The sequence below is a fragment of the Rhodoferax sp. genome (genome assembly GCF_023700745.1).
Lineage (GTDB): Bacteria > Pseudomonadota > Gammaproteobacteria > Burkholderiales > Burkholderiaceae_C > Rhodoferax.
Genome location: NZ_JAMPYG010000002.1, coordinates 1 through 359,478, shown reverse-complemented (window position 1 = coordinate 359,478; position 359,478 = coordinate 1). Strand labels below are relative to the sequence as shown.

General features: G+C 60.0%; 345 protein-coding genes, 2 tRNA genes, 2 pseudogenes and 1 CRISPR repeat array. Of the genes and pseudogenes, 202 read left to right on the top strand and 147 right to left on the bottom strand.

Features of this window, described 5'->3' with window-relative positions; genetic code table 11:
- Both NDJ10_RS03810 and NDJ10_RS03805 read right to left on the bottom strand, forming a co-directional pair.
- The coding region (locus tag NDJ10_RS03810; protein WP_296159799.1) for a glutamate-5-semialdehyde dehydrogenase at positions 1-1,160 on the bottom strand (1,160 nt) is incomplete at its 3' end.
- Between the two features lie 6 nt (positions 1,161-1,166).
- Positions 1,167-1,724, bottom strand: a complete 558-nt coding sequence (locus NDJ10_RS03805; protein WP_296159798.1) for a CBS domain-containing protein — start codon at positions 1,722-1,724, stop codon at positions 1,167-1,169.
- A 237-nt stretch (positions 1,725-1,961) separates the two neighbouring features.
- Between NDJ10_RS03805 and NDJ10_RS03800 the strand changes: the two genes are divergently transcribed.
- From NDJ10_RS03800 to NDJ10_RS03790, 3 genes are all read left to right on the top strand, one after another.
- Positions 1,962-2,921, top strand: coding sequence for a TAXI family TRAP transporter solute-binding subunit (locus tag NDJ10_RS03800; RefSeq protein ID WP_296159797.1), 960 nt, complete (start codon positions 1,962-1,964; stop codon positions 2,919-2,921).
- Between the two features lie 67 nt (positions 2,922-2,988).
- Positions 2,989-5,004, top strand: coding sequence for a TRAP transporter permease (locus tag NDJ10_RS03795; RefSeq protein ID WP_296159796.1), 2,016 nt, complete (start codon positions 2,989-2,991; stop codon positions 5,002-5,004).
- A gap of 19 nt (positions 5,005-5,023) precedes the next feature.
- Positions 5,024-5,440 (top strand): DUF1850 domain-containing protein, encoded by a 417-nt coding sequence (locus tag NDJ10_RS03790; protein ID WP_296159794.1) that lies wholly within the window; start codon positions 5,024-5,026, stop codon positions 5,438-5,440.
- 12 nt (positions 5,441-5,452) lie between these two features.
- Here the strand turns inward: NDJ10_RS03790 and hemW are convergent, their stop codons facing one another.
- From hemW to NDJ10_RS03765, 5 genes are all read right to left on the bottom strand, one after another.
- Positions 5,453-6,694 (bottom strand): radical SAM family heme chaperone HemW, encoded by a 1,242-nt coding sequence (gene hemW / locus NDJ10_RS03785; RefSeq protein WP_296159793.1) that lies wholly within the window; start codon positions 6,692-6,694, stop codon positions 5,453-5,455.
- A 320-nt stretch (positions 6,695-7,014) separates the two neighbouring features.
- Positions 7,015-7,614 carry an RdgB/HAM1 family non-canonical purine NTP pyrophosphatase gene (gene rdgB, locus NDJ10_RS03780; RefSeq protein ID WP_296159792.1) on the bottom strand — a complete coding sequence of 200 codons (600 nt, stop codon included), beginning with the start codon at positions 7,612-7,614 and terminating at the stop codon, positions 7,015-7,017.
- Entirely contained in the window at positions 7,611-8,351 is a 741-nt protein-coding gene (rph, locus tag NDJ10_RS03775; protein ID WP_296159791.1) for a ribonuclease PH, read from the bottom strand. Before rph ends, rdgB begins: the two co-directional genes overlap by 4 nt.
- A 9-nt stretch (positions 8,352-8,360) precedes the next feature.
- Complete coding sequence (locus tag NDJ10_RS03770) at positions 8,361-9,119, bottom strand: PP2C family serine/threonine-protein phosphatase (RefSeq protein WP_296159790.1); 759 nt, start codon at positions 9,117-9,119, stop codon at positions 8,361-8,363.
- Entirely contained in the window at positions 9,119-10,123 is a 1,005-nt protein-coding gene (locus NDJ10_RS03765; protein WP_296159789.1) for a serine/threonine-protein kinase, read from the bottom strand. The genes NDJ10_RS03770 and NDJ10_RS03765 overlap by 1 nt, the downstream gene beginning before the upstream one ends.
- A 79-nt stretch (positions 10,124-10,202) precedes the next feature.
- Between NDJ10_RS03765 and NDJ10_RS03760 the strand changes: the two genes are divergently transcribed.
- From NDJ10_RS03760 to NDJ10_RS03735, 6 genes are all read left to right on the top strand, one after another.
- Complete coding sequence (locus NDJ10_RS03760; protein WP_296159788.1) at positions 10,203-11,117, top strand: YicC/YloC family endoribonuclease; 915 nt, start codon at positions 10,203-10,205, stop codon at positions 11,115-11,117.
- A gap of 35 nt (positions 11,118-11,152) precedes the next feature.
- Positions 11,153-11,773 (top strand): guanylate kinase, encoded by a 621-nt coding sequence (gene gmk / locus NDJ10_RS03755; protein ID WP_296159824.1) that lies wholly within the window; start codon positions 11,153-11,155, stop codon positions 11,771-11,773.
- Between the two features lie 28 nt (positions 11,774-11,801).
- Positions 11,802-12,005, top strand: a complete 204-nt coding sequence (gene rpoZ / locus NDJ10_RS03750) for a DNA-directed RNA polymerase subunit omega (RefSeq protein ID WP_296159786.1) — start codon at positions 11,802-11,804, stop codon at positions 12,003-12,005.
- Positions 12,006-12,099: 94 nt separating this feature from the next.
- The gene (locus NDJ10_RS03745; protein WP_296159785.1) at positions 12,100-14,370 is read left to right on the top strand and encodes a bifunctional (p)ppGpp synthetase/guanosine-3',5'-bis(diphosphate) 3'-pyrophosphohydrolase; all 2,271 of its coding nucleotides are present in this window, start codon (positions 12,100-12,102) and stop codon (positions 14,368-14,370) included.
- 111 nt (positions 14,371-14,481) lie between these two features.
- On the top strand, positions 14,482-15,207 hold the full coding sequence (locus tag NDJ10_RS03740; RefSeq protein ID WP_296159784.1) for a TerC family protein: 726 nt from the start codon (positions 14,482-14,484) through the stop codon (positions 15,205-15,207).
- A gap of 11 nt (positions 15,208-15,218) precedes the next feature.
- Positions 15,219-15,647 (top strand): universal stress protein, encoded by a 429-nt coding sequence (locus NDJ10_RS03735; RefSeq protein ID WP_296159783.1) that lies wholly within the window; start codon positions 15,219-15,221, stop codon positions 15,645-15,647.
- Positions 15,648-15,657: 10 nt separating this feature from the next.
- Here NDJ10_RS03735 and NDJ10_RS03730 read toward each other — a convergent pair whose 3' ends face one another.
- Together NDJ10_RS03730 and glmS are read right to left on the bottom strand one after the other, a co-directional pair.
- Positions 15,658-16,128, bottom strand: coding sequence for a hypothetical protein (locus NDJ10_RS03730; RefSeq protein WP_296159782.1), 471 nt, complete (start codon positions 16,126-16,128; stop codon positions 15,658-15,660).
- Between the two features lie 255 nt (positions 16,129-16,383).
- Positions 16,384-18,252 carry a glutamine--fructose-6-phosphate transaminase (isomerizing) gene (glmS, locus tag NDJ10_RS03725; protein WP_296159781.1) on the bottom strand — a complete coding sequence of 623 codons (1,869 nt, stop codon included), beginning with the start codon at positions 18,250-18,252 and terminating at the stop codon, positions 16,384-16,386.
- A 367-nt stretch (positions 18,253-18,619) separates the two neighbouring features.
- Here glmS and NDJ10_RS03720 point away from each other — a divergent pair, with 367 nt between their 5' ends.
- From NDJ10_RS03720 to NDJ10_RS03690, 7 genes are all read left to right on the top strand, one after another.
- On the top strand, positions 18,620-19,393 hold the full coding sequence (locus NDJ10_RS03720) for an ABC transporter ATP-binding protein (RefSeq protein ID WP_296159823.1): 774 nt from the start codon (positions 18,620-18,622) through the stop codon (positions 19,391-19,393).
- Entirely contained in the window at positions 19,393-20,097 is a 705-nt protein-coding gene (locus NDJ10_RS03715) for an ABC transporter ATP-binding protein (RefSeq protein ID WP_296159780.1), read from the top strand. Before NDJ10_RS03720 ends, NDJ10_RS03715 begins: the two co-directional genes overlap by 1 nt.
- A gap of 66 nt (positions 20,098-20,163) precedes the next feature.
- Complete coding sequence (locus tag NDJ10_RS03710) at positions 20,164-21,357, top strand: ABC transporter substrate-binding protein (protein WP_296159779.1); 1,194 nt, start codon at positions 20,164-20,166, stop codon at positions 21,355-21,357.
- A gap of 138 nt (positions 21,358-21,495) precedes the next feature.
- Complete coding sequence (locus NDJ10_RS03705; RefSeq protein ID WP_296159778.1) at positions 21,496-22,380, top strand: branched-chain amino acid ABC transporter permease; 885 nt, start codon at positions 21,496-21,498, stop codon at positions 22,378-22,380.
- Between the two features lie 42 nt (positions 22,381-22,422).
- Positions 22,423-23,382: a branched-chain amino acid ABC transporter permease gene (locus NDJ10_RS03700; protein WP_296159822.1), complete on the top strand. Its 960-nt coding sequence runs from the start codon at positions 22,423-22,425 to the stop codon at positions 23,380-23,382.
- 90 nt (positions 23,383-23,472) lie between these two features.
- Positions 23,473-24,363: an EamA family transporter gene (locus tag NDJ10_RS03695; protein WP_296159777.1), complete on the top strand. Its 891-nt coding sequence runs from the start codon at positions 23,473-23,475 to the stop codon at positions 24,361-24,363.
- A 15-nt stretch (positions 24,364-24,378) separates the two neighbouring features.
- Positions 24,379-24,876 (top strand): Lrp/AsnC family transcriptional regulator, encoded by a 498-nt coding sequence (locus NDJ10_RS03690; protein ID WP_296159776.1) that lies wholly within the window; start codon positions 24,379-24,381, stop codon positions 24,874-24,876.
- 3 nt (positions 24,877-24,879) lie between these two features.
- Here NDJ10_RS03690 and glmU read toward each other — a convergent pair whose 3' ends face one another.
- Complete coding sequence (gene glmU, locus NDJ10_RS03685; protein ID WP_296159775.1) at positions 24,880-26,301, bottom strand: bifunctional UDP-N-acetylglucosamine diphosphorylase/glucosamine-1-phosphate N-acetyltransferase GlmU; 1,422 nt, start codon at positions 26,299-26,301, stop codon at positions 24,880-24,882.
- Between the two features lie 97 nt (positions 26,302-26,398).
- Between glmU and NDJ10_RS03680 the strand changes: the two genes are divergently transcribed.
- Positions 26,399-26,827: a CoA-binding protein gene (locus tag NDJ10_RS03680; RefSeq protein WP_296159774.1), complete on the top strand. Its 429-nt coding sequence runs from the start codon at positions 26,399-26,401 to the stop codon at positions 26,825-26,827.
- A gap of 22 nt (positions 26,828-26,849) precedes the next feature.
- Here the strand turns inward: NDJ10_RS03680 and NDJ10_RS03675 are convergent, their stop codons facing one another.
- The 20 genes from NDJ10_RS03675 to NDJ10_RS03580 all read right to left on the bottom strand — a co-directional run bounded on the left by NDJ10_RS03675 (position 26,850) and on the right by NDJ10_RS03580 (position 48,221).
- The gene (locus NDJ10_RS03675; protein ID WP_296159773.1) at positions 26,850-29,798 is read right to left on the bottom strand and encodes an EAL domain-containing protein; all 2,949 of its coding nucleotides are present in this window, start codon (positions 29,796-29,798) and stop codon (positions 26,850-26,852) included.
- Positions 29,799-29,953: 155 nt separating this feature from the next.
- Complete coding sequence (locus tag NDJ10_RS03670) at positions 29,954-30,736, bottom strand: hypothetical protein (RefSeq protein ID WP_296159772.1); 783 nt, start codon at positions 30,734-30,736, stop codon at positions 29,954-29,956.
- A gap of 118 nt (positions 30,737-30,854) precedes the next feature.
- Positions 30,855-31,259 carry a putative toxin-antitoxin system toxin component, PIN family gene (locus NDJ10_RS03665; RefSeq protein ID WP_296159770.1) on the bottom strand — a complete coding sequence of 135 codons (405 nt, stop codon included), beginning with the start codon at positions 31,257-31,259 and terminating at the stop codon, positions 30,855-30,857.
- Positions 31,256-32,545, bottom strand: coding sequence for a THUMP domain-containing protein (locus NDJ10_RS03660; RefSeq protein WP_296159769.1), 1,290 nt, complete (start codon positions 32,543-32,545; stop codon positions 31,256-31,258). Before NDJ10_RS03660 ends, NDJ10_RS03665 begins: the two co-directional genes overlap by 4 nt.
- Positions 32,546-32,582: 37 nt before the next feature.
- A complete protein-coding gene (gene rpoN / locus NDJ10_RS03655; RefSeq protein WP_296159768.1) occupies positions 32,583-34,166 on the bottom strand; it encodes an RNA polymerase factor sigma-54 in 1,584 nt (527 codons plus the stop codon).
- Positions 34,166-34,939: an LPS export ABC transporter ATP-binding protein gene (lptB, locus tag NDJ10_RS03650; RefSeq protein ID WP_296159767.1), complete on the bottom strand. Its 774-nt coding sequence runs from the start codon at positions 34,937-34,939 to the stop codon at positions 34,166-34,168. Before lptB ends, rpoN begins: the two co-directional genes overlap by 1 nt.
- An 88-nt stretch (positions 34,940-35,027) precedes the next feature.
- Complete coding sequence (lptA, locus tag NDJ10_RS03645) at positions 35,028-35,660, bottom strand: lipopolysaccharide transport periplasmic protein LptA (RefSeq protein ID WP_296159766.1); 633 nt, start codon at positions 35,658-35,660, stop codon at positions 35,028-35,030.
- Positions 35,661-35,767: 107 nt separating this feature from the next.
- Entirely contained in the window at positions 35,768-36,421 is a 654-nt protein-coding gene (locus NDJ10_RS03640; RefSeq protein ID WP_296159765.1) for a thiol:disulfide interchange protein DsbA/DsbL, read from the bottom strand.
- 60 nt (positions 36,422-36,481) lie between these two features.
- Entirely contained in the window at positions 36,482-37,081 is a 600-nt protein-coding gene (locus tag NDJ10_RS03635; protein WP_296159764.1) for an SPOR domain-containing protein, read from the bottom strand.
- 38 nt (positions 37,082-37,119) lie between these two features.
- Positions 37,120-38,817, bottom strand: coding sequence for an arginine--tRNA ligase (argS, locus tag NDJ10_RS03630; RefSeq protein ID WP_296159763.1), 1,698 nt, complete (start codon positions 38,815-38,817; stop codon positions 37,120-37,122).
- Positions 38,818-38,826: 9 nt separating this feature from the next.
- Positions 38,827-39,723: a uracil-DNA glycosylase gene (locus NDJ10_RS03625; RefSeq protein ID WP_296159762.1), complete on the bottom strand. Its 897-nt coding sequence runs from the start codon at positions 39,721-39,723 to the stop codon at positions 38,827-38,829.
- Positions 39,720-40,217, bottom strand: coding sequence for a ribosomal protein S18-alanine N-acetyltransferase (gene rimI, locus NDJ10_RS03620; RefSeq protein ID WP_296159760.1), 498 nt, complete (start codon positions 40,215-40,217; stop codon positions 39,720-39,722). The genes NDJ10_RS03625 and rimI overlap by 4 nt, the downstream gene beginning before the upstream one ends.
- Positions 40,214-40,927 carry a tRNA (adenosine(37)-N6)-threonylcarbamoyltransferase complex dimerization subunit type 1 TsaB gene (tsaB, locus tag NDJ10_RS03615; protein WP_296159759.1) on the bottom strand — a complete coding sequence of 238 codons (714 nt, stop codon included), beginning with the start codon at positions 40,925-40,927 and terminating at the stop codon, positions 40,214-40,216. The genes rimI and tsaB overlap by 4 nt, the downstream gene beginning before the upstream one ends.
- 23 nt (positions 40,928-40,950) lie before the next feature.
- Positions 40,951-41,979, bottom strand: a complete 1,029-nt coding sequence (locus tag NDJ10_RS03610; protein ID WP_296159758.1) for a DMT family transporter — start codon at positions 41,977-41,979, stop codon at positions 40,951-40,953.
- 48 nt (positions 41,980-42,027) lie between these two features.
- Positions 42,028-43,641, bottom strand: coding sequence for an HD family phosphohydrolase (locus NDJ10_RS03605; protein WP_296159757.1), 1,614 nt, complete (start codon positions 43,639-43,641; stop codon positions 42,028-42,030).
- A gap of 122 nt (positions 43,642-43,763) precedes the next feature.
- Positions 43,764-44,609, bottom strand: a complete 846-nt coding sequence (gene queF, locus NDJ10_RS03600) for an NADPH-dependent 7-cyano-7-deazaguanine reductase QueF (RefSeq protein WP_296159756.1) — start codon at positions 44,607-44,609, stop codon at positions 43,764-43,766.
- A gap of 274 nt (positions 44,610-44,883) precedes the next feature.
- Positions 44,884-45,654: a peroxide stress protein YaaA gene (gene yaaA / locus NDJ10_RS03595; protein WP_296159755.1), complete on the bottom strand. Its 771-nt coding sequence runs from the start codon at positions 45,652-45,654 to the stop codon at positions 44,884-44,886.
- A gap of 67 nt (positions 45,655-45,721) precedes the next feature.
- On the bottom strand, positions 45,722-46,312 hold the full coding sequence (locus tag NDJ10_RS03590; protein WP_296159754.1) for a DUF3501 family protein: 591 nt from the start codon (positions 46,310-46,312) through the stop codon (positions 45,722-45,724).
- A 13-nt stretch (positions 46,313-46,325) separates the two neighbouring features.
- The gene (locus tag NDJ10_RS03585; RefSeq protein ID WP_296159753.1) at positions 46,326-47,675 is read right to left on the bottom strand and encodes a heterodisulfide reductase-related iron-sulfur binding cluster; all 1,350 of its coding nucleotides are present in this window, start codon (positions 47,673-47,675) and stop codon (positions 46,326-46,328) included.
- 123 nt (positions 47,676-47,798) lie between these two features.
- Complete coding sequence (locus NDJ10_RS03580; protein WP_296159752.1) at positions 47,799-48,221, bottom strand: rubrerythrin family protein; 423 nt, start codon at positions 48,219-48,221, stop codon at positions 47,799-47,801.
- Here NDJ10_RS03580 and NDJ10_RS03575 point away from each other — a divergent pair.
- The 4 genes from NDJ10_RS03575 to NDJ10_RS03560 all read left to right on the top strand — a co-directional run bounded on the left by NDJ10_RS03575 (position 48,220) and on the right by NDJ10_RS03560 (position 53,886).
- Positions 48,220-48,357, top strand: coding sequence for a hypothetical protein (locus tag NDJ10_RS03575; protein ID WP_296159751.1), 138 nt, complete (start codon positions 48,220-48,222; stop codon positions 48,355-48,357). The two genes, NDJ10_RS03580 and NDJ10_RS03575, sit on opposite strands and share 2 nt — an antisense overlap.
- A 155-nt stretch (positions 48,358-48,512) precedes the next feature.
- Positions 48,513-49,076, top strand: coding sequence for an alkyl hydroperoxide reductase subunit C (ahpC, locus tag NDJ10_RS03570; protein WP_296159750.1), 564 nt, complete (start codon positions 48,513-48,515; stop codon positions 49,074-49,076).
- Between the two features lie 169 nt (positions 49,077-49,245).
- Positions 49,246-50,850 (top strand): alkyl hydroperoxide reductase subunit F, encoded by a 1,605-nt coding sequence (ahpF, locus tag NDJ10_RS03565; RefSeq protein ID WP_296159749.1) that lies wholly within the window; start codon positions 49,246-49,248, stop codon positions 50,848-50,850.
- A gap of 102 nt (positions 50,851-50,952) precedes the next feature.
- Positions 50,953-53,886, top strand: a complete 2,934-nt coding sequence (locus NDJ10_RS03560; protein ID WP_296159748.1) for a valine--tRNA ligase — start codon at positions 50,953-50,955, stop codon at positions 53,884-53,886.
- 53 nt (positions 53,887-53,939) lie between these two features.
- Here the strand turns inward: NDJ10_RS03560 and serA are convergent, their stop codons facing one another.
- The 11 genes from serA to cysM form a co-directional block, all read right to left on the bottom strand.
- Positions 53,940-55,181 carry a phosphoglycerate dehydrogenase gene (gene serA, locus NDJ10_RS03555; protein ID WP_296159747.1) on the bottom strand — a complete coding sequence of 414 codons (1,242 nt, stop codon included), beginning with the start codon at positions 55,179-55,181 and terminating at the stop codon, positions 53,940-53,942.
- A 30-nt stretch (positions 55,182-55,211) separates the two neighbouring features.
- Entirely contained in the window at positions 55,212-55,691 is a 480-nt protein-coding gene (locus tag NDJ10_RS03550; RefSeq protein ID WP_296159746.1) for an Rrf2 family transcriptional regulator, read from the bottom strand.
- Positions 55,692-55,749: 58 nt separating this feature from the next.
- On the bottom strand, positions 55,750-56,310 hold the full coding sequence (locus tag NDJ10_RS03545) for a NifU family protein (RefSeq protein ID WP_296159745.1): 561 nt from the start codon (positions 56,308-56,310) through the stop codon (positions 55,750-55,752).
- A 51-nt stretch (positions 56,311-56,361) separates the two neighbouring features.
- The gene (sufU, locus tag NDJ10_RS03540) at positions 56,362-56,850 is read right to left on the bottom strand and encodes a Fe-S cluster assembly sulfur transfer protein SufU (protein ID WP_296159744.1); all 489 of its coding nucleotides are present in this window, start codon (positions 56,848-56,850) and stop codon (positions 56,362-56,364) included.
- Positions 56,847-58,106 carry a cysteine desulfurase gene (locus tag NDJ10_RS03535; protein WP_296159743.1) on the bottom strand — a complete coding sequence of 420 codons (1,260 nt, stop codon included), beginning with the start codon at positions 58,104-58,106 and terminating at the stop codon, positions 56,847-56,849. Before NDJ10_RS03535 ends, sufU begins: the two co-directional genes overlap by 4 nt.
- On the bottom strand, positions 58,103-59,431 hold the full coding sequence (gene sufD / locus NDJ10_RS03530) for a Fe-S cluster assembly protein SufD (protein ID WP_296159742.1): 1,329 nt from the start codon (positions 59,429-59,431) through the stop codon (positions 58,103-58,105). The genes NDJ10_RS03535 and sufD overlap by 4 nt, the downstream gene beginning before the upstream one ends.
- Positions 59,428-60,213: a Fe-S cluster assembly ATPase SufC gene (gene sufC / locus NDJ10_RS03525; RefSeq protein WP_363318684.1), complete on the bottom strand. Its 786-nt coding sequence runs from the start codon at positions 60,211-60,213 to the stop codon at positions 59,428-59,430. Before sufC ends, sufD begins: the two co-directional genes overlap by 4 nt.
- Positions 60,210-61,646: a Fe-S cluster assembly protein SufB gene (sufB, locus tag NDJ10_RS03520; protein WP_296159741.1), complete on the bottom strand. Its 1,437-nt coding sequence runs from the start codon at positions 61,644-61,646 to the stop codon at positions 60,210-60,212. The genes sufC and sufB overlap by 4 nt, the downstream gene beginning before the upstream one ends.
- The gene (locus NDJ10_RS03515; protein WP_296159740.1) at positions 61,643-61,999 is read right to left on the bottom strand and encodes an iron-sulfur cluster assembly accessory protein; all 357 of its coding nucleotides are present in this window, start codon (positions 61,997-61,999) and stop codon (positions 61,643-61,645) included. Before NDJ10_RS03515 ends, sufB begins: the two co-directional genes overlap by 4 nt.
- 121 nt (positions 62,000-62,120) lie before the next feature.
- Positions 62,121-62,348, bottom strand: coding sequence for a sulfurtransferase TusA family protein (locus NDJ10_RS03510; RefSeq protein WP_296159739.1), 228 nt, complete (start codon positions 62,346-62,348; stop codon positions 62,121-62,123).
- A gap of 33 nt (positions 62,349-62,381) precedes the next feature.
- On the bottom strand, positions 62,382-63,284 hold the full coding sequence (gene cysM, locus NDJ10_RS03505) for a cysteine synthase CysM (RefSeq protein ID WP_296159737.1): 903 nt from the start codon (positions 63,282-63,284) through the stop codon (positions 62,382-62,384).
- Positions 63,285-63,321: 37 nt separating this feature from the next.
- Here cysM and NDJ10_RS03500 point away from each other — a divergent pair.
- The 6 genes and pseudogenes from NDJ10_RS03500 (at position 63,322) to NDJ10_RS03475 (ending at position 66,574) form a co-directional block, all read left to right on the top strand.
- Positions 63,322-63,406: transfer RNA gene (locus NDJ10_RS03500), tRNA-Leu, on the top strand.
- 76 nt (positions 63,407-63,482) lie between these two features.
- Positions 63,483-63,575, top strand: a pseudogene (locus NDJ10_RS03495) (IS5/IS1182 family transposase); the annotation flags it as partial.
- Positions 63,576-63,851: 276 nt separating this feature from the next.
- Positions 63,852-64,187 carry a DUF4148 domain-containing protein gene (locus tag NDJ10_RS03490; protein WP_296159736.1) on the top strand — a complete coding sequence of 112 codons (336 nt, stop codon included), beginning with the start codon at positions 63,852-63,854 and terminating at the stop codon, positions 64,185-64,187.
- Positions 64,188-64,354: 167 nt separating this feature from the next.
- Positions 64,355-65,158 (top strand): gamma-glutamylcyclotransferase, encoded by an 804-nt coding sequence (locus NDJ10_RS03485; RefSeq protein WP_296159735.1) that lies wholly within the window; start codon positions 64,355-64,357, stop codon positions 65,156-65,158.
- 220 nt (positions 65,159-65,378) lie between these two features.
- Complete coding sequence (locus NDJ10_RS03480) at positions 65,379-65,804, top strand: OsmC family protein (protein ID WP_296159734.1); 426 nt, start codon at positions 65,379-65,381, stop codon at positions 65,802-65,804.
- Positions 65,801-66,574: an alpha/beta hydrolase gene (locus NDJ10_RS03475; protein WP_296159733.1), complete on the top strand. Its 774-nt coding sequence runs from the start codon at positions 65,801-65,803 to the stop codon at positions 66,572-66,574. Before NDJ10_RS03480 ends, NDJ10_RS03475 begins: the two co-directional genes overlap by 4 nt.
- Before the next feature lie 72 nt (positions 66,575-66,646).
- Here the strand turns inward: NDJ10_RS03475 and NDJ10_RS03470 are convergent, their stop codons facing one another.
- Positions 66,647-67,348 (bottom strand): TetR/AcrR family transcriptional regulator, encoded by a 702-nt coding sequence (locus NDJ10_RS03470; RefSeq protein ID WP_296159732.1) that lies wholly within the window; start codon positions 67,346-67,348, stop codon positions 66,647-66,649.
- Between the two features lie 226 nt (positions 67,349-67,574).
- Here NDJ10_RS03470 and NDJ10_RS03465 point away from each other — a divergent pair, with 226 nt between their 5' ends.
- The 5 genes from NDJ10_RS03465 (at position 67,575) to NDJ10_RS03445 (ending at position 73,286) form a co-directional block, all read left to right on the top strand.
- Positions 67,575-69,809: a cadherin-like beta sandwich domain-containing protein gene (locus NDJ10_RS03465; protein WP_296159731.1), complete on the top strand. Its 2,235-nt coding sequence runs from the start codon at positions 67,575-67,577 to the stop codon at positions 69,807-69,809.
- A gap of 7 nt (positions 69,810-69,816) precedes the next feature.
- Positions 69,817-70,281: a hypothetical protein gene (locus NDJ10_RS03460; RefSeq protein ID WP_296159730.1), complete on the top strand. Its 465-nt coding sequence runs from the start codon at positions 69,817-69,819 to the stop codon at positions 70,279-70,281.
- A gap of 121 nt (positions 70,282-70,402) precedes the next feature.
- The gene (gene dctP, locus NDJ10_RS03455; protein WP_296159729.1) at positions 70,403-71,392 is read left to right on the top strand and encodes a TRAP transporter substrate-binding protein DctP; all 990 of its coding nucleotides are present in this window, start codon (positions 70,403-70,405) and stop codon (positions 71,390-71,392) included.
- 86 nt (positions 71,393-71,478) lie between these two features.
- Positions 71,479-71,988 carry a TRAP transporter small permease subunit gene (locus NDJ10_RS03450; RefSeq protein ID WP_296159727.1) on the top strand — a complete coding sequence of 170 codons (510 nt, stop codon included), beginning with the start codon at positions 71,479-71,481 and terminating at the stop codon, positions 71,986-71,988.
- Complete coding sequence (locus NDJ10_RS03445) at positions 71,985-73,286, top strand: TRAP transporter large permease (RefSeq protein WP_296159726.1); 1,302 nt, start codon at positions 71,985-71,987, stop codon at positions 73,284-73,286. The genes NDJ10_RS03450 and NDJ10_RS03445 overlap by 4 nt, the downstream gene beginning before the upstream one ends.
- Positions 73,287-73,422: 136 nt before the next feature.
- On the opposite strand, the gene NDJ10_RS03440 is transcribed toward NDJ10_RS03445, so the two are convergent.
- Positions 73,423-73,545 (bottom strand): hypothetical protein, encoded by a 123-nt coding sequence (locus tag NDJ10_RS03440; protein WP_296159725.1) that lies wholly within the window; start codon positions 73,543-73,545, stop codon positions 73,423-73,425.
- 30 nt (positions 73,546-73,575) lie between these two features.
- Between NDJ10_RS03440 and NDJ10_RS03435 the strand changes: the two genes are divergently transcribed.
- The gene (locus tag NDJ10_RS03435; protein WP_296159724.1) at positions 73,576-73,896 is read left to right on the top strand and encodes an MFS transporter; all 321 of its coding nucleotides are present in this window, start codon (positions 73,576-73,578) and stop codon (positions 73,894-73,896) included.
- Between the two features lie 61 nt (positions 73,897-73,957).
- Complete coding sequence (locus NDJ10_RS03430) at positions 73,958-74,392, top strand: universal stress protein (protein WP_296159723.1); 435 nt, start codon at positions 73,958-73,960, stop codon at positions 74,390-74,392.
- 11 nt (positions 74,393-74,403) lie between these two features.
- Here the strand turns inward: NDJ10_RS03430 and NDJ10_RS03425 are convergent, their stop codons facing one another.
- Positions 74,404-74,718: a DUF2322 family protein gene (locus NDJ10_RS03425; protein WP_296159721.1), complete on the bottom strand. Its 315-nt coding sequence runs from the start codon at positions 74,716-74,718 to the stop codon at positions 74,404-74,406.
- A gap of 39 nt (positions 74,719-74,757) precedes the next feature.
- Between NDJ10_RS03425 and ppk2 the strand changes: the two genes are divergently transcribed.
- A complete protein-coding gene (ppk2, locus tag NDJ10_RS03420) occupies positions 74,758-75,582 on the top strand; it encodes a polyphosphate kinase 2 (RefSeq protein WP_296159719.1) in 825 nt (274 codons plus the stop codon).
- 30 nt (positions 75,583-75,612) lie between these two features.
- On the opposite strand, the gene NDJ10_RS03415 is transcribed toward ppk2, so the two are convergent.
- Together NDJ10_RS03415 and NDJ10_RS03410 are read right to left on the bottom strand one after the other, a co-directional pair.
- Positions 75,613-76,977 carry a bacteriohemerythrin gene (locus NDJ10_RS03415; RefSeq protein ID WP_296159718.1) on the bottom strand — a complete coding sequence of 455 codons (1,365 nt, stop codon included), beginning with the start codon at positions 76,975-76,977 and terminating at the stop codon, positions 75,613-75,615.
- A gap of 192 nt (positions 76,978-77,169) precedes the next feature.
- A complete protein-coding gene (locus NDJ10_RS03410; RefSeq protein WP_296159717.1) occupies positions 77,170-78,144 on the bottom strand; it encodes a cation diffusion facilitator family transporter in 975 nt (324 codons plus the stop codon).
- Between the two features lie 86 nt (positions 78,145-78,230).
- Here NDJ10_RS03410 and pyrF point away from each other — a divergent pair, with 86 nt between their 5' ends.
- Positions 78,231-79,055, top strand: a complete 825-nt coding sequence (pyrF, locus tag NDJ10_RS03405; protein ID WP_296159716.1) for an orotidine-5'-phosphate decarboxylase — start codon at positions 78,231-78,233, stop codon at positions 79,053-79,055.
- 5 nt (positions 79,056-79,060) lie between these two features.
- On the opposite strand, the gene uvrA is transcribed toward pyrF, so the two are convergent.
- Entirely contained in the window at positions 79,061-82,066 is a 3,006-nt protein-coding gene (gene uvrA / locus NDJ10_RS03400) for an excinuclease ABC subunit UvrA (protein ID WP_296159819.1), read from the bottom strand.
- 269 nt (positions 82,067-82,335) lie between these two features.
- On the opposite strand from uvrA, the gene NDJ10_RS03395 reads away from it, so the two are divergent.
- Together NDJ10_RS03395 and ssb are read left to right on the top strand one after the other, a co-directional pair.
- On the top strand, positions 82,336-83,511 hold the full coding sequence (locus NDJ10_RS03395; RefSeq protein ID WP_296159818.1) for an MFS transporter: 1,176 nt from the start codon (positions 82,336-82,338) through the stop codon (positions 83,509-83,511).
- A gap of 87 nt (positions 83,512-83,598) precedes the next feature.
- The gene (gene ssb, locus NDJ10_RS03390; protein WP_296159715.1) at positions 83,599-84,102 is read left to right on the top strand and encodes a single-stranded DNA-binding protein; all 504 of its coding nucleotides are present in this window, start codon (positions 83,599-83,601) and stop codon (positions 84,100-84,102) included.
- A 192-nt stretch (positions 84,103-84,294) separates the two neighbouring features.
- Here ssb and NDJ10_RS03385 read toward each other — a convergent pair whose 3' ends face one another.
- Positions 84,295-84,723 (bottom strand): hypothetical protein, encoded by a 429-nt coding sequence (locus tag NDJ10_RS03385; RefSeq protein ID WP_296159714.1) that lies wholly within the window; start codon positions 84,721-84,723, stop codon positions 84,295-84,297.
- 15 nt (positions 84,724-84,738) lie between these two features.
- Between NDJ10_RS03385 and NDJ10_RS03380 the strand changes: the two genes are divergently transcribed.
- Positions 84,739-85,935, top strand: coding sequence for an ATP-binding protein (locus NDJ10_RS03380; protein WP_296159713.1), 1,197 nt, complete (start codon positions 84,739-84,741; stop codon positions 85,933-85,935).
- Complete coding sequence (locus NDJ10_RS03375) at positions 85,932-87,356, top strand: sigma-54 dependent transcriptional regulator (RefSeq protein ID WP_296159711.1); 1,425 nt, start codon at positions 85,932-85,934, stop codon at positions 87,354-87,356. The genes NDJ10_RS03380 and NDJ10_RS03375 overlap by 4 nt, the downstream gene beginning before the upstream one ends.
- Positions 87,357-87,399: 43 nt before the next feature.
- Here NDJ10_RS03375 and NDJ10_RS03370 read toward each other — a convergent pair whose 3' ends face one another.
- The 3 genes from NDJ10_RS03370 to NDJ10_RS03360 form a co-directional block, all read right to left on the bottom strand.
- Positions 87,400-88,044, bottom strand: coding sequence for a cytochrome b/b6 domain-containing protein (locus tag NDJ10_RS03370; RefSeq protein ID WP_296159710.1), 645 nt, complete (start codon positions 88,042-88,044; stop codon positions 87,400-87,402).
- Positions 88,045-88,056: 12 nt separating this feature from the next.
- The gene (locus NDJ10_RS03365; protein ID WP_296159709.1) at positions 88,057-89,460 is read right to left on the bottom strand and encodes a cytochrome c3 family protein; all 1,404 of its coding nucleotides are present in this window, start codon (positions 89,458-89,460) and stop codon (positions 88,057-88,059) included.
- 127 nt (positions 89,461-89,587) lie between these two features.
- Complete coding sequence (locus NDJ10_RS03360) at positions 89,588-90,319, bottom strand: response regulator (protein ID WP_296159708.1); 732 nt, start codon at positions 90,317-90,319, stop codon at positions 89,588-89,590.
- A gap of 459 nt (positions 90,320-90,778) precedes the next feature.
- On the opposite strand from NDJ10_RS03360, the gene NDJ10_RS03355 reads away from it, so the two are divergent.
- Positions 90,779-91,132: a c-type cytochrome gene (locus NDJ10_RS03355; protein WP_296159706.1), complete on the top strand. Its 354-nt coding sequence runs from the start codon at positions 90,779-90,781 to the stop codon at positions 91,130-91,132.
- Between the two features lie 31 nt (positions 91,133-91,163).
- On the opposite strand, the gene NDJ10_RS03350 is transcribed toward NDJ10_RS03355, so the two are convergent.
- The gene (locus NDJ10_RS03350; RefSeq protein WP_296159705.1) at positions 91,164-91,583 is read right to left on the bottom strand and encodes a response regulator; all 420 of its coding nucleotides are present in this window, start codon (positions 91,581-91,583) and stop codon (positions 91,164-91,166) included.
- Positions 91,584-91,962: 379 nt separating this feature from the next.
- On the opposite strand from NDJ10_RS03350, the gene NDJ10_RS03345 reads away from it, so the two are divergent.
- From NDJ10_RS03345 to NDJ10_RS03330, 4 genes are read left to right on the top strand one after another with little or no spacing between them, the layout of a single operon-like run.
- Positions 91,963-92,991 (top strand): efflux RND transporter periplasmic adaptor subunit, encoded by a 1,029-nt coding sequence (locus NDJ10_RS03345; protein WP_296159817.1) that lies wholly within the window; start codon positions 91,963-91,965, stop codon positions 92,989-92,991.
- Between the two features lies 1 nt (position 92,992).
- Entirely contained in the window at positions 92,993-96,295 is a 3,303-nt protein-coding gene (locus NDJ10_RS03340) for an efflux RND transporter permease subunit (RefSeq protein WP_296159816.1), read from the top strand.
- Positions 96,296-96,324: 29 nt separating this feature from the next.
- Entirely contained in the window at positions 96,325-96,549 is a 225-nt protein-coding gene (locus NDJ10_RS03335) for a DUF2892 domain-containing protein (protein ID WP_296159704.1), read from the top strand.
- Positions 96,550-96,565: 16 nt separating this feature from the next.
- Positions 96,566-96,856, top strand: coding sequence for a metal-sensing transcriptional repressor (locus tag NDJ10_RS03330; protein WP_296159703.1), 291 nt, complete (start codon positions 96,566-96,568; stop codon positions 96,854-96,856).
- Here NDJ10_RS03330 and mnmA read toward each other — a convergent pair.
- Together mnmA and NDJ10_RS03320 are read right to left on the bottom strand one after the other, a co-directional pair.
- Positions 96,853-97,968, bottom strand: a complete 1,116-nt coding sequence (gene mnmA, locus NDJ10_RS03325; RefSeq protein ID WP_296159702.1) for a tRNA 2-thiouridine(34) synthase MnmA — start codon at positions 97,966-97,968, stop codon at positions 96,853-96,855. The genes NDJ10_RS03330 and mnmA overlap by 4 nt on opposite strands.
- Positions 97,965-98,483 carry an NUDIX hydrolase gene (locus tag NDJ10_RS03320; RefSeq protein ID WP_296159701.1) on the bottom strand — a complete coding sequence of 173 codons (519 nt, stop codon included), beginning with the start codon at positions 98,481-98,483 and terminating at the stop codon, positions 97,965-97,967. Before NDJ10_RS03320 ends, mnmA begins: the two co-directional genes overlap by 4 nt.
- Positions 98,484-98,646: 163 nt before the next feature.
- Here NDJ10_RS03320 and NDJ10_RS03315 point away from each other — a divergent pair, with 163 nt between their 5' ends.
- The 4 genes from NDJ10_RS03315 to NDJ10_RS03300 all read left to right on the top strand — a co-directional run bounded on the left by NDJ10_RS03315 (position 98,647) and on the right by NDJ10_RS03300 (position 104,342).
- The gene (locus NDJ10_RS03315) at positions 98,647-100,299 is read left to right on the top strand and encodes a Re/Si-specific NAD(P)(+) transhydrogenase subunit alpha (protein ID WP_296159700.1); all 1,653 of its coding nucleotides are present in this window, start codon (positions 98,647-98,649) and stop codon (positions 100,297-100,299) included.
- 13 nt (positions 100,300-100,312) lie between these two features.
- Positions 100,313-101,731: a Re/Si-specific NAD(P)(+) transhydrogenase subunit beta gene (gene pntB / locus NDJ10_RS03310; RefSeq protein ID WP_296159699.1), complete on the top strand. Its 1,419-nt coding sequence runs from the start codon at positions 100,313-100,315 to the stop codon at positions 101,729-101,731.
- A 169-nt stretch (positions 101,732-101,900) separates the two neighbouring features.
- Positions 101,901-103,574: a long-chain-fatty-acid--CoA ligase gene (locus NDJ10_RS03305; RefSeq protein ID WP_296159697.1), complete on the top strand. Its 1,674-nt coding sequence runs from the start codon at positions 101,901-101,903 to the stop codon at positions 103,572-103,574.
- Positions 103,575-103,592: 18 nt separating this feature from the next.
- The gene (locus NDJ10_RS03300) at positions 103,593-104,342 is read left to right on the top strand and encodes a 5'-methylthioadenosine/adenosylhomocysteine nucleosidase (protein ID WP_296159696.1); all 750 of its coding nucleotides are present in this window, start codon (positions 103,593-103,595) and stop codon (positions 104,340-104,342) included.
- On the opposite strand, the gene corA is transcribed toward NDJ10_RS03300, so the two are convergent.
- Positions 104,343-105,329, bottom strand: a complete 987-nt coding sequence (gene corA / locus NDJ10_RS03295) for a magnesium/cobalt transporter CorA (RefSeq protein ID WP_296159695.1) — start codon at positions 105,327-105,329, stop codon at positions 104,343-104,345. It lies immediately after the preceding gene.
- Positions 105,330-105,355: 26 nt separating this feature from the next.
- On the opposite strand from corA, the gene NDJ10_RS03290 reads away from it, so the two are divergent.
- The 19 genes from NDJ10_RS03290 (at position 105,356) to NDJ10_RS03200 (ending at position 121,453) form a co-directional block, all read left to right on the top strand.
- A complete protein-coding gene (locus NDJ10_RS03290) occupies positions 105,356-105,511 on the top strand; it encodes a hypothetical protein (protein WP_296159694.1) in 156 nt (51 codons plus the stop codon).
- 158 nt (positions 105,512-105,669) lie between these two features.
- On the top strand, positions 105,670-105,999 hold the full coding sequence (raiA, locus tag NDJ10_RS03285; RefSeq protein WP_296159689.1) for a ribosome-associated translation inhibitor RaiA: 330 nt from the start codon (positions 105,670-105,672) through the stop codon (positions 105,997-105,999).
- A gap of 80 nt (positions 106,000-106,079) precedes the next feature.
- Positions 106,080-106,538, top strand: coding sequence for a PTS IIA-like nitrogen regulatory protein PtsN (gene ptsN, locus NDJ10_RS03280; RefSeq protein ID WP_296159688.1), 459 nt, complete (start codon positions 106,080-106,082; stop codon positions 106,536-106,538).
- Positions 106,539-106,588: 50 nt separating this feature from the next.
- Positions 106,589-107,539 carry an HPr(Ser) kinase/phosphatase gene (gene hprK, locus NDJ10_RS03275; protein WP_296159686.1) on the top strand — a complete coding sequence of 317 codons (951 nt, stop codon included), beginning with the start codon at positions 106,589-106,591 and terminating at the stop codon, positions 107,537-107,539.
- 186 nt (positions 107,540-107,725) lie between these two features.
- Positions 107,726-108,166 carry an outer membrane protein assembly factor BamE gene (locus NDJ10_RS03270; protein WP_296159815.1) on the top strand — a complete coding sequence of 147 codons (441 nt, stop codon included), beginning with the start codon at positions 107,726-107,728 and terminating at the stop codon, positions 108,164-108,166.
- A 9-nt stretch (positions 108,167-108,175) separates the two neighbouring features.
- Positions 108,176-108,991, top strand: coding sequence for a 4-hydroxy-tetrahydrodipicolinate reductase (gene dapB, locus NDJ10_RS03265; protein WP_296159685.1), 816 nt, complete (start codon positions 108,176-108,178; stop codon positions 108,989-108,991).
- Positions 108,988-109,638: a MotA/TolQ/ExbB proton channel family protein gene (locus tag NDJ10_RS03260; RefSeq protein WP_296159684.1), complete on the top strand. Its 651-nt coding sequence runs from the start codon at positions 108,988-108,990 to the stop codon at positions 109,636-109,638. The genes dapB and NDJ10_RS03260 overlap by 4 nt, the downstream gene beginning before the upstream one ends.
- Positions 109,639-109,646: 8 nt before the next feature.
- Positions 109,647-110,078, top strand: coding sequence for a biopolymer transporter ExbD (locus NDJ10_RS03255; protein ID WP_296159683.1), 432 nt, complete (start codon positions 109,647-109,649; stop codon positions 110,076-110,078).
- Positions 110,079-110,133: 55 nt separating this feature from the next.
- A complete protein-coding gene (gene leuS, locus NDJ10_RS03250) occupies positions 110,134-112,833 on the top strand; it encodes a leucine--tRNA ligase (protein ID WP_296159682.1) in 2,700 nt (899 codons plus the stop codon).
- A gap of 21 nt (positions 112,834-112,854) precedes the next feature.
- The gene (gene lptE, locus NDJ10_RS03245) at positions 112,855-113,385 is read left to right on the top strand and encodes an LPS assembly lipoprotein LptE (RefSeq protein ID WP_296159681.1); all 531 of its coding nucleotides are present in this window, start codon (positions 112,855-112,857) and stop codon (positions 113,383-113,385) included.
- 9 nt (positions 113,386-113,394) lie between these two features.
- The gene (holA, locus tag NDJ10_RS03240) at positions 113,395-114,462 is read left to right on the top strand and encodes a DNA polymerase III subunit delta (RefSeq protein ID WP_296159680.1); all 1,068 of its coding nucleotides are present in this window, start codon (positions 113,395-113,397) and stop codon (positions 114,460-114,462) included.
- 99 nt (positions 114,463-114,561) lie between these two features.
- Positions 114,562-114,846: a PsiF family protein gene (locus NDJ10_RS03235; RefSeq protein WP_296159679.1), complete on the top strand. Its 285-nt coding sequence runs from the start codon at positions 114,562-114,564 to the stop codon at positions 114,844-114,846.
- A 160-nt stretch (positions 114,847-115,006) separates the two neighbouring features.
- Complete coding sequence (locus tag NDJ10_RS03230; RefSeq protein ID WP_296159677.1) at positions 115,007-115,708, top strand: thermostable hemolysin; 702 nt, start codon at positions 115,007-115,009, stop codon at positions 115,706-115,708.
- On the top strand, positions 115,698-117,170 hold the full coding sequence (locus NDJ10_RS03225) for an AMP-binding protein (RefSeq protein ID WP_296159676.1): 1,473 nt from the start codon (positions 115,698-115,700) through the stop codon (positions 117,168-117,170). The genes NDJ10_RS03230 and NDJ10_RS03225 overlap by 11 nt, the downstream gene beginning before the upstream one ends.
- Positions 117,167-117,820 carry an iron-containing redox enzyme family protein gene (locus NDJ10_RS03220; RefSeq protein ID WP_296159675.1) on the top strand — a complete coding sequence of 218 codons (654 nt, stop codon included), beginning with the start codon at positions 117,167-117,169 and terminating at the stop codon, positions 117,818-117,820. The genes NDJ10_RS03225 and NDJ10_RS03220 overlap by 4 nt, the downstream gene beginning before the upstream one ends.
- A gap of 10 nt (positions 117,821-117,830) precedes the next feature.
- Positions 117,831-118,622: an SDR family oxidoreductase gene (locus tag NDJ10_RS03215; protein ID WP_296159674.1), complete on the top strand. Its 792-nt coding sequence runs from the start codon at positions 117,831-117,833 to the stop codon at positions 118,620-118,622.
- 10 nt (positions 118,623-118,632) lie between these two features.
- Positions 118,633-119,280: a tetratricopeptide repeat protein gene (locus NDJ10_RS03210; RefSeq protein WP_296159673.1), complete on the top strand. Its 648-nt coding sequence runs from the start codon at positions 118,633-118,635 to the stop codon at positions 119,278-119,280.
- 23 nt (positions 119,281-119,303) lie between these two features.
- Positions 119,304-119,966, top strand: a complete 663-nt coding sequence (locus NDJ10_RS03205; protein ID WP_296159672.1) for a response regulator transcription factor — start codon at positions 119,304-119,306, stop codon at positions 119,964-119,966.
- A complete protein-coding gene (locus tag NDJ10_RS03200) occupies positions 119,963-121,453 on the top strand; it encodes an ATP-binding protein (protein WP_296159670.1) in 1,491 nt (496 codons plus the stop codon). The genes NDJ10_RS03205 and NDJ10_RS03200 overlap by 4 nt, the downstream gene beginning before the upstream one ends.
- A gap of 30 nt (positions 121,454-121,483) precedes the next feature.
- Here NDJ10_RS03200 and NDJ10_RS03195 read toward each other — a convergent pair whose 3' ends face one another.
- The 3 genes from NDJ10_RS03195 to zwf form a co-directional block, all read right to left on the bottom strand.
- The gene (locus NDJ10_RS03195; protein WP_296159669.1) at positions 121,484-122,407 is read right to left on the bottom strand and encodes a LysR family transcriptional regulator; all 924 of its coding nucleotides are present in this window, start codon (positions 122,405-122,407) and stop codon (positions 121,484-121,486) included.
- Positions 122,408-122,477: 70 nt separating this feature from the next.
- Entirely contained in the window at positions 122,478-123,326 is an 849-nt protein-coding gene (locus tag NDJ10_RS03190; RefSeq protein ID WP_296159668.1) for an SIS domain-containing protein, read from the bottom strand.
- A complete protein-coding gene (gene zwf / locus NDJ10_RS03185) occupies positions 123,320-124,774 on the bottom strand; it encodes a glucose-6-phosphate dehydrogenase (protein ID WP_296159667.1) in 1,455 nt (484 codons plus the stop codon). The genes NDJ10_RS03190 and zwf overlap by 7 nt, the downstream gene beginning before the upstream one ends.
- A gap of 129 nt (positions 124,775-124,903) precedes the next feature.
- Here zwf and tal point away from each other — a divergent pair, with 129 nt between their 5' ends.
- Both tal and pgi read left to right on the top strand, forming a co-directional pair.
- Positions 124,904-125,851 (top strand): transaldolase, encoded by a 948-nt coding sequence (tal, locus tag NDJ10_RS03180; RefSeq protein ID WP_296159666.1) that lies wholly within the window; start codon positions 124,904-124,906, stop codon positions 125,849-125,851.
- 24 nt (positions 125,852-125,875) lie between these two features.
- Positions 125,876-127,444, top strand: a complete 1,569-nt coding sequence (gene pgi / locus NDJ10_RS03175) for a glucose-6-phosphate isomerase (RefSeq protein WP_296159664.1) — start codon at positions 125,876-125,878, stop codon at positions 127,442-127,444.
- An 89-nt stretch (positions 127,445-127,533) separates the two neighbouring features.
- Here pgi and groL read toward each other — a convergent pair whose 3' ends face one another.
- The 3 genes from groL to NDJ10_RS03160 all read right to left on the bottom strand — a co-directional run bounded on the left by groL (position 127,534) and on the right by NDJ10_RS03160 (position 129,969).
- Positions 127,534-129,186: a chaperonin GroEL gene (gene groL / locus NDJ10_RS03170; protein WP_296159663.1), complete on the bottom strand. Its 1,653-nt coding sequence runs from the start codon at positions 129,184-129,186 to the stop codon at positions 127,534-127,536.
- A 26-nt stretch (positions 129,187-129,212) separates the two neighbouring features.
- Positions 129,213-129,503 carry a co-chaperone GroES gene (groES, locus tag NDJ10_RS03165; protein ID WP_296159662.1) on the bottom strand — a complete coding sequence of 97 codons (291 nt, stop codon included), beginning with the start codon at positions 129,501-129,503 and terminating at the stop codon, positions 129,213-129,215.
- 265 nt (positions 129,504-129,768) lie between these two features.
- Positions 129,769-129,969 carry a heavy-metal-associated domain-containing protein gene (locus tag NDJ10_RS03160; protein WP_296159661.1) on the bottom strand — a complete coding sequence of 67 codons (201 nt, stop codon included), beginning with the start codon at positions 129,967-129,969 and terminating at the stop codon, positions 129,769-129,771.
- A 180-nt stretch (positions 129,970-130,149) separates the two neighbouring features.
- On the opposite strand from NDJ10_RS03160, the gene NDJ10_RS03155 reads away from it, so the two are divergent.
- The 4 genes from NDJ10_RS03155 to NDJ10_RS03140 all read left to right on the top strand — a co-directional run bounded on the left by NDJ10_RS03155 (position 130,150) and on the right by NDJ10_RS03140 (position 134,760).
- Complete coding sequence (locus NDJ10_RS03155) at positions 130,150-132,423, top strand: heavy metal translocating P-type ATPase (RefSeq protein WP_296159660.1); 2,274 nt, start codon at positions 130,150-130,152, stop codon at positions 132,421-132,423.
- An 8-nt stretch (positions 132,424-132,431) separates the two neighbouring features.
- Positions 132,432-132,917, top strand: coding sequence for a Cu(I)-responsive transcriptional regulator (gene cueR, locus NDJ10_RS03150; RefSeq protein WP_296159814.1), 486 nt, complete (start codon positions 132,432-132,434; stop codon positions 132,915-132,917).
- Between the two features lie 114 nt (positions 132,918-133,031).
- A complete protein-coding gene (locus NDJ10_RS03145) occupies positions 133,032-133,508 on the top strand; it encodes a CopD family protein (protein WP_296159659.1) in 477 nt (158 codons plus the stop codon).
- Positions 133,509-133,515: 7 nt separating this feature from the next.
- On the top strand, positions 133,516-134,760 hold the full coding sequence (locus NDJ10_RS03140; protein WP_296159657.1) for a multidrug effflux MFS transporter: 1,245 nt from the start codon (positions 133,516-133,518) through the stop codon (positions 134,758-134,760).
- 517 nt (positions 134,761-135,277) lie between these two features.
- On the opposite strand, the gene NDJ10_RS03135 is transcribed toward NDJ10_RS03140, so the two are convergent.
- The 3 genes from NDJ10_RS03135 to NDJ10_RS03125 form a co-directional block, all read right to left on the bottom strand.
- Entirely contained in the window at positions 135,278-136,300 is a 1,023-nt protein-coding gene (locus NDJ10_RS03135; RefSeq protein ID WP_296159656.1) for a porin, read from the bottom strand.
- 293 nt (positions 136,301-136,593) lie between these two features.
- Positions 136,594-137,718, bottom strand: coding sequence for a porin (locus NDJ10_RS03130; protein ID WP_296159655.1), 1,125 nt, complete (start codon positions 137,716-137,718; stop codon positions 136,594-136,596).
- Entirely contained in the window at positions 137,715-137,858 is a 144-nt protein-coding gene (locus NDJ10_RS03125; protein ID WP_296159654.1) for a hypothetical protein, read from the bottom strand. The genes NDJ10_RS03130 and NDJ10_RS03125 overlap by 4 nt, the downstream gene beginning before the upstream one ends.
- 183 nt (positions 137,859-138,041) lie before the next feature.
- Here NDJ10_RS03125 and NDJ10_RS03120 point away from each other — a divergent pair, with 183 nt between their 5' ends.
- Positions 138,042-139,373: a porin gene (locus NDJ10_RS03120; RefSeq protein ID WP_296159653.1), complete on the top strand. Its 1,332-nt coding sequence runs from the start codon at positions 138,042-138,044 to the stop codon at positions 139,371-139,373.
- An 83-nt stretch (positions 139,374-139,456) separates the two neighbouring features.
- Here NDJ10_RS03120 and NDJ10_RS03115 read toward each other — a convergent pair whose 3' ends face one another.
- Together NDJ10_RS03115 and NDJ10_RS03110 are read right to left on the bottom strand one after the other, a co-directional pair.
- Entirely contained in the window at positions 139,457-139,777 is a 321-nt protein-coding gene (locus tag NDJ10_RS03115; protein ID WP_296159652.1) for a type II toxin-antitoxin system CcdA family antitoxin, read from the bottom strand.
- A 111-nt stretch (positions 139,778-139,888) separates the two neighbouring features.
- Positions 139,889-140,392, bottom strand: coding sequence for a hemerythrin domain-containing protein (locus NDJ10_RS03110; RefSeq protein WP_296159651.1), 504 nt, complete (start codon positions 140,390-140,392; stop codon positions 139,889-139,891).
- Between the two features lie 223 nt (positions 140,393-140,615).
- On the opposite strand from NDJ10_RS03110, the gene NDJ10_RS03105 reads away from it, so the two are divergent.
- The 4 genes from NDJ10_RS03105 to NDJ10_RS03090 are packed head-to-tail and all read left to right on the top strand — an operon-like array spanning position 140,616 to position 145,798.
- A complete protein-coding gene (locus tag NDJ10_RS03105; protein WP_296159650.1) occupies positions 140,616-142,460 on the top strand; it encodes an FAD-dependent oxidoreductase in 1,845 nt (614 codons plus the stop codon).
- Positions 142,457-144,271 (top strand): 2-oxoacid:acceptor oxidoreductase subunit alpha, encoded by a 1,815-nt coding sequence (locus tag NDJ10_RS03100; protein ID WP_296159649.1) that lies wholly within the window; start codon positions 142,457-142,459, stop codon positions 144,269-144,271. The genes NDJ10_RS03105 and NDJ10_RS03100 overlap by 4 nt, the downstream gene beginning before the upstream one ends.
- Entirely contained in the window at positions 144,268-145,323 is a 1,056-nt protein-coding gene (locus NDJ10_RS03095; protein WP_296159647.1) for a 2-oxoacid:ferredoxin oxidoreductase subunit beta, read from the top strand. The genes NDJ10_RS03100 and NDJ10_RS03095 overlap by 4 nt, the downstream gene beginning before the upstream one ends.
- A 34-nt stretch (positions 145,324-145,357) precedes the next feature.
- Positions 145,358-145,798, top strand: coding sequence for a CBS domain-containing protein (locus NDJ10_RS03090; RefSeq protein WP_296159646.1), 441 nt, complete (start codon positions 145,358-145,360; stop codon positions 145,796-145,798).
- 12 nt (positions 145,799-145,810) lie between these two features.
- Here the strand turns inward: NDJ10_RS03090 and NDJ10_RS03085 are convergent, their stop codons facing one another.
- The 5 genes from NDJ10_RS03085 to NDJ10_RS03065 all read right to left on the bottom strand — a co-directional run bounded on the left by NDJ10_RS03085 (position 145,811) and on the right by NDJ10_RS03065 (position 151,078).
- The gene (locus NDJ10_RS03085; RefSeq protein WP_296159645.1) at positions 145,811-146,269 is read right to left on the bottom strand and encodes a hydrogenase maturation protease; all 459 of its coding nucleotides are present in this window, start codon (positions 146,267-146,269) and stop codon (positions 145,811-145,813) included.
- Between the two features lie 173 nt (positions 146,270-146,442).
- Positions 146,443-147,906, bottom strand: coding sequence for a Ni/Fe hydrogenase subunit alpha (locus NDJ10_RS03080; RefSeq protein WP_296159644.1), 1,464 nt, complete (start codon positions 147,904-147,906; stop codon positions 146,443-146,445).
- Positions 147,907-147,990: 84 nt separating this feature from the next.
- Positions 147,991-148,569: an NADP oxidoreductase gene (locus tag NDJ10_RS03075; protein ID WP_296159643.1), complete on the bottom strand. Its 579-nt coding sequence runs from the start codon at positions 148,567-148,569 to the stop codon at positions 147,991-147,993.
- The gene (locus tag NDJ10_RS03070; RefSeq protein WP_296159642.1) at positions 148,566-149,288 is read right to left on the bottom strand and encodes a 2Fe-2S iron-sulfur cluster-binding protein; all 723 of its coding nucleotides are present in this window, start codon (positions 149,286-149,288) and stop codon (positions 148,566-148,568) included. The genes NDJ10_RS03075 and NDJ10_RS03070 overlap by 4 nt, the downstream gene beginning before the upstream one ends.
- The gene (locus tag NDJ10_RS03065; protein ID WP_296159639.1) at positions 149,285-151,078 is read right to left on the bottom strand and encodes an NAD(P)H-dependent oxidoreductase subunit E; all 1,794 of its coding nucleotides are present in this window, start codon (positions 151,076-151,078) and stop codon (positions 149,285-149,287) included. Before NDJ10_RS03065 ends, NDJ10_RS03070 begins: the two co-directional genes overlap by 4 nt.
- 106 nt (positions 151,079-151,184) lie before the next feature.
- On the opposite strand from NDJ10_RS03065, the gene coq7 reads away from it, so the two are divergent.
- Positions 151,185-151,805 carry a 2-polyprenyl-3-methyl-6-methoxy-1,4-benzoquinone monooxygenase gene (coq7, locus tag NDJ10_RS03060; RefSeq protein ID WP_296159638.1) on the top strand — a complete coding sequence of 207 codons (621 nt, stop codon included), beginning with the start codon at positions 151,185-151,187 and terminating at the stop codon, positions 151,803-151,805.
- A 160-nt stretch (positions 151,806-151,965) separates the two neighbouring features.
- On the opposite strand, the gene NDJ10_RS03055 is transcribed toward coq7, so the two are convergent.
- Positions 151,966-152,415: an OsmC family protein gene (locus tag NDJ10_RS03055; RefSeq protein WP_296159637.1), complete on the bottom strand. Its 450-nt coding sequence runs from the start codon at positions 152,413-152,415 to the stop codon at positions 151,966-151,968.
- A gap of 80 nt (positions 152,416-152,495) precedes the next feature.
- On the opposite strand from NDJ10_RS03055, the gene ilvA reads away from it, so the two are divergent.
- Together ilvA and NDJ10_RS03045 are read left to right on the top strand one after the other, a co-directional pair.
- Entirely contained in the window at positions 152,496-154,058 is a 1,563-nt protein-coding gene (gene ilvA / locus NDJ10_RS03050; RefSeq protein ID WP_296159636.1) for a threonine ammonia-lyase, biosynthetic, read from the top strand.
- A complete protein-coding gene (locus tag NDJ10_RS03045) occupies positions 154,055-154,969 on the top strand; it encodes a 5'-nucleotidase (RefSeq protein ID WP_296159635.1) in 915 nt (304 codons plus the stop codon). Before ilvA ends, NDJ10_RS03045 begins: the two co-directional genes overlap by 4 nt.
- A gap of 51 nt (positions 154,970-155,020) precedes the next feature.
- Here NDJ10_RS03045 and NDJ10_RS03040 read toward each other — a convergent pair whose 3' ends face one another.
- Entirely contained in the window at positions 155,021-155,935 is a 915-nt protein-coding gene (locus tag NDJ10_RS03040) for an MBL fold metallo-hydrolase (RefSeq protein WP_296159634.1), read from the bottom strand.
- A 48-nt stretch (positions 155,936-155,983) separates the two neighbouring features.
- Positions 155,984-156,733 (bottom strand): hypothetical protein, encoded by a 750-nt coding sequence (locus tag NDJ10_RS03035; protein WP_296159633.1) that lies wholly within the window; start codon positions 156,731-156,733, stop codon positions 155,984-155,986.
- A 105-nt stretch (positions 156,734-156,838) separates the two neighbouring features.
- On the opposite strand from NDJ10_RS03035, the gene NDJ10_RS03030 reads away from it, so the two are divergent.
- The 19 genes and pseudogenes from NDJ10_RS03030 (at position 156,839) to NDJ10_RS02940 (ending at position 176,833) form a co-directional block, all read left to right on the top strand.
- On the top strand, positions 156,839-157,537 hold the full coding sequence (locus NDJ10_RS03030) for a GNAT family N-acetyltransferase (protein ID WP_296159631.1): 699 nt from the start codon (positions 156,839-156,841) through the stop codon (positions 157,535-157,537).
- A gap of 92 nt (positions 157,538-157,629) precedes the next feature.
- Complete coding sequence (locus NDJ10_RS03025; RefSeq protein ID WP_296159630.1) at positions 157,630-158,496, top strand: transporter associated domain-containing protein; 867 nt, start codon at positions 157,630-157,632, stop codon at positions 158,494-158,496.
- Entirely contained in the window at positions 158,483-160,096 is a 1,614-nt protein-coding gene (lnt, locus tag NDJ10_RS03020; protein ID WP_296159629.1) for an apolipoprotein N-acyltransferase, read from the top strand. The genes NDJ10_RS03025 and lnt overlap by 14 nt, the downstream gene beginning before the upstream one ends.
- Before the next feature lie 76 nt (positions 160,097-160,172).
- Entirely contained in the window at positions 160,173-161,093 is a 921-nt protein-coding gene (gene glyQ / locus NDJ10_RS03015) for a glycine--tRNA ligase subunit alpha (protein ID WP_296159628.1), read from the top strand.
- A 1-nt stretch (position 161,094) separates the two neighbouring features.
- A complete protein-coding gene (gene glyS / locus NDJ10_RS03010) occupies positions 161,095-163,236 on the top strand; it encodes a glycine--tRNA ligase subunit beta (RefSeq protein WP_296159627.1) in 2,142 nt (713 codons plus the stop codon).
- A 31-nt stretch (positions 163,237-163,267) separates the two neighbouring features.
- Entirely contained in the window at positions 163,268-163,837 is a 570-nt protein-coding gene (gene gmhB / locus NDJ10_RS03005; protein WP_296159626.1) for a D-glycero-beta-D-manno-heptose 1,7-bisphosphate 7-phosphatase, read from the top strand.
- A gap of 5 nt (positions 163,838-163,842) precedes the next feature.
- Complete coding sequence (locus tag NDJ10_RS03000) at positions 163,843-164,580, top strand: lysophospholipid acyltransferase family protein (protein WP_296159812.1); 738 nt, start codon at positions 163,843-163,845, stop codon at positions 164,578-164,580.
- A gap of 14 nt (positions 164,581-164,594) precedes the next feature.
- The gene (locus NDJ10_RS02995) at positions 164,595-165,530 is read left to right on the top strand and encodes a SprT family zinc-dependent metalloprotease (protein ID WP_296159625.1); all 936 of its coding nucleotides are present in this window, start codon (positions 164,595-164,597) and stop codon (positions 165,528-165,530) included.
- Positions 165,531-165,628: 98 nt separating this feature from the next.
- Positions 165,629-166,033 carry a MerR family DNA-binding transcriptional regulator gene (locus tag NDJ10_RS02990; RefSeq protein WP_296159624.1) on the top strand — a complete coding sequence of 135 codons (405 nt, stop codon included), beginning with the start codon at positions 165,629-165,631 and terminating at the stop codon, positions 166,031-166,033.
- Positions 166,030-166,464, top strand: a complete 435-nt coding sequence (locus NDJ10_RS02985; RefSeq protein WP_296159622.1) for a PaaI family thioesterase — start codon at positions 166,030-166,032, stop codon at positions 166,462-166,464. Before NDJ10_RS02990 ends, NDJ10_RS02985 begins: the two co-directional genes overlap by 4 nt.
- A gap of 43 nt (positions 166,465-166,507) precedes the next feature.
- On the top strand, positions 166,508-167,689 hold the full coding sequence (locus NDJ10_RS02980) for an isovaleryl-CoA dehydrogenase (RefSeq protein ID WP_296159621.1): 1,182 nt from the start codon (positions 166,508-166,510) through the stop codon (positions 167,687-167,689).
- A gap of 30 nt (positions 167,690-167,719) precedes the next feature.
- A complete protein-coding gene (gene can, locus NDJ10_RS02975) occupies positions 167,720-168,382 on the top strand; it encodes a carbonate dehydratase (RefSeq protein ID WP_296159620.1) in 663 nt (220 codons plus the stop codon).
- Positions 168,383-168,416: 34 nt separating this feature from the next.
- Positions 168,417-170,267, top strand: a complete 1,851-nt coding sequence (gene aceK / locus NDJ10_RS02970) for a bifunctional isocitrate dehydrogenase kinase/phosphatase (RefSeq protein WP_296159619.1) — start codon at positions 168,417-168,419, stop codon at positions 170,265-170,267.
- A gap of 22 nt (positions 170,268-170,289) precedes the next feature.
- Positions 170,290-171,471 (top strand): acetyl-CoA C-acyltransferase, encoded by a 1,182-nt coding sequence (locus tag NDJ10_RS02965; RefSeq protein ID WP_296159618.1) that lies wholly within the window; start codon positions 170,290-170,292, stop codon positions 171,469-171,471.
- 15 nt (positions 171,472-171,486) lie between these two features.
- A complete protein-coding gene (locus NDJ10_RS02960) occupies positions 171,487-172,614 on the top strand; it encodes an acyl-CoA dehydrogenase family protein (protein ID WP_296159617.1) in 1,128 nt (375 codons plus the stop codon).
- Positions 172,615-172,839: 225 nt separating this feature from the next.
- Positions 172,840-174,231, top strand: a pseudogene (gene trkA / locus NDJ10_RS02955) (Trk system potassium transporter TrkA); the annotation flags it as partial.
- A 3-nt stretch (positions 174,232-174,234) separates the two neighbouring features.
- Positions 174,235-175,695: a potassium transporter TrkG gene (locus tag NDJ10_RS02950; protein WP_296159616.1), complete on the top strand. Its 1,461-nt coding sequence runs from the start codon at positions 174,235-174,237 to the stop codon at positions 175,693-175,695.
- 31 nt (positions 175,696-175,726) lie between these two features.
- Positions 175,727-176,152 (top strand): rhodanese-like domain-containing protein, encoded by a 426-nt coding sequence (locus tag NDJ10_RS02945; protein WP_296159614.1) that lies wholly within the window; start codon positions 175,727-175,729, stop codon positions 176,150-176,152.
- A 21-nt stretch (positions 176,153-176,173) separates the two neighbouring features.
- Positions 176,174-176,833, top strand: coding sequence for an HAD family phosphatase (locus tag NDJ10_RS02940; RefSeq protein WP_296159613.1), 660 nt, complete (start codon positions 176,174-176,176; stop codon positions 176,831-176,833).
- Here NDJ10_RS02940 and NDJ10_RS02935 read toward each other — a convergent pair.
- Complete coding sequence (locus NDJ10_RS02935) at positions 176,819-177,907, bottom strand: AraC family transcriptional regulator (protein ID WP_296159612.1); 1,089 nt, start codon at positions 177,905-177,907, stop codon at positions 176,819-176,821. The genes NDJ10_RS02940 and NDJ10_RS02935 overlap by 15 nt on opposite strands.
- 132 nt (positions 177,908-178,039) lie before the next feature.
- On the opposite strand from NDJ10_RS02935, the gene NDJ10_RS02930 reads away from it, so the two are divergent.
- Genes NDJ10_RS02930 through NDJ10_RS02915 form a run of 4 tightly spaced genes read left to right on the top strand, consistent with a single transcriptional unit; the run spans position 178,040 to position 183,425 of the window.
- On the top strand, positions 178,040-179,662 hold the full coding sequence (locus NDJ10_RS02930) for a carboxyl transferase domain-containing protein (RefSeq protein ID WP_296159611.1): 1,623 nt from the start codon (positions 178,040-178,042) through the stop codon (positions 179,660-179,662).
- 11 nt (positions 179,663-179,673) lie between these two features.
- Positions 179,674-180,453, top strand: coding sequence for an enoyl-CoA hydratase/isomerase family protein (locus tag NDJ10_RS02925; RefSeq protein ID WP_296159610.1), 780 nt, complete (start codon positions 179,674-179,676; stop codon positions 180,451-180,453).
- 53 nt (positions 180,454-180,506) lie between these two features.
- A complete protein-coding gene (locus NDJ10_RS02920) occupies positions 180,507-182,501 on the top strand; it encodes an acetyl/propionyl/methylcrotonyl-CoA carboxylase subunit alpha (RefSeq protein WP_296159609.1) in 1,995 nt (664 codons plus the stop codon).
- A 3-nt stretch (positions 182,502-182,504) separates the two neighbouring features.
- On the top strand, positions 182,505-183,425 hold the full coding sequence (locus NDJ10_RS02915; protein WP_296159607.1) for a glyoxylate/hydroxypyruvate reductase A: 921 nt from the start codon (positions 182,505-182,507) through the stop codon (positions 183,423-183,425).
- 48 nt (positions 183,426-183,473) lie between these two features.
- On the opposite strand, the gene metK is transcribed toward NDJ10_RS02915, so the two are convergent.
- Positions 183,474-184,655: a methionine adenosyltransferase gene (metK, locus tag NDJ10_RS02910; RefSeq protein WP_296159606.1), complete on the bottom strand. Its 1,182-nt coding sequence runs from the start codon at positions 184,653-184,655 to the stop codon at positions 183,474-183,476.
- Between the two features lie 190 nt (positions 184,656-184,845).
- On the opposite strand from metK, the gene NDJ10_RS02905 reads away from it, so the two are divergent.
- On the top strand, positions 184,846-185,673 hold the full coding sequence (locus NDJ10_RS02905) for a lysophospholipid acyltransferase family protein (protein ID WP_296159605.1): 828 nt from the start codon (positions 184,846-184,848) through the stop codon (positions 185,671-185,673).
- Between the two features lie 12 nt (positions 185,674-185,685).
- Entirely contained in the window at positions 185,686-186,558 is an 873-nt protein-coding gene (locus tag NDJ10_RS02900) for a lipid A biosynthesis acyltransferase (RefSeq protein WP_296159604.1), read from the top strand.
- A gap of 38 nt (positions 186,559-186,596) precedes the next feature.
- On the opposite strand, the gene yihA is transcribed toward NDJ10_RS02900, so the two are convergent.
- Entirely contained in the window at positions 186,597-187,265 is a 669-nt protein-coding gene (gene yihA, locus NDJ10_RS02895) for a ribosome biogenesis GTP-binding protein YihA/YsxC (protein WP_296159603.1), read from the bottom strand.
- A 140-nt stretch (positions 187,266-187,405) separates the two neighbouring features.
- On the opposite strand from yihA, the gene NDJ10_RS02890 reads away from it, so the two are divergent.
- From NDJ10_RS02890 to NDJ10_RS02880, 3 genes are all read left to right on the top strand, one after another.
- Complete coding sequence (locus NDJ10_RS02890; protein WP_296159601.1) at positions 187,406-188,032, top strand: c-type cytochrome; 627 nt, start codon at positions 187,406-187,408, stop codon at positions 188,030-188,032.
- A 183-nt stretch (positions 188,033-188,215) separates the two neighbouring features.
- Positions 188,216-189,214: a protein-methionine-sulfoxide reductase catalytic subunit MsrP gene (gene msrP / locus NDJ10_RS02885; RefSeq protein WP_296159600.1), complete on the top strand. Its 999-nt coding sequence runs from the start codon at positions 188,216-188,218 to the stop codon at positions 189,212-189,214.
- Positions 189,214-189,870 (top strand): protein-methionine-sulfoxide reductase heme-binding subunit MsrQ, encoded by a 657-nt coding sequence (locus NDJ10_RS02880; RefSeq protein WP_296159599.1) that lies wholly within the window; start codon positions 189,214-189,216, stop codon positions 189,868-189,870. The genes msrP and NDJ10_RS02880 overlap by 1 nt, the downstream gene beginning before the upstream one ends.
- Here the strand turns inward: NDJ10_RS02880 and lysA are convergent.
- A complete protein-coding gene (lysA, locus tag NDJ10_RS02875) occupies positions 189,831-191,117 on the bottom strand; it encodes a diaminopimelate decarboxylase (RefSeq protein WP_296159598.1) in 1,287 nt (428 codons plus the stop codon). The genes NDJ10_RS02880 and lysA overlap by 40 nt on opposite strands.
- A gap of 5 nt (positions 191,118-191,122) precedes the next feature.
- Entirely contained in the window at positions 191,123-191,353 is a 231-nt protein-coding gene (locus tag NDJ10_RS02870; RefSeq protein WP_296159597.1) for a lipoprotein, read from the bottom strand.
- Between the two features lie 12 nt (positions 191,354-191,365).
- Here NDJ10_RS02870 and cyaY point away from each other — a divergent pair, with 12 nt between their 5' ends.
- Positions 191,366-191,695: an iron donor protein CyaY gene (gene cyaY, locus NDJ10_RS02865; RefSeq protein WP_296159596.1), complete on the top strand. Its 330-nt coding sequence runs from the start codon at positions 191,366-191,368 to the stop codon at positions 191,693-191,695.
- Between the two features lie 37 nt (positions 191,696-191,732).
- On the opposite strand, the gene NDJ10_RS02860 is transcribed toward cyaY, so the two are convergent.
- Positions 191,733-194,036 (bottom strand): penicillin-binding protein 1A, encoded by a 2,304-nt coding sequence (locus NDJ10_RS02860; RefSeq protein ID WP_296159594.1) that lies wholly within the window; start codon positions 194,034-194,036, stop codon positions 191,733-191,735.
- Positions 194,037-194,397: 361 nt separating this feature from the next.
- On the opposite strand from NDJ10_RS02860, the gene NDJ10_RS02855 reads away from it, so the two are divergent.
- From NDJ10_RS02855 to NDJ10_RS02710, 30 genes are all read left to right on the top strand, one after another.
- A complete protein-coding gene (locus NDJ10_RS02855) occupies positions 194,398-195,474 on the top strand; it encodes a pilus assembly protein PilM (RefSeq protein WP_296159811.1) in 1,077 nt (358 codons plus the stop codon).
- On the top strand, positions 195,474-196,097 hold the full coding sequence (locus NDJ10_RS02850; protein ID WP_296159593.1) for a PilN domain-containing protein: 624 nt from the start codon (positions 195,474-195,476) through the stop codon (positions 196,095-196,097). The genes NDJ10_RS02855 and NDJ10_RS02850 overlap by 1 nt, the downstream gene beginning before the upstream one ends.
- Before the next feature lie 12 nt (positions 196,098-196,109).
- The gene (locus NDJ10_RS02845) at positions 196,110-196,784 is read left to right on the top strand and encodes a type 4a pilus biogenesis protein PilO (RefSeq protein ID WP_296159592.1); all 675 of its coding nucleotides are present in this window, start codon (positions 196,110-196,112) and stop codon (positions 196,782-196,784) included.
- On the top strand, positions 196,781-197,323 hold the full coding sequence (locus NDJ10_RS02840; protein ID WP_296159591.1) for a pilus assembly protein PilP: 543 nt from the start codon (positions 196,781-196,783) through the stop codon (positions 197,321-197,323). Before NDJ10_RS02845 ends, NDJ10_RS02840 begins: the two co-directional genes overlap by 4 nt.
- Entirely contained in the window at positions 197,320-199,455 is a 2,136-nt protein-coding gene (locus NDJ10_RS02835; protein WP_296159590.1) for a type IV pilus secretin PilQ, read from the top strand. The genes NDJ10_RS02840 and NDJ10_RS02835 overlap by 4 nt, the downstream gene beginning before the upstream one ends.
- 38 nt (positions 199,456-199,493) lie before the next feature.
- Entirely contained in the window at positions 199,494-201,389 is a 1,896-nt protein-coding gene (locus NDJ10_RS02830; RefSeq protein WP_296159589.1) for an Ig-like domain-containing protein, read from the top strand.
- Complete coding sequence (locus tag NDJ10_RS02825) at positions 201,386-201,910, top strand: shikimate kinase (protein WP_296159588.1); 525 nt, start codon at positions 201,386-201,388, stop codon at positions 201,908-201,910. The genes NDJ10_RS02830 and NDJ10_RS02825 overlap by 4 nt, the downstream gene beginning before the upstream one ends.
- 38 nt (positions 201,911-201,948) lie before the next feature.
- Positions 201,949-203,058: a 3-dehydroquinate synthase gene (gene aroB, locus NDJ10_RS02820; RefSeq protein ID WP_296159587.1), complete on the top strand. Its 1,110-nt coding sequence runs from the start codon at positions 201,949-201,951 to the stop codon at positions 203,056-203,058.
- Between the two features lie 10 nt (positions 203,059-203,068).
- Positions 203,069-204,247, top strand: coding sequence for a deoxyguanosinetriphosphate triphosphohydrolase (locus NDJ10_RS02815; protein WP_296159585.1), 1,179 nt, complete (start codon positions 203,069-203,071; stop codon positions 204,245-204,247).
- A complete protein-coding gene (locus NDJ10_RS02810) occupies positions 204,244-204,843 on the top strand; it encodes a DUF1415 domain-containing protein (RefSeq protein WP_296159584.1) in 600 nt (199 codons plus the stop codon). The genes NDJ10_RS02815 and NDJ10_RS02810 overlap by 4 nt, the downstream gene beginning before the upstream one ends.
- Entirely contained in the window at positions 204,824-205,750 is a 927-nt protein-coding gene (locus tag NDJ10_RS02805; RefSeq protein WP_296159583.1) for an SAM-dependent methyltransferase, read from the top strand. The genes NDJ10_RS02810 and NDJ10_RS02805 overlap by 20 nt, the downstream gene beginning before the upstream one ends.
- A gap of 35 nt (positions 205,751-205,785) precedes the next feature.
- Positions 205,786-206,253: a hypothetical protein gene (locus tag NDJ10_RS02800; RefSeq protein WP_296159582.1), complete on the top strand. Its 468-nt coding sequence runs from the start codon at positions 205,786-205,788 to the stop codon at positions 206,251-206,253.
- Positions 206,254-206,958 (top strand): transposase, encoded by a 705-nt coding sequence (locus NDJ10_RS02795; protein ID WP_296159581.1) that lies wholly within the window; start codon positions 206,254-206,256, stop codon positions 206,956-206,958.
- 173 nt (positions 206,959-207,131) lie between these two features.
- Positions 207,132-211,871, top strand: coding sequence for a glutamate synthase-related protein (locus tag NDJ10_RS02790; protein WP_296159580.1), 4,740 nt, complete (start codon positions 207,132-207,134; stop codon positions 211,869-211,871).
- A gap of 33 nt (positions 211,872-211,904) precedes the next feature.
- Positions 211,905-213,371 carry a glutamate synthase subunit beta gene (locus NDJ10_RS02785; RefSeq protein ID WP_296159579.1) on the top strand — a complete coding sequence of 489 codons (1,467 nt, stop codon included), beginning with the start codon at positions 211,905-211,907 and terminating at the stop codon, positions 213,369-213,371.
- Between the two features lie 90 nt (positions 213,372-213,461).
- A complete protein-coding gene (locus NDJ10_RS02780; RefSeq protein WP_296159578.1) occupies positions 213,462-214,280 on the top strand; it encodes an ABC transporter ATP-binding protein in 819 nt (272 codons plus the stop codon).
- On the top strand, positions 214,277-215,059 hold the full coding sequence (gene mlaE / locus NDJ10_RS02775; protein ID WP_296159577.1) for a lipid asymmetry maintenance ABC transporter permease subunit MlaE: 783 nt from the start codon (positions 214,277-214,279) through the stop codon (positions 215,057-215,059). The genes NDJ10_RS02780 and mlaE overlap by 4 nt, the downstream gene beginning before the upstream one ends.
- A gap of 72 nt (positions 215,060-215,131) precedes the next feature.
- Complete coding sequence (gene mlaD / locus NDJ10_RS02770; protein WP_296159575.1) at positions 215,132-215,617, top strand: outer membrane lipid asymmetry maintenance protein MlaD; 486 nt, start codon at positions 215,132-215,134, stop codon at positions 215,615-215,617.
- Positions 215,618-215,649: 32 nt separating this feature from the next.
- Entirely contained in the window at positions 215,650-216,381 is a 732-nt protein-coding gene (locus NDJ10_RS02765) for a VacJ family lipoprotein (protein WP_296159574.1), read from the top strand.
- A 19-nt stretch (positions 216,382-216,400) separates the two neighbouring features.
- The gene (locus NDJ10_RS02760) at positions 216,401-217,051 is read left to right on the top strand and encodes an ABC transporter substrate-binding protein (RefSeq protein ID WP_296159573.1); all 651 of its coding nucleotides are present in this window, start codon (positions 216,401-216,403) and stop codon (positions 217,049-217,051) included.
- Between the two features lies 1 nt (position 217,052).
- Complete coding sequence (locus NDJ10_RS02755; RefSeq protein WP_296159572.1) at positions 217,053-217,325, top strand: STAS domain-containing protein; 273 nt, start codon at positions 217,053-217,055, stop codon at positions 217,323-217,325.
- Positions 217,326-217,348: 23 nt separating this feature from the next.
- Positions 217,349-218,290 carry an ABC transporter ATP-binding protein gene (locus NDJ10_RS02750; RefSeq protein ID WP_296159571.1) on the top strand — a complete coding sequence of 314 codons (942 nt, stop codon included), beginning with the start codon at positions 217,349-217,351 and terminating at the stop codon, positions 218,288-218,290.
- Positions 218,287-219,042: an ABC transporter permease gene (locus NDJ10_RS02745; protein ID WP_296159570.1), complete on the top strand. Its 756-nt coding sequence runs from the start codon at positions 218,287-218,289 to the stop codon at positions 219,040-219,042. The genes NDJ10_RS02750 and NDJ10_RS02745 overlap by 4 nt, the downstream gene beginning before the upstream one ends.
- Positions 219,043-219,108: 66 nt before the next feature.
- Entirely contained in the window at positions 219,109-219,351 is a 243-nt protein-coding gene (locus NDJ10_RS02740) for a BolA family protein (protein WP_296159569.1), read from the top strand.
- Positions 219,352-219,354: 3 nt separating this feature from the next.
- Positions 219,355-220,632 (top strand): UDP-N-acetylglucosamine 1-carboxyvinyltransferase, encoded by a 1,278-nt coding sequence (murA, locus tag NDJ10_RS02735; protein ID WP_296159567.1) that lies wholly within the window; start codon positions 219,355-219,357, stop codon positions 220,630-220,632.
- The gene (gene hisG / locus NDJ10_RS02730) at positions 220,629-221,267 is read left to right on the top strand and encodes an ATP phosphoribosyltransferase (RefSeq protein ID WP_296159566.1); all 639 of its coding nucleotides are present in this window, start codon (positions 220,629-220,631) and stop codon (positions 221,265-221,267) included. The genes murA and hisG overlap by 4 nt, the downstream gene beginning before the upstream one ends.
- 15 nt (positions 221,268-221,282) lie before the next feature.
- Positions 221,283-222,632, top strand: a complete 1,350-nt coding sequence (gene hisD, locus NDJ10_RS02725; RefSeq protein WP_296159565.1) for a histidinol dehydrogenase — start codon at positions 221,283-221,285, stop codon at positions 222,630-222,632.
- Positions 222,633-223,056: 424 nt separating this feature from the next.
- Positions 223,057-223,458: a GreA/GreB family elongation factor gene (locus NDJ10_RS02720; RefSeq protein WP_296159564.1), complete on the top strand. Its 402-nt coding sequence runs from the start codon at positions 223,057-223,059 to the stop codon at positions 223,456-223,458.
- 74 nt (positions 223,459-223,532) lie between these two features.
- Positions 223,533-223,694, top strand: a complete 162-nt coding sequence (locus NDJ10_RS02715; protein WP_296159563.1) for a hypothetical protein — start codon at positions 223,533-223,535, stop codon at positions 223,692-223,694.
- Between the two features lie 7 nt (positions 223,695-223,701).
- Entirely contained in the window at positions 223,702-224,574 is an 873-nt protein-coding gene (locus tag NDJ10_RS02710; protein WP_296159562.1) for a FapA family protein, read from the top strand.
- A gap of 96 nt (positions 224,575-224,670) precedes the next feature.
- Here the strand turns inward: NDJ10_RS02710 and ureG are convergent, their stop codons facing one another.
- Genes ureG through ureA form a run of 7 tightly spaced genes read right to left on the bottom strand, consistent with a single transcriptional unit; the run spans position 224,671 to position 229,088 of the window.
- A complete protein-coding gene (ureG, locus tag NDJ10_RS02705) occupies positions 224,671-225,330 on the bottom strand; it encodes an urease accessory protein UreG (RefSeq protein WP_296159560.1) in 660 nt (219 codons plus the stop codon).
- A gap of 8 nt (positions 225,331-225,338) precedes the next feature.
- Positions 225,339-226,034 carry an urease accessory protein UreF gene (locus tag NDJ10_RS02700; protein ID WP_296159559.1) on the bottom strand — a complete coding sequence of 232 codons (696 nt, stop codon included), beginning with the start codon at positions 226,032-226,034 and terminating at the stop codon, positions 225,339-225,341.
- A complete protein-coding gene (ureE, locus tag NDJ10_RS02695; protein WP_296159810.1) occupies positions 226,009-226,506 on the bottom strand; it encodes an urease accessory protein UreE in 498 nt (165 codons plus the stop codon). The genes NDJ10_RS02700 and ureE overlap by 26 nt, the downstream gene beginning before the upstream one ends.
- Positions 226,506-228,278, bottom strand: a complete 1,773-nt coding sequence (gene ureC, locus NDJ10_RS02690) for an urease subunit alpha (protein ID WP_296159558.1) — start codon at positions 228,276-228,278, stop codon at positions 226,506-226,508. The genes ureE and ureC overlap by 1 nt, the downstream gene beginning before the upstream one ends.
- Before the next feature lie 11 nt (positions 228,279-228,289).
- The gene (locus tag NDJ10_RS02685) at positions 228,290-228,595 is read right to left on the bottom strand and encodes an urease subunit beta (RefSeq protein ID WP_296159557.1); all 306 of its coding nucleotides are present in this window, start codon (positions 228,593-228,595) and stop codon (positions 228,290-228,292) included.
- Positions 228,596-228,602: 7 nt separating this feature from the next.
- A complete protein-coding gene (locus tag NDJ10_RS02680) occupies positions 228,603-228,770 on the bottom strand; it encodes a hypothetical protein (RefSeq protein ID WP_296159556.1) in 168 nt (55 codons plus the stop codon).
- A 15-nt stretch (positions 228,771-228,785) separates the two neighbouring features.
- Positions 228,786-229,088, bottom strand: a complete 303-nt coding sequence (gene ureA, locus NDJ10_RS02675; protein WP_296159555.1) for an urease subunit gamma — start codon at positions 229,086-229,088, stop codon at positions 228,786-228,788.
- Between the two features lie 227 nt (positions 229,089-229,315).
- On the opposite strand from ureA, the gene NDJ10_RS02670 reads away from it, so the two are divergent.
- The gene (locus NDJ10_RS02670) at positions 229,316-232,858 is read left to right on the top strand and encodes an ATP-binding protein (RefSeq protein ID WP_296159554.1); all 3,543 of its coding nucleotides are present in this window, start codon (positions 229,316-229,318) and stop codon (positions 232,856-232,858) included.
- Positions 232,848-233,831, top strand: coding sequence for a response regulator (locus NDJ10_RS02665; RefSeq protein ID WP_296159552.1), 984 nt, complete (start codon positions 232,848-232,850; stop codon positions 233,829-233,831). Before NDJ10_RS02670 ends, NDJ10_RS02665 begins: the two co-directional genes overlap by 11 nt.
- Positions 233,832-233,933: 102 nt before the next feature.
- Here NDJ10_RS02665 and NDJ10_RS02660 read toward each other — a convergent pair whose 3' ends face one another.
- From NDJ10_RS02660 to NDJ10_RS02650, 3 genes are all read right to left on the bottom strand, one after another.
- Positions 233,934-234,440 carry a YcbK family protein gene (locus NDJ10_RS02660; protein WP_296159809.1) on the bottom strand — a complete coding sequence of 169 codons (507 nt, stop codon included), beginning with the start codon at positions 234,438-234,440 and terminating at the stop codon, positions 233,934-233,936.
- 83 nt (positions 234,441-234,523) lie between these two features.
- A complete protein-coding gene (locus tag NDJ10_RS02655) occupies positions 234,524-236,098 on the bottom strand; it encodes a L,D-transpeptidase family protein (RefSeq protein WP_296159551.1) in 1,575 nt (524 codons plus the stop codon).
- 16 nt (positions 236,099-236,114) lie between these two features.
- Positions 236,115-236,309, bottom strand: a complete 195-nt coding sequence (locus NDJ10_RS02650) for a DUF3330 domain-containing protein (protein ID WP_296159550.1) — start codon at positions 236,307-236,309, stop codon at positions 236,115-236,117.
- A gap of 323 nt (positions 236,310-236,632) precedes the next feature.
- Between NDJ10_RS02650 and pta the strand changes: the two genes are divergently transcribed.
- The 7 genes from pta (at position 236,633) to NDJ10_RS02615 (ending at position 245,256) form a co-directional block, all read left to right on the top strand.
- On the top strand, positions 236,633-238,684 hold the full coding sequence (gene pta / locus NDJ10_RS02645) for a phosphate acetyltransferase (protein ID WP_296159549.1): 2,052 nt from the start codon (positions 236,633-236,635) through the stop codon (positions 238,682-238,684).
- 130 nt (positions 238,685-238,814) lie between these two features.
- A complete protein-coding gene (gene urtA / locus NDJ10_RS02640) occupies positions 238,815-240,089 on the top strand; it encodes an urea ABC transporter substrate-binding protein (protein WP_296159548.1) in 1,275 nt (424 codons plus the stop codon).
- A 153-nt stretch (positions 240,090-240,242) separates the two neighbouring features.
- The gene (urtB, locus tag NDJ10_RS02635; protein ID WP_296159547.1) at positions 240,243-241,817 is read left to right on the top strand and encodes an urea ABC transporter permease subunit UrtB; all 1,575 of its coding nucleotides are present in this window, start codon (positions 240,243-240,245) and stop codon (positions 241,815-241,817) included.
- A gap of 4 nt (positions 241,818-241,821) precedes the next feature.
- Positions 241,822-242,931 carry an urea ABC transporter permease subunit UrtC gene (urtC, locus tag NDJ10_RS02630; RefSeq protein ID WP_296159546.1) on the top strand — a complete coding sequence of 370 codons (1,110 nt, stop codon included), beginning with the start codon at positions 241,822-241,824 and terminating at the stop codon, positions 242,929-242,931.
- A complete protein-coding gene (urtD, locus tag NDJ10_RS02625) occupies positions 242,928-243,809 on the top strand; it encodes an urea ABC transporter ATP-binding protein UrtD (RefSeq protein ID WP_296159544.1) in 882 nt (293 codons plus the stop codon). The genes urtC and urtD overlap by 4 nt, the downstream gene beginning before the upstream one ends.
- 12 nt (positions 243,810-243,821) lie before the next feature.
- Entirely contained in the window at positions 243,822-244,514 is a 693-nt protein-coding gene (gene urtE, locus NDJ10_RS02620) for an urea ABC transporter ATP-binding subunit UrtE (protein WP_296159541.1), read from the top strand.
- Positions 244,515-244,713: 199 nt separating this feature from the next.
- The gene (locus NDJ10_RS02615; RefSeq protein WP_296159540.1) at positions 244,714-245,256 is read left to right on the top strand and encodes a disulfide bond formation protein B; all 543 of its coding nucleotides are present in this window, start codon (positions 244,714-244,716) and stop codon (positions 245,254-245,256) included.
- Here the strand turns inward: NDJ10_RS02615 and NDJ10_RS02610 are convergent.
- From NDJ10_RS02610 to puuE, 5 genes are all read right to left on the bottom strand, one after another.
- On the bottom strand, positions 245,253-246,083 hold the full coding sequence (locus tag NDJ10_RS02610) for an urease accessory protein UreD (RefSeq protein ID WP_296159539.1): 831 nt from the start codon (positions 246,081-246,083) through the stop codon (positions 245,253-245,255). The genes NDJ10_RS02615 and NDJ10_RS02610 overlap by 4 nt on opposite strands.
- Positions 246,084-246,310: 227 nt before the next feature.
- Positions 246,311-248,614: an NADP-dependent malic enzyme gene (locus NDJ10_RS02605; RefSeq protein ID WP_296159538.1), complete on the bottom strand. Its 2,304-nt coding sequence runs from the start codon at positions 248,612-248,614 to the stop codon at positions 246,311-246,313.
- Between the two features lie 118 nt (positions 248,615-248,732).
- A complete protein-coding gene (locus tag NDJ10_RS02600; protein WP_296159537.1) occupies positions 248,733-249,965 on the bottom strand; it encodes a M20/M25/M40 family metallo-hydrolase in 1,233 nt (410 codons plus the stop codon).
- A gap of 4 nt (positions 249,966-249,969) precedes the next feature.
- The gene (uraD, locus tag NDJ10_RS02595) at positions 249,970-251,754 is read right to left on the bottom strand and encodes a 2-oxo-4-hydroxy-4-carboxy-5-ureidoimidazoline decarboxylase (protein WP_296159536.1); all 1,785 of its coding nucleotides are present in this window, start codon (positions 251,752-251,754) and stop codon (positions 249,970-249,972) included.
- Between the two features lie 4 nt (positions 251,755-251,758).
- Positions 251,759-252,715, bottom strand: a complete 957-nt coding sequence (gene puuE, locus NDJ10_RS02590) for an allantoinase PuuE (protein ID WP_296159535.1) — start codon at positions 252,713-252,715, stop codon at positions 251,759-251,761.
- Between the two features lie 71 nt (positions 252,716-252,786).
- Here puuE and uraH point away from each other — a divergent pair, with 71 nt between their 5' ends.
- Positions 252,787-253,140 (top strand): hydroxyisourate hydrolase, encoded by a 354-nt coding sequence (gene uraH / locus NDJ10_RS02585; RefSeq protein ID WP_296159534.1) that lies wholly within the window; start codon positions 252,787-252,789, stop codon positions 253,138-253,140.
- 28 nt (positions 253,141-253,168) lie between these two features.
- Here uraH and NDJ10_RS02580 read toward each other — a convergent pair whose 3' ends face one another.
- Entirely contained in the window at positions 253,169-253,687 is a 519-nt protein-coding gene (locus NDJ10_RS02580) for a hypothetical protein (protein WP_296159533.1), read from the bottom strand.
- 119 nt (positions 253,688-253,806) lie between these two features.
- Here NDJ10_RS02580 and xdhC point away from each other — a divergent pair, with 119 nt between their 5' ends.
- Together xdhC and NDJ10_RS02570 are read left to right on the top strand one after the other, a co-directional pair.
- Positions 253,807-254,649: a xanthine dehydrogenase accessory protein XdhC gene (gene xdhC, locus NDJ10_RS02575; protein WP_296159531.1), complete on the top strand. Its 843-nt coding sequence runs from the start codon at positions 253,807-253,809 to the stop codon at positions 254,647-254,649.
- A 95-nt stretch (positions 254,650-254,744) separates the two neighbouring features.
- A complete protein-coding gene (locus tag NDJ10_RS02570) occupies positions 254,745-255,971 on the top strand; it encodes a urate hydroxylase PuuD (RefSeq protein WP_296159530.1) in 1,227 nt (408 codons plus the stop codon).
- A gap of 118 nt (positions 255,972-256,089) precedes the next feature.
- On the opposite strand, the gene NDJ10_RS02565 is transcribed toward NDJ10_RS02570, so the two are convergent.
- Both NDJ10_RS02565 and NDJ10_RS02560 read right to left on the bottom strand, forming a co-directional pair.
- Positions 256,090-256,737, bottom strand: a complete 648-nt coding sequence (locus tag NDJ10_RS02565) for an OmpA family protein (protein ID WP_296159529.1) — start codon at positions 256,735-256,737, stop codon at positions 256,090-256,092.
- 141 nt (positions 256,738-256,878) lie between these two features.
- Positions 256,879-257,946, bottom strand: a complete 1,068-nt coding sequence (locus NDJ10_RS02560) for a CDP-6-deoxy-delta-3,4-glucoseen reductase (protein WP_296159528.1) — start codon at positions 257,944-257,946, stop codon at positions 256,879-256,881.
- Between NDJ10_RS02560 and NDJ10_RS02555 the strand changes: the two genes are divergently transcribed.
- Positions 257,919-258,938 carry an SDR family oxidoreductase gene (locus NDJ10_RS02555; RefSeq protein ID WP_296159527.1) on the top strand — a complete coding sequence of 340 codons (1,020 nt, stop codon included), beginning with the start codon at positions 257,919-257,921 and terminating at the stop codon, positions 258,936-258,938. The two genes, NDJ10_RS02560 and NDJ10_RS02555, sit on opposite strands and share 28 nt — an antisense overlap.
- Positions 258,939-258,946: 8 nt before the next feature.
- On the opposite strand, the gene NDJ10_RS02550 is transcribed toward NDJ10_RS02555, so the two are convergent.
- Entirely contained in the window at positions 258,947-259,738 is a 792-nt protein-coding gene (locus NDJ10_RS02550; protein WP_296159526.1) for a hypothetical protein, read from the bottom strand.
- A 338-nt stretch (positions 259,739-260,076) separates the two neighbouring features.
- Here NDJ10_RS02550 and NDJ10_RS02545 point away from each other — a divergent pair, with 338 nt between their 5' ends.
- Positions 260,077-260,886 (top strand): UPF0149 family protein, encoded by an 810-nt coding sequence (locus NDJ10_RS02545; RefSeq protein WP_296159525.1) that lies wholly within the window; start codon positions 260,077-260,079, stop codon positions 260,884-260,886.
- A 7-nt stretch (positions 260,887-260,893) separates the two neighbouring features.
- Here the strand turns inward: NDJ10_RS02545 and NDJ10_RS02540 are convergent, their stop codons facing one another.
- From NDJ10_RS02540 to moaC, 13 genes are all read right to left on the bottom strand, one after another.
- Positions 260,894-261,382, bottom strand: a complete 489-nt coding sequence (locus tag NDJ10_RS02540) for a nuclear transport factor 2 family protein (RefSeq protein ID WP_296159524.1) — start codon at positions 261,380-261,382, stop codon at positions 260,894-260,896.
- Between the two features lie 136 nt (positions 261,383-261,518).
- A CRISPR array of direct repeats spans positions 261,519-262,743; the repeat unit is 36 nt; unit sequence GTTGTAGCTCCCACTCTCACCCCGGATAGCTACACT.
- 61 nt (positions 262,744-262,804) lie between these two features.
- Complete coding sequence (gene cas2 / locus NDJ10_RS02535; protein WP_296159522.1) at positions 262,805-263,137, bottom strand: CRISPR-associated endonuclease Cas2; 333 nt, start codon at positions 263,135-263,137, stop codon at positions 262,805-262,807.
- 22 nt (positions 263,138-263,159) lie between these two features.
- Positions 263,160-264,068, bottom strand: a complete 909-nt coding sequence (gene cas1, locus NDJ10_RS02530) for a type II CRISPR-associated endonuclease Cas1 (RefSeq protein ID WP_296159521.1) — start codon at positions 264,066-264,068, stop codon at positions 263,160-263,162.
- Positions 264,055-267,444 carry a type II CRISPR RNA-guided endonuclease Cas9 gene (gene cas9, locus NDJ10_RS02525; protein ID WP_296159520.1) on the bottom strand — a complete coding sequence of 1,130 codons (3,390 nt, stop codon included), beginning with the start codon at positions 267,442-267,444 and terminating at the stop codon, positions 264,055-264,057. Before cas9 ends, cas1 begins: the two co-directional genes overlap by 14 nt.
- 162 nt (positions 267,445-267,606) lie before the next feature.
- A complete protein-coding gene (locus NDJ10_RS02520) occupies positions 267,607-268,203 on the bottom strand; it encodes a LysE/ArgO family amino acid transporter (protein WP_296159519.1) in 597 nt (198 codons plus the stop codon).
- Positions 268,204-268,278: 75 nt separating this feature from the next.
- Positions 268,279-268,764, bottom strand: coding sequence for a CinA family protein (locus NDJ10_RS02515; RefSeq protein ID WP_296159518.1), 486 nt, complete (start codon positions 268,762-268,764; stop codon positions 268,279-268,281).
- Positions 268,765-268,771: 7 nt separating this feature from the next.
- On the bottom strand, positions 268,772-269,479 hold the full coding sequence (locus tag NDJ10_RS02510) for a nucleotide-binding protein (RefSeq protein ID WP_296159517.1): 708 nt from the start codon (positions 269,477-269,479) through the stop codon (positions 268,772-268,774).
- Between the two features lie 120 nt (positions 269,480-269,599).
- A complete protein-coding gene (locus NDJ10_RS02505) occupies positions 269,600-270,094 on the bottom strand; it encodes a phosphatidylglycerophosphatase A (RefSeq protein ID WP_296159808.1) in 495 nt (164 codons plus the stop codon).
- A 130-nt stretch (positions 270,095-270,224) separates the two neighbouring features.
- On the bottom strand, positions 270,225-271,223 hold the full coding sequence (gene thiL / locus NDJ10_RS02500) for a thiamine-phosphate kinase (protein WP_296159516.1): 999 nt from the start codon (positions 271,221-271,223) through the stop codon (positions 270,225-270,227).
- On the bottom strand, positions 271,216-273,264 hold the full coding sequence (locus tag NDJ10_RS02495; RefSeq protein WP_296159807.1) for a site-specific recombinase: 2,049 nt from the start codon (positions 273,262-273,264) through the stop codon (positions 271,216-271,218). The genes thiL and NDJ10_RS02495 overlap by 8 nt, the downstream gene beginning before the upstream one ends.
- Positions 273,265-273,268: 4 nt before the next feature.
- On the bottom strand, positions 273,269-273,670 hold the full coding sequence (apaG, locus tag NDJ10_RS02490) for a Co2+/Mg2+ efflux protein ApaG (protein ID WP_296159515.1): 402 nt from the start codon (positions 273,668-273,670) through the stop codon (positions 273,269-273,271).
- 1 nt (position 273,671) lies between these two features.
- The gene (locus tag NDJ10_RS02485; protein ID WP_296159514.1) at positions 273,672-274,136 is read right to left on the bottom strand and encodes a general secretion pathway protein C; all 465 of its coding nucleotides are present in this window, start codon (positions 274,134-274,136) and stop codon (positions 273,672-273,674) included.
- On the bottom strand, positions 274,123-274,635 hold the full coding sequence (gene moaC / locus NDJ10_RS02480; protein ID WP_296159513.1) for a cyclic pyranopterin monophosphate synthase MoaC: 513 nt from the start codon (positions 274,633-274,635) through the stop codon (positions 274,123-274,125). Before moaC ends, NDJ10_RS02485 begins: the two co-directional genes overlap by 14 nt.
- A gap of 283 nt (positions 274,636-274,918) precedes the next feature.
- Between moaC and NDJ10_RS02475 the strand changes: the two genes are divergently transcribed.
- Positions 274,919-276,370 (top strand): M48 family metalloprotease, encoded by a 1,452-nt coding sequence (locus NDJ10_RS02475; protein WP_296159512.1) that lies wholly within the window; start codon positions 274,919-274,921, stop codon positions 276,368-276,370.
- A gap of 4 nt (positions 276,371-276,374) precedes the next feature.
- Here NDJ10_RS02475 and NDJ10_RS02470 read toward each other — a convergent pair whose 3' ends face one another.
- A complete protein-coding gene (locus NDJ10_RS02470; RefSeq protein ID WP_296159511.1) occupies positions 276,375-276,716 on the bottom strand; it encodes a phage holin family protein in 342 nt (113 codons plus the stop codon).
- A gap of 58 nt (positions 276,717-276,774) precedes the next feature.
- Between NDJ10_RS02470 and NDJ10_RS02465 the strand changes: the two genes are divergently transcribed.
- Positions 276,775-277,188: a DUF3717 domain-containing protein gene (locus NDJ10_RS02465; RefSeq protein WP_296159806.1), complete on the top strand. Its 414-nt coding sequence runs from the start codon at positions 276,775-276,777 to the stop codon at positions 277,186-277,188.
- On the opposite strand, the gene NDJ10_RS02460 is transcribed toward NDJ10_RS02465, so the two are convergent.
- Complete coding sequence (locus NDJ10_RS02460; protein WP_296159510.1) at positions 277,185-278,333, bottom strand: acyl-CoA dehydrogenase family protein; 1,149 nt, start codon at positions 278,331-278,333, stop codon at positions 277,185-277,187. The two genes, NDJ10_RS02465 and NDJ10_RS02460, sit on opposite strands and share 4 nt — an antisense overlap.
- A gap of 2 nt (positions 278,334-278,335) precedes the next feature.
- The gene (locus NDJ10_RS02455; RefSeq protein ID WP_296159509.1) at positions 278,336-279,586 is read right to left on the bottom strand and encodes a CoA transferase; all 1,251 of its coding nucleotides are present in this window, start codon (positions 279,584-279,586) and stop codon (positions 278,336-278,338) included.
- 96 nt (positions 279,587-279,682) lie between these two features.
- On the opposite strand from NDJ10_RS02455, the gene NDJ10_RS02450 reads away from it, so the two are divergent.
- Complete coding sequence (locus NDJ10_RS02450; RefSeq protein ID WP_296159508.1) at positions 279,683-280,606, top strand: LysR substrate-binding domain-containing protein; 924 nt, start codon at positions 279,683-279,685, stop codon at positions 280,604-280,606.
- An 85-nt stretch (positions 280,607-280,691) separates the two neighbouring features.
- On the opposite strand, the gene hutC is transcribed toward NDJ10_RS02450, so the two are convergent.
- Positions 280,692-281,414, bottom strand: coding sequence for a histidine utilization repressor (gene hutC / locus NDJ10_RS02445; protein WP_296159507.1), 723 nt, complete (start codon positions 281,412-281,414; stop codon positions 280,692-280,694).
- Between the two features lie 171 nt (positions 281,415-281,585).
- Between hutC and NDJ10_RS02440 the strand changes: the two genes are divergently transcribed.
- From NDJ10_RS02440 to fdhF, 13 genes are all read left to right on the top strand, one after another.
- On the top strand, positions 281,586-282,743 hold the full coding sequence (locus tag NDJ10_RS02440; protein WP_296159506.1) for an ABC transporter substrate-binding protein: 1,158 nt from the start codon (positions 281,586-281,588) through the stop codon (positions 282,741-282,743).
- A gap of 17 nt (positions 282,744-282,760) precedes the next feature.
- The gene (locus tag NDJ10_RS02435) at positions 282,761-283,624 is read left to right on the top strand and encodes a branched-chain amino acid ABC transporter permease (protein ID WP_296159505.1); all 864 of its coding nucleotides are present in this window, start codon (positions 282,761-282,763) and stop codon (positions 283,622-283,624) included.
- 16 nt (positions 283,625-283,640) lie between these two features.
- On the top strand, positions 283,641-284,501 hold the full coding sequence (locus NDJ10_RS02430; RefSeq protein ID WP_296159504.1) for a branched-chain amino acid ABC transporter permease: 861 nt from the start codon (positions 283,641-283,643) through the stop codon (positions 284,499-284,501).
- Positions 284,498-285,334 carry an ATP-binding cassette domain-containing protein gene (locus NDJ10_RS02425; RefSeq protein WP_296159502.1) on the top strand — a complete coding sequence of 279 codons (837 nt, stop codon included), beginning with the start codon at positions 284,498-284,500 and terminating at the stop codon, positions 285,332-285,334. The genes NDJ10_RS02430 and NDJ10_RS02425 overlap by 4 nt, the downstream gene beginning before the upstream one ends.
- Positions 285,327-286,031 carry an ABC transporter ATP-binding protein gene (locus NDJ10_RS02420; RefSeq protein WP_296159501.1) on the top strand — a complete coding sequence of 235 codons (705 nt, stop codon included), beginning with the start codon at positions 285,327-285,329 and terminating at the stop codon, positions 286,029-286,031. Before NDJ10_RS02425 ends, NDJ10_RS02420 begins: the two co-directional genes overlap by 8 nt.
- Positions 286,032-286,064: 33 nt before the next feature.
- Entirely contained in the window at positions 286,065-287,762 is a 1,698-nt protein-coding gene (gene hutU, locus NDJ10_RS02415) for a urocanate hydratase (RefSeq protein WP_296159500.1), read from the top strand.
- Between the two features lie 67 nt (positions 287,763-287,829).
- Positions 287,830-289,368, top strand: a complete 1,539-nt coding sequence (gene hutH, locus NDJ10_RS02410; RefSeq protein WP_296159499.1) for a histidine ammonia-lyase — start codon at positions 287,830-287,832, stop codon at positions 289,366-289,368.
- Positions 289,369-289,393: 25 nt separating this feature from the next.
- Positions 289,394-289,972, top strand: a complete 579-nt coding sequence (locus tag NDJ10_RS02405) for a HutD family protein (RefSeq protein ID WP_296159498.1) — start codon at positions 289,394-289,396, stop codon at positions 289,970-289,972.
- Complete coding sequence (gene hutI / locus NDJ10_RS02400; RefSeq protein WP_296159497.1) at positions 289,969-291,210, top strand: imidazolonepropionase; 1,242 nt, start codon at positions 289,969-289,971, stop codon at positions 291,208-291,210. Before NDJ10_RS02405 ends, hutI begins: the two co-directional genes overlap by 4 nt.
- 7 nt (positions 291,211-291,217) lie before the next feature.
- Entirely contained in the window at positions 291,218-292,606 is a 1,389-nt protein-coding gene (locus NDJ10_RS02395) for a formimidoylglutamate deiminase (RefSeq protein WP_296159496.1), read from the top strand.
- Positions 292,603-293,418, top strand: a complete 816-nt coding sequence (hutG, locus tag NDJ10_RS02390; protein WP_296159495.1) for an N-formylglutamate deformylase — start codon at positions 292,603-292,605, stop codon at positions 293,416-293,418. The genes NDJ10_RS02395 and hutG overlap by 4 nt, the downstream gene beginning before the upstream one ends.
- Before the next feature lie 108 nt (positions 293,419-293,526).
- Entirely contained in the window at positions 293,527-295,299 is a 1,773-nt protein-coding gene (locus tag NDJ10_RS02385) for an NADH-ubiquinone oxidoreductase-F iron-sulfur binding region domain-containing protein (RefSeq protein ID WP_296159494.1), read from the top strand.
- Positions 295,296-298,121, top strand: a complete 2,826-nt coding sequence (gene fdhF, locus NDJ10_RS02380) for a formate dehydrogenase subunit alpha (RefSeq protein WP_296159493.1) — start codon at positions 295,296-295,298, stop codon at positions 298,119-298,121. Before NDJ10_RS02385 ends, fdhF begins: the two co-directional genes overlap by 4 nt.
- 56 nt (positions 298,122-298,177) lie before the next feature.
- Here the strand turns inward: fdhF and fabG are convergent, their stop codons facing one another.
- The 3 genes from fabG to purB all read right to left on the bottom strand — a co-directional run bounded on the left by fabG (position 298,178) and on the right by purB (position 300,953).
- Positions 298,178-298,924 (bottom strand): 3-oxoacyl-ACP reductase FabG, encoded by a 747-nt coding sequence (gene fabG, locus NDJ10_RS02375; RefSeq protein ID WP_296159492.1) that lies wholly within the window; start codon positions 298,922-298,924, stop codon positions 298,178-298,180.
- Positions 298,925-298,999: 75 nt separating this feature from the next.
- Positions 299,000-299,560 (bottom strand): YaeQ family protein, encoded by a 561-nt coding sequence (locus tag NDJ10_RS02370; protein WP_296159491.1) that lies wholly within the window; start codon positions 299,558-299,560, stop codon positions 299,000-299,002.
- A 13-nt stretch (positions 299,561-299,573) separates the two neighbouring features.
- A complete protein-coding gene (purB, locus tag NDJ10_RS02365) occupies positions 299,574-300,953 on the bottom strand; it encodes an adenylosuccinate lyase (protein WP_296159490.1) in 1,380 nt (459 codons plus the stop codon).
- A 114-nt stretch (positions 300,954-301,067) separates the two neighbouring features.
- Between purB and NDJ10_RS02360 the strand changes: the two genes are divergently transcribed.
- Both NDJ10_RS02360 and NDJ10_RS02355 read left to right on the top strand, forming a co-directional pair.
- Entirely contained in the window at positions 301,068-301,682 is a 615-nt protein-coding gene (locus NDJ10_RS02360; RefSeq protein WP_296159805.1) for a glutathione S-transferase N-terminal domain-containing protein, read from the top strand.
- A 388-nt stretch (positions 301,683-302,070) separates the two neighbouring features.
- The gene (locus tag NDJ10_RS02355; RefSeq protein WP_296159489.1) at positions 302,071-302,565 is read left to right on the top strand and encodes an adenylyltransferase/cytidyltransferase family protein; all 495 of its coding nucleotides are present in this window, start codon (positions 302,071-302,073) and stop codon (positions 302,563-302,565) included.
- 34 nt (positions 302,566-302,599) lie between these two features.
- Here NDJ10_RS02355 and NDJ10_RS02350 read toward each other — a convergent pair whose 3' ends face one another.
- Positions 302,600-303,061, bottom strand: a complete 462-nt coding sequence (locus tag NDJ10_RS02350; protein ID WP_296159488.1) for a cytochrome c — start codon at positions 303,059-303,061, stop codon at positions 302,600-302,602.
- 15 nt (positions 303,062-303,076) lie between these two features.
- On the bottom strand, positions 303,077-305,785 hold the full coding sequence (glnE, locus tag NDJ10_RS02345; protein ID WP_296159487.1) for a bifunctional [glutamate--ammonia ligase]-adenylyl-L-tyrosine phosphorylase/[glutamate--ammonia-ligase] adenylyltransferase: 2,709 nt from the start codon (positions 305,783-305,785) through the stop codon (positions 303,077-303,079).
- A gap of 32 nt (positions 305,786-305,817) precedes the next feature.
- Between glnE and NDJ10_RS02340 the strand changes: the two genes are divergently transcribed.
- The 7 genes from NDJ10_RS02340 (at position 305,818) to NDJ10_RS02310 (ending at position 317,686) form a co-directional block, all read left to right on the top strand.
- The gene (locus NDJ10_RS02340; protein WP_296159485.1) at positions 305,818-309,879 is read left to right on the top strand and encodes a YhdP family protein; all 4,062 of its coding nucleotides are present in this window, start codon (positions 305,818-305,820) and stop codon (positions 309,877-309,879) included.
- Positions 309,876-310,715 (top strand): carbon-nitrogen hydrolase family protein, encoded by an 840-nt coding sequence (locus NDJ10_RS02335; protein ID WP_296159484.1) that lies wholly within the window; start codon positions 309,876-309,878, stop codon positions 310,713-310,715. Before NDJ10_RS02340 ends, NDJ10_RS02335 begins: the two co-directional genes overlap by 4 nt.
- Entirely contained in the window at positions 310,715-311,890 is a 1,176-nt protein-coding gene (locus NDJ10_RS02330) for an MltA domain-containing protein (RefSeq protein ID WP_296159483.1), read from the top strand. The genes NDJ10_RS02335 and NDJ10_RS02330 overlap by 1 nt, the downstream gene beginning before the upstream one ends.
- Positions 311,891-312,130: 240 nt before the next feature.
- Entirely contained in the window at positions 312,131-312,463 is a 333-nt protein-coding gene (gene yajC, locus NDJ10_RS02325; protein WP_296159482.1) for a preprotein translocase subunit YajC, read from the top strand.
- Positions 312,464-312,526: 63 nt separating this feature from the next.
- Positions 312,527-314,410 (top strand): protein translocase subunit SecD, encoded by a 1,884-nt coding sequence (gene secD, locus NDJ10_RS02320; protein ID WP_296159481.1) that lies wholly within the window; start codon positions 312,527-312,529, stop codon positions 314,408-314,410.
- 10 nt (positions 314,411-314,420) lie between these two features.
- Positions 314,421-315,377, top strand: coding sequence for a protein translocase subunit SecF (secF, locus tag NDJ10_RS02315; protein ID WP_296159480.1), 957 nt, complete (start codon positions 314,421-314,423; stop codon positions 315,375-315,377).
- Between the two features lie 11 nt (positions 315,378-315,388).
- Complete coding sequence (locus NDJ10_RS02310) at positions 315,389-317,686, top strand: DUF1631 family protein (RefSeq protein WP_296159479.1); 2,298 nt, start codon at positions 315,389-315,391, stop codon at positions 317,684-317,686.
- A gap of 6 nt (positions 317,687-317,692) precedes the next feature.
- Here the strand turns inward: NDJ10_RS02310 and dprA are convergent, their stop codons facing one another.
- Both dprA and NDJ10_RS02300 read right to left on the bottom strand, forming a co-directional pair.
- Entirely contained in the window at positions 317,693-318,886 is a 1,194-nt protein-coding gene (gene dprA, locus NDJ10_RS02305; protein ID WP_296159477.1) for a DNA-processing protein DprA, read from the bottom strand.
- Between the two features lie 20 nt (positions 318,887-318,906).
- Positions 318,907-320,121, bottom strand: coding sequence for a LysM peptidoglycan-binding domain-containing protein (locus NDJ10_RS02300; protein WP_296159476.1), 1,215 nt, complete (start codon positions 320,119-320,121; stop codon positions 318,907-318,909).
- Positions 320,122-320,250: 129 nt separating this feature from the next.
- On the opposite strand from NDJ10_RS02300, the gene def reads away from it, so the two are divergent.
- From def to NDJ10_RS02265, 7 genes are all read left to right on the top strand, one after another.
- Positions 320,251-320,760, top strand: coding sequence for a peptide deformylase (def, locus tag NDJ10_RS02295; RefSeq protein WP_296159475.1), 510 nt, complete (start codon positions 320,251-320,253; stop codon positions 320,758-320,760).
- Positions 320,757-321,716: a methionyl-tRNA formyltransferase gene (gene fmt, locus NDJ10_RS02290; protein ID WP_296159474.1), complete on the top strand. Its 960-nt coding sequence runs from the start codon at positions 320,757-320,759 to the stop codon at positions 321,714-321,716. Before def ends, fmt begins: the two co-directional genes overlap by 4 nt.
- Positions 321,716-322,471 (top strand): AzlC family ABC transporter permease, encoded by a 756-nt coding sequence (locus NDJ10_RS02285; RefSeq protein WP_296159473.1) that lies wholly within the window; start codon positions 321,716-321,718, stop codon positions 322,469-322,471. The genes fmt and NDJ10_RS02285 overlap by 1 nt, the downstream gene beginning before the upstream one ends.
- Positions 322,468-322,815 (top strand): AzlD domain-containing protein, encoded by a 348-nt coding sequence (locus tag NDJ10_RS02280; protein WP_296159472.1) that lies wholly within the window; start codon positions 322,468-322,470, stop codon positions 322,813-322,815. Before NDJ10_RS02285 ends, NDJ10_RS02280 begins: the two co-directional genes overlap by 4 nt.
- A 94-nt stretch (positions 322,816-322,909) precedes the next feature.
- On the top strand, positions 322,910-324,340 hold the full coding sequence (pyk, locus tag NDJ10_RS02275) for a pyruvate kinase (RefSeq protein ID WP_296159471.1): 1,431 nt from the start codon (positions 322,910-322,912) through the stop codon (positions 324,338-324,340).
- An 87-nt stretch (positions 324,341-324,427) separates the two neighbouring features.
- Positions 324,428-325,492, top strand: coding sequence for a class II fructose-bisphosphate aldolase (fba, locus tag NDJ10_RS02270; protein ID WP_296159470.1), 1,065 nt, complete (start codon positions 324,428-324,430; stop codon positions 325,490-325,492).
- A gap of 124 nt (positions 325,493-325,616) precedes the next feature.
- Positions 325,617-326,534 carry a phosphoribosylaminoimidazolesuccinocarboxamide synthase gene (locus NDJ10_RS02265; protein ID WP_296159469.1) on the top strand — a complete coding sequence of 306 codons (918 nt, stop codon included), beginning with the start codon at positions 325,617-325,619 and terminating at the stop codon, positions 326,532-326,534.
- Here the strand turns inward: NDJ10_RS02265 and NDJ10_RS02260 are convergent.
- Positions 326,531-327,487, bottom strand: a complete 957-nt coding sequence (locus NDJ10_RS02260) for a tetratricopeptide repeat protein (RefSeq protein WP_296159468.1) — start codon at positions 327,485-327,487, stop codon at positions 326,531-326,533. The two genes, NDJ10_RS02265 and NDJ10_RS02260, sit on opposite strands and share 4 nt — an antisense overlap.
- 37 nt (positions 327,488-327,524) lie before the next feature.
- Here NDJ10_RS02260 and purE point away from each other — a divergent pair, with 37 nt between their 5' ends.
- The 3 genes from purE to NDJ10_RS02245 are packed head-to-tail and all read left to right on the top strand — an operon-like array spanning position 327,525 to position 330,243.
- Positions 327,525-328,019, top strand: coding sequence for a 5-(carboxyamino)imidazole ribonucleotide mutase (gene purE, locus NDJ10_RS02255; protein ID WP_296159467.1), 495 nt, complete (start codon positions 327,525-327,527; stop codon positions 328,017-328,019).
- Entirely contained in the window at positions 328,016-329,221 is a 1,206-nt protein-coding gene (locus NDJ10_RS02250) for a 5-(carboxyamino)imidazole ribonucleotide synthase (RefSeq protein WP_296159466.1), read from the top strand. Before purE ends, NDJ10_RS02250 begins: the two co-directional genes overlap by 4 nt.
- A gap of 11 nt (positions 329,222-329,232) precedes the next feature.
- Entirely contained in the window at positions 329,233-330,243 is a 1,011-nt protein-coding gene (locus tag NDJ10_RS02245; RefSeq protein ID WP_296159803.1) for an L-threonylcarbamoyladenylate synthase, read from the top strand.
- A gap of 7 nt (positions 330,244-330,250) precedes the next feature.
- Here the strand turns inward: NDJ10_RS02245 and NDJ10_RS02240 are convergent, their stop codons facing one another.
- Together NDJ10_RS02240 and dacB are read right to left on the bottom strand one after the other, a co-directional pair.
- On the bottom strand, positions 330,251-330,505 hold the full coding sequence (locus tag NDJ10_RS02240) for a SemiSWEET transporter (protein ID WP_296159465.1): 255 nt from the start codon (positions 330,503-330,505) through the stop codon (positions 330,251-330,253).
- Between the two features lie 36 nt (positions 330,506-330,541).
- Complete coding sequence (gene dacB / locus NDJ10_RS02235) at positions 330,542-331,984, bottom strand: D-alanyl-D-alanine carboxypeptidase/D-alanyl-D-alanine-endopeptidase (RefSeq protein WP_296159464.1); 1,443 nt, start codon at positions 331,982-331,984, stop codon at positions 330,542-330,544.
- Positions 331,985-332,068: 84 nt separating this feature from the next.
- Between dacB and NDJ10_RS02230 the strand changes: the two genes are divergently transcribed.
- The gene (locus NDJ10_RS02230) at positions 332,069-332,815 is read left to right on the top strand and encodes an SDR family oxidoreductase (RefSeq protein WP_296159463.1); all 747 of its coding nucleotides are present in this window, start codon (positions 332,069-332,071) and stop codon (positions 332,813-332,815) included.
- Positions 332,816-332,871: 56 nt separating this feature from the next.
- On the opposite strand, the gene bamE is transcribed toward NDJ10_RS02230, so the two are convergent.
- From bamE to NDJ10_RS02215, 3 genes are all read right to left on the bottom strand, one after another.
- Positions 332,872-333,372 carry an outer membrane protein assembly factor BamE gene (gene bamE, locus NDJ10_RS02225; RefSeq protein ID WP_296159462.1) on the bottom strand — a complete coding sequence of 167 codons (501 nt, stop codon included), beginning with the start codon at positions 333,370-333,372 and terminating at the stop codon, positions 332,872-332,874.
- A 239-nt stretch (positions 333,373-333,611) separates the two neighbouring features.
- Positions 333,612-333,688: transfer RNA gene (locus tag NDJ10_RS02220), tRNA-Pro, on the bottom strand.
- A gap of 17 nt (positions 333,689-333,705) precedes the next feature.
- Positions 333,706-334,656: a polyprenyl synthetase family protein gene (locus NDJ10_RS02215; protein ID WP_296159802.1), complete on the bottom strand. Its 951-nt coding sequence runs from the start codon at positions 334,654-334,656 to the stop codon at positions 333,706-333,708.
- 192 nt (positions 334,657-334,848) lie between these two features.
- Here NDJ10_RS02215 and rplU point away from each other — a divergent pair, with 192 nt between their 5' ends.
- From rplU to proB, 4 genes are all read left to right on the top strand, one after another.
- Positions 334,849-335,160, top strand: a complete 312-nt coding sequence (gene rplU / locus NDJ10_RS02210) for a 50S ribosomal protein L21 (protein ID WP_296159461.1) — start codon at positions 334,849-334,851, stop codon at positions 335,158-335,160.
- A gap of 12 nt (positions 335,161-335,172) precedes the next feature.
- Entirely contained in the window at positions 335,173-335,433 is a 261-nt protein-coding gene (gene rpmA / locus NDJ10_RS02205) for a 50S ribosomal protein L27 (protein ID WP_296159460.1), read from the top strand.
- A gap of 127 nt (positions 335,434-335,560) precedes the next feature.
- Positions 335,561-336,643: an Obg family GTPase CgtA gene (gene cgtA, locus NDJ10_RS02200; RefSeq protein ID WP_296159459.1), complete on the top strand. Its 1,083-nt coding sequence runs from the start codon at positions 335,561-335,563 to the stop codon at positions 336,641-336,643.
- 36 nt (positions 336,644-336,679) lie between these two features.
- The gene (gene proB / locus NDJ10_RS02195; RefSeq protein ID WP_296159457.1) at positions 336,680-337,816 is read left to right on the top strand and encodes a glutamate 5-kinase; all 1,137 of its coding nucleotides are present in this window, start codon (positions 336,680-336,682) and stop codon (positions 337,814-337,816) included.
- Between the two features lie 30 nt (positions 337,817-337,846).
- On the opposite strand, the gene NDJ10_RS02190 is transcribed toward proB, so the two are convergent.
- Entirely contained in the window at positions 337,847-338,362 is a 516-nt protein-coding gene (locus tag NDJ10_RS02190; RefSeq protein WP_296159456.1) for a CNP1-like family protein, read from the bottom strand.
- Positions 338,355-338,972: an RNA pyrophosphohydrolase gene (locus tag NDJ10_RS02185; RefSeq protein ID WP_296159801.1), complete on the bottom strand. Its 618-nt coding sequence runs from the start codon at positions 338,970-338,972 to the stop codon at positions 338,355-338,357. The genes NDJ10_RS02190 and NDJ10_RS02185 overlap by 8 nt, the downstream gene beginning before the upstream one ends.
- Before the next feature lie 90 nt (positions 338,973-339,062).
- Between NDJ10_RS02185 and NDJ10_RS02180 the strand changes: the two genes are divergently transcribed.
- Both NDJ10_RS02180 and NDJ10_RS02175 read left to right on the top strand, forming a co-directional pair.
- Positions 339,063-340,817 (top strand): proline--tRNA ligase, encoded by a 1,755-nt coding sequence (locus NDJ10_RS02180; protein ID WP_296159455.1) that lies wholly within the window; start codon positions 339,063-339,065, stop codon positions 340,815-340,817.
- Between the two features lie 174 nt (positions 340,818-340,991).
- Positions 340,992-341,516 carry a lytic transglycosylase domain-containing protein gene (locus NDJ10_RS02175; protein WP_296159454.1) on the top strand — a complete coding sequence of 175 codons (525 nt, stop codon included), beginning with the start codon at positions 340,992-340,994 and terminating at the stop codon, positions 341,514-341,516.
- 43 nt (positions 341,517-341,559) lie between these two features.
- Here NDJ10_RS02175 and grxD read toward each other — a convergent pair whose 3' ends face one another.
- The 5 genes from grxD to hemA all read right to left on the bottom strand — a co-directional run bounded on the left by grxD (position 341,560) and on the right by hemA (position 345,572).
- Entirely contained in the window at positions 341,560-341,886 is a 327-nt protein-coding gene (grxD, locus tag NDJ10_RS02170) for a Grx4 family monothiol glutaredoxin (protein WP_296159453.1), read from the bottom strand.
- 95 nt (positions 341,887-341,981) lie between these two features.
- Positions 341,982-342,194 carry a SlyX family protein gene (locus NDJ10_RS02165; protein ID WP_296159452.1) on the bottom strand — a complete coding sequence of 71 codons (213 nt, stop codon included), beginning with the start codon at positions 342,192-342,194 and terminating at the stop codon, positions 341,982-341,984.
- 19 nt (positions 342,195-342,213) lie between these two features.
- Positions 342,214-343,062 (bottom strand): peptide chain release factor N(5)-glutamine methyltransferase, encoded by an 849-nt coding sequence (prmC, locus tag NDJ10_RS02160; RefSeq protein ID WP_296159451.1) that lies wholly within the window; start codon positions 343,060-343,062, stop codon positions 342,214-342,216.
- Between the two features lie 6 nt (positions 343,063-343,068).
- Positions 343,069-344,163, bottom strand: coding sequence for a peptide chain release factor 1 (gene prfA / locus NDJ10_RS02155; protein ID WP_296159450.1), 1,095 nt, complete (start codon positions 344,161-344,163; stop codon positions 343,069-343,071).
- 149 nt (positions 344,164-344,312) lie between these two features.
- On the bottom strand, positions 344,313-345,572 hold the full coding sequence (hemA, locus tag NDJ10_RS02150) for a glutamyl-tRNA reductase (RefSeq protein WP_296159448.1): 1,260 nt from the start codon (positions 345,570-345,572) through the stop codon (positions 344,313-344,315).
- An 89-nt stretch (positions 345,573-345,661) separates the two neighbouring features.
- Here hemA and NDJ10_RS02145 point away from each other — a divergent pair, with 89 nt between their 5' ends.
- On the top strand, positions 345,662-345,922 hold the full coding sequence (locus NDJ10_RS02145) for a hypothetical protein (RefSeq protein ID WP_296159447.1): 261 nt from the start codon (positions 345,662-345,664) through the stop codon (positions 345,920-345,922).
- Here the strand turns inward: NDJ10_RS02145 and ugpQ are convergent.
- A complete protein-coding gene (gene ugpQ / locus NDJ10_RS02140) occupies positions 345,897-346,673 on the bottom strand; it encodes a glycerophosphodiester phosphodiesterase (RefSeq protein WP_296159446.1) in 777 nt (258 codons plus the stop codon). The two genes, NDJ10_RS02145 and ugpQ, sit on opposite strands and share 26 nt — an antisense overlap.
- Before the next feature lie 3 nt (positions 346,674-346,676).
- Positions 346,677-348,251 (bottom strand): lysine--tRNA ligase, encoded by a 1,575-nt coding sequence (lysS, locus tag NDJ10_RS02135; RefSeq protein WP_296159445.1) that lies wholly within the window; start codon positions 348,249-348,251, stop codon positions 346,677-346,679.
- Between the two features lie 139 nt (positions 348,252-348,390).
- Between lysS and NDJ10_RS02130 the strand changes: the two genes are divergently transcribed.
- Positions 348,391-348,957 carry a YggT family protein gene (locus tag NDJ10_RS02130; RefSeq protein ID WP_296159444.1) on the top strand — a complete coding sequence of 189 codons (567 nt, stop codon included), beginning with the start codon at positions 348,391-348,393 and terminating at the stop codon, positions 348,955-348,957.
- Positions 348,958-349,056: 99 nt separating this feature from the next.
- Here NDJ10_RS02130 and NDJ10_RS02125 read toward each other — a convergent pair whose 3' ends face one another.
- The gene (locus NDJ10_RS02125; protein ID WP_296159443.1) at positions 349,057-350,928 is read right to left on the bottom strand and encodes a DEAD/DEAH box helicase; all 1,872 of its coding nucleotides are present in this window, start codon (positions 350,926-350,928) and stop codon (positions 349,057-349,059) included.
- A 264-nt stretch (positions 350,929-351,192) separates the two neighbouring features.
- Positions 351,193-351,780, bottom strand: a complete 588-nt coding sequence (gene orn / locus NDJ10_RS02120) for an oligoribonuclease (protein ID WP_296159442.1) — start codon at positions 351,778-351,780, stop codon at positions 351,193-351,195.
- Between orn and NDJ10_RS02115 the strand changes: the two genes are divergently transcribed.
- From NDJ10_RS02115 to rsgA, 3 genes are read left to right on the top strand one after another with little or no spacing between them, the layout of a single operon-like run.
- Entirely contained in the window at positions 351,779-353,107 is a 1,329-nt protein-coding gene (locus NDJ10_RS02115) for a M48 family metallopeptidase (RefSeq protein ID WP_296159441.1), read from the top strand. The two genes, orn and NDJ10_RS02115, sit on opposite strands and share 2 nt — an antisense overlap.
- Before the next feature lie 14 nt (positions 353,108-353,121).
- On the top strand, positions 353,122-353,454 hold the full coding sequence (locus tag NDJ10_RS02110) for a 4a-hydroxytetrahydrobiopterin dehydratase (RefSeq protein WP_296159439.1): 333 nt from the start codon (positions 353,122-353,124) through the stop codon (positions 353,452-353,454).
- Entirely contained in the window at positions 353,451-354,368 is a 918-nt protein-coding gene (gene rsgA / locus NDJ10_RS02105; protein ID WP_296159438.1) for a ribosome small subunit-dependent GTPase A, read from the top strand. Before NDJ10_RS02110 ends, rsgA begins: the two co-directional genes overlap by 4 nt.
- An 81-nt stretch (positions 354,369-354,449) precedes the next feature.
- On the opposite strand, the gene hisC is transcribed toward rsgA, so the two are convergent.
- From hisC to rpsP, 7 genes are all read right to left on the bottom strand, one after another.
- Positions 354,450-355,529: a histidinol-phosphate transaminase gene (gene hisC / locus NDJ10_RS02100; protein ID WP_296159437.1), complete on the bottom strand. Its 1,080-nt coding sequence runs from the start codon at positions 355,527-355,529 to the stop codon at positions 354,450-354,452.
- A 66-nt stretch (positions 355,530-355,595) separates the two neighbouring features.
- Positions 355,596-356,552, bottom strand: a complete 957-nt coding sequence (locus tag NDJ10_RS02095; protein ID WP_296159436.1) for a cobalamin biosynthesis protein — start codon at positions 356,550-356,552, stop codon at positions 355,596-355,598.
- A gap of 25 nt (positions 356,553-356,577) precedes the next feature.
- Positions 356,578-357,249 (bottom strand): CoA pyrophosphatase, encoded by a 672-nt coding sequence (locus NDJ10_RS02090; RefSeq protein WP_296159435.1) that lies wholly within the window; start codon positions 357,247-357,249, stop codon positions 356,578-356,580.
- 76 nt (positions 357,250-357,325) lie between these two features.
- Positions 357,326-357,706, bottom strand: a complete 381-nt coding sequence (rplS, locus tag NDJ10_RS02085) for a 50S ribosomal protein L19 (RefSeq protein WP_296159434.1) — start codon at positions 357,704-357,706, stop codon at positions 357,326-357,328.
- Between the two features lie 73 nt (positions 357,707-357,779).
- On the bottom strand, positions 357,780-358,547 hold the full coding sequence (gene trmD / locus NDJ10_RS02080) for a tRNA (guanosine(37)-N1)-methyltransferase TrmD (protein ID WP_296159433.1): 768 nt from the start codon (positions 358,545-358,547) through the stop codon (positions 357,780-357,782).
- 10 nt (positions 358,548-358,557) lie between these two features.
- The gene (gene rimM, locus NDJ10_RS02075) at positions 358,558-359,121 is read right to left on the bottom strand and encodes a ribosome maturation factor RimM (RefSeq protein WP_296159800.1); all 564 of its coding nucleotides are present in this window, start codon (positions 359,119-359,121) and stop codon (positions 358,558-358,560) included.
- A gap of 9 nt (positions 359,122-359,130) precedes the next feature.
- Positions 359,131-359,382, bottom strand: a complete 252-nt coding sequence (rpsP, locus tag NDJ10_RS02070; RefSeq protein WP_296159431.1) for a 30S ribosomal protein S16 — start codon at positions 359,380-359,382, stop codon at positions 359,131-359,133.
- Between the last annotated feature and the right edge of the window lie 96 nt (positions 359,383-359,478).

Below are 359,478 nucleotides of genomic sequence, written 5' to 3'. Positions count from 1 at the left end.
TCAAAACCATCGGCAAAGCGGGTGCTGGTGTTGACCATCACACTGGCCGAATCGACTTCGCGCAGGAACTGTTGCGCGTGCATGTGGTCACGCGTCAGGATGGCATCGGTGTGGTGGCTGGAGTACTGGTTGATGTGGGCAATGGCTTCATCGACGCCGGCCACGACCTTGATGCTGATGATGGGCGCCAGGTACTCCTCATACCAATCGGCCTCTGAAGCGGGCTGCAGGGCCATGGCTTGCGGGCCGGCCTGCAGCAGTGCCAGCGCCTCGGGGTCGCAGCGCATCTCGACGCCCTTGGCCGCATAAATGGCGCCGATCAACGGCAAAAATGCTGCGGCCACGCCGCGTGCCACCAGCAGACTCTCGGTGGCATTGCACGGGCTGTATTTGCTGGTCTTGGCGTTGTCGGCCACGGTGACGGCCATGGCCAGGTCGCAGGGGTCATCGACATAGGTGTGGCAATTACCGTCGAGGTGCTTGATGACCGGCACTTTGGCGTCGCGGCTGATGCGCTCAATCAACCCCTTGCCGCCGCGCGGAATGATCACATCCACATACTGTGGCATGGTGATGAGTTCCCCCACCACGGCGCGGTCGGTGGTTTGCACCAGTTGCACGGCGTTGGCAGGCAGGCCGTTCTCGGTCAAGGCTTGCTGCACCAGCCGGGCCAGTGCCCGGTTGGAGTCGATGGCCTCCGAGCCGCCGCGCAAGATGCAGGCGTTGCCGCTTTTGATGCTCAGGCTGGCAGCCTCGATGGTGACGTTGGGGCGGCTCTCGAAGATCATGCCAAAAACGCCGATGGGTACGCGCATTTGTCCCACGCGGATGCCGCTGGGCTGCTGGCGTAGTGCGGTGATTTCGCCAATGATGTCGGCCATGGCGGCCAGCTGCTCGCAGCCCTGGGCGCAGGTTTCGATCACCTGGGGGGTCAGTTTGAGCCGGTCCACCATGGGCGCTGCCAGGCCTGCGGACACAGCGCGTTCCAGGTCCCTGGCGTTGTCGGTTTGTAGCGTGTCCACATTGGCGCGCAGCAGTTTGGCGAGGCTGCGCAGCGCGGCATTTCTGGTCGCTGCGGGTGCTTTTGCCATGAGCGCAGAAGCCTGCTTGGCCTGCCAACCCAGGGTCTGGGTGTCGGTGATTTGATGTTGTGTTGTCATGGGGTGTTAGGGTTGTGGCATCGCCTCCGGCAGCGGCCGGCCCAACTGCCGCTCCAACTGGGTGAGGGAGATGACGCCGCGAATGCGGGCCGGGCCTTGCACAGTGGCTGCTTGCACCACCAGCAAATGGCTGTGTTTGAGTTTTTTGAAGGTGGCAATCACCTGGCCCACGGTGCTTGATTTCAATTCATCGTAGTCGAGCGCATCCAGCGCTGAAAGCGCCGTCATGACGTCGGCCACAGACAGGTCCTGACGCCTGAGATGGCGGTCGTTGATCTGCTGCATCGGCTTTTCGCCACCCAGGTCGGCGAACGTGATGAGACCATCCACACAGGGAAAATTGCTCACGACAAAGAGCGAGCGTACGCCTTGGTGGATCATGGCCTGCTCGGCCCTGTCCAGCGACGTGTGCGGATCAATCGTGGCCGCCTTCATGCTGGCCAGGTCGGTCATCACCTCAATGCCGGGCGATTGCTCAGTCACCGTGCCTTGCACCTTAGGCTGGGCTTGCGGAATGCAGGTGTTCTTCGGTAACCGGAAGGTTGACAGGGCAGTGGCGTGCATGGCAGGTCTCCTGAGGATGGTGGGCTGAGGGTGGCGGTAACTCCGCGAAGCGGCAATCAAGCTGTCGTCCAGGTCTGGAATCGTACTTGATTTGGCCAACGGGTGTGCCGTATCCCAGGCCAACAAAATAATCCAGCTTACCGGGGGAAAACACCAGCACACATGGTGAGCGAATTCGCCAATAATAAGCACACACTGAACATTCATCCACAGCTCAATTACCGGAGATTGAATCCCATGCGACTGATCAAAAAAATTGCCATCACCTTGAGTCTGGGCGCAGCCCTCGTCAGCAGCGCTGCGTTGGCACAGCAGCAACAGTTCATCAATGTGCTCACCGGCGGCCAAAGCGGCGTGTATTACCCGCTGGGCGTGGCGCTGTCGCAAATCTACGCCAAGGCCATCCCCAACGTCCGCTCGACGGCGCAGGTCACCAAAGCCTCAGCGGAAAACCTCAACCTGCTGCAAGCTGGCCGCGGTGAGTTGGCGCTGGCGCTGGCTGACTCGGTGTCGGACGCCTGGAAGGGTGATGAAGAAGCGGGCTTCAAGACCAAGCTGGACAAGCTGCGCGGCCTGTCGGCCACCTACAACAACTACATCCAGATCGTGGCCAATGCCGACTCCGGCATCAAGACCGTGGCCGACCTCAAGGGCAAGCGCATTTCCGTGGGCGCGGCCAAATCGGGCACCGAGCTCAATGCCCGCGCCATTCTGAAAGCCGCCGGCCTTTCCTATGCTGACCTCGGCAAGGTCGAGTACCTGCCTTTTGGCGAGTCGGTCGAACTCATGAAAAACCGTCAGCTCGACGCCACCCTGCAATCCGCGGGTCTGGGCGTGGCCTCGATCCGCGACCTCGCCACTGCGATCAAGATTGTGGTGGTGCCGGTGCCCGCTGACGTGGTGGCCAAGGTGGGTGACGCGGCCTACCAGCCAGCCATCATTCCGGCCAACACCTACGCCGGCCAGACTGCTGACGTCGCCACTGCCGCCATCCCCAACTTTCTGGTGACCCATTCGGGCGTGTCCGATGAGCTGGCCTACCAGATGGCCAAGGCCATGTACGACAACATCGACACCCTGTATGCGGCCCACAATGCGGCCAAGGCCATCAAGCGCGAGAATGCCATCAAGGGCATGCCAGTGCCGCTGCACCCTGGTGCGGCCAGGTACTACAAGGAAGTGGGCCTGATCAAGTAAGTGCCTGTCCTGACGGTTGCGGCCCCACTGCTGGGGCCGTTTTTGTTTCAATTTCCGCGAGATGCCCATGAGTCACGACCACGAACCTCAAATCAGGACCATGAGCCTGGCCATTTTCTGGGTGGCCTTGCTGTTTTCCAGTTTTCAGCTCATCACCGCCGCGTTCAGTCCGCTGTCGAGCCAGGTGGTGCGCGCGGTGCATGTGGGCTTTGTGGTGTTGCTGATCTATGCGCTTTTCCCGCCCTTTGAGTACAGTGAGCGCCATGCTGCCAAGGGGCGCATCCTGGGTTGGTTGCTGGGCCTTACCGGTTTTGTCTTCAGCTTGTACCACTGGCTGTTCGAGGCCGATCTGACCCAGCGTGCCGGTGAACTCATTCCCCTGGATTGGGTGATTGGGGTGGTCACGGTGGCCCTGGTGTTTGAAGCGGCCCGGCGCGTCATGGGTTGGGGGCTTCCCATCATTTGCGGCATTTTTCTTCTTTATGGCCTGTTTGGCCAGTACCTGCCCGGCAACCTGGCGCATCGCGGCTTTGGTGTCGACCAGATCATCAGCACGCTCGGTTTCGGTACCGAGGGCATTTACGGCACGCCCACCTATGTGTCGTCGAGCTACATTTTCCTGTTCATTCTGTTCGGCGCTTTTCTGGAGCAGGCCGGCATGATCAACCTGTTCAACGACTTCGCCATGGGCATGGTCGGTCACACCCGCGGCGGACCAGCCAAGGTGTCGGTGATCTCGTCGGGCCTGATGGGCACCATCAACGGCTCGGGTGTGGCCAATGTGGTTACCACCGGCCAGTTCACTATTCCGTTGATGAAGCGTTTTGGCTACAGCCCGGCCTTTGCCGGTGGCGTCGAGGCCACGTCGAGCATGGGCGGCCAGATCATGCCGCCGGTGATGGGGGCGGTGGCCTTCATCATGGCCGAAACCATCAACGTGCCTTACGTGGCGATCGTCAAGGCGGCGCTGATTCCGGCCATTTTGTACTTTGTCACGGCCTTCTGGATGGTGCACCTCGAAGCGGGTCGCAAGGGGCTCAACGGACTGCCCAAAGACCAGTGCCCCAACCCCTGGACGGCAGTGCGCCTGCGCTGGTACCTGCTGTTGCCGCTGGTGGGCCTGGTGGTGTTGCTGTTCTCGGGCTACACGCCGCTGTTTTCCGGCACCGTGGGTCTGGCGCTCACGGTGGTGCTCATTTTTGGCGCCGCCGTCATGACCGGTGTCTCGTCGCTGGCCTTGCGCGGTCTGTTCTGGGCGCTGCTGGGGCTGGCTTGTGCCGGTTTCTTCCAGTTTGGCGTGGGCACCTTTTTTGTCCTGGTGGCGCTGCTGGTGGCCTTGACACTGATCCGGCGCGTGGGCGACGACGCACGCAAGCTGGCCATCCAGGCCATGGTCGATGGTGCCCGCCATGCGCTGCCGGTAGCGATTGCCTGCGCGCTGGTGGGCGTCATCATCGGCATGATCAACCTGACCGGGGTGGCCGCCGAGCTCGGTGGGCGCATCATTGCCGTGGGCGAGGAAAGCCTGTTTCTGGCGCTGCTGCTGACCATGCTGATCTGCCTGGTGTTGGGCATGGGCATTCCCACCATTCCCAACTACATCATCACCAGCTCGCTGGCCGCGCCGGTGCTGCTCAAGCTGGGCGTGCCACTGCTGGTTTCGCACATGTTCGTTTTTTACTTCGGCATCATGGCCGACCTGACGCCTCCGGTGGCGCTGGCCGCGTTTGCGGCGGCACCGATTGCCGGCACCAGTGGGTTGAAGATCAGTATCCAGGCACTGCGGGTGGCTATTGCGGGCTTCATCGTGCCTTTCATGGCGGTCTACAGCCCGGCGCTGATGCTGCAGACTGGCGACTGGCTCGACACGACCTGGATCGTCTTCAAGGCACTGGTGGCAATTGCCATGTGGGGCGCTGGGGCCATCGGCTTTTTGATCACGCGGCTCAACCTGGTGGAGCGCGCGGTGGCCATAGCGTCGGCCAGCCTGCTGGTGGTGGCCTTTCCCTTGACTGATGAGCTGGGCCTGGGTCTGATCGCCATTTTTGTTGCCTGGCACGTCTGGCGCAGCCGTGCCCACTGAGCCCTTGGCTGTCTGATCCATGGTCTCACTGGGTATCTGCCTGAGCCTGGTGGCTGGGTTGCAGGGCGGCTCGATGGTGTTTGTGCCCGTGACCGAATTCACGCTGGCCTGGACCCATTCGATTGAAAAAGTGCGCTGGGAAGAAGACTATGTGGTGCAGCTTGATGCAGCGGGTGCGCAGGCGGTGCTGCACGCTGTGCAAGCCCGGGTTCGCGGCTCCGCCGCCGGCATGGAGCCACCGTCTGGTGCCGTGTTGCGCCAGGGCTGGTACCACTACGTGCCGGCAATCCAGACCCCGCCCGAGCTGCGTCTGACCCGTTCGGAGTTCACGCCCGATTACGTGGTGTGTGTGCAGGGCCGCTGCCAGTCCATGGCCGACTGGATGATTTCCGACGGTGGCATTACGCTGCTCAAGGCCTGCCGCAAGCCTGAATAAGCAGGCGCTGGCTTAGCGCGTAGCGGGCAAAAACAGCGCTTGCAGGTCGTTCAAAAAATCAAAGCCGCGCGTACTGGGCTGGACGTGGTTGCCGTCCACGGTGAGCAATCCTTGCGTTTGCGCCTGCTGCAAGCCGGTTTGCAACGCCGACAGCGGCATGCCGGTGCGCTCGGCAAACAGGGGCAACTCGAACCCACCCGCCAGCCGCAGCGCGTTGAGCATGAACTCGAACGGCAATTCGGACCGCTTGACGTCGCTGTCCTGCACCACGCACTGCCCAGCCAGTGCCTGGCTCATGTAAAGCGCGGGGTTGCGCGCGCGCACCTGGCGCACCACCCGGTGCGCAAAGCTGAGTTTGCTGTGGGCTCCGGCGCCGATGCCCAGGTAGTCGCCAAACTGCCAGTAGTTCAGGTTGTGCACGCTGGCGTGGCCGGGCAGGGCGTAGGCCGAAACCTCGTAGCGCTGCAGGCCAGCCGCCCCGGTCAGGTCGGTGATCAGGTCGAGCATGTCGGCGGCCAGATCGTCCTCCACGGCGGGCGGTGGGAACTTGGCAAAGTAGGTGTTGGGCTCGATGGTGAGGTGGTAGATCGACAGGTGCCGGGGTGCCAGCGCCAGCGCGGTGCTGACATCGGCGCGCAACTGCGCGAGCGTCTGGCCGGGCAGGGCGTACATCAGGTCGAGGTTGAAGGTGTCAAAGGTTTGCGCTGCTTCTTCGACCGCCGCGATGGCCTGGTCGCGGTCATGGACCCGGCCCAGTGCGCGCAAAAAATCGTCGTTGAAGCTCTGCACGCCCACCGACAGGCGGGTGACGCCGGCGGCCCGGTAAGCCTTGAAGCGGTCTTTCTCGAAGGTGCCGGGATTGGCTTCGAGCGTGATTTCGGCGTTGGCCGCCAACCGGACCCGGGCCCGGATGCCGGCCAGCAGCTGGTCGATGGCTTGCGGCGAAAACAGGCTCGGTGTGCCGCCGCCCATGAAGACGGTTTGCACGCTGCGGCCCCAAATGAGCGGCAGCGCGGCTTCGAGGTCGGCCATCAGCGCGTCGATGTAGGCTTGTTCGGGCAGATCGGTGGCGCGCATTTCATGCGAGTTGAAGTCGCAATAGGGGCATTTTTTGAGGCACCAGGGCAGGTGCACATACAGTGACAAGGGCGGCAAGCTGCCCAGTTGCAGCGTGCCGGGGCGCATGTAGTGCTGGATGTCGCGCGGTCTGGTTGCCAGTTCTTGTGATGAGTTTTCAGGCTGGATCGGGATCATGGGGTCGCTTCAAGATGGTAGGGTTCAGGGTGTTTGGCGTGCGTGCCGCGCAGCAGCCCGATGGGGCGACCGCCTCATACTGGGGTACCAGAAATCGGCGATCACCCCATCGGGCTGCTGCTCTGACAGGGCGGAGCGCTTGCAAAAGCCTTTTGGAGTCCAGCAGCCAAAATAACAAATGGCGACCGATGTTTCTGATCGAGCATCTAGCGAGGTAGGCCCTTTGGGGGGCTGACGATTTCTGGTACCCCAGTATGAGGAAGCCGCCCAAAGGGCCTGCCTCGCGGGTTTGGTTGCACAGGTTTCTGGCGTTTGGCCTTTCACAACCAGCGCTCACGCATCAAAGCCACCATCGCCGCCGCAGCGCGTCCTCTGTGGCTGTGGGCGTTTTTGATTTCGACCGGCAGTTGGGCAAAGGTTTTGCCAAACTCGGGGATAAACATCACCGGGTCAAAGCCAAAGCCATTGCTACCCATGGGCTCAGGGGCAATTTCGCCCACCACGCGGCCTACCGCCACCAGGGGTTCCGGGTCGTCGGCCGAGCGCAGCGCCACCAGCGTGCTGACCATCGCTGCGCGCCGGTTAGTGATGCCCTGCATTTGCTCCAGCAACGCGCGCACGTTGTTGTTGTCGCTCTTGGGGTAGCCGAATTGGGTTGCATAAAAAGCGGTTTGCACGCCCGGCAGGCCGCCAAAGGCGTCGACACACAGGCCGGCATCGTCGGCCACGGCGGGCAGGCCGCTGTGGCGGGCGGCATGGCGTGCCTTGGTCAGCGCGTTCTCAATGAAGGTGTGAAACGGCTCGGGCGCTTCCGGAATGCCCAGGCTGCCTTGTGATATCAGCTCAAAACCCAGCGGCGCAAACATGGCGTGCAATTCGGCCAGTTTGCCGGCGTTGTTGGAGGCCAGAACGATTTTCATACAGGTGATGGGCGGGCGAGAGCGGTGCGTTGAATTTGTACCAGTTCACGGATGCCCTGGTCGGCCAACGCCAGCAGCGCATCCATTTCCATGCGGCTGAAGGCGGCACCTTCGGCCGTGCCCTGGACCTCTACATAGTGGCCGGATCCGGTCATGACCACGTTCATGTCGGTGTCGCAGGCCGAGTCTTCGGTGTATTCCAGGTCGAGCAGCGGCGTGCCTTGCACGATGCCGACCGAGATGGCGGCCACATGGTCGCGAACGGGGGAGAGGCGCAGTTTGCCTTGCGACAACAGGCCGTTGACGGCGTCTTGCGCCGCCACAAAGGCGCCGGTGATGGCCGCGGTACGGGTGCCACCGTCGGCCTGGATGACGTCACAATCCAGGTGCAGGGTGCGCTCGCCCAGCAGTGCCAGGTCAAACACCGAGCGCAGGGAGCGGCCAATCAGGCGCTGGATTTCCTGGGTGCGCCCGCTCTGCTTGCCGCGTGCGGCCTCGCGGTCGCTGCGGCTGTGGGTGGCGCGCGGCAGCATGCCGTATTCGGCGGTGACCCAGCCCTGGCCGGAGCCTTTTTGGTGGGGCGGCACCTTGTCGAGCACCGAGGCATTGCACAGCACCTTGGTGTGGCCAAATTCCACCAGTACCGAGCCTTCGGCATGTCGGGTGTAGTGGCGGGTGAGGCTGATCGGTCGCAGGGCGTTGGCGGGGCGCGCCCCTGCTCTTGAAAATTCGGTCATGTCAGTGTTTCATTGGGTTGATGTTGACGTGTCGGGTGTCAGCCAGTTGAGGGCAAGACAGGTCACGTTGTCGCTGTGATCTCCAGCCTGTTGCAGCGCCTTCTCAACCAGCGCCGGAACCGAGATTTCCACCGGGTTTCGACCCAGTTCAGTCACGATGTCCTGCTCGGGCAGGCTTGCCCACAAGCCATCGGAGCAAAGCATGAGGGTGTCGTCCTGCCGCAAGTCCAGTGGTTGGGTCACGCTGAAGACCGGCCTGACGGGAGAACCCAGGCAGGTAAACAGCACGTTGCGGTTGGTATCCATGGGCGCTGCGCTTGTCGTGCCGTGCGGGCGACGGCTCCGTTCGGCAAAAGAATGGTCCTGGGTACGGGTCAGCAGTTGTTGTTGTCGCACCAGATAGAGCCGCGAGTCGCCACAATGGGCCCAGCGCACCTGGCCCGACTGGATCACCGCCATCACGAGGGTCGTGCGCGGCGCGTCCGGCATGGCATGTTCTGCGGCGTAGTTCAGGATTTGGTTATGCGCCGCCATCATGGCCAGCTCCAGGAAATGAGCCAGGTCGTCCAGGCTGGGTTGTGCCAATTTTTGAAACAGACGGGCCACTGTTTCCATGGCCAGGCGCGCAGCCACTTCTCCCGCGGGGTGCCCGCCCATGCCATCTGCCAGCATCAACACCACACAGTCGCTGGTGTAGCTGTAACCCATGCGGTCCTCGTTGTTCTTTCTCCCGCCCTGGCGACTGACCTGGAAAACTGAAAATCGCATCAGGTTTTTTTACCGACGTCTGTCGATTTAAGAACATTTTTTTTGGTGCTTTCGAGCATGCTGCCGAGTTGCTGCTTGACCTTGTCACCCACTGTGAGCTGGGTATAGCGGCGGGCACCTGCGCGGTTCAATTCCTTTTGCAGGGCAAACACAGACTGTGGCCGTTCCAGGGGGTCCAGTGCCATGCACCATTGCACGATCTCTACCAGATCGTCTGAATAAATACCACGGAAACGTTTCAGGGTCTGCGCGGCCTTGTCTTCGGTCACGCGTTGTGGCGCTTCGCTGGGAGGAAAGCCGTGCATGCAGGCAAACATGCAGGCGCCAATGGCGTAAATGTCGGTCCAGGGCCCCATGGTGGTGTCGCGCCGGTACATTTCGGGGGCCGCAAAGCCCGGGGTGTACATGGGGCGAATGAAGTTGCCTTCTTTGGACAGGACTTCGCGTGCCGCGCCAAAGTCGATCAACACGGACCGGTTGTCGTCGGTAATGAATATATTGGCGGGCTTGATGTCCAGATGCAGCATTTTGTGCTGGTGGACAATGCGCAGGCCGCGCAGGATTTCATCAAACAGCGAGCGAATCGTGGATTCGCGAAAGACCTTGTCGTTTTTGAGATCCCGTGCCACCACAATGAAGTCCTGCAGGCTGGCACCTTCGAGAAATTCTGTCACCAGGTAAACGGTTTCGTTTTCCCTGAAAAAATTCAGCACGCTGACCACTGAAGGGTGGGAAATCTGCGCCAGTGAGCGTCCCTCTTCAAAGAAACTTTTCAGGCCCAGCCGATACAGCGACAGCTTGTCTGGAGCTATTTGCGGTGCCAGCAAACCTGGTTCGCGGGTGACCAGCGAAGGCGGCAGGTATTCCTTGATGGCAACCATTTGTTGATCTGCGCCGGCCGCCAGGTAAACCACGCCAAATCCACCTGCGGCAAGCCGGCGCACCACCCGGTAGCCACCAATCAGGGTGCCAGGCGGTAGCGGGAATGGTTTGGATTTGGACATGTCGTCAATGAGGCAGGGTTCGGTTTTTGCTGGAACCGGATGTTATTCTTGAGACCACCTAACACCACAGATGATTGATATGCCAGTTTACAGCATGACAGCTTATGCCAGCGGCCAGCACAGCAGTGCCGCCACCCCGCCCACGGCCGAAAGTACAACGTCGTCAGCCACCCGTCTGGGTCTTGAAATCCGCTCGGTCAACAGCCGGTATCTGGATCTGACATTCAAGTTGTCGGAAGAGTTGCGCAGCTTTGAGCCCGCTTTGCGCGAGTTGCTGGTACGCCGCCTTAAGCGCGGCAAGGTCGAGGTGCGCGCCGCGCTGGAAAGCAGCGGTACCAACCTGGTTGCCGAGCCGTCGTTACGACTGCTACAGCGACTCAACACAGTCCAGGAAAGCGTCAAAACCTGGTTGCCACAAGCCAACCCCTTGAGCGTGGCTGATGTGCTTCGCCTGACGGCGGGCGCCACGGTGAGCGAACACGATTGGCAGGCCGACCTGCTGGCCCTGGCCGAGCAGGTGCTGCAGTCGCTGCTGGCAGCGCGAGAGCGCGAAGGCGCCCGGCTGGTGCTGATGCTGCAGGACCGCATGGCGCAATTGCGCAGTCTGGCGGCGCAGGCCGGACCGTTGGTGCCGCAATTGGTGGCGCAACAACGACAGCGTTTTCTGGACCGTTGGCGTGATGCCTTGGGCCTGGTCGAGGGCGCCTTGCCCGAAGCCGCGCAGGATCGGGCGCTCGCTGAAGCGACTGCATTCGCCATCCGCATCGATGTTGCTGAAGAGCTGACACGGCTGAACTCTCACCTCGATGAACTCGACCGGCTGCTGGCCAAAGGCGGCGAAGCTGGCAAACGGCTCGATTTTCTGATTCAGGAACTGCACCGCGAAGCCAACACGCTCGGCTCCAAATCGGCCGCACTGGAGCTCACGCATATTTCGGTAGATATGAAGGTGCTGATCGAGCAGATGCGCGAGCAGGTACAAAACATAGAATAAGCCCCATTGTCGTTTTTGATAAGAGCCCCGTTGTGATCGACTACCCCGGAAATTTGTTTGTTGTGGCCGCTCCGAGCGGCGCTGGCAAGTCCAGTCTGGTGAATGCATTGCTGGAACTGGATGCACTGGTGCGGCCTTCGGTGTCGCACACCACGCGCGCGCCGCGCGGCCAGGAAAAGCACGGCCGCGAATACTTTTTTGTTTCCGAGCCCGAGTTCGATGCGATGGTGCAGGGCAATGCATTTGTCGAGTGGGCGCATGTGCACAACCATCGCTACGGTACGTCGAAAAAAGCCATCGAGGAGCGCATTGCGCAAGGCTCGGATGTGATTCTGGAAATTGACTACCAGGGGGCCCTGCAGATCAAGAAGATTTTTGCCAACGCCGTCACGATTTTCATTTTGCCGCCCAGTTGGGACGAGCTGAGATCGCGCCTGGAGCGCCGTGGCGAAGACGCGCCTGAAGTGATTGACACCCGGCTCGAAAATGCCGCCGCCGAGATGGCGCAGGTGTCGCAATTCGACTTCGTTATAATCAACGAGTTATTTGATCGCGCCGTGTTTGATCTGAAATCCATTGTGCATGCACAGCGACTCAAGTATCTGGCGCAGCGCCGTGCCAGAGCAGACACCTTTAAAGCACTGCATATCGCCTAGTGCACACCCACCTGGTTTAGGAGAATTCATGGCCCGTATCACTGTCGAAGACTGCCTTTTGCAGATTCCCAACCGTTTTCAGCTGGTGTTGGCGGCATCTTACCGCGCTCGCATGCTCAGCCATGGCCACACCGCCAAGGTCGAGAGCAAGAACAAGCCTGGCGTGACGGCCCTGCGTGAAATCGCAGCCGGCAAGGTCGGCATCGAAATGCTGAAAAAAGTACCTTTGTAAAGCACGCTTTCCTCACTCCTATAAAAAGGCACCGCTTGCGGTGCTTTTTTGTTGGTGCTGTCCAAATCCGCATCCGGCGCGCTATATTCATGGCATGTGCGCCGCCATCAACAAGACTCCGTCAGATTCCACCCATGGTGCGCCCCTGCCCAAGGTGTTGAGCGCTGCCGAGTCGAATGCGGCGGCGGCCAGTTTTGCGCGCCTGACCAGCAAGCTCGATTACCTCAGTGCCAGCGACCTGGCCAGTGTCAGGTCGGCCTACCGGTTTTCAGACGAAGCTCACCTGGGGCAGTTGCGCAACAGCGGTGAGCCTTACATTACCCACCCGATTGCGGTGGCGGCGCAATGTGCCGAATGGAAACTGGACGCCCAGGCCCTGATGGCGGCCCTGTTGCACGATTCCCTGGAAGACTGCGACGTCACCAAGCCCGATCTGATCGAGCATTTTGGCTCGCCGGTGGCCGAGTTGGTGGACGGCCTCACCAAGCTCGAAAAACTGCAATTCAACACACGCGAAGAAAATCAGGCCGAGTCATTTCGCAAAATGCTGCTGGCCATGGCGCGTGATGTGCGTGTGATTTTGATCAAGCTGGCTGATCGCACCCACAACATGCGCACCCTGTCTGACGCCCCACGCGCCAAGTGGGGACGAATTGCCGCGGAAACACTCGAGGTGTATGCGCCGATCGCCCACCGGCTCGGGCTCAATCAAACCTATCGGGAATTGCAGGACCTGTCGTTTCGCTACCTGCGACCCTGGCGCTACGCTATTTTGAGCAAGGCGGTGGCCAAGGCCCGGGGGCGACGTCGGGATCTGATTCAGAAAGTACAGGCCGACCTGGAGGCCATGTTTGCCCGTCATGGCATGGCTGCCCGAATCGCGGGCCGGGAAAAGACCCTGTATTCCATCTATCACAAGATGACAGAAAAAAACCTGAGCTTTGCCCAAGTCACCGACATCTATGGTTTCCGGGTCATTGTGCCGGGACTGATTGATTGCTACACCGCACTTGGGTTGTTGCACCAACTCTACAAACCAGTGCCTGGCAAGTTCAAGGACCATATTGCGATCAGCAAGATCAACGGCTACCAGTCCCTGCACACCACCCTGGTGGGGCCGTCCGGCATCAATGTCGAGTTTCAGCTGCGCACCGAAGCCATGCATCTGGTGGCTGAAACCGGTGTTGCCGCGCACTGGCTGTACAAGGAAAGTCCCAACGAGGCCAATGCCAACCCTGACCGGCTGGGCTCGAAATGGCTTCAGTCACTGCTTGATATTGGCGATGAAACCCACGACGCTGCCGAGTTCTGGGAGCATGTCAAGGTGGACCTGTTTCCTGATGCGGTGTATGTCTTTACCCCGAAAAGCCGCATCATGGCGATGCCGCGTGGTGCCACCGTGGTTGATTTCGCCTATGCCATTCACAGCAACGTGGGCGATCATGCCGTCGCGGCCAAAGTCAACAATGAGCAGGTGCCGCTGCGCACGGAACTGCAAAACGGGGATGTGATCGAAATCATCACCGCAGAAGGCTCTTACCCCAATCCGGCCTGGCTGGGTTTTGTGCGCACAGCGCGGGCACGTTCCAAAATCCGCCAGCATCTGCGCACGCTGGCACAGGACGACTCCCAAAACCTGGGGGAAAAAATGCTGGCGCAAGCGTTGCGTGCCGAAGGCATTGAGCACCTGCCCGGCGAGCAGGGCCCGACGGCGGATGTCTGGGACAAGTTATTGCGCTTCAGCGGTAATCGCACCCGTTCTGACTTGTTGGTCGAAATTGGCCTGGGCCGGCGTATTGCCAGCATTGTGGCCAAGCGCCTTGCCAAGTTGTTGTCGGATGTCGGTCAAAAACCCGATCCCCTGTTGCTCACGCGTGAGCGTTATACCGCTGGCGACTCGCTGGCTCAGGGCAGTGTGGCCATTGACGGCAGCGAGAACACCTCGGTGCGCTTTGCCGCCTGCTGTCGTCCCATTCCAGGCGATGCCATTGTTGGTTACCTGGGCCGGGGTGAGGGTCTGACCATTCATGACCGGGATTGCCAGGTCGCCGTCAAGCTCAAAAACAAGGACAGTGAGCGCTTCATTGCGGTGGAGTGGTCTGATGAACCCGTGCGCGCCTTTGAGACCGGCATTGTGGTCACGGTCAATAATGGCAAAGGCGTGCTCGCCAAGGTGGCTGCTGCCCTGGCTGTCGCGGAGGTTGACATCACCCAGGTCAACATGGCCGACGAGTCTCCGCAAGGTGCCATCGATATGAAATTCATCATTACCGTGCGTGATATCCATCAGCTGGATAACGCACTGCGCAATTTGCGCCATACCCCGATGGTGCTCAAGGCGCAAAGAAGCAAGAATCACCCTTGACCGGGCGGTCCCCGCCCTGACGCCATGCTGGATGGCCACCATCACGCCAAAGTACGTCGAGGCAGCTGTGAAAGATTGAGTAACATCGGGTTTTGAAATACGATCTTCACCATGCCTGACATCAGCTCCTCCCTGTTCTGGATCGCCGTGCTCCAGATCATCGCCATCGACATCATGCTCGGTGGCGACAACGCCGTGGTCATTGCCCTGGCCTGCCGCAAACTGCCACCCGAGCAGCGCAAGAAGGGTATCTTCTGGGGCGTGGTGGGCGCCATCGGCCTGCGCGTGGTGATGATTTTCTTTGCCCTGCAACTGCTGGCGCTGCCCTACCTCAAGATCGTTGGTGCGCTGCTGCTGCTATGGATCGGCATCAAGCTGCTGCTGCCCGAGCATGACGACGAACATGGCAATATCGACGGTGGCACCACGCTGATGGCGGCCATCAAGACCATTGTCGTGGCCGACGCCGTGATGAGTCTGGACAACGTCATTGCCGTTGCCGGCGCCTCGCACGGCTCGATGGTGCTGGTCACCTTCGGTATCCTGGTGTCCATCCCGATCGTGGTCTGGGGCAGCAAGCTGGTACTGACCCTGATGGACCGCTTCCCCGTGGTGATCACGCTCGGTGCGGCGCTGCTGGGCTGGATTGCCGGCGGCATGCTGCGGACCGACCCGGCCATGCCGACCGCGCTGATGGCAGGCATCCCGTACCCCAATTATGTTTTCTCAAGCATAGGAGCGCTGCTGGTGGTGATCGTCGGCAAATGGCTGGGCAGTCGCAGCAAACCCGGCAAGGCACTGGAACTGTCTTCCGAGTCCTCCAACCCGAAAAACTGAGGAACACCGCAATGAACACAGCCTGGCTGATCGCCCTCGACGGCTCCGAACCCTCTCTCAAGACCATTGACTATGTGATCACCGAGGCCGTCAGCCGGGTGAACAGGCCCAAACTTTTTCTGGTCAATGTGCAGGCACCGCTCTCAAGCGACATCACCCGCTTCATTGACGAAAAAGTGGTTGCAGATTTCCATCGCGAAACGGGCGAAGCGGCGCTGGCGCAAGCCAGGCAAAAACTTGACGCAGCCGGCCTGGCCTATTCAGCCCACATCATGATCGGGGAGGCCGCCCCGACCCTCGTCGAGGTGGCCAAGGACAAAGGATGCAGCCTGATCGTCATGGGCGCCCATGGCTTTGGCAGTGTGGTGGGCCTGTTCATGGGCTCGGTCACCACCAAGGTGGTGCAGTTGTCCACGGTGCCGGTGCTGGTCGTCAAGTGATTCCGTCCCTTCAATTCACGACGACTTTTCGCACCGCAACCTCGATTCGGTCATAGTTGACACATCCTTCCCTATGCACGGGTGAAACCACCATTTCAAACATGGGGCGGCTGCCGGGATAGGCATTGCTGACGGGATGGGTCAGGTCACGGAACGACTGTTTGCCGCCACTGAAAAAATTGAAGTCGATAACCGTTTGCCGACTTAAAACCTGATTTGAATCATTGTTGAGCGTTCCTGTGATGAAGGCGTAGCAACTGATGCCATTGATCGACGAGATCTTGCGCTCTATCTGGTAATCGACGCTGACACCCGCGCCTAATTCGACATGGTGTTTTTCCAGTTTCAAGGTGGGTGTAGGAGTCGGCAAGACGGGCGAAGCAGGAGGCGCTGAAGGCTTGATGGCGCAACCGCCCAGCGTCATGATGAGCAGCACGAGGCTTGTCCATTCCTTGAGGAATGAGGAAAGGTAATATTTCATGGCAGGGTTGATGCCTCTGTAGGAATCTTGAAATGATGCCTGTTGTCAAATGAAGTGAGTCAATAAAGTCCGTCGAAGGCCCCGATTTTTAACATTAACGGAAAGCTCGAAAAATCAGGCTAATTGCCGCCCGTGCAGATCAAGTCGATGTCTCCAAGCTCTTCGCCGAAGTTTGATATACCAATCGCTTGTTCCTGCTGTGACTCAAATCTATATCATTTTGAAGTCATCCGTCAAAATTACTCACTAACTGAACTACTCCACTGTGACGGACTTCGCCAGATTACGTGGTTTATCCACATCGGTGCCGCGTGCGCAGGCGGTGTGGTAGGCCAGCAATTGCAGCGGCACCACGTGCAGCATGGGCGAGAGTTCGCCGTAGTGCTCGGGCATGCGGATCACATGCAGGCCTTCGCCGCTGGCAATGTGCGAATCGGCGTCGGCCAGCACATACAGCACGCCGCCACGGGCGCGCACCTCGTGCATGTTGCTTTTGAGTTTTTCCAGCAGCGCGTCGTTGGGTGCCACGGTGACCACCGGCATGGCGCTGGTGACCAGTGCCAGCGGGCCGTGCTTGAGCTCGCCGGCGGGGTAGGCCTCGGCGTGGATGTAGCTGATTTCCTTGAGTTTGAGAGCGCCTTCAAGGGCTATCGGGTAATGCAGGCCGCGACCCAGGAACAATGCGTTTTCCATCTTGGCAAAGTCCTGTGCCCAGGCGATGACTTGAGGTTCCAGTGCCAGCACGGCCTGCAGCGCGGCGGGCAGGTGGCGCATGGCCTTGAGGTGGCGCGCTTCCTCGGCTTCGCTGAGCAAACCGCGCGCTTGTGCCAGCGCCAGCGTCAGCAAAAACAGGCCGGCCAACTGGGCGGTAAAGGCCTTGGTGGAGGCCACGCCAATTTCCACGCCGGCGCGGGTGATATAGGCCAGTTCGCATTCGCGCACCATGGCGCTGGTGGCTACGTTGCAAATGGTCAGGGTGTGCGTCATGCCCTGGCTCTGCGCGTGGCGCAGCGCGGCCAGTGTGTCGGCGGTTTCGCCCGACTGGGTGATCGTGACAATGAGCGTGCGCGGATTGGGCACCGAGTCGCGGTAGCGGTATTCACTGGCCACTTCGACCTGGGTCGGGATCTTGGCGATGCTTTCCAGCCAGTACTTGGCGGTACAGCCGCTGTAATAGCTGGTGCCGCAGGCCAGGATCAGCACCGAGTCGATGTCCTTGAAGACCCGGGCCGCGCTGGTACTCGCGCCGTCAAACAGCTCCGGCATGATGCTGGTGATGCCCTCCAGGGTGTCGGCAATGGCGCGTGGCTGCTCGAAAATTTCCTTTTGCATGTAGTGGCGGTAGGGGCCCAGCTCGGCCGCGCCGCTGTGCGCATGCACCGTTTTGACCGGACGCTGGGCCTGGGTCAGGGGCTTGAAGGTTTTGTCCACCAGCCAGTACTTGCCCAGCTGGATGTCGGCCACGTCCCCTTCTTCGAGGTAAACGATCTGGCTGGTGACGCCGGCCAGGGCCATGGCATCGCTGGCCAGGTAATGTGCTTGTGCGTCGGCCCCGATGCCCAGGATCAGCGGTGAACCGGCGCGGGCGCCAATCAGGCGATGCGGCTCGTCCTTGCAGAACACGGCAATGGCATAGGCCCCCCGGAGCGATGCCAGTGCAGTTTTGACGGCTTCAAACAGATCGCCGTCGTACAGGCTGTCGATCAGGTGGGCGATGACCTCGGTGTCGGTCTGACTCTGGAACACGTAGCCCTTGGCCTGCAAGGCGGCACGCAGTTCGTCATGGTTCTCGATGATGCCGTTGTGCACCAGTGCAATGCGCCCTGGCCGGTTGACTGCGTCAATGCCTGGCCCGTGGCTGAAGTGGGGGTGCGCGTTGTGCACGGCGGGTGCGCCGTGGGTGGCCCAGCGCGTGTGGGCAATGCCGGTGGTGCCTTGCAGATGGGTGGTGTTGATTTGCGCCATCAGCTCCGAGACGCGCGCCGTGCTGCGTGCGCGCTGCAAGCCATTGGCGTACACCGCGACGCCACAGGAGTCATAACCCCGGTATTCCAGTCGGGCCAAGCCCTGCACCAGCACAGGGACGATGTTTTGATCGGATACGGCGCCAACAATGCCACACATAGACTGCTCCAGAAGTAAGTTTGCCAATGGTACAAGTGCTGTAGAGAAATATTTAATCAAAAATCATAGATAAATTGCTATTAATTTCTTAATTTATTTTTTATGAATTTTATTTTCATAAAAAATTTATTAACGAAATATATAAACAGTATGAATGGTGGTTATGGACAGCCACCCTTGGGCGCACATGACACACGTTGCTGATTGCTTTCGCGATGGTGGCTTATACGCTGGATGTACATTGAGCAGATGGTGAAACTACTTAAGTGATTACCCGCTATCGAGTCGAAGCGCAAGCCGTTAGCATGCCATTTCACGTTGCTGGCCTCGATGCCGGTCAACCCCAAACAGTCAGATGGAGCGCAATTTGTCCGTGGAGTTTATTCTTGAGACCCGTGGTTTGACCAAAGAATTCAAGGGCTTTGTGGCGGTCAACCAGGTGGACCTGAAGGTTCGCCGCGGCCACATTCATGCGCTGATAGGCCCGAACGGGGCAGGCAAAACCACTTTCTTCAACCTGTTGACCAAATTCTTGCAGCCAACCTCGGGCAGCATCCTGTTCAATGACACCGACATCACATTGGAAAAACCGGCACAAACCGCACGCCGCGGGATCGTGCGCTCGTTCCAGATTTCAGCGGTGTTCCCGCACATGACGGTACTGGAAAACGTGCGCGCCGCCTTGCAGCGCAACCTGGGCACTTCGTTCCATTTCTGGAAAGCAGAAAGCACCTTGCTGCCGCTGCACGAGCGAGCCCGCCAATTGCTGGCCGATGTTGACCTGCAGGACTTCGCCGATGAAATGACCGTCAATTTGCCCTATGGCCGCAAGCGTGCGCTGGAGCTGGCCACGACGCTGGCGCTGGAGCCGGAGTTGATGCTGCTGGATGAGCCCACGCAAGGCATGGGCCACGAAGACGTGGACCGGGTCACGCAACTGATCAAACAAGTGTCGGCCGGGCGCACCATCCTGATGGTGGAGCACAACATGAATGTGGTGTCGAAAATAGCCGACCGCATCACGGTGCTGCAACGCGGCGCCATCATTGCGGATGGCCCCTATGCCGAGGTGTCAAGAAACCCGCTGGTGATTGAAGCCTACATGGGAACGGTCGACAGAGAATTGCAGGGTGCTCACTGATGAAGAAGGAATTACTTCGTATTGAAAACCTGCACGCCTGGTACGGCGAGTCACACATCCTGCATGGCGTCAACCTGACCGTCAACGAAGGCGAAGTGGTGACGCTGCTGGGGCGCAATGGCGCCGGACGCACCACCACCCTGCGCGCCATCGTGGGTCTGACCGGCAGCCGCAAGGGTGCCATCAAGATCAACGGCGTTGAGACCATCCACATGGCGCCGCACAAGGTGGCGCATCAAGGGGTCGGTTACTGCCCGGAAGAGCGTGGCATTTTTGCCAGCTTGACGGCAGAAGAAAATTTGATGTTGCCGCCCACCCTGGCATCTGGCGGTATGAGCATCGCTGAAATCTATGCGATGTTCCCCAACCTGGAGGAGCGCGCAGCCAGCCCTGGCACCCGCTTGTCCGGCGGTGAGCAGCAGATGCTGGCCGTGGCGCGCATTCTGCGCACTGGCGCGCGCCTGCTGTTGCTGGATGAAATCTCGGAAGGGCTGGCCCCGGTGATCGTGCAAAAGCTGGCCGAAATGATTGTCACGCTGAAAAGCAAGGGCTACACCATCGTGCTGGTGGAGCAGAACTTCCGCTTTGCAGCGCCGTTGGCCGATCGTTTTTATGTCATGGAGCACGGCAGCATCGTCAAACAGTTTGCCCAAGCCGAGTTGAGCCAGAACATGGGTATGCTGCAGGAGTACCTGGGCGTTTGACGCCTGGCCTGCCGCCCCAAGAATTTTCCCCGCTTCGCAACAACAACTTAACCCTCAGGAGACCTTATGAAACTCAAGACGCTTGTTACCGCACTGGCCATCGGCTTTGCTGCGGCCGCATCGGCCCAGAACACCGACCCGGTGAAGATCGGTTTCATCACCGACATGTCCAGCGTGTACGCCGACCTTGACGGTCCTGCCGGCGGCGAAATGGTCAAGTGGGCGGCCCAGGATTTCGGCGGCAAGGTATTGAACCGTCCGATTGAAGTGCTGACGGCCGACCATCAGAACAAGGCTGATGTGGCGAGTTCCAAAGCCCGCGAGTGGATTGACAAGGAGGGCCTGTCGATGTTGATTGGCGGCACCAACTCGGGCACGTCGCTGGCCATGGCCAAGTTGGCAGAGGAAAAAAAGCGTCCCTTCTTTTCAATTGGCGCCGGCTCGGCGCGTCTGACCAACGAAGCCTGTTCCCCCTATACCGTGCATTACGCCTATGACACCGTGGCCCTGGCCAAGGTGGGCGCCTCCGCCCTGGTCAAGGCAGGCGGGAAAAGCTGGTTTTTCCTGACCGCCGACTATGCTTTTGGCCATTCGCTGGAAGCAGACGCGTCCACCATCGTGAAGGCCAACGGTGGCACGGTGGTGGGTGCCGTGCGGCATCCGCTCAATGCCTCTGACTTCTCATCCTTCCTGCTGCAGGCGCAGTCGTCCAAAGCCCAGGTTCTGGGCCTGGCCAATGCCGGCGGTGACTTCAGCAACGCGATGAAGTCGGCCAAGGAATTTGGCATTCTCAAGACCATGAAGCCCATCGGCCTGCTGGTGTTCATCAACGAAATTCACAGTCTCGGCCTGGTCAACACCGAAGGGCTGCAAGTGGCCGACAGCTGGTACTGGAACCAGGACGATGCTTCCCGCAAGTTTGCCAAGCGCTTCTTCGAGAAATACAAGCGCATGCCGTCCAGTGTTCAGGCTGCCGATTATTCAGCTGCGGCCAATTACCTGAAAGCCGTGCAGACTGCCGGTACGACAGATGCAGACAAGGTCATGTCGACCCTGAAGGGCATGAAGATCGACGATTTTTACAACAAAGGTCAGATCCGCGCTGACGGACGCATGATTCACGACATGTACCTGTACCAGGTCAAGTCTCCCAAAGAGTCGACCACCCCCTGGGACTACTACAAAACGATCGCCAAGATTCCTGGCGATCAGGCCTTCACCTCACCGGCTGAATCCAAGTGTGCGCTGCTTAAGAAGTAAGCTGATACAAGAATATCAGTGTTTCGGTGTCTTCATCGTGAGTCCCGCATGGCCATCCAGGCAGGATGGTCATGGCCTGCGGCCTCGCGATGATGTGTCAATGGTGGCATTCCCCAAAGCATGAATTAACGAGCTTCCATGGAAATTTTCGGTATTCCCCATCAGGCTTTTCTCGGCCAGTTGCTGCTGGGTTTGGTCAATGGCGCGTTTTATGCCCTGCTCAGCCTCGGGCTGGCAGTGATCTTTGGCCTGCTGGGCATTGTCAACTTTGCCCACGGCGCGCTCTACATGCTGGGCGCCTTTGCCGCTTGGATCATGCTTGACACGTTTGGCATCAATTACTGGTGGGCGTTGCTGCTGGCGCCGTTGACCGTCGGGGTGCTGGGGGTGGTCATCGAGCGGCTTTTTCTCAAGCACCTCTACAAGCTCGATCCACTCTATGGCTTGCTGCTCACCTTTGGCCTGGCCCTGATCGCCGAGGGTATTTTCCGTGAACTGTATGGTGTCTCCGGCCAACCTTATAACGTGCCGGAACTGTTGTCCGGCGCCACCAATCTCGGCTTCATGGTTCTGCCCAACTACCGTGCCTGGGTGGTGCTGGTGTCGCTCGGGGTGTGCCTGGGGACCTGGTACCTGATTGAGCGCACGCGCCTGGGCGCCTACCTGCGCGCCGGCACTGAAAACGCTGCGCTGGTGCAGGCCTTTGGCATCAATGTGCCCTTGATGGTGATGTTGACCTACGGCGCTGGTGCCGCCCTGGCCGCGCTGGCCGGTGTGCTGGCTGCGCCCATCATCCAGGTCAACCCACTGATGGGATCCAACCTGATCATCGTGGTGTTTGCCGTGGTGGTGATCGGTGGCATGGGCTCGATCCTGGGTTCGATCCTGACCGGGCTGGGACTGGGGGTGATCGAGGGCCTGACGCGGGTGTTCTATCCGGAAGCGTCCAGCATCGTGGTTTTTGTCATCATGGTGATCGTGCTCATGATTCGCCCCGCCGGCCTGTTTGGCAAGGAGGCATAAGCCATGAGCCGCGCCACGAACCCCATCAACGACAACAAGCAGATGACCAAAGCCGCCAAACTCCTTCGTTTCACTTACCTCGGCCTGTTGATCCTGGCGCTGCTGGCGCCCATGCTCGGGCTCTACCCGGTGTTTGTCATGAAGCTGCTGTGCTTCGCACTTTTTGCCTGTGCCTTCAATCTGCTGCTGGGCTTTACCGGTTTGCTGTCCTTTGGTCATGCCGCATTTTTTGGTTCTGCGGCTTACATCACCGGTTACCTGATCAAGTCGCAAAACTTCACGCCGGAGCTCGGCATGGCTGCCGGCATGATCGGCGCGGGTCTGATCGGTCTGGTGGTGGGGCTGGTGGCGATCCGGCGCCAGGGCATCTATTTCGCCATGATCACCATGGCCATTGCGCAGATGGTGTACTTTGTCTGCCTGCAGGCCCCGTTTACCGGGGGCGAGGACGGTCTGCAAGGGGTGCCACGGGGCGCCTTGTTCGGCCTGTTGCCGTTGCAGTCGGACACCGCCATGTACTACTTGGTCGTGGCTATTTTTGTGGCGTGTTTTCTGGCTATCTCGCGCATCGTGCACTCCCCGTTTGGCCAGGTGCTGAAGATGATCCGCGAAAACGAGCCGCGCGCGATTTCACTGGGCTACCAGGTGGATCGCTACAAGCTGCTGGCCTTCGTGTTGTCTGCGGCATTGTCCGGTTTGGCGGGCTCGCTCAAGACCCTGATCATGGGGTTTGCGACTTTGTCGGATGTGCACTGGACCATGTCGGGGGAAGTGATCCTGATGACCCTGCTCGGTGGCGTGGGCACTTTCTTTGGCCCGGTGATGGGGGCTGGCATTGTGATCGCCCTGCAGGACACACTGGCCGACAAGGTGGGCTCATGGGTCAACGTGATCATCGGCGTGATTTTTGTGCTCTGCGTGCTCGCTTTCCGCAAAGGGGTGATTGGCGAGCTGCAGGCTTACCTGGAGCGTCGCCGCGCTGCGGCAACCCCCAAGGCCTAAAGGCGGCAAGCGCCACACCTGTCAGGGCAAGCGCCTCAATCCCGTGTTGAGAAGACACGGGAGTCCGCTGGCGTGGTTGACAATCTGACCATGCATACCATTCTTTCATTGCGGCATTTTCTTTTGGCCCTGGCCGTGGTGGCGGTGTGGGGCACCAACTTTGTGGTCATCAAACTGGCCTTGGGGCAAATGCCGCCCCTGCTGTTTGCCACCCTGCGGTTTCTGGTGGTGGTGCTGCCGATGGTGTTCTTTTTGCCACGGCCGGCTGTGCCCTGGCGCAACCTGGCGGCCTATGGCTTGTTGATTGGCGTGGGCCAGTTCGGCTTGCTGTTTGTCGCCATGAACGGACACATTTCACCGGGCCTGGCCTCGCTGGTGGTTCAGACCCAGGTGTTCTTCACCATCGGGCTGGCGATGCTGATGGCGGGTGAATCACTCCAACGGGTGCAGTGGCTGGCGCTGATGCTCGGCGCGGCAGGCCTGGCTGTGATCGTGTCGCACACCGACGGCAGCACCACGCCACTGGGCCTGGGTCTGATTCTGCTGGCCGCGCTGTCATGGGCTGGTGGCAATCTGGTGTCGCGGGCGGCCGGGCGCATCAACATGGTGGCTTATGTGGTGTGGTCCAGCCTGTTTGCGGTGCCACCGCTCGCCGCTTTGTCATTCTGGGTGGAGGGCTGGGATGCACTGGCTGCTGGTTTGCAGCAGGCGGATGCCTTCACTTGGGCCGCAGTGGCCTGGCAGGCCTGGGGCAATTCGCTGTTTGGCTACGCCGCCTGGGGCTGGTTGTTGTCGCGCTACTCGGCTGCCACCATCACGCCCATGGCGCTGCTGGTGCCCTTGTTCGGCATGGGCGGCTCGGCACTGTGGCTGGGTGAGGGGTTGCCGGGCTGGAAACTGCTGGCCACCGCTCTGGTCATGTTGGGCTTGGCACTGAACCTGTTGTGGCCGTGGTGGGCTCGCCGCTGGCAGCGCCGTTGAATTCTGGAGACTGACATGAGCGTATCCCAAGCTAAGCTGGATGCCATCGACCTGCAACTGCTGGAACGCTTGCAAACGGACGCGTCGCTGAGCAACCAGGCCTTGGCCGAGCTGGTGCATGTGTCACCGCCCACCTGCCTGCGCCGCGTCAAGCGCCTGCTTGATGCGGGCTTGATCGAGCGTGAGATTGCCGTGCTCAGTGTCGACACCATGGCACGCGTCGTCGGGCATGGCCTGTGCGCCGTGGTCGAGATCACGCTGGACCGGCAGGATCAGGATGCGCTGGAAGCGTTTGAGTTGAAAGTGGCGCAGGAGGACGCGGTGCAACAGTGTTACCGCGTGTCACCCGGGCCGGACTTTTGCCTGGTGGTGCACGCGCACGACATGCCCGACTACCTGGCGTTAACGCAGCGCTTGTTTACCTTTGACGCCAATGTGCGCAACGTCAAGACATTTTTCAGCATCAAGCGCAGCAAGTTTGGCGCGCGGGTGCCGCTGCCGGCAGCGCCTTGAAGACTATTTCCTCGGCCGCTTCCAGTTCGGAATGCTGAGCTGGCGGCCGCGCGCCACCGTCAAAGCCAGCGGCGGGGTGTCTTTGGTCAGCGTCGAGCCGCCGCCGACTGTGCCACCCGCACCAATCGTCAGCGGCGCGATCAGCACGCAGTTGCTGCCAATGTGGACATCGGCTTCGATGACGGTGCGGTGCTTGAAGGCGCCGTCGTAGTTGGCGGTGATGCTGCCGGCGCCATAATTGACGCGCTCGCCGACTGTGGCATCGCCCAGGTAGGCCAGGTGGTTGGCCTTGGCGCCCTTGGCCAGGGTCGAGTTCTTGACTTCGACAAAGTTGCCGATGTGGACCTCGGCCCCCAGCCTGACACCGGGGCGCAAGCGCGCAAACGGGCCAATCAGGGCACCGGCGCCGACCTCGACCGCGTCCTTGCTGCCCGGTGGACCGCCCTCGATGTGGGTGAACGGGTGGATCACGGCGCCAGCGGCAATGCTGGCGTTGCGGATCACGCAGTTGGCACCCACGCGCACGCCTTCGCCCAATGAAACCTCGCCTTCAAAGATGCAGTTCACGTCGATCGACACGTCCTGCGCACAGTTCAGTTTGCCGCGCACATCCAGGCGCGCCGGGTCGGCCAGGCGCACCCCTTGTTCCATCAGATGCAGCGCCAGGCGCTGCTGGTAGGCGCGTTCCAATCCGGCCAGTTGCACCGGGCTGTTGACACCCGCCACCTGGACGGCATCGGTTATTTTGTGCGCCACCACCGGCACACCGTCGGCCACGGCAAATTTAACGATCTGGGTCAGGTAAAACTCGCCCTGGGCATTGTGGTTGTCGAGTCGGGCCAGCCAGCGCTTGAGCTGCAGTGCGGGCACGGCCATGATGCCGCTGTAGACCTCGGTGATGGCGAGTTGCCCTGGCGTGGCGTCTTTTTGCTCGGCGATGGCCTGCACCGCGTCGCCGCTGCGCACAATGCGGCCGTAACCCGTGGGGTCGGCAAAATCAATCGTCAGCAAGGCCAGTTGGCTGCCAGCACTGGCCGTAATCAGGTGTTGCAATGTGTCTGCCTGCGTCAGCGGCACGTCACCCGAGAGGACGACCACGATGCCGTCGTCACGCAGTACCGGCACGGTCTGCTGCACCGCATGTCCGGTGCCCAGTTGCGGTTCCTGGCGCACAAAGCCCAGTTCAAAGGTACTGCTGCTGGCGGCCAGCGCCTGCTCAACTTCCTCCGCTCCATGGCCTGTGATGACCGTGACCTGGCGTGCCGACAAGGCTGCTGCCGTGTCCACCACATGCTGCACCAGGGTCCGTCCGGCCAGCCGGTGCAAGACCTTGGGCAGTTTGCTTTTCATGCGTGTGCCCTTACCCGCTGCCATGATGACCACGTCCACCGGGGGTGTCGGGCCGTTGTTTGAATTCCCTGCCATGTGTGCTCCGCTGTGCAATGAGTTAACTTGACTGGATTATCGCTATGGCAATGCGGGCCCTGCAGGCTGTCAAAATAGAGGTATAGGAAACCACGAAATGAACATGGACACCACCACCTTGCACCGCCTGTTGCGCCAACCCTGCACCATCGCCGTGGTGGGCTTGTCGGCCGACTGGCGCCGACCCAGTTTCGAGGTGTCGCAGACCATGCAGGCCCAGGGTTACCGGATCGTGCCGGTCAATCCGCGCTATGCTGAAAAGAACGAAAAAATCCTGGGTGAGTCCTGCTATGCCAGCTTGACCGATATTCCGTTTCCGGTAGATATCGTGAACGTGTTTCGTCGCACCGAAGACGTGCTGCCCGTCGCCCGGCACGCGGTGCAGATCGGCGCGAAGTGTCTGTGGCAGCAACTCGGTGTGGAAAACCGGGAAGCGGATCAACTGGCGCGCGCCGCCGGGCTGGACTCGGTGATGAACCTGTGCATCAAAATCGAACATGCGCGCCTGGCGGGCGGGCGTCATTGAGACACGCCTTTGCCTGCGGATGTCAATGGACGTTACGGGTCAGGTCGGAAAACAGATCCAACTTGGGTTGCGACTGGTTGGCCTTACCGATCAGGGCAACATAGTCGGCCAGCGCCTCGTCCTGAATAAAGCTGGCTGACGACCTGGCTGTGAGCAGTTTGTCCGGGTGCTGTGATCGTGCGATGGCAAACCCTTGCACGTAATCGACTCCGATCTCGGTCAGCGTTTGCACGGTGGCATGGTCCTCGGCCCATTCTGCAATCACTTTCATGCCCAGGTTATTGGCCAGGCTGACAATGGCTTCGACGATGGCGATGTTGGCCGGATGCTGGTTCATGTCAACGATGAAGCTGCCATCGATCTTTAGCAGATCTGCCTTGAACTCCTTCAAATAGGAAAACGAGGTGTAACCCGCGCCGAAGTCGTCCAGCGCCACCTTGGCACCATAACCCCGCACCTTGTTGACAAAGCGGCGGGTATTGTCGAGGTCGTGCAAGGCCACACTCTCGGTGATTTCAAGACACAAATAACGCACCAGGTGCCTGTTTTGCTCCAGCATGGCGTAGATCTCACCAAGAAACTCTTCATCGTTGAGTGACGCACCGCTCAAATTCATGCACACAAACCGGGTGTGTTTCAGCTGTTCAAAATGGCTGTTGAGCCAGGCCAATGTGGATGTCAGGACCCAGCGGTCGATCATGCCCATACGGCCACTCGCTTCACCTGCCTTGATCAGATGCTCCGTGTTCACCTGGTTGCCTTGTGGGTCACGCATGCGCAGCAGAACTTCAAAATTGAGCGATTCATGCGGTGCCATCAGTGACATGATGGGTTGCATTTCGAGGTAAAGCCAATCGGTGGCAGAAGGGGTGGCGAGCAGGGCAATCAACTTCAGTTCGGCCTCGTGTAGTGCAAATGCCGCGGCATGCCTTTCGTACACGACCAGGCCACCGGTATTGCTGGTCTTGGCCTCGCGGCAGGCACGGTCGACTGTTGACATGACGTCATTGAACTGCATGCCGGGGCTGACTTCAATCAGCCCGATGGAGCAGCGCACACTGAAGGCATTGTTGCCAACACGGAAGGGCTGGTTGCCAATGCTGTCAATCAGTCCCCGGCACATTACCGTGGCCATGGTGATGGGGGTTGCCGGGAACACGATGACGAATTCATCGCCACCTACGCGGCCAAATTGAAAATCGTGCGACAGCATCTCTGACACACGGCCACACATTTGTTGCAGCACTTCATTGCCGGCACCATGGCCAAACAGGTCATTGATGAGCTTGAACCGGTCCAGGTCGAGATAGGCGACCGCCAGGGCCTTGTTTTCCGGCAACTTCGTGATGGCGTTGTTGAGCGCTTTCTCGATCCCACGCCGGTTCAGCACCTTGGTCAGTGAGTCATGGTTGGCCAGAAAATACAGATCGGCGGTGGCCTTGGCTTTTTCCGTGACGTCCTGCAACGAGCCTTCAATCCTGTCGCGTGCCAGGGCGGCCTTGACCAGAAAACGTTTGCAGTCGACCGAGCCGGGGAGCACTCGACCATTGATTTCCATTTCGTTCTGGGTTTTATTGAAAACCATTTGATGCAGCATGGTCCAGGCACCGTCGGCGAAATACTGTTGCCAGCCGTTCCCTTCATTTTTCAACACGTTGGGCCCCAGCATGTCGAGCAGGGCGGGGTTGGCGCTCAAGAACCGGCCGTGCAGATCCAGGGTGAACAGGCCGATGGGCATGGCCTCAAAAGTGTGCGCCAGTTCGGCCTGCACTTGCAGATGTTGTTCATGCTCTTGTCGCATATGTTCCGCAATGGCCAGCGCTGTCAGCAGGCTTGATGACAGCGCTGCGGTAACGCTGTTGACCGATCCAATCAGTCCCTTGATCCCTAACGCTGCAGCTAGCACTTCGTAGAGGCTGGCAACCAGCGTGATGCTGATGGCTGTGCCATACCAAATGGCAACGCGGGAATTTGTTTTTCTAAGAATGCGCGCCAGCAGAAAAATCAGCATGGCAATGCCGACGCCAGAGATATACCAGATCAGTGGCAAAAACAAAGCATAAGGTAGCGCAATGGATAACAGAAGCAGGGGGATGCAGGTCCATTGCGCCACTCTCACGATATATTTGTAGCCGACAAGTGATAAATCTTCCCTGAAAAGCGAGGTAAAAAGTGTCAAGGTCAGTATGTAATACAGGGTCAAGGTGACGGACCTCGCCTGTACCAGCCACTCTGTCGGTACCGTGTTGCCCAACCATTGCGTGTCCCAGCCGGCGGAAAGGGATGCCATCCTCAAATTCACCACCAGCCAAGCTGCGAACAAGACGTACAGGCCATTTCGGTTGATCACGGCCGTGACCAGGATAAAGCCCGCCAAAATCAGAATACCCCCATCCAAAAGGCCCGACTTGCGGTGGAACTCCAAGGCAGAAATTTTTAGATCGGAGGCCTGCCATGTCAGTGCCGACAGGCGCGCCGGACCAATGGCGCTGCTGCGACATACCAGTGACCGGTTTGCCAGTACCGGATCGAGTTCAAGTGCAAAACCCGCCTTCACTTTGGAGATGCTGCCTGTCGTGCTATGTCGGTTGCCGCTACCAAGCGGACTCAGCGTCCCGGCATCCCAGCACGTCACGTCCATCGCATGTCGGGATGGAAATTCGACCATCAGCGGTGTGGCTGCAGCATTGTTGGGGATCACGAAAGAAAACCAGACGGGCGACTCTGCAAGTCGGGTGTCATGGAACTGGCTTGAAGGGCGGTCCTGCAACTGCGCTATCGCTTGTGCAGGTTCAGTAATTTCGGCAGACCCTTGAATAACCTGGATTGGCAGTTGTTGTGGGGCGGCAACGGTATATTGTGATTTCCAGCTAAAGAGGGCCAGCAAAGACAGCAATCCGATCACAAGGGGCAGGGCATAAGTTGAAAAAGCATGCAGCAACAGATCCAGACCCTGGTTGAGTTGATCCATCCGCTTGTGGGGGTACCTGGATTTGGCCGTCATTTCGTTCATTTTTTGTATTTCAATTCCAACCTTGGCATGATAAGGCCGACCGCACGATCTCAATTTGCCAAGGGTCAGAATTGGGTGGGCAGGAGCAGTGAACGGCCCCCGGCCCGGTCTGCTTACATGGGCAGTCTTATGTCATGCGTTGGAAATGCGGACAGCGAGTTGGACGGCAGGTGATGTAACTGTTGGCTGCCCAGGTCGATGTCCGGGTGGGAGATGTTGCACATGAAGCCGAGCAAGGGGTGCTTGACCTGTGTCCAGCGATCTTCGGCTGTCTCGACGTTGAACGACATCACACGGTGCGGCAGGTTGCCAACGTGGTGAATCGGGATGTAGCCTGCGTCGGGAAAGACATCGGTGAATAGCAGGCGGTCGTACGTCCGGTCAACGGGCGCGCGCGCGGTGACAATCATCCATTCGACGCCAGTTTTCAGGCAATATTGGTAAAAGGCCTTGAACAGCACGGTGGTGACGAGGCGTCCTCCCTTTTCGTTGGTAACGCCCAGGCGCGTGGCCTCTGCCAGTGATCGTGACCTGAGCCATACAGGCAGCTCGATCGACTGCTCCAGACAAAGAGGTTTGTACTGGTTGGTCTGGATGCGCATGGTACCCAGCGGTGAACCATCAAGTTTTGACTCCGCGAGCAGCACGACCACGCCGTTTTCTGCATCATCGGTTTCGGCTGTCCTGAGTGTTTCAGCGAAGGTGGGCAGATGGCGTGCATAGGCCGCGTGGCGAATCTGGACGGCCTTGTTCAAGTCCTCTTCGTTGCGAACCAGCCTGACCGTGAACGGTAGCAGTTCTTCGGGCCAGCTTGCTGTCGTTGCTGCTCCGTAAGGTGAGGGCCGGGTGTTGAAGTTGTAAACCGTGGAGATATCGGGAGTAGCATGGTGAATCATGATGATTTCCTCGCAAAAGTTGAGTTGAACAAGCCTTATGGGCCAGAATGGCCCATTCGACGCGTCAAAGTTTACTTAGGCAGCAGAAATATTCATACCCACAATTCGATACTTCTGGTTACAAAGTTGATTGTGTTGTTACAAAAAAAGTCAACAACCTTTTGCGCATGCACAACACCGCCTGGTCCTTGCTCAGCAGCAGGGATTGGTGCAGTACGGCCAGATCAATGAATTTCTGATCGTCTGGGTCGCGGCAGGTGACATGGGCTTTGGGGGCCGTGTCGACCAGCGTGGCCTGGCCGTCGAACTGGGCCAGCACATGGGCGGCACTGACTTGGTAAAAGGCCATGCGCGGCACAATTTTGGGATAGCACAGCACCCGCGCCAACTCGTCGCGCATGGCTTTGGTGGCGATCCATTCCAGCTGATGCGCGGCCAGTGCCGATTTGAGCGAACGCGCCGCCGGGTCGTCAAAGACAAAGGCGTCGAGCACGATATTGGTGTCGAGCACCACCGGCGTCATGTTTTTTCAGCCATCTTGCCCGCCACCATGTCAAAGCGGAACAGGCGGCATTCGATCGGGCCGTTCCACATGGGCACGCGGCGGGTTTCCTTGAGGCGCATCTTGCCCGGCAGCTTGAGGTCGGGCGTCAGCACCCAGGCAGTCCAGCCGGCATAATTTTTCTTCCAGTGGCTGGCCAGCTGGTTGAAGAAGTCACCGGCACCCTCGGTCTGCGGCAATTCGCGGGCACCAAAGCGCGGCACATTGGGTTCATCTTCAAAGCCACCGGCACCGCGCGCCGCGCCTTTGGCAACACCGCCCACGTCGATGCGCTCGCCATAGGGCGGATTCAGCACCATGACGCCGCCGCCGGTGGTACGCACGTCAATGGGCGGCAGACGCTGCAGGGCGTCGCCGCCGCGAAACTCGACCACGTCGGCGACACCGGCGCGCGCCGCATTGCGCTGCGCAAAATCGACCATGCGGTGCGCCACGTCGCTGCCAAAGATGATGGGTTTCTGGTCGGGTGAGCGGACCACTTCGGCCTCCAGGGCCTCCCGTTTGAGGGTGTCCCACACCTGCTTTTGGAACGGCACGTATTTTTCGAAGGCAAAACGGCGACGGCTGCCGGCCGCAACATTGCAGGCCATTTGGGCCGCTTCAATGACGATGGTGCCGCTGCCGCAGCAGGGGTCGTACAGTGGCAGCAAATCGGCATCGCCGTCAAACCAGCCGCTGGCAGCCAGCATGGCGGCGGCCAGGGTTTCTTTCAGGGGTGCGTCACCCTTGTCTTCGCGCCAGCCGCGCTTGAACAGCGGTTCGCCCGAGGTGTCGATGTAGAGCGAGCAACTGTCAGTGGTCAGATGGGCGTAGATACGCACATCGGGCCACTGGGTGTTGACGTCGGGGCGCACGCCATGGGCCACGGCGCGAAAGCGGTCGCACACAGCGTCCTTCACCTTGAGCGCGGCAAAGTTCAGCGAGGTCAGCGGGCTGTGCTGCGCGGTGATTTCGACCTTGATGCTTTCGCGCGGGGTGAACCAGCGTTCCCAGGCCACTTCGGAAGCTGCGCGGTACAGGTCCTGTTCGCTGCGGTATTCGGTATAGCTCAGCAGCACCAGCACGCGTTGGGCCAGGCGGCTGTGCAGGTTCAGCAGCATGGCTTGTGCCAGCGAGGTGCGCACGGCCACCCCGCCGCGCTGCTTGGTGATGCAGCCCGGCGGCAGGCCGGTGATGCGCAGCACTTCGGGGGCCAGGTAGTCCTCGACACCGGCGGCGCAGGGGAGAAAGAGTTGGAGCTGTTGCATAAATTTCTTAATCAGTTGAGGACAGAGCTGGTGGGTTTCACAACTCTTTCCTTAAGCTCGCCGGCGCGATGCGCAGGCCTTCGCGGTATTTGGCCACCGTGCGGCGGGCGCATTCAATGCCCTGTTCCTTCAGCATGTCCGACAACTGGTTGTCGCTCAGCGGCTTTTTCGGGCTTTCGGCAGCGACAAACTGCTTGATCAGGGCGCGCACCGCGGTGCTCGACGCGTTGCCGCCCGAGTCGGTGCCGAGTCCGGAGCCAAAGAAATACTTGAGCTCGAAGGTGCCGAACGGCGTTGCCATGTATTTGGCGGTGGTGACGCGGCTGATGGTGGACTCGTGCAGGCCCAGTTGATCGGCAATTTCGCGCAGTACCAGCGGCCGCATGGCCAGTTCGCCGTGCACAAAGAAACTTTTCTGGCGCTCCACGATGGCGCTGCTGACGCGCAGGATGGTGTCAAAACGCTGCTGGATATTTTTGATGAACCAGCGCGCCTCCTGCAGGCGCTGTTGCAGCGCGGCCAGGTTGGCGGCATCGCTGCCCACGGCCTTGTGGCCCTTGAGCGCGTTGGCGTAAATGTCGTGCACGCGCAGGCGCGGCATCACCTCGGGGTTGAGTCGCACCTGAAACTTCACCATCGGGCCTTGACCCACGGCGGTCACCAGCACGTCCGGCACCACGATGTTGCGCTCCACGTCGACAAAGCGGCGGCCGGGGTTGGGCTCGAGGCGGCCAATCAGGGCAATGGCGGCGCGCACCTGCGCATCGGTGGCATTGCACAAGGGCACCAGGTGCTTGATGTCGCGCCGGGCCAGCAAGTCCATGGGCTGGGCACAAATGCGCAAGGCCACCTGCACCGTGCCGGTATCGACGCCCGGATCGGCGGCGAGTGTCTGCAGTTGCAGGCGCAGGCACTCAGCCAGATTTCGGGCGCCAACGCCAGTGGGCTCCAGGCTTTGCAGCAGGCTTAAGCCCACGGTGAAATGGTGTACCAGTTCCTCGATCTGCTCGACGTCAGCACCGGCCAGGCCACGTGCCAGATCCGTCAGGTCGTCTTCCAGGTAACCGTCGTCATTGAGCGACTCAATCAGGAAATGGAGTGCGGCCTGGTCTTCCGGGTTCAGGCGCAGGGTGAGTGCCTGGCGCTGCAAAAAGCTTTGCAATGACTCCTGGCTGCGCGCCAGTTCGGTGGCATCCGTCTCGTCGTCACCACTGAGGTTGTTACCGTGCGCGCGTGCCTCGCCACCCCATTCGCTGTCGTCCGGGCTCAGGCTGACGCTGCCGTCGCCATCCCAGCTCGGGGGTTCTTCCATTGAGGCGACAGGGTCTTCTGACGCGGCATCCGAACTGGCCCTGGCGGTGTAACCGTCATCGGTGCCGGTATAAGCGGCAGATTCCTGCTCGCGGTCATCGCGGTTGACCGCTGTATCGGCTCGATCCAGACCAAACGATTCACGTTCCGCCTGCTCTTCCGAGCGTTCCAGGAAAGGGTTTTCGTCCAGCATCTGATTCACTTCGCTGCTGAGCTCCAGCGTGGAGAGTTGCAGCAGGCGGATGGATTGTTGCAACTGCGGCGTGAGCGCCAGGTGCTGGGAGGTGCGTAACGAAAGACCTTGCTTCATTACATTCTGAAGTGTTCGCCCAGATACACCCGGCGCACGTCGACGTTGTTGATGATCTCCGCGGGTGTGCCCTGGGCCAGCACGCTGCCATCGCTGATGATGTAGGCGTGGTCGCAAATACCCAGGGTTTCACGCACGTTATGGTCGGTGATGAGCACGCCAATGCCCCGGTTTTTCAGGAAGGAAATGATGCGCTGGATCTCGATCACGGCAATCGGATCAATGCCGGCAAAAGGCTCGTCGAGCAGGATAAAGCGGGGCTGTGTGGCCAGGGCACGGGCAATTTCAACCCGCCTGCGCTCGCCACCGGACAGGGCCAGGGCGGGCGATTCGCGCAAATGATCGACCCGCAAGTCCTGCAGCAATCCGGTCAGGCGTTTTTCGATCTCGGCTCCGGTCAAGGTCTTGCCCTGTGCATCCCGCTGCAATTCGAGCACCGCACGCACATTGTCGGCCACGTTGAGCTTGCGGAAGATGGAGGCCTCTTGCGGTAAATAGCTCAAGCCCAGCCGCGCCCGCCGGTGAATCGGCATGTGCTCGACGGACTGACCGTCAATGGTGATGTCGCCTGAGCTGGCACGCACCAACCCGACAATCATGTAGAACGAGGTGGTTTTGCCGGCGCCATTGGGGCCCAGCAAACCGACCACTTCACCCTTGCGTACGGTCAGGGAGACGTCCTTGACAACCTCGCGCTTGCCATAGAATTTTTGCAGGTGACGCGCTTCGAGGCGGCTCTCAAGCGGGGTGTCGGGCGGCAAGGGTGTCGTCATGGTAGCGATACCTGTTCGGTGTGGAAGAACGTCGTCATGGCGAACGCAGTGAAGCAACCCATAACCTCAGACTGCATTGACATGGCCGTTAACGTTTGCCATCGTTCAATTCGGGGCTGATGCGAAGCGGCGTGGAACTTGCTGGTGCTGGTTTGCTTGCTGTATCAGGCTTGGGCGTCAGCATGGCACGCACCCGGCCTGCAGGCGCACCGGGCTGGCCTGTGCTGCCTTTGGCGCCCGCACTGGGTGCACCATCAATGGTGAACACATCCGTCAAATTGTTGTAAACGATGATGCCGCCACTGAACTCGTCGTTGAGTTTGGCTCCCTGGTAGCGACGCAATTGTGCCTGGCCGATAAATTTGACCGTATCGAGAAGGCTGTCGTAGTCAATGGTTTCGCCTTCGCCCTCAATGGTTTCGTCCAGACCTTCGCGTTTTTGCCGGAAAAATGCACGTTTCCCGGCTTCTGCCGTGACCACACCATGCTGATTACCCTGCGGGTCCTGGCGCACTTCCAGCCTGGCGCCGCGTATCAGGATGGTGCCCTTGGTCAACACCACCTGGCCTGTGAAAATGCTCAGCTGCTTGATGTCGTCATAGCGCAGCGCATCAGCCTCGATGTTCATGGGCTTGTCGCGATCGGCTTTCTCAGCATGGGCACCCCATGTCGATAACACCAATACACAGGGTAAAAACCAGGAATGGAGGGGGTTTTTCATAAAGGCATGAATCTTGCGTAGGGTTTTGCAAGATTGTAACGGCCAGTGCCTGCCCAAACGGCTCGGCGCACCAATTCTGCTGGCTGCGGCGTGCAGTATCGACGGGTTCAGGCCGCGCGGCGGATTTGGTTCGTCAAATGGTCAACCACCTGCAGCACCCGTCCCATGCTTTTGGCCAGGGATCCGTCGGTGTAGTAGCGCCCGGCGACGCCCAGTGCCGGCACCCCTTCCACTTCATAAGCCGTTTGTAACTGTCGCGCACGCGTGGCCTTGGTTGTGATTGCAAATGAATTGAATTGTTCGACGAACCGTTCTCTGTCGATGCCTTGTTTGGCCACCCAGTCGATGATGGCGTTACCTTGGCTCAGGTTTTGTTTTTCGACATGAATGGCGGCAAAGGCTCGGGCGTGCAGAGTGTCGATCAAATTCAGTGCCTCAAGGGCATAGAACAGGCGCTGCTGAGGCACAAAGTCATCACGGAAAGCAACGGGTACCCGTTTGAATACAACGTCTTTGGGCAGTTTCCTGACCCAGTCCGACAGCACTGGCTCAAACGCATTGCAGTGCGGGCAGCTGTACCAGAAAAATTCAATGAGCTCGATCTTGCCTGCCGGTGTTTCGACCGGGGCTGGGCGATTCAGTACCTTGAAGTCTGTGCCATCACGTGGCGTATTGGCTTGCGCCAGCGACAGGCTGGGCGTTAGCACGGCGCTGCTTAGTGCCAGTGATCCGGTGTGTGTGAAAAAGGTACGACGTTGCATGCTTTATTCTCCTGACGGGTGTGTTTGGGAGAACGTGAGAGCGTTCAATGCAGACAAAGTTCAGCGTTGCACACGGACCAGGGCAGTTTCAATGCCAGCACCATCCAGTCGTGTTTTTGCCGCCTCGGCTTCTTCGCGTTTGTCAAACGGACCCATCCGGACCCGGTAAACCGTGCGGCCCGATTGCTCGCGTTCAGAAACTTTGGTTTCAATCCCTGCCAGTGACAATTTGGCGCGCTGCGCTTCGGCGTCTTCGGGGAGGCGGAACGCGCCCACCTGGATAAAGTAGGTGAATGGATCGGGGCTGCTGGTCTGTGCCGATGCCGCGCTGGTTTTTGCGCGCGCCTTGACCAGATCACCCAGCGGGTCGGCGGTGACCGCCGGTTTGTTTTCTGCAGGGGGGGCAACGGGTGTTGTGACCACGGTTTCCGCAGGGCCCGCCGGTTTGGCTGGATTTTTGCCATACAGCGGCGCATTGGGATCCCAGTTTTTATTTTTCTCAAGCTCGTTGGCATCCTGGTTGGTGTTGCTATTGGCCGCCTTGTTGAAAAACAGGATCGGCACTTTGGTCACATACACCGCCACCGCCAGTGCCAGGCCCAGACCAATCAGAAGACCGAGGATAAAACCCAAAAAGGTGCTGCCGCGCTGTTGTTTCATGTTTGGTTTTCGTTTGTCGTTGGTATGGAAATCACAGCTTACATTTTTTTAGGGGCGCTGACGCCGAGCACGGCCAAGCCATTGCGCAGCACCTGGGCGGTGGCTGCCACCAGCGCCAGACGGGCCAGTTTGAGCGCTTCGTCGTCGACCAGAATTCGCTCGGCATCGTAATAGCTGTGATAGCAGGCCGCCAGCTCGCGCAGGTAAAAAGTCACGTCGTGGGGCGCAAAACCTTCGGCGGCGGCTGTCAGCATGTCGGGGTATTTGGCCAGCAGCAGCATTAGGGCTTGTGCCTGCTGACTTTGCAGTGGCGACAAATCCACCGTGCTCAAGCCCTGGCGGTCACCGCCCCAGCTGGCCAGCACCGAGCAGATGCGGGCATGGGCGTACTGCACGTAATAGACCGGGTTGTCGTTGTTCTTTTGCACCGCCAGGTCGACGTCGAAGGTGTATTCGGTGTCGGGCTTGCGGCTCAGCAGGAAGAAGCGCACCGCGTCCTTGCTGGTCCACTCGATCAAATCGCGCAGCGTCACGTAGCTGCCGGCACGCTTGCTGATCTTGACCTCCTGACCACCGCGTACCACGCGCACCATGGTGTGCAGTACGTAGTCCGGAAAGCCCTGTGGGATGCCCACGTTGGCGGCCTGCAAACCGGCGCGCACCCGGGCAATGGTGCCGTGGTGGTCGGTGCCTTGGATGTTGATGACCTTGGAAAAGCCGCGCTCCCACTTGTTGATGTGGTAGGCCACGTCGGGCACAAAGTAGGTGTAGCTGCCATCCTGCTTGCGCATGACGCGGTCCTTGTCGTCCCCGTAATCGGTGGACTTGAGCCACAGCGCACCGTCCTGCTCATAGGTCTTGCCGGCCTCGATCAGGCGTTTCACCGCGGCATCCACCTTGCCGCTGGTGTAGAGGCTGCTTTCGAGGTAATAGTTGTCAAACTTGACGGCAAAGGCCGACAAGTCGAGGTCCTGTTCATGGCGCAGGTAGGCCACCGCAAACTGGCGGATGCTGTCCAGGTCGGTCGCATCACCGGAGGCGGTGAACGCACGGTCGTCTGAGGTGACCGTCTTTTGGGCCAGGAAATCAGCCGCAATGTCGGCGATGTACTCCCCGTTGTAAAAGTTTTTGCTGACCGGGTTGTCGGGGTCGGTCGGCCAGCAGGCGTCACCCGGCTTGAAGCCTTGCGCACGCAGTTGTGTACTGGTGGCCAGCGTGCCAATCTGCACCCCGGCATCGTTGTAATAAAACTCGCGGTGCACCAGCCAGCCCTGGCTGTCGAACAGGTTGCAGATGGCGTCGCCCAGTGCCGCCTGGCGGCCGTGGCCCACGTGCAGTGGTCCGGTCGGGTTGGCCGAGACAAACTCCACCAGCATGCGCTGGCCGTTGTCGGCCTGGGTGCCGTAGCGGTCGGCTTGCAGCAGCACCGAACGCACCACCTGTTGTTTGGCTGCAGGTTTGAGCCTGATGTTGATGAAGCCGGGCCCGGCAATCTCCAGGGACTCCACCCAGGTCTGGTAAGGCTGCGCGGTGCGCAGCAATGCACAAAGGCTCTCTGCCAGTTGCCGGGGGTTTTGCTTGAGCGGCTTGGCCAGTTGCATGGCGGCCGTGGTGGCCAGGTCGCCATGGGCGGCCACTTTGGGCGACTCGAAGGCCGCTTTGGCGCCCGCGCCGGGCTGTAAATCTTCCAGCGTGGCACGCAGGGCTTCGAGCAGTTGGGTTTTGACGATCAGCATGGCCTGATTTTACGGGGTGGCCAGGCTGCCCGTGGCCACGGCGCGGGCCAGGCACAGGTCGGCCCAGGCCCTGGCTTTGTCCTGGCCGTTGCGCAACAGGTAAGCAGGAGGATAGGTGACCACCACAGGCACACCGGCAAAACGCCAGACCTGGCCGCGCAACTTGCCGAGCGGCAACCTGGCTTGCTCGGACGGGGTTTCACTGAGCAGCAGTTGCATGGCAAAACGCCCCATGGCGATGATCACCCTGGGTTGCGTCAGGATGATTTCACGGCGCAGGAAGTGGGCGCAGGTGCTGAGTTCGCTCGCACTCGGGGCACGCATCAGGGCCGGCCGGCACTTCAGCACATGGGTCAGATAGGCGCGTGACGCGGCCCCCTGGTCCGCGCCAGTCTCATGGTTCCAGCGCTGCACACCCACCGCGCGCAACATGTTGTCCAACAATTGACCGGCTTCCTCGACAAAGGGCTGTCCGGCACGCTCCTGCGCTTCATCGGGGGGGTCACCCACCAGCAGCCAGTCGCAGGCGCTGGTCTGTCGTGGTGCTGCCAGCACCGGTGTGCGCCGCCCCAGGCACATGGCGCAGGCCTGGCAGTGGCGCACGACTTCGGTCAATGCGGGCCAATCCATATGGGCAATGCCGCTGGCCAGTTCCGTCAGCCGGGTCGGGCCTGGCAGCGGGTCCGGTGCGCGCAGGGTTGGCTCCGGACTGACCGGCTGGCTGGCTTCCGCCATCGGCGCTATAGGGGCAACAGGCAAGGCCAAGGCTGCCACTTCAGCCCGCGGCGGGGGGCTGACGCTGTCGGTCAAAAGGGCTTGCGACTCGGGCACATTCAGGGGTTGCCAGACGTGCACCCCCATCTCCAGCAGCATGGCACGCTGGCGCGCATCCAGCACCAGGCTCATGACGAGGGCTCCTGGCTTGGCGTGGCATGGAGTGGCAGGCTCATGACCACCGCATCTTCACGCTGCCCCGAGGTGCCCGGGTAATACTGGCGGCGCACGCCGACGTGGCGAAAGCCGTGGGCTTGGTAAATATGGATGGCCCGGGTGTTGCTGTGGCGCGCTTCCAGCCAAAGCCATTGCGCACCCTGGCCGCTGGACCACAGGACGAGGGCATCGAGCATGATGCGGGCCCAACCTTGACGCTGGTACGGTGGCGCAACCGTGATGTTGAGCAAATGCACTTCATCAACCCCCTTCATCGCCACAAAATAACCCAGCAAGTTGTCACCCGCCATGAGCAGTTGTGCCTCGTAGGCGCTGGCCAGGCAGTCGACAAAATGGCGCTTCTGCCAAGGGTGCGGGTGGGCTTGCTGTTCCAGCGCCGTGACCGCATCAAGATGGCTTTCGGTCATGGTCTCAAAACGGACCTGCAGAGCCTGACCTGGTGTGCTCATGGCGCGACCCCGGCCAGTGCCTTGCTGGCGCTGCGTTCCAGTGTGGTTTGTGCCACCTTGTCGCGAATGTAGGTGGGCAGCGCGTTTTCGGCCGATACGGCGGCTCCGCAGGCCAGCAGGGCGGGGGCCAGGCGCAGCAGCGCCGTGGCGGTCGGCAGCGCCAGCGTTTGTGCTGCCTGCGGTGGCAAACGCGCGCCATAGCCTGCAAAGACATTGCCAGCCAGCACATCCGTGCCGTTCCAGTCCAGGCTTTCCGGCTTGATCAGGCGCTCGCTTTTGTCCTGCGTCCAGTGGCCGGTCGCAAAAACATAGCCCGCCGTGTAGAGCTCGTCCATGCGGGCGTCGAGCAGGGCGGTCACGGCAAAGCTTGGGCTGGCAGCGTTCTGCCAGCGGGCTTCTTCGGCCACGGCGAGCAGGGTGTTGACCGGCAGCACCGGCACCGCTGCACCGAAGGCCAGGCCCTGGGCCACCGAGCAGGCGGTGCGCAAGCCGGTAAACGAGCCGGGTCCGGCACCAAACACAATGGCGTCCAGATCCTCAAAGCGCAGTTGTGCCAGTGCCATGAGTCGCTGGATTTCAGGAATCAAATGGGTGGAGGTGTGTGCGCCGCCCGCGGCCGTGTGTTGGTACAGCAGACAGGCCTCACCCGCACCGCTTTGCACGGCAATGGACATGGTGTCGGTGCTGGTGTCAAAGGCCAGCAAATTCATGCGGTTACCTCGTGCTTCATCGATCAACTCCCCGCGCTGGGTTGCAAGTTGTGCGCCGCCTTGCCGGGGGCGCATGCCAGACTGGATGCGCGTACCCCGAACAAAATGCCTGTGGTCACCAGTACCAGCCCGGCCACCAGGTTCCAATGCAGGGGCTCACCCAGCCACAGCACGGCACCAATGGCCGACAAACCCGGTACCAGGGCCGTGATCATGGTCGAGCGCACCGGGCCAAAGTAACGGATCATTTGCGTGAATGTGATGCCCGAAATCACCACCGACCCCCAGCCCTGGAACAGCATTTGAAACAGCACCTCCTTGAAGGGTGCGCTAAAGACATGGGCTGGCACCACCCCCGTGAGGGCCAGCACGCTGTACACCGGTACATATGAGACGGCGGCAAAGGTGGTGACGGCGATGGTGGCGCGCACCGCATCCAGCCGGTGGTGACGCGCCAGTACGCTGTAAGTGGCCCAGCACAGGGCGGCACTCATGAACAGCAGATCACCCAGCCAGACTTGACCCCCCTCAAAAGCACGCAACAGGCTCAAGCCCCCCACCAGCAGGTCACCCAGCACAATCAGTCCCAGCCCCACGGCACGTGCGGGGGTGATGTGATCGCGCAGCAGCCAGGTTGCCAGCAGGGCCGTCCACAGAGGCAAACTGCCCGGCATCAGCACCGAGGCATGCAGCGCCGGTGCATGGACAAAGCCGCTGTAGGCCAATAAGGCGTAGAGCAGGCCACCAAAAAAGCCGATCGAGATCGTGATGCGCAGGGACAGGGGCGACACCCCCAGCCAGGAAGCGCCCGCCATGCCGTCGGCACGGTCCCGGCGCACCAGGTAGGCACCCCAGGGCAGCAATAGCAGCGCCGCGCCGACGATGCGGCAGTAGGCAATGTCCAGCGGTGTTAGCAGATTGCCACGCGCTGGATCCGCCGAGGCGCGGGCGATCAAGATGAACGATGTCCAGATCAGCACCGTGATCACGGCAGCCGCTATGCCAATGGTGCGCGGCGAGAAACGGGGAGGGGAGGCAGAAGGTGTTGGCATGCGCGAATTATCCGTGGTACGCCACATGTCTTTGGAAAAATTGAATTTTCAGGACGGCAGCCGAATCTCGTCAATTTGCATCGGGTCGACAAACTCGTGGGCATAACGCAGGTAGACACCTTGCTGGATGAAAACATCAAACAAATCGGCGTCAATATGGCCGTCTTCTTTCATCTTGACCATGATGCTGATGGCCTGCGAGAGTTTCATGCCCAGCTTGTAGGGCCGGTCCGAAGCGGTGAGGGCTTCAAAAATATCAGCGATGCCCATGATGCGCGCCTGCACCGACATCTGTTCCCGCGTGAGTCCTTTGGGATAACCCTTGCCGTCCATGCGTTCATGGTGGCCGCCGGCATATTCGGGTACGTTTTGCAGGTGTTTGGGCCAGGGCAACTTCTCCAGCATCTTGTTGGTTGCCACGATGTGGTAGTTGATGGTGTCGCGCTCGGCCGCAGTCAGGGTGCCTTTGCGGATACACAGGTTGTCGACCTCGTCGATCGACAGGAAATCGGTTTGCCGGTGTTCGGGGTTGCGCCATTGGTAATGGCTGCCAATATGCCGGACACGGGCCACGGCAGCATCACTCATGAACTCACCGCCTGAATTGGCGGTGCGCAAAAAGTCCCGGTCAGCGTCAAGCGTGTCGAGCCGGCTTTGCAGGCTGCATGTGGCCGCACGTTCTGCTGCGGCATCAACGCAGGGGCGCAGCGCCAGTTGCTGGCGCAGTGCCTCAATTTCGGCGTCGCGTTTGAGGACCTCGAAACGCGTGTCAATCAGGTCGATCCGGTCATACAGGGTTTGCAGCTTGGTCGCCTTGTCCACCACGTGTACCGGCGTCGTGACTTTGCCGCAATCATGCAGCAGCCCTGCAATCTTGAGTTCGTAGCGGTCCATTTCGGTCATGGAAAAACCAGCCAGCGGACCTTCCTGGTGTTGTGCCGTGGCATCGGCCAGCATCATGGTCAGGGCCGGCACCCGCTGGCAGTGACCGCCGGTGTAGGGCGATTTCTCGTCAATGGCCATGTTGATCAGGCTGATGAAGGATTCAAACAGATCTTCCAGCTGTTTCATCAGCAAGCGGTTGCTCAGCGCAATGGCCGCTTGTGACGCCAGCGATTCCACCAGTTGCTGGTCGGCCTTGGAGAAGGTGGTGACCTCGTTGCTGCCGGGCTCCAGGGCATTGAGCAATTGCAGGACACCAATCACATCACCGTCCTGGTTGCACATGGGTACGGTCAGGAAGGATTGCGAGCGGTAGCCGGTGTTCTGGTCGAATTTGCGGGTGCCCGAAAAGTCAAAATTCGGGTCGCTGTAAGCGTCTTCTATGTTGACGGTGACCGTGTGAATGGCCGCATAGGCGGCGACCAGCGAGTCGTTGGGTGTACCGTTGGCATGGGTCAACGGCAGGTCGGCGAAGTTGATTGGCTGACCGGCGCTGCCGCCCATGGCAATGTTCAGCGAATCGGTGCGCATGATCTCAAAGCGCAAACTGTCAGCGCCCACGACCTTGCTGTATATGGTGCCGCCGTCAGCCCGGGTGATGCCTTTGGCCGCCATCAGGATGTATTCCAGCAGGCGCGTGATGTCGCGCTCCTTGGACAGCGCCACACCGATGTCATTGAGTTGCTCGAGTCGTCCCAGCAAACCCTCAACCGTGTTCATGTTGGTATTTGTTGCAATGCTTGTCATGGTTTTATTTTGTCAAAAGGTGCTGGTGCCATTCCAGCCCAGAGATGGTGCATTACCGGCAGGCTCCCATTATTGCTGTGCGCGCGGGTTCCTGACTACTGCCGTGCATTGCGGCGATTGGCAGGCAGGGCCTGTGGGTAGCTGGTGCGAAACGGGTTGATGTCGAGCCCGCCGCGGCGCGTATAGCGGGCATAAATGCTGAGTTTGTGCGGCTGACACCGTGACTGGATGTCCATGAACATGCGCTCCACGCAGTGTTCATGAAAACCCTGGTGATTGCGAAAGCTGATGATGTAGCGCAACAGTCCGGCCTGGTCGATTTGCGGGCCAAAGTAGCTGATCTGCACACTGCCCCAGTCGGGTTGGTCCGTCACCGGGCAGTTGCTGCGCAACAAATTGCTGGTGAGCACTTCGGTCACCGGGGCCTCTTCGGTGGCTGCGCTCAGCAGTTCGGGGGCGGGCGTGTAGCGGTCGCAGTCCAGCTCCAGCCGGTCCAGGCTCAGGCCGTCGAGCTCCTCGATCGGCTCGCGATCAAACCACTCGGGTGCCACCAGCCGCACGCCCACGCTGGACTGCACGATGCCGCCGCGCCAGGCCGCTTCCGTGAGGTCGGCGCGCAGGCGGGACAGGACCTCGGCGGCATCGGGGAAGCGGGTGTTGTTGAAGCTGCCCAGGTAGAGCTTGAGCGATTTGCTCTCGATGATGTTGATCGACTCGCAGGGCACCGTGATGTGCGCCAGTGCGACCTGCGGCTTGCCGCGCAGATTAAGCCAGCTCAACTCGAATGCGGTCCACAGGTCGGCACCCAGAAAAGGCAGGGTGGTCCCGATGCCCAGCTCAGTGCGCTGCGGCGCGCGTGCGATGGGAAACAGCAGGGCGGCGTCGTACTGGTCTGCATACAGTGTGGGTTGACCGAGCGGGGAATGGATGGACGAGGTCATCAAAGAAGCCAATCAAGTAAAAACGCCCGGTCACATGACCGGACTCTGATCAGCCTGAATCTACCACCAGTATCAACCTTGGTCTGTGGTGCTTTTCGTGATCGCGTCCAGCGCCAGCTTTTTCGGTTTGACGACGTTGCGCACGGGTGCGGCCCAGAGAGCGAGAGATTTCATACGAATCATGAGTCGACGCTGCGCAGCGCAGTTCGGCAGACCATGCAGCCGCAAGTCATGGATTGCTTCACTTGCGTTCGCAATGGCACCGTTTTATGCGTTACTGCCGGCGCCTGAACACCAGCCGCTCGGGCCGGGAGACGCCGCTGTCAAAAGCGTAACCGTCGAGATCAAAACCCTTGAGCTGCTCTGGCAGGCTCAGGCGCCGGGTGGCGGCAAAGCGCGTCATCAGGCCGCGTGCGCGCTTGGCGTAAAAGCTGATGATCTTGTACTTGCCGTCCTTGAAGTCTTCGAACACGCAGTCGATCACCCGTGCCTTGAGGGTCTTTGTGTTCACCGCCTTGAAGTATTCCTGGCTGGCCAGGTTGATCACCACTGGCGTTTTGTCGCGCTGCAAGCGGGTGTTGAGGTAGTCGGAAATCTGTGTGCCCCAGAACTGGTACAGGTCCTTGCCGCCCGGATTGGGCAACCGGGTTCCCATCTCCAGCCGATAGGGTTGCATGTAGTCGAGTGGCCTGAGCACCCCGTACAGGCCGCTCAAAATGCACAGGTGGTCTTGCGCCCAGGCCAGCTCGTCGGCACTCAGGGTTTTGGCATCGAGGCCGTCATAGACATCGCCGTTGAAGGCCAGTACCGCCTGCTTGGCGTTCTCTGCGCTGAATTTGGGGTGCCAGGCCTGGTAGCGTGCCACGTTCAGGCCCGCCAGGCTGTCGCTCAGGCTCATCAGGCTGGCAATCTCCTGGGGCGACTTCTGGCGCAACAGGCCGATCAATTCCCGCGCCTGCGACACAAACAGCGGCTGGCTGTGCGGCACGTCGGAGGCGGGGGGGGCAAAGTCGAGTGATTTGGCGGGGGAGAGTAAAAACAGCATGGGTGTCAGGGCCTGGACATAAAAAGAGCTTCACGAGGAGGCCCTGATGATAAGCACCCTGACCGGCTTAATGGAGGTCGCAAGCCAGCGATGCCAGTGTGTCATCGGCCACAGTCACATGTGCCGGGTAGTTGGTGTGGTCGCACCCCACCTTGACCGCCGCACCCGCCTTGACGGCGGCGCACATGGCCGGAGTCAACTCGAAGCGGGCAAAGTGCACGGCCGAGGTTTTTTCTTCGTTTTCACGGTCCATGTCCTCATCGGCAATGGCATAGACGCGCTTTTGGCCTTCCACCTCGACAAACAGATGGTCTTCCACACCGATCAGGCGTGCCAGTTCACGCTTGCGCTCGCTCACATCAGGGTATTCCAGCAGCACCGTCGCTGTCCAGTTGCCGCCGCCGGGTACGAGCGCGGCATAGGCGTCGATTTCCTGCTGGATGCCGTCTTCTTCAAAGATTTTCTCAATGCGCAGCATCTCCTGGATTTGGTAACGGATCGTGGTCTCGGACTCGAACTGCAGCGTCATGTGCTCACCCAGATGCACATTGCGCAACTTGCGGTGCGCCATCACGGTGGGTTTGTTGGCCTTGCGCCATTTGCTGTAAGCCTCCAGGCTCATCAGGCTGTCGGGGGTGATGTGGCCGGTGATCTGCATGGTGTGTTCCGTGTTATTTCAGTCCGTAGGCTTTGGCGATCAGGCTCAAGGGGTGTTGCAGTTCGGGCGTACCAAGCTGGTTCACCTCAAAGCCCTGGGCAATGTGGTGGCCACCGAGCGGGCAGTCGGAACTGATGTAGTCGGGCTTGCTGCCGTCTTTCATGCTGGCCATGCCCTTGAACAGCGGCTTGCCGATTTTCATGGCTTGCTGGTGGTACAGCTTCTTGACGCCAAAGGTGCCGGCGTGGCCCGAGCAGCGCTCGAAGGTATTGACCGTGGTGCCGGGCACCATCTTGAGCATTTCCTCGGTTTTCTTGCCGATGTTCTGTACCCGGCCATGGCATGGGATCTGGTAACTGACGTTGCCCAGCGGCACCGGAAACTCTTCCTTGAGCAGGCCGTCACGCTTGCGCTGCATCAGGTACTCGAACGGATCCCACATGCTCTCCTTGACCAGCTGCACGTCGGCCTCATCGGGGTACATCAGCGGGATTTCCTGCTTGAACATCAAGGCGCAACTGGGTACTGCCGCCAGAATGGCAAAGCCGTCCCTGGCGTAACGCACCAGCATCGGAATATTGGCTTCCTTGCTGGCGTTGACAGACGCCAGGTCGCCCAGTTCCAGCTTGGGCATGCCGCAGCATTTTTCTTTCTCAACCAGCACATAAGGGATGTCGTTGTGGTCGAGTATCCTGAGCAGGTCCAGGCCAATGCCGGGCTCGTTGTAATTGATGAAGCAGGTAGAGAAAATGACCACCTTGCCCGGGGTCTTTGCGCCATCTTTGACGATGGTGGCTTGTGCCTCGGGTGCCGCCGAACGGAATTTTTTGCTGGCCAGGGAGGGCAGCCAGGCGTCCTTGTCCACGCCCGCCACCTTTTCCATCACGCTGCGCGCCGCCTTGGTCTTGTTGACCGCGTTGGCCACCTGCACCACCACCGGAATGCCTGCGAGTTGGCCATGCACGTCGGTCGATGCCAGAAATTTCTCGGCAGCTCCCACGTCGCCTTTTCTGAACTTGATGGCCTTGGCGCGCAGCATGGTGTGCGGGAAGTCGAGGTTGAACTGGTGCGGCGGCACGTACGGACACTTGGTCATGTAGCACAGGTCGCACAGGTAGCACTGGTTCACCACTTTCCAGTAGTCTTTTTTGTCAACGCCATCCACTTCCATGGTCTTGCTCTCGTCCACCAGGTCGAACAGTGTGGGAAATGCGCCGCACAGGCTGACGCAACGGCGGCAACCGTGGCAGATGTCAAAGATGCGTTCCAACTCGACAAAGGTTTTTTCTTCGTCGTAATACTCGGGGTTCTTCCAATCAATCGCATGACGGGTGGGTGCTGACAGATTGCCCTCGGTGGCCATGGTGATCTTCCTTGTCAAGACGGTTGTGGTGGCTCGGGAAAAGCAAAGGCACGTGGCGCAGTCGCGCGACTTGGGGTCGGCATTGGGCGCTGCAGGCAGCGCCCAACACGAATCACTCAAACATCAATCAACCAGCTCGGCCAAGGCCTTGGCGTAGCGGTTGGCGTGCGAACGCTCGGCCTTGGCCAGGGTTTCAAACCAATCGGCCACCTCGTCGTGGCCTTCTTCGCGTGCGGTCTTGGCCATGCCGGGGTACATGTCGGTGTACTCATGGGTTTCGCCAGCGACAGCCGAGGCCAGGTTTTGGCGGGTGGCGCCGAACGGCATGCCAGTGGCCGGGTCGCCACATTGTTCAAGCCATTCCAGGTGACCGTGGGCGTGACCGGTTTCGCCTTCCGCGGTAGAGCGGAACAGAGCCGCCACGTCAGGCTGGCCTTCCACGTCGGCCTTGTTCGCGAAATACAAATAACGCCGGTTGGCCTGGGATTCGCCAGCGAATGCGGCTTTCAGGTTGTCTTCCGTTTTCGAGCCTTTGAGTGCTGCCATGGAAATCTCCTTGAAGTTGACGAAAAAAGAAATTGGCTTTGAGCAAAATGTGCCAAAGACAAATCCAGCATATATGGCCAAACAGCGACTGGTCAAATTGGTACTGTCAATGCGCTTGATTGATCCGGACTATTGAATGCCGCTTATCGATGCAAGGGCGCGCCGTCGCGTCATTAAATTTGACTATCAATAGCTTATTGATAATGCATCATGAATTCGATAGAAATGGACTATGATAGATCCTATCGGCAAACAACCGACCTATTTTTTTCAACCTTCAAGGAATTACTTATGTCATTGATCAACACGCAAGTTCCCGCTTTCAAAGCCCAAGCCTTCCACAACGGCAAATTCGTCGAAGTCAGCAACGAAAGCATGAAAGGCAAGTGGTCGGTCGTGATCTTCATGCCGGCTGCCTTTACCTTCAACTGCCCGACCGAAGTTGAAGACGCGGCCGACAACTATGCCGAATTCCAGAAAGCCGGCGCTGAGGTCTACATCGTGACCACCGACACCCATTTCTCGCACAAAGTCTGGCACGAGACCTCTCCCGCTGTGGGCAAGGCCAAGTTTCCGCTGGTTGGCGATCCGACCCACACCTTGACCAACGCCTTTGGCGTGCACATCCCTGAAGCTGGTTTGGCCCTGCGCGGTACCTTTGTGATCAACCCGGACGGCGTCATCAAGACCATGGAAGTACACGACAACGCGATTGCCCGTGACGTCAAGGAAACCCTGCGCAAGCTGCGCGCCGCCCAGTACGTGGCTGCTCACCCCGGTGAAGTCTGCCCTGCCAAGTGGAACGAAGGCGCCAAGACCATTGCACCGTCGATCGACCTGGTCGGCAAGATCTGATCAGCTTGACCGCCCCTGCCTACCCGGCAGGGTGTTGAGCGCAGCGCAGGTGCCGAAACATCCCCCGGCACGTGCGCTACCCTCAGCAAATCCCATCAACTTGTGCTTCCACGGCCTGCGTCATGAACGCAAGGTCGCAGTGGACTGCACCCTGAAACCGGAGAAAACCATGCTCGACGACAGCCTCAAATCGCAATTGCAGCAATACCTGGCCCTGCTGCGCCAGCCCATCCAACTGATTGCCTCGCTGGATGCGAGCCAGACCAGCGTCGACATGCGCGAACTGCTGGAGAGCATCGTCAGCCTGTCCGACAAGGTCACACTCGACACCAACGGCGTGGATGCCCGCAAGCCTTCGTTTGTGGTGGCGCGTCAGGGTGAGACGCAGGGCGTGCGCTTTGCTGGCCTGCCGCTCGGCCACGAGTTCACCTCGCTGGTGCTGGCCCTGCTCTGGACCGGCGGCCACCCGCCCAAGTTCGAGGCCGATGTGCTCGACCAGATCAGGGCGCTCGATGGCGACTTCAACTTTGAGGTCTTCATGTCGCTGAGCTGCCACAACTGCCCCGACGTGGTGCAGGCGCTGTCGTTGATGGCCATCCTCAACCCCAAGGTCAAGACCACGGTGATCGAGGGCGGCGCCTTCCAGGAAGAAGTGACACGCCGTGAAATCATGGCCGTGCCAATCGTTTTTCTCAACGGCGAGAATTTCGGCTCGGGCCGCATGCTGCTGGAAGAAATCGTCGGCAAGCTCGATACCGGTGCGGCGGCGCGCGACGCCGCCAAGCTCAGTGCCAAAGACCCCTATGAGGTGCTGATCGTTGGCGGCGGCCCGGCCGGTGCCGCAGCCGCCGTGTACGCCGCACGCAAAGGGATTCGTACCGGCGTGGCAGCCGAGCGCTTTGGCGGTCAGGTCAACGACACCATGGCCATCGAAAACTACATTTCGGTGTTAGAGACCGACGGCCCGAAATTTGCCGCTGCAATGGAGGCCCAAACCCGGGCCTACGACGTTGACATCATGAACCTGCAGCGTGCCGACGCCATCGTGCCGGCCAGCCAGCCCGGTGGGCTGATTGAAGTCAAGCTGGCCAATGGCGGCACGCTGAAATCACGCACCGTGATTTTGTCCACGGGTGCCCGCTGGCGCAATGTCAACGTGCCCGGCGAGCAGGAGTACAAAAACAAGGGCGTGGCTTATTGCCCGCACTGCGACGGCCCGCTGTTCAAGGGCAAGGACGTGGCCGTGATCGGCGGCGGCAATTCTGGCGTCGAGGCCGCCATCGACCTGGCCGGTGTCGTCAAGCACGTCACCGTGATCGAATTCATGCCTGAGCTCAAGGCCGACGCGGTGCTGGTCAAGAAACTGCACAGCCTGCCCAACGTGACAGTGCACACCAACGCCCAGACCACCGAGATCACCGGTGCCGACGGCAAGGTCAACGGTATGCGCTACAAGGACCGCGCCAGTAACGAAGAGCACCTGGTGCCGCTCGAAGGCGTGTTTGTGCAAATTGGCCTGGTGCCCAACACCGAATGGCTCAAGGGCACGGTCGAACTCAGCAAGTTCGGTGAAATCGTGGTGGACGCCAAAGGCCACACCAATCTGCCCGGCGTGTTTGCTGCGGGCGACTGCACCACCGTGCCGTACAAGCAGATCGTGATTGCCGCCGGTGACGGCGCCAAAGCCGCGCTGAGTGCCTTTGATCACCTGATCCGCACGCCAGCGGCGGAAAAACCAGTGGCTGTCGCTCCTGCAGAAGCGGCCCTGGCCTGAGCCCGGGTGGAGCAAGGCGGGCTCGGTAAAATCCCGGCCAGCCCCTCTTTTTATCTTGAGCGGCGCCTGTTGGGCGCCGTTCGTCATTTTTGGCACCATCCCATGACCGATACCCTTGACCAGCCCGGCCTCAACAGCCTGTCCAAATCGTTTGAACCCGCCGCGCTCGAAGCGCATTGGGGACCGGAGTGGGAAAAGCGCGGTTACGGCATCGCCGGCGCAGGCGGTACGGGCCAACCGAGTGCGGACGCTGCCGCGCGGGGCGACAATTTTTCCATCCAGCTGCCGCCGCCCAATGTGACCGGCACGCTGCACATGGGGCACGCGTTCAACCAGACCATCATGGACAGCCTGACGCGCTACCACCGCATGCGCGGCTTTAACACGGCCTGGATTCCTGGCACCGACCATGCCGGCATTGCGACGCAGATTGTGGTCGAGCGCCAGTTGCAGGCGCAGGGCATCAGCCGCCACGACATGGGCCCGACACCGGCCGAGGCGCGCAAGAACTTTGTCTCAAAAGTCTGGGAATGGAAAGAAAAGTCTGGCAACACCATCACCACCCAGATGCGCCGCATGGGTGACAGCGTGGACTGGAGCCGCGAGTACTTCACCATGGACCCCAAGCTGTCCAAAACCGTCACCGAAACCTTTGTGCGCCTGTACCAGCAGGGCCTGATCTACCGCGGCAAGCGTCTGGTCAACTGGGACCCGGTGCTGATGAGCGCAGTAAGTGACCTGGAAGTGGAAAGCGAAGAGGAAGACGGCAGCCTGTGGCACATCCTGTACCCGTTTGCCGACGGCCCGCAGTTGGTGAATGGCGAAATGGCCCCCGGTTTGGTGGTGGCCACCACGCGCCCCGAGACCATGCTCGGCGACGTGGCCGCCATGGTGCACCCTGAAGACGAGCGCTACGCCCATCTGATCGGCAAGCACGTGACGCTGCCCCTGTGTGGCCGCACGATTCCGATCATTGCCGACGACTACGTTGACAAGGCTTTTGGCACCGGCGTGGTGAAAGTGACGCCGGCCCACGACCAGAACGACTACGCCGTGGGCCAGCGCCACAAGCTGCCCATGATTTGCGTGCTCACGCTCGACGCCAAGATTGAAGCCAACGCACCAGCAGCCTATATCGGCATGGACCGTTTTGCCGCGCGCAAGCAGATTGTGAAAGACCTGCAGGCGCTGGAACTGATGGTGGAGATCAAAAAACACAAGCTCATGGTGCCGCGCTGTGCCCGCACCGGTCAGGTGATTGAGCCGATGTTGACCGACCAGTGGTTTGTGGCGATGACCAAGGTCAGCGACCAGGATCCCACGGGAAAAAGCATCACGCAAAAAGCCATCGACGCGGTGCAGTCGGGCCAGGTCAAGTTTGTGCCCGAGAACTGGGTCAACACCTACAACCAGTGGATGAACAACATCCAGGACTGGTGCATCAGCCGCCAGCTCTGGTGGGGCCATCAGATTCCGGCCTGGTACGACGAGGATGGCCAGGTCTACGTGGCACGCAACGAGCTTGAAGCCCAGGCCCAGGCGCCAGGCAAGATACTGCGTCGCGACGACGACGTGCTCGACACCTGGTACTCCAGCGCGCTGGTGCCGTTCAGCACTATGGGCTGGCCCGAAAAAACGGATGATTTCGACCTGTATCTCCCGTCCAGCGTGCTAGTCACCGGTTACGACATCATCTTCTTCTGGGTCGCCCGGATGATCATGATGACGACCCATTTCACCGGCCAGGTGCCGTTCAAACACGTGTACATCCACGGCCTGGTGCGCGACGCGCAGGGCCACAAGATGAGCAAGAGTGAGGGCAATGTGCTCGATCCGGTCGACCTGATCGACGGCATTGGCTTGCCCGAACTGCTGGTCAAGCGCGCCGAGGGCCTGCGCAAGCCTGAGACCGCACCCCAGGTGCGCAAGAACACCGAAAAAGAATTCCCGGCGGGCATTCCGGCCTTTGGGGCCGACGCGCTGCGCTTCACCTTTGCCTCGCTGGCCTCGCTGGGCCGTTCCATCAATTTCGACGCCAAACGCTGCGAGGGCTACCGCAACTTCTGCAACAAGCTATGGAACGCCAGCCGCTTTGTGCTGATGAACTGCGAAGGCCAGGACTGCGGCCTGAAAGAACATACCCAGGAAGAATGCGCGGTGGGAGGAGTCGCCCAAGGCTATCTGGAATTCAGTGCTGCTGACCGCTGGATCGTCTCCTTGCTGCAAAAGGTCGAAGCTCAGGTCGCCCAGGGTTTTACCGACTACCGCCTGGACAACGTCGCCGCTGCGATTTACGACTTTGTCTGGAACGAGTTCTGCGACTGGTACCTGGAAATTGCCAAGGTGCAGATCCAGCAGGGCAACGCCGCACAACAGCGCGCCACGCGCCGCACGCTGATCCGCACACTGGAGACCATCCAGCGCCTGGCGCATCCCATCATCCCGTTTGTGACCGAAGAGCTGTGGCAAAAAATAGCGCCGGTGGCCGGGCGCTCCGGCGCCTCGGTGGCGATTGCCGCTTACCCGGTGAGCCAGCCCGAGCGCATCGACGAAGCAGCTATCGCCCATGTGGCCAGGCTCAAGCAACTGGTCGACGCCTGCCGCAACCTGCGTGGCGAAATGAGCGTGTCGCCGGCCACCCGCCTGCCCCTGTTTGCCCTTGCCGGCTCAGCCGCCGAGGCGACCTTTATCACGCAGGCCGCGCCGGTGCTGCAGGCGCTGGCCAAGCTCAACGACGTGCGGGTGTTTGAAGACGAGGCCGCCTGGGCTGCCGCTGCCCAAGCCGCGCCAGTGGCTGTGGTGGGCGAAGCGCACATTTGCCTCTTTATGGAAATTGACGTGGCCGCAGAAAAAGCGCGCCTGGGCAAGGAGCTGGCGCGCATTGAAGGCGAGATCGTCAAAGCCAGGGGCAAGCTGGACAATGAATCTTTTGTGGCCCGCGCGCCTGCCGCCGTGATCGAGCAGGAGCGCAAGCGCCTGGCCGACTTCGAAGCCACGCTGGTCAAGCTCAGGGACCAACTGGCCCGGCTGGGCTGAGTTCGCCGCAGCCGTCGGGACGGGCCAATGCTGAATTGTTGGCGTTTCCCGTTTCAATACAAAATGCGGCAGCGGATGGTTTCGGGCACGGCACACAGCTCGTCCATGGCCGCCTGGCTGGCGGTGCAATCCACGTCGATCACCACGTAACCGATTTCCTCATGGGTGCTGAGGTACTGGGCGACGATGTTGATGCCTGCGGCCGACAGTCGTTCATTGACGTGTGCCAGCACGCCGGGCACATTGCGGTGGATGTGCAGCAGTCGGCTGCGCCCGGTATGCGCAGGCAACGCGACTTCCGGGAAGTTGACGGCGGAAGTGGTCGAGCCGTTGTCACTATAGCGAATCAGCTTGGCCGCCACCTCCGTGCCGATGTTGATCTGCGCTTCGAGTGTTGAACCGCCAATGTGAGGCGTCAGGATCACATTGTCGAAACGCGTCAGCGGTGAAGTGAACAGGCCATCGTTGCCGTGCGGTTCGACCGGGAAGACGTCAATCGCCGCGCCGTGCAAATGGCCACGCTCAAGCGTTGCAGTCAGCGCGTCAATATCAACCACACTGCCACGTGATGCATTGATCAAGTGACTGCCCGGCTTCATGGCGGCCAGCTGCGCGGCCGCGATCATGTTGGCGGTCTGCGGTGTCTGCGGCACATGCAGGCTGACCACGTCGGCGGCATTGAGCAAGGCGTCAAGGCTGGGCATTGCCAGCGCATTGCCCAAAGGCAGCTTGGCCTCGATGTCAAAAAACAGCACACGCATGCCCAGCTGCTCGGCCAGTACACCAATCTGGGTGCCAATGTGACCATAACCAATGATGCCCAGTGTCTTGCCTCGCACCTCATAAGAATGTGCCGCACTCTTGACCCAGCCACCACGGTGCAGGATGGCATTTTTTTCAGGAATCCCGCGCATCAGCATGATGATTTGTGCCAGCACAAGCTCGGCCACGCTGCGGGTATTGGAAAACGGTGCGTTGAAGACAGGAATGCCCAGGCGCAGCGCTGCTTTCAAATCCACCTGGTTGGTGCCAATGCAAAAGCAGCCAATGGCGGCCAGTTGCTGCGCCTGCTGCAGCACGTTGGCCGTCAACTGGGTGCGTGAACGGATACCCAGCAAATGGGCGTCGCCAATGGCTTCCTGAAGTTGGACGCCAGAGAGCGCCTGGGCATGGGTGACAATACGGGTATAGCCTGCTTCTTGCAGCGATGCCACTGCCGAAGGGTGAATGCCTTCGAGCAAGACAGCTTTGAGACCGCTTTTGGCGGTGGGGAAATCAATCAATTTTTGGATCATGTCAGATGGGTTGAGGTTGGGTTGTTGTGGCTATGTGATGGCAGGACGTCCGCTTGGCGCGACGGCCGGGCGTTGATGAAACGACACGGTTTGTGCTGTTTCGCCGCCCATGCCCTGGGTCAACAGGTCGGCCAGCGTGTAACGGTTGAGATAACTCATGAAACTTTGCAGTGCACCGTTCATGATGCCAGTCAACTGGCAGGTGTTGCTGAGCTGGCATACGGTGTTGCCGGAAAGACATTCGACGATGGCGAAATCCGGCTCAATGCTGCGCACGACAGCCCCCAGATTGACATGGTCAGGACGGGTTGCCAGCCGCATGCCGCCGCCCTTGCCACGCACGGTCTCAAGCCACCCAGCCAGGGCCAGTTGATGCGTGATCTTCATCAGATGCGCCTCCGAAATCGCGTAGGCACGTGCCACCTCCGAAATGGTGCACAGGCGCCCGGGATGCTGGGCGACGTACATCAGAAGACGCATCGCGTAATCGCTCATGACGGTCAGGCGCATGGGCTAACTCCGTCGTTCAGAGTCCGGAAATGGCAAAGAGGGTTCATGCGCATCAACCTCAGGCCGCAATGACTTCGAGGTCGGGTTCCAGTGTGCGCAGTCGGTTCTCGATGCCCTGGAGCGTGCCGGAGATGGAACTCGGACAGGTGCCGCAGGCGCCCTGGTAATGCACGATGAGCTGGTTGCCGGAAAGGCCAAGCACATGCAGGTCACCGCCGTCACCTTGCAGGTAGGGCCGGATTTCAAGATCCAGCACCAGTTCGATGTCGTCAAGGCGCTGGCGGTCTTCCGCGCTCAGGTCGGCCACGCTGGCCCGTGCTGCAAAAACCGCGGCAGCCGATTGCGCGCCGGCGGCGGGTGCGGCCCGCAAGGGGACGGCAATTTCGCGCAATAACTGCTCCCAGTCAGCCTGGCCGTCCTGGGTCACGGTGAGCCAGCTGTCAATGTAAAAAACGTTGCTCACATGCGGGATGGCGAACAGTGCGCTGGCGAGTGCATCGCCCTGGGCCTGTTCAGCGTTTTCATACGAATGGGCGATACCCCAGGTCAGGGGTTCGCGCAAGAGGAACTTCCGCGCGTTCGGATTGGGTGTTTCATCGATGTCAACGATTTTGGGCATGGTGCGTTCCTGTGGGTAAAGCCAGGCTTGTTGCTTCCGTGGTGCGCCGCATCAGGCATCGCCGAGCGGCGCGTGCATCGGGTCGGCTTCAGCCTCGGTTGATACGCTGGGCTCGGCGTTGAATGCGGCCTGCATTGTGTGCCACGGCAAAATGGCACATTTGACGCGCATGGGCAATGCACTGATGCCGGAAAAAACCGCCAGCCGGCCGATGTGGGGCGCGTCCTTGGCGTCGAGGCGGCCGGTGGCCATCTCGACAAATTCGTGCATCAGTGTCTTGGCCTCCAGTGCGCTCCTGCCCTTGACCGCCACCGTCATCATCGACGCCGACGCCTTGCAAATGGCACACGATTCGCCCTGGAAAACGATGTGTTCAACGGTGTCGTCCTTGAGGTCCAACGCAATGTGAATGTGGTCGCCGCACAGCGGATTGACGCCTTCGGCATGGTGGCTGGGGTGTGCCAGTTCGCCATAGTTGCGCGGCTTGCGGTTGTGGTCCAGGATGACTTCCTGGTAGAGGGCTTTGGGATCTGCGCTCATGCGAATACCTTTTGCACGCTGCGAATACCTGCCACCAGCGCGTCCACATCGGCCAGCGTGTTGTAGAACGCAAACGAGGCGCGTGAGGTAGCCGCCACGCCCAGTCGCCGCATCAAGGGCTGGGCGCAGTGGTGGCCGGTGCGCACCGCGACGCCCTCCTGGTTGAGCAAGGTGCCCACGTCATGCGGATGGATGCCGGCAAGCACGAATGACAGCACCGCCGCCTTGTCCCGGGCGGTGCCCAGGAGCCGCACGCCGGGCAGCGCACTCAAGTGTTCGGTGGCGTAGCGTAGTAGCGCATGCTCGTGCGCTGCAATGACCGGCATGCCAATGCGGCAGAGGTAATCCACTGCGGCGCCCAGACCAATGGCCGCGGCAATCGGCGGCGTGCCGGCCTCGAACTTGTTCGGAATCGGTGCGTAAGTGGTCTGCTCGAAAGTGACGGTATGGATCATGTCGCCGCCGCCCTTGAAGGGCTGCATCGCCTCTAACAGCGCGGCGCGGCCGTACAAAACACCGATGCCGGTCGGGCCGCACAGCTTGTGGCCCGAGAAGGCATAAAAATCACAATCCAGATCCTGCACATCCAGCGCCAAGTGCGGCGCGGCTTGCGCGCCATCGACCAGCACCGGCACGCCGTGGGCATGCGCCAACGCGATCATTTTTTTCACCGGATTGATGCTGCCCAGCGCATTCGAGACGTGGCCGACGCTCACCAGGCGGGTGCGTTCGTTGAACAGCGCCTCATAGTTATCAAGCAAAAGTTCTCCCGCGTCGTTCATCGGCACCACGCGAATCACGGCGCCTTTCTCAAGCGCGAGCATTTGCCACGGCACGATGTTGGAGTGGTGCTCCAGCACGGTCAAAATGATCTCGTCACCCGCCTTGATGTTCTGGCGGCCCCAGCCATGCACCACCAGGTTGATGCCCTCGGTGGTGCCGCTGGTAAAGATCACCTCGCGTGCTTCGCGCGCATTGATGAAGCGCTGCAGCGTGATGCGCGCAGCCTCGTAAGCGGCAGTCGCCGTTTCTGACAGGTAATGCACCGCGCGGTGAATGTTGGCGTGCTCGCTGGTCTGGTAGCGCCGCAGCCGGTCCATCACCGGTAGCGGCATCTGGCTTGATGCCGCGTTGTCCAGATACACCAGCGGCTTGCCCGCCACCGTGAGCTGGAGGATCGGGAAATCAGCGCGAATCCGTGCCACGTCCAGAACGGGGGGTGTACTGGATGTGGATGATGTGAACGGGGTATTCATGGCTGGCCTGTGGTTTGTTCGAGCACGGTCTGCTCAAGTTGCCGCCGCAGCGACGCGACCGGAATCCGGTTGATGACCTCTGCGCCAAAAGCGTAGGTCAGCAGATTGCGCGCCACGGACTCTGACAGACCGCGGCTTTGCAGGTAAAAAACTTCATCGCTGTCAAGCTGGCCCACGGTGGCACCGTGCGTGCATTTGACGTCGTCGGCAAAGATTTCGAGTTGCGGCTGGGTATCGACCACGGCTTTGCTGGAGAGCAGCAGGTTGCGGCTGGATTGCGCAGAATCGGTTTTCTGCGCGCCGGGCCGCACCATCACCTGGCCGTTGAACACCGCGTGCGCGGCGCCGCCCACGATGCACTTATGCAATTGGCGGCTGACGCCGTGCGGCTTCGCGTGGTCGATGAAGGTGTGGGTGTCGGCCAACTGCTCGCCGCCGATCAGCGCCAGGCCATCAAGCCTGCACTCGGCCGACTCGGCGGTCTGCCGCACCGTCATGTCGAGTCTGGAAATCTGCCCGCCCAGGGCGATGCTGGCCGAGTGGTAATGACTGGCGGCGCCCAGCGACACGCTGCAACTGGCCATGTGAAAGGCCTGCAGGCTCTCGCGCTGGAGGCGGACATGGTCCAGTTGAGCGCTCGCTCCCAGGGCCAGTTCGGCTACCGCGTTGGTTAAATACGTGCCCTTGTGCAAGGCCACGTAGTCTTCAACCAGAGTCAGCTTGCTGCCGGCGCCGACCACCAACAACAGGCGTGGGTGGCTGGCGACTTCTGGCTGCGTTGAAATGAAAAGCACATGCACGGGCTTGGCCAGTGCGGTGTCGGGCGGCACGATGAGGGCGGCCGCATCCCTTAAAAATGCGGTGTTGAGTGCCGCGAACAAGGCGTCCTGGAATGCAAGGTGCTGGCCTAGATGTTGCGCAATGGCCGGCGTTTGCGTGGCCAGCAGGGAGGTCATGGTGCCCATGAACAGCCCGTCATCCCGGCTGAGGCTGGAGAGCTGCGGCGCATGCACGCCATCGACAAAAACCAGCCGCGTCGCCGCCTCTTCGATATCCAGATGCTTGATGTCTTGCGGCTGCAGAGTGGTAGGCGTGCGCAGCGGCTGAAACGACTGGCTGGCAAAGGTCGCCAGCGGGGTGAAGCGCCAGGCCTCGTCGTGCGTGCTGGGCAAGGTGAGTGCGTTCACGCGCTCCAGCGCCTGGGCGCGCAGCCTTTTCAGCCATGGCGGCTGCGTTGGTGCCGACTTGTCTGGCGGCAGGGCCAGGGCTGCAAGCAGGCTGTCCAACACCCCGCGCTCAGACACTGTGGCTGTGCTGGCGTTCATGACACCGTCCCCGCAGCCTCGGCTTCGATCCAGTCGTAACCGCGTTCTTCCAGTTCGAGCGCAAGCTCCTTGCCGCCGGTGCGGATGATGCGTCCTGCGCTCATCACATGTACGTAGTCGGGAACGATGTAGTTCAGCAGGCGCTGGTAGTGCGTGACCAGCACCATGGCGTTGTCCTTGCTGGCGAGGTGATTGACGCCTTGCGACACCACGCGCAGCGCGTCGATGTCCAGGCCCGAGTCGGTTTCATCGAGAATCGCCAGGCTGGGTTCGAGCAACGCCATTTGCAAGATCTCGTTGCGCTTTTTCTCGCCGCCGGAAAAGCCTTCGTTGACACTGCGTTGCAGAAACTCCGGGCTCATCTCCAGCAGCTTCATTTTTTCGCGCACCAAATCATCAAACTCCAGCGGATCCAGTTCCTCCTGGCCGCGCTCGGCCTGCACCGTGTTGTAGGCGAGACGCAAAAACTGGCTGTTGCCGACGCCGGGGATTTCGATCGGGTACTGAAACGCCAGAAAGACACCGGCGCGGGCGCGCATTTCGGGGGCAAGTTCCAGCAGGTTCCTGCCTTCAAACAGCACCTCGCCGGCCGTCACTTGGTAGGCCGTGTGGCCTGCCAGCACCTTGGCGAAAGTGCTCTTGCCCGAGCCGTTCGGCCCCATGATGGCGTGGACTTCGCCGCGCTTGACGGTAAAGTCCAGGCCCTGGAGAATTTCGGTCCCGTTAACGCTGGCGCACAGGCCGCGTATCTCCAACAGGGTCTGGCTATTTTGAACAATCATCCTACGCTCCCTTCAAGTTTGAACCCAAGCAATTTGGTGGCTTCGACCGCGAACTCCATCGGCAACTGGCGAAACACGTCCTTGCAAAAACCATTGATGATCATCGAGACGGCTTCCTCGGCACCGATGCCGCGCTGCGCGAAATAAAACATCTGGTCTTCGCCAATCTTTGAGGTGGACGCTTCGTGCTCAACCTGGGCGCCGGGGTTGCGCACCTGGATGTAGGGAAAGGTGTTGGCGCTGCACTTGTCGCCCACCAGCATCGAGTCGCACTGCGAATAGTTGCGTGCGCCGGTGGCGCCGGGCATCACCTTGACCAGGCCGCGGTAGCTGTTGCTCGATCGGCCCGCCGAAATGCCCTTGCTGACAATGGTGCTGCGGGTGTTTTTGCCGATGTGGATCATCTTGGTGCCGGTGTCGGCCTGCTGGTGGTGGTTGGTCACCGCCACCGAATAAAACTCGCCCACCGAGTTGTCGCCCAGCAGGATGCACGACGGGTATTTCCAGGTGATGGCCGAACCGGTTTCGACCTGGGTCCAGGAAATGCGCGAGTTGACACCCCGGCACATGCCGCGCTTGGTGACAAAGTTGTAGATGCCGCCGACGCCGTTTTCGTCGCCTGCGTACCAGTTCTGCACCGTTGAATATTTGATGTCGGCGTTGTCCAGCGCCACCAGTTCAACCACGGCTGCGTGCAGCTGGTTGGTGTCAAACTGGGGCGCGGTGCAGCCTTCGAGGTAGGACACCGAGGCGCCTTCCTCGGCGACGATCAGGGTGCGCTCGAATTGGCCGGTATCCTGGGTGTTGATGCGGAAGTAGGTGGACAGGTCCATCGGGCATTTGACGCCCTTGGGGATGAAACAGAACGAGCCGTCGGTGAACACCGCCGAATTGAGTGCGGCGTAATAGTTGTCACCCGCCGGCACCACGCTGCCGAGGTATTGCCTGACCAACTCGGGGTGGTTTTGCACCGCCTCGGAAATCGACCCGAAAATGATGCCGACCTCGGCCAGCTTGGCCTTGTAGGTGGTGGTCACCGAGACGCTGTCAAAAATCACATCCACCGCCACACCCGCCAGCGCCGCGCGCTCGTGCATCGGCACGCCGAGTTTTTCGAAGGTGCGCAGCAGTTCGGGATCGACCTCGTCCATGCTTTTCAGCTTGGCCTTGGGCTTGGGCGCCGCGTAGTAGCTGATCGCCTGGAAATCGATCGGCGGGTGCTTGACCCTGGCCCATTGCGGATCTGTCATTGTCAGCCAGTGGCGGAATGCCTTCAGGCGAAACTCAAGCAGCCACTCGGGTTCGTTCTTCTTGGCCGAAATCAACCGGATGGTGTCTTCGCTCAAACCCTTGGCAGCCACGTCGGACGCGATGTCGGTGACAAACCCGTGCTTGTACGGCTGGTTCACCAGGTTTTGCAAAACGGCGCTCATCCTGCAACTCCCTTGCCGGCACCCTGCTTCAGGCTGAAGCTTTCACCGCAACCGCAGGTGTTCCCAACGTTGGGGTTGTCGACCTGGAAGCTCTGCCGGAGTCCTTCGGTGACGAAGTCAAGGCGCGCGCCATCAAGACTTGGCAGGTCGCGCTTGGCAATCAGCAAGGTGACGTCATGGCTCTCAATGCGCAGCTCGTCGTCGCGCACGTCGTCGGCCAATGCATAGGTGTAGGCATAGCCCGAGCAACCTACTGGTTTGAGACCCACGCGTAGCCCGATACCACTGCCGTGCCTGGCAATTTGCGAGCGGATTTGCCTGGCAGCCGCTTGCGTCAATGTGATTGAAGTCATAAAGCCTCCTATAGGTTTATTTTAAATATATCTTATCAAGAATGCCAAATTTTTGGTAATCCATCAATTCAAGTAGGGGGAATTAACAGCTTGCGAATCCCGGCACCCACATCATGCCAAGTCAACGACGGCGCAACACATGGATGAACTCGGCGCCCACCGTCTGTTGTTCCAGCAACTCGTTGCCGGTCTGTTTGGCAAAGGCCTGGAAGTCGCGGAGGGAGCCCGCATCGGTCGCCACTACCTTGAGGGTCTGCCCGCTTTCCAGCTCGGCCAGCGCCTTCTTCGCTTTCAGGATGGGCAGGGGGCAGTTCAGTCCGTGGGTGTCAATTTCTTTGTCGATGTGCATGTTGGGTTCCTGGAATGGTGTAAGCGCCCGGCATCAAGCCGGAAAGACCCCGGTCGACAGATAACGGTCACCGCGGTCGCAGACGATGAAGACGATGGTCGCATGTTTTTCACGCTTGGCAATTTCCCTGGCCACCCAGCACGCTCCGGCGGCTGAAATGCCAGCAAAAATGCCTTCTTCGCGGGCCAGCTGGCGGCACATTTCCTCAGCGTCTTCCTGGCTCACGTAGAGCATCTCATCAATATGGGTGGGGTCATAAATTTTGGGCAAATAGGCTTGCGGCCACTTGCGAATGCCCGGAATGCGAGAGCCCTCGGTGGGCTGCACGCCGATGATTTTGATGGCCGGGTTCTTTTTCTTGAGGTACTGCGAGACCCCGGTGATGGTGCCGGTGGTGCCCATGGCGCTGACAAAGTGGGTGATCTTGCCCTTGGTGTCGGCCCAGATTTCAGGGCCGGTGGTTTCCACATGGATGCGCGGATTATCCTGGTTGGCGAACTGGTCCAGTACGCGGCCTTTGCCTTCGCGCGCCATCTGATCAGCCAGGTCGCGCGAGTATTCCATGCCGCCGCTTTTGGGTGTCAGGATCAGCTCGGCGCCAAACGCTTTCATGGTTTGCGCACGCTCAATCGACAGGTCCTCGGGCATGATCAACACCATGCGGTAGCCCTTGATGGCTGCTGCCATGGCCAGGGCGATGCCGGTGTTGCCCGAGGTGGCCTCGATCAAGGTGTCATCTGGCTTGATCTCACCGCGCTCCTCAGCGCGCCGGATCATCGACATGGCAGCGCGGTCCTTGACCGAGCCCGCCGGGTTGTTGCCCTCCAGCTTGCCAAGAATGACATTGCCGTGAGCCGCATTTTCAGTTGCCCCAATGCGCTGCAGGCGCACCAGGGGGGTCTTGCCGATCAAATCTTCGATGGTTGGATATTTCATACCCTGCACTGTGCCATAATTCGGGCCTCAAAGCGTCGCCCGGGTGGTGAAATTGGTAGACGCAGGGGACTCAAAATCCCCCTCCGAAAGGAGTGCCGGTTCGATTCCGGCCCCGGGCACCAATTAGTCGTTTCAGACAGTATCAAATCCTCTCAAGACCCGCACGTTTCCCCAGCGTTGCGGGTTTTTTGTTGCCTCAACCGATGTCGCAAGCTGCTGGTGCGATACGAGAAGCTTGATCGCAGCTTCATGGCATTGAGCCACGTGGCCGTATCAATCATGGCGCTGTGAAAAGTCAAGCCCGACATAAACATTATTTACAGATAGGTTCTGAATCGTCGCAGTGAGTGACGATCTCTGGTCGCAGCAGGACTTTGCATGTGGGTTGAATCACTTTATTATTGCTGAATCAGAAATTATTTAGTGACGTATTGGTTATTTATCTATTGATTTAGAAACTTTACAGTTCATCCCATCGACGCGACGCCAACTTAAACGCCACGCGATGTTGCCGGGAAAGGCCCATGCCAACCGGATTCACGCATCAATTGTTAAAGGATTTGAACCATGAAAACTTCTTACGCTGCCATCCTCATCACCCTGTCTACCCTTGCCGCAGGCTATGCGAACGCTGAATATAAGGTGACAGACTTTAACACCGCCACCACAACAACCACCTCTGGCAAGACGCGCAATCAGGTTCGCGCCGAGTTGGTTGAAGCCCAGCGTACCGGCGACATTTATGCAAGTGGCGACACCGGCAAGAAACTCAACGAGCTGCGCCCCGACCTGTACCCGGCCAAAGCCGTTGTCCAAGGGAAGACTCGCGAACAAGTGCTGTCGGAGTTGGTTCACGCGCAACGCTCGGGCGAATTCACGCTCAACCAGAATTACGGCAGTTAAGCCACAACAACCGTCAACTACTTCATTCAATTGTTTAATCTTCCAGAGAATTCCATCATGTCCAAATCAATTCAAAGCAGCTTGGCCTTGGCCGCACGTTTGTTGTTCGTCGCCTTCTTCCTGCCCGCTCGCAAAGCCTAATTGAGTTTTGACCCGAGGACATGAACATGAAGCCGGACGCCTTTGCTCACCTTCCCCATCTTCGGGGCAAGGTGACTGCGCCCTGCGATTCTGAGCTGCGCACCACAGCTGAAGTTCTTGCGGTCTGGGATCAGCGTGCCCGCAGCCTGGGACGCCCAAACAACTGGCGACTTTCCAATCAGGAACTGGAGGCGTCGATGCATGCCTTTCTGGCCGGCATCGCACCCAGGCAGGATTTATGGGTGTTTTCTTATGGCTCCCTGATGTGGAATCCGGGCTTTCACTTTGCAGAAGTCCGCATGGCCAAGCTTGACGGCCATCAACGCTGCTTCTCGCTGAAAGTCGATCTTGGCCGCGGCACTGTCGAGTTCCCGGCGCTGGTGCTGTCGCTGGAAAATCAAGCTGGCTGTTGTAGCGGGTTGGCCTTTCGGGTCGTGGCAGACCAGCTCGAAGACGAATTGGCCATTCTCTGGCGGCGCGAGATGATCCAGGGCAGTTACGTCCCGGCCATGCTGCCGATGGCCACACCCCAGGGCAACATCACTGCATTGGCTTTTACTTCCAATCGTTCCAGTATCAACTATGTTGGCGCGCAGGCGCTTGACGAAACGGCTGCGGTGATCGCGAGGGCGTCGGGTTTCATCGGGAGTAATCAGGAATACCTCGAACAACTGGCGACGCAATTGGCGTGTCTGGCTATCGACGATCAATATGTCACGCAGTTGCTTGCGCATGTTCGCAACTTCGCCACCCCCTTGAAATGCCACCACCCTGGGCTGCCAGCAGACCTCAAAGACTCCACCGGACGATATCGTGTTGACCGAGCCTGATCTGGTGTCGATCTGCGTGGCCTTGGTCAAAAGCGTGCCTCGTGATTCCCTTACCCGCGCAAAGGCGAAGTCCGCAATGACAAGATACCCACTTGAGGCATGGCGGCAGGACGGGTGGCAGACACATTGCTGCGCCGCGTTTCATTGCGATTGAATTTGCTACGTCACTCAATTCAAATTCTCCATTGGCCAAGGCTTGAAATCCCCATAGGAATCTCCAATGTCCATCAAACTCAACCGTAAAGCAGGGTCTACATTCGCCCAGGACCTGTATGTTCGTGACCATCATGTGGTTGCCGACGCAAGTCTGGCTGAAGGCGGCGATGACGCTGGTCCCAGTCCGCATGACCTCTATGACGCCGCCCTTGGCGCCTGCAAGGCATTGACGCTGCTTTGGTATGCCCGCAAGAAGGGGCTGGCCGTCGATGATGTCGTAACCGAAGTGACCCATGACAACAGCCAGGAGCGTCAGGGGCTTTATCGCCTTCATACCAAGTTGGTCATCCAAGGCAATCTGACCGAGGCTCAGATGCAGGAGCTGTCCGCAGTCGCCGAGAAGTGCCCGGTGCACAAACTCATGACCACGGTCACAACCGAAATCACCACCACGGTGATCCATGCCGATGCCCACCAGGTCAATCCATGAAAGCGTTGCGCACGGACTTCCTGGGCGTCGACCAACAGAAGCTGGCCGCCCGACTCGACATGCCCGATGGCGAGGTCCGCGCATTTGCCCTGTTTGCACACTGCTTCACCTGCGGCAAAGACATTTTTGCGGCCCGGCGAATTTCACAAGCTTTGACAGAACACGGCATTGCGGTGCTCCGCTTTGACTTTACCGGACTGGGCAACAGCGAAGGCGAATTTGCCAACACCAATTTTTCTTCCAACCTGGACGACCTGGTGGCGGCTGCCGACCATCTGCGCGAGGCTTATCAGGCCCCAAAGATTTTGATTGGTCACAGTTTGGGTGGGGCCGCCGTGCTGGCTGCCGCTTCCCGTATTCCCGAAGTCCTGGCCGTTGCAACCCTGGGTGCGCCCAGTGATCCTTCGCACGTCAGGGCACTGTTTGGTGACCAGCTGTCCGAGATCGAGGAGAGTGGCGAAGCGGATGTGCAACTTGCCGGACGGCCTTTCAAGATCAAACGCCAGTTTTTGCTGGACGCCCGAGAGCACACATTGACTGACAAAATCGGCAAACTCAGGCGCGCGCTTTTGGTGATGCACGCACCACTGGATGCCACCGTGAGCATCGACAATGCCATGCACATCTTCAAGGCCGCCAAGCATCCCAAGAGTTTTATTTCACTCAATGATGCGGACCATCTGTTGATGCGCAAAGAAGACGCGGTGTATGCCGCCAATGTGATTGCCGCCTGGAGCGAAGGCTACCTTCCATCGTCGGAAGCTAAATAAAGAGCCACGGTGCAAGTCATCCAGCCATGCATGTCCGATCCGGGCACCGATGGCCGGTATCCTGGGCTCAACTCACTTCAGCACCATCCGTATCACGCTCTCAATGATGTTGGCGCGTCGCAAAGCGATGGCTTCGGGTGATTCGAAGTCCTGCTTGAATATCAAAGCAAAGGTTCTTCGATTGGACACGTTGTAAAACGACTGTGCGCTGATCAGGAAATGCAGGTCGATCGGCCTGAGTCCCGCGCGGAAAACGCCCGACGCGACGCCCTGTTCATAGACTCTGGCAATCATTTCAATGGCCGGGTTGTTGACGGTCTGAATCACTTTGGAGCGTGCCAGGAAAGCGCCATTGTGGATGTTTTCTGTCATGACCAATCTTACAAATCCGGGGTTTTGCAGATGGTAGTCGTAGGTGAACCCGGTCAACTCCCGAAGTGCATTGACGGGGTCCAGGTCTTCCAGATGGAGTGAAGGCTCAAGTTCGCGGATCCGGCGATAGGCAGCTTCCAGAACGGCGATATACAGCCCCTCTTTGCCTTCGAAGTGGTAATAAATCATCCGCTTGCTGGTGCGTGTGGCTTCAGCAATGGCGTCGATGCGCGCACCGTTGTAACCCTTGCTCTCAAATTCACGGGCAGCAACTTCCAGAATGTTCTGCAGCGTTTTGGCGGAATCACGGACATTGCCGGATGCCACACCCCCCTTGGCGGCGCTCTCCGTACTTTGATGCAAAGTCTGATGGCTGGCTTGCGCGGTAACGGATTTACTCATGGGCGATGAAGTCATTCTGATCAGTCTGATTATCCCCAGGAAAGAGCTACTGCTGGTGTTGAGTTGCTTACCCCCACACCACGTGTCTCTTGATCTCATTTCGTCATTAGGGTTTAACCCTAGATTTTTCTCACTCACTAGTTCGTACACTAAATCCAATGGTAAATCACTGACTGCATTGCAAGCACTTCGACGATTTTTATAACGCAAACCAGGAGCACCGACCATGACCGATAAAACGATGACTGCCAGCGCCGCTACGACGCTTTTAAAAGATACCGAGATCCAGCAGGAAAAGTTGTCACGCAGACTATTTGGCCAAATGCTGGGCCTTCCCGCTTTGATGGCCTCGGCAGCCACCGCTACGGTTGTTACAGGTTGCGGCGGTGGAGACGATGTGCCCCAACCAAATCCAGATGCAGCGACCATGACACGTGCTAGCTTCGTTGCATCCATCTCAAAATATTTCGACTGGGTGCATTCGTCGGAGTACAACGACCCGTACAAACTGCCGCAGCCCACCTTTGTCGACGTGAAGTTTGGTGTCACCCCCAATGCAAAGGAAATTGAAACGGCACTTGAAGAGTCCATCGTCAGCAATGTGCTCGGTTACTTCTATCCTGAGCAACAGGTGACGCGCGAGGAAGCGGCAGAAATCTATGCCAAGGCGTTCAAGATTCCTGCATCCAGCACGAATGCGCTGTCGTCGTTCACTGACGTAGGGGAAGTCACCACAAGCCGCAGGGCCAACGTCAACGCGTTGGTTGCTGCTGGTTACATGAAGGGCAGCAGTGCCACACAGTTCGCCCCCGCTGCAGCGCTGACGGCAGGTGAAGCCAAGGCCATCTTTGACAATATCACCAGTCAGTTGGTCGCGCCGCCTCAGGTGATGTGTAAATCAGGCACGACAGCTCCCCGTCGGTACGTCACGATCACCACACCAACGCCAGGCGCCAAGATTTATTACACGTACACCTTTGATGGGACCGAGCCCGCCGATCCAGTGACCTCCGGTATCGAATACAACTTCGAGGATCACGGTGTGCTCCAGTTTGTCAATCCGCTCACCTCTACCACTGACTTCCGTCTCTACCGATTGAAGACTGTTGCGAAGAAAAGCGGGCTAGTGACCAGCGCCGTCCAGACCTTCACATGGAACATTGTTCGACCTCGAACAGGTGCTTTCCAGGCGAAGCTGGTTCATGCCGCCACCGATACGTCGCCTACGGTTTGGAAGATCAACAACCCGGCGGAATATTTTCAGGCCTTCGTCTTTTACATCGAGGGGAGCGCACGTGGCCTCGTCTTCGACGCAGGTGAATACGGCTATCAGAAGGCCAACCTGAAGACTTTCATTGACACGATCGCGACCAAGCCATACGACATCGTCGTCGGTCACAACCATCCGGACCACGCAGAACAAATCTACAACTTCACCTCGGCGGGCATCAAGTTGTATGCTTCGGCCATCGAGAAAGCTGCCATCTCCGCATCGTCCCGTGCAGATTTCCAGTCGGCCGGTGCGTTGGCCGTGGCGATCGATGACGGATTCCAGTTCGACTTGGGCAACGTTCAAGTCACGGCATTCATTCAACCCGGTCATACAAACGGACTCGTGACTGCCATCGTCAATCAGACGGGTTGGGTGTTCGGATCTGATAATTTCGGCTGTAACCGAGCGTACACGGCGGACACCACCCAATACAACGGTGTCAAAGTTGACCTGTTTCTTTCCCTGACCCAACAATTGATCGCGAATTACATGAAGCGCAGTGTGAGCGGCCAGATCACCGAGTTGACCAACGCACACCAGGAAGTGCCTGTGGGCATGGAGGGGGTTAATAACTTCGTCAAATGCTTCCAGCAGCTCATCGATCGTGGTGATGCTGCAAGTGCACCGTCGATCCGCGGCGGCCGCTTGGGCAACCCGACCAGCCCGACCACCAGGAACTCGCGCATGAGCATGGTTGGTGACATGTGGCGGGATAAGAACTGGATGGCTGTTGGTAATTCACTGGGAAGCGGTCTGGATAAACCGGTCGACTATTTCACAACTCCTACCACCAACTTTCCATGCGGCGCGACCATAGACTACAACACGGCCGATGGATACAAGAAGTATTCGGTCCTGAGCAACATTGAGATCGCAGGCGGAACTCTGGTTGGCGTTGATGTGTATTGGGCGGCGCCAGCCAATGGCGTCGCCAACAAGCTATCAAATAAGTTCGATCCATGGACTTATGCATACACCATCAACGTCCCAATCGGGACGAACAGTATCCTGATCAAGCCAACCGCCATGTCGAACAATATCAGCTCCATGAAGGTCAATGGGACAGCGGTGTCTCAGGGCTCGGGCACCTCCGTGGCTGTTGCGGCCGGTACCGTGATCACGATTGATGTCGTGTCGCCGGATGGTAGTTCAGCCAGCAGTTACAAGCTCACAGTTGCGCAGGCCTAAGCCCAAAGTGAAAGAGTTTCGTTTGAAGGGCTCCTGGAGCATTGCCAAATCGATCACCCTGGCCTCGGTGGTGGTCAGTGGCAGTGCATTCGGCGAGTTCGATACGCCACATTACCTCGGCTCCAGTCGTGACCATAACGAGTTCAAGGTTTATCTGCACGGTGGGGTGTTCCTTGGCCAGACTGAATCGATGCATACGATCAAAGTGACGGTTCAACAGGTTCGCAAGGGCCGGCTCTTTCGATCGCTGGAGGGCTGTGTTTATCGCTTTGATGAGTCGAATCGGCTCAGGGACCGGATCGAATGCTCCGTGAGTACACCCGGCCCCTTGAGTGGTGTCGAGTACGCCCGAGACTTGAAGCAAATAACAAAAGGCGCGCATGAGTTAGACCTTCTTGTTTGTGTGCGGCGTTGCGGCCGGCAAGTACCGCAGCGCCTGAGTCTGGAAGGGGCCGATGAAGACAATGGCTAACGGTAAACAGGGACTAATGCTCCATGATAAAAATGCCACTTGTGCTTACAACAATTTAAATCGATACTGTTTTCAGGCTTTCAAGCGTTTTTCAACCACCCAGAAGAAGGAGACCATCACCATGAACTTCCACGTCAATCGCCGTTCTGCCCTGTGTGCTGGCGCCTCACTCGCTGCTGCCGCTGTGATGCCGGCCTGGGCACAGGCGCAACCCACCCTGCGCTTTGCCGCCGTGTTTTCGGACAAGGACATCCGTGCCGACATGATGAAGATGTTCGCCAAAGAGCTTGAGTCATCTTTCAAGATCGATATGTTCCTCAACTCGACCATGTTCAAGCAGGGTACGGAACTCGTTGCGCTGCAGAGGGACAACCTTGAGATGGGCAACGTCGGGCCGCAGGATATTTCCAAACAGATCCCGGCCTGGTCGCTGCTCACGTCCGCTTACCTGTTCCGTGATGCCAACCACCTGACCAATTTCTTCGCGAGCGACCTGGGTGCGCAGATGAAGAACATGGTGGCTGAACAGCTGAAAGTAAAAATCCTGGGTCCGACTTTCTTCGGCACCCGCCAGGTCGGCCTCAAGACCAAGAAAAAGATCAACGTGCCTGCTGACCTGGCTGGCGTCAAGCTGCGCATGCCGCCCGGCGATTCCTGGCAACTGCTGGGGCGCTCGATCGGTGCAAATCCGACCCCCATGGCCTACGCTGAAACCTACACCGGCCTGCAGACCGGCGCCATCGACGGCCAGGACAATCCTTTGCCCAACGTGCAGAACATGAAGTTCTACGAGGTGATGTCACAGATTGTGCTGACCTCCCACCTGGTGGGCTACGACCTGCTCGTCGTCAACATGAAAACCTGGAACAGCATGTCGCCGGCCACACAAAAGGCCTTTCAGGCCGCCGCCGACAAGGCCATCGCCTGGAGCACGGCCGAGCACCTCAAGCGCGAAGCGGAGCTGGCCGAGGGCTTCCGCCGCCAGGGGCTTGACGTTTATGCGCCCAATACCAATGCGTTCCGGGATTACGCCCAGAAGGTTTATATGGCATCGGACGAAGCCAAGCAATGGCCGGCCGGCATGCTCGACAAGATCAATGCCATGAAATAAGCCGGGCCGCTGCGTCGGTGACCCCAAGCCCGGCGCAGCAGTTTTTCGTACCAACCCATAGCTATTTACTGGGGCTCCTGCGTCTGATGCTCAAAACCCTCCTGTCCTCCCTGCACAGGTTTGCCGAGGTGGTTGCCGCCGGCTTGCTCGCCATCATCTTCGTCGCCTTCATTGTCCAGATCGCGCTGCGCTACCTCTTCAACTGGCCCGTGGGCTGGACGGCTGAACTGTCTGTGGTCGCCTGGCTCTGGTTGGTGCTCTGGGGGGCGGCCTTTGTGCTCAAGGACGAAGAGGAGATCCGGATCGACTTCCTGTCAGCACACGCCGGCAGGCGAGCGCGGATCGTGATGGGCATCGTCGGCTCCGCCAGTATTGTTGTCCTGTTCGGTATGTCGCTGCCTGCAGCGTACGATTACGTCAGCTTCATGAAGGTGGAAAAAAGTTCCTACCTGAACACCCGCTTTGACGTTCTGTTTTCGATCTACATCATCTTTTCGGTGGCCGTGATCGCCCGCAATCTCTGGAACCTGGGCCAGCTCCTGCTGGGTAAAGACCCCGCTGGCATCGACGCTATTCAAACCACCGCCCCACGATGAATTTCACCAGTCCCTTTTCGTTGGCCCTGGCGGCCATCATCGCCCTCAGCCTGATCGGTGTGCCCGTTGGTCAGGCGATGATCGGTGGTTCGGTGCTGTACCTGTATCTCAAGGGCATGGACATGGGCACTGCGGCCGAGCAGTTGCTCAATGGCACCTACTCCAGTTTTCTGCTGCTGGCGATCCCGCTGTTCATCCTGGCCGCCACCATCATGAGCACCGGCAGCATCCTGGACCGCCTGTTGCGCTTTTGCAATGCCATTGTCGGGCGCTTCCCTGGTGGCCTGGCACAGGTCAACGTGTTGCAGAGCATTGTGTTTGCCAGCATGTCCGGCTCGGCCTTGGCCGACGCCGCCGGTTCGGGCAAGCTGATGCTGGCCATGATGACCCGCGATGGCAAGTACACCAAGGGCTTCGCCGCGGCGCTGACCGCTGTATCGGCGGTCATCGGCCCCATTCTTCCGCCGTCGATCCCGATGGTGCTCTATGCCCTGGTCTCCGGCGCTTCCATTGGTTACCTGTTCATTGCCGGCGTACTGCCTGGCTTGCTGCTGGGTGCCGTGCAGATGGGGCTGATTTATTTCCTGTCCAAACGCAGGCATTACCCGGTCGAAGCCAAGGTGCCGCTGCGGGAAATGCCGCGCATCACGCGCGAGGCGTTTCCGGCGCTGATGTTGCCGGTCATCCTGCTCGGGTGCCTCTACAGCGGCATCACCACGCCGACCGAAGCCGCAGGCCTGGCGGCAGCCTATGCCCTGCTGATTTCGGTGGTGCTTTACCGCAGCATCGGCTGGAAAGACATGTACAACGCCTTGATCAGCAGCGCGCGCACCAGTATTTCCATCGGCATGCTGATCGCAGGGGCCCTGGTTTTCAACTACGTGATCACGGCCGAAAACATTCCAGCTTCGCTCAGCGTGATGCTCAAGACCTTCGATTTGTCGCCGCTGGGTTTCATGCTGATGGTCAATCTGATCCTGTTGGTGCTGGGTTGTTTCCTGGAGGGCTCCACCATCATCCTGGTGATCCTGCCGGTGCTGCTGCCAACGGCGACGGCGCTCGGTATCGACCCGGTGCACTTCGGTGTGGTGGCGATTCTCAACATCATGATCGGACTGGTGACCCCGCCCTACGGCCTGCTGTTGTTCATGATGACCAAAATTGCCGACGTGTCGCTGATGGAATTGGTGCGCGAGGTCCTGCCATTTCTCGGAGTCATGCTGGGAACCCTTGCGGTGGTCACCTTGATGCCCGACCTGGTACTGTTCCTGCCGCGGCTGGCAGGCTACACAGGCTAGCGGGCCTCGCTTCCCTGCCCTGGCAAGATGCAGGCTGCTCCAGCAAAAGGGCTGTGGTCCAAGAACTTCCTTGGCTTGATTTCAAGCAACCTGCTGCTCTGTCTGGGCATTACATGTTGCCGGCCACACTTCCGGCTTATGTTGCCGGGATCGGTGGCACCGTATTCCAGACCAGTCTTGTCATCGGTGCCTTCTCCATCCTGTCCATGGCAACGCGCATGGCCTCGGGGTCGGGCGCCTGTTCGATGCAAAAAGCCATGCGGCCATTATCCTGCCTGGCAGTGCCGCCATGCTGCTTGGGCTCATCGCGTTGTCACAGACCCGCTCGGTCCCCTTGCTGGTCGTTTCTTCCCTGCTGTTTGGGCTGGGCTATGGTGCTGTTCAACCCTCGCTGCAAACCTGGGCGGTGAACCGTTGCCCCCCGCACCGAAAGCCGGCTGCCAACGGGCTCTTCATGTCGGCCATTGATCTCGGCTATATCGTCTGCTTGATCGCACTGGGGCAAATAGCGCAATCACAGGGATTTGCCACCATGTACCTTTGGGCGGCTAGCATCATGATGGTTTTCATGCTGGTCTACTTGAAAAATTGGAAGACTCCGGTACACTGAAACGATTCACAATCGGCATGCCCGTGACAGCGCTCATTCACCACGCAACTGAGGATTGGCAATGTACAAAACTATCGTATTGGCGTATGACGGCTCCAGCTCTGGACAGCAAGCCCTGCTCGATTGCAAGGACCTTGCCCAGTGGAATGATGCCGTACTTTGGCTTGTAGCGGTCATGCCCTACAACGTCAATCTGATCACCATGGAAGGCGGTTTTCCCGTTCCGGATCTTGATCAAAGGAACAAAACCGAATACCAGAAAATCCTTGCCGACGGACTGCAGCGTCTGGAGCAGGCGGGCTATGCCGCCACCGGTGAACTGCTCGCAGGTGAGGCGGTCCAGGAGATCACCAGGTTCGCACGCAAAGTCAATGCCGACCTGATCGTGGTCGGCCACAAACACGTCGAGGGTTGGGCCCGATGGTGGAGCGGGTCCATCTCTGGCGCCCTGGTTGAACATTCCCCCTGCAGCGTTTTCTGTGTCGTCACGCAATAGGTTTTTTGTTTTCAGGCCTTGAGCAGATTGACCGAGAAACACTGGCCAGACGCGATGACCTCCAGCAAGCGATCGATGTTGGGGTGTTTACCCGGATGGGCGCGTGCATCGGCGGTGTGTTCGGCAAAGAGTTCCAGACCTTCTTGCGCCGCCGCCACGTTGATGCCCCCGTGCCTGGCTGCAAGCGCGGCATAGACTGCCAGGGCACCTGCCTTGCCGGGTTTGTTTTCGATGGTGGCCACCACCTGGCCTGCTGCGTTGCGCAGTTGCAATGCAGCCAGATCGGCCACGGTAGGGAGTTGTTTGAGTGTGTCGGCGAAGGCCATGGTTTTGTCCTGGATTTTTTAGGCAGTCGTGGGCAATGGATGGTAGTATTTGTCAATGAGCAAGTCAAAAAAGGCAAGTCGGGCAAGCTTGGCAAAAGCGAGTACTACGAACGGCTGGCTCCGCTACAACAGGAGTTGAACGACGTTGCGCGCTGGTTGCTGCACACTGGAAAACGGCTGGCCGTGGTCATCGAAGGCCGTGATACGGCGGGCAAGGGGGGTGTGATTTCTGCTTTGATGGAAACGCTCAATCCACGCCAGTGCCGCACCGTGGCGTTGGCCAAACCGAGCGAACGCGAAGCAACACAGTGGTATTTCCAGCGCTATGTGCCACATCTGCCGGCCGCTGGTGAAATCGTTTTTTTTGATCGCAGCTGGTACAACCGTGCCGGTGTTGAAACAGTCATGGGCTTCTGTAGCAAAGCCCAAAGCCAGGCCTTTCTCCAGCAGGCGCCGGTGTTCGAGAAGCTTTTGGTGGACGATGGCATCCTGCTGTTCAAGTATTGGCTGACCGTTGACCAGGAAAAGCAGGAAGAGCGCTTTGCTGAACGCCAGGCTGATCCGCTCAAGCGCTGGAAGCTCAGTCCGATCGACCTTCAGGCGCGAGAAAAGTATGCCCAGTACGGGCTGGCACGCGATGCCATGCTCAGGGCCACGCACAAACCGAAAGCGCCATGGGTGCTGGTCGACTTCAACGATCAGCGGCGGGGTCGACTCACCCTGATCCGCCACCTGCTTGACCATATTCCAGAAAGAAAGGTGCCAGAGGTTTCGTTCGAATTTCCGCCACTCGGCCATGCGCCGCTGCGTGAGCAGTTCGGGACATCGCTGAAACCGATCAAGCCAATGGCTGGCGACGCATAGCAACGGCTCAATCAGGATATCTTGGGCGCCTCAACTCTCTGGCCCCTGGACCCTGTCAACTTTGGCCCGGATGCTGAACCAGACCGTGGTGCCCCGGTTCTCCTGGCTGGTTAAACCCACCGTCCCGCCCATGAGGGTGGCCAGGCCTTTCACGATGGATAGCCCCAGGCCGCTGCCGCCGCCTTTTTGTGTGAGTGCGCTGTTGACCTGTTCAAAGCGCTGAAACAACAAGGGTTGAAATTCAGGCTTGATGCCATGCCCGGTATCGGTCACCGAAAACCGCAGTACGGCTTCATCGTTGGCTCTTTCGATTTCTTCGGCCTTCACTTCAATTGTGCCGGTGGTGGTGAACTTGATGGCGTTGCTGATCAGGTTGCCCAGCATTTGCCGGACCCGGACGGCGTCCATCTCATAAGACTGCCCCTGCAGCCCGGTCCAGGTCTGCACCGATGCGAGCCCCTTTTTCTGGACCGTCTTGGCAAACAGGGCTGCCACGTCGCTCAGCAACTGCCCGGGTTGGCAGACGCTCATGGTCAGTGCCATCTTGCCGGCTTCAAGCTTCGCATGGCCGAGGATCTCGTCAATCAGCTCCACCAATGACTTGCCCGAGTTGTAGATGTAACTGGCGCATTCCATGCGTTCGTTCTCGCTGATATTGCCCAGCGCCAGCAGTTCGGCAAAACCGAGCAGGCCTTGCAGCGGCGTGCGCAGTTCGTGGCTGATGGTGGCCAAAAATTCCGACTTGGACCGGTTGGCCACCTCGGCCTGCTCCTTGGCGGCGCGCAATTCTTCGTGTGCGTCGCGCAGCTCCTGCTCGGTCTGCTTGCGCTTGTAAATTTCCCGGGTCATGCGTACGGTGTGGTTGGCCATCTTGTCGTACATGCTGATCACCGTTTCGATCAGCGCGCGCGTGGCACCCGACATCGCGTCGTCGGCCATGATTTTTGCCTGCGCCAGTGAGCCTGCGGCAGGCAACGCCAGCACCACCTTGGCCATGCGCTTGTCGGACTCGATGATGTGCAACGCCAACCAGTGGGTCAGGAAGGTGACGATGCCCTCGATCACCTCGTCGAGCGGCTTCGTGCCTTCTTCGCTTTTGAGTTGCATCACCTGCGTTACAAAGTCGGTGTGGGCGGCCTGGTGCTCCAGCTCCCAGACATCGCCCTGCAAGTGCTGGTGCCAGATGGCCTCTTCGGTCTGGAAATGCACGGCAGCATAGTCGCTGAGCTCGTCAAATATCTTGTTGATCGTGGGCTCCTCCACCTGAAAAGCCATGTGATTGACCAACGTGTTGAGTAGCGCAATCAGCTTGCGATGCTGTGAGTCAATCGTTGCAATGCCGGTGGCAAAGTTCTCGTTCCAGGGGAAAATCTCGATGTTGTTGAGCATGACCATAGTTTCGCATTGAGTTCGTCGTCTTACGCACCTGGTTGCTCCCGCGCCGCAGCAACATCCGCCACAAGCTCAACCTGGCCATGACGGATATGCTTTGACATCCCGTGGGCGCATCAGGGCAGTCGGTCTTGAGCCATCCGCTTCAATATTAAATCAAAGACATCGACGTAAAACCATGTATGGCGCCAGCGCTCAGGGGCGCGATCCGGTGTTCATGTGAACCCGGCTGGTTGCCTCATGGTCCCGGTCGGGGCGTCGGTAGGGGTCCACATGGGTCATCATGTTGATCACCCGGTGGCGCTGCATGACGCGGTTGCGGGCTGCCACGGCAATGTCATGGCCCTGCTCGACGCTCAGCGTGGCATCCACTTCCAGATGGACATCGACCACAATCATGTCGCCCATTTTGCGGGTGCGTACGTCGTGCACACTGCCGACGCCGGGGGTGTCGAGCAGGGTTTGCCGGATGGTCTGTACCTCGGCCTCGTCCACCGCGCGGTCCATCAGGTCGTGCAGCGCATCCCAGCCAAAATTCCAGCCCATCCGGGTCACCATGAAACCCACAATTGCGGCAGCAATCGGGTCCAGAATGGGGTAGCCCATCAGGTTGCCAATGATGCCAATACCTACCACCAGCGACGACGCGGCATCCGAGCGAGCGTGCCATGCGTTGGCCACCAGCATGCTGCTTTTGACTTTTTTTGCAACATTCAGCATGTAGCGAAACAGCAGTTCCTTGCCAACCAGTGCACCCGCGGCCACCCACAGGGCCGTGATGTGCACCGTGGCGATTGACTCTGGGTTTTGCAGCTTGCTGGCGGCTGACCACAACATGCCCAGGCCCACGGCCAACAACAGTGCGCCCAGCACCAAAGAGGCCGCAGTCTCAAAGCGTTGGTGGCCGTAGGGGTGGTCTTCGTCGGCGTCTTTCTGGCTGTGGTGGTTGGCAAACAGCACCACAAAGTCGGCAATCAGGTCAGACAGGGTGTGAATGCCGTCGGCAATCAAACCCTGCGACTTGGCCATGATGCCTGCCGCAATTTGGGCCATGCTCAACACCAGGTTCACGGCCACGCTGACCCAGGTGGAGCGCGCTGCCGCCGCTGTGCGCTCGGCGGGTGTGAATAGGCTGTCTTCGTCGTTGTCGGGGAATTCGTCAGGGCGCATGGGGTGGTTCAGCTGGTGTGAGGTCTGCAGTTTAGGACACCTAATTGTTGGTCGTGGCTGGCGGCAGTACTTCATACAATTGCACCATGAATTTTTTAGACATGTTGCGCAATGCCGAGCGCCAAAACGGTTCCATGTTGTGCGTCGGGCTGGACCCCGAGCCGGCCAGGTTTCCTGCCGGGCTGAAGGACGACGCCAGCAAGATTTACGCATTTTGTGCTGCCATCGTCGACGCCACGGCCGACTTGGTGAGCTCGTTCAAGCCGCAAATTGCCTACTTTGCGGCACACCGGGCCGAAGACCAGCTTGAACGCTTGATCGCGCACATGCGCCGCACCGCGCCAGCGGTGCCCGTCATTCTGGATGCCAAGCGCGGCGACATTGGCAGCACCGCCGAGCAATATGCCAAGGAAGCCTTTGAACGCTACGGCGCCGATGCGGTGACGCTGTCGCCGTTCATGGGTTTTGACTCGATCCAGCCCTACCTCAAGTACCACGGCAAAGGCGCATTCCTGCTGTGCCGCACCTCCAACCCGGGGGGCGATGATTTTCAGAACCAGCGCCTGCGCAGTGTGACGGGCGAGCCCTTGTTGTACGAGCACATTGCGCAATTGGCGCAGGGGCCGTGGAACCTCAATGGCCAGCTGGGACTGGTGGTCGGCGCCACCTATCCGGCCGAGATCGAGCGCGTGCGCGCCCTGGCGCCGACGCTGCCCTTGCTGATTCCGGGTGTGGGCGCCCAGGGCGGTGATGCCCTGGCCACGGTCAAGGCGGGTTGGCGTGACAACGGACCGATCATCGTGAACTCATCGCGCGCCGTTTTGTATGCTTCAGGCGGCGCCGATTTTGCCCAGGCCGCGCGCCAGGAAGCCCTGAAAACGCGTGCCATGCTGCAGGCCGCGCGCGCGTAATTGGGTCAAAGCAGCCGGGCCAGATAGCGCCCGGTGTGGCTGGCCGGGTTGGTGGCCAATTGCTCTGGCGTGCCAACCCCCACCACGGTGCCGCCGCCGCTGCCGCCTTCGGGGCCCATGTCGATCAGCCAGTCGGCGGTTTTGATCACGTCCAGGTTGTGCTCAATCACCACAATGGTGTTGCCCGCGTCGCGCAACTGGTGCAACACCTTGAGCAGCAGGTCGATGTCAGCAAAGTGCAAACCCGTGGTGGGCTCGTCCAGAATGTAAAGCGTGCGCCCGGTGTCTCGCTTGGAGAGTTCCAGGGCCAGCTTGACGCGCTGCGCCTCGCCGCCCGACAAGGTGGTGGCGGCCTGGCCCAGGCGGATGTAGGACAAGCCGACATCGAGCAGGGTGTGCAGTTTGCGCTCAATCGTCGGCACCGCCTTGAAGAATTCATGCGCGACGTCGACCGTGAGGTCCAGGATTTGCGCAATGTTCTTGCCTTTGTAGAGTACTTCCAGTGTTTCACGGTTGTAGCGCTTACCCAGGCAGACGTCACAGGGCACATAGACGTCGGGCAAAAAGTGCATCTCGACCTTGACCATGCCGTCGCCCTCGCAGGCTTCGCAGCGGCCGCCGGCCACATTGAAACTGAAACGCCCGGGGCCGTAACCGCGTTCACGCGCGGTCGGCACCTCGGCCATGAGCTCGCGAATGGGGGTGAACAGGCCGGTGTAGGTGGCCGGGTTGCTGCGCGGCGTGCGGCCGATTGGTGACTGGTCGACATTGATGACCTTGTCGAAGTACTCGATACCTTCTATGGCCGCGTGTTCAGCCGCTTCGTCGTGGGCGCGGTAAATGGTGCGCGCCACCGCCTTGTAAAGCGTGTCATTCACCAGCGTCGATTTGCCCGAGCCCGAGACACCGGTGACGCAGGTCAGCAGGCCCACCGGGAAAGCGACGTCGACCTGTTTCAGGTTGTGGCCGCTGGCACCCATGACCTTGAGCGCCTGCAACTCGCCCAGGGTGGCGTTGTGCTGCGCCTCGCGCTCGGCGCGCTTCACTGCTGCCGGGCTGGGTGCAAAACGGCTGGACTTGCCCTGGTTGAACGGTTTCGGCGCTTGCGTGGGAAGCCAGGCGGTGCGGTGCCTGGGCACGGCAATGCAGCGCGCGCCGCTCAGGTATTGGCCGGTCAGCGAGTCGGGTGTGGCCTTGACCTGGTCAAAGTCGCCCTGCGCCATCACCCGCCCGCCATGCAGACCGGCGCCAGGACCCATGTCAATGATGTGGTCGGCGGCGCGCATCATGTCCTCGTCGTGTTCGACCACCAGCACGCTGTTGCCAATGTCGCGCAGGTGTTTCAGGGTCTCGATCAGGCGGTCGTTGTCGCGCTGGTGCAGACCAATGCTGGGCTCGTCGAGCACATACATGACACCGGTCAGGCCCGAGCCAATCTGGCTGGCCAGTCGGATGCGCTGCGCCTCGCCGCCGCTCAAGGTTTCGGCGCTGCGGTCCAGGCTCAGGTAGGTCAGGCCGACGTCGTTGAGGAACTTCAGGCGCAGGCTGATTTCACGTACCACCTTGGCTGCAATGTCGCCCTTGGCGCCGTGCATGGTGAGCGTGTTGAAATAGGCCAAACATTCGGCCAGCGTGTAGTGGCTGAGCTCGAAGATAGCCCGCGATTGCGCACTTTCACCAATCCGCACGTGGCGTGCTTCGCGCTTGAGGCGGCTGCCCGCGCAGTCAGGGCAGGGCTGGATGCTGCGCAGGCGCGCCAGGTCTTCGCGCACGACGTTGGAGTCGGTCTCGCGGTAGCGCCGTTGCATGTTGGGGATGATGCCCTCGAAGGGGTGTTTTTTGCTCAGCTTTTTGCCGCTCGAGGTGCCCGGGTCCATGACATAGCTGAACCTGATTTCTTCTTCGCCCGAGCCTTGCAGCACCGCCTGTTGTATGGCGTCAGGCAGGGACTCGAACGGCAGCTCGATGTCAAACCTGTAGTGTGCAGCCAGGCTTTCCAGCATGGCAAAGTAATAGGCATTGCGCCGGTCCCAGCCCTTGATGGCGCCGCTGGCCAGACTCAAGGACGGAAAGGCGACCACCCGCGCCGGATCAAAAAACTCCTGCAGGCCCAGGCCGTCACAGCTGGGGCAGGCGCCGACCGGCGAATTGAACGAGAACAGGCGCGGCTCCAGTTCGGCGATCGAGTAGCTGCACACCGGGCAGGCAAACTTGGCATTGAACAGGTGCTCAGCCGCGTTGTCCATTTCCAGCGCAATGGCGCGCCCGTTGGCCACCCGCAAGGCCGCCTCGAAGCTCTCGGCCAGGCGCTGCTTCAGGTTGTCATGGTCGGTGCGGTCAGCGCCAGGGGCAAGCTCGGGGTGGCGCACCTTGATGCGGTCAATGACGATGTCGATGTCGTGCTTCTCGGTTTTCTTGAGTGCCGGCAACTGGTCAAATTCGTAGGTCTGGCCGTTGACCCGAAAGCGTACATAGCCTTGCGCCTGCATGTCGGCAAACACATCCAGGAACTCGCCCTTTTTTTCACGTGCGATGGGTGCCAAAATCATCAGCCGGGTATCCACCGGCAGGGCCAGCACGGCATCCACCATCTGGCTCACGGTTTGCGACTGCAAGGGTTGTTGGTGTTCCGGGCAGTAAGGCGTGCCGGCACGGGCAAACAGCAGGCGCAGGTAGTCGTGAATCTCGGTGACCGTGCCCACCGTGGAGCGCGGGTTGTGGCTGGTGGCCTTTTGCTCGATCGAAATCGCCGGCGACAGGCCCTCAATCACGTCCACATCTGGCTTGTCCATGAGTTGCAAAAATTGCCGCGCATAGGTCGAAAGGCTCTCCACATAACGACGCTGGCCTTCGGCATAGAGGGTGTCAAAGGCCAGGCTGGACTTGCCCGAGCCCGACAGTCCGGTGATCACCACGAGCTGGTTGCGCGGGATGTCGAGGTCGATGTTTTTCAGGTTATGGGTGCGCGCGCCACGGATGCTGATGGTCTGCGCCTGCAGGGCCGCGCCCAAATATTTGCCGTCTGTGGCATGGCTTAGGGTGCCGACGTCGGATGTGTTCAAGGTGGAAAGGTCCAATAAATACGGTAAAAATGCACCGGGCAACCTGTCATGATAGCCAATGCCTGCCTTTTGATGGACTTGATGGGACAGGCGAATCCTGAGAATCAGGGACAATCCAGCGCTTGCAACCTGTCTGGGTTGCGCTTGTGATCTCGGAGAAACCCGTGTCTGATGTGAATGTTCCACCGGCGACTGCCAGCGCCAAGGCCGCAACCGCCATGACGGCGCTGGAGTTGCGCGCCAGTTTTTCACTGGCCTCCATTTTTGCCCTGCGCATGTTGGGCCTGTTTCTGATTTTGCCGGTGTTTGCCATTGAGGCATCGCGTTACCCGGGGGGCGACGATGCCGCCATGGTCGGTCTGACCATGGGGATCTATGGCTTGACGCAGGCCATGCTGCAATTTTTGTATGGCCTGGCCTCCGATCGGGTCGGCCGCAAACCCGTGATTGTCTTTGGCCTACTGGTGTTTGCGGCGGGCAGCCTGCTGGCGGCATGGGCGCCGTCGCTCACCTGGCTGGCGATTGGCCGGGCCGTGCAGGGTGCGGGCGCGGTGTCGGCGGCTGTGACGGCGCTGCTGGCCGACCAGACGCGTGATGTGGTGCGCACCAAATCCATGGCGATGGTGGGGGCCAGCATTGGCTTGATGTTTGCCCTGTCTTTGGTGGCCGCGCCGGTGCTGGCTGGCTGGATCGGGTTGGTGGGTATTTTTGCTCTGACCGGGGTGCTGGCGCTGCTGGGCGTGGCGGCCGTGATCTGGTGGGTCCCGCCTGAACCTTTGCAGCACAAGGACCAGCCGCGCGGCCGCTTGGCCGATGTGCTGCACTCGGCGGCCTTGCTGCGGCTGAATTTTGGTGTTTTTGTGCTGCACGCGGTGCAACTGGCCATGTGGCTGGCCCTGCCAGCCATGCTGGTCAAGGCGGGTTTGCCGCGGCAGGACCATTGGCAGGTTTACCTGCCTGCGGTGCTGGGCTCGTTTGTGGTGATGGGCGGCAGCTTGTTCCAGCTGGAAAAACGGGGTTATTTGCGCGCTGTGTTTCTGACCGCGATTGGCTTGACGGCGCTGGTCCAGGCCGGACTCTGGTGGCAGGTGGATGCCATGCCGGGCATTGCGCTGCTGGGGAGCCTTCTGTTTGTCTTCTTTTATGGATTCAATGTGCTCGAAGCCAGCCAGCCCAGCATCGTGTCGCGTTTGGCCCCTCCGGCCAGTCGCGGCGCCGCCATCGGGGTTTACAACACACTGCAGTCGCTGGGTTTTTTTGCCGGTGGCATGGGCGGCGGCTGGCTCATGAAGCATGGCGGCGCCAGTGGTCTGTTTGCGGTCTGTGCCGGTCTGATGCTGTTGTGGCTGGTGGTGGCCTGGCCGATGCAGGCGCCGGTGGCGCGTGGTCATTGAAATCCGGCAAAAGCCGGCTAAACTGAAACATTGCGGTTCGTCCGCCCGGTGCAGGTCTGGTGCACCGCAACATACAAAGGAACAAGCATGGCATCCGTCAATAAAGTAATTCTGGTGGGCAACCTCGGTCGCGACCCGGAGGTGCGCACTTTCCCCAACGGCGATCGTGTGGCCAACGTCACCATCGCGACCACGGACAAGTGGAAGGACAAGCAAAGCAACGAAATGCGCGAAGCCACCGAGTGGCACCGCATTGTTTTCAATGGCCGCCTGGCGGAAATTGTCGAGCAATACTTGCGCAAGGGTTCACAAATCTACGTCGAAGGCAGTTTGCGCACCCGGAAATGGACCGACAAGGACGGTATTGAGAAATACACCACCGAGATCCGCGCCGACCAGATGCAGATGCTGGGCAGTCGTCAGGGCATGGGTGAGCCCAGCCATGGCGACGATGACGGCGGCTACGGTCGTTCGGCGCCAGCTGCGCCGGCGCGCGCCGCTGCTGCGCCCGCACGAGCAGCAGCGTCAGCCGCCCCGGCGGCCCGTCCGCCCAGCGGTTTTGATGACATGGATGACGACATTCCGTTTTGACCACTGACTGATCCAGCCTCAAAGACCGGTAAGTCGTTGGACTACCGGTTTTTTTATGGTTTTTCCTTGGTTTGCATGGCTTGATTTCGGAATAATAAACATGGCATGAGGCTGGCAGGACGGAAATAAGTGGTCTAATTTCCACCTCGGATTGCGGTACCTTGTCGCAAGCTGAATTGATCCGTGATCTTGTCAATGATCAAAAATAATCTCAAGTTCAAAGTCAGTGTGTACTTGTTTGTTGCCCTTTCCGTGGCGACGGCGGTTACCACCCTGCTTTTTATCCAGCACCGGCAAGCGGACATGCAGGCCGTCGTTGCCGACCATGTCATGCAGATTGCGGATGTCGTGGTTGCCAGCACCCGCTACACCATGCTGTTGAACAAACGCGATATCGCTGAAAAAATCATCGAGGACGTTGGCCAGCAAAAAGGAATCGAACGTCTCAGGGTGATCAGCAAGGACGGCACGATCATCCATTCCAACCGCAAATCTGAAATCGGCTATTCGGTTGATCAACAGGACGAGCCCTGTATTCTTTGCCATCAGACCAGCGAGCCCTTGAAAAGGGTTGCCGATGAGAAGCGGTGGCAGGTGTTTGCCAATCCGGCTGGCAACCATCGGGTGCTGGCCAGCATGCACGCGATACGCAACGAACCAACCTGTGCCTCGGCATCCTGCCATGAGCATCCGGCCAGCCAGACCGTGCTTGGCATTGTGGATATTGCCTACTCGCTGGATGAGATTGACCAGGCCATGCGCAAGCATGCCATTCACATCGCTGCGATCTCATTTGCGTTTATCGTGTTGGTGACGTTCAGTCTTGGGTACCTGCTGCAACGCATGATTTACGTGCCGCTGAAAGACCTCGAGACCGGAGCCAAAAAAATCAGATCGGGGCAGCTTGACGTGGCGATACCCGTGCGCAGTCCGGATGAATTCGGCCGTGTGGCGGGTTCATTCAATGATATGACGACGGCCCTCAAAGATGCCCGCTCCGAATTGAATGAGCTGATTCAGGAGCTTGAGTCCAAGGTTGAAGAACGTTCAAGGGAACTGCTGGCAGCCCGGGCCGAAGTGGCGCAAGGGGAGAAGCTGGCGTCCATTGGCGTGCTGGCGGCAGGCATCGCGCATGAGTTGAACAACCCGCTGACCGGGGTTCTGACCTTCACCTCCCTCATGCGCAAGAAGGTACTTGAAGGCAGTGAGGACGCCGAGGATCTGGATCTGGTGATTCGCGAGACCAAGCGCTGTGCCAGCATCATCCGGCGCTTGCTTGATTTCGCCAGGGAAAAAGTGCCCGTCAAGGGCTTTTTCAACCTGAATCAGGTGGTGGAAGATACGGTTCGTTTTGTCGAGCGCCCCGCATCTTTGCAAAAAATTGTGATCTCAATGGACCTTGATCCGGGCTTGCCGCAAATCTGGGGCGATGCGGACCTGATCAAGCAGGTGGTCCTGAACATTCTGGTCAACGCCCAGCAGGCCATTGAGGGGGCCGGTACGATTGCCGTCGTGAGCCGCTCCTACGTTGTTAAAACGCCTCAACCAACGGACGAGAAGAGTGTGCCCATGGTCGAATTGGCCATCAAGGACTCTGGTTGTGGCATACCGGAGGCCAATATGCAGCGCATTTTTGATCCCTTCTTTACCTCGAAGGAAGTAGGCAAGGGGACCGGGCTGGGTCTGTCGGTCAGCTACGGGATTGTCAAAGCGCATGGTGGCGAGATCAAGGTGGCCAGCGTGGTTGGGCAGGGTACGACTTTCCGGATCCTGCTGCCGATCACGTCGCCCTTCAGTGAAAGCGAACTTAGACCAGGTGAGAAAGCACAATGAGCGCCAAAATCTTGATTGTTGATGACGAGGAAATCGTCATCCGGAGTTGCCGACGCATTCTTGGCGACAGCATGTTGGTTGTCGATTCGGCGAACGATGGCCAGGATGCCTTGCGCAAGGTGGATGAAACCGAGTACGACTTGATGATTCTGGACATCATGATGCCTGGCATTGATGGTCTGGAGGTGTTGCAGCACGTCAAGGAGCGTCACCCTACCGTTGATGTCATCATGATGACCGGTTTGTCCGAAATTCAGACCGCCGTCAAGGCGATGAAGCTGGGCGCCTTTGACTACCTGTCAAAGCCCTTTGATCCGGATGAACTCAAGCTTGTGGTGGATCGGGCGTTGGAGCGGCGCCAGTTGCAGCAGGAAAACCGCAAGCTCAAAACCGAAGTCAGTTCCAAATACCGGTTTGAGAACATCATTGGGTCGAGTCCGTCGATGCAGGCGGTTTTTGGCCTGATTGCCAAGTGTGCGCCGACCAATAGTACCGTCCTGATCACCGGGGAGAGTGGCACCGGCAAGGAAATGATCGCCCGCGCGATCCATTACAACAGCCTGCGCAAGGACCAGCCGTTTGTCACGGTTGACTGCAACACCCTCAGCGAAAGTTTGCTTGAAAGTGAGTTGTTCGGGCATACCAAGGGTTCATTTACCGGGGCCGTGGCGAACAAGCGCGGCATGTTTGAAATTGCCAACAACGGCAGCCTTTTCCTGGATGAATTTGGCAATATTCCGTTGTCCACCCAGGCCAAATTGCTGCGTGTCATTCAGGAGCGGGAGTTCAGGGCGGTTGGCAGTACCACGACGCAGAAGACCAATGTCCGGCTGATCACGGCCACCAACAAGGATCTCAAGGCGATGGTGCTGGAGGGCACTTTCCGCGAGGACCTGTACTATCGCATCAACGTTTTTCCGATCCACTCGCCAGCCCTCAGGGAGCGCCGCGATGACATCCCGGCACTGGCGTTTCACTTTCTCAAGATCTTTAGCGCTGAGCTGGGCAAGCCGGTATCCGAAATCTCGGATGGCGCCATGAGCCTGCTGGTGAACTATGCCTGGCCGGGCAATGTGCGTGAACTTGAAAACACCATGCAGCGGGCGGTCATCCTTGCGACCGACCACATCATCCGCCAGGCCCACCTGGCCAACATCATCGAGAACACGCAGCGTCCTGATTTCGAGGTGCCCCGTACCAGTGATGACCTCAAGCGCGTCAAGAAAATTGCCCGTGAAAAATCGGTGGAGGACATCGAGAAAATGTTCATCCAGGAAACGCTCAGGCGAAACGCCTCCAATGTGACCCGCAGTGCCGAAGAAACCGGTATGCAGCGGGCCAATTTTCAGGCCTTGATGAAAAAGTACAACATCCGGGTGCGCGATACCGAATACGGCGCCGGCGGTGCAGACGCGGCCTGACTTCTGATCGAGGCGTGAGGCGGGGACGCCTCACGAGCGCGACTCAAGGATTGGCTTCGGGCTGGTGTCCGTCCTCCACTTCCTCGTAGCCAGTGATCATGGCCTTGAAGTGGGCCGAAGGTGTGTGGCCCAGGCTGGCCAGGTACACATGGACGATGATGAATCCGCAGAACAGGATGAACAGCAGCACATGGACCGTATCGACCACACGCACGCCGCCGAACAGGTCGACCATGGACGAAAAGCGGGTCACATCCCATAGCAGCAGGCCGGTAAAGAACTGCAGTGGCACCAGCAGCATCATGATGATCTGGTAGAGCATGCTTTGCAGTGCGTTGAACTTGCGGTAAGCATTGGGATGGTGGGGATTGGGGTCGCCTTTGAAGATGCCGTAGCCATAGAACTCCATTTGCCGGAAACTGGCCTTGAAGTACTTGGTCGGGCTGAGTTCCGGGTGATAGACCTTGATTTTGTCGGTGAACAGATAAAAGCCCAGCCAGATGAAGAAGTTGGCGATCAGGACAAAGCCGATCCAGTTGTGGGCGACCACGGCGGTCTTGAATGACATGAGTTGGAACAGATCCAGGTACCTGATCTGCAATCCTGTGGCAATCAGCAACACAAAGCCGAAGGCATTGGTCCAGTGCCAGATCCTGACAGGCAAGGGGTGAATATAGAGCTTGTTCATGGTTGGTTCCTGTTACTTGGTGTTGCTGTCAGGCGCATTGTTTTCATCTGTTGCGGCTTGATGTTTGGTTTGCGCCTGTGCGGCGAGCCGCTCTGCCTCCAGTTTTTCCCGCATGCCTTTGAAAAGACGTTTGACCGTCATGTGGGCAATCGGCACGCTCATGGCCCCCAGCACAACCAGCACCAGCAAGATGTCGAGCAGTTTGATACGCGTGCTGCCGATCACGTAAAAACCGCGCACCGAGTCAACCGACATGAGGGAGTTCAGGACGTCTTGCTGAACGCCGTGGCGCAGGGGTCTGCCATCGGGACCGGCGATTGTCAGCGTCACGCTCTGGAAAGGTTCGGCACCTTTTTTATGACAGGTGTCGCAGTCCTTGATGGCCAGGGACTTGTCGCTCAATTGGTGGGCCTGAACGCCGGAACTCACTTCCAGCCGACCTTGCAGGACGGTTTTGCTGTCGTCGCCGGATTGACTGAATTCCTTGAGCAGGCTCCAAAGGGCTCGCTCGTTCAAGCCTTCCTTGTTGACATCGGCGGCGTCGGTGCGTTTGTCGAACTGCGGCACCCCTGATTTCTCCGAAACCTGCAACTTGGTTGCATTGTCATACAGCCTGAGGTTCACCCGACGCTGTGCATTCGGCGCATGGCAGGCCGGGCAGGAAATGGCTGAAAAATGCCGCTCGGTGTTGGGCAGCCAGTCCTGATGCTGCTTGACGGCGTCCTTGTGGCATGAAATGCAACTGTCCTTGATGCCTGTTCCCATCGAAGCTGCCTTGACGTTGTGGGACTGGTGGCAGTCTGCGCACAGTGGTGCCGTGGCTCCCTTGGCAACGCGTGCGATCCCATGGACATCCTGGGCGTAGGCTTTGAAGATGTCTTCATGACATTTGGCGCAGGGCGTTGCCGCAATGGGCTCGACGATTTTGCTGGACTGGACGGTATGTGGATGATGGCAATCCGAGCACAGGGGTGCTTTCTGGCTGCCTTCCTTGACCATGGCGGCATGAACACTGTCGCCGTATTCCGAGACTTTTTTCTTGTGGCAGGTCAGGCAGGAGTCCTGCATGCCCAGTGCGTAATCACGTTTGCTTTTGATGTCGGCTGCTACCTTGCCGTGTGTTTTTCCGTCAATGTCCGAGTGGCAATCCTCGCAATCCGTCTCCTTGTGCATGGAGCCGGTAAAGGCCTTGGCCGAGACATGCAAGGAAAGCAGCTCCCCGTTTTCGAGTTTCTTCTGTCCCGTTTCCTTGTCGTGACAGTCCAGGCAGGCCTGGGTCTCCTCGGATAATTCAATGGTTTCGCTGAGTGCACTGGAACTTGCCAGTGCGAGTCCCACGGCCACCATTGCCCCCAGCAACCAGCGTTTGCCAGTCATTGCCAAAGTCATGTTGCCTGTTGCCAAGACGCTTTTCATCAGAGTTTTCCTTCGTTGATTCCACGAAATCGCAAAGCCCGCCAGTGCGTTCATTTCCTCACTGGCGGGCTCCTGTTTCAAAAAATGCTCGGTTTCACGATGCTCAAAGGTGTTTGCAAGTCTGCCCTTATGCCTTTGAAGGCCGGGTCATCCATGCCTTGATCGCCAAGGACGCCAGCATTGTGATGCCAACAACGGGCAGCATGACGGCATAGAGCAACCCAATGAAGGGCGCTGCCACAAAGAGTGCAATATCTTTGATGCGCATCAGTATTTTTCTTGCTGACGGAATTGTCATCAGGGCTTGACCCGCAGTCCAGAGCAGCATGGCCAGGCCAATCAGGGGCAGCAGCACGGCATAGGCCAGGCCGATGAAGGGGGTCGCCAGGAGCATGGCTACGCGTTTGAAGGGATTCTGCTTTTCGGCCAGTTCAGGCTGTGCCGTTTCGGTCGCTGCGACTTGCTCCGGCACGACGCCGGCCTGGGTGGGGGCGTGAAGGGCGTGTTGCGTGCTCTCTTCGATCATCTCGGGCGACAGCGGTTTGCGCATGAATTCCGACACGCCGGCCGCCTTGGCTCTTTGCTCATTGGCTGTTGTGCCATAGCCGGTGATGATCACGACCGGGGTCCAAGGCCGACTGGCCTTGACGCGTTCGGTCAACTCGACCCCATCCATGCCGGGCATCTTGATGTCCGTGAAGACGACATCGTATTCCTGCTCACGCAGCCGTTCCAGGGCTTCGGCAGCGTTCTGGGCCGTGATGACCACATAGCCCTTGTCTTGTGAAAGAACGCGGTTGAAACTTTTGCCAACCACCGGGTCGTCATCAACAACCAGTACTTTACGCAGTGCACTCATGATGTTTCTCCTTGAAAACTATGACTGGGTCAGCACAATTGCCCCCGGTCCCAAACCCGAATCCTTGCGCTGTCCTGAACAGTTGTGGCCTGGATTTGATCTGGTTAAGCAAACGACGTGCCAGTTGGAGTTTGTGAGTTAATATTGTTTAATATCAAGGACTTGGGCTATCTTTTGCTGATTTGACACCAATGCGTCCCACGCTGCTTGCCACCGAAGTACATAATTTCTATGCGGTATTTGGACTCTGTTGCGTCTGCCTCACAGGGAAGGCGGGTATTTGGGGCGAATATTATTTTTATACAGTTAAGTTGACCGGAGGGCTTGTGTCTTGCAGAAAGTCGGTTCTAGAATTTTTACAGCGCAATTCTCACGGTGCGCAAGGGTCACAAGGTTCTCGACAACGGAGCCGTTGCTGTGGCCGCTTCCCAGTGACAACAAAGCAAAGGCTGACTCGCAATGAAATTTCCTATTTCCCAAAAACTGATCAATTTGTCAACTCTGGGGCTGCTGATGGCCTCGTTAACGACCGCGTCCTATGGCGCCGTTGATGCCGATGCGGCGACTTCTTTGGCTAAAAAAAGTGATTGCCTGAAATGCCACGCGGTTGACAAGGACAAAAAGGCGGCGTCATTCAAGAGCATTGCCGAGAAATGGAAAGGTAAGGCCGATGCACAAGCCAAGCTGACAGACTCCATCACCAAGGCGCCCAAAGTCAAGATGAAGGATGGTACGGAAGAGACGCACAAGGTTATCGCGTCCCAGGATGCGAACGATATCAAGAATGTCGTTGACTGGATTTTGTCCCGATAAGACTTGATCCGGGGGGGCTTTTTCTTCCGGATCAATGCATGCCTGCGGACGACGACGCTTGATCGCTGCGCAAGGTCCATTGTTTGTGCATCATGGCACTGTGGGTTGCATTGACAATATCGTCCGGACCGGCGGGTTTGGCCAAGTAATCGTAGGCGCCCAGCGTGACGGCCTCTTTGGCCGTTTCCAGGGCCGGGTAGCCGGTGATGATGATGACTTCACTTTCGGGCCATCGCTGCTTGATGGTGCTGAGAACGGCCATGCCATTCATGCCGGGCATCAATAGATCAAGCAAGACCACATCAAAGGGGCGTTGCCCCATCACCTCCAAGGCATCGGGTCCGTTGCTGACCATTTCGACCTTGCAATGGTTGCTTGCCAGTGATCTGGCATAACTGAGTCGAACGACCTCTTCATCGTCAACGACCAGGATTTTTGTATCTTTAATCATTTTGATTACCTCGCAGTCACAGTCTGACAAAACAGAAGCAATAGTTGTGCCGAAGATTTAAATTTGTTAATAATTCCTTTTAAATCAACGATTTGCATCGTATTTGCGTTGTTTTTTCGTGGTCAGGGTGGCCACTTGTTATGTGTCTGGTACAAAAATAATATTCACCGACTTTATTTTTGCCCTGAGGGCGCCATCGTCAGCCATGGCAGGAGGACACCAGGGCGTGAATTTGTGAGGTCATTTCTCCACTTACATGTACTGCCGGGGGTATTCAAATATACTAGGTACAGTATTTAAAGGAAGCTTTATGCAAAAGTCTTTTTTATGGCGTTCCTGGGTTCAATCAGAGCGGTTGGGATTGGCATGGCTTGTGCTGATGTCTTTGGCGATGGCGCCGGTGGCCGCCCAGACGTTGCAGCAAGTCAATGTGGCGGCGGTCCAGTTGAGGGCCGTCGGTAGCGGATTCGAGATGGATGGCGTGGTGCAGCCGGTCAAGCAAAGCACCGTATCGGCGCAGGCGTCGGGGCGGCTTGTTACGCTGGCTGTCAAGGCGGGAGATCCGGTGCGTGCCGGGCAGTTGCTGGCCACCATCGACGACCGAGAAACCCAGGCCGGCGTGCAGCGCAGCCGTGCCCAGGCGGCGCAGGCGCAGGCTGAGCTGCGTAACGCACAAGCCAACTTTGATCGCACCCGTGAGTTGCTGGCCCAGGGGTTTGTCAGCAAGGCCGCCATGGACACCGCCGATGCCCAGCTCAAATCAGCGCAAGCGGGACGTGACCAGGCCAGTGCGGGCGAAAAGCAGTCCGGCTTGTCGCAGGGCTTTACCCGGGTGACCGCGCCGTTCGACGCCTTTGTGTTGCAAACCGTCTCGGAGGTGGGCGATCTGGCTTTTCCTGGCAAGCCGCTGTTGACGTTGTACGCGCCCTTGCCCCTGAGGGCAGTGGTGCAGGTGCCGGTGTCGCGCTCCGTCCAGGTGCAGGGCAGCGCCGCGGTGGAGGTGCAAGTCAGCACGGCTGACGGGTCGCTGCAATGGGTACGACCCAGTCAGACCAGTCATTTGCCCACCGCCGATGCGGTGTCGCAAACCATTGAATGGCGTCTGGAATTGCCTGCCAGCGCAAGCAAGGGCCTGCTGCCAGGGCAGCAGGTGCGGGTGCGTTTTGCCGCAGGCCAGTCGCAACGTTTGCTGATGCCGGCTTCAGCGGTCTTGCGCCGGGGTGAGTTGACGGCGGTATATGTGGTCTCAGGCCAGGGCTTTGCACTCAAGGCAATTCGCCTGGGGGCGGACCATGGCGCTCAGGGCGTTGAAGTGCTGGCGGGCCTGAGCGTGGCCGACCGTGTCGCGCTGGACCCGGTGCGTGCCGGCCTGGCAGGAGCCCAGGCTGTTGGCGGTGCAGCCAAGTGAGATGAGCATGTCGAATCAATCCCCATTGGGTATTTCCGGGCGGATGGCGAAGGCATTCAAGCGCAACGCCATCACGCCCTTGCTGGCTTTGGTGGCGCTGCTGCTGGGCCTGTTTGCTGTGCTGGTGACGCCGCGTGAAGAAGAGCCGCAAATCAACGTCACCATGGCCAATGTGCTGATTCCCTTTCCCGGCGCCAGCAGTGTCGATGTGCACAACATGGTGGCGCGTCCTGCCGAGCAGGTGCTCAGCCAGATAGCGGGTATTGAGCACACGTACTCGGTGGCGCGTCCGGGTATGGCGGTACTGACGGTGCAGTTCAAGGTGGGCGTGCCGCGCACCGAGGCGCTGGTGCGCCTGTATGACGTGCTTAACGCCAACCAGGATTGGTTGCCGCGCGAGCTGGGCACGCTCACGCCCATCGTCAAGCCCAAGGGCATTGATGATGTGCCCGTGCTGGCCGTGACCTTGTGGAGCAAGGACGCCCTGCCTGCCGTCGATCTTGAGCGGGTGGCGCATACGGTCGAGGCCGAATTGAAGCGTGTGCCAGGGACGCGCGAGGTGCAAACCATCGGTGGTCCGGAGCGCGCCGTGCATGTGTGGCTGGATCCGGTCCGCCTGCGTGAGCGCGGGGTCGATGTGTTGTCGCTCAAGGCCACGCTGGCAGCCGCCAACGCCAGCATGCCCTCCGGTACCGTGCTCGACCCACAAGTGCCTGGCGGACAGATGCTGAGCGTGGAAACGGGTGAATTCCTGCGCACGGCGCAGGATGTCGGTGACTTGGTGGTGGGTGTCAGCAAGGGCTTACCGGTTTACCTGCGTGAAGTGGCGCGCATTGAGACCGGTGCGCAATTGCCGCAGCGCTATGTCTGGTACACACCAGGGGTGGCTGCTTCTTTGGGTGCCGCTGCTGCCGATGATGGCGTGGCTGCCGGCGGTGTCTATCCGGCACTCACCCTGACCGTGACCAAAAAGCCGGGAACCAACGCGGTGGATGTTGCCGGTGCGGTACGCCTGCGGGTGCAGGAGCTCGGCAATACGGTGATTCCCGGCAACATACAGGCCACCATCACCCGGGATTATGGTGAAACGGCAGCGGAAAAAGCCAACAAGCTGATCCAGAAGCTGGCCTTTGCCACCGGCTCGGTGATTTTGCTGGTGGGTTTTGCGCTGGGGCGGCGTGAGGCGGTGATCGTGGGGGCGGCTGTCATATTGACCTTGACTGCCACACTGTTCGCATCATGGGCCTGGGGCTTTACCCTGAACCGGGTGTCCCTGTTTGCGCTGATTTTCTCCATTGGTATTCTGGTCGATGATGCCATTGTGGTAGTGGAAAACATCCATCGCCATCAAAACCTGTACCCCGAGCGGGGCCTGCGCGAGATCATTCCGGCGGCTGTGGATGAAGTCGGTGGGCCCACTATTCTGGCCACGCTGACGGTGATTGCAGCCTTGCTGCCAATGGCGTTTGTCAGTGGTTTGATGGGCCCCTATATGAGCCCGATCCCGATCAACGCCAGCATGGGCATGGCTATTTCCCTGCTCATTGCCTTTACTGTGACGCCTTGGTTGGCGCTGAAAATGATGCGCCAGCACCCCCACGGTGATGGCATGCCGGCACAACCCGCCGGCTTGGGGCCAAAGCTGCAGCGCCTGTTCGCCTGGGTACTGACGCCATTTTTGAACAGTGCCAAAAAGCGCTGGCTGTTGCTCGCGGGCATTTTGGCGGCGCTACTGCTCTCGGTCGGTCTGACGCTGGTGCAGTGGGTCGTTCTGAAAATGCTGCCTTTTGACAACAAGAGCGAATTCCAGGTGGTGGTCGAAATGCCGGCCGGCACGCCGCTTGAAAATACCGCGGCCGCACTGCATGAGCTGGGTGCCTATCTGGCACAGCAACCCGAAGTGTTGAACCTGCAGGCCTATGCCGGCACGGCATCGCCGATTACCTTCAATGGTTTGGTGCGCCAGTATTACCTGCGCGCCGATGCCGAACAGGGTGATGTGCAGGTCAATCTGGTGGACAAGAAGCACCGCAGCGACAAGAGCCACGCCATCGCGCAGCGCTTGCGTCCGGCGCTGGAAAAAATTGGCGCACGTCACCATGCCGTCGTCAAGGTGGTCGAAGTGCCACCCGGACCACCGGTGATGTCGCCGCTGGTGGCCGAGGTCTATGGCCCGGATGAAGCCGGGCGTCAGGCGCTGGCGCGCCGGGTGGCGCAAGCGTTCAGCGCCACTGCCGACGTTGTGGGCGTGGACACCTCGCTCAAGGACGATGCGCCGCGTGTTTACCTTCGGGTACGCCGTCAGCGTGCTGAATCCCTTGGGATTCCGGTGGCGATGGTGGCTCAGACCGCGGCCATGGCACTCAACGGCGTCGATGCAGCGTATCTGCATGACGACCATAGCAAATACCCGGTGCCGGTGCGCCTGCAGTTGCCACTGGGTGAGCAGGTGGGGCTGGATGCCATTCTGGCCATGCCGCTGCGCGCCGCCAATGGCCGGATGGTGCCGCTGTCCGAGTTGGTCGACGTCGAGCAGGGTGTGATTGACAAACCCTTTTACACCAAGGACTTGCAAGGCGTCAGCTACGTCTTTGGCGATATGGCGGGCAAGCTGGATTCACCGCTGTATGGCCTGTTTGCCATTCGTGACAAGTTGCAGGCTGCTGCCTTGCCGGGCACGGGTACATTGGGCGAGTACTGGATCAGCCAGCCCAGCGACCCATTCCGCCAGTATTCGGTCAAGTGGGATGGCGAATGGCAGATCACCTATGACACGTTCCGTGACATGGGGGCCGCTTATGGGGTGGGCCTGATCCTGATTTACCTGTTGGTGGTGGCGCAATTCAGGAGCTATTTGACCCCGCTGGTGATCATGGCGCCGATTCCGCTGACCCTCATTGGCGTCATGCCGGGGCATGCCCTGCTGGGTGCGCAGTTCACCGCCACTTCGATGATCGGCATGATCGCGCTGGCCGGCATCATCGTGCGCAACTCCATTTTGCTGGTGGACTTTATCGAGTTGCAGGTCGCGCAAGGCGTGGCGTTCAAGGAGGCCGTGGTGCAGTCGGCCGCCGTGCGCGCCCAGCCCATTGCCCTGACCGGTCTGGCGGCGATGATCGGCGCCTTTTTTATTCTGGACGATCCTATTTTCAACGGGCTCGCCATTTCCCTGATTTTCGGTATTCTGGTGTCGACCCTGCTCACGCTGGTGGTGATCCCGGTGTTGTATTACGCGCTCTACCGGCGCCGTAACGAAGCGCACGCAGAGGCGCCGGTTGTTCTCGATCAAACGCATTCAACTTGATTTTCACTGTTCTTTTAGGAGCTATTGCCATGACCGTTCAACGTTATATTCTGGTTTTTGCGGGTCTGTTCATCATGATCTCCCTGGCATTGGGGGTCGAGGGCAGTCCGCTGTTCGTCAGCAAGTGGGCACTGGCCTTCACGGCTTTTGTGGGCGCCAATTTGTTTCAATCCGGCTTTACCAATTTTTGCCCCCTTGGCATCATCCTGAAAAAACTGGGTGTGCCAGAGTCAAAAGTTGGCTGTGCCAATTAAGTGGTAGGTTCTCGACATGACCGTTTTGACCAATGAGTCCGCCCGTGCCGAAGTGCTCAACCGTTTGCGGCGGGCTGAAGGCCAGATTCGCGGCGTTCAGCGCATGCTCGAAGAGGGGGAGAGCTGCCTCAAGATCAGTCAGCAGTTTGCCGCCGTGCGCAAGGCGCTTGACAGCACCTACCTTCGCATGACCATGTGCTTCATGGAGCAAGAACTGTCATCCTGCTTGAAGCCTGACCCAACTCAAAAAGACAGCATGGACACCATGCTCAAAGACATGGAAAACCTGCTGTCGCGCATGGGTTAGTTGGTGATGATGCCGCCGCCGAGGCAGATCTCGCCGTCGTAAAGCACGGCGGATTGGCCGGGCGTGACGGCCCACTGTGCCTGGACAAAGCCCAGGTTGAAGGTGTCTGGTGTTGTGCTCAGAAAGGTGCACGCGGCATCGGCTTGGCGGTAACGGGTTTTGGCGGCCAGTGCCGTGGCCGTGGGCGCCTGCCCCGCAATCCAGCTGGCATCCTGTGCCGTGAGTTCATGTGACAGCAGCCACGGGTGATCGTGGCCCTGCACCACCCACAAGGTGTTATTGGTCATGTCCTTGCGCGCCACGAACCAGGGCGCGTGGTCGCCGCCGCCGCGTGGGGCGCCTTTGGTTTTGAGGCCGCCAATGCCCAGGCCCTGACGCTGCCCCAGCGTGTAAAAGCTCAAACCCACATGCTCGCCAATGGTGTGCCCCCTGTCGTTCTTGATCGGGCCGGGCTCTTTGGCAATAAAACGGTTCAGGAATTCGCGAAACGGCCGCTCACCGATGAAGCAGATGCCGGTGGAATCCTTCTTTCTGGCGTTGGGCAGACCAATTTCCAGTGCAATGCGGCGCACTTCGGTCTTCTGCAATTCGCCCACTGGAAACAGGGTGTTGGCCAGTTGTTTCTGGTTGAGCCGGTGCAGGAAGTAGCTTTGGTCTTTGGCGGGGTCCTGCCCCTTGAGCAATTCATGGCTGCCGGTTTGGGCATTGAAGCGCACACGGGCGTAATGCCCGGTGGCAATTTTCTCGGCCCCGAGCCGCATGGCATGGTCGAGAAAAGCCTTGAACTTGATCTCGGCGTTGCACAAGATGTCGGGGTTGGGTGTGCGTCCGCTGCTGTACTCGCGCAGGAACTCGGCAAACACCCGGTCCTTGTAATCGGCAGCAAAGTTGACGTGCTCAATCTCGATCCCAATCACGTCGGCTACCGCAGCGGCATCAACGAAGTCGACGTTGGAAGAACAGTACTCGCTGTCATCGTCATCTTCCCAGTTTTTCATGAAGATGCCGATCACCTCATGGCCCTGCTGCTTGAGCAGCCAGGCCGTCACCGCAGAGTCGACGCCACCGCTCAGTCCCACCACCACGCGCTGTCGTTTGGCCGTGCCGCTCATACGCTGCCACCCGTGGCGATGGGCTGCGGGTCGATCACGTTGGTGTCGGTATGGATCAGGGACAGCGGATAACGTTGTCCCCGCAAATAGTCTTCCATGCACTGGATCACGAGCGGGCTGCGGTGGCGGGCAGAACTGGCCCGAATCTCATCCGGACTCAGCCACAGGGTGCGCACGATGCCCGTGTCCAGACTGCGCCCCGCTTGCAAGGCGCCCAGCGTGCCGCAAAACGCAAAGCGCAGGTAGGTGATGTCTTCCAAAGCCTGGCTGGTGGTGGCCGGGCGTTGAAAGCGCGACATGTAGATCCCGAGCAAATGCGTCGGTGTAAACAGATGCATGGTTTCTTCGAGTGCCTCGCGGGCACAGCCGTCCACCAGGCGCTCTCCTTCGTCGAGGTGGCCAGCCGGGTTGTTCAGGCGCAGACCCTCGGGGGTGTGCTCTTCAACCAGCAGGAATTTGCCATGGTGTTCAATGATTGCCGCCACGGTGGCGCTGGGTTTCCATCGGATTGTCATGGCAGGATTATCGGTAACTTGCTGCGTTGCGCCGAAACCAGGATCAGCTTACTCGTTGAGGTGGATCAAAGTGCGGGCTTGTCGTAAATCAAAAAAGTGTAAAAACTGAGGTAAGCTCCTGCGGTTTAAAGAACCTGCCAATCATCTTACGAGGAGACGCTTCATGCAAGCTGGTGCCACCACTCAAGGCTTATCGGAAAAATCCGTCGTTCCATCCCCCGCATCATCAACTCCAACCGCGCAACGCATTGGCGTGCCGTGTGAGGTTTTCCCGGGGGAAAAACGCGTGGCGACGGTGCCGGAGGTGGTGGAAAAGCTGATCAAACTGGGGTTTTCAGTTGCCGTCGAATCCGGTGCAGGCGATGCCGCGAATTGTTCCGACGACACTTACCGCGCTGCGGGCGCGACGGTGGCCGACTCGGCCGCCGCCCTGTGGGCTGGGTCCGACATCGTGTTCAAGGTGCGCCCACCCTCCGTCGATGAAGTCGCGCTGATGCGTGAAGGACAAATCCTGATCGGCTTCATCTGGCCCGCGCAAAATCCCGAGTTGATGCAGCAACTCGCTGCCAAAAAGGTGACCGTGCTGGCGATTGACTCGCTACCGCGCATGCTCAGCCGTGCCCAGAAGATGGACGCCCTGACCTCCCAGGCTGGCGTCGCCGGCTACCGGGCTGTCATCGAGGCCGCCAATGCCTTTGGCCGCTTCTTCAACGGCCAGATCACGGCTGCGGGCAAGGTCCCGCCAGCCAAGGTCTTCATCGCCGGTGCCGGCGTGGCCGGTCTGGCGGCGATCGGTACGGCCGCCGGGCTGGGCGCCATCGTGCGCGCCAACGACACCCGTGCCGAGGTGGCCGACCAGGTGGTGTCCCTGGGCGGTGAGTTCGTCAAGGTCGATTTCGAGGAGGAAGGTTCCGGCGGCGGCGGCTACGCCAAGGTCATGAGCGAGGGCTTCCAGCAGGCCCAGCGCGAGATGTACGCCAAACAGGCCCGGGAAGTCGACATCATCATCACCACCGCGCTGATCCCCGGCAAGCCTGCGCCCAAACTGATCACCGCCGAGATGGTGAAGAGCATGAAGCCGGGCAGCGTCATCGTCGACATGGCGGCCGAGCAGGGCGGTAACTGCGAGCTGACAGAGCCCGGCCAGGCCGTGGTGAAGCACGGCGTCACCATCGTTGGCTATACCGACCTGGTCAGTCGCTTGTCCAAGCAGTCATCGACGTTGTACGCGACCAACCTGTTCCGTCTTACCGAGGAACTGTGCAAGACCAAGGACGGCATCGTCGATGTCAACATGCAGGACGACGCCATCCGTGGCCTGACCGTCATCAAGAATGGTGAAGTCACCTGGCCACCGCCGGCACTCAAAGTGGCGGCAGCGCCACCTGCGGCGGCCAAACCGTCTGCTGCCCCTGCCGCCAAAAAAGGTCACGGCCAAGCCAGCGCCCCGATGTCCAGTGGCAAGTTGGCGATCATGTTTGCGGGGGTTGCAGTTTTGTTCTGGCTGGTCGGGTCAAGTGCACCCAAGGAGTTCTTGTCTCACTTCACGGTGTTTGTGCTGGCCTGCTTTGTCGGCTATATGGTGGTGTGGAACGTGAAGCCCGCTCTGCATACGCCGCTGATGAGTGTGACCAACGCGATTTCCAGCATCATTGCCATTGGCGCGCTGGTGCAGATTTCGCCTATTGCGGATGCACTGGATCGACCCAATAGCCTGATCACCTGGATCGCTGGTGCAGCCATCGTGCTGACCGCCATCAATATGTTCGGCGGTTTCGCCGTGACCCAGCGCATGCTGGCCATGTTCCGCAAATAAGAAGGAGCCACGCATGTCCTCAAACCTTTCCACAGTGGCCTACATTGGCGCAACCATTCTTTTCATTCTGAGCCTGGGCGGCCTGTCCAACCAGGAAAGTTCTCGCCGAGGCAACCTGTTCGGCATGATCGGCATGACCATCGCCGTGCTGGCCACGGTGTTTGGGCCGCAGGTGACCGGCGGCGGTTATGCCTGGATCATCGGCGCCATGCTGATCGGCGGCAGCGTCGGCTTGTACCTGGCGCGTACCGTGCAAATGACGCAGATGCCCGAGTTGGTGGCTTTCATGCACAGCATGGTTGGCCTGGCCGCCATGCTGGTGGGTTTTGCCACCTTTGTCGATCCATCGGCCACCAAGGATTTTGTCGGCGCGGCCAAGACCATCCATGAACTCGAGATCTACATCGGTATCTTCATCGGCGCTGTCACGTTCTCGGGCTCGGTGATTGCGTTTGGCAAGCTTTCAGGGCGTGTCAGCGGCAACCCGGTCTTGTTGCCGGGGCGTCACTGGCTCAACCTGACTGGCTTGCTGGTGGTGATCTACTTCGGTGGCGTGTTCATGAATGCGCATACGGTGGCTGACGGTTGGACACCGCTGATCGTGATGACCGTGCTGGCCCTGCTGTTTGGCGTGCACATGGTGATGGCCATTGGCGGCGCCGACATGCCCGTGGTGGTGTCCATGCTCAACAGCTATTCGGGCTGGGCAGCTGCCGCCACTGGTTTCATGCTGTCCAACGACCTGCTGATCGTGGTGGGTGCCCTGGTGGGCTCCAGCGGTGCCATTCTGTCGTACATCATGTGCAATGCCATGAATCGCAGCTTCATCAGCGTGATTGCAGGCGGTTTTGGCACCACCAGCGCCAAGCCCACGGCTACCGCTGGCGGCGAGCAGCCGGTCGGTGAAGTGACGCCGGTATCGGCACTGGAAACGGCTGAACTGCTGCGCGAAGCCAAGAGCGTCATCATTGTGCCGGGCTACGGCATGGCGGTGGCGCAAGCCCAGCACACGGTGTTCGAAATCACCAAGCTGCTGCGCGAGAAGGGCGTCAATATCCGTTTTGGCATTCACCCGGTCGCCGGGCGCATGCCGGGGCACATGAACGTGCTGCTGGCCGAGGCCAAAGTGCCTTACGACATTGTGTTTGAAATGGACGAACTCAATGACGATTTTCCAGACACCGACGTGGCCATGGTGATCGGGGCCAACGACATCGTCAACCCCAGCGCCCAGGATGACCCGAGCAGTCCGATTGCCGGCATGCCGGTGCTGGAGGTCTGGAAAGCCAAGACCTCGATCGTCATGAAACGCAGCATGGCCTCGGGTTACGCCGGCGTCGACAACCCGCTGTTCTACAAGGAAAACAACCGAATGCTGTTTGGCGATGCCAAGAAAATGCTGGATGAAGTGCTGACCGCCCTGAAAGCCTGAAGCGTCCACCGATCTGTCTGAAAGAGGCCCAAGCGGCCTCTTTTTTGATTGTTTTCAGAGCGTCAAGCTAACCTGGGGTTTGCACTCTAATTAGGGTAAATACAGCTTACAGAAACTGACAGCCGGGTGAAAATCCAGCTTTAAATTCAAAATACGTGGAGCATCAATAATGACCGATCGCATCTGGCTCAAGAGCTATCCCCCGGGTGTGTCCTCCGACATTGATGTGAACCGATATGCCTCCATGGTCGACATGATGGAGGAAAGCTTCAAGAAGTTTGCCAATCGGCCAGCCTACAGCTTCATGGGCAAGGAACAAAGCTACCGGCAGGTGGATGATTTAAGCCAGACCTTTGGCGTGTATCTGCAAAGTCTGGGTCTGGTCAAGGGCGATCGGGTTGCCATCATGATGCCCAATGTGCTGCAGTATCCCATTGCCGTGGCTGGCATCCTGCGGGCCGGTTACACGCTGGTCAATGTCAATCCGCTGTACACGGCACGCGAACTGGAGCACCAGCTCAAGGACTCGGGAGCCAAGGCCATCGTGATTCTGGAGAACTTTGCCGCCACACTCGAGAAATGCCTGGCTGCGACACCGGTCAAGCACATCGTGTTGTGTGCCATGGGCGACCAACTGGGCCTGCTCAAAGGCGCTCTGGTGAACTACGTCGTGCGCAACGTCAAGAAGATGGTGCCGGTATTTAATTTACCCAGCGCGGTGCGCTTTAACGCGGCCATTGCCAAGGCCAGCAATGGCAGTTTGAAAAAAGTGGTCATCAAGCCGGATGACGTGGCGGTGTTGCAGTACACCGGCGGTACCACCGGTGTTTCCAAGGGCGCGGTGCTGTTGCAGCGCAACCTGGTGGCCAACCTGTTGCAGACAGATGACTGGTTCAGGCCGGCTTTGGAAAAAATACCCGAAGGCGAACAAATGAATGCGGTGTGTGCCTTGCCGCTGTACCATATTTTCGCCTTTACTGTCGCCATGATGCTGTCCCTGCGCATTGGCGGCAAGCTGATCCTGATTCCCAATCCGCGCGACTTCCCGGCCGTGCTGGCCGAGTTGGCCAAGCACAAGATCCATTTCTTCCCGGCGGTCAATACCTTGTTCAATGGTCTGGCCAACCATCCCGATTTTGGCAAGGTGAACTGGACCAGTCTGCTGGTATCTGCGGGCGGGGGTACTGCCGTGCAAAGTACGGTAGCCAAGCTCTGGCTGGAGAAAACGGGCTGTCCCATTGTTGAGGGTTATGGCCTGAGCGAGACCTCTCCGATTGCCACGGCCAACCCGGTGACCATCAAGGAATACTCAGGCTCCATCGGTCTGCCGGTGCCTGGTACCTGGCTCAAATTGATCGATGATGGGGGCAATGAAGTGCCCATGGGCCAGTCTGGCGAGATTGCCATCAAGGGCCCGCAAGTGATGGCTGGTTACTGGCAGCGCCCCGATGAGACCGCCAAGGTGATGACCGCGGACGGCTATTTCAAATCGGGTGACATTGGCGTGATGGATGCGCGTGGTTATTTCAGAATCGTCGACCGCAAGAAGGACATGATTCTGGTGAGCGGTTTCAACGTCTTCCCGACCGAGCTTGAAGACGTGGTCTCGCAGATGGACGGCATCTTGGAGTGCGCCTGCGTGGGCATGCCGGACGAGAAAGCCGGCGAGGCGGTCAAACTGGTCATTGTCAGAAAAGACCCCGGCGTCACCGAAGAGCAGGTGCGTGCTTATTGCAAGGAAAACCTCACCGGCTACAAGCAGCCCAAAGTGGTGGAGTTCCGCTCTGAATTGCCCAAAACGCCGGTCGGCAAGATATTGCGGCGTGAGCTGCGGGGCAAATAGCATGGCCGGGGTGCGCACTTGACGCTGGCCATCATGAGTGCCCTGCTGGATGAGCAGCGGGGCCTGCTGGCGCAATTGGTCAACCCGCAGCGCGTCAGGCGTGCCGGTCGCACATTCTGGTGCGGCCAGTGGGGTGGGCAGGACGTGGTGCTGGTATTGTCCAAGGTTGGCAAGGTGGCGGCAGCCACCACCACCACCGTGTTGATTGAAGCGTTTGATGTCAAACGTGTGGTGTTTACGGGTGTCGCCGGGGGGGTGGGCGGCGGCGTCAAGGTGGGTGACGTGGTGGTGGCAGAGGCCTTCATCCAGCACGATCTGAACTCTGCCCCGCTTTTTCCGCGTTATGAAATACCGCTGTATGGGCGCGCAACGCTTGACTGCGATCCAGCGCTTTCTGCGGCTTTGCTGGCTGCCACCCATGTTGGTCTGGCGGGTGTTGGAGAGCACTTCCATCGCAGCTTGCTGCTGGATGCACCCGAAGTCCACCAAGGCCTGATTGCCAGCGGTGATCAGTTTGTCTGCGACCCCGTGGCGGTTACCGTCTTGCGCGCTGACCTAAATGCCGCAGGCCATGAGCCCCTGGCTGTCGAAATGGAAGGTGCGGCAGTGGCGCAAGTGTGTCATGACTACGGCGTGCCATTTGCCGCCATGCGCACCATTTCAGACCGCGCGGATGCCCAGGCGCCCCTGGACTTTTCTGCGTTTGTGACCCAGGTAGCCAGTCCTTATGCCTTGGCTGTGCTTGGCCAGTTCATCAAGCACCTATAGCTATTTGAGCCAGCCGCGTTTTCTGAAGTACCACATCGGCACCAGTGCGCTGGCCAGCATCAGGCCCAGGGCGTAGGGGTAACCCATGGCCCAGTCGAGCTCGGGCATGAACTTGAAGTTCATGCCATACAGGCTGGCAATCAGGGTGGGCGGGAGCAGTGCCACGCTGGCGACCGAAAAAATCTTGATGATCTTGTTCTGGTTGATGTTGATGAAGCCGACCGTGGCATCCATCAGGAAGTTGATCTTGTCAAACAAAAAGGCAGTATGAGAATCCAGTGAATCGATGTCGCGCAGGATTTGTCGCGCATCTTCAAACTGTTCGCTGTTGAGCATTTTGGTGCGCATCATGAAGCTGACCGCGCGTCGTGTGTCCATGGCGTTGCGTCGAATGCGGCCGTTCATGTCTTCATGGCGCGCGATGGCGCCCAGCACCTCACCGGCCAGTGCGTCGGTCACATCGCCCGACAGCACCTTGGCGCTTGCTTTTTCGAGCTCATCGTAAATTTCTTCGAGCGTATCGGCTGAATACTCGGCATCGGCGTCGAACAGTTTGAGCAGTACTTCCTTGGCGTCTTCAATCAGGCCGGGGGCGCGCCGGGCACGCATGCGCAGCAAGCGAAATACCGGCACGTCCTCGTCGTGAATGGAAAACAGGACGCCCTTGCTTTTGAGTTCGTCGTTGACCAGATTGAGGATAAACGCTACCCGAACCGTGTGCGGGTCAACATCGTCGGCGACCAGAAAGTCGCTGCGGATGTGCAGTTCGCCGTTGTCTTCCTTGTAAAAACGGGCCGATTCTTCAATATCCTCGTCCATCGCATCTTCGGGAATCGAGAGTCCAAAATATTGCTTGATCCAGCGCTTTTCCTCCAGTGTGGGCGACTCCAGGTCAACCCAGATCGGCTGAAAACGAGACAACTCTTCAAGAGATTCGATCTCTTCCTGAAACAGGCGGCCGTTGGCAAGGGTGAAAATATTGAGCATGCGCTCACTCCCAAAAGAGGTAGATCATGAAGCGTGATGTCGGTTGGGTGGTGTTCAAGCAGAGGATGCTTAGGCGAGTTGAAAACCAGCGACAGGGAGGAGTTTATGTGCTGCGCGATCCGTCAAAATCCAATCATTCGATCTTGAGGATTATCGCATTGCAGCAGCTGTTGCGCCAATGACGTGATCCGCAAGACCGGAGTATGTTGCATTGCATCATGAAAAATAAATTGCAAATTGCGCCAAGCCGGGGCATAGTCAGCGCCATGGCTTGACAACTCTTTTTTCGGTTGCCAGCGTCGTTGGCAGCTTTCTTACCCAAGAGCTTTAGGAGGCTTTTATGAACTTGACGATCAGCGGTCACCATTTGGAAGTAACCCCTGCTTTGCGTAGTTATGTGACAAGCAAGCTGGACCGGATCAAACGGCATTTTGACCAGGTGGTGGATGTCAAGGTGTTGCTGACCCTGGAAAATATGAAGGAGAAGGAGCGTCGACAAAAAGCGGAATGCAATATTCACATCAAGGGCATCGAACTGTTCGCTGAAAGTGCCCATGCCGACCTCTATGCCGCTGTCGATGAACTGGTTGATAAACTTGACCGTCAGGTGGTCCGCCACAAGGACCGTTTGCAATCACACCACCATGACGCGCCCAAGCGCTTGATGTAATTTAAAATCGCAAAAGCCGCCCGCAAGTGCGTGCGGCTTTTTTTGTGCCAAATTTTTGTCGCGCACCTTCCAAATACATCATGAATCGACTCGCCTCCATCCTTTCGGCTGAACAAGTTCTGGTCCACGTGGACGTAACAAGTAAGAAAAGAGCTTTTGAAGAGGTGGGTTTACTGTTTGAAAACTTGCACGGTCTGAGTCGTGCCCTGGTCACTGACAGCCTGTTTTCAAGAGAGCGCCTGGGCTCCACCGGTCTAGGGCATGGCGTTGCCATTCCGCATGGCCGCATCAAGGGACTCAAGGCACCGATGGCGGCCGTCATCCAGTTGGCGCAGCCCATTGGATTTGACTCTCCTGATGAGCAGGCGGTTGGGCTGATGATTTTTTTGTTGGTGCCAGAGGCTGCCACACAGAAACACCTGGAAATATTGTCCGAAATTGCTGAAATGCTCAGTGATGCCACATTGCGCGAACAGCTCCTGACGGTTCAGGATGCCTCGGAGCTGTACCAGCGCATTGCCAACTGGCAATCGGCTTGAGCCATCCGCTCTTGCCTGTCCCCCGGAATTTTTGAGCTGGAGCGCCTGCCATGAAGCCCAATGTCATCAGTGCAGACGTTTTGTTCGAGGCCTTTCGTGCCAATTTGCGCTGGGAATGGGTGGCCGGCCTGGGCGCTTCCGAGCGGCGTTTTGACGAAGTTGCGGTGCGTGCTGCCCGTTCCGGCGCCGATCTGGTGGGCTATCTCAACTACATCCACCCCTACCGGGTGCAGATTCTCGGCGAACGCGAGGTTGCTTACCTGGTCAACTCAACCCCTGACGATTGCTCGCGTCGCATCGCCCGCATCGTCACGCTGGAGCCCCCGGTGCTGGTGCTGGCAGATGGGCAAACGGCCCCGGAGGCGCTGACTTCCATGTGTGAGCGGGCCCAGATTCCGATGTTTGCCACCGACGGCTCATCGGCCTTTGTCATTGACGTGCTGCGCGCTTATTTATCCAAGCATTTCGCCGACCGCTGCACCATGCACGGCGTGTTCATGGACATTCTGGGCCTGGGCGTGCTGATCACCGGTGAGTCCGGCCTGGGGAAAAGTGAGCTTGGGCTGGAGCTGATTTCGCGCGGCAACGGCTTGGTGGCTGACGATGCCGTGGATTTGTACCGTATCAACCAGGACACGATTGAAGGGCGTTGCCCGGAGCTGCTGCTTAATTTGCTCGAAGTGCGCGGGATTGGCCTGCTCGATATCCGTGGCATTTTTGGCGAAACGGCGGTGCGCCGCAAGAAACGGCTGCAACTCATTGTCCACCTGGTGCGCCGCGAGACCATGGAGCGGGATTACGAACGTATTCCCTATGAACCCCTGATGCAGGATGTGCTTGATGTTCCCGTGCGCAAGGTGGTGATCCAGGTGGTGGCCGGACGCAACATTGCCGTGCTGGTGGAGGCCGCTGTGCGCAACACGATTTTGCAAATGCGCGGCGTGGACACTTATAAGGACTTCGTCGAACGCCATCGTCTGGCGATGAATGATCCCGGCTGATAGCAGGGGGCACGGGCTGGTCTGGCGCTCACGTCCCCGAGGGGGTAACCAGTACAATGCACCGATTCTTTGCTACCCACTTAGCCCATGTCCAAATCTCTGGTTCGTCCTTTTTGCTTGAGTTTGACAGGCTTTTTGCTTGTCGGTTTGACCGCGTGTGGCAGTCTGGATCAAGCCAGCAACCGCATGGTCAATGTGATCACCCCTTACAAAATCGACATTGTGCAAGGCAATTTTGTCTCGCGTGAGCAAGCTGATGCGCTCAAGGAAGGCATGAGCCGCCTGCAGGTGCGTGACATTCTGGGTACGCCCCTGCTCGTCAGCGTTTTTCACACCAACCGCTGGGACTATGTCTTTACCTTCAAGCGTCAGGGCGTGGAGCCCCAGTCGCGCCGGGTCACCGTGTTTTTCGAGGGTGATCGTTTGGTGAAGATTGAAGCGGATGCGCTGCCAAGCGAGGCCGAGTTTGTGGCCTCGCTGGATTCCGGCCGTAAAACCGGCAAGGTTCCTGTGCTGGAAATGTCCGCAGAAAGTCTCAAGGCCACGGCTGTGGCCGTGCAACCTGAACTTAAACCTTTGCCGCCCTTGCCGGCGAGTTACCCACCGCTGGAAAGCGGTGCCAACTGATTCCTGACCATGACTGACTCCCCACTCCACCGCATTTGTGTGGCCGGTGCCAGCGGCCGCATGGGCCGCATGCTGATCGAAGCCATTTGCCGTTCAGACGATTGCCAGCTCAGCGGCGCGCTCGATGTTGCCACCAGCCCCGCCGTCGGCCTGGACCCGGCGGCGGCTCTGGGACGCAGTAGCGGGATTGCCATCAGTGCTGACCTGCACACCGGCTTGAACCATGCCCAGGCCCTGATCGATTTCACCCGCCCCGAAGGGACGCTGGCGCATTTGCAGGTCTGTCGCGAACTGGGCGTCAATGCCGTCATTGGCACCACCGGGTTCAGCGAGGTGCAAAAACAGGAAATTGCCGAGATCGCCAAAGACATCGCCATCGTGTTGGCGCCCAACATGAGCGTGGGCATGAACGTCACGCTCAAACTCCTGGAAATGGCGGCCAAAGCGCTCAATGCCGGTTATGACATTGAAATCATCGAGGCGCATCACCGCCACAAGGTCGATGCGCCATCGGGCACTGCCCTGAAAATGGGCGAGGTCATTGCCGGGGCGCTCGGACGCGACCTGAAAGACTGTGCCGTGTATGCCCGCCATGGCGTGACCGGTGAACGCGATCCCTCAAGCATTGGTTTTGCCACCATCCGGGGCGGTGACATTGTGGGTGACCACACCGTGCTCTTTGCCGGCACCGGCGAGCGCATTGAAATCAGCCACAAGTCCTCCAGCCGGGTTTCTTATGCCCAGGGCAGCTTGCGTGCGGTGCGGTTTCTGAGTGGCCGAAAAAACGGGTTGTTTGACATGTCCGACGTGCTCCAACTCAAATGAATCTGGCGCAGATCTTCCTGCAAGGTGATGCTTTGGCGCGCTCGGTCGCGCTGATGCTACTGGCCATGTCCGTGACGAGTTGGGTGGTCATTCTCTGGAAAACATGGTTGTTGCGGCGCGCCAATGCCGATGTGGTGCGTTGCATTGCCGCTTTTTGGCAATCCGGTTCGGTGGCTGATGCCGTCCAGAAAATCAGGGCATTTGACCGGGAGTCGCTGATCCTGCCGCTGGTGCTTTCGACCGACCTTGAGCCCAGTCAAACCCTGGCCAGCCGGGGCGACCGTGCCCAGCAGCTGACCCGCGTGCTGCGCAGTGCCTTGCATGCCGCCCTCGCCAAGCTCCAGCACGGCCAGGTCTTGCTGGCCACCATCGGTGCCACGGCGCCATTCGTCGGCCTGCTCGGCACCGTGTGGGGCATTTACCATGCCCTGATTGGCATCGCCAGCGTGGGGCAGGTCACCATTGACAAAATCTCGGGTCCGGTTGGCGAGTCGCTGATCATGACGGCTGCGGGCCTACTCGTTGCCATCCCTGCCGTGCTGGCCTACAACGTGCTGGGCCGGGCCGTGGCGCGTCTGGAGGCCGAGCTCGAAGGCTTCGCCCGCGACCTGCGCGAGCTCGGCAGCAGCGGGGCGCTTGCGCGTTAAGGCCTGCCATGCCATTTGGACGTCTGGACCGTTCTCTGGGGGCGCAGCCCATGAGCGACATCAACATGACGCCACTGATTGACGTGATGCTGGTGCTGGTGGTGATTTTCATCATCACAGCGCCGCTGCTGGCCAGTTCCATCAAGCTTGACTTGCCCACCACCGAAGCGGCCAGGGCGGGTGACGCACCCCAGTCGGTGACCGTGATCGTGGATGCCTCCGGGCAGGTCTTCTGGCAAGACCAGGCCGTGGCCATGGATGTGCTGGTGCGTCAACTCCAGCAATCTGCACAGGCCAATCCGCAGACCGAAGTTCTGCTGCGTGCTGACAAGACCGTCGCCTATGGCCGCATCGTCGAGGTCATGGGTGCGGCCCAGAGCGCAGGTTTGAATCGCATTGGCTTCGTCGCCGATGCGCCTGCAGCGGCTGTCCAACCCTAAAATCAGGCCCTGTTTTATGCCCTCGCGGCCCCAGCGGCCGTATTTTCAGATCGCCATGCAAGAAAAATACAACCACCTTGATGTTGAACCCGCTGCTCAGGCCCATTGGGGTGCCCTCGACGCTTACCGTGTGACTGAAAACGCGGTCGATGTCAACGGCAAGCCCAGGAAGAAGTTTTACGCCTGCTCCATGTTGCCTTACCCCAGCGGCAAGCTGCACATGGGCCATGTGCGCAACTACACCATCAACGACATGCTGACGCGCCAGTTGCGCATGCAGGGCTACAACGTGTTGATGCCGATGGGCTGGGACGCCTTTGGCCTGCCGGCTGAAAACGCCGCGCTCAAAAACGGTGTGCCGCCGGCCAAATGGACGTTCGAGAACATCGCCTACATGAAGCAGCAGATGCAGGCCATGGGCCTGGCTATCGACTGGAGCCGTGAAGTCGCCACCTGCACGCCCGAGTATTACAAGTGGAACCAGTGGCTGTTCCTGAAGATGCTGGAGCGTGGTATCGCTTACCGCAAGACCCAGGTCGTCAACTGGGACCCGGTCGACATGACAGTGCTAGCCAACGAGCAGGTGATCGACGGCAAGGGCTGGCGCACTGGCGCCGTGGTGGAAAAGCGCGAAATCCCGGGCTACTACCTCAAGATCACCGATTACGCTGAAGAACTATTGGCCAACGTCACCGGTGAAAAGATGCCGGGCTGGCCCGAGCGCGTCAAGCTGATGCAGGAAAACTGGATTGGCAAGTCGGAGGGTGTGCGCTTTGCGTTTACCCACGACATCAGGGACGCCTCAGGCGCCTTGATCGGCGATGGTCGCATGTACGTGTTCACGACACGGGTCGACACCATCATGGGTGTCACTTTTTGTGCCGTCGCGGCCGAGCACCCGCTGGCCACGCAGGCGGCGGCCGGCAACCCGGCACTGGCCGCGTTCATCCAGGAATGCGCGCACGGCGGCACCACCGAGGCCGAGCTCGCCACCCAGGAGAAAAAAGGCATGGCAACAGGCCTGTTTGTCAGCCATCCCTTGACCGGTGACCCGGTGGAAGTGTGGGTCGGCAACTACGTGCTGATGAGCTACGGCGACGGTGCCGTGATGGGCGTACCGGCGCACGACGAGCGCGACTTTGCCTTCGCCCTCAAATATGGCTTGCCGATCAAGCCGGTGGTGGCGGTGAATTCAGAAGTCTTTGACGCCACCGTCTGGCACGACTGGTATGCCGAAAAGGGCAACGGCAGCGCCATCCATTCGGGCAAGTACGACGGCCTGAAATTCAAAGAGTGTGTTGATGCCGTGGCCGCTGACCTGGTGGTCCTGGGCCTGGGCGAGAAAAAAGTGACCTGGCGCCTGCGCGACTGGGGCGTGAGCCGCCAGCGCTACTGGGGCACGCCAATTCCGATCATCCACTGCGCCGAACACGGCGCCGTGCCGGTGCCGGAAAAAGACCTGCCGGTGGTGCTGCCGCAGGATTGCATTCCCGATGGTTCGGGCAACCCGCTGCACAAGCACGAGGGGTTTCATGCCGGCGTCACCTGCCCGGTCTGCGGCAAGGCGGCACGGCGCGAAACCGACACCATGGACACCTTTGTCGACAGTTCCTGGTATTTCATGCGCTACTGCGACCCGACCAACAGCGAGAAGATGGTGGCTGACGGTGCGGACTACTGGATGCCCATGGACCAGTATATTGGCGGCATTGAGCACGCCATCCTGCACCTGCTGTACGCACGTTTCTGGACCAAGGTGATGCGTGATCTGGGTCTGGTCAAGGTCGATGAGCCGTTTACCAAGCTGCTCACCCAGGGCATGGTGCTGAACCACATCTACTCGCGCCGCACCCCGCAGGGGGGCAAGGACTACTTCTGGCCGTCTGATGTTGAAAACGTGCTCGACGAAGCCGGCAAGGTGACAGGTGCCAGGCTCAAGCATGCCGTTGGTGACTTGCCGGTGGGCACGGCCATCGATTACGAGGGCGTGGGCACCATGTCCAAGTCCAAGAACAACGGCGTTGACCCGCAGGACCTGATTGAAAAATACGGCGCCGACACGGCACGCCTGTACACCATGTTCACCGCGCCGCCCGAGGCCACGCTGGAGTGGAATGACGCAGCTGTCGAAGGCAGTTACCGCTTTCTGCGTCGCATCTGGAATTTTGGTGTCAAGCAGTCTGCCAGCGCGATGGACACCGTCAACGCCAGCCTGACCCCCGGTGGCAGCCTGAAAACGGTGGCGTTTGGCAAAGAGGCCAAGGCCCTGCGCCTGGAGATCCACACCGTGCTCAAGCAGGTCGATTACGACTACCAGCGCATGCAGTACAACACGGTGGTCAGTGGTGCCATGAAGATGATCAATGCGCTGGAAGACTTCAAGGCGGTCGATGCAACAGGCGCACCGATCGCGCTGGTCGAGGGTTTTGGCATCCTGCTGCGCTGCCTGTACCCGGCCGCCCCGCACATCACGCACGCCTTGTGGTCCGGTTTGGGGTATGACACGGCCATGGGCGATTTGCTCGATGCACCCTGGCCTCAGGTCGATCCTGGCGCGCTGATGCAAGACGAGATCGAACTGATGCTGCAGGTCAATGGCAAGCTGCGCGGCTCGATTCTGGTTCCTGCCACGGCCGACAAGTCCGGCATCGAACAGGCCGCCCTGGCCCATGAGATGTTCCGGAAGTTTGCCAACGGTGCGGCCCCCAAAAAAGTAATTGTGGTGCCGGGGCGCCTGATCAATCTGGTGCTTTAAGCCATGTTGCCCCACAAACCCATGGCTGCTTCAATCTCCTTGACACGTCGTACCCTGGTGCAAGCTGCGGGCCTGGTAGCGGTCAACATCGGGCTGGCAGGCTGTGGCTTCCGTTTGCGCGGCAGTCAGGCTTTTGCTTTTCAACGCATCGCCATCCTGCCCCATCCTGGCGGGGCTGTGGTGCAGGAACTGCGCCGCGCCTTCGGCCCGGCCGTGCAGGTGCTGGCTGCTGACGCACCCATCGCGCAGGCGCAACTGGTCCTCAATGTGGTCAATGAGCAGCGTGAAAGAGTCGTGGTCGGTGTCAACGCTTCGGGACAGGTGCGTGAACTGCAGCTGCGCATGCGGGTGCGTTTGCAGCTGCGCACCGCCCAGGGCAAGGAAATCATCGAAGGTGACGACATCGCGCAACAGCGCGACATCAGCTACAACGAGTCAGCGGCGCTGGCCAAAGAGGCCGAAGAAGCGCTGCTGTACCGCGACATGCAGTCCGACATCGTGCAACAAATTCTGCGCCGGCTGGCCGCCATTCAACCGGGTCAACTGGATTGATCTGGCCCCATGCAACTCCAGACTGCCGCACTTGCCGCGCACCTGCAAAAAGGCCTGAAAAGCCTGTACACGCTGCATGGTGATGAGCCGCTGCTGATCCAGGAAGCGCTGGATGCCATTCGCCTGGCAGCCCGTGCCCAGGGGTTCACCGAGCGCAGTTCCCATACCGTCGCTGGTGCCCACTTTGACTGGAGCGAGGTGCTGGCAGCAGGGGGGTCCCTCAGCCTGTTCGCAGACAAGCAAATCCTTGAGTTGCGCATCCCCTCCGGCAAGCCCGGCAAGGAAGGCAGCGTTGCCTTGCAACAGCTGGCGCAAGCGGCACAGGGCAACGACAGTACGTTGACGTTGGTGATCCTGCCCCGGCTCGACCGCGCGACCAAATCCAGCGCCTGGTTTGTGGCGCTCGAAACCGGGGTCACGCTCGAAGTCAGTCCGGTCGAGCGGGCTGCGCTGCCGCAGTGGATTGCCCAGCGCCTGGCCCCCCAGGGCCAGCGCGTGGTGGCCGGCGTGGAAGGTCAGCGCACACTGCAGTTTTTTGCCGACCGGGTCGAGGGCAACCTGCTGGCGGCGCACCAGGAAATCCAGAAGCTGGCACTGCTGTATCCGGCGGGTGAGTTGGGTTTTGCGCAAATCGAAGGTGCCGTGCTCAACGTGGCCCGTTATGACGTCTTCAAGCTTAGCGAGGCAGTGCTCGCAGGGCAGCCCGCGCGTGTGCAGCGCATGCTTGATGGCCTGCAGGCCGAAGGCGAGGCCGAGGTGCTGGTGCACTACACGCTGGCAGAAGACATTCGCGCCCTGAAGCGCGTCAAGGACGCCATCAGCCGGGGCAGTCCGCTGCCCATGGCTTTGCGCGAACAGCGGGTGTGGGGTAACAAGGAGCGCCTGTTCGAGCGGGTGGTGCCGCGCCTGAGCGCAGCGATGCTCACGGGTTTTCTGCAGGATGCCCATCAGGTGGATGGTGTGGTCAAAGGGCTCAAGCGGCCGGACTGGCCGACGGTGCCCTGGCAGGCCTTGCAGCTGTTGGCACTGCGCCTGTGTCGCGCCTGCGCTGCGCAAAAACCGGCTTCGTCCGCCTGAGCCGGCGTGTCAGCGGCGTGTCAACCAACCGCTTCTATGATGCGCCGTGAACCGGAGCTCCCGTCGGGGGTGTGTCGTTCACGTTTCAAAGGAAGCATGATGAGAAAATTTTTGACATTATTGGGACTAACTCTGTCACTGGGCTTGGCCCAGGCTGCCAGCCCCGCCACCCCGGGCAAGGCTGCCAGCGCGGCAACTCCGGCAACCCCCGCCACCCCGGGCAAGGCCGCCAGCGCGACAACTCCGGCCACCCCTGCGGTTCCCGCAGCCAAAAGCAGCCAGCAAAACAAGATGAAAACCTGCAACAAGGAAGCTGGTGATAAAAAGCTCAAGGGCGACGAGCGCAAGGCCTTCATGAAATCCTGTCTCAGCAACAAGGGCTGAGTCCCCGGATCGCGACCATAAGAAAATCTGCTGCCAGCCCCCTGAACCCAAAAGGTTCAGGGGGCTTTTTCAATCCACCGGCAAAAGCCTGAGGGCCTGATTTTCAAACTATTTCGCCAGGTTAATCTTCTGCTAATGCTGGCCTGCCAAGATTGGCGCCATGACATTACTCAAAGATTTTTCAGAATGGTCCAGGCCCGTACCGGCTCTGTCACTGTGGCGGGCAGGGTATCAAGCAAAGCGGCGTCTTGAACTGGTGCCGCTGAGCGAAGAGGTGGACCAACGGGCCGCGATCGACTTCATCCGGCGCCGTTTCAGCCAGGCCCACCAGGCAAGGGTGTCGCACTTCATGCCACAGCTGTTCGGCTTGCAGTCTGACGATGGCACCTTGTACGGTGCTGCCGGTTGTCGCCGGGCCGACCGTGGCGCGTTGTTTCTCGAACGCTACCTGGATGTCCCGATCGAGCAGGCCATTTTCGAGCGCAGTGGCGCCGAAGTGGCGCGCCATCAAATTGTGGAGGTGGGCAACCTGGCCGCCGAAGGGCTGGGCACGGCTCGCACCCTGATCATCAAGCTGACGCGCCTGTTGGCCTTGCAGGGTTTTCGTTGGGTGACTTTCACCGGAACCCAGGAACTGCTCAACAGTTTTTACCGACTTGGTCTGGCGCCTCAATCGCTTGGTCTGGCCGATCCAGCGCGTATGGGCGAGTCGCTGGCCGAGTGGGGCCGGTACTACGACAGCCAGCCGCAGGTGGTGTTTGGCGAGATCCTGCCGGCGCACCGGCAACTGGCCGACGCCCATCAGACTGGCAATGCATCCCCGTTTGCCACGGGCCACCGGGTGTTGCAGCATGCGGCCTGAGCTTGGTGCTTTTTGGCAGACCCTGGCGGCCCACGGCAGTCAGGTCGCCTTGTCCGATGGCAGCCGCACGCTGAGTTATACCGAACTGCTCATCGCGGTGCAGCAGCGCATGGCGCAGCTGGTCGGGCTCCAGGCGCAGCGTGTGGCGCTGTGCCTGGACAACAGCATCGATTGGGTGCTGTGGGACCTCGCCCTGCTGTTTTCCGGTCGCGTCTGCGTCCCGGTGCCCGCCTTTTTTTCAGACAGCCAAAAAGTGCACGTGCTGGAAAGTTCCGGCGTTGACACCCTGATCGGCGGGGCTGACGCGCTGGCCAGTCGCTGCGGCTTTGCAGCGTACAGCCACGGGATCGCACAGCGTGTGCTGGCGACGGTACCCGTGCTGGCCGAGGGCACCCAGAAAATCACCTACACCTCGGGCACGACCGGCCAGCCCAAGGGCGTTTGCCTGGATGCCGGGGTGCAAGTCGCCGTGGCGCAAAGTCTGCACCAGGCCACCGGCGCTTGCGCTACTGACCGCCACCTCTGTGTGTTGCCCCTGGCCACTCTGCTGGAAAATATTGCCGGCATTTACACCCCGCTGCTGGCGGGTGCCCGCATCGAGTTGCGCGCCATGGCCGATATCGGGCTGCAAGGCGCCAGCGGTCTGGACTTGCCGCGTTTGCTGGGCAATGTGTTGGCCATCACGCCCAGCAGCCTGATCCTGGTGCCGCAACTGCTGATGGCGCTGGTCAGCGCGGTTGAGCGTGGCATGCGTTTGCCTGCCAGCCTGCGGTTTGTTGCCGTCGGTGGTGGCCGGGTGGCGCCGCAATTGTTGCAGCGGGCCGAAGCGCTGGGCTTGCCGGTGTTCGAGGGCTATGGTTTGTCGGAATGTGCCTCGGTGGTTTGCCTCAACACGCCGCAGGCGCGACGCCTCGGGGCTGTAGGGCAACCGTTGCCGCACCTGCAGGTCTGCCTGGCTGCCGACGGCGAAGTGCTGGTGCGTGGCGCCCGCATGCTCGCTTACCTGGGCGAGGCGCCGTTGACCGACGACTGGCTGGCCACCGGCGACCTGGGTCACTTTGAACAAGGTTTCTTGGTGCTGCACGGGCGCAAGAAGCACCAGTTCATTACCGCCTATGGCCGCAACGTGAACCCGGAATGGGTCGAGGCCGAACTGACGCAGCAAGCGCCCATTGCCCAGGCTTGGATTCATGGCGAGGCGCTTCCCGGCAACCTTGCGGTGCTGGTGCCGCGTGATGCGGTGCTCAGCGACGCCGAACTTGGCGCTGTGGTCACCCAGGTCAATGCCGGTCTGCCGGACTACGCCCGGGTGTACCAGTGGCTGCGCGCCGACCAAGCCTTCAGCCCGGCCAATGGCCTGGCCACAGCCAACGGCCGCTTGCGCCGTGCCGCGCTCTGGGCCCATTACGAAGGGCATTTCGCCAACTCCTCCATGACCAACGCAAGCGATTCACATCCATGAACTTTTTCGATCAAATCCAGGCGCAATCCGCCAGCGAACGTGCGTACCTGCTCAGCGCCCCCATCATTGCGCAAGCCATCCATGGCCAGGTCAGCCTCGACCACTATGTCGCCTTTTTGACCCAGGCCTACCACCACGTCAAGCACACCGTGCCTTTACTCATGGCCTGCGGTGCGCGCTTGCCGGATCGCCTCGAATGGCTGCGCCAAGCCGTGGCGGAGTACATCGAGGAGGAGTACGGCCACGACGAGTGGATCCTCAACGACATTGCCGCCTGCGGTGCTGACGCCGAGGCAGTGCGCCACAGCCTGCCGGCGATGCCCACCGAATTGATGGTGAGCTATGTCTACGACCGCATCGCCAGGCACAACCCGGTCAGCTTCTTCGGCATGGTCAACGTCCTTGAGGGCACCAGCATCGCCCTGGCTACCCGCGCCGCAGGCACGCTCCAGACCAGCCTGGGGCTGCCGAAAAAGGCCTTCAGCTACCTGGCCTCGCATGGCAGCCTCGACCTTGAGCACATCAAGTTGTTTGAAAACCTGATGAACCAGCTCGAGCAGGAAGAAGACAAGATCGCCGTGGTCCACACCGCCCGGGTTGTCTACCGCCTTTATGGCGAGATGTTCCGTACGCTGACGGTGTCACACTGAAAGGCCACCCATGCAATTGACTACATCCCGCTTTTTGATGACGGGTGCCAGTGGTGGCATCGGCCAGGCCCTGGTTGAGCAACTCTGCACCGGTGGCGCCAAATTACTGCTGGTGGGCCGGCAAGGCGAGGCATTGCAGGCGCTGGTACAAAGGTTTCCTGACCAGGTTCAGCTGTCACTTGCCGATCTGCGAGAACGGCGGGGACATGATGCCGTGCTGGCTGCCGCCCGAAGTTTTGGCAGTCTGAACGGCCTGATCAACCTGGCCGGGGTCAATCAGTTTGCCCTGCTCGAACACCAGGACGACCAGGCCATTGCCGACATGGTTGCACTCAATGTCACCGCCACCCTGCAACTGACCCGTCATGTGTTGCCGCTGTTGCGGCAACAGAACAACGCCTTGCTGGTCAATGTGGGCTCGACGTTCGGTTCGATCGGCTACCCGGGGTTTGCCGCTTATTGCGCCACCAAGTTTGCGCTCAGAGGGTTTTCCGAAGCCTTGCGCCGTGAACTGGCCGACACCCGTGTCAAAGTGCTCTATGTGGCACCGCGCGCCACCCAGACGAGTATGAACGCCGCGTCGGTGGTTGCGCTCAATCGCCAGCTCAAGGTGACCATGGACGACCCGCAGGCGGTGGCGCGTCAGATCGTCAGGGCCATTGAGCGTGAGCGTGAAGAGCTTTACCTCGGCTGGCCCGAGAAATTTTTTGTGCGGATCAACAGTCTTTGGCCGCGCCTGGTGGATCAGGCGCTGCGCAAGCAGTTGCCGCTGATCCAGCGTTTTGCCCGTATCAAATCCTGAGGAACCCATCATGAAACTGAGTCATCGCATGCTCCTGTCCCTGTGTGTCATGAGCAGTCTGCCGGCGCTGGCATTGAGCGACGCCAGCCGCACCCGGCTTGAACAGATCCAGGGCCGCTGGGCCGAGGTCAACTACCAGCTTGCGGCCAAGCAGCGTGAAACGGCATTCGCCGAATTGGCGCAACTCGCGGCCAGTGCCGTGACCGCGGAACCTGCGGCGGCTGAACTGCGGGTCTGGCACGGTATCGTGCTGGGCACCTATGCGGGCGCCAAAGGGGGGCTGGGTGCGCTTGATCTGGTGAAGCAGGCCAAGCTCGAGCTGGAACAGGCCATCAAGCTCGACGCCGGGGTCCTCGGCGGTTCGGCCTACACCAGTCTGGGCAGCCTGTACTACCAGGTGCCGGGGTGGCCGCTTGGTTTCGGTGACGACGACAAGGCCGAGGCCCTGCTCAAGCAGGCGCTCGCGCTCAATCCCGACGGTATCGATCCGAATTATTTCTATGGTGACTTCCTGCAGCGCAAGAAGCGTTATAAAGAGGCCAGGACGTACCTGGAAAAAACGTTGAGCGCGGCTGACCGGCCCGGTCGGGCTGTCGCCGACGAAGGCCGTCGTGCCGAGGCCCGTGAACTGCTGAAAGTCGTTCAGGAAAAGCGCTGAATACATCGAGAGAACGGAAGCACATGCGCATTCTGCTGGTGGAAGATGATGTCGCCCTGGGCGAGGGCATCCGCATTGCCCTCAAGCCCGAGGGTTACACCGTGGATTGGTTGCAGGATGGTGTGAGCGCCCTGCATGCCTTGACGCACGAGAGTTTCGAGCTGGTTGTGCTTGACCTCGGATTGCCAAGGATGGAAGGTCTGGAGGTGCTCAAGTCTCTTCGTTCTGCCCACAACCCGATCCCGGTGCTGGTACTCACCGCGCGCGACAGCACCAGCGACCGCATTGCCGGGCTGGACGCCGGTGCCGACGATTACCTGGTCAAACCTTTCGATGTGGACGAACTTCAGGCCCGCATGCGGGCCCTGTTGCGGCGCAGCTTTCAACGCCCCCAGCCCCTCATCGTCCATGGCGGGATCAGCCTGGATCCGGCCAGTCATCAGGTCTGTTACCAGGGACGGCCAGTGGTGCTGCAACGCAAGGAATACCTGTTGCTGCACCAACTGCTGTGCCAGCCTGGCAGAGTGCACACGCGTGACAAGCTGGTGCAGGTGCTCTATGGCTGGAACGAAGAGGTAGAGAGCAATGCACTGGATGTGCATATTCACCATCTGCGCAAGAAACTTCACCCCGACCTGATTCGAACGGTGCGAGGCGTGGGTTACATGGTGGACAAGGCGCCATGAACTCGATCCGCCGGCGCATCCTGTTGCTTGTTCTGGGGTTGCTGGGGCTGACCTTGTCGTTGATTTCCTACTGGAGCTACAGCGACGCCCGCCACGAGGTCGAAGAAGTGTTTGACGCCGAGTTGCTGCAAACCGCGCGTCTGGTGGCCGGCCTGGTTGGCCGGAATATGGGGCCGGCCGAACGCATGGCATTGCAGGCCACGCTTGACGAGGCGATCAGTGGGCAAGCCGGCGTTGGCCAGGGGGGCATCGACGCGCACCAGTACGAAGGCAAGCTGGGTTTGCTGGTGATGGACGGGCAGGGTGCCACCTTGCTGCACTCGGCCAGTTTACCGGTCAGTTCCTTTGCACAGCTGCCCCTGGCGCAGTTCAGGGAGACGGCACCGACCCAGCCGGTCACGGGTGCGGCTGTGCCCGCGCTGGCTGGCGTCGCGGCAGGTTTTCGTGATGTCTCGTTGGGCCAGTATGCTTGGCGCCTGTTTCTGCTGCATGACCAGACCGATGACCTCTGGATTCTGGTGGGCGAACGTGCCGATGTGCGGGGCGAGCTGGCTGCCAAAATTGCGCTGCGCAGCCTGGTGCCCGACCTGCTTGGCCTGCCATTGGTGGCATTGCTGGTATGGCTGGCCGTGGGCTGGGGCCTGCGTCCGCTGGAAAGTATGGTGCGCTTGCTGAAATCGCGTGCGCCCGACAGCCTGTCACCGCTGGTTGTGGGGCCGGTGCCGACCGAACTGGACCCCATGGTGGCTTCAATCAACCGGCTGTTGGTGCAGGTCAACGAATTATTGGCCCGGGAACGGCGCTTTCTGGCGTATGCCGCGCACGAGCTGCGCACCCCGCTGACGGTGCTGCGTATCCAGGTCCATAACGCGGCCCAGGCGCCGGATGCTGCCGATCGGAGCGAAGCCTTGAAACAGCTCGACAACAGCGTGCTGCGCGCCACCCGCGTGGTGGAGCAACTCCTGACGCTGGCGCGGCTTGAGCCGGGCGCAGCCGAATTGGACCTGCAGCCCATCAACATGCTGGTGCGGGTGCGCGAGCAACTCGCAGAACTGACGCCGCTGGCCCTGGGCCGTCATCAGGAGCTGACGCTGGAGGCGTCCGTGCAAGAAGACTGGCATCTTCTTGCTGATGCACACTGCGTGGATGTGCTGCTGCAGAACCTGGTCAGCAATGCCGTTCAGCATACGCCCGAGGGGGGGCAGGTCGTGGTCTGTCTGCAATCTGAAGCAGATGCCGTGACCTTGTGCGTGCAAGACAGCGGTCCGGGCGTTCCGGCCGAACTGCGCAGCCAGGTCTTCGAGCCATTTTTCCGCCAGGGCCCGGCACAGGGGGCCGGGCTTGGCCTGGCCATTGTGGCGCGCATCGTCGAACTGCACTTTGCGCGCATTACCCTGAATGACAGCCCGCAAGGCGGCTTGCAGGTGTGCGTTCGCTGGCCCAGGCGGGCTGCCGCGCAGCCAACACCTGCCGGGGTAGATCAATAGTTCACCGTAGTGGCGCTTGACGGCGTGGGTTCAGGCATGCGACGGCCGGAATCCTGGGCCTGCATACTGCTCTTTCAGGTAGTCCACCCATAGCCGCACGCGCAACGGTAAATGTTTGCGCTGCGGAAACACGGCATAAATACCATTCGGGGGTGCTGCAAAGTCTTCCAGTACGGCAACCAGCGCGCCTGAAGCGATTTCGGCCTGCACTTCCCAGGTGCTGCGCCAAGCAATGCCGTAGCCTGCCAGACACCAGTCGAACAGCACCTCGCCGTCGGAACAACTCAGCGGCCCCCCGGTTTTGATGTGGACCACTTCCCCCTTTTCTTTTTGCGGCACAGAAAAGGCCCAGCCCCGGTTTTGGGAGGCCTCGCTGGACAATGTCAGGCAGTCAAAGCGGGTCAGGTCATGCGGGTGTCGCGGCGTACCGTGGCGCTTGAGGTAGCCAGGGGTGGCCACGCACAGGCGGCGGTTGTCGGCCAGGCGCACGCTTACCAGTGATGAATCAGGCATCTCGCCGACCCGCACGGCACAGTCAAAGCCTTCGGCTGCCAGGTCCAACACCCGGTCGCTGAGGTTGAGTGAAATGCTCACTTCCGGGTGCAACGCGCGAAAACGTGGTACCAGCGGCGCTACGTGGCGGCGGCCAAATCCGGCCGGGGCGGTCAGGCTCAAATGGCCGTTGGCCCTGATGCCGCCTGCCGACACGCTGGCCTCGGCATTGGCCAGGTCGGCGAGCAAGCGCTGGCAATCTTCCAGAAATGCGCCGCCTTCATGTGTCAGGCTGACACGCCGGGTGGTGCGCACCAGCAGTTTCACGCCAAGGCGCTCTTCCAGCGCATCCAGACGCCGCCCGATGATGGCTGGTGCCACGCCCTCGGCCTTGGCTGCTGCTGTCAGGCCGCCACGCGTCGCCACCGCGACAAAGGTTTCGAGTTGTTTGAGCTTGCTCATGTTGGTCTGCTGGAGCCGGAATGGGTCCGTCCCCGAAACCACATGTTAACAACGAGGACATGCGTTGACGTCAGGCGTAACGCTTGCTGCGCAGGTTGTCCTTCATGTCGCGCAACAGCGGCTGCAGCTTGTCGCTGCCAATGCGCAGTGCCACGCAGGTGGCCAGGATGTCGATGATCATCAGGTGCAGCAGGCGTGACACCATTGGGCTGTAGCGGTCATAGCCTTCGGGGTGATCGGCCGCCACATGGATGTCGCCGGCCGAAGCCAGCGGCGAACCACTGGCGGTGATGACGATGGTGGTGGCGCCGTTTTTGCGTGCGATGTCGCAGGCATCCATCAGGTCGCGCGTTCGCCCCGAGTTGGAGATCACCAGCACGCAGTCGCCTGGCTGCAGCAGCGAGGCACTCATCACCTGCATGTGGCCGTCGCTGTAGGCCACGCCGTTGATGCCTAGCCGGAAAAACTTGTGTTGCGCATCCTGCGCCACCACGCCCGAGTTGCCGACCCCGAAAAACTCGATACGGCGGCCTGCGTGGTACGCCCTGAGCAGAGCAGCGACCGCCTTGTCAATGGCGCTGCTTGATGCGTCGTTGCGGTATTTCAGAAAGGCCGCCACGGTGTTGTCGATCACCTTGACCATGATGTCGCTGGTCTTGTCGTCGACATCGACGCTGCGGTGGATGAAAGGCACGCCCTCGCTGACGCTGCCGGCCAGTTTCAGCTTGAAGTCGCTCAGGCCGTCATAACCCACGCTGCGGCAAAAGCGCACCACCGTGGGTTTGCTGACATGGGCACGGTCGGCCAGCTCGCTCACCGGCATCAGGGCAAAGCTGCGCGGGTCGCTCAGCACCAGCTTGGCCACGCGCTGTTCAGCAGGTGCCAGCGAGGGCAGGGAGGCTTTGATACGGTCTAGCACTCTTCACTCCAGCAAAAACCGTCGCGGGCAATCATGGCGCTGGTGGCGCTGGGGCCCCAGGTGCCAGCCGCGTAGGGGCGCGGACCTTGGGCGTCGGCCTGCCAGTGGGTCAGCATGGGCTCGACCCAGCGCCAGGCTTCTTCCTGCTCGTCGCTGCGTACAAACAGGTTCAGGCGGCCGTCGATCACGTCCAGCAGCAAGCGCTCGTAGGCGCCCACGCGCTCGCCACCAAAACGCTTGTCAAAATCCAGGTCGAGCTGCACCGGTGCCAGCGTGTGCGAGTTTTTGCGGTTGTCCTGGCCCTGGGCCAGCAGGTGCAGTTCCAGCCCGTCCTTGGGTTGCAGGTTGATCACCAGCCGGTTGGCCATGCCGATTTGCGAGTTGAAAATGGCGTGTGGGGTCGGCCTGAAATTGACCACAATGCGGGCATCACGCCCGGCCAGGCGCTTGCCGGTGCGGATGTAAAACGGCACGCCGGCCCAGCGCCAGTTGGAAATCTCGGTGCGCAGCGCCACAAAGGTCTCGGTCTGGCTGGCCGGGTTGACGCCCAGTTCGTCGCGGTAGGCCGCGACCGCGGTGCCGCCAATGGCACCGGCGCCGTACTGGCCACGAATCACATCCTGCGCCAGGGTCTCAGGTGTCCAGGGCTTGAGGGAGCGCAACACCTTGAGTTTTTCGTCGCGAATGGCATCGGCGTGGGAGTTGATGGGCGGCTCCATGCCAATCGCGCAGAGCAGTTGCAGCGCGTGATTTTGCACCATGTCGCGCAGCGCGCCGGTGGTCTCGTAAAAGGCCCCGCGCTTTTCCACGCCCAGTTCTTCGGCGATGGTGATCTGGATGTTGGCAATGTGCTCACGCCGCCAGAGCGGTTCAAACAGGGCGTTGCCAAAACGCAGGGCAAACAGGTTTTGCACGGCGGGCTTGCCCAGGTAGTGGTCAATGCGGAACACCTGGTTTTCGCTGAAGACCTGGGCCACACTGCGGTTGATGGCACGGTTGCTGGCCAGGTCGTGACCCAGCGGCTTTTCCAGCACCACGCGGGTCTGCGGCGTGTTCAGTCCTGCCGCCGCCAGTTGCTCGACGATGGTGGTGAACAAGGTGGGCGCGGTGGCCAGGTACATCACCACGGTGTCGGCCTGGCGCTGTGCCAGCTTGTTGCCCAGGGAGGCGTAATGCTCGGGTTTGGACAAGTCCATGCTGACAAATTCGAGCAGGCCGGAAAAACGCTCGAACTCCTCGGGGCTCGGGCGTTTGGCCAGATCGACCTGATCAAAACGGCTCAGGATCAAGGCGCGGTAACGCTCGTCGCTGAGCTCGTCGCGGCCCACCCCAATAATGCGCGCTCCCTCGGGCAGGGTGCCGTGTTTGAAGGCCTGAAACAGCGCGGGCATCAGTTTGCGCCAGGACAGGTCGCCGGTGCCGCCAAAAAGAACAAGGTCAAAACTCATGTGAACAATCAAATTCTGGGTAAGGGGGCCAAAAAAAAGAATTGGTAATGTAACTTAGTTTCATGATTTTTGCATAATTATGTAACCACCATGTATTCCCAGGCCGATTTGTCGATTCATAATGGCCATATGAACCAACTCGAAACACTCAAACAATTCACCACTGTGGTGGCCGACACCGGCGACTTCAGGCAAATTGAAGCCTTTCAGCCCACCGATGCCACCACCAATCCGTCGCTGATTCTCAAGGCCGTGCAAAAGCCGGAATACCGCTCGCTGCTGGTTGATACCGTGGCCCAGTACCGCGGCCGCGCACTCGATGAGATCACCGACCGGCTGCTGGTGCGTTTTGGTTGCGAGATTCTTTCGCTCATTCCGGGGCGCGTTTCCACCGAGGTCGATGCCCGCTTGAGCTTTGATTCCGATGCGACGTTTACCCGTGCCGAGCGACTCATCGAGCTCTACCAGGCGCAGGGCATTCACATTGACCGGGTATTGATCAAGGTGGCCGCCACCTGGGAAGGCATCCAGGCGGCCAGACGGCTGGAGCAACGCGGCATCCACACCAACCTGACGCTGCTGTTTTCGTTCTGCCAGGCGGTCGTCTGCGGTCAGGCCAACGTGCAATTGATCTCGCCCTTTGTCGGCCGCATTTACGACTGGTACAAAAAATCTGCCGGTGCCGCCTGGGTCGAGGCTGAACACACAGGCGCCAACGACCCCGGCGTGCAGTCGGTGACGCAAATCTTCAATTACTACAAAAAATTTGGCATTGCCACCGAGGTCATGGGCGCGAGCTTTCGCAACATCGGCCAGATCACGGCGCTGGCTGGTTGCGACCTGTTGACCATCAGCCCGGACTTGCTAGCGCAATTGGCCGACAGCAAGGCCCCGCTGGAGCGCGCCCTTGATGCCAAGGCCGCCCAAACGCTTGACCTGGTGCGCGTTGACTTTGATGAAGCCGGTTTTCGCTTTGCGCTGAACCAGGATGCCATGGGCACCGAGAAGCTGGCCGAGGGCATCCGCGCGTTTTGCGTTGATGCCGGCAAGCTCGACCAGATGTTGCTGGCCGCTTGATCGTTTCAGTCCGAGGAGATAAGCATGAATGCCACCCGTTGTGACCGCACTCCCGCCTGGGACCAATTGCAGGTCGCGTTCGAGGCCACTGGCCGTGCTTTCGATGTGCGCAGCGCCTTTGCTGCTGACCCGGCGCGCTTTCAAGCCTTTAGCCAAAGCGCGCCCCATGTTTTTGCCGATCTGTCCAAAAACCGGATCGACGCGGCTACCGAGTCGCTGCTGCTGGAATTGGCGCAGCAGACCGGGCTGGCGGCGCACCGCGATGCCATGTTTGCAGGTGTTGCGATCAACAACACCGAGCAGCGCGCCGTGATGCATTGGCTGCTGCGAACGCCCCCCCAGGACCCCGCCATGCCGGCCCAGTCGGTCCACCGGCACATGGCCGAGACGCTGCACGAGGTGCACAGCACGCTCGATGCGATGCTGGCGTTTGCGGAAAAAGTGCGTGCTGACGCGCATATCACCGACATCGTCAATATCGGCATTGGCGGCTCCGACCTGGGGCCGCAAATGGCCGTGCTGGCGCTCGACGAGTTTGTGCTGCCAGGCAAACGCTTTCACTTTGTATCGAACGTGGACGGGCACGAACTCAACGCGGTGCTGCGCAAGCTCAAGCCTGAAAGTACGCTGTTCCTGGTGGCCAGCAAAACTTTCACCACCATCGAGACCATGACCAACGCGGTGTCGGCCAAGGCCTGGTTCGAGGCGAACGGTGGTACCGACATTGCCCGGCATTTTGCTGCGCTCACCACCAACGTGGCGGCGGCCAGGGCCTTTGGCATCAGCACCACGTTCGGGTTCTGGGACTGGGTGGGCGGGCGTTATTCGGTGTGGTCGGCCATTGGCCTGCCGCTGGCCATCGCCATTGGTGGCCAGGGGTTCAAGGCGTTTCTGGCCGGCGCGCACGCTATGGACGAGCACTTTCGCACGACCCCTCTGGCGCACAACCTGCCGATTCGGCTCGGCCTGCTGGACGTCTGGTACCGCAATTTTCATGGTTTTAGCAGCCGCTCGGTGGCGCCCTACCACAGCGCGCTCAAGCGTTACCCGGCCTACCTGCAACAACTGGAGATGGAAAGCAACGGCAAGCGCGTCGATGCCAGTGGCGAGGTCTTGCCTTACGGCACCTCGCCGGTGATCTGGGGCGAGCCGGGCACCAACGGCCAGCACGCTTACTTCCAGATGCTGCACCAGGGCAGTGACGTGGTGCCGGTCGAGTTTGTCGCGGTCCGGACGCCCCGGCATGACCTACCCGGTCACCACACGCTGTTGCTGGCCAATGCTCTGGCGCAGGCGCAGGCGCTGATGCAGGGCAAGGCAGACGCCGGTGGCCACAAACATTTCACCGGCAACCGCCCCAGCACCTTTTTGCTGCTTGATGAACTCAGCCCGGCCAGCCTGGGTGCCCTGATCGCCTTGCAGGAACACCGCGTTTTTGTCAGTGGCTCGGTCTGGGGCATCAACAGCTTTGACCAGTGGGGCGTGGAGCTTGGCAAGGTGCTGGCCAAGGACGTCGAAGCGCGTTTGCTGAGCGGTGATGTCGTTGGTCTCGATGCCTCCACGGCGGGTTTGCTGGCAGGCTTGCGGCGCTGAGCCCGAGACATCGTTCAATAATATAAAAAACCCTGCAAGGCTCACGCCCTGCAGGGTTTCGGTTCTGGAGGCGCGAGCCAGCCGGGGTTTTACATGCCCATGCCGCCCATACCACCCATGCCGCCCATGTCGCCGCCACCCATGGCGCCGCCAGCTGCGTCGTCTTTTGGCGACTCAGCCACCATGCACTCGGTGGTCAACATCAGGGACGCCACAGAGGCTGCGTTTTGCAGTGCGGTGCGGGTCACTTTGGTCGGGTCCAGAATACCCATTTCGATCATGTCGCCATAGGTGTCGTTGGCAGCGTTGAAGCCGTAGTTGCCCTTGCCGGCCAACACCGCGTTCACCACCACCGAGGCTTCGCCACCGGCGTTGTAAACGATCTCGCGCAACGGCGCTTCGATGGCTTTCAGTACCAGGGCAATGCCGTGGTCCTGGTCAGCGTTGTCACCCTTGATGACGCCAGCAGCCTGCTTGGCGCGCAGCAGCGCTACGCCACCACCAGCCACAATGCCTTCTTCCACAGCAGCGCGGGTAGCGTGCAGGGCGTCTTCAACGCGGGCTTTCTTTTCCTTCATTTCGACTTCGGTGGCTGCGCCGACCTTGATCACGGCGACACCGCCGGCCAGCTTGGCCACGCGTTCCTGCAGCTTCTCACGGTCGTAGTCGGAAGTGGCTTCTTCGATTTGCACGCGCACTTGCTTGACGCGGGCTTCGATGTCGGCAGCGGGGCCGGCACCGTCGATGATGATGGTGTTTTCCTTGCCCACTTCGATACGCTTGGCAGAACCCAGGTCAGCCAAAGTGACTTTTTCCAGCGTCAGGCCGACTTCTTCGGCGATGACCTTGCCGCCAGTCAGGATGGCGATGTCTTCCAGCATGGCCTTGCGACGGTCGCCAAAGCCAGGGGCCTTGACAGCGACCACTTTCAGGATGCCACGGATGGTGTTGACCACCAACGTTGCCAGGGCTTCGCCTTCGACGTCTTCAGCAATGATCAGCAGCGGACGGCCGGCCTTGGCGACTTGCTCCAGGGTGGGCAGCAGGTCACGGATGTTGCTGATCTTCTTGTCGAACAGCAGCACGAAGGGGTTGTCCAGCAGGGCGGCCTGCTTTTCGGGATTGTTGATGAAGTAGGGCGACAGGTAGCCGCGGTCAAACTGCATGCCTTCGACGACGTCGAGTTCGTTTTGCAGGCTCTTGCCGTCTTCCACGGTGATCACGCCTTCTTTGCCCACTTTGTCCATTGCGTTGGCGATGATGTCGCCAATGGACGCATCGCTGTTGGCAGAAATCGAGCCGACCTGGGCGATTTCCTTGGAAGTGGTGGTGGGCTTGGAGGCCTTCTTCAGCTCGTCGATCAGGGCCGTCACAGCCTTGTCGATGCCGCGCTTCAGGTCCATCGGGTTCATGCCGGCGGCCACGTATTTCATGCCTTCGCGCACGATGGCCTGGGCCAGTACGGTGGCGGTGGTGGTGCCGTCGCCAGCGTTGTCAGAGGTTTTGGAAGCGACTTCCTTGACCATCTGCGCGCCCATGTTCTGCAGCTTGTCCTTGAGTTCGATTTCCTTGGCCACGGACACGCCGTCCTTGGTCACGGTGGGGGCGCCGAATGAGCGCTCCAGCACCACATTGCGACCCTTGGGGCCCAGGGTGACTTTGACCGCGTTGGCCAGGATGTTCACGCCTTCAACCATGCGTGCGCGGGCTTCGCCGCCAAAAATTACGTCTTTTGCTGCCATGTGTATTCTCCGAATGGGTTAATTAATTATTTCTCAACGACTGCAAACAAATCATCCTCTTTCATCACGAGGAGTTCGTCGCCATCGACCTTGACGGTCTGGCCGCTGTACTTGCCAAACAGCACGCGGTCGCCAACTTTGACGGCCATGGGGCTGACTTCGCCCTTGTCGTTCTTCTTGCCTGGGCCAACGGCCAGCACTTCGCCTTGATCAGGCTTTTCTGCGGCGCTGTCAGGAATGACGATGCCGGAAGCCGTGCGGGTTTCGTTTTCTACGCGTTTGACAATCACGCGGTCGTGCAGGGGACGAAGTTTCATGGGGACTCCTATAAGGTTTGAAACAGGGTTAACAAAAAAATCACCAGAATAAAAATTCTGGTGATTAGTAACTGCCAGAGTGAATGCCAAGCAGCTTGCTAGCACTCACTACTTTCGAGTGCTAATGATAAGGCCGTTTGCAGGACTTTCAAGGGTCAGGGCTTAAATTTTGTGATTTTTGCGGCGGGAGGGGAATGACACCGGGCTTTCCACTTTTTGCCATTTTCACCATCTTGTGGGTGCGAACCATGGGTTCAGTCTTTTGCTATACAGGCATCGGTGCGTAACCCGCATCTTTTATCGCCTTGCTCAATTCGGTCACATTGGCTTGCTTGGGCTCAATCTGGACGCGGTGGTTTGAAAGGTCAATCTGCACCGTTGCCAACGTGTCGGTAGCCTTGATGACCTTGGTAATTTTGCTTGCGCAGTGGCCGCATGTCATATCTTCAATTTGAAACGTAATCATTTGACTTTCCGTCTGTAAAAAGTTGCTGAGGAACGTAGTTTCAAACCTCCAACTGTTGGAAGGTCAAGTCTCCAAATCAAATAAACCTATCTATTTGTGGCAATGGAAGTTAAGTGCTTGACCTTCCAATCGTTGGAAGCATGAACATTGCCGCCATACCAAACAATCAAAGGACTGGCGATGAGTATTTCAGCAGAACCCAATGTAATTTCAGGCACCATCGAACTGCAAATAACTGGCATGACTTGCGCCTCCTGCGTAGGGCGTGTTGAAAAAGCCCTGCTCAAGGTAACAGGCGTCACATCTGCCACCGTGAACCTTGCAACCGAGAAGGCTACCGTGAGGGGCATTACGAACTTGCTGGCATCGTCGTTGGTCGCGGCTGTAGAGAAGGCCGGCTACGAAGCCAAGGAATCCAGCGAGAGTGCGTCCTTGCCGCAAGCTGGCGCGCAGCGACCTGGATGGTGGTCTGCGGCGCTGAGTGCTGCGCTAACCCTCCCATTAATCGCACCCATGCTACTTTCCTTGCTCGGCGTCGAATGGCTGCTTGACGGTTGGGTTCAACTGGGATTCGCATCTCTTGTGCAGTTTGTTCTGGGAAGGCGCTTTTACGTTGCTGGCTTCAAGGCTGTGCAAGCAGGTGCTGGCAATATGGACTTGCTGGTCGCACTGGGTACCTCCGCGGCATTTGGGTTGTCGGTGTACTTGCTGTGGAACCACACAGGACACGCAATGCCGCCCCATCTGTACTTCGAGGCATCCGCTTCCGTGATCACCTTGGTGCTGCTGGGCAAATGGCTGGAAACTCGGGCAAAACGTCAAACCGCTGACGCGATCCGGGCGTTAAACGCCTTGCGCCCGGCAACGGCGCGACTGCAGCGTGCAGGTACAGAGGTGGAGGTGCCCGTCGAACAGATTGTTGTCGGCGATATTGTCCTGGTCCGTGCCGGAGAGCGAATCCCGGTTGATGGGACCATTACCGAAGGCCGCAGTCACGTAGACGAATCACTCATCACCGGTGAAAGCCTACCGGTTACCAAGGGCGTGGATGACCATGTGATTGGTGGCGCCATCAACGCAGAAGGTCCATTGAGCGTAGTCACCACGGCAGTGGGCACGGAAACCACGCTCGCGCGCATTATTCGCATGGTGGAGTCGGCGCAAGCGCAGAAGGCACCTATCCAGCGCATCGTTGACCGGGTCAGTGCCGTATTTGTTCCTGTTGTGCTTGCCATCGCCGTGCTGACGCTGTTGGGCTGGGTTGGTGTGACAGGCGACTGGGAGCAGGCCGTCATCAATGCGGTGTCCGTTCTCGTTATAGCTTGTCCATGTGCCTTGGGTTTGGCAACACCTACTGCCATCATGGCGGGAACAGGTGTAGCTGCACGGCATGGCATTCTTATCAGGGACGCAACGGCGCTGGAAACAGCGCACGCGGTCACTGCCGTTGCTTTCGACAAGACTGGGACATTAACCATGGGACGTCCGTCATTGACCGAAGTCCTTGCGGCGCCAGGCGTATCCATTGAGGAGCTACTTGGCGCTGCCGCCGCCTTGCAGAAAACCAGCGAGCACCCACTGGCCCATGCGGTCATGGAGCGGGTGAAGGCTGAGCGTATTTCGGTCCCGAAGGCGCATGAACCGCAGGCATTACCGGGCCGGGGCCTGCAGGGCACCGTTAAAGGCCAGCATCTGGCGCTTGGCAGCAGCCGAATGTTGCGCGAGATGGGTGCGAACCCAGCGTCTTTGGCGATAGAAGCCGAACGCCTGGAAGGCTTGGGTTACACCATTTCATGGTTGGTGCGCATGGACGACCGTGCGCCACACGTCCTTGGCCTCTTTGCATTTGGTGATGCCGTGAAACCGTCGGCCATTGAGACCATTGAAAAATTGCATGCCATGGGGGTCATGACGGTCATGCTGACTGGTGATAACCGAGGAAGTGCGCAAGCCGTCGCCAAAACGCTTGGCATCAAGCAGGTGCGCGCTGAGGTGCTTCCGGGTGACAAAGCGGCAGCCGTTGCGGACCTTCGTAAGGAGGGACAGATTGTTGCCATGGTCGGCGACGGCATCAATGACGCGCCCGCTTTGGCTGCGGCAGATATCGGCATCGCCATGTCCACTGGAACCGATGTGGCAATGGAGGCCGCAGGCATCACCCTGATGCGGGGAGACCCTTCGTTGGTTGCCGACGCCATTGATGTGTCACGCGTGACCTACGGTACCATCAAGCGAGGATTGTTTTGGGCATTCGCCTACAACGTGGTGGGCATTCCGTTGGCGGCATTGGGATTTCTCAGTCCTGTCATCGCCGGTGCCGCCATGGCATTGAGCAGCGTCAGCGTGGTGGCGAATGCGTTGTTGTTGCGACGCTGGCGTCCGGTTGCTGAAGTGACTGCTTCTCGAAAACTGGCCAGGACCAGCGTTGGCCCCCACGCTTTAGGAGAACTGTGATGGTTGCAATGAACATCGGGCAGGCGGCAAAGGCTTCCGGAGTCTCGGCCAAGATGATTCGGCATTATGAAGAGGTAGGTCTTCTGCCGGCTGCGTTGAGAACTCAGTCGGGTTACCGGCAGTACGGGCGCAATGATGTTCACAGCTTGCGATTTATTCGGCAAGCACGGGATTTGGGGTTTTCCATTGCAGTCATTGCTGAACTCCTGGGTCTTTGGCACAACCAAAGACGCCCTAGTCGGGAGGTAAAGGCCCTGGCACAAGCACACATTGAAATGCTTGAGCAAAAAGTGAGTGACCTCCAGACGATGAAAGCGACTCTGGCGCACCTGGTTCATTGCTGCAGCGGGGATGACCGTCCCGATTGCCCTATCCTGGATGCACTGGCTGACGGTATTGGCCAGCCCGGCCCAACCCAAGAGATCACCCTATCTGACACCAGGGCGCCATCGCCTAGGCATGGCCAACTGACGTCGGGCCTGAAAAAGCTGTAGCGCGAGCAATAAATGTTTGTGGGCCTGTTGTGAAGTCTTATCAGTTCGTGGTCGTAAATAATCGGTCAATTCAGGCACACTCTGTCACCTGACCACAAAACACACATTCTCCACATGCTCTACGCTTCTCTCAAAACCCTCCATCTGTTGGCCATCATCGTCTGGATTGGCGGCATGGTGTTTGCCCATTTCTTTCTGCGCCCATCCCTGGGGGTGTTTGAACCTGCCGTGCGCGTGCGCCTGATGCACGCCGTGCTGGGGCGGTTTTTCAGCGCCGTGCTGGCAGCTATTGCCGTGACGCTGGTCAGCGGCCTGTGGATGATTGGCAACGTGGCCAAGCAGGTGGTGCAGGCCGGTGGCCATTTCAGCATGCCGCTGGAGTGGACGGTCATGGCCACGCTGGGCATCGTGATGATGCTGATCTTTGGCCACATTCGTTTTTCACTTTACAAACGCCTGAGCCGTGCGGCGCAGGCTGCTGACTGGTCGGCTGGCGCTGCGGCGCTGGCGCAAATCCGGCTCTGGGTGGTGATCAACCTGGGCCTGGGCGTGCTGGTTGTGTTGGTGACCCTGCTGGGCCTGCCGCGCTAGGGCTGCGGTGAATCCGGACGCAAAGCAGTTGTGGCGCGCGCCGCGCTGGGCGCTGGCGGTGCTGCTGGCCACGCTCGGCATGCTCGGGCCGTTTTCCATCGACACCTACATCCCGGCGTTTGCCGGCATTGCCCATTCGCTGGACGCCACGCCGCTGCAAATGCAGCAAACACTGTCGGCCTACCTGTTTGGCTTTGCTTTCATGAGCCTGTTTCATGGCGCCTTGTCCGACAGCGTCGGGCGCCGGCCGGTGGTGCTGTGGGGGCTGGCCGCTTTCACGCTGGCCTCGGTCGGTTGTGCGCTGTCGCAAAACATTGGCCAACTGGTGTTTTTTCGGGCGGTTCAGGGCCTCACCACCGGGGCCGGCATTGTGGTGTCGCGCGCTGTGGTGCGCGACATGTTTCCCCCGGCACAGGCGCAGCGGGTCATGAGCCAGATCACCATTTACTTTGGTGTGGCTCCCGCCATTGCCCCCATGATTGGCGGCGTGCTGTTTGCGCATCTGGGCTGGCACAGTGTGTTCTGGTTTTTGGCGGTGGTGGGCGTGGCCCTGTGGACCGCCAACTACAAACTGCTGCCCGAAACCCTGCACCTCAGCCAGCGCCAGCCGCTCAAAATCAGCAACCTGCTACAGGGCTACTGGCAACTGGGGCTGGACCCGCGTTTTGTGCTGCTGGCGTTTGCCAGCGGCGTGCCGTTCAACGGCATGTTTCTGTACGTGCTGTCAGCGCCTGTATTTCTGGGTGAGCACCTGGCCTTGCCGCCCACCCAGTTCTTCTGGTTCTTTGTGCTCACCATCAGCGGCATCATGGGCGGGGCGTGGGTCAGTGGCCGCCTGGCAGGGCGTCGGGCGCCCAAGCAGCAAATCAAGTACGGGTTTTTGATCATGCTCGGCATGGCGCTGCTCAACCTGCTGGCGAATGCGCTGTTCAGCGCGCATGCGTCCTGGGCCATGTTGCCGATTGCCCTGTTTGCCTTTGGCTGGGCCATGATGGTGCCGGTCATCACGCTGTTGGTGCTGGACCTGCACCCTGACCGGCGCGGCATGGCGTCGAGCTTGCAGGCCTTCATTGGCGCCAGCGCCAATGGCGTGGTGGCGGGCGTGGTTGCACCGCTGGTGATGCATTCCACCCTGGCGCTGGCCGCCGCCTCGCTGGCCATGCTGTCGGTGGGCCTGTTGGCGTGGCTTTGGCTGCACCGCCGCTGGCCCGATATTGGCCGGTTTATTGAGCACCCGGTGACGACAACTTGACGAATGAAAGAACAACGTCATAGAGCCTCGCCAGTTTTCCAGGAGCGCCAGACCCTGTGGGAGCGGCGCCCTCGCCGCGAATGCCCCCTGGGCAGCCTTCGGCCCGAGGGCGGGCCTCCTACAAAGCCACGTTCTGTGGTTTCGCGATGACGGGTGGGGTTAAGGTACCGTGTACGGTACAGCCCCGAAACTGGAAACTCGGAATGGGTTCTTTTTAGAAACACTAGAAATACTGCTTTGCAAAGTTGGCAATGGCTACCAAAGCACCCATCATCCACTTCAGGACGGCCATGTCGCCTTTGATGGCTTCAACCCGCGGTGGGTGGCCAGTTCAGAGTCATCCATGGCTGAGCACATCGCTTCGGTCAAACTTTCGGCCTGTTTTTCATCGAAGCTAGCTGCCTCCGCATATGCCATAAAGGCAGGCAGTCTGAATCACCCAATAAAAAACCCCGCCGGGTTGCCCAGGCGGGGTTTTTGAGGTTTTAACCGTCAGCTGACTTGCGTCAGCGTCAGATTAGAACGTGTGGCGAACGCCAGCGGCGAAAGTCGAAGCTTCAGTCGTGGTGGTGGCCGATGTGTCAACATCGGTTGCTTTGTAGCCAACGTACAGGGTCGTGCGCTTGGACAGGTCATAAGTACCGACCAGGGTGTAACCTGTGCCTTCCAGATCAGCAGCGCCAGCGCGCTCGGTCTTGGCGTTGCTGTAACCGGCGGCCACAGTGAAGGCACCAAACGGAGCGCTCACGCCGAGTTGGTACTCTTTGTCCTTGTTGGTACCATTTTTGGCCTGGTTGTAGCTACCGGTCAACTTGGCAACGCCGAAGTCATAAGAAGCACCGAACAAGTCATATTTGTTGGTGACTTGAGCAGTTGTCAGTGCAGCTTGGGCCAGTTTTTCTTCCTGGTGTGCGTAACCCACCAGCAGCGGGCCGGCAGCGTATTTGACGTGCACGCTGACATTGTCGGTTGCGTCACCAACGTTGGTCGCGACGTTGTCGTTCTCGCCAAAACCATAAGCCACGGCACCGCTGAAGCCGCTGTAAACTGGAGAGTCATAACGAACCGAGCTGCCGATACGGTTGGTGTAGTCGGTCACGCCGACGGCTTTCCACACTGCGCCAGTCGTGGCCAGGTTGGAGTCCCAGACATTGTTGGTTGCGCCGCGCAGGGAGTCATACGCGGTGTACTGACGACCCAGGTTCACAGCACCGAAACCGCCGGCAAAGCCAACAGTAGCTGTACGCTCGAACAGCGTGCTGCCACTACCGATGGCACCGCTGTCAATGTTGAAGTTGCTTTCCAGTTTGAAGTTGGCAGTCAAGCCGCCGCCCAGGTCTTCAGTGCCTTTCAGGCCCCAGAAGGTGGTGTTCAGGTTGCTGGCGTCGACGACAGTTTGGCTAACTTTAGCAGCGCCGGTTGATTCGGTCGTGGTACGGCCAATGCTGGCGTCCAGACGGCCATACAGGGTCACGGAAGATTGGGCCATAGCGGCGCCGGAAGCAGCCAGAACGGCCAAAGCAATCAGGGATTTTTTCATTTCAGATTTCTCCAAGGTTAAACATAAGGCTCTGAAACCAACTTATCTCAGAACCCAGAGCCAACCTCCTGTTTCAGGAAGTTGTTTGTATTGAAACAGACGTCAGCCGTTTTGGCCCTGAAAGACCCTGTAAACCTGTGTAAACCAGGTGCTTTCGTTGCGGGTTTGCAACAGGTGAATCAAGACCAGAGAGGGGACTTGGTTGTTTGGCGAGTCCCCATGAAAAACCCCCGCCGGGTTACCCTGGCGGGGGTTTTAGGGTTTAACTTCAGCTGACTTGCGTCAGCATCAGCTTAGAAGCGGTGTTGCACACCCACGGCGAACAGGCTGTGCTTGTCATCAGCAGCAGCGTTGTTGGTGGCGGTGTCAGACTCGAAACCACCGTACAGGAAGGTGCGCTTGGACAAGGCGTAAGTAGCGCCGATGCCGAAACCCTTGCGCTTCTGTTCGAAGCCGACATTGCTGTCATCAGACTGGGCATAGCTGGCAGATACGGTCAGCGCAGCAGACACAGGGACATCAACGCCGAGTTGGTAGTCAGTGGCATCAGAACCGCTTGCGCCACCCACATTGTCAACCTTGCCGTAAGTGGCCTTGGCGGTTGCAACGCCGAAGTTGTAAGACGCGCCCAGACGTGTGAATTTGGTGTCATTTGCAGTGCCAACATCTTCCACTTGGTAGCCCAACTGCACAGCCACAGGACCGGCATCGTAGGTTACGCTAAATGCACTGATGGACGTAGCGCTCTGCGTTGCCGTCTTATTTTCACCCAAAGCGTAGCTGACCGAACCAGCAAAACCACCGAAAGTTGGGGTGATGTACTTCAGACCGTTAATGGGGCGATCTGTGTAACCAACGCTTGCGAAGACGTTGTTCATCGGGGCCAGGGCGGAATCAAATACAGCGTTAGAAGCACCGCTCACATCGTCATAAGCAGACCAGGCTTTGCCGAGTTGCACTTCACCAAAGCCACCAGAAACACCTACCCAGGATTGGCGATCAAATGCTTGGGCGCCAGTACCTTGACCGGTTGAAGCACCAGCGGCACCAGTATCCATCTTGAACCCTTGTTCGAGCTTGAAGTTGGCCTTCAAACCACCACCCAGGTCTTCAGAACCCTTCACGCCCCAGCGTGAAGTATTGACACCACCGCTGTCGATTTTGGTTTGTCGATCGCTGGTGCCGGCAACACCATCTTCAGTTTTGACGCTACCAAACCAGACGTCAGCGAGGCCGTACAGTGTGACGGATTGTGCAAAAGATGCACCGGAAGCAGCGAGAACTGCCAAAGCAATCAGACTCTTTTTCATAAAAATTTCCTTGGTTAAAAATGGAAATACCTTTCCCTGCTTGTGTTGAAGCGGGGAGTAGGACGCCACGGGATTTATTTCACCATGAAGACACACAAAAAGTGTCATTCAGTTTGGGTGCAAGCAAGTTGCATGCCTTTTTGGACTTTTTTTGTTGCCTCTACACGACAGATAGCTGCCAGCACCTCGGGCAAGAGGGTCATGATGCCGTGATCCAGGCGGGTATGTCGGTCGCTGGCGTCTGTCATGGTGGGCAAGCATTCGGCAGGGCTTTGTCATCCGCACCAAATAAGGGAAAACCCCTGTGGGAAAAACCACTAATTGGGTGCGTTGTTTGATTTGAGTGCCTTGTCGTGGTGAATGGACCCCTGGAAAATAGGAACGGTCGTTCTTTTATTTGCCGGGCGTTCCTTCACTTCTTTTTAAACATCATGAACAAACAATCTTCTTCCAAGGCTTCTGTGTTGGGTCTTCGTCATGTGGCGCTGGCCAGTGCGCTGTGCTGCGCCGGTTTGGCGCAGGCGCAGGTGCCCGCTCCCGGTGTGACCTTGTATGGACTGGCTGATGTCGGCATCACCTCGGTCAGCGGCCTGCGAAACGGCACGGTCACGCAAGTCGCCAGCGGGATCATGGAAGGCTCGCGTTGGGGTATCAAAGGCAATGAAGATTTGGGCGGTGGCTACAAGGCGATCTTTACGCTGGAAGCGCGCGTTGAACTGGATACGGGTGCCAATAGCAATCGGCCGATTACTGGCACGCAGTTGTCGGATCGGTTTTCGCAAGCGACTTTGCTGGGGTTACCGTCCGATGCAGCCTTGGGTTTGCCACTCGGTACCGTACAGGGAACCGTTAGCAAAGTCGATCTCGCTTTGGCCAATGAGTATGGCGTGAATGTGGGTGCCACTGGCAACCGCGCCTTCGATCGGCAAGCCTTTGTTGGCTTGATCACGCCTGTGGGGGCTGTTCTGGCGGGCCGTCAATACACACCTGCTTATGAAACCTTTGGCACCTACGACATCATGGCCACGCAGTCGGCCTTGTCGGCTGGTCAAATTGTGCAGTTCCCGGCCGTATTTGAAATCCGGACTTCCAATGCCTTGTCTTACCGTATCGTCAAGGATGGTATTTCGGGCTCACTGATGTACGCCCCTGGCGAAGTGGCGGGTGATTCCGGGGCAGGCAGATTGCTTGGTATCAATGTGGGTTATACGACCAATGCCTTCTCGGTTGGCTTGGGCTACAACACAAAAAATAACGAACTGGGCGACAAGTCGCTGACTTCCACTGTGCTGGGTGCTTCAATGAATATGGGCAGCAGCAAGCTCAGTGGCTTGGTGACCACAATCAAGGATGACAACCCCAATGGTTTCTCTACAATTTCAAATTTGATTGCTCCTACCGGTTCTCCTGCGCCGGTAGTCGCTTTCGGAAATCTGGTGGAGTCGAAGTTTATTGACGCCTTTAAACAAGACGGCACCCTGTTCCACATTGGCTATCGCAACGTGACCGGGCCCCACACCATTTCGGTCGCCTACAACAAGTATGACGACAAGCGCCCCGCCAATGCGGATCTCAAATCCTATGGTGCGGCCTACACCTATGCGCTGTCCAAGCGCACGGATCTGAATGCCGTGCTGGTTCGTTTTGACAACAGCGCAAATGCCCAAGTGGCACCAGGCGGCAATGGTTACCTGGGTGGCGTGACGGCTTCGGCTGGTACAGATTCCACCGGCCTGGCCCTGGGCATCCGCCATCGCTTCTGATCTCCGGCGCAGACCAAAAAAAATAGCCCCGCAAGGGGCTTTTTTTGGGTCTGCTATTCGCGTAAAAAAACAGCGTCATTGCGTCAGTTTTGTAGGAGCGGCAGACACTGTGGGAGCGGCGCCCTCGCCGCGATTGCCCCCGAATAGCAATCACCCGGCGACTGGCCCCAACTTCGGTATTTGGCGAGCGTCAGGCCGTGTTTGGCAATTCTGTCGTTGTAGGCTGAAATGGCATCCTTGTTGTCTTCGTTCCATTTGGCCCAATAGCGGCGCTTGACTTCATCAGCCAGCAGCGTGTTGACAGTTTGGGACAGGTTCAGCCCTAATTGGCGCGCGGCCTCCAAAAGGCCAGTATTCAAAGACAAATTGGTCGCTTTTTTGGGGGACTTTTCAAAGTTCAACATTTGAAATCACCAGGATTGATGCGAAAAGTATATGCGCATCAATCCTGGTGATGCAATCAGTATGCCCATTCTGGGGAGACAGGTTCCAGGGCTGGGCGTGTGGCTGTGTGATTACGTTGCTTTTTGCGCCAGCCTTGCTGCCCGACTGGCAAATGTTTCGATCAGGTGCGCTTTGGCCTCGGGATAGATCAACGACTCCTCGAGCACGATATGGTCGTGGCACAGGCTCACAAATACTTCGGCGTTGTGTTTGAGTTCGGCCAGGTCGGCCCAGTCTTCACCCTGGGCAATGGCGCGCAGCATGGGGGCGAGTTCGAGCCAGTTTTGTTCGATCCAGCCATGGTCTTGCTGCAAGGTGCGCACCGCCTGTACCAGTTCGGCGTTGTCGCTGGCCAGCAGCATCGGAAAGATATCTTTTTCTTCCTCGGCGTGGTGCGGGCGTGCGACCTTTGAAAAAAAAGCCTCGATGGTTTTTGCCTTTTGACGGCAATGCGGGCTGTCGCTCTCGGTATCCAGGCGCTCCAGCAGATCTGCCAGTTCGGCCAAGTGCTGATGAATTTGTTGGTGGCAGGCATCGAGGGCCTTGAATTGTTCAATGTGCTGTAGGGGATTCATGGTTTCTCCAGGGCTTGGTGAATCCATTTTGGCGGGCGATCGGTCCCCATCTTTGAGCCAAATCAAGTTTTCAGTCGATTTTTGACTTGGAAATATATTTGATCTAGATCAGCAAACTGGCAAATTCGGAGGGCGTGGCGTGCGTTAAAGCGATGGATGGGCGTAGGATGCCCCCTCACCTGCAGCACCATTTCGTAAGCGTTTGCAGGGCAAGGAGACGACTTTGCAAGCTACCAACCTTTCGAATCCGACCTATTTCCACAAGGTCGTTGATTGCCAGTGGGCCTGTCCGGCCCACACTCCCGTACCCGAGTACATCCGCCTGATCGGGCAGGGTCGCTACAGCGACGCCTACATGATCAATTGGGTGAGCAACGTGTTTCCGGGTGTTTTGGGTCGCACCTGCGACCGCCCCTGCGAGCCGGCCTGCCGGCGTGGCCGGGTCGAAGAAAACAACAGCAAAAAGCCCGAGCCGGTGGCCATTTGCCGCCTGAAACGGGTGGCGGCCGACTTCAAGGACGACGTCAAGTCGCGCATGCCCACGGTGGCGCCAGCCAACGGCAAGCGGGTGGCCTGCGTGGGCGCCGGTCCGGCCTCCCTGACGGTGGCGCGTGACCTGGTGCCGCTGGGTTATGCCGTGACCGTGTTTGAGGGCGAAAGCAAGGCCGGTGGCTTTGTGCGCACCCAGATTCCGAAGTTCCGTTTGCCCGAGTCGGTACTGGACGAGGAAACCGGTTACATCCTGGACCTGGGCGTGGACTTCAGGCCCGGGCAACGCATCGATTCGTTGAAAACGCTGCTGGGCCAGGGTTATGACGCCATTTTTGTGGGCAGCGGCGCACCGCGCGGACGCGATCTGGTGGTGCCAGGGCGCAAGGAGGCGGCAGCGCACATTCATATCGGCATCGACTGGCTGATGTCGGTGTCGTTCGGCCACATCAGCAAAACCGCCGAGCGTGTGATTGTCCTGGGCGGTGGCAACACCGCCATGGACTGCTGCCGTAGTGCGCGGCGCATGGGCGGCAAGGATGTGAAGGTGATTGTGCGCAGCGGCTTTGAGGAAATGAAAGCCTCCCCTTGGGAAAAAGAAGATGCGCAGCACGAAGGCATCCCGATTCTGAATTACCACGTACCCAAATCGTTTGAACATGACAATGGCAAGCTGACCGGCATGACGTTTGAGATCGTTCGAGCCGAGTACGACGCCAAGGGCAAACGCAGCCTGGTTCCAACCGGCGAGCCCGATGTGCTGGTGCCTTGTGACGAGGTGCTGATTGCCGTCGGTCAGGAAAACGCCTTCACCTGGATCGAGCGCGACTGCGGCATCGAGTTTGACAAATGGGGCCTGCCGGTGCTGACCGAAGGTACTTTCCAGTCCACCCTGCCGAATGTGTTTTTTGGCGGTGATTCGGCTTACGGACCCAAGAACATCATCACCGCCGTGGCCCACGGGCACGAGGCGGCGGTGTCGATCGACCGGCTGCTCAATGGTGAGGACGTGGCGCGTCGGCCATCACCCACGGTCAATTTGATGTCGCAAAAAATGGGCATCCACGAGTGGAGCTACCGCAACGATGTGTCGAACGATGTGCGCTTCAGAGTGCCATGGGCCGCAGCCGAAACCGCACTGGCCAGCATCAAGATCGAAGTCGAGTTAGGTTTTGATGCCGCTACCGCGTTCAAGGAGGCCAGCCGCTGCCTGAACTGCGACGTGCAGACCGTGTTCAACCGCAACACCTGCATTGAGTGCGATGCCTGCGTTGACATTTGTCCGATGGACTGCATCACTTTCACCGCCAATGGCGACGAAGCTGACCTACGCACCCGCCTCAAGGCACCAGCCACCCATACCGGGCAGGATTTGTATGTGTCCGCCGAACTCAAGACCGGTCGTGTCATGGTGAAGGACGAAGACGTTTGCCTGCACTGCGGTTTGTGTGCCGAGCGTTGTCCCACCGGGGCCTGGGACATGCAGAAGTTTCTGCTCAATACCACGCAGGCGGGTCCCAAGTGCAGAGATGCCAAACCCACCCCTGCAGCCCACATTGCCCAACCGGAGGCCGCATGAAGCGCATAGAAGCCATCAACGATTTCGTCATCAAGTTTGCCAATGTCAACGGCTCGGGTTCGGCCTCGGCCAATGAGCTGTTTGCCAAGGCGGTGATGCGCATGGGCGTGCCCGTGAGCCCGCGCAATATTTTTCCCAGCAACATCCAGGGCATGCCCACCTGGTACGAAGCCCGCGTGTGTGAGAAGGGTTACCACGGCCGGCGTGGCGGCGTCGACATGATGGTCGCCATGAACCCGCAAACCTGGGACGCCGACATTGCCGAGATCGAGTCCGGCGGCTACCTGTTTTATGACAGCACGCGCCCCATGCCGCCCAACAAGTTTCGTGACGACGTGCACACCATGGGTGTGCCGCTGACCGAAATTGCCAACAACGCCTACACCGACCCGCGCCAGCGCCAGTTGTTCAAGAACATCATTTACGTGGGCGCCCTGTCGGTGCTGCTGGATGTGGACGCCGAGGTGTTCGAGAAGCTCTTTGCCGAGCAGTTCAAGGGCAAGGAGCGCCTGCTGGAATCCAACATCAAGGCGCTGCACATGGGGCGCGATTACGTCAAAACGCACATGCAGGCGCCGCTGGGCATTCGGGTGCGGCGCGCCGACAACGTGGGTGACCAGATTTTCACCGACGGCAACAGTGCCGCCGGCCTGGGCCTGGTGTATGGCGGCGCCACCGTGGCTGCCTGGTATCCCATTACCCCGTCCACCTCGATCCCCGAGGCGTTCCAGAAATACTGCGAGAAATTCCGCATTGACCCGGCCACCGGGCAGCACCGCTTTGCCATCGTGCAGGCCGAAGACGAACTGGCCTCCATCGGCATGGTGGTGGGCGCGGGCTGGAACGGCGCGCGGGCTTTCACGGCCACGTCGGGCCCCGGTGTGTCGCTGATGACCGAGTTCATCGGCCTGGCCTATTTTGCCGAGATTCCGGTGACCATCATCAACGTGCAGCGCGGCGGCCCAAGCACCGGCATGCCCACACGCACCCAGCAGGCGGACCTGCTGGCCTGCGCCTACGCCTCGCATGGTGACACCAAGCACGTGCTGCTGTTTCCGCAGGATCCGCACGAGTGCTTTACCCATTCGGCCGCCGCGCTGGACCTGGCCGAGCGCCTGCAGACGCCCATTTTTGTCATGACCGACCTCGACATCGGCATGAACCAGCGCCTGTGCAAGCCCTTTGTCTGGGACGACGCCAAGGAATACGACCGCGGCAAGATCATGACCGCCGAAGAACTCGAAGCCGGCAAGCCTTTTGGTCGCTACAAGGATGTCGACGGTGACGGCATTCCGTGGCGCACCTTGCCCGGCACCCACCCGAGCAAGGGTGCTTTTTTCACCCGTGGCACTTCGCGCAATCCGCAGGCCATGTATTCCGAGGCTGGGGCCGACTACATCTACAACATGGAGCGGCTCTTGCATAAATTCAAAACGGCCGAGACCCTGGTGCCCCAGCCGGTGTTCCGCAAGGCCGCCGAGCCCACCAAACTGGGCATCATTTACTACGGCTCCACCACCCCCGCCATGCGTGAGGCGCTGGATGTGCTGGAGACCAACGGCGATCATGTCGATGCCATGCGTCTGTGTGCGTTTCCATTTCCAGATTCCGTGCGGGAATTCATCGCCGCGCACGACAAGGTGTTTGTCGCAGAACAGAACCGTGACGGCCAGATGCGCACCATGCTCATCAATGAGCTGGAGGTCAACCCGGCCAAACTGGTGCCCGTGCTGCATTACGACGGCACGCCCATCACCGCGCGCTTCATCATCAAAAACATTCACGATCATGTGCAAAAGGAGCTGGTATGACTTTTATTGCCAAACCCAGGCTGCATCACCCCACCTTGCACACCAACAAGGTGGGCTACACCCGGCGCGACTACGAAGGCCGCATTTCAACCCTGTGTGCGGGCTGTGGTCATGACTCCATTTCGGCCGCCATCGTCCAGGCCTGCTGGGACCTGGACATTGAGCCGCACCGCGTGGCCAAGCTCTCGGGCATTGGTTGCAGTTCCAAAACGCCGGACTACTTTCTGGGTGCCTCGCACGGCTTCAACACCGTCCATGGGCGCATGCCCAGCGTGTTGACCGGTGCCAACATGGCCAATCGGGAGCTGTTGTACCTCGGCATTTCAGGCGACGGTGACTCGGCCTCGATTGGCCTGGGCCAGTTTGCCAACGCCATGCGGCGCGGCGTGCGCATGGCCTACATCGTGGAAAACAACGGTGTTTACGGCCTGACCAAAGGCCAGTTCTCGGCCACCGCAGACCGTGGCTCCAAGAGCAAGAAAGGCGTCGTCAACAGCGACAGCCCGGTTGATCTGGTGGGCATTGCGCTGCAATTGGGGGCCACCTTTGTGGCGCGCAGTTTCTCGGGCGACAAGGCCCAGCTGGTGCCGCTCATCAAGGGGGCCATGGCGCATGGCGGCGCAGCCTTCATTGATGTCATCAGCCCCTGCGTGACCTTCAACAACCACGGTGGCAGCACCAAGAGCTACGACTATGTGCGCCAGCACAACGAAGCCGTGAGCCGCATCGACTTCATCACCCCAGGGCACGAGATCACCGCCGACTACGCCCCCGGCGAGCTTGTCGAAGTGGAACAGCACGACGGTTCGGTGTTGCGCTTGCGCAAACTGAATGCCGATTACGACCCCACCGACCGCTATGCCGCCATGGGCTACATGCAGCAGCATCAGGCGCGCGGCGAGGTGGTCACCGGTCTGCTGTACCTGGACCCGCTGGCCACGGACCTGCACACGGCGATGAACACCTGCGCCGTGCCGCTCAATACCCTGAACGCCGCGCAACTCAATCCGGGCGCCAAAGCGTTGGAAAAAATCAACGCGGCCCTGCGTTGAACCCATCAACCCATCAGCACCCGAGGAGTCTGCCATGTCCGAACGCACTGTTTTTCAATCCATGGCTCAGCGCCATGTGGTCAGCGTGGTGCCCACTGCCACGGTTTATTCTGCGGCCTGTGTCATGACGCGGGCCAATTGCGGCAGTGTGCTGGTCATTGATGCCAGCAACACGCTGCTGGGGATCGTGACCGAGCGCGACCTGATGACCCGCCTGGTGGCCAAGTCACTCGATCCCGCCACCACCACGGTAGCTGACATCATGACGCGCGGCCCGCTCTGTGTGGTGCCCGAAACCAAGGTGGCCGATGCGGTGCTGATCATGATCGAGCGTGGCTTCAGGCATTTGCCCATCGTCACGGAAGCCAACAAAATCCTGGGGGTGTTTTCAGTGCGCGACGCCTTGCCGCGCGAAGTCCAGACAGCGCAGAGTCTGGCGGAATTCAATGAGCAGGTGAACGACGCGCTGGGATGATGTTGCAGGGATTCAGTGGGCGTTCAGCAACCACTGACTAGCCCAGGCCAGGGCGCTTTTCAGGTGCGCCAGCGCCGCCGGGCTGGGCGGTGCACCCAGTTCAAACTGTTCGCCACGAATCGCCAGCAAAGTGCAGGGCGGTGGTGCTGTCCCCTGTACATCCTGGTAGACCTGCAGCAAGGCCTGCGGCGACAGGGCGTGGGTGGTCAGGCTGGCATCTTGGCTTGCACGTAATGCGCTGCGTTCAAATGGTGCAGGGCAGTTCAGGCTGGCGTCAATGAAGAGCACGCGTGCACGGCCGACCAGATCGAGCGCGTGCTCAATTTGCAACTGGTAATCTTCCAGAAACTCAACCTGGTCTTGCAAGCCGTCTGGCAGTTGCTCGCGCAGCGCTGCCAGGCACAGCGGCCCCAGTGCATCATCGCCCCGGCTTGGATTGCCCCAGGCCAGCACCAGCAGCGGGGGCGTCATGTGGCACCTGTCATTGCAAGCCTAATCAGTTCTGTGGGAGCCGCGCCCTGTGGGAGCGGTATCCTATGGGAGCGGCGCCCTCGCCGCGAATGCCCCAGGACAGCCTTCGACCCGAGGGCGGGCCTCCCACAAACGCAAGGCCTCCCACAAAGACAAGGTTCCCACTGGGAGGGTCATGATCTTTGAATCCGGTCCAGCTGCGTGCCATCGGCCGCCAGCAGCGTCACTTCCAGCGGCATCCGGCCCAGCGCGTGAGTGGCGCAGGACAGGCAGGGGTCGTAGGCGCGAATGGCGACTTCGATGTGGTTGAGCAGGCCTTCGGTGAGTTCCCGACCTTCCAGGTAGTCCCGCGCCACCGCGCGCACCGCTTCGTTCATGGCCTGGTTGTTGTGGGTGGTGGACACGATCAGGTTGCAGCGTGTCACCAGGTCATCGTCGCCCACCTCGTAGTCGTGGATCAAGGTGCCGCGCGGCGCCTCGATCATGCCGACCCCATGGCGCTGGCGCACGCTGCTGCTGAGCAGGTCGCCCGACAGCAGCGCCGGGTCCACCAGCAGCTCGGCAATGACCTCGACCGCGTGCAACATCTCGACCATGCGCGCCCAGTGGTAGGCCAGCGTGGCATGCACCGGCTCGCCCTGGCCCCAGGCAAGGAAGACCTGGCGCTCGATTTCAGCACGCTCGCTGGGAATGAAGTCGCAGTTTTGCACCCGGGCCAGCGGCCCCACGCGGTACCAGCCCTGTTGCGCGCCCAGGCTGCGCAAGTAGGGGAACTTCATGTAGCTCCAGGGGCGCACTTCTTCCTCGATGAGTTCCAGGTAACGCTGGTCGTCGATCTGGTCAAACAGGATGTGGCCATTTTCGTCACGCACGCGCAGCATACCGTCGTACAAATCCATGGCCCCGTCAGTGCGCACCAGCGACATCAGCTTGGAACGGAAGCTGCCAAAGTGCTTGTATAGCGCCGGGTTCTGCGCATGCAATTGTTTGGCAATGTCCACTGCATCCTGCGCCCATTGCAGCATTTGGGGCAGTTCGCGCTGTAGGCTGTTGCGCTCGTCCAGCGTCACGAGTTTGTTGATGCCGCCCGGCACTGCGCCCGTGCCGTGGACGCGCTTGCCCGAAGTGATGCGGATGATTTCCTGGCCGAACTTGCGCAGCAATATGCCTTTTTTGGCGATCTCGGGGTGGGCTTGCGCCACGCCCACGATGTTGCGTCGGGCCACTTCCGAATCAAAACCAAACAGCAGGTCGGGCGACGACAGGTGGAAAAAATGCAACGCATGGGATTGCAGGATTTGCCCGTAGTGCATCAAACGCCGCACGGCGTTGGCGCTGGCGCTCACCGGCGTGGCGCCGACCACGCGATCAAAGGCCTTGGCCGCTGCCAGATGGTGCGACACCGGGCAGATGCCGCACAGGCGCTGCACCATCACCGGCACTTCCCAGTAAGGCCGGCCCTCGATGAATTTCTCGAAGCCCCGGAACTCGACAATGTGCAGGCGCACCTGCGCGATGTGGTTGTCGGCATCGAGCAGCAACGTCACCTTGCCGTGTCCCTCGACGCGCGACACCGGGTCAATCGCCACCCGGCGCAGTTGCTCGGGGTGCGCGGCGGTTTCAAGTGCAAAAGTCATGGCGTGTCCCTTGAGGCGAAGGCCATCGCGGCGAGGGCGCCGCTCCCACAGCAACCAGTCCGCCCTCGGGCCGATGGAAGTCTGTTAGTCATAGTGAATCAACCCATGCCCCAGCTGCGGCGTGCGTCCGGCCAGCAGGTCGGTCAGAAACGACCAGATGGCGTCGGCGCTGGGTGGACAGCCGGGCAGGAAATAGTCCACATGCACCACCTCGTGGATCGGGTGCACATGGTTCAGTGGCAGCGGCAACTCGGGGTCGTTGGGTACCTGGCTGCCAGCCACCGTGCCATTGTGGCTGCAATACACCTCGCACATCATCTGGCCCACGTCGCGCTGGTTGCGCTGGGCCGGCAGGCCGCCGTTGATGGCGCAGGCTCCTACGGCCACCAGTGTCTTGCAGTGCGCTCGGAATTCGCGCAGCACCTGTACGTTCTCGGCGTTGCACAGTCCGCCCTCGATCAGGCCGATGTCGCAGCGGCCTATGGCCTTGATGTCGGTCAGTGGCGAGCGGTCAAATTCGACGTGTTCCAGCAGTTCCAGCAGGCGCTCGTCGATGTCGAGGATCGACATATGGCAGCCAAAACAGCCCGCCAGCGACACCGTGGCGACCTTGACTTTGCGCGGCGCGTGCAGTGGCCGGTCGTCAGGCGCAGCGGAGTTCATTTTTCGTCCTCCTGCGCTACCGGGTGCTTGTCAAATCGCCTTTGGCCAATCGGGACGACAAAGCCGCGTCGTTTGGGCAGGATGGCCCCCAACGGGCAGATGTTGGCGGCACGGTCGGTCGCGCTGATGGTGCTGTCGCCCAGTTGGCCACTGTGGCTGTTGACCAGCAAATGGCTGGCCACGCCGCGCCCGCCCATGGCAAACACATGCTTGCCTTCTTGCGCACTGGCGCGCACGCACAGGCCGCACAAGATGCAGCGGTTCAGGTCCAGCAGCAGGTCGGGGTGGCTGGCATCGACCCGGCGCTTGGGGTAAAACTCTTCAAAATGCGGGCCGTCCATGCCCATCTGGTAAGCGGTGGCCTGCAGCAGGCAATTGCCGCTTTTCTCGCATGAAGGGCAAAAGTGGTTGCCCTCGACAAACAGCATCTGCAGCAGGGTCTTGCGCTGGGCGTTGAGTTCGGGTGTGTCGCTTTCGACCTCCTGCCCGCTGGCGGCTTGAATGGTGCAGGCGGCGCCGCTGCGGCCGTTGACTTTGACCGTGCACAGCCGGCATGAGCCATGCGCGGCAAAGTCCGGGTGCCAGCACAGGTGCGGGATGTAGTGTCCGGCGCGTCGGGCGGCCTGCAACAGGGAGTCGCCAGGGCCGAATTCGACCTCCTGGCCATCCAACGAAAACGTGCCCGGGCTCAGGGCATCGATGCGGTGCTCTGTGCTCATTCAAAATTCTCCAGATGCGCGCCGCTGTCGTTGCGTCCGGTGGCACGGCGCGCCTGCGAGAGTTCGGCGTCCATGTCAAAACCGGCGACAAAGTGCAGCGACTTCAAATGCTGCTCATAGGCCGGACGAAATTTGGCAATGGTGTCGTGCAAGGGGTTGCAGGCGGCGGCGCCCAGACCGCAGTGGGTGGCACCGTGCATCAATTTGTCAAGTTCGAATAGCACCTGGATGTCGGCACTGGAGCCATAGCCGCGCTTGAGTTTGTCCATCTGGCGCAACACGAGTTCGGTGCCGACGCGGCACGGTGTGCAAAAACCGCAGCTCTCATGGGCGAAAAAATGGGCAAAGTTGCGCGCCACCTCGAACATGTCGCGGCGGCGGTCAAACACCATGAAGGCGCCCGCTGTGGGCACATCCTCAAAGCCGATGCGACGGTCAAATTCCAGCACTGACAGGCACATGCCCGAGGGACCGCCGACCTGCACTGCCTGGGTGTTGCGGGCACCGCAGTCTTCCAGGATACGGCCGATGCGGGTGCCAAAGGGGTACTCGTAAATGCCGGGGCGCTCGCAGTCGCCGGAGACCGAGTGGATCTTGGTGCCGGTCGATTGCGCCGTGCCAATGCGCGCCCACCAGGCGCCGCCATGCACGGCGATATGGGTCACGGCGCAAAAGGTTTCGACGTTGTTGACCGTGGTGGGCTGACCCCGGTAGCCGTGTTCCACCGGAAACGGCGGGCGGATGCGCGGCACGCCGCGCTTGCCTTCGAGCGACTCGATCAGCGCCGACTCTTCGCCGCAGACATAAGCCCCGGCACCAACATGGATGGCAATGTCAAAGTCAAAGCCGGCCTTGCCCTGGATGCTGCTGCCCAGCAGCCCCTGTTCGCGCCGGCCTTGCAACACAGCTTGCAGGTGTTCCAGCAGGTAGCGGTACTCGCCGCGCAGATACACCAGCCCTTGGCTGGCACCGACCACCCAGGCCGCGATGGTCATGCCCTCGAACAGGGTGTCGGCATAGCTGGTGAGCAGCACCCGGTCCTTGAAGGTGCCGGGCTCGCCTTCGTCGGCATTGCAGACCACGTAATGCGCTTGCCCCACGGCATTGCGGCACAGCTGCCATTTGGTGCCGGTGGCGTAACCGGCGCCGCCGCGTCCGCGCAATTTGGAACGCTTCAGGTCGTCGAGCATGGCCTGGGGTTCGCGTGCCAGGGCGGCGGACAGCGCTGCACCGGGTGGCGGTTGCGCGCCCAGTTTGACATCCGCCAGGCGAATCTGGTCGTCAACCTGCGACCATTCCGGCGGCCATTGCGCGGGTGGTACTTGCTGTTCAATCAACTCGGCCATCTGCGCCATGCGCTCAGGGGTCAGCCGGGTGACGACCTGATGGTGGTTGATGAGCGCCGCCGGTCCCTGGTCGCACAGGCCGGTGCAAGAGCTGGTGGCCACACTGACGCGGCCATCGGCGCGCAGCTGGCCGGGTGCCACTTTCAGCAAGCCGCACAATTGCCGCAACAGGGCCTCGCTGCCGAGCATGCGGTCGGTGATGTTGTCGCTGAACAGCACGCGGTAACTGCCCACCGGTTCGGTGTGAAAAAACCGGTAGAAATCCGCGACCCCCTGCACCTGGGCCAAGCTCAGATTCAATGCCTCGGCCATGTGATGCAAGGCCGGTCGCGGCAACCAGCCTGCCAGGGCTTGAAATTCGCGCAGGATTTGAACCAGGGCATACGCATCCCTGCCATGACGCTGCAACAAGGACTGCAGTTCAGCCGCCAAGGGTGCTGACAAGGGTGAATTTGCCTTCATGACCAGCAATATAGCGCACAAATTTACAATACAAGCTGCGAATTGCCTGCGTCAAGCCAGGCCGCCAACCAACAAAACTGGAATCAATATGATGGACCAATTTTTGAGCACCGTGGACGATGCCTTGCGCACGGTGTTTGCCCAGCACCGTGGCACCCAGGCCTGCCCGACCGTACCGGGTGATGCCACCGAGCTCTCGGAGTTCGACAAAAAAGAGGCGGGGGCGCTGATGCGTGTTAACCATGTGGGCGAGGTCTGTGCCCAGGCGCTGTACACCGCGCAAGCCTATGCCACTAAAAATGAAGCGCTGCGCGCCCATTTTCAAAAAGCCAGTGCCGAGGAAACCAACCATCTGGCCTGGACCGAACAGCGCCTGAAAGAGCTGGGCGACCGTCCCTCGCTGCTCAATCCGCTGTGGTACGCCGGGGCCTTTGGCATTGGCTTGCTGGCGGGCAGGCTGGGTGACAAGGTGAGTCTGGGTTTTGTAGTGGAAACAGAAAACCAGGTGGAAGCCCACCTGGAAAGTCACCTGGACCGTTTGCCCAGTGGTGACCATGCCTCACGCGCCATCGTGGCACAGATGAAAGACGACGAAGCGCGCCACGCGCTGGACGCCAAAGAGCTTGGCGCCATTGACCTGCCGCCACCGGTCAAGAGCCTGATGGCCGCCGCCGCCAAAGTCATGACCACCGTGGCACACCGTATTTGATCCGGTAAAAAATACCATCATTACCTCGCCAGTTTTGTGTGAATGGCGCCCTGTGGGAACACTGCCCTGTGGGAGCGGCGCCCTCGCCGCGAATGTCCCCAGAACAGCCCCCGGCCCGAGGGCGTGCCACCCACAAAGGCTGGGCCTCACTGGCTGATTTTCAGGCCTCCAGCACCTCGAAGCTGGTGCTGATGACTGCGGTCTTGCCCAGCATGACGCTGGCCGAGCAGTATTTGTCGTGGCTCATGGCAATGGCACGCTCGACGGCGGCTGAGGGCACACCCTTGCCGGTCACGGTGAAGTGCATGTTGATTTTGGTGAACACCTTGGGGTCGGTATCGGCGCGTTCGGCGTCGAGCTTGACGCTGCAACCGCGCACGTCGTGGCGGCCGCGTTTGAGGATCAGCACCACGTCATAAGCGGTGCAGCCGCCGGCACCGGCCAGCAGGGTTTCCATCGGGCGTGGCGCCAGGTTCTGGCCACCGTTCTCGGGTTTGACGGCATCGGGTGCGCCGTCCATCACCAGGGTATGGCCGCTACCGGTTTCGGCCAAAAAGCCCATGCCGGAGCGCGTTCCCGAAGCGCCGGTCCAACTTACTGTGCATTCCATGTTCAGGTTTCCTTCAAGGTTCAAGAGCGGCGATTGTCGCTTTTTGCCACTTTGACCGGGGCGCTTATCATTGTCACCCTATGAAAACTTCAGCTTTGACCCCAGCGGACTACCTCAAAAAGATCCTGACGGCCCGCGTCTATGACGTGGCGGTGGAATCCAGCCTGGAAATTGCGCAAGACCTGAGTGCGCGCCTCAACAACACCGTGCTGCTCAAGCGCGAAGACCAGCAACCGGTGCACAGCTTCAAGCTGCGCGGCGCGTACAACAAGATGGCGCACCTGAGCCCGGCCCACCTGAAAAAAGGTGTGATTTGCGCCTCGGCCGGCAACCATGCCCAGGGCGTCGCCCTGAGCGCCCAGCGGCTCGGCTGCCGCGCCGTCATCGTCATGCCCACCACCACGCCGCAGGTCAAGGTGGACGCGGTGCGCGGCTTTGGCGGCGAGGTGGTGCTGTTTGGCGACAGCTATTCAGATGCCCATGGGCATGCGGTGGCGCTGGAGAAAAAAGAAGGCCTGACCTTCGTCCATCCATTCGACGACCCCGATGTGATCGCCGGCCAGGGCACCATTGCGATGGAACTGCTGCGCCAGCACCAGGGGCGACTGGACGCCGTGTTTGTCGCCATTGGCGGCGGCGGCCTGATTTCCGGTGTGGCCAATTACATCAAGGCGCTGCGCCCCGAGATCAAGGTGATTGGCGTGCAAATGAACGATTCCGACGCCATGACGCAGTCGGTGAGCGCCAAAAAGCGCGTCACCCTGGCTGATGTAGGCCTGTTCTCGGACGGCACGGCGGTGAAGCTGGTGGGCGAAGAAACTTTCCGTGTGGCCAGTGAATTGGTGGACGACTACATGCTGGTCGATACCGACGCGGTGTGCGCTGCCATCAAGGATGTGTTTGTCGACACCCGCAGCATTGTGGAGCCGGCTGGCGCCCTGGCGGTGGCGGCCATCAAGCAGTATGTGGCTACGCACAAGAAAAAGGGCGAAACCTACGCCGCCATTCTGTGCGGTGCCAACATGAACTTTGACCGCCTGCGCTTTGTTGCCGAACGCGCCGAAGTGGGTGAAGAGCGCGAAGCCTTGTTTGCCGTGACGATTCCCGAGGAACGTGGCAGCTTCCGGCGCTTTTGCGAACTGATTGGCGACCTGCCCAGTTTTGGGGGGCCAAAGACGCTGCGCAACGTGACCGAATTCAACTACCGCATCAGCGACGCGCACAAGGCCCATGTCTTTGTCGGGCTGACCACCGCCGCCAAGGGCGAGTCGGGCAGGATAGCGGCGCACCTCAGCAGGCACCGTTTTGAGGCGCTCGATCTGACCCACGACGAACTGGCCAAGGAGCATGTTCGCCACATGGTGGGCGGGCACTCGGCGCTGGCCGAAGATGAGCGCTTGCTGCGCTTTGTGTTCCCCGAGCGGCCCGGTGCCTTGCTCAAGTTTTTGAGCCTGTTGCGGCCCAACTGGAACATCAGCCTGTTCCATTACCGCAACCAGGGCGCAGACTATGGCCGTATCCTGGTGGGCATCCAGGTGCCAGCGAGTGATTCACAGGCCTTCAACGAGTTTCTGGCCACCTTGGGCTACCCCTATGTGGAGGAAACAGCGAATCCGGTGTTCCGGATGTTTCTGCAATCATGAGCGCCAGCCTCGACGGCAAGCTGGTGGTGGCGATTTCCAGCCGCGCCCTGTTTGACTTCGAGGAAGAAAACGAGGTATTTGAGCAGAACGATGACCGCGCCTACATGGCGCTGCAACTGCAGCGTCTGGACCTGCCCGCCAGGCCCGGCGTGGCGTTTTCGCTGGTGCAGAAGTTGCTGGCCTTCAACCAGGCCGCGCCAGCCCATCACAACCACCCGGTGGAGGTCGTTATTCTCTCGCGCAACGACCCGGTCTCGGGCATGCGGGTGTTCCGCTCGGCGCAGCACTATGGCCTGGCCATTGAGCGCGGCAGCTTCACGCGTGGGCAGCCGCCCTGGCGCTACCTGAAGCCCTTGCACGCCAACCTGTTTTTAAGCACCCACCTGAGCGATGTGCGCGCCGCGCTCGATGCCGGTGTGCCGGCCGCCCAGGTGTACCCGCGCTCGGTTCACGCCAGCGACGCGCACCCTGCCGAAGTGCGCATCGCCTTTGACGGCGACGCGGTGCTGTTCAGCGATGAGGCCGAACAGGTGTACCAGACGCAGGGCTTGCACGCCTTTCACCAGCATGAGATCGAGAAAGCCGGGTTGCCCCTGCCCGATGGCCCGTTCAAACCCCTGCTGTTTGCCTTGCAGCGCCTGCAACAGGCCGGCACACCGGCCATGCGTATCCGCACCGCGCTGGTCACGGCGCGCAGCGCACCAGCGCATGAGCGCGCCATCCGAACTCTGATGAATTGGAACATCGAGGTCGATGAAGCCATGTTCCTGGGCGGCTTGGCCAAGGGCGAGTTCTTGCGTGAGTTCGAGCCTGATTTTTTCTTTGACGACCAGACCGGTCACATCGAATCGGCCGCCCGGCATGTGCCCGCCGGCCATGTGGCCAGCGGCGTGCGTAACAACAATGTTTGAGATCTTGCGGGTCAGACCACTCGCGTAGCGACGTGCTCTGACCCCAACTGATTAAGCGTTGCTGACGATTTGCTGGTCGCGGCTGGCCGCGCCACTGCGCACCAGTTCATCCACCAGGGTCAGTACCCAGTCCTGGAATGGCTGGCCAGCCAGCGCGCCGGACTGGTAAATCCGCTGCATCAACGGGGTGCGCTGTGCCCATTGCAGCAAGTCCGCCAGCGGCAAGTGCCGGGCATCGAGCAGTTTGAATTTGAGCAGCACCTTGGCGGCATACCGGAGGTGTTTTTCCGGTGCCTGGGCAAAACCGTCAAGCCGCCTGCGCGCCCGGGCCAGCGCCTCGGCCACATCTGAAAATGGTGTGCCGTGGCCGGGGATGACTATGGCTGGGGCCAGCGCCTCGATCACGTCAAGGGTTTGCCCCACTTCATTGAAGGCGTCGGCGCCGTCAAGTTCCGGAAATACCACGCCAAAACCGTTTTCCCACAAGGCATCGGCCGAGATCAGCAGACGGTGTTCGGGCTGAAACAGGATCACCGAATGGGGGTCGTGCCCCGGCGCCGCGTGAATTTCCCAGCGCTGGTCGCCCAACATGATTTCCGTATCGGGCTGCAGTGTGGCGCTGTAGGCAAAGGCAGGGCAGGTTTGACCCGTGGGCTGGTAGGACAGGGCCACCGGGTCCCAAGGTGTCACAAAGCGCGCGTGTCCCGGCGGAATCAGGGTTTGCAGCTGGGGGTAGTGCGCCTGCAGCAGGGCATTGCCACCGCAGTGGTCGCTGTGCAAATGGGTGTTGAGCAGCAGGTCGAGCGGCTGGCCATGCAGGGCTGACTGCACCAGCGCCAGGGTCTGTGTGGCGTGGCTGGCGTATCCGCTGTCAACCAGCGCGCAGTGGCTTTTGCCACGGATCAGGATGTTGTTGGAGGACAGCCAGCCGCGCTCGAACAGGGTGATGCCATGGGGGAGTTGCACAATGAACCTTTTAAAACAGAAGGGGAGTGGCGGGTACGGACAGCAAGCTCAGCGTTGGTCCGCGTCGGTCAAGGACAGGTTTTGCGCCAATTCGGTCACGCAAGTGGCAGCCGGCGCATCGAACAGGCGGTCCAGCCAGGCCGATTCGCGTGTTCTGACGGTGTCCAGAAAACTGTCGACTGTGCCCTTGTTGTGGGCCAGGTCGGCAAAGTGCCGAAAGCCGGACTCGAGGAAATTCTGCAGCGCCCCCAGGCCGGCCAGCTGCGCCGGTTTGCGCATCATTTTCAGCATGAAGTACAAGCCCGGTTTGCGTGTCAGCTGGCCGAGTTCCTGTCCAATCTCCAGCACCGTGTTGAGTTGCTGATGACGGTCTTCACGGTGCCCGACGGCACGCCAGGCCAGTACATAGGCTTGCGCCGTGGGCAATTCTGGTTGCAGCTGCCAGTTCAGGGCCATGGCCAGATCCAGTTCTTCGGTCAATTGATGCAGTTCGGCCAAAGCCACCGCGGTTGCGACCACCTGCTGGGGAAAGGTGCGCTCCAGTGCGCCGGCAATGCGGGCGAACTGGGCATCGCGCTCGGCGAAGTCCTTGGCGCCGTACAGCTCTTCCAGAAAGAAATTGGCGCAGGCGGCGTAGCTGGCCGAGTGCAGCAGGTCCTGGTAACTGCCAGAGAAACGCCGCGCCTGGACCTGCTTGACGGTGTGAAGCGCCAGCGCCAAGTCGGGTTGATCGACAACCTTTTGGCGCAGTGCAACCACCCTGGAGATAGACTCCCGTATCTGGTTTGAAGCTTGCATCGTGCGTCAAGTTTATCCAGCCAAGTTGTGAAAAACCCAACAACTTGACGCGAGTTATGCGCTCTAGAGATCAATACCTAGGGAAAACCCTTATATTCGAGTCCTATGTTCGACATCCTGCCCCGTTTTTTCTATCCTGCTGCATCGCTTGGTGCGGGGTCTGCCGTTGCGCCCAGAAAACCGGATGTCATGGTGCCGATTCGCTCGCTGGGCGAAAACCACCGCGCGCGCATTGCCAGGCACCTCAAGGCACTTGATGCCCATGACCGCTATTACCGGTTTGGGTTTGCCGCCAACGATGCGCAGATCGAGCACTATGTGAACGGCCTGGATTTTGATCGCGATGAAATTTTTGGTATTTACAACCGGAATCTGGTGCTGATTGCGCTGGCCCATCTGGCCTATGCATCTGATACCGGCGCCAATCCCAGTGCCGAATTCGGCGTTTCTGTGCTGGTACAGGCGCGAGGCCGGCACTACGGGTCCCGTTTGTTCGAGCGCGCCGTGATGCACGCCCGCAATGTGGGGGTGGGCAAGTTGTATGTTCATGTGCTGAGCGAAAACGCTGCCATGCTCCGGATTGCCAGTCACGCCGGGGCCACGTTTGTGCGTGACGGGGCAGAAACAGAAGGCTATCTGGTGTTGCCGCCAGCCACCCTCAATAGCCATTTGACCGAATTGGTTGAAGAACAATTGGCCCAGGCCAATTACCGTCTGAAGGTGCAAGCCAGGCAAATTCATAACACCATCGCCAGCCTGCAAAGCGCCTGGCGTGGCCGTGGCACGACTAAAAATAGCGAGTGATGCCCGAGTCGCATTCGGCTTTTGATAGGGCAAATGCGTTATCCGCTATCCTTATGGCTTGTTCAACAACCGCATGTCCTGCCTGACTGGCTGTGTCCGATCCCTACCCAACGCGTCCCGACCGGGAAGATAAACGCACTTTTTTGCAAAAAATTGCCGAGTTCATCCACCCCGGGCCGGATTCGACCGACGAGTTGATAGAAACCCTGGCCGAAGCCGAGCACAACCAGCTCATTGGCGCCGATTCGCGCAAGATGCTGGAAGGCGTGATCCGCATGGCTGACATGAGTGCTGGCGACGTCATGGTGCCCACCACCCGCATGGAGCTGATCAACATCGACGATCCCTATGACGCCATGATGCACGGAGTGATCGACACGGCGCACTCGCGTTTTCCGGTGTTTGAGGGAGAACGCGAGAACATCATTGGCATCCTGATGGCCAAGGATCTGCTCAAGTTGCAGCGGGCACCTGAGCTCAACATCCGCGCCTTGCTGCGTCCGGCCGTGTTTGTCCCCGAAAGCAAGGGGCTGAACGATTTGCTGCGCGATTTTCAGAGCAACCACAACCATCTGGCCATCGTGATTGATGAGTTTGGCCGTGTTGCCGGACTGGTCACCATTGAGGATGTGCTGGAAGAAATTGTCGGTGAAATCGAAGATGAGTTTGATATTGCCGATGACGAAGGTGACATCTTTGGCTTGCCTGACCGCAGCTACCGGGTGAGTGGCGACACCACCATTGAACGTGTCGAGCTGGCCTTTGGCGTCAAGCTCGACAGCACCGACTCCGATGAAGACTTCGACACCATTGGCGGCCTCATCGCCCACGAGATGGGCCATGTGCCCCGGCGCGGTGAGCACCATGTGCGCGCGGGCCTTGACTTTGTGGTGATGCACACCAAAGGGGGGGCGGTGAAATGGTTCAAGGTCTCGCCGGTGCCGGATGGTGCCAAATAAGCTGCAGGGTGCGGGCTCTGGCTTGATGCCCGAGTTGGTGCTGCTGCTGGCGGGTGCCCTGCAGGCGGCCAGCCTGGCCTGGCCCGTGGCCATGCCGCAGAGCCTGGCCTGGCTGGGCCTGGCGCAGGGACAAACGCTGTGGTGGGGACAAACGCTGGCGCTGGCAAGTCTGGTGGGTTTGCTGCGCAGCAGCCCCAGCTGGCGGGGTGCGGTGCTGCGCGGCTGGATTTTTGCCACCGCCTGGCTGGCCTGCACCTTTGGCTGGCTGTTTACCTCGATGCACACCTATGGTGGCCTGGCCGCGCCGCTGGCCGTTCTGGCGGTGCTGGCGCTGGCCGGCTTGCTGGCACTTTATTACGCGGCTGCGGCTGGTATTTTCTGGCGCATGGCGCTTCCTCATCCGGTTTGGGCGGCACTGGCTTTTGCCGCCCTGTGGTTGCTGGCCGAACTGGCCCGTGGCCTGTTGCTGACCGGCTTTGGCTGGGGCGCCATTGGTTATGCGCAGCTGGCGGGGCCGCTGGCCGGGCTGATTCCCTGGGTTGGACTGTATGGGGTCGGCTTTGTTGCCGCCGGGCTGGCGGCCTGTCTGGCCTTGGCCTGGTGCGCCGCTTTGCTTGGCCAATGGGGAAATGCCTTGCTGTCTGTCATGATGTTGCTGGCCCTGCTGTTGTTGCCGCCGTGGCTGCCCCAGCCGCAGGGTGGCTCGGCCGGTACGCTCGACGTGACCCTGTTGCAAGGCAATATTCCACAGAACGAAAAATTCGATACGGCAACCGGCGTGCTCAAAGCCCTGCAGTGGTATGGCGAGCAGCTCCAGCAGAGCCAGAGCGCGCTGGTGATCACCCCCGAGACGGCGCTGCCGCTGCTGCCCGAGCAACTGCCGCCAGATTACTGGCAGGCCTTGCAGCAGCGTTTTGCCGGCGGTGCGCAGGCGGCGCTGGTGGGGGTTCCGCTGGGCAGCTTCAGCGAGGGCTATACCAATTCGGTGGTTGGGTTCAAGCCGGGGCAGGCCGCGCCATGGCGTTATGACAAGCACCATCTGGTGCCGTTTGGCGAGTTCATCCCGCCGTTTTTCCGCTGGTTTACCGACCTCATGAACATCCCGCTTGGGGATTTCAACCGTGGTGACCTGCCGCAGCCCACGTTTGATTGGCAGGGGCAGCGGCTGGCCGCCACCATTTGTTACGAGAACCTGTTCAGCGAAGAGCTGGCCAGCCAGTTTCTGGTGGACGCCAAAGCGCCTACGATGCTGGTCAATGTCAGCAACCTGGGCTGGTTTGGCGACAGCCTGGCGATGGACCAGCATCTGCAAATTGCCCGTCTGCGTTCGCTGGAATTTGGCAGGCCATTTTTGCTGGCCACCAACACCGGGCAGACCGCCATCGTCGACCACCGCGCCCGCGTGATCCATGCGGCCACGCCGCACACCGCCATGGCGCTGCACGGCACGGTGGAAGGGCGGACCGGCATTACCCCCTATGCCTGGTGGCTGGCCCGCTGGGGTCTGTGGCCATTGACGATCATGGGGTTGTGCCTGCTGCTCCTGGCCTGGTACAGGCGCCCGGCAAAGGCAGCATTGGCCACTGTCATAAGCCCGTAAAATTGACGATTCAGACGCAAGCGCTTGCGTCACCATTTTTACTTCCGGGCGGCTTTGCAAGCTGCCCCCACCGCTTATGTTGACCTTCCAGCAAATCATTTTGAAACTGCAGTCGTATTGGGACGCCCAGGGCTGCGCGCTGTTGCAGCCCTATGACATGGAGGTCGGTGCGGGCACCTCGCACACCGCGACATTTTTGCGGGCGCTCGGGCCGGAGCCCTGGAAGGCCGCCTACGTGCAGCCCAGCCGCCGCCCCAAGGACGGCCGCTATGGCGAAAATCCGAACCGTCTGCAGCATTACTACCAGTACCAGGTGGTGCTCAAGCCCGCGCCCAGCAACATTCTGGAGCTCTACCTGGGTTCGCTGGAGGCGCTCGGTTTCGATCTGAAGAAGAACGACATCCGCTTTGTCGAGGACGACTGGGAAAATCCCACGCTGGGCGCCTGGGGCCTGGGCTGGGAAGTCTGGCTCAACGGCATGGAAGTCACGCAGTTCACCTACTTTCAGCAAGTCGGCGGCATTGATTGCCGCCCCATCACCGGCGAGATCACCTACGGCCTGGAGCGCCTGGCCATGTACCTGCAAGGGGTGGACAATGTTTACAACCTGATCTGGACCGAGTCGCCCGATGGCACCCAGCTCAGCTATGGCGACGTCTACAAGCAAAACGAGGTCGAGCAGTCCACCTATAACTTTGAACACAGCGACGCCGACTTCCTGTTTACCGCCTTCACGGCCCATGAAAAGCAGGCCAAGCACCTGATGGACGTCCAACTGGCGCTACCCGCCTACGAGCAGGTGCTCAAATGCGCGCACAGTTTCAATCTGCTGGACGCCCGTGGTGCCATTTCTGTGACCGAGCGTGCTGCCTACATTGGCCGCATCCGCACGCTGGCGCGCGGTGTGGCGCAAAGCTACTTTGACAGCCGCGAGCGTCTGGGTTTCCCGATGGCACCGCGTGCCTGGGTTGCTGAAATGACCAAGAAAGCTGCATGAAATGACCCACCAAAACCTTCTCGTTGAACTGTTTGTCGAAGAGCTGCCACCCAAGGCGCTGAAAAAACTTGGTGAGGTGTTTGCCAGCCAGTTGTGCGCCCAGTTGCGCCAGTTGGGCCTGGCCTCGGGCGATTCGGTGGCCACGCCGTTTGCGTCACCGCGTCGCCTGGCCGCGCACATCACCCATGTGGCGGCCAAGGCGGCCGACACCGCAGTGCAGCAAAAGCTGATGCCGGTGAGCGTCGGGCTTGATGCCAATGGCCTGGCGACCCCTGCTTTGCTGAAGAAACTGCAGGCGCTAGGGGCTGATGTGTCCGACCCGGTGTTTGCCGTGGCGGCGCTGCGCAAGGCCCCGGACGGCAAGGCCGAGGCGTTGTTTTACGACAGCCAGGTGACTGGCGCCACGCTCGACGTCGGCTTGCAGCAAGCCTTGCAGGCGGCGCTGGCTCAGTTGCCGATTCCCAAAATGATGAGTTACCAGCTGGCGACTGATTGCGAACTGCCGGGCTGGAGCAGCGTGAACTTTGTGCGTCCGGCGCATGGCCTGGTGGCCTTGCATGGCAGCACCGTGGTGCCGGTCAAGGCGCTCGGCCTGACGTCTGGCAAGCTGACGCAGGGCCACCGTTTTGAGGCGCACAAGTCGCCGGTGCAGGTGGATCACGCCGACGACTACGCCAGCACGCTGCTGCGCGACGGTGCCGTGATTGCCAGCTTTGGCGATCGGCGCTTTGCCATCGTGCAACAACTTGCGCAAGCCGCCGAACGCCTGGGACCAGGCTTTGAGGTGCTGATGGACGACGCTTTGCTCGATGAAGTCACAGCCCTGGTGGAGCGCCCCAATGTGCTGACCTGTCAATTTGAGCCGCAGTTTCTGGCGGTGCCACAAGAGTGCCTGATCCTCACGATGAAGGCCAACCAGAAATACTTTCCGTTGCTCGACACCCAGGGTAAATTGACGAACCAGTTCCTGGTGGTGAGCAACATCAGCCCGGCAGACGCCAGCGCCGTGATTGGTGGCAACGAGCGAGTGGTGCGCCCGCGCCTGAGCGATGCCAAGTTCTTCTATGACCAGGACCGCAAGAAAACGCTCGAATCCCGCGTCGCCGGTCTTGACAAGGTGGTTTACCACAACAAACTGGGCACGCAGGGTGAGCGCATGGCACGCGTGTGCGCCATTGCACGCGCGCTTGCGCTGCCACTCGGGGGTGAGGCGCTGGCCGAGCGCGCCGAACTGGCCGCGCGTCTGGCCAAGACCGACCTGCTGACCGACATGGTGGGTGAGTTCCCTGAACTGCAAGGCATCATGGGCGGCTATTACGCCCGTCACGACGGGTTGGACGCCGATATTGCCGAGGCCATTGAAGACCATTACAAGCCCCGTTTTGCCGGTGATGCCTTGCCGCGCAACCCGGTCGGCGTGGTGGTGGCATTGGCCGACAAGCTGGAAACCCTGGTCGGCATGTTTGGCATCGGTAACCTGCCCACCGGTGACAAGGACCCGTTTGCCCTGCGCCGCCATGCGCTGGGTGTGATCCGGATGCTGGTTGAAAAAAATCTGGCGCTTGATTTGAATGCGCTGGTGGCGGCTGCTGTACCGGCTTTTGGCAGCAAGATTACCGATGCTGGGTCGGCACTCTGCGACTTTGTCTATGACCGCTTGGGGGGGGGGCTGCGTGAGCAGGGCTACAGCGCGCTGGAAGTCGATGCCGTGCTGGCGCTGCGTCCGCAACGTCTCGGCGACGTGCCGCGCCGTCTGGCGGCGGTGCGCGCCTTTGCCGCGCTGGCCGAAGCGCCGGCGCTGGCTGCCGCCAACAAACGCATTAGCAACATCCTGAAAAAGGCCGATGCGGCGGCCGTTGTCGATGCCCATGTCAGCGAACTGCTGCTGAAAGAAGACGCCGAAAAAGCGCTGTATGCAGCCATGCAGGACATCGCGCCGCGCGCCCAGGTGCAGCTTGCTACCGGCGATTACACCGCCGCGCTGCAAACCCTTGCGGCCTTGCGCGCGCCGGTGGATGCGTTTTTTGACGGCGTGATGGTCAATGCAGAAGCACTTGATTTGCGACTGAATCGCCTGGGCCTGCTCAAAGCCCTGCACCTGGCCATGAACCAGGTCGCCGATTTGTCGCGCCTGGCGGCATGAGCTGTTGCTGTAACGCTGACAAAGGCACATCATGACCCCGATCAAGCTGGTGATTCTGGACCGAGACGGCACCATCAACCAAGACAGTGACGACTTCATCAAGTCGGCGGACGAATGGAAACCGCTGCCCGGCGCGCTGGAGGCTATTGCCCGCCTCAACCAGGCCGCCTGGCATGTGGTGGTAGCGAGCAACCAGTCGGGACTGGGGCGTGGACTGTTCGAGGTGTCTGACCTGAATGCCATTCACACCAAGATGCACCAGATGCTGGCAGCGGTGGGCGGGCGCATTGACGCCGTGTTTTACTGTCCGCATACGCCAGCGGACGACTGTTATTGCCGTAAGCCCGCCTCCGGGTTGTTTGAGCAAATTGCAGGTCGTTACGGACTGGATCTTGAAAACGTGCCGGTGGTGGGTGATTCGGCCCGTGATGTCATTGCCGGTGTTGCGGTCGGCTGTGAGCCGCATCTGGTGCTGACCGGCAAAGCCGCCATTTACAAGGGCAGGGCCCTGCCCGAGTCTTTTCCGTCTAACACCCGGGTGCATGACGATCTGACGGCGTTCGTTGACTTTCTGCTCAGCCGTGAAGAGGCACGGGCCTGAAAATGCTGGCGCTGATTCGATCCATTTTGCACATGGCCTGGATGGTCATCACCGTGATCCCCTGGACGCTGGCGGTGCTGCTGGTGTCCCTTTTGTCACGCCGCGCCGCCTGGTGGACGGCGGTGAACTGGTTCAGCGTGGTGATGTGGGGCACGCGGGTGATTCTGGGGGTGCAGTTCAAGGTGTTGGGTTTTGAGCATCTGCCGCTGGGCAAAAGCAGCGCAGCGGTGCTGCTGTCCAAACACCAGTCAACGCTGGAAACCCTTTTGTTGCCCACGCTGATGCCGCATCCGCTGGCCTTTGTGTTCAAGCGCGAGTTACTCAAGGTGCCATTTTTTGGCTGGTCGATGGCGCGCCTGGACATGATTCACATCGACCGTGAATCGCGCACCGAGGCCATGAAGCACGTCATCGAGCAGGGCTGCCGCCTGCTCTCGCAGGGCACCTGGGTCATCATGTTCCCGGAAGGCACGCGCATGCCGCGCGGTCACAAGGGAACGTATCAGACGGCAGGCACCCGTCTCGCCGTGCAGTCCGGCGCGCCGGTGATTCCGATCGCGGTGGCCACGGCCCGCTGCTGGCCACGCAAGGGCTTCATCAAACATCCGGGGGTGGTGACCGTGTCCATCGGCCCTGGCCTGCCCAGCGCAGGTCGTGACCCCAAGGGTCTGATGCGCGAAGCCGAGACCTGGATCGAGGCCGAGATGCGACGCATTGACCCCGAGGCCTATCCTGCGGCCTAACGGCTTCCCCAGCCATGCACCCGCTGCTGCGTTTCACACTGGATTTGTTTGAGCAAGATCCGGTTCCGGTGTCTGGCAGGAAAGCGCCCAAGGCCAGGCCCAAACCGAAGCCCGCTACTCCGGCCCAAGACCCTGTCGTTGTAGCCGGGGTGGCTGTGCATTTTTGCCACCCCCACGCCAGCAGAGAGGTGCGCCTGGGGCATGCGCTGGTGGCCTATGAATTCAAACGTGGCCGGCGCCGCAGCATCGGCTTCAGTGTCGGACCGCACGGGCTCGCCGTGCGCGCACCCAAATGGGTGCCGCTGGCCGAAGTGGATGCCGCGCTGCAGGAAAAATCGGCCTGGATCCTGCGCAAACTGCAGGAAAGCCGCGAGCGTCATGCGCGGCTGGCCGAGCACACCATTGATTGTCGTGACGGCGCCGGTTTGCCGTTTCTTGGGCAAACCATCCGGCTCAAGCTGGATCCGGAACATGGTTTTACGGACGCTGGTGCCGAACTGGTGGCCGATGCGTTTGTTCCTGACGCTGCACCGGCAACCTTGCCAGGCACTCAGCCTCCCATGATTCTGCGCCTGAGCTTGCCAAACCATGCCAGTCCGGATCAAATCCGCGATGTGGTGCAAGCTTGGCTGATGCGCCAGGCCCGGCAGGTGTTTCAGGAGCGCCTGGACCACTTTGCCCCGCTGCTGGGGGTGCATTGGAAAAAACTGGCACTCAGCAATGCCGGCACCCGCTGGGGCAGTGCCCGTGTGGATGGCTCGATCCGGTTGAACTGGCGGCTGATTCACTTCAGTCTGGCGGTCATTGACTACGTGGTGGCGCACGAACTCAGTCACTTGCGCGAGATGAACCACAGCCCGCGCTTCTGGGACACGGTGCAGTCGGTTTTACCCAATTACGCAGCGCTGCGTCAGCAACTCACGCGTGAGACTGCGCCGCGCTGGAACTGACGCGGGCCGGACGGCCGTTGCGCACGGTTGCAAATTTGACTTGAATTTGCTTCATAATTGACGTTTACGTTAACGTCAATCTAAAGTAATCCATTGTCATGGCACACACCTACAGCATCAGCGACCTGGCCAAAGAATTTGATTTGACCACCCGCGCCATGCGTTTTTACGAAGACATGGGTTTGCTGTGTCCCGAACGCACCGGGCCCGCAGGTCGCAGCCGGGTCTACAGCAGCCGCGACCGAACACGACTCAAATTGACTTTGCGTGCCAAGCGCCTGGGTTTTAGCCTGGTCGAGGCCAAAGAGATCATCGACATGTACGACAGCCCACGCGATACTGCCGTGCAATTGGAAAAATTCTTGCTGGTGTTGGCACAGCATCAGCAGCAGCTCGAAGCCCAGATGAAAGACCTGCAGGCCAACCTGGATGAACTCAAAGCACACCAGCGTGAAGCCAAAGCCCTGCTCGCCAAGAGCCAGCCCTTGAAAGTCAAACCATGAACCAACCCGAAACACCCCTGCAGCGGGTGCAGCGCAGTTTTGAACGCCAAGGCCTGATGCGCCTGTTGGGCGCAGCGGTTGAGCGAGTCGAGCACGGGATCTGTGTCTTGAGCTTGCCGTATTCGGATAAGGTCACGCAACAGCAGGGCGGGTTTCACGGCGGTGCCATGGGTGCGCTGGCGGATATTGCGGCTGGTTATGCCGGTCTGACCCAGACCCCGGCGGGCATGGAAGTGGTGACGGTGGAGTACAAAATCAACTTTCTTGCGTCCTGTCAGGGCGGAAATTTGCTGGCCACCGGGCGCGTCACCAAGGCCGGCAAACGCGTGATCGTGACCGCGGCCGAGGTGGTCCACATCGCCGATGACGGTCGCGAGACGGCCTGTGCGGTCTTGCAGCAAACGCTCATGGCCGTGCCTAAAACCTACTGAGATTTCAATTTACCCCGACACACCAAATCAGGAGACAAACCCCATGAACAACTTACCCGGCCTTAACTTCCAACTCGGTGAAGACATAGACGCGCTGCGCGATGCGGTGCGCGACTTTGCGCAGGCCGAAATCGCCCCGCGGGCGTCTGACATTGACCGCAGCGACCAGTTTCCGATGGACTTGTGGCGCAAGATGGGCGAGCTGGGCGTGCTCGGCATCACCGTGGGCGAAGAATATGGCGGCGCCAACATGGGTTACCTGGCGCACATGATCGCGATGGAAGAAATCAGCCGCGCCAGCGCTTCGGTGGGGCTGTCCTACGGTGCGCACTCCAACCTGTGCGTGAACCAGATCAAGCGCAATGGCACGCCTGAACAACGCCAGAAATACCTGCCCAAGCTCATCAGCGGCGAGCATGTCGGTGCCCTCGCCATGAGCGAGCCGGGCGCCGGCAGCGATGTGTTGTCAATGAAGCTCAAGGCCGAGGACAAGGGGGGCTACTACCTGCTCAACGGCAGCAAGATGTGGATCACCAACGGCCCCGACGCCGACACGCTGGTGGTCTACGCCAAATCAGAACCGGAGCTGGGCGCGCGCGGCGTGACGGCCTTTTTGATCGAAAAAGGCATGCCGGGTTTCAGCATCGCGCAAAAACTCGACAAGCTGGGCATGCGCGGCAGCCACACGGGTGAGCTGGTGTTCAACAACGTGGAGGTGCCCGAGGCCAACATTCTGGGCGGCTTGAACATGGGCGCCAAAGTGCTGATGAGTGGGCTGGACTACGAGCGTGCCGTGCTCAGCGGCGGGCCGCTGGGCATCATGCAGTCGGTCATGGACAACGTGATTCCCTACATCCACGACCGCAAGCAGTTCGGCCAGAGCATTGGCGAGTTCCAGCTGATCCAGGGCAAGGTGGCCGACATGTACACCGTGTTGCAGGCAGCGCGCAGTTTTGCCTACACCGTGGCCAAAAACCTGGATTTGCTGGGGCTTGAACACGTGCGCCAGGTGCGCAAGGACTGCGCCTCGGTGATTTTGTGGACCGCCGAAAAAGCCACCTGGATGGCCGGTGAGGGCGTGCAGATTTTTGGCGGCAATGGCTACATCAACGAGTACCCGCTGGGCCGGCTGTGGCGTGATGCCAAGTTGTACGAGATTGGCGCCGGTACGTCAGAGATCCGGCGCATGCTGATTGGTCGCGAACTGTTTTCTGAAACCTGCTAGGGCAATATGACATCCCGGTAACATTGACATATGAACACATCACTCCAACACCTGCTGGACAACAACATCACCTGGGCTGCACGCATGGAGGCGCAGCGCCCTGGATTCTTCAGCCAGCTGGCGCAGCAACAAACGCCCAAATACCTCTGGATTGGTTGTGCCGACAGCCGCGTGCCGGCCAACGAAATTACCGGACTCGACCCGGGCGAGGTGTTTGTGCACCGCAATATCGCCAATGTGGTGGTGCATTCTGACCTGAATGCACTGTCGGTGATCCAGTTTGCCGTGGACCACCTCAAGGTGGAGCACGTCATGGTGGTGGGGCACTATGGCTGCGGCGGCGTGCTGGCAGCCCTGCGCGGGACCCGGGTCGGGCTGGCCGACAACTGGTTGCGCCATGTGCACGATGTCAAATTGCGCCATCGCCGGCGTCTGGACCACCTGACAGTGGCCGAGCAGGAAGACACGCTGTGCGAGATGAATGTGATCGAGCAGGTGGGCAACGTGGCCTTGAGCAATGTACTGCAGGATGCCTGGGCACGCGGGCAGAAAGTGGCGGTACACGGCTGGTGTTATGGCCTGAAGGATGGGCTGGTGAAAGATCTGGCCGTCAGCATGCAGGGGCCGGACGAAGTGGTGAACGTTTTTCGCGAAGCTTTCAGGCGCTATCCGCGTCCGCTGCTGAAAAAATAGTCCTGCCGGGACGCGCGACAGGCAAAGGACGAGCATGTTCCCCACCCGCCTTGACTCCACGCTGGCCTACGACATTGCCAAAGCCATGATGGATGGCTTCAACCGCCATTACCGTTTGTTCAGGACCGAATCGGCACGCGCCAAGCACCGTTTCGAGACCGCGGACTGGCATGGCCAGCAGCGGGCGCAGCGCGAACGCATCGAGTTTTATGATTTGCGCGTGCGTGAGTGCTCGACGCGGCTGGAGCGTGAGTTCAAGGCGGGCGAGCAGCCTATGGCCATCTGGCACCAGGTCAAGCTGCACTACATTGGTTTGCTGGTGGACCACCATCAGCCTGAACTGGCCGAAACCTTTTTCAATTCGGTCACCACCAAAATCCTGCACCGCAGTTATTTCCAGAATGATTTCATCTTCATTCGCCCGGCGGTCAGTACCGAGTACATTGAAAACAGCGAGTCCGAGGTGCGCCCCACCTACCGTGCCTATTACCCGGCCAGCGGCAAGCTGCAGGATGTGCTGCTGCAAATGGTCCGGGACTTCGACCTTCGGCGTGATTTTGAAGACCTGCCGCGCGACGTGGGCCGGGTGGTCGAGGTGTTGAACCGCCTGCTGGGTGATGCCACCCTGCGTGCCAATTTTCAGATTCAGGTGCTGACCGGCCTGTTTTTCCGCAACAAGGGCGCCTACATTGTGGGCCGGCTGATCAACGGTTTTACCGAGTTTGCCTTTGCCCTGCCGATTCTGTATGTCAAAGGGGAAGAAAAACTGGCCATTGACGCGGTGCTATACGGCGAGGACGACCTGCACATGCTGTTCAGTTTTGCCCGCGCCTATTTCATGGTGGACATGGAAATCCCCAGTGCGTATGTGCAGTTTTTACGCAGCATGATGCCGCGCAAGCCGCGCAATGAAATCTACAACGCACTGGGCCTGGCCAAGCAGGGCAAGACGCTGTTCTACCGCGACTTCCTCTACCACCTGCGCCATTCCACCGACCAGTTCCGCATCGCGCCCGGTATCAAGGGCATGGTCATGCTGGTGTTCGACCTGCCCAGCTTCCCCTATGTGTTCAAGGTCATCAAGGACTTCTTCCCCCCGCCCAAGGAAACCAGCCGCGAGCAGATCAAGGGTAAGTACCTGCTGGTCAAGCAGCATGACCGCGTCGGTCGCATGGCAGACACGCTGGAGTACAGCGAGGTGGCGTTTCCGCGCAAGCGTTTCACCGATGAACTGATTGCCGACATCGAGAAATTTGCCCCCAGCCAGCTGGAAATCAGCGACCGCGATGGTGACGGCCAGATCGAGGTGATCCTGAAGCACGTCTATATCGAGCGGCGCATGATCCCGCTCAATATTTACCTGCAGGAAGTCTTTGACGCCGGTGGCGCCGACCCCGCCAACACCAGCCCGCAAGCACAGCGTGCCCATGCGCAACTGGAGCGCGCCGTCATCGAGTACGGCAATGCCATCAAGGACCTGGTGGCGGCCAACATTTTTCCCGGTGACATGCTGTGGAAAAATTTCGGCGTCACACGCCACGGCAAGGTGGTGTTTTACGACTACGACGAGATCGAATACATCACCGACTGCGTGTTCCGCCGGGTGCCGCAGCCGCGCAACGAAGAAGACGAAATGTCGGGTGAGGTCTGGTACACGGTGGGTCCGAAAGACGTGTTCCCCGAAACCTTTGGCCCGTTCCTGCTGGGCAACCCGGCGGTGAAAGCGGTGTTCATGAAGCACCACGCCGACCTGCTCGACGTGGCGTTCTGGCAAAGCCACAAGGAACGGGTCCAGGCGGGTTATGTGTATGACGTGTTTCCCTACGACCGGGACAAGCGGTTTCAAGCGGAACACGGCCAGGCGCAGGGACGGGCATTGATTTGATTTTTTATCCAAGGAGTTTGACATGACTGAGCAAATAGTGATCGTGGGCGCAGCCCGCACCCCCATGGGTTCTTTCCAGGGCGACTTTTCCTCTTTGGCGGCGCACGACCTGGGCGGTGTGGCCATCCGGGCCGCGGTCGAGCGCGCCGGTGTCAACCCGGAGCTGGTCAACGAGGTGCTGTTTGGCAACTGCCTGATGGCGGGCCAGGGCCAGGCGCCGGCACGGCAGGCGGCGCTCAAAGGCGGCTTGCCGCTGAGCGCGGGCGCGGTGACGCTGTCCAAAATGTGTGGTTCGGCGATGCGTGCCGCCATGTTGGCCAACGACATGCTCATCTCTGGCAGTGCCGACGTGCTGGTGGCCGGCGGCATGGAAAGCATGACCAACGCGCCCTACCTGCTACCCAAGGCGCGCGGTGGTTACCGCATCGGCCACGACCGCATTTTTGACCACATGATGCTCGACGGTCTGGAGGACGCCTACGAGCCTGGCCGCTCGATGGGCACCTTTGGCGAAGACTGTGCGGCCAAATACGGTTTTACCCGTGCACAGCAGGACGCCTTTGCCACCACCAGCGTGCAGCGCGCGCAGGCGGCAACCAGCACGGGTGCCTTTGCCGCCGAAATTGCGCCGGTCACGGTCAACACCCGTGCCGGTGAGCGTGTGATTGCCATCGATGAAGGCCCGGGCAAGGTCAAGCTTGACAAGATCAGCGCGCTCAAACCTGCGTTCAAGAAGGACGGCACCATCACCGCCGCCAGCAGCTCCAGCATCAACGACGGCGCTGCCGCGCTGGTCATGATGCGCGCCTCCACCGCGGCCAGTCTGGGGCTCAAACCGCTGGCACGCGTGGTGGCACACGCCGTGCATGCGCAGGAGCCCAACTGGTTTGCCACTGCGCCGATCGGTTCGGTCAACAAGGTGCTGGCCAAGGCGGGCTGGGGCGTGAAAGACGTCGATCTGTGGGAGGTTAACGAAGCCTTTGCCGTGGTGCCGATGGCGCTGATGCACGAGCTTGGTTTGAGCCACGACATCGTCAATGTGAATGGCGGTGCCTGCGCCCTGGGCCATCCCATTGGTTGCAGCGGTGCCCGCATCATGGTGACGCTGCTGTATGCGCTGCAAGCCCGTGGCCTCAAAAAAGGCGTGGCGAGCCTGTGCATCGGCGGTGGTGAGGCCACCGCCGTGGCGCTGGAAATGCTCTGAACGAAAGTCTGAACCATGTTGCTGACCCAAGACCAGGAAATGATCCGCGACGCGGTGCGCGACTTTGCCCAGATCGAGCTCTGGCCCAATGCCGCCAGGTGGGATAAAGAACACCACTTCCCCAAGGCCGCGCACCAGGGACTGGCGGCACTCGGTGCTTATGGCATTTGCGTGCCCGAGGAGCTTGGCGGTGCCGGCCTGGACTATCTGACACTGGCGCTGGTGCTGGAAGAAATTGCGGCCGGAGACGGCGGCACCAGCACCGTGATCAGCGTGACCAACTGCCCGGTCAACGCCATCCTGATGCGTTACGGCAACCCGCAGCAGAAAAAACAGTGGCTGACGCCCCTGGCCCAAGGGCAGATGCTGGGTGCCTTTTGTCTGACCGAGCCGCATGTGGGCTCCGACGCCTCCTCGCTGCGTACCACCGCAGTGAAAGAGCGCGACGGTTATGTCATCAACGGCGTCAAGCAGTTCATCACCAGCGGTAAAAATGGTGACGTGGCCATTGTCATCGCCGTCACTGACAAGGGCGCCGGCAAGAAAGGCATGAGCGCCTTTCTGGTGCCTACCAGCGCGCCCGGCTACGTGGTGGCGCGGCTCGAAGACAAGCTGGGCCAGCATTCCAGCGACACCGCGCAGATCAACTTTGACAATTGCCGCATTCCCGCAGAGAACCTGATCGGCAGCGAGGGCCAGGGTTATGGCATTGCCCTGGGTGGCCTGGAGGGCGGGCGTATCGGCATCGCCGCGCAAAGTGTGGGCATGGCGCGCAGCGCGTTCGAGGTGGCGCTGGCCTATGCCAAGGAGCGCCAGAGCTTTGGCACAGCCATCTTCAACCACCAGGCGGTGGGTTTCCGGCTGGCCGAGTGTGCGACCCAATTGGAAGCCGCGCGCCAACTCATCTGGCACGCGGCGTCCTTGCGCGATGCCGGCAAACCCTGCCTGAAAGAGGCCGCCATGGCCAAGCTGTTTGCCAGTGAAACGGCAGAAAGAGTGTGCAGCGCTGCCATCCAGACCCTGGGTGGCTACGGTGTGGTCAGCGACTTCCCGGTGGAGCGGATTTATCGCGACGTGCGCGTCTGCCAGATCTACGAAGGCACCTCCGACGTGCAGAAAATCATCATTCAGAGAAACTTATAAGCTTGTGGGACAGACCGCAGTGTCGCGAAGCGACCCAGCTCTGTCCCCAACTGTTCGTCGGATGTCGGCTGTTCAAGCTTGTGGGACAGACCGCAGCACGCGAAGCGGGCCAGCTCTGTCCCCAACCGATTGTCGGATGTTGGTTGCTCACCTTGTGGTGACAGACCGCAGCACGCGAAGCGGGCTGGTCGTGCCCCGTTATGATTCGCACAACACAAGGCTTCCTCTATGCGCATCATTATTCTGGGGGCCGGGCGCGTCGGCGAAAGCGTCGCCGAGAGCCTGGTTTCCGAGCAAAACGACATCACCCTGATCGACCCTGACCCCGAGTTGCTGCGCGACCTGGAAGACCGGCTCGACCTGCGCGGCGTGCCGGGCAATGGTATCCAGCCGTCGGTGCTGCGCCGCGCCGGCGCCGAAGATGCCGACCTGTTTGTTGCCTGCGCCGCGCTTGATGAGACCAATCTGACGGCCTGCAAGGTGGCACACGACGTGTTTGGCATTCCCGTTACCGTGGCGCGCCTGCGTTCCCCCGAATTCATTGAAGGCGATGCCTTGTTGGGCAAGTCCGGCTTTGGCGTGACCCATGTGATTTGTCCCGAAGAGTCGGTGATGCATTACATCCACAAGCTCATCGACTACCCGGAAGCGCTGCAGGTGCTTGAGTTTTCGCGTAGCCGGGCGCATCTGGTTGCCATGCGCGCCGCGCAAGGCAGTCCCCTGGTCAACCACACCATTGGCGAATTTCGCGAGCTCTTTCCCTGGGCCGAGATGCGCGTGGTGGCGCTCTACCGGCAGGACGCTGAAGTGCCGGTGGCACCCGACACCCGTGTGCTGGCCGGTGACGAGGTTTTTGTGCTGGCTGACAAGGAAAAAATTCGGGACGTGCTGCGGGCCATCCACAACAACGACCAGCCGGTGCGCCGCGTCATGATTGCGGGCGGTGGCAAGGTAGGCCTGCGGCTGGCGCGCAGCCTGGTCGGTCAATGCGAGGTCAAGCTCATTGAGCGTGACCACAAGCGTTGCAAATATCTGGCCGGGGAGCTACCGTCTGACATGCTGGTGCTGGAAGGCGACTCGGCCGATGAAACCCTGCTGCTTGAAGAGGGCGTGGGGCAGATGGATTTGTTCATCGCGCTGACCAACGACGATGAGGACAACATCCTGTCGGCCATGCTGGCCAAGCGGCTCGGCGCCAGGCGTGTCATTGCCTTGATCAACCGGCGCATTTATGCCGAAATGATGCAGGGCAGCACCATTGACATTGCCATCTCGCCGGCGCAAACGGTCATTGGCGAGCTGCTGGTGCATGTGCGCCGCGGGGCGCTGGCGGCTGTGCACAGCTTGCGCCGTGGTGAGGCCGAGGCGCTGGAAGGGGTGGCGCGCGGTGATAGCAAGTCGTCCCATCTGGTGGGGCGGCGCATTGAGCAGGTCAAGCTGCCAGAAGGTGCCCGTTTTGGCGTCATTGTGCGTGGCGAGGGGCGTGATTGCGAGGTCTTGATGCCGCACCACGACCTGGTGATCCGGGAGGCAGACCACATCATCATCTTCATTCCCAACAAGCGTTTGCTCAAGCCGGTGGAAAAGTTGTTTCAGGTCAGCGCCAGCTTCTTTTAAACCATGACCAGTCTGGCGCCCGCGCTCAACATCCTGGCCCGCATCATGGTGGGTTATGCCCTGCTGTTTTTGGTGCCCATGGCCTGGGCCTGGCAGCTGGACCCGCCGGCCTTGCTTGGTGTCTGGTGGCAAAGCATGGCAATCACGCTGGGTTTTGGCCTGTTGCTCTGGTTGCTCACCCATCGTTTTCACCGCGAACTGATGCCACGCGATGGTTTTCTGCTGGTCAATCTGGTGTGGACGGTGCTGCCGGCCTGCTCGGCCGTGCCGCTGGTGCTGGCCATGGACGGCCTGAGTTGGACCGATGCCTATTTTGAGGCCATGAGTGGCCTGACCGCCACGGGTGCCACGGCGTTCTCCGGGCTGGACAGCCTGCCGGTGTCGGTAAACGTGTGGCGCTGTTTTTTGCAGCTGATTGGTGGTTTGGGGGTGATGCTGCTGGTGGTGGCTGTGTTGCCCTTGCTGGGCCTGGGGGGCGTGCAGCTCTACAAGGCCGAAACGCCCGGCCCGATGAAAGATGCCCGCCTGACACCGCGCATTGCGGAGACGGCGCGCGGCCTGTGGGGCGTGTATTTTGTTTTCTCTGCGGCATGCATGCTGGCGTATCAGCAGGCGGGCATGAGTTGGGCTGATGCCTTCATGCACATGTGCAGCACCATGGGGCTGGGTGGATTTTCGTCGCATGACGCGAGTTTTGGTTTTTGGAACTCGCGCGATATCGAACTCGTGGCCATTGTTTTCATGGCGCTCTCCGGCATCAGCTTTGCCCGGTATTTCATTGTCTGGCGGGCGCGCTCATTGCAGTCGATGTGGCGCGATACCGAGGTGCGGACCTATGTGCTGGTGCTGCTTGGCTCAGTCCTGAGCCTTGCTGTTTTGCTTATGTTACATGGCGTTTTTGAGCATGCGGATGCCGCCTTGCGCGCCGCTGCATTCCACGTGGTGTCGGTGGCCACAACCACCGGCTATGCCTCGGCAGACTACGCCTTGTGGCCGGTGTTTGCCCCGGTCTGGCTGATGTTTCTGGGCACCTTTGTGTCGTGCGCGGGTTCCACCGGCGGCGGCATCAAGATGGTGCGCATGGTGTTGCTCATCAAGCAGTCGCGTCGTGAACTGGTGCGCGCCATTCATCCGCGCGTGGTGAATCCGGTCACCCTGGGGCGCGCCACCATTCCGGCCACCGTGATTGCTGCGGTGATGGCCTACATGCTGATCTACGGCGCCAGCACCATCGGCCTGACCATGCTGATGCTGCTCAGCGGGCTGGACATCGTCACGGCGTTCTCTGCGGTGGTGGCCACCCTGAACAACATTGGCCCGGGCTTGGGGCAGGTCGGCCCGGCCTCCAATTTTGGTGTCCTCACTGATTTTCAGACCTGGATTTGCACCTTGGCCATGCTGCTCGGTCGTCTCGAATTGCTGGCTGTGATGGTGCTGTTTGTGCCGCAGTTCTGGCGCAAGTAAAGTCTATACTGTTTTCAACAGGAGACTCCCCATGCCAATCACCAAAGGCTACCAGCAACTTGTGGCTGAGGCCATGGCCCAGGTCAGGACCTATTCGGTCGAAGAAGTCAGGGCGCGTCTGGACGATCCGCATGTGCTGGTAGTTGACATCCGCGACGTGCGCGAGCTTGAACGTGAAGGCACGGTGCCGGGCTGCATCAACGCGCCGCGCGGTATGCTGGAGTTCTGGGTGGACCCGGCTTCGCCCTATTACAAGCAGGTCTTTGGCGATGAGTCCAAAGAGTACATTCTGTTTTGTGGTGCCGGCTGGCGCAGCGCGCTGGCGACCCAGACCTTGCAAGCCATGGGCATGACCAACGTGGCGCACATCGACGGTGGTTTTACCGAATGGGTCAAGCAGGGTGCACCGGTGGAAACCATGGAACAGCACAAGGCGCGTCGCCAGGCGAAGGCTTAGTGCGGGACAAGGAAACAAGAGATGAAATTTGAAGCCATTTTGTTCGACTGCGACGGCGTGCTGGTTGACAGTGAGCCCCTGACCAACCAGGTGCTGCGCGAGATGCTGGCCGAAGCCGGCTGGTTCATGACGCAGGCCGAATGCATGGCCTACTTCGTAGGCAAGACCGTGCGTGAAGAACGCGCCGAGATCGAGGCGCGTACCGGCCAGCCCTTGACGCAGGACTGGCTGAATAGCTTTTACCAGCGGCGCAACCAGGCACTCATCGCCGGGCTGGAAGTGATTCCCGGTGCGCGGGCCGCGGTGCAGGCAGCGCACGCTGCCACCCAGGGACGCATTGCCTGCGCGTCGGGCGCGGACCGTTTCAAGGTGGAAATGCAGTTGCGCAAAGTTGACCTGCTGGGCTTCTTTGAGGGACGGGTTTTCAGCGGCCACGAAATGCCGCGCTCCAAGCCGGCCCCCGATGTCTACCTGGCAGCTGCCGGGCATCTGAATGTGCCGGGTCATCAGTGCCTGGTGATTGAAGACACCAGCGTCGGCGTCACGGCGGGCGTGGCAGCCGGTGCCACGGTGTGGGCTTACAGTCCGCAAGCGGCCGGCGATGCCGCCCTGCTGCTGGCGGGTGCGAATCAGGTGTTTCGCCGCATGGCCGATGTGCCCGGTCTGTTAGCCGCCGGGTGATCCAGGTGCGCTGCCGCTGCCCTGCCTGAATTCCGCCGGTGATTGTCCGGTCCAGCCCTTGAAAGCGCGCATGAAGCTCTTTTCGTTCTGAAATCCGCTGGCTTCTGCCACCTGTTTGATGGGGCGGTCGGTGCGCAGCAGCAGCGTTTGTGCCCGCTGCCGGCGCACCTCGTCTTTCAGCGTCTGCAATGAGGCGCCTTCGTCCTTGAGCTGGCGGTGCAGGGTGCGCGGTGACATCGCCAGCAGCGCGGCCAGGTCGCTGGCGCTGTGCGTGTCGGCAGGCTGGGTGCTCAAGGCCTGGCGTACCCGCTGCACCAGCAGACGGTCGCGCCGGTACTGCAGCACGGTGAGGGGCAGGGCGTGCTTGAGCATGTGCCGCAAAGCGACCTCGTCGCGCCTGAGTGGCAATTCCAGGTAGCGCGCGTCAAAACTGATCGCGGCACAGGCTGCCTCAAACACCGTGGGGCCGGAAAACAGCACACCGTACACGTCCCGATGCGCCGGCGCGGCAAACGGAAACTGTGCACCTTGCAAGGCAATGCGGGAGTCAATCAGCCAGCAGGCCAGACCATGGACATTGCGCAACACCGAAACCAGGCAGAACTCGCGCAAGGCCTTCAGGTCGGCTTGCTCGGTGATGGTCAGCGTCGCCTGACTGCCCGCGCGGGTCAGCTGGGGACGGATGTCGTCGGTTATCAGGCCGTGGTGGCGACACCAGCGCTGCAAGGCCACGCCCAGATTGGGGGCGCTGATGGAGGCGCGTGCCAGCATGCCGTAGCTGCCCCAGGGCAGGCGGCGGCTGAACCAGCCCAGCGCCTCGTCGTCAAGTTCCTGCATGGCCGTACCCGAGATGCGCTCCATTTGCAGGGCGCTGATCCGATGCGCAGGATCGCATAAAAACTCTGGCTTGATTTGTGCTGAGCGCAGGGCCTGTGCCGGGTCTTTTCCGCGTTGCGCATAGGCTTGCACAATGGCCTGGACAAAGGCCACCGGTGTGAGCGCCTGTGACCTGGCAGGGCCGCCCGGGAAGCCCGCGGTCGGCTTGTCCTGGATTCGGTGGCGGGAAGCGGTCATGGTGCAAAGTATCGTCAAATATGGCACGATTTGCAACCAGCATGACCGCCCATATCCCGCTTGTCGTTCTATGCTCGGCGCATCACAATCGTGTGTCAATGCGCGCCTTAGCTGATTCACTGAAAGCCTGCCATGTCTGTTCTGGAGACACAACTCAACGCCCGTTCTGCCGATTTCATGGCCAATGCCGCCGCTATGCGCGGTCTGGTGGCGGACCTGAACGCCAAAGTCACCCAGGTGGAAATGGGCGGTGGCGACGCGGCCCGCGCCAAGCACACGGCGCGTGGCAAGCTGCTGCCGCGCGACCGGGTGCAGATGCTGCTGGACCCCGGCACGCCGTTTCTGGAACTCTCGCCGCTCGCCGCCTGGGGCATGTACCCGGACCGCGATGGCAGCGACAGTGCGCCTGGTGCCGGCCTGATTGCCGGCCTTGGCCGTGTCAGCGGGGTCGATTGCATGATTGTCTGCAACGACGCCACCGTCAAAGGCGGCACCTATTACCCCATGACGGTGAAAAAGCACCTGCGCGCGCAGGAGATTGCCCAGCAAAACCGCTTGCCCTGCATCTACCTGGTGGACTCGGGCGGAGCCAACTTGCCCAACCAGGACGAGGTGTTCCCGGACCGCGACCACTTTGGCCGCATCTTTTTCAACCAGGCGACCATGAGTGCGCAGGGTCTGGCGCAAATTGCCGTGGTCATGGGCAGCTGCACCGCGGGCGGCGCCTACGTGCCGGCCATGAGCGACGAGGCCATCATCGTGAAGAACCAGGGCACCATTTTTCTGGGTGGCCCGCCGCTGGTGAAAGCAGCCACCGGCGAAGTGGTGAGCGCTGAAGACCTGGGCGGCGGCGACGTGCACACGCGGCTCAGTGGCGTGGCCGACCACCTGGCGCAAAACGACATGCACGCGCTGGCGCTGGCCCGCAGCGCCGTGAAAAACCTGAACAAGGGCAAGCCGGTGGTGGCCACCGACCAGGCACCGGTCGCGCCCAAATATGCCGCAGAAGACTTGTATGGCGTGATCCCGGTGGACACCCGCAAGCCCTTCGATGTGCGCGAGATCATTGCCCGCATCGTCGATGGCTCCGACTTTGACGAATTCAAGGCGCGCTTTGGCACCACGCTGGTCTGCGGTTTCGCCCGCATCGAGGGCATGGCGGTCGGCATCATCGCCAACAATGGCATCCTGTTCAGCGAATCGGCGCTGAAAGGCACGCATTTCATTGAGCTATGCTGCCAGCGCAAGATTCCGCTGGTGTTCCTGCAGAACATCACCGGCTTCATGGTCGGCCGCAAATACGAGAACGAAGGCATTGCCCGCAACGGCGCCAAGATGGTGACGGCGGTAGCGACCGCGGCGGTACCCAAGTTCACCATCATCATCGGTGGCAGTTTTGGTGCCGGCAATTACGGCATGTGCGGCCGCGCGTTTAGCCCGCGCTTTTTGTGGATGTGGCCGAACGCGCGCATTTCGGTGATGGGCGGCGAGCAGGCCGCCAGTGTGCTGGCCACGGTGCGCCGCGACGGCATCGAACTCAAGGGCGGGCAGTGGAGCACGGCGGAAGAAGAAGCCTTCAAGGCGCCGATCCGCAGCCAGTATGAGACCCAGGGCCATCCCTATTTCGCCACTGCGCGGCTGTGGGACGACGGCATCATCGACCCGGCCGATACCCGCCGCGTGCTGGCGCTGGGCCTGAGTGCAACGCGGAATGCGCCGATTGAGGACACCCGCTTCGGTTTGTTCCGGATGTGAGCGAGGACGATATGCCATCCCTCTCGACTTCCTTGACCGGCCACTGTGCCACCGTGACCTTGAACCGCCCCGAGGTGCGCAACGCCTTCAATGACGAGGTGATTGCCGAGCTCACACTGGCTTTCACCCAATTGGGTCAGAACCCTGAGGTGCGCGCCATTGTGCTCGCGGCTGAAGGTCCGGCCTTTTGCGCGGGTGCCGACCTCCACTGGATGCGCCGCATGGCCGACTACAGCCATGCCGAAAACCTGGCCGATGCGGCGCAACTGGCCGAGATGCTGCGCGTCATTGACACCTGCCCCAAACCCACCGTGGCGCGCATCCAGGGCGACGTCTATGCCGGCGGCATGGGTCTGGTGGCGGCCTGCGACATGGCCGTGAGCGTCGAGGCCGCGGCTTACTGCCTGAGCGAAGTCAGGCTGGGCCTGTACCCGGCCACCATCAGCCCCTATGTGATGCGTGCCATGGGCACCCGTGCCGCCCATCGCTACTTTTTGACCGCCGAGCGATTTGACGCCGCCGAGGCTTTGCGCATCGGTTTTGTCCATGCCGTGGTGCCCGCCGGGCGATTGGACGAACAGGTCGCGGAGATCACCAGGGCGCTGGTGAATGCCAGCCCCAACGCCGTCAAGGAATGCAAAACCCTGCTGCACGACGTGGCCGGCAAGGACATCGATGCCGCCCTGATTGCCCATACCGTCGAAGGCATTGCCGGCATCCGCGCCAGCGCTGAGGGACGGGAAGGCGTGCAGTCCTTCCTGCACAAGCGCAAGCCCAACTGGCTCATTTAATCGGAGTCAGATTCCAATTCATTCACGCTGGATTCATTCCTACGGAGACAAACATGTTCACAAAAATCCTGATTGCCAATCGTGGGGAGATTGCCTGCCGGGTGGCTGCTACCGCACGCCGCATGGGCATCCAAACCGTGGCGGTGTATTCCGATGCCGACGCCCACGCCAAACACGTGGCCGCCTGCGACGAATCGGTGCACCTTGGTGGCAGCGCGCCCAAGGACAGTTACCTGCGCTGGGAAAAAATCATTGAAGCCGCACAGGCCACGGGCGCCCAGGCGGTGCATCCCGGCTATGGTTTCTTAAGCGAAAACGAGGACTTTGCCAAGGCCTGCGTTGCTGCGGGTCTGGTGTTCATCGGCCCGCCGGCATCGGCCATTCAGGCCATGGGCCTGAAAGCCGAGTCCAAGCAACTGATGGAGCGTGCCGGTGTACCGCTGGTGCCGGGCTACCATGGCGCAGACCAGGACCCGGCGTTGCTGCAACTCAAGGCCGATGAAATCGGCTACCCGGTCCTCATCAAGGCCAGCGCGGGTGGGGGTGGCAAGGGCATGCGCGCAGTGGAGCGTTCGCAGGACTTTGCCGATGCCCTGACCAGTTGCAAGCGCGAGGCCATCAACAGTTTTGGCAGCGATGCGGTGCTGGTTGAAAAATACGTGCAGCGTCCGCGCCACATCGAGATCCAGGTGTTTGGCGACAATTTGGGTAATTATGTTTATCTGTTCGAGCGCGACTGCTCGGTGCAGCGGCGTCACCAGAAAGTGCTCGAAGAAGCGCCGGCGCCGGGCATGACGCCCGAGTTGCGGGCGCGCATGGGTCAAGCCGCAGTGGCCGCGGCCCGCGCGGTGAACTACGTCGGCGCCGGCACCGTGGAATTCATCGTCGAGCAGCGGGAAGACGGGTCGATGAATTTCTTCTTCATGGAAATGAACACCCGCCTACAGGTCGAACACCCGGTCACGGAAGCCATCACCGGCCAGGACCTGGTCGAATGGCAATTGCGCGTGGCCAGCGGCGAAGCGCTGCCGCTGCAGCAGGAGCAGCTCAGGATCACCGGCCATGCCATCGAGGCGCGCATCTGCGCCGAGAACCCCGACAACAATTTTCTGCCCGCCACCGGCACGCTGGACGTCTACCGCAAACCGGACTGCAGCAGTTTTGCCATCAGCGCGGTGCGTTTCGATGACGGCGTGCGCCAGGGCGACAGCATCAGCCCGTTTTACGATTCCATGGTGGCCAAAGTCATCGTGCATGGTGACACCCGCGAACAGGCGCTGGCGCGGCTGGACGGCGCGCTGGCACAAACCCACATCATCGGCCTGACCACCAATGTGCAATTCTTGCGCCATGTGCTGCAGTCGCCCTCGTTTGCCCAGGCCAATCTGGACACCGGGCTGATTCCGCGCGAGGCCGCTGTCCTGTTCAACCAGGAGCGCGTCGGCCTGGCATTGGCAGCGGCCGCGGATGTGGCGCAAACCCTGCTCGACGAGCGCGCGGTTGAAGGCGCCGATCCCTTCAGCAAGACCGACGGCTGGCGCAGCCATGGGGTCTTCACGCGCCGATTCGCCTTTGAGTTTGCCGGCGCGCAGGTGCAGGCGGGACTGACTTATCTGCACGATGGTGCGCTGTCGTTCAAGGTGGGTGAATTGGCCGGTACGCTGGAATTCACCGCCACGCCCGCGGGTATCGACCTGCGCTTTGCCGGTCAGCGGGCACTGGTGACGGTCTACCGCAAGGGCGAGGTGGCGCACATCCACACGGCGCAAGGGGCGACGCAGATCGTTGCCATTGACCTGCTGTTGCACGCCGGCGAAGCGCCCGCTGAGGTCGGCCGCCTGACCGCGCCCATGCCCGGCAAGGTGGTGTCGTTTGCCGTCAGGGCTGGCGACAGGGTCCAGCGCGGTCAGGCGCTGGCCGTCATGGACGCCATGAAAATGGAGCACACCATTGCCGCGCCCATCGACGGCGTGGTTGAAGAGTTGCTCTATGCGCCGGGCGACCAGGTGGTGGAGGGCGCTGAACTGCTTAAATTGATGGTGCAATAGGGCATGAAAATCACTTTTTGTTGTACCGGCACCGAGCCGGAACCCTGGCTGGCTGGCCTGCGTGCCGCCTTGCCGCAGGCCGAGGTTGAACTCTGGCAAGCCGGTGCAAGCCCGGCCGACTACGCTGTGGTCTGGGCACCACCGCAACAGTTCTTTGACGAGCAGGTGCAGCTCAAGGCCGTGTTTGCCATCGGTGCCGGTGTCGATGCCCTGCTGAAACTGCGCCTGCCAGCCGAAGTCAGCTTCGTTCGCCTTGACGATGCCGGGATGGCGGTGCAAATGGCCGAGTATGTGTGCCACGCGGTGATCCGCCACTTTCGCGAACTTGATCTCTATGCGGCCGACACCAGCCAGGGCCGATGGACCGTGCACCCGTCGCACCAGCGCGCTGATTTTCCTGTCGGCGTCATGGGCCTGGGCGTGCTGGGGCAGCGCGTGGCGCAGGCGCTGAGGCATTTTGAATTCCCGGTGAATGGCTGGAGCCGAACCGCCAAAGAACTCGACGGCGTCCATGGTTTTCATGGTGCCGAGCAGTTCAATGCGTTCCTGGCGGCCAGCCGTATTCTGGTCAACCTGCTACCGCTCACCGCGGAGACCGTCAACATTCTGAACCGCGATACGCTGAGCCGCTTGCAGCCTGGTGGCTATGTGATCAATGTGGCGCGCGGTGCGCACCTTGTTGATGACGATTTGCTGGTATTACTGAACCGCGGCCAGTTGGCCGGTGCGACGCTGGACGTGTTTCGTACCGAGCCTCTGCCTTTGGCACACCCGTTCTGGCGGCACCCCAGAATCACCATCACGCCACACACATCGGCGCGCACCTTGCGCGAGACCAGCATTGCGCAGATTGTGGGCAAGATGGCGGCGCTTGGACGCGGTGAGCCGGTGGCGGGACTGGTTGATGTGGGGCGCGGTTATTGACGGTTATTGAGCAAGGCTGAATGTCTGTTTTGCAGTGCGCAAACTCCGTCACAGCCCCGCTGCTGCGCGCAAGGCCTGGGCTTTGTCTGTGTTTTCCCAGCTGAACTCGGGTTCTTCGCGTCCAAAGTGACCGTAGGCAGCGGTTTTTTCGTAAATCGGGCGTAACAAATCCAGCATTTGGATGATACCGCGTGGGCGCAGGTCAAAGTGGCGGTGAACCAGGGCGGCGATGTCTTCGTCCGGAATCACGCCAGTGCCTTCGGTATAGACAGTCACGTTCATGGGTTTCGCCACACCGATGGCGTAGGCCACCTGAATCTGGCACTGGCGCGCCAGACCTGCTGCGACGATGTTCTTGGCCACATAGCGCGCGGCGTAAGCGGCCGACCGGTCCACTTTCGTTGGGTCTTTGCCGCTGAAGGCGCCACCGCCGTGCGGGCAGGCGCCACCGTAGGTATCGACAATGATTTTGCGCCCGGTCAGGCCGCAGTCGCCTTGCGGGCCACCCACGACAAAACGGCCGGTGGGGTTGATCAGGTACTTGGTATCAGCCGTCAGCCATTCTTTTGGCAATACCGGTTTGATGATCTCTTCGCGGATTGCTTCATAAAAAGCATCGGTCATGCGGTTGCCCAGACTCATCTCCGGGCTGTGCTGGGTCGACAACACCACGGTGTCAATGCTGTGCGGTTTGCCGTCCACATAGCGCATGGTGACCTGGCTCTTGGCGTCCGGGCGTAAAAAGGGCAGGCGGCCATCCTTGCGCAGTTGCGCCTGGCGCTCCACCAGACGGTGGGCGTAATAAATGGGCGCCGGCATCAGCTCGGGGGTTTCGTTGCAGGCATAACCAAACATCAGGCCCTGGTCGCCGGCGCCTGTGTTCAGGTGGTCATCACTGGCGTGGTCCACGCCCTGAGCGATGTCGTTACTCTGCTTGTCGTAAGCCACCAGTACCGCACAACCTTTGTAGTCAATGCCGTAATCCGAGTTGTCGTAACCAATGCGCTTGAGTGTGTCGCGCGCGACCTGGATGTAGTCCACGGTGGCGTTGGTGGTGATTTCACCTGCCAACAGGACCAGACCGGTGTTGCACAAGGTCTCGGCTGCAACCCGCGATTTTGGGTCTTGTTTGAAAATTGCGTCCAGAATTGCATCGGAAATCTGGTCGGCCACCTTGTCGGGGTGGCCTTCGGACACGGATTCCGAGGTGAAGAGAAAATCGTTCGCCATGGTAAAAAGCCTCTTGGTAAAAGTTAACAACCTTTGTGCGTTGCTTTGGCTTTTCGGGCTTTCGGCGAACGCTTTAGCAGATTTGTCATTGATTTGACAAGGCACAATGGCGACCCGGATGGGCTGCTATCGTGTGTGTCGCCCTGCAAGTAGTTCCATAACTCAGCGACGGGATAATTTTAGCTCACCCATGATCACCGTTTTTAAATTGTTGTCGGTTTGGCCCTTGTGGTTGCTGCATGGCGTCGGCACTTTCCTGGGCTGGCTCGTGTTCGTGGTTTCACCTGCGTACCGCAAGCGCTTTTTGGACAATGCAAATCAGGCCGATTTGTCATGGCAGCAAAAACTCAGAGCCGTCGCGCAGAGCGGCAAGTTGGTGGCTGAGCTGCCCCGTTTATGGCTGGGTCAAGCGGTGCCAGTGGTCTGGGAAGGGGCCGAGCATGTGGAGGCGGCGCTGGCGAAAAGACAGGGGCTGGTGTTTTTGACGCCGCATCTGGGTTGCTTTGAGATCGCCGCCCAGGCGTATGCGCAACGTTTCGGGCGGGAGGGCAAGCCGATGACGGTACTGTTTCGCCCGCCGCGCCAAGCATGGCTGCGCGCCGTGGTGATGGCATCACGTCAAAGACCGGGCTTGCAGACGGCGCCAACCAGCCTCGCCGGCGTCAAGCAAATGATCAAGGCGCTGAAGCAGGGGGAAGCGGTCGGGCTGTTGCCTGATCAGGTGCCGCCCCAGGGCATGGGCATGATGGCGCCATTTTTTGGTCGTGAAGCCTATACCATGACTCTGTCCGTGCGATTGGTGCAGCAAACGGGGGCCACTGTTTTGTTGGCCTGGGGAGAGCGTCTGAGCCGGGGGCGTGGTTACCGGGTGCATGTCCAACCACTGGCGCAACAGTTGCCGGTGACTTTGCTGGACGCGGTCACGGCCGTCAACCAGGCCATGGAGTCGCTGGTTTTGCAATGTCCACAGCAATATTTGTGGGGCTATGCGCGATACAAGCAACCACGCCAGGCTTGATCGGGTGGTTCAATGATGGGGACACGATTTATTTTGTACTTGATGCGTGGATTAACGCATTTGCCGTTGACCTGGGTCCGCGCCATGGGCTGCTTGCTGGGGTGGCTGCTGTATGGGCTCGTGGTCGCGCGCAGACGTGCCGTTCAGGTTAACCTGCACCTGTGTTTCCCGGAACTGACACCCATGCAGGTGCGTGACTTGTCGCGCCGGGTGTTTGTGCGTTTCTCCCAAGCCTGGCTGGATCGTGGCTGGCTTTGGCATGGCGAGCCCGCTCAGGTACGCGCGCGTCTGACGTTGTCCGGCGCGGTAGACGAACTCCTTGGGGACGATCCGGTGGTCATATTTGCGCCCCATTTTGTGGGCCTGGATGCGGGGTGGACGGCGCTCACACAGCAAGTGCCACGACACTTCACGACCATCTACACCAATCAAGCCAACAAGACTGCAGATGCCTGGATTTTGCGGGGGCGCCAACGCTTTGGTTCGTGTCGCTTGTTTGGGCGGGCGGATGGCGTCAAATCGATCATTGCCAGTTTGCGCCAGGGTGATCCGCTCTATTTGTTGCCCGACATGAATTTTGGCCCGCATGAGTCACTCTTTGTGCCGTTTTATGGGGTCAGTGCCGCAACCGTGCCATCGCTTTCGCGCTTCGCCCGGCTGGGCCGTGCCAAGGTGGTGCCGGTGGTGACGAGACTGACACCGCAAGGTTACGACGTCCAGGTGTTGCCCGCGTGGTCCGCTTACCCGACGGATGATGTGCTGGCCGACACGGCGCTCATGAACGCACGTTTGCAAACCTACATTGATGCCATGCCCGAGCAATATTACTGGGTGCACAAGCGATTCAAAGACCGGCCCCCGGGCGAGCCCGATCCCTATGCATGAAAAGGGCTTTTGCCCTTTTGATGGAACCGAAAGGCGGCTTATTCAAGCCCAATGTCCGGGCTTGGCGCTGTGGCTGGGGAGGCCGACGAAGGATGCGCCCATTGCCACAAGAGCGTTGCAACCTCATCAATCCCCTGGCGCTTGGTCGCCGAGAACAAGCGCACCTCGCCACCGCCGGCTTGCAATTTCATGATCGACAAGGCTTTGCTTTGCTCGGCCCGGGTGAGTTTGTCGGCTTTCGTCAGAATAACCAAAAATTTCAAACCTTCCTCAACCCTGGGGCGAACCACGTCAAGCAAAACTTCGTCTAGTTCGGTGAGGCCATGGCGTGGGTCACACATCAACACAATGGCTTTGAGGTTTTCCCGCGTCACCAGATAGTTGGCCATCACCTGTTGCCAGCGAATCTTGTCCTGTTTGGGCACGGCCGCATAACCATAGCCGGGTAAATCAGCCAGCACCGCATCGGTCATGCCTTGTTTGCCCAGGGAGAATAAATTGATGTGTTGGGTCCGGCCCGGCTTTTTGGAAGCAAAGGCCAGTTGCTTTTGTTGCGTCAATGTATTGATACAGGTTGATTTGCCCGCGTTGGACCGGCCAACAAAGGCAATCTCTGGTACCGCCAAAGGGGGCAAAAAATGCAATTGGGGCGCCGTGGTGAGAAATTTGGCCGTATGGAGCCAGCCCAAAGCAACCAACGGGGACACCGTGGATACTGCTTGCTGGATGGGGCTGGATGGCGCTGATGCGCTTGGGCTGGGTTGTTTTGTCATGGAGTACACGCTGTGAATTTGGGCCATTGTAGAATTGCAAGGTTTACCCACACCATCAACTGACCCGTCCACTTATGAAGCTGATTGCCACATTCACTATTGCTGCCACGTTAGCTGCTGCTGTTTTTTCAAGTGTTGCCGCGGAAGTTGCTGCACCTGTCAAACCAGATTTGGCCAAAGGTGAAGCCAGTTTTGCAGGTGTTTGTGCGGCTTGTCATGCGCCCGATGGCAATTCCTTGATACCGGTCAATCCAAAACTGGCGCAGCAACACCCCGAGTATTTGGTCAAGCAGTTGACTGAATTCAAGGCTGGCAAACGTGAGAACGCTGTGATGAATGGCATGGCGGCTGCTTTGAGTGAAGCCGACATGAAAAACATCGCTTATTGGCTGGGCAGCAAGAAAGCAACGCCGGGTGCCGCCAAGGAAAAGGATTTGGTCTTGTTGGGCGAAAAAATTTACCGTGGCGGTATTGCTGACCGCCAGATTCCGGCATGCGCTGGCTGCCATAGCCCCAACGGCGCCGGCATTCCGGCCCAGTACCCGCGTTTGAGCGGCCAACATGCTGAATATGCTGTGGCCCAACTGACCGCATTCCGGGATGGGTTGCGTCAAAACAGCCTCCAGATGAGCCAGATCGCGGCCAAGCTCAATGACCGTGAAATCAAGGCGGTGGCGGATTACATTGCCGGACTGCGCTGACACCCAGGTATTTGGTGCGATTCCAGGGTGATGCGCGTCACCCATGTAACAGCCAAGGCAGGTGATGTGAATCACCCTGCCTTTTTTGTTGTCTGGTTTATCCTGGGTGTTATTTTCTTGTCAGATACAGGTTTGTGTAAGAACGCCTAATATCTTGCGACCGAAAGGCACAAAGGAAAAACCATGCTTATCAAAACCAACAACCAAGGCTTTGTTCACACCATTCCAAGCGAGATCACACCAGAGGCCACCTACCAATCGCGGCGCAGCCTGATCCGCCTGATGGCTGGCGGCGTGGCGGGTGCTGCTTTGGCCTCCTGGGCTGCGCGCGAGGCGCTGGCACAAGACTGGGCTGCGCCCGGTCAACACCCAGCGCTTGCCAGGTCCAAAACGTCTGTGGCCGGGGCGCTGAGCCTGGAAAAGGTAACCGAGTACCAGCACGCCAGCACCTACAACAATTTTTATGAATTTGGCACAGACAAGGCTGATCCCGCCCAAAACGCCCATGCCCTCAAGACCAGCCCCTGGTCGGTTGAAATTGAAGGCATGATCAAGAAACCGGGACGCTATGCACTGGAAGACTTGCTCAAACTCAGTGCACAGGAAGAACGTGTTTACCGCTTGCGTTGCGTTGAGGGTTGGTCGATGGTGATTCCGTGGGTGGGTTATTCACTGTCCGCCCTGATCAAGAAGGTTGAACCTTTGGGGGGGGCCAGGTATGTTGAGTTTGTCACCCTGGCCGACCCGAAAACCATGCCGGGTGTGGGCTCCAGGGTGCTGGACTGGCCGTATGTTGAAGGCTTGCGACTTGACGAGGCGATGCATCCGCTGACCCTGCTGGCATTTGGCATGTATGGTGAAGTGTTGCCCAAGCAAAATGGCGCCCCTTTGCGCTTGGTGGTGCCGTGGAAATACGGCTTCAAAAGTGTCAAGAGCCTGGTCAAGATCCGCTTCACTGACAAGCAGCCCGCCACCGCCTGGAATAAGGCTGCCGCCAACGAGTATGGCTTTTACTCCAATGTGAATCCGGATGTGGACCATCCGCGCTGGAGCCAGGCCACAGAGCGGCGCATAGGGGAAGACGGTTTGTTTGCCAGGAAGCGCAAGACACTGCTGTTCAACGGTTACGAGGCGCAGGTGGGACAGTTGTATGCCGGGATGGACTTGAAAAAGTTCTTTTGATGCAGCAGAGCAAGGCCGCCGTCGTTGCCCCCGGTTACGCCGGGAGCTACCGGCGTCGACTGGCCAAGCCCTTGGTGTTCGTGTTGGCCTTGTCACCCTTTTTGTATTTCCTGTGGGCGGCGGTCTTTGACCAGTTGGGGGCCAACCCGGCGGAGGCTTTGGTTCGGGCCACGGGGGACTGGTCACTGCGCATGTTGTGCGTGGTCTTGGCCGTGACACCTTTGCGCGTGCTCACAGCCAAGCCGGCGCTGGCGCGATTTCGCCGCATGCTGGGCTTGTTTGTGTACTTTTATGTGCTGCTGCACTTGCTGAGCTACAGCGGCTTTGACATGGCATTTGACCTGGCCGACATCGCCAAAGACATTGTTAAAAGGCCGTTTATCCTGGTGGGATTTACCGCCTTTGTGTTATTGACCAGTTTGGCCTTGACCTCGTTCAACCGGGCCATCAAAACGCTGGGGGCAAAAAACTGGCAACGCTTGCACAAAGCGGTGTATGGCGTGGCTGCACTGGCCATACTGCATTTTTTCTGGATGCGTGCGGGCAAGAATGACTTTGCCGAGGTGGCCGTGTACGCGGTTGTGCTCGCCAGTTTACTGGGCTGGCGCCTATGGCATTACTGGGTCAGGACCGGCAGGTGTTCCAGGCGAATTTGATCCGCATAGCTTTCACGCTCACGAATCAGGTGCGCCTGAGTGCCGTCCACCAGTACTTCAGCGGCGCGATTGCGCGTGTTGTAGTTGCTGGCCATGCTCATGCAGTAGGCGCCGGCAGACAGCACCGCCAGCCAGTCCCCTTGTTGTACGCTTAAAGTGCGGTCATGGCCAATCCAGTCGCCGCTTTCACAGATAGGGCCAACCACTTCCCAGGTATCGGGGGGCGAGGTGCGCGGCTTGAGCGGCACGATGTGGTGATAAGCCTGGTACATGGCCGGGCGCGGCAGGTCGTTCATGGCCGCATCGACGATACAGAAATTCTTTTGCTCACCCGGTTTCAGGTACAGCACTTCGGTGATGCATACACCTGCGTTGCCTACCAAAGAGCGGCCCGGTTCGATCATCAGCGCCCGCTGACCGAAACCCCGGGCATCGAGTCTGGCCAACAGTTTGCGCCATAACGCATCGGCTTGCGGCGGTGTCTCGCCGTTGTAGTCAATGCCCAGGCCACCACCCATGTCAATGTGGTGAATCGGCACGCCTGCGGCCTCAATAGCCTCGACCAGGTCCAGCATACGGTCCAGGGCATCCAGATAGGGCGCCTCCTGGGTTATTTGCGAGCCAATATGACAGTCAATGCCCTGGACGCTTAAGCCGGGCAAAGCCGCGGCGCGCTGGTAAGTCTGCACCACACGCTCATGCGCAATGCCGAACTTGTTGCCTTTCAACCCCGTGGAGATATAAGGGTGCGTTTGCGGATCAACGTTGGGGTTGACGCGAATACTCACAGGTGCTTGCAGGCCCAGGCCCAAAGCCACTTCATTGAGCACCTCCAATTCGGCTTCGCTCTCTACATTGAAGCACCCCACGCCGGCATGGAGTGCCGCGCGCATTTCCGCACGGGTTTTTCCCACACCGGAAAAAATGATGCGACTGGCCTGTCCTCCGGCGGCCAGCACGCGGGTCATTTCACCCTGCGACACCACATCGAATCCGCACCCGGCCTGGGCAAACAGTTGAATAATGCCCAGGGTGGAGTTGGCCTTCATGGCATAGCAAATCTGCACTTGCCGCCCGGCAAAACCTTGTTGGTAGGCAGCCAGTGCGGTCAGCATGGCGGTTTTGGAGTAAACAAACAAAGGTGTGCCGTACTGCTGCGCCAAAGCGCTTAACGGCGTTTCTTCCAGAAAGAGTTCGTCGCCAAGATACGCAATATGGGGGTGGCCTGGTAAACGGTCAGAATGCATGGGGGTTACGGCGCGGAAGTCGCGCTTGCTGGTTGGGGGGCGCGTGGCAACGTTGGATTGCCTGCCGCAGTGCGTTGGGGCTTACCGATGGCTGGCAGCAAGGACTCGGGCAGGGTAGCGCGATCCGTGCCGGTGGGTGGCAAATAGAGTGGGCCCTGTTGACCGCAGGCTGCCAAAGCTACCGCACTGGCCCCAAGGACAAAGGTGCGCACTAGAATTTGTGGAATTAACAGCATGGTGAAATTGTAATGACTGACTCAGAATTCATGGATCGCGCCGAGCGGTTGCTCAAGTCCGTAGAGGCGAGTTGCGACCGCATCAACGACGAGAGCACGGCCGATATCGACAACCAGCGTACTGGCGGCATGATTACTCTGGTGTTTGCCAACCGCAGTCAGATCATTATTAATTTGCAAAAACCCCTGCATGAAATCTGGTTGGCTGCCAAAGGGGGTGGTTTTCACTACCAGTTTGATGGAACGCAATGGTTGGATACCAAAGGTCAAGGCGAATTTTTTGCGTCTTTGACGCGGTACGCGACAGAGCAGGCCGGGCAGCCACTTTCTTTTACGCCGTGACCCGCTGATTTTTTGTTGGCAAAGCGGGAACTCCCGGCTATCTGAACAAGTCCAGAATTTTGCGTTTTTCGTCGGCTGCCGGCATGGGCATGACGTGCGGCTGATTTGGGTTCGCACCCTTGTTCAGACCCAGGCTGGTAACACCTGCCGTTCCCGCATATTCATCATAAAACCATTCACCGCCTACGTTGACCACGCCTTCTGGGACGGTGGACTCCATCACGGGAACATTTTTCAAGGCTTGCGCCATGAACTCAATCCAGACCGGCAGACTCAAGCCGCCGCCTGTTTCGCGCGCCCCCAGTTTCCTGGGCGTGTCGTAACCAATCCAAGTAACCGCCGTTAACGTTGGCTGGTATCCCGCAAACCAGGCGTCCATGGAGTCGTTGGTGGTGCCTGTTTTTCCATACAAGTCGGGGCGTTTGAGGGTGGCTTGTGCCGATGCAGCAGTCCCCGTGCGCGTGACTTCCTGCAGCAGGCTGCCCATCACAAAAGCGTTGCGGGCTTCAATGGTGCGCATGGATTCGTCGAGTGCAGGCGCTTGCGTTTGCGTCAGCACTTTGCCTTTTTGATCTGTAACACGGCTAATCAACCAGGGGTTGATGCGGTAGCCACCATTGGCAAAGACCGCGTAAGCGCTGGCCATTTGCATGGGGGTCACCGAGCCCGCACCCAAGGCCATGGTGAGGTAGGCAGGGTGCTTGTCTGCATCAAAACCAAAGCGGGTGACCCAGTCCTGGGCATTTTGCGCACCCACAGTTTCCAGTATCCGGATCGAGACCATGTTTTTAGACTTGGCCAGACCACGGCGCATGGTCATGGGGCCTTCAAATTTGCCATCGTAATTTTTCGGCTCCCAAGGCTGTCCACCCGTCACCCCGGCATCAAAAAACAAGGGGCTGTCATTGATGACGGTTGCGGGCGTGATGCCATGCTCCAGTGCGGCTGAATAGATAAACGGCTTGAAGCTTGAACCCGGCTGGCGCCAGGCCTGGGTGACATGGTTGAACTTGTTTTTCTCAAAATCAAATCCACCGACCATCGCCTTGATTGAACCATCACGCGGATCAATGGCCACAAAGGCGCCTTCAACTTCCGGCAATTGGGTAATGTCCCAGGTTTTCTTGGCTGTCTGCACCACTCGGATCACCGCACCTCTGCGGATCTTGATGTTGGCTGCGGCCTTGTCGGACAAACCAGACTGAGCCGGTTTGAGGCCATCACCAGTGATTTCAATCGTCTCACCGTTCTGCCGGATAGCCTGAATTTTTTTAGGCGTGGCATCCAGCACCACGGCCGATATCACGTCGCCATTGTCAGGGTGCTCCTGCAGCACTTCATCAATGACATCGTCCATGGCTTGAGGCTCACTGGGTAGGCTGACAAATTTCTCGGGTCCCCGATAAAACTGACGTAACTCAAAGTTCATGATGCCGCGTCGCAAAGCTTTATAGGCCGTGTCCTGTTGTGCCGCATTCAGCGTGGTGTACACATTCAAGCCGCGGGTGTAAATGGCATCGCCGTATTGCGCATACATCAGTTGGCGCACGGTTTCGGCCACAAACTCGGCATGGACACTGGTGTTATCCGCATTGGACTTGACATTGAGCGGCTCAAGTTTGGCTGCTTCAGCTTGTGCTGCCGTGATAAAGCCGTTGTCCAGCATCCGTTCAATAATGTAAAGCTGCCGCGATCTGGCGCGTTTGGGGTTGTTGATCGGGTTGTAGGCAGATGGGGCTTTGGGCAAGCCTGCCAGCATGGCGGCCTCAGCCACCGTGATGTTTTGCAGTGACTTGCCAAAGTAGGCCTCGGCAGCGGCAGCGAAACCATAAGCCCGGTTGCCAAGAAAGATCTGATTCATGTAGATCTCAAGAATCTGGTCTTTACTGAGCAAATGTTCAAGCTTGAAGGTCAGCAAAATTTCATAGATTTTGCGCGTGTAGGTTTTTTCGGATGTCAAGTACACATTGCGCGCCACCTGCATCGTGATGGTCGATGCGCCCTGGCTTTTGATGCGCCCCAGATTGGCCAGCGCTGCACGCAAGATACCTTTGTAATCGACGCCGCCATGTTGATAAAAGCGAGCATCTTCAATCGCCAGAACGGCATCTTTCATGACCTTCGGAATCTCCCCTATGGGTGTGAGATGGCGACGCTCCTCACCAAATTCACCAATCAGTGCCCCTTCTGAAGAGAAGACACGCAAGGGCAATTTGGGCCGGTAGTCAGACAGGTCGGAAATGTCGGGCAAATTGGGAAAGGCAACCGCCATCGCAATGCCCACCAAAAGTACCAGTGTGGCAATTCCCGCCAACAGCAGGCCGCTGGTCCAGAGTCCCACTCGAAGCAACCAGTGTGGTTTTTTTCGCCTGGTTTTATCTGTGGTTGATGTTGATTTGGGCTCGGACGAAGATGAATGAACGGTCATAAAAAACCTGAAGATGGGACTGATTCATTATAAAAATCAGGGCAGAGGCCGTGCAGAGGTTAGCATCGGTAAATGGTTGGGGCGTACTTGGCGCGTAACTTTTTGCCAAAATTTGTAATGATTCGCTCTGACTCGTAATCATTTGCGTCTATATTTGACAACATTCCTTTTGTTTGCAAAAGGAAATCTCTTTGAGGCACTGGAAGCATGCTGATAGCATTGATGAAGCTTCTTAAGTGCTGCGAAGACTTTTTATCTTGTTCAGGGGATTGTGTTGATTTCTTTGAGATCATTGTTTAACCAACAACTTGCGCCAATGCTGGGCCTGGATATCAGCGCTTCAAGCGTTAAGCTTGTTGAGTTGGGGCAAGATAAGGTGGGCAACCTGATGCTGGAGAGCTGCGCCATTGTGCCTCTTGAGCGTGGCTGGATCAATGATGGCAATATCGAAAAATTTGATGAAGTTGCCGACGCGCTGCGGCGACTGATCAAGAAAAGTGGCACCAAAACCAAAAATATTGCCATGGCTTTGCCGCCCTCTGCTGTGATCACCAAAAAAATTGTGTTGCCTGGTGGCATGACGGATCATGATTTGGAGATGCAAGTCGAGTCCGAAGCCAATCAATACATACCATTTCCACTGGATGAGGTCAGTCTTGATTTTTGTATTTTGGGTCCAAGCGCCAGTGCTGTTGGCGATGTGGATGTCTTGATTGCCGCCTCGCGGCGTGAAAAAGTGCAAGACTTGCAAGGTTTGGCTGAGGCCGCCGGGCTCAAACCGGTGATTGTTGACGTCAAGTCTTATGCTTCCCGTCTGGCAGCAAGCCGGTTGATTGCCCGCATGCCTGATCATTCCGAGGATCGCATCGTGGCTTTGTTTGAGGTGGGTTCCCTGACAACCAGCATGCAGGTGATTCGCAATGATGAGGTGTTGTATGACCGGGATCAGGCCTTTGGCGGGGCGCAATTAACCCAATTGATTGTCCGTCAATATGGTTTTTCACCCGAAGAAGCCGAGGCCAAAAAATGCAGTGGTGAGTTGCCTGAAGACTATGCCAGAACTGTTTTGCAGCCTTTTATTGAGAGCCTCGTTCAGGAGATAGGACGCGCGCTTCAGTTCTTTTTTACCAGTACAACGCACAATAAAGTTGATTTGGTGATGTTGGCCGGCGGCTCAGCCAGTCTGGCTGGTCTCCCGGCCATGGTGACCAGGCAGTCCAGTTTTCCCTGTATGGTCGCCAACCCGTTTGAGGGTATGCGAATTGCAGAGGGTGTTGAACAGAAAAAAATGCTGCTTGAGGCCCCCTCATACCTCGCCGCCTGTGGTCTGGCTTTGCGGAGGTTTGTGTAGTGATTTTGATTAACCTGCTCCCGCATCGGGAAATTGCCCGTAAACGCCGTCAAGAGCGGTTCAATATAAATCTTGTCTTGTCTGTTCTTGTGGGCGGATTGCTGGCGAGTTTGATCTACTTGTGGTTCCAGGCGCAAATCTCCACGCAACAAGGTAAAAACCAGTTGCTGCAATCCGAGATCAGCAAGTTTGACCTTCAAATCAAGGAAATAGCTGGGCTGGAGGGTGAAATTGCGGCCTTGTTGGCGCGTCAGCAGGCCGTCGAGAATTTGCAGGCTGACCGTAACATGCCTGTTTATCTGTTGACGGAATTGGTTCACCAGTTGCCCGAAGGTGTCTACATCGTTTCCTTGAAGCAAGAAGGTCAAAACGTAGCGTTGCAAGGCGTTGCCCAGTCCAATGAGCGGGTCTCTGAGTTATTGCGCAACCTCAGCAACAATTCTCCATGGTTCACGCGCCCTGAATTGGTCGAAATTGTGGCAGGTACCGCCAATTTGACGCCGCGTGATGTGCGTCGCGTGGCTAATTTCCAGATCCGAGTCAAGTTGGTTCGTCCCAATGAAGCCCAAACTATTCCTGCTCAGAAATCTTCAGCCGCCGCGTCTGCTGGGGTGGTCAGATAAAAGGTAGGCAAGATGGCCAATAAATCAAAAATCAACATCAATTTCCGGGAGCAATTCGAGGCGGTTGTTTCCCAGTTTCGTTACCTTGACAGCAAAGACCCATCAAACTGGCCGATAGTGCCCCGTTTTTCTGTATTTGTTGGTTTGGCCGCCGCTTGTGTTGTCGCCTTGTGGTTTGTCTGGCTTAGTGATATCGAAGCTGAGTTAACCCAGGCGCAAGCGACCGAAGTTCAGTTGCGGGAAGAATACAAGGTCAAACTGGGTAAGGCTGTTAGTCTGGAAGCGCTCAAGAAGCAACGCGAACAAGTGCAGCAATATGTCACGCAACTGGAAAAACAATTGCCCAGCAAGGCTGAAATGGATGCTTTGCTGTCTGACATCAACCAAGCTGGTTTGGGTCGTAGTTTGCAATTTGAACTGTTCCGGCCAGGTCAAGTGGTGATCAATGACTATTACGCAGAACTGCCCATCGCCCTGAAGATTACGGGTCGTTACCACGATATGGGTGCTTTCGCATCCGACATCGCCAATCTGTCGCGAATCGTCACACTTAATAATTTGGGGATCACCGCCACCAAAGAAGGGGCCCTGACCATGGATGCCACCGCCAAAACGTTCCGTTATCTGGATGGTTTTGAGATCAGTGCGCAGCGTAAAGCGACGACCAAGCCGGCTAAATCATCATGATGACATTGAAAGCTGCTGTTTTATTGTGTATTGCAGGCGCCGTGACGGCTTGTGGGTCCTCTTCGGGCGACGAGTTGAATGAATGGATGGCTGCACAACGGGCGCAAGCGCAGCCTAAAGTCAAGCCTATTACCGAACCCAAGCAATTCAAACCCGAAAATTACACGATCGCCAATGAAGTGGATCCGTTCAGCAAGCTCAAGCTTACCCAGGCGCTTGGCAAAGACGCGATTCAGGCGGCCTCCAACGGCGCCTTGATTGCGCCTGAGTTGAAACGTCGCAAAGAGCCGCTGGAGGAGTTTCCCCTGGACAGCATGACCTTGGTCGGGAGCATGGTGCGAGATCAAAAACCGGTTGCTTTGGTCAAAGTCGGGCCGCTGCTTTACCAGGTGCGTCCTGGTGACTATCTGGGTCAAAACTATGGTCGGGTCGTCAAGATTGTTGAAAATGAAATCACCCTGCGTGAAATTGTGCAAGATGCTATCGGTGAATGGATTGAGCGCCCAGCCAGTCTGCTGTTGCAAGAGAGGTCAAAATGAAAAATAGCCATGTGGGTACGGGTGGACGCTGGTGGCATCAGCTCGGTCTGGGTCTGGGGTTGTTGCTTTCAGCAGCCGTGGTTCAAGCCCAGGTGGCCATCGAATCGGTATCGGGGTCGCTGCAAAGCGGTGTTGAAGTTGTCAAGATTGATTTGAGCGAAGCCCTGAGTACTTTGCCGACTGGTTTTTCAATCCAGTCGCCAGCCCGCATCGCGCTGGATTTTCCCGATGTGGTCAGTGCCATCGGTCGCTCCACGATTGAGGTCAACCAGGGCAATCTGAAATCGGTCAGCGTGGTACAGGCAGGCTCCCGAAGCCGGGTGGTCATCAACCTCAAGCAGCCGACCACCTACAAAACCCAATGGCAGGGCAAGTCACTGCTGGTTTCGCTGGATGCTTTGGCGAGTTCTGTGCCAGCACCGGCAACCCAGCTATTTGCTGAAAACCAGAACCGTGGTGTGTTACCGCTGCGCGACCTTGACTTCAGACGGGGAGATGAAGGGGCTGGCCGGGTGGTCGTTTCTTTACCGAATAGTCAGGTCGGCGTCGACATTCGGCAACAGGGCCAATTGCTGGTGGTTGAATTCATGAAGACATCGCTGCCAGAAGGCTTGCGCCGCCGTCTGGACGTCAATGATTTTGGCACCCCCGTTAAAACCATTACCACCACACAGTCGGGTGACCGGGTGCGCATGGCGATTGAGCCACAAGGGGTGTGGACACACAGTGCTTACCAAACGGACGAGCAGTTCGTCATTGAGATCAAGCCCGTCAAGGTAGATGCCAGCAAGCTCACGCAAGGCCCCGGCTTTACTGGTGAAAAATTGTCTCTGAACTTCCAGAATATTGACGTGCGTTCGCTGCTACAGGTTATTGCTGATTTTACCAACTTCAACGTCATCACTTCGGATTCCGTCACCGGCACGGTCACCTTGCGTTTGCAGGACGTTCCTTGGGATCAGGCGCTAGACATTATTTTGCAGTCCAAGGGGCTGGGCATGCGCAAAACCGGTAACGTCTTGTGGATCGCTCCCAAGGACGAAATCAATGCCAAGGAAAAACTCGATCTGGAGGCGGTTGCAGCTTTGCAAAATCTGGAGCCTCTGCGCACCCAGTCGTTCCAGATGAACTACACCAAGGCGGCCGAGGTAGCGGCTCAATTGACGGCGACAAGCGGTGGCACTGGCGCCACAGCCAGCAGCTCGCGTTTGCTGAGTCCCCGTGGCAGTGTGATCGCGGAAACCCGTACCAACCAGCTTTTTGTCACCGACATCCCATCCAAGCTGGAACAGGTTCAGCAGTTGATGGCCAAGCTTGACATCCCGGTGCGTCAGGTGCTCATCGAGGCGCGCATCGTGGAGGCGTCGGACACCTTTGGCAAGTCGCTTGGTGTCAAGTTCGGCAGCGCAGATCTGCGTGCTCAGCAAGGCGGCGACGGCGGTTATTCCATCGGTGGCGACAACAGGGTCGTCTTCGGTACCAGTTATGGCAATGCTGTCGCATCCAGTGGGGCTGGTGGCACGGTAGATCTGACCAGCGGCTTCGTCAATTTGCCCGCGATTAGCCAAAATGGCTATTCGCCAGCGACCTTTGCCTTGTCGATTTTCAGCTCGGCTGCCAACCGATTCTTGAATCTGGAACTGTCGGCACTCGAGGCTGACGGCAAGGGCAAGGTGGTATCCAGCCCGCGTGTGGTCACCGCCGACCAGATCAAAGCCTTGATTGAGCAAGGCACGGAGTTGCCTTACCAGGTGGCTTCAAGCAGTGGCGCCACCTCGATTGCCTTCCGAAAGGCCAATTTGAAACTGGAAGTCACGCCCCAGATCACCCCGGAAGGCAACATCATCCTGTCGCTTGATGTCAACAAAGACACGGTGGGTCAGGCCACCACAGCAGGTTTTGCCATTAACACCAAACACATTCAAACCCAGGTGCTGGTGGAAAACGGTGGCACCGTGGTGATTGGCGGTATTTTTGAGATGACCGAGTCAGAGGACGTCACCAAAGTGCCGTTGTTGGGCGATTTGCCTGGTGTCGGCAATTTGTTCAAGAATCGCTCCAAAATCGCCAACAAACAGGAAATGCTGGTCTTCATCACGCCCAAGGTGTTGGCAGACAAGGCCGCGCGGTAGTGTTTAGAAAATCAAGTATTCGTTAAGGGATTATTCGTATGAATTTCATCAAAGGTGTTGCAGCATTGGGGCTGTCATTGGCATTGGCAGCTTGTGGTGGGGGCGGGGGGAGTGCGGGGACGCCAGTGACGGACACAACAGCGAGTCCGCCAGCTTCAACCGCTAGCTCGCCAACTCAAGTCGCAACAGAGATGCCGGCTACCGTAGAAGTCTTGGCATCATCAAACTCACTTCTTTCCGCTGGATCGGAAGCGCTAATCACCACGTTTGTCAAAAACAGCGGAAATGTGGGTCTTCCAGGGCAATCTGTATCGTTTGCAGCTTCTTCTGGGACCCTTCAAGTAATATCCGCAGTGACGGACTCAGCAGGCTCCGCCTCTGCAAAGCTAATAGCAGGCGGTGATAAATCAATACGTGACATCGCTGTGACAGTAACTGCGGGGTCTGTATCTGGTAGTGTCGTTCTGCCTGTGACTGGTACCTTGGTAACACTCGCTGGTAGTGGATCACTGCAAGCTGGTGGTGCTGCAAGTCAGTACACAGTCCGAGCGGTAGATTCATCCGGGAATGCCATTGCAGGGGCCACGATTGCTGTTAGTTCGACTTTGGGCAATTCGTTGAGTTCATCATCTCTTCGTACCGATTCGACTGGCGTAGCTAAGTTTCTTTACACTCCCAATATTGCTGGAACTGATACGTTGATCGTTGCAGGCTTGGGTACCAGCGCAAGTTCAACAATTGTCATCAATGCAATAGATTTTGTTGCGCTTAGTCCTAGCAGCAATACGTTGATCCCAATTGACGCACAGCAGATCATCACTGTTCAATATAAGATTTCAGGTGTCGGGGTGCCTGGTCAATCGGTAGCATTCAGCACGACACGCGGAGAGTTTGTTAGTTCAACTGCAACAACCGATGCAAACGGGGAAGCTACAGCAATATTGTCTTCGAGCACATCGGGTCCTGCTGTCGTCGTTGCGCAGATTTCTGGAATTGGTTCTGTTAATCTGCCGGTTCAATTTGTCGCCATCACTCCGGCCAGAATTGTGGTTCAGGCAAATCCAGGGAGTGTATTACCGAACTCATTTGGAGCAAGTAATCAAAGCACTATTGAAGCGCTAGTTCGGGATGCTAATGGCAATGCAGTGGCAAATAGGCAAGTCAACTTCACGCTTGTGAAAGATTTAAGCAATGGGACTCTGTTACCTGGAATCGCCACTACAGACGCCAATGGACGTGCCCAGGTTCAATTTATTCCGGGAGCTTCTTCAACGCCGTCCGATGGTGTAGAGATTAAAGCCTTGGTTGCTAACACGACGATAAGTGGTACAACTTTGTTAACGGTGAACGGTAAGGCACTTTTTATCACAATTGCTTTCGGCAATACAATTACTAATTTGGATGAAACTGTCTACAAAAAGCCTTTTTCAATTTACGTCACGGATGCAAACGGTGTATCAGTAGGCAATCAGATTGTTAGTCTTTCCGTAATCCCAACTGAGTATTACAAGGGATTCATGAGTTTTGTATGTGGGGCAGGAGATGTATCGTCAAACTGCGTTAAAAGGTGGCGCTACGGTATTGTTCCAACGTCTTGTCCCAATGAAGACCTTAACCTTGACGGATTCTTGGATGTTGGCGAGGATACAAATAATAATGGACAGCTTACCCCCGGCAATGTTGTCGTAACGGCACCTAGTACAGTGACCACTGACGCCACAGGTCGGGCAAGTTTCGACTTAGAGTATGGCGAACAATTTGCGCCTTGGGTAACTGTTGCTGTGACCGCACGCGCATCTGTTGCTGGCACTGAATCTCGGCAAACTATTGTGTTTGACTTGGTTGGCCTTGATTCTGACTTCACAAGTGAAACACCACCAGCTGGCGCAACGAGTCCGTTTGGTTTGTCTGGTCAGTGCACCGATCCGAATTGATTGTCTCCCTCATCGGCCTGCCCGGCTCAGGCAAATCCACTGTCGGGCGGCAACTCGCCCGGCGGCTTCAGCTTCCCTTCTTTGACTCGGACCACGTGATAGAGCAGCGTTTGGGCTGCTCTATCCGTGAGTATTTCGAGCGTGAGGGGGAGGTCCGCTTTCGCGATCTCGAAGCCTCGGTCATCGATGAACTCACGCTGAGTCCGGCAGCTGTCTTGTCCACTGGCGGTGGCGCCGTGTTGCGGCCGGAAAATCGCCAGAATCTGCACAGCCGGGCCCAGGTGGTCTATCTGAATTCGTCTCCCGACGATTTGTTTCGGCGCCTGCGGCACGACAAAAGTCGCCCTTTGCTGCAAGTCGCTGATCCGCTGCAACGCCTGCGGGATTTGTACGCCCAGCGCGATCCCTTGTACCGTGAAACTGCGCACTTTCAGGTCGATACCGGGCGCCCTTCGGTAGCTACGCTGGTCAACATGATTGTGATGCAGTTGGAGTTGGCGGGGACACAAAGTAGCCACTGAGCGGTTTGCCATTTGCCCAGTTCGCTAAACTCGGGGCCATGCATTCCTCTGATCTCCAAACTGTTGTCATTAGCCTGGCTGAGCGCAGCTACCACATCGCCATCCGTGGCTCGCTGTTTGACAATCCCTTGAGCTATGCTGAACTGCCCAACGCGCACAGTGCGCTGATCGTCACCAACACCACGGTGGGCCCCTTGTATGCTGATCGGTTGCAGCGGGCTTTGTCGGGCAAATACCCCAGGATTCACACCGTGGTGGTGCCAGACGGCGAAGCCTTCAAAACATGGGAAAGCCTGAATCTGATTTTTGACGCCTTGCTGAGCCATGGCTGCGATCGCAAGACCATGCTGTTTGCCCTTGGCGGCGGGGTGGTTGGCGACATGACGGGTTTTGCCGCCGCCAGCTTCATGCGTGGCGTGCCGTTTGTGCAGGTACCCACCACCTTGCTGGCGCAGGTGGACTCGTCTGTCGGCGGTAAAACGGCCATTAACCATCCGCTGGGCAAGAACATGATTGGTGCTTTTTACCAGCCGCTCAAGGTGGTCTGTGATCTGGACACGCTCAAGACCCTGCCCGCGCGTGAGCTCAGTGCCGGACTGGCCGAGGTCATCAAATACGGGCCGATTGCGGACATGGATTTTCTGGCCTGGCTGGAAACGAATATGGACGCCTTGCTGGCGCGAGAACCGGCGGCGCTGGCGCATGTGGTCAAGCGCAGTTGCGAGATCAAGGCCGACGTGGTCGGGCAGGACGAGCGCGAGTCGGGCTTGCGCGCCATTCTTAATTTTGGCCACACCTTTGGCCATGCCATTGAAGCGGGCCTGGGTTATGGCGAGTGGCTGCATGGCGAGGCGGTAGGGTGTGGCATGGTGATGGCGGCGCATTTGTCGCAGCGCCTGGGTCTGGTGGATGCGTTTTTTGTCAACCGCTTGGTGCACCTGATCCAAAAGGCTGGTCTGCCAGTCAAGGCACCGCGACTGTCAGATACTGACAACGCCGGGCGTTATCTTGAGTTGATGCGGATGGACAAAAAGAGCGAAGCCGGGGAGATCAAGTTTGTCGTCATTGAGCAACCCGGCCGAGCGTCGGTGCGCGCTGCGCCGGATGATGTGGTGCGCAAGGTAATCGATGCGTGTTGTGCCGGATGAAGATCAACCAATGACCTTGGCTCGCTACGCCTGTGACCCTGCAACAACGCGCGGGCGGCGCTACCCACAGGTGCCTGCACCCACCCGTACCGATTACCAGCGTGACCGCGACCGCATTGTGCACAGCACGGCATTTCGGCGCCTGGTCTATAAAACCCAGGTCTTTTTGAACCACGAAGGCGATTTGTTTCGTACCCGGCTGACGCATTCGCTCGAAGTCGCGCAACTGGGGCGTTCCATCGCCCGCTCCTTGCAGCTCAATGAAGACCTGGTCGAAGCCATTGCCCTGGCACATGATCTGGGCCACACGCCCTTTGGCCATGCCGGCCAAGATACGCTCAACGCCTGCATGGCCGACTTTGGCGGCTTTGAACACAACCTGCAAAGTCTGCGCGTGGTTGATCATCTGGAAGCGCGTTACCCCGAATTCGACGGCTTGAACCTGACGTTTGAGACGCGCGAAGGCATCCTCAAGCATTGCTCGCGTCACCACGCCGAGCAACTTGAGCGCGCCGAGCCGGGTGGCGTTGGCCAGCGTTTTCTTGTTCGTTATCAGCCCAGCCTGGAAGCCCAGTTGTGCAATCTGGCCGATGAGATTGCCTACAACGCGCATGACATTGATGATGGCGTGCGCTCCGGGCTGATCACACTGGAACAGTTGCAGCAAGTGCCGCTGTTTGATGATTTCAGGCGGCAAACGCAGGCGGAGTATCCGCAGTTGCAGGACAAGGCGCAGGGGCGGCGCTTGCTTTACGAGTCAATTCGCCGCATGTTGAGCGCCCAGGTGTATGACGTGATCAGTGCGACGAAGAGCGCACTGCAAACGGCGGCGCCGGAGACGGTCATTGCGGTTCGGCAGTCACCTCCTTTAATTCGATTCAGCGCTGCAATGCGCGAGCAATCGCAAATGCTGAAAAGTTTTTTGCTAGAAAAGCTGTACCGTCACCCGCGGGTGTTGGACACCACGGGCCAGGCGCAGCAGGTGGTGCGCGACTTGTTTGCGCGTTATCTGGCGCAGCCTGGCAACATGCCCGAGAGCCACCACCGTCGATGGCAGGTAGCGCTGGCGCATGAGCCGGTCGCCGAGCGCGCGTTGGCGCGCATTGTGGCGGACTATATTGCCGGCATGACCGACCGTTTTGCATTGCGCGAACATGAACGCCTGACAGGCTTGAGGTTGTTGGCATGATCCCCCACGATCTGGTGATAGCTGATACCCGGGCCTGGCTGGAACGCGCCGTGATCGGCCTCAACCTGTGCCCGTTTGCCAAAAGCGTGCATGTCAAGGGGCAAGTGCATTACGCAGTCAGCCGTGCCACCACTGCGCAAGAGCTGCTCGAAGATGTGCGTGCTGAATTACAGGCGCTGGTTGCCGTGGACGCCAAGCTGCGTGATACCACGCTGTTGATCGCGCCAGACTGCCTGCATGACTTTCTGGACTTCAATGACTTTCTGGCCCAGGCTGATCGGGTGCTGGCAGATCTGGATCTTGAAGGTGTGCTGCAAATTGCTTCACTGCATCCCGGGTATCAGTTTGCCGGGACCCAGGAAGACGACATCACCAATTTCACCAACCGCTCGCCATACCCCACGCTGCACCTGCTGCGTGAAGACAGCATTGACCGCGCGGTAGCGGCTTTTCCCGACCCCGAATCCATTTTCGAGGTGAACATGCAAACGATGGAGCGACTTGGGTCCGAAGGTTGGGCTGCGCTCAAGGTGGGTGCCTCCGCAGTTGGCGAGGCGGTCGTGGCATCATCGGCTCATGACACATCGAAAAACTGAAAAAATCCAGCGCAACCCGCCTGTGGCACATGTACCACCGACTTTGCCCGACGAAATCCGCCCGGGTCAATCCATTGAGTTGCTCAAGGAGTTGCACATCCTCACGCGTGACGGCAAGCTTAATCAGGACTCACGGCGCAAACTCAAGCAGGTCTACCACCTTTATCAGTTCATCGAGAAGCTGTTGCTGGAGTTGGCTGACACATCAGGGATCACCCTGGCCGACCATGGCGCGGGCAAATCGTATCTGGGTTTTATCCTGTATGACCTGTTTTTCAAAGGCCGTGCAAAGGGGCACATTTACGGCATCGAGACCCGCCCAGAATTGGTGCAGAAGTCCCAGGAGCTGGCACGCCGACTGGGTTTTGATCGCATGTCGTTTCTGAACCTCACGGTGGCTGAGTCGGCACAGTCGGAGCAATTGCCTGCGCGAATTGACGTGGTCACGGCCTTGCATGCCTGTGACACCGCCACCGACGACGCCATTGCCTTTGGCTTGCAAAAACAGGCCCGCTTCATGGTGTTGGTCCCCTGCTGCCAGGCCGAAGTGGCGCGGGTGCTGAGCCAGCACAAGGCGCTGTCGCTGTCACGCACGCCCCTGTCGGAACTGTGGCGCCATCCGCTGCATACCCGTGAAATGGGCAGCCAGATCAGTAACGTGCTGCGCTGTCTTTATCTCGAGGCGTGCGGCTACCAGGTCACGGTGACCGAGTTGGTGGGGTGGGAGCACAGCATGAAAAACGAGCTCATCCTGGCTCGCTACACGGGGCAAAAGAAGCGCGCCGCAGCCCAGCGGTTGCATGCCTTGTTGACAGAATTTGGACTGCGGGAGCTGCTGCATACCCGCTTTACAGAGCTGCCCGACAATGCGCCATTGCTGTCAGACGATCCTGGCGATCAGGTCTGATGTGTGTGCAACTTGGATTTAAATTGGAGTCAATCATGAAAAGATGGATACAACGTTTGCTGTCAGCCATTTCTGCAAGCTTGTTGCTTGCCTGTGCCAGCAGCAGCCCCGACGTGATCCAGCGCGGTGATGCCCAGCGCCTGTCAAAGGTTGAAGACGGTGTGGTGCTGTCGGTGCGCAATGTGGTGGTGGACGGCAGCCAGAGCGGTATTGGTGCGGCGGTGGGAGGTGTCACGGGTGCCGTGGCGGGCGCCACACGCGGTGGCTCCAATGCGGAAAGCAATGTGATTGGCTTGCTCGTGGGCGTGGCCGGTGCCGCAGCAGGCAACGCCATCGAGCGCATGAGCACGCGCGAAGACGCCACAGAGTTGCTGGTTCAACTCAAAGGCGGTGAGCGCCGCGCCGTGGTGCAGGCCAGGGGCGCAGAAGTATTTGTTCCCGGTGATGCCGTGATCCTGGTCACCACGGGCGGCAAGGTCCGCATTGCCAAAGCCCCCAGGTAAATGGCACGCCTTCCTCGACTCACCCTGCCAGGCTATCCGCACCATGTGATTCAGCGTGGCAACAACAAGCAAGCCATTTTTGCCACGGCCGCTGATTACCGGGTGTTGCTCGACCTGATTGAAGAAAACGCCAGAAAATTCAATGTCGCCTTGCACGCGTATGTGCTCATGGGCAATCATTTCCATTTGCTGGCCACGCCGCAAACAAATGATGGTTTACCCAAAATGATGCAGGCTGTGGGGCGCAGTTATGTGCGCTATTTCAATAACACACACAAACGAACGGGTACCTTGTGGGAAGGGCGCTACAAATCCACCCTGATCCAGACGGACCGTTATTTGCTGGCCTGCATGGCTTATATTGACCTCAATCCGGTGCGTGCCGGGCTGGTGACGCAGCCGCAGGACTACCCTTGGTCGAGCCATTTGCATTATCTGGGCGTCCGTTCAGACCGGTTGATCACACCGCATGCACTCTATTGGGAGCTGGGCAACACGCCATTTGCCCGTGAAGCAGCATATGCCGAATTGGTGCAAAGCGGCATCAACCCGGTGCAGGAAACAGCCATTACGCAGGCTACCTTGAGTGGCTGGGCCTTGGGTGAAGCGGATTTTGTTGCTGATTTGCAAAAAAGAACGACGCGTCGAGTGGCTAAAACAGTTGCCGGGCGCCCATTTTCTGTCAACAAATCCATCGTTCAATAGGCCTGAAATCTTCATGAATAAATACTTTATTGCTATTTAATTTGACGTGTCCCCAATTAAATTTTAGATAACATTTTGTGAAATTAATTGGAATCTGACCCCAATTAATTTGTTTGGCATAAATGCTGTAATGCGGTAGAGTTCACTTTTCTGAAATTTTTAGGAGCGCGCCCATGACGACGGCAGCCGAGATCAAGCATCTCCAGGACAAGGGTTTGTATTCAGCAGCACAAGAGCACGATGCTTGCGGCGTTGGTTTTGTGGCCCACATCAAGGGCGTCAAGTCGCATGACATCGTGAAAAATGCGCTCAAAATTCTTGAGAACCTCGACCACCGCGGCGCCGTGGGTGCCGACAAACTCATGGGCGACGGCGCCGGCATCCTGATCCAGTTGCCTGATGCGCTCTACCGCGAAGAAATGGCCGCGCAGGGCGTCACCCTGCCGCCACCCGGGGAATACGGCGTGGGCATGGTGTTTCTGCCCAAGGAACACGCCAGCCGCCAGGCTTGCGAGCAGGAGCTGGAGCGCGCGGTGCAAGCCGAAGGCCAGGTGCTGCTGGGCTGGCGCGATGTGCCAGTGGACCGCGACATGCCGATGTCACCCAATGTGCGCAAAAAGGAACCGATCCTGCGCCAGATATTCATTGGCCGTGGCAATGACGTCATCGTGCAGGATGCGCTGGAGCGCAAGCTCTATGTGATTCGCAAGACGGCCAGTGCGCACATCCAGGCGCTCAAGCTCAAGCACAGCAAAGAGTATTACGTGCCCAGCATGTCGAGCCGTACTGTCATTTACAAAGGCCTGTTGCTGGCCGACCAGGTCGGTACCTATTACCTTGACCTGAAAGACCAGCGTTGTGTCTCTGCGCTGGGTCTGGTGCACCAGCGTTTTTCAACCAACACTTTCCCCGAGTGGCCGCTGGCCCACCCGTATCGCTATGTGGCGCACAACGGCGAAATCAACACGGTCAAGGGCAACTACAACTGGATGAAAGCGCGCGAGGGTGTCATGAGTTCGCCGGTGCTGGGCGCCGATCTGCAAAAGCTGTACCCCATCAGTTTTCCCACCCAGTCAGACACCGCCACTTTTGACAATTGTCTGGAGTTGTTGACCATGGCCGGCTACCCGATCAGCCAGGCTGTGATGATGATGATCCCGGAACCCTGGGAAAACCACACCAGCATGGACGAGCGCCGCCGCGCGTTCTATGAATACCATGCTGCCATGCTGGAGCCCTGGGACGGCCCGGCCAGCATTGTCTTCACCGATGGCCGCCAGATCGGCGCCACGCTGGACCGCAACGGCCTGCGCCCGTCACGCTACTGCATTACCGACGACGATCTGGTGGTGATGGCCTCCGAGTCCGGCGTATTGCCCTTCCCCGAGAACAAGATTGTGCGCAAGTGGCGCCTGCAGCCCGGCAAGATGTTCATGATCGACCTGGAACAGGGTCGCATGGTGGATGATGAAGAACTCAAGTCCACGCTGGCCAACGGCAAGCCTTACAAGCAATGGATCGAGAACCTGCGCATCCGTCTGGACGACGTCCAGGGTGGCGGCGAACCTGCCAGCGCGGCCGAGTCCGAGGGCACCTTGCTGGACCGCCAGCAGGCTTTTGGCTTCACCCAGGAAGACCTCAAGTTTTTGATCGCCCCGATGGCGGCCAATGGTGAAGAGGCCATTGGCTCCATGGGCAACGACAGCCCGCTGGCGGTGCTGTCCGACAAGAACAAGCCGCTCTACAACTACTTCAAGCAGCTGTTCGCCCAGGTGACCAACCCGCCGATCGACCCGATCCGCGAAGCCATCGTGATGAGCCTGGTGTCCTTTATCGGCCCCAAGCCCAACCTGCTCGACATCAACCAGGTCAATCCGCCGATGCGCCTGGAGGTGAGCCAGCCTGTGCTCAACTTTGCCGACATGGCCAAGCTGCGCGACATCGCCAAACACACCCATGGCAAGTTCCACAGCTACACCATCGATATCACCTACCCCCTGACCTGGGGCCGTGAAGGGGTCGAGGCCAAGCTGGCGTCGCTGTGTGCCGAGGCGGTGGATGCCATCAAGAACGGCAACAACATCCTGATCATCAGCGATCGCGGCATCAGCGCCACCCAGGTGGCCATTCCTGCCTTGCTGGCGCTGTCCGCCATTCACCAGCACCTGGTGCGCGAGGGCCTGCGCACCACGGCCGGTCTGGTGGTTGAAACCGGCACCGCGCGTGAGGTGCACCACTTCGGCGTGCTGGCAGGTTATGGCGCCGAGGCGATCCACCCGTACCTGGCGATGGAAACCCTGGCCAGCATCTGCAAGGACCTGCCAGGTGATTTGAGCGCCGACAAAGCCATCTACAACTACGTCAAGGCGGTGGGCAAGGGCCTGTCCAAGATCATGTCCAAAATGGGCGTGTCGACCTACATGAGCTACTGCGGTGCGCAGTTGTTCGAGGCCATTGGCCTGTCCACTGACACCATCGACAAATACTTCACCGGCACGCCCAGCAAGGTGGAAGGCATTGGCGTGTTTCAGATTGCTGAAGAAGCCATCCGCATGCACAAGGCCGCTTACAGCACCGACCCGGTACTGGCCAACCGGCTGGATGCCGGTGGTGAATACGCCTGGCGCGCCCGTGGTGAAGAGCACATGTGGACGCCCGACGCGATTGCCAAGCTGCAGCACAGCACGCGTGCCAACAACTGGAACACCTACAAGGAATACGCCCAGATCGTCAATGACCAAAGCAAGCGCCACATGACGCTGCGCGGCCTGTTCGAGTTCAAGATCGATCCCGCCAAGGCGATCCCGCTGGACCAGGTCGAGCCCGCCAAAGAGATCGTCAAGCGCTTTGCCACCGGCGCCATGTCGCTGGGTTCGATCTCGACCGAAGCACACGCCACGCTGGCCATTGCCATGAACCGCATCGGCGGCAAGAGCAACACCGGTGAGGGTGGCGAAGACCAGCAGCGTTACCGTCAGGAACTCAAGGGCATTCCGATCAGGCAGGGCCAAACCATGGCCGACATCATTGGCCATGACGTGGTTGAGGTCGACATTCCCCTGCTGCCGACCGACTCGCTGCGTTCGCGCATCAAGCAAGTCGCTTCGGGCCGTTTTGGGGTCACGGCCGAGTATCTGGGCAGTGCCGACCAGATCCAGATCAAGATGGCGCAAGGCGCCAAGCCCGGTGAGGGCGGCCAGTTGCCCGGCGCCAAGGTGACGGAGTACATCGGCCGTCTGCGCCACTCGGTGCCCGGTGTCGGTTTGATCTCGCCGCCACCCCACCACGACATCTATTCGATCGAGGACCTGGCGCAACTGATTCATGACCTGAAAAATGTCGCCCCCAAGGCCGGCATCAGCGTCAAGCTGGTCAGTGAAATTGGCGTCGGTACGATTGCCGCCGGCGTGGCCAAATGCAAGGCCGACCATGTGGTGATTGCCGGTCATGACGGCGGCACGGGTGCCTCGCCCTGGTCGTCCATCAAGCACGCCGGCAGCCCCTGGGAAATCGGTCTGGCTGAAACCCAGCAGACGCTGGTGCTCAATCGCCTGCGCAGCCGTATCCGCGTGCAGGCCGACGGCCAGATGAAAACCGGCCGCGATGTTGCCATTGGGGCGCTGCTGGGCGCTGACGAATTCGGCTTTGCCACCGCGCCACTGGTGGTGGAGGGCTGCATCATGATGCGCAAGTGCCACCTCAATACCTGTCCGGTGGGCGTGGCCACGCAAGACCCGTTGTTGCGCCAGAAATTTTCGGGCAAACCCGAGCATGTGGTGAACTATTTCTTCTTCGTTGCCGAAGAAGTGCGTCAGATCATGGCGCAACTGGGTATCCGCAAATTTGACGACATGATTGGCCGCGCGGATCTGCTCGACACGCGTCCCGGGCTCGACCACTGGAAAGCCAGTGGTCTGGATTTCAGCCGCCTGTTTGCCCAGCCCAACGTGCCCGCCGATGTGCCGCGCTTCCAGTTCGAGGAGCAGGACCACGGCCTGCACAAGTCGCTGGACAACGTGCTGATTGCCAAGAGTCGTGCCGCCATCGACAAGGGCGAGCGCGTGCAATTCATCGAGGTGGCGCGCAATGTGAACCGTTCGGTGGGCGCCATGCTCTCGGGCGCGGTCACACAGGTGCACCCCGATGGGCTGCCTGATGACACCATCCGCATCCAGCTCGAAGGCACCGGTGGCCAGTCGTTTGGCGCTTTCCTGGCACGCGGCATCACGCTCTACATGATTGGTGATGCCAACGATTACACCGGCAAGGGTTTGAGCGGCGGTCGTGTGGTGGTGCGCCCCAGCATTGATTTCCGCGGTGATGCCGTCAAGAACACCATCGTCGGCAACACCGTGATGTTTGGCGCCACCAGTGGCGAGGCCTTCTTCAGCGGTGTCGCCGGCGAACGCTTTGCCGTGCGCCTGTCGGGCGCCAGCGCCGTGGTGGAGGGCACTGGCGACCATGGCTGTGAGTACATGACCGGTGGCACCGTGGTGGTGCTGGGCGTGACAGGGCGCAACTTTGCTGCCGGTATGAGCGGCGGCATTGCCTACGTCTATGACGAAGACGGCAAGTTTGCCAAACGCTGCAACACGGCCATGGTGACGCTGCAAAAAGTGCTGACCACGGCCGAACAGCAGGAAGCGCTGGACGCCAGCCTGTGGCACCGGGGTTTGAGCGACGAAGAACAACTCAAGCACATGCTGGCCGACCACAACCGCTGGACCGGCAGCCGCCGGGCCCGCGAGCTGCTCGACAACTGGGAAACTTCACGTCTCAAATTTGTCAAGGTCTTCCCCATCGAGTACAAGCGCGCATTGGGCGAATTGCATGCCAAAAAAGGGGCGCAAGCCAAGCTGGACAGAGCTCAAGCGGCGGCTCAAAAAGAAGTCAAACCGGTCGCGGCCAAATAAAGCGGCACGGACCAACGACCAAGGAAAAATATCATGGGAAAAGTTACCGGTTTCATGGAATATGAGCGCATCGACGAGGGTTACAAGCCCGTGCCCGAGCGTCTCAAGAACTACAAGGAATTCGTCATCGGCCTGAACGATGACGCTGCCAGCAAACAAGCCGCGCGTTGCATGGACTGCGGCACGCCGTTTTGCAACAATGGTTGCCCGGTCAACAACATCATTCCGGACTTCAATGACCTGGTCTATCAGGGCGACTGGAAAGAAGCCATTGACGTGCTGCACAGCACCAACAACTTCCCCGAGTTCACCGGGCGCATCTGTCCGGCTCCGTGTGAGGCGGCCTGCACCCTGAATGTGAATGACAGTGCCGTCGGTATCAAGTCGATCGAGCACGCCATCATCGACCGCGCCTGGGAGAACGGTTGGGTGAAAGCGCAGCCCGCCCAGATCCGGACCGGCAAAAAGGTGGCCGTGGTGGGCTCCGGCCCGGCGGGCATGGCGGCTGCGCAGCAGTTGGCGCGCGCCGGCCATGACGTGACCCTGTTCGAGAAAAATGACCGCGTGGGTGGTTTGCTGCGCTACGGCATTCCTGACTTCAAGATGGAAAAAACCCACATCGACCGCCGGGTTGAGCAGCTCAAGGCGGAAGGCGTGACGATTCGCACCAGTGTGTTGGTCGGCGAGCTGCCCAAGGGCTCCAAAGTGACCAATTGGGCCAAGGAAACCGTGTCTCCAGCGCAGTTGCAGGCCGAATTTGACGCCGTGCTGCTGACCGGCGGCGCCGAGCAGTCGCGTGACCTGCCGGTGCCAGGGCGCGAGCTGGACGGCATTTATTTTGCGATGGAATTCCTGCCGCAGCAAAACAAGGTCAATGCCGGCGACAAGCTCAAAAACCAGTTGCGCGCTGACGGCAAACACGTCATCGTGATCGGTGGTGGTGACACCGGTTCCGACTGCGTCGGGACCAGCAACCGCCATGGTGCGGTCAGCGTCACCCAGTTCGAGGTCATGCCGCAACCACCGGTGGAAGAAAACCGGCCGTTGACCTGGCCCTACTGGCCCATGAAACTGCGCACCAGTTCCAGCCACGACGAAGGTTGCGTGCGTGAATTTGCCATTTCCACCAAGGAATTCATTGGTGAAAAAGGCAAGCTGACCGGCCTGAAAACCGTGCACATTGAGCTCAAAGACGGCAAGATGGTCGAAATTCCAGGCACCGAGAAAACCTACAAGGCCGACCTGGTGTTGCTGGCCATGGGTTTTGTCAATCCGGTTGCCACCGTGCTCGACGCTTTCGGGGTGGACAAGGACAACCGGGGTAACGCCCGCGCCAGCACCGATTTCATCGGCGGTTACGCCACCAATGTGGCCAAGGTGTTTGCCGCTGGTGACATGCGTCGCGGCCAAAGCCTGGTGGTCTGGGCCATCCGCGAAGGTCGCCAAGCCGCCCGTTCAGTCGATGAATTCCTGATGGGATTCAGCGATCTGCCACGCTGATTTGGAGGCCAATGACATGGCTCCCGCGCGTCCATAGGTGTAATCCCTTATGATCGTCAGGCCGGGACTGCCCGGCCTTTCTATTTATTTATGGCCATATCCTCCTCAGACGCGCTTGTCGAACTACGCAATCTCACCTTCGGGTACGGAGAGCGGGTGATTCTGGACGACGTATCCCTGTCAATCCCGCGTGGCAAGGTGACGGCGCTGATGGGTGCCTCGGGTGGCGGCAAGACCACCATTCTGCGTTTGATGGGCGGCCAGAACCGGGCACAGTCCGGCCAGATGCTGTTTGACGGACAGGATGTCACGCCCATGAACCAGACGCAAATCTATGCCGCGCGGCGTCGCATGGGCATGTTGTTCCAGTTTGGCGCGCTGTTTGCCGACTTGTCGGTGTTTGACAACGTCGCTTTCCCCCTGCGCGAACACACTGATCTGCCGGAAACGCTGATTCGGGACATTGTGCTGATGAAGCTCAATGCCGTCGGCCTGCGCGGTGCGCACGACCTGATGCCGAGCGACCTGTCGGGCGGCATGGCACGGCGCATTGCGCTGGCACGCGCCATTGCACTTGATCCCGAGCTGGTGATGTACGATGAACCGTTCTCGGGCCTGGACCCGATTTCTCTTGGCACGGCAGCGCGGCTGATCCGTCAACTCAATGATTCAATGGGGCTCACCAGCGTCTTTGTCTCGCATGAGCTGGAACAAACTTTTACCATTTCTGACCATGTGATCATTCTCGCCAATGGCAAAATTGCCATGCAAGGCACGCCCGAGCAGGTGCTCCAGAGCACCGATCCGCTGGTGTACCAGTATGTGAACGCCCTGGCAGACGGCCCGGTCCGCTTTCATTATCCGGGCCCCTCGGTTGACGAGGATTTTGGGGTGGAGGCCTGCTTATGAGTTGGTACAAACCTGCCGACATCGGCTTGGCCACGCGCAATCAACTGGCGAATATGGGTCTGGGCGCGCGGCTTTTCGTGCGCTTGCTCGCCACTTTGGGTGGCAGTTTGAAGCGTTTTGGCCTGATTCGTGACCAGATTCACTTTTTAGGCAATTACTCGCTCGCCATCATTGCGGTGTCGGGTCTGTTTGTCGGTTTTGTCTTTGGCTTGCAGGGCTATTACACCTTGCAGCGTTATGGCTCTTCGGAAGCCCTGGGTCTGCTCGTGGCGCTCAGTTTGGTGCGTGAGCTCGGGCCGGTGGTCACCGCCCTGTTGTTTGCCGGGCGCGCAGGCACCTCGCTGACCGCCGAGATCGGCTTGATGAAGGCGGGTGAGCAGATCAGTGTCATGGAAATGATGGCGGTTGATCCGGTGCAGCGCATTCTGGCGCCGCGTTTCTGGGCCGGTGTGATCGTCATGCCGCTGCTGGCCGCGGTGTTCAGTGCCATGGGCATCATTGGCGGCTGGGTCGTGGGCGTACTCATGATCGGGGTCGACGCCGGCTCGTTCTGGAGTCAGATTCAGGGCGGCGTGGATGTCTGGCAGGACGTGGGTAACGGCGTCATCAAAAGCATTGTGTTTGGCTTTACCGTGACCTTTGTTGCGCTGCTGCAGGGCTTTGAAGCCCAGCCCACGCCAGAAGGTGTAGCCAGTGCCACTACACGCACCGTGGTGGTGGCATCGCTTGCCGTGCTGGGTCTGGATTTCATCCTGACCGCCATGATGTTCACGATATGAATGCCTTGTGGGAAAGACCGAAGTGACGCGAAGCGCACCAGCTCTGTCCCCAAATGATTAAAAGGAAGTTTTATGCAACGCTCTAAAAATGATGTCTGGGTCGGTACTTTTGTGTTGATCGGTGCCGTGGCCATCCTGTTTTTGGCCCTGCAATCCGCCAACCTGCTGAGCCTTAGTTTTCAGAAAACCTACATTGTCAAGGCCAAGTTTGACAATGTGGGCGGCGTCAAACCCAAGGCGGCGGTGCGCAGTGCCGGCGTCGTCGTTGGCCGGGTTGAAAACATTGTCTTTGATGACAAGTCCTTCCAGGCGGTGGTCACGCTGGCGCTGGAGAGTCGCTATGTGTTTCCCAAGGACAGTTCACTCAAAATCCTGACCAGTGGTTTGCTGGGCGAGCAGTACCTGGGGATTGAACCCGGCGCAGAGGACAAAAACCTGGTGGCGGGTGACACCATCTCCAGCACCCAGTCGGCCGTGGTGCTGGAAAATCTTATCAGCCAGTTTTTATTCAGTAAAGCCGCGGAGCCAGCGGATGGGAATGCGAGTCAGGGAAAATAATGAGATCTTTTAGCAATTCAACAAACGGCAGGATGTCCCCCGGCTTCTGGGCAGGTTTGGCGCTGTCCGTGCTCATGTTGAGCGGCTGTGCCACCGGACCCAACGCCAATCCGCGCGACCCACTGGAGCCCTTTAATCGCGGCATGTACCAGTTCAATGACGCGGTGGACCGGGCGGTTGTCAAGCCGGTCGCCACCGTTTACCGTGATGTCTTGCCGTCGCCGGTTCGCACCGGCGTGAACAATTTTTTCGCCAATCTGCAGGACGCATGGTCGTTCGTCAACAACAGCTTGCAACTCAAGGGTGAGGCGGCCGGCAACAGCCTGGTGCGCTTTGGCGTTAACACACTCCTTGGTTTTGGCGGTGTGCTGGACATCGCGTCCGAGATGCAAGTCGAGCGGCAAACCGAAGACTTTGGCCAGACGCTGGGCTATTGGGGCGTGGGCGCAGGTCCTTATCTGGTGTTGCCATTGCTTGGGCCGTCCACTGTGCGCGACACCGTTGCTTTGCCGGTGGATGCACAAGGCAATCTGGTCGCCGGTGTCAGTGATGTGTCGACGCGTAATTCACTCACCTCCCTGAATTTGTTGAGTCGGCGGGCCCGCCTGTTGCAAGCCTCCAACATCTTGGATCAAGTCGCGCTGGATCCCTACACCTTTACCCGCGATGCCTTTCTGCAGAGCCGTTTAAATGCCGTGTATGACGGCGACCCGCCAGATGACAGCGAGCCGTTTGAACCAACAGTAGAAAATCCAGTCAAATGACTTTTGGGAGCAATCAACCATGAACAGACGTTTTTTGAATCAGTGGCTGCTGGCCGTCACTGCCAGCTTGTTCCTGTCGGTGCCGGGGCATGCCGCCGACGAAGCGCCTGACGCGCTCATTGGGCGCCTGACGCGGGAATCCCTCGATATCATCCAGGCCGACAAGGCGGTCCAGGCCGGTGATGTGTCGCGCATCATCGAAGTGGTTGACGAAAAAATCATGCCTCACCTGAACTTTCAGCGCATGACGGCTTCCGCCGTAGGTCCTGGCTGGCGTCAGGCGACCCCTGAGCAACGCAAGCGTCTTGAATCTGAATTCAAAACGCTGTTGGTGCGCACCTATTCCGGTGCCATGAGCCAGGCCAAGAATCTGAGTTTCAGTGTCAAGCCCCTGCGCGCTGCGCCAGATGACAAGGAAGTGATGGTGCGCACCCAGATCACCGGCCGTGGTGACCCGGTGCAACTGGACTACCGACTTGAAAAAACGCCGGGTGTGGGTGCTGGCTGGAAAATTTACAACCTCAATGTACTGGGCGTTTGGTTGGTGGAAACCTACCGCAGTCAGTTTGCCCAGGAAATCAATGCCAAAGGCATCGATGGCCTGATTGCCACGCTGACCGAGCGCAATAAATCCAACGCTGCAGCCAATCCCAAGCCGGTCAAAGGCTGATATGTTGGTGTTGCCTGAGACGATTACCCACGCCAGTGCCGTAGCCTGTCTGGCAAGCCTGTCCAGAACCTTGGACAACGCGTCAGGGACCGAACTGGTGCTCGACGCCGGGGGCTTGAGCCGCTTTGACTCGGCGGCCTTGGCCGTGCTGCTTGAAGTGCGCAGGAATGTCCTCAAAATGGGTAAAAAACTTGTGCTCAAGAACGCACCGCAACGCCTGCAAGACTTGGCTGCTTTGTACGGCATTGCCGAATTGCTGCCGTCAACGGCCTGATGCCCCGGTAAAATAGCGGCCCCATGCCCGCCATTTCATTTCAGTCCGTCTCCAAGCGCTATCCCTCACCACGCGGCCCGCAGGGTGGCACCTTTCTCGCACTTGATGAGGTGAGTCTGGCTGTTGAAGAAGGCGAATTTTTCGGTTTGCTCGGCCCGAATGGTGCGGGCAAAACCACCCTGATCACCATTCTGGCGGGTCTGGCCAAAGCCAGTTCCGGGCGCGTCAGCGTCATGGGCCATGACGTGCAAACCGATTTTGCCGCCGCCCGCCGGGCCCTGGGGGTGGTGCCGCAAGAGCTGGTGTTTGATCCCTTTTTCAACGTCCGGGAAGCCTTGTTGTTTCAGTCGGGCTACTTCGGGGTCAGGCACAACGCCGCCTGGGTTGACGAACTGCTCGACAGCCTGGGGCTCACTGACAAGGCCAATGCCAATATGCGAGCGCTTTCTGGCGGCATGAAGCGCCGCGTGCTGGTGGCGCTGGCGCTGGTGCACAAGCCGCCCGTGATCGTGCTGGACGAGCCCACCGCCGGCGTCGACGTGGAATTGCGCCAGACGCTGTGGCACTTTATCGCCAAGCTCAACAAACAGGGGCATACGGTTTTGTTGACCACCCATTACCTCGAAGAGGCGGAAGCCCTATGCGGTCGCATTGCCATGTTGAAAACGGGCAAAGTGGTGGCGCTGGACAGCACCAGTGCGCTGCTCAGTGCGGCCTCCGGCAATGTGTTGCGCTGCACGGTCGATGGCGACCTGCCACCCGATTTGGCCCGGCTGGCGCGGGTGACCGGGCGTGTCGTGCAATTGCCCACGAAGGATGCCCTGGCCGTCGAACAATACCTGATTCAAATTCGCCAGGCAGGCCTGCAGGTGCAAGACATCGAGATTCGTCGCCCCGACCTCGAAGACGTATTTTTAAAAGTGATGCAACAGCACCCCGGACCCGACGACAGGAGCCCCGCATGACCGGCTGGCAAATGCTGCTGTACAAAGAGGTGCTGCGTTTCTTGCGGGTGGCGGCGCAAACCATCACCGGCCCGATCCTGACCGCCTTGCTGTACCTGCTGGTCTTTGGTCAGGCGCTGGAGTCCCACGTCAAGGTCTACGACAATGTGAGCTACACCGCCTTTCTGATCCCCGGTCTGGCCATGATGAGCCTGTTGCAAAACGCTTTTGCCAACAGTTCATCGTCTTTGGTCGCCAGCAAGGTCATGGGCAATCTGGTGTTCTTGCTGCTGACACCCCTGTCGGCCTGGCACTGGTTTGTCGCCTATGTTGGCGCGGCCATTGTGCGCGGCCTGGTGGTGGGCTTGGGCGTATTGGCGGTCTCGCTGGTATTTGCCTTGCCACCGTTGGCACAACCGTTGTGGGCGCTGCTGTTTGCGGTGTTGGGTGCTGCCCTGATGGGTGCCTTGGGCGTGGTGGCCGGATTGTGGTCCGAAAAGTTTGAGCAAATGGCCGCTTTCCAGAACTTTGCCGTGATGCCCATGACGTTTCTGAGTGGCGTTTTTTACTCCATCAATTCCTTGCCACCGTTCTGGCAGACCGTGAGCCACTTCAATCCGTTCTTCTACATGATTGATGGCTTCCGCTATGGCTTTTTTGGGGTCAGCGATGTCTCACCCTGGCTCAGCCTGGGCATTGTGTCGGCCGCTACGGTGGGCGTTGGCCTGTGGGCGTTGCTGCTGCTGCGCATGGGTTACAAGATTCGCTCCTGATAAAGGTATTCGTCCGTCATTGCCGCGCTATGCTCGCAATGACGACAAATTCAAGAAAGTAAACAAATGACTGCCGACCAAATCAAACAACTCATTGCCGATGGACTTGCATGTGACCACCTCACACTGGAGGGCGACGGCCGCCACTGGTATGCCGTTGTGGTCTCGCCTGAATTTGAAGGCAAACGTGCCATTGCGCGCCATCAGCGGGTTTATGCCTGCCTGGGCGACAAGATGAAAACCGATGAAGTTCATGCCCTGTCAATCAAAGCTTTCACACCTGCCGAATGGGCAGCACAACCGGTCTGAACCATGGACAAATTACTGATTCGCGGTGGCCGGCCCTTGCATGGTGCGGTCATGATTTCCGGGGCCAAAAATGCCGCCCTGCCCGAACTCTGCGCGGCCTTGCTGACCGCAGAGCCTGTCACCTTGCGCAATGTGCCGCGCCTGCAGGACGTGGCCACCATGCGCAAGCTGCTTGGCCACATGGGAGTGCAGACCCAGACGCACGGCGAGCGCGGCGGCATGAGCTTGCAGGCCGCTGGCGCCATCACCCCCGAAGCGCCTTACGAGCTGGTCAAGACCATGCGTGCCTCGGTGCTGGTGCTGGGCCCCTTGCTGGCGCGCTTTGGTCGGGCCAAGGTGTCGCTGCCGGGGGGCTGCGCCATCGGCTCGCGGCCGGTCGACCAGCATATCAAGGGCCTGACGGCCATGGGCGCCGAGATTGTGGTCGAGCATGGCTACATGGTTGCCAAATTGCCGGCAGGGCGCACGCGCCTCAAGGGGGCGCGCATTGCAACCGACATGGTGACGGTCACCGGCACCGAAAACTTCATGATGGCCGCCTGCCTGGCCGAGGGCGAGACCATTCTGGAAAATGCCGCGCAGGAGCCCGAGATTCCCGACCTGGCCGAGATGCTGATCCAGATGGGTGCCCGCATCGAAGGCCATGGCACCAGCCGCATCGTCATCCAGGGCGTTGAAGCCCTGCACGGTTGTACCCATCAGGTGGTGGCCGACCGCATTGAGACAGGTACCTTCCTGTGTGCCGTGGCCGCTGCTGGTGGCGACGTGGTGGTGCAACACGGCCGCATCGAGCACCTTGAGGCGGTGGTGGAAAAGCTGCGTGACGCAGGTGTCACGGTGAGCCAGGTGCCCGACGGCATCCGGGTGCAGTCGGGCGGTGCCCGGCAACTCAAGGCGCAGAGCTTTCGCACCACCGAATACCCGGGTTTCCCGACCGACATGCAGGCCCAGTTCATGGCGCTCAACACCGTGGCGCAAGGCACGTCCAAAGTGACCGAGACCATTTTCGAGAACCGCTTCATGCACGTCAATGAGCTGGTGCGGCTGGGCGCCAACATCCAGATCGACGGCAAAGTGGCCATGGTGGAAGGCGTGCGCGCCTTGTCCGGTGCGACCGTGATGGCGACCGACCTGCGCGCTTCGGCCAGCCTGGTCATTGCCGGCCTGGTGGCCGAGGGCGAAACGCTAGTGGACCGCATTTACCACCTGGATCGCGGCTACGACCAGATGGAAGCCAAGCTGCGCGGCCTCGGCGCCGACATTGAAAGAATCAAGGCATGATTACCCTGGCTCTGTCCAAAGGACGCATTTTTGAAGAAACCCTGCCGCTGCTCAAAGCCGCGGGTATCGAGGTGCTGGAAGACCCGGAAAAATCCCGCAAGCTCATTCTGACCACCAACCAGCCCGATGTCCGGGTGCTGGTGGTGCGCGCCACCGATGTGCCCACCTATGTGCAGTATGGCGGGGCCGACCTCGGCATCACTGGCAAGGACACGCTGCTGGAGCACGGCAGCGAGGGCTTGTACCAGCCGCTTGACCTGCAAATCGCCAAGTGCCGCATCAGTGTGGCGGTGCGCTCGGATTTTGATTACCCGAGCGCGGTCAAAAAAGGCTCGCGCCTGACCGTGGCCACCAAATACGTGGCGATCTCGCGCGACTTTTTTGCCGCCAAGGGCGTGCATGTGGACCTGATCAAGCTCTACGGCAGCATGGAGCTGGCGCCGCTGGTGGGCATGGCCGACGCCATCGTCGACCTGGTCTCCACCGGCAACACCCTCAAGGCCAACCACCTGGTCGAGGTCGAGCACATCATGGACATCAGCTCCCGCCTGGTGGTGAACCAGGCCGCGCTCAAGCTCAAGCAGGCCCCCCTTCGCAAGATCATCGACGCCTTTGCCTCGGCCATCGGCAACTAAACCGGATTGAATGCCATGTCACCCCTCGCCACGCCCGCCCGCCTGTCAACCGCCAGCAGCAGCTTTGAACTTGATTTCAAGGCGCGCCTGCACTGGTCGGCGGAAACCGACGCCGGCATCGAGCAGCGGGTGGCCGATATTCTGGTGGACGTGCAACAGCGTGGCGATGCAGCCGTGTTGGACTACACCGCCCGCTTCGACGGCTTGCAGGCTGGCAGCATGGCGGAGCTGGAACTGACCCAGGCCGAGCTCAAGCTGGCTTTTGATGGCTTGCCAGCGGTGCAGCGTGACGCCCTGCAAGCAGCTGCTGCCCGCGTGCGCAGTTACCACGAGGCGCAGCGCAAGGCCAGCGGCGAAAGCTGGAGCTACCGCGACGCAGACGGCACGCTGCTGGGCCAAAAGGTCACACCGCTGGACCGCGTTGGCATTTACGTGCCGGGCGGCAAGGCCGCCTACCCGAGCAGCGTGTTGATGAACGCCATACCGGCCCATGTGGCGGGTGTGGGCGAGATCATCATGGTGGTGCCCACGCCAGCACGTGACAAAAACTCGGCATCCGCCTCGCGTGGCGAGAAAAACATGCTGGTGCTGGCTGCGGCTTACGTGGCCGGCGTCACCCGTGCCTTCACTGTGGGCGGCGCCCAGGCGGTGGCGGCGCTGGCCTATGGCACGGCAACCATTCCGAAGGTGGACAAGATCACCGGCCCCGGCAACGCCTACGTGGCAGCCGCCAAGCGCCGCGTGTTTGGCACGGTCGGCATCGACATGATTGCCGGCCCGAGCGAGATTCTGGTGCTGGCCGATGGCTCCACGCCGCCCGATTGGGTGGCGATGGACCTGTTCAGCCAGGCCGAGCACGACGAACTGGCGCAAAGCATTCTGCTGTGCCCCGATCCAGTCTACATCGACCAGGTACAGGCCAGCATCAACCGTTTGCTGCCCGAGATGCCACGGCAGCAGATCATCGCCAGGTCGCTCACCGACCGCGGCGCCCTGATCCTGACCCGCAGCATGGAAGAAGCCTGTGCCATCAGCAACCGGATTGCCCCGGAACACCTGGAGGTGTCCAGCCGCGACCCGCACCGCTGGGAGCCGCTGCTGAAACACGCCGGCGCCATTTTTCTGGGCGCCTACACCAGCGAGTCGCTGGGCGACTACTGTGCCGGCCCCAACCATGTGCTGCCCACCAGCGGCACCGCGCGCTTTTCATCGCCGCTGGGGGTTTATGACTTTCAAAAGCGCAGCAGCCTGATCGAGGTCAGTGAAGCCGGTGCCCAGACCCTGGGCCGGATCGCCTCCACACTGGCGCATGGCGAAGGCCTGCAGGCCCATGCGCGGGCGGCGGAGATGCGGCTGAAAAGTTAAAACGCTCACGCTCGCCGCCCGCACCGATCGATTTTCAGGGCATCAGATTGGGAGTCGGCCTTGGGCTCGGCTGCTGTCAGTCACGTTCAGGTATCTGGCGTGTCCGTCGATGCTTGGCCATGATGAGAGTACAAAAGAGAACATGGCAACAGTAGATTGCAAAGCCTCTTACAATGGTCACATGGCCTTTCACCCAACCATCACTGTCAACACCGCAGTTTGCTTGTCTTTCGTGGCAGGCGGCGCTGTGGCTGGTCGCAAGTTGATGGGCTCGGCGGGACTGCGCCAGCCGGCCGCACATTCCTAAGCCCGGCGATACCCCCTTCCACCTTTTTGCGCAATCCAACCATCGCCGGGCCTAAGTCCAGCGCGATAGCGGGCGTCGCCCTTTTACGTGGCGAGCCTGCAACAGTTGGAGTGCAACATGCACAAAAACCTTGCTGGTGATCGGCTGCTCACCGAAATCGATTTCGCACGCCTGAACAAGCTGCGTGGCGGACAACTTTCGTCCGAACTGGTCGACATGCTCGAATCCCTGGAACTCGTCACCTCGCGTGAGATTCCACCCGACATTGTCACGATGTACTCGCAGGTCACCATCGAAGACCTCGCGTCAAAGAAGCGGCAGAGGCTCACGCTGTGCTACCCCGGCGATGTCGAACCGAACCTGGGCTTCATCTCCGTGCTCTCTCCCGTGGGGACGAGCCTGCTGGGCCAGCGCGTGGGTGCGATCGCCCGCTGGCGCACGCCCCACGGGGACGCATGCGCGGCCGAGATTGTCGAACTGCTGTTCCAGCCCGAAGCCACCGGCGACTACACCACCTAGCCGCCTTGTCGCCATCAATCACGCTCCGCTGGCCCTGCGCTACGGGGGAGGCCCTCATTCGCCCAAGCATTCCCATGCATTGCGATGCCATCAAACGGTCGGTGTCGCTGGATGAGGTGCTGGCCAAGGCCAGTGTCTCTCCTGTGTTGGTGATGGGACCGTTGTCGCGGCGAAGCTGGAAGCTTTTTCATCTCAGCACCACGCTCGACGAAACCGTGCAGGACAACCATTATTGAGAACGCCATGGACCTCACTAAACATTTCATCAAGACCAAGCAGCCTTGTGCTGAAGGCTTTCGCTGGTTCCTGCGCCACTACCAGGAGGGCAGCAACTATCAGGACCTGCTGGACGCCCTGGTCAACGCCGGTCGTGTGAACGACGCCTGCTGGCTACTCGAGCAGTTCGGCCCCACCAACGAGACGCTGACTGTTGACCATCTCTCGGCCGAAGCGGTCGTGTTTGCGGGTTCGCTGCGAGTGCGCGGCAACATCGACGTGGGTTCGGTGGTGCGGGTTGGTCAGCGCGTTCACGTGGGCGGCAGCATTTTTGCCGGTGAAGCGCTGGTGTCAGGCGATGACATTCGCTGTGAAGGAGGTATTCGCAGCAACGGCAGGCTCGAATCAGGTGGCCGTCTCAAGGTCGGTTGGGGTATCGAGACGAGCGGAGACCTTACCGTCAAGTTCGACCTTCGTACCGCCTGGGATGTTCGGTGCGGAGGCCGCCTGAATCTGGGCGATCAAGCTTCGGTGGGCCGCGACTTGACCGCACAAGGCGCCCTCGTATGCGCAAAGAGTCTAGTGATCGGAGGCAATCTGGTGACAGGCGACAGCGTCCACGCCATCGAAGGTATCTCGGTCGGCATGCAGATCGATTGCGGTATGCACCTGGAGGCGGGCTGGGGCATCAAGGCGGGTGGCGCTATCAAGGCAAGTGGCGCAATCCGTTCTGGCGAAAGCCTCAGCGCGTTCGAAACGATTCGGGCGGGCGCAGGGTATGGTGTTTATGCTGGCCTGAATGTACAGGTGCAAGCGTGGGAAACAAGCGCCCGGGTCTGCGCCAGCGAGAAGCCGGCGGGTTTGATGAGCGGCTCGTGGGCGGGGGTTCGCGATGTTTGAACCGGACGATGGGGGGCCGTTTCCAGGTCAGCAAGTTGATGCCCGGAAAGGGTTGGCACATCGACAACTGAGAATCAACGGTTTGGCGGGTTGGTCTCACACGTCTCCCAGCATGCCTTTTTGCTCAATAAACGCCACCACCTGCACCAGGCCGTCCAGCGTTTTCAGGTTGGTCATGACAAAGGGCTTGAGCCCCTTGGGCGTGCTGCGCATGCGTGTGGTATCTAACGCCATCACGTCCAGATTCGCGCCCACATAGGGGGCCAGGTCGGTTTTGTTGATGACAAACAAGTCGCTCTTGGTGATGCCGGGGCCGCCCTTGCGCGGGATTTTTTCGCCGGCGGCCACGTCGATCACGTAGATCGTCAGGTCGGAGAGTTCGGGGCTGAAGGTGGCGGCCAGGTTGTCGCCGCCGCTTTCGATGAACACGATGTCGGCATTCGGAAAATCCACCAGCATCCGGTCGATGGCTTCCAGGTTGATCGATGCGTCTTCCCGGATGGCGGTGTGCGGGCAGCCGCCGGTCTCCACGCCCATGATGCGCTCGGCGGGCAGGGCGCCGCTCACGGTCAACAGGCGCTGGTCTTCCTTGGTGTAGATGTCGTTGGTGATGGCCACCAGGTCGTACTGGTCGCGCATGGCCTTGCACAGCATTTCCAGCAGCGTGGTTTTGCCGGAGCCCACCGGCCCGCCGATGCCCACGCGCAATGGGGGTAGGGGTTTGGTGCGGTGCTTGATGTGATGCAGTGGGTTCATGGTGTGGCTCAGGAACGAAAAAGACGGGAGTATTGGACTTCGTGCTGGGCACTCAAAATGGCCAGCATGGGGGAAAAAGCCTGGCGATTGTGGTCAGGCACCGACAGGGCATGGCCGATGGCCGCAGGAATGGCTGCCGTCAATGCGGACAAAATGCGCTGCCCGGCGCTTTGGCCCAGCGGCACCGATTTGATCGCGGCTTGCACCATGTTCTCGGCCCAGCCAAAGGCATAGGCCAGCAGGCAATCGCGCACGGGTGCGCCGGTGGCGCTGGCCGCCAGCGCAAAGGCCAGCGGGTAAGTGGGCTGCAGCTCGGCCAGCAGGCCGATTTGCGCCGGCGTTGCCGTGGTGTGGTTGCGCAGCCATTCCAGCAGGGAACGCCCCATTTGCTCGGTCTGCGCGCGCAGTTCGGCGCTTTCGCGCGTCTGCAGCACCCAGGCGTTGAGGGCGGTAATGCGGGTTGCGTCGGCGGCTTGCCAGGCAGGCATCGCTTGTGCCACTACCGCCAGATCGCAGCGCGCCAGGTTCAGTTCCAGCTGGTCCAACAGCCAGGCCGCGGCTTCAGCTTCTGTCGTGACACGGGCCGACTCCACCGCTGCCTCCAGGCCTTCCGAGTAGGAAAAGCCGCCGATTGGCAAGGCCGGCGAGGCTAGCCACATGAGTTGCAGCAGGCTGGTGTCATGCATGGTGGTGATCGTCGTCATGCCCATGCGAATGGCCGCCGCTGGCATAGGCGCCGCTTTCGGGCTCAAAGGCCTCATTGACTTCCACCACAGTCAGGTGCATGGCGCGCAACATGTCGGCCAGCACATGGTCGGGCTCGATCTTGAGGTGGTCGGGCTTGAGCTCGATGGGAACGTGGCGGTTGCCCAGATGGTAGGCGGCACGGATCAGGTCGAAGCCGGAGCCATGTGTGCTGCAAGGTGTGATGCGCAGCACGGATTGAGGGGCTGCAATGACCCTGATCAATGAGCCATCTTCGGCCACCAGCACGTCGCCACCGCGCAGCACGGTGCCGCGCGCCAGAAAGATGCCTATCTGTCGCCCCACGGTATCGCTGGCTTCGAACCGGCTTTTCTGCCGCAGGTCCCAGTCCAGCTCGACAGTGGCGGCGCGCTTGAGCAGCACCGGGGCCAGGCCCTGGCCTTGGGGTATCAGTTTGGAGATCAGCAGCATCAAAACAAGAAATAGCGCTGCGCCATCGGCAAACTCACGGCAGGTTCGCACGTCAGCAATTGGCCATCGGCGCGTACCGTGTAGGTTTGCGCGTCAATTTCCATGGTGGGCAGGTAGCTGTTGTGCACCATGTGCGCCTTGCGAATGCCACGGATGTTGCGCACCGGACTCACATTTTTGGCCAGGCCAAAGCGTTCCTTGATGCCGGCGTTCTCGCCCGCTTGCGAGATGAACGTGATGGAGCCTCTGGCCAACGCGCCACCATAAGCGCCAAACATGGGCCGGTAATGCACCGGCTGCGGTGTCGGGATACTGGCGTTGGGGTCGCCCATGGCGGCCATGGCGATAAAGCCGCCCTTGAGAATCAGCGCGGGCTTGACGCCGAAGAATGCCGGCTTCCAGATCACCAGGTCGGCCCATTTGCCAAGCTCGATCGAGCCGACCTCGTGGCTGATGCCGTGGGCGATGGCCGGGTTGATGGTGTACTTGGCCACGTAGCGCTTGGCGCGGAAGTTGTCGTTGCGCGACGAGTCTTCGGGCACCCCGCGGCCGGTCGGCTGTGGGTTTGCAAGCCAGCCGCGCTGTGCCTTCATCTTGTGCGCGGTCTGCCAGGTGCGGATGATGACCTCGCCGACGCGACCCATGGCCTGGCTGTCGCTGCTCATCATGCTGATGGCCCCCAGATCGTGCAGCACGTCTTCGGCGGCAATGGTTTCCTTGCGGATGCGGCTCTCGGCAAAAGCCAGGTCCTCGGCAATGGCGGCGTCCAGGTGGTGGCAGACCATCAGCATGTCGACGTGCTCGTCGAGCGTGTTGACGGTGTAGGGCATGGTCGGGTTGGTCGAGCTGGGCAAAAAATTGGCCTCGCCCACCACCCGCAGGATGTCGGGCGCGTGGCCACCGCCGGCGCCCTCGGTGTGGAAGGCGCACAGGCTGCGCCCCTTGGTGGCGGCAATGGTGTTTTCGACAAAGCCGCTCTCGTTGAGCGTGTCGGAGTGGATCGCCACCTGCACATCCAGCTCTTCGGCCACGTCCAGACAGTTGCTGATGGCGGCTGGCGTGGTGCCCCAGTCTTCGTGCAGCTTGAGACCGATCACCCCCGCGTTGACCTGCTCGTGCAGCGCGGCGGGCAGGCTCGCGTTGCCCTTGCCCAGAAAACCCAGGTTCATCGGAAAAGCGTCGGCCGCCTGCAGCATGCGTTCGATGTTCCACGGCCCTGGCGTGCAGGTGGTGGCAAAAGTGCCGGTGGCCGGGCCGGTGCCGCCGCCCATCATGGTGGTGATGCCGCTGGCCAGCGCTTCCTCGATTTGCTGCGGGCAGATGAAATGGATGTGCGAGTCAATGCCGCCGGCAGTCACGATGTTGCCCTCGCAGCTGATGACCTCGGTGCCGGGGCCGATCACGATGTCCACGCCCGGCTGCACGTCGGGGTTGCCGGCCTTGCCGATGGCGACGATGCGCCCGCCCTTGAGGCCGATGTCGGCCTTGACGATGCCCCAGTGGTCCAGGATCAGCGCGTTGGTCATGACGCAGTCCACCGCACCACCGGCTTGCGGGCCGCTGCCGGTGCCGTCGCGTGTGCGCTGGCTTTGCGCCATGCCGTCGCGAATGGTTTTGCCGCCGCCAAATTTGACCTCTTCGCCGTAGCCGCTTGCGCGCAGGGTCAGGTCGTCTTCGACTTCAATCAGCAAGCCGGTGTCGGCCAGCCGAACCCGGTCACCCACGGTGGGACCAAAAATTTCCGCGTAGGCGCGTCGTCCAATGGTTGCCATCGTTGTTCTTTCTAAAACGCACCTTGCACCAGGCCACGAAAGCCGTAAACGATGCGACTCCCCGCATAGGCCACCAGTTCCACGGTGCGTTGTTGTCCGGGCTCGAACCGCACCGCCAAGCCCGATGCAATGTTCAGCCGCATGCCTTGCGCGGCGGCCCGGTCAAAGCCCAGCGCGCCATTGGTTTCGGCAAAGTGGTAGTGCGAGCCGACTTGGATCGGGCGCTCGGAGGTGTTCAGCACCACCAGCGTGCGGGTACGCCGGCCCGGGTTGAGCACATGGTCGGGGCCGTCGGTCAGGAGTTCGCCGGGAATCATGGTGCGTTCACTTGCGGTTCGACACGGCCCACAGGACCAGTCCAACCCCGATGGCGATGGCAAAGCCCAGGGCGTCGCTGGCGTGCCAATGGCTGCCGGTGCCCATGCCGTGCCCCTCGTTGGCCCATACCGGAGCGCACAGCAGCGCAGCGTGCATCAGTGGAATTTTTTTCATGGTGGTCGTCCGGGTTCAAACAATGGGTTGGTGGACCGTCACCAGTTTGGTGCCGTCGGGGAATGTGGCCTCCACCTGGATGTCGGGAATCATGTCGGCGATGCCTTCCATGACGTCGGTACGGGTCAGGATGGTACGGCCAAAGCTCATGAGTTGCGCCACGGTCTGGCCGTCGCGCGCGCCTTCCATGACGGCGCAGCTGATCAGGGCCACGGCCTCGGGGTAATTGAGTTTCAGGCCTCGCGCCTTGCGGCGTTCGGCCAGCAGGCCGGCTGTGAACAGCAGGAGTTTGTCTTTTTCACGAGGAGAAAGTTCCATTTCGCTTCACTCAATGCTTTGATTAATTAGCTCGTGCGGCCACAGGTGCTGGCCGAACACGGGGGGTAAGTTCCATGTCACTTGCAATGCAAAAGCCGTGCCTGAACTTTGTGCCTTGAACCCGCGCGGCGGGACGTCCGGGCGGCCTCCTCATACTGGGGTACCAGAAATCGTCAGCCGCCCAGACACCCCACCGCGCTGGACCCAGTGCATTGGTTTGTCATGGCATGGCATGGAAACTGCACCGTTGTGGTGTGACTCCAGAACACCCTCCTCAAACCAGTTCAACGCTCTCAGACGCTCCGTCGCAGCGCATCACGTTGGTGCGGCGCGACTACAACGCCTGGGTGGCCAGCGAAACGCTGGAGGACTATGCCTTGCGCTTCACGCCGCAGGGCTTTCGCCAGTGGTCACCATGGCGTGTGGCGCAAACTGCGCTGGGCGGTGCTGCTGCCTTTTTGATTCTGGAGGCAGTGGGCGCCACGCTGCTGGTGCAATACGGTTTTGTCAACGCATTCTGGGCGATCCTGGCGACCGGGCTGATCATTTTTCTGGCCGGTTTGCCCATCAGCATCTACGCCGCCAAGTACGGTGTTGACATGGATTTGCTCACCCGGGGGGCCGGTTTTGGCTACATCGGCTCAACGCTGACCTCGCTGATTTATGCCTCGTTCACCTTCATCTTTTTTGCACTCGAAGCGGCGGTGATGGCCTATGCGCTGGAGCTGGCGCTCGATATTCCGCCGCGCTGGGGTTATCTGATCTGCGCGTTGGTGGTGATTCCGCTGGTCACGCACGGGGTCTCCACTATCAGCCGGCTGCAGGTCTGGACCCAGCCGCTGTGGCTCGTGATGTGGCTGCTGCCGTTTGCTTTCGTGCTGTGGCGCGAACCCACGGCGTTCGCGGGTGTGGTGCACTATCTTGGTGACAAAGGGTCATCAGAAGGCTTCAGTCTGCCCCTGTTTGGTGCGGCGTTAACCGTGGGCGTGGCGCTGATGACGCAAATGGGCGAGCAGGCTGACTACCTGCGCTTCATGCCTGCCCTGACCGCCGCCAACCGCCGAAGCTGGTGGTTCAGCGTGCTGCTTGGCGGACCGGGCTGGGTGGTGTTGGGCGTGCTCAAGATGCTGGGCGGCGCCTTGCTGGCCTACCTGGCCATCAGCCACGCGGTGCCGCCGGAGCGCGCGGTGGACCCGAATCAAATGTACCTGGCGGCCTACGAGTACGTGTTTCCACACTACGGCTGGGCGGTGGCAGCCACGGCGCTGTTTGTGGTGGTGTCGCAGATCAAGATCAATGTCACAAACGCCTACGCCGGCTCGCTGGCCTGGAGCAACTTTTTCTCGCGCCTCACGCACAGCCACCCCGGGCGCGTGGTGTGGGTCGTGTTCAACACGCTGATCGCCTTCATGCTGATGGAAATGAACGTGTTTGCCGCCCTGGGTGATGTGCTCGGGCTGTATTCCAACATCGCCATTGCCTGGATGATGGCGGTAGTGGCTGACCTGGTGGTCAACAAGCCCCTGGGCCTGAGCCCCAAAGGCATTGAGTTCAAGCGCGCCTACCTGTACGACATCAACCCGGTGGGCGTGGGTGCCATGGGCTTGGCGTCGGTGTTGTCGATCACGGCCCATCTGGGTTATTTTGGTGTTCTGGCGCAGGCGTTTTCGGCGCTGATCGCGCTGGCTACCGCCTTGATCACGTCACCCCTGATTGCCTTGGCCACCCGGGGCAAGTACTACCTGGCGCGGGAGAGCGAGGTCCTTGCGGCCCTGGACGCAGGCGCCTACCCGCGTCTGCGCCTGCAGCGCTGCGTGATCTGCGAGCGCGACTACGAAGGCCCTGACATGGCGCATTGCCCGGCCTACCAGGGGCCGATTTGTTCACTCTGTTGCACCCTCGACGCCCGTTGTGGCGACCTGTGCAAACCCCACGCCAGCCTGGGCGCGCAGTGGACCGGTGTGCTGCGCTGGCTTTTGCCCCGGCGCAGCTGGTCACACCTGGACAAGGGCCTGGGCTATTTCCTGTTGCTGATGCTGGTGATTGCGCCCTTGCTGGCCACCGTATTTGGCTTGCTTTACCACCAGGAAAGGCGTGCCCTGGTGCAGTCCATCTTTGATGCACAAATGCTGCAGGTCGCGCTTGACGCGCTGCGCGCCGGTTTTCTGAAAGCCTATGCCGCACTGATACTGATCGCCGGTCTGGTGGCCTGGTGGGTGGTGCTGGCACACCAGAGCCGGCGGGTGGCGCAGGACGAATCGAACCGGCAAACCAGCCTGCTGCTGCGCGAAATCAGGTTGCACCGTCAGACCGATGCGGCCCTGCAGTTGGCCAAGCAGGCCGCAGAACGTGCCAACCAGGCCAAAAGCCGCTACATCAGCGCCATCAGCCACGAGCTGCGCACGCCGCTCAACAGCATTCTGGGCTATGCCCAGCTGATGGGTGAAGACCTGTCGATTCCACCGCACCGCAAGCAGGCGGTGGCTGTGATCAAACGCGGCGGTGAACATTTGCTCTCGCTCATCGAAGGCACGCTGGACCTGGCGCACATCGAGTCGGGCCGGCTCACGCTCAGCCCCCGGCCACTGGCCTTTGCCGACTTCATGCAGGACCTCGCCGACATGTTTGCGCTGGAAGCCGGGCGCAAGGACTTGCGCTTTGTCTTTGAGGTGCAGGGCACGCTGCCTGCCGTGGTGCGTGCCGACGAAAAACGGGTGCGCCAGATTTTGCTCAACCTGCTGGGCAACGCCATCAAGTTCACCGCAAGCGGCCAGGTGATCCTGCGCCTGCGCTACGGCGTCGAGATGGCCCACATCGAGATCGAGGACACCGGGCCGGGCTTGAGCGCGCAGGACCTGGCCCACGTGTTTGAGCCCTTCGCCCGGGCCAGCGCGCCCGGCCTGGGTGCGCCCGGCGCCGGCATGGGTCTGACCATTGCCCGGATGCTGACCGATCTGATGGGGGGTGAGCTCAGCGTCAGCAGCCAGCCGGGTGTGGGCTCAGTGTTCAAGGTCAAGCTCTTCCTGCCCGAGTTACACACCAGTTTTCTAGCCACGGGGGGTGGTGGCGCGCAGCGGGAAGCGCTTCTGGTCGCGTCAGTTAAATCGCGTTTGAGCTATGTCGGGCCGCGCCAGCGGGTGCTGGTGGTGGACAACGAAGAAGCCGACCGGGAACTGTTGGTGCAAGTGCTGCAACCGCTGGGCTTCGAGGTGCGCACCGCGGCCAGCGGCCACGATGCGCTCGACCTGCTGGCCAGCGGCTACCAGCCCCATGCCGTGTTCATGGACCTGGCCATGCCCGGCATCGACGGCTGGGAGACCGTGCGCCGGCTGCGGCTGCTTGAACAAGCCACGCAGCGCCCTGCCGCCCACCTTGCCATCGTCTCGGCCAACGCCTTTGACAAGGGGCTGGTCAACCCGGTCGGGCTTCCCGGCGAGGACTTTTTTTGCAAGCCGGTGCGCCACGCCGACTTGTTGGACTGGCTGGGCCAGCGCCTCGGTCTGGCCTGGCAGGAGGCCGCCACGCCCGTGTTGCAAGCACCTGAAGCAGAGCCAGCCTTGGCGCTGGTTTACCCGGACCGGGCCCAACTGGACGCCTTGCAGGAGGTGGTCACGTTGGGGTTTTACCGCGGCATCCTGAACCAGCTTGACGCCCTGGCGGCGGCGCAGCCCGAGTGCGCCTTGTTTATCGCCCGCATGCGTGCGTTGGCCGGCCAGTTCCAGTTTGAAGCCATGAGCCAGCAACTGGCCGGCATTGACCATGAGCAATAAAACAAACAAGGCGTTTGACCGCACGCTGGACCGTGCCAACAGCGACGTGGTGCTGATTGTTGACGACGTGCCCGACAACCTGACGGTGCTGCATGACGCGCTCGACGAATCGGGCTACACCGTGCTGGTGGCCCTCAGTGGCGCGGCAGCGCTGCAGCGCGCGGCGCAAGCGCTGCCCGACGTGGTGCTGCTTGACGCCATGATGCCCGGCATGGACGGATTTGAGGTGGCGCGCCAGCTCAAGGCCGACCCGAAAACAGCGCACATTCCCATCATTTTCATGACCGGCCTGACCGAAACCGAGCACCTGGTGGCTGCGCTGGAAGCCGGTGGCGTGGACTATGTGACCAAACCGATCAAACCCAAGGAGGTGCTGGCACGCATGGCCGTGCACCTGCAGGGCGCTCGGGAAAAGCGCCAGACCCGCAACGCGCTCGATGCCTTTGGCTATGCCAGCATCACGGTGCGTGTGGGCGATGGGCGTCTGATGTGGCAAACCTCGTTGGCGCGTGACTTGCTGATGCGCTACTACGGCACCGACGCGCCCACCACGCCCCTTCCCGTGCTGACCTGGCTGCGTCGGCACGTCGATCAGGGCCTGAACGGTGTCGAGCCGCCGCGCCTGAGTGTGGAAGCCGGCCCGAAACGTCTGACGTTCAGGCTGCATCAGCAAATTGGCGACAGCGAGGGTGGTGGCGACTGGCTCATTATCATGCAGGAAGTCAGCGACGAAAGTGTCATCGAGACCATGGGCCTGTGCTTCAAGCTCACCCCCAAGGAAGCCGAGGTGCTGTACTGGGTGGTCAAGGGCAAGATCAACCGTGATATCGGCGACATTGTGGGCTCCAGCCCGATGACCGTGAAGAAACACCTGGAGCATGTTTTTGCCAAACTGGGTGTGGAAACCCGCACCGCCGCGGCCGCCATGGCGATGCGCCGCATCCGGCAACTGCAGCCGCAGTTTGATGGTTAACTATTCCGTTTCCAAATCATTCCTGTCTAGGCGCGAAGCCGCAGGCAGTGCTGCGGCACGACAAGGCGAAGCAACAACGACAGGGATGGTTTGGAAGCGGAATTACCAGGTGCGCACGCGCCCGGTGTCAATGTGGACAAACTGGTCGTGCGGGTAATACCCCACGCCGCCTGCCTTGAGCGACAGGGCCGCGTCGCGCAACTCGGCCAGCGGCACACCGGGCAGGCGGACGTCGATGGCCTTGCCCGCCATGTGCAGGCTCTGTTTGGCCACGCCACCACTGCGTGTGCTGCGTAAGCGGGCATTGGTGACAGGGCTGCGGTAGCCTGAAATGATGTGATAAGTCAACGGCACCCCCGTGCCCAGCACTTGGCGAACGTCGTGCAGCAGGTCGAACAACTGCGGGTCGATCTGGCCGACGTCGCCCGAGTAATGGTCACGCAGAAAGTGGTTCAGGGAGCCCAGCGCCTGCGGTACGTAGTGCTCGCCCGAGGCGTACACCAGGTCAATGCGTTCGTGCGTGTGGGTGTGGTCGAGCACCAGACTGCGCAGTCTGGGGGCTGCAGCCCGCACCGGCTTGCCCGCCAGACCCAGCGCGCCGCCGAGCATCACGGCTTGGGCGGAGCGGTGCAAAAAGGAGCGGCGGGCGGCTTGCACGGGGAGAAGGGGCGGTCGTGTCATGTCGGGGTATTTTAAGGAATTCGGCCATTCGGCAGGGCTTGTGGGGGCAAGGTGGCCGCATGCTGGCGCAGCGCACGGGCCAGCAATCGGTCGTGGCCATAGAGGTCGGGGTAAAAAAACACGCGGCCGCCCTTGACCACCACGGTGCTGTAGGCAATCAGCACGGTCAGGGGTTGCGCCAGACGCAGGGTGCTGGACTTGCCGCTGGCCATGGCCGTCCGGATGCGCTCCTCAGGCCAGCCCGGATCGTCCTGCAGCACAAACTTGGCCAGCGCCACCGGGTCCTGCACGCGGATGCAACCGTGGCTGAAATCGCGCCGGTCGCGCTCGAACAGGCCGGGCGACGGGGTGTGGTGTAGGTAAATGTTGCTGTTGTTGGGGAAGACGAACTTGATGTCCCCCAGGGCATTTTGCGGTCCCGGCCGCTGGCGGATACGCCACGCACCCGACAGCACTGCGGCCAGGTGTTCGGGCGCCATGGTGGTGATCACCTGTCCGTTGGCCGTGACAAACTCCATGCCCTGGCGCGCCAGATAGCCTGGATCGGCGCGCAGGTGGGGCACCGTTTCCTCACGCGCAATCGAGGGCGGCACATTCCAGTAGGGGCTGAATTCGATGAAGCGCATTTCCTCGTCGAACAAGGGGGTGCGGGTGTCCAGCGCCTTGCCAACGATCACCTTCATGCTCAGCTTGACATGGATGCGTCCGTCCTGCACCTCGTAGGCGCGCAGCACAAACTCCGGCACGTTGACCACCACCATGCGCGCGGCCTGGCGCAGGGGCGTCCAGCGCAGCCGCTCCAGGCTGAGCGCAATTTGCTCGGTCCGTTGCTCGGGTGTGATGTTCAGTTGCTGCCAGGTTTTGGCTCCCAGCACGCCGTCAGGGCTCAGGCCGTGGCGTTCCTGAAAACGCTTCAACGCTTCAAGCAATTCCCCCTCCAGCCGTTCAGGTGTCGGTGTTCCGGTTGCCAGGTCGCCCAGTGCTTGCAGGCGCTGGGCCAACAGCGGCAAGCCGGCATAGGTCTGTCCGGCTTCCAGTTTGCGTCCTGGCAGCGGCGCCAGGGGTGATTGCCAGGCCGGGTGAGGGATGAGCGTGCGGTACGCGGCCAGTGCCTGGCGCAGGGGCGCGGCCATGGGCGCCTGGTTTGCCAGCTGCGCCACGGCCGCGTGCAGGCGCTGCTCGCGCACGGCCGTGCTCAGCCATGTGGTGAGATCGGTCGCGGGCTGGTTTGGCAACGAAAAATTCGCTTTGATCTGGCTTGGGTTGACCCGTCCGCGGCTCAGGTCGTTCAGGTAATGCTGCATCGCCTGGGTCAAGGCCGCGTCCAGGCGGGCTTGTTGTCCGGGATCAAGTGCCGGGCCAGCGCTGGCCTGTACCACTGCTTGGCCCAGGTCGGTAGCCTGGTAATGGTGCGGGTCGAGTCCGTCATTGGCGACAGCGAGCAGAATCTGGACCGCCTGTTGCGCCTGCAGGCTGGGCCGGTTGGCCTCAAACCAAAGGGGTGTTCCTGTGGTCAGGGGGTCGGCGGCTGCGGATGGGGCGATCACGCCCACCAGGAGCCAGGCGCAAGCAAGCCAGCAGTGCATTAGCCAGGCGCTGACATTATGAACCAGGGCTGTTGGCCTGAACGTTGGGCTTGTCGCCCTGTTTTTTCCATTTCTCATAACATTCCAGGCCGCAAAAGTGGACAAAGTAGTCTGATGCTTCAGGGATGATGGCTTCGGATGCAGGCACTTCTTTCAGGCACACTTCGCACTTGACGGGCTCGAGCTCGATGGGCTTGTCATGGGTAGTCATAACTTACTCCTTTGATAGAGCCATCCGGCAAGTTGTTGTCGAGGGCGGGGGATGGCGATTGCGGTTCTGAGGGTTTGATTCTGGCCACCTCAATTGGATTTGTCCAGCCTGATTCCCCAAATGCCCACGGCACGCGGATAACACCATTCAGGGCGCAGAGAGGGATGACATGATGACGCCGGTTTCAAGGGTGAATTAATATTGACGAAGGTCAATACATCGATGTTTATACCTAGGGTTAACCCTAGGTTAAGTTATGATGCAGCGCACAATTTCTACGCCAGTTGACTGCAGGACTGGCGATAACCAGCGGAGTTTTCCCCATGCGTTCGTATTTTGTTGCGGCGACACAACCCAACGTCGGCCTCACTTCGGTTTCACTCGGTCTGTTGCGGGCACTGCAACGGCGCGGACTGAAGGTGGCGTTTGTCAAGCCAGTCACCAAACGCACGCCAGACACCGAACCATCGGTGCTGTTCGCACGAAGCATCTGCAAGGTCGCGAATACGCCCGACCCCCTGCCCATGAACCTGGTGACACAGTACATCACCAGTGGCAGAACCGATGAGTTGCTCGAAGACATTGTCAGCCTGGCCATGTCAGCCACTGAAGGGGCGGATGTGCTGGTGGTCGAAGGTATTCATGCCGATCCGAGCCGGGCTTTCATTCCGCGCCTGTCCGGCGACATCGCCAGAAGCCTACAGGCGGACGTGGTACTCGTTGCCAGCGGGGCGGACGCCGAGGGGATCGCCCAGACCAACTACCTGATTGCCCAGGTCCGCCAAGCTGGACGCCAGGTGGTAGGCGTCATCTTTAACCGCGCGGCGGCCGATTTCGATGAGGCCGCCGTCGCCAAACAACTGGGCGGCGTGCCAATCTGGGGCGTTATCGAGAACAACCCGGCACTGTCCGCGCCACGCACCATCGACGTGGCCCGCCATCTGGGTGCCGAGGTGATGATCGAAGGCCAAATCGCGACCCGGCGCGTGCTGGACACGGTGCTGGCTGCCCGTTCGGTCACCGAAGTCATTCCTCGTCTCAAACCCGGTGCGCTGGTGATCAGCGCGGGCGACCGCGACGACGTCATTCTGGCAACCGCACTGGCGGAAAGCAACGGCATTGAGCTGGCGGGTCTTGTGCTCACCCATCACAGCTTCATCAGCCCGCGTATTGAGCGTTTTGGCTCACGTGCATTCCAGGGTGGTTTGCCGGTGTTGCGCACCGATGGCGACAGTTATGAAACCGCCGCTCGCATCAGCCGTTTACCCCTGGCGGTACCGCAGGACGATTTGAGTCGGATGGATACCGTGATTGACAGCTTGGCCGAGCAACTCGACGGTGACGCGATCTGCGCAGGACTGGAGCTTGCCGTGTCGACCCGCATGTCGCCCCCGGCCTTCCGTTACCAGCTGATCCAGAAGGCGCGCGCTGCCCACAAGCGCATCGTGTTGCCCGAAGGAGAAGAGCCGCGCACGATTCGTGCCGCCGTGATCTGCACCCAGAAGGGTATTGCGCGTTGTGTGCTGCTGGGGCAGCGCAAGGTGGTCCAGTCGGTTGCCGACTCGCTCGGGATCGAATTGCCGCCGGGGCTGGAGATCCTTGAACCCAATCAGATCGCGGAACATTATGTCGCTCCGATGCTGGAGTTGCGCAAAAGCAAAGGACTCACGTCAGGTCAGGCCCTGCTCGCCCTGGAAGACACCGTTGTGCTTGGCACCATGATGCTGGCGGTCGATGAAGTCGATGGATTGGTCAGCGGTGCGGTGCACACCACAGCCAACACGGTGCGCCCGGCGCTGCAATTGATCAAGACGGCACCGGGTTCGACGATTGTTTCGTCCTGTTTCTTCATGCTCATGCCCGAGCAGGTGCTGGTCTATGCCGATTGTGCGATCAACCCCGACCCAACGGCCCAACAGCTTGCCGATATCGCCAAGCAGAGCGCCGACAGCGCACGGGCCTTTGGCATTGACCCCAAAGTCGCCATGATCAGCTACAGCACTGGCGAATCCGGATCAGGTGAGGGCGTCGAGAAGGTGCGCATCGCCACAGAGTTGGCCAAGACGCGCTGGCCTGATCTGGTGCTCGACGGTCCGATGCAGTACGACGCAGCGACCGTGCGGGATGTCGCAGCGCAAAAGGCGCCGGGCAGTCCCGTTGCCGGGCAGGCCACGGTCTTTGTGTTTCCCGACCTCAACACCGGCAATACCACCTACAAGGCGGTGCAGCGTTCGGCCAACGTCGTGTCGGTGGGCCCGATGTTGCAGGGCTTGCGCAAGCCGGTGAATGATTTGTCGCGCGGCGCGCTGGTTGACGACATCGTTTTTACCATCGCGCTGACCGCCATCCAGGCGGAGTCAATGACACATAAATAACCCGTATCCCTACGCCACTCGGCGTATTTCCCAAGGCACGGTGCTTCCCTAAAGTCGAACCATCGCTGAACAAAAGCCTGATTCAGGCCCCGTCCCGGCGACAACGGTTTCATCAACTCTGGAGTAGCACATGCAATCTTTGAACTCACGTCGTTTCACGCTCAAGGCGCTCACCGCTGCCGTCGCGCTCACCACCCTCACAGCGCTGCCGGCGCTGGCTGCCGACACCATCAAGGTCGGCATTTTGCACAGCCTCTCGGGCACCATGGCCATTTCGGAAACCGTGTTGAAGGACACCGTGCTGATGGCCATTGACGAGATCAACGCCAAGGGCGGTTTGCTCGGCAAGAAACTCGAGCCCGTGGTGGTGGACCCCGCTTCCAACTGGCCGCTGTTTGCCGAAAAGACCAAACAACTGCTGGGTCAGGACAAGGTCGATGTGATCTTTGGCTGCTGGACATCGGTGAGCCGCAAGTCGGTCTTGCCAGTGGTTGAAGAAATGAATGGCTTGCTGTTTTATCCGGTGCAGTACGAGGGTGAAGAGCTGTCCAAAAACGTGTTCTACACCGGTGCCGCGCCCAACCAGCAAGCTATCCCTGCAGTGGACTATTTGATGAGCAAGGACGGCGGCGCCGCCAAGCGCTGGGTGCTGCTGGGTACCGACTATGTCTACCCGCGTACCACCAACAAGATCCTGCGCGCCTACCTGAAATCCAAGGGTGTCAAGGAATCTGATATAGATGAAAAATACACCCCGTTTGGCCACTCGGATTACCAGACCATCGTGGCCGACATCAAGAAGTTTGCCGCCGGTGGCAAGACCGCCGTGGTGTCGACCATCAACGGCGACTCCAACGTGCCGTTTTACAAAGAGCTGGGCAATGCCGGCCTGAAGGCAAAAGATGTGCCCGTGGTGGCGTTCAGCGTGGGCGAGGAAGAGCTGCGCGGCGTTGACACCAAGCCGCTGGTGGGCCACCTGGCTGCCTGGAACTATTTCCAGTCGATCAAGAACCCGACCAACACCGAGTTCATCGCCAAGTGGGCGGCCTATGCCAAGGCCAAGAACATCGCTGGTCACAAAGACAAGCCGTTGACCAACGACCCGATGGAAGCCACCTACATTGGCATCAACATGTGGAAGCAGGCGGTTGAAAAAGCCAAGACCACCGAGGTTGACAAGGTCATTGCCGCCATGGCCGGCCAGACCTTCAAGGCGCCGAGCGGCATCGTCAGCAAGATGGACGAGAAGAACCATCACCTGCACAAATCGGTGTTCATTGGCGAGATCAAGGCTGACGGTCAGTTCAACGTGGTCTGGAAAACCCCCGGCCCAGTGAAAGCCAAGCCCTGGAGCCCGTACATCGAAGGCAACGCCGCCAAGCCGGACGAGCCAGTGAAGAAGTAAGGCGCATCACGTCATTGCGAGACGCGCCAGCGACGTGGCAATTCAGGACTTCATGGATTGCCACGCTTCGCTCGCAATGACGGATCTCGCTTTTGGTTTTTCAGGAAATTGCAGTGTGGGCACTGACAACGTGCCCACCCTACAGGCTCATATATGTTGATACAAAAACTACTTCTATTCGCGTCGTTCTGTCTGGCATTTAACGCTCATGCGATCAGCGTGGAAGATGCGAACGCCATCAGCAGCGGCGAGACCGATGCCCGCATCGAGGCGCTGAACCAAGCCGTGGCCCGTGCCGATGCCGGTACCGCGGTGTTCTTGCAGGCGCTGGCCGATGACGCGATCAAGCTGGTGCGCGGCAAGGCCATCATGGTCCGGGATGACAAGGGCATCGACCCCGCGTCAGGCGCTGAATTTGCCTTGCCCGAGGATGCCGAAGACGTGATCAACAACAACCGCATGCGCGGCGAAATCGACTCGGCCCTGGCCGCGCTCAAGCTCTTTTCCAAAGACGACAAGGTGCGCATGGCGGCGGTTCAACAGATGCAGCGCGACGCCGACCCCAGCAAGCTGGCGCTGATCGAACAAGCACTTAAAGCTGAGCAAAGCCCCAAAATCAGGGACCAACTGGGGCTAGTGCGTGCCGCAGCGCTGCTGGGCAGCGAGGACAAAGCGCAACGCCTGGAAGCGGCTGCCTTGCTGGGCTCCAGCAACCAATCCAGCACCAAGACCATCCTGCTGGCGCACCTGCAAACGGAGACGGATGGCGCGGTCAAGGCGGCCCTGGGCAAGGCGCTGCGCGAAGTGGAATCCAGCTTGGCCTGGGGCGACAAACTGGGTGCCATTTTCAGCGGCATCAGCCTTGGCAGCATCCTGTTGCTGGTGGCGCTGGGCCTGGCCATCACCTACGGCCTCATGGGCGTCATCAACATGGCGCACGGCGAACTCATGATGATCGGCGCCTATGCCACCTACGTGGTGCAAGGTCTGTTTCAGCGCTACCTGCCCGCTGCATTTGACTGGTATTTGCTCGCGGCGGTGCCGGTGGCTTTCATGGCCTCGGCGCTGATGGGGGCGGCTCTAGAGCGCAGCGTGATCCGCTTCTTGTACGGCCGACCCCTGGAGACCCTGCTGGCTACCTGGGGCATCAGCCTGATGCTGATGCAACTGGTGCGCACAGTGTTCGGCGCGCAAAACGTCGGCGTGGAAAACCCCTCGTGGATGAGCGGCGGCGTGCAGGTGCTGGGCAATTTGTCGCTGCCCTATAACCGTCTGATCATCATTGCCTTTGCTCTTTTTGTGCTGGGCTCGGTGGCCTGGCTGATCGGCAAGACCCGGCTCGGCCTGTTTGTGCGCGGTGTCACGCAAAACCGTCCCATTGCGTCCTGCATGGGTGTCAACACTGCGCGCATCGACACCTATGCGTTTGCGCTGGGTTCGGGCATTGCGGGCTTGGCGGGCTGCGCCTTGAGCCAGGTCGGCAATGTGGGGCCGGACCTGGGCCAGGGTTACATCGTTGATGCTTTCATGGTGGTGGTGCTGGGCGGTGTCGGCCAACTGGCGGGTACCGTCTATGCAGCGCTGGGCCTTGGCGTGTTGAACAAGTTTCTGGAAGGTTGGGCGGGTGCGGTGCTGGCCAAGATCGCCGTGCTGGTGTTCATCATCATCTTTATCCAGAAACGTCCGCAAGGCATTTTTGCCATGAAAGGCCGCAGTGCGGAGGCTTGACATCATGACCACTCCCTCCATTCAACTTCCCGTGCCCGCGCCCTTGCTGACCCGCACTGGCTGGAGCGCCTTCATGGTCGCGCTGATCGTGGTCTGCGCGGTGGCCCCGGTGCTGAACCTGCTGGTGCCCGCTGACAGCGTTTTCCATTTGAGCGACTACGCCGTGGGTCTGCTCGGCAAGATCATGTGTTACGCCATTTGCGCGTTGGCCATGGACCTGATATGGGGTTTCAGCGGCATCCTGAGCCTGGGCCATGGCCTGTTTTTTGCGCTGGGTGGCTATGTGATGGGCATGTACCTGATGCGCCAGATTGGCACGGATGGCAATTACAAAAGCAACTTACCCGACTTCATGGTGTTCCTGGACTGGAAAGAACTGCCCTGGCACTGGACTTTTTCGGACAGCTTTGTCGCCACGCTGTTCCTGATTCTGGCCGTGCCGGGTCTGGTGGCCTTTGTTTTTGGTTATTTCGCCTTTCGCTCGCGCATCAAGGGGGTTTACTTTTCCATCATCACCCAGGCCCTGACCTTTGCCGCCATGCTGCTGTTCTTTCGCAATGAGACCGGTTTTGGCGGCAACAACGGCTTCACCGATTTCAAGCGGATTCTGGGCATTCCAGTGGCAACACAAGAGATGCGCATGACCCTGTTTGTGCTGACCGGCCTGACGCTACTGGGCTTTTTTTTGCTGGCGCGCTGGCTCGTCGGCAGCAAGTTTGGCCGTGTCCTGCAGGCCGTGCGTGATGCCGAAACGCGCGTCATGTTCAGCGGCTACAACCCGCTGGGTTACAAGCTCACCATCTGGACCATTTCAGCCATGATGTGCGGCGTGGCCGGGGCCTTGTATGTGCCGCAGGTGGGCATCATCAACCCCAGTGAAATGAGCCCGGCGAATTCAATCGAGATCGCCATCTGGGCGGCTGTGGGCGGCCGTGCCACGCTGATCGGACCGATTGCGGGGGCCTTCATCGTCAACGGTGCCAAGAGCTGGCTGACGGTGGCCTACCCGGAATTCTGGTTGTATTTTCTAGGCCTGTTGTTCATTGGCGTGACGCTGTTCTTGCCCAACGGGGTGGTGGGACTGGTCAGGAAATTGAAGGGCGGTGCGAAATGACCCCCGAGTTGATGGAGCAGGGTGCGAAGCGTCTCGAGGCCTACCAGGCGGCGCAGGCGGCCAAAGTGGGACAAACCGAATCGGGCGGGCGCCAGGCGGGCTTTTCGCGCATCGCCACACCGGGTGAGGTGGACATCACCCATGGCCGCATTCTTTACCTCGAGGACGTGAGCGTCAGCTTTGACGGCTTCAAGGCCATCAACAAGCTGAGCCTGGACATTGCGCCGGGCGAGCTGCGCTGCATCATCGGGCCCAACGGGGCTGGCAAGACCACCATGATGGACATCATCACCGGCAAGACCCGCCCCGATGAAGGCCAGGTGTTCTTTGGCAGCACTATCGACCTGCTGCGCTACAAGGAATCCGAAATTGCCCAGATGGGCATTGGCCGCAAGTTTCAGAAACCCACGGTGTTCGAACAGCTCACGGTATTTGAGAACCTGGAGTTGGCGCTCAAAACCAACAAGGCGGTCACCCATTCGATGTTCTTCCGGCTCGACAGCGCGCAGAGCGACCGGCTGGCGGAAGTGCTGCACACCATCCACCTGAATGAGAGTGTGCGCGGCCTGGCCGGCAATCTGAGCCATGGCCAGAAGCAGTGGCTGGAGATTGGCATGTTGCTGATGCAGGATCCCAAGCTGCTGCTGCTCGACGAGCCGGTGGCGGGCATGACCGACGAGGAAACCGAGCGCACCGCCGAGCTTTTTTTAAGCCTCAAGGGCAAGCACTCGCTGATGGTGGTGGAGCATGACATGAGCTTCATCAACACCATTTCCGACATCGTCACCGTGCTCTGTGATGGCTCGGTGCTGGCTCAGGGCGCGCTGGCACAGGTGCAGAGCGATGAGCGGGTCATTGAAGTCTATTTGGGCCGCTGAGCTGGCAACCCTATGCTGAACGTCAAAAACATCAACCAATACTACGGTGGCTCGCACATCCTGCGCGATGTCAGCCTGCAGGCCAGCCTGGGCAAAGTCACCGTGATTCTGGGGCGCAACGGGGTTGGCAAGACCACGCTGCTGAAAAGCCTGATGGGCCTGGTGCCGATCAAGAGCGGTGGCATCGAATTCGATGGCAAGCCCATCCACAACGCCACGCCTTACGAGCGCGCCCGCGCCGGCATGGGTTTTGTGCCGCAGGGGCGCGAGATTTTTGGCCGCCTCACGGTGCAGGAAAACCTGGCCATGGGCCTGGCCTACAAGCCCGCCAGCACACCCATTCCGCCTGAACTGTTCGAGCTTTTTCCTGTGCTCAAGCAGATGCTGCACCGCCGCGGCGGTGACTTGTCGGGCGGGCAACAGCAGCAGCTGGCGATTGCCCGTGCGCTGGCGGCTGGCCCCAAGCTGTTGATTCTGGACGAGCCCACCGAGGGCATCCAGCCCAGCATCATCAAGGACATTGGCCGCGTCATCCGCATGCTGGCCGACCGTGGCGACATGGCCATTGTGCTGGTGGAACAGTATTATGACTTCGCCCAGGAACTGGCTGACAACTACGTGGTGATGGAACGCGGCGCCGTGCGCGCCCAGGGCCTGGGTGCCAACATGGAGATTGACGGTGTGCGCCAGCTGGTGGCGATTTGAGCCGGTTCGTGGTGTGTATGCGCTACACATGTGATCGCGCAACCTGTGCCAATCCATCCGGCGTCTCTCTGAATGGAACTTTCTAAAGATTTGTTGACCGAAGGCCTGGGTGATGTAGCCCGGCCCCCCGTCGATCAGGATTTGAATTGGCAGTTCTGGATGCGGGGGCCGCTTTCAATTCCGGCATTCAGGAGGTTCTTTGCTGTTTCAAATCAATAAATTTTCACTCAATCGCGGGCCTTGGCTGCTGCTGGCGGCCCTCGCGCTTGCGATGGAAGGCTGCGCACTGTATCTGCAGCACATGTTGCAAGTTGAACCATGTAACGAGTGCATTTACATTCGTGCAGGCGTTGCCGGCATGGGCGTGGCAGGTTTGATTGGCGCGCTGGCACCGAGGTTTTTGGCCATGCGCCTGACCGCGCTTGCCGTCTGGGTCTGCGCGCTGGGTTGGAGCCTTTATCGTGCGAATCTGTTGCTGAACCTTGAACAAATTGTGCGCGATGGTGGCGAGGGAAGTTGTGCGCGCTTCAAGGGGTTTCCGGAGGGCTTGCCGCTGGATTCCTGGCTACCTGGCGTATTTGAGCCGCGCGCCATGTGTGGAGAAATTAAGTGGGCTTTTTTGGGCCAATCCATCACGTTTTGGAGTTGGGTGACCTTGTGGTGCCTGGCGCTTGTCGCGTCGCTGGTGTTGATTGCGCAATTCCGCAGGGCAAGGTTTCGGCAGCGGCGGGCTTTGGTCTAAGTCGCCCAGATTCTTGGCATGGTCCCATTGGATTGCCAAAAATGCGTGCGCCAGGCAAGCCACACCTGGCGCAGCAAATTGACGGCTGGTTCCACCAGCGGTGACAGAACCCGCACCACCATCACATTTGGGTTGGGACATGTGGCGCCTGATGTGTGACATAAGGAGTGGGCGGCGATAAGGTCACGCGCCAGTTCCAAACCCGTCTCACGGCGGTTTCTGTCGAGGGCCGTACCCGCCACAAAAAACAGCGACGCCATACAGCGCTGCCCAGCCAGCCCGGGGGGGCCATTCATTAACAGAGCATCGGTGGCTTCAATACGGCCACGTTCAAGCCACACACCGGGCACCTCTATGTGCTGCAGAAAGCTGCCTTGCTCAAAGGGCCGAGACGCGCTTGGCAAGCCCAGTGCAGTCACATCCCAGCCCATGAATTCAGCCTTCGGGGCAAGGTTCACGGTGAGGTGGTTTTCAGCCAGGCAATGGTTGTAGCAAATGGCTTCCAGTGGCAGCCACTCCAGTCGCGCACGATCAGCCAGCGTGATGTGGGTTCGTTGTACGGCCAGTTCACCCGCAGAGCGGTAAAAGCGGGTGGCACCTGGGGTGGTGATCAGGCCATGCGCATTGCCGCTGGCGGTGACCGAGATGTCCAGCGTGTCGCCGCCCACCAGGCCGCCGGGCGGATGCACCAGCACGTTGTGGCAAATGGCATCGCCCTCGGGGTACAGGCTTTGCAGTACGCGCAGCGGTCCGGTGTGGCGATGGCGCGCCACGCTGCGCTGCTGCTCGACGCGGTAATCAAGGTCAAGTTGGGCGTGCCAGCTCATGGACAGGTGGTGCCGTGGTTCTGCGCGCCGCGGTGCGCCCAGGCGGTGGGGTGAAGAAACAAGTGTCTGGACATGAAAACTCCGTCAATGTGTGTGAACCCATGTCAATCAGCAATAAAGGTGCCAGGCAGCGCTTGCCTGCTCCCAAGCAAAACAAAGGCCCTGTGCACTTGCATGGTGCACAGGGCCTTGTGATGGCCGTCCGGCCCCGCTCCGGGGCGCGGTGTTCAGCGCAGCGCGTTGACGTCGGCGACGGCCAGCGCGGTCATGTTGACCACCCGGCGCACGGTGGAGGACGGCGTGAGCACATGCGCGGTCGCGGCGGAACCCAGCAGGATCGGGCCGACGGTCAGGCCGTTGCTGCCCGTCATCTTGAGCACATTGAACAGGATGTTGGCCGAGTCAAGACTCGGGCAAATCAGGATGTTGGCGGCGCCGCTCAGGGTGTTGTCGAGCAGGGTGGCGTTGCGGATATCCTCGGACAAGGCTGCATCGCCCTGCATCTCGCCGTCGCACTCAATGTCGGGGCAGGCGGCCTTGAACAAGTCGCGTGCCAGGCGCATCTTGCAGGCCGAGCCACGTTTGGAGGAGCCGTAGTTGGAGTGCGACAAAAACGCCACCTTGGGCGCAATGCCAAAGCGGCGCACTTCGTCTGCGGCCATGCGGGCAATGTCGGCCAGCTGCTCGGCGCTGGGGTCTTCGTTGACATAGGTGTCGGCGACGAAGATGGAGTATTGCTCCAGCATCAGGGCGTTCAGGGTGGCAAAGCCGGACGCGCCCGCCTTGACGCCCAGGATGTCGCGCACATGGTCGAGGTGCACGTCAAAGCGGCCATGCAGTCCGCACAGCATGGCGTCGGCGTCACCCAGCTTGACCATCAGAGCGGCAATGGTGGTGGTGGAACGGCGCACCGCGGCCTTGGCTGCCTCGGGGCTGACGCCATGGCGGCCCATGATTTGGTGGTAGGTCTCCCAGTACTGGCGAAAACGCGGGTCGTCCTCGGGGTTGCAACAGTCAAAGTCGCGGCCCAATTGCAGGCGCAAACCGGCCTTCATGATGCGGGCTTCGATCACCGCCGGGCGGCCGATCAGGATCGGGCGTGCCAGCCCACCTTCGACCACGAGTTGTGCTGCGCGCAGCACGCGGTCGTCTTCACCTTCGGCATAGGCGACCCGTTTGGCGCTGTCGGGTGCATTGCGGGCGGCGTTAAACACCGGTTCCATCAGCAAACCGGTGGAGTAAATGAAGCGTGACAATTGACGACGGTAAGCGTCCATGTCCTTGATCGGCCGCTTGGCCACGCCCGAGGCCTCGGCTGCGGCAGCCACGGCGGGCGCAATGCGCAGGATGAGGCGCGAGTCGAAGGGTTTGGGAATGATGAAGTCGACGCCAAACGCCAGGTCCTGGCCGGCGTAGGCGTTGGCCACTTCCTCACTGATGTCAGCCTTGGCCAGATCGGCGATTTCACGCACGCAGGCCAGCTTCATTTCTTCGGTGATTTTGGTGGCGCCGCAGTCCAGCGCGCCGCGGAAAATGTAGGGGAAGCACAGTACGTTGTTGACCTGGTTCGGGTAGTCCGAGCGGCCGGTGGCAATGATGCAGTCGGGGCGCACGGCCTTGGCCAGTTCCGGGCGGATTTCCGGCTCGGGGTTGGCCAGCGCCAGGATGATGGGCTTGTCAGCCATGGTCTTGACCATGTCCTGTGTCAGAACGCCAGCCGCGGAGCAGCCCAGAAACACGTCGGCGCCGTTGACCGCATCAGCCAGTGTCCGCATGTCGGTGGCTTGAGCGAAGCGGGCTTTGGATTCGTCGTAACCGCCGGGACGGCCTTCATAGACGACGCCCTTGGAGTCGCAGACAAACACGTTCTTGACTTGCACGCCCAGGCCCACCATCACGTTCAGGCAGGCAATGGCGGCTGCGCCCGCGCCCGAGACCGCCACCTTGACATCTTCAATGCGTTTGCCCACCAGCTCCAGGCCGTTCAGCAGTGCCGCGCTGGAAATGATGGCGGTGCCGTGCTGGTCGTCGTGAAACACCGGAATGCCCATGCGTTCGCTGAGTTTTTGCTCAATGTAAAAGCACTCGGGCGCCTTGATGTCTTCCAGGTTGATGCCGCCCAGCGTGGGTTCGAGCGCGGCAATGATTTCGATGAGTTTGTCAGGGTCACGCTCGGCCAGCTCGATGTCGAACACATCGACGCCAGCGAATTTCTTGAACAGACAGCCTTTGCCCTCCATCACCGGCTTGCCCGCCAGCGGGCCAATGTCGCCCAGCCCCAGCACCGCCGTGCCGTTGGTCACCACACCCACCAGGTTGCCGCGGCTGGTGAAGTCGTAGGCCAGGTCCGGGTTGGCCTGGATGTCCAGGCAGGGGTAGGCTACACCGGGCGAGTAAGCCAGCGCCAGGTCACGCTGGTTGACCAGCGGCTTGGTGGCATTGACAGAAATCTTGCCGCGCGTGGGAAAGCGGTGGTAGTCGCGCGATGCGTCGCCCAAGGCCAGTTCTGCCGGTGTAAGTTCATTACTCATCTTGGTTTCCTTGTGAAATAGATGGCACGCACTGTACACCCGCAGGGGGGCTTTCTGGCATGACCGAGACGAAAGTTGGCGTGCGCCGGTCTGGTTTTTCAAGGCTGCTTGATCCAGGTTAAACCAGCAAATCATGCAGGGTGCGGGCAATGACCTTGGTGGCGCGGCGCAGGTCTTCCAGTGCCAGCCGTTCGTCAGCGCGTTTGGCATGGGATTCCAGCACCGTGCGTGGACCGGCCCCGTAGATCACACCAGGAATACCGCGCTGGGCAAACAGGCGCACATCGGTGTAGAGCGGCGTGCCCAGCGCTGGAATCTCTTCGCCAAAAATGACTTGACCGTGTTGCTGAATGGCGGTGACCAGCGGTTGGTTGCCGGGTAGCGGTTGCATCGCATGGGCCAGCAACAGGCGTTTGACGTCGACCGTGATGCCTGGCAGCGTGGCAGCGGTATCGGCTATCAGCTGGCGCAGTGTGGTTTCGACTGTGCTGGTGTTTTCCTCGGGGATCATGCGCCGGTCAAGCTTGAAGCTGACTGTTCCCGGCACCACGTTGGTATTGGTGCCGCCCTGGATCAGGCCGACGTTCAGGTAAGGGTGGGTGATGCCCGGCACCTTCGAGCAGATGGATTTGTACAGTGTGTTCTGTGCGTACAGCACGTTCAGGATCTGGACCGCGGCCTGAAGCGCATCCACGCCAGATTCGGGAATGGCGGCGTGCGCCATCTGGCCGTGCACCGTCACTTCGAGTTGCAGGCAGCCGTTGTGCGCGGTGATGGCCTGGTAGCTGAAGCCTGCGGCAATCATCAGGTCGGGCCGGGTGAGCTGGTGTTGCAGCAGCCAGGCCGGGCCCACTTCACCACCGAACTCCTCGTCGTAGGTGAACAGCAGCTCGATGCTGCCCCTGGCTGGCTGGCACACCGCCTCCAGCGCGCGCATGGCAAAGGTGAAGGTGGCAAAGTCGCACTTGCTCACGGCGCTGGCGCGGCCATAGATATTGCCGTCCTCGATGTCGCCGCCGTAGGGGTCGTGCGTCCAGCCCTCGCCGGGCGGGACCACGTCGCCATGGGCATTGAGTGCAATGGTTTTGCCGCCCGCGCCGTAACGGTGGCGCACGATCAGGTTGGTGATGCTTTGCAGCCCGGCGGCCTGCACTTCGGTCGCGGGTACCGGGTGCTTCTCGGCCTGGATGCCCATGGCCTGCAGCAGCTCGGCAGTGCGCTCGGCGTGGGCTGCGTTGTTGCCCGGCGGCGTGTCGGTGGGGACACGGATGAGTTCCTGCAAAAACTTGACCTGTTCGTCGAAGTGGGCGTCGATCCAGGCGTCGAGTCGGGCGTAGGTTGTTTCGGTCATGGCTTCACTTCGTTCGCAATGGCGGGTGTACTGGCGCGTGGCGCAACTGCTCCAGCAGGTGACCCAGAGCCGCCACCGCCAGTTGCATGTCGTCGCTGGTGGTGGATTCGAGCGGGTTGTGGCTGATGCCGGCGTTCTGGCCACGCACGAACAGCATGGCTTGCGGCATCACCTCGTGCAGTTTCATGGCGTCATGGCCGGCGCCACTGGGCATGCGGTGCACGGGCAGGCCCAGGCTGGCTACCGCGTTTTCCCAGCGTTGTTGCCAGTCCGGCGCACTCGGTGCGGCGCTGGCGCGCATGGATTCGGTGAGGTGGTAGCTGACCCGGCGCTGCGCGCAGATCTCAGCCAAGGCGGCCAGCAGGTCGGCCTGCAACGCGTCACGCTGCACATCGCCAGGCGCGCGCAGGTCGAGCGAAAACCGGCATTGTCCCGGCACCACATTGACCGAACCGTTGGGCACATGGAGCTGGCCCACGGTGGCCACCGAGTCGCCGTCGCGCGCGGCGCGGCGCTCGCAGGCCAGCATGAATTCGGCCACGGCACAGGCGGCATCCGCGCGCTGGTCCATGGGTGTGGTGCCGGCGTGGCAGGCGGTGCCCGTCACCTCGCCGCTGTAGCGCGCGCTGGCGTTGATCGAGGTCACCACGCCCAGCGGCAGGTTCAGCGCGTTGAGCACCGGGCCCTGTTCGATGTGCACTTCGACAAAACCCAGGTACTGCGCCGGGTCGCGCTGCAAGCCGGCGATGTCGTCCGGGCACAGGCCCGCCTGGTGCATGGCGGCGCGCATTGAGATGCCATCAGCATCGCACTGCTCGAGCCAGGCCGGGTTGAAGTCGCCGGTGAGCGCGCCCGAGCTCAGAAAGGTGGCCTTGAAACGCTGGCCTTCTTCTTCGGCAAAGGCCACTACCTCGATGGCAAACGGCAGGCGTTGGCCCGCGTGGTGCAGTTCGCGCACGCAGGCCATAGGTACAAAAATGCCGAGCCGGCCGTCGTATTTGCCGCCATTGCGCACGGTGTCGTAGTGGCTGCCGGTGAGCAGGGTTTGACGGCCTGCTGTCATGGCCTCGTACCTTCCCACGACATTGCCCACGGCGTCGATGCCGACGCTGTCAAAGCCGCAGGCCTGCATCTGCGCCTGAATGAAGGCGGCGCAGGCGCGGTGCGCGTCGGTCAGGTAGGTGACGGTGAGTTGGTCGGGCGCTTCCGAGTATTGGCTCAGTTGCTCCTGCCAGTCCCACACCTGGTCGCCCAGGTCGGGCGTGATGCCAAACTTGTCGTTGAGGCGGATCTCGGCAATGCGGTGGATGTGGCGCAGGCATTCCTGCAACTCGAACTCGGGGTGGCCGTGCAGGCGGCGCTCGAAGCTGGCAATGATTTCGGCCCGGCTCAGGCCCAGGCCGCGCGGGCCGCGTACCGCCAGAATGAACGGCCAGCCAAATTTGGCCTTGTAGTCGGCGTTGAGCTGCTGCAGACGGGCAAATTCCTCGGCGCTGCAGTTTGTCAAGCCGGCCTTGCTTTGTTCGACGGTCGATTCGGCCGTCAGGCTTTGGTTGACCATGGCCTTGCCTGCCAGCTCCGGGTGGGCGCGGATCAGGCCCAGCCGAGCCTTGTGGCTGGCCACGCTGACGGCCTGTGTCAGGATGAATTTGAGCTGTGGCAGCGACGCAAACGGCCGCTGCGCAAGCGCGGCCTGCGCGATCCATGGCGAGTGTTCGTACACGCCGTCGAGCAGTTGCAGCGCTTCTTCTGCGCTGGCCGCGTTGAGTTGCGCAAGGGTCAGGGGCATGGGGTCAGGCCTGGCTTGTGTAAGGGTGCGTCGCTTGCCAATGGTGGGCGATGTCGATGCGCCGGCACACCCAGACCTTGTCATGCTGGCCGATGTAGTCCAGAAAGCGCTGCAGCGCCACAATGCGCCCGGGTCGGCCCAGCAGGCGGCAGTGCATGCCCACACTCATCATCTTGGGCGCGTCCAGGCCAGCCGGGTCGCCCTCGGCGTACAGCGCATCAAACGTGTCCTTGAGGTACTGAAAAAACGGGTCGGCGTAGGCGTAACCTTGCGGCAGCGCAAAACGCATGTCGTTGCAGTCCAGCGTGTAGGGCACGATCAGTTGCGGCACCACCTCGCCGCTGGTCTTGGCCACGTTCATCCAGAACGGCAGGTCGTCGCCGTAGTAGTCGCTTTCGTAGTCAAAGCCGCCATAGTCGGCCACCAGTCGCCGCGTGTTGGGGCTGTCGCGCCCGGTGTACCAGCCCAGCGGACGGGTGCCCATCAGCCGCGTCAGGATGTCCATGCCACGCGCCATGTGTTCGCGCTCCACTTCTTCGGGCAGGTTCTGGTAATGGATCCAGCGCCAGCCGTGACAGGCGATCTCGTGGCCCAGTTGCTGGCAGGCCTGCACCAGTTCAGGGTAACGCTCAAGGGCCATGCTGACACCAAACACCGTGAGCGGCAGGCCGCGCTGCTCGAACGCGCGCAGGATGCGCCATACCCCGGCCCGTGCGCCGTATTCGTAAATGCCTTCCATGCTGAGGTGGCGCGCCGGGTAGCTCGCCGGGTTGGCCATTTCGGACAAAAATTGTTCCGAACCGGCGTCGCCATGCAACACGCAGTTTTCGCCGCCTTCTTCGTAGTTCAGGACAAATTGCACCGCAATACGGGCCTGGTCGGGCCAGCGCGCATGGGGCGGTGTGGGGCCATAGCCTTTGAGGTCGCGCGGGTAGGGCAGGGTGCTGTTGTAGTGGCGCATGAATTTGGGCGATTACAGTGGCGGATTCGATCGCAGTGTATACACTTTGATCAAATTCTGAGGGCTTCACCATGGGACTGAGTACGCATGTTTTGGACACCATGCACGGCACGCCGGCAGCCGGCATGCGGGTGACTTTGTACGCCACCCAAGGCGACACCTTGAAGCCGCTCAAACAGTGCGTGCTAAATCAGGATGGCCGCACCCCGGACGGACCCCTGCTCAACGCCACAGAATTGCAGTGTGGCACCTACCGGCTGGTGTTTGATGTGGCAGCGTATTTCAAGGCCTGTGGTGTGACCCTGCCGGAGCCCAATTTCTTGGATCGTGTCAACCTGGACTTCGGCGTGGCCGACCCCGGGCAGCATTACCACGTGCCGCTGCTGGTGAGCCCGTGGAGCTACTCAACCTACCGGGGGTCGTGAGGTGGGGGGTGGTCTGTCCCGCAAAGTATCACATTTGTCCTTCTGTCAGTGTATCGAGCTGGAACAGGCCGCTTTTGTGCCACAGCCAGGTGTCGGTGTAGGTGACCCGGCCCATGCGCACTGGGGCGGGGTAGGGCTCGGCCAGGCGCACGGTGCGCTCAATCTCGGCCATGACCTCCGGTGCATGTTTGGGTGCACGCATCCAGCTCGTACTGGTGACGTGGCCTTTGTTGTCCACTTCAACCTGCAAGACACCGACAGCGTACAACAGGGGGGGCATCTTGCCACGGTAAACCCGTTGCAAATTCCGCTCATACAAATGGCTGGCCGCATCGCGCCGGTAGTCACGCGGTGTGATGGCGTTCGACACATAAGCCGGGGCCGCTATGGGCGGTGGTGCTACCACAATGGGTGCGGCAGGCGCCGGTACGGGCACCGTGGCCGGGGGGGGCAGCGGGGTGGTTGTACACCCTGCCAAAAACACAGCCAGACTGGTCATCAGGCGCAGCGGATTCAACTTGAAGTGTGAAGAGGCAAAAATGTTCATACGGCGTCTCAAAAAACGTGATGGCTGGCACATTGGATTTTGCAGGTGACGGCAAAACCCGTAATGTGCCTTAAAAAGCGTTGTTTGTCGCCCGGGTTTGACTTTAAAGGTAATCAATTGTGACAACCGAGGCAGATTTTTTAGGGCTTTTGGGCGTGCAGCAGGCGGTCTGGGTCACGGTGCAGGCGCATCGTGGCTCGGTGCCGCGGGAAGTGGGCGCCTGGATGGCGGTGTTTGGCGACAGCACCGTGGGCAGTATTGGCGGTGGGCATCTGGAATGGCAGGCGATTGAGCAGGCGCGCAAATTATTGAATGGGCATGCCGTTGCGCCGGTGCAGCGTTATGCCCTGGGGCCGTCGTTGGGGCAGTGCTGTGGCGGCGAGGTGACACTGGGGTTCGCGCGCGTGAGCGCGCCGGACCGGCCGCGCTTGCAGCAGTACTTTGCGGCACAGCAGACCCAATGGTCGCCAGTGGCCTTGTTCGGTGGTGGCCATGTGGCCAGCGCGCTGGTACAGGTGCTGGGCCGCCTGCCGTTTCGGGTGCACTGGCTTGACAGCCGCGACGGGATTTTTCCTGAAACATTGCCTGCCAACGTCCATGCCGAGCATTCCGAACCGGTGCAAGGCGCGGTGGCTGCGCTGGCACCCCAGTCAAGGGTGCTGATCATGAGTTTCAGCCACGCCGAAGATATGGACGTGGTCGCCGCCTGTCTGTTGCGCCAGCGTGCCCGCGGCGATCTGCCTTTTATCGGACTCATCGGCAGCCGCAGCAAATGGGCCACTTTCAGCCATCGCCTCGCAGAGCGCGGTTTGGGTGCGTCGGAGCTGGCGCAAGTGATCTGCCCGGTTGGTGTGCCGGGAATTGCCGGCAAGGCACCCGAAGTGATTGCCGTGGCGGTGGCGGCACAACTCTTGCAGTTGAACTCGACGATCGACGCGATGTCGTCATTGCGGACAAAATGAAGCAATCCATGACTTCCGGCGGCATGGACTGCCACGCTAGGTTCGCAGTGTCGGGAACAGCTGGAAGATGATGTTCATAAAACCAAGGACGGCTGATGGAAAGTTATATTCTGGATTGGCTCAATCTACTGCTGCGCTGGGCCCATGTGGTCACGGCCATCGCCTGGATTGGCTCCTCGTTCTACTTTGTGTTTCTGGACAGCAGCCTGACCCCACCCGAAGATGAGGCGCTGAAAAAACAGGGGGTCAGCGGCGAACTCTGGGCAGTCCACGGCGGCGGGTTTTACCACCCGGTCAAATTTGCCGTTGGACCGCCGCAGTTGCCCAAACACCTGCACTGGTTTTACTGGGAAAGCTACAGCACCTGGCTGACCGGCTTTGCGCTGTTGACCGTGTCTTACCTCTGGAACGCGAGCACCTACCTGATTGACAAGTCAAAAATGGACTGGGCACCGTGGCTGGCCATCACCGTGGCGATTTTGTTTCTGATGGTGTTCTGGTTGCTCTATGACCTGATCTGCCGCCGCTATGGCCAGCGCAAAAACGGTGACGCGATCGTCGGCGCCCTGGTGCTGGTGCTGGTTTGTATTGCAAGCTGGCTGGCCTGCCACTGGTTTGCCGGACGCGCGGCCTTTTTGCTGGTGGGTGCCATGCTGGCCACCAGCATGAGCGCCAATGTGGCGCACTGGATCATTCCGGGGCAGCGCAAAATGGTGGCCGCCATCAAGGCCGGCGCGCCGGTGGACCCGCTTCACGGCATCCGTGGCAAGCAGCGCAGCGTGCACAACACCTACTTCACGCTACCGGTGCTGTTTGCCATGCTCAGCGGCCACTACAGCTTTACCTACACCCACCCGCAAAACTGGCTGGTGCTGATCGCCATGATGTTTGCCGGCGCCGCCATCCGCCAGTTTTTTGTCATGCGCCACGGCTACAAGCTGGGCCGCAACGCCAACCCCTTGCCCTATGCCGCCGTGGGTGTGGCGGTGATCGTGGCCATGATGCTCTGGCTGGCGCCTGAGTCTGTCAAGACGTCGCAGGCTACCGCTGCAGACACGGTGAACACCAGCGTGGGTGGCACCATCGGCTACGCCACCTTGCAGCCCATTCTGGCTCAGCGCTGCTATCTGTGCCATGGGGCGCAAGTGCAGATGAAGAACGTGCGGCTCGATTCCGCCGCCAACGTCAAGCTGCACGCGCAAGCCATCTACCAGCAGGTGGTGGTGAGCAAAATCATGCCCATGACCAACACCACCGGTATCTCGGAGGCCGAGCGCATGCTCATCAAACAGTGGTTTGAGACAGGGGCCAGGACCGATTGATGTGGTGCCTCAGGCCCCGGCAGGCTGGTGGGCTGGCTGTGGCCAGTGGTCTGTCTTTCACGGCTATTTGTGCCTCGCCAGATCAAACGTGGTTTGCCGGCCCAACCAAAGCCAAGGCTTACCGCGCGCGCTCGGCCAAAAACATCTCGATGCGGCGATTCTTGGCGCGGCCGGCTTCGGTGTAGTTGTCGGCAATGGGCTCGTAGGAGCCGCGGCCGTCAATCTGGATGCGTTGTGCGCTCACGCCGCGCGACACCAGGTAGTTGCGTGCGCTGGCTGCCCGGTTGATCGACAGCGGGTTGTTGATGGCGTCCGAACCGGTGCTGTCGGTGTGGCCCACGATGCGGATTTCGGTGTTGGGCTGGGTGGACAGACCTTGCGCAAACTGGTCCAGGATGGGACGCAGGTTGGGCTTGATGACCGCACTGTTGATGTCAAACGAGATGTCGCTCGGGATGTTGAGCTTGAGCTGGTTGTCGGCGGTTTGCGTCACGTCCACGCCGGTCCCGGCGGTGGCCTGTTCCATGGCGGCTTTTTTCTGCGCCATCTGGTTTGACCAGATATAGCCGCCCAGTGCGCCCACGCCGGCGCCAATGGCCGCTGACTTGGTGCTGTCGCCAATGGCGGCGCCCGCCAGCGCGCCAAGACCCGCGCCGATGGCTGAACTGCGTTGCGCATCTGACATGTTGGCGCAGCCGGTCAGCAGCACCAGGGTGGCGCTCAGGGCAGCAAGCGCCGGGCGGCCGCGGAATTTCAGGTTTGTCATGGTTGCTCCTTCAGGGTTGTTTGTAAAGGCAAGTTATACCAGTGACAGTGCGTTTTGTTGTGTGTGTTGGCCCACATTGGGTATCCAAATGTAAGGACAAATTGAGAATCCGCATGGTCTGCAGGCGCCGTGCCCGGACTTTCAGACCGTTGCTGTGTTTGCCTGGTCCACCTTGTCTGCCTCCGAAGTAAAGGCGTCAGCATAAAACTCGTCTTCAGGCAAACCGGCTGCCAGGTAGTCGGTACGCGCCGAATCCACCACGATGGGGGCGCCGCAGGCATAGACCTGATGGCCACGCAGGTCAGGCAGATCCTGCAGCACGGCGCGATGGACAAAACCGGTGCGCCCCTGCCAGTGGTCTTCTGGCAAAGCGTTTGACACCACCGGCACATAGCGCAGGTTCGGCAGATCGGCCAATTTGGTTTTGACCCACGCATCCATGTACAGGTCTGTCGGACGGCGGCCCCCCCAGTACAGCGTGACCGGGCGTGTGATGCCTTTGAGCTGCAGGTGCTCGATGATCGCCTTGACGGGTGCAAAACCGGTGCCCGAAGCCAGCAGGACGATGGGTTTGTCACTGTCCTCGCGCAGGTAAAAGCTGCCATATGGGCCTTCAATGCGCAAAATGTCGCGCTCCTTCATGCTGCTGAAAACCTGGTCGGTGAACTTGCCGCCCGGCATGTGGCGAATGTGCAGTTCCAGCCCCTGGTCAATCAACTGCGGTGCACTGGCCATGGAATAACTGCGGCGCACGCCGCCCTGCAGCAAAAACTCGATGTACTGGCCGGCGTGGTAGGCAAAGACCTCGTTGGCTGGCATTTGCAGCAGCAGGCGCATCACGTCGGGAGACTTTTTCTCCATCAGCTTGATGCGTGTGGGCATTTTCCTGATGGCAAAAGCGCCCGCCAGCGTTACCTGGCGCGACTCCAGCACCACATCGCTGGTGGGGCTGGCGCAGCAAGTCAGCACAAAACCCTGGGCTTCTTCGGCGTCGCTGAGGGCCTTGTTCTGGTGCGCGCCGTGGTTGACCGTACCACTGATTTTTTTGCATTTGCACGAGCCACAAGCCCCATCCTTGCAGCCGTAGGGCAGGTTGATGCCTTGTGAAATACCGGCCGCCAGAATGGTTTCACCCGCTGCCACGTCAAATTCGCGGCCGCTGGGTTCGATGGTGATGTGAAATGCACTTGGGCTGGCGCTGCCGGTCATATTTTGGTTATCCTCAAAGCTCATTTTTTAAAAAGGAGTCGATTTTGCCTGCATTGCGAAGCCCTCATACGCTCCTGTATGCCACCCGTCCCGGCGCGCTTCCGGCGCGCTTCCGGCGTGAGCGCGTGTTGCTGGTCGGCTGCGGTGACGTTGGTTTGCGCGTGGCTCGCCAACTGGGCCCGCGCGTGCGGCTGCTGGCGCTCACTTCACAGACAGCGCGTGTGCCCGAGTTGCGCGCTTTGGGCATGACGCCGTTGGTGGGCAACCTGGACAAACCCGCCAGTCTCAAGCGTTTGAGCGGTCTGGCCACGCGCGTGCTGCACCTGGCGCCGCCGCCGGGCAGCGGGGCGCACGACCCGCGCACCCAGGCGCTGTTGCAGGTATTGCGGCGCCGCTCCGGGGTGCAAAGCCTGGTCTATGGCTCCACCAGCGGTGTTTATGGCGACTGTCAGGGCGAGGTGGTCACCGAGGGGCGGACGCTCAATGCGGCCACCGCCCGCGCGCAGCGGCGCATTGATGCCGAGCAGCGCATTCGGCACTTTGGCCGTGCCGTGGCGGTACCGGTCAATATTTTGCGCATTCCGGGCATCTATGCGCCCAACCGCGAGGGCGGCACCCCGCGCGAGCGCTTGCAGAAGGGCACGCCGGTGCTGCAGGCCAGCGACGATGTCTACACCAACCACATCCACGCCGACGACCTGGCGCGCGCCTGCATCGCCGCCCTGTGGCGCGGCCGCCCCGGGCGGGTGTACAACGTCAATGACGACACCTGCCTGAAAATGGGCGACTACTTTGATCTGGCCGCTGATTTGTACGGCCTGCCACGGCCGCCCCGCGTGCCGCGCGACACGGCCACGGCGCAATTGCCTTTGATGCTGCTGAGTTTCATGAGCGAGTCGCGCCGCATGGACAACACCCGGCTCAAGACCGAACTGCGCGTGGCGCTGCGGTACGCCACGGTGGCGCAGGGTTTGCGGCAGGTACCGGCTTAGCCACGCCCTCACAAACCGGTGGTCATGGTGAAACTGCGGTTGAAGGCCACGCTGTTGATGGTTCCGGTCAGGGTGACTCGGTAGCTTGTGTTGGGTTTCAGGGCTAGCGTGGGAATCACAAAGACTTCATTGGCGGTGATGTAGGGCTCTTTATGAGGGTCAAGGGGGTCAATGTTGGGATCATTGTCTTTGTTCAGTACCACGAACGGCACGGAAACGCCGTTCAGGGTGATGCTGCTACTGGCAGAGTTCACGGTGAGTACCTGCGGCGCATCCACCTTGAGGTAAATGGGGGGGCCCACGGGCGGGCTGGTGGGGGTCATCTCTGGAAACGGGTTGGGGCTTTCTTCGGCAGGCAAAAACTTCGTGGGGATATTGCTGCTGCCCTGGCAGGGGTAGGTAACTACCTTGTTGGTGCCCAGCGTGATGCGTCTGCTGGTATCTTCGTAACCGTTGAGCGAGCCAAAGCGGTATTCCTCGCGCCAGGTCGTGGCATCGATCAGGGTGGTTTTCATGTAGGCGCCAAAGCCCACATCAGCGCCTTCATACATGGCGCCGGACAGGTGGTACACCGAGTTGAGCAGGCTGCGCATGGAACTGGCGCCGCGCTCTTCCATAGTCGGAAAGTTTGGCGGGTAGCTGTACTCCCACACGGTCGCTGCCAATATCTCAGCGAGTGCCTTGTAGTTGTAACCCTGGTCAACAGCGCGATCCCAGGGATAGACGCCCGTAAAGCCGGGAACACCCTCTGTTTCTAGGTGGCTAAGCTCCGACTTGCCCGTTGCGATGGATAGATCCACGAGGTACTTTGAGTGGCTTAGGGCGGCTGCATCGAGTTTGGCGTTTCGCGTCAACTTGACGAGGGGGTCAGAGCCATTAAAACCGCACTGTGTGCGGGCTTCGCTCAATACACTCCAGGCACCCAGTTCTGCCGACCCTGGCACATAGCTGGCTGGCACAACCGCCGCGGGGTCGCTGCTCCCGCCGCCGCAGGCTACCAGAGTCAGTGAGAGGATCAACGATAAGGAAAAAGTACTTGGTTTTGTCATCGCGTTTGAACCCATGAAGGTCATTGGCAAAGGATAAGCTTTTCGGGCAGGGCAGAATAGGGCCATTCATACTCTTTTATTTGTGTGCCATGACCATTATCACCACGCCAGTGCCTGGCGATTCCGATGCCGTTGCTGAAACCCTCCAGTCCGCCGACTTTGACGAGCTTGACACCATTCTGGACGACTTGCGCACGCGTTTTGACGAAACTCCGCAATGGGAATTTTGCGAGGGTTTCATGGCAGCACTGGTGTGCTGCCGCCGCGTGATCAGCCCGACCGAGTATTTTTCGGTACTGCTGGATTTGGAGGATGACAGCGAAACTCCGCTGTTTGCCGACGAAGCCCAGTTCAAACGCTTTTTTGACCTCTGGATGCGGCGCTGGAATGAAGTCGCCGCCGCCCTCAACGTCGACGTGGCGTCGCTCGACGATGAGCGCGCCTACCAGCCCGAGGTGATGGACCTGCGCGGTGCCATTGCCGCCCTCCCCGAAGTGCAGCGCGCCGAAATGGGCGATGCGCCAATTCCCTCATTCGGCCAGATCTGGGCCATTGGCTTCATGTACGCGGTGGAGAGCTGGCCCGAGGAGTGGGCGCCGCCGCGCGACAAGGAGGCCGCCAAGGTGCTCGATGCCGCGCTCGAATGCATTGTGGCCGTGACCGAAGACGACACCGATACCCCGACGGTGGCTGCGTTCGAGGAAGAAGGCGTTCCCACCATCAGCGAGCAACGCCTCAACGACTTTGCCGATGCCCTGTGGGCGGTGTACGACCTGCGCGAGTTGTGGCGCAACATCGGTCCCCGTGTGGAAACCGTGCACGCCGAGGTCAAGCCAGGCCGCAACGACCCCTGTTCCTGCGGCAGCGGCAAGAAGTACAAGAAGTGCTGCGGCGCTTAAGTGCGCGTCAAGGGTGCCTGGCGAGGTAATTGGCCAGCGCGGCGCGGGTTTGCACACGCACCTGCTTCTGGAAATATGGTGCCCAGCCCAGCACCCAGCCGCCATAACCCAGGGCCTGGCGCGACCAGCGCCAAAAATCAAAGCGGTCGGTGTGGCTGGCAATCTGTCCTTGTGGGTTGAACGTGAAGTCGGCCTCGATGAGGTTATGCACCAACCGGTTGGACACGCTAAAGCGGTAATGCGCTTCCCAGTGCGCTTGGCCGGTCTGGTCGTCAGCGCGCACGTCCCTGAATTCAAGCCGCCAGTCTGCGCGGTTTTTGGCCAGTGTGGCGGCGCACAGCATGTGCCACATGCCACTGATTTCGCGTTGCCCCTGGAGCGAAAACGCCGGGTCGTTAAAAGTGGCATCTTCTGCATAACAGGTCGCCATGGTGTCGGCATCCAGCGCGGCAAACGCAGTGTAGAAACGGGTCAGTGTCTGGGCGTTGGGGTGCATTTTTCTTCAGTTGTTGGGAGGATTATTTTCAGTCAAACATACAGGAATGTTGACGAATTTTGCTACAGCTTTATTCTTGATCAACCTGTGCGGTAGCACTGGCTTGTCCGATGGGGTCAAAGACCTCAGTGGACAAGCCATGGCTCCCACTCTCACCCCGGATAGCTACACTCTCGGGCATGACGTGCACGCCGGGGAGGTTGTTGTAGCTCCCACTCTCACCCCGGATAGCTACACTTGTTGCCAACCTGAGTGGTGGTGCGCTACTGTTGTAGCTCCCACTCTCACCCCGGATAGCTACACTAACCAAAATCACTACAGCGCAGATTGAGGGGTTGTAGCTCCCACTCTCACCCCGGATAGCTACACTAACACGCAGGACGTGTACAACTACGGCGCAGTTGTAGCTCCCACTCTCACCCCGGATAGCTACACTAACTGGATCGCGTCCATCATTCACCGCAAGGTTGTAGCTCCCACTCTCACCCCGGATAGCTACACTGCGCACGGTGCGATTGGCAGCAGTTTCAAGGTTGTAGCTCCCACTCTCACCCCGGATAGCTACACTAAATCGGTCAACAGCAACGTCATCAGGATGGTTGTAGCTCCCACTCTCACCCCGGATAGCTACACTCCCGCAGCGCCTAAGCCCGTCGCATTGCCAGGTTGTAGCTCCCACTCTCACCCCGGATAGCTACACTGCTTTTGTGGCCTACAACATCGCCCACCGGGTTGTAGCTCCCACTCTCACCCCGGATAGCTACACTCCAGTCTGATCTTGCCGTTTTGGCGGTACGGTTGTAGCTCCCACTCTCACCCCGGATAGCTACACTAGAATGGGCCTTGCGTGCAGTTGCCGTTGGGTTGTAGCTCCCACTCTCACCCCGGATAGCTACACTAAAGCTCACATGCACCCAGCCGCCGCCCTGGTTGTAGCTCCCACTCTCACCCCGGATAGCTACACTATGACGTTTGATTGGGGCGCGCAGCGCATGGTTGTAGCTCCCACTCTCACCCCGGATAGCTACACTGGCAAAGCTCACATGCACCCAGCCGCCCTGGTTGTAGCTCCCACTCTCACCCCGGATAGCTACACTATTGCCCGGCGCATGAATGACAGCAGCAGCGTTGTAGCTCCCACTCTCACCCCGGATAGCTACACTAAGATGCCCGGCTGGTCGTAGTAGTAGACCGTTGTAGCTCCCACTCTCACCCCGGATAGCTACACTCGCCAGCCCGATGGCACCTATGTCGCCCTTGTTGTAGCTCCCACTCTCACCCCGGATAGCTACACTGATGTTGTCGGGCATGCGGTCGTAATCGGTGTTGTAGCTCCCACTCTCACCCCGGATAGCTACACTCGACTCCTTCGAAACCCGCGCTAGGCTTGGTTTGGCGCGGGTTTTCGTTATAAAGAAATGGTCAAAACAAAGCTATTTGCGCGGCATTAACTTTCTTTTCCTGAAAAAGAGGCAACCCAACCAACATTTTCATGCTGGCAAACTGCTTTTCCGTCACTGTCAACATACGCACCGAACCCTCAGGCGGCAGATTGGCCAACAGGCGCTTCATGTGCTTTTCTTCGGCATCGCTGCCGTTGAGAATACGCCCGTAGATTGAGTACTGGATCATGTCGTAACCGTCATTGAGCAGAAAACGGCGAAACAGAGTGTAGGCGCGCCGCTCGGCACGTGTGATGACAGGCAGGTCAAAAAAAACCATCATTCGCATGAATCGCCTCGTGTTTTGGCTCACGGTAAGACCTTGATGATGCAGGCTACATTTCGTACTGATGTTGTTTCAAACCTAACAGGCACGGCATCTCGAGCACCTGCTCACTGCCATCATCAAATAACCTTGCTATTGATTCGGCGGCCTGTTCCACAGCCGCCAACACACTCATGGCACCGCGTGGCATCGCTACGTCAATGTTCAGCAGGCCAATTAATGCGACTTTGTCGGCAGGGGTAAGTTCATCTGCTTCTGCGCGTGGCGGCATTGAAGCCACGTGCAAATCAACGATAGGTCGAAAAGGTTCGATCAGATCATCGGCCAGATTAAAGGCGTTTTGTTCGCTGCTGTGAAACAAGCCCAGCGTGGGTAACAGACCATGAGCGACGATGCCACGGGCACAGGCGCCGCGCATGATGGCGTAGCCGTAGTCCAGTGCTGCATTAATCCAGCCGGGTTGGCTGCGATGAAAGCTGCGGCCAAACAACTGTGGAAAGTAGTAGGCGCTGGCCTGTGCCTCCATGTTGCCCTTGTCACCGGACTGGACGCGGCGGGCATAAGACTCCAGCCGTTGCGCATTGCCACGCATGAGCAAGGTCAGGCAGCGGGCTTGATTGCCAATCTTGGCCTGAACGATGGTCGCCCAGGCACGTTTGGTGGTCGGTTTGTCAATGCCGAGTTGCAGACGCTGCATGCGCGTGGCGCGGCTGTGCTGGAGAAAAGGCAAAAACACACCGTTGGGTTGGTGGTTGTCACCAGTGGAAAACAGCCCGATACCATACTCCGCGCAGGCAGACAGCACCGGGTGAGTGATGGTGATCTCGCGGTTGTTCAGCACGATCACCGCAATGTCTTCAAACGGCACATGCGCTGACTGAGCCTGTTCAATGACCAGCGAAAAATGTTCGCGCTTGAGTCTGGCAGGCTGGCTGACAACCACACTACGCCAAACCACGACGGATCTCCGGTGCGGCTGGGTAAATGTGGCCCAACAGATCGACGTTGAATTTTTCTACGGAATACGCTGTTTTTACGCCAATGCTTTGGATAAGTCCGTCTTTGCCTATGGAGTTTGCACGGTCATGAGCCCAAAGATCAATTGCGCCCGTGCTTCGGTTACAACTAGCGTAGTAACCTATTCTTGATTCCTTTTTGAGTGACACACGAACCAAATCATTCGGATAAATTGAAAATAAAAAAATAAAACTCTTGTCAATCAAGGTCCATTCGGTTTCATCCTTGTATGCAACTATTGCTCGATTTGGTAACCCCGTCACACGGTGATGGACATAAACCGGCACAAGATGGAATTTGCCTGTTTTGTTGAATACATCCACGCGGATCATGCTGTCGTTTTTGGCAATACCGCCGCGAATGGGGATGCCACTCAATTTGTCGATCACCAGTTTCACGGTGCGTACAACTGGCCCAGCGGGCTGACCGTCCTTGCCAGGTTTATAAAAAGGCTTGTCTGGCCCGAAAGCTTTGTCGGCCTTACCGCCATATGCATCCAACCTCTCGCGAATGGCCGCGTACAGCTTGGCATTGCGATGCGGGTCGGCCAAGTTATCCAGATCTTTGGTACTTAGGCTGGTCAAAGGCACTTTTTGCACAACGCTGCCCTTGGCTATCTGACTTTCGGATTGTGCATAAATGGTGTCTTTGTGCACTGCGCCACCATTGCGCCGTTGTGGAGCACGTGACACAAACAAGGTACGCATCTGCTGCAAATCCTGTGCCGAATAAGTGCCAAATTGCGTTATTTGTTCGCGTAGTAAAGTGATGTCGTCCGTTTTTCTGCGCGCTTCAAGTTCATGGCGGAAGTGAGGCCAGGGTTCGGGAAAATGAATTGCCAATCGCTCATGAGCAGTTGGGTTAATGATCTCGCCAGTTTCGGGATCAGGAATGCCTTCGTGCAGCAAGGCGATTTCTTTGCGTCGAGAATAATCAGCCAGCGCCTTGACCATGCCATGGCTACAAGCCGCAACCACAGCAGCATCCAGCGCATGGTGGCGGTCACTTTCTTCGCGGACTTTGGACAAGCCCCAACGCATGCGCAAAAATGCCGTGAGTTGGCCATTGACCACCACGCAACGTCTGCTTTTGTTGCCGTTGGCATCTTGGGCAAGTTGTAAATGCTCTTCAACATAGTTTTTGAAAAATCGGCAGATATAGCGTGTGTCGTTGAGATTGCGGTCTCTGAAACCTGCGGCTTCTTCGGTACCGTAGTTCTTGCGCAACAGGCGGTTGCGTTTTGCAGCTCGGTAGGCTTTGTTGCCATTGACCCATGCGACAAAATTACGCCAACGTTCACCTTCTTCGCCGCCCGTAAAGCTGGTGAGGTACTCAAATGCGGTGCGGTTGCCCTTGTTCTGGTTTTCCCGCGAGAGCACTAGCACCTTGTTGTTTTTACTGTCGTCAAAACTGCGGGAGTAGGGCAGGGCATGGTCAACTTGTGCGTAATTGGGGTCATCCAGGATGCGGCCAATGTCCATGGCCTCCAGCGAATAAGCACATTTGCATTGCTGCTCGCGGTACAGCATCCACTTTTCAAACACAGACGCCTTGGGTCGGTAGCCAAAGTCTTTTTCAAAATCTTCGCGGGCTTTTTCGTTACGGTCTTTATATTCTTTTTGAAGTTTTTCAATGTCGCGTCGTTCATCCAGTGGTCGGGACAAATCACGTGCCATTTCGATGTGCACGGCCATTGGGCTGCCATAGGTTTTGATCAATGCGTTGACTACTTTACGCGTCTGGTTGAGGGCGCGTAGCACCACCGGGTTGCGAGGCACATCCAGGTCTTCGCGAAAGATCATGGTGTTGCGCTTATCACGGTCAGCATAAAAAGGGGGAAGATACTTGTGCTGGCCTGTACCTAATTCAACTTGTTGGCTGTGGTGACCATATTCAGGTATCAGCTCCACCGCTTCGTCGTAGCGCAAACCACGTTCCATGTGCGGCACAATTTGACGTAAGGCTTTGAGTGACAGGGCATGAAACTTGTCAAAACGAATGCCAAGCAAAACTGCCATGGTTTTTTCTGCTTGGGGAAGCGCGATGTTTTCCAGTTCCGCATGCACCTCTTCATCGTCTTTGTAAACGCTCAACACCCAGGCGATTTGATCCAGCGTCTCGGGCTGTCCTTCCAGAGCGGCCACACTGATTTGTTGCCAGACGTCAGCCAAGTCAGCTTTGTTCAGAGCTAAACGCAGTTCGTGCCAGGCTGTGAGTTTGACCAGAATCTGGTCTTCTGGATTTTTGGCTTTATCTTCTTCTTTTTGCCTATCGCTTGGATAGGATAAGCCGCCAAATCGAAAACTGACAGGCAATAAGCCAGAGCGGGTGAGCGCGTTACGTAGTGTTGTATAAGTAAATTTTTCCCCTGACTGGTAGGGCAAAAGCCGGGCAGCGCGATGCTCTGTTTCATTAAGTGGCCGTGATACTCCATCAACAATGACGCGCAGGTTGTTCAACCTTGTAAGCCAGACATGTCGTTCTGCTGTAAAGCTGGCTTTTGGGGCGCGATATTCAGTTTTTTCAAATGTGCATTTGCCCAGCATCTTCAGCAAGTCGTTTCCAGCCAATGCAGGTTTTTGTTTCCAGAATAAACCGCTCTTGCAGTCACCATTGCCGCGTATCAAAAGTTCGAAGTCGATATCGGCGTGGGTACTGCCAAGGCGGCGTTGTGCTTGAAACAGTTTTTCTAATTCTTGGTCAAGGATTCGGCGTGACAGTGCTTTGCTGTAGTCGCCCCGTTTGTTGCGTTGTGCTTCCGGGAACTCTGACAACACCATTTCGGCGGCAGTTCGATAGCCCTTTGTTTGCATCAAAGCCTGAGTGTGGGCCAAGCCTTTCTTGACTTTACCGCTTTCGCTTTTGGCATCGGCTTCAGCGCTGATTTCTTCTGCCTTGCTGACCCAGTGGAAGCCGCGATGTTTGCAAAGATGGTAAATCACACGAGCCCATTCTGAGGGCGTGAGCAAACGATCTAATCCTACTACTCGCAATAGCCACGCTGAATCGGTGAATCCAGGTTGCTGTTTGAAGTAATCTGCTGATTGGACAAGGCCTTCTTTTTTAAACAGTCTTGTCAGTTTGGTAAGTCGCCAAGCGCGTCGGTAGAGGCGACGACGCAGCAAACGCGCAGTGCGACGCGCCAAATTGAGGGACTCGCCTTCTTTGGCGGTTTCAGCTTTGTCAAAACAGCGCACGCCTAAATCGACGATCCGAGTGCTGTTGAGTACTGCCCAACCCACGGAGGCAATCCCAATATCCAGTCCAAAGATCAAGTCTGCGGGTTTATCTGTAGTTTTATCTTGTTCTACATCCATCTCGACTCCCTGTTAAACTCTACCTCGATTGTTGCTATCCGGGGTGAGAGCCGTTGCTGCAATAAGGATCAGCCGAAAGGCTGAGTCCGTACCCAAAAGCCTGAAAAGGAAACTTTTCAGGCTTTTCCTATTTTGGCCTCATTTTGTTGTGATTAGCAAAACTTAACTGAGCAACAGCATGGCCGCCAGCGTCCACATGGTCAGTGCAATCAGCGCGTCCAGCACGCGCCAGGCCAGAACCGATTCAAAAAGCGGCGCCAGAAAACGTGCGCCAAAGCCCAACGCGGCAAACCAGCACAGGCTCGCGCTCATGGCGCCGGCGCCAAAGACCCAGCGTTGCGGGTCTGGCCGCTGGTTGGCAATGGCGCCAAGCAGTACCACGGTATCGAGGTACACATGGGGGTTCAAAAAGGTAAAGGTAAAACAGGCCGCCAGTGCCGTCCGCAGTGCGACCCGCCCGCCACCATTTAATTGCATGGGCTCGCCTTGCCAGGCGCGCCGCGCTGCCAGTACGCCATAAGCTGCTAAAAACAAGGCGCCGCCGTAGCGCGTCAGGTTCATCAGGAAGGTGTTGTCGCGTATCAGCAGGCCGGCACCACCAATGCCCGCCAGGATCAGCAGCGCGTCTGACAACGCACAAAAGAGCACCAGTGGCAGCACATGCTGACGCAGGAGGCCCTGGCGCAGCACATACGCATTTTGTGAGCCGATGGCCACAATCAGTGCCAGCCCGGTGGCAAAGCCGTTGACAAAATCCATGCTTAAGTTAAGTGCACAGTCAAACCGCGACCCCGCATGCCTTCAGACAATGCTCATCCTGAGCACCCCACTGTGTCACGCCGGGGTTTCCGTCTGGATGAGTTCTGCCAACCTGGCCAGGGCATGTCGCACCGTGGCCTGGCGTACCGCGGCGCGGTCGCCGGCAAAGTGCTGTGCTTCGCTGGTCAAGCCGGTGGGCGTGGCCCAGGCCAGCCACACGGTGCCTACCGGTTTCGCGGCGCTGCCACCAGAGGGGCCGGCCACGCCCGTTACGGCAACAGCCACCTGGGCGTGCGAATGGGCGAGTGCACCGACAGCCATGGCGCGCACCACGGGCTCACTGACGGCGCCATGTGCATCAATCAGCGCGGCATCGACGTCCAGCAGCTCGCATTTGGCGGCGTTGGAGTAGCTGACAAAACCACGCTCGAACCATTGGCTTGAACCTGCCAGTTCGGTGCACGTGGCAGCGATCAGGCCGCCAGTGCAGCTCTCGGCAGTCGCCATCACCCAGCCGTTTTTTAAAAGTAAACGCGCCAGTAGGGCGCAACTGTCCAGCATCAACAGACTATTTCTGAAGGGGAGACAGGGTAGCCTCTTCAACCAGCACCTTGTAGCTGTAGCCGGCACCAAAATCCTTGTCGTTGCGCACCACGCCCGAAACCGTCACCAGGTCGCCGACCTTGGCTGGCGCAGCGGTCGTGACCAGAATGTCGTTGTTGGCTGGGGTGCCGGACCCGTCACGCAGGTGGATCCAGTTTTTGCCCATGATGCCGGCGTTGTACTTCACCACCTGACCGTTGATTTTGACCGGCTTGTCCTTGAGTTGAACCGCTTTGCTGATGATGTCGGCAACCGTGTAGGCATTGGCGCCGCTGGCCTTGGCAACCTTGATCGGTGCGCTGTCTGCCATTTTGGCCATTGCCATTTTCGAGCCGAGTGCGCTCTGGCCTGCAGCCGCGCCCCCGAGGCTGCCAAAAATGATGGTCGGGAACGTTTTCTTCAGCGATTTGCTCTCAAAATTGTTCATGACCATGGCGTTTTCAACCGTCACCGTGGCGCCCTTTTTAACCGCTGCGGTGCTCACTGCAGCCCAGGTTTCACCGTCTTTGGTCTTCAGGCGCAGGTAGGTGTAGCTGTCAACGTCCTTGACCTCCAGCACTTCGCCACTGACTACGCCCGAAACTGGCGGTTTGGCTGCAGGGGGTTGAGCCGCCCAGGCACTGCTGGCGAAGGAGGCGGCGGCAATCAGACTGATGGCGAATAAGTGTTTCATGGCGTTTGGTTGGCTTCGTTAAAGGGTTAAAGCATAGCAGCCCGGTGGACAAGGCAGGTCAAGTTAGATCAAGGTTTGAACGCGTGCACGGTTTCTTGACGCATGGCTTCACGGCAAGTCTTACCATGACCGCCACAGTGCAATCACCAGCAGGGTGCAAAAAGCGGCCACCAGGTCGTCAAGCATGATGCCCCAGCCCACTTTGCGCCAGGCGGACGGGTCGGTGGCGGGATTCACATGGTGGTAAAGCTGGTCGGCCCAGGCGACCGGCCCGGGCTTGACGGCATCAAAGAAGCGAAACAGTGCAAAAGCGGCCAACTGGCCCCAGAAACCGGCCTGACCGACCAGCCACAGCACCAGCCAGAAAGCGGCTATTTCGTCCCAGACAATGCTGCCGGGGTCAAGCGTGCGCATGTGTCTGGCGGTGACCGTACAGACCCACCAGCCCGCCAGGATACTGACCGCAATGAGTCCGCCCCATTGCACCTCGGTGAGACGGTCTTGCAACAGTCCAAACAGCGCCCAGGCCCACAGCGTCCCCATGGTACCGGGGGCAATGGGGCTGAGCCCGGAACCAAAGCCGAGCGCCATCACATGGGCCGGGTGCGCCATCATGAAATGGCCGCTCGGGGCAACGGGTCCCAAAGGCTTGGCCGCCTGGGCGGTCCCTGATGCGGCAGAATGAAAAGTGGACTCTTGATCAAGCATGGTCAGATTATCCAGCCGATGCCTGGCGCAGGCTACTTCAGGCAAAGTGGTCGAACGAGGCGTATTGGTTGGGCAGCACCTGGCCCTGCCGGTCCAGCAGCCGCAAGCCTGGGTTGGCGTCGATCTGGCCGACGCACCGCACCGGGGTCTGGCTGGCTTGCGCCGCAGCGGCCACGGCGGCGCGCTGGCTGGGGGACGCGGTGAACAGGAGCTCGTAGTCGTCACCGCCTGCCAGTGCCAGGGTGCGCCATTGCGCCAGCGACAAATCGATGCCGCCCTGAATGCCGGCAGGCGTTGAATCTACATAGCAAGCGATGCTATGTACCAGCGTATCGACCTGCACGGTCGCCCCGATTTGCGAGCTTTCCAGGATATGACCCAGATCACCCATCAGTCCATCGCTGAGATCAATGGCTGCGCTGGCGATACCGCGCAAGGCCTGGCCCAGCGCCACGCGTGGACTGGGGCGTTCCAGCCGCTGGCGTGCTGCCAGCAAGATGGGTGCCGGTACCGACAATTTGCCTTGCAATGCGTTCAGCGCCAGCCGGGCGTCGCCCAGCGTACCGCTCACATAAAGGTCGTCACCGGCCCTGGCGCCACTGCGCAACAGGGCCTGCGAGCGGCCATTGACGAGCGGCACCTCGCCAAATACCGTGATGCAGATGTTGAGCGGTCCGGCGGTGGTGTCGCCGCCAACGAGTTCGCAGTTGTGGGCATCGGCGAGCTCAAACAGTCCGCCGGCAAAGTCCGTCAACCAGGGTTCGTTGATCTCGGGCAGTGCCAGCGCCAGGGTAAACGCGAGCGGCTTGGCGCCACAGGCAGCGAGGTCGCTGAGGTTGACTGCCAGCGCCTTGTGACCGAGACTGCGCGGGTTCACGTCAGCAAAAAAGTGGCGCCCCTGCACCAGCATGTCGCAGGAAATAGCCAGCTGTGTGCCGGGCGCGGGCTGCAGCAATGCGCAGTCGTCGCCAATGCCCAACGCCGCGCGGCGCGCCGGACGCTTGAAATAGCGCGCGATCAAATCGAACTCACCCATTGGCCACGTCTTTCGGCTGCTCTGGCGTGCTGGCTGGCCAGAAAAAGCTGCCCAGGCGGGTGCGGATCCGGTGGCGAATGGCCTGGTAGATACGGCGGCGATCAACCCCGCTGACGTTATGTGCCCTGAGTGCCAGCAGGAAGGCAAAATAAAAGCTCACGCCCACGTTAAGCGCGCCGGTGATGGCAATCCCGGCCACACACCACCAGAATGGGCCTTGCCGCAGGATGTCAGTCCCCAGGCTGGCGGCAGCAGCCGCCAGCTGTCCGGTGGACAGCGTGACGTGGCGCACCTCCAGCCCGAGGCCAAAAAACGCCGCAAATGCGGGCACCAGGCCCAGCATCAGACCGAGCGATACATTAGCCGCCAGTCCCGAAATGTTGTGACGCATGAACGTGGCCCAGCGCTCGGCTTTGGCGCGGCCCAGCGCGGCGGTGATTTTGGGGTTGTAGCGGATGGCCGAATCCAGCCGGTGCAGCACAAACCAGTTCTCGATCCAGCCTGCAATGATGCTCGAAGCAAACAACAGCACGCCAGTCAGGGCGGCAAACAGTGCAGTGGGTCCCAGCAGGGTCAGATCGTCCAGCACGTGATTGGCAACGGCGGCATCGATCATGGGGGCGCCAAAGGCCAGCCACAGTCCGGTGCTGATCAGCAGCACCGCCGGCGCCACCAGCGCCAGATTGCCAAAGATGGCGGCCACCTGTGAGCGCACCAGATGCGCCACTTCATCAACAAAACTTTCTATGGCACCCGGTGCCCCCAACTCCTTGAGCTTTGCGGCCATGGCAGGGGCGGTCATGGCGGGTTGTTTGGTGGCCACGGTCCAGTGCATTAACTGGATCAGGACAAAGCTCAGCGCGTAGTTGAGGCCGGCGTAAAAGCCGCTCCAAAAGGCTGACAGGCTCATCGACAACACCACAAACTTCATCAGCGTGGTGACCGACATGATGGCGCCGCCGCCTGCTGCATCACGCAGCATCTGGATGTATTCGGCCCTGGTGCGGGTGATGTAGTGCTCGCCGGTCTCGGAGCTGCGCTCGGCTACCTTGGCGGCCAGCATGGATGAATTGGCGGCAATCAGTGCACGCACGCTGCGTCGTTCCTGCCCTACCAGTACCAGATGGGCGAACAACTGTACGGTGTGACGATGGGGGTGCCCCGACATCAGGCAATCGAGCAGGGTGCGCACGCGCAGTACCCGGCTGCGCAACTGGCGCAGTTGAAACACCAGGTTGACGGAGATGCCGTTGCTGTCGAGGTGGGCGTAGACCGAAGCAGCCGCCTGGCGGCAAGCCTCCAGGCGGTTCAGAACCTGCTGCAAGGCAGCCTGTCTGGCGGCCGAGGGATGCTCTGGGTCGACCAGGAAAGCGGCTTGTAGCGCGATCACGTCGCTGTCGAGCGCATGGAACGGGGCGGTCTCAAGCGCAGGTGCGCTCATGCGCAGGCGCAGTTCGGGTGAAAAACCGGTGGCACGGATTTGTCCGGTGCAAAAGGTCAGGGCTTCCAGCAGCGTTGCTTGCCATGGTGTGACACGGCTGGGCCCGATTTGTGGTACCCAGGCGCAGATACCATCGGTCATTTGCGCACAGTCGGCTTGCAGCAACTCCGCCAGCCGGGTCAACGTGGCCTCCTCCAGCGCATTGAGCCAGCGCGCATCAAATGGCTGGCATAGCACCAGCGAAAACAGGCTGGATGCGTCAGTCGTTTCAGGCGTGCTGGGCAGCCATTTGAGGCGCAGGCGTTCGGTCAATTCACTGGTAAAGGCGCTGCGTGAAGAAAAACCGTAGTCTGCCAGCAATGAGGTTGCGTCCACCGTGCCCAGCAGCTTTAGCCACCAGGCCTGCAGCCTGGCGCGGGCCTCGGGGCGTTGTTGCAGGGTGTCGAGCAGCAAGTTCACGCGTGCAACTGCGTGCGGCACCGACGCATGTCTGCCGCGCACCCAGCCCAGCAGTTGAATCAACCAGAGGTGGCGCTGCGCCAGATCGGCTTGAGGATCGAGGGCATCCAGCAGCTCGGCAAGATCGGGCCTGGCCGTCATCTGCTTAATGCAGGGTACGCGTGCCACCGCTTTCGCTCAGGGCATCAAGCACAAACATGGGGACATCCACATCAAATTTTTCACCATCTTCCGCCACGCAAAAAAAACTGCCATGCATGGTGCCGGTGGGGGTGCGCAGGCGTGTACCACTGGTGTATTCAAATGTTTCACCGGGTTGCAACAATGGCTGGTGACCCACCACACCCAGGCCCTTGATCTTTTCGTGGTGACCCTGGGCGTCGTTGACGTTCCAGGTGCGGGCAATCAACTGGGCCGCAATGTTGCCGGTGTTGCGGATGGTGATGGTGTAGGCAAAAAAGTACTGCCCTTGCCCCGGCACAGACTGGTCAGCCAGGTAGCGTGGCTTGACCTGGACCTGAAATTGGTAGAGAGTGGTTGTTGCCATGTTACTGGAGTTTGATGGTGGCAAGAGGTGGCAATTCAAGCTCGATCGAGGCCGGCTCCTGCATGCCGGGCGCCAGCGTTGCCCCACGGGCTGTAACGGATTGCAGCAGCAGATCATCAGACAGCCTGTCGCCAACTTTGTATGGTTTGGCGGGTTCACTTTCGATGGCGATCAGGGCGCTGCCAAAGCCGCGGCCTTTCGCCCCGGCGATGACACCGAGCAGCTTGTATTGGCCCGCGGCGTTGACTGCAGGTGCTGCATTGGCCGGGGTGGCGCTGGCCCCCAGCAATTGGGCCACCCGGTTCGTGTCAATGAGGCGTTGGCTGAATCCATCGCCGTTGGCGCGTGGCGTGCTGATGGGCTCAGACCAGCGCAGGCCCCAATAAACGACACTGGCTGCAGCCAGGGCGGCTAATACAAATGTGCTCAGGCGCGCAGGCCAAAGGGTTCGGTCAAGCGTTGTCATGGGATGGTGTTGTTGGATGGATGAAACTACCTGATTTACCACCATGTTTCTCCAGTAGTTTGATGTCGGTCATGACCATGCCGCGATCCACCGCCTTGCACATGTCATAAATGGTCAGCAGGGCGACCGAAACGGCGGTAAGCGCTTCCATTTCGACACCGGTGGGGCCTACCGTTTCTACCGTGGCCTTGCAAAGCACGCTGCTGGTGGCGGATTGGCTGGCATGCAGAACCTTGAATTCAATGGCGACCCGGGTCAGTGCCAGCGGGTGGCACAGGGGGATCAGATCACTGGTTTTTTTGGCCGCCATGATGCCGGCAATGCGGGCAATACCCAGCACATCACCTTTTTTGGCGGTGCCCGCTTCGATGATGGCCAGCGTGCCAGGCAGCATGTCAATGCGGCCACAGGCGATGCCAACGCGGTGACTGGCGGCTTTGGCTGCCACATCCACCATGTGGGCTTGGCCCTGGTCGTCAAAATGGGTGAGGGTGCTCATGACAAAAATGGGGATGAGATGGACTAAAGTAAACGGGACGTCTTGACCGAACCTTTACACAGAACTGGCATCATACGGCGATCGTCAGATTTATTCTTTTGCAGGTGTACAAAATATATCGCTCATGTTGACTGATCCATTCAAGAAAAAAAAACGGGTAAGCCTTATTCTAAAGAAGTGCATTACTCTATTTTTTGTAGCAATTGGCCTTGCATTGCCAGTGGCCCTGAGGGCACAGGGCCAAAGTGCTAACGCGCTGCCACTGCTCGGTGACGGGAGCGACATGAGCGCCAGCGCCGAGCGTCGGCTGGGTGACCGCATCGCGCGTGAGCTTTACCGCGACCCTGATTTTATTGACGACCCGGTGCTGACCGATTATGTGCAGGGCATCTGGCAGCCGCTGCTGAACGCTGCCCGTGTTCGCGGCGATCTGACCCCCGAACTCGATGAGCGCTTTGCCTGGCGCATTGTTTTGGGGCGCGACCGCAGCGTCAACGCGTTTGCCTTGCCGGGCGGCTATTTTGGTCTGCATCTGGGTTTGCTGGCGGTTGTGAGCAGCCGCGACGAGCTGGCCTCGGTGCTGGGCCACGAGTTGAGCCATGTCACGCAACGGCATATTTCACGCCTGATTTCCAAGAGCAACCAGCAGACACCGTGGATGATCGGCGCCATGATTCTCGGCGCGCTGGCAGCCAGCAAAAATCCTGAGGCTGGCAATGCGTTGATTGTTGGCGGGCAAGCCCTGTCAGCGCAAGGCCAGCTCAATTTTTCGCGCGACATGGAGCGCGAAGCGGACCGGATCGGTTTTGGCGTGATGACCCAGGCCGGGTTTGAGGCGCAGGGGTTCGTGGGCATGTTCGACAAGTTGCAGCAGGCGGCCCGGCTCAATGACAGTGGTGCCTACCCCTACCTGCGCAGCCATCCGCTGACCACCGAACGCATCGCCGACATGCAGTCGCGTTTGCCGCTGGGCGCGCCGCATGGGGGCGACGTGGTTTCTGGCATGAGCCACGCCATGCTGGCGGCGCGTGCCCGGGTGCTGTCCAACCCCGGTGTGGATGCTTTACGCGGCTGGCTGGCTCAGGCCAAAGAGGTGGGCCTGTCGGGCCAGACTGCAGCGCAACAGGCGGGCACCTTGTATGGTGCGGCCATGGCTGCCAGCCGCATGCGCGATGCGGCGCAGGCGCGCCGGCAGTTGGCGCGCCTGGAAAAAGTGGTTGTGGATGACCCCGAGGCGGTGCGGCAGGTGCGCTGGCTGGGTCTTGAAATTGAATTGGCAGCCCCTGATCGGTCGCGTCAGCAACTTCTGGCTCTGGGGGCGGACATCGGACTGGATCCCGCCAAGCCGGCGACGGGGTCTGCGTTACGTCGCCCCGATCTGGCACTGCAAGCCCAGATTGCCATGCAGGGTGGACAAGCGCAGTTGCTGGACCAAGTGGCGCAAAACCTGCAAGGGTGGCTGCTCAGGCAGCCGCAAGATGCATTGGCCTGGCAGTGGCTGGCAAGTATTTACGCAGCGCAAAATCAAACTTTGCGCGCCTTGCGCGCCGAGGCCGAGGCGCAGGTGGCGCAGTTGGACTATGCGGGGGCATTGGACCGGCTGAAAGCCGCGCAGGATCGGCTGCGGGCACCGGGCGCCTCGAATTCTTCAGCCGACCACATCGACGCGTCGATCATCGACACGCGACGCCGTCAGATCGAGGCCTTGCTGAAGGAACAGGCGCAGGAGCCCTGAGGTTTTATTTCCGGCCGAACGCTGCGTCAATGAGCAGCCCGAGGGCGGAGTAGATCAGCGAGCCCCACAGTGCGGCGTAGAAGTCGCGCACATAAAACCCTTCCAGGATACCGGCGGCCGACCAGAACATCAGGGCGTTGATGACAAATAAAAACAAGCCCAGCGTGACCACGGTCACGGGCAGGGTCAGCAGCACCAGCACCGGGCGCAACACCAGGTTGAAGAGCCCGATGACAAAGGCGGCGATCAGCGCGGCACCCAGGCTGTTGACCACGACACCGCTGTAAAGGTAGGCCACACACAGCAGGGCGACGGCACTGAGCAGCCATTTCAGGATAAGTTTCATGGACCCGAGCTTATCACCCTGGCGTGTGCAGGCGTGCTGGCGCTATGATGCCGACCCCATGACAGGCATCCACATCACCGACATTGAGTCCGCCATCAACTACTGGCGCACCAGGGCGCCCAGCGTTGAGGGGGCAGCACTGCCGCCGCCGACGCGGGCGCTGGCCGAGGTCTATGCGGTGATGGCCTTCGAGCGGCGCCCTGAAATAGACGAAGCAGCGCTGTCCGCGGCGGCCTGGCAGGCCTGGCTGACCTGGTACGAAAGCACCCCCGACACGCCCTGCATCGCGATTTGTTCCACCAGCCAGGGCGACGAGGTCTGCAAGGGCTGTGGCCGCACTTTTGCCGAGGTGCAGCACTGGACCGAGATGCAGCCCGTCCAAAAACGCGCCACCTGGCGTCGTATCACCCAGGAAGGGAGCGCCTGGCGGTTCAATAAGTATGCTGAACGGGCGGCTGAAAGGCAAGCTTAAGCCAACACCCCTCTGGCAATGATCGTGCGCTGAATTTCCGAAGAGCCTTCGTAAATGCGCAGGATGCGCGCGTCGCGCACATAGCGCTCCAGAGGCAAGTCACGTGTGAAGCCATAGCCGCCATGAATTTGCAGGGCGGCATCCGTGACAAAGCCCACCATCTCCGAAGCGTGGAGTTTGGCCATGGCTGACTGCTGAGTGAAGTTCCGGCCTTCAGCGCGCAGCGCCGTGGCCTGCAGGGTCAATGCCCAGGAGGCCTCCAGGCGCAGCTTCATGTCGGCCAGCATCCACTGAATGCCCTGCCGCGTGGCAAGCGGCTCACCGCCGACCTTGCGCTCCCGCACCCATTGCGCTGCCGCGTCCAGCGCCGCCTGCGCCAGACCCAGCGCTGTGGCCGCCACGTCCAGTCGACAGTTGTCCAGCACCTTCATGGCGGTCCTGAAGCCACTGCCTTCGGCTCCCAAGCGGCAATTCAGCGGCACGCGGACATCCTCAAACGACACCTCAAAGGCATGTGCGCCTCGAATGCCCATGAGCTTCTCGTGGCTTGATACGCTCACGCCTGGCGTTTGCATGTCGACCACGAAGGCACTCACGCCGCGCGGGCCGGCCTCGGGATCGGTCTTGGCGAACACCACCAGAAAACGTGCCTCGGCGGCGTTGGAAATGAACTGCTTGACGCCATCGATGCGGTAGTAGTCGCCGTCGCGCACCGCACGCGTGCGCATGTCGACCGGGCTCGAGCCGCCGAGTGGCTCGGTCAAGGCAAAACCCGCCAGCCACTCGCCGCTTGCCGCGCGTGGCAGCCAGGCTTCGCGCTGGGCGTCATCGCCGGCAATCTGCACCGCATCGGTGCCCAGGTAGTGTGCCCCAATCATCGACGAGGTGGCGGCGCAGGCCCGGGAAATCTCGACCAGCGCCAGCAGCATGCCCGTTGGGCTGACACCGGGACCGCCCCAGCACTCGTCAATGTTCATGCCCATGATCCCCAGTTCGGCCAGGGCCTTGACATGGCAGGTCACGGAGCTTTCGGTCCGGTCAAGTTCGCTGGCACGTGGGGCCAGTTCGGCCTGTGCAAAACGGCCGACGGCGTCGGCCAGGGCCTGGTCGTCGGCGGTGACGCCAAAACGGTTGCTGTAATCCATTTTTATTCCTTGGTTGAGTGGGTGGTGTTGGTGGCGGACGTCGCAGGCGCAGTACCTAAGACGCCAGAGGCTTTCAATTCAGTCAATTTTTCCAGCCCCAGGCCCAGTAGCGTGCTCAGCAAATCTTCAGTGTGCTCGCCAAGCGCTGGCGCACGGCGTGGCTGGCTGGGTGCAGCACCGCCGAAGCGCACGGGCTGCACCGGCAGCTGCAGGCCAGGCAAGCGCGCATCGTCGACCGGCTGCAACAGGTTGCGTGCCAACGCTTGCGGTGACGCCAGCGCCTGGGCAATGTTCCAGATCGGTGCCACCGGCACGCCCGCCTGTTCGATGCAGGCAACCACAGCGTCCACGTTGTGGTCTGCTGCCCAGGCCTCGATCACAGCGCGCAGTTCCGGCTCACGTGCCGAGCGTTGTTCATCGCTGGCCAGGCTGTCATCCGTCCCCAGAGCGGGCTGGCCGATGGCGTTTGCCAGTGCCTGAAACAGTTTGCGGTTGAGTACCGCGAGGGCGAAGTGGCCATCTTTGGCCTTGTAAACCCCGAACGGTGCCGACAGTGGATGGCGGTTGCCAACGCGCCGGGCCGGTGTCCCGGTAAACAGGTAGCGCGACATCGACGTCACCAGAAACGACAAGGTGGTGTCAAACATGGCCACATCCACCTGCTGGCCCTGGCCGGTGCGCTGTGTCTGGTGAATTGCCGCCAGGATGGCCCAGGACGCGAACAGCCCGGCCACCACATCCGAGATCGCCTCACCCACCAGCGTGGGGGGGCCATTCGGGTCGCCGGTGGCCTCCATGATCCCGCTCATCGCCTGGACGATCACGTCGTAGGCGGGACGTTCGGCATACGGGCCGGTCTGCCCGAAACCTGACACGCTGACATAAACCAGTTTGGGATTGCGGGCGGCAAGCCGCTCGTAGCCGATGCCGAGTCGGTCCGCCACGCCGGGTCGAAAGTTCTCCACCACGACGTCGACTTTCTCGACCAGTGACTCCACCAAGGCGACGGCCTGCGCTTGCTTGAGATCAAGCACCAAGCTTTTCTTGTTGCGGTTCATCACGTTGAACAGGGCGCTCTCGCCGTTGCGCATGGGTCCGATGGCACGGTAGTCGTCGCCCTGGGGCGGCTCCACCTTGATGACCTCAGCCCCGAGGTCAGCCAGTAGCGCGGTGGCCAATGGGCCGGCCAGAACCCGGGTGAAGTCGAGAATCCGCAGCCCCTCCAGAGGGCGAACGGTCGGTTGAATGCTCATGTTGAATTCCTTGTCCAGCGTGCTGTGAGGCCTGCATTCTTGATGTTTTCTTAAATCAATGAAAATACACATTGATGATGTACTGGATGAAAAATAATGATTCACTTTAGTCTGCGCCAACTGGAATACCTGGTCGCTGCGGCGCAGCATGGCGGGGCGGCCCGCGCTGCCCAGGCGCTCCATGTTTCCCAGCCGTCGATCTCCAAGGCCATCGGTGAGCTCGAAGCCCTCTGGGGAGAGCGCCTGTTCGTGCGTATGCACGCGCGGGGCCTTGAACTGACGGCGGCCGGTGCCACGCGGGTCCGTCAAGCCAGGGCGGTGCTGCGCCAGGCCGAGTCGCTGCTTGCGCCGCGCGCGCTCGCACTGGAGGGGCGACTACGGGTTGGTTGCCTGAGCACACTGGGGGCGCGTTACCTGCCGGACATTTTGCTGCGCTTGCGCACCGCGCACCCGGCCATCGAAGTTCAGCTGGTCGAAGGCGACATTGAAAGCCTGACGCGCCAGCTCGAACGCGGCTCGCTGGATGTGGCGCTGTTGTATGACCTCGGCCTGGCGCGTGGCGTGCGTCTCGAGCCCGTGGCTGACCTGCGTCCCTATGCGCTGATGCCCTGGGGCCATGCGCTTGCCCGCCAGCCCCGTCTGCGCCTGGCCCAACTGGCGAGCGAGCCGCTGATCCTGATCAGCTTGCCGCACAGCCGCGACTACTTTCTCTCGCTGTTTCGGACAGCGGGTGTCACCCCGCGGATCGCCCACGAAAGTCCGTCGATGGAAATGGTCCGCTCCCTTGTGGCCAACGGGCTGGGCGTGTCGCTGCTGACGACACGCCCGGTACGGGACACCGGCTATGACGGTAAACGGATTGCCTGCCGTGCTTTGCACGGGTCGCTGCCGTCGCAATCGGTGGTGTTGGCCTACCCGGCCGACGAGGACCAGCAACCGGCATTGACTCTGGCCCTCGTGCAGGCGGTGCGCGCCAGTTTTTCCAAGCAGACCGCCAGCCTCGAAGCGACATCATTCTGAGTCGTCACAAGCATTTGCTTACAGGCTGTCGCTGTTTGATGCCGCAAAAAAGTCTTGCGATGTGCTTGAACTGGCAGAGTGAACATTAAAAACTGCCGGTAAAGCGATACCGCGTTGCCGGATGCCACATGTCGGCGATCGACGCCACCTGACCCATCGACTGCGTTTGCCGGTGCAGCAGCAGGCAGGGCTCTTGCAGCAACGTCATGCGCAGCATCTCCCGGATATTGGCGGGTGGGCTGCACGCCTCGATCACAAAGTGCACCGCTTGCAGGGGCGCCACGCGCATCAGGTAGGCATTGGGCGTTTGGGTGCTGAAATCCTGTTGCAGGTAGTCGGGCGCCACCACCGGGTTAACGAAACGATCTTCCACCTGAATCGGCTGGTCGTTTTCAAAATGGACGACCACCGAGTGGTACAGCGTGTGGTCGGCTGGCAGCCCAAATTTGCGGCCCAGCACGTCGCCGGCTTTCAGGCGTTCGAGCCGATGCAGTTCGCTGCGGTGGACATGGCCGCGTGCGGCAATTTCGTCGGCGATGTTGCGAATTTCGACCAGCGTGGCATGGTATTTCTGCTGTGCTACGTAGGTGCCAGAGCCCTGTACACGCTCCACGATCTGTTCGTCACTGAGTTCGCGAATGGCGCGATTGACGGTCATTCTTGAAACCCCAAACTCGCGCGCCAACGCTTCCTCGGCAGGAATCGCGTCGCCTTCCTTCCAGTGCCCGGCGTGGATCTTGCCAAGGACGTGGGCCTTGATGCGCTGAAAAGCTGGCACACGTTTGTCGGAATCGTTGGATGGGTTCATGGCTAGGGGTTTTCCCTTAAGTTGGAGAAAAAGTATTGACACACCAAATGGATCTGAATAAAGTCCCGCTCACGAAATTGTATATACAACAATAGATTGTTCGTTGGACATATGTATATATTCCGTAGGCAAACCTGTCAAGCCATTTCTTCAACATCAAGAGGACTGCTCATGAAACATCGTCATCAACCCACCGTCGCCCTGTTGGCCGCTGCCGCTGCCCTCACCCTTTCAGCCGGCTCGGCCTGGGCCGACATCAAGATCGGCGTCAACGTGCCCCTGACCGGCTTTGCTGCAGCCGATGGCAAGTCGGCGTTGGAAGGTGTCAAGCTCGCCATTGCCAAGGCCAATGCCAGTGGTGGTGTGGCAGGTCAAAAGCTCGAGTTGGTGGTGTATGACGACCAGGCGTCGCCCAAGGAAGCGGTGCCGGCTGCCACCAAGATGGTCGAAAAGGACGGGGTTGTGGCCGCGGTCTCCGGTTCGTATTCGGGCCCCACACGCGCGGCCGCTGCCATCTTCCAGCGCGGGCAAGTGCCCTATGTGGTCGGTTATGCCATTCACCCCGAGATCACACTGACGGGTGACTACATGTTCCGCGTCTCGGCCATGGGCGAGGTGCAGGGTCGCGGCGGTGCCAAGCTGGTGCAAAACATGGGCAAGAAGAACGTGGTGATCGTCACCGTGAAGAACGATTTCGGTCAGGCGCTGGCGGACGGCTTCAAGGAAGCGGCACCGAAACTCGGGCTGAACATCATCAACGAATATGAGTACGGCATGGCAGACCGGCAATTCGGCCCATTGGTGAGCAAGCTCAAGGCAGACAACCCGGACGTGATTTACGCATCGGGTTACTACTTCACGGCGGGTCCGATGGTGAGCCAATTGCGGGCGGCCGGCATCACCGCCCCCGTCATCGGCCAGGAAGGCTACGACTCAGACAAGTTCATTGAGATTGCCGGCCCAGCCGCCGAAGGCACCCTGATCACGACCTCGCTCGATCGCGACTCCGACGCGCCCGCCACCAAGACCTTTTTGGCTGACTACCGCAAGGCCGTCGGTTCCAACGCCGACATGGTGGCTGCTGCCTCGTACACGGCCACGGCGGTCGTGGTCGAAGGCCTGAAGAAAACCGGTGGCAAGGGTGGCGAAGCGCTGAAGAAGGCGCTCGCAGCAGGAAGCTACGACACGCCGATTGGCAAGCTGGCCTTCAACGATCTGCACGAGGTCAAGAAGGACATCCAGGTTCAGATCGTGAAAGACAAGGCCTTTCATCGCCACTCGGTGATCTCCGATCCGGTGCTGCTGGCCCCGCCCACCAAGTCGAAGTAAAGCAGAGGAAGCCAGCCATGTTGGTACTTGAACTGATCGCTCAAGGCCTGGTTCAGGGCAGCTTGTACGCGCTGGTCGCGCTCGGGCTGACCCTGGTCTATGGTCTGCTGCGCATCCTCCATGTGGCGCACGCGGCGCTGTTCACCTTGGGCGGTTATATCGGCGTCATCATGTGCAATGCCACGGGCAGTCTGAGCGTGGGCTTTGCGTGCGCGGCCATGGTTGCGGGCGTGGCCGGCGTGCTCATGTTCAGGCTGGCCTACCAGCCACTGCTGAAGCAGCCGCCGCATGTCGCGCTGATTGCCTCAATCGGGCTGTTCATCGCTTCCGAGGAGACTTTTCGCATCGTCTTCGGTGCGCAGGGCCTGTCCTTCATATCACCACCCCTGCAGGAACAGGTTTCCCTGGGTGGGGGATTGCAATTCAAGCAGGCCGAGCTGATGGTGATGGTGGGAACGGCCGCCATCATCGCCGTGCTGGCGTGGCTGCAATCGCGCACCCGCGTCGGTGTGGCCTGCCAGGCCACGGTGTCGGATCCGCAGATGGCGCAATCTTTTGGTATCTCGCTGCGCAAGGTGCGTGACATCAATTTCTTCGTCGGCTCGGCGCTGGCGGGTTTTGCCGGCGTCTGGGTTGCCTTGCTCAACAACCTGGTCGAGCCAACCATGGGCAGCGTGCCCTCGTACAAGGCGCTGGCGATCATTGTCCTGGGCGGCCTGGGGTCGGTGCCAGGCACGTTGGCCGCCGCATTGCTGCTGGGCGTGGTCGAGTCTTTCGGAACCATTTATCTGGGCAAGTTTCTGGACCGCAACGCGATCGCGTTTGCCTTCCTGATTGCGGTGCTCATGGTTCGGCCCCAAGGTCTGTTTGCCAGACGCTGACACCCGGAACGTACACATGAATTACGAAATATCTCTTCTGACGACCATGGCCATCGCCGTCATGTTTGCGCTGTCGCTGAACCTGATCACCGGCTTTTGCGGCCAGATCAGCCTGGGGCACGCCACCTTCCAGGGCGTTGGTGCCTACACCGCGGCCATGCTGGGCAAGGCCGGCCTGCCGTTTCTGGCCACGCTGCCGCTGGCCATGCTGCTGGCGGGCCTGCTCGGCATCGTGGTGGGGCTGGCCTCGTTGCGCGTGCGCGCCGACTTCCTGGCCATCACCACCATGGGCGTGGGTTTCCTGTTTGTTGGCGTGGTGCGCCAGCAAAATGCCCTGGGCGGTGAACTGGGCATCTCGTCGATTCCGGATCATGGCCTTGGCCGCGTCGGCTTCATGCTGCTGGCCCTGCTCATGTGTGTGGCCATGGCGGCGCTCAGCGTGTACATCCGGCGCACCTGGATGGGTCGGGTTTTCAACGGCATTGCCGAAGACGAGGACACGATGCGCGTGTTGGGCATCGACGTGCCCCGCTTCAAGCTCGCCGCCTTCGCGATCGGCACGGCCTTGGCCGGCCTGTCGGGCGCCTTCTACTCTTACCACCTGCAGTTCATCGGTGTCGACAGTTTTGGCTTTGTGGAGTCGATCACTGTGCTGTCGATGGTGGTGTTCGGCGGCATCGGCTCGGTCACCGGCGTGGTGATCGCGGCCGCGCTACTGTCGGTGTTGCCGGCATGGTTCCAGGTGATTGGTGACTACAAGCTGCTGGTCTACGGTGGCCTGTTGTTCCTGATGATGCGCTTTTCACCCGGCGGCATGACCGGCCTGGCCAAGCGCTTCTTCAGCCCGGTGAACACGCCCTCCGGGAGTCAGTCATGAACCAGACGCTTCATGATTCTGCGCTGCTGTTGCGCGTTGACGGCGTCACGGTTCGCTTTGGCGGGCTGACTGCGGTCAACAACGTGTCCTTCGACGTCCATCAAGGCGACTTGCTTGGCTTGATCGGCCCCAATGGTGCCGGCAAGACCACCATGCTGAGGTCCATCATCGGCGTGGCGCGTCCGACCGTGGGTCGCGTCCTGCTGGGAGGTGAGTCCTTGAACGATTTGCCTATCCACCAGCGCATCCGCCGTGGGCTGTCGCTGTCGCAGCAACTGGTGCGCCCGCTGCGTGAGATCAATGTGATCGAAAACGTGGCTTTGGCGGCGGCCAGCGCCAAGACCTCGAGCCCCTGGAAGTCGCTGCTGCACGCCTCCAGCGCCGACGAGCTTGCCGTGGCAGCGCAAGAGCTCAAGCGTGTCGGCATTGCCGCCATGGCGGACCAAAGTCCGACCGTGCAACCGCTGGGCGTCCTCAAACGCCTGGAATTGGCGCGTGCGCTGGCACTCAAGCCGCGCCTGTTATTGCTTGATGAACCGCTGGCCGGCCTGAACTCCAGGGAAGCCCGGGAATTGGCCAACACCATAGCCGAGATCAACCAGCAGGGCCTGACCATCGTGCTGATCGAGCACAACCTTGGAGAAGTGATGCGTATTTGCAGGCGTCTGGTCGTGCTCGACAACGGCAAGAAGATTGGCGAGGGTGAGCCGCGCGCGGTCATGGCGGACCCGGTCGTGCGGGCCGCCTACCTGGGCGGCGATGCGCTCGGCGCGGCAGCGGCCGAAGGCCAAGCGGCGCAACCGAGCACCCCGAAGGAGGCCAGCCATGCTTGAATTGCACAACGTCTCCTGTGGCTACGGTGCCTTTCAGGCCGTCCATGAACTCACACTGACCTTGCGCCCGGGCACCATCACCGGCCTGCTCGGGGCGAACGGCGCCGGCAAGTCGTCCACGCTGATGTGTGTGGCCGGCCACGTCACCCGCCAGGCCGGCAATATCCTGTTCGACGGCGCGGACATCGGCGCTTTAGGTCCGACCGAACGCGTGCGCAAGGGCATTGCGATTTCGCCCGAAGGGCGGCGCCTGTTCAAGGACCTCACGGTGCAAGACAACCTGCGCGTGGGCGGCATGGTGCAGCCCGCCGCCGTGTTCCAGCACGATCGCGATCGTGTGTTGACCATGTTTCCGCGCCTCGCTGAGCGGCTGAATTCGCTGGCTGGCAATCTGTCCGGTGGCGAGCAGCAGATGCTGGCGATCGGGCGCGCCCTGATGACCCGCCCGCGCCTGATCATGATCGACGAGCTCTCGCTGGGCCTGATGCCCAAGATCATCGACCAGTGTTACCAGGCCCTGATCACGCTGCGCGACGAAGGCATGACCGTGTTGCTGGTGGAGCAGAACACCGAGCGTGTGCTGCAGATTGCCGACGACGTCTGCGTGCTGGAATCCGGTCGCACCGTCTGGCAAGGCAGCGCGCAAGCCGCGCGCCAGGACCCCCAACTCGCTGCAGCCTATCTTGGTTTGCATTGAATCCATTCACTTTTATTCATCACTCCTATCACCATGACAACTAACACCGACCCCCGTTTTGATCCCACCCGCGTGATTCGTGCACCGCGTGGCAACACACTGACTTGCAAGAACTGGATTGCCGAGGCCGCCTACCGCATGTTGCAGAACAATCTGGACCCCGAAGTGGCCGAGAACCCGCAGCACCTCGTGGTGTACGGTGGCATTGGCCGCGCTGCGCGCAACTGGGAATGCTTTGACAAAATCCTGGCCACGTTGAAAGACCTTAACGACGACGAATCCCTGCTGATCCAGTCGGGCAAGCCGGTCGGCGTGTTCAAGACCCACAGCAACGCGCCGCGTGTGCTGATCGCCAACTCCAACCTGGTGCCCAAATGGGCCACGTGGGAGCATTTCAACGAACTCGACCGCAAGGGCCTGTTCATGTACGGCCAGATGACCGCCGGCAGCTGGATCTACATCGGCAGCCAGGGCATCGTGCAAGGCACCTTCGAGACCTTTGTCGAAGCCGGTCGCCAGCACTTCAACAACGACCTGACCGGCAAATGGATTCTGACCGCCGGCCTGGGCGGCATGGGCGGCGCCCAGCCGCTGGCCGCCACCCTGGCCGGCGCCTGCTCGCTCAACATCGAGTGCCAACAGTCCAGCATTGACTTCCGCCTGCGCTCGCGTTACCTCGACGAGCAGGCCACCGACCTCGACGACGCGCTGGCGCGCATCGCCCGCTACACCGCCGAGAAAAAGGCCATCTCCATCGGTCTGCTGGGCAACGCGGCCGAGATCCTGCCCGAACTGGTCAAGCGCGCCAAGGCCGGCGGCATCAAACCCGACCTCGTGACCGACCAGACCTCGGCCCACGACCTCATCAACGGCTACCTGCCGATTGGCTGGAGCGTGGCGCAGTGGAAGGCGGCGCAGCCGGATGCCGCGCAGCACGCGCGTCTGACGGCTGAGGCCGCGCGCAGCTGCGCCGTGCACGTGCAGGCCATGCTCGACTTCCAGGCCATGGGCATTCCGACGGTGGACTACGGCAACAACATCCGCCAGGTCGCGTTTGACCAGGGCGTGAAGAATGCCTTCGACTTCCCGGGTTTCGTACCCGCCTACATCCGTCCGATGTTCTGTGAAGGCAAGGGCCCGTTCCGCTGGGTGGCACTTTCGGGTGACCCGGAAGACATCTACAAGACCGATGCCAAGATCAAGGAACTGTTCCCGAACAACACACACACGCACCGCTGGCTCGACATGGCGCGCGAACGCATTGCCTTCCAGGGTCTGCCGGCGCGCATCTGCTGGCTCGGCCTGGGCGAGCGCCATCTGGCTGGCCTGGCCTTCAACGAGATGGTGAAAAGCGGCGAACTCAAAGCCCCGATCGTGATCGGCCGCGACCACCTGGACACCGGTTCGGTGGCCAGCCCGAACCGCGAAACCGAGTCCATGAAAGACGGCACCGACGCCGTGTCCGACTGGCCGCTGCTCAACGCCCTGCTCAACACCGCCGGTGGCGCCAGCTGGGTCAGCCTGCACCACGGTGGCGGTGTCGGCATGGGTTATTCGCAGCACTCGGGCATGGTGATCGTTGCCGATGGCACCGACGCCGCGGCCGAGCGCCTGGCCCGGGTGCTGGTCAACGACTGCGGTTCGGGCGTGATGCGCCACGCCGACGCCGGCTACGAGCTCGCAGTGGCCACGGCCAAGAAGCAGGGGCTGAAGCTGCCGATGATCGGGTGAGTAGACCCGCTCTGCCGGTCCGTCCATTACAGTCACATCAGTTTCACCCCATCATCCTTCCAACAGCATGAACCACGTCCTTGTCCTGAATCCCGGTCAGCTGACGCTGGCCGACTTGCGCAGCATCTGGAAAAACTCGGTGCCTTTGGCGCTGCCCGCAAGCGCTCGGGCGGTGGTGCAAAGCGCCGCTGACACCATTGCCCGCATCGTCGACAAGGGGGACGCGGCCTATGGCATCAACACCGGCTTTGGCAAGCTGGCCAAGACCCGCATCCCGGACGACCAGCTCGAGTTGCTGCAACGCAACCTGATCCTGTCGCATTCGGTGGGCACCGGCGAGCCCATGAGCGACGCCACCGTGCGCCTGGTCATGGTCATGAAGGCCGCCAGCCTGGCGCGTGGTTTTTCCGGTGTGCGCCCAGTGGTGGTGGATACCTTGCTGGCCCTGCTCAATGCCGGCATCGTGCCGCTGATTCCGGTGAAAGGCTCGGTCGGTGCCTCCGGCGACTTGGCGCCGCTGTCGCACATGACGCTGGCGCTGATGGGCGAAGGCCAGGTTCGGGTTCGCGGCGTGATCACCCCGGCGCGCGAGGCCTTGGCCGCCGCCGACATCGCACCGCTCACGCTGGCCGCCAAAGAAGGTCTGGCGCTGATCAACGGCACCCAGGTGTCGACCGCGCTGGTCTTGCATGGGTTGTTCATGGCCGAGCGTCTGCTCGAAGCTGGCGTGATCACCGGTGCGTTGAGCGTCGACGCCGCCAAGGGCAGCGATGCACCGTTTGATCCGCGCATCCACGCCCTGCGGGGTCAACCCGGCCAGATCGCCGTGGCGGCGCTCACCCGTGCGCTGCTGGATGGCAGCGCCATCCGCCGCTCGCACCTGGACAACGACGAGCGCGTGCAAGACCCTTATAGCTTGCGCTGTCAGCCGCAGGTCATGGGCGCCTGCCTCGACCTGATCGGCCAGGCCGCCCGCACCTTGCTGATCGAGGCCAATGCCGTGACCGACAACCCGCTGGTGTTTCCCGACACCGGCGAGGTATTGTCTGGCGGCAACTTCCACGCCGAACCGGTGGCCTTCGCCGCCGACACGCTGGCCCTGGCGATCGCCGAGATCGGTGCCATCGCCGAGCGCCGTATTGCCTTGCTGATCGACAGCAGCCTGTCGGGCCTGCCGGCGTTTCTGGTCGACAACCCGGGGCTCAATTCCGGCTTCATGATTGCGCATGTGACGGCCGCCGCGCTGGCATCGGAAAACAAGTCGATCGCGCATCCGGCCAGCGTCGACAGCCTGCCCACCAGCGCCAACCAGGAAGACCACGTGAGCATGGCCACCTATGCCGGGCGTCGCCTGGCCGAGATGGCCGACAACACGGCCACCATCCTGGGCATCGAATGGCTGGCCGCGGCACAGGGTGTGGATTTTCTGAAGCCTTTAACTACCAGCCCACGGCTGGCCCATGTGCATGCCACGCTGCGTGCGCATGTGCCCTTTTACGACCGCGACCGCCTGATGGCACCCGACATCGAAGCCGCGAAGTCACAGGTGCTCAAGGGCAAGCTCGGCGCCGATCAGCAGGATCTGCTGGCTGGTCTGTGGGTCTGAACATTTGTCAGAAAGAGCCGTACCCATGCCGCTGACACGATTTAATCGATCGGGCTTGCCTGTCACGCCGTGGAAGAACGGCGGTGGCACCACCAGTGAGATCGTCTGCCAGCCCGCCGGCGCCAACATGGACAGCTTTGATTGGCGCGTCAGCATCGCCCACATTGCCAGCGACGGGCCTTTTTCTGCCTTCCCTGGCGTCGACCGTGTCATCACCCTGCTCGACGGCGCGGGTGTGCGACTGCACACGCCCGACGGCCACATCGACCACCGGCTGGACCAGCCGCTGGCGCCGTTTGCCTTTGCCGGCGAGGCGCCGGTGCAGGCCGATTTGCTGGGTGGTGACTGCCACGACTTCAACGTCATGACGCGCCGCGCTGGCTGGCGCGCATCGGTTGCGGTGCTGCAAGCCGATGCGGACCTGCCGACCCGCGCGCAAGGCCTGCTCTACGCCGTGCGCGGGCGCTGGACGACCAGCGGCGGACACACACTGCAGGCGCACGAGGGCCTGTGGTGGCACGACACACCAACACGCTGGTCGCTGCACCGCGAAACCGCCGACGCCGCCTTGATCGCGGTACTGATTGAGCGCACCACACCATGACCGATTTTCACGACCTGCCCAGCGCCGACGGCCTCTGGACCCATTTGCGCCTGGCCCCCGAGGCGCTCGGTGCCGGACACGCCGGCATGACCGATGCCGCGTTGATCGTACGCGACGGGCAGCTGGTCTGGGTCGGTGCGCGCCGCGACCTGCCGGAGGTCGCGTCCGGCGTGTCGCGCCACGACGGCGCAGGCGCCCTGGTCACACCCGGTTTGATCGACTGCCACACCCACCTGGTCTATGGCGGCCAACGCGCCAACGAATTCGCCATGCGGCTGACCGGTGCTGGTTACGAGGAGATTGCCCGCGCCGGTGGTGGCATCGTCTCCAGCGTGCACGCCACCCGCGCGGCCAGCGAAGACGCGCTGTACGCCCTGGCCCTGCCGCGCCTGCGCAGCCTGCTTGAAGAAGGTGTTTGCGCCATCGAGATCAAGTCGGGCTACGGCCTGGCGCTGGAACACGAACGCAAACAACTGCGCGTGGCCCGCCGCCTGGGTCAGGACCTGGGCGTGACCGTGCGCACCACCTTTCTGGGCGCCCATGCCCTGCCGCCTGACTACGTGGGCCGCAGCCAGGATTACATTGACCTGGTGTGTCACGAGATGATGCCCGCGCTGGCGGCCGAGGGCCTGGTCGACGCCGTCGACGTCTTCTGCGAGCGCATCGGCTTTTCGCTGGCCGAGACCGAGCAGGTGTTCCGAACCGCACGAAGCCTGGGCCTGCCGGTCAAGCTGCATGCCGAACAGCTCTCCAACATGGGCGGCGCGGCCCTGGCGGCGCGCTACGGCGCCTTGTCGTGCGACCACATCGAACACCTCAGCGCCGCAGGTATTGCCGCCATGAAAGCCGCCGGCAGCGTGGCCGTGTTGCTGCCGGGCGCCTACTACTTTCTGCGTGACACCCACTTGCCACCCATCGAGGCGCTGCGCGCGGCTGGCGTGCCAATGGCTGTCAGTACCGACCACAATCCCGGTACCTCGCCGGCGCTGAGCCTGCTGTTGATGCTCAACATGGCCTGCACGGTGTTTCGCCTGACCGTGCCCGAGGCGCTGGCCGGCGCCACGCGCCACGCCGCCCAAGCGCTGGGCCTGCAGAAAACACACGGTACCCTGGCCGCCGGCCAAGCGGCCAACTTTGTTTTATGGCCAATCGACGATGTGTCTGAACTGGCCTACTGGCTGGGCCAGCGCCCGGCCTGCCGGGTGGTGCGCCAGGGCCGCATCGCCGTATCTTCTTGACACCATCATGACGAATCAATTTTTTGCCGAACACGCGCTATTGCCCACTGGCTGGGCACGCGACGTGCTCCTGCAATGGGATGCCAGTGGCCGCCTGACCGAGGTGAACTGCGGGGCCGCGTCCGCTCCAGGAGTCCCGCGGGCGAGCGGTCCCGTGCTGCCCGGCATGCCCAACCTGCATTCGCACGCCTTTCAGCGCGCCTTTGGGGGGCTCACCGAATACCGGGGCGAGGCGCAGGACAGCTTCTGGAGCTGGCGCACGCTGATGTACCGCTTTGCCCAGCGCCTGACGCCGGAGCAGCTGGAGGCGATTGCGACCTGGCTCTACGTTGAAATGCTCGAAGCCGGCTACACCAGCGTGTGCGAATTTCATTACGTCCACCATGACCAGGACGGTCGCCCCTATGCCGACGACGCCACGCTGGCTCACTGCCTGCTGCGGGCAGCGCATACCGCAGGCATCGGCCTGACGTTGCTGCCCGTGCTGTACCAGACCAGCGGCTTTGGCGCCACGCCACCGCTGGACGGCCAGCGCCGTTTTATCCGTTCAACCGACAACATGCTAGCGCTGCTGGCGCGCCTCAAGCCCCTGTGCGATGCGCAAGGGGCGCGCCTGGGTCTGGCGCCACATTCGCTGCGCGCCGTGCCGCCTGACAGTCTGCGCGAGGTGTTGGCCGGTCTTGACGCCATCGACCCCACGGCGCCGGTGCACATCCACATTGCCGAACAGACGGCCGAGGTCGATGCCTGCCTGGACTGGAGCGGGCAGCGTCCGGTGCAATGGCTGCTGGACCACGCCGACGTCACTGCGCGCTGGTGTCTGGTGCACGCCACCCACATGAACACGCAGGAATACCGCGGCGCCGCGGCTCAAGGCGCAGTGGTCGGCATTTGCCCCAGCACCGAAGCCAACCTGGGTGATGGCCTGTTCGACTTTCCCGCCTGGCGTGGCCACGGCGGTGCCTGGGGCGTGGGCTCGGACAGCCACATCAGCGTCAACCCGGCCGAGGAGTTGATGCTGCTGGAATACGGCCAGCGGCTGGCGCTGCGCCAGCGCAACGTCAGCGCCGAGCCGGGCCATCCGCAGGTGGCCGATGCGTTGTGGCTGGGCGCTCTTGCGGGCGGTGCGCAAGCCGCCGGACGCGCCATCAAAGGCCTGGCGCTTGGTCAGCAAGCCGACTTTGTCGTACTCGATGCAGAACACACCGCCTTGCACGGCCTGGCGCCGGCGCAGATGCTGGCCAGCCACGTCTTTGCCAGCAGCCGCAGCTCGGCCATCGACAGCGTCTGGCAGGCAGGCAAGTGCCGCGTCGCGTCGGGTCATCACCCCCTGCACAGCACGGCCAGCAAGGATTTTTGTCGCGCACGTAGCGCCTTATTGACTTCATCATCATGAGCTTCGCAACAACCGAACCCCCTTTCCGTTTTCGCGCCGGCACCCGGCCCTTGCTGATTTCCATGCCCCATGTGGGTACCTATGTGCCACCCGCGCTGGCGGCGCGCTTCACCGACGAGGCGCGCCAGGTTCCCGACACCGACTGGCACCTGGAAAGGCTGTACGACTTTGCCGATGAACTGGGCGCCTCGGTGCTGGTGGCCACGCACTCACGTTACGTGGTCGACCTGAACCGTCCGCCTGACAATCAAAACCTCTACCCGGGGCAGGACACCACCGCCCTGTGCCCGGTAGATACCTTTGACAAGACGCCAATCTATGCCGATGGTGTGTTGCCGGGTGATGCTGAAATCAAGACTCGGCGCGACGCCATTTGGTACCCCTACCACCGGCAGTTGCAGCGTGAACTGGAACGTCTGCGTACCGTGCACGGCAGCGTTGTGTTGTGGGACGCGCATTCGATCCGCTCGGTGTTGCCGCGTTTTTTTGAGGGCCAGCTGCCCGACCTGAACCTGGGAACGGCCAACGGCGCCAGTTGCGACACCCCGCTTGCACAAACCCTGTTGGCGATCGGCCAGGCCAGCACCTACAGCGCCGTGCTCAACGGCCGTTTCAAGGGTGGCCACATCACGCGCCAATACGGTCAACCGGAACGCGGCATCCACGCCGTGCAGCTGGAAATGACCCAATGTGCCTACATGCAGGAGGCGCTGCCGTTTGATTACCTGCCCGAGCGCGCCGCCGCCGTGCAGCCGGTGCTGCGCGCCATGCTCGAAGCATCGCTGCGCTTTGCCGAAACCGGTTCGGTATAAACCGCGCTCACCCTCGCAGTCGTGCCGCAGGACCCTACGCCGGCAAGGTCGTGGGGATTGCATGCCTGTCGCACAATGGCCCTCGTCCATGATCTTTAAGCCCGCACCATGAAACTTGCTGCAACGTCCCCCTCCGCACAGAGCCTGGTCAAGCCGGCTCGGTCGCGCGAACCCATCGGCCAACGCGCACGCCTCAAGGGACGGCAAAGCGACGCCGTCTCGCTGAATGAGCTTCGCACGCTGATCGGTGCGCCACCGACCGGTGGCCATCGGCGCGACCTGCTGATCGAACACCTGCACCAGCTCAACGATGCCTATGGTGGCCTGTTCGAACGCCACCTGGTGGCGCTGGCGCAGGACATGCGGCTGTCGATGGCCGAGGTCTACGAGGTGGCCAGCTTCTACCACCACTTCGACATCATCAAGGACGGCGAGCAGCCCGCGCGCTTGACGGTGCGCGTCTGCGATGGCCAATCCTGCGCGATGGCGGGTGCCGACAAGCTGCTGGCGCGCCTGCCCGACCTGCTGGGGCACGCCGAGGTGCGCGTCGTACGCACGCCCTGCGTGGGGCGATGCGCCCAGGCGCCGGTGGCCGTGGTGCACCAACACGCCCTGGCACCGGCCACGCCCGAAGCCGTCGTGAAGACGGTAAAGCTGGCCCTGTCCAGCACCGCTGCAGACGACCAAGCCAGCCAAGCCGATGCCAACACCACAAGCACCGCGGCCGTGACTTACGCGGACTACCGGGCGCAGGGCGGCTACGCGCTGGTCCAGGCATTGGCGCAGGGCACACTGGACGCGTCCACTGTGCTCCATGCGATGGAAGATTCCGGTCTGCGCGGGCTGGGCGGTGCCGGTTTCCCGGCCGGACGCAAATGGCGCATCGTGCGGGGTTTTGCCGCGCCACGCCTGATGGCCGTGAACATTGACGAAGGTGAGCCCGGCACCTTCAAGGACCGGCATTACCTGGAGCGCGACCCGCACCGTTTTCTGGAAGGTGTCTTGATTGCCGCCCAGGTCGTCGGCGTGCAGGCCTGTTACCTCTACCTGCGCGACGAATACCACGACGGCCGCGCCCTGCTGGCGCGCGAACTCGCCGCGCTGCAGGCCGATCCGCCGTGCGCGCTGCCGCACATCGAACTGCGCCGGGGCGCCGGCGCCTACGTCTGTGGCGAGGAGTCGGCCATGATCGAAAGCATCGAAGGCAAGCGTGGCGTGCCGCGCAAGCGCCCACCCTACATCGCAGAAAACGGTCTGTTCGGCCGCCCGACGCTGGAACACAATTTTGAGACCCTGTATTGGGTGCGCGATATTGTGGAAAAGGGCCCGCAATGGTTCAACGGATTCGGCCGCCATGGCCGACACGGCTTGCGCAGTTTCAGCGTCAGCGGGCGCGTGAACGAGCCGGGCGTCAAGCTGGCGCCGGCCGGCATCACGCTGCAGGAGCTGATTGACGAACACTGTGGCGGCATGCAAGACGGCCACACCCTGTACGCCTACCTGCCCGGCGGTGCCTCGGGTGGCATTCTGCCGGCGCGGCTGGCCAACCTGCCGCTCGACTTTGACACCCTTCAGGCGCACGGTTGCTTCATCGGCTCAGCCGCCGTGGTCGTGCTGAGCCAGCATGACCGCGCCCGTGACGCCGCCCTGAACGCCATGCGTTTCTTTGCCGATGAAAGCTGCGGCCAGTGCACGCCGTGCCGGGTCGGGACGGCGAAGGCGGCCCGGCTGATGGAAGTGGACAGCTGGGATCAGGCCACCCTGAACGACCTGTGCCAGGTGATGGCCGACGCATCGATCTGCGGCCTGGGCCAGGCCGCGCCCAACCCGGTGCGCTGTGTGCAGACCTACTTTGCCCATGAGATCGGAGACGCAGCATGAACCAGGACACGGCATCCACCGACACCGTGGTCTTCACGCTGGACGGCCAGCCGATGGTCGCGCAACCCGGTGAAACCATCTTCAAGGCCGCCCAGCGCCATGGCGTGGAGATTCCGCACCTGTGCCACCAGGACGGCTTGCGCTCTGACGGCAACTGCCGTGCCTGCGTGGTTGAAATCGAGGGCGAGCGCAGCCTGGCGCCCAGCTGCTGTCGCAGCCCGAGTGCCGGCATGGTGGTGCAGTCGCGCAGCGCGCGCGCCGTCAAAAGCCAGCAGATGGTGCTGGAGATGCTGCTGGCCGACCTGCCGGACACCGGCTACAAGCACAACGCCGCCGGCGCGTCGCAGCCGCATGGCGAACTCAGTGACTGGGCCGCACGCATGGACGTGCAGGTGCGCCCGGCATTGCGTGCGTTGCAGCGCGAGACGCCTGCGGCAGACCTGTCCCACCCGGCCATGGCCGTGCATCTGGACGCCTGCATCCAGTGCAACCGCTGCGTGCGCGCCTGCCGCGAGATCCAGGTCAATGACGTCATCGGCTACGCCCGGCGCGGCGCACACAGCCACATCAGCTTCGATCTGAACGACCCGATGGGCCTGAGCTCCTGCGTTGCTTGCGGCGAATGCGTGCAAGCCTGCCCAACTGGCGCGTTGATGCCCAAATCGCACATCGGTGCGCAGACGGTCGACCGCGAGGTCGACTCGGTCTGCCCTTTCTGCGGTGTTGGCTGCCTCGTCACCTACAAAGTCAAAGGCAACACCATCGTCGCCGTTGAGGGGCGCGATGGACCGGCCAACCAGAGCCGCCTGTGCGTCAAGGGCCGTTTTGGTTTTGACTACGCGCACAGCCCGCAGCGCCTGACCAAGCCACTGGTGCGCAAGCCCGGTGTGCCCAAGGACCCAGCCAGTCTGCAGCAACTCAAGCGTGACAGCAGCGACTGGTCAGCGGTGTTTCGCGAAGCCAGCTGGGAGGAAGCCCTGGCCTTGGCGGCTGGTCCGCTCAAGGCGCTGCGCGACACCCATGGCGCGAAGTCCTTGGCCGGCTTCGGCTCGGCCAAGGGCAGCAACGAAGAGGCTTACCTGTTTCAGAAGCTGGTGCGCACCGGTTTTGGCTCGAACAATGTTGACCATTGCACCCGGCTGTGCCATGCCTCCAGCGTGGCTGCTATGCTGGAAGGCGTTGGCTCGGGCGCGGTGACGAACCAGGTCAAGGACGTGGCGCATTCGGAATTGATTCTGGTGATCGGCTGCAACCCCAGCGCGAATCACCCGGTGGCCGCCACCTGGATCAAGAATGCCGCCAAGGCGGGTGCGCGTGTGGTGCTGGCCGACCCGCGCCGCACCGACCTGAGCCGCCATGCCTGGCGCTCGCTGCAATTCAACGCCGACACGGATGTCGCGTTGATCAATGCGCTGATCCACACCATCATCGAAGAAGGCCTGGCGGATCAGGACTTTTTGACCCGGCGTGCCAGCAACTTCGCCGCGCTGGCCGAAGCCGTCAAACCCTATAGCCCTGAGGCCATGGCGCCGATTTGCGGCATTGATGCCGGCACCGTGCGCGAAGTGGCGCGCGCTTATGCCCAGGCGCGCGGTGCCATGATTCTGTGGGGCATGGGCGTGAGCCAGCACATCCACGGCACCGACAACGTGCGCTGCCTGATTGCGTTGGCCACGGTGGCCGGGCAGATCGGCAAGCCCGGGTCCGGTTTGCATCCCTTGCGCGGCCAGAACAATGTGCAGGGCGCATCAGACGCCGGTCTGATCCCCATGATGTACCCGAACTACCAGCAGGTCGACGACCCGGCGGCGCAGGCGTGGTTTGAGCACTTCTGGGGTCAGCCGCTGGATCCCGAGCGGGGCTACACCGTGGTCGAGATCATGCACAAGACGCAGGCGCCGGACAACGACCCGCACAAGGTGCGTGGCATGTACATCATGGGCGAGAACCCGGCCATGAGCGACCCCGACCTGAACCACGCCCGCGCAGCGCTGGCGGCGCTGGAGCATCTGGTGGTGCAGGACATCTTCATGACCGAGACCGCCTGGCTCGCCGACGTGGTGCTGCCGGCCAGCGCCTGGCCCGAGAAGACCGGCTCGGTGAGCAACACCGACCGCATGGTGCAGCTTGGCCAGCAGGCGATCGTGCCGCCGGGCGAAGCCCGCGCCGACCTCTGGATTCTTCAGCAGATGGCCGCCGGCCTGGGTCTGCAGTGGGATTACCGCGGCGACTACCATGGTGTGGCCAGCGTCTACGAGGAAATGCGCCAGGCCATGCAGGCCAGCATCGGCGGCATCACCTGGGAACGCTTGCAGCGCGAGTCAAGCGTGACCTACCCCTGCCACGATGCCAGCGACCCTGGCCAGGCCACGGTGTTCCAGGACCAGGTGGCCACACCCGACGGGCGCGTGCATCTGGTGCCTGCCAGGCTGATCCACGCCGACGAACGGCCCGATGCCGACTACCCCTTCGTGCTGATCACCGGGCGCCAGTTGGAGCACTGGCACACCGGCAGCATGACACGGCGCAGCCAGGTGCTTGACGCGTTGGAGCCGGTGGCCATGGTCAGCCTGTGTGGTGCCGACCTGCAGGCCCTGGGTCTGGAGCCTGGTGCCGTGCTGACGGTGCGTTCGCGCCGCGGCCAGGTGGTGTTGCGTGTGCGCCAGGACGACGGCACGCCGCGTGGCACCGTGTTCATGCCCTTCGCCTACCACGAGGCGGCCGCCAATCTGTTGACCAATGCGGCGCTCGATCCGTTTGGACTGATTCCGGAAGTCAAGTACTGTGCCGTCGCTTTGAGCGCAGGCGGCAGCTTGGGGTAGGGTGATCCGTTGGGGTCAGAGCACGTCGCTTTGCGAGTGGTCTGACCCGCAAGGTGTCAGAGGGAAATTCCGCCGGAAACTTCGATCACTTCGCCGTTGATGTAGCTGGCTTCGTCGCTGGCCAAAAAGGCGTAGACGTTGGCAATTTCCTCGGGCTTGCCGAGGCGGCGCAAGGCGACCTTGGCACCCAGGTCCTGCAACACTTTTTCAGGCATGGCCGCCACCATCGGCGTGGTGATGAAGCCGGGTGCGACCGCGTTGGTGCGCACGCCCTTGGGGCCGAGTTCGCGGCTCCAGGTCTTGGTGAAACCGATCACGCCAAACTTGGTGGCAGCGTAGTTGGTTTGGCCAAAGTTGCCATACAGGCCAACCACCGAGCTGGCGTTCAGGATCACGCCGCTGCCCTGGGCCACCATGCCGTCGGCAACGGCTTGCGAGCAGTGGAACACGCCGCGCAGGTTCACGTCGATGACCTTGTCAAATTGCTCCAAAGTCATTTTTTGCAGGCGCGCATCCTGGGTGATGCCGGCGTTGTTGACCAGCACGTCAATGCGGCCAAATTTGGCTTTGACCTGCGCCACCACAGCATCGACCATAGCGCGCTGGGTCACGTCCATGACAAACCCTTCTGCCGTGGCACCCAGTGCCCGGCACTGCGCTACGGCCTCGTCGACACCGGCCTGCTTGACGTCGCAAATGATGACAATGGCGCCTTCTTTGGCGAACTTGAGCGCGGTGGCCAGACCGATGCCTTGAGCGGCGCCGGTGATGATGGAAACTTTGTTGGGCAGACGTGCAGACATGATGTGTTAGGTGCGTAGTGGAAGAAACAGGAACATGTTATCCCTGTGGCATTGCATGAAATTGACGCCAGTCAATTACTTCCAGCTTAGCGGTTCAATATCGACGTTAAGGGTACCGTCACCCAGCATCAGCACGCCTTCCTGCACCGTGGCTTGCAGCGTCATGCTGCGTTGCGCCATGGGGATCAGGGCCTGTGCAGCAGCCGTGGGAATGCGCCAGACGCGCAGGTTTTTGGGGCGAGCCAGCTTGTTCTCCATGCCACGCCACCAAACCTCGGCAGCCTGGCCAAAACAGTACAGCACCACCGCATCGGCCTTGCCGCAGGCCTTGAGCAGCGGCTTGTCCTCGGGCTGCCCCACTTCGATCCACAGACGCGTTTGTCCGGTGAAATCGCGCAGCAACACGTCGGGTTCGTCGGGGTCTGATAAACCGGCACCAAAAGCCAGCGTGCCATCGCCAGCGCACATGTCCTGCAATTGGTGGGCCTGCAAGGCCAGTGCGCACAGCCGGACCATCATGCGTTCGTCGGTTTCGCTGGGGTGGCGCGCCAGGGTCAGTGCATGGTCGGCGTAGTAACTGTGGTCGATGTCGGCAATTTGCAGGCTGGCTTTGAAAATGGTGGATTTGATGGCCATCAGATCGTGGCGGTCATACGCGTTTTGCCAGCTCTGCGGCTTTGCCGATGTAGCTGGCCGGGGTCATGGCCAGCAGGCGATTTTTTTCGGTTTCCGGCAGCTCAAGACCGGCAATGAAGCCCTGCATCAGCTCGCGCGTCATGGCCTCGCCCCGGGTGAATTTCTTGAGCTGCTCGTAGGGCTGCGGCAGGCCAAAGCGGCGCATCACGGTTTGGATCGGTTCGGCCAGCACTTCCCAGGAGCTGTCGAGGTCGGCGGCAATCGCCTCCTCGTTGATCTCCAGTTTGCCCAGGCCCGTGGCGAGCGACTGGTAGGCCAGCACGGCGTAACCGAGCGCCACGCCCATGTTGCGCAGCACCGTGCTGTCGGTCAGGTCGCGTTGCCAGCGGGAAATCGGCAGCTTGTCGCTCATGTGGCGCAACAGCGCATTGGCCAGGCCCAGATTGCCCTCGGCGTTTTCAAAATCAATCGGGTTGACCTTGTGCGGCATGGTGCTCGACCCCACCTCGCCATCACGCAGTTTTTGCTTGAAGTAGCCTAAAGAGACATAGCCCCAGACATCACGCGACCAGTCGATCAGGATGGTGTTGGCGCGTGCCACCGCGTCAAACAGCTCGGCCATGTAGTCGTGCGGCTCAATCTGGATGCTGTAGGGCTGGAATGTCAGGCCCAGACCGAGCGGCTCGGGACTTTCAATCACCTGGCGGCTGAAGGCTTCCCAGTCAAATTCCGGCCAGGCCGACAGGTGGGCATTGAAGTTGCCAACCGCGCCGTTCATTTTGCCCATCAGTTTGACACTGGCAATTTTGTCGCGTGCGGCCACCAGACGCACCACCACGTTGGCGATTTCCTTGCCCACCGTGGTCGGGCTGGCGGTTTGGCCGTGGGTGCGGCTGAGCATCGAAACTTCGGCGAAAGCATGTGCCATCTCGCGCAGTTTCTCAATGATGTCATCGAGCTTGGGCAGCAGCACCAGGTCACGGCCACTTTTGAGTTGCAGTGCATGGCTGGTATTGTTAATGTCTTCACTGGTGCAGCCAAAATGCACAAATTCCTGTGCGGCCACCAGTTCCGGCCGGCCTTCGAATTTGGACTTGATCCAGTATTCGACCGCCTTGACATCGTGGTTGGTGGTTTTTTCGATGGTCTTGATGGCTTGCCCATCGATTTCAGAGAAATTTTTGACCAAACCCAGCAGGTAGGTGCGCGCACCTGGCGACAGCGGTTTGAATTCCTTGAAGCCGCTGTCGCTCAGGGCAATGAACCAGGCCACTTCAACCTGCACCCTTCGGTGCATGTAGCCTTGTTCGCTCATGGCGGGGCGTAGTTTTGCGAGTTTGGCCGCATAGCGGCCGTCCAGTGGTGAAAGCGCAGAAATGGCAGAAGTAGTCATGGCCGGGATTGTAGGATGATCAAAAGCGCATCAGTGCGGATGGCCGGGCTCAGGCGGGAAACGCTGTATAAAATGCAAGCAACATAATTTTTATTGCACCTCTGTCACATGACCATGAAACTGATCGGATCCAACACCAGCCCTTATGTGCGCAAAGTACGCATCGTCATGGCCGAGAAAAAACTTGACTACGACTATGTGCTGGAAGACGTGTGGTCCGCCAATACCAACATCGCCGCTTCGAGCCCGTTGGGCAAGGTGCCTTGTCTGGTGATGGAAGCGGGTGATGTGATTTATGACTCGCGGGTCATTGTGGAATACCTGGACACCCTGTCACCGGTGGGCAAACTCATTCCTGCGGTGGGGCGCGAGCGAGCCGAGGTGAAAACCTGGGAAGCCCTGGCCGATGGCATCCTGGATGCAGCCATTTTGGCGCGACTGGAGGCCACCTGGGGTGGTCGCACGGAGGCCCAGCGCTGTCAGGCCTGGATCGATCGGCAGCTTGGCAAGGTGACGGCTGCTTTGCTGGCCATCAGCAAGGATCTGGACGACAAACCCTATTGCACAGGCGTTCATTTAAGTCTGGCCGATGTGGCGGTCGGTGTGTCGCTGGGTTATCTGGATTTTCGTTTCCCTCAATTGGCGTGGCGCGAACAGTACCCCAACCTGGTCAAGCTGCAGGACAAGCTGATGCTGCGTGCCAGCTTCATCGATACCCAGCCGGGCTGAATCGCAGGCGTCGGGGCTGGCGTGACGGGGAGCTTGCTGGTTTGGTTGCGGGTTTTACATTGACTTACATTTTTTCTGTTCTGTGATGTGCTGACTGGCGTTAAAGTTTGCCGCCATGGCAACACGCTTCAAAACCAATTTCAAGACCGCCTACCAGTGCCGGGAGTGCGGCTCCACCTGTTATCAGCCTGTGATTGACCGCGCTTCATGCGGTGCACTGCTGCCCAACGGGCAATACCGCTGTGCCGGATGCCGGACCGTTTTTACCAATCTGCAGTCGTGGTTGGCCCCGCGCCAGGCTCACTCAGGCAAGCCCCAGTCCATGCCTTCATGACAAGGCCATCGGCCTGAGCTGCCCGGGGCGTGGATGCCTGCTAGCATTCGGCCCATGTCTGAAATCCCTGTTTTTTCTGATTTGACGGCCAAGCTGTGTCATCCAGGCGATCTGGCGGCGCGCGTTGCCGCTTTGCCGCGGCCGCTGGTTTTTACCAACGGCGTGTTCGACGTGTTGCACCGGGGCCATGTGATGTACCTGGCACAAGCCCGCGCACTGGGTGCGAGCTTGCTGGTGGCGCTTAATACCGATGAATCGGCGCGACGTCTGGGCAAAGGACCGGACCGGCCGTTGAACAATGAAATGGACCGCGCCTGTGTCATCGCCGCATTGGCCAGCAGCAGTCTGGTGGCCTGGTTTGATGAAGACACGCCGTTTGAATTGATCGCCCAGGTGCGTCCCGACATTCTGGTCAAGGGCGGTGACTACGACATGGCCAAATTGCCGGAGACGGCGCTGGTGCAGTCCTGGGGTGGCCGGGCCCTGGCGTTGCCGTTTGTGGCGGGGTACTCCACCACCGCGCTGGTGAAGAAGATCCGGAATACCTGAAAAAATTCGCCGCACCGTTGGTGTTGCGGCAAGCCTATTGACGGTCGCTGCGGAACTGGTCGTGGCAGTTTTTGCAGCTTTTTTGCACGGTTTCCACACTGGCGCGGATGCTGGGCAGGTCAGCGCTGCCTGCCACCTGCACCAGGGTGTCGATGGCCGCCAGGTAGTTATCCTGCGCTTTTTTGAATTCACCGGGCTGGCTCCAGACTTCGGGCTTGGCGCGGGTCGGCGGGTAATTGCCGTCGGCGGTGAAATAAGCCCAGGGTTGGCTTGAGAGCTCTTGCAGTGCCAGGGCGCTGGCCATGAAGTCGGGCTTGACGTAATCTTGCCGATCCCGTGCCACCAGACCCATGGGTTCGAGTGTTTTGGTGAATTTCTTGAAAATGGTCTGGCGCTTGCTGACCAGTTGTTGCGGGTGGGTGTCTTTGATGCGATCGCTGCAGGCCCCCAGCAGGGCAGTGACAACGACGAGCGTGATCAGGGCAGTTTTTGGCATGTCGTCAGGCTGAGGCTAGGGGTGAGAGGGTGCAAAGACCTGGCGCCACAGGGTCAGAATGGCATCGCGCTGGACAGGCATGGCATCAGACGTGAGTTGGATCGATTCTTCGTTGAGGCGCGCCTTGTGCTGTACCTGACGCATGGCGCGGTAGGCACTGGCGGCGCCGTGCCCTACGCCTGCGGGCAGCAGGCCCAGGCTTTCAGCACGTTCCAGCAGCGCGATGTTGCCCGCGTTGGCGATCAATTCAGGGTGGGCTGCAGACTGCGACAGCACCAGGAACTGCATGACAAATTCGGCGTCGATCATGCCACCAGGGCTGTGTTTGATGTCGAATTTTCCGTTTTTGACCGGATTTGCGCTGGCCATGCGCTCACGCATGGCAACAATCTCGGCGCGCAGGCTGATCGGATCACGGGGTGCGGTGATCACCGCTTTGCGCACGGCCTCAAAACGTTCGTGCAGGGACGCATCACCGAGCACGCAGCGGGCGCGCGTCATGGCCTGGTGTTCCCAGGTCCAGGCGGTGTTGGAGCCGCGTTGTTGCTGGTAATTGGCATAAGCGGCGAAGCTGGTGATCAGCAGCCCGGCGTTGCCATTGGGGCGCAGCGCGGTGTCAATTTCGTAGAGGTCGCCTTCGCCGGTTTTGACGGTTAGCCAGTTGATGAGCTTGCGCACCAGCGCGGCATAGGCTTCCGGCGCGCCTTCATCGTCGTCGTCAAAAACAAACACAATGTCAAGATCGCTGCCGTAGCCCAGTTCCTTGCCACCCAGCTTGCCGTAGGCAATGATGCCGAACTGGGGCTGCGCGCGGTGCGCCTTTTTGAGGTGGGCCCAGCACCAGCGGGTGGTGATGCGCAGCACTGCATCGGCCAGCGCACTCAGGTCGTCGGCCACCTGCTCTACCGTGAGCTTGCCCTCCACATCCCGTGCCAGGGTGCGAAACACCTCGGCGTGGTGGCCGCGGCGCAGCAAGTTGAGCAGGGTTTCTTCGTCGTCCTCGCCGGTGCCGCTCAGGGATTTCCGGCGGTGGTCTAGTTCGGCCTCGAACTCCTGGGCGTTGAAGCGCTCCTCCATCATGGCCGGACTGGCCAGTTCGTCGATCACGCCAGGGTGCAGCAGCAAATAGCGCGCCGGCCAGCGCGCGGCACCGAGCAGGCGCAACAGCCGTTCGTGCACTTGCGGGCGCTCCAGCAGCAAGGCGAGGTAGCTTTCGCGGCGCAGCAAGGGTTCCATCCAGTCCACCAGACGCACGGCCGCTTCTTCCGTCACGCGGTCTTCGCGCACCCATTGCGCGGTGCGCCCGAGCAGGCGTTGCAGGCGCTCGCGGGCCTCGTCGCGCAGTGCCAGCACGCGCGGGTGCTGGCACCAGGATTCAAGCCGTTGGCGAAAGGTGTCGCCCAGCTGTGGCAGCAGGTCGTCAATGGTCTGGTTGCGATGGTTGGACTTGCCGTTGTTGCAGCCTTTGCATTCAGGTTCGGGGCCGCCCAGCAGTTTGTCAAATTCCTGGGCCACCAGCTCGCGATGGGCATCGAGCTGGCTCAGCAGCGCCTGCGAGGAGGCAAAACCCATGGTTTCGGCAATCCAGCCCAGGTCGTGGTCCTGCGTCGGCAGCACATGGGTTTGCTGGTCGTCCAGGTACTGGATGCGGTGTTCAATCCGGCGCAAAAAGACGTAGGCCTGGGCCAGCGCCTGGGCGGTCTGCTCCGACATCAGGTTGGCGCGCACCAGCCGCGGCAGCGCACTCAGGGTCGGGCGGGTGCGCAATTCGGGGAAGTGGCCTGCCCGCACGACTTGCAGCAGCTGCACCGTGAACTCAATCTCGCGGATGCCGCCGCGAGAGAGCTTGACATCATTGGCGCGCTCGGGGTGGCCGGTACTGCGTTTGGCGGCATGCTCGCGAATTTGCCGGTGCAGCACACGCAAGGCATTGAAAACGCTGTAGTCGAGGTAGCGTCGGAAGACAAATGGCATCACGATTTTTCTCAATGCCTGGGTGGCACCGCTGGTGACGCTCTCGAACGGTGCCACGACGCGGCTTTTGAGCCAGGCAAAGCGCTCCCATTCGCGCCCTTGCACATGCAGGTATTCCTCCAGCGCGTCGAGCGAGACCGCAGCCGGGCCGGAGTTGCCATTAGGGCGTAGGGCCAGATCGACGCGGAACACAAAACCATGCTCGGTGGTGTCGCCCACCAGCGCGTACACCGCGCGCACCACCTTGCCAAAGTATTCGTGGTTGGTGATGCGCCCGCGTCCCTGGAGATCCCCTGCCGTTTCGCCGTCTTCGTCATAGACGTAAATCAGGTCAATGTCGCTGGACACATTGAGCTCGCGCGCGCCGAGTTTGCCCATGCCCACAATCCAGACCTGGGCGCGCTGGCCTGTCGGTGTGCGTGGGGCGCCATGGGTCTGATCGAGGGCTGACTGGGCTTGTGCCTGGGCGTGGTTGAGCGCGAATTCGGCCAGCTCGGTCATGGCCTGGGTGACGCGGGCCAGTGGCAGTTGCTGTTCGCAGTCCAGACACAGCAGCCGCTCAAGCACCAGCTGGCGTGTGATGCGCAGCGCGTTGGCCATGTTGTGCCCCTGTGCCTGGAGCGCCTCAAAGGTGTTTTGCATGTGTCCCGGATCGGGCACGCCGGGGGCCAGCAGGGCTAATTCGGCTTCATATCGGCGGCGTACACGTTGGGCAAAACGGGAGTGGGTGGCCAGGAAGGGTCGGGTCATAATTCTGCTTGAGCAACTTTAATCGAATCAATGTGTCGCCCCTTCCCTCCAAACTGCTGAAAACCTGGTCGAGTCTGACGCGATGGCTGCTGGCTGCGGTGGTATTGGCGTGGCTGCTGCTCGGTCTGGCCTGGGGGGCGCTGCACTGGGTGATTGTGCCGCGAATCGGCGAATTTCGCCCGCAGCTGGAGTCGCGGGTTTCGCAGGCCCTGGGGGTAAGGGTGCGGGTGGGGGCGGTGCAAGCCCAGTCCAAGGGCATGGTGCCGTCATTTGAGTTGACCGACGTCACCCTGCTCGATGCGAAAGACCGGGTGGCCCTGCGTTTGCCGCGGATCCTGATTGCCGTATCGCCGCGTTCATTGTGGCGTTTGGGTTTTGAACAAATTTACATTGATCGGCCCGAGCTTGACATCCGGCGCGCCGCCGACGGAAAAATCACCATTGGCGGACTGGATTTTTCGAATACCCGGCAAGCCGACAGTGCGGCGCTGGACTGGTTTTTTTCGCAGCTGGAGTTTGCCATTCACGACGGCACGCTGCGCTGGACCGACGAGCAACTGGCGGGCGAGCCGCTGTTGCTGCAACAAGTGTCGGTGGTGGTGCGCAACCGTGGCCGTCACCACGACATGCGGCTGGACGCCACCCCGCCCGAGTCTCTTGGTAGCCGTTTTACTTTGCGAGGCAAGTTTTTGCAGCCCTTGTTGGCAAGCCGGAACGGTCGCTGGCAGGACTGGGAGGGGCAACTGCATGCGGCATTTGAACGCGCCGACCTGTCTGCGTTGCGCCAATACATGCCTCTGGGGGTGGACCTGACCAAGGGCCGGGGTGCGCTGCGCGCCTGGATGGACGTAGCCCAGGGCCGCATCACCCAGGTCGCAGCCGATGTGGCCCTGACAGAAGTACAGGTCGCTTTGGGGAAAGAGCTGCAGGCGCTGGCCGTACAGCGCGTGCTGGGGCGCTTGGGCGGACAGCGGTTGCCATCCGGTTTTGAGTTTTTCACCGAGTCCTTGCGGTTTGACACCCCGGATGGTCTGCACTGGCCGGGTGGCAACGTTTACCTGAGGCTGGAGCAGGCGCAAGCCGGACAGCCCGGGCGTGGCGAGTTCAAGGCCGACCGGCTTGACCTGGCAGCGCTGGCTCAAATTACCAGCCGTCTGCCGCTGGCTGCCACGGTTCGTGAGCGGCTGCAGATCTATGCGCCCAAAGGGCAGGTGGACACCGTGCAGGCCAGCTGGCAGGGAGAATTGAGCGCGCCGCAGAGCTATGCGGCCAGCGGCAGGGTCAGCCGGCTGGAATTGGCTGCCGTGGCGCCAGCGCCGGGCATCAAAGGGCTTGATATGGACTTTGATTTTGACCAGCAAGGCGGCCAAGCACGCCTTGCCTTGACGGCCGGTAGTGTCGATTTGCCGGGAATTTTTCAGGAACCGCGCATTCCCATTGAGACGCTGGCAGCCGATGCCCGCTGGCAACGGCAGGGCGATCGCATCGCGGTGCAGCTGGACAAGGTCAAGTTTGCCAATGCCGACGCCGAAGGAGAGGCCCAGATCAAATGGGAAACTGCTGACCCGGCCAAGTCGGTGTCGCGCGCGCTTTACCCGGGTGTGCTGGACTTGCAGGCCAACCTGAGCCGGGCTGAGGGCAAGCAGGTACACCGTTACCTGCCGCTGGTGATAGACCAGGCAGCGCGCGATTACGTGCGCGATGCGGTGCTGGACGGTCAGGCCTCTTCGGTGCGGTTTCAGGTCAAGGGCGAAATTGACCAGCTGCCTTTGGTTGATCCCAAAAAAGGCGCATTCAAAATCACCGCGCAGGTGACGGATGCCAAGCTGGCGTATGTACCGCCCAGCCTGCAGGATGCGACTGATTTGCCCTGGCCGGTGTTGACAGACCTGAGTGGCGAGCTGGTGATCGACCGCATGCAATTGCTGGTCAACAACGCGCGTGCCCGACTGGGGGAAGGCACGGCGCTGCAGGTGACCAAGGTAGCGGCCCGGATTGATGATTTGAACCATTCCCGGGTGTTGGTCGATGCCGACTTCAAGGGACCGTTGCCCGAACTGATGCGGCTGGTCAATACCTCACCCTTGCGCGCCATGACCGGCGCAGCGCTGGCCCGCAGCGTGGTCACCGGCAATGCCGATTACAAGCTCAGGCTGGAGTTGCCGGTTGCCAATATCAACCAGTCCAGCGTGCGCGGCAGCATCTTGCTGGCGGCTAACGATGTCCAGATCACGCCAGATAGCCCCAAGCTCACCCGGACCCGTGGCAGTGTCAACTTTTCCGAAACCGGATTCGCTTTAAGCGGTGTCCAGGCGCGCATGCTGGGGGGTGACGTGCGCCTGGAGGGTGGCTGGCTGCTGGCACCAGAATTACCCGGTACCCGGCGACCCCCGACCCTGATACGCGCCAATGGCACTGCCTCGGCCGAGGGCTTGCGTCAGGCGACTGAACTCGGCTTTGTGGCGCGCCTGGCACAGCAGGCCAGCGGCAGTGCCGCCTACACCGCCACGCTCGGCTTGCGCAGCGGGGTGTCCGAGTTGGTGGTCAACAGCAATTTGCAGGGATTGGCTTTGAGTTTGCCTGCGCCGCTGGTCAAAAGCGCCGACGCGTTGCTGCCATTGCGTCTGGAGACCGCTTTGCTGGTGGCTGCGCCAGCGCCGTTGCAAGACCGGTTGACGTTTTCTTTGGCTAACCAGCTGCATGTCATCTATGAGCGTGATGTGTCGCAGGACGCACCGCGGGTGTTGCGCGGTGCCATCGAGATAGGGCTTGATGCGCAGGAATCTGCGCCGCTGCCAATAACCGGGGTACGCGCCAACATCAGGCTGAACCATTTCAATGTCGATGCCTGGCATGAGGTTTTGACGCAGGCCACCGGGGCCCCGGTGACGGGTGCTGCGCTGGCGGCTGGCAGCACCACGGCCACCTCGTATTTGCCCGATCAGTTGGCGGTGCGTTCGGAACGCTTGACATTTGGCGGCCGGCAGTTCAATCAGGTGGTGGTTGGCGGTGGCCGTGAAGGTGCCGTCTGGCAAGCCAACCTGCAGGCCACTGAGCTCAATGGTTACCTGGAATACCGGCTGCCCAATGCGCAGGCCAGTGGTGGTAACGAGGGGCGTGTCTATGCCCGTTTGGCGCGTTTGACCATTGCCCCCAGTGTGGCGAGCGATGTGGAGGCTTTGCTGGAGGCGCAACCGGCCAGCATTCCGGCTCTTGACATTGTGGTGGATGATTTTGAGTTGCGCGGCAAGCATTTGGGCCGTCTGGAGGTGCAGGCGGTGAACCGCAGTGCCCAGACTGATGTGCGTGAATGGCGGTTGAATCAATTCAATTTGTCGACGCCAGAGGCCAGCTTCGTCGCCAGTGGCAATTGGTCTGCGCTCAATGCCCAGGCATCCGGTGCAGCCAGGGCGTTGGCAGGCAGATCGACCGGGACTCGGCGCACCGTGATGAATTTCAAGCTGGATGTCGGCGACAGTGGCGCTTTGCTGAGTCGCCTGGGCATGAAAGACGTGGTGCGGGGGGGACGTGGCAAGCTCGAAGGCCAAGTGGCCTGGATGGGGTCACCCCTGAGTCTCGATTACCCGACCCTGAGTGGTGCCGTCACGGTCAATGTGGCGTCCGGCCAGTTTCTCAAAGCCGACCCGGGTATTGCCAAGCTGCTCGGGGTGCTGAGCCTGCAGGCCTTGCCGCGTCGTTTGACGCTGGATTTCAGGGATGTTTTCAGCGAGGGGTTTGCGTTTGATTTTTTGCGCGGTGATGTGAAGATCGACCAGGGCATGGCGTTCACCAACAACCTGCAAATGAAAGGTGTCAATGCGGCGGTCTTGATGGAGGGCAGCGCCGACATAGCCCGGGAGACGCAGGACATCAAGGTGGTGGTGATCCCCGAGATCAATACGGGGACCGCGTCCCTGCTGGCCACGGCGATCAATCCGGCGGTTGGACTGGGCACTTTTCTGGCCCAGATGTTTTTGCGCCGCCCGCTGATCGAATCCGCCACCCAGGAGTTTCACATCGACGGCCCCTGGGCCAACCCTCAAATTACCAAGGTGTCGCGTTCTGCTGCGCCGATTCAGGAGATAAAACCATGAAAGTTGCCGCCATTCAAATGGTCTCGGGGTCCGATGTTTCGGCCAATCTGAACGAAGCGAAAGGGCTGCTGCAAGCGGCCGCGCTGGCGGGGGCCGAACTGGCCGTCCTGCCCGAGTATTTCTGCCTGATGGGCTGCCGTGATGCCGATAAATTGGCGATTCAGGAGCCTTTTGGGCAAGGTCCGATACAGCAGTTTTTGAGTGACACGGCGCATGAACTGGGCTTGTGGCTGGTGGGAGGAACCATGCCCATCAGTGCGTTGCCCGGCCTGTCAGACCCGGCGGCGCCTGAGGCACGGGTGTTCAACAGTTCGCTGGTCCATGCGCCCACCGGGCAATGCGTGACGCGTTACGACAAAATGCATTTGTTTCGCTTTGACAACGGCGTGGAGCGCTATGACGAATCACTGGTGCTGGCCGCTGGCCGGCAACCCGTCAGCTTCGACCTGGCCTCCTGCGATGGCCATACCTGGCGCATCGGCATGAGTGTGTGTTACGACCTGCGCTTTGCCGAGTTGTACCGGCATTACGCCCTGCTTGGAGCGCACCTGATGCTGGTGCCAAGCGCCTTCACCTACACCACCGGACACGACCATTGGGAATTGCTGTTGCGCGCCCGCGCCATTGAAAACCTGTCTTTTGTGGTGGCAGCGGCCCAAGGGGGCCTGCATGACAACCAGCGCCGCACCTGGGGCCACGTCATGCTGGTGGATCCATGGGGCAAGGTGCTGGACGAGCGCGCGCAAGGGCCGGGTGTGGTGCTGGCCGACTTGTCCTGGGATCTGATGCAGCAATGCCGCAGCCGTTTGCCAGCACTTGAACACCGCTTGCTGTGATGACGCTGCCTTTATTTTTGCGGCGGACGCTGACGGGCCTGCTGGCTGGCGTGTTGCTTGCGTGTGGTACGCCACCCCAGCCAGCGCCGGACAGCAGCACGACAGCACCTGGCGTTCTGCAAGCACCTGGCGTTCCCTTGATCCTGCCTGATACCGCAGCGTCTGTGCCAGCCCTGGTGCGTGGCAACAGCCGCTGGCAGCCGGTCGCCTGGACTGAGCTGCCGGGCTTTGAGCGCGATAAGCTTTTTGAAGCCTGGAATGCCTGGCTCAAAAGCTGCGAACGCCCGGGGCCTGTGTTTGCACCGTTGTGCCCGGAGGTGCGCCGTCTGAGCATTGGCTCCGAGGCCGAGCAGCGCCAGTGGCTGCTGGAGCGACTTCAGCCTTACCGTGTCGAGCCTTTGCAGGGGGGGCCGGTGGCAGGCTTGCTGACCGCCTATTTTGAGCCGGAACTGCAGGCCCGGCGCTTGCCAGGAGCCGGGTTTGAGGTTCCCCTGTACCAATTGCCGGCCAACCTGAAGGCGCGTCAGCCCTGGTTTTCGCGACAGGAAATGGACAGCGTTGGCATGGCGCAAGAGGCTTTGCGCGGCCGTGAAATCGTTTACCTGAACGACCCGGTGCAGGCCATGGTGCTGCAAATCCAGGGCTCGGGACGCATCCGTGTGACCGAGCCTGACGGCAGCACCCGCCTCATTCGCCTGGCCTATGCAGGCCACAACGGTCATCCTTATCAGAGCATTGGTCGCTGGCTGCTCGACCAGGGCGAGCTGCGCGATGCCTCCTGGCCCGGCATTCAGGCCTGGCTGCTGCGCAACCCGCAGCGTGTCAATGAGCTGCTATGGCGCAACCCGCGCGTGGTGTTTTTCAAGGAAGAGGCACTGGGAGAGCTGGATGCCGCCTTTGGCCCCAGGGGTGCGCAAGGCGTGCCACTGACGCCGGGGCGTTCGATTGCTGTCGATCCGCAGAGCATTCCCTATGGCACGCCGGTCTGGCTGGCCTCGCAGGGGCCGCAAATTGCCTTGCAGCGGCTGGTGCTGGCGCAGGACACGGGGAGTGCCATTCGCGGCGCGGTGCGGGCCGACTATTTTGCCGGCTGGGGAGAGTCTGCCGGTGAACTGGCCGGTCGGCTCAAGCAGCCGCTGAACTTGTGGGTGCTGTGGCCCAAGGCCGCCCGCTGAAACGGCTCGGTGGTGGTGCAAATTCCGCAGGCTATTCGGGGCTTTCGCCATGCCAACGCACGGCACTCGGAGCTGGCCATGGAAAATTGACTGCTCCTCTGGGTGTCTTGCAGACCCATGAATGACTTGGATGCACCCGGTGAGCGCCCGCATACAATGTCTGGCTGCCTGAAAAGCGCGTTTGCGCTCGCCATTTGGCATGTATTTTTTTGTTGTTGGTTTATTTATTTGGAGTTTGCTGTGTTTATTTCCTCTGCCATTGCCCAAACCGCTCCCGCTGCTGCCGCTGGTGGTGATATGCAGTCTTCGCTCATGGGCATGTTGCCTTTGGTGCTGATGTTTGTGGTCTTGTATTTCGTGATGATTCGCCCACAAATGAAAAAGGCCAAGGAGCACAAGGCGATGATTGAAGCCCTGGCCAAAGGCGATGAAGTCGCCACGGCAGGCGGCATCCTGGGCAAGGTGACCAAGCTTGGTGACAGCTTCATTGATATAGAAGTCGCTGCGGGCGTTGAAGTCCATTTGCAACGCAGCGCCGTGGTGCAGGTCTTGCCCAAGGGCAGCATCAAGTAAGCCCACTCTCCTTGCGCGCTGGCCTGTGCCGGCATTTTGCAGTTTGATGTCATAAAGGCGATCATGAATCGTTATCCGGTCTGGAAGTACGTGATCATTGTGATTGCGCTGGTGGTGGGAGGCTTGTATGCCTTGCCCAACTTTTTTGGTGAGTCGCCCGCGGTGCAGGTGTCTTCTGCCAAGCCGCTGGTCAAGGTCGACATGGGCACCTTGTCGCAGGTGGAAGCGGCGCTCAAGGTGGCGGGTATTTCGCCCGATATCGTGACGCTCGAAGGTGCTTCCGTCAAGGTCAGGCTGGTTGATACCGATACCCAGCTCAAAGCCAAGGACGCCATCCAGAAAGCCCTGGTACCCGATGCAACCAATCCTGGCTACGTGGTGGCCTTGAACCTGTTGTCCAGCTCGCCGGCCTGGTTGACCAGCCTGCATGCGTCTCCCATGTATCTGGGTCTGGACCTGCGCGGTGGCGTGCATTTCATGCTGCAGGTGGACATGGCGGCAGCGTTGACCAAGCGCGCTGAATCACTCTCGGGCGATGTGCGCACCAGTCTGCGTGAAAAAAATATTCGCCACAGTGGCATCAGCCGCAATGGGGAAACCATCGAGGTGCGCTTTCGTGATGCCGCCACGCTCGAGGCCGCCAAGGCTGTTTTTCAGGACCAGTTTGCCGACTTGCAAACCGTCGATGCGGCCGAGGGCGCCGAGTTCAAGCTGACGGCTGCCATCAAGCCGGAGGCGGCACGGCGCATCCAGGACCAGGCGCTCAAGCAAAACATCACCACCTTGCATAACCGGATCAACGAGCTTGGCGTGGCCGAACCGGTGATCCAGCAGCAGGGGCTGGACCGCATCGTGGTGCAGTTGCCAGGTGTGCAGGACACCGCCAAGGCCAAGGACATCCTGGGCCGCACGGCGACGCTGGAAGTGCGCATGGTCGATGAAAGTACCGAGGCCCGCGCTGCCGAATTGGGCAATGCGATGGTGCCGTTCGGTTCCGAGCGCTATCTGGAGCGCAATGGCCAGGCGGTCATTGTCAAGAAGCAGGTGATCCTGACCGGCGAGAACCTGACCGATGCGCAACCCGGCTTTGACAGCCAGACGCAGGAGCCCACCGTCAATCTGAACCTGGATGCCAAAGGCACGCGTATCTTTCGCGATGTGACGCGTGAAAACGTGGGCAAGCGCATGGCCATTTTGCTGTTTGAAAAAGGCAAGGGCGAAGTGGTTACGGCGCCGGTGATTCGCACTGAAATTGGCGGCGGCCGGGTGCAAATTTCAGGTCGCATGACGACCATGGAAGCCCATGACACCGCCTTGTTGTTGCGCGCCGGTTCGTTGGCGGCACCGATGGAAATCATCGAAGAAACCACCATTGGGCCAAGCCTGGGGGCAGAGAATATCGCCAAAGGGTTTTACAGTGTGGCCTGGGGTTTTGTGGCGGTGTCCCTTTTCATGTGCGTTTACTACATGCTGTTCGGGGTTTTTTCCAGTATCGCACTGGCCTTCAATCTGCTGCTGCTGGTAGCGGTCCTGTCCATGTTGCAGGCCACCCTGACGCTGCCGGGTATGGCCGCCATGGCGCTGGTACTGGGTATGGCGATTGATGCCAATGTGCTGATCAACGAGCGTATTCGCGAAGAATTGCGCGCAGGTGCTTCTGCACAAGCGGCCATCCACACGGGTTACGACCGTGCCTGGGCGACCATTTTCGACTCCAACATCACCACCCTGATCGCCGGCCTGGCTTTGCTGGCTTTTGGCTCTGGTCCGGTACGCGGCTTTGCCGTGGTGCATTGCCTGGGCATCATGACCAGCATGTTCTCCGGCGTATTTTTCTCGCGTGGCCTGGTCAACTTCTGGTACGGGCGCAAGAACCGGTTGAAGACCGTGTCGATTGGCACCATCTGGCGCCCCGACTCTGGTACCACCCTCAAGACTGGCGAATAGAAAGAAAACCATGGAATTTTTTCGGATCAAGCGTGATATCCCCTTCATGCGGCATGCGCTGGTGTTCAACCTGATCTCCGGCCTGACGTTTTTGGCGGCGGTTTTTTTCCTGTTTTCGCGTGGCTTGCACCTGTCGGTGGAATTCACCGGCGGCACCTTGCTGGAAGTGACCTATTCCCAGCCAGCTGATTTGGGCGTGGTGCGTGCCGGTGTGGCCAAGCTTGGTTTCAATGATGTCCAGGTGCAAAATTTTGGGACCGCGCGTGACGTGCTGATTCGGCTGCCTGCCCAAAAAGGCGTGAGCTCGGCCCAGCAAAGCTCTCAGGTGATGGCGGCCTTGAAAGAGCTGGATGCAACAGCCACCATGCGGCGTACCGAATTTGTGGGGCCCCAAGTGGGCGATGAGTTGGCTGCCGATGGCCTCAAGGCACTGGCTTTTGTGGTGGTCGGCATCATGATTTACCTGGCGGTGCGTTTTGAGTGGAAGTTTGCCGTGGCGGCCATCATCGCCAATATGCACGACGTCATCATTATTCTGGGCTTCTTCGCGTACTTTCAGTGGGAGTTTTCGTTGCCGGTGCTGGCCGCCGTGCTGGCCGTACTGGGCTACTCGGTGAATGAGTCGGTGGTGATTTTTGACCGGATTCGTGAGAACTTCCGCCGCTACCGCAAGATGAACACGGTGGAAATCATCAACAACGCCATCACCTCCACCATCAGCCGCACCATCATCACCCATGGTTCGACGCAGATGATGGTGTTGGCGATGCTGTTGTTTGGTGGGGCCACACTGCATTATTTTGCGTTGGCGCTGACCATTGGTATTTTGTTTGGTATCTACTCCTCCGTGTTTGTCGCCGCGGCCATTGCCATGTGGCTGGGTATCCAGCGTGAAGATCTTGTCAAGGGGGGGGTGGCGAAGAAAGACCTCGATCCGAACGACCCCAATGCGGGCGCCACAGTTTAGAGTTTTCCGCCATGGCCCCTGCGTTGTCGGTCCCTCAAAACGCATTCCTGGCGGCGCACATCCGTCAGCGTCTGGTTGATGAGGCAGTTCAGGTCCAGCCTGCTTTGCAGGCGTCGATCCGGGAACATTTGATCACTTTGCTGGACGAAGTCACGCCGATGCGCGAGCAGCAGCTGCGACGCGACACCTGGACTCTGTTCGAGCAGCAAAAAGAGCGTTGGCTGGAGGGGGCACTCACGTCCTGGCAAGCTGCCCTGAAACCGGCTGTACAGCGTCCAGTCACATCATCGCAGAGCAACCATCTGGAGTTGGTCAGTACCGAAACAGTTGAAAATCGGATGCTGGCCTCACGCATGGCCTTGTCCCTGATGGAAGTGGCCGCCAGTGAAGTCAACGATTTGCGCAAGCGGCTCAAGCACTTGGAACAGGTGCAGGAATTGTCTTCCCAGGACATTGTTCACCCTGAGGTCTTGCTGCAAGCACTGGTGGAGCAATGGGGGGCTTGTGGCCTGTCGCTGGAGTCGTGGACCTTGATTAACGAGGTGGTGCAGCACCATATCAACACGCAATGGCGACAGATTTATGCCAACTGCAATGCCGAGCTGGTGGCGCAAGGTGTGTTGCCGGTGATCGAGTTCGAGCCACGTGCCAAGCCCAGGCCGGCACCGGTCCCTTCAGCCGGCTATCCACAGCAAAACTACATCCCAGGTCATGAGGCCCCGGGTGTGGCTCCTGGTTGGCCTGCCCAGGGTGTCACTGGTGGCGCGGCCACACAAGACGATGCAGGCTGGCCTGTGCAGGCGGGAACTGGTGTCGTGCCGCCCTGGTCCGATGCGCGTGAAGTGGGGGTGCTGGACCGGGTAGGCCGCATGATGACCGGCGTGGCTCCTGTCCACAATTTCGCAGCAGCTTTTCGACAAGTTCCTTCGCAAAGTCTGATGACCGCACTGGCACAACGCCCCGTGCTGGGTGGCACTCTGGCCGGGGCTGGTTCTGCGGTATTTGGTGCGGTGTTGGTGGAGCGACTGGCTGGTGAGCTGCAACAGCAATCGGCAGAACTCAAAAATGTTGCGCAAAACGACAACGAAAAGGCCATCATTGAACTGATTGCCCTTATGTTCCAGTCGATTTTGCAGGAAGACCGGATTCCGCCCGGGATTCGGGTCTGGTTTGCCCGACTGCAAATGCCGGTGCTGGGCGTGGCTTTGGCAGAACCGGATTTTTTCAACCGGCTGGATCATCCAGCCCGCCAGTTGATTGATCACATGGGGTCTTGCGCGCTGGGTTTTGATGCCAGCGATATCAGCAGTGAAGCGCTGGAGACCGAAATCAAGCGGGTGGTCCAGGTGATCGAGCAGTATCCGGAGACCGGCGGGCGTGTTTACCAGCGCGTTTACGAAGAGTTCAAGGAATTCCTCAAGCGTTACCTGACGCAAAAAGGTTCAACCCAGAAGGTTGTGGGCGTGGCGCAACAGGTGGAGCAAAAGGAAACTCTCGCGATCCAGTGCACCATTGAACTGCGCAATCAGATCAAGAACATGCCTGTGCGCGACGAAATAAGGGACTTTTTATACAAGGTCTGGGCCGAGGTCATTGCCGTGGCCAGCATGCGCCAGGGGGGGCAACATGCGCAAACGCTGCTGTTTAAAAAAGCTGCTGTTGATTTGATCTGGGCCGCGAGTGCGAAGCCCAATCGGGCAGATCGTGCCCAGGTGATTGCAACGCTCCCCGAGTTGTTGAAGTCCTTGCGCACGGGTATGGGTGTGCTTGGTCTGAGTCCCGAGGTTCAGGATGGACATTTGAAGGTGATCAGCGACATCCTGGCCGATGCGTTCATGTCCAAGACGCAAGCCATCGAGATGGATCAAATTCAGGCACTGGCCGAAAGGCTGGTCAACCTGGAGGACTATTTCACCGATGATGGTGCTGAAGAACTGCCGCTCGACACCCAGAGCATCGAAGACTTGCTGGGCATTGATGCCTCAGAGCTGGACGTGGTCACCAGTGGCGGCGTCGAGCCCAGTCCGGTCATGATGGTCTGGGCACAAAACCTGAGTCTGGGTGCCTGGTTCACCCTCGACTATCTTGAGCAGTCGGTTCAGGTGCAATACATGTGGCGCAGTCCGATCGGGCATTTGCATCTGTTTGCGTCGGTGGTCGGGCGCAGCTACCTGATTCAGTCGGTGCGGTTGGCGGCTTACCTCGAAGCGGGTTTGCTGGCACCGCAGGAGGAGGTTTCCCTGACGGTGCGCGCCACCCGTTCAGCGATGGCCAAACTGGAAGCCCATCCCGAGCTCTTGTTGGGCTAAATTTTTTCAGGCGGCAGACAAGCGCTGAAACAAACCGCCTGGCAAGCGTGCCACCAGACCCTTGATCTCCAGTGTCATCAATTGGGCCTGCAGGTCAGCCGTTACCAGTTGGGTTCGTCCTTGCAGCGCATCAAGCCCGACGGGATCAAAACCGAGGGCTTGCAGCAACAGGGCATCAACGTCTGTCGTACGCTTGTCGTCCGGGGTGTCTGCAGACATCAGGGCAGCCTCTGCCGTCACAGACAGGGCACTGAAGCCCTGCAGCTCTTCCAACACATCTTGTGCTGTTTCGACCAGTTTGGCGCCTTGCTTGATCAGTGCGTGGCAGCCACGCGATTGCGCAGCATGAATTGAGCCAGGAATGGCAAATACATCTTTGCCCTGTTCGGCCGTGAGTCGGGCGGTAATGAGTGAGCCTGATTGCAGGGCAGCTTCCACCACCAGCGTGCCCCGCGCCAGTCCGGCAATGAGCCGGTTGCGCTTGGGAAAGTTGGCATTCAAGGGCGGTGTGCCCAGCGGGTATTCGCTCAGCAGCAAACCATGTTGTGCAATCCGGTGTGCCAGGCCATGATGTGCCTTTGGGTATACCCGGTCCAGGCCGGTGCCGATCACTGCGATCGTTGCTGGCAGATCGGTGGCATCCTCGGTCAAACCTTCCAATGCGCCCGCATGGGCAGCACCATCAACCCCGAGAGCCAGGCCGCTCACCACTGTCAATCCGGCTTGCACCATGGTTTTGGCAAACTGCCTGGCATTGGCTGCACCTTGTGGTGTCGGGTTGCGACTGCCGACGATGGCCAGACAGCGCTGCGAGGTGACCGACCAAGGTGCAGATGTTGCCCTTTTTTCATCAAAGCTGGCGACGCCCAGCAGATACAGCATCAAGGGTGGATCATCGAGGTCGAGCAGCGCTTGCGGGTAACCAGTGTCGCCCAAGGTAAGCACCTGGCGCCGGCAGCCGTTGACTTCGGTCTGGTTCAGCCAGGCCCAGGTCGTTTCCAACAGCTCGGGCAATGCCGCAGGTTCGGTGCGCAGGGACTGGGTCTGGACGGGCGTTGCGACTTGGCGCAAGGCCGGGGCGGTTTGTTCAAAAATGGCCTGGGGCATACCAAAGCATCCCAGCAACTTGCGCGCTGTGACGTTGCCGATGCCCGGGCTCAAGCTCAGCCGTAACCAGGCCTTGAGTTCATCGCGCTCCATGGCGACACAAGAGGTGGAGATCAGCGCGGGTTGATGAGCCGATCACCCACCTTGACACCTTGGGTGATGTCGAGCACCAGGGCATAAGACACTTTTTCAAAGGTACGAAACACCATCAACAAGCCGTTGCGCTCATCGGGAAGTTTGAGTTGTGTTGGCTTGGTGTCGGTCTTGTCCAGCAGACGTGCACCGTCTGTCATGATGGCCAGCACATGGCCTGACTCGATGCCGTCACGGCTGCCCCGGTTGATGCTGACCACCTGGTTCTGGGCTGCGTTCACCACGGCGCTGCCATAAATGGAAACAATGCGCGCCTCAACCGGGTCTGTGGGCGCATGGGGGACATAGCTTTGCAGTTGTAGTGGTGGCTCGGGTAACAAACGGTCACCGACGCGCATTTCTTCCTTGGCAACGACGATGTCGATGGTCGCCGGAACGATGTCCGTTTGGGCCTTGCCATCGGCGTCAACACTGCTCTGAGTGGTTTCGCTGCGCGCCAATAGTGCCTTGCCAACGTATTGGGCTTCGTAGCCTAGCACTTCACCGCTGACGGGGTCTTTCAGGGGGGTGGCGTTGCGAAACACCCGAAATGCCTTCTGTTGTTTGGCTGGATCATCTTGCAGCTCGAAACCAGCGTTGCCGCGGGCATAGGCCCGGTCACCGCGCGTGAGCAGCACCCGGCTGTCTTGCGCGGCCACAATGCGCGCTGCAGCGCTCAGGCCCAGTTCGTCCACAATCATGGGCTCGGCCAGAAAGGGCTCGATCAGATGACTTTTCAGGGTGGGCAGGGCACTGACGTTTAAATTTTCCATGCGCGTGCGTGGCGATAAACGGACGGTCGGCAAGTCGGCGCCAGCGTCAGTGCCTGCCCGCAGACTTAACCGAGCCCGGCCGCTGCTGGTGTCCAGGAACAGGATCTGCCCCGGATAAATCAGGTGCGGATTTTTGATGTCGGACAGATTCATGCCCCACAGTTCGGGCCAACGCCAGGGATTTTTCAGAAACAGGCCAGAGATCGCCCAGAGCGTATCGCCAGACTTCACGGTATAGCTTTGCGGCGCATTGGGGCTTAATTCACTCAGGGCGACGCCACTTTGGGCGACCTGAGTGGCCGTTGTGCGTTGCTGTTCGGTAATTGGGAAGTTCTGTGACAACACCGGAACAGCCAGCAAGCTGCAGGCAAGTGCGGTCCAGGTCAGTTTGTTGGAAACGGTGTCAAAAAGTGTTTTGGCCATGGTGTTTTCAATTCTATTCAATCGCTTTTGATTGTGCGCCCAAGCCCTTGCTGGAACAACGATTGTCATTCGGCTAATTGGCGAAGCCGGAAAAAAATTGCGAAAATAACGACATCTTTAAGTGACACCATGGCTTTACTCCCAATTCTTTGTTATCCCGACCCCAAATTGCACACCGTGGCCAAACCCGTGGCTGCGGTCGATGCGCGCATCAAAACCCTGATTGCCGACATGTTCGAAACCATGTACGAGGCCAAGGGCATTGGCTTGGCCGCCACCCAGGTCAATGTGCATGAACGCCTGATTGTGATGGATATTTCCGAGGGCCGGGATGTACCCCTGGTGCTGATCAATCCAAAAATTCTCTGGGCCAGTCCCGAGATGCATGTGAACGAAGAGGGCTGCCTGTCAGTGCCTGGCATTTACGATAGCGTCAAACGCCATGATGCCGTCAAGGTGGAAGCGCTTGATGGCGAGGGCAGGACGCACCTGATTGAGGCCGACGGCCTGCTGGCCGTGTGCATCCAGCATGAAATGGATCACCTCATGGGCAAGGTGTTCGTCGAGTATCTGTCGCCCCTCAAACGCAATCGCATCAAAATCAAGTTGATCAAAGCCCAGCGTGAGGACCGTTCTTGAAGCTGGTGTTTGCGGGCACGCCCGAATTTGCCGCCGTGGCTTTGGCGCATCTGCATGCCGCCGGTCACGACATTGTGCTGGTGTTGAGCCAGCCTGACCGACCTGCCGGGCGCGGCATGAAGCTGCAGCCTTCGCCGGTCAAACAATTTGCGCTGGCGCATGGGATCACGGTGGCGCAACCGCGCAGTCTGCGTCTGGATGGCAAGTACCCGGATGATGCTGAGGCCGTCCGCAGGGCACTTGAGGCGGCACAAGCCGATGCCATGGTGGTGGCCGCTTATGGCTTGATCCTGCCGCAGTGGGTGCTCGACCTGCCGCGTCTGGGTTGTTTCAATATTCACGCTTCCTTGTTGCCGCGCTGGCGCGGTGCGGCACCGATTCACCGCGCCATTGAAGCGGGTGATGCGGTCACGGGTGTCACCATCATGCAAATGGATGCGGGTCTGGACACGGGTGACATGTTGCTGAGCCAGGCATTGCCAATCTTGCCGTCCGATACCACGGGCAGTTTGCATGACCGGCTGGCTGAACTGGGTGGCCAACTGATGGTGCAGGTTTTGGGGCAGGCAGAGCATGGCAAGCTGCAGCCTGTGCCACAGCCGCTTCAGGGCATCACTTACGCCAGCAAAATTGACAAGGCCGAGGCCGCCATTGACTGGTCGCAGTCGGCGCAAACCATCAGCCAACGGGTGCGTGCCTTCAACCCGTTTCCGGGTGCCAGCACCGCGCTCGGTGCGGAAGCGCTCAAAATCTGGGCAGCGGAGGTGGGCGATGCGCTCCCCGCAGCCGGTCAGGTTGTTGGACAAATTGTGGCATTGGCGCCCTCCGGTATTGTGGTCACAGCGCTTGATTCAACGCTCACCATCACTGAACTGCAGCGTCCTGGTGGCAAACGCCTCTCCAGCGCCGAGTTTCTGCGCGGTTGCCCCCTGCAGGTGGGGCGGGTGCTCGGCTGATGCGCCGGCTGCATGCCCGCGCCCGCAGTTGGTGGCAACACCCGGCGTTCGCGCGCGGCCTGCGTGAGATGGCCTCGGTGTCACCTGGCTTGGCGGCCTGGGGTCTGATGACGGGTGTGGCCATGGTCAAGTCGGGCATGAGTACGTTTGAAGCCGTGGCCATGAGTTTGCTGGTGTTTGCTGGCAGCTCGCAACTGGCGGCCATGCCCTTGATTGCTGCGGGAGCGCCGGTCTGGGTGATTCTGGCCACCGGTTTTTGCGTGAATTTGCGTTTTGTGGTGTTCAGTGCCCACATGCGGCCCTACTTGATGCACCTGCCACTGCGTTGGCGCCTGTTCCATGGCTATCTGACCGCAGATCTGAGCTACGTCATGTTTACCAGGCACTACTACCATCCCCCCGGCGACGACATCGAGCGTCGTGAACAACTGGCCTACCTGAGTGGTGGCAGCCTGTTCAACTGGGTCAGTTGGCAAAGTGCCAGCTTGCTGGGCATCGCGCTGGCCAATGTGATTCCGACCCACTGGGGTTTGGGCTTTGCCGGTATTCTGGCCTTGATCGGCGTCGGGTGTTCCCTGGCGTCGAGCCATTTGCGGCGTGTTTCGGCTGGCGTGGCTGGTTTGGCCGCCGTGGTGGCCTACGCGCTGCCGCTCAAACTCAACATCGTGGTGGCGATTGCCAGCGCCGTGGCCCTGTGCCTGATCCTTGAGGCAAGCTGGCCCAAAACGCCGGATAAACCCAGGGTGCCGTCATGAGTGACACCGATCTCTGGACACTCGGGGCGATCGTGGGACTGGCATGGGTCACCATGGTCACCCGCTGTTTCTTTTTCATGAGCAATGAGCCCTGGCATTTGCCGCACTGGGCGCAGCGTGGCTTGCAATATGCCCCCATTGCCGCGCTGGCGGCTGTGGTGGTCCCTGAAATCGTCATGGTGCAAGGCCATCTCATCAGTTCCTGGCAGGACGCCCGCATCTATGCTGCTTTGGTAGGGGGCGGTTATTTCTTCTGGCGCAAAGGTCAGGGTCAGGCCGTGTTGGGTACCATTGTTTCGGGCATGGCGGTTTATTTGCCACTGCATCTGGGGCTCGGGTGGTAGCGCTTGGGTGGCGACAACCGGGGCGCTTCTTGTTGTTGTGATGTAACTGCTTTGTGTGAAAATCAGGAAACTAAATTACACCGGAGATAGATTCATGCCACGTCGCGCGACCAAAATTGTTGCCACTTTAGGCCCAGCATCCAGCGATCCCGTCTTGCTTGAGCGAATGATTCGCGCCGGGGTCAACGTGGTGCGCCTGAATTTCAGCCATGGGAAGGCGCAAGATCACATTGAGCGGGCGCGTCTGGTGCGCGAAGCCGCCAAACGCGCCGGGCGCGAGGTTGCCATCATGGCCGACTTGCAAGGGCCAAAAATCCGGGTTGGCAAGTTTGCCGAAGGCAAGGTGTTTTTGCAGCCAGGTCAATGCTTCGTGCTGGATGCGGCGCGCACCGAACTCGGTGACATCGATGCGGTCGGCCTGGATTACAAGGCCCTGCCGCGCGAAGTCAAAGAGGGTGATGTGCTGTTGCTCAACGATGGACTGATCGTCATCATTGTCGATGCGGTCAAGGGCGAGGCCATCTACACCACGGTCAGGATGGGCGGCGAGTTGTCCAACAACAAGGGCATCAACAAGCAGGGCGGCGGTTTGACGGCTCCAGCCCTGACCGCCAAGGACATGGAAGACATCCGTACCGCCATGAGTTTTCATGCCGATTATGTGGCCGTGAGTTTTCCCAAAAATGCCACCGACATGGAAATGGCGCGTCAACTGTGCAGCGTGGCGGCCGACGACGGGCACCGTCCTGGCCTGATTGCCAAGATCGAGCGCGCTGAGGCGATTCCTCACCTTGAGGAGATTTTGCTGGCCAGTGACGGCATCATGGTGGCCCGTGGTGACCTGGCTGTCGAAGTGGGCAACGCCGTGGTGCCGGCTCTGCAAAAACGCATGATCAAGCTGGCGCGCGAGCATGATCGTGTCGTGATTACCGCAACACAGATGATGGAGTCGATGATCACCAACCCGGTGCCGACCCGCGCCGAAGTGAGTGACGTCGCCAATGCGGTACTGGACGGCACCGATGCCGTGATGCTGTCGGCCGAGACCGCCGCAGGCAAATACCCGCTGGAAACGGTCATTGAAATGGCCAAGATCTGCCATGCGGCAGAGGGGGGCGAGATGTTCAGGCTTGAAGCTGACTTTACCGGCAAGACCTTTACCCGTATTGACCAGTCCATTGCGATGGGGGCCTTGTTTACGGCGCACCATCTGGGCGCCAAAGCCATTGTGGCCATGACCGACAGCGGTTCGACCGCGTTGTGGATGAGCCGCCACCTGATCCAGGTGCCCATTTACGCGTTGACTTCCAAAATTGCCACGCAACGCAAAATGACGCTTTACCGCAATGTGCGACCGATCCTGATTGACACCAGCGCCGACCGCGACACGGCGCTGGCTGAGTCCGAGGCCGATCTCAAGGCGCGCGGTATTGTCCAGAAAGGCGATGTTTATGCCATTACCTGTGGTGAACCCATGGGCTCGCCCGGCGGCACCAACATGCTCAAGATTTGCCGGGTGGGGTAGGTCAGTCGACGATAGTTTCCCTGCCAGTTGAGTGGCTAGAATTGGAGCGAGTTACTGCTCAGTTACCAATTTTCAAAGGACACCATCATGGCACTCGTTTCTATGCGCGAACTGCTTGACCACGCGGCGGTCAACGGTTACGGCATTCCGGCTTTCAACGTCAACAACCTGGAGCAAGTGCAAGCGGTGATGTCGGCTGCCGATGAAGTGGGCGCGCCCGTCATTTTGCAGGCCAGCGCTGGCGCCCGCAAGTATGCGGGTGAGCCCTTCATCAAGCACCTGATTCTGGCGGCCATTGAGTCCTATCCGCACATTCCGCTGGTGATGCATCAGGACCATGGCCAGAACCCGGCCGTCTGCCAGGGGGCCATTGATCTCGGTTTCAGTTCGGTCATGATGGACGGCAGTCTGGAAGCGGATGGCAAGACCATTGCCAGCTATGAGTACAACGTTGAAGTCACCCGCAAGGTGGTAGACATGGCCCATGCCGTGGGTGTCACGGTGGAGGGCGAACTGGGCTGCCTGGGTTCCCTGGAAACGATGAAGGGTGACAAGGAAGACGGCCATGGCACCGACGCCACCATGACGCGTGAGCAGATGCTCACCGACCCCGAGCAAGCGGCCGATTTTGTCAAGCGCACCCAGCTTGATGCGCTGGCTATTGCCATTGGTACCAGTCACGGCGCCTACAAGTTCACGCGCAAGCCCACCGGCGACATTTTGGCGATTGACCGCGTGATGGAAATCAACCGCCGGCTGCCCAACACCCATCTGGTGATGCACGGCTCGAGCAGCGTGCCGCAGGAATCGCTGGCTCTCATCAACCAGTATGGCGGCAAGATGAAAGAAACCTATGGCGTGCCGGTCGAGGAAATCCAGAAAGCCATCAAGTATGGCGTGCGCAAGATCAACATTGACACCGACATCCGCCTCGCCATGACAGCCGCCGTGCGCAAGTACATGTTCGAGAACCCCGACAAGTTTGACGCCCGTGATTGGCTCAAGCCAGCCCGTGAAGCCGCCAAAGCCCTGTGCAAACAGCGCTACCTGGAGTTCGGTTGCCAGGGCCAGGGTGCCAGGATCAAGAGCCACAGCCTGTTTGAAGTGGCCGGAAAATACGCCCGCGGCGAACTGGCGCAGGTGGTGAACTAAGCGCTTTGGTTTCGACCTTGACCTAATGAAAAGGCCACCTTCGGGTGGCTTTTTGCTGATGCTGCGGCGATTGAAACTAAACTAGGAGCATCTTTTCGACATTTCATTCTTGAGTTAACGCACCATGACCCTATCCCCGGCTGCCCTGCACACTTCCAATATCAAATCATTGCCCTTGCTGGCGCGCGGCAAGGTGCGCGACAACTATGCGGTGGGCGACGACCGCATCCTGATGGTGGCCAGCGACCGCATCAGTGCCTTCGACGTCATCATGGGCCAGCCCATTCCTGGCAAAGGCGTGTTGCTGACGCAAATGGCCTTGTTCTGGTTTGACAAACTGGGGCCGAATGGCCTGAAAATTTGCCCGATCCACCTCACTGGCGAGGCGCCCGAAAGTGTCGTCACGGCCGCCGAAGTAGCTCAGGTGACCGGACGTTCGATGCTGGTCAAGCGCCTGAAACCGATTCTGGTGGAAGCCGTGGTGCGCGGCTACCTGGCGGGCAGCGGCTGGAAGGAGTACCAGGAAAACGGGGCGGTATGTGGCGTCAAATTGCCTGCTGGCCTGAAAAACGCTTCTCAATTGCCCGAGCCCATTTACACCCCGGCGGCCAAGGCCGAAATGGGTGACCATGACGAGAACATCACGTTCGAGAAAACGGTCGAAATGATCGGTGCCGACCTCGCCACCCGCATCCGTGACATCAGCCTTGCGCTGTACAAAGCGGCCAGCAAGATTGCCGCCGCCAAGGGCATCATCATTGCCGACACCAAGTTTGAATTTGGCCTGGACCAGGACGGTAGTTTGATTTTGATGGACGAGGTGCTCACCCCCGATTCCTCGCGCTACTGGCCCGCCGAGAGCTACCAGGAGGGGGTCAACCCGCCCAGCTACGACAAGCAGTTCTTGCGCGACTGGCTGGAAACCGCGCTGGTGGCAGGTCAGCCCTGGAGCAAGAGCCCGCCGGCACCGCACCTGCCCCGTGAGGTCATCGAAAAAACGGCAGCCAAGTACCAGGAAGCGCTGACCCGGCTCACCAGCTAATTGAGCATCATGCTCAATTGACGGCGGTACTTGGACACCAGGGCCGCCTGCGGGTCTTCCTGAACCTGCGCCTTGCCCAGCACCTCAATGCCACCGGCTGTTTTGCCGCTGGCTTGCGCTGCTGCCTTGGGTTTGGGTGGGGTCATGAGTTCGAGGATGGCGACAAAGGTCTTGCGCGGGGCTTCATCGGCCCATTTTTTGTCGCGCATGATGATTTCCAGCAGTTCGTCCATGGCAGCTGGCCATTCGCCCACGGCCATGAGCAGCCGGGCTTTGGCAAAACGGGTGTCAAAGTCGCGTTTGTTCAGGGCAATTTTTTCGTCAAATTGCCCGATCGTCCAGCTGGCTTGGGGGCCTGTGGCGGCAGATTCAATCGCGCTCAGCCATTGCGACAAGGCCTCAAAGCGCAGCTGTCGTGGTATCTCGGTGAGTTTGGGGGCCAGCGTGGCGTCGGCCTCTTCCAGGCCGCCCAGCTCGATCAGGAGTTTGATGTAGTCATAGCGGGCGTCGTCGTTGCCAGGGTCTGCGGCCAGGGCGTCGGCCAGTTTGGCCAGCGCCGCCTCGGTGTCCCCGGCCTGCAGCAGTTCCTGGGCGGCGTCGGCTTCGGCTTCAGCCACCAGTTCGCCTTCGCTGGGCAGGTGTTTGTCCAGGAACGTACGGATCTGGGGCGCCGTCTGGGCTCCCATGAAGCCGTCAACGGGTTTGCCGCCCATCATCAGAATGCAGGTGGGAATGCTGCGAATGCCAAAGGCCTGGGCCAGTTGCTGCTCCTGGTCCGAGTCGATCTTGACCAGCGTGAAGCGGCCTGCATAGTCCACTTCGAGCTGTTCCAGAAGGGGTCCGAGCGACTTGCAGGGGCCGCACCAGGGCGCCCAGAAGTCGATCAGGATGGGCTGGGTCATGGAGGCGGCAATGACCTCGGTTTCAAAATTTTGGAGGGAGACGTTAATCATGGTGCTGGGTCGTGTGGGTCAAACGTAAAATTCGGGTATGAACTCAATTCAAATCGGTGTGCTCATGGGCTCCAGCTCTGACTGGGACACCATGCAACACGCAGTCCACATTCTCCAACAGTTTGGCATCCCCTACGAGGCCCGGGTGGTCTCGGCGCACCGTATGCCCGACGATATGTTTGCCTATGCCGAAACTGCGGTAGGTCGTGGCCTCAAGGCCATCATCGCCGGCGCTGGCGGCGCGGCGCACTTGCCGGGCATGCTGGCAGCCAAGACCACGGTGCCGGTGCTCGGTGTGCCGGTGGCCAGCAAACACCTGAGCGGGGTGGATTCCTTGCACAGCATTGTGCAAATGCCCAAGGGCATTCCGGTGGCCACTTTTGCCATCGGCGCTGCCGGAGCGGCCAACGCGGCATTGTTTGCGTTGGCCATGCTGGCCAACACCGACATCGTGCTGCGTGTCAAGCTCGAAGACTTTCGCGCCGAGCAAACCCAGATGGCGCGCGGCATGACCTTGCCGCCCAAGTTATGAGCGGCCCGATCTTGTTGCCCGGTGCCACCGGCTTGAATGGCAGCGGCCAGCCGACCACGCTGGGCGTGATGGGCGGTGGCCAGTTGGGGCGCATGTTTGTGCAGGCGGCGCAGGCCATGGGTTATTTCACCGTGGTGCTCGACCCCGACGTCATCAGTCCGGCCGGACTGGTCAGTCACTACCACATTCAGACCGATTACCTGGACCAGCAAGGCTTGGCCCAATTGATGCAGCGCTGCGCCGCCGTGACCACCGAATTTGAAAACGTACCAGCGCCCGCGCTGGTCACCCTGGGCGCTGCACGCCCCACCGCGCCCAGCGCCGATGCGGTGGCGATTGCGCAGGACCGCATCAAGGAAAAAGCCCATCTGGCACGCAGCGGGGTGCCTGTGGCACCTTATGCGGTGATTGAAACCGCCGCGCAACTCAACGCGGTGGCTGACCAGCTTTTGCCGGGTATCTTGAAAACTGCCCGCCTGGGCTATGACGGCAAGGGCCAGGTGCGCTGCCACAACCGCACCGAGCTGGCCAGCGCCTGGGATACCCTGAAAAACGTGCCCTGTGTGCTGGAGCAAATGCTGCCGCTGGCCGCCGAGTGTTCGGTGATCGTGGCACGCGGCTGGGATGGTGAGGTGGTGCATTTTGCACCGCAGCTTAATCTGCACCGCGAAGGCATTCTGGCCGTGACCGAGGCCTATGCGGGAAATATGCCGCCAGTGCTTGCCAATCAGGCGGTGGAAGCGGCGAAAAATATTGCCGCTGAACTCAATTACGTGGGTGTGCTGTGTGTCGAATTTTTTGTGCTGGCAGAAGACACGCCCGAGAGCGATGCCATTGGCGCGCTGGTCGTCAACGAAATGGCACCCCGTCCGCACAACAGTGGCCACTACACGCTGGACGCCTGCGATGTGTCGCAGTTTGACTTGCAGGTGCGTACCCTGGCCGGTCTGCCCCTTGCGCAGCCGCGCCAGCACAGCGCCGCAGTGATGCTCAATTTACTGGGTGATTTATGGGTCGACGGGGCCACGCCGCGCTGGGATCAGGTGCTCGCCTTGCCCGGTGTGCACCTGCATTTGTACGGCAAGCTCAAAGCCAGCAAGGGTCGCAAGATGGGGCATTTGACCGTCACAGCCGCTAGCCCTGAGCAAGCCCGCAGCACGGCGCTGGCTGCAGCTGGGGTGTTGGGTATTGCACCGTTTTAATGCTTGATGCCATGATCCTGCCGGGTGATGCACCTGAATCCATCGCCGCTGCGGCCCGTTGTATCCGGTCGGGCGGCTTGCTGGGTTTGCCCACCGAGACCGTTTACGGTCTGGCTGCCAATGCCGACGACGATGCCGCCGTGGCGCAAATTTTCAGAGCCAAGGGCCGCCCGGCGGACCACCCGCTGATCGTCCACGTGGCCGATGCCGGCGCGGTGGCGCATTACGCGTCTGACGTGCCGGCCTTTGCCCGCCAACTCATGCAGGCCTTCTGGCCCGGCCCATTGACCCTGATCCTGCCGCGCCGGCCGGATGTGGCCAAGGCGACCGCCGGCGGCAACGCCACCATTGGCTTGCGGTGCCCGGCCCACCCCGTGGCGCAAGCACTGTTGAAGGCGCTCATGGATTGTCAAACCATGCCTTTGTGCGTTTGGGGTCTGGCGGCCCCCAGTGCCAATCAGTTTGGCCGGGTCAGCCCCACCACGGCGTCTCATGTGCAGGGCGAATTTGGCGGCGACCTGCTGATTCTGGACGGTGGTGCCTGCCATGTAGGCATTGAGTCCACCATCATCGACTGCAGTCGTGGCCAGCCGGTGCTGCTGCGCCCGGGGGCCATCACGCCCGAACAAGTGCAGGCCGTATGCGGCTTGAAGGTGGTGTCAAAAGACGATGTCGACACACTTGCTGTGCCGGCGCCCAAGGCCTCGGGCACGCTTGACTCGCATTACGCCCCCCGGGCGCGGGTGCGGTTGATGGATGCACAGCAATTGCAAGCGGCTTTGCGTGATGGTGTGTCGGGGACCCGCGTGGCGGTGTGGCACCGCAGCTTGCTCCAGGAGCCTGCAGCTGGCGTGTTGTCTCAACGCATGCCGTCTGATGCGGCCATCGCCGCCCGCCAATTGTTCGCGGTGTTGCGTGCGTTTGACTTGCAGGGGGTGGCGCAAATCTGGGTGGAAACCCCACCGGATGCGTCTGAGTGGGACGGTGTGCGGGATCGTTTGCAGCGCGCAGCCACTATTTAGTCGCAGGCTACCGATACCGCAGCTTCATCACCAGAATGGTACTTGCCAGCGCCAGGGTGATCAGGTTGGCGATGACGACTGGCCACGCTCCCAGGAGCAGACCATAGGCCAGCCAGAGGGCTACGCCCAGCGTGAATGCGCTGTACATGCCCAGTGAGATGCCACGCACATCCTTGGTGCGAAAAGTGTGGAGTGCCTGGGGTAAAAAGCTGATGGTGGTCAGCACGGCGGCAAGGGTACCGATCAGGTCAGTGAGGGTCATGTCGTTCAGATGAATGGGACAGCGCGCAGAGGCGCACTACTGACCTTGATTGTCCCTCACGGCCCAGTCAACCAAGGCATCGAGTGCCGGGCGGGCCGCACCCGCATTGGGGTGATTGACGATGGCCACCAGCACGTAGCGCCTGCCACTGGCGGCGTGAACAAAGCCTGCCAGTGCGTTCACTTCACGCAGGCTGCCAGTCTTCAAATGGGCGCTGGCGTTGCTCGCCTGGCTGCGTTTGAGGGTGCCGTCCACGCCGACCAATGGCAGTGATGACATCAACTCGGGCATGCTGGGGGAAGCATAGGCGATTTGCAGTAACTGTCCCAACTGCTGTGCGCTGATACGGTTGTGACGTGACAGGCCCGAGCCGTTGTCGAGGTTGGGCACGTCGCTGGCGCTGATGCGGTGCAGCCACCATTGGCGCACCGCTTCACGCGCCGACTCTGTGGTGGCGGGTGCGGGTAGTCCAAGGGTCAGAAACATCTGCTGCGCCATCACGTTGTTGCTGAATTTATTGACGTCGCGAATCACTTCTGCCAGTGGCGGTGAGGTGATCTCAAATGTGGCTGGTTCCTGTGGTGCACTACCTGTGCGGACGGTACCGGTCAGCAAACCACCCATGCTGCGCCACAGCCCTTCGATGACGCGGGTGTTGTAGCTGCCGGGGTCGGCATAGGCGATGGGCCACACTTTTTCACCGCAGCTTGCAGCGTAACTGCCGTTGAAGCGGATGCGCGTGGGGTCAGAAAAATCAGCCTTGAGATTGCCGCGGTAATCGCTGCAGGTCTCTGTGACGCCAGGCTTTGCGACGCTCAGGGGCACGCTGGTCTGTAGCCGAACGCCCCACAAGGGCGGGTCAAATTGCACGCGGGCGATGTTGGCCAGCCGGTCTGGTGCAAACGTCATCACCACCGATTTGAAGTTGATCAGCAAGGCATCCGCCGAGGCGTTGTAGGGGCGTAGCGGCTCGCCATCAAATTCGGCCGGGTCAGTCGCCAGCACCTCAAAGGCGCTGCTGTCCAGCACGATGTCGCCGGCAATGGTATGAATCCCCAGGCCTTGCAGTCGGCGCAGCAGCAGCCAGAGTTTTTCAAGCACCAGTTTCGGATCGCCCTGGCCCTGGATGAAAACGCTGCCTTGCAACACACCATTGACCACCGGGCCATTCACCCAGACCGGTGTGCGCCAGGTGTAGGCCGGCCCCAACAGGTCGAGTGCGGCAAAGGTGGTGACCAGCTTCATGACCGATGCCGGGTTCATGGCCTGATTTGCGCGGTGACTCAGTCGTGGCGCTGTGCGGGCATCGGTATCCATCACCAGCAAAGCGACTGCATCAGTCGGCACCTGGGCGCGCTTTAAAGCGGCCTGCACCGTATCCGGCAAGGCTTGCGCCAAGGCACTGACGCTGGACAAGCTGCTCAACAAGCAGAGCAGGGTGCATGAAATGAGGCGCGTGACGGGCATGGGTGATTGCATTTTTATATTATGAAGTGTTGGCTGGTCGCTGATCGTCCATTGCATTATTCTTGAGCCTCTTGGTTGAAATGGAGTGGTCTCCCCATGGAAAAAATCATCCTCATTACTGGCGGCGGACGCGGTATTGGCGCAGCTTGTGCGTTAGTTGCTGCCAGCCAGGGTTACACCGTCTGCATCAGTTACCGGACGGATGCAGCGGCCGCCGCAGAAGTGATCGCCGCCATTGAAAGTGCGGACGGGACCGCCTTGGCGATCCAGGCCGACGTGTCTGACGAGGTTGCGGTTGAAAGTCTGTTCGTGCAGATCGACAAGCGATTTGGGCGCCTGGATGCGCTCATCAACAATGCCGGTATTTTGTCTCCCCAGATGCGCGTTGAGCAGATGGATGCGGCACGTATCAATCGTGTTCTGGCAACCAATGTCACCGGCAGCTTTCTGTGCGCACGTGAGGCCGTGCGGCGCATGTCAACCAAGCACGGTGGCTTAGGCGGCAGCATCGTCAATATTTCCTCACGCGCGGCAGTCCTGGGTTCACCGGGTGAGTATGTTGACTATGCGGCGTCCAAAGCTGCACTGGATGCGCTGACGATTGGCCTGTCGAAGGAAGTGGCAGCTGAAAAGATTCGTGTCAATGGCGTACGTCCGGGCTTGATTCATACGACGATACATGCCAGCGGTGGCGAATCTGGCCGGGTCAGCAGATTGCAGTCGTCTGTGCCCATGGCTCGGGGTGGCGAGCCAATGGAGGTGGCGAAGGCCGCGTTGTGGTTGATCTCGGATGAAGCCTCCTACACCACCGGATCATTTATCGACGTTTCGGGTGGCCGTTGACTGGCAAGGCTTAAACGATCGCCAAAGTGCTGGGTAAACGCAGTTCTGCGAGCCAGTTAACGCAGAGATACAAGGAGGTCGTCCCTACCCATACATTCGGGCGGTTGCCCATAACCGGTTGAACGCACCTGCTGCTCCAACGTCAGTTCCACCTGAAACCATTGGCACAAGTAATTTTCGTAGCGATAGCTCCATACCACGCCACGCGAACGTCCGAGCGCCTGGACCTCACTGGGTCGGCCAAGCCGTTGGTGCACCTCGTCCTGAGCCATGCCCGGGTTGATCTGGTTGAAGTTCTGTTCGGTTAAAACCTGTTCGGACCTGATGGCGCGCCCTGCTGCATCAAAATAGACAAACCAGGTGTGCTTCCCCATCGGCCCGCGAGGAAACTCCAGTCGGGTTCCCTCGTTCATCTGCCGTACCCTATCTGGCTCTCCCATTCGGGCTACCAGTGCATCTCTGGTGATATTGAGCAAATTGACAGGTGGCGCGTAGCTGCTGCAGGCGGCAAGCCATGGCAACAACAGCCAACTCCAGCGAAAAATACGATAGTGCATCCTGGAACCTCTTGAATATTTGCTCGCGACGAGCACTTGGACGAGTATTGTGAAGCGCAAGTTCCGTGCTGTGCAAGATCAGGCCGGAGCTATTCCATAGCCAGCGGGCTGTCACAACGTCACCTTCCAACAAAATGGGCGGGCAGTGCGTCAGTCTCGGTGGTTTGGGTAAATTGATGCCTGCGTAGCAGAAAGCAAAATGGGCTAACTCGTATACTGAGCTAACCCATTGATTTATTTGGTCGGAATGAGAGGATTCGAACCTCCGACCCCTTCGTCCCGAACGAAGTGCGCTACCAGGCTGCGCTACATTCCGATTTTTGCTCTGGAGCGTCAGGATTGACGTTCCAACAACTGAGCCGCTAATTGTATCAAACACTGCCTGTGCGCATTGTCTGGTAATTGCTCGGCAGCCATGATGGCTCGGCGCGCTTCTTCTGCAGCTGCTTGTCGCGCCACATCGAGGGCGCCAGTGGCTTGCACAATGGCCACGACCTGGTCTATCAGTTCAAGTTTGCCGGTTTCAATGGCGCTTTGAATGAGTTGGCGCTCCTGATCGCTGGCGCGCTGCATGGCTGCGATCAGGGGCAATGTGGTCTTGCCTTCACGCAGATCATCACCCAGGTTTTTGCCCATCACCGTAGCGTCGCCAGTGTAGTCAAGCACATCGTCAATGATTTGGAAGGCGGTGCCAAGGGCTTGCCCATAGTTGGCGCAGACGGCTTCCATGTCGGGGCTGGCATTGGCCAAAATGGCGCCTACGCGTGCGCTTGCTTCGAACAGTTTTGCTGTTTTGGAGCGAATCACATGCAGGTAGCCTGTTTCATCCAGGGCTGCATTGTGCATGTTCATCAATTGCATGACTTCGCCTTCAGCGATGACATTGGTGGCTTCTGCGAGGACTTCCATGATGCGCATGTTTTGCGCATCCACCATCATTTGAAAACAGCGGGAATACAAGAAATCACCGACCAGAACGCTGGCTGGATTGCCAAAGGTTTCGTTGGCGGTCGGGTTGCCGCGTCGCATCGATGAATCGTCCACCACATCGTCATGCAACAGGGTGGAGGTGTGGATGAATTCCACCACTGCCGCCAGGTTGAAGCGCTGGGCACCTGTGTAGCCAAGGGCGCCGCATATCAACAACAGCAGCGCAGGGCGCAGCCGCTTGCCGCCAGCAGAAATGATGTACCGCGAGACTTGTCCCACCAGTGGTACGCCGGAGTCGAGGCGATGCGTAATGACCAGATCGACCTCTCGCATATCCTGCGCGATGATCGCCATAAAGCTGGGTTTTTGAGATTGAGTGGCTTGCAAGACAGTGACCCGATTAGTTGTGCGGATTATAGAAAATCCGCAAGCCTTGGTTTGCCGAAACTTCGTACCACCTCTCCAGGATTGGACAGTTGTTAGAACTTATGCGATAATTCCGGGCTCTGCGAAAATTCGTTCGGAGAGTATCATTAAGAGGTTATTATGTACGCGGTCATAAAAACTGGTGGCAAACAATACAGAGTTGCAACCGGCGAAAAAATTAAAGTAGAACAGATTGCTGCGGACGTAGGCCAAGAGATTGTGATCGACCAGGTTCTGGCAGTCGGCAGCGGCGCAGAGTTGAAGGTCGGTACACCCTTGGTGTCCGGTGCAGCGGTCAGTGTCACAGTTTTGGCACATGGCAAACACGACAAGGTCAGCATTTTCAAAATGCGCCGTCGTAAACACTACCAAAAACGTCAAGGTCATCGTCAGCAGTTCACCGAACTCCTGATTGGTGCGATTTCTGCATAAGGAGCAAGAGTCATGGCACATAAAAAAGGCGGCGGCTCGACGCGAAACGGGCGCGATTCCAAGCCCAAAATGCTCGGTGTGAAGATGTTTGGTGGCCAATTGGTCGCACCTGGCGCGATCATCGTGCGCCAGCGCGGTACCCAATTCCATCCTGGTGCCAATGTTGGTATTGGCAAAGACCACACGCTGTTTGCATTGACAGAAGGTCATGTGTCGTTCGCCATCAAAGGCGCTTTGAACCGGCATACCGTGAGCGTGACCGCAGCAGCTTAAGGGCTGACACTGTCCCCACGCAAGACCCTGCGCACGGCGCGGGGTTTTTTATTTGTGAAACCTTGCGGGATAGAGTGCAGCTTGTGCGTTTGCCAGGTCAGTGCTGTCCCCAACTGATAATTGCACCATGAAATTCGTTGACGAAGCCTACATTGATGTCTCCGCTGGGGATGGTGGCGCTGGCTGCGTCTCGTTTCGGCATGAAAAGTACAAGGAGTTTGGTGGTCCGAATGGCGGCGATGGTGGCCGTGGCGGACATGTGTTTGCGGTAGCAGACCCCAACCTCAACACCTTGGTCGATTACCGCTTTTCACGCCGGCATGATGCCCAGCGCGGTCAGCATGGCATGGGTTCCGACATGTTTGGTGCCGCCGGTGAAGACATCACGCTCAAAATGCCGGTGGGTACCATCATTTCTGACGCTGAAACCGGCGAGGTACTGTTTGAGTTGCTCAAGCCGGGTGAGGTCATCACCATTGCCAAAGGCGGCGACGGTGGTTTTGGCAATCTGCGCTACAAGAGCGCCATCAACCGTGCCCCACGGCAGAAAACGCCAGGTTGGCCAGGCGAAAAACGCAACCTTAAATTAGAGCTCAAGGTGCTGGCTGATGTCGGTCTTCTGGGCATGCCCAATGCGGGCAAATCAACCCTGATCACGGCCATATCAAACGCCCGCCCGCGCATTGCCGACTACCCGTTCACGACCCTGCATCCCAACCTCGGTGTGGTGCGCGTGGGGCCTGAACAGAGCTTTGTGGTGGCCGACCTGCCCGGTTTGATCGAAGGTGCTTCTGAAGGTGCCGGTCTGGGGCATTTGTTCTTGCGCCATTTGCAGCGCACCCGCTTGTTGCTGCATGTGGTCGACATGGCCCCGTTTGATGACGGCGTTGATACCGTGGCGCAGGCCAAGGCGATTGTCAATGAGCTCAAAAAATACGATACCGCGCTGTACAAGAAACCGCGCTGGCTGGTGCTTAACAAGCTCGACATGGTGCCCGCGGAAGAGCGCGAGGCCTTGGTCAAGGATTTTGTCAAACGCCTCAAGTTCAAGGGGCCCGTGTTTGAAATTTCGGCGCTGACACGCGAGGGTTGCGAGTCGCTGATCAAGGCGGTGTACAAGCACATCAGTGCCCAGCAAAAAATTGAACTGGCGCCCGAGGTCATCGACCCGCGCTTTGCCGAGCCGATCGGGCCTGACGCATCGCATTAAAGCACCTGAAACAAACGACCTGCCCAAGAGGGTTAAATGGCTCAAGAACAAGAGAATTCAACATTGCGTGACGCCCGCCGTGTGGTGGTCAAGGTCGGTTCCAGTCTCGTGACCAACGACGGCCGGGGCCTGGATGAGCTGGCTATCGGTGAGTGGTGCCGACAAATGGCGGTGCTGGTGCATCAGGGGCGAGAGGTCATCATGGTCTCCAGTGGCGCCATTGCCGAAGGCATGAAGCGTCTGGGCTGGGCCAAGCGTCCGCATGAAATCCATGAATTGCAGGCTGCCGCGGCAGTCGGACAAATGGGTCTGGCGCATATGTACGAGACCAAACTGCGTGAAAACGGCTTGGGTAGTGCCCAGGTGCTGCTCACGCACGCCGATCTGGCGGACCGTGAGCGCTACCTCAATGCGCGTTCCACGCTGCTGACCCTGCTCAAACTCGGCGTGGTGCCGGTGATCAATGAAAACGACACCGTGGTCAATGACGAGATCAAGTTCGGCGACAACGACACCCTGGGCGCCTTGGTGGCCAACCTGGTTGAAGCCGACGCGCTGATCATCCTGACCGACCAAAAAGGTTTGTTCACCGCCGATCCACGCAAGGACGCCAATGCCCAGTTTGTCCATGTGGCACAGGCCGGCGATGTTGCGCTGGAAGCCATGGCCGGTGGTGCTGGTTCCAGTTTGGGGCGTGGCGGCATGATCACCAAAATTTTGGCCGCCAAGCGGGCAGCGGGTTCAGGCGCTTCGACCGTGATCGCCTGGGGACGCGAGCCTGATGCCTTGCTGCGTCTGGGTCAGGGTGAGGCTATTGGCACGCTGCTGGTGGCGCCTATGCCTAAGCAGAATGCGCGCAAGCAGTGGATTGCCGACCATTTGCAATTGCGTGGTGCCGTCACGGTGGATGCCGGTGCGGTAGCCAAGTTGTTGGGCGAAGGTTCGAGCTTGTTGCCTGTTGGCATGACCGGTGTGGAAGGCGATTTCTCGCGCGGCGATGTGATTGCCATCCGCGATCCGCAAGGGATTGAAATCGCCCGTGGGCTGGCCAACTACGCCTGCACCGAGGCGCGCCTGATCTGTCGCAAGCCCTCAAGCCAGTTTGAAGCCTTGCTGGGTTATTTGGCCGAGCCAGAAATGGTGCACCGCGATAACTTGGTGCTCAAACGCTGACACGGTGATGGCAGGCACCTGCCTGCCAAGCTAATTGCCTTTGAGTTTTCTGAGGGTATCCGCCGCCGAGCTGGCACTGGCATTGCCTTCACAGGCACCTTGCTGGGCCAGCGCCAGCGCGTGTTTGGACGGCTGCTTGTCGTTGAGCCTGCGCCATTCCGGGTTTTTCACCAGAGTCCAGATACCGCTGGCGTTGGCTCGGGCATAACCCTTGACTTCACCTGTGGCACAGCGAATGCCTTCATAAAACGCAGTCATGGCACCGCTGGGGCTCAGTGCCACCATGACATACCGTACGATGCCGTCGGGCGTGATGGCCAATGTTGCGGGATCAATGCCAAATTTCATACTCACATAAGGTGGCATGTCAATGGCTACCAGCTGCTTGGTGTCGAATTGGGGTGGCGCCGGAACCTCGGTTTCTTTCCAGTCCGGATCATCGGCCGGGCCTTGTGCTTGTGCTCCCAATGCACAGCACGCCAAACCCAGCAACAACCAGTTTTTCAAGGCGCATGGCAGATGGTGCCGAGACCGTAATTCAGGCATGTTGTTGTCCAGAAGGGGGCGGCGAATCGTGGGTGGCGCCCGGAGGTATCTCAAAGCTGGCATCCGGCATATTGACGCAGGTCTGCTCCATGTCCAGCGGCCGGATGCCCTGACGCAGGAATCGGTTTCGATGTTCATTGCGCGGCAAAAAGCGAGACAACTCGGTCAGTGCTGTCACATAGACCTCGCGTTTGAACTCCACCACCGCATCCAGCGGCACCCAGTAATCATTCCAGCGCCAGGCGTCGAATTCTGGATGGCTGGTGGCGCGCAAGTTCAGATCCCAGTCGTGACCGACCAGTTGCAACAAGAACCAGATCTGTTTCTGGCCTTTGTAAAAACCGCGCGAATCGCGGCGAATAAAACGGTCTGGCACCTCATAGCGCAACCAGTCACGGGTGCGGGCCACAATGCGGACATGTTCGCGTTGCAGCCCAATTTCTTCATGCAGCTCCCGAATCATGGCCTGCTCGGGGGTTTCGCCTCGGTCAATGCCACCCTGCGGGAACTGCCAGGAGTGCGTACGGATACGCTTGCCCCAAAACACCTGATTTTTCTGGTTGAGCAGGACGATGCCGACGTTCGGCCTAAAGCCGTCCCGGTCAAGCATAATCAAACCCCAATTTTTAAATTAGCTTGATTATGCACAGCCCGGGCGGTGCAGCAAGCGGCATAACCCTGACAGATCGCTGGATATCCCATGAGAGCCTCCCAATTTTTTATTTCTACCCTCAAAGAAGCCCCGGCGGATGCCGAAATTGTCAGCCACAAGCTCATGATGCGTGCTGGCATGATCAAAAAACTGGGTGCTGGTATTTACACCCTGATGCCCATGGGGCTACGTGTGGTGCGCAAAGTGGAGGCCATTGTTCGTGAAGAAATGAACCGGGCCGGTGCCGTCGAGTTGGCCATGCCGGTGGTGCAACCTGCCGAGTTGTGGGCTGAGACCGGTCGTTTTGACAAGATGGGCCCTGAGTTGATGCGCATCAAGGACCGCCACGCGAACGACTTTGTGATCCAGCCGACCAGCGAAGAGGTGGTGACCGACATTGCAAGGCAGGAAATCCGCAGCTACAAGCAGTTGCCGAAGAATTTTTACCAGATTCAAACCAAGTTCCGTGACGAGCGGCGTCCGCGTTTCGGTCTGATGCGTGGCCGTGAATTCATCATGAAAGATGCCTACAGCTTTGACCGCGACCAAGTGTCCGCCAAAGCCAGTTACCAGGTCATGGCGCAAGCCTACCGACGCATTTTTGACCGTTTTGGCCTGACTTACCGTGCAGTGGCGGCTGACAGTGGCGCCATTGGCGGGGATTTGAGCGAAGAGTTCCAGGTGATTGCCGCCACTGGAGAAGACGCTATTGTGTATTGCCCGGGCAGCGATTACGCCGCCAACATGGAAAAGGCCGAGGCACTGGCTCCCGTCGGCCCGCGCCCTGCGGCCACGCAAGCCATGACCAGGACGGCGACGCCCGGCAAAAGCACCTGTGCGGCGGTCGCCGAACTACTCGACCTACCGTTGAAAAATACTGTCAAATCCTTGGTGCTGGCCACCGATACGCTCAATGAGCAGGGTGAAGTGGTGAAGACGCAGGTCTGGCTGCTGTTGCTGCGCGGAGACCACGACATGAATGAAGTCAAGGTCAGCAAGTTGCCTGGATTGCAGGCTTTTCGCTTTGCGACCCTCGGTGAGATTGAAGACCACTTTGGCTGTTTGCCCGGCTATTTGGGGCCAATTGGTCTGAAGAAACCGGTGCAGTTGGTGGTGGATCGCGAAGTGGCGGTGATGAGCGACTGGGTCTGCGGCGCCAACGAGGCTGACTTTCACATCACCGGCGTCAACTGGGGCCGCGATCTGCCCGAACCGACGCTGGTGGCCGACTTGCGCAATGTCGTGGCCGGTGATGCTTCGCCTGATGGCCAGGGTATGTTGGCGATCGAGCGTGGCATCGAGGTGGGCCATGTCTTTTACCTCGGTACCAAATACAGCCAGGCCATGAAGGCGACCTTCCTGGACATGAACGGCAAGCCGCAGTTCATGGAAATGGGCTGCTATGGCATCGGCATTACACGTTTGCCAGCCGCTGCCATTGAACAAAATCACGACGAACGTGGCATCATCTGGCCCGATGCTTTGGCGCCGTTCACCGTGGTAATTTGCCCGATCAATGCGGATCGGTTCACCGAAGTCAAGGCTGCTTCTGAAGACTTGTATGCCGAACTATTGGCGGCTGGCGTTGATGTCATACTGGACGACCGGGGCGAGCGCCCAGGTGCGATGTTCGCCGACTGGGAGCTGATCGGCGTGCCGCACCGGGTGAATATTGGTGACCGGGCTCTGAAAGAGGGCAATGTGGAATACCAGCACCGCCGGGATGCCACTGCCAGCGTGATTGCCCTGACCGGAATCGCCAACTTGCTGATGTCGAAACTGAAGGTTAAAGTCGGTCCATGAACCAATCCAGGGACCTTGAACGCAAGGCGTGCCGCTTTGTCCTGGCCGTGATGGCGTGATGTGATGACAACCCGGCGAGCTGTTCTTGCAGGTGTTTTGAGCCTCCGGCCTTTTTGTGTTGGTGCAGGACTGGGCTCGCTTCTTTATGCAGAGCCATCCTGGGCTGGGGCGCAAATGGAGGAGCCTCTGGCTGACGCGGTTCGCACCGCCTTGAGCTCCGCTATTGCCAACCAGGCGCCACCCGTGCCAGAGTTTCCAGACACCGAGTCGCGGCTGCGTTATTTGCGTTGGCTGGGCGCGATGAGTGAGCGCCTGGCGAAAAAATATTCAGACTGGAATACCCGCAAAGAATTTCTGCAAACGGTTTGGTACGAAGCCAGGCGCGCCGGTTTGGACGAGTCGCTGGTGTTGGGGCTGATTCAGGTGGAGAGCAATTTTCGCAAGTTTGCCGTGAGCAGCGCAGGAGCACGCGGATACATGCAGGTGATGCCATTCTGGACCCGGGTGCTGGCGGATGGTGATGCCGGCAAACTGTTTCACATGCAGACCAATTTGCGCTTTGGTTGTGTGATTTTGCGCCACTACCTGAACCGTGAAGGGGGAGACTGGTTCATGGCGCTGGGGCGTTATAACGGCTCACGAGGCCGTGCGCCTTACCCGCAAGCGGTACTGAAGGCGCAGAAGGTCTGGCTCGCTTGACCCCGCTGAAGCAACCCCCATCGGGGTTGTCAGCCTTGCTGTATCAGGCTGCAGGCGTACCCAGCATGGTCTGCAATTCACCGTTCTCGTACATTTCCATCATGATGTCGGAGCCACCAATGAACTCGCCTTTGAAATAAAACTGCGGAATGGTGGGCCAGTTGCTGTAGTCCTTGATGCCAGCACGAATGCCGTCGTCTTCCAGCACATTGACGGTTTTGATGGCTTTGGGGTCAACGCCACAGGCTTTCAGGATCTGTATCGCGCGGCCCGAGAAGCCGCACTGCGGAAAACTGGCCGTGCCTTTCATGAAAAGCAGAATGTCGTTGTGTTTGACCAAGTCGTCAATGCGTTGCTGTGCGTCGCTCATGCTAAAGATTCCTATTAAAAAAACAGCTTTAATTATTTCACTTTTAGACCCTGAAGGGGGCGAAACCCTGCCGGGCTTAGGGATGCTCTGGGGTCTTAGTAGTGCGGTGGCAAATCGTCGCGCAGGTTGCGTGACGCGGTGGCCGCATCCGGCGGCGCTTGCTGACTCAACCACTGCACCTCACGGGTCAGGCGGTCAATCTGGTCTTGCTGGCGGATGATGATCTGATCGAGCTTGTCCAGCAGGTCTTCTGCGAAACTGGCTTTGACTTCCAGGTTGGTGAGTCGCTCTTCAAGGGGCTTGGTCATGGTCGGGATACTTCTCTTTTCACGGATTGAACTGGCCGCCGCTACAGCGCTCGATGCCCGCCAGGTCGCGGCGTGACTGCACGTGCACAAAGCCTGCTGCGCTGAGCAAACTGCGCACGGCATACGCTTGATCGTAGCCGTGTTCCAGCAGCAGCCAGCCGCCAGGCACCAAATGCCTTGGCGCCTCGCAGATGATCTGGCGCAGGTCGTCCAGGCCGTCCGGGCCGCTGGTGAGTGCTTGCGCTGGCTCAAACTGCAGCCCTGCCAGATGGGGGTCAAGTTCAGCGATGTAAGGCGGATTGGAGACGATGCAGTCAAACCGGGCGTCAAGTTCAGTCAAGGCGGCAAACCAGACGCCCTGATGGAAGCTGACGTCAAGTTTGAGCCTTTGGGCATTGGCTCGGGCCACGGCCAGAGCCTCTGCGCTGAAGTCGGTGGCGTGGACGCGAAGCGCAGGCTGGCTGGCCTTGAGCGCCAGGGCGATGGCGCCGCTTCCTGTGCCCAGATCAAGCACGCGTTGCTGACCGTCGAGTTCCTCCAGCGCCCAGTTCACCAGCGTTTCGGTATCGGGCCGGGGCACCAGCACCCGGGCGTCCACCTGCAAGTCAAGCCCAAAAAATTCTTTGTGGCCGGTCAGATAGGCCAATGGTTCGCCATCTAGGCGGCGTTGTACCAGGGGTTCCAGGGCCGAGGCGATGGCCGGTAGCAACGGTGCATCATCATGCGACAGCAGCCAGCCGCGCTGGTTGACAGGCTTGTCCAGAACGTGCAGTAGCAACAGTTGGGCGTCCAGCCGATCCAGCCCCCTGTTTTGCAGGCTGGCGAACGTTTGTCCGAGGGTAGCGGGAACCAGATGAATCGGTTTCATTGCACGTCAGGCATTGAGTTCCAGTGCTGCCAGTTGCGCGGCGGCTTCGTGGGCCTGCAGCGCGTTGACCACATCGTCAAGGTCGCCTTCCATGATGGTGAGCAGCTTGTACAAGGTCAGGTTGATGCGGTGGTCGGTGAGTCGCCCTTGGGGAAAGTTGTAGGTGCGGATGCGGTCGCTGCGGTCGCCGCTACCGACCAGACTCTTGCGCTCGGCCGCATCTTTGGCGGCGCGCTCGCTGCGGTCCTTTTCCTGAATGCGGGCGGTGAGTACCTTGAGGGCCTGCGCCTTGTTGCTGTGCTGGCTGCGGCCGTCCTGGCATTCGGCCACGATGCCGGTGGGCAGGTGGGTGATGCGCACCGCAGAATCGGTTTTGTTGATGTGCTGACCACCGGCACCACTGGCGCGATAGGTGTCAATGCGCAAATCCGACGGATTGATTTTGATGGCCTCGGCCTCATCGGGTTCGGCCAGCACGGCCACGGTGCAGGCGCTGGTGTGGATGCGGCCCTGGGTTTCGGTGACCGGCACACGCTGCACCCGGTGACCACCGGACTCAAACTTGAGGGCGCCATAGACATGATTGCCGTCGACCTTGATGACAACTTCCTTGTAGCCACCTAACTCGCTGGGCGATTCACTGATGATTTCAGGCCTCCAGCTGCGGCGTTCGCAATAGCGCAGGTACATGCGCGCGAGGTCAGCGGCAAACAGGGCAGATTCATCGCCGCCGGTGCCAGCGCGAATTTCAACAAAGGCATTGCGCGCGTCATCGGGATCTTTGGGCAGCAGCATGCGCTGCAGTTCGGCTTCAAGCTGCTGCAGTTCGGCGCTGGCGTCATCAATTTCTTCCTGCGCCATCGCCGCCATGTCAGCGTCACCCGCACTTCCTGCCAGCAATTCCTGGCCAGAGGCCAGGTCCGCTTCGCGCTGTTGGTAGCGTTGCCAGCGACTCGCCACCGCGGCCACCTCGGTGTGTTCGCGCGACAGCAGCAGAAATTGCGCCATGTCGCTCATGATATCGGGTCGCGACAGCAAAAATTCCAGTTCGCCCAGACGATCGGCATAACGGGCAAGTTGTTGACGGAGAAAGGTTTTCATTGACTTTGCGAAGATGAAGACAGGGTGAAGGGGGAGCCCAGACACAGCGCCCGGCATATTGTCATTGCGAGCGCAACGTGGCAATCCATGTTGTTCGGAATGACCACGTCGCTGCGCTGACCGCAAAGACGCAGCGGCATGCAGCGTCGCTAACGCTCTTTGCGCAAGAAAAAATGTTGCACAGCGGCGCTGGCACGGTCTCGGGTGTGGCTGTCGCCCCCACGCAATTCCGCCATGGCACCATGCAGCATCTTTTGGGTCAAACCTTTGCTGAGCGCTTCCAATACCGTCTCGATGTCTTCGCCTTTGGCCAGCAGCTTGCGGGCGCGGGCAATCTCATTGACACGCCATTCATCAGCTTGCGCGTTGAGTTGCTGGATCAGCGGGACGGTGCTGCGCTGTTCGATCCAATGCAAAAAGCTTTGTACCCCGGCATCCACGATGGCTTCGGCTTGCGCCACGGCGGCTTGCCGGTTGGCTTGCGCGGTTTGCACCACTCCGGCCAGGTCATCGACGGTGTAGAGATAGACATCTTCCAGCGCCTTGACCTCAATCTCAATGTCGCGCGGTACCGCCAGATCGACCATGAACATGGGGCGGCGGCGGCGACGTTTGAGCGCGCGCTCGACGGAGCCCAGGCCGATCAGCGGCAGCGTGCTGGCCGTGCAGCTGATCACCGCGTCAAATTCATGCAGGCGCTCGGGCAGGTCGGCCAGGCGCATCACTTCGGCACCAAATTTGTTTGCCAGTTCTTCGCCGCGTGCCAGGGTGCGGTTGGCTATGGCAATGCTTTTGGGACTTTTGGCCGCAAAGTGGGTGGCGCACAGGTCAATCATCTCACCGGCCCCCACAAACAAAATTTTGACCTCAGTCAGGTCTTCAAAAAGTTGTCCGGCCAGTCGCACGGCGGCGGCGGCCATGCTGATCGAGTGGGCACCGATTTCGGTCGAAGTGCGCACCTCCTTGGCGACAGCAAATGAGCGCTGAAAGAGCTGACTCAGCGTGGTTCCCAGTGCGCCAGCAGCTTCGGCCGCGCGCACGGCATCCTTGATCTGGCCCAGTATCTGCGGTTCTCCAAGGACCATCGAATCGAGGCCACTGGCAACCCGAAAAGCGTGGCGGGCCGCCAGGCCGTCGTTGAGGGTGTAGGAGTGGGCGCGCAGCAGGTCGGCAGGGACACCGCCACATTGCGCCAGCCAGGACAGGGTGGGCTCCAGCTGGGATTGCTCACCCGCACAATAAATCTCGGTACGGTTGCAAGTCGAGATCAAGGCGGCCTCTGGCACGCGTGTCAATGCACCGCGCAAGGCATGTAAAGTGGGTTCGACCTGATCGATGGCGAAGGCAAACCGACCGCGCAGATCAAGCGGTGCGGTGGTGTGATTGATGCCTAATGCCCAGACTGCCATACGTGGATTATAAAATCAGCTGCCATGTGCTTTGACCTGTATCATTTTTTCTTTTCCCCCGGGGTTCGCTGATGGGCATACTTGCGCTGTTGAACCATGTTGTGAATTTTGCGGCACCTGCCTTGTGGCTGGCGCTGTTGCTGCCTTGGTTGGTCCGATTCCTGCCAGGTAAAAAATCCTCCAGATTTTCACTGACTACACAGTTTGCGCTCATTTTTTTGTCAGGTTTGGTGGTGCTGGCACTCGGTTTGGCGCTATTGGGTCAGGACGGCAAGATGATGACTTATCTGGGACTGGTGGTCACGGCTGCTACCGTCCAGTGGTTTATGCGCAAAGGCTGGCCGGGCTGAACAAATCCACTCGATCGGTAATGATGCCATCGAGTCCCAGGTCCAGCAGGCGCCTAGCTGTGGCTTCGTCGTTGACGGTGTAGCTGAGGGTTTTGAAGGCGGCGCTTTGGGCCTGCGTCAGGCTGACCTGATCCCACAAGACGTGGTCGCAGATGATGGCGACGCAGCCGAGACGTTGCGCGGTCTCCAGCCAGCCGGGCCACAGCGTATCGAGCAGCAGACCGCGCGGCAAATCGGGCTGCGCTGACATGGCAGCTTCCAGTGCCGGCACCTGAAATGAGGTCAGCAGCGGTGCTGCGCTGGCACCTTGCCACAGTCGTGCGGCAAGGTTGGCAACCGCACCACCGGTCTGGCGTTCCTGACCGGGTGTCGGTTTGATCTCGATATTCAAAAAATAAGCATTGCGCAAGCAGTACCGGGCAATGGCTTCGAAGGTGGGCAATGGTTCACCGGCAAAGGTGCGTGAATGCCAGCTGCCGGCATCAAGCTGGGCCAGCGTTCCCCAGAGATGGTCGCCACCGGTGGCACTGCTGTCTGGCCCCAGCTTGTCTGCGGCGTTGCTGGTGCGCGTCAGGGTGTCATCGTGCATTAAAAAAGGGACACCGTCACGGCTCAGTTTGACATCGCACTCGAACATGCGATAGCCATGGCTGGCCCCCAGCCGAAAGGCTGCCAGCGTGTTTTCAGGCGCCAGTTTGCCAGCACCCCGGTGTGCGATCCAGCGTGGGTAGGGCCAAGGGGCTTGCGGCATGGGTTATTTTTCCTGTGCTTCGCGGCGCAGGGCCGGGAACAGGATGACATCACGAATGCTGCTGCTGTCGGTCAGCAGCATCATCAGCCGGTCCAGGCCGACGCCGCAGCCGCCGGTGGGCGGCATGCCGTACTCCAGGGCACGAATGAAGTCGTGGTCATAGTACATGGCTTCGTCATCACCGTCGTCCTTGGCAGCCACCTGGGCTTGAAAGCGGGCGGCTTGTTCCTCGGCGTCATTCAATTCAGAGAAACCGTTGCCGAATTCGCGCCCGGTGATGTAAAGCTCAAAGCGTTCGGTGACCTCCGGGCGGGTGTCATTGGCGCGCGCCAGCGGTGAGATTTCGGTGGGGTGCTCCATGATGAAGGTTGGCTGCCAGAGTTTTTCTTCCACAGTCTCCTCAAAGTACAGCACCTGCAGGCTGGGCAGGCTGCGGGTAGAAATGTGATGCTTGGCTTCGGTGATGCCCAATTTGGGCAGGACGGAGCGCAGCCAGGCCGCGCTGTCTACCTTCAAACCAGAGCCATCGTCCAGCATCTGACCTGCTTCGGTGTACTTGCAAATCGCCTCGTGGATGGTCAGACGCTCAAAGGGCTGTTCAAGATCGACAGCCTTGCCGCCATAGCTGAGCTGCAACGTGCCCGTGGCGCGCTGGGCGGCGTCGCGAATCAGCGCTTCGGTAAACGTCATCAGGTCTTGATAGTCCCAATACGCTGCGTAAAACTCCATCATGGTGAATTCAGGGTTGTGGCGCACGCTGATGCCTTCGTTGCGGAAGCTGCGGTTGATCTCGAACACCCGGTCGAAACCACCAACGATCAGGCGCTTGAGGTAAAGCTCGGGGGCAATGCGCAGGAACATCTGTTGGTCCAGCGCATTGTGGTGGGTGGTGAAGGGTTTGGCGTTGGCCCCGCCCGGAATCGGGTGCAGCATGGGTGTTTCAACTTCCAGGAAGTTGTGCGCCACCATGAATTCACGAATACCTGACACAGCCTTGCTGCGCGCCATAAAGCGCTTGCGGGTGTCCTCGTCGGTGATCATGTCCACATAGCGCTGGCGGTATTTAAGCTCCTGGTCGGCCATGCCATGAAACTTGTCGGGCAAGGGGCGCAGGCTTTTGGTCAGCAGACGGATGCTGCTTGCGTGAATGGAGAGTTCACCGGTTTTGGTTTTGAAGACCAGGCCTTCTGCTGCGACGATGTCGCCCAGGTCCCAATGCTTGAAGGCGGCGTACACATCAGCTCCTACGTCTTCCCCCTTGATGTAGATCTGGATACGCCCGGTACTGTCCTGCAATGTGGCAAAGCTGGCCTTGCCCATGACACGTTTGAGCATCATGCGCCCGGCCACTTTGGCCTTCGCGCCTTGTTCAATCAAGCCCTCGGGCGTTTGTCCGGCGTGCGCGGCAAACAGGTCGGCAGCATGGTCGGCGGGCTTGAAGTCGTTCGGGAAGGCAACGCCTTTGCCCTCGGCCTGTGTCTGGCGCAGGGCTTTAAGTTTTTCGCGTCGCTCCAAAATCAACTGGTTTTCATCCTGCAGGACTGGCGGGTGTGTGGGGGTGGTGGTGTGGTCAGACATGTGGACAATCCATAAAAGCTGCATTCAATCCATCAAGTGGGCAGCAAGGCAATACGTGGTTTTGACAGAACTCCGAATTTTAAGAGCTAGTGCGCCTGTCGTTATCATTACCGTTGCTTCTCAACCCTGCATTGATGCCATGCTTTATCAGATTATTTCTTTGTTGCTTGAGGTCGTGGTGGGCGTTGTGGGGGGTGCCAGCCTGCTGCGTCTTTACATGCAGTTCCTGCGCATCCCCATGTCGGTGCGTTCAGGTAACCCCTTGGGGCGATTCGTGTTTGCGCTGACCGACTGGATTGTGCTGCCGCTGCGCCGTGTGTTGCCGGCGATGGGTGCACTTGACACAGCCAGTTTGGTGGCGGCCTTTTTGCTGCAGCTGGCCAAATTCGCCCTGCTGTGGCTCATTGCCGGAGCTGGTGGCGGTTTGTTTTTCTTGCCAGTGCTGGCGGTGTTCGGCTTGCTGAGCATGGCCATTTCTGGCTTGACGGTGGCCGTGATTGTTTACGCCGTCTTGTCCTGGGTGCCTACGTCATCGGTCATGACTGGGGTGATAGCCCGTCTGGTCGAACCTCTTTTGCGTCCCATTCGCCGCATCTTGCCCTTGGTGGGCGGCATTGACTTGTCGCCTTTGGCGCTTCTGTTGCTGCTGCAAGTGGCTGCGATTGTGCTGGGTGGCTGGCAGGGCGGTGTGTTGGGTGGTGGTTAATCGGTTACGTAAGCGACTTCATCCGTCACGTCTTGGCTTTGGGCACAAAAAAGCCCGCTGACTTTTCAATCAGCGGGCTTGGATCATTGCCAGTTTTAATTAGCGGTCGTTCTTGGCAAAGCGTTTTTGCGCGTCACGCGGGACGAACACCTTGCCACCGCCCGCGGGTTTGGAAAACGCAGGTTTGCCAAAGGCGGGCTTGCGGGCAGCAAAGTCACCACGGGGTGCTGCGCCGGCATTGCGGTCGCCGGCAAAGCGGTCGTTGAAACCACCCTTGCGTTCGTAGTTGAAGCCTTCACGTGGCGCGCTTTCACGCGGTGCAAAAGAGCGGTCGTCACGGCCAGCGAAACCGCCACCGTTGTTGTGCTGGAAGTTGCCTGCGCTAATCATGCGGGGTCCATTGGTGTTTCGGTCGGCAAAGCCACCGCGAGGTGTGTCAAAGTGACCACGCGGCGCGTCAAAACCACCGCTGCGACCGCCGCCGCCAAATTTGCGGTCACGGCTGTTGAAGTCGCCGCCACCGCGGTTGTCGCGGCCGCCAAAGCTGTTGGGGCGTGACTCGGGGATGCGCTGCTTGGGTTCCAGACCTGGCACGACTTCGGCCTTGATGGGCTGGCGATTGAAGGATTCGATGTCAAAGATCTTGCGACGGTCACGCAGTTCGGCAAACGTGACGGCCAGGCCGTCACGACCGGCACGGCCGGTACGGCCAATGCGGTGGGTGTAGTCTTCGGCCTTCATCGGCAAGCCAAAGTTGAACACGTGGGTGATGGTGGGCACGTCAATACCGCGTGCCGCCACATCGGTTGCCACCAGGATTTGCACCTGACCCTGGCGCAGCGCCATCAGGCGGCGGTTGCGCAGGCCCTGGCTCAAGGCGCCGTGCAGCGCGACGGCATCAAAGCCGTCCTGTTGCAGGTCATTGGCCAAGCCGTCGCATTCAATTTGTGTGCTGGCAAACACGATCGCTTGGTTGATCGTGGTGTCGCGCAGCCAGTGGTCGAGCAATTTGCGCTTGTGCTGGGCGTTGTCAGCCCAGAACAGCACTTGCTTGATGTTGGCGTGTTTTTCTTGTGGGCTGTCGATGGTGATGCGCTGGGGCTCGCGCATCACGCGGGCGGCCAGTTGCTGGATGCGTGGCGCAAAGGTGGCGCTGAACATCATGGTCTGCTTGCGGTCAAGGGTGAGCTGGTTGATTTCTGCCAGATCATCCGAGAAGCCCAGGTCAAGCATGCGGTCCGCTTCGTCAACCACCAAAAACTGCACTTGATCGAGCTTGATTTGCATCGAACGTTGCAGGTCGAGCAGACGGCCCGGTGTTGCGACCACCAGATTGGCATTCTGCAACTTGGCAATCTGCAACTGGTAAGGCATACCGCCGACGATGTTGGCCACGCGCAGGCCACGGCAATGCTGAACCAGGTCGATCGCATCGTGTGCGACTTGCTGAGCCAGTTCGCGGGTCGGGCAGACAATCAGGGCGCCAGGCGTGGGGGCACTGAAATGGCGTGGGTTGGTGGGGTCCTTGCGCTTGGCGCGCTTGGGAGGCGCTTCGCCTTTGGCGGTGGCTTCGGCCACGGCCTGTTCGTAATCGGCACGGGATTTGGCCTCAGCCTGCGCCTGTTGCTTGAGCAAGGTGTGCAGCACGGGCAACAAGAATGCAGCGGTTTTGCCACTGCCGGTCTGACTGGAGACCATCAGGTCGATAAAACGGGCACTGTTGCCGTCAGAGCTGACGCCTTGCATGGCCAGCGGAATGGTTTTGAGCTGAACCGTGGTGGGCTGGGTAAAGCCCAGGTCTTTCACGGCCTGGATCAGTTCCGGGGCCAGGCCCAGAGTGACAAAGCCGTTGGGAATGTCTGCGACCACCGGGCTTGCTGCCTCTGGTGCGTCATGTGGCAACAGGTTGATGTCGTTGGAAAGGTTTTCGGCAGACGAAAATTCGCCCGCCGCTAAAGTAGCGTCAGTCATGGAATGTCCTCAAAACGAAGAGCGCCGCAAGTTGTGCGGCTGCTCCGTTCATGGTTAAAAAACATCAACCATCAAACGGAACCGGCTCAGACTCAGCCAAGTGAGTGCGTCTGGATGCTGGGGGTCTTTTTGAGGCAGGTTGTGAATCAACCTGGCTGCAGACCCAGTGAATGTTGGGAGATGTACAAAATACGCTGTAATTTCAGCGAAGCCGCGAATTATGCCATAGATTCGGGTTTCTACTGATTGGCCTTCTGTTTTTTCTCAGACTGGTAATTTTAGAAAGTGCGTGCGGTAGTGTTCCAGTTCGTCGATGGACTCATGTACATCAGCCAATGCAGTATGCCGTTGTTTCTTTTTAAAACTCTTGTAGACCCCCGGTGCCCAGCGCTTGGAGAGTTCCTTGAGCGTACTCACGTCGAGGTTGCGGTAGTGAAAAAAAGCTTCAAGCTTCGGCATGTACCTGGCCAGAAAACGCCGGTCCTGGCCGATGCTGTTGCCGCACATGGGGGTGCCGCTCTTGGGCACGTAATGGCTTAAAAACTGGAGCAGTACTTTCTCGGCCTCTTCTTCCACCACTGTTGAGGCCTTGACCTTGTCAATCAGGCCACTTTTGCCGTGTGTGCTCTTGTTCCATTTGTCCATCTTGTCGAGCAGAGCGTCGCTTTGGTGGATCACCAGCACCGGGCCTTCGATGCGTTGCGTCAAATGGGCGTCGGTGACGATGACCGCGATCTCGATGATGCGCTCATGTTCCGGGTTTAAGCCCGTCATCTCGCAGTCCAGCCAGACCAGATTGAGATCCGATTTGGCCAGAGCAGGGAGGGCAGTGGGGGTGTTGGCGTTGTGCATGACCCAAATTGTCGCCGATGACCTAAACTTCGCCGCCATGACTGACTCGCTTTTCTCTGCTTCATTTTTACTGACTTCGCTGTTTGCCGCTGCCTTGTGCTTGAGTCTGGTGCTCCGTTACTGGCTGAGTTCGCGTCAGATTCGCCATGTGGCGCAGCACCGGGAAGCGGTACCAGCGGCTTTTGCGGACAGCATTTCATTGGCGGCCCATCAAAAAGCTGCTGATTACACACTGGCCAAGGCACGTCTTGGTCTGTTTGAAATGGCGCTGGGCGCTGCGGTGTTGCTGGGCTGGACCCTGCTGGGTGGGCTCTCGGCCTTGAACCAGGCCCTGATCCCATTCACTGCGCATGGCATGGGGCAGCAACTGGCTTTGCTGGTGGCCTTTGTCGTGATCAGTGGCGCCATTGATTTGCCACTGTCCTGGTACCAGACCTTTGTGCTTGAACAGCGTTTTGGCTTCAACAAAATGACTTTCAGGCTGTGGTTGGCTGACCTGCTCAAGTCCAGCCTGATCGGCGCCTTGATCGGGCTGCCGATCGCTGCCTTGATACTCTGGATGATGGCCACCACGGGCAAGCTCTGGTGGTTGTGGGCCTGGCTGTTCTGGATGGGTTTCAACCTGCTGTTATTGGTGATCTACCCGACACTGATTGCGCCCCTGTTCAACAAGTTTGCACCGCTGGAAGACGAAACACTCAAAGCGCGCGTGACAGCCTTGATGCAGCGTTGCGGTTTTTCTGCCAGGGGCTTGTTTGTGATGGATGGCAGCAAGCGCAGTGCCCATGCGAACGCTTATTTCACGGGCTTTGGTGCCGCCAAGCGGGTGGTGTTTTATGACACGCTTCTGGCCAAACTCAGTGCGCCAGAGGTCGATGCCGTGCTGGCGCATGAGCTCGGGCATTTCAAGCACAAGCACATCATCAAACGCATTATTTCCATGTTTGCCCTGAGTCTGGCTGGCTTTGCGTTGCTGGGTTATCTGACGCAACAAGTCTGGTTTTATACGGGTCTGGGGGTACAGCCCAATCTGGCGTCTGGCAATGATGCGCTGGCACTGCTGCTGTTCATGCTGGTCATGCCGGTGTTCAGCTTCTTCATTGCCCCGTTCTTTGCGCAGCTGTCACGCAAGCATGAATTTGAAGCAGATGCTTATGCCGTCAGGCAAACCAGCGCGCAGGATTTGTCGAGCGCGCTGCTCAAGCTTTACGAAGACAATGCCGCCACCCTGACGCCAGATCCTCTGTATGTGCGTTTTTATTATTCGCACCCCGGTGCTTCGGAACGGCTGGCGCGCATGCAGGGTGTTGCCTCGGCGGCTCGTTAATTTTTGAGTTCAGAATGTCTCTCACCCAAAGCAAACGTGCCTTGACTGCGACGGAAGTGGTCACAAGACTGGCCAAACTGGAGGGCTGGAATTTGGACGGGGATGGCGCTGCGGTGGTGATCCAGAAAACCTTCTGCTTTGCCGACTACGCCCAGACCATGCTGTTTGTCAATGCCGTAGCCTGGGTGGCTCAGGCTCGTCATCATCACCCGGAACTCATCGTGCAATTTGACCGCTGCCTGGTGCGTTACTGCACGCATGATGTCGCCGGACTCTCGCAGGCTGACTTTGATTGTGCTGCCGCAGTGGATGCGCTGCCTGACGCTGTCAACACATCGCATCCATGACTCACGCTCAACGCGCGCCAGGCCTGATCGTGGCCAACTATGGACGCCATTTTTTGGTTGAAAACGCAGCGGGAGAGCGTTTGATTTGCCATTCGCGAGGTAAAAAAAGCGAAGGCGTAGTGGGTGACAGGGTGTTGTGGCTGGCGTCTCAGGACGAAGGCACGATTGAGAAAATAGAGCCGCGCCGCAACCTGTTCTATCGGCAGGACGATGTGCGAACCAAGATGTTTGCCGCCAACCTGGATCAGGTGCTGATCCTGATTGCCGCCGAGCCTGAGTTTTCCAGCAGCCAACTGTCCCGGGCCCTGATTGCCGCCGAAGAGCAGCACATCACCCCGATCATTGCCCTTAACAAAAGTGACCTCACCGAGCCCTTTGCCCGTGCCTGGAACTGGCTGGCACCTTATCGGCACATGGGTTACGACGTGTTGCCGCTTTCGCTCGCGAACGCAGAAGCTGGGCGCTCAGCCTTGAGCTCGCGGCTGACGGGCAAGACCACCCTGGTGCTGGGGCCGTCGGGTGCCGGAAAAAGCACCTTGATCAACTGCCTGGTCCCCGGTGCCCTGGTGCAAACCGGCGTTTTGTCACAGGCCCTGAGCAGCGGCAAACACACTACCACCAGCACCACCTGGTATTGGGTGGACGCGGACAAAACCACGGCACTGATTGATTCTCCGGGGTTTCAGGAGTTTGGCCTGAACCACATTGAGCCGGCCCAGTTGGCGGCCTACATGCCCGACCTCAAGCCCCATGTCAAACACTGCAAGTTTTACAACTGCAGCCACTTGCATGAACCTGGTTGTGGTGTGATTGCCGCAGTGAATTCGGACGACAAGCCTGACAGCATCAGCCTGAATCGCTATCAGATCTACAGTGATTTATACGCCGAACTCAAACAGAAACGGCGCTATTAACTTTGTGGGTCAGACCACTCGCAAAGCGACGTGCTCTGACCCCAACATTTCGTCGAATGTCCGGCTGTTTAAGCCTGTGCCTCAGGCTTTGGCCGTGACCAGTTTGGCCAGGGCTGCGACCAGTTGATCACATTGCGTGGGCGTGCCTACGCTGATGCGCAGGTATTGGTCAATGCGTGCTTGTTTGAAATGCCGTACCAACACACCTTGCGTGCGCAAGCCGGCAGCGAGCTCGGCTCCCTCATGATCGGGGTGGCGTACAAAGACAAAATTGGTTTGTGAAGGCAACACCTCAAAGCCCAGGTCTTCCAACGCCAGTACCAGCCCTTCGCGGCTGCTCATTACCGCTTGGCAGGTTTGCTCAAAATAGGCCTGGTCTTCAAAGGCGGCCGCGCCGCCGGCCAGCGCCAACCGATCCAGCGGATACGAGTTGAAGCTGTTTTTCACCCGGTTCAGGGCTTCAACCAGGTGCGCCTGGCCACAGGCGTAGCCAATGCGCAAACCGGCGAGCGAGCGCGACTTGGACAGGGTATGCACTACCAGCAGGTTGGGATAGCGGTCAATCAGGGCAACGGCGCTACGGCCGCCAAAGTCAACGTAGGCCTCATCGATCAGCACGACCCGGTTGGGGTGCATTTGCAGTAATGTCTCAATGTCGGCCAGTGGCAAGCCAACCCCGGTGGGGGCATTGGGGTTGGCAATCACCACCCCGGCGACAGTCTGGTCGGGCACGGCATAGTCGGCCACGTTCAGGTGCAGGTTTTCACGTAACGGCACAGTACGTGCAGCAATGCTGTACAGGCCGCAATAGACTTTGTAAAAGCTGTAGCTGATGTCGGGCATCAGCAGCGGGCAGCCCTGCTGGAAAAAGGCAAAAAAAGCATGGGCCAGAACTTCGTCTGAGCCGTTGCCCAAGAAGACTTGTTGGGGTGTCAGGTCAAGATGCCGGGCGATGGCCTGCCGCAATGCGCTGCCATCAGGGTCAGGGTAAAGCTGCAGGCCATGCTGCGCTGCCTGCTGGATGGCGGCTACCACGCGTGGTGACGGGGGGTAAGGGTTTTCGTTGGTATTGAGCTTGACCAGATTGGCTATTTTGGGTTGCTCACCCGGCACATAAGGCACTAGTTGCTGGACGACAGGACTAATAAATTGGGCGTTCAAGACGGGTTCACTTAAAAAGGGTAATTTGTGATTTTTATACCAAGTGGTACATGTTGGCGCTCGCGCTCAGGCAATGAGTCGTGCCAGCGTCAAAAGCGCCAGAAGTACGAGCCACATGACCACGGCGCGCCAGACCAGTCCGACCAAAATGGCCATGTGTGCCAGCTCGGGGGAGGGATGAAGATTGGTGTCCGATGGCAATCCGGTGTTGGCTGGTGTGTCGGCCGCATTGGGCGTTTCAAGTTGAATATTGATGGCGCCAGCGGTGGCGGCCAGCACCAGACCATCATTGTCTGTGTTCGATTGCGCCGCATAACGGCGCCAGCCGTCGATGGTTTCTTCAAAATTGCCTACGACTGCAAAGCCTAGCACGGTCATGCGTGCTGGCAAGCTGTCAATCCAGTGCCAGGCTGTGTGTGCATTGGTTTGCAGGGCCAGGCTGACCGGCTGCTCAAGGGTTTTGCTTTTGTGTTTCCAGTAGCGGGTGACAAATTCGGCCAAGCGGTACAACACGGCACCCATGGGGCCTAAACCAAGTGCTGCCAAGACTGAAAACCAGGCCAGCACGCCAAACACATGACGATGGGCGGCCAGTACCGAGAATTCGATGACGCGGCCAATGATGTCGCTGCGCGACCAGGACTGGGTGTCAATGTGTTGCCATTGGGCCAATAGCGAGCGGGCCAACGCATCATCGTCGTTGGCCAATGCATCCCGTACTTCAGTGAAATGAAAACTGAATTGACGAAAGCCAAGGGATGCATACAACACCAGGGCGCTCCAGAGCACCGCCAGCGGCCACCCCACCCAGAAAGCAAGTGACCAATAAATCAACAAGGCCAGACCGGATGGCACACCCACAGCCAGGCCCCAGGCCAGCCAGCCGTGCAAGGGCTTGCCGGTATCCAGATTACGGCTGCAGTAGCGCACCCAGGCACGCATGGCGGCATGAATCGGATTGCCGCGGCTCAAGGGGCGCGCTTGTTCCAGCAGCAGGGCAAATAACACAGAGATAAGGCTCATGCGCGAATCATAGCGGCTGCAAAGTTCAAGCCCGCAAAAACTGGTAAAAGTTGCGCAGCATGCCAGCTGTTGCACCCCAGATAAAGCGCTCGGTCTGATGGTCCTGGTAGGGTATTGACAACCATTCGCGTTGCACGCCCTGCCAGTCCGTCCGATGGTGCCGATGGTAGGCCGGATTCATCAAGTATGCCAGGGGTACTTCAAACACATCGGCTACTTCATACGGATTGGGACTCAGCGTAAAGCCCGGAGAGACCAGTGCCACCACGGGTGCAATATGGAAGGCCGAGCCTGTAATATAGATCGGCAATTGGCCGAGTACCTCGACAAAATGCGCATCCAGACCAATTTCTTCCTGTGCCTCTCGCAAGGCTGCAGCAACCACATTCGTGTCCGTCTCATCCACCTTGCCGCCAGGAAAGGCAATTTGTCCCGAATGTGTGCTCAGGTGTGGTGTGCGCAGGGTGAGCAAGACGGTCGGTTCCGGGCGCTGCACTATGGGCAGCAGCACTGCCGCAGGCATAGGCTCACGGTCCATGAATTTTTTTTCTGCCAAAAACTCGGGTTGCCAGGCGGGCGGTGTCGCAAAACGTGAGCGTAACGCATCGGCCTGTAGCGATTGGTGCTCTATCGCAGGTAGATGGCTGTCCACCTGGGTCACAGGAACTGTGCGCGGATCTATCGTGGGTAGTGTCATGGTTGGGCAGGAATGAAGGGCGAAAAAAAACCGCCACAGTCGACTGGGGCGGTTTTTTTAGCTGTGCGCTGGCTTATCAAGCGGCGGTGTTCACCACTTTACGGGCTGGCAGTTTTTCCTTGATACGAGCCGACTTGCCGCTGCGGTCACGCAAGTAGTACAGCTTGGCACGGCGCACATCGCCGCGGCGCTTGACTTCGATGCTGGCAATCAGCGGGCTGTAGGTCTGGAACGTACGCTCGACACCTTCGCCGCTGGAGATTTTCCGCACGGTAAAGCCGCTGTTGAGGCCGCGATTGCGCTTGGCAATCACCACACCTTCATAGGCTTGCAGACGTTTGCGGGTGCCTTCAACCACGTTCAGGTTCACGACAACAGTGTCGCCAGGGCCAAACTCGGGGATGGTCTTGTTCAGGCGAGCAATTTCTTCTTGCTCAAGGATTTGGATCAGGTTCATAAGTTCTTTCAATGATCATGTCAGCACCAGCGTCACCATGACGCATGCCTCAGTGCAATGCACCCAGGCGGTCTTACAGAGGATCGGGAAGCTTGCGATTATAGCCTGAGAGCACGACCTCGTCTGTTTGACTCAATTGACCCGCGTGGCGGGCCTGTGCAATCAGTTCCGGTCGCAGGCCTTGGGTGAGCAACAAGCGCTGCTCGCGACGCCAGCGCTCAATGTTGACATGGTGGCCGCTGAGCAGCACGTCGGGCACAGTTTGGCCCTGCCAGATTTCGGGACGGGTGTAATGTGGGCAATCCAGCAGGCCATCCAGCGCCGGGTTGAAACTGTCCTGTGCATGGCTGTCGGCATCGCCCAACACGCCGGGTTGCAGCCTGGCCACGGCGTCAAGCAGGGCCATGGCAGCGATTTCCCCACCCGACAGTACAAAATCGCCCAGACTGATTTGCTCGGTGACATGGGTGTCGATGAAACGCTGGTCGATGCCTTCGTAGCGACCGCAAATCAGCACCGCACCACGGCTTTCAGACCAGCGCGTGACCATGGCGTGGTTGAGGGGCTGGCCGATGGGGGAGAACAGGACGACCGGCGCGTCATCATGGCGTTCGGCACGAACCGCTGTCAAGCACTGTGACAGCGGTTCCGCCATCATCACCATGCCAGGGCCACCGCCAAAGGGCCGGTCATCAACCCGGCGGTAATTGCCTTGTGCAAAATCACGCAACTGGTGCAGCTGCACATTCACTTGACCGGATTCAAAGGCGCGTCGGGTGATCCCTGTCGTGAGTAGGGGGGCAAACAATTCCGGAAACAGCGTCACTACGTCAAATCGCATGGTGCTGTCTCTAGTAATCTGCTTGCCAATCTACCAGGATGCGGCGCTCACTCAGTTTCACATCATCAATGTATGTCGCGACAAACGGGATCATGATTTCCAGCGTCTTGCCATCCCGCACCCGGTCGATCACCAGCACGGTTTGCGGCCCGGTGGTCAACAGGTCGCGAACCTGGCCCAGGGAAACGCCTTCGCGGTTGACGACGTCAAGCCCGATCAGGTCGACCCAGTAATATTCATCTTTTTGGGCAGTGGGAAAGCTGCTGCGTGAAATGAAAATGCGTGCACCGCGCAGTGCGTCGGCCGCATTGCGGTCACTGATGTCCTGCGCGCAGGCGACCACGGTGTCTGAATGGATTTTGGCTTCCTTGACTTTCAACAAACCAACGCCATCAAAAGTTTTGACGCCTTTTTCGGTCGGAAGCAGAAACCAGGATTTGGAAGAAAAAAGCGCCTCAGGATCGGCGCTGTAGGGGAGAACCTTGAACCACCCCTTGATGCCCCAGGCATCCAGGATGCGCCCGACTTCAATGGCATCTGCCGGCAATTCGGCAGCCTCCAGGCCGGGCAACATCAACAACAATCAGGCTGCTTTGGCAGCAGATTGTTTGATCAGGCGTTCAACGGTGGGAGAGGCTTGTGCGCCCACGCTACGCCAGTAAGTCAAACGGTCCTGGGCAATGCGGATGCTTTCCTCGTTGGCGGTAGCGATCGGGTTGTAAAAACCGATGCGCTCGATAAAGCGGCCGTCGCGACGGGTGCGTTTGTCGGCCACCACAATATTGAAAAACGGGCGAGCTTTTGCACCGCCACGGGCGAGTCGAATGACGACCATGATGTATCCTTTGGGGAAGTGGAATAACTTCCACGAAAATTGGCATTTAACCTGGCGTTTGAGACACGCGACATAACCACCCGGTTATGCGACACG

Excerpts from the sequence above, each read along its gene's own strand:
- urtC (WP_296159546.1), top strand. The coding sequence starts at position 241,822 with ATGACCACTCCCTCCATTCAACTTCCCGTGCCCGCGCCCTTGCTGACC.
- NDJ10_RS03335 (WP_296159704.1), top strand. The coding sequence starts at position 96,325 with ATGACCGTTCAACGTTATATTCTGGTTTTTGCGGGTCTGTTCATCATG.
- ahpF (WP_296159749.1), top strand. The coding sequence starts at position 49,246 with ATGCTCGACGACAGCCTCAAATCGCAATTGCAGCAATACCTGGCCCTG.
- NDJ10_RS03340 (WP_296159816.1), top strand. The coding sequence starts at position 92,993 with ATGAGCATGTCGAATCAATCCCCATTGGGTATTTCCGGGCGGATGGCG.
- hutI (WP_296159497.1), top strand. The coding sequence starts at position 289,969 with ATGACCGATTTTCACGACCTGCCCAGCGCCGACGGCCTCTGGACCCAT.
- NDJ10_RS03575 (WP_296159751.1), top strand. The coding sequence starts at position 48,220 with ATGGAAATCTCCTTGAAGTTGACGAAAAAAGAAATTGGCTTTGAGCAA.
- NDJ10_RS03090 (WP_296159646.1), top strand. The coding sequence starts at position 145,358 with ATGTCCGAACGCACTGTTTTTCAATCCATGGCTCAGCGCCATGTGGTC.
- NDJ10_RS03585 (WP_296159753.1), bottom strand. The coding sequence starts at position 47,675 with ATGGCCACCGAGGGCAATCTGTCAGCACCCACCCGTCATGCGATTGAT.
- NDJ10_RS02125 (WP_296159443.1), bottom strand. The coding sequence starts at position 350,928 with ATGACTGACGCTACTTTAGCGGCGGGCGAATTTTCGTCTGCCGAAAAC.
- NDJ10_RS03075 (WP_296159643.1), bottom strand. The coding sequence starts at position 148,569 with ATGAACTCCGCTGCGCCTGACGACCGGCCACTGCACGCGCCGCGCAAA.
- NDJ10_RS03550 (WP_296159746.1), bottom strand. The coding sequence starts at position 55,691 with ATGCGCCTGACCGTCATGAGCGATTACGCGATGCGTCTTCTGATGTAC.
- NDJ10_RS02545 (WP_296159525.1), top strand. The coding sequence starts at position 260,077 with ATGACCATTATCACCACGCCAGTGCCTGGCGATTCCGATGCCGTTGCT.
- NDJ10_RS02465 (WP_296159806.1), top strand. The coding sequence starts at position 276,775 with ATGACAGGCATCCACATCACCGACATTGAGTCCGCCATCAACTACTGG.
- NDJ10_RS02215 (WP_296159802.1), bottom strand. The coding sequence starts at position 334,656 with ATGGCGATCATCGCGCAGGATATGCGAGAGGTCGATCTGGTCATTACG.
- NDJ10_RS02560 (WP_296159528.1), bottom strand. The coding sequence starts at position 257,946 with ATGACCGGCAGCGCCAGCCCAAGTGCATTTCACATCACCATCGAACCC.
- NDJ10_RS02470 (WP_296159511.1), bottom strand. The coding sequence starts at position 276,716 with ATGAAACTTATCCTGAAATGGCTGCTCAGTGCCGTCGCCCTGCTGTGT.
- pyk (WP_296159471.1), top strand. The coding sequence starts at position 322,910 with ATGCCACGTCGCGCGACCAAAATTGTTGCCACTTTAGGCCCAGCATCC.
- NDJ10_RS02670 (WP_296159554.1), top strand. The coding sequence starts at position 229,316 with ATGGCATGGAAACTGCACCGTTGTGGTGTGACTCCAGAACACCCTCCT.
- NDJ10_RS02175 (WP_296159454.1), top strand. The coding sequence starts at position 340,992 with ATGGAGGAGCCTCTGGCTGACGCGGTTCGCACCGCCTTGAGCTCCGCT.
- NDJ10_RS03715 (WP_296159780.1), top strand. The coding sequence starts at position 19,393 with ATGAAGAAGGAATTACTTCGTATTGAAAACCTGCACGCCTGGTACGGC.
- NDJ10_RS03160 (WP_296159661.1), bottom strand. The coding sequence starts at position 129,969 with ATGATTACGTTTCAAATTGAAGATATGACATGCGGCCACTGCGCAAGC.
- holA (WP_296159680.1), top strand. The coding sequence starts at position 113,395 with ATGCAACTCCAGACTGCCGCACTTGCCGCGCACCTGCAAAAAGGCCTG.
- NDJ10_RS02165 (WP_296159452.1), bottom strand. The coding sequence starts at position 342,194 with ATGACCAAGCCCCTTGAAGAGCGACTCACCAACCTGGAAGTCAAAGCC.
- NDJ10_RS02765 (WP_296159574.1), top strand. The coding sequence starts at position 215,650 with ATGTCCCCCGGCTTCTGGGCAGGTTTGGCGCTGTCCGTGCTCATGTTG.
- gmhB (WP_296159626.1), top strand. The coding sequence starts at position 163,268 with ATGACCCCGATCAAGCTGGTGATTCTGGACCGAGACGGCACCATCAAC.
- NDJ10_RS02665 (WP_296159552.1), top strand. The coding sequence starts at position 232,848 with ATGAGCAATAAAACAAACAAGGCGTTTGACCGCACGCTGGACCGTGCC.
- NDJ10_RS03365 (WP_296159709.1), bottom strand. The coding sequence starts at position 89,460 with ATGAAAAGCGTCTTGGCAACAGGCAACATGACTTTGGCAATGACTGGC.
- NDJ10_RS03800 (WP_296159797.1), top strand. The coding sequence starts at position 1,962 with ATGCGACTGATCAAAAAAATTGCCATCACCTTGAGTCTGGGCGCAGCC.
- NDJ10_RS02360 (WP_296159805.1), top strand. The coding sequence starts at position 301,068 with ATGAAACTGATCGGATCCAACACCAGCCCTTATGTGCGCAAAGTACGC.
- NDJ10_RS02890 (WP_296159601.1), top strand. The coding sequence starts at position 187,406 with ATGAAGCTGATTGCCACATTCACTATTGCTGCCACGTTAGCTGCTGCT.
- NDJ10_RS02540 (WP_296159524.1), bottom strand. The coding sequence starts at position 261,382 with ATGCACCCCAACGCCCAGACACTGACCCGTTTCTACACTGCGTTTGCC.
- NDJ10_RS02880 (WP_296159599.1), top strand. The coding sequence starts at position 189,214 with ATGCAGCAGAGCAAGGCCGCCGTCGTTGCCCCCGGTTACGCCGGGAGC.
- NDJ10_RS03475 (WP_296159733.1), top strand. The coding sequence starts at position 65,801 with ATGAAAGCGTTGCGCACGGACTTCCTGGGCGTCGACCAACAGAAGCTG.
- NDJ10_RS02835 (WP_296159590.1), top strand. The coding sequence starts at position 197,320 with ATGAAAAATAGCCATGTGGGTACGGGTGGACGCTGGTGGCATCAGCTC.
- NDJ10_RS02370 (WP_296159491.1), bottom strand. The coding sequence starts at position 299,560 with ATGGCCATCAAATCCACCATTTTCAAAGCCAGCCTGCAAATTGCCGAC.
- NDJ10_RS02385 (WP_296159494.1), top strand. The coding sequence starts at position 293,527 with ATGAAACTTGCTGCAACGTCCCCCTCCGCACAGAGCCTGGTCAAGCCG.
- can (WP_296159620.1), top strand. The coding sequence starts at position 167,720 with ATGAACACATCACTCCAACACCTGCTGGACAACAACATCACCTGGGCT.
- NDJ10_RS02710 (WP_296159562.1), top strand. The coding sequence starts at position 223,702 with ATGGACCTCACTAAACATTTCATCAAGACCAAGCAGCCTTGTGCTGAA.
- NDJ10_RS02285 (WP_296159473.1), top strand. The coding sequence starts at position 321,716 with ATGCGCCGGCTGCATGCCCGCGCCCGCAGTTGGTGGCAACACCCGGCG.
- NDJ10_RS02755 (WP_296159572.1), top strand. The coding sequence starts at position 217,053 with ATGTTGGTGTTGCCTGAGACGATTACCCACGCCAGTGCCGTAGCCTGT.
- NDJ10_RS02655 (WP_296159551.1), bottom strand. The coding sequence starts at position 236,098 with ATGCACTGCTGGCTTGCTTGCGCCTGGCTCCTGGTGGGCGTGATCGCC.
- NDJ10_RS03805 (WP_296159798.1), bottom strand. The coding sequence starts at position 1,724 with ATGCACGCCACTGCCCTGTCAACCTTCCGGTTACCGAAGAACACCTGC.
- NDJ10_RS03360 (WP_296159708.1), bottom strand. The coding sequence starts at position 90,319 with ATGAGTGCACTGCGTAAAGTACTGGTTGTTGATGACGACCCGGTGGTT.
- cas9 (WP_296159520.1), bottom strand. The coding sequence starts at position 267,444 with ATGGATGTAGAACAAGATAAAACTACAGATAAACCCGCAGACTTGATC.
- NDJ10_RS03115 (WP_296159652.1), bottom strand. The coding sequence starts at position 139,777 with ATGTTGAACTTTGAAAAGTCCCCCAAAAAAGCGACCAATTTGTCTTTG.
- NDJ10_RS02515 (WP_296159518.1), bottom strand. The coding sequence starts at position 268,764 with ATGCTGGACAGTTGCGCCCTACTGGCGCGTTTACTTTTAAAAAACGGC.
- sufB (WP_296159741.1), bottom strand. The coding sequence starts at position 61,646 with ATGAGCGCCGTTTTGCAAAACCTGGTGAACCAGCCGTACAAGCACGGG.
- cyaY (WP_296159596.1), top strand. The coding sequence starts at position 191,366 with ATGACTGACTCAGAATTCATGGATCGCGCCGAGCGGTTGCTCAAGTCC.
- NDJ10_RS02990 (WP_296159624.1), top strand. The coding sequence starts at position 165,629 with ATGGCACACACCTACAGCATCAGCGACCTGGCCAAAGAATTTGATTTG.
- NDJ10_RS02190 (WP_296159456.1), bottom strand. The coding sequence starts at position 338,362 with ATGCCTGAATTACGGTCTCGGCACCATCTGCCATGCGCCTTGAAAAAC.
- NDJ10_RS02310 (WP_296159479.1), top strand. The coding sequence starts at position 315,389 with ATGGCCCCTGCGTTGTCGGTCCCTCAAAACGCATTCCTGGCGGCGCAC.
- NDJ10_RS03730 (WP_296159782.1), bottom strand. The coding sequence starts at position 16,128 with ATGAAATATTACCTTTCCTCATTCCTCAAGGAATGGACAAGCCTCGTG.
- NDJ10_RS03130 (WP_296159655.1), bottom strand. The coding sequence starts at position 137,718 with ATGACACTTTTTGTGTGTCTTCATGGTGAAATAAATCCCGTGGCGTCC.
- NDJ10_RS02395 (WP_296159496.1), top strand. The coding sequence starts at position 291,218 with ATGACGAATCAATTTTTTGCCGAACACGCGCTATTGCCCACTGGCTGG.
- NDJ10_RS03580 (WP_296159752.1), bottom strand. The coding sequence starts at position 48,221 with ATGGCAGCACTCAAAGGCTCGAAAACGGAAGACAACCTGAAAGCCGCA.
- ilvA (WP_296159636.1), top strand. The coding sequence starts at position 152,496 with ATGAAAACTTCAGCTTTGACCCCAGCGGACTACCTCAAAAAGATCCTG.
- NDJ10_RS03690 (WP_296159776.1), top strand. The coding sequence starts at position 24,379 with ATGAGCGTATCCCAAGCTAAGCTGGATGCCATCGACCTGCAACTGCTG.
- NDJ10_RS02790 (WP_296159580.1), top strand. The coding sequence starts at position 207,132 with ATGACGACGGCAGCCGAGATCAAGCATCTCCAGGACAAGGGTTTGTAT.
- NDJ10_RS03200 (WP_296159670.1), top strand. The coding sequence starts at position 119,963 with ATGAACTCGATCCGCCGGCGCATCCTGTTGCTTGTTCTGGGGTTGCTG.
- raiA (WP_296159689.1), top strand. The coding sequence starts at position 105,670 with ATGAACTTGACGATCAGCGGTCACCATTTGGAAGTAACCCCTGCTTTG.
- proB (WP_296159457.1), top strand. The coding sequence starts at position 336,680 with ATGGCTCAAGAACAAGAGAATTCAACATTGCGTGACGCCCGCCGTGTG.
- NDJ10_RS03705 (WP_296159778.1), top strand. The coding sequence starts at position 21,496 with ATGGAAATTTTCGGTATTCCCCATCAGGCTTTTCTCGGCCAGTTGCTG.
- NDJ10_RS02435 (WP_296159505.1), top strand. The coding sequence starts at position 282,761 with ATGTTGGTACTTGAACTGATCGCTCAAGGCCTGGTTCAGGGCAGCTTG.
- NDJ10_RS03330 (WP_296159703.1), top strand. The coding sequence starts at position 96,566 with ATGACCGTTTTGACCAATGAGTCCGCCCGTGCCGAAGTGCTCAACCGT.
- apaG (WP_296159515.1), bottom strand. The coding sequence starts at position 273,670 with ATGGCAACAACCACTCTCTACCAATTTCAGGTCCAGGTCAAGCCACGC.
- NDJ10_RS03670 (WP_296159772.1), bottom strand. The coding sequence starts at position 30,736 with ATGATTCACCATGCTACTCCCGATATCTCCACGGTTTACAACTTCAAC.
- NDJ10_RS02420 (WP_296159501.1), top strand. The coding sequence starts at position 285,327 with ATGCTTGAATTGCACAACGTCTCCTGTGGCTACGGTGCCTTTCAGGCC.
- serA (WP_296159747.1), bottom strand. The coding sequence starts at position 55,181 with ATGATCCAAAAATTGATTGATTTCCCCACCGCCAAAAGCGGTCTCAAA.
- ureC (WP_296159558.1), bottom strand. The coding sequence starts at position 228,278 with ATGGCAACCATTGGACGACGCGCCTACGCGGAAATTTTTGGTCCCACC.
- NDJ10_RS03625 (WP_296159762.1), bottom strand. The coding sequence starts at position 39,723 with ATGAGCCTGGTGCTGGATGCGCGCCAGCGTGCCATGCTGCTGGAGATG.
- NDJ10_RS03430 (WP_296159723.1), top strand. The coding sequence starts at position 73,958 with ATGTACAAAACTATCGTATTGGCGTATGACGGCTCCAGCTCTGGACAG.
- NDJ10_RS02780 (WP_296159578.1), top strand. The coding sequence starts at position 213,462 with ATGGCCATATCCTCCTCAGACGCGCTTGTCGAACTACGCAATCTCACC.
- NDJ10_RS02760 (WP_296159573.1), top strand. The coding sequence starts at position 216,401 with ATGAACAGACGTTTTTTGAATCAGTGGCTGCTGGCCGTCACTGCCAGC.
- def (WP_296159475.1), top strand. The coding sequence starts at position 320,251 with ATGGCTTTACTCCCAATTCTTTGTTATCCCGACCCCAAATTGCACACC.
- NDJ10_RS03480 (WP_296159734.1), top strand. The coding sequence starts at position 65,379 with ATGTCCATCAAACTCAACCGTAAAGCAGGGTCTACATTCGCCCAGGAC.
- NDJ10_RS02685 (WP_296159557.1), bottom strand. The coding sequence starts at position 228,595 with ATGATTCCCGGCGAACTCCTGACCGACGGCCCCGACCATGTGCTCAAC.
- lnt (WP_296159629.1), top strand. The coding sequence starts at position 158,483 with ATGGTGCCAAATAAGCTGCAGGGTGCGGGCTCTGGCTTGATGCCCGAG.
- NDJ10_RS03770 (WP_296159790.1), bottom strand. The coding sequence starts at position 9,119 with ATGCGATTTTCAGTTTTCCAGGTCAGTCGCCAGGGCGGGAGAAAGAAC.
- sufU (WP_296159744.1), bottom strand. The coding sequence starts at position 56,850 with ATGAGCGCAGATCCCAAAGCCCTCTACCAGGAAGTCATCCTGGACCAC.
- NDJ10_RS03485 (WP_296159735.1), top strand. The coding sequence starts at position 64,355 with ATGAAGCCGGACGCCTTTGCTCACCTTCCCCATCTTCGGGGCAAGGTG.
- NDJ10_RS02520 (WP_296159519.1), bottom strand. The coding sequence starts at position 268,203 with ATGGATTTTGTCAACGGCTTTGCCACCGGGCTGGCACTGATTGTGGCC.
- lptB (WP_296159767.1), bottom strand. The coding sequence starts at position 34,939 with ATGACGACACCCTTGCCGCCCGACACCCCGCTTGAGAGCCGCCTCGAA.
- NDJ10_RS03320 (WP_296159701.1), bottom strand. The coding sequence starts at position 98,483 with ATGACAATCCGATGGAAACCCAGCGCCACCGTGGCGGCAATCATTGAA.
- NDJ10_RS03445 (WP_296159726.1), top strand. The coding sequence starts at position 71,985 with ATGAATTTCACCAGTCCCTTTTCGTTGGCCCTGGCGGCCATCATCGCC.
- NDJ10_RS03035 (WP_296159633.1), bottom strand. The coding sequence starts at position 156,733 with ATGCAAGCTTCAAACCAGATACGGGAGTCTATCTCCAGGGTGGTTGCA.
- NDJ10_RS02785 (WP_296159579.1), top strand. The coding sequence starts at position 211,905 with ATGGGAAAAGTTACCGGTTTCATGGAATATGAGCGCATCGACGAGGGT.
- NDJ10_RS02185 (WP_296159801.1), bottom strand. The coding sequence starts at position 338,972 with ATGCTTGACCGGGACGGCTTTAGGCCGAACGTCGGCATCGTCCTGCTC.
- NDJ10_RS02425 (WP_296159502.1), top strand. The coding sequence starts at position 284,498 with ATGAACCAGACGCTTCATGATTCTGCGCTGCTGTTGCGCGTTGACGGC.
- rpoN (WP_296159768.1), bottom strand. The coding sequence starts at position 34,166 with ATGAAGCAAGGTCTTTCGTTACGCACCTCCCAGCACCTGGCGCTCACG.
- NDJ10_RS03675 (WP_296159773.1), bottom strand. The coding sequence starts at position 29,798 with ATGGATCAACTCAACCAGGGTCTGGATCTGTTGCTGCATGCTTTTTCA.
- NDJ10_RS03260 (WP_296159684.1), top strand. The coding sequence starts at position 108,988 with ATGAATCTGGCGCAGATCTTCCTGCAAGGTGATGCTTTGGCGCGCTCG.
- NDJ10_RS02495 (WP_296159807.1), bottom strand. The coding sequence starts at position 273,264 with ATGACGGCCAGGCCCGATCTTGCCGAGCTGCTGGATGCCCTCGATCCT.
- dacB (WP_296159464.1), bottom strand. The coding sequence starts at position 331,984 with ATGCAATCACCCATGCCCGTCACGCGCCTCATTTCATGCACCCTGCTC.
- NDJ10_RS03350 (WP_296159705.1), bottom strand. The coding sequence starts at position 91,583 with ATGATTAAAGATACAAAAATCCTGGTCGTTGACGATGAAGAGGTCGTT.
- NDJ10_RS02800 (WP_296159582.1), top strand. The coding sequence starts at position 205,786 with ATGAAAAGATGGATACAACGTTTGCTGTCAGCCATTTCTGCAAGCTTG.
- prfA (WP_296159450.1), bottom strand. The coding sequence starts at position 344,163 with ATGAAAACCTTTCTCCGTCAACAACTTGCCCGTTATGCCGATCGTCTG.
- NDJ10_RS03380 (WP_296159713.1), top strand. The coding sequence starts at position 84,739 with ATGCACGCGATACGCAACGAACCAACCTGTGCCTCGGCATCCTGCCAT.
- aroB (WP_296159587.1), top strand. The coding sequence starts at position 201,949 with ATGCATTCCTCTGATCTCCAAACTGTTGTCATTAGCCTGGCTGAGCGC.
- NDJ10_RS03710 (WP_296159779.1), top strand. The coding sequence starts at position 20,164 with ATGAAACTCAAGACGCTTGTTACCGCACTGGCCATCGGCTTTGCTGCG.
- NDJ10_RS02805 (WP_296159583.1), top strand. The coding sequence starts at position 204,824 with ATGACACATCGAAAAACTGAAAAAATCCAGCGCAACCCGCCTGTGGCA.
- NDJ10_RS03305 (WP_296159697.1), top strand. The coding sequence starts at position 101,901 with ATGACCGATCGCATCTGGCTCAAGAGCTATCCCCCGGGTGTGTCCTCC.
- rpmA (WP_296159460.1), top strand. The coding sequence starts at position 335,173 with ATGGCACATAAAAAAGGCGGCGGCTCGACGCGAAACGGGCGCGATTCC.
- NDJ10_RS02940 (WP_296159613.1), top strand. The coding sequence starts at position 176,174 with ATGAAATTTGAAGCCATTTTGTTCGACTGCGACGGCGTGCTGGTTGAC.
- fabG (WP_296159492.1), bottom strand. The coding sequence starts at position 298,924 with ATGTCTGCACGTCTGCCCAACAAAGTTTCCATCATCACCGGCGCCGCT.
- mlaE (WP_296159577.1), top strand. The coding sequence starts at position 214,277 with ATGAGTTGGTACAAACCTGCCGACATCGGCTTGGCCACGCGCAATCAA.
- NDJ10_RS02985 (WP_296159622.1), top strand. The coding sequence starts at position 166,030 with ATGAACCAACCCGAAACACCCCTGCAGCGGGTGCAGCGCAGTTTTGAA.
- NDJ10_RS03695 (WP_296159777.1), top strand. The coding sequence starts at position 23,473 with ATGCATACCATTCTTTCATTGCGGCATTTTCTTTTGGCCCTGGCCGTG.
- NDJ10_RS02905 (WP_296159605.1), top strand. The coding sequence starts at position 184,846 with ATGATCACCGTTTTTAAATTGTTGTCGGTTTGGCCCTTGTGGTTGCTG.
- NDJ10_RS02720 (WP_296159564.1), top strand. The coding sequence starts at position 223,057 with ATGCACAAAAACCTTGCTGGTGATCGGCTGCTCACCGAAATCGATTTC.
- NDJ10_RS02680 (WP_296159556.1), bottom strand. The coding sequence starts at position 228,770 with ATGAAAAAAATTCCACTGATGCACGCTGCGCTGCTGTGCGCTCCGGTA.
- metK (WP_296159606.1), bottom strand. The coding sequence starts at position 184,655 with ATGGCGAACGATTTTCTCTTCACCTCGGAATCCGTGTCCGAAGGCCAC.
- tsaB (WP_296159759.1), bottom strand. The coding sequence starts at position 40,927 with ATGAATTTGCTGGCCTTTGACACCAGCACCGACACCATGTCCATTGCC.
- NDJ10_RS03355 (WP_296159706.1), top strand. The coding sequence starts at position 90,779 with ATGAAATTTCCTATTTCCCAAAAACTGATCAATTTGTCAACTCTGGGG.
- groES (WP_296159662.1), bottom strand. The coding sequence starts at position 129,503 with ATGAAACTTCGTCCCCTGCACGACCGCGTGATTGTCAAACGCGTAGAA.
- fdhF (WP_296159493.1), top strand. The coding sequence starts at position 295,296 with ATGAACCAGGACACGGCATCCACCGACACCGTGGTCTTCACGCTGGAC.
- trmD (WP_296159433.1), bottom strand. The coding sequence starts at position 358,547 with ATGCGATTTGACGTAGTGACGCTGTTTCCGGAATTGTTTGCCCCCCTA.
- lysS (WP_296159445.1), bottom strand. The coding sequence starts at position 348,251 with ATGTCTGACCACACCACCACCCCCACACACCCGCCAGTCCTGCAGGAT.
- NDJ10_RS02795 (WP_296159581.1), top strand. The coding sequence starts at position 206,254 with ATGGCACGCCTTCCTCGACTCACCCTGCCAGGCTATCCGCACCATGTG.
- prmC (WP_296159451.1), bottom strand. The coding sequence starts at position 343,062 with ATGAAACCGATTCATCTGGTTCCCGCTACCCTCGGACAAACGTTCGCC.
- rplU (WP_296159461.1), top strand. The coding sequence starts at position 334,849 with ATGTACGCGGTCATAAAAACTGGTGGCAAACAATACAGAGTTGCAACC.
- ssb (WP_296159715.1), top strand. The coding sequence starts at position 83,599 with ATGGCATCCGTCAATAAAGTAATTCTGGTGGGCAACCTCGGTCGCGAC.
- fba (WP_296159470.1), top strand. The coding sequence starts at position 324,428 with ATGGCACTCGTTTCTATGCGCGAACTGCTTGACCACGCGGCGGTCAAC.
- NDJ10_RS03080 (WP_296159644.1), bottom strand. The coding sequence starts at position 147,906 with ATGACTTTTGCACTTGAAACCGCCGCGCACCCCGAGCAACTGCGCCGG.
- NDJ10_RS03435 (WP_296159724.1), top strand. The coding sequence starts at position 73,576 with ATGCTGCTTGGGCTCATCGCGTTGTCACAGACCCGCTCGGTCCCCTTG.
- NDJ10_RS03450 (WP_296159727.1), top strand. The coding sequence starts at position 71,479 with ATGCTCAAAACCCTCCTGTCCTCCCTGCACAGGTTTGCCGAGGTGGTT.
- puuE (WP_296159535.1), bottom strand. The coding sequence starts at position 252,715 with ATGCGCCACTACAACAGCACCCTGCCCTACCCGCGCGACCTCAAAGGC.
- NDJ10_RS03385 (WP_296159714.1), bottom strand. The coding sequence starts at position 84,723 with ATGGTTGCCAGCCGGATTGGCAAACACCTGCCACCGCTTCTCATCGGC.
- zwf (WP_296159667.1), bottom strand. The coding sequence starts at position 124,774 with ATGAGTTTTGACCTTGTTCTTTTTGGCGGCACCGGCGACCTGTCCTGG.
- NDJ10_RS03055 (WP_296159637.1), bottom strand. The coding sequence starts at position 152,415 with ATGGAATGCACAGTAAGTTGGACCGGCGCTTCGGGAACGCGCTCCGGC.
- NDJ10_RS03255 (WP_296159683.1), top strand. The coding sequence starts at position 109,647 with ATGCCATTTGGACGTCTGGACCGTTCTCTGGGGGCGCAGCCCATGAGC.
- NDJ10_RS03290 (WP_296159694.1), top strand. The coding sequence starts at position 105,356 with ATGAAGCGTGATGTCGGTTGGGTGGTGTTCAAGCAGAGGATGCTTAGG.
- NDJ10_RS03510 (WP_296159739.1), bottom strand. The coding sequence starts at position 62,348 with ATGCACATCGACAAAGAAATTGACACCCACGGACTGAACTGCCCCCTG.
- glyS (WP_296159627.1), top strand. The coding sequence starts at position 161,095 with ATGACCCACCAAAACCTTCTCGTTGAACTGTTTGTCGAAGAGCTGCCA.
- NDJ10_RS03135 (WP_296159656.1), bottom strand. The coding sequence starts at position 136,300 with ATGAAAAAATCCCTGATTGCTTTGGCCGTTCTGGCTGCTTCCGGCGCC.
- NDJ10_RS03375 (WP_296159711.1), top strand. The coding sequence starts at position 85,932 with ATGAGCGCCAAAATCTTGATTGTTGATGACGAGGAAATCGTCATCCGG.
- NDJ10_RS02555 (WP_296159527.1), top strand. The coding sequence starts at position 257,919 with ATGCACTTGGGCTGGCGCTGCCGGTCATATTTTGGTTATCCTCAAAGC.
- NDJ10_RS03205 (WP_296159672.1), top strand. The coding sequence starts at position 119,304 with ATGCGCATTCTGCTGGTGGAAGATGATGTCGCCCTGGGCGAGGGCATC.
- rplS (WP_296159434.1), bottom strand. The coding sequence starts at position 357,706 with ATGAACCTGATCCAAATCCTTGAGCAAGAAGAAATTGCTCGCCTGAAC.
- NDJ10_RS03790 (WP_296159794.1), top strand. The coding sequence starts at position 5,024 with ATGGTCTCACTGGGTATCTGCCTGAGCCTGGTGGCTGGGTTGCAGGGC.
- NDJ10_RS03660 (WP_296159769.1), bottom strand. The coding sequence starts at position 32,545 with ATGCAACAGCTCCAACTCTTTCTCCCCTGCGCCGCCGGTGTCGAGGAC.
- secF (WP_296159480.1), top strand. The coding sequence starts at position 314,421 with ATGGAATTTTTTCGGATCAAGCGTGATATCCCCTTCATGCGGCATGCG.
- lysA (WP_296159598.1), bottom strand. The coding sequence starts at position 191,117 with ATGCATTCTGACCGTTTACCAGGCCACCCCCATATTGCGTATCTTGGC.
- glmS (WP_296159781.1), bottom strand. The coding sequence starts at position 18,252 with ATGTGTGGCATTGTTGGCGCCGTATCCGATCAAAACATCGTCCCTGTG.
- urtB (WP_296159547.1), top strand. The coding sequence starts at position 240,243 with ATGTTGATACAAAAACTACTTCTATTCGCGTCGTTCTGTCTGGCATTT.
- NDJ10_RS02920 (WP_296159609.1), top strand. The coding sequence starts at position 180,507 with ATGTTCACAAAAATCCTGATTGCCAATCGTGGGGAGATTGCCTGCCGG.
- hemA (WP_296159448.1), bottom strand. The coding sequence starts at position 345,572 with ATGGCAGTCTGGGCATTAGGCATCAATCACACCACCGCACCGCTTGAT.
- yaaA (WP_296159755.1), bottom strand. The coding sequence starts at position 45,654 with ATGCTGTTTTTACTCTCCCCCGCCAAATCACTCGACTTTGCCCCCCCC.
- cgtA (WP_296159459.1), top strand. The coding sequence starts at position 335,561 with ATGAAATTCGTTGACGAAGCCTACATTGATGTCTCCGCTGGGGATGGT.
- NDJ10_RS02110 (WP_296159439.1), top strand. The coding sequence starts at position 353,122 with ATGTCTCTCACCCAAAGCAAACGTGCCTTGACTGCGACGGAAGTGGTC.
- NDJ10_RS02740 (WP_296159569.1), top strand. The coding sequence starts at position 219,109 with ATGACTGCCGACCAAATCAAACAACTCATTGCCGATGGACTTGCATGT.
- NDJ10_RS03370 (WP_296159710.1), bottom strand. The coding sequence starts at position 88,044 with ATGAACAAGCTCTATATTCACCCCTTGCCTGTCAGGATCTGGCACTGG.
- NDJ10_RS02930 (WP_296159611.1), top strand. The coding sequence starts at position 178,040 with ATGTCTGTTCTGGAGACACAACTCAACGCCCGTTCTGCCGATTTCATG.
- pyrF (WP_296159716.1), top strand. The coding sequence starts at position 78,231 with ATGAATTTTTTAGACATGTTGCGCAATGCCGAGCGCCAAAACGGTTCC.
- mlaD (WP_296159575.1), top strand. The coding sequence starts at position 215,132 with ATGCAACGCTCTAAAAATGATGTCTGGGTCGGTACTTTTGTGTTGATC.
- NDJ10_RS02925 (WP_296159610.1), top strand. The coding sequence starts at position 179,674 with ATGCCATCCCTCTCGACTTCCTTGACCGGCCACTGTGCCACCGTGACC.
- hutG (WP_296159495.1), top strand. The coding sequence starts at position 292,603 with ATGAGCTTCGCAACAACCGAACCCCCTTTCCGTTTTCGCGCCGGCACC.
- corA (WP_296159695.1), bottom strand. The coding sequence starts at position 105,329 with ATGCTCAATATTTTCACCCTTGCCAACGGCCGCCTGTTTCAGGAAGAG.
- glyQ (WP_296159628.1), top strand. The coding sequence starts at position 160,173 with ATGTTGACCTTCCAGCAAATCATTTTGAAACTGCAGTCGTATTGGGAC.
- ptsN (WP_296159688.1), top strand. The coding sequence starts at position 106,080 with ATGAATCGACTCGCCTCCATCCTTTCGGCTGAACAAGTTCTGGTCCAC.
- NDJ10_RS03605 (WP_296159757.1), bottom strand. The coding sequence starts at position 43,641 with ATGAACACGGTTGAGGGTTTGCTGGGACGACTCGAGCAACTCAATGAC.
- orn (WP_296159442.1), bottom strand. The coding sequence starts at position 351,780 with ATGCACAACGCCAACACCCCCACTGCCCTCCCTGCTCTGGCCAAATCG.
- NDJ10_RS03100 (WP_296159649.1), top strand. The coding sequence starts at position 142,457 with ATGAAGCGCATAGAAGCCATCAACGATTTCGTCATCAAGTTTGCCAAT.
- NDJ10_RS03440 (WP_296159725.1), bottom strand. The coding sequence starts at position 73,545 with ATGGCTTTTTGCATCGAACAGGCGCCCGACCCCGAGGCCATGCGCGTT.
- pta (WP_296159549.1), top strand. The coding sequence starts at position 236,633 with ATGCGTTCGTATTTTGTTGCGGCGACACAACCCAACGTCGGCCTCACT.
- secD (WP_296159481.1), top strand. The coding sequence starts at position 312,527 with ATGAATCGTTATCCGGTCTGGAAGTACGTGATCATTGTGATTGCGCTG.
- ppk2 (WP_296159719.1), top strand. The coding sequence starts at position 74,758 with ATGGTAGTATTTGTCAATGAGCAAGTCAAAAAAGGCAAGTCGGGCAAG.
- NDJ10_RS02485 (WP_296159514.1), bottom strand. The coding sequence starts at position 274,136 with ATGACAACGCTTGACCGAACCCTTTGGCCTGCGCGCCTGAGCACATTT.
- NDJ10_RS02580 (WP_296159533.1), bottom strand. The coding sequence starts at position 253,687 with ATGAACATTTTTGCCTCTTCACACTTCAAGTTGAATCCGCTGCGCCTG.
- NDJ10_RS03085 (WP_296159645.1), bottom strand. The coding sequence starts at position 146,269 with ATGACGCCCCCGCTGCTGGTGCTGGCCTGGGGCAATCCAAGCCGGGGC.
- NDJ10_RS02330 (WP_296159483.1), top strand. The coding sequence starts at position 310,715 with ATGACGCTGCCTTTATTTTTGCGGCGGACGCTGACGGGCCTGCTGGCT.
- glmU (WP_296159775.1), bottom strand. The coding sequence starts at position 26,301 with ATGGCAGGGAATTCAAACAACGGCCCGACACCCCCGGTGGACGTGGTC.
- hisG (WP_296159566.1), top strand. The coding sequence starts at position 220,629 with ATGATTACCCTGGCTCTGTCCAAAGGACGCATTTTTGAAGAAACCCTG.
- NDJ10_RS02610 (WP_296159539.1), bottom strand. The coding sequence starts at position 246,083 with ATGAGCTGGCACGCCCAACTTGACCTTGATTACCGCGTCGAGCAGCAG.
- urtD (WP_296159544.1), top strand. The coding sequence starts at position 242,928 with ATGACCCCCGAGTTGATGGAGCAGGGTGCGAAGCGTCTCGAGGCCTAC.
- coq7 (WP_296159638.1), top strand. The coding sequence starts at position 151,185 with ATGATGGACCAATTTTTGAGCACCGTGGACGATGCCTTGCGCACGGTG.
- NDJ10_RS02815 (WP_296159585.1), top strand. The coding sequence starts at position 203,069 with ATGACCTTGGCTCGCTACGCCTGTGACCCTGCAACAACGCGCGGGCGG.
- NDJ10_RS03145 (WP_296159659.1), top strand. The coding sequence starts at position 133,032 with ATGCTCTACGCTTCTCTCAAAACCCTCCATCTGTTGGCCATCATCGTC.
- queF (WP_296159756.1), bottom strand. The coding sequence starts at position 44,609 with ATGACCTCGTCCATCCATTCCCCGCTCGGTCAACCCACACTGTATGCA.
- NDJ10_RS02355 (WP_296159489.1), top strand. The coding sequence starts at position 302,071 with ATGTCTGAAATCCCTGTTTTTTCTGATTTGACGGCCAAGCTGTGTCAT.
- rpoZ (WP_296159786.1), top strand. The coding sequence starts at position 11,802 with ATGGCCCGTATCACTGTCGAAGACTGCCTTTTGCAGATTCCCAACCGT.
- NDJ10_RS02945 (WP_296159614.1), top strand. The coding sequence starts at position 175,727 with ATGCCAATCACCAAAGGCTACCAGCAACTTGTGGCTGAGGCCATGGCC.
- msrP (WP_296159600.1), top strand. The coding sequence starts at position 188,216 with ATGCTTATCAAAACCAACAACCAAGGCTTTGTTCACACCATTCCAAGC.
- NDJ10_RS03680 (WP_296159774.1), top strand. The coding sequence starts at position 26,399 with ATGAACATGGACACCACCACCTTGCACCGCCTGTTGCGCCAACCCTGC.
- NDJ10_RS03665 (WP_296159770.1), bottom strand. The coding sequence starts at position 31,259 with ATGACGCCGGTGGTGCTCGACACCAATATCGTGCTCGACGCCTTTGTC.
- NDJ10_RS02950 (WP_296159616.1), top strand. The coding sequence starts at position 174,235 with ATGACCAGTCTGGCGCCCGCGCTCAACATCCTGGCCCGCATCATGGTG.
- NDJ10_RS02915 (WP_296159607.1), top strand. The coding sequence starts at position 182,505 with ATGAAAATCACTTTTTGTTGTACCGGCACCGAGCCGGAACCCTGGCTG.
- NDJ10_RS03425 (WP_296159721.1), bottom strand. The coding sequence starts at position 74,718 with ATGGCCTTCGCCGACACACTCAAACAACTCCCTACCGTGGCCGATCTG.
- uraH (WP_296159534.1), top strand. The coding sequence starts at position 252,787 with ATGGGACTGAGTACGCATGTTTTGGACACCATGCACGGCACGCCGGCA.
- NDJ10_RS02830 (WP_296159589.1), top strand. The coding sequence starts at position 199,494 with ATGAATTTCATCAAAGGTGTTGCAGCATTGGGGCTGTCATTGGCATTG.
- NDJ10_RS02600 (WP_296159537.1), bottom strand. The coding sequence starts at position 249,965 with ATGACCGAAACAACCTACGCCCGACTCGACGCCTGGATCGACGCCCAC.
- hutC (WP_296159507.1), bottom strand. The coding sequence starts at position 281,414 with ATGAACCCATCCAACGATTCCGACAAACGTGTGCCAGCTTTTCAGCGC.
- NDJ10_RS02095 (WP_296159436.1), bottom strand. The coding sequence starts at position 356,552 with ATGAGCCTTATCTCTGTGTTATTTGCCCTGCTGCTGGAACAAGCGCGC.
- leuS (WP_296159682.1), top strand. The coding sequence starts at position 110,134 with ATGCAAGAAAAATACAACCACCTTGATGTTGAACCCGCTGCTCAGGCC.
- NDJ10_RS03795 (WP_296159796.1), top strand. The coding sequence starts at position 2,989 with ATGAGTCACGACCACGAACCTCAAATCAGGACCATGAGCCTGGCCATT.
- cysM (WP_296159737.1), bottom strand. The coding sequence starts at position 63,284 with ATGAAATATCCAACCATCGAAGATTTGATCGGCAAGACCCCCCTGGTG.
- NDJ10_RS02130 (WP_296159444.1), top strand. The coding sequence starts at position 348,391 with ATGCTTTATCAGATTATTTCTTTGTTGCTTGAGGTCGTGGTGGGCGTT.
- NDJ10_RS02505 (WP_296159808.1), bottom strand. The coding sequence starts at position 270,094 with ATGATGGCGCACCCGGCCCATGTGATGGCGCTCGGCTTTGGTTCCGGG.
- rimM (WP_296159800.1), bottom strand. The coding sequence starts at position 359,121 with ATGTTGCCCGGCCTGGAGGCTGCCGAATTGCCGGCAGATGCCATTGAA.
- dctP (WP_296159729.1), top strand. The coding sequence starts at position 70,403 with ATGAACTTCCACGTCAATCGCCGTTCTGCCCTGTGTGCTGGCGCCTCA.
- NDJ10_RS03740 (WP_296159784.1), top strand. The coding sequence starts at position 14,482 with ATGCCTGACATCAGCTCCTCCCTGTTCTGGATCGCCGTGCTCCAGATC.
- NDJ10_RS02745 (WP_296159570.1), top strand. The coding sequence starts at position 218,287 with ATGACCGGCTGGCAAATGCTGCTGTACAAAGAGGTGCTGCGTTTCTTG.
- tal (WP_296159666.1), top strand. The coding sequence starts at position 124,904 with ATGAACCAACTCGAAACACTCAAACAATTCACCACTGTGGTGGCCGAC.
- NDJ10_RS03745 (WP_296159785.1), top strand. The coding sequence starts at position 12,100 with ATGTGCGCCGCCATCAACAAGACTCCGTCAGATTCCACCCATGGTGCG.
- sufC (WP_363318684.1), bottom strand. The coding sequence starts at position 60,213 with ATGATTGTTCAAAATAGCCAGACCCTGTTGGAGATACGCGGCCTGTGC.
- NDJ10_RS03215 (WP_296159674.1), top strand. The coding sequence starts at position 117,831 with ATGCAATTGACTACATCCCGCTTTTTGATGACGGGTGCCAGTGGTGGC.
- ugpQ (WP_296159446.1), bottom strand. The coding sequence starts at position 346,673 with ATGCCGCAAGCCCCTTGGCCCTACCCACGCTGGATCGCACACCGGGGT.
- NDJ10_RS02960 (WP_296159617.1), top strand. The coding sequence starts at position 171,487 with ATGTTGCTGACCCAAGACCAGGAAATGATCCGCGACGCGGTGCGCGAC.
- purE (WP_296159467.1), top strand. The coding sequence starts at position 327,525 with ATGAACTCAATTCAAATCGGTGTGCTCATGGGCTCCAGCTCTGACTGG.
- NDJ10_RS03095 (WP_296159647.1), top strand. The coding sequence starts at position 144,268 with ATGACTTTTATTGCCAAACCCAGGCTGCATCACCCCACCTTGCACACC.
- NDJ10_RS02935 (WP_296159612.1), bottom strand. The coding sequence starts at position 177,907 with ATGACCGCTTCCCGCCACCGAATCCAGGACAAGCCGACCGCGGGCTTC.
- thiL (WP_296159516.1), bottom strand. The coding sequence starts at position 271,223 with ATGGGTGAGTTCGATTTGATCGCGCGCTATTTCAAGCGTCCGGCGCGC.
- NDJ10_RS03270 (WP_296159815.1), top strand. The coding sequence starts at position 107,726 with ATGGTCAATGTGATCACCCCTTACAAAATCGACATTGTGCAAGGCAAT.
- NDJ10_RS02090 (WP_296159435.1), bottom strand. The coding sequence starts at position 357,249 with ATGACACTACCCACGATAGATCCGCGCACAGTTCCTGTGACCCAGGTG.
- NDJ10_RS02965 (WP_296159618.1), top strand. The coding sequence starts at position 170,290 with ATGACTGAGCAAATAGTGATCGTGGGCGCAGCCCGCACCCCCATGGGT.
- purB (WP_296159490.1), bottom strand. The coding sequence starts at position 300,953 with ATGACTACTTCTGCCATTTCTGCGCTTTCACCACTGGACGGCCGCTAT.
- rsgA (WP_296159438.1), top strand. The coding sequence starts at position 353,451 with ATGACTCACGCTCAACGCGCGCCAGGCCTGATCGTGGCCAACTATGGA.
- NDJ10_RS02245 (WP_296159803.1), top strand. The coding sequence starts at position 329,233 with ATGATCCTGCCGGGTGATGCACCTGAATCCATCGCCGCTGCGGCCCGT.
- pntB (WP_296159699.1), top strand. The coding sequence starts at position 100,313 with ATGTCCTCAAACCTTTCCACAGTGGCCTACATTGGCGCAACCATTCTT.
- hemW (WP_296159793.1), bottom strand. The coding sequence starts at position 6,694 with ATGATCCCGATCCAGCCTGAAAACTCATCACAAGAACTGGCAACCAGA.
- NDJ10_RS03125 (WP_296159654.1), bottom strand. The coding sequence starts at position 137,858 with ATGACAGACGCCAGCGACCGACATACCCGCCTGGATCACGGCATCATG.
- NDJ10_RS03465 (WP_296159731.1), top strand. The coding sequence starts at position 67,575 with ATGACCGATAAAACGATGACTGCCAGCGCCGCTACGACGCTTTTAAAA.
- urtE (WP_296159541.1), top strand. The coding sequence starts at position 243,822 with ATGCTGAACGTCAAAAACATCAACCAATACTACGGTGGCTCGCACATC.
- NDJ10_RS03030 (WP_296159631.1), top strand. The coding sequence starts at position 156,839 with ATGTTCGACATCCTGCCCCGTTTTTTCTATCCTGCTGCATCGCTTGGT.
- NDJ10_RS02250 (WP_296159466.1), top strand. The coding sequence starts at position 328,016 with ATGAGCGGCCCGATCTTGTTGCCCGGTGCCACCGGCTTGAATGGCAGC.
- NDJ10_RS03345 (WP_296159817.1), top strand. The coding sequence starts at position 91,963 with ATGTCTTTGGCGATGGCGCCGGTGGCCGCCCAGACGTTGCAGCAAGTC.
- NDJ10_RS03410 (WP_296159717.1), bottom strand. The coding sequence starts at position 78,144 with ATGCGCCCTGACGAATTCCCCGACAACGACGAAGACAGCCTATTCACA.
- urtA (WP_296159548.1), top strand. The coding sequence starts at position 238,815 with ATGCAATCTTTGAACTCACGTCGTTTCACGCTCAAGGCGCTCACCGCT.
- NDJ10_RS03700 (WP_296159822.1), top strand. The coding sequence starts at position 22,423 with ATGACCAAAGCCGCCAAACTCCTTCGTTTCACTTACCTCGGCCTGTTG.
- NDJ10_RS02570 (WP_296159530.1), top strand. The coding sequence starts at position 254,745 with ATGGAAAGTTATATTCTGGATTGGCTCAATCTACTGCTGCGCTGGGCC.
- NDJ10_RS03235 (WP_296159679.1), top strand. The coding sequence starts at position 114,562 with ATGAGAAAATTTTTGACATTATTGGGACTAACTCTGTCACTGGGCTTG.
- NDJ10_RS02350 (WP_296159488.1), bottom strand. The coding sequence starts at position 303,061 with ATGCCAAAAACTGCCCTGATCACGCTCGTCGTTGTCACTGCCCTGCTG.
- NDJ10_RS02450 (WP_296159508.1), top strand. The coding sequence starts at position 279,683 with ATGATTCACTTTAGTCTGCGCCAACTGGAATACCTGGTCGCTGCGGCG.
- pgi (WP_296159664.1), top strand. The coding sequence starts at position 125,876 with ATGAATGCCACCCGTTGTGACCGCACTCCCGCCTGGGACCAATTGCAG.
- NDJ10_RS02605 (WP_296159538.1), bottom strand. The coding sequence starts at position 248,614 with ATGAGTAATGAACTTACACCGGCAGAACTGGCCTTGGGCGACGCATCG.
- NDJ10_RS02845 (WP_296159592.1), top strand. The coding sequence starts at position 196,110 with ATGGCCAATAAATCAAAAATCAACATCAATTTCCGGGAGCAATTCGAG.
- NDJ10_RS02240 (WP_296159465.1), bottom strand. The coding sequence starts at position 330,505 with ATGACCCTCACTGACCTGATCGGTACCCTTGCCGCCGTGCTGACCACC.
- NDJ10_RS02335 (WP_296159484.1), top strand. The coding sequence starts at position 309,876 with ATGAAAGTTGCCGCCATTCAAATGGTCTCGGGGTCCGATGTTTCGGCC.
- NDJ10_RS02280 (WP_296159472.1), top strand. The coding sequence starts at position 322,468 with ATGAGTGACACCGATCTCTGGACACTCGGGGCGATCGTGGGACTGGCA.
- argS (WP_296159763.1), bottom strand. The coding sequence starts at position 38,817 with ATGCTGATCGTCAAAACCCAACTGCTCGAAGCCCTGCGTGCCACGCTG.
- NDJ10_RS03070 (WP_296159642.1), bottom strand. The coding sequence starts at position 149,288 with ATGAGCACAGAGCACCGCATCGATGCCCTGAGCCCGGGCACGTTTTCG.
- hprK (WP_296159686.1), top strand. The coding sequence starts at position 106,589 with ATGAAGCCCAATGTCATCAGTGCAGACGTTTTGTTCGAGGCCTTTCGT.
- NDJ10_RS02565 (WP_296159529.1), bottom strand. The coding sequence starts at position 256,737 with ATGACAAACCTGAAATTCCGCGGCCGCCCGGCGCTTGCTGCCCTGAGC.
- ureA (WP_296159555.1), bottom strand. The coding sequence starts at position 229,088 with ATGGAACTTTCTCCTCGTGAAAAAGACAAACTCCTGCTGTTCACAGCC.
- ureG (WP_296159560.1), bottom strand. The coding sequence starts at position 225,330 with ATGAACCCACTGCATCACATCAAGCACCGCACCAAACCCCTACCCCCA.
- NDJ10_RS03220 (WP_296159675.1), top strand. The coding sequence starts at position 117,167 with ATGAACTTTTTCGATCAAATCCAGGCGCAATCCGCCAGCGAACGTGCG.
- sufD (WP_296159742.1), bottom strand. The coding sequence starts at position 59,431 with ATGAACGCCAGCACAGCCACAGTGTCTGAGCGCGGGGTGTTGGACAGC.
- dprA (WP_296159477.1), bottom strand. The coding sequence starts at position 318,886 with ATGGAGCGCGATGAACTCAAGGCCTGGTTACGGCTGAGCTTGAGCCCG.
- NDJ10_RS03640 (WP_296159765.1), bottom strand. The coding sequence starts at position 36,421 with ATGCAACGTCGTACCTTTTTCACACACACCGGATCACTGGCACTAAGC.
- NDJ10_RS03210 (WP_296159673.1), top strand. The coding sequence starts at position 118,633 with ATGAAACTGAGTCATCGCATGCTCCTGTCCCTGTGTGTCATGAGCAGT.
- NDJ10_RS03155 (WP_296159660.1), top strand. The coding sequence starts at position 130,150 with ATGAGTATTTCAGCAGAACCCAATGTAATTTCAGGCACCATCGAACTG.
- NDJ10_RS02265 (WP_296159469.1), top strand. The coding sequence starts at position 325,617 with ATGACCCTATCCCCGGCTGCCCTGCACACTTCCAATATCAAATCATTG.
- bamE (WP_296159462.1), bottom strand. The coding sequence starts at position 333,372 with ATGCACTATCGTATTTTTCGCTGGAGTTGGCTGTTGTTGCCATGGCTT.
- NDJ10_RS02650 (WP_296159550.1), bottom strand. The coding sequence starts at position 236,309 with ATGACTACCCATGACAAGCCCATCGAGCTCGAGCCCGTCAAGTGCGAA.
- NDJ10_RS03195 (WP_296159669.1), bottom strand. The coding sequence starts at position 122,407 with ATGAGCAAGCTCAAACAACTCGAAACCTTTGTCGCGGTGGCGACGCGT.
- hisD (WP_296159565.1), top strand. The coding sequence starts at position 221,283 with ATGTCACCCCTCGCCACGCCCGCCCGCCTGTCAACCGCCAGCAGCAGC.
- ahpC (WP_296159750.1), top strand. The coding sequence starts at position 48,513 with ATGTCATTGATCAACACGCAAGTTCCCGCTTTCAAAGCCCAAGCCTTC.
- rph (WP_296159791.1), bottom strand. The coding sequence starts at position 8,351 with ATGACCGAATTTTCAAGAGCAGGGGCGCGCCCCGCCAACGCCCTGCGA.
- NDJ10_RS03045 (WP_296159635.1), top strand. The coding sequence starts at position 154,055 with ATGAGCGCCAGCCTCGACGGCAAGCTGGTGGTGGCGATTTCCAGCCGC.
- NDJ10_RS03735 (WP_296159783.1), top strand. The coding sequence starts at position 15,219 with ATGAACACAGCCTGGCTGATCGCCCTCGACGGCTCCGAACCCTCTCTC.
- NDJ10_RS03225 (WP_296159676.1), top strand. The coding sequence starts at position 115,698 with ATGCGGCCTGAGCTTGGTGCTTTTTGGCAGACCCTGGCGGCCCACGGC.
- NDJ10_RS03535 (WP_296159743.1), bottom strand. The coding sequence starts at position 58,106 with ATGAATACCCCGTTCACATCATCCACATCCAGTACACCCCCCGTTCTG.
- rimI (WP_296159760.1), bottom strand. The coding sequence starts at position 40,217 with ATGAGCACACCAGGTCAGGCTCTGCAGGTCCGTTTTGAGACCATGACC.
- murA (WP_296159567.1), top strand. The coding sequence starts at position 219,355 with ATGGACAAATTACTGATTCGCGGTGGCCGGCCCTTGCATGGTGCGGTC.
- NDJ10_RS02700 (WP_296159559.1), bottom strand. The coding sequence starts at position 226,034 with ATGACGACGATCACCACCATGCATGACACCAGCCTGCTGCAACTCATG.
- NDJ10_RS03610 (WP_296159758.1), bottom strand. The coding sequence starts at position 41,979 with ATGCCAACACCTTCTGCCTCCCCTCCCCGTTTCTCGCCGCGCACCATT.
- NDJ10_RS02230 (WP_296159463.1), top strand. The coding sequence starts at position 332,069 with ATGGAAAAAATCATCCTCATTACTGGCGGCGGACGCGGTATTGGCGCA.
- NDJ10_RS02460 (WP_296159510.1), bottom strand. The coding sequence starts at position 278,333 with ATGGATTACAGCAACCGTTTTGGCGTCACCGCCGACGACCAGGCCCTG.
- NDJ10_RS03415 (WP_296159718.1), bottom strand. The coding sequence starts at position 76,977 with ATGGTCATGCTCAACAACATCGAGATTTTCCCCTGGAACGAGAACTTT.
- NDJ10_RS03765 (WP_296159789.1), bottom strand. The coding sequence starts at position 10,123 with ATGTCCAAATCCAAACCATTCCCGCTACCGCCTGGCACCCTGATTGGT.
- NDJ10_RS02870 (WP_296159597.1), bottom strand. The coding sequence starts at position 191,353 with ATGCTGTTAATTCCACAAATTCTAGTGCGCACCTTTGTCCTTGGGGCC.
- NDJ10_RS02455 (WP_296159509.1), bottom strand. The coding sequence starts at position 279,586 with ATGAGCATTCAACCGACCGTTCGCCCTCTGGAGGGGCTGCGGATTCTC.
- rpsP (WP_296159431.1), bottom strand. The coding sequence starts at position 359,382 with ATGGTCGTCATTCGACTCGCCCGTGGCGGTGCAAAAGCTCGCCCGTTT.
- NDJ10_RS02810 (WP_296159584.1), top strand. The coding sequence starts at position 204,244 with ATGATCCCCCACGATCTGGTGATAGCTGATACCCGGGCCTGGCTGGAA.
- NDJ10_RS03560 (WP_296159748.1), top strand. The coding sequence starts at position 50,953 with ATGACCGATACCCTTGACCAGCCCGGCCTCAACAGCCTGTCCAAATCG.
- NDJ10_RS03395 (WP_296159818.1), top strand. The coding sequence starts at position 82,336 with ATGACGGCGCTGGAGTTGCGCGCCAGTTTTTCACTGGCCTCCATTTTT.
- glnE (WP_296159487.1), bottom strand. The coding sequence starts at position 305,785 with ATGACCCGACCCTTCCTGGCCACCCACTCCCGTTTTGCCCAACGTGTA.
- NDJ10_RS03490 (WP_296159736.1), top strand. The coding sequence starts at position 63,852 with ATGAAAACTTCTTACGCTGCCATCCTCATCACCCTGTCTACCCTTGCC.
- NDJ10_RS02405 (WP_296159498.1), top strand. The coding sequence starts at position 289,394 with ATGCCGCTGACACGATTTAATCGATCGGGCTTGCCTGTCACGCCGTGG.
- NDJ10_RS02715 (WP_296159563.1), top strand. The coding sequence starts at position 223,533 with ATGCATTGCGATGCCATCAAACGGTCGGTGTCGCTGGATGAGGTGCTG.
- NDJ10_RS03110 (WP_296159651.1), bottom strand. The coding sequence starts at position 140,392 with ATGAATCCCCTACAGCACATTGAACAATTCAAGGCCCTCGATGCCTGC.
- NDJ10_RS02900 (WP_296159604.1), top strand. The coding sequence starts at position 185,686 with ATGATGGGGACACGATTTATTTTGTACTTGATGCGTGGATTAACGCAT.
- NDJ10_RS02980 (WP_296159621.1), top strand. The coding sequence starts at position 166,508 with ATGAACAACTTACCCGGCCTTAACTTCCAACTCGGTGAAGACATAGAC.
- hutU (WP_296159500.1), top strand. The coding sequence starts at position 286,065 with ATGACAACTAACACCGACCCCCGTTTTGATCCCACCCGCGTGATTCGT.
- cueR (WP_296159814.1), top strand. The coding sequence starts at position 132,432 with ATGAACATCGGGCAGGCGGCAAAGGCTTCCGGAGTCTCGGCCAAGATG.
- NDJ10_RS03635 (WP_296159764.1), bottom strand. The coding sequence starts at position 37,081 with ATGAAACAACAGCGCGGCAGCACCTTTTTGGGTTTTATCCTCGGTCTT.
- NDJ10_RS03120 (WP_296159653.1), top strand. The coding sequence starts at position 138,042 with ATGAACAAACAATCTTCTTCCAAGGCTTCTGTGTTGGGTCTTCGTCAT.
- NDJ10_RS03515 (WP_296159740.1), bottom strand. The coding sequence starts at position 61,999 with ATGACTTCAATCACATTGACGCAAGCGGCTGCCAGGCAAATCCGCTCG.
- lptA (WP_296159766.1), bottom strand. The coding sequence starts at position 35,660 with ATGAAAAACCCCCTCCATTCCTGGTTTTTACCCTGTGTATTGGTGTTA.
- NDJ10_RS02260 (WP_296159468.1), bottom strand. The coding sequence starts at position 327,487 with ATGATTAACGTCTCCCTCCAAAATTTTGAAACCGAGGTCATTGCCGCC.
- grxD (WP_296159453.1), bottom strand. The coding sequence starts at position 341,886 with ATGAGCGACGCACAGCAACGCATTGACGACTTGGTCAAACACAACGAC.
- NDJ10_RS02115 (WP_296159441.1), top strand. The coding sequence starts at position 351,779 with ATGACCCAAATTGTCGCCGATGACCTAAACTTCGCCGCCATGACTGAC.
- NDJ10_RS02840 (WP_296159591.1), top strand. The coding sequence starts at position 196,781 with ATGATGACATTGAAAGCTGCTGTTTTATTGTGTATTGCAGGCGCCGTG.
- rdgB (WP_296159792.1), bottom strand. The coding sequence starts at position 7,614 with ATGAAAATCGTTCTGGCCTCCAACAACGCCGGCAAACTGGCCGAATTG.
- moaC (WP_296159513.1), bottom strand. The coding sequence starts at position 274,635 with ATGAGCACCCTCACCCATTTTGACGACCAGGGCCAAGCCCACATGGTG.
- mnmA (WP_296159702.1), bottom strand. The coding sequence starts at position 97,968 with ATGAGCGGCACGGCCAAACGACAGCGCGTGGTGGTGGGACTGAGCGGT.
- uraD (WP_296159536.1), bottom strand. The coding sequence starts at position 251,754 with ATGCCCCTGACCCTTGCGCAACTCAACGCGGCCAGCGCAGAAGAAGCG.
- NDJ10_RS03470 (WP_296159732.1), bottom strand. The coding sequence starts at position 67,348 with ATGAGTAAATCCGTTACCGCGCAAGCCAGCCATCAGACTTTGCATCAA.
- NDJ10_RS02510 (WP_296159517.1), bottom strand. The coding sequence starts at position 269,479 with ATGAAACACTTATTCGCCATCAGTCTGATTGCCGCCGCCTCCTTCGCC.
- ureE (WP_296159810.1), bottom strand. The coding sequence starts at position 226,506 with ATGCTGCTGATCTCCAAACTGATACCCCAAGGCCAGGGCCTGGCCCCG.
- NDJ10_RS03230 (WP_296159677.1), top strand. The coding sequence starts at position 115,007 with ATGACATTACTCAAAGATTTTTCAGAATGGTCCAGGCCCGTACCGGCT.
- NDJ10_RS03545 (WP_296159745.1), bottom strand. The coding sequence starts at position 56,310 with ATGCCCAAAATCGTTGACATCGATGAAACACCCAATCCGAACGCGCGG.
- groL (WP_296159663.1), bottom strand. The coding sequence starts at position 129,186 with ATGGCAGCAAAAGACGTAATTTTTGGCGGCGAAGCCCGCGCACGCATG.
- NDJ10_RS03315 (WP_296159700.1), top strand. The coding sequence starts at position 98,647 with ATGCAAGCTGGTGCCACCACTCAAGGCTTATCGGAAAAATCCGTCGTT.
- NDJ10_RS02430 (WP_296159504.1), top strand. The coding sequence starts at position 283,641 with ATGAATTACGAAATATCTCTTCTGACGACCATGGCCATCGCCGTCATG.
- NDJ10_RS02300 (WP_296159476.1), bottom strand. The coding sequence starts at position 320,121 with ATGGCCAAAACACTTTTTGACACCGTTTCCAACAAACTGACCTGGACC.
- NDJ10_RS02475 (WP_296159512.1), top strand. The coding sequence starts at position 274,919 with ATGAGCGCCAGCGCCGAGCGTCGGCTGGGTGACCGCATCGCGCGTGAG.
- NDJ10_RS02750 (WP_296159571.1), top strand. The coding sequence starts at position 217,349 with ATGCCCGCCATTTCATTTCAGTCCGTCTCCAAGCGCTATCCCTCACCA.
- NDJ10_RS02440 (WP_296159506.1), top strand. The coding sequence starts at position 281,586 with ATGAAACATCGTCATCAACCCACCGTCGCCCTGTTGGCCGCTGCCGCT.
- dapB (WP_296159685.1), top strand. The coding sequence starts at position 108,176 with ATGACTGACTCCCCACTCCACCGCATTTGTGTGGCCGGTGCCAGCGGC.
- NDJ10_RS02180 (WP_296159455.1), top strand. The coding sequence starts at position 339,063 with ATGAGAGCCTCCCAATTTTTTATTTCTACCCTCAAAGAAGCCCCGGCG.
- aceK (WP_296159619.1), top strand. The coding sequence starts at position 168,417 with ATGTTCCCCACCCGCCTTGACTCCACGCTGGCCTACGACATTGCCAAA.
- NDJ10_RS02660 (WP_296159809.1), bottom strand. The coding sequence starts at position 234,440 with ATGCTCGGCGGCGCGCTGGGTCTGGCGGGCAAGCCGGTGCGGGCTGCA.
- hutH (WP_296159499.1), top strand. The coding sequence starts at position 287,830 with ATGAACCACGTCCTTGTCCTGAATCCCGGTCAGCTGACGCTGGCCGAC.
- NDJ10_RS03590 (WP_296159754.1), bottom strand. The coding sequence starts at position 46,312 with ATGCAGATCACCGGCCACATCACCCCCGACAGCCTGATGAGCCTGGAG.
- NDJ10_RS02995 (WP_296159625.1), top strand. The coding sequence starts at position 164,595 with ATGCACCCGCTGCTGCGTTTCACACTGGATTTGTTTGAGCAAGATCCG.
- lptE (WP_296159681.1), top strand. The coding sequence starts at position 112,855 with ATGGCTGCTTCAATCTCCTTGACACGTCGTACCCTGGTGCAAGCTGCG.
- NDJ10_RS03760 (WP_296159788.1), top strand. The coding sequence starts at position 10,203 with ATGCCAGTTTACAGCATGACAGCTTATGCCAGCGGCCAGCACAGCAGT.